This window comes from Hymenobacter terrigena (assembly GCF_054776515.1).
Map to the genome: position 1 here is coordinate 115344 of NZ_BAAHBU010000003.1, position 460356 is coordinate 575699.

Annotated in this window: 385 protein-coding genes, 6 tRNA genes and 1 pseudogene (2 of these 392 running past the window's edge); 204 read left to right on the plus strand and 188 right to left on the minus strand. The window is 59.7% G+C overall.

Annotation, left to right across the window (positions count from 1 at the left end):
• Positions 1 to 372, plus strand: the 3' portion of a protein-coding gene (locus ACYU7Q_RS13590) for a GlxA family transcriptional regulator (RefSeq protein WP_460609980.1). 618 nt of this gene lie to the left of the window's left edge; 372 of the gene's 990 nt are visible here — the last part of the coding sequence; its start codon lies beyond the left edge, outside the window; its stop codon occupies positions 370 to 372.
• Between the two features lie 101 nt (positions 373 to 473).
• Here the strand turns inward: ACYU7Q_RS13590 and ACYU7Q_RS13595 are convergent, their stop codons facing one another.
• From ACYU7Q_RS13595 to ACYU7Q_RS13615, 5 genes are all read right to left on the minus strand, one after another.
• Positions 474 to 923: a hypothetical protein gene (locus ACYU7Q_RS13595; RefSeq protein WP_460609981.1), complete on the minus strand. Its 450-nt coding sequence runs from the start codon at positions 921 to 923 to the stop codon at positions 474 to 476.
• Positions 924 to 1461: 538 nt separating this feature from the next.
• Positions 1462 to 1866, minus strand: coding sequence for a response regulator (locus ACYU7Q_RS13600; protein ID WP_460609982.1), 405 nt, complete (start codon positions 1864 to 1866; stop codon positions 1462 to 1464).
• A 33-nt stretch (positions 1867 to 1899) separates the two neighbouring features.
• Positions 1900 to 4488: a PAS domain-containing protein gene (locus tag ACYU7Q_RS13605; RefSeq protein ID WP_460609983.1), complete on the minus strand. Its 2589-nt coding sequence runs from the start codon at positions 4486 to 4488 to the stop codon at positions 1900 to 1902.
• 57 nt (positions 4489 to 4545) lie between these two features.
• Complete coding sequence (locus ACYU7Q_RS13610; protein ID WP_460609984.1) at positions 4546 to 4908, minus strand: glyoxalase superfamily protein; 363 nt, start codon at positions 4906 to 4908, stop codon at positions 4546 to 4548.
• A 92-nt stretch (positions 4909 to 5000) separates the two neighbouring features.
• Positions 5001 to 5648 carry a zinc ribbon domain-containing protein gene (locus tag ACYU7Q_RS13615; protein WP_460609985.1) on the minus strand — a complete coding sequence of 216 codons (648 nt, stop codon included), beginning with the start codon at positions 5646 to 5648 and terminating at the stop codon, positions 5001 to 5003.
• Positions 5649 to 5925: 277 nt separating this feature from the next.
• Between ACYU7Q_RS13615 and ACYU7Q_RS13620 the strand changes: the two genes are divergently transcribed.
• Complete coding sequence (locus ACYU7Q_RS13620) at positions 5926 to 6060, plus strand: hypothetical protein (RefSeq protein WP_460609986.1); 135 nt, start codon at positions 5926 to 5928, stop codon at positions 6058 to 6060.
• Between the two features lie 88 nt (positions 6061 to 6148).
• Here the strand turns inward: ACYU7Q_RS13620 and ACYU7Q_RS13625 are convergent, their stop codons facing one another.
• The 4 genes from ACYU7Q_RS13625 to ACYU7Q_RS13640 form a co-directional block, all read right to left on the minus strand.
• The gene (locus tag ACYU7Q_RS13625; RefSeq protein ID WP_460609987.1) at positions 6149 to 6748 is read right to left on the minus strand and encodes a hypothetical protein; all 600 of its coding nucleotides are present in this window, start codon (positions 6746 to 6748) and stop codon (positions 6149 to 6151) included.
• A gap of 213 nt (positions 6749 to 6961) precedes the next feature.
• A complete protein-coding gene (locus tag ACYU7Q_RS13630) occupies positions 6962 to 7648 on the minus strand; it encodes a spondin domain-containing protein (protein WP_460609988.1) in 687 nt (228 codons plus the stop codon).
• Positions 7649 to 7675: 27 nt separating this feature from the next.
• On the minus strand, positions 7676 to 8281 hold the full coding sequence (locus tag ACYU7Q_RS13635) for a peroxiredoxin-like family protein (RefSeq protein WP_460609989.1): 606 nt from the start codon (positions 8279 to 8281) through the stop codon (positions 7676 to 7678).
• 260 nt (positions 8282 to 8541) lie between these two features.
• Positions 8542 to 9873, minus strand: a complete 1332-nt coding sequence (locus ACYU7Q_RS13640) for a glycoside hydrolase family 28 protein (protein WP_460609990.1) — start codon at positions 9871 to 9873, stop codon at positions 8542 to 8544.
• A 491-nt stretch (positions 9874 to 10364) separates the two neighbouring features.
• Between ACYU7Q_RS13640 and ACYU7Q_RS13645 the strand changes: the two genes are divergently transcribed.
• A complete protein-coding gene (locus tag ACYU7Q_RS13645) occupies positions 10365 to 11072 on the plus strand; it encodes a hypothetical protein (RefSeq protein ID WP_460609991.1) in 708 nt (235 codons plus the stop codon).
• Positions 11073 to 11173: 101 nt separating this feature from the next.
• Positions 11174 to 13648 carry a TIR domain-containing protein gene (locus tag ACYU7Q_RS13650; RefSeq protein ID WP_460609992.1) on the plus strand — a complete coding sequence of 825 codons (2475 nt, stop codon included), beginning with the start codon at positions 11174 to 11176 and terminating at the stop codon, positions 13646 to 13648.
• A 163-nt stretch (positions 13649 to 13811) separates the two neighbouring features.
• Here the strand turns inward: ACYU7Q_RS13650 and ACYU7Q_RS13655 are convergent, their stop codons facing one another.
• The 4 genes from ACYU7Q_RS13655 to ACYU7Q_RS13670 form a co-directional block, all read right to left on the minus strand.
• Complete coding sequence (locus ACYU7Q_RS13655) at positions 13812 to 14465, minus strand: Rossmann-fold NAD(P)-binding domain-containing protein (protein WP_460609993.1); 654 nt, start codon at positions 14463 to 14465, stop codon at positions 13812 to 13814.
• Positions 14466 to 14590: 125 nt separating this feature from the next.
• Positions 14591 to 14854 carry a transposase gene (locus ACYU7Q_RS13660; RefSeq protein ID WP_460609994.1) on the minus strand — a complete coding sequence of 88 codons (264 nt, stop codon included), beginning with the start codon at positions 14852 to 14854 and terminating at the stop codon, positions 14591 to 14593.
• On the minus strand, positions 14823 to 15050 hold the full coding sequence (locus ACYU7Q_RS13665) for a hypothetical protein (protein ID WP_460609995.1): 228 nt from the start codon (positions 15048 to 15050) through the stop codon (positions 14823 to 14825). Before ACYU7Q_RS13665 ends, ACYU7Q_RS13660 begins: the two co-directional genes overlap by 32 nt.
• Positions 15051 to 15161: 111 nt before the next feature.
• A complete protein-coding gene (locus ACYU7Q_RS13670) occupies positions 15162 to 15998 on the minus strand; it encodes a CvfB family protein (RefSeq protein WP_460609996.1) in 837 nt (278 codons plus the stop codon).
• A 329-nt stretch (positions 15999 to 16327) separates the two neighbouring features.
• Here ACYU7Q_RS13670 and ACYU7Q_RS13675 point away from each other — a divergent pair, with 329 nt between their 5' ends.
• Positions 16328 to 17785, plus strand: a complete 1458-nt coding sequence (locus ACYU7Q_RS13675; RefSeq protein ID WP_460609997.1) for an OmpA family protein — start codon at positions 16328 to 16330, stop codon at positions 17783 to 17785.
• 185 nt (positions 17786 to 17970) lie between these two features.
• On the opposite strand, the gene ACYU7Q_RS13680 is transcribed toward ACYU7Q_RS13675, so the two are convergent.
• The 5 genes from ACYU7Q_RS13680 to ACYU7Q_RS13700 all read right to left on the minus strand — a co-directional run bounded on the left by ACYU7Q_RS13680 (position 17971) and on the right by ACYU7Q_RS13700 (position 20611).
• Positions 17971 to 18660: an MIP/aquaporin family protein gene (locus ACYU7Q_RS13680; protein ID WP_460609998.1), complete on the minus strand. Its 690-nt coding sequence runs from the start codon at positions 18658 to 18660 to the stop codon at positions 17971 to 17973.
• Positions 18660 to 19169, minus strand: coding sequence for a GNAT family N-acetyltransferase (locus ACYU7Q_RS13685; protein ID WP_460609999.1), 510 nt, complete (start codon positions 19167 to 19169; stop codon positions 18660 to 18662). Before ACYU7Q_RS13685 ends, ACYU7Q_RS13680 begins: the two co-directional genes overlap by 1 nt.
• 81 nt (positions 19170 to 19250) lie before the next feature.
• Complete coding sequence (locus ACYU7Q_RS13690) at positions 19251 to 19688, minus strand: arsenate reductase ArsC (protein ID WP_460610000.1); 438 nt, start codon at positions 19686 to 19688, stop codon at positions 19251 to 19253.
• Positions 19689 to 19730: 42 nt separating this feature from the next.
• Positions 19731 to 20192, minus strand: coding sequence for a DUF6428 family protein (locus tag ACYU7Q_RS13695; protein WP_460610001.1), 462 nt, complete (start codon positions 20190 to 20192; stop codon positions 19731 to 19733).
• A gap of 68 nt (positions 20193 to 20260) precedes the next feature.
• Positions 20261 to 20611 carry an ArsR/SmtB family transcription factor gene (locus ACYU7Q_RS13700; RefSeq protein WP_460610002.1) on the minus strand — a complete coding sequence of 117 codons (351 nt, stop codon included), beginning with the start codon at positions 20609 to 20611 and terminating at the stop codon, positions 20261 to 20263.
• 365 nt (positions 20612 to 20976) lie between these two features.
• On the opposite strand from ACYU7Q_RS13700, the gene ACYU7Q_RS13705 reads away from it, so the two are divergent.
• Positions 20977 to 21429: an energy transducer TonB gene (locus tag ACYU7Q_RS13705; protein ID WP_460610003.1), complete on the plus strand. Its 453-nt coding sequence runs from the start codon at positions 20977 to 20979 to the stop codon at positions 21427 to 21429.
• A 110-nt stretch (positions 21430 to 21539) separates the two neighbouring features.
• On the opposite strand, the gene ACYU7Q_RS13710 is transcribed toward ACYU7Q_RS13705, so the two are convergent.
• Entirely contained in the window at positions 21540 to 23438 is a 1899-nt protein-coding gene (locus ACYU7Q_RS13710) for a BamA/TamA family outer membrane protein (protein WP_460610004.1), read from the minus strand.
• Between the two features lie 253 nt (positions 23439 to 23691).
• Here ACYU7Q_RS13710 and ACYU7Q_RS13715 point away from each other — a divergent pair, with 253 nt between their 5' ends.
• The 4 genes from ACYU7Q_RS13715 to rfbD all read left to right on the plus strand — a co-directional run bounded on the left by ACYU7Q_RS13715 (position 23692) and on the right by rfbD (position 27127).
• Positions 23692 to 24960, plus strand: coding sequence for a putative DNA modification/repair radical SAM protein (locus ACYU7Q_RS13715; RefSeq protein ID WP_460610005.1), 1269 nt, complete (start codon positions 23692 to 23694; stop codon positions 24958 to 24960).
• Between the two features lie 7 nt (positions 24961 to 24967).
• Positions 24968 to 25243 carry a hypothetical protein gene (locus tag ACYU7Q_RS13720; RefSeq protein ID WP_460610006.1) on the plus strand — a complete coding sequence of 92 codons (276 nt, stop codon included), beginning with the start codon at positions 24968 to 24970 and terminating at the stop codon, positions 25241 to 25243.
• Positions 25244 to 25330: 87 nt separating this feature from the next.
• On the plus strand, positions 25331 to 26242 hold the full coding sequence (locus ACYU7Q_RS13725) for a TIGR03915 family putative DNA repair protein (protein WP_460610007.1): 912 nt from the start codon (positions 25331 to 25333) through the stop codon (positions 26240 to 26242).
• Between the two features lie 21 nt (positions 26243 to 26263).
• Positions 26264 to 27127, plus strand: a complete 864-nt coding sequence (gene rfbD, locus ACYU7Q_RS13730) for an SDR family oxidoreductase (protein ID WP_460610008.1) — start codon at positions 26264 to 26266, stop codon at positions 27125 to 27127.
• A gap of 4 nt (positions 27128 to 27131) precedes the next feature.
• On the opposite strand, the gene ACYU7Q_RS13735 is transcribed toward rfbD, so the two are convergent.
• Complete coding sequence (locus ACYU7Q_RS13735) at positions 27132 to 28340, minus strand: MFS transporter (RefSeq protein WP_460610009.1); 1209 nt, start codon at positions 28338 to 28340, stop codon at positions 27132 to 27134.
• Between the two features lie 120 nt (positions 28341 to 28460).
• Here ACYU7Q_RS13735 and ACYU7Q_RS13740 point away from each other — a divergent pair, with 120 nt between their 5' ends.
• Together ACYU7Q_RS13740 and ACYU7Q_RS13745 are read left to right on the plus strand one after the other, a co-directional pair.
• The gene (locus ACYU7Q_RS13740) at positions 28461 to 28985 is read left to right on the plus strand and encodes a GreA/GreB family elongation factor (RefSeq protein ID WP_460610010.1); all 525 of its coding nucleotides are present in this window, start codon (positions 28461 to 28463) and stop codon (positions 28983 to 28985) included.
• A gap of 46 nt (positions 28986 to 29031) precedes the next feature.
• Positions 29032 to 29958, plus strand: coding sequence for a bestrophin family protein (locus tag ACYU7Q_RS13745; RefSeq protein ID WP_460610011.1), 927 nt, complete (start codon positions 29032 to 29034; stop codon positions 29956 to 29958).
• Between the two features lie 27 nt (positions 29959 to 29985).
• On the opposite strand, the gene ACYU7Q_RS13750 is transcribed toward ACYU7Q_RS13745, so the two are convergent.
• A complete protein-coding gene (locus tag ACYU7Q_RS13750) occupies positions 29986 to 30915 on the minus strand; it encodes a helix-turn-helix transcriptional regulator (RefSeq protein WP_460610012.1) in 930 nt (309 codons plus the stop codon).
• Positions 30916 to 31079: 164 nt separating this feature from the next.
• Here ACYU7Q_RS13750 and ACYU7Q_RS13755 point away from each other — a divergent pair, with 164 nt between their 5' ends.
• Positions 31080 to 32609: an aldehyde dehydrogenase family protein gene (locus ACYU7Q_RS13755; RefSeq protein WP_460610013.1), complete on the plus strand. Its 1530-nt coding sequence runs from the start codon at positions 31080 to 31082 to the stop codon at positions 32607 to 32609.
• Between the two features lie 63 nt (positions 32610 to 32672).
• On the opposite strand, the gene ACYU7Q_RS13760 is transcribed toward ACYU7Q_RS13755, so the two are convergent.
• Positions 32673 to 33044 (minus strand): four helix bundle protein, encoded by a 372-nt coding sequence (locus ACYU7Q_RS13760; RefSeq protein WP_460610014.1) that lies wholly within the window; start codon positions 33042 to 33044, stop codon positions 32673 to 32675.
• 77 nt (positions 33045 to 33121) lie between these two features.
• Between ACYU7Q_RS13760 and ACYU7Q_RS13765 the strand changes: the two genes are divergently transcribed.
• The gene (locus tag ACYU7Q_RS13765; protein ID WP_460610015.1) at positions 33122 to 33520 is read left to right on the plus strand and encodes a DUF779 domain-containing protein; all 399 of its coding nucleotides are present in this window, start codon (positions 33122 to 33124) and stop codon (positions 33518 to 33520) included.
• On the opposite strand, the gene ACYU7Q_RS13770 is transcribed toward ACYU7Q_RS13765, so the two are convergent.
• The 7 genes from ACYU7Q_RS13770 to ACYU7Q_RS13800 form a co-directional block, all read right to left on the minus strand.
• Positions 33517 to 34497: a WD40 repeat domain-containing protein gene (locus tag ACYU7Q_RS13770; RefSeq protein ID WP_460610016.1), complete on the minus strand. Its 981-nt coding sequence runs from the start codon at positions 34495 to 34497 to the stop codon at positions 33517 to 33519. The genes ACYU7Q_RS13765 and ACYU7Q_RS13770 overlap by 4 nt on opposite strands.
• A 241-nt stretch (positions 34498 to 34738) precedes the next feature.
• On the minus strand, positions 34739 to 36781 hold the full coding sequence (locus ACYU7Q_RS13775) for a S9 family peptidase (protein ID WP_460610017.1): 2043 nt from the start codon (positions 36779 to 36781) through the stop codon (positions 34739 to 34741).
• Positions 36782 to 36897: 116 nt separating this feature from the next.
• A complete protein-coding gene (locus ACYU7Q_RS13780; RefSeq protein ID WP_460610018.1) occupies positions 36898 to 37368 on the minus strand; it encodes a MaoC family dehydratase in 471 nt (156 codons plus the stop codon).
• Positions 37369 to 37442: 74 nt separating this feature from the next.
• Positions 37443 to 38204, minus strand: coding sequence for a DUF4197 domain-containing protein (locus ACYU7Q_RS13785; protein WP_460610019.1), 762 nt, complete (start codon positions 38202 to 38204; stop codon positions 37443 to 37445).
• A 158-nt stretch (positions 38205 to 38362) separates the two neighbouring features.
• Positions 38363 to 39100 carry an SDR family NAD(P)-dependent oxidoreductase gene (locus ACYU7Q_RS13790; protein ID WP_460610020.1) on the minus strand — a complete coding sequence of 246 codons (738 nt, stop codon included), beginning with the start codon at positions 39098 to 39100 and terminating at the stop codon, positions 38363 to 38365.
• Between the two features lie 89 nt (positions 39101 to 39189).
• Positions 39190 to 40509, minus strand: a complete 1320-nt coding sequence (locus ACYU7Q_RS13795) for a glycoside hydrolase family 1 protein (protein WP_460610021.1) — start codon at positions 40507 to 40509, stop codon at positions 39190 to 39192.
• 110 nt (positions 40510 to 40619) lie between these two features.
• The gene (locus ACYU7Q_RS13800) at positions 40620 to 41225 is read right to left on the minus strand and encodes a 2,3-bisphosphoglycerate-dependent phosphoglycerate mutase (protein ID WP_460610022.1); all 606 of its coding nucleotides are present in this window, start codon (positions 41223 to 41225) and stop codon (positions 40620 to 40622) included.
• 102 nt (positions 41226 to 41327) lie between these two features.
• Here ACYU7Q_RS13800 and ACYU7Q_RS13805 point away from each other — a divergent pair, with 102 nt between their 5' ends.
• The 4 genes from ACYU7Q_RS13805 to ACYU7Q_RS13820 all read left to right on the plus strand — a co-directional run bounded on the left by ACYU7Q_RS13805 (position 41328) and on the right by ACYU7Q_RS13820 (position 45289).
• A complete protein-coding gene (locus ACYU7Q_RS13805) occupies positions 41328 to 41966 on the plus strand; it encodes a bifunctional 4-hydroxy-2-oxoglutarate aldolase/2-dehydro-3-deoxy-phosphogluconate aldolase (protein ID WP_460610023.1) in 639 nt (212 codons plus the stop codon).
• Positions 41967 to 42115: 149 nt separating this feature from the next.
• On the plus strand, positions 42116 to 43264 hold the full coding sequence (gene dgoD, locus ACYU7Q_RS13810) for a D-galactonate dehydratase (RefSeq protein ID WP_460610024.1): 1149 nt from the start codon (positions 42116 to 42118) through the stop codon (positions 43262 to 43264).
• Positions 43265 to 43414: 150 nt separating this feature from the next.
• Positions 43415 to 44407, plus strand: a complete 993-nt coding sequence (locus ACYU7Q_RS13815) for a 2-dehydro-3-deoxygalactonokinase (protein ID WP_460610025.1) — start codon at positions 43415 to 43417, stop codon at positions 44405 to 44407.
• 9 nt (positions 44408 to 44416) lie between these two features.
• Positions 44417 to 45289 (plus strand): SMP-30/gluconolactonase/LRE family protein, encoded by an 873-nt coding sequence (locus ACYU7Q_RS13820; RefSeq protein ID WP_460610026.1) that lies wholly within the window; start codon positions 44417 to 44419, stop codon positions 45287 to 45289.
• A 55-nt stretch (positions 45290 to 45344) separates the two neighbouring features.
• Here the strand turns inward: ACYU7Q_RS13820 and pbpC are convergent, their stop codons facing one another.
• The gene (gene pbpC, locus ACYU7Q_RS13825) at positions 45345 to 47678 is read right to left on the minus strand and encodes a penicillin-binding protein 1C (RefSeq protein WP_460610027.1); all 2334 of its coding nucleotides are present in this window, start codon (positions 47676 to 47678) and stop codon (positions 45345 to 45347) included.
• 307 nt (positions 47679 to 47985) lie between these two features.
• On the opposite strand from pbpC, the gene ACYU7Q_RS13830 reads away from it, so the two are divergent.
• Positions 47986 to 50715 carry a S8 family serine peptidase gene (locus tag ACYU7Q_RS13830; protein ID WP_460610028.1) on the plus strand — a complete coding sequence of 910 codons (2730 nt, stop codon included), beginning with the start codon at positions 47986 to 47988 and terminating at the stop codon, positions 50713 to 50715.
• A gap of 94 nt (positions 50716 to 50809) precedes the next feature.
• On the opposite strand, the gene ACYU7Q_RS13835 is transcribed toward ACYU7Q_RS13830, so the two are convergent.
• Both ACYU7Q_RS13835 and ACYU7Q_RS13840 read right to left on the minus strand, forming a co-directional pair.
• Complete coding sequence (locus ACYU7Q_RS13835; protein ID WP_460610029.1) at positions 50810 to 56332, minus strand: alpha-2-macroglobulin family protein; 5523 nt, start codon at positions 56330 to 56332, stop codon at positions 50810 to 50812.
• 115 nt (positions 56333 to 56447) lie between these two features.
• The gene (locus tag ACYU7Q_RS13840) at positions 56448 to 57143 is read right to left on the minus strand and encodes an HAD family hydrolase (RefSeq protein ID WP_460610030.1); all 696 of its coding nucleotides are present in this window, start codon (positions 57141 to 57143) and stop codon (positions 56448 to 56450) included.
• A gap of 43 nt (positions 57144 to 57186) precedes the next feature.
• On the opposite strand from ACYU7Q_RS13840, the gene ACYU7Q_RS13845 reads away from it, so the two are divergent.
• The gene (locus ACYU7Q_RS13845; protein WP_460610031.1) at positions 57187 to 57831 is read left to right on the plus strand and encodes a CatA-like O-acetyltransferase; all 645 of its coding nucleotides are present in this window, start codon (positions 57187 to 57189) and stop codon (positions 57829 to 57831) included.
• 57 nt (positions 57832 to 57888) lie between these two features.
• Here the strand turns inward: ACYU7Q_RS13845 and ACYU7Q_RS13850 are convergent, their stop codons facing one another.
• Together ACYU7Q_RS13850 and ACYU7Q_RS13855 are read right to left on the minus strand one after the other, a co-directional pair.
• Positions 57889 to 59289: a M64 family metallopeptidase gene (locus tag ACYU7Q_RS13850; protein WP_460610032.1), complete on the minus strand. Its 1401-nt coding sequence runs from the start codon at positions 59287 to 59289 to the stop codon at positions 57889 to 57891.
• Positions 59290 to 59298: 9 nt separating this feature from the next.
• On the minus strand, positions 59299 to 59802 hold the full coding sequence (locus tag ACYU7Q_RS13855; RefSeq protein ID WP_460610033.1) for a hypothetical protein: 504 nt from the start codon (positions 59800 to 59802) through the stop codon (positions 59299 to 59301).
• A gap of 101 nt (positions 59803 to 59903) precedes the next feature.
• On the opposite strand from ACYU7Q_RS13855, the gene ACYU7Q_RS13860 reads away from it, so the two are divergent.
• The 3 genes from ACYU7Q_RS13860 (at position 59904) to ACYU7Q_RS13870 (ending at position 64068) form a co-directional block, all read left to right on the plus strand.
• Positions 59904 to 60809, plus strand: coding sequence for a LysR family transcriptional regulator (locus tag ACYU7Q_RS13860; protein WP_460610034.1), 906 nt, complete (start codon positions 59904 to 59906; stop codon positions 60807 to 60809).
• 63 nt (positions 60810 to 60872) lie between these two features.
• Entirely contained in the window at positions 60873 to 62075 is a 1203-nt protein-coding gene (locus ACYU7Q_RS13865; protein WP_460610035.1) for a PALP domain-containing protein, read from the plus strand.
• A gap of 160 nt (positions 62076 to 62235) precedes the next feature.
• Positions 62236 to 64068, plus strand: a complete 1833-nt coding sequence (locus tag ACYU7Q_RS13870; RefSeq protein ID WP_460610036.1) for a polysaccharide deacetylase family protein — start codon at positions 62236 to 62238, stop codon at positions 64066 to 64068.
• 18 nt (positions 64069 to 64086) lie between these two features.
• Here ACYU7Q_RS13870 and ACYU7Q_RS13875 read toward each other — a convergent pair whose 3' ends face one another.
• From ACYU7Q_RS13875 to ACYU7Q_RS13895, 5 genes are all read right to left on the minus strand, one after another.
• Complete coding sequence (locus tag ACYU7Q_RS13875; protein ID WP_460610037.1) at positions 64087 to 64353, minus strand: DUF167 domain-containing protein; 267 nt, start codon at positions 64351 to 64353, stop codon at positions 64087 to 64089.
• A 27-nt stretch (positions 64354 to 64380) separates the two neighbouring features.
• A complete protein-coding gene (locus ACYU7Q_RS13880; RefSeq protein ID WP_460610038.1) occupies positions 64381 to 65130 on the minus strand; it encodes an endonuclease III domain-containing protein in 750 nt (249 codons plus the stop codon).
• A gap of 83 nt (positions 65131 to 65213) precedes the next feature.
• Positions 65214 to 66191, minus strand: coding sequence for a hypothetical protein (locus ACYU7Q_RS13885; protein WP_460610039.1), 978 nt, complete (start codon positions 66189 to 66191; stop codon positions 65214 to 65216).
• Between the two features lie 180 nt (positions 66192 to 66371).
• On the minus strand, positions 66372 to 66782 hold the full coding sequence (locus ACYU7Q_RS13890) for a response regulator (RefSeq protein WP_460610040.1): 411 nt from the start codon (positions 66780 to 66782) through the stop codon (positions 66372 to 66374).
• A 120-nt stretch (positions 66783 to 66902) separates the two neighbouring features.
• Positions 66903 to 68396, minus strand: coding sequence for a sensor histidine kinase (locus ACYU7Q_RS13895; RefSeq protein WP_460610041.1), 1494 nt, complete (start codon positions 68394 to 68396; stop codon positions 66903 to 66905).
• An 81-nt stretch (positions 68397 to 68477) separates the two neighbouring features.
• Here ACYU7Q_RS13895 and ACYU7Q_RS13900 point away from each other — a divergent pair, with 81 nt between their 5' ends.
• The gene (locus ACYU7Q_RS13900; RefSeq protein ID WP_460610042.1) at positions 68478 to 69305 is read left to right on the plus strand and encodes a TrmH family RNA methyltransferase; all 828 of its coding nucleotides are present in this window, start codon (positions 68478 to 68480) and stop codon (positions 69303 to 69305) included.
• A gap of 12 nt (positions 69306 to 69317) precedes the next feature.
• Here the strand turns inward: ACYU7Q_RS13900 and galB are convergent, their stop codons facing one another.
• The 3 genes from galB to typA all read right to left on the minus strand — a co-directional run bounded on the left by galB (position 69318) and on the right by typA (position 74263).
• The gene (gene galB, locus ACYU7Q_RS13905; RefSeq protein ID WP_460610043.1) at positions 69318 to 71780 is read right to left on the minus strand and encodes a beta-galactosidase GalB; all 2463 of its coding nucleotides are present in this window, start codon (positions 71778 to 71780) and stop codon (positions 69318 to 69320) included.
• A gap of 74 nt (positions 71781 to 71854) precedes the next feature.
• Positions 71855 to 72370 carry a DUF6630 family protein gene (locus ACYU7Q_RS13910; protein ID WP_460610044.1) on the minus strand — a complete coding sequence of 172 codons (516 nt, stop codon included), beginning with the start codon at positions 72368 to 72370 and terminating at the stop codon, positions 71855 to 71857.
• A gap of 81 nt (positions 72371 to 72451) precedes the next feature.
• Entirely contained in the window at positions 72452 to 74263 is a 1812-nt protein-coding gene (gene typA / locus ACYU7Q_RS13915) for a GTP-binding protein TypA/BipA (protein WP_460610045.1), read from the minus strand.
• A 229-nt stretch (positions 74264 to 74492) separates the two neighbouring features.
• Between typA and msrB the strand changes: the two genes are divergently transcribed.
• From msrB to ACYU7Q_RS13930, 3 genes are all read left to right on the plus strand, one after another.
• Positions 74493 to 75041: a peptide-methionine (R)-S-oxide reductase gene (gene msrB / locus ACYU7Q_RS13920; RefSeq protein WP_460610046.1), complete on the plus strand. Its 549-nt coding sequence runs from the start codon at positions 74493 to 74495 to the stop codon at positions 75039 to 75041.
• 159 nt (positions 75042 to 75200) lie between these two features.
• On the plus strand, positions 75201 to 75992 hold the full coding sequence (locus ACYU7Q_RS13925; protein ID WP_460610047.1) for a DUF3050 domain-containing protein: 792 nt from the start codon (positions 75201 to 75203) through the stop codon (positions 75990 to 75992).
• Between the two features lie 74 nt (positions 75993 to 76066).
• Positions 76067 to 76438 carry a hypothetical protein gene (locus ACYU7Q_RS13930; protein WP_460610048.1) on the plus strand — a complete coding sequence of 124 codons (372 nt, stop codon included), beginning with the start codon at positions 76067 to 76069 and terminating at the stop codon, positions 76436 to 76438.
• Positions 76439 to 76520: 82 nt separating this feature from the next.
• Here ACYU7Q_RS13930 and ACYU7Q_RS13935 read toward each other — a convergent pair whose 3' ends face one another.
• Positions 76521 to 77273, minus strand: a complete 753-nt coding sequence (locus tag ACYU7Q_RS13935; protein ID WP_460610049.1) for a hypothetical protein — start codon at positions 77271 to 77273, stop codon at positions 76521 to 76523.
• Positions 77274 to 77508: 235 nt separating this feature from the next.
• Here ACYU7Q_RS13935 and metG point away from each other — a divergent pair, with 235 nt between their 5' ends.
• Complete coding sequence (gene metG / locus ACYU7Q_RS13940; protein ID WP_460610050.1) at positions 77509 to 79551, plus strand: methionine--tRNA ligase; 2043 nt, start codon at positions 77509 to 77511, stop codon at positions 79549 to 79551.
• 90 nt (positions 79552 to 79641) lie between these two features.
• Here the strand turns inward: metG and pth are convergent, their stop codons facing one another.
• From pth to ACYU7Q_RS13965, 5 genes are all read right to left on the minus strand, one after another.
• Positions 79642 to 80208: an aminoacyl-tRNA hydrolase gene (gene pth, locus ACYU7Q_RS13945; RefSeq protein ID WP_460610051.1), complete on the minus strand. Its 567-nt coding sequence runs from the start codon at positions 80206 to 80208 to the stop codon at positions 79642 to 79644.
• A 137-nt stretch (positions 80209 to 80345) separates the two neighbouring features.
• Complete coding sequence (locus tag ACYU7Q_RS13950; RefSeq protein ID WP_460610052.1) at positions 80346 to 80918, minus strand: 50S ribosomal protein L25/general stress protein Ctc; 573 nt, start codon at positions 80916 to 80918, stop codon at positions 80346 to 80348.
• Positions 80919 to 81039: 121 nt separating this feature from the next.
• Positions 81040 to 82104, minus strand: coding sequence for a DUF6340 family protein (locus tag ACYU7Q_RS13955; RefSeq protein ID WP_460610053.1), 1065 nt, complete (start codon positions 82102 to 82104; stop codon positions 81040 to 81042).
• 258 nt (positions 82105 to 82362) lie between these two features.
• Positions 82363 to 83289 (minus strand): ribose-phosphate pyrophosphokinase, encoded by a 927-nt coding sequence (locus tag ACYU7Q_RS13960; protein WP_460610054.1) that lies wholly within the window; start codon positions 83287 to 83289, stop codon positions 82363 to 82365.
• Positions 83290 to 83434: 145 nt separating this feature from the next.
• Positions 83435 to 83507, minus strand: a tRNA-Gln gene (locus tag ACYU7Q_RS13965).
• A gap of 275 nt (positions 83508 to 83782) precedes the next feature.
• On the opposite strand from ACYU7Q_RS13965, the gene atpD reads away from it, so the two are divergent.
• From atpD to ACYU7Q_RS13990, 5 genes are all read left to right on the plus strand, one after another.
• The gene (gene atpD, locus ACYU7Q_RS13970; protein ID WP_460610055.1) at positions 83783 to 85288 is read left to right on the plus strand and encodes a F0F1 ATP synthase subunit beta; all 1506 of its coding nucleotides are present in this window, start codon (positions 83783 to 83785) and stop codon (positions 85286 to 85288) included.
• Between the two features lie 113 nt (positions 85289 to 85401).
• The gene (atpC, locus tag ACYU7Q_RS13975; RefSeq protein ID WP_345055138.1) at positions 85402 to 85650 is read left to right on the plus strand and encodes an ATP synthase F1 subunit epsilon; all 249 of its coding nucleotides are present in this window, start codon (positions 85402 to 85404) and stop codon (positions 85648 to 85650) included.
• A gap of 134 nt (positions 85651 to 85784) precedes the next feature.
• On the plus strand, positions 85785 to 86840 hold the full coding sequence (locus ACYU7Q_RS13980; protein WP_460610056.1) for an AI-2E family transporter: 1056 nt from the start codon (positions 85785 to 85787) through the stop codon (positions 86838 to 86840).
• A gap of 54 nt (positions 86841 to 86894) precedes the next feature.
• Positions 86895 to 88025 carry a trans-sulfuration enzyme family protein gene (locus tag ACYU7Q_RS13985; RefSeq protein WP_460610057.1) on the plus strand — a complete coding sequence of 377 codons (1131 nt, stop codon included), beginning with the start codon at positions 86895 to 86897 and terminating at the stop codon, positions 88023 to 88025.
• Positions 88026 to 88182: 157 nt separating this feature from the next.
• Positions 88183 to 90360, plus strand: a complete 2178-nt coding sequence (locus ACYU7Q_RS13990; protein ID WP_460610058.1) for a bifunctional alpha,alpha-trehalose-phosphate synthase (UDP-forming)/trehalose-phosphatase — start codon at positions 88183 to 88185, stop codon at positions 90358 to 90360.
• A gap of 219 nt (positions 90361 to 90579) precedes the next feature.
• Here the strand turns inward: ACYU7Q_RS13990 and ACYU7Q_RS13995 are convergent, their stop codons facing one another.
• Together ACYU7Q_RS13995 and ACYU7Q_RS14000 are read right to left on the minus strand one after the other, a co-directional pair.
• On the minus strand, positions 90580 to 92367 hold the full coding sequence (locus ACYU7Q_RS13995) for a glycoside hydrolase family 15 protein (RefSeq protein ID WP_460610059.1): 1788 nt from the start codon (positions 92365 to 92367) through the stop codon (positions 90580 to 90582).
• 101 nt (positions 92368 to 92468) lie between these two features.
• Positions 92469 to 93074, minus strand: a complete 606-nt coding sequence (locus tag ACYU7Q_RS14000) for a hypothetical protein (RefSeq protein WP_460610060.1) — start codon at positions 93072 to 93074, stop codon at positions 92469 to 92471.
• A gap of 166 nt (positions 93075 to 93240) precedes the next feature.
• On the opposite strand from ACYU7Q_RS14000, the gene ACYU7Q_RS14005 reads away from it, so the two are divergent.
• The 4 genes from ACYU7Q_RS14005 (at position 93241) to ACYU7Q_RS14020 (ending at position 95895) form a co-directional block, all read left to right on the plus strand.
• Complete coding sequence (locus tag ACYU7Q_RS14005; RefSeq protein WP_460610061.1) at positions 93241 to 93933, plus strand: hypothetical protein; 693 nt, start codon at positions 93241 to 93243, stop codon at positions 93931 to 93933.
• Positions 93934 to 94313: 380 nt separating this feature from the next.
• Positions 94314 to 94880 (plus strand): hypothetical protein, encoded by a 567-nt coding sequence (locus ACYU7Q_RS14010; RefSeq protein WP_460610062.1) that lies wholly within the window; start codon positions 94314 to 94316, stop codon positions 94878 to 94880.
• A 239-nt stretch (positions 94881 to 95119) separates the two neighbouring features.
• Positions 95120 to 95560: a nuclear transport factor 2 family protein gene (locus tag ACYU7Q_RS14015; protein WP_460610063.1), complete on the plus strand. Its 441-nt coding sequence runs from the start codon at positions 95120 to 95122 to the stop codon at positions 95558 to 95560.
• 71 nt (positions 95561 to 95631) lie between these two features.
• Positions 95632 to 95895, plus strand: a complete 264-nt coding sequence (locus ACYU7Q_RS14020) for a hypothetical protein (RefSeq protein WP_460610064.1) — start codon at positions 95632 to 95634, stop codon at positions 95893 to 95895.
• Between the two features lie 91 nt (positions 95896 to 95986).
• Here the strand turns inward: ACYU7Q_RS14020 and ACYU7Q_RS14025 are convergent, their stop codons facing one another.
• The 4 genes from ACYU7Q_RS14025 to ACYU7Q_RS14040 form a co-directional block, all read right to left on the minus strand.
• Positions 95987 to 96556, minus strand: coding sequence for a hypothetical protein (locus ACYU7Q_RS14025; protein ID WP_460610065.1), 570 nt, complete (start codon positions 96554 to 96556; stop codon positions 95987 to 95989).
• A gap of 113 nt (positions 96557 to 96669) precedes the next feature.
• A complete protein-coding gene (locus tag ACYU7Q_RS14030; protein ID WP_460610066.1) occupies positions 96670 to 97830 on the minus strand; it encodes a DegT/DnrJ/EryC1/StrS family aminotransferase in 1161 nt (386 codons plus the stop codon).
• Between the two features lie 142 nt (positions 97831 to 97972).
• Complete coding sequence (locus ACYU7Q_RS14035) at positions 97973 to 98650, minus strand: acetyltransferase (RefSeq protein WP_460610067.1); 678 nt, start codon at positions 98648 to 98650, stop codon at positions 97973 to 97975.
• A gap of 16 nt (positions 98651 to 98666) precedes the next feature.
• Complete coding sequence (locus tag ACYU7Q_RS14040; protein WP_460610068.1) at positions 98667 to 99308, minus strand: sugar transferase; 642 nt, start codon at positions 99306 to 99308, stop codon at positions 98667 to 98669.
• A gap of 57 nt (positions 99309 to 99365) precedes the next feature.
• Here ACYU7Q_RS14040 and ispE point away from each other — a divergent pair, with 57 nt between their 5' ends.
• Positions 99366 to 100187 carry a 4-(cytidine 5'-diphospho)-2-C-methyl-D-erythritol kinase gene (gene ispE / locus ACYU7Q_RS14045; RefSeq protein WP_460610069.1) on the plus strand — a complete coding sequence of 274 codons (822 nt, stop codon included), beginning with the start codon at positions 99366 to 99368 and terminating at the stop codon, positions 100185 to 100187.
• Here ispE and ACYU7Q_RS14050 read toward each other — a convergent pair.
• The 3 genes from ACYU7Q_RS14050 to tgt form a co-directional block, all read right to left on the minus strand.
• Positions 100184 to 101131 carry a DMT family transporter gene (locus ACYU7Q_RS14050; RefSeq protein ID WP_460610070.1) on the minus strand — a complete coding sequence of 316 codons (948 nt, stop codon included), beginning with the start codon at positions 101129 to 101131 and terminating at the stop codon, positions 100184 to 100186. The genes ispE and ACYU7Q_RS14050 overlap by 4 nt on opposite strands.
• 124 nt (positions 101132 to 101255) lie before the next feature.
• The gene (locus tag ACYU7Q_RS14055) at positions 101256 to 102335 is read right to left on the minus strand and encodes an LptF/LptG family permease (RefSeq protein WP_460610071.1); all 1080 of its coding nucleotides are present in this window, start codon (positions 102333 to 102335) and stop codon (positions 101256 to 101258) included.
• Between the two features lie 95 nt (positions 102336 to 102430).
• Positions 102431 to 103561 carry a tRNA guanosine(34) transglycosylase Tgt gene (gene tgt, locus ACYU7Q_RS14060; protein WP_460610072.1) on the minus strand — a complete coding sequence of 377 codons (1131 nt, stop codon included), beginning with the start codon at positions 103559 to 103561 and terminating at the stop codon, positions 102431 to 102433.
• Positions 103562 to 103753: 192 nt separating this feature from the next.
• Here tgt and ACYU7Q_RS14065 point away from each other — a divergent pair, with 192 nt between their 5' ends.
• From ACYU7Q_RS14065 to rsmG, 3 genes are all read left to right on the plus strand, one after another.
• Positions 103754 to 104902, plus strand: a complete 1149-nt coding sequence (locus ACYU7Q_RS14065; RefSeq protein WP_460610073.1) for a glycosyltransferase — start codon at positions 103754 to 103756, stop codon at positions 104900 to 104902.
• Positions 104893 to 105516, plus strand: coding sequence for an RNA polymerase sigma factor (locus tag ACYU7Q_RS14070; protein ID WP_070728736.1), 624 nt, complete (start codon positions 104893 to 104895; stop codon positions 105514 to 105516). The genes ACYU7Q_RS14065 and ACYU7Q_RS14070 overlap by 10 nt, the downstream gene beginning before the upstream one ends.
• A gap of 216 nt (positions 105517 to 105732) precedes the next feature.
• Positions 105733 to 106350 (plus strand): 16S rRNA (guanine(527)-N(7))-methyltransferase RsmG, encoded by a 618-nt coding sequence (gene rsmG, locus ACYU7Q_RS14075; protein WP_460610074.1) that lies wholly within the window; start codon positions 105733 to 105735, stop codon positions 106348 to 106350.
• A gap of 53 nt (positions 106351 to 106403) precedes the next feature.
• Here rsmG and ACYU7Q_RS14080 read toward each other — a convergent pair whose 3' ends face one another.
• On the minus strand, positions 106404 to 107384 hold the full coding sequence (locus ACYU7Q_RS14080; RefSeq protein WP_460610075.1) for a YheT family hydrolase: 981 nt from the start codon (positions 107382 to 107384) through the stop codon (positions 106404 to 106406).
• A 273-nt stretch (positions 107385 to 107657) separates the two neighbouring features.
• Here ACYU7Q_RS14080 and rpsT point away from each other — a divergent pair, with 273 nt between their 5' ends.
• Both rpsT and ACYU7Q_RS14090 read left to right on the plus strand, forming a co-directional pair.
• Positions 107658 to 107909: a 30S ribosomal protein S20 gene (rpsT, locus tag ACYU7Q_RS14085; protein ID WP_168674786.1), complete on the plus strand. Its 252-nt coding sequence runs from the start codon at positions 107658 to 107660 to the stop codon at positions 107907 to 107909.
• Between the two features lie 201 nt (positions 107910 to 108110).
• Positions 108111 to 109646 carry a T9SS type A sorting domain-containing protein gene (locus ACYU7Q_RS14090; RefSeq protein WP_460610076.1) on the plus strand — a complete coding sequence of 512 codons (1536 nt, stop codon included), beginning with the start codon at positions 108111 to 108113 and terminating at the stop codon, positions 109644 to 109646.
• An 81-nt stretch (positions 109647 to 109727) separates the two neighbouring features.
• Here ACYU7Q_RS14090 and pyk read toward each other — a convergent pair whose 3' ends face one another.
• Positions 109728 to 111167 (minus strand): pyruvate kinase, encoded by a 1440-nt coding sequence (pyk, locus tag ACYU7Q_RS14095; RefSeq protein ID WP_460610077.1) that lies wholly within the window; start codon positions 111165 to 111167, stop codon positions 109728 to 109730.
• Between the two features lie 269 nt (positions 111168 to 111436).
• The gene (locus ACYU7Q_RS14100) at positions 111437 to 111865 is read right to left on the minus strand and encodes an IPExxxVDY family protein (RefSeq protein ID WP_198066974.1); all 429 of its coding nucleotides are present in this window, start codon (positions 111863 to 111865) and stop codon (positions 111437 to 111439) included.
• 162 nt (positions 111866 to 112027) lie between these two features.
• Here ACYU7Q_RS14100 and ACYU7Q_RS14105 point away from each other — a divergent pair, with 162 nt between their 5' ends.
• From ACYU7Q_RS14105 to lgt, 7 genes are all read left to right on the plus strand, one after another.
• Positions 112028 to 112264 carry an acyl carrier protein gene (locus tag ACYU7Q_RS14105; protein ID WP_019948606.1) on the plus strand — a complete coding sequence of 79 codons (237 nt, stop codon included), beginning with the start codon at positions 112028 to 112030 and terminating at the stop codon, positions 112262 to 112264.
• Positions 112265 to 112432: 168 nt separating this feature from the next.
• Positions 112433 to 113683, plus strand: coding sequence for a beta-ketoacyl-[acyl-carrier-protein] synthase II (gene fabF / locus ACYU7Q_RS14110; RefSeq protein WP_460610078.1), 1251 nt, complete (start codon positions 112433 to 112435; stop codon positions 113681 to 113683).
• A gap of 177 nt (positions 113684 to 113860) precedes the next feature.
• Positions 113861 to 114586, plus strand: coding sequence for a ribonuclease III family protein (rnc, locus tag ACYU7Q_RS14115; protein ID WP_460610079.1), 726 nt, complete (start codon positions 113861 to 113863; stop codon positions 114584 to 114586).
• 171 nt (positions 114587 to 114757) lie between these two features.
• The gene (gene nadE / locus ACYU7Q_RS14120; protein ID WP_460610080.1) at positions 114758 to 116674 is read left to right on the plus strand and encodes a glutamine-dependent NAD(+) synthetase; all 1917 of its coding nucleotides are present in this window, start codon (positions 114758 to 114760) and stop codon (positions 116672 to 116674) included.
• A gap of 203 nt (positions 116675 to 116877) precedes the next feature.
• A complete protein-coding gene (locus tag ACYU7Q_RS14125; RefSeq protein WP_460610081.1) occupies positions 116878 to 117519 on the plus strand; it encodes an RNA polymerase sigma factor in 642 nt (213 codons plus the stop codon).
• Entirely contained in the window at positions 117512 to 117790 is a 279-nt protein-coding gene (locus tag ACYU7Q_RS14130) for a hypothetical protein (protein ID WP_460610082.1), read from the plus strand. Before ACYU7Q_RS14125 ends, ACYU7Q_RS14130 begins: the two co-directional genes overlap by 8 nt.
• A 77-nt stretch (positions 117791 to 117867) precedes the next feature.
• Positions 117868 to 118878: a prolipoprotein diacylglyceryl transferase gene (gene lgt, locus ACYU7Q_RS14135; RefSeq protein WP_460610083.1), complete on the plus strand. Its 1011-nt coding sequence runs from the start codon at positions 117868 to 117870 to the stop codon at positions 118876 to 118878.
• A 90-nt stretch (positions 118879 to 118968) separates the two neighbouring features.
• Here lgt and ACYU7Q_RS14140 read toward each other — a convergent pair whose 3' ends face one another.
• Genes ACYU7Q_RS14140 through ACYU7Q_RS14150 form a run of 3 tightly spaced genes read right to left on the minus strand, consistent with a single transcriptional unit; the run spans position 118969 to position 120899 of the window.
• On the minus strand, positions 118969 to 119874 hold the full coding sequence (locus ACYU7Q_RS14140; RefSeq protein ID WP_460610084.1) for a hypothetical protein: 906 nt from the start codon (positions 119872 to 119874) through the stop codon (positions 118969 to 118971).
• 45 nt (positions 119875 to 119919) lie between these two features.
• Positions 119920 to 120144, minus strand: coding sequence for a membrane protein insertion efficiency factor YidD (yidD, locus tag ACYU7Q_RS14145; RefSeq protein WP_198066967.1), 225 nt, complete (start codon positions 120142 to 120144; stop codon positions 119920 to 119922).
• Positions 120145 to 120164: 20 nt separating this feature from the next.
• Positions 120165 to 120899, minus strand: a complete 735-nt coding sequence (locus tag ACYU7Q_RS14150; protein ID WP_460610085.1) for a M48 family metallopeptidase — start codon at positions 120897 to 120899, stop codon at positions 120165 to 120167.
• Between the two features lie 166 nt (positions 120900 to 121065).
• Here ACYU7Q_RS14150 and ACYU7Q_RS14155 point away from each other — a divergent pair, with 166 nt between their 5' ends.
• Complete coding sequence (locus tag ACYU7Q_RS14155; RefSeq protein ID WP_460610086.1) at positions 121066 to 121953, plus strand: hypothetical protein; 888 nt, start codon at positions 121066 to 121068, stop codon at positions 121951 to 121953.
• Positions 121954 to 122033: 80 nt separating this feature from the next.
• Complete coding sequence (locus ACYU7Q_RS14160; protein WP_460610087.1) at positions 122034 to 124121, plus strand: hypothetical protein; 2088 nt, start codon at positions 122034 to 122036, stop codon at positions 124119 to 124121.
• 210 nt (positions 124122 to 124331) lie between these two features.
• On the opposite strand, the gene ACYU7Q_RS14165 is transcribed toward ACYU7Q_RS14160, so the two are convergent.
• The 7 genes from ACYU7Q_RS14165 to ACYU7Q_RS14195 form a co-directional block, all read right to left on the minus strand.
• Positions 124332 to 126278: a DUF3857 domain-containing protein gene (locus tag ACYU7Q_RS14165; protein ID WP_460610088.1), complete on the minus strand. Its 1947-nt coding sequence runs from the start codon at positions 126276 to 126278 to the stop codon at positions 124332 to 124334.
• Positions 126279 to 126319: 41 nt separating this feature from the next.
• Positions 126320 to 128371, minus strand: coding sequence for a DUF3857 domain-containing protein (locus tag ACYU7Q_RS14170; RefSeq protein ID WP_460610089.1), 2052 nt, complete (start codon positions 128369 to 128371; stop codon positions 126320 to 126322).
• A gap of 55 nt (positions 128372 to 128426) precedes the next feature.
• Positions 128427 to 130487 carry a DUF3857 domain-containing protein gene (locus ACYU7Q_RS14175; RefSeq protein WP_460610090.1) on the minus strand — a complete coding sequence of 687 codons (2061 nt, stop codon included), beginning with the start codon at positions 130485 to 130487 and terminating at the stop codon, positions 128427 to 128429.
• A gap of 106 nt (positions 130488 to 130593) precedes the next feature.
• The gene (locus tag ACYU7Q_RS14180) at positions 130594 to 131784 is read right to left on the minus strand and encodes an MFS transporter (protein WP_460610091.1); all 1191 of its coding nucleotides are present in this window, start codon (positions 131782 to 131784) and stop codon (positions 130594 to 130596) included.
• 132 nt (positions 131785 to 131916) lie between these two features.
• Positions 131917 to 133254, minus strand: coding sequence for a hypothetical protein (locus tag ACYU7Q_RS14185; protein WP_460610092.1), 1338 nt, complete (start codon positions 133252 to 133254; stop codon positions 131917 to 131919).
• Positions 133255 to 133760: 506 nt separating this feature from the next.
• Positions 133761 to 135590 (minus strand): T9SS type A sorting domain-containing protein, encoded by a 1830-nt coding sequence (locus tag ACYU7Q_RS14190; RefSeq protein WP_460610093.1) that lies wholly within the window; start codon positions 135588 to 135590, stop codon positions 133761 to 133763.
• 1460 nt (positions 135591 to 137050) lie between these two features.
• Positions 137051 to 137539, minus strand: a complete 489-nt coding sequence (locus ACYU7Q_RS14195) for an HPP family protein (protein WP_460610563.1) — start codon at positions 137537 to 137539, stop codon at positions 137051 to 137053.
• Between the two features lie 450 nt (positions 137540 to 137989).
• Between ACYU7Q_RS14195 and ACYU7Q_RS14200 the strand changes: the two genes are divergently transcribed.
• Positions 137990 to 138268: a DUF1294 domain-containing protein gene (locus ACYU7Q_RS14200; RefSeq protein ID WP_460610094.1), complete on the plus strand. Its 279-nt coding sequence runs from the start codon at positions 137990 to 137992 to the stop codon at positions 138266 to 138268.
• A 128-nt stretch (positions 138269 to 138396) separates the two neighbouring features.
• Complete coding sequence (locus ACYU7Q_RS14205) at positions 138397 to 139155, plus strand: DUF72 domain-containing protein (protein WP_460610095.1); 759 nt, start codon at positions 138397 to 138399, stop codon at positions 139153 to 139155.
• 145 nt (positions 139156 to 139300) lie between these two features.
• Here ACYU7Q_RS14205 and ACYU7Q_RS14210 read toward each other — a convergent pair whose 3' ends face one another.
• Complete coding sequence (locus tag ACYU7Q_RS14210; RefSeq protein WP_460610096.1) at positions 139301 to 139810, minus strand: hypothetical protein; 510 nt, start codon at positions 139808 to 139810, stop codon at positions 139301 to 139303.
• 125 nt (positions 139811 to 139935) lie between these two features.
• Between ACYU7Q_RS14210 and ACYU7Q_RS14215 the strand changes: the two genes are divergently transcribed.
• From ACYU7Q_RS14215 to ACYU7Q_RS14225, 3 genes are all read left to right on the plus strand, one after another.
• Positions 139936 to 141819: an ABC transporter ATP-binding protein gene (locus tag ACYU7Q_RS14215; protein ID WP_460610097.1), complete on the plus strand. Its 1884-nt coding sequence runs from the start codon at positions 139936 to 139938 to the stop codon at positions 141817 to 141819.
• Positions 141820 to 141927: 108 nt separating this feature from the next.
• Positions 141928 to 142524 carry a histidine phosphatase family protein gene (locus tag ACYU7Q_RS14220; RefSeq protein ID WP_460610098.1) on the plus strand — a complete coding sequence of 199 codons (597 nt, stop codon included), beginning with the start codon at positions 141928 to 141930 and terminating at the stop codon, positions 142522 to 142524.
• Positions 142525 to 142758: 234 nt separating this feature from the next.
• Positions 142759 to 143373, plus strand: coding sequence for a DUF4136 domain-containing protein (locus ACYU7Q_RS14225; protein WP_460610099.1), 615 nt, complete (start codon positions 142759 to 142761; stop codon positions 143371 to 143373).
• A 61-nt stretch (positions 143374 to 143434) separates the two neighbouring features.
• On the opposite strand, the gene ACYU7Q_RS14230 is transcribed toward ACYU7Q_RS14225, so the two are convergent.
• Together ACYU7Q_RS14230 and ACYU7Q_RS14235 are read right to left on the minus strand one after the other, a co-directional pair.
• The gene (locus tag ACYU7Q_RS14230; protein ID WP_460610100.1) at positions 143435 to 144451 is read right to left on the minus strand and encodes an XdhC family protein; all 1017 of its coding nucleotides are present in this window, start codon (positions 144449 to 144451) and stop codon (positions 143435 to 143437) included.
• Between the two features lie 84 nt (positions 144452 to 144535).
• Positions 144536 to 145954, minus strand: coding sequence for a urate hydroxylase PuuD (locus ACYU7Q_RS14235; RefSeq protein ID WP_460610101.1), 1419 nt, complete (start codon positions 145952 to 145954; stop codon positions 144536 to 144538).
• A 174-nt stretch (positions 145955 to 146128) separates the two neighbouring features.
• On the opposite strand from ACYU7Q_RS14235, the gene allB reads away from it, so the two are divergent.
• From allB to ACYU7Q_RS14265, 6 genes are all read left to right on the plus strand, one after another.
• Positions 146129 to 147466: an amidohydrolase family protein gene (gene allB / locus ACYU7Q_RS14240; protein WP_460610102.1), complete on the plus strand. Its 1338-nt coding sequence runs from the start codon at positions 146129 to 146131 to the stop codon at positions 147464 to 147466.
• Positions 147467 to 147470: 4 nt separating this feature from the next.
• Positions 147471 to 148724 carry a M20 family metallo-hydrolase gene (locus ACYU7Q_RS14245; protein WP_460610103.1) on the plus strand — a complete coding sequence of 418 codons (1254 nt, stop codon included), beginning with the start codon at positions 147471 to 147473 and terminating at the stop codon, positions 148722 to 148724.
• Between the two features lie 2 nt (positions 148725 to 148726).
• Positions 148727 to 149473 carry a (S)-ureidoglycine aminohydrolase gene (gene allE, locus ACYU7Q_RS14250; RefSeq protein ID WP_460610104.1) on the plus strand — a complete coding sequence of 249 codons (747 nt, stop codon included), beginning with the start codon at positions 148727 to 148729 and terminating at the stop codon, positions 149471 to 149473.
• 108 nt (positions 149474 to 149581) lie between these two features.
• Positions 149582 to 150091, plus strand: coding sequence for a 2-oxo-4-hydroxy-4-carboxy-5-ureidoimidazoline decarboxylase (gene uraD / locus ACYU7Q_RS14255; RefSeq protein ID WP_460610105.1), 510 nt, complete (start codon positions 149582 to 149584; stop codon positions 150089 to 150091).
• Entirely contained in the window at positions 150088 to 150426 is a 339-nt protein-coding gene (gene uraH, locus ACYU7Q_RS14260) for a hydroxyisourate hydrolase (protein ID WP_460610106.1), read from the plus strand. The genes uraD and uraH overlap by 4 nt, the downstream gene beginning before the upstream one ends.
• A gap of 110 nt (positions 150427 to 150536) precedes the next feature.
• Positions 150537 to 151976, plus strand: coding sequence for a DUF6986 family protein (locus tag ACYU7Q_RS14265; RefSeq protein WP_460610107.1), 1440 nt, complete (start codon positions 150537 to 150539; stop codon positions 151974 to 151976).
• Positions 151977 to 152127: 151 nt separating this feature from the next.
• On the opposite strand, the gene ACYU7Q_RS14270 is transcribed toward ACYU7Q_RS14265, so the two are convergent.
• The 7 genes from ACYU7Q_RS14270 to ACYU7Q_RS14300 all read right to left on the minus strand — a co-directional run bounded on the left by ACYU7Q_RS14270 (position 152128) and on the right by ACYU7Q_RS14300 (position 160276).
• A complete protein-coding gene (locus tag ACYU7Q_RS14270) occupies positions 152128 to 152625 on the minus strand; it encodes a hypothetical protein (RefSeq protein ID WP_460610108.1) in 498 nt (165 codons plus the stop codon).
• A gap of 176 nt (positions 152626 to 152801) precedes the next feature.
• A complete protein-coding gene (locus ACYU7Q_RS14275; RefSeq protein ID WP_460610109.1) occupies positions 152802 to 154130 on the minus strand; it encodes a nucleotidyltransferase family protein in 1329 nt (442 codons plus the stop codon).
• Positions 154131 to 154286: 156 nt separating this feature from the next.
• Positions 154287 to 156578, minus strand: a complete 2292-nt coding sequence (locus ACYU7Q_RS14280) for a xanthine dehydrogenase molybdopterin binding subunit (protein ID WP_460610110.1) — start codon at positions 156576 to 156578, stop codon at positions 154287 to 154289.
• A 136-nt stretch (positions 156579 to 156714) separates the two neighbouring features.
• Entirely contained in the window at positions 156715 to 158259 is a 1545-nt protein-coding gene (locus ACYU7Q_RS14285; RefSeq protein WP_460610111.1) for an FAD binding domain-containing protein, read from the minus strand.
• Positions 158260 to 158285: 26 nt separating this feature from the next.
• On the minus strand, positions 158286 to 158648 hold the full coding sequence (locus tag ACYU7Q_RS14290; RefSeq protein ID WP_460610112.1) for a four helix bundle protein: 363 nt from the start codon (positions 158646 to 158648) through the stop codon (positions 158286 to 158288).
• A 32-nt stretch (positions 158649 to 158680) separates the two neighbouring features.
• Positions 158681 to 159157: a nucleoside deaminase gene (locus ACYU7Q_RS14295; RefSeq protein WP_460610113.1), complete on the minus strand. Its 477-nt coding sequence runs from the start codon at positions 159155 to 159157 to the stop codon at positions 158681 to 158683.
• 183 nt (positions 159158 to 159340) lie between these two features.
• The gene (locus ACYU7Q_RS14300) at positions 159341 to 160276 is read right to left on the minus strand and encodes a hypothetical protein (protein ID WP_460610114.1); all 936 of its coding nucleotides are present in this window, start codon (positions 160274 to 160276) and stop codon (positions 159341 to 159343) included.
• A gap of 189 nt (positions 160277 to 160465) precedes the next feature.
• On the opposite strand from ACYU7Q_RS14300, the gene ACYU7Q_RS14305 reads away from it, so the two are divergent.
• The 7 genes from ACYU7Q_RS14305 (at position 160466) to ACYU7Q_RS14335 (ending at position 171136) form a co-directional block, all read left to right on the plus strand.
• The gene (locus tag ACYU7Q_RS14305) at positions 160466 to 160960 is read left to right on the plus strand and encodes a thioredoxin domain-containing protein (protein ID WP_460610115.1); all 495 of its coding nucleotides are present in this window, start codon (positions 160466 to 160468) and stop codon (positions 160958 to 160960) included.
• A gap of 31 nt (positions 160961 to 160991) precedes the next feature.
• Positions 160992 to 162569 (plus strand): T9SS type A sorting domain-containing protein, encoded by a 1578-nt coding sequence (locus ACYU7Q_RS14310; RefSeq protein WP_460610116.1) that lies wholly within the window; start codon positions 160992 to 160994, stop codon positions 162567 to 162569.
• A gap of 195 nt (positions 162570 to 162764) precedes the next feature.
• Positions 162765 to 163874: a glycosyltransferase family protein gene (locus ACYU7Q_RS14315; RefSeq protein WP_460610117.1), complete on the plus strand. Its 1110-nt coding sequence runs from the start codon at positions 162765 to 162767 to the stop codon at positions 163872 to 163874.
• 145 nt (positions 163875 to 164019) lie between these two features.
• The gene (locus ACYU7Q_RS14320) at positions 164020 to 166056 is read left to right on the plus strand and encodes a peptidylprolyl isomerase (RefSeq protein WP_460610118.1); all 2037 of its coding nucleotides are present in this window, start codon (positions 164020 to 164022) and stop codon (positions 166054 to 166056) included.
• A 112-nt stretch (positions 166057 to 166168) separates the two neighbouring features.
• Positions 166169 to 166894: a hypothetical protein gene (locus ACYU7Q_RS14325; protein ID WP_460610119.1), complete on the plus strand. Its 726-nt coding sequence runs from the start codon at positions 166169 to 166171 to the stop codon at positions 166892 to 166894.
• Between the two features lie 44 nt (positions 166895 to 166938).
• Positions 166939 to 167754 carry a mechanosensitive ion channel family protein gene (locus ACYU7Q_RS14330; protein WP_460610120.1) on the plus strand — a complete coding sequence of 272 codons (816 nt, stop codon included), beginning with the start codon at positions 166939 to 166941 and terminating at the stop codon, positions 167752 to 167754.
• 193 nt (positions 167755 to 167947) lie between these two features.
• Positions 167948 to 171136 (plus strand): PAS domain S-box protein, encoded by a 3189-nt coding sequence (locus ACYU7Q_RS14335; protein WP_460610121.1) that lies wholly within the window; start codon positions 167948 to 167950, stop codon positions 171134 to 171136.
• A 19-nt stretch (positions 171137 to 171155) separates the two neighbouring features.
• On the opposite strand, the gene ACYU7Q_RS14340 is transcribed toward ACYU7Q_RS14335, so the two are convergent.
• Both ACYU7Q_RS14340 and ACYU7Q_RS14345 read right to left on the minus strand, forming a co-directional pair.
• On the minus strand, positions 171156 to 172136 hold the full coding sequence (locus ACYU7Q_RS14340; RefSeq protein WP_460610122.1) for an aldo-keto reductase family protein: 981 nt from the start codon (positions 172134 to 172136) through the stop codon (positions 171156 to 171158).
• An 18-nt stretch (positions 172137 to 172154) separates the two neighbouring features.
• Positions 172155 to 172499 carry a cupin domain-containing protein gene (locus ACYU7Q_RS14345; protein ID WP_460610123.1) on the minus strand — a complete coding sequence of 115 codons (345 nt, stop codon included), beginning with the start codon at positions 172497 to 172499 and terminating at the stop codon, positions 172155 to 172157.
• Between the two features lie 181 nt (positions 172500 to 172680).
• On the opposite strand from ACYU7Q_RS14345, the gene ACYU7Q_RS14350 reads away from it, so the two are divergent.
• Together ACYU7Q_RS14350 and cysK are read left to right on the plus strand one after the other, a co-directional pair.
• On the plus strand, positions 172681 to 173514 hold the full coding sequence (locus tag ACYU7Q_RS14350) for a serine O-acetyltransferase (protein WP_460610124.1): 834 nt from the start codon (positions 172681 to 172683) through the stop codon (positions 173512 to 173514).
• Between the two features lie 89 nt (positions 173515 to 173603).
• Positions 173604 to 174527, plus strand: a complete 924-nt coding sequence (cysK, locus tag ACYU7Q_RS14355) for a PLP-dependent cysteine synthase family protein (protein ID WP_460610125.1) — start codon at positions 173604 to 173606, stop codon at positions 174525 to 174527.
• Positions 174528 to 174651: 124 nt separating this feature from the next.
• Here cysK and ACYU7Q_RS14360 read toward each other — a convergent pair.
• The 3 genes from ACYU7Q_RS14360 to ACYU7Q_RS14370 form a co-directional block, all read right to left on the minus strand.
• Positions 174652 to 174725, minus strand: a tRNA-Ala gene (locus tag ACYU7Q_RS14360).
• A gap of 186 nt (positions 174726 to 174911) precedes the next feature.
• A complete protein-coding gene (locus ACYU7Q_RS14365; protein WP_460610126.1) occupies positions 174912 to 178430 on the minus strand; it encodes a TonB-dependent receptor in 3519 nt (1172 codons plus the stop codon).
• A gap of 148 nt (positions 178431 to 178578) precedes the next feature.
• Positions 178579 to 179196: a C40 family peptidase gene (locus tag ACYU7Q_RS14370; protein ID WP_460610127.1), complete on the minus strand. Its 618-nt coding sequence runs from the start codon at positions 179194 to 179196 to the stop codon at positions 178579 to 178581.
• Positions 179197 to 179249: 53 nt separating this feature from the next.
• Between ACYU7Q_RS14370 and ACYU7Q_RS14375 the strand changes: the two genes are divergently transcribed.
• Entirely contained in the window at positions 179250 to 180671 is a 1422-nt protein-coding gene (locus tag ACYU7Q_RS14375) for an FAD-binding oxidoreductase (protein WP_460610128.1), read from the plus strand.
• Positions 180672 to 180717: 46 nt separating this feature from the next.
• Here the strand turns inward: ACYU7Q_RS14375 and ACYU7Q_RS14380 are convergent, their stop codons facing one another.
• Positions 180718 to 182373: an amidase gene (locus ACYU7Q_RS14380; protein ID WP_460610129.1), complete on the minus strand. Its 1656-nt coding sequence runs from the start codon at positions 182371 to 182373 to the stop codon at positions 180718 to 180720.
• A 207-nt stretch (positions 182374 to 182580) separates the two neighbouring features.
• Positions 182581 to 183012 (minus strand): acyl-CoA-binding protein, encoded by a 432-nt coding sequence (locus tag ACYU7Q_RS14385; protein ID WP_460610130.1) that lies wholly within the window; start codon positions 183010 to 183012, stop codon positions 182581 to 182583.
• A gap of 206 nt (positions 183013 to 183218) precedes the next feature.
• Between ACYU7Q_RS14385 and asnB the strand changes: the two genes are divergently transcribed.
• From asnB to ACYU7Q_RS14520, 27 genes and pseudogenes are all read left to right on the plus strand, one after another.
• Positions 183219 to 185123: an asparagine synthetase B family protein gene (gene asnB / locus ACYU7Q_RS14390; protein ID WP_460610131.1), complete on the plus strand. Its 1905-nt coding sequence runs from the start codon at positions 183219 to 183221 to the stop codon at positions 185121 to 185123.
• A 76-nt stretch (positions 185124 to 185199) separates the two neighbouring features.
• Entirely contained in the window at positions 185200 to 186705 is a 1506-nt protein-coding gene (locus ACYU7Q_RS14395) for a hypothetical protein (RefSeq protein WP_460610132.1), read from the plus strand.
• Positions 186706 to 186848: 143 nt separating this feature from the next.
• Complete coding sequence (locus ACYU7Q_RS14400) at positions 186849 to 188186, plus strand: UDP-glucose dehydrogenase family protein (RefSeq protein ID WP_460610133.1); 1338 nt, start codon at positions 186849 to 186851, stop codon at positions 188184 to 188186.
• A gap of 128 nt (positions 188187 to 188314) precedes the next feature.
• Positions 188315 to 189274: a UDP-glucuronic acid decarboxylase family protein gene (locus ACYU7Q_RS14405; protein WP_460610134.1), complete on the plus strand. Its 960-nt coding sequence runs from the start codon at positions 188315 to 188317 to the stop codon at positions 189272 to 189274.
• Between the two features lie 485 nt (positions 189275 to 189759).
• Positions 189760 to 191511 carry a hypothetical protein gene (locus ACYU7Q_RS14410; RefSeq protein WP_460610135.1) on the plus strand — a complete coding sequence of 584 codons (1752 nt, stop codon included), beginning with the start codon at positions 189760 to 189762 and terminating at the stop codon, positions 191509 to 191511.
• Positions 191512 to 191778: 267 nt separating this feature from the next.
• A complete protein-coding gene (locus ACYU7Q_RS14415; protein ID WP_460610136.1) occupies positions 191779 to 192195 on the plus strand; it encodes a sugar 3,4-ketoisomerase in 417 nt (138 codons plus the stop codon).
• The gene (locus ACYU7Q_RS14420) at positions 192180 to 193127 is read left to right on the plus strand and encodes a GNAT family protein (protein ID WP_460610137.1); all 948 of its coding nucleotides are present in this window, start codon (positions 192180 to 192182) and stop codon (positions 193125 to 193127) included. The genes ACYU7Q_RS14415 and ACYU7Q_RS14420 overlap by 16 nt, the downstream gene beginning before the upstream one ends.
• 176 nt (positions 193128 to 193303) lie before the next feature.
• On the plus strand, positions 193304 to 194410 hold the full coding sequence (locus ACYU7Q_RS14425) for a DegT/DnrJ/EryC1/StrS family aminotransferase (protein WP_460610138.1): 1107 nt from the start codon (positions 193304 to 193306) through the stop codon (positions 194408 to 194410).
• Between the two features lie 68 nt (positions 194411 to 194478).
• A complete protein-coding gene (locus tag ACYU7Q_RS14430) occupies positions 194479 to 195408 on the plus strand; it encodes a glycosyltransferase family 2 protein (protein WP_460610139.1) in 930 nt (309 codons plus the stop codon).
• Positions 195409 to 195518: 110 nt separating this feature from the next.
• Positions 195519 to 196460 carry a glycosyltransferase family protein gene (locus ACYU7Q_RS14435; RefSeq protein WP_460610140.1) on the plus strand — a complete coding sequence of 314 codons (942 nt, stop codon included), beginning with the start codon at positions 195519 to 195521 and terminating at the stop codon, positions 196458 to 196460.
• 77 nt (positions 196461 to 196537) lie between these two features.
• Positions 196538 to 196627: pseudogene (locus ACYU7Q_RS14440) on the plus strand (transposase-like zinc-binding domain-containing protein); the annotation flags it as partial.
• A gap of 489 nt (positions 196628 to 197116) precedes the next feature.
• Positions 197117 to 198193, plus strand: a complete 1077-nt coding sequence (locus tag ACYU7Q_RS14445; RefSeq protein ID WP_460610141.1) for a DegT/DnrJ/EryC1/StrS family aminotransferase — start codon at positions 197117 to 197119, stop codon at positions 198191 to 198193.
• Positions 198190 to 198900, plus strand: a complete 711-nt coding sequence (locus ACYU7Q_RS14450; protein WP_460610142.1) for a WbqC family protein — start codon at positions 198190 to 198192, stop codon at positions 198898 to 198900. The genes ACYU7Q_RS14445 and ACYU7Q_RS14450 overlap by 4 nt, the downstream gene beginning before the upstream one ends.
• Positions 198901 to 199027: 127 nt before the next feature.
• Entirely contained in the window at positions 199028 to 200029 is a 1002-nt protein-coding gene (locus ACYU7Q_RS14455) for an aspartate aminotransferase family protein (protein WP_460610143.1), read from the plus strand.
• Positions 200030 to 200052: 23 nt separating this feature from the next.
• Entirely contained in the window at positions 200053 to 200580 is a 528-nt protein-coding gene (locus ACYU7Q_RS14460; protein WP_460610144.1) for a GNAT family N-acetyltransferase, read from the plus strand.
• Positions 200573 to 201598 carry a glycosyltransferase family 2 protein gene (locus ACYU7Q_RS14465; RefSeq protein ID WP_460610145.1) on the plus strand — a complete coding sequence of 342 codons (1026 nt, stop codon included), beginning with the start codon at positions 200573 to 200575 and terminating at the stop codon, positions 201596 to 201598. The genes ACYU7Q_RS14460 and ACYU7Q_RS14465 overlap by 8 nt, the downstream gene beginning before the upstream one ends.
• Positions 201599 to 202516: 918 nt before the next feature.
• Positions 202517 to 204286, plus strand: coding sequence for an ATP-binding cassette domain-containing protein (locus ACYU7Q_RS14470; RefSeq protein ID WP_460610146.1), 1770 nt, complete (start codon positions 202517 to 202519; stop codon positions 204284 to 204286).
• Positions 204287 to 204447: 161 nt separating this feature from the next.
• Positions 204448 to 205530 (plus strand): acyltransferase family protein, encoded by a 1083-nt coding sequence (locus ACYU7Q_RS14475; RefSeq protein ID WP_460610147.1) that lies wholly within the window; start codon positions 204448 to 204450, stop codon positions 205528 to 205530.
• Between the two features lie 138 nt (positions 205531 to 205668).
• Positions 205669 to 206481 carry a glycosyltransferase family 25 protein gene (locus ACYU7Q_RS14480; RefSeq protein WP_460610148.1) on the plus strand — a complete coding sequence of 271 codons (813 nt, stop codon included), beginning with the start codon at positions 205669 to 205671 and terminating at the stop codon, positions 206479 to 206481.
• 108 nt (positions 206482 to 206589) lie between these two features.
• Positions 206590 to 207792, plus strand: a complete 1203-nt coding sequence (locus ACYU7Q_RS14485) for a glycosyltransferase family 4 protein (RefSeq protein ID WP_460610149.1) — start codon at positions 206590 to 206592, stop codon at positions 207790 to 207792.
• Positions 207793 to 207827: 35 nt separating this feature from the next.
• Positions 207828 to 209096 (plus strand): glycosyltransferase, encoded by a 1269-nt coding sequence (locus ACYU7Q_RS14490; RefSeq protein WP_460610150.1) that lies wholly within the window; start codon positions 207828 to 207830, stop codon positions 209094 to 209096.
• On the plus strand, positions 209089 to 210264 hold the full coding sequence (locus ACYU7Q_RS14495; RefSeq protein ID WP_460610151.1) for a glycosyltransferase family 4 protein: 1176 nt from the start codon (positions 209089 to 209091) through the stop codon (positions 210262 to 210264). Before ACYU7Q_RS14490 ends, ACYU7Q_RS14495 begins: the two co-directional genes overlap by 8 nt.
• A gap of 19 nt (positions 210265 to 210283) precedes the next feature.
• Positions 210284 to 211783 carry a glycosyltransferase family 39 protein gene (locus tag ACYU7Q_RS14500; protein ID WP_460610152.1) on the plus strand — a complete coding sequence of 500 codons (1500 nt, stop codon included), beginning with the start codon at positions 210284 to 210286 and terminating at the stop codon, positions 211781 to 211783.
• Between the two features lie 29 nt (positions 211784 to 211812).
• Complete coding sequence (locus tag ACYU7Q_RS14505; protein WP_460610153.1) at positions 211813 to 212241, plus strand: glycosyltransferase; 429 nt, start codon at positions 211813 to 211815, stop codon at positions 212239 to 212241.
• A 9-nt stretch (positions 212242 to 212250) separates the two neighbouring features.
• The gene (locus ACYU7Q_RS14510; protein ID WP_460610154.1) at positions 212251 to 213144 is read left to right on the plus strand and encodes a methionyl-tRNA formyltransferase; all 894 of its coding nucleotides are present in this window, start codon (positions 212251 to 212253) and stop codon (positions 213142 to 213144) included.
• A gap of 41 nt (positions 213145 to 213185) precedes the next feature.
• Positions 213186 to 213503, plus strand: a complete 318-nt coding sequence (locus ACYU7Q_RS14515) for a PLP-dependent aminotransferase family protein (RefSeq protein WP_460610155.1) — start codon at positions 213186 to 213188, stop codon at positions 213501 to 213503.
• A gap of 8 nt (positions 213504 to 213511) precedes the next feature.
• On the plus strand, positions 213512 to 214582 hold the full coding sequence (locus ACYU7Q_RS14520; protein ID WP_460610156.1) for a glycosyltransferase family 4 protein: 1071 nt from the start codon (positions 213512 to 213514) through the stop codon (positions 214580 to 214582).
• A 2-nt stretch (positions 214583 to 214584) separates the two neighbouring features.
• Here ACYU7Q_RS14520 and ACYU7Q_RS14525 read toward each other — a convergent pair whose 3' ends face one another.
• Together ACYU7Q_RS14525 and ACYU7Q_RS14530 are read right to left on the minus strand one after the other, a co-directional pair.
• Positions 214585 to 215946, minus strand: a complete 1362-nt coding sequence (locus ACYU7Q_RS14525; protein WP_460610157.1) for a hypothetical protein — start codon at positions 215944 to 215946, stop codon at positions 214585 to 214587.
• Between the two features lie 10 nt (positions 215947 to 215956).
• Positions 215957 to 217171: a tol-pal system protein YbgF gene (locus tag ACYU7Q_RS14530; protein WP_460610158.1), complete on the minus strand. Its 1215-nt coding sequence runs from the start codon at positions 217169 to 217171 to the stop codon at positions 215957 to 215959.
• A gap of 159 nt (positions 217172 to 217330) precedes the next feature.
• Here ACYU7Q_RS14530 and ACYU7Q_RS14535 point away from each other — a divergent pair, with 159 nt between their 5' ends.
• From ACYU7Q_RS14535 to obgE, 5 genes are all read left to right on the plus strand, one after another.
• Entirely contained in the window at positions 217331 to 218245 is a 915-nt protein-coding gene (locus ACYU7Q_RS14535; RefSeq protein WP_460610159.1) for a M20/M25/M40 family metallo-hydrolase, read from the plus strand.
• Positions 218246 to 218501: 256 nt separating this feature from the next.
• Entirely contained in the window at positions 218502 to 220766 is a 2265-nt protein-coding gene (locus ACYU7Q_RS14540) for a proton/sodium-translocating pyrophosphatase (RefSeq protein WP_460610160.1), read from the plus strand.
• Between the two features lie 227 nt (positions 220767 to 220993).
• Positions 220994 to 221533: a phosphoribosyltransferase gene (locus ACYU7Q_RS14545; protein ID WP_460610161.1), complete on the plus strand. Its 540-nt coding sequence runs from the start codon at positions 220994 to 220996 to the stop codon at positions 221531 to 221533.
• Between the two features lie 76 nt (positions 221534 to 221609).
• On the plus strand, positions 221610 to 222233 hold the full coding sequence (locus tag ACYU7Q_RS14550; RefSeq protein WP_460610162.1) for an adenylate kinase family protein: 624 nt from the start codon (positions 221610 to 221612) through the stop codon (positions 222231 to 222233).
• Between the two features lie 135 nt (positions 222234 to 222368).
• Positions 222369 to 223433 carry an Obg family GTPase gene (gene obgE / locus ACYU7Q_RS14555; protein ID WP_460610163.1) on the plus strand — a complete coding sequence of 355 codons (1065 nt, stop codon included), beginning with the start codon at positions 222369 to 222371 and terminating at the stop codon, positions 223431 to 223433.
• Positions 223434 to 223483: 50 nt separating this feature from the next.
• On the opposite strand, the gene ACYU7Q_RS14560 is transcribed toward obgE, so the two are convergent.
• Entirely contained in the window at positions 223484 to 224128 is a 645-nt protein-coding gene (locus ACYU7Q_RS14560; RefSeq protein ID WP_460610164.1) for a GIY-YIG nuclease family protein, read from the minus strand.
• 146 nt (positions 224129 to 224274) lie between these two features.
• On the opposite strand from ACYU7Q_RS14560, the gene ACYU7Q_RS14565 reads away from it, so the two are divergent.
• The 8 genes from ACYU7Q_RS14565 to ACYU7Q_RS14600 all read left to right on the plus strand — a co-directional run bounded on the left by ACYU7Q_RS14565 (position 224275) and on the right by ACYU7Q_RS14600 (position 231584).
• Positions 224275 to 224847, plus strand: coding sequence for a nucleotide exchange factor GrpE (locus tag ACYU7Q_RS14565; protein WP_460610165.1), 573 nt, complete (start codon positions 224275 to 224277; stop codon positions 224845 to 224847).
• Positions 224848 to 224991: 144 nt separating this feature from the next.
• The gene (gene dnaJ / locus ACYU7Q_RS14570) at positions 224992 to 226131 is read left to right on the plus strand and encodes a molecular chaperone DnaJ (RefSeq protein ID WP_460610166.1); all 1140 of its coding nucleotides are present in this window, start codon (positions 224992 to 224994) and stop codon (positions 226129 to 226131) included.
• Positions 226132 to 226313: 182 nt separating this feature from the next.
• Positions 226314 to 226823 carry an RNA polymerase sigma factor gene (locus ACYU7Q_RS14575; protein ID WP_460610167.1) on the plus strand — a complete coding sequence of 170 codons (510 nt, stop codon included), beginning with the start codon at positions 226314 to 226316 and terminating at the stop codon, positions 226821 to 226823.
• On the plus strand, positions 226823 to 227473 hold the full coding sequence (locus tag ACYU7Q_RS14580; RefSeq protein WP_460610168.1) for a hypothetical protein: 651 nt from the start codon (positions 226823 to 226825) through the stop codon (positions 227471 to 227473). Before ACYU7Q_RS14575 ends, ACYU7Q_RS14580 begins: the two co-directional genes overlap by 1 nt.
• Positions 227474 to 227623: 150 nt before the next feature.
• A complete protein-coding gene (locus ACYU7Q_RS14585) occupies positions 227624 to 228577 on the plus strand; it encodes an ABC transporter ATP-binding protein (RefSeq protein WP_460610169.1) in 954 nt (317 codons plus the stop codon).
• A 9-nt stretch (positions 228578 to 228586) separates the two neighbouring features.
• Entirely contained in the window at positions 228587 to 229981 is a 1395-nt protein-coding gene (locus tag ACYU7Q_RS14590; protein WP_460610170.1) for an ABC transporter permease, read from the plus strand.
• Between the two features lie 145 nt (positions 229982 to 230126).
• The gene (locus tag ACYU7Q_RS14595) at positions 230127 to 231011 is read left to right on the plus strand and encodes a ChaN family lipoprotein (protein ID WP_460610171.1); all 885 of its coding nucleotides are present in this window, start codon (positions 230127 to 230129) and stop codon (positions 231009 to 231011) included.
• 66 nt (positions 231012 to 231077) lie between these two features.
• Positions 231078 to 231584, plus strand: a complete 507-nt coding sequence (locus ACYU7Q_RS14600) for a cupin domain-containing protein (protein ID WP_460610172.1) — start codon at positions 231078 to 231080, stop codon at positions 231582 to 231584.
• A gap of 75 nt (positions 231585 to 231659) precedes the next feature.
• Here ACYU7Q_RS14600 and ACYU7Q_RS14605 read toward each other — a convergent pair whose 3' ends face one another.
• From ACYU7Q_RS14605 to ACYU7Q_RS14615, 3 genes are all read right to left on the minus strand, one after another.
• Positions 231660 to 231848 (minus strand): hypothetical protein, encoded by a 189-nt coding sequence (locus tag ACYU7Q_RS14605; RefSeq protein WP_460610173.1) that lies wholly within the window; start codon positions 231846 to 231848, stop codon positions 231660 to 231662.
• 57 nt (positions 231849 to 231905) lie between these two features.
• Entirely contained in the window at positions 231906 to 234101 is a 2196-nt protein-coding gene (locus ACYU7Q_RS14610) for a penicillin acylase family protein (RefSeq protein WP_460610174.1), read from the minus strand.
• Between the two features lie 94 nt (positions 234102 to 234195).
• Positions 234196 to 234543, minus strand: a complete 348-nt coding sequence (locus ACYU7Q_RS14615) for a HesB/IscA family protein (protein ID WP_168675019.1) — start codon at positions 234541 to 234543, stop codon at positions 234196 to 234198.
• 223 nt (positions 234544 to 234766) lie between these two features.
• Between ACYU7Q_RS14615 and ACYU7Q_RS14620 the strand changes: the two genes are divergently transcribed.
• Positions 234767 to 235303, plus strand: a complete 537-nt coding sequence (locus ACYU7Q_RS14620) for a DUF7935 family protein (protein WP_460610175.1) — start codon at positions 234767 to 234769, stop codon at positions 235301 to 235303.
• Between the two features lie 218 nt (positions 235304 to 235521).
• Here ACYU7Q_RS14620 and bshA read toward each other — a convergent pair whose 3' ends face one another.
• Positions 235522 to 236658 (minus strand): N-acetyl-alpha-D-glucosaminyl L-malate synthase BshA, encoded by a 1137-nt coding sequence (gene bshA / locus ACYU7Q_RS14625; protein ID WP_460610176.1) that lies wholly within the window; start codon positions 236656 to 236658, stop codon positions 235522 to 235524.
• Positions 236659 to 236973: 315 nt separating this feature from the next.
• On the opposite strand from bshA, the gene ACYU7Q_RS14630 reads away from it, so the two are divergent.
• On the plus strand, positions 236974 to 237393 hold the full coding sequence (locus ACYU7Q_RS14630; protein ID WP_460610177.1) for a VOC family protein: 420 nt from the start codon (positions 236974 to 236976) through the stop codon (positions 237391 to 237393).
• 94 nt (positions 237394 to 237487) lie between these two features.
• Here the strand turns inward: ACYU7Q_RS14630 and ACYU7Q_RS14635 are convergent, their stop codons facing one another.
• The gene (locus ACYU7Q_RS14635) at positions 237488 to 240514 is read right to left on the minus strand and encodes a glycoside hydrolase family 3 N-terminal domain-containing protein (protein WP_460610178.1); all 3027 of its coding nucleotides are present in this window, start codon (positions 240512 to 240514) and stop codon (positions 237488 to 237490) included.
• Positions 240515 to 240803: 289 nt separating this feature from the next.
• Between ACYU7Q_RS14635 and mutL the strand changes: the two genes are divergently transcribed.
• The 5 genes from mutL (at position 240804) to ACYU7Q_RS14660 (ending at position 245273) form a co-directional block, all read left to right on the plus strand.
• On the plus strand, positions 240804 to 242876 hold the full coding sequence (mutL, locus tag ACYU7Q_RS14640) for a DNA mismatch repair endonuclease MutL (protein WP_460610179.1): 2073 nt from the start codon (positions 240804 to 240806) through the stop codon (positions 242874 to 242876).
• A gap of 40 nt (positions 242877 to 242916) precedes the next feature.
• Positions 242917 to 243711, plus strand: coding sequence for a rhomboid family intramembrane serine protease (locus tag ACYU7Q_RS14645; RefSeq protein ID WP_460610180.1), 795 nt, complete (start codon positions 242917 to 242919; stop codon positions 243709 to 243711).
• 82 nt (positions 243712 to 243793) lie between these two features.
• On the plus strand, positions 243794 to 244729 hold the full coding sequence (locus tag ACYU7Q_RS14650; RefSeq protein WP_460610181.1) for a rhomboid family intramembrane serine protease: 936 nt from the start codon (positions 243794 to 243796) through the stop codon (positions 244727 to 244729).
• A 149-nt stretch (positions 244730 to 244878) separates the two neighbouring features.
• A complete protein-coding gene (locus ACYU7Q_RS14655; RefSeq protein ID WP_460610182.1) occupies positions 244879 to 245061 on the plus strand; it encodes a hypothetical protein in 183 nt (60 codons plus the stop codon).
• An 11-nt stretch (positions 245062 to 245072) separates the two neighbouring features.
• On the plus strand, positions 245073 to 245273 hold the full coding sequence (locus ACYU7Q_RS14660; protein WP_460610183.1) for a hypothetical protein: 201 nt from the start codon (positions 245073 to 245075) through the stop codon (positions 245271 to 245273).
• Between the two features lie 25 nt (positions 245274 to 245298).
• On the opposite strand, the gene ACYU7Q_RS14665 is transcribed toward ACYU7Q_RS14660, so the two are convergent.
• The 3 genes from ACYU7Q_RS14665 to tilS all read right to left on the minus strand — a co-directional run bounded on the left by ACYU7Q_RS14665 (position 245299) and on the right by tilS (position 248446).
• On the minus strand, positions 245299 to 245931 hold the full coding sequence (locus ACYU7Q_RS14665; RefSeq protein ID WP_460610184.1) for a macro domain-containing protein: 633 nt from the start codon (positions 245929 to 245931) through the stop codon (positions 245299 to 245301).
• A 113-nt stretch (positions 245932 to 246044) separates the two neighbouring features.
• On the minus strand, positions 246045 to 246989 hold the full coding sequence (mdh, locus tag ACYU7Q_RS14670) for a malate dehydrogenase (protein WP_460610185.1): 945 nt from the start codon (positions 246987 to 246989) through the stop codon (positions 246045 to 246047).
• A 125-nt stretch (positions 246990 to 247114) separates the two neighbouring features.
• Positions 247115 to 248446: a tRNA lysidine(34) synthetase gene (tilS, locus tag ACYU7Q_RS14675; protein ID WP_460610186.1), complete on the minus strand. Its 1332-nt coding sequence runs from the start codon at positions 248444 to 248446 to the stop codon at positions 247115 to 247117.
• 88 nt (positions 248447 to 248534) lie between these two features.
• On the opposite strand from tilS, the gene ACYU7Q_RS14680 reads away from it, so the two are divergent.
• The 9 genes from ACYU7Q_RS14680 to ACYU7Q_RS14720 all read left to right on the plus strand — a co-directional run bounded on the left by ACYU7Q_RS14680 (position 248535) and on the right by ACYU7Q_RS14720 (position 257192).
• A complete protein-coding gene (locus ACYU7Q_RS14680) occupies positions 248535 to 250319 on the plus strand; it encodes an LptA/OstA family protein (protein ID WP_460610187.1) in 1785 nt (594 codons plus the stop codon).
• Positions 250320 to 250424: 105 nt separating this feature from the next.
• Complete coding sequence (locus ACYU7Q_RS14685) at positions 250425 to 251255, plus strand: outer membrane protein assembly factor BamD (RefSeq protein WP_460610188.1); 831 nt, start codon at positions 250425 to 250427, stop codon at positions 251253 to 251255.
• A 19-nt stretch (positions 251256 to 251274) separates the two neighbouring features.
• The gene (locus ACYU7Q_RS14690) at positions 251275 to 251622 is read left to right on the plus strand and encodes a DNA-directed RNA polymerase subunit omega (protein ID WP_342295619.1); all 348 of its coding nucleotides are present in this window, start codon (positions 251275 to 251277) and stop codon (positions 251620 to 251622) included.
• 86 nt (positions 251623 to 251708) lie between these two features.
• On the plus strand, positions 251709 to 252278 hold the full coding sequence (locus ACYU7Q_RS14695) for a phosphopantothenoylcysteine synthetase/decarboxylase family protein (RefSeq protein ID WP_460610189.1): 570 nt from the start codon (positions 251709 to 251711) through the stop codon (positions 252276 to 252278).
• 41 nt (positions 252279 to 252319) lie between these two features.
• A complete protein-coding gene (locus ACYU7Q_RS14700) occupies positions 252320 to 253021 on the plus strand; it encodes a phosphopantothenoylcysteine synthetase/decarboxylase family protein (RefSeq protein ID WP_460610190.1) in 702 nt (233 codons plus the stop codon).
• A complete protein-coding gene (gene porD, locus ACYU7Q_RS14705) occupies positions 253018 to 253941 on the plus strand; it encodes a DUF4835 family protein (protein WP_460610191.1) in 924 nt (307 codons plus the stop codon). The genes ACYU7Q_RS14700 and porD overlap by 4 nt, the downstream gene beginning before the upstream one ends.
• A 112-nt stretch (positions 253942 to 254053) precedes the next feature.
• Positions 254054 to 255724: a DNA repair protein RecN gene (gene recN / locus ACYU7Q_RS14710; protein ID WP_460610192.1), complete on the plus strand. Its 1671-nt coding sequence runs from the start codon at positions 254054 to 254056 to the stop codon at positions 255722 to 255724.
• A gap of 78 nt (positions 255725 to 255802) precedes the next feature.
• Positions 255803 to 256282, plus strand: coding sequence for a hypothetical protein (locus ACYU7Q_RS14715; protein ID WP_460610193.1), 480 nt, complete (start codon positions 255803 to 255805; stop codon positions 256280 to 256282).
• 76 nt (positions 256283 to 256358) lie between these two features.
• Positions 256359 to 257192, plus strand: coding sequence for an enoyl-ACP reductase FabI (locus ACYU7Q_RS14720; RefSeq protein WP_460610194.1), 834 nt, complete (start codon positions 256359 to 256361; stop codon positions 257190 to 257192).
• Positions 257193 to 257261: 69 nt separating this feature from the next.
• Here ACYU7Q_RS14720 and ACYU7Q_RS14725 read toward each other — a convergent pair whose 3' ends face one another.
• Positions 257262 to 258176 carry a carboxypeptidase-like regulatory domain-containing protein gene (locus ACYU7Q_RS14725; protein WP_460610195.1) on the minus strand — a complete coding sequence of 305 codons (915 nt, stop codon included), beginning with the start codon at positions 258174 to 258176 and terminating at the stop codon, positions 257262 to 257264.
• Positions 258177 to 258363: 187 nt separating this feature from the next.
• Here ACYU7Q_RS14725 and ACYU7Q_RS14730 point away from each other — a divergent pair, with 187 nt between their 5' ends.
• Both ACYU7Q_RS14730 and ACYU7Q_RS14735 read left to right on the plus strand, forming a co-directional pair.
• Entirely contained in the window at positions 258364 to 259311 is a 948-nt protein-coding gene (locus tag ACYU7Q_RS14730) for a pectinesterase (RefSeq protein WP_460610196.1), read from the plus strand.
• Positions 259312 to 259427: 116 nt separating this feature from the next.
• On the plus strand, positions 259428 to 260372 hold the full coding sequence (locus ACYU7Q_RS14735; protein WP_460610197.1) for a pectinesterase: 945 nt from the start codon (positions 259428 to 259430) through the stop codon (positions 260370 to 260372).
• A 193-nt stretch (positions 260373 to 260565) separates the two neighbouring features.
• On the opposite strand, the gene ACYU7Q_RS14740 is transcribed toward ACYU7Q_RS14735, so the two are convergent.
• Positions 260566 to 261504, minus strand: a complete 939-nt coding sequence (locus ACYU7Q_RS14740; RefSeq protein ID WP_460610198.1) for a D-2-hydroxyacid dehydrogenase — start codon at positions 261502 to 261504, stop codon at positions 260566 to 260568.
• Positions 261505 to 261681: 177 nt separating this feature from the next.
• Between ACYU7Q_RS14740 and ACYU7Q_RS14745 the strand changes: the two genes are divergently transcribed.
• The gene (locus ACYU7Q_RS14745) at positions 261682 to 262722 is read left to right on the plus strand and encodes a hypothetical protein (RefSeq protein ID WP_460610199.1); all 1041 of its coding nucleotides are present in this window, start codon (positions 261682 to 261684) and stop codon (positions 262720 to 262722) included.
• A 76-nt stretch (positions 262723 to 262798) separates the two neighbouring features.
• On the opposite strand, the gene ACYU7Q_RS14750 is transcribed toward ACYU7Q_RS14745, so the two are convergent.
• The 8 genes from ACYU7Q_RS14750 to ACYU7Q_RS14785 all read right to left on the minus strand — a co-directional run bounded on the left by ACYU7Q_RS14750 (position 262799) and on the right by ACYU7Q_RS14785 (position 269905).
• Positions 262799 to 263608: an SDR family NAD(P)-dependent oxidoreductase gene (locus tag ACYU7Q_RS14750; protein ID WP_460610200.1), complete on the minus strand. Its 810-nt coding sequence runs from the start codon at positions 263606 to 263608 to the stop codon at positions 262799 to 262801.
• A gap of 75 nt (positions 263609 to 263683) precedes the next feature.
• Complete coding sequence (locus tag ACYU7Q_RS14755) at positions 263684 to 264754, minus strand: ABC transporter ATP-binding protein (protein WP_460610201.1); 1071 nt, start codon at positions 264752 to 264754, stop codon at positions 263684 to 263686.
• Between the two features lie 95 nt (positions 264755 to 264849).
• Positions 264850 to 265581 (minus strand): hypothetical protein, encoded by a 732-nt coding sequence (locus ACYU7Q_RS14760; RefSeq protein ID WP_460610202.1) that lies wholly within the window; start codon positions 265579 to 265581, stop codon positions 264850 to 264852.
• A 41-nt stretch (positions 265582 to 265622) separates the two neighbouring features.
• The gene (locus ACYU7Q_RS14765) at positions 265623 to 265976 is read right to left on the minus strand and encodes an MmcQ/YjbR family DNA-binding protein (protein WP_460610203.1); all 354 of its coding nucleotides are present in this window, start codon (positions 265974 to 265976) and stop codon (positions 265623 to 265625) included.
• Complete coding sequence (locus tag ACYU7Q_RS14770; protein ID WP_460610204.1) at positions 265973 to 266236, minus strand: barstar family protein; 264 nt, start codon at positions 266234 to 266236, stop codon at positions 265973 to 265975. The genes ACYU7Q_RS14765 and ACYU7Q_RS14770 overlap by 4 nt, the downstream gene beginning before the upstream one ends.
• Before the next feature lie 12 nt (positions 266237 to 266248).
• Positions 266249 to 267073 (minus strand): hypothetical protein, encoded by an 825-nt coding sequence (locus ACYU7Q_RS14775; RefSeq protein ID WP_460610205.1) that lies wholly within the window; start codon positions 267071 to 267073, stop codon positions 266249 to 266251.
• 58 nt (positions 267074 to 267131) lie between these two features.
• Positions 267132 to 268946: an ABC transporter ATP-binding protein gene (locus ACYU7Q_RS14780; protein WP_460610206.1), complete on the minus strand. Its 1815-nt coding sequence runs from the start codon at positions 268944 to 268946 to the stop codon at positions 267132 to 267134.
• A gap of 74 nt (positions 268947 to 269020) precedes the next feature.
• Positions 269021 to 269905, minus strand: a complete 885-nt coding sequence (locus ACYU7Q_RS14785; protein WP_460610207.1) for a TIR domain-containing protein — start codon at positions 269903 to 269905, stop codon at positions 269021 to 269023.
• 421 nt (positions 269906 to 270326) lie between these two features.
• Here ACYU7Q_RS14785 and ACYU7Q_RS14790 point away from each other — a divergent pair, with 421 nt between their 5' ends.
• A complete protein-coding gene (locus tag ACYU7Q_RS14790) occupies positions 270327 to 270596 on the plus strand; it encodes a hypothetical protein (RefSeq protein ID WP_460610208.1) in 270 nt (89 codons plus the stop codon).
• 171 nt (positions 270597 to 270767) lie between these two features.
• On the opposite strand, the gene ACYU7Q_RS14795 is transcribed toward ACYU7Q_RS14790, so the two are convergent.
• From ACYU7Q_RS14795 to ACYU7Q_RS14825, 7 genes are all read right to left on the minus strand, one after another.
• Entirely contained in the window at positions 270768 to 271259 is a 492-nt protein-coding gene (locus ACYU7Q_RS14795; protein ID WP_460610209.1) for a hypothetical protein, read from the minus strand.
• Between the two features lie 113 nt (positions 271260 to 271372).
• On the minus strand, positions 271373 to 271738 hold the full coding sequence (locus ACYU7Q_RS14800; RefSeq protein ID WP_460610210.1) for a hypothetical protein: 366 nt from the start codon (positions 271736 to 271738) through the stop codon (positions 271373 to 271375).
• 310 nt (positions 271739 to 272048) lie between these two features.
• Positions 272049 to 272351: a hypothetical protein gene (locus tag ACYU7Q_RS14805; RefSeq protein ID WP_460610211.1), complete on the minus strand. Its 303-nt coding sequence runs from the start codon at positions 272349 to 272351 to the stop codon at positions 272049 to 272051.
• A gap of 52 nt (positions 272352 to 272403) precedes the next feature.
• A complete protein-coding gene (locus ACYU7Q_RS14810; RefSeq protein WP_460610212.1) occupies positions 272404 to 273261 on the minus strand; it encodes a dienelactone hydrolase family protein in 858 nt (285 codons plus the stop codon).
• A gap of 30 nt (positions 273262 to 273291) precedes the next feature.
• Complete coding sequence (locus ACYU7Q_RS14815) at positions 273292 to 273663, minus strand: cupin domain-containing protein (RefSeq protein WP_460610213.1); 372 nt, start codon at positions 273661 to 273663, stop codon at positions 273292 to 273294.
• 84 nt (positions 273664 to 273747) lie between these two features.
• Positions 273748 to 274686, minus strand: coding sequence for a GNAT family N-acetyltransferase (locus ACYU7Q_RS14820; protein WP_460610214.1), 939 nt, complete (start codon positions 274684 to 274686; stop codon positions 273748 to 273750).
• 12 nt (positions 274687 to 274698) lie between these two features.
• Positions 274699 to 274950 carry a Kazal-type serine protease inhibitor family protein gene (locus ACYU7Q_RS14825; protein WP_460610215.1) on the minus strand — a complete coding sequence of 84 codons (252 nt, stop codon included), beginning with the start codon at positions 274948 to 274950 and terminating at the stop codon, positions 274699 to 274701.
• Between the two features lie 248 nt (positions 274951 to 275198).
• Between ACYU7Q_RS14825 and ACYU7Q_RS14830 the strand changes: the two genes are divergently transcribed.
• Positions 275199 to 275636, plus strand: coding sequence for a CsbD family protein (locus tag ACYU7Q_RS14830; RefSeq protein ID WP_198066835.1), 438 nt, complete (start codon positions 275199 to 275201; stop codon positions 275634 to 275636).
• A gap of 125 nt (positions 275637 to 275761) precedes the next feature.
• The gene (locus ACYU7Q_RS14835) at positions 275762 to 276124 is read left to right on the plus strand and encodes a YtxH domain-containing protein (protein WP_460610216.1); all 363 of its coding nucleotides are present in this window, start codon (positions 275762 to 275764) and stop codon (positions 276122 to 276124) included.
• Between the two features lie 280 nt (positions 276125 to 276404).
• Here ACYU7Q_RS14835 and lysS read toward each other — a convergent pair whose 3' ends face one another.
• The 6 genes from lysS to ACYU7Q_RS14865 all read right to left on the minus strand — a co-directional run bounded on the left by lysS (position 276405) and on the right by ACYU7Q_RS14865 (position 284785).
• Positions 276405 to 277955 carry a lysine--tRNA ligase gene (lysS, locus tag ACYU7Q_RS14840; protein ID WP_460610217.1) on the minus strand — a complete coding sequence of 517 codons (1551 nt, stop codon included), beginning with the start codon at positions 277953 to 277955 and terminating at the stop codon, positions 276405 to 276407.
• Between the two features lie 222 nt (positions 277956 to 278177).
• Positions 278178 to 279266, minus strand: coding sequence for a hypothetical protein (locus ACYU7Q_RS14845; RefSeq protein WP_460610218.1), 1089 nt, complete (start codon positions 279264 to 279266; stop codon positions 278178 to 278180).
• A gap of 262 nt (positions 279267 to 279528) precedes the next feature.
• The gene (locus tag ACYU7Q_RS14850) at positions 279529 to 281694 is read right to left on the minus strand and encodes a carboxy terminal-processing peptidase (protein WP_460610219.1); all 2166 of its coding nucleotides are present in this window, start codon (positions 281692 to 281694) and stop codon (positions 279529 to 279531) included.
• Positions 281695 to 281936: 242 nt separating this feature from the next.
• Complete coding sequence (locus ACYU7Q_RS14855) at positions 281937 to 282788, minus strand: hypothetical protein (protein ID WP_460610220.1); 852 nt, start codon at positions 282786 to 282788, stop codon at positions 281937 to 281939.
• A 203-nt stretch (positions 282789 to 282991) separates the two neighbouring features.
• On the minus strand, positions 282992 to 283360 hold the full coding sequence (locus tag ACYU7Q_RS14860) for a hypothetical protein (protein ID WP_460610221.1): 369 nt from the start codon (positions 283358 to 283360) through the stop codon (positions 282992 to 282994).
• Positions 283361 to 283585: 225 nt separating this feature from the next.
• Positions 283586 to 284785, minus strand: a complete 1200-nt coding sequence (locus ACYU7Q_RS14865) for a proline dehydrogenase family protein (RefSeq protein WP_460610222.1) — start codon at positions 284783 to 284785, stop codon at positions 283586 to 283588.
• Positions 284786 to 284933: 148 nt separating this feature from the next.
• Between ACYU7Q_RS14865 and ACYU7Q_RS14870 the strand changes: the two genes are divergently transcribed.
• On the plus strand, positions 284934 to 286061 hold the full coding sequence (locus tag ACYU7Q_RS14870; RefSeq protein WP_460610223.1) for a chorismate mutase: 1128 nt from the start codon (positions 284934 to 284936) through the stop codon (positions 286059 to 286061).
• Positions 286062 to 286071: 10 nt separating this feature from the next.
• On the opposite strand, the gene ACYU7Q_RS14875 is transcribed toward ACYU7Q_RS14870, so the two are convergent.
• On the minus strand, positions 286072 to 286497 hold the full coding sequence (locus ACYU7Q_RS14875; protein ID WP_460610224.1) for a hypothetical protein: 426 nt from the start codon (positions 286495 to 286497) through the stop codon (positions 286072 to 286074).
• Positions 286498 to 286544: 47 nt separating this feature from the next.
• A complete protein-coding gene (locus ACYU7Q_RS14880; RefSeq protein ID WP_460610225.1) occupies positions 286545 to 286868 on the minus strand; it encodes a hypothetical protein in 324 nt (107 codons plus the stop codon).
• Positions 286869 to 287122: 254 nt separating this feature from the next.
• Between ACYU7Q_RS14880 and aroB the strand changes: the two genes are divergently transcribed.
• Positions 287123 to 288169, plus strand: coding sequence for a 3-dehydroquinate synthase (gene aroB / locus ACYU7Q_RS14885; protein ID WP_460610226.1), 1047 nt, complete (start codon positions 287123 to 287125; stop codon positions 288167 to 288169).
• Between the two features lie 106 nt (positions 288170 to 288275).
• On the plus strand, positions 288276 to 289517 hold the full coding sequence (locus ACYU7Q_RS14890; protein WP_460610227.1) for a 3-phosphoshikimate 1-carboxyvinyltransferase: 1242 nt from the start codon (positions 288276 to 288278) through the stop codon (positions 289515 to 289517).
• On the opposite strand, the gene ACYU7Q_RS14895 is transcribed toward ACYU7Q_RS14890, so the two are convergent.
• The 9 genes from ACYU7Q_RS14895 to ACYU7Q_RS14935 form a co-directional block, all read right to left on the minus strand.
• Positions 289501 to 290310, minus strand: a complete 810-nt coding sequence (locus ACYU7Q_RS14895) for an ABC transporter substrate-binding protein (protein ID WP_460610228.1) — start codon at positions 290308 to 290310, stop codon at positions 289501 to 289503. The genes ACYU7Q_RS14890 and ACYU7Q_RS14895 overlap by 17 nt on opposite strands.
• A gap of 108 nt (positions 290311 to 290418) precedes the next feature.
• Entirely contained in the window at positions 290419 to 291489 is a 1071-nt protein-coding gene (locus tag ACYU7Q_RS14900) for a M42 family metallopeptidase (RefSeq protein ID WP_460610229.1), read from the minus strand.
• Positions 291490 to 291611: 122 nt separating this feature from the next.
• Complete coding sequence (locus tag ACYU7Q_RS14905; protein WP_460610230.1) at positions 291612 to 293180, minus strand: acyl-CoA carboxylase subunit beta; 1569 nt, start codon at positions 293178 to 293180, stop codon at positions 291612 to 291614.
• A 105-nt stretch (positions 293181 to 293285) separates the two neighbouring features.
• A complete protein-coding gene (locus tag ACYU7Q_RS14910; protein ID WP_460610231.1) occupies positions 293286 to 295430 on the minus strand; it encodes a S9 family peptidase in 2145 nt (714 codons plus the stop codon).
• Positions 295431 to 295573: 143 nt separating this feature from the next.
• Positions 295574 to 298183, minus strand: coding sequence for an ATP-dependent Clp protease ATP-binding subunit (locus ACYU7Q_RS14915; RefSeq protein ID WP_460610232.1), 2610 nt, complete (start codon positions 298181 to 298183; stop codon positions 295574 to 295576).
• A gap of 160 nt (positions 298184 to 298343) precedes the next feature.
• Positions 298344 to 299015: a WbqC family protein gene (locus tag ACYU7Q_RS14920; protein WP_460610233.1), complete on the minus strand. Its 672-nt coding sequence runs from the start codon at positions 299013 to 299015 to the stop codon at positions 298344 to 298346.
• Between the two features lie 59 nt (positions 299016 to 299074).
• Positions 299075 to 300259 carry an efflux RND transporter periplasmic adaptor subunit gene (locus ACYU7Q_RS14925; RefSeq protein WP_460610234.1) on the minus strand — a complete coding sequence of 395 codons (1185 nt, stop codon included), beginning with the start codon at positions 300257 to 300259 and terminating at the stop codon, positions 299075 to 299077.
• 58 nt (positions 300260 to 300317) lie between these two features.
• Entirely contained in the window at positions 300318 to 304769 is a 4452-nt protein-coding gene (locus tag ACYU7Q_RS14930; RefSeq protein WP_460610235.1) for a CusA/CzcA family heavy metal efflux RND transporter, read from the minus strand.
• Positions 304770 to 304918: 149 nt separating this feature from the next.
• Entirely contained in the window at positions 304919 to 305335 is a 417-nt protein-coding gene (locus ACYU7Q_RS14935) for a hypothetical protein (RefSeq protein ID WP_460610236.1), read from the minus strand.
• Positions 305336 to 305487: 152 nt separating this feature from the next.
• Between ACYU7Q_RS14935 and ACYU7Q_RS14940 the strand changes: the two genes are divergently transcribed.
• Together ACYU7Q_RS14940 and ACYU7Q_RS14945 are read left to right on the plus strand one after the other, a co-directional pair.
• Entirely contained in the window at positions 305488 to 306357 is an 870-nt protein-coding gene (locus tag ACYU7Q_RS14940) for a hypothetical protein (protein ID WP_460610238.1), read from the plus strand.
• A 2-nt stretch (positions 306358 to 306359) separates the two neighbouring features.
• Complete coding sequence (locus ACYU7Q_RS14945; RefSeq protein ID WP_460610239.1) at positions 306360 to 307274, plus strand: lysophospholipid acyltransferase family protein; 915 nt, start codon at positions 306360 to 306362, stop codon at positions 307272 to 307274.
• Positions 307275 to 307475: 201 nt separating this feature from the next.
• On the opposite strand, the gene ACYU7Q_RS14950 is transcribed toward ACYU7Q_RS14945, so the two are convergent.
• On the minus strand, positions 307476 to 308108 hold the full coding sequence (locus ACYU7Q_RS14950) for an L-threonylcarbamoyladenylate synthase (RefSeq protein WP_460610240.1): 633 nt from the start codon (positions 308106 to 308108) through the stop codon (positions 307476 to 307478).
• A 205-nt stretch (positions 308109 to 308313) separates the two neighbouring features.
• Between ACYU7Q_RS14950 and mltG the strand changes: the two genes are divergently transcribed.
• From mltG to ACYU7Q_RS15035, 17 genes are all read left to right on the plus strand, one after another.
• Positions 308314 to 309402 carry an endolytic transglycosylase MltG gene (gene mltG / locus ACYU7Q_RS14955; RefSeq protein ID WP_460610241.1) on the plus strand — a complete coding sequence of 363 codons (1089 nt, stop codon included), beginning with the start codon at positions 308314 to 308316 and terminating at the stop codon, positions 309400 to 309402.
• Positions 309403 to 309451: 49 nt separating this feature from the next.
• Positions 309452 to 309805 (plus strand): four helix bundle protein, encoded by a 354-nt coding sequence (locus ACYU7Q_RS14960; protein ID WP_460610242.1) that lies wholly within the window; start codon positions 309452 to 309454, stop codon positions 309803 to 309805.
• Positions 309806 to 309848: 43 nt separating this feature from the next.
• Positions 309849 to 310340 (plus strand): acyl-CoA thioesterase, encoded by a 492-nt coding sequence (locus ACYU7Q_RS14965; RefSeq protein WP_460610243.1) that lies wholly within the window; start codon positions 309849 to 309851, stop codon positions 310338 to 310340.
• Positions 310341 to 310424: 84 nt separating this feature from the next.
• Positions 310425 to 311402, plus strand: coding sequence for a YihY/virulence factor BrkB family protein (locus ACYU7Q_RS14970; RefSeq protein ID WP_460610244.1), 978 nt, complete (start codon positions 310425 to 310427; stop codon positions 311400 to 311402).
• Positions 311403 to 311507: 105 nt separating this feature from the next.
• A tRNA-Ser gene (locus ACYU7Q_RS14975) sits at positions 311508 to 311594 on the plus strand.
• A 77-nt stretch (positions 311595 to 311671) separates the two neighbouring features.
• Positions 311672 to 311756 (plus strand) — tRNA-Ser (locus ACYU7Q_RS14980).
• Between the two features lie 401 nt (positions 311757 to 312157).
• On the plus strand, positions 312158 to 312667 hold the full coding sequence (locus ACYU7Q_RS14985) for an RNA polymerase sigma factor (protein ID WP_460610245.1): 510 nt from the start codon (positions 312158 to 312160) through the stop codon (positions 312665 to 312667).
• Positions 312668 to 312836: 169 nt separating this feature from the next.
• Positions 312837 to 313901, plus strand: coding sequence for a FecR family protein (locus tag ACYU7Q_RS14990; protein WP_460610246.1), 1065 nt, complete (start codon positions 312837 to 312839; stop codon positions 313899 to 313901).
• A gap of 58 nt (positions 313902 to 313959) precedes the next feature.
• A complete protein-coding gene (locus ACYU7Q_RS14995; RefSeq protein WP_460610247.1) occupies positions 313960 to 317427 on the plus strand; it encodes a SusC/RagA family TonB-linked outer membrane protein in 3468 nt (1155 codons plus the stop codon).
• A 21-nt stretch (positions 317428 to 317448) separates the two neighbouring features.
• Complete coding sequence (locus ACYU7Q_RS15000) at positions 317449 to 318951, plus strand: RagB/SusD family nutrient uptake outer membrane protein (RefSeq protein WP_460610248.1); 1503 nt, start codon at positions 317449 to 317451, stop codon at positions 318949 to 318951.
• Between the two features lie 56 nt (positions 318952 to 319007).
• The gene (locus tag ACYU7Q_RS15005; protein ID WP_460610249.1) at positions 319008 to 320117 is read left to right on the plus strand and encodes a LamG domain-containing protein; all 1110 of its coding nucleotides are present in this window, start codon (positions 319008 to 319010) and stop codon (positions 320115 to 320117) included.
• Between the two features lie 91 nt (positions 320118 to 320208).
• Positions 320209 to 321420 (plus strand): glycoside hydrolase family 130 protein, encoded by a 1212-nt coding sequence (locus ACYU7Q_RS15010; protein ID WP_460610251.1) that lies wholly within the window; start codon positions 320209 to 320211, stop codon positions 321418 to 321420.
• Positions 321421 to 321514: 94 nt separating this feature from the next.
• The gene (gene fucP, locus ACYU7Q_RS15015; protein ID WP_460610253.1) at positions 321515 to 322798 is read left to right on the plus strand and encodes a sugar MFS transporter; all 1284 of its coding nucleotides are present in this window, start codon (positions 321515 to 321517) and stop codon (positions 322796 to 322798) included.
• A 38-nt stretch (positions 322799 to 322836) separates the two neighbouring features.
• Positions 322837 to 323766, plus strand: a complete 930-nt coding sequence (locus ACYU7Q_RS15020; protein WP_460610255.1) for an ROK family protein — start codon at positions 322837 to 322839, stop codon at positions 323764 to 323766.
• A gap of 45 nt (positions 323767 to 323811) precedes the next feature.
• Complete coding sequence (locus tag ACYU7Q_RS15025) at positions 323812 to 324312, plus strand: cupin domain-containing protein (RefSeq protein WP_460610257.1); 501 nt, start codon at positions 323812 to 323814, stop codon at positions 324310 to 324312.
• A 59-nt stretch (positions 324313 to 324371) separates the two neighbouring features.
• Positions 324372 to 324854 (plus strand): hypothetical protein, encoded by a 483-nt coding sequence (locus ACYU7Q_RS15030; RefSeq protein WP_460610258.1) that lies wholly within the window; start codon positions 324372 to 324374, stop codon positions 324852 to 324854.
• A gap of 199 nt (positions 324855 to 325053) precedes the next feature.
• Positions 325054 to 325371 (plus strand): hypothetical protein, encoded by a 318-nt coding sequence (locus ACYU7Q_RS15035; protein ID WP_460610259.1) that lies wholly within the window; start codon positions 325054 to 325056, stop codon positions 325369 to 325371.
• 139 nt (positions 325372 to 325510) lie between these two features.
• On the opposite strand, the gene ACYU7Q_RS15040 is transcribed toward ACYU7Q_RS15035, so the two are convergent.
• Positions 325511 to 326743 (minus strand): NADP-dependent isocitrate dehydrogenase, encoded by a 1233-nt coding sequence (locus ACYU7Q_RS15040; RefSeq protein ID WP_460610260.1) that lies wholly within the window; start codon positions 326741 to 326743, stop codon positions 325511 to 325513.
• 669 nt (positions 326744 to 327412) lie between these two features.
• Between ACYU7Q_RS15040 and ACYU7Q_RS15045 the strand changes: the two genes are divergently transcribed.
• The 13 genes from ACYU7Q_RS15045 to ACYU7Q_RS15105 all read left to right on the plus strand — a co-directional run bounded on the left by ACYU7Q_RS15045 (position 327413) and on the right by ACYU7Q_RS15105 (position 350115).
• Positions 327413 to 330568 (plus strand): SusC/RagA family TonB-linked outer membrane protein, encoded by a 3156-nt coding sequence (locus ACYU7Q_RS15045; protein ID WP_460610261.1) that lies wholly within the window; start codon positions 327413 to 327415, stop codon positions 330566 to 330568.
• Between the two features lie 57 nt (positions 330569 to 330625).
• Entirely contained in the window at positions 330626 to 332167 is a 1542-nt protein-coding gene (locus tag ACYU7Q_RS15050) for a RagB/SusD family nutrient uptake outer membrane protein (RefSeq protein WP_460610262.1), read from the plus strand.
• A gap of 75 nt (positions 332168 to 332242) precedes the next feature.
• On the plus strand, positions 332243 to 333319 hold the full coding sequence (locus ACYU7Q_RS15055; RefSeq protein ID WP_460610263.1) for a glycoside hydrolase family 43 protein: 1077 nt from the start codon (positions 332243 to 332245) through the stop codon (positions 333317 to 333319).
• A 39-nt stretch (positions 333320 to 333358) separates the two neighbouring features.
• Positions 333359 to 335056, plus strand: a complete 1698-nt coding sequence (locus ACYU7Q_RS15060) for a family 43 glycosylhydrolase (RefSeq protein WP_460610264.1) — start codon at positions 333359 to 333361, stop codon at positions 335054 to 335056.
• 67 nt (positions 335057 to 335123) lie between these two features.
• Positions 335124 to 336320, plus strand: a complete 1197-nt coding sequence (locus ACYU7Q_RS15065; protein WP_460610265.1) for an aldose epimerase family protein — start codon at positions 335124 to 335126, stop codon at positions 336318 to 336320.
• Between the two features lie 80 nt (positions 336321 to 336400).
• Positions 336401 to 338125, plus strand: a complete 1725-nt coding sequence (locus ACYU7Q_RS15070) for a ribulokinase (protein ID WP_460610266.1) — start codon at positions 336401 to 336403, stop codon at positions 338123 to 338125.
• Positions 338122 to 338823, plus strand: a complete 702-nt coding sequence (locus tag ACYU7Q_RS15075) for an L-ribulose-5-phosphate 4-epimerase (RefSeq protein ID WP_460610267.1) — start codon at positions 338122 to 338124, stop codon at positions 338821 to 338823. The genes ACYU7Q_RS15070 and ACYU7Q_RS15075 overlap by 4 nt, the downstream gene beginning before the upstream one ends.
• Positions 338824 to 338921: 98 nt before the next feature.
• Positions 338922 to 340409, plus strand: coding sequence for an L-arabinose isomerase (gene araA / locus ACYU7Q_RS15080; RefSeq protein WP_460610268.1), 1488 nt, complete (start codon positions 338922 to 338924; stop codon positions 340407 to 340409).
• 124 nt (positions 340410 to 340533) lie between these two features.
• Positions 340534 to 342234 carry an SLC5/6 family protein gene (locus tag ACYU7Q_RS15085; RefSeq protein ID WP_460610269.1) on the plus strand — a complete coding sequence of 567 codons (1701 nt, stop codon included), beginning with the start codon at positions 340534 to 340536 and terminating at the stop codon, positions 342232 to 342234.
• Between the two features lie 57 nt (positions 342235 to 342291).
• Positions 342292 to 344361 (plus strand): alpha-L-arabinofuranosidase C-terminal domain-containing protein, encoded by a 2070-nt coding sequence (locus ACYU7Q_RS15090; protein ID WP_460610270.1) that lies wholly within the window; start codon positions 342292 to 342294, stop codon positions 344359 to 344361.
• Between the two features lie 164 nt (positions 344362 to 344525).
• Positions 344526 to 346172, plus strand: a complete 1647-nt coding sequence (locus ACYU7Q_RS15095) for a family 43 glycosylhydrolase (RefSeq protein ID WP_460610271.1) — start codon at positions 344526 to 344528, stop codon at positions 346170 to 346172.
• Between the two features lie 44 nt (positions 346173 to 346216).
• A complete protein-coding gene (locus tag ACYU7Q_RS15100; protein WP_460610272.1) occupies positions 346217 to 348052 on the plus strand; it encodes an NPCBM/NEW2 domain-containing protein in 1836 nt (611 codons plus the stop codon).
• An 11-nt stretch (positions 348053 to 348063) separates the two neighbouring features.
• Entirely contained in the window at positions 348064 to 350115 is a 2052-nt protein-coding gene (locus tag ACYU7Q_RS15105; RefSeq protein WP_460610273.1) for a glycoside hydrolase family 127 protein, read from the plus strand.
• Between the two features lie 46 nt (positions 350116 to 350161).
• Here the strand turns inward: ACYU7Q_RS15105 and ACYU7Q_RS15110 are convergent, their stop codons facing one another.
• The 4 genes from ACYU7Q_RS15110 to ACYU7Q_RS15125 all read right to left on the minus strand — a co-directional run bounded on the left by ACYU7Q_RS15110 (position 350162) and on the right by ACYU7Q_RS15125 (position 353992).
• A complete protein-coding gene (locus ACYU7Q_RS15110; protein WP_460610274.1) occupies positions 350162 to 351418 on the minus strand; it encodes an MFS transporter in 1257 nt (418 codons plus the stop codon).
• Between the two features lie 21 nt (positions 351419 to 351439).
• Complete coding sequence (locus tag ACYU7Q_RS15115) at positions 351440 to 351880, minus strand: MarR family winged helix-turn-helix transcriptional regulator (protein ID WP_460610275.1); 441 nt, start codon at positions 351878 to 351880, stop codon at positions 351440 to 351442.
• Between the two features lie 151 nt (positions 351881 to 352031).
• A complete protein-coding gene (locus ACYU7Q_RS15120; RefSeq protein ID WP_460610276.1) occupies positions 352032 to 352994 on the minus strand; it encodes a glycoside hydrolase family 43 protein in 963 nt (320 codons plus the stop codon).
• Between the two features lie 47 nt (positions 352995 to 353041).
• Entirely contained in the window at positions 353042 to 353992 is a 951-nt protein-coding gene (locus ACYU7Q_RS15125) for a family 43 glycosylhydrolase (protein ID WP_460610277.1), read from the minus strand.
• Positions 353993 to 354285: 293 nt separating this feature from the next.
• On the opposite strand from ACYU7Q_RS15125, the gene ACYU7Q_RS15130 reads away from it, so the two are divergent.
• From ACYU7Q_RS15130 to ACYU7Q_RS15145, 4 genes are all read left to right on the plus strand, one after another.
• On the plus strand, positions 354286 to 355158 hold the full coding sequence (locus ACYU7Q_RS15130) for an RICIN domain-containing protein (RefSeq protein ID WP_460610278.1): 873 nt from the start codon (positions 354286 to 354288) through the stop codon (positions 355156 to 355158).
• Between the two features lie 175 nt (positions 355159 to 355333).
• Positions 355334 to 356422 carry a glycoside hydrolase 5 family protein gene (locus ACYU7Q_RS15135; protein ID WP_460610279.1) on the plus strand — a complete coding sequence of 363 codons (1089 nt, stop codon included), beginning with the start codon at positions 355334 to 355336 and terminating at the stop codon, positions 356420 to 356422.
• A 78-nt stretch (positions 356423 to 356500) separates the two neighbouring features.
• Complete coding sequence (locus ACYU7Q_RS15140; RefSeq protein WP_460610280.1) at positions 356501 to 357763, plus strand: zinc dependent phospholipase C family protein; 1263 nt, start codon at positions 356501 to 356503, stop codon at positions 357761 to 357763.
• Between the two features lie 143 nt (positions 357764 to 357906).
• Positions 357907 to 363147 (plus strand): beta strand repeat-containing protein, encoded by a 5241-nt coding sequence (locus ACYU7Q_RS15145; RefSeq protein ID WP_460610281.1) that lies wholly within the window; start codon positions 357907 to 357909, stop codon positions 363145 to 363147.
• Positions 363148 to 363236: 89 nt separating this feature from the next.
• Here the strand turns inward: ACYU7Q_RS15145 and eutC are convergent, their stop codons facing one another.
• From eutC to ACYU7Q_RS15160, 3 genes are read right to left on the minus strand one after another with little or no spacing between them, the layout of a single operon-like run.
• Complete coding sequence (gene eutC, locus ACYU7Q_RS15150) at positions 363237 to 363983, minus strand: ethanolamine ammonia-lyase subunit EutC (protein WP_460610282.1); 747 nt, start codon at positions 363981 to 363983, stop codon at positions 363237 to 363239.
• A 23-nt stretch (positions 363984 to 364006) separates the two neighbouring features.
• Positions 364007 to 364486, minus strand: a complete 480-nt coding sequence (locus ACYU7Q_RS15155) for a cupin domain-containing protein (protein WP_460610283.1) — start codon at positions 364484 to 364486, stop codon at positions 364007 to 364009.
• A 37-nt stretch (positions 364487 to 364523) separates the two neighbouring features.
• Positions 364524 to 365912 carry an ethanolamine ammonia-lyase subunit EutB gene (locus ACYU7Q_RS15160; RefSeq protein WP_460610284.1) on the minus strand — a complete coding sequence of 463 codons (1389 nt, stop codon included), beginning with the start codon at positions 365910 to 365912 and terminating at the stop codon, positions 364524 to 364526.
• 154 nt (positions 365913 to 366066) lie between these two features.
• Here ACYU7Q_RS15160 and ACYU7Q_RS15165 point away from each other — a divergent pair, with 154 nt between their 5' ends.
• Positions 366067 to 366960, plus strand: a complete 894-nt coding sequence (locus ACYU7Q_RS15165; RefSeq protein WP_460610285.1) for a T9SS type A sorting domain-containing protein — start codon at positions 366067 to 366069, stop codon at positions 366958 to 366960.
• 162 nt (positions 366961 to 367122) lie between these two features.
• Here ACYU7Q_RS15165 and ACYU7Q_RS15170 read toward each other — a convergent pair whose 3' ends face one another.
• The 3 genes from ACYU7Q_RS15170 to ACYU7Q_RS15180 form a co-directional block, all read right to left on the minus strand.
• Positions 367123 to 368514 carry a TolC family protein gene (locus ACYU7Q_RS15170; RefSeq protein ID WP_460610286.1) on the minus strand — a complete coding sequence of 464 codons (1392 nt, stop codon included), beginning with the start codon at positions 368512 to 368514 and terminating at the stop codon, positions 367123 to 367125.
• A gap of 49 nt (positions 368515 to 368563) precedes the next feature.
• Positions 368564 to 371671: an efflux RND transporter permease subunit gene (locus ACYU7Q_RS15175; protein ID WP_460610287.1), complete on the minus strand. Its 3108-nt coding sequence runs from the start codon at positions 371669 to 371671 to the stop codon at positions 368564 to 368566.
• Positions 371672 to 371733: 62 nt separating this feature from the next.
• On the minus strand, positions 371734 to 372945 hold the full coding sequence (locus tag ACYU7Q_RS15180) for an efflux RND transporter periplasmic adaptor subunit (protein ID WP_460610288.1): 1212 nt from the start codon (positions 372943 to 372945) through the stop codon (positions 371734 to 371736).
• 199 nt (positions 372946 to 373144) lie between these two features.
• Here ACYU7Q_RS15180 and ACYU7Q_RS15185 point away from each other — a divergent pair, with 199 nt between their 5' ends.
• Entirely contained in the window at positions 373145 to 373501 is a 357-nt protein-coding gene (locus tag ACYU7Q_RS15185; RefSeq protein ID WP_460610289.1) for an MGMT family protein, read from the plus strand.
• Here the strand turns inward: ACYU7Q_RS15185 and ACYU7Q_RS15190 are convergent, their stop codons facing one another.
• Positions 373502 to 374953 (minus strand): hypothetical protein, encoded by a 1452-nt coding sequence (locus tag ACYU7Q_RS15190; RefSeq protein ID WP_460610290.1) that lies wholly within the window; start codon positions 374951 to 374953, stop codon positions 373502 to 373504.
• Positions 374954 to 375182: 229 nt separating this feature from the next.
• On the opposite strand from ACYU7Q_RS15190, the gene ACYU7Q_RS15195 reads away from it, so the two are divergent.
• Positions 375183 to 377858 (plus strand): TonB-dependent receptor, encoded by a 2676-nt coding sequence (locus tag ACYU7Q_RS15195; RefSeq protein ID WP_460610291.1) that lies wholly within the window; start codon positions 375183 to 375185, stop codon positions 377856 to 377858.
• 89 nt (positions 377859 to 377947) lie between these two features.
• Here ACYU7Q_RS15195 and ACYU7Q_RS15200 read toward each other — a convergent pair whose 3' ends face one another.
• The 6 genes from ACYU7Q_RS15200 to xseA all read right to left on the minus strand — a co-directional run bounded on the left by ACYU7Q_RS15200 (position 377948) and on the right by xseA (position 382267).
• On the minus strand, positions 377948 to 378358 hold the full coding sequence (locus tag ACYU7Q_RS15200) for a response regulator (RefSeq protein WP_460610292.1): 411 nt from the start codon (positions 378356 to 378358) through the stop codon (positions 377948 to 377950).
• Entirely contained in the window at positions 378355 to 379176 is an 822-nt protein-coding gene (locus ACYU7Q_RS15205; protein WP_460610293.1) for a sensor histidine kinase, read from the minus strand. Before ACYU7Q_RS15205 ends, ACYU7Q_RS15200 begins: the two co-directional genes overlap by 4 nt.
• A gap of 174 nt (positions 379177 to 379350) precedes the next feature.
• Positions 379351 to 380055, minus strand: a complete 705-nt coding sequence (locus ACYU7Q_RS15210) for a hypothetical protein (protein WP_460610294.1) — start codon at positions 380053 to 380055, stop codon at positions 379351 to 379353.
• A 60-nt stretch (positions 380056 to 380115) separates the two neighbouring features.
• Positions 380116 to 380436, minus strand: a complete 321-nt coding sequence (locus tag ACYU7Q_RS15215; RefSeq protein WP_460610295.1) for a hypothetical protein — start codon at positions 380434 to 380436, stop codon at positions 380116 to 380118.
• A 101-nt stretch (positions 380437 to 380537) separates the two neighbouring features.
• Positions 380538 to 380834: an exodeoxyribonuclease VII small subunit gene (xseB, locus tag ACYU7Q_RS15220; protein WP_460610296.1), complete on the minus strand. Its 297-nt coding sequence runs from the start codon at positions 380832 to 380834 to the stop codon at positions 380538 to 380540.
• 86 nt (positions 380835 to 380920) lie between these two features.
• Positions 380921 to 382267: an exodeoxyribonuclease VII large subunit gene (gene xseA / locus ACYU7Q_RS15225; protein ID WP_460610297.1), complete on the minus strand. Its 1347-nt coding sequence runs from the start codon at positions 382265 to 382267 to the stop codon at positions 380921 to 380923.
• A gap of 152 nt (positions 382268 to 382419) precedes the next feature.
• On the opposite strand from xseA, the gene ACYU7Q_RS15230 reads away from it, so the two are divergent.
• The 4 genes from ACYU7Q_RS15230 (at position 382420) to ACYU7Q_RS15245 (ending at position 389881) form a co-directional block, all read left to right on the plus strand.
• Complete coding sequence (locus ACYU7Q_RS15230) at positions 382420 to 384468, plus strand: M13 family metallopeptidase (protein WP_460610298.1); 2049 nt, start codon at positions 382420 to 382422, stop codon at positions 384466 to 384468.
• A 239-nt stretch (positions 384469 to 384707) separates the two neighbouring features.
• Complete coding sequence (locus ACYU7Q_RS15235) at positions 384708 to 386780, plus strand: M13 family metallopeptidase (protein ID WP_460610299.1); 2073 nt, start codon at positions 384708 to 384710, stop codon at positions 386778 to 386780.
• Between the two features lie 153 nt (positions 386781 to 386933).
• Complete coding sequence (locus ACYU7Q_RS15240) at positions 386934 to 389036, plus strand: M13 family metallopeptidase (RefSeq protein ID WP_460610300.1); 2103 nt, start codon at positions 386934 to 386936, stop codon at positions 389034 to 389036.
• Positions 389037 to 389347: 311 nt separating this feature from the next.
• The gene (locus ACYU7Q_RS15245; RefSeq protein ID WP_460610301.1) at positions 389348 to 389881 is read left to right on the plus strand and encodes a hypothetical protein; all 534 of its coding nucleotides are present in this window, start codon (positions 389348 to 389350) and stop codon (positions 389879 to 389881) included.
• A gap of 18 nt (positions 389882 to 389899) precedes the next feature.
• On the opposite strand, the gene ACYU7Q_RS15250 is transcribed toward ACYU7Q_RS15245, so the two are convergent.
• Positions 389900 to 390232, minus strand: a complete 333-nt coding sequence (locus ACYU7Q_RS15250) for a hypothetical protein (protein ID WP_460610302.1) — start codon at positions 390230 to 390232, stop codon at positions 389900 to 389902.
• Positions 390233 to 390267: 35 nt separating this feature from the next.
• On the minus strand, positions 390268 to 390612 hold the full coding sequence (locus ACYU7Q_RS15255) for an energy transducer TonB (protein ID WP_460610303.1): 345 nt from the start codon (positions 390610 to 390612) through the stop codon (positions 390268 to 390270).
• 387 nt (positions 390613 to 390999) lie between these two features.
• Here ACYU7Q_RS15255 and ACYU7Q_RS15260 point away from each other — a divergent pair, with 387 nt between their 5' ends.
• A complete protein-coding gene (locus ACYU7Q_RS15260) occupies positions 391000 to 391239 on the plus strand; it encodes a helix-turn-helix domain-containing protein (RefSeq protein ID WP_460610304.1) in 240 nt (79 codons plus the stop codon).
• Between the two features lie 55 nt (positions 391240 to 391294).
• On the opposite strand, the gene ACYU7Q_RS15265 is transcribed toward ACYU7Q_RS15260, so the two are convergent.
• Complete coding sequence (locus ACYU7Q_RS15265) at positions 391295 to 392566, minus strand: type I restriction enzyme HsdR N-terminal domain-containing protein (RefSeq protein ID WP_460610305.1); 1272 nt, start codon at positions 392564 to 392566, stop codon at positions 391295 to 391297.
• A gap of 166 nt (positions 392567 to 392732) precedes the next feature.
• Between ACYU7Q_RS15265 and ACYU7Q_RS15270 the strand changes: the two genes are divergently transcribed.
• A complete protein-coding gene (locus ACYU7Q_RS15270) occupies positions 392733 to 393398 on the plus strand; it encodes a hypothetical protein (protein ID WP_460610306.1) in 666 nt (221 codons plus the stop codon).
• Between the two features lie 426 nt (positions 393399 to 393824).
• Here the strand turns inward: ACYU7Q_RS15270 and ACYU7Q_RS15275 are convergent, their stop codons facing one another.
• The 10 genes from ACYU7Q_RS15275 to ACYU7Q_RS15320 all read right to left on the minus strand — a co-directional run bounded on the left by ACYU7Q_RS15275 (position 393825) and on the right by ACYU7Q_RS15320 (position 410096).
• Positions 393825 to 396827 carry an HD domain-containing protein gene (locus ACYU7Q_RS15275; RefSeq protein WP_460610307.1) on the minus strand — a complete coding sequence of 1001 codons (3003 nt, stop codon included), beginning with the start codon at positions 396825 to 396827 and terminating at the stop codon, positions 393825 to 393827.
• 1548 nt (positions 396828 to 398375) lie between these two features.
• Complete coding sequence (locus tag ACYU7Q_RS15280) at positions 398376 to 399428, minus strand: phosphorylase family protein (RefSeq protein ID WP_460610308.1); 1053 nt, start codon at positions 399426 to 399428, stop codon at positions 398376 to 398378.
• On the minus strand, positions 399421 to 401931 hold the full coding sequence (locus ACYU7Q_RS15285) for a GAP1-N1 domain-containing protein (RefSeq protein WP_460610309.1): 2511 nt from the start codon (positions 401929 to 401931) through the stop codon (positions 399421 to 399423). The genes ACYU7Q_RS15280 and ACYU7Q_RS15285 overlap by 8 nt, the downstream gene beginning before the upstream one ends.
• A gap of 18 nt (positions 401932 to 401949) precedes the next feature.
• Positions 401950 to 402777, minus strand: a complete 828-nt coding sequence (locus ACYU7Q_RS15290) for a TRAFAC clade GTPase domain-containing protein (protein ID WP_460610310.1) — start codon at positions 402775 to 402777, stop codon at positions 401950 to 401952.
• A complete protein-coding gene (locus ACYU7Q_RS15295) occupies positions 402774 to 403571 on the minus strand; it encodes a TRAFAC clade GTPase domain-containing protein (RefSeq protein ID WP_460610311.1) in 798 nt (265 codons plus the stop codon). Before ACYU7Q_RS15295 ends, ACYU7Q_RS15290 begins: the two co-directional genes overlap by 4 nt.
• Before the next feature lie 238 nt (positions 403572 to 403809).
• On the minus strand, positions 403810 to 405120 hold the full coding sequence (locus ACYU7Q_RS15300) for a GTPase-associated system all-helical protein GASH (RefSeq protein ID WP_460610312.1): 1311 nt from the start codon (positions 405118 to 405120) through the stop codon (positions 403810 to 403812).
• Positions 405121 to 405312: 192 nt separating this feature from the next.
• Positions 405313 to 407457, minus strand: coding sequence for a DUF3987 domain-containing protein (locus ACYU7Q_RS15305; RefSeq protein ID WP_460610313.1), 2145 nt, complete (start codon positions 407455 to 407457; stop codon positions 405313 to 405315).
• A gap of 113 nt (positions 407458 to 407570) precedes the next feature.
• Positions 407571 to 407975, minus strand: a complete 405-nt coding sequence (locus tag ACYU7Q_RS15310) for a helix-turn-helix domain-containing protein (RefSeq protein WP_460610314.1) — start codon at positions 407973 to 407975, stop codon at positions 407571 to 407573.
• Between the two features lie 13 nt (positions 407976 to 407988).
• Positions 407989 to 408885 carry a hypothetical protein gene (locus ACYU7Q_RS15315; protein WP_460610315.1) on the minus strand — a complete coding sequence of 299 codons (897 nt, stop codon included), beginning with the start codon at positions 408883 to 408885 and terminating at the stop codon, positions 407989 to 407991.
• Between the two features lie 104 nt (positions 408886 to 408989).
• A complete protein-coding gene (locus ACYU7Q_RS15320; protein ID WP_460610316.1) occupies positions 408990 to 410096 on the minus strand; it encodes a tyrosine-type recombinase/integrase in 1107 nt (368 codons plus the stop codon).
• Between the two features lie 517 nt (positions 410097 to 410613).
• Here ACYU7Q_RS15320 and ACYU7Q_RS15325 point away from each other — a divergent pair.
• The gene (locus tag ACYU7Q_RS15325) at positions 410614 to 411015 is read left to right on the plus strand and encodes a BLUF domain-containing protein (RefSeq protein ID WP_460610317.1); all 402 of its coding nucleotides are present in this window, start codon (positions 410614 to 410616) and stop codon (positions 411013 to 411015) included.
• A 62-nt stretch (positions 411016 to 411077) separates the two neighbouring features.
• Here ACYU7Q_RS15325 and ACYU7Q_RS15330 read toward each other — a convergent pair whose 3' ends face one another.
• Together ACYU7Q_RS15330 and ACYU7Q_RS15335 are read right to left on the minus strand one after the other, a co-directional pair.
• Complete coding sequence (locus ACYU7Q_RS15330; protein ID WP_460610318.1) at positions 411078 to 411821, minus strand: peptidylprolyl isomerase; 744 nt, start codon at positions 411819 to 411821, stop codon at positions 411078 to 411080.
• Between the two features lie 124 nt (positions 411822 to 411945).
• Complete coding sequence (locus ACYU7Q_RS15335; protein ID WP_460610319.1) at positions 411946 to 413142, minus strand: zinc dependent phospholipase C family protein; 1197 nt, start codon at positions 413140 to 413142, stop codon at positions 411946 to 411948.
• A gap of 139 nt (positions 413143 to 413281) precedes the next feature.
• On the opposite strand from ACYU7Q_RS15335, the gene ACYU7Q_RS15340 reads away from it, so the two are divergent.
• A complete protein-coding gene (locus tag ACYU7Q_RS15340) occupies positions 413282 to 413863 on the plus strand; it encodes a hypothetical protein (protein WP_460610320.1) in 582 nt (193 codons plus the stop codon).
• Positions 413864 to 413865: 2 nt separating this feature from the next.
• On the opposite strand, the gene ACYU7Q_RS15345 is transcribed toward ACYU7Q_RS15340, so the two are convergent.
• On the minus strand, positions 413866 to 414423 hold the full coding sequence (locus tag ACYU7Q_RS15345) for a CinA family protein (RefSeq protein WP_460610321.1): 558 nt from the start codon (positions 414421 to 414423) through the stop codon (positions 413866 to 413868).
• A 123-nt stretch (positions 414424 to 414546) separates the two neighbouring features.
• On the minus strand, positions 414547 to 415845 hold the full coding sequence (locus tag ACYU7Q_RS15350) for a metal-dependent hydrolase family protein (RefSeq protein ID WP_460610322.1): 1299 nt from the start codon (positions 415843 to 415845) through the stop codon (positions 414547 to 414549).
• 73 nt (positions 415846 to 415918) lie between these two features.
• On the opposite strand from ACYU7Q_RS15350, the gene ACYU7Q_RS15355 reads away from it, so the two are divergent.
• The 5 genes from ACYU7Q_RS15355 (at position 415919) to ACYU7Q_RS15375 (ending at position 423194) form a co-directional block, all read left to right on the plus strand.
• A complete protein-coding gene (locus ACYU7Q_RS15355) occupies positions 415919 to 416173 on the plus strand; it encodes an acyl-CoA-binding protein (protein ID WP_460610323.1) in 255 nt (84 codons plus the stop codon).
• 86 nt (positions 416174 to 416259) lie between these two features.
• On the plus strand, positions 416260 to 417300 hold the full coding sequence (locus ACYU7Q_RS15360; RefSeq protein WP_460610324.1) for a hypothetical protein: 1041 nt from the start codon (positions 416260 to 416262) through the stop codon (positions 417298 to 417300).
• 38 nt (positions 417301 to 417338) lie between these two features.
• Positions 417339 to 417833, plus strand: a complete 495-nt coding sequence (locus ACYU7Q_RS15365) for a GNAT family N-acetyltransferase (RefSeq protein ID WP_460610325.1) — start codon at positions 417339 to 417341, stop codon at positions 417831 to 417833.
• A gap of 81 nt (positions 417834 to 417914) precedes the next feature.
• Entirely contained in the window at positions 417915 to 420560 is a 2646-nt protein-coding gene (locus ACYU7Q_RS15370; RefSeq protein WP_460610326.1) for a hypothetical protein, read from the plus strand.
• A gap of 54 nt (positions 420561 to 420614) precedes the next feature.
• Positions 420615 to 423194: a hypothetical protein gene (locus ACYU7Q_RS15375; protein ID WP_460610327.1), complete on the plus strand. Its 2580-nt coding sequence runs from the start codon at positions 420615 to 420617 to the stop codon at positions 423192 to 423194.
• A gap of 72 nt (positions 423195 to 423266) precedes the next feature.
• Here the strand turns inward: ACYU7Q_RS15375 and ACYU7Q_RS15380 are convergent, their stop codons facing one another.
• Entirely contained in the window at positions 423267 to 423497 is a 231-nt protein-coding gene (locus ACYU7Q_RS15380) for a CDGSH iron-sulfur domain-containing protein (protein WP_342295471.1), read from the minus strand.
• Between the two features lie 109 nt (positions 423498 to 423606).
• Positions 423607 to 424134, minus strand: coding sequence for a GNAT family N-acetyltransferase (locus ACYU7Q_RS15385; RefSeq protein ID WP_460610328.1), 528 nt, complete (start codon positions 424132 to 424134; stop codon positions 423607 to 423609).
• Between the two features lie 117 nt (positions 424135 to 424251).
• On the opposite strand from ACYU7Q_RS15385, the gene ACYU7Q_RS15390 reads away from it, so the two are divergent.
• On the plus strand, positions 424252 to 424710 hold the full coding sequence (locus tag ACYU7Q_RS15390; RefSeq protein ID WP_460610329.1) for a hypothetical protein: 459 nt from the start codon (positions 424252 to 424254) through the stop codon (positions 424708 to 424710).
• 98 nt (positions 424711 to 424808) lie between these two features.
• Here ACYU7Q_RS15390 and ACYU7Q_RS15395 read toward each other — a convergent pair whose 3' ends face one another.
• Positions 424809 to 425234: an STAS/SEC14 domain-containing protein gene (locus ACYU7Q_RS15395; protein WP_460610330.1), complete on the minus strand. Its 426-nt coding sequence runs from the start codon at positions 425232 to 425234 to the stop codon at positions 424809 to 424811.
• Positions 425235 to 425359: 125 nt separating this feature from the next.
• Between ACYU7Q_RS15395 and ACYU7Q_RS15400 the strand changes: the two genes are divergently transcribed.
• The gene (locus ACYU7Q_RS15400; RefSeq protein WP_460610331.1) at positions 425360 to 425983 is read left to right on the plus strand and encodes a deoxynucleoside kinase; all 624 of its coding nucleotides are present in this window, start codon (positions 425360 to 425362) and stop codon (positions 425981 to 425983) included.
• An 86-nt stretch (positions 425984 to 426069) separates the two neighbouring features.
• Here the strand turns inward: ACYU7Q_RS15400 and ACYU7Q_RS15405 are convergent, their stop codons facing one another.
• From ACYU7Q_RS15405 to ACYU7Q_RS15415, 3 genes are all read right to left on the minus strand, one after another.
• Positions 426070 to 426762, minus strand: a complete 693-nt coding sequence (locus ACYU7Q_RS15405; protein ID WP_460610332.1) for a DUF2461 domain-containing protein — start codon at positions 426760 to 426762, stop codon at positions 426070 to 426072.
• A gap of 70 nt (positions 426763 to 426832) precedes the next feature.
• Complete coding sequence (locus ACYU7Q_RS15410) at positions 426833 to 427657, minus strand: MOSC domain-containing protein (RefSeq protein ID WP_460610333.1); 825 nt, start codon at positions 427655 to 427657, stop codon at positions 426833 to 426835.
• Positions 427658 to 427732: 75 nt separating this feature from the next.
• Positions 427733 to 428293 carry a hypothetical protein gene (locus tag ACYU7Q_RS15415; protein WP_460610334.1) on the minus strand — a complete coding sequence of 187 codons (561 nt, stop codon included), beginning with the start codon at positions 428291 to 428293 and terminating at the stop codon, positions 427733 to 427735.
• A 283-nt stretch (positions 428294 to 428576) separates the two neighbouring features.
• Between ACYU7Q_RS15415 and ACYU7Q_RS15420 the strand changes: the two genes are divergently transcribed.
• Positions 428577 to 428649: transfer RNA gene (locus ACYU7Q_RS15420), tRNA-Lys, on the plus strand.
• A gap of 228 nt (positions 428650 to 428877) precedes the next feature.
• Here the strand turns inward: ACYU7Q_RS15420 and ACYU7Q_RS15425 are convergent.
• The 10 genes from ACYU7Q_RS15425 to ACYU7Q_RS15470 form a co-directional block, all read right to left on the minus strand.
• A complete protein-coding gene (locus ACYU7Q_RS15425) occupies positions 428878 to 429822 on the minus strand; it encodes a Rossmann-fold NAD(P)-binding domain-containing protein (protein WP_460610335.1) in 945 nt (314 codons plus the stop codon).
• Between the two features lie 74 nt (positions 429823 to 429896).
• Complete coding sequence (locus ACYU7Q_RS15430; protein ID WP_460610336.1) at positions 429897 to 431030, minus strand: tetratricopeptide repeat protein; 1134 nt, start codon at positions 431028 to 431030, stop codon at positions 429897 to 429899.
• 724 nt (positions 431031 to 431754) lie between these two features.
• Positions 431755 to 434988 carry a carbamoyl-phosphate synthase large subunit family protein gene (gene carB / locus ACYU7Q_RS15435; RefSeq protein WP_460610337.1) on the minus strand — a complete coding sequence of 1078 codons (3234 nt, stop codon included), beginning with the start codon at positions 434986 to 434988 and terminating at the stop codon, positions 431755 to 431757.
• Positions 434989 to 435104: 116 nt separating this feature from the next.
• Positions 435105 to 435743 carry a hypothetical protein gene (locus ACYU7Q_RS15440; RefSeq protein WP_460610338.1) on the minus strand — a complete coding sequence of 213 codons (639 nt, stop codon included), beginning with the start codon at positions 435741 to 435743 and terminating at the stop codon, positions 435105 to 435107.
• 6 nt (positions 435744 to 435749) lie between these two features.
• A complete protein-coding gene (carA, locus tag ACYU7Q_RS15445) occupies positions 435750 to 436832 on the minus strand; it encodes a carbamoyl-phosphate synthase small subunit (protein WP_460610339.1) in 1083 nt (360 codons plus the stop codon).
• A gap of 539 nt (positions 436833 to 437371) precedes the next feature.
• On the minus strand, positions 437372 to 438511 hold the full coding sequence (locus ACYU7Q_RS15450; protein ID WP_460610340.1) for an aspartate aminotransferase family protein: 1140 nt from the start codon (positions 438509 to 438511) through the stop codon (positions 437372 to 437374).
• A 12-nt stretch (positions 438512 to 438523) separates the two neighbouring features.
• Positions 438524 to 438931, minus strand: a complete 408-nt coding sequence (locus tag ACYU7Q_RS15455; RefSeq protein WP_460610341.1) for a hypothetical protein — start codon at positions 438929 to 438931, stop codon at positions 438524 to 438526.
• A gap of 21 nt (positions 438932 to 438952) precedes the next feature.
• Positions 438953 to 439933, minus strand: coding sequence for an N-acetyl-gamma-glutamyl-phosphate reductase (gene argC, locus ACYU7Q_RS15460; protein WP_460610342.1), 981 nt, complete (start codon positions 439931 to 439933; stop codon positions 438953 to 438955).
• Positions 439923 to 441113 carry an argininosuccinate synthase gene (gene argG / locus ACYU7Q_RS15465; RefSeq protein WP_460610343.1) on the minus strand — a complete coding sequence of 397 codons (1191 nt, stop codon included), beginning with the start codon at positions 441111 to 441113 and terminating at the stop codon, positions 439923 to 439925. The genes argC and argG overlap by 11 nt, the downstream gene beginning before the upstream one ends.
• On the minus strand, positions 441113 to 441739 hold the full coding sequence (locus tag ACYU7Q_RS15470; protein WP_460610344.1) for a GNAT family N-acetyltransferase: 627 nt from the start codon (positions 441737 to 441739) through the stop codon (positions 441113 to 441115). The genes argG and ACYU7Q_RS15470 overlap by 1 nt, the downstream gene beginning before the upstream one ends.
• A 422-nt stretch (positions 441740 to 442161) precedes the next feature.
• Between ACYU7Q_RS15470 and argB the strand changes: the two genes are divergently transcribed.
• The 4 genes from argB to ACYU7Q_RS15490 all read left to right on the plus strand — a co-directional run bounded on the left by argB (position 442162) and on the right by ACYU7Q_RS15490 (position 447729).
• Entirely contained in the window at positions 442162 to 442944 is a 783-nt protein-coding gene (argB, locus tag ACYU7Q_RS15475; RefSeq protein WP_460610564.1) for an acetylglutamate kinase, read from the plus strand.
• Complete coding sequence (locus ACYU7Q_RS15480; RefSeq protein ID WP_460610345.1) at positions 442932 to 443999, plus strand: M20 family metallo-hydrolase; 1068 nt, start codon at positions 442932 to 442934, stop codon at positions 443997 to 443999. Before argB ends, ACYU7Q_RS15480 begins: the two co-directional genes overlap by 13 nt.
• A gap of 16 nt (positions 444000 to 444015) precedes the next feature.
• The gene (argH, locus tag ACYU7Q_RS15485) at positions 444016 to 445317 is read left to right on the plus strand and encodes an argininosuccinate lyase (RefSeq protein ID WP_460610346.1); all 1302 of its coding nucleotides are present in this window, start codon (positions 444016 to 444018) and stop codon (positions 445315 to 445317) included.
• 240 nt (positions 445318 to 445557) lie between these two features.
• Complete coding sequence (locus ACYU7Q_RS15490) at positions 445558 to 447729, plus strand: TonB-dependent receptor (protein WP_460610347.1); 2172 nt, start codon at positions 445558 to 445560, stop codon at positions 447727 to 447729.
• 63 nt (positions 447730 to 447792) lie between these two features.
• Here ACYU7Q_RS15490 and ACYU7Q_RS15495 read toward each other — a convergent pair whose 3' ends face one another.
• Together ACYU7Q_RS15495 and ACYU7Q_RS15500 are read right to left on the minus strand one after the other, a co-directional pair.
• Complete coding sequence (locus tag ACYU7Q_RS15495; protein ID WP_460610348.1) at positions 447793 to 449094, minus strand: T9SS type A sorting domain-containing protein; 1302 nt, start codon at positions 449092 to 449094, stop codon at positions 447793 to 447795.
• Between the two features lie 267 nt (positions 449095 to 449361).
• Positions 449362 to 449784: an EamA family transporter gene (locus tag ACYU7Q_RS15500; protein WP_342295416.1), complete on the minus strand. Its 423-nt coding sequence runs from the start codon at positions 449782 to 449784 to the stop codon at positions 449362 to 449364.
• Positions 449785 to 449945: 161 nt separating this feature from the next.
• Here ACYU7Q_RS15500 and ACYU7Q_RS15505 point away from each other — a divergent pair, with 161 nt between their 5' ends.
• From ACYU7Q_RS15505 to ACYU7Q_RS15515, 3 genes are all read left to right on the plus strand, one after another.
• Positions 449946 to 450671: a PD-(D/E)XK nuclease family protein gene (locus tag ACYU7Q_RS15505; RefSeq protein WP_460610349.1), complete on the plus strand. Its 726-nt coding sequence runs from the start codon at positions 449946 to 449948 to the stop codon at positions 450669 to 450671.
• A 127-nt stretch (positions 450672 to 450798) separates the two neighbouring features.
• A complete protein-coding gene (locus tag ACYU7Q_RS15510) occupies positions 450799 to 451392 on the plus strand; it encodes a TetR/AcrR family transcriptional regulator (protein ID WP_460610350.1) in 594 nt (197 codons plus the stop codon).
• 93 nt (positions 451393 to 451485) lie between these two features.
• Complete coding sequence (locus ACYU7Q_RS15515) at positions 451486 to 452409, plus strand: alpha/beta fold hydrolase (protein ID WP_460610351.1); 924 nt, start codon at positions 451486 to 451488, stop codon at positions 452407 to 452409.
• Between the two features lie 7 nt (positions 452410 to 452416).
• Here ACYU7Q_RS15515 and ACYU7Q_RS15520 read toward each other — a convergent pair whose 3' ends face one another.
• Positions 452417 to 453430, minus strand: coding sequence for a J domain-containing protein (locus tag ACYU7Q_RS15520; protein WP_460610352.1), 1014 nt, complete (start codon positions 453428 to 453430; stop codon positions 452417 to 452419).
• A 25-nt stretch (positions 453431 to 453455) separates the two neighbouring features.
• The gene (locus ACYU7Q_RS15525) at positions 453456 to 454358 is read right to left on the minus strand and encodes a histone deacetylase family protein (RefSeq protein WP_460610353.1); all 903 of its coding nucleotides are present in this window, start codon (positions 454356 to 454358) and stop codon (positions 453456 to 453458) included.
• A 947-nt stretch (positions 454359 to 455305) separates the two neighbouring features.
• Here ACYU7Q_RS15525 and ACYU7Q_RS15530 point away from each other — a divergent pair.
• The 4 genes from ACYU7Q_RS15530 to ACYU7Q_RS15545 form a co-directional block, all read left to right on the plus strand.
• Positions 455306 to 456586, plus strand: coding sequence for a PcfJ domain-containing protein (locus ACYU7Q_RS15530; RefSeq protein ID WP_460610354.1), 1281 nt, complete (start codon positions 455306 to 455308; stop codon positions 456584 to 456586).
• Between the two features lie 76 nt (positions 456587 to 456662).
• A complete protein-coding gene (locus ACYU7Q_RS15535; protein WP_460610355.1) occupies positions 456663 to 458186 on the plus strand; it encodes a TROVE domain-containing protein in 1524 nt (507 codons plus the stop codon).
• Positions 458187 to 458248: 62 nt separating this feature from the next.
• A tRNA-Gly gene (locus ACYU7Q_RS15540) sits at positions 458249 to 458319 on the plus strand.
• 1041 nt (positions 458320 to 459360) lie between these two features.
• On the plus strand, positions 459361 to 460356 hold the 5' portion of the coding sequence (locus ACYU7Q_RS15545; protein ID WP_460610356.1) for an RtcB family protein. Its footprint extends 405 nt past the window's final position; only the first 996 of its 1401 coding nucleotides appear in the window; its start codon is at positions 459361 to 459363; its stop codon lies beyond the right edge, outside the window.

Sequence of the window (460356 nt, forward strand, 5' to 3'; positions counted from 1 at the left end):
GTCATCTTCCGGGGCCAGAAGGACCACGACGACGAGCCCATCAAAAAAGCCCAGGACTTCATCGAACAGCATTTTGCCGAGAAGCTTTCGGTGGATGCGCTGGCCGCCCAAAGCTGCCTGAGCCGCCGCAATTTCGAGCGCCGTTTCAAAAAAGCCACCAGCAATACCGTGGCCGAATACGTGCAGCGCGTAAAAATCGAAGCCGCCAAAATGAGCCTCGAATCCTCGCGCGAGAACGTGAACGAGGTGATGTATTCGGTGGGCTACTCCGACACCAAGGCGTTTCGGACGCTGTTTAAGCGCCTTACGGGCGTGTCGCCGTTGGCTTATCGGGAGCGGTACAGCCGCAAAAGCCTGCCGCTGGCGGCGTAGGCCGTGGTGGGGATACCACACGACTCGGCCCCTGATAGCTAGCGCTGTCAGGGGCCGAAACATTGCAGGACACCCCGTTTCGGGGCCCTGTGCCGGGGAAACTAGCGGACCACCGAGGCCACGGCTTCCGGCGATTTGGCGGGCGTTAGCTCGCGCACCGAAATGGTGGTTTTGGCCTTGGCCTGCACATCTACGCCGTAGCGATACCGCTCGCGGCCCACGCGCAGCAGCACGGCATACTGGCCGGCGGGCATCCCATTGAAGTTAAGCTTGCTGCCGTAGGAAGTGAGGTGATTTACTTCGTTCACGAGGCAGACGCTGTGGTCCAGCGAAACGACCTGCATCTGCAAGCGTTGCTGCGCGGGGTTTTCTACGGTGAGCCACAGGGCCTGGTCATCGGCCTGTTTGGTTTTCACGGACGGAGCACTCTGGGCCAGAGCCGTGCCGGCGCTGCCTACGATGGCCAACCCGCCCAGCAGCAGGGCCCGCAGGTACGGAGCAGTACGGGTTTGAGTGGTGGCAACGGGGCGGGAGGTGAGGGAGGTTTTCATGGGTTTTTACAGAAAAAAGGTGAGATGGAAAAAAGCGTGACGTTCTCTGCGGCCATAGTACTGGGTGAGGAACAGTACAAATGTATGGTAGGTACTTTGTAACGCAAGGTACTGTTTCAATTATTGTACCTGTTGCGTTGCATTTATCCGTTTACTTATTGATAATCAGCGATAAAAATTTTATCAGAAAATCATCTTCTGATTCAAACCCTGCCCTCAAGTGGGCTGGGCCAGTGGGTAGCTGTCGCTGGAAGGCCGCTCGACTGCTTTGGGCGAGAGCGGAAGCTGCCTCAAAGGGAGAGCAGCTTTGGGACATACCGAACGCGGAGGGTTGCAATAAGGGAGCATGACGGCCGGCAGGAAATTCGGAGCTTTCAGATGTGGATACCGCTGCTGCCGGCGAACGTTACAGCCTGGGAAATTTTTTTTTGTACCCACAGCGGGACACACGCAAAAGGGCCGGCAAGTTGCCGGCCCTTTTGCGTGGTCAGTGGCGTTATTGGGGGCGCTAGCCTGCGGTGCAGCCAGGTGCGGGCCGCTACTGGAAATGCTGCTGGAGCACGGCATCCAGCTTCTCGGCGGTGAGCGGCTTGGTGATGCGGCCGGCGGCGGGTAGCTCATCGAGGCGGGTAAGGTCGCGCGAGTCCATGGAAGTGGTGAGGACCACCACGATGGTGGCGCGCCGCTGGGCCAGGGGTAGCTGCTGATAGGCCTGCAAAAATTCGATGCCGTTCATAACGGGCATCTGGATATCGAGCAGGACGAGGGCGGGGTAGCTAGGCAGGGGCGTGGTGCTGGCTTGCTGAAACAGCGCCAGGGCTTCCTGCCCGTTTTGAGCCACCAGAATGTGTTCCGTCACGGCCAGACGCTTGAGCATCCGTTCGTTAAGGAAATTATTGGTCGGGTCGTCATCGACCAACAGCACACTGCTCAACTTCGGCATAAGTATCCCCTACGCAGGGCGGGCTGGTTAGGTTCAGGCGCGGTCGGGCAGCACCACCGTAAACGTGGAACCGGTACCCGGCGCGCTCTGCACCTCAATGCTGCCGCCCGCGTTTTCGGTGATGCGCTTGACCATGTACAGCCCCACGCCGGTGCCCTCGACGTGGGTGTGCAGGCGGCGGAACATCACAAACAGCTTGGACTGCTCGGTTTCGCTGAGGCCCAAGCCGTTGTCGTGCACTTCCAGCCGCACCTGGCCGGGTGGGCAGGTGGCACGCAGCAGCACCTGCGGGGCGCGCCCGGGCACTTGGTACTTGATGGCATTGCTGAGCAGGTTGTAGAGGATGCTGCGCAGGTTTTTAGGGGAGAAGCGCACGGTGGGGCAGTTGGCCAGGTCCAGCGTGAGGCGGCCGCCGGCGGCGGTCAGGGCAGGAGCCAAGTCGAGGCGCACGGCTTCGACAAGGGCAGCCAGGTCCACGGCTTCGGCGGGCTCGGCGTGGGCTTGCTGGAGCTTGCTCACGTCGGTGAGGTGGTCCAGGGTACGCTGGAAGCGAAGTACGGCACCGTGCATGAACTCCAGCAGCTGGGTCACGTCGGGGGTGTTGCGCACGGCGGCGGGCAGCTGCTCGCCGAGGGCCAGCAGCAGGCCTTCGATGTTGGCAATGGGGGCTTTGAGGTCGTGCGAGGCGGTGTAAACGAACGTATCGAGGTCCACGTTGGTGTGGCTGAGGCGGTCGTTGGTGTCGCGCAGCTCCTCGTTGGCCACCAGCATTTCTTCGTTGATGGCGGCCAACTCCTCATTCAGCTCCTGCACCTGCTGGCGGGCTTGCACCTGCTCGGTTACGTCGGTGACGAGGGCGTAGAAACCCTGCACTTCGCCTTGGTGCACGTCGGGGATGTAGTCGGTGTGAATGTTCCGCACGAAGTCTTCGCGGTAGGGCATTCGGGCTTCAAACTCCAGGCGCTCGCCGCCCAGGGCCCGGGCCATGTAGCCTTGCACGGCGGCATAAGCGGCTTCGCCCACCACCTGCCGCACCGGCCGCCCGACCATGCTGGCTGGGTCGAGGCCAAACCAGCTCTCGTAGGCCTTGTTCAGGAACTGGTAGCGCTCGTCGCGGTCGATGTAGGAGATGAGCACGGGCAGGGCATCGGTGAGCAGGCGCAGGCGCTGGGCCGTGGCTTCGGTGGCCTGGCGGGCCTGCACCTGCGGCGTGACCTCGAAGGCGAACACCAGCACACCGTCAACCTGGCCCTGCTCATCGAAGCGGGCTTGCTGGATGTAGTTGAAGTACCGGTCTTCCAGCACGCCGTCTTCGGGGCGGGCAATGGGGATAAGCAGGCCAAGCGCCTCGTGCGTGATGCCCGTTTCGAACACCCGGCGAAAGCTCTGGTACACGGCGTGGTCGGCTATTTCGGGCAGGGCTTCTGCAATGGGGCGGCCCTGCAGTGGTCGGGCCGGAAACAGTGCTTGATAGGCTGGGTTCACCAGCTCAAACACCAGCTCGGGACCGGCCAGAATGCAGATGGCCGCCGGCGCCCGCATGAACAGGCGTTCGAGGCGGGCTTGCTGGCGCTCGGCCTCGGCCCGGGCCTGCCGGCTTTCCTGGGTGCGGGTGGCCACGCGGCTTTCCAGCTCCTGGTTGAGGGCGTGGAGCTTCTGCTCCGAGTGAGCCAGGGCGGTATTGGCGGTCAGGAACTCGTCGTTGCTGGTGCGCAGCTCCTCGTTGATGGCGGCCAGCTCCTCGTTCAGGCTTTGCACTTCCAGGCGGGCCAGCACCTGCGGCGTCACGTCGTAGGCAAACACAAAAATGCCGTTGATGACCCCGTGAGGGTCGTGCCGGGCCTGGTAAATGAAGTTGTAGTAGCGCTTTTCCAGCTCGCGGCGGCCTGCGTTGTCGTGGTCGAGCTGCACCAGCATTTCCGAGGCCCGGAAGGTTTCGCCGGTCTGGTACACGTGGTCGAGCAGGCCAAAAATGGGCTGGCCCACCAGCTCGGGCATGGCCTCGGCAATGGGCTTGCCCACGATGGGCCGGTCGCCGACCAGCGCCTGATAGGGCGGGTTCACGAACTGAAAGACGTGCTGCGGCCCGTCGAACACGCAAATCATGGCCGGGGCGTCGTGCAGCAGCAGCTCCAAGTGCTGGCGTTGCAGCTCGGCTTCGGTGCGGGCCTCCAGCTCGCGGGCCTGGCTGGCGCGCAGCTCCTGCACCATATCGGTGCGGGCCTGGTCGTTGGTGTCGGTGAAATTCACCACCAGCACCTCGCCCTGGCGCTGGGCCACCAGCAGGTAGTAGCCGTCGAGGCCGTCGTGCTGGTAGTTGTTCTGGCGGCGCTCCACCCGGCCGCTCAAAAACGCGTCGCGGTAGAAGGCAAACACGCCGGCCGCCTCCGCCGTGGGGTACAACGTGAGGAAGGGTTCGGCGGGCTGCTGGGGCAGCTGCAGCATCTGCTGAGCAGCCGGGTTGAGGTATACCACCGCCATGTCGACAATAGTCGCCCCCGGCGCGTCGTAGATTGGCCGCATCAACATAATGCCGGTCTGCGACGTGTTGAGCACCACCTGCAACAGGTCCTGCGAATAGGGAAGGTCGGCCGGGAGGGCCGGGGCGGCAGAGTCGGGCATGGAAAGGCAGCTAGCGCAATAGGCCCCGAAGTTACTAGCGCTGCGCCCGCCGGACCCCTACCGGCGCTCTACAAACGTGAGGCGGTTGTGGAACGGGTCGATAACCGTCATTTCCAGCGCCGTGGGGTCGTAGAAGGGGATGTCCAGGCTCGGCTTGTTGTGCAGGTAGTTTCGGGCCAGCAGTTGGGTGTGGTAGGCCGTGAGGTGCGCAAAGTCATCAATAAACACCCGCGCGCCCGGGGCGCAGTCGCCGTGGTGTTCGGAAAGGTGCAGCGTCACATCTTCCCGCGTGATTTGCAGGTAGCCCGGGCTGCCCTCCGGCCGGTGTTCCCAGTCGATGCGGAAGCCCAGCCAATCAAGGTAAAACTCGATGGCTTTGGCGTAATCGAAAATGCGAAGAATGGGCTTGACGGTGGCCATGGGATGGGGGAATGGGGAACAGGGGAGTGGGAAAACCCGTCATGCTGAGCGCAGTCGAAGCATGACGGGCTTTTTTATCGATAGTCAGTCCATTACCCCGCCTTTGTGCCGCAGTTGGGGCAGAATTTCTGCTCAGGCTTCAGGGCCTCGCCGCAGCCGGTGCAGTGGCGGGGCTGGGTTTGGGCAGCGGTGGCGGTGCCGCAGCTGGGGCAAAACTTCTGGCCGGGCGCAAGCTTGGCCTGGCAGTTGGGGCACTGCAACAGGGCATCGCGGTTCAGGAAATCGAGGTTTTTGGTGTAGTCCTGGGCGCGGGTCTGGGTGCGGATTTGCTCGCGGGTGGCCTGGGCCTGCTGGGCGCGCAATTCTTCCTGCTCATCGGGGGCGCAGTCTTCGCAGAGGCCGGCGCTGTGGTTCCAGCAGGCATCGGGGCACACCCAGTGCCCGCAGCGGGTGCACTGCTTAAACTGCTGCTTGCCCTCGGCCACGGCGGCTTCCAGGGCGGTGTCGTGCGCCTTGCCGCCCACGGCCTGCTGAATCTGGTAAGCCGCATTCTCGACCCCGCCCAACCCGCCAAACAGGCTGCTGGCCGCATTGAGCAGGCTCCCGGCAATGCCCAGTGTGTTGGGCTGAAACCGCGACAGGTAGCCGTTGCGGCACTTGTCGCAATGAAACTTGAACTGGAAGCCCTTGTCGGTGGACAGGTCGTCGTAGTTGGCAACGAATTGTATCAGGGAGCTCATGGCGTGGCGGGGAGAGGTGATGGGTAAAAGTAGCGTCAAATACCAAGATGACGATGCTGCAAGGCTGCTGTACCGTGCCGGTACCGGGCGGCGGGGACCGTGGGGCCAGTTCCTTTTGAGGCAAACCGGCCAGCCCGGCCTTTCTCATGACTACAAACGAGCTTCCGGTTCCAGCCCAGGGCATCCGCCTACCCGGCCTCGACCACCTGCGCGCCCTTGCCATTGGCCAAGTGCTGTTGTTTCACTACCGCATTTTTTCGCACCCGAGTGGGGCGCCATGGCCGGGCAGTTTGGCTGGACCGGCGTCGATTTATTTTTCGTTCTGAGCAGCTACCTCATTGCAGCGCAGCTGTTTCAGGAGCTGGCGCGGCGGCACGCTCTGGTTTCGCCGGTTCTGGTAGGGGCGGAGTAGTTGCCGGCCGGTTATTATTCCATAAAAAAAGCCCCGTCAGTTACTGACGGGGCTTTTTTAGAAATGCTTTGTGCCAAGCGGCGCGGCCTTAGAACGTGAAGCGCAGGCTCACGGCCGCGTCGTTGTAGAAGCCGGTGTAGCCGTGGAACACCTCGAAGAAGGGCTTGTAATCGACGCCTACCACGAAAGGCAGGTCGGGCAGCTTGTATTCGAGGCCCAGAATCAGGTCGGCCCCGATGGCGAGGTAGGTGTTTTCGTCGTAGTAATAGCTACCCGGGCGGTTCTTGATGAAGTACACGTCGCCGTTGCGGCCGTTGTAGTAAAACCGGTCATCGGCGAAGTAGTAGCGGCCCTGGTAGGCCCCGGCGTGGAAACCCGCCCCGTAGTAAAACTGGAGGCCCTTGGCATCGGCCACGCCGATGTGCTTCTCGCCGAGGATGGTGAGGCGGCCGCCGTGCGCTTTGTATTCCGTCGTGAGCAGGCCTTCGATGGCCACGCCTTTGCCGCTGCCCAGAAAGTGCTTCAGCGTGAGGCCCGAGGACCAGCCGCCGCCGCGCAGGCCCAGGCCCGTGCTATAGCCCGAACCGCTGCTGCTGCCGCCACCACTGCTTTTTTTCTTCGATTGGGCATTGGCTGCCAAGCCGGGCAGCAGGAGCAATAGGATGGCCGTAAGACGTAAATAATTCATGGGGAAACACTGTATGCGAATGATGGAACTTGGACAAAAGTAAGCGCTGGGGCGGGAAGTGCGCCGTGGCTCGGGCGTACTTCCGCCGCTGCTGACCCTCGCAACAAGGTATTGCCGGGCCTTGCCCGGGATGAATGGGCTGCCGGGCGCAGTGGTCGGTGGTAGGCAGCCAGGGGCGTATTGGTGGGAAAATATCCTTTGAAAAAGACCGGGCTATCTGATGCGCTCCAGGAGCCAGGTGCCCAGCGGCGGGCCGTCGGGTGCGGGGCCGCTGGCGGGCGGCAGCAGCAGCGGGGCCACCACGCCGGCCGGCAGCGTGGCCTGGTCGGGGGCGGTGAAGGTGGGGCCGCTGTCGGTGCCGGCGTCGTAGGCGCGGGCGGGCACCCGGCGCTGGGCTACCCATTGGCCGTTGGCGTCGAGCAAGCTTTCGTCTTCCAGGGCCACAAACCAGTCCGGGCTCGGCGCAATCATCGTGACGAGGCTCAGGCGGGGGTGGGCCGCATCCAGCCGAATGGTGTCGGCCACCGTGCCCGGCGAGCTGATGACGCGCCCCTCCAGCGTGCGGAAGGCTGCGCCGCTGCTTTGTAAAGCCATTATTTCGGTTCGCAGCACGGTGTTGTTGCCGCGCTCGGCCATGTTTTTGATGCCGGTGCTGGCCGGCTGACCGGGCCGGAACAGGAGGCCATCGGCCCGGTGCGAAGCCCCGATGACGGCCGAGAAATGCGCCCCCGCCGGGAAATTGGCGTGCGTGCCCGCGCTCCAGGTGGCTTCGAAGGTGACGCGGTAGAGCGCCGGGCCAATGGCCGGCGTGGGCGGCTCTTCTGAATCAGCATTTTTAGAGCAGGCTGCCAGCCCGAGCAAAACGGCCCACAGGCCCAGGCGATGAAGCGAACGAAGCATGGCGCAAGCTGATAAGGGTGATGGGAATTATAGCGCCTGCGCCACCTGCCGCACACTGGCGCGGTGGCGGTAGTCGGCATCGAAGTAGGCAAACTTGATTTTGCCGTCGCGGCCGATGACGTAGGTGGCGGGCACGGGCAGGATATTCTGGTCGAGCCCGTTGGCCTGCTTCAGGTCGATACCGTAGCTCAGGTATTTTTTCGCCGTGGCATCGTCCACCGCGAAAGCCGTTTTGTAGGCCTTCATGATGGTCAAATCCCGGTCATGTACGATGGGGAACGAAGCCTTGGTTTTGGCCACCGTCTGGGTGATGTTGGCCGGGGTTTCGGGGGTAACTACCACCACTTGCGCACCTTTGGCGGTGAGCACCTGCAACGAATCCTGGAGCTGGCTCAGCTCCTTATTGCAGTACGGGCACCACTGGCCGCGATAGAAATAGAGCACCACCGGCCCCTTTTTCAGGAGCTGGCGCAGCTCCACGGGCCGCCTGGCGGCATCCTGGCCTTTGAAAGCGGGAGCGGCGGTGCCTACTGCCAGGGCCGAGGCCGTGAGCGGTGGGACCGGGGCGGTTTGGGCCAGTACCGGGGCGGCCAGCAGCACCAGCGCACCGGCGAGTTTCGAAAAGGTGTTCATGGGTTCGGAAGAGTAGCGAATAGTTGCGGGGCCAGACGCGCACTCGTTGCGACCCTTACACCGGCCCCGCCTTTTTAAAGCAGCCTCTGGCAACAAAAAGCCCCACCAGTAGCTAGTGGGGCTTTTTGTGGTTTCGTACTCGGTGGAGGTAGGGGCGGGGCTTGTCCCCGCCCGGACGTTCGCGCCAAAACAACAATTCTGTTCAACGACGGGCGGGGACAAGCCCCGCCCCTACATCATTCGGCGACACCGAATTTGTGCTAGTCCGGCTTCAGGGGCGTCGCGGCGGGGGCGGCCTGCACGGTGGGAGCAGCCTTCAGCGGGGCGCCGTTGAGGGTGACGTTTTCGAATTTTACGTCGGCATATTTGTTGGGGAAGGCGGCGTTGTCGGCGGTGGCGGTTACGTCTTTGAAGGTGATGTTGGATACCTTATCGGTGGGGTTGCCATCGAGCACGGCGAACTGCTTGCACTTCACGTTGACGTTGGAAATGCGGATGTTGCGGATGGTGCCGAAGGGTTTTTCGGTGCTGCCGGCCATGTTGAAAAACTGCGTCCAGGGCGAGAGGGTGACGATGGTGCCGCACTTGCCGGTGATGTTTTCGATGGTGATGTTTTCGTAGACCTGGTAGGTGTCGGGGCGCATTTTGAAGAGCAGGATGGGGCGCTCGTTGTCCACGCGGCAGTTGCGCATGGTGATGCGGTTGGCGTGGATGCACTCGCTGCCGCAGGTGAGGGCGGCGTGGACTTCGCCGAAGGTGCAGTTTTCGACCAGCACGTCTTCGATGGGGCCGTTTTCGGGCAGCTTCTGGGCGGTGGGGCCTTTGCCGCCTTTCATGCAGATGCCGTCGTCGTTCACCGACACGTAGCAGTTGCGGATGGTGACTTTGCTGCACACGTCGATGTCGACGCCGTCGGTGCTGGGGGCCTTCACGGGGCGGAAGGGCGAGCGGATGTCACAGCCGTCCATCAGCACGTTGGTGCACTGGTAGAGGTGGGTGGTCCAGAAGCCGGAGTTGTGCAGCTTCACGTTTTTGATGGTCACTTTGTCGCAGCCCCAGATGAAGAGTAGCCGGGGGCGGTGCACTTCGAGGTTGGTGGAGGGCAGGTGGGCTTTCGACATCGAGTCGCGGTGCGCCCAGAAGGTTTTCCAGAAGCGCAGGCCGTTGCCGTCGATGGTGCCGGGGCCGGTGATGGTGAAGCCATTTACCTTGGTGGCGTTGACGAGGGCGGCGTAGTAATCGAGCTTCTGGCCCTCCATGCGGGAGGGGATGAGGGGGTAGTCGGCAATGTTATCGGAGCCTTTGAGCTTGGCCCCAGCTTGCAGGCGCAGGTGGGTGTTGGGCTTGAAAAACAGCGCCCCGCTCAGGAAAACTCCCTTGGGAACCACCACGGTGCCCCCGCCGGCGGCGCTGGCCTTGTCGATGACTTTCTGAATGGCCTGGGTGTTGAGCCTGGTGCTGTCGAGGCCGGCCCCGAACTGGGTGATGACGTAGTCTTTGGGCGCGGCGGGCTTTTTCGGCGGCGCGGGGGCGTGGAACGGCAGCGAGAAAGCGGCCAGCCAGGTGGTCAGCAGCGCGAGAAGGAGTTTCATAGGGCGGGAAAATTGGTTGAGGCTGCAAAGAAGCGCGGGGGCGCGGGGGGACTGTTCTGTAGTCACCTGACCGGGGGCGGACCGCTGGCGCGAAGGTTTGTGATGCGGCGCGAAGGTTTCATGTCCGGCGCGAAGGTTTGTTGTCCGGAAGAAAGGTTTGTGGTCCGGCCCGAAGGTTTGTTGTCCGGAAGGAAGGTTTGTGGTCCCGAAGCGTTTGGCGGGCGTCTGGAGGGAAGGTTTGTGGTCCGGAAACGGTTGGCGGGCGTCCCGAAGCGTTTGGCGGGCGTCCGGAAACGGTTGGCGAGCGTCCGGAAGCAGTTGGCGGGCGTCCGGATGCGAAGGTTTGTGGTCCGGAAGCGGTTGGCGAGCGTCCGGAAGCCTCTGGCGGAAATCCGGCCGGGCGGGGCGGACAGCCGATGGATATAAAAGCCGGACACTGGATAAATTTTCGCTACGTTTGGCTTATTCTTCTACCCCTAACGCTCAGCGATATGGACAACAACAAACTCGACGCCCAACTCCGGCGCGACACCGCCACCGCCAACGGCCTGCAAGCCGACCGGCACCACTACGAAGCCCTGGAAGACGACATCGCGCACCTCCGCGACGAGCACGCCGCCAACCTGGCCAAAGCCCGCCTCCTGGAAGATGCCGTGATGGGCGAAACCAGCGGCACCGTGACCCAGCAAAAGGCCACCGCCAAAACCCTGCTCAAGGCCCTGGCGCCCCGCCTGGCGGCCGCCCTGCAAGGCTACGCCGCCAGCAAAGCCAACACCGACGAGGACCTGGCCGGCCGCGTGCGCTACTCCCGCTCCGACCTGGCGGCGGCCGGCGATGCCAGCTTTGCCACCATGGTTGGGGCGCTGCTAAAAGAGGCCCAGCCCTTGGCCGCCCAGTTGGAAAAGCGCGAGTTCACGGCCGCCGACCTGGATAATACCGTCAAGCAGCTGGCCCGCTTCGAGCAGAAGCAGGCCGGCCAGCGCCTGGCCGTGGTGGAGGGCAGCACCGACCGCAAAACCCTCATCACCCTGCTGCGCCGCAACGCCAACCTCATCAAGGAGATGCGGGTGCAGCTCAAGGCCTACGAAAGCTCGCCCACCAAGCACGACGTATGGCTGCGCTTCCAGGGCTACACCAAGCTCATCGTCCTCGGCGGGGGCGGCCCGAAAGGCGACGTAGCCCCCAAGCCCGCCGCCTAAGCCGCGACGAGAAACAGAAAGCCCCGCCAGTAGCTGGCGGGGCTTTTTTTGTGTGTTAGTTAATGTATGTTTGTACAACATGCAACGTCGATACCTTAATCATGACCCCAGTTAAAATCTTCTGCTCGTATAGCCATGCTGATGATACTCTAAGGAAGAAGCTCGATGAGCACCTAGGGTTTTTACGACGCGAGGGTGTCATGACATGGCATGATAGGAGACTTTTGCCCGGGCAGAAATTCGACGAGATAATTGATAAAGAAATTGTCGAGTCAGATATTATTCTATTGTTGATTAGCGCTAGTTTTATAAACTCTGATTATTGTTATAATATAGAATTAAAGAAGGCCATAGAGCGCCATGAAAACAACGAGGCAACCGTTGTTCCGATTTTGCTTTCTGAGTGCGTTTGGAACAGAGCCCCATTTGCCAAAATAGTAATGGCAAACGAGGATGCAACGCCAATCGATAATGTAAAGTATTGGACTCTGAATGAGGCGCTTTCTAAAACTGCTGCAAATATTGGCAGACTCGTTGATAGCATCAAAGAACGTAAAAGCCAATTGCAATTGGTTGTACAAGACGAGGGCCTATTAAAGGTTGTTTCTGAAGAGCCTGTAGAAGAGCTTGTGTCAGATAAGGTAGATGATGTGAGGAAGGCGTTTGAGGTATTTAAGCAGGAGTTTGATAAGTTAGATTACAAAAGTTCTTCCGAGGATTTTAGTGATGTAGAAGAACTGAAAAGGAAGTTGCTTAATGAAATATTTATACCCTTTGACGATAAGCTAAAAAATATTCCGTCCTTAAGAAGCAAAATGCCTCAAATTCTTTTTGAGAGAATATATGCCCTTGATTTTTTGGACATGTCAACTATTTTGGATATTCAAAAAGTAAGAGATAATAAAGTTTTGTATAATTGGTATGAGCGTAAAATCGTAATCAATTCCATAACCCTGTCTCTTATTTCAAGTAAAAAATTTGATTCTAAGAAAGCTAACTTGTTAATAGACTTTTTGACAGACTTTGAACAGGATGTATGGCAAAGTGCCTTGACTGGCTTAGTGCTTGCATTAATTCATCATCCTAACAAGTGGGAAAGATTCAGCGACTTGAAGAAGCGGTTAGAAACGTTGAAGGATTTGGAGGAAGTTCAAAAAGGACTCAATACTATTGATTACATACTTAGAATGAAGCTATTTGAGTCAAGTACTTTCAATCCAAAGTTGTTTGGGTTGTCTTTCTTTGATACTCCAATGAATTGTTTTTTGCCATTTTATCCAAACAATCCAGTTTTGGATAGCGCTATAAACAATACAGAAGAAGATATAGACCCAGATGAGTTTACCAAATACGTAACCAGCCTTCCATTTTTGGACTGCTATAAATACTCTCTTTGTATAGCTTTGGAAGAAGGTGCAGTGTCTCGCGGTATTCCAATAAAAGAGCGGAGTAAAGTTTTAAATAATTTGAAAATTTCTTCACTATTGCATCCGTATCAGAATATTCTATGCGAGTACTTTAATTATTTTAATTTCTACCCTAAGAGTAATATAGCCGATATATTCAGCACTCAGGTCAGTATAGCAAAAACCAAGCTTAAAAGCGTTATACTCAATAAAGTTAATGAATTAGAAATTACAGGTAACGTATGTGCTGACGAGAAAAATTTTCGAGGTGCTATAAATTACTATAATGATGTAATTAAAATTGAGCCACAGCACTTTAGGGCAAACTGGAAAGCGGCAAATTCCTATCTATCACTCAATAAGCCTGAGCCTCATAATAGCTTAAAATACTTGCGTGTTCTTGAGAGTAAAAATGAAAACGACCCTAGAGTCCTTGCCCTAATTGCTAAATGCGAGGAATTACTAGGGCGTGATTTAGAGGCTCTGCAATATTTGTACAAAGCTAATTCTGTAAATGGTTCTGATAAGGTCGTTGTAAATCAGTTAGGAGAGTTGCTGGCTAAGTTAAAGAGACATGAAGATGCTGTTGATGTCTTTGAGAAAGGTTCTATAATTCATCCTAGTGATTGTGGTCTAACAATCAATTTAGGTCAGGCATATTTAGCTGTTAGGAACCTGAAAGCAGCTTTTACTTGCGCTAAGAAGGCGCTAGATATTTGCGATGAAGAACTAAGGATGGCGGCCTACGGATTAATGAGAGACTATTATTTTGATGCTTATCAGTTTGATGACGCTTTAAAGTATGCTGAGCTTATAGCAGAATTGGATAGTAATAAGGCTACAAGTTTGATGTCGATAGGAAGAATATACTTGCTGGGAGGCATCGATTATGCAAAAGCAAAACAATACCTAGAAAGGTCTATTTCTAAGAAAAAACTTGGCGTGACATATGGCAACTTGGGCCATATGGAACTATTAAATGGACATAAGGAAAAGGCAATGTCTTACTATAAGGCATGTATTGAGGCAATAAAGGATATTGAAGATTTTAGGTACAAAATGAATGTGGATGTGCCATTTATGGTAAGACTGGGTATATCAGAATCTGAAATGAATCAGATAGAGCATGAAATAATATTGGAGTTTGAGAGACTCAAAAAAGCTCATTAAAGGACTCTTTTTAAGCCTCTGCTAATGACGTCCCAGTTGTATTTGTTGTAGGCTGACATATTAAAAAAGCCTCGCCAGACATTGGCGAGGCTTTTTGCTGCTTCAAGCTACGGCGCGGCTGCTCCTGCGCCGGGCGTTTCGCCACGGGATGGGTAGGGGTGGCCTAGCGCGGCGTAAACTCTTCCGACGAATGCACCCGCAGCCCACCGCCATCTTCTTCGGCGGCGCGCAGCATGGCGGCGGCCACGGCCGCGCCGGGCACCGGGCGGTATTTCAGCAGCGGCCCCCGCAGCAGGGGGCGCAGCAGTTTCAGCACCACGGCCCCCAGGCGCTCGCCCAGGCGGGGGTGCGGCCGCTCGCCCAGCAGCAGCGAGGGCCGGAAAATATGGATGGCCCGAAACGGGGCCTGCTGCACGGCGGCTTCCATTTCGCCCTTCACCCGGCTGTAGTAGATGCGGCTGTCGGCATCGGCCCCCATGCTGGACACCACCATGAACTGCGAGGCAAAATTGCCGGCCGCCAGCGCCGCCAGCTGCACCACGTACAGGAAATCGACCTTGAAAAACGCCTCCTTCGAGCCCGCCTGCGCCATGGTGGTGCCCAGGCAGCAAAACACGTCGTCGGCGATGAGCTTGAGGCGCACTTCTTCCAGCTTGTCCAGCTCCGTGACCACCTGCACCAGCTTGGGGTGGATGGTGGGCACGGGTTTGCGCCCCACCACAATCACCTTGGCGTAGCGCTCCGAAGCGAGGAGCAGCGGCAGCAGCTGCGAACCAATGAGGCCCGTGGCCCCGGCGAGTAAAGCGGTTTTTTGCATAGGGTGGGGGGATGTAGGGTGCGGGGCTTGCCCCCGCCCGTCGTTGCACGAAATCGTCTACGCCGTCCTAACGATTCCGTTCAACGACGGGCGGGGGCAAGCCCTACCGGGTACGACCCCGCACCCTACCAGCGGCTGGGGTTATCGAGAATGTATTTGCGGTAGCCTTCCAGTTCGCTTAGGTCGCGAATGATGTGCTCGTAATAATCCCGCTGCCAGCACGAAGCCGGAACTGGTTGCCCGGCCGCTAGTAGTTGCTTGCGCCATTGCGCATAGCAGCGGGATTTAAAGCTGCCAACCACTGTGCTCACATGCACTGCATGGTTGCGGGTCAGGACCAGAATGCAGTGCAGATGATTAGGCATCACCACCCACGTATCCAGCCGCACGGTGGGGAAATGGGTTGGTATGGCGGCTAATTAATACCAATTGACCCAAAGCAGAAGGTTGAAGCGGCTCTTCTGGCGTTAATGCACCGAACAAATGCGCTTTGTCGCGGGCGCAGATGGTGAGGGCGTAGTAGCCCGCCATGCTGTAGTCATAGCCATTATAGCGGATGCTGCGGCGCTGCGGAGGTAGTTCCATGTAGGGTGCGGGGCTTGCCCCCGCCCGCCGTTGAACGGTGTCAGGTGCTCCGAAATATACAGGGCTGTTCAACGATTCAATGCAACGACGGGCGGGGACAAGCCCCGCACCCTACTTCAACTGCGTTGCCTCCGGCTCCAGCAGCACCAGGCCCTGGCGGAACAGTGCGCCTAGTGCCTTCTTGAATACCTTTTTGCTCATGCCCACGCGGCGGTACACGTCTTCGGCCAGGCTCTTGTCGCCCAGGGGCAGGCGGCCGCCGGGCGCGGCTTTGATGGCTTTGAGCAGCGTATCCGTCGCCGATTCTACTTCGCCGTAGCCTTCCTTTTGCAGGCGCACGTCGAGCTTGCCATCGGCGCGCACCTGGCGCAGGAAGCCGGGCAGCTGCTCGCCCAGGCGTAGGGGGCGGAATACTTCGTTGTGAAACAGCAGCCCCTGGTGCGTCCCGTTCACGATGACGGGGTAGCCCAGCTCGGTTTCGTCGGCCACCATGAGGCTGACCTCGTCGCCGGGCTCGCCCCGGAAAGGCTCCTGGCTCAGGAACTGCTTCCACTTGGTGGAGGCCACCAGGCGGTCGCTTTCCTCGTCGAGGTACACGTACACGAACACCCGCTCGCCGGGGCGCAGGTCGCGCCGCTGGTTGCGGAAGGGCAGGAGCAGGTCTTTTTCGAGGCCCCATTCCAGGAACGCGCCGGCCGGGCCGTGGTCTTTCACGGTGAGGGCGGCGTAGGAATTCACCAGGGCCAGGGGCCGCAGGTTGGTGGCAATGAGGCGGTCCTCGGAGTCGCGGTACACGAACACGCGCACGATGTCGCCCACGCGGGTGCCGGCCTCCACGTACTTTTCGGGCAGCAGCAGGTCGCCGTCGTCGGAAGTGAGGTAGAGGCCGATGCTGGTTTCGCGGGCTACTTCGAGGTCGTTGTAATCGCCGAGGAGGAGGCTGGCCATGAGATGCGGTGTTTAGAGGTGAGGGTGCAAAGGTCGGGCGAAAATGCTGACCTCAGAACGAGGTAGGGGCGGGGCTTGCCCCCGCCCGTCGTTGAATGGAGTCAGTAGGCTGGTGCGAACGTCCGGGCGGGGGCAAGCCCCGCCCCTACATCGTCTGATGGTATGCTGACCCGGAAAGCGCTCCAAGCGTGGCGTCAACTGCGTGAAAGGCATTACCTCATCCATAACCTTCTATCATCTGCTAAGTATAGCCCATTGGCTATGTGTGTGACCCGGCGCTTCGCCGTGCCTTGCCATCGGGTCGATACTTCACTCCAAACCCCATTCGCATGAGACGTTTTTTAACTCCGTTGCTAGTCGTGGGAATCCTGCTGATGGCGGCCCCGCGCGGCTATACCCAAACCGCCGACCGCAAAACGGCCATCAGCCTCTTCGGCAGCGCCTCCCAGTACAAGGGCAGCCTGGGCGAAGATTTCTGGAAGTGGGACCGCAACCGCTACGGCGGCGGCATCGGCCTCAACCGCTACCTGACCCCGGGCCTCGACCTGGGCCTGCAGGGGAGCTTCGTGAAGCTCGAAGGCACCCAAAGCGCGGCCACCAATTTCAGCACCAAGGTGACCAGCGTGAACCTGGCCCTGAAACTGAAGCTCAACAACGGCTGGGCCATCAAGGAGGATGCCGTGGTGCAGCCCTACCTGCTGGCCTCGCCGGGCCTGGCCTTCACCGACCGCACCGGCGTGGTGCGCGGCTCTTCCGTCAATGACAAGGCCACCTACTTCGACCTGTTCGGGGCGGCCGGCATCAACTTCCAGGTCAGCGAGGGCCTGGGGATTTTCATCCAGACCGGCCAGCACATTCCCCTGAATGCGAATTTCGACGGTGAGCCCATCCGCGACGCCGACAAGTTCGATGACCGGTACCTCCAGCACACCGCCGGCGTCACCATTTCCCTCGGCAAGCCCAAGGACACCGACGGCGACGGCGTGCCCGACCGCAAAGACAAGTGCCCCAACACGCCCACCGGCGTGGCCGTGGACCTCACCGGCTGCCCCCTTGACGGCGACGCCGACGGCGTGCCCGACTACCAGGACAAGTGCCCCACCGAGAAGGGCCTCGCCACCCTCGAAGGCTGCCCCGACCGTGACGGCGACGGCGTGCGCGACGGCGACGATGCCTGCCCCGACCAGCCCGGCACGGCCGCCCTGCGCGGCTGCCCCGACACCGACGGCGACGGCATTCCCGACAACGTGGACAAGTGCCCCGGCACCGCCGCCGGCACCCAGGTAGATGCCAGCGGCTGCCCCGTAGTGCTCGACCAAGACAAGGACGGCGTCCTCGACCCCGCCGACAAGTGCCCCGACACCCCCGCCGGCACCCGCGTCGACTCGGTGGGCTGCCCGCTGGCCATTGACCCCGGCACCCAGAAACTGCAGGTGCCCATCCGGTTCCGGACCAACAGCACGATTATCGAGCGCGCCTCGTACCCCACCGCCAACCGCATCGCGGCGGCCATGAAAGCCCACCCCGATTATCAGCTCCGCATCATCGGCCACGCCGACAGCCGCGGCACCGATGAGTACAACCAGGCCCTGTCCCTGCGCCGTGCCGAAGCCGTGAAACGCTACTTCACCAACAAGGGCGTCGAATCCGAGCGCGTGATAACCGAAGGCCGGGGCGAAAGCGAGCCCGTGGCCCCGAACACCACGAAGGCCGGGCAGGCCCGCAACCGCCGGGTTGAATTCAAGTTTGAGTACACCCCCGCGCCTGCGTCCACGCCCCAGCCATAGTTGGCAGGTTTGGGAGAATGGAAAAAGCGCCTCACCGCATTGGTGGGGCGCTTTTTTTGTGAATAGATTTCAGGATTGAATGTAGGGGCGGGGCTTGCCCCCGCCCGTTGTTGGACGATTATACCGTGCAATGACGGGCGGGGGCAAGCCCTACCGGGTACGACCCCGACCCTACGAAATGCCGATTATTGAACGGGCGGAAGTGTAGCGGCTTCCGGCGTCGGTCCAGTGGCCAGCAGCTTATCCACCGCCACGGCCAGCAGCGCCCCAGCCACCGGCCCCATCACATACACCCACCAATCCGTCCAGATGCCGCTGAAAAGGGCCGGGGCCAGCGAGCGGGCCGGGTTCATGCTCGCGCCCGTGAGCGGCCCGGCCACCAGCGCCTCCAGCGCCACCGTCACGCTGATGGCCAGCCCCGCCAGCGTCCCCACTTCCTTCGAGCCCGAGGTGACCCGAAAAATCACCAGCATAAGCCAGAAGGTGAGGAAGGTTTCGATGCCCAGCGCCTGCCAAGTGCCGTGGGCCGGCAACGTGGCCCCAAGGTCGGAGCCCGGCCCGGCCACGCCCAGCACCAGCCAGCTGCCCAGCGCCGCGCCCGCCAGCTGCGCCAGCACATACGGCAGCACCCGCCGCCCCGGAAACCGCCCCATCGCCCAGAAGGCCACCGTCACGGCCGGGTTGATGTGCGCGCCGCTGGTTTCGCCCAGGCTCTGGATGATGATGAACACCACCAGCCCGAAGGCCGCCGCCACCCCGCCATGCCCCAGCGCGTGGGTCTGGGCATCAACCACCGCCGCGCCGGTCCCAAAAATCAATAAAATGGCCGTGCCCAGCACTTCGGCCAGCAGGCAGGTTCGCAGCGTTGGCTGCATCAGGCCTCGGCAGTATTCGTAGTGCCCACCACCGCGCTGCGGCGTTCCAGCAGCAGGGTGTCGTGCCACACCCCACGCAGCTGGCCGATGCGCTCGCGCCTTCCCACCAGCCGGAAGCCCACGGCTTCGTGCAGCCGCACGCTGGCCGTGTTTTCGGGGAAAATGCCGGCCTGCAAAGTCCACAGGCCATTTTGTTCCGATTCAGCAACCAGCGCCCGCATCAGTTCCAGTCCCACGCCGCGCCCCCGGGCGGCGGCGCTCACATACACGCTCACCTCGGCCACGCCCGCGTACACGCAGCGACCCGAAACCGGTGAAAGGGCCACCCAGCCCAGCACTTGACCCGTTTCATCGGTGGCTACCAGGCGGCAGGCATCAAGGTGGCCGCTGTCCCAGGCCTCCCAGGTGGGCGGCTCGGTGGCGAAGGTGGCGGTGCCGGTGGCCATGCCCTCGGCGTAGATGGCGCGCACGGCCGGCCAGTGGTCGGCCGTGAGGGGAAGCAGGGTCATGAAGAGGAGCGTTTTAACGGAGTAGGGTGCGGGGTCGTACCCGGTAGGGCTGGCCCCCGCCCGTCGTTGGACGATTCAAACTTAAGCAGCGACAGGCAGGGGCAGGCTCCGCACAAAATTCTGCGCGTAGGCCTTCACCTGGTCGCGCACGCTGCGGAACTGCGCCATGATTTCTTCCTCGCTACCGGTGGCCTTGGCGGGGTCAGGGAAGTTATGGTGCAGCTTCTTAGCCGTGGAGGGGAACACCGGGCACACCTCGTTGGCATGGTCGCACACGGTGATGACGTAATCGAAGGGCACGGCGGCGTACTCGTCCACGTGGTTGCTGGTGTGGGTCGAAATGTCCACGCCGTCCTCGGCCATCACGCGCACGGCGCGCGGGTTGAGGCCATGCACTTCGACGCCGGCGCTGTACACGTTGGCACGCTCGCCCAGTGCCTGCGCCAGGTAGCCGTGCAGCAGCTGGCTGCGACAGGAGTTGCCGGTGCACAGCACCAGGATGTTCTTTTTGTCAGGCATAAGGCTTGGGAAGAGCAGCTGAAAGGCGGTGAATGAATGTGGCTAGCAGCACCCGCCGCCCGGGGCGCAGCCGGCCACCTGCAATTGGGGCAGGGCAAATTGCTGGTTGGCCGGAGCACCGCAGGCATCCTGCGCCAAACAAGCCGTATGCTTGGCTGTGAGCAGAAAGTCGGTGCCATCAAACGCCAGCCCGAACTTGCCAATGGTGGCTTGCTGGTACTCTACTTCGATGTCCAAATCCTCGCGACCCAGGATTTTCTCCGACAGGTGCAGGATGTGCAGGAATTTCTGTGGGGCCAGCCGGTGGTCGTAGTCGCCGGCCTCCCAAAGCTGGAAGTTGGCCACCGTCTCGCGCCGCTCTACGCCGCCGCAGTCGATAAAATGCTTGCTCACCAACCCCACTTCCGTCACGTGGAAATGGACCGGCAGCTGCGTGCCATCCGGCAGCCGGAAGCTCACGGCATCCAGCCCGTTCAGGGCTTCTTTCATCTCGGAAATTTTCATGGTTTTGCTCGATTAAAGATGGGTTTGGGGTTCGAGGTTCGGGAGCAGGGGAGGAGGCCTCCGGTCGCTCAGCAGCAGCCGGGCGCGGCAGCGGCTTCGGTAGCGGCAGTCGGCATTTCCGCCAGCAAATCGCCGAGCAGCTGCCGGGCCACGGCCCAGCCGGCTGGGTCGAGGCAGTAGCACACACGGGGGCCATCTACCTCGCCCTGCACCAGGCCAGCTGCTTTCAGCTCCTTGAGGTGCTGCGACACGGTGCTCTGCGATAGGGGCAATTCCAGCACCAGCTCGCCGCACACGCAGGCCCGGCGCTGGGCCAGCAGCCGCACTATGGCCACCCGCGCCGGGTGCCCCAAGGCTTTGGCAATAGTCGCCAGTCCCTGCTCCGCTTCCGTGAATTCGGCCCGCTTGTGAATAGCCATAAGGAAGTATTTTGTTTATCGTCGATTTACGATTGCAAACGTAGCTGGTTAAATTTGAACTATGGCTACTATCCCGATATTTCATTGAATAATTAAATTAACTAATTGCTAACAATAACAGGGTTATTATTTCAAAAATGCAAATAGGTGATAGATTTGTGGTGTAGTAATTGCCTTTTATCCTCTGATAATGAGCTTTGCTGAATGTGAGTTTGAATAGAAGTGCCTTTTTTGAGTCATTTATTGTGCCCGCCGGCACATTTATTTTATTTAGAAAAGCCAATTTTAGTAAAAATTTCGTAGTTTAGTCTGTTGCTAGACTTTACGGCCTGGCGTTTATCATCTACACCTTATTCCCTCGCAACGTGATAAATCCTCTACGTTTCCTATTAGGTGTTGGTCTGTTGGGCTTGCTGGCTACCGGCCAGACCCTTGCCCAGACCGGCCCTAACCCCGCCGCCCACACCAGCCCCGTGGCCCCGGCCGCCATCAAGCCCGATTCGGTGTTCATCAACCCGGAGGTGCGCCCGCAGTTTACGGGCGGAGACAAAGCCTTTGCGGCCTATCTCAGCAAGAACATCCGCTACCCACAGCAGGCGTTGCAGCGGCGGATATCGGGGCGCGTATTTGTCAGCTTCATTCTCAGCGCCCAGGGCAAGGTGCAGGATGCCCACGTAATAAGCGGCCCCGGCAACGGCCTCAACGAAGAGGCCCTGCGCCTGGTGTGGCTGATGCCGCCCTGGGAGCCCGCCCGCTCCAACGGCCAGCCCGTGCGCGTGGCCTGCACCGTGCCCATTTCCTTCAATTCGGGTAATTGAGCAACTCAGGGCGGTTGTCATGCTGAGCGGAGCGAAGGACCTTATCCGATTATGCAGCCGTGATAAGGTTCTCGGCTCCGTTCAGGATGGCAACCATTCATCCATCCACTCTATTGAAACGGTGCCGTGCCGGGCGCCCCGAGGCCGAAATCGTTGAACGTTACCGTTTCGCGGGTCGACTCGAACATCTTGATGCCGTTGGGCGTGGCCAGCCCGCGCGGGTAATAGCCAATGAGCAGCTGGAACGTGCGCAGGGCCGTGAATTCGTTGCGGAAGCGCAGGCCGAGCCCGAAGGCCGTGTAGGGCGAATTGCCAAAGGGCGTGCCGCCCCGGGGCTGGTCGCTCACCCAGGCCGCATCGGCAAAGGCAATGCCCGCCAGCCGGAAACCCAAAAGTGAAAGCGGGGTAAAGAGCGTCGTTTCGTAGTTCACCACGAAGCGGCTGGTGGCGATGATGGGCTGCCCCGGCGAAAACCCGCGCAGGCCCCGGTCGTTGGTGATGCCCTGGAGGATGTCGCCGGGGTTGCGGTTCAGTCCAATGGTGCCCCGGCTGCTGAGGAAGTGCCGGTACTGCCAGTTGCCCGCGTGGTAGAGTTTGGTGAAGGCCGTGAGCTCGGTGCCCAGCAGGCCCTGCTGCCACACGCGGGGCTGGTTGATGGTCTGAAACGAACCAAAATCTACGCCCCCGTAGAGGTAGCCGCTGTTGGCGCTGAAGCTGGCCGCCGCAATGCGGATGTCGAAGTAGCGCCGCGGCAGCACGCTGTTCATATCGTAGCCCGCCGTGAAGCTGAGCAGCGTACCCGTGGGCACGTCCTCGGTGCGGCCAAAGCCGAACAGGTACCGGGCCTTATAGTAGCGCCGCACCGAATAGCCTACCGTGCCCAGCAGCAGCGCGCCGTTGTGGTAGGCCGGCGGCGGAATGTCGGTGGGCTGCGGCGTAGCCGTGTAATTGGTGTTGATGACGCGGGCCGCCACAATGATGCGGCCCGGGTTCTCGTAGCCCAGGTCGTAGGAGCGCAGGCGCAGGGCCCGGCCCACCCAGGCATCCTGCACCAGGTAGTGCAGGGGGTAAAACACGTACGGCTGCCCCTCGGGCGGAGCCTGCAAGGGAATGTCCTGGTTGTAGGCATTCAGGTTGATTGCCCCGGCGTAGCGCGTGCTGGGCGAGTAAAAATCGCGGGTGAGCGACACCCCGCCCGAGCGGTAGTTGTTTTCGTTGCGGTAGCGCGCCTGCGCGTACAAAAAGTGCCGAAACGGGGCCGTGTAGCTGCCTTCGTAAGCCCAGCTCTGGGGCAATTCGCGGCCGTAGCGGTAGGAATTGGTCAGCTGGTGGCCCTGGCCCAGAAAGTTGTCGTCGCCGGCCGTGATGACGCCCGACGTGGGCGTGCCCACTTCCACCCCCGCCGTGATGCTGAACACGTCCTTGGTCAGCACCTCAATATCGACGCTGTCGCGGGTGGTGGTGCGCTCGTTCACCAGCACGCGGGCGTCCAGGATTTCGGGCGTCTGGCGCAGCAGACGTTCTGATTCGGCCAGGGCCTGGGGTTCCAGCGGCTGGCCGGGCCGAAACAGCAGCACCTGCCGGATGCGCGAACGGCTGGTTTTAATGTGCAGCGCATTGCCCGCCTTCTCAATGGCGGTGCGCGGCACCCGGGTCGAATCTGAAAGGTTGTACCCGAAGGCATCGAGCGTGCGAATGTTGATGCGCCGCACGATTTTGAAGTTGTGCCGGTCAAACTGTCGGTCCAGCAGCACGGCATCGAGCCCGGCCTGCTCTTCCTGTCGCCGCGTGAAGTTGAACAGGGCCGATGCCGCCCGGCCGGCTATGGTTTTGCGGCGCGAGTAGGCCTGCAGCCGGTTCAGCAGCCGCTGCTCGTCGAAGCGCTGGCGTAGGGAGTCGGGGCGCTGGGGCAGTATCTCTAGCTTGGCGTTGAGCGAGTCGGGCGGCACGGCCGAGCGCGGGTCAAACGTCTGCGCGCATATTGGCCGGGCCAGCAGGCCCAGGAGCAAAAATACAAGCAGAAAAAAACCGCGAAAGCTCATTTGGGGACGCAACGCCGCAAATTACGAAAAGGAGCCGCCGCATCAGCCCACTAGCTAACCACCGGCCACATTAGGCTATTCTTTTTACTAAGCCGTTGCGAAAAGGAGGCTAGGTGTTTTTCCCATTAAAAGAAACTATTTCCAAAAAAATTAGCTTAAACGATAGTGCCCAATTGGGCGCTGGTTATTAATTTTAAGGCCGAAAGCAACGTCCCGCCGCATGAACGAGCGCATTCAGGAGAAACTAAGCATATTAGCCGATGCGGCTAAGTACGATGCCTCGTGCAGCAGTAGCGGCGGCAAGCGCAAAAACGAAGGCAAAGGCCTTGGCAACGCCGAAGGCATGGGTATTTGCCACAGTTACACCGAAGACGGTCGCTGTGTGAGCCTGCTGAAAATCCTGCTCACCAACCACTGCATTTTCGACTGCGCCTACTGCGTTTCGCGCCGCAGCAACGACGTGAAGCGCGCCGCCTTCACGGTGGATGAAGTGGTGGACCTCACCATCAATTTCTACCGCCGCAACTACATCGAGGGCCTGTTCCTGAGCTCCGGCATCTTCTCCAGCCCCGATTATACGATGGAGCGCTTGGTCCGCATTGTGAAAAAGCTGCGCACCGAGCACAAATTCAACGGCTACATCCACGTCAAAACCATTCCCGGCGCTTCGGAGGAGCTGATTCAGGAAGCCGGACTGTATGCCGACCGCCTGAGCGTGAACATTGAGCTGCCCTCCGAGCTGGCCCTGACCACGCTGGCCCCGGAGAAAAACTACCAGGAAATCCTGACCCCGATGAGTCAGATTCGGGACGGCATCATTCAGAATAAGGAAGAAAAGGCGCTGTTCAAGAAAGTGCCCGCCTTCGCCACCGCCGGCCAGACCACTCAGCTCATCGTGGGGGCCAGCGCCGAAACGGATTTGCAAATCATCAAGCTCACCGACAGCCTTTACCAGGGCTACGGGCTGAAGCGCGTGTATTACTCCGGCTACATTCCTGTGACCGACGATGCCCGCCTGCCGCAAGTCACGCAGCCGCCCGTTATCCGGGAGCACCGCCTGTACCAGACCGATTGGCTGATGCGCTTCTACGGCTTCCAAGCCGATGAAATCCTCGACCCCGCGCACCCGCACCTCGACCTCGAAATCGACCCCAAACTGGCCTGGGCCCTGCGCAACCGCCACGTTTTCCCCATCGATGTGAACGTGGCCGACTACGAGATGATACTGCGCATTCCCGGCGTGGGCGCGCGCTCGGCCAAGCGCATTGTGGCCGCCCGCCGCTTTACTACGCTCAACATGGAAACCCTGCGCCAGCTGGGCGTAGTGCTCAAGCGCGCCAAATATTTCCTCACCTGCCGGGGCGAGCACCAGCCCGTTATCGGCGAGCTGACCGAGCAGCAGGTGCGCCGCCAGATTCTGTTCGGGGCCGGCTCGGTGCGCTCGGCCCTCGTCACCCAACAGCTCGATTTGTTCGCCCAAGCCTCCTGATTCTGCCATGCAAGCTGATTTCAATTCTGAACCTTCCACCTCGCTGCTGAACCCCGGCCAATTGGGCGGCGTGCAGCACGACATCCTGTTTTCTGTCATGAAAGTCATTCACCGTCAAGCCCAGCCCCAGCCTGCCGCGCAGCCGCAGTCCGATAAAGTGAACCGCCTCTCGTGCTGCTGCCGCATCAGCGAGCTCATGCCGCTCGTGCGCCAGCTGCACGACGAAGCCCGCGCCCGCCACGAAGCCCGCCGCCAGCGCGAGCAGCGCCAGCAGGCAGCGTAAACCCGTAGCGTGGACGCTGCGAGTCCGCGCATTGCCTACCGGGTTCGCTTAGGCGCGGACTCGCAGCGTCCACGCTACAATTCCCTATTGAAGCCCATTCGCCGCCCATCTGCCGCGCTTGCACCTGCCGCCCCGCACCGGGCGGGCGCGCCTGCGCTCACCGCCTCGCCGCTGGATTACACCTACGACGGCACGTTTGAGGGCCTGCTCACAGTGCTTTTTACGGTGTACGACTGGCGGGCAGCGCCCAACAGTATTCAGCCCGAAGCCACGGCTCAAAGCGGCCTTTTCGCCCGGCCGGCCCACCGCGAAACGGACGAAGCGCTGGCCGCTCGTGTATGGGAAGGCCTGCTGAAAACGATGGACAACGAGGCCCGCGCCCGCCTCTACCACGTTTTCCTTAGTGAAGATGCCGACCGCGAACTGCTGATTTTCCGTTACGTGGATTTGGCCCTGCGCTCGCCCGTCGACATTTCCGAGAACTACGCCAACGCCGACGTGCGCCGCGTGCAGCGCCTGGCCCAGATGATGTTTCGCGAAAAGCACCGCATGGAGGCCTTCGTGCGCTTCGAAAAGACGGCTGATGAGCTGTTCCACGCCACCATCGAGCCGGACATGGACGTGCTGCCGCTCATCGCCGCGCACTTCACCAAGCGCTACGCCGACCAGCGCTGGCTGATTTATGACCGCCGCCGCCACTACGGGCTGTACTACGACCTCACGCGCACCGACATCGTGCAGTTTGAAAACCCGGCGGGCCGCAATGCCACCGATATTGCGGCCACCGTGCTCGATGAGCGGGAGCCGCTGTTCAAGCACCTCTGGCAGGCGTATTTCGACCACGTCAACATCCCCGAGCGCAAAAACCTGAAGCTGCACCGCCGCCACATGCCGCTGCGCTACTGGAAATACCTGAGCGAAAAGCAGCCCCGCGAGCAGCGTTTTGTTCCCATCAACAACAAGCGCCCGCCCGGCGAAGCTAACTTGCGGCTCGAATAAGAGCTTTAAGCAGCACCATTTATGAATAAGACGTTGGTTTTCGGCGCCCACGGGCAATTGGGGCAATGCCTGGCGTATGTGGCACAGGAGCGGAACACGCCGGGCCTGGTATTCCTGTCCGAAGCCGAAGGCAACATTCTTAACCCGGCCGCACTGGCCACGCTTTTTGCCGAGCACCGCCCGGCCCACGTCATCAATTGCGCCGCCTACACGGCCGTGGATAAGGCTGAGGACGAGGTGGAGCTGGCCCGCAAAATCAACCGCGACGGAGTAGAAAATCTGGCCCGCCTCTGCGCGGAGCACGGCACTACGCTCATCCAGATTTCGACGGATTTTGTGTTTGCCGGCGCGGGCAATGAACCGTTGCTGGAGACCGATGAAACCGCGCCGCTGGGCGTCTACGGCCTCACCAAGCTGGAAGGCGAGCAGGTGATTCCGGGCCTCACCGAGAAATACTTTACGTTGCGCACCAGCTGGCTATACTCGGAGTTTGCCGGCAACTTCGTGAAAACCATGCGCAAGCTGGGCCGCGAGCGCGACGAGCTGCGCGTCATCTGGGACCAGGTGGGCTCGCCCACCTACGCCATCGATTTGGCCGGCGTCATTCTCGGGATTATTGAGAACGGCAGCACTGCCTACGGCCTCTACCATTACAGCAACGAGGGCCTGACTTCGTGGTACGACTTCGCCACGGCCATTTTCGAGCTTAGCAAAATAGCGGTGAAAACCACGCCCATTCGCTCCAGCGAATACCCCACCAAAGCCACTCGCCCGCCGTTTTCGGTGATGGATAAAACCAAAATCAAAACCCAGTTGGGCGTGGCCATTCCACATTGGCGCGAGAGCCTGAAAACTTGCCTGCAACGGCTGGAAACGGCCGAATAGTGCCTTACGGTCGTCCGTAGAAACGGCTTACCAGGTACGCTGCGCCCGCAAACGCTGCCCCCAGCACGCACACGCCGGGCCAGCCGCCGTGCACCCACGTCAGCCCGCCGGCCACCGAGCCAACGGAACCACCCGTGAAATAACCGGTCATGTACACGGTGTTGAGCCGGCTGCGGGCCTCGGGCACCAGCGAGAAAATCTTGGTCTGGTTGGAGATGTGGGCCGATTGCACGCCCACATCCAGCAAAATCACACCCAGCACCAATCCGGCCAGGTGGTAGCCGGTGAGGCCCATCAGCACGTAGGAAGCCAGGGCCAACAGGATGCCCACGCCAATGGCGAAATCCGGTCCGCGCGTGTCGGCTGCCTTGCCGGCCAGCGGCGCGGCCAATGCGCCCACGGCTCCAATCAGCCCGAAAAATCCGGCCACGTCGCTGCCATAATGGTAAGCCGGGCCTTCCAGGAAAAAGGCCAGCGTGGTCCAGAACACGCTGAAGGCCGCAAATAGCAGCCCGCCCACTAGCGCCGAGCGGCGCAGGGCCGGCAACTCGGCCACCAACGTGCCCAGGGATTTCATCAGTGCGCCGTAGGAGCCCGCGAAGTTGGGCCGGTCCTGCGGCAGGCGCCAGGCCAGCAGGCCCAGTAGCGCCAGCATCAGCCCGGCCGCGATTTCGAACATGGCCCGCCAGCCCAGGTGCGCGCCCACGTAGCCGCTCACGGTGCGCGAGGCCAGAATCCCAATCAGCAAACCGCTCATGATGCGGCCCACAATGCGGCCGCGGTCGGCCTCCGGGGCCAGGTGCGCGGCCATGGGCAGCAGTAGTTGCGGCACCGACGAGCAGATGCCCAGCAGAACACTGGCCCCGGCCAGCAGCGCGAAGCTGGGCGCAAACGCCGCCAGTCCCAGGCAGGCCGCCGCGCCCAGCAGCATGAGCAGCATCAGGCGCTTGCGCTCCAGCATGTCGCCCAGCGGCACCACGAATAGCATGCCCAGCGTGTAGCCCACCTGCGTGGCCGTGGCTACCAGGCTGGCGCTGCTGTCGCTCAGGTGAAAGGTGCGGCCGATGGCGGCCAGCAGCGGCTGGTTATAGTAGATATTGGCCACTACCAGCCCGCAGGTGAGGGCCATGAGCCAGACGAGGGCACCGTCGAGCCGGCGGGTGAGGGGGGCAGCGACCGCCGAATCAGCAGTCTCAGTAAGCAATTCTGACATTGAATAGCGCGAATGAATCGGGATAGGGTAGCGGCGAAATAGCGTAGGGTAACCGCTTTGCGGCCCCGATGGTTGCGCCGGGCCCGCGCAACCTGCCCGCCGCGCCTGCGTTTTCTATTCATGAGCCGAGGATTTACCAAGGAAGACGACGCGCAGACGCCGCCCATTATTCCGCCCCGGGCGGCCCTGCCGCCGGGCACGCCCAACTACGTCACGCCCGCCGGCCTGGAGCAGCTCCGCGCCGAGCTGGCCACCCTCGAAGCCGAACGTGCCCAGGCCGAAGCCAACCACGACAACGACACCGACCGCACCCACCGGCTCTCCCTCTACAACGGCCGCATCGCCCTGCTACTGGAGCGCCTTGGCAGCGCCAAAGTGGTGGACCCCGCCGGCCAGCCGCCCAAAGAAGTGCGTTTCGGCGCCACCGTCAAACTGCGCACCGTCAGCGGCGGCAAGGTGGGTTTTGAGCGAAAATTCACGATTGTTGGCGTCGATGAGGCCGATGTGGCCCTGGGCAAAGTGGCGTTCGTCGCACCCATTGCCCGGGCCGTGCAGGGCGCGAAGCTGAAGCAGCAGGTGACGCTCAAACTCGGCTCGCAGGAGGAAGTGGTAGAAATAGCTGCTATTCAATATTCTGAAGCGTAATTTCGGCCGCGTTGTTTCGGCACCCGGCCGCATCGCCTGTGTTCCCATGATTGTTTATAAATCTACCGACTGGTGGGAGGCCCTGCGCCACCTGCGCTCCTCCGGCATCATCCGCCTGCTGCTGAAACGGGTGCTGTTTGTGGGCATTTATGCCACCATCGTCACGGCCCTCGTCATCCGTTTCGAGCGCATGAACGTGGCCGTTGACAAGGAGTTTTTCTCGTTCCTGGGCATCATGCTCAGTTTACTGCTGGCCTTCCGGACCAACACGGCCTACGACCGGTTCTACGAAGGCCGCCGCCTCTGGGGCCAGCTTACCAATAACTGCCGCAACCTGGCCGGCCTGCTCCACGCCCGCCTGCCGGCCGATGACTACGCCACGCGCACCTACCTCGCCCGGCTACTTTCCAACTTCCCCATTGCCTTGGATGGGCATTTGCGCAGCGGCGTCCGCTTCGAGAAGCTCGAACCCGTCGAACCCGGTTTCATCGACCACCTGCAAGCCGTGCGGCACGTGCCGTCCCGCCTGGCGGCCATGCTGCAGGAATTCTACGAGCAATTGCTGCGCGAAGAGCTCATAATGCCTACGCACCTCATCACCATCCAGCGCCACCACGAGGCGCTGCTCGACGTAGCCGGCGGCTGCGAGCGCATCAAAAACACACCCATTCCCTTCTCCTACAGCTATTTCATCAAGGGGTTTGTTACGGTGTTCATCCTCATCATGCCCTTTAACCTGCTCGATACCTACGAGTGGCTCACGGTGCCCATCACCATGTTCGGGGCCTACGCGCTGTTGGGCGTGGAAATGATTGGCGACGAAATCGAAGACCCCTTCGGCAAAGACAGCAACGACCTCCCGCTCACCCAAATGGCCAACCGCATGCGGGCCAACATACACGAAATCCTGGGTGTAGACCTGCACGAAGACATTCGCGGCCTGGCCGATGCGCCGTATAGTGTAGTCTTTTAGCCGTAGCGCGGACTCGCAGAGTCCACGCTACGCCGCCAGCTGCTTCTTATACGCCCCCGGCGTCACACCCTCGTACTTCTTAAACAGCGCCTGGAAATACGATAAATTATTAAACCCCGCCCGCAAGCACACCTCTGCCACACTGGCCAGCGGGTGACGCAGCAGCCGCTTGGCCTCGCCCAGCCGCTCGCGGATGATGTACTCGACCGGCGTAATGCCAAACTCGCGCTTGAACACGCGGAAGAACGTGGCCTTGCTCATGCAGGCCAGCGCGCTCAGCTTGTCGATGGTGAGATTCTCGCCCAGATGGTTCTTGATGTAGCCCACCACGGCGGCGAAGCGGTGCGTGGTAAGGTGCCGGGCGTAGTCGTGGAAAATGAGCTGGCGGGCCTGCGTCTGCATCAGGCGCACCAGCAATTCCTGCAAAGTGAAGCCGGCCAGCACGTCTTTGTTGACATCCGAAGTGCGCGACACGGCCACCAGGCGGCCCAGCGTATCGGTCAGCTCGGGCGTGTTGGTGAGGTGGGCGTACTCGGGGCCCTCGATGGCCCAGGGCTGGTGCGGCTCGGATTTGGGGTACCGCTCGTTCAATAAATCCACGGTGTGGCGAATGGTATCGGGCGCGATGGCCACGGCCAGGCACTGCGTGGGCTGGCACAGGCAGGCCTCGGGGAAGTCGATTTCCATCAGTTCGTCCTTGTCCACCACTACACTTTCGCCGGGCAGATAGTCGAACGCCTCGCGGCCGGGCAGGTGCATTACTTTCTTGCCGCGCAGCATGGTGGTCAGGGCCAGGCCGTCGAGACGCAGGGGCACGCGGTGGGCGGCGCGGTGCGTCTCGAACACGTTGAGTTCGAAGCCCTGGAGATGATACACGGTCCGGTTTTCGACCAGGGAATGCAGGCGCTCCAGTGCGAGCGGCGCAACGGCAGTAGGCAGGTGGACGCGGGTGGGCATGGGCGGAAAGTATGTGGTGAGGAAGTACACACTCCCAACACGGAGGTGTGGCAGCAAGTTGCGACAATTTCGGCACTCTTTGCGATAATACCACAACCTGGGCGCAGGTTAAGAACAGACCTTTACACCCTATCTCGTTCACCTCATTCCCATCCAACAAAGCCATGGCTGAAACCCTCGAAGAAACCACCACCGTGGTGGCCCGCCCCCAGTTCAAATCGCACTACGACAACTTCATCGGCGGCAAATGGGTCGCGCCCGTGAAGGGCCAATATTTTGAAAATCCTTCGCCGATTGACGGCAAGGCCTTTACCAAAGTGGCCCGCAGCACCAAGGAAGACATCGACTTGGCCCTCGATGCCGCCCACGAAGCGTTCAAAACCTGGGGCAAAACCTCCGCCACCGAGCGCAGCAACATCCTCAACAAAATTGCCAACCGCATTGAAGAAAACCTTGCCCACCTCGCCGCCGTGGAATGCGTCGAGAACGGCAAGCCCATCCGCGAAACCACCTACGCCGACATGCCGCTGGTGGTGGACCACTTCCGCTACTTCGCCAGCGTGATTCGGGCCGAGGAAGGCGGCGCTACCGAGCTGAACAGCACCACGCTGTCGCTCAACATTCAGGAGCCGCTGGGCGTTGTCGGCCAGATTATTCCCTGGAACTTCCCGCTGCTGATGGCCACCTGGAAGCTGGCCCCGGCCATTGCCGCCGGCTGCACCGTGGTGATGAAGCCCGCCGAGCAAACCCCCGCCAGCATCATGGTGCTGATGGAGCTGATTCAGGACCTGGTGCCCGCTGGCGTGATTAACGTGGTGAACGGTTTCGGCCTCGAAGCCGGCAAGCCGCTGGCCTCGTCGCCGCGCATCCAGAAAGCCTCGTTCACGGGCGAGACGACTACCGGCCGCCTCATCATGCAGTACGCCGCCGAAAACCTGATTCCGGTGACGATGGAGCTGGGCGGCAAGTCGCCAAACATCTTCTTCAAGAGCGTGATGGACGCCGACGACGACTTCCTCGACAAGGCCATCGAAGGTGCCGTGATGTTTGCCCTGAACCAGGGCGAAATCTGCACCTGCCCCTCCCGGATGCTCATTCAGGAAGATATCTACGACGAGTTCATTGCCCGCGTCATTGAGCGCGTGAAGGCTATCAAGCTCGGCAACCCGCTCGATATGAACACGATGATGGGCGCGCAGGCCTCGAACGACCAATTTGAGAAAATCCTGAGCTACCTCGAAATCGGCAAGGCCGAAGGCGCCGAAGTGCTGGTGGGCGGCGAAGCTCATTCGCAGGAGCACCCCGAGCTGGCCGATGGCTACTACATCCAGCCCACCATGTTCCGCGGCCACAACAAGATGCGGATTTTCCAGGAGGAGATTTTTGGGCCGGTGGTGTCCGTCACCACCTTCAAGACCGTGGAAGAAGCCATTGAAATTGCCAACGACACGCTCTACGGCCTCGGGGCCGGCGTGTGGACCCGCGACGCGCACGAGCTCTACGAAGTGCCCCGCGCCATCCAGGCCGGCCGCGTGTGGGTGAACTGCTACCACGACTACCCCGCCGGCGCGCCCTTCGGCGGCTACAAAGCCTCCGGTTTTGGCCGCGAAAACCACAAGATGATGCTCTCGCATTATCGCCAAAACAAGAACATGCTCATCAGCTACAGCCAGCAGAAACTCGGTTTCTTTTAGCAATGGGTGAATGAGTGAATGGCTGAATGGGTGAATGATTTTGTCATTTGCTCATTTAGCCATTCATTCTTTGCCCTTGTGTGTACTGCGGGCTTTTTCCAGCACGGAAACAATTTCTAAGTATTCCTGCTCCAATCCAGTTAATCTTGCTTCAGAAACGATACCAGCCTCTCGCAGCAACTCAAGCCATAGCTGACTTTCATCGGCTTCTTCTACGCAAAGGCTAAGTTTTGCGTATTGTTCTCTTGCCGAACGTGCCCGGCATACGGCCCGGTAATTTGCCGCTACTGAAGTAGCAGACCGTAGCAGCTTTTTACCCAGGACCTGCGCCTCGCCGGTGGATGGAAGACTTTGATAAAGTTTAATAACCCGTAGCGCCGCTGCTTTAGTGCGCTGCCGAAATGCGTTAACAAAATCCACTTTTGAAGAATCCATGAGCCGAAAACTGAATGAGTAATGAACATACAATTCATTCACCCATTCAGCCATTCGCTCATTCACCCATTGACAAAATGCCCACGCCCCGCGTCCTCGTCACTGCCGCTGCCGAAGCCACCATCGACCTGCTCCGCGACGAGCACGGCCCGCTCATGTTCCATCAGAGCGGCGGGTGCTGCGACGGCTCCTCGCCCATGTGCTTCGCCAAAGGCGAGTTTCGGGTGGGCGGCAACGATGTGTGGTTGGGCCGCATCCACGGCTGCGACTTCTTTATGAGCGCCAGCCAGTTCGAGTACTGGAAACACACCCAGCTCACGGTGGACGTAGTGAAGGGCCGTGGCGCCAGCTTCTCGCTGGAAATCCCACTTGGCGTGCGGTTTCTGATTCGCTCGCGGCTATTTACCGAGGACGAGGAAAAGGACATGGAGCCGGTGTACGCCGGCGACGAGTACCCCCATATGCAGCCTATCTAGGGATGCAGCTGCCACAGGTCTACTGTTTGGTCGGAGCTGGCACTGGCCAGCCAATGGCCATCGGGGCTATAGTCCACATCGTAGGCATCGTCGTGGTGCTGGGCAAAGGTGCGCACCAAGCGGCCCGACGCCACGTCCCAAAGGCGCACGGTCACGCTTTTTCCGGTGGCATTGATGCCGAAAAAGTGCTGAAAAATTTCGCCCAAGGCGGTTTGGTCGCGGTAGGCTCCAGCCAGCTGTTGGTTGTCGGGGCTGAATTCGAGCGAATAAACGCACTCGCCGTCGCCGCGAAAGGTGCGCAGTTGCTGCCCCGTACGCACGTCCCAAAGCCGAATGGTTTTGTCGTCGCTGGCGCTGGCTAGTTGCCGGCCGTCGGCGCTGAAGTCAACGTTCAGCACGGCTTCGGTATGGCCCGTGAGGGTGCGCACCAAGTGGCCCGTTGCCACGTCCCACAGCCGGATGTCGTTGTCGAAGCTGCCGCTGGCCAGCAGCCGGCCATCGGGGCTGAATTTGACACCCCAGACGTTGAGCCGATGGCCGGGGAAGCTGCGAATCAATGCGCCGGAATCGAGGTTCCACAGCTTCACGAGCTTGTCTTCGCCGGCGCTGGCCAGGGTGTGTCCGTCCGGACTGAATGTAACGGCCCAGACGGTGCCGTTGTGGCCGGGCAGCGTTTTCAGAAGCCGCCCGTCAGCCACACGCCACAGCCGAATAAGGTTGTCGTACCCGCCACTGGCTAAAAACTGTCCGTCGGGGCTGAATTCGACGGTAGTTACGCCAACCGGATGTTTCAACACGTGCAGCACCTGGCCCTGCTTATTCCAGAGCTGCACAGTACTGTCGATGCTGGCACTAGCCAGCAGAGTACCGTCGGGGCTGAATTTTACTTCCCATACGTGCGCTTTATGTCCTCTGAATTCGAGTTGCAGTCGTGCCGGCTCCGAAGAAGCCTGCGATACCCGGTGGCCCCATCGCACATATGCAAAGGCACCCGCGACCAGCAAGAGCAGTATGGCGAGTGTAGCGAAAACGCGCGCAGAGGTCTTGCGCTTTTTAGGGGCGGTGGGTATTGAGTCCAAAGTTTTTGCAGAAATAAAAGGATGGGATATGCAGCGCTAATACTGGCCGACTGGTAGTTGAGAAGGCTTAGTGGCGCAAGAAGCCAACAAAAAGCCCGGCTCCAAAGGACCGGGCTTTTTGTTGGCTTCGGTTGGGATACTACTTCACGTTAGTCTTTGTCACCAGCTGCACCGTTTTCGGGTCCACGGTGATTTCCTCCAGCCGTTTGGCCACGGCGGGCGGCATGCTTTCCTGATAGCGGCCGTGCAGCTGGCTGGCCAGGAATTTCTCGGAAGCCGCAAACATGGCCATGTTGTTCACGGGCCGGGCAAAGCCGTGGCCTTCGTCGGGAGCCAGCAGGTACTGCACGGGGTAGTTGCGGTCGCGCAGGGCCACCACAATCTGGTCGGCTTCGGCCTTGTTCACGCGCGGGTCGTTGGCGCCTTGCACCACCATGAGCGGCGTTTTGATTTTGTTGGCCGAGCCCAGCGGCGACATCCGGTCGAGGGCCGCCCGGCCTTCCGGAGTGCCGGGGTCGGCCATGCGGGCGTACATCTGCTTGCGGCCGGCTTCCCAGTAGGGCGGGATGGCGTTGAGCAGCGTGGTCAGGTTCGAGGGGGCCACGATGGCCACGGCAGCGTTATACAAATCGGGGGTGAAGGCCACGCCGGCCAGCGTGGCGTAGCCGCCATACGAGCCGCCCATGATGCCCACGCGCTTGGGGTCGGCAATGCCCTGGGCCACCAGGTACTTCACGCCCCAGGTCAGGTCGTCCTGCATTTTGCGGCCCCACTCGCCGTTGCCAGCGTTCAGAAACTGCTTGCCGTAGCCGGTGCTGGCCCGGAAGTTAGGCGAAAGCACGGCGTAGCCGCGGTTGGCCAAGAACTGGTGCATGGCGTTGAACCCGTAAGCGTCGCGCGCCCACGGCCCGCCGTGCGGCAGAATGACGACGGGCAGGTTTTTGGCCGCCACGCCCTTGGGCAAAGTCAGGTACGCCGGAATCTCCAGGCCGTCCGACGACTTGTAGCGCACCACTTTCATGTCGGCCAGGTCGGCGGCTTTCAGCTTGGGGCGGGTTTCGTACTGCTTGGTGAGCTGCTTGGTCTGGCGGTCGAATAAGTACGCCACGCTGGGCTGGGTGGCCGAGCTGGCCGAGAGCAGCCACAGCCGCTCGTCGGTGGTGTGCGACACGGGGTACACATCCAGGCCCGGCAGCTGCTTGCTCACCACGGCAAAATCCTGCTCAAACGCCTTGTCCTTCCACACGCGGCGCATCCGGTCGTCCTCGAAGCTCACGAAAACCGGCTCGTGGGTCTTCTCCGACAGCGCGAGGCTGCCCACGTCCACGCGCTTCAGCGGGTCGGCCTGGTAGGGCTGTTCCTGGCCGGTGGCGGGGTCGAGAAGTACGATTTCGGCCAGGTTGCGCGGGCCTTTGTTGGTGGCCAGGTACACGTGCTGGTTGTCTTTGGCAAAGCCCTCCACGGCGCTTTGCTCGTCAATCGTGGTTTTGTAGAAGGGCGTCATTTTCTCGCCCTCCACGCGCAGCCACTCCGTGCTGCCGTCGGGGTTCGAGCGAGCGGCCAGGCGCAGTTGGTCGTTCCAGTCGAACACCCAGTCGCCGATGCGGTCGGTGTTCTGGCGCACCAGGGTTTTTTCGCCGGTGGTCAGGTTCAGCTTGTACAGGTCGTGCCAGGCTTTGTCGCGGTCGTTCAGGCCAATGTAGAGCGTGTTGGGGTCGGTGAGGGGGGCGTTGATAATCTGCACCCGCACGCCCTTCAGGCCGGTGAGGTCGCGGGCGGCCGGCACGGCCTGGCCGGCGGGCAACGCTTCGGCCGGGTTCACGGCGTAAATGTTGAAGTTCTCATCGCCGGCCTTGTCCTGGCTGTAGAGCAGGTACTTGCCGTCACGGCTCCAGAAGTAGCTGCGCACCGGGCGGGCCTGGTCGTTGGTCATGGGCCGGGCCTTGTCGAAGGGCTCGTCCAGGCCCTTCACCCAGATGTTGCGCGTGCCGTTGTAGGGCCGGATAAAGGACAGAAACTTGCCATCAGGCGAGAGCTGCGCGCCAGAAATCTCGGGGTCGCCGAAGAACAGCTCGCGGTCGATAAGCGGCGGCTGTGCGCTCGGTTTGGCCGCTTGCGCAAAGCTGGTTTGAGGAGCGGCCAGGCTCAGCACGAGGCCCAGGCCGAGGAAAAAGTGTTTCATAATAAAAAGCAGAAAAAGGTGGATGTTGGCGCCAAAGTACACAAAAAAGCCCCGACCACGAAAGCGGTCGGGGCAAGTGGCCGCATCCACCTGGAAGCCGCCAAAAGTGAGGCAATCTACTGGTCCTGAAAATGATACAAAAACGTCACTACGCCCGTATAGGCAGGCTTTTTCACGTTTTCAATCTCCAGCGTGACTTCGATGCGGGTCTTGGCGATGCCGCGCAGGTTGGTCACCGAAAGCATCTTGGCGCGCAGGCGCACGGCGCTGTTCACGGTCACGGCCTGATTGAAGCGCAAGCTTTCGATTTCGTAGTTCACCTGCATTTTCAGGTTCTCGATGGTCACGATTTGCTGCCACAGGTAGGGCAGCAACGCCACCGTTAGGTAGCCGTGGGCAATGGTGGCCTTGAAGGGTGACTCCGTTTCGGCGCGCGCAGCATCGGTATGAATCCACTGAAAATCGAGCGTGGCGGCGGCAAACTGGTCAATTTGGGCCTGCGTGATGGTGTGGTACCCAGACACGCCCAGCTCCTGGCCGGTGTGCGCTTCGAGTTCGGCAAGGCTGCCAATGGTGAGGGTGGACATAAAAAGGGAATGGCGTACGGTTGCGGATTTAGGGCCGCAAACATACGCCACTCCAACGCTGGCCGGGCAATCTGCTAGCTGCGGCTGCCAAATACACGGCGTAACAGCTCGGTGGTGCGGGCCACCGGGTTTTCGCGGATGTTGGCCTCCTCCTGGGCAATGAGCGTGAACAGGCCGTCCACGGCTTTGCCGGTGGCGTACTGGTTCAGGTCGGGCTGCACTTTCTGCACCAGCGGCAGCTGGTTGTAAGTGGTGGCCAGCTGGGTGTAATAGCGCGTGGCGCCCACCTGGTCGAGGCTTTTCTGCATGATGGGCGCGAAGGCCGCGACGAGCTGCGTGGAAGTAGTACGCTTCAGGAACTGCGTGGCGGCGTCTTTCTGGCCGGTCAGGATGTTCCACACGTCCGAAAACGTAAGGCTTTTGATGGCCGAGATGAAGATGGGCTTGGCGCTGCGGGCGGCATCCTCCGCGCCCCGGTTCAGGCTCAGCTCGAACTTATCGACTTGGCTGCCCAGGCCGATGCTGCGCAGCGTGGTGGCCACGCGCTGGGCATCGGGCGGGAAGGGGATGCGGATGAGGCGGTTGAGGTAGAAGCCGTCAGTCTGCGAAGCCTGGTCGGCTCCTTTGCCTATTCCTTGCAGTAGCGCCTCCTTGAGGCCGTTGGCCGCGTCGGCGTTGCTAAGGCCCCCAATGCTGGCGTTGGATGTGCTGCCCGAAGTGCGGGAGCCGGCCTGCTTGACGAGAATGTCCTTCAGGTCAGACAAGCGAAACTGAGCCGAGGCACTGAAGGAGGTCAGCGATAACAGCAGGAGGGCAACGAAAGAGTAGGTTTTCATGGCGCGGGAAAGTCCGGCGGAATGAGCCGGCACCTATCGTTATGCAAGGGGCGTGCCGGGAGTTAGCTAAGAGTGAAGAGGTAGGGGTTAAGAGTTGATTTCGCAGCTACGGCTGCTCCAACTAACTCTTAACCCCTACCTCTTCACTCTTATCTAGATTACAGCCTATCGAGCCGGCCGCCGTCCACGCGCACTTCGGCCCCCTGCACAAAGGCGGCATCATCCGAAGCGAGGTAGGCGATGATGGCGGCCACGTCTTCGGGCTTGCCCACGTCGGCTTTGTCGATGATTTCGACGCCGGATTTTACGTTCGGGTTATCCCACAGCATGGGCGTGTCAATGGCCCCCGGCAGGATGACGTTGGTGCGAATGCCTTTCGGCTTGCCTTCGAGCGACGCGGAGCGAGTGAGGGACAGCATGGCCGCCTTTGCCGCCGCGTAGGGCGCCACCAACGGGCTGGTTTCGATGGCGTGAATGCTGGCCACATTCACGATGCTGCCGCCCGGTTTCATGTGCAGAAAAGCCTGCTTGGTGAAGTAGAATGCGCCCAGCAAATCCACGTTCAGAATGCGTAGCCAGTCGTCGCCGGTCAGCTCTTCCAGGGCTTTGAACTGCATGAGGCCGGCGTTGTTCACCACCGCGTCGAGGCGGCCAAACTGGGCCAGCGTGGCGGCCACGGTGGCTTCCACCTGGGTTTCGGCGGACACGTTGCAGAGGCTGGCCAGCACGTCGGGCGCGCCGGCGGCTTTCACCTCGGGTACGGCGGCATCGAGGTTCGCCTGGTTGTAATCGGCCAGCACCACGCGGGCACCTTCGGAGGCAAAACGCTTGGCAGCGGCCAGGCCGATGCCGCTGGCACCGCCGGTAATGAGCACGACTTTATCTTGAAATCTCATGAAACGAGTAATGTAGCGTGGCCTCTGCGAGTCCGCGCGGGTAAGGTTGAATTCAGGCGCGGACTCACAGCGTCCACGCCACGGACTGGTCAGGCCGCGTCCACCGTTGTGGAATTGGCCTGGGCGGTGGATTTATTCTCGTTGGCCGCTTTCACGTCGGCTTTTTGCTCTTTGGCCCAGGCTTCGTTGCTTTCCTGGGGCATCACGATGGGTACTTGCAGGCACACGCTTTGGGCGGGCAGCACCTGGTCCCAGTCGGCGATGAGCTGCTTGTAGGCCTCGCCCACGGGGCGGATGTTGCGGTCGAGGTCGTATAGGCCCACGGGGTTCAGGCGGCCGTTGTTTTCGCGCAGGGCGGTGTCCCAGTCCACCTGGTCGGTGAGGGAGTACCAGGTGAAGCCCACCATGGGCACGCCGTCGTTGCGCACGCGCAGCACGTTGGCCCACTCTTTCCAGAGCCAGTTCACGGCCTCGTCGCCGTTGATGCCCTGCCAGATGTTGGTTTCGGTGTGCATCACGGGCAAGCGGTAGCGGTCGTGGTACTGCGTGGTGATGACGTGGTAGCCGAAAATCTCGCCCGAAGCGCGGGTGCTGCCGTCGGCCGACACGCGGTGCTCGTTGGTGTAGTAGTAGTCATTGCCCATGATGCAGTGCCGCTTCATCTTGGTTTTCAAGAAGAAGTGATACTCGTCGCGGGTCATGCCGTTGTCCATCAGGAATTCGTACATGCTCGAGTTCACGCGGCGGCCGTAGTTCAAGTCCAGCGACAGAAACCGCTCGGAATTCATGGTTTCGGCGGGGCCGATGGCGGCCGGGTTTTCGGCATGGAAATATTCCGATGACTCGCTCTGGATGAACACCGCGTCGGGCCGCACTTCCAGAATGGCCGCCATGGCCAGCACGTTGGCCTTCACGATGTACTTGAGGGCCGTCACGAAGGGCCGGTCGCCGGTCAGCTGCTCGTTCCACCAGCCGTAGCGGGCCGAAAACTGTGCACAGATGTACATCTCGTTCACCGGCGTGTAGAGCTGCACCCACGGGAACCGCTGCGCAAACGCCTTGGCATACTGCGCAAACAGCTCCGGAAAATCGGGATTCTGGAAGTTGCCAATCCAGTCGGGCACGCCGAAGTGGCACAGGTCGACAATGGGCGCGATGTTGCGCCGCAGCAGGTCCTGAAACGTCACGTCGGCAAAGCTCCAGTCGTATTTGCCCGGCCCCAGAAACGTGGTGTGGATGGGCGGCCCGTAGCGCAGAAACTTGATGCCCAGCTCATCAACAAGGTCAAAATCCTTCTGCCAGAGCTTGTAGTGGTTGCATTTTTCCAGCTCATCCACCCGGTGCTTGCCGTTTTGGATGGTGGGGTTGCTATTTTCGATGCCAGTGGCGAAAAGGAACTGAGGACCCATGAGCGAGGGAAAGGTGATACTGAGCAGCCGAAAGAAGGCCTCGGCTTCTAGTCCTGCTTACTCCTTTCGCCGGGTTCACGTTACGTTCATGCGGCACTGGGGCCGGCGGGCTACAGCGTGCGCAACTCCAGAATCTTCAGCTGCGCATCGAAATGATAAACGCAGACGCCGCCCGTCACGATTTCCAGCCTCTCCACCTGTTCCGGCGTGAGGTGCTCCAGGTACATGCGCAGTGCCCGCAGCGTGTTGCCATGCGCCACAATGAGAATGTCCTGCCCGGAGCGCAGCTTAGGGGCAATTTCAGCCTCGAAGAATTTCACCACCCGCGCCTGCGTCTGTTGCAGGCTTTCGCCGCCGGGCGGGGGCACGGCGTAGCTGCGCCGCCAGATATCAATCTGCGCCTGGCCGTATTTCAGGGCCGTTTCGGCTTTGTTGAGGCCTTGCAGGTCGCCGTACATCCGCTCCCGCAGCGCCCCTACGTGGTGCACCGGAATGGTGGCCCAGGCTGGCCGCGCCACGATGATATCAAGCGTGCGCTCGGCCCGAATGAGGTCGGAGCTGTAGGCCGCGTCGAAATGGTAGCCACGCAGCTTTTCGGCCACGGTGTGGGCCTCGGCCTCGCCAGTGGGGCTGAGGGGTACGTCGAGCCAGCCGGTGAAAATATTGGCCAGATTGGAGGTTGATTCGCCGTGCCGAACGAGCACCAGGTTGGCCATAAGGTTGATTTAAAACGCGCGGAGGCCACCAGGCCTAACCTGCCCGGGCGGTTCTACGTTGCCAGCAAGCTGCAATGATGCGGCCGCCCGCCTGAAGCTCCCATGAACCCGCTCGCCCACATTCTCGAACACAAAGTTGTTGCCATCGTGCGCGGGGCCGACCCCAAAAGCCTGCTCCGCATTGCCCAGGCCCTGCACGCCGGCGGCGTCCGCATGATGGAAGTAACGCTGAACTCGCCCGGCGCGCTGGCTTCCATCGAGGAGATTTCCGGGGCGATGGAAGGCAAAATGCTCGTCGGCGCCGGCACCGTGCTCGACCCCGAAACCGCCCGCGCCGCCCTGCTGGCCGGGGCCAGGTACATTATTTCGCCCACGCTCAACAAGAAAACCATCCGCATGACCAAGCGCTACGGAGCCGTCAGCATCCCCGGCGCCTACACCGCTACGGAGATTCTGAAGGCCTATGAGTTCGGCGGCGACATCATCAAGGTATTCCCGGCCGGGGCCGGCGGGGCCAGCTATTTCAAGGACATCGCCGGGCCGCTGCCGTTCATTCCGCTCATGCCCACGGGCGGCGTTTCATTGGAAAATATCAAGGGTTTTGCTGATGCTGGGGCGAAGGCTTTCGGCCTCGGCAGTGCGCTGGTGGATACTAAGCAAGCCGTGACGGATGAATATCTGGCGCAGCTTACGGATAAGGCGCGGCGGTTTGTAGCGGCCGTGGCCGTGGGAACGATGTAGCTGCCCGTCATGCAGAGCGCAGCGAAGCATCTTTACCGCTGCTACCAATGCTGTCGATTGGATTGCGTTGTGCAGTAAAGATGCTTCGCTGTGCTCTGCATGACCGTTCTTTTTTCGTTCTGAATCATCCCTTCGCCCCATCAGCCCCCATGAAAATTACCCGCTTCGAACTCTTTCAGGTGCCGCCGCGCTGGCTGTTTCTCAAAATCGAAACCGACACCGGCTTCATCGGCTGGGGCGAACCGGTGATTGAGGGCAAGGCCGCCACCGTGGCCGCCGCCGTGATTGAGCTCATGGAAAACCTCATCGGCCAAAACCCGCTCAATATCGAAGACCATTGGCAGGTGATGTACCGGGGCGGCTTCTACCGGGGCGGGCCGATTTTGATGTCGGCCATCGCGGGCATCGACCAGGCGCTGTGGGACATCAAGGGCAAGTACCACGACGCGCCGATTCATCAGCTGCTGGGCGGGCCGGTGCGCGACCGGATGCGCGTTTATTCCTGGATTGGCGGCGACCGACCCGAGCATGTGGGCGCGGCGGCGGCCGACATGGTGGCCCGTGGCTTCAACGCCATCAAGATGAACGCCACCGACGAAGTGGCCTACGTCGACTCCTACGTGAAGATTGACGCCGTGCTGGCCCGCGTGGCCGCCGTGCGGGCGGCCGGCGGGCCGGGCCTGGGCATCGGCATCGATTTCCACGGGCGCGTGCACAAAACCATGGCCAAGGTGCTGGCCCACGAGCTGGAACCCTACCGGCCCATGTTCATCGAGGAGCCCGTGCTGCCGCAGAACAACGAGGCCCTGCGCGAGATTGCGCGGCATACCAGCATCCCCATTGCCACCGGCGAGCGCATGTTTTCGCGCTGGGATTTCAAGCAGCTGCTCATCGATGGCTACGTCGACATCATTCAGCCCGACCTCTCGCACGCCGGCGGCATCACGGAATGCAAGAAAATCATCAGCATGGCCGAGGCATTTGATGTAGCGGCCGCGCCGCACTGCCCGCTGGGTCCCATTGCGCTGGCTGCCTGCCTGCAAGTGGACGCAAGTTGCCACAACGCCTTTATTCAGGAACAGAGCCTGGGCATTCACTACAACCGGGAGAATGATTTGCTCGATTACCTGGTCGATAAATCGGTGTTTGACTATGAGGCCGGGCATTGCCGGATTCCCGGCGGGCCGGGGCTGGGCATTGAAATAAACGAGGAATACGTGCGCCGCCGGGCGGCTATTGGCCACAACTGGCACAATCCCATCTGGCGGAACGTGGATGGGAGTGTGGCGGAGTGGTAGAGGTGCTATGTGTCATACAATAGCCCGTCATGCAGAGCGTAGCATCTTGCCCGCCACCACTAATCCTGTCGTAATGATTTACTGACTGCGGTAAAGATGCTTCGCTGCGCTCTGCATGACGGTTTTTTTGATTCTCATCATTTCTCACCCATGACCCCACCCACCATCTTCCTCAGCTGCGACTGGGGAACCACCGCCTTCCGCCTGCGGCTGGTGGAGCGCGAAACCCTGACCATCATCGCCGAGAAAAGCTCGAAAGAGGGCAACGCGGCCACGGCCGAAGCCTGGCAGCAGGCCGGGCAGCCGCCCGAGCAGCGCGTGGCGTTTTATCTGGCCGTGGTGCGGCAGCACCTGCAGCGGCTGGAAGCGGCGGCCGAAACCACGCTGGCGGGCGTGCCGGTGGTGATTTCGGGCATGGCCTCGTCCACCATCGGCATGGCGGAGCTGCCGTATAAGCCGCTGCCCTTCGCGGTGGATGGCTCGGATTTGCTCACCAAAACCATTGCCCCAACGGCTGATTTCCCGCATCCGGTGCTGCTGATTTCGGGCGTGCAAAGCGAGGACGACGTAATGCGCGGCGAGGAAGTGCAGCTGGTGGGCTGTGGGTTTGAAAACACGCCCGAGGAGCAGCTTTTCCTGCATCCGGGCACCCACGCCAAGCACGTCACGGTACAGAACGGCCAGGCCACGGCCATGAAAACATATATGACGGGAGAGTTCTTTTCGCTGCTTTCGACCAAAAGTATTCTGGCCACTTCGGTGGAGGAAGGCGGGAAGCTGGCCGAGGGCCGGCATCAGCAGTGGTTTGCCCAGGGCGTGCTGGAAGGCCAGCAGGCCAACCTGTTGCACAACGCCTTTCTGGTGCGCACCAACGACTTGTTTCATAAGAACAGCCGGCTGGAAAACTACTTCTACCTCAGCGGCTTGCTCATTGGCAGCGAGTGCCACGAGCTGCTGGCGCATTTGCCGGCCCGCATTGTACTGGCCGGTGAGGCAGTGCTGGTAGACCTCTACGGAGCGGCCCTGCGCGTGCTGGGCATTGCCCACAAGTGCCCGGTGACCACCAAAACCGCCCAGGAAGTGACCCTGAACGGCCAGCGGGCCGTGCTGCAGCAGCACCTCGCCACCTTGCCCACCGTGTAACCCACCCCCATGCAAGCCGAATCCATTCTTCATGCGCAGGCAGCATTGGGCGAGGGCGCCCTCTGGAACCCGGAAACGGCGGAGCTGTTCTGGGTCGACATTGAGGGGCGCGCCTTGCACGTATTCGACCCCGCCACGGGGCACGACCGGCACTACCCGGTGGGCAAGCGCATCGGTACGGTGGTGCCCCGGCACGGCGGCCGCGCCCTGGTGGCGCTGCAAACCGGCATCCACGAAATTGACCTGAACACCGGCCAACTCACCCGCCTTGCCGACCCTGTAACGGACGAAAACCTTCGCTTCAACGACGGCAAGTGCGACCCGGCGGGCCGCTTCTGGGTGGGCACCTTCGACCTGATGCAGCGCGCCCACGCCGGTTCGCTCTACCGCTTCGACCCCGACGGCAGCACCCACGTCATGCTGCGCCACCTCACCAATTCCAATGGCTTGGCGTGGTCGTTGGACCAGCGCACGATGTACTACATCGACACGCCCACCCTCGCCGTGCAGGCCTTCGACTACGACAACGCCACGGGCCACATCGCCAATCCGCGCGTCGTCGTCCGCATTCCCGAGGGCAGCGGTGGGCCCGATGGCATGACCATCGACGCCGAAGGCCAGCTCTGGGTGGCGCTGTGGGGCGCAGGGCGCGTGCATCGGTACGACCCCGCTACCGGCGCATTGCGGCAAGTCATCACCGTGCCCGCGCCGTTCACCTCGTCGTGCGCGTTCGGCGGGCCGGGGCTCGAAACGCTGTTCATCACCACGGCCCGGCGCGGCCTCACGCCGCAGCAAGCAGTCGAATTCCCGCTCAGCGGCAACATTTTTGCCGTGCGACCGGGCGTGGCGGGCGTACCAGCCAGCTTTTTCGGCGAAGCGTAGCGCGGACTTTTAGTACGCGAATTCAGGCTAGCCACTCGCGGACTAAAAGTCCGCGCTACAACTCCTGTACCTGGAGCCGGATGTCCACGTTGCGGCCGTGGTCGTCGGCGCAGGAGATTTTGACGGTGCCGCTGGGCGGGCGGAAAAATACCCGCTCGGTGGCCAAGGCGGCGCGCAGAAACCGGTCGTTCACGTACCAAAACACTTGGCGCACTTCACTGCCCGCCGCGCAGCTGAGCAGCATTTGCTGCTGGTCGTGGCGGTCGAGGATGTACTCGGCATGGTCGAGGGGGGAGGTAATGGTCAGGGCCGCGCCCGCGTCGCCGTCGGTGGCGCGCACGAGGCGGCAGGCGGGGTTGTGCGGGGGCAGGCGGGTGGCGGGCAGCCCCTGCGCTTCGCGGAACGCCAGCACTTCGGGCAGCGGGTTGGGGAAGAGCTGGCGCTTAAACCCGGCGGCCGGCACGCAGGCGCGGCAGTAGCAAATCGTGCCATCGGCCGAAACGAGGGCTTCTTTCTGGTGCTCGCAGTGGCGGGCCGAGGAGGTGCCGGGCAGGTAGTAGTCGATGAGCTGGTTGGGGCAATGCTCGCCGGGCACGAGGCCGGTTTCGGCGCATACGAGGCGGAAGTCGAGGGTGGCGGGCGGCACGGCCCAGCGGTTGGGCGAGTTGTAGGCGAGGGTGTTGAACAGGTCGAAGAGCAGGGGCGAGGCCACGTCGGCCCCGGTCAGGGCAGGGCTGCCCTGCCCGCTGAAATTGCCCACCCACACGCCGATGGTGTAGTCCTGGTTGTAGCCAATGCTCCAGGCGTCGCGGCGGCCGTAGCTGGTGCCGGTTTTCCAGGCAATTTTGGGCAGGTGGCGGCTGTTTTGGTAGCCCATCGGCAGGTCGGGCCGGGTGCGCTGGGCGAGGATGTCGGTGATGAGGAAAGCGGCGGCGGGGGAGAAAAGGGGTTTTGAGGGCTTAGTTTTGAGGGTTGAGTTTTGGGTCTCAAATGGCGCGGTGGTGTGGAGCGGCTGATACTTTCCGCCATCGGCCAGCGCAGCGTACAGGCCCGTCAGCTCCTCCAGTGTGGCCCCACAGCCGCCCAGAATGGTGCTCAAGCCCAGCCGTGGGGCCGCTTTCGCCACGCTCTGGAAGCCGGCTGCCCGCAGCTTATCGGTAAAGACGGGCACGCCCACATCAGCCAGCACGCGCACGGCGGGGATGTTGAGCGAGTAAGTGAGAGCACGCTCCACGGTTACTTCACCGGCGCAGCTTTTGTCGAAATTCTCGGGCCGGAAGCCGCTGAAATTGGTGGGCACGTCGGGCAGCTTCAGCTTCGGCGTCACGATACCCCGGTCCACGGCCAGCGCGTAGAGAAACGGCTTCAGCGTGCTGCCCGGCGACCGGATGGCCCGCACGCCATCGACCTGCCCGCTGCTAGCGGCATCCTGAAAATCGGCCGAGCCGACGTAGGCTTCCACGGCGCGGGTGCGGTTGTTCACCACCAGCACAGCCGCCTGGGTGATGCCCAACTCGCGCAGGCGGCGCACGTAGTTTTTGGTCAGGTCCTCGGCCTTGGCCTGGGGCGCGCGGCGCAGCGTGGAATGAATGATGGGTTGGCCGGGGAACTGCGTCACCAGACGCCGCGCCAGGTGCGGAGCCAGTGTGGGGGCAGCATGGCGTTGCGCAGCCAGCGGCTCATTAATGGCATCTTCAATATCCTGATTCGGAAATAGATGCTGCTGCTGGAACTGCCGCAGCCAGCGGTTGCGCTCGGTTAGAATCCAGTCGTTATTCTTGCCCAATACCAGCACGCGGGGCTGGTTGGGAATGATGGCCAGTGTCACGGTCTGGGCCAGGGAGAGATAGTCTGGCGGCTGCTGAAAGTAGAGCAGCGCGGCCGATTTCACGCCTTCGATGTTACTGCCGTAGGGTACCAGGTTCAGGTAAAGCTGGAGGATTTCGGCCTTGCTGTAATGCGCTTCCAGCTGCGTGGCGCGCAGCATTTCCAGCAGCTTATTCCCAAACGTGCGCTGCTTGGGCTCCAGCAAGCGGGCCACCTGCATGGTGATGGTGCTGGCCCCGGTGGTGCGGCCCTTGCGGAAAATGTTTCGCCCGGCGGCCTGCATGATGGCCAGCGGATTAACGCCGAAATGGTAGCGGAAATACCGGTCTTCCTTCTGGATGATGGCCTGCTGCAAGGCCGGCGTTATCTCGGCCAGCTCGGTTTTCATCCGCCACTTCTGGGTGGGGTTCAGGAAGGCGTGGAGCACTGTGCCGTCGGCGGCCAGCACGATGGGGGAGTAGCGCGGCGCGGGCGGCAGCGGAAACAGCCGGTCGAGGCCCGCCAGCGCCAGCATCCCGCCCAGCAGGGCGCCCCATAGCCGCTTTCCAGTCCGCCGAGTCATAGCCAAAGGTAATCCGCTCGGCGCACAGCAAAAAGGTAATCCTTTGAGAATAAGTTAAAAAGCTGATATAATGGATTTGCTAAAAAACCGACTTAATACGCATGTAAAATATAATTGTTTCAGTGATTTTGAATGATATTTTTAATAAAAATCATGATTTGTGTAAATATTTTCAATGCTGAGTAAAATCCGGGCGAATATGGAGTCCCGTAAATATGCTGTCTCCGGTTTCCGGCGCGGGGCCCACGCCGCCGGAATCGGGCAGCTGATTTTTCACCAAACTTCCTTCTTATTCAACTACGCTTACATGAAAAACAAATTCCTTGCTACCGTTCTGGTGGTGGCCTTCGGCGCGGGCAATGCGTTCGGTCAAGCCATCGTTGACCCCGCCCTGCGCACTGCGCTGCTCACCAACCCCACCGCCCAGGTGGTGGTCACCTTCAACGGCAGCGGCGCGCCCCAGGCCACGCAGCTGCTCGCGCTGCAGCAACTGGGCATCAGCCGCGGCGTTACGCTGCAGGCCCTGCCCATTGCCGGGGTGGTGGCCACGGCCGCCCAGGTAGATGCGCTGGCCCGCAACCCGCAGGTGCGCTCCCTGTACATCAACAAAAAGCTTGACTACTACAACTACGAGGACACCAACCTGACCGGGGTGAAGCGCCTGCGCACCGACCCGCAAACCACGGCCCGCAACGGGGGCACGCCCGTATCGGGCCACGGCATTGGCGTACTCATCAACGACAGCGGCGTCGATGGCACCCACCAGGATATTATGTACGGGTCGCACCTGGTGCAGAACACGCTGGGCTCGACCAACCTGAACTCGCTGAGCGCCATGCTGCCCATCACGTACGTGGAAGGCGTGCCGAACACCGACAACAACTCCGGCCACGGCACGCACTGTGCCGGCATTGTGGGCGGCAGCGGCGCGCGCTCGGGCGGCAAGTACGAGGGCGTAGCGCCGGGGGCTTCGCTGCTGGGCTACGGCTCGGGCGGCGCCCTGCTGGTGCTCGATGCCCTGGGCGGCTTCGACTATGCCCTGACGCACCAGTTCCAGTACAACATCCGGGTTATCAGCAACTCCTACGGGTCGTCGGGGACGTTTGACCCCAACGACCCGCTGAACGTGGCCAGCAAGCGCGCCTACGACCGCGGCATGGTGGTGGTGTTTGCGGCTGGCAACTCCGGCCCGGGGGCCGACACCCACAACCCTTACGCCGTGGCGCCCTGGACCATTTCGGTGGCCGCCGGCGACCGGTACGGCCTGTTGGCTGATTTCTCCTCGCGCGGAGTGAAAGACCAGCAGGGCACGTTTGTAGTGGATGGCCAGACCTGGACCTATAAGAACGAGCCCGTGATTACGGCCCCGGGCGTTGATGTGGTGTCGACCCGCGCCCTGGGCCCGGTGGCCACGCTGGGCGCGCAAACCGACGCCGCCGTGCTTACCCCCGCCGAGCTGCCCTTCTACACGGTGATGAGCGGCACTTCCATGGCCACGCCCCACGTGGCCGGCGTGGTGGCCCTCATTCTGGAAGCCAAGCCGTCGCTCTCGCCCGCTCAGGTGAAGGAGCTCCTGCAAAAAACTGCCACCAACATGCCGGGCCACGAGGCCTGGGAAGTGGGCGCGGGCTACGTGAATGCCTATGCCGCCGTGGACCGGGCCTTCCGCGGCACCAACTTCGGGGCCACTGTGAATTCGACGCGCACCTTCAACAGCAGCGTAAACTCTGCCGCCACGGTGCAGCCCTTCACCGTGAACTACAACCCGGCCACCACGGCCACCAACCAGTTCACCTTTGCGGTGGGCACGGGCGTGAACAGCCTGGAGGCAAAGATTTCGTCGCCCGGCGTGCAGGGCCAGACCGGCAACCTCACCAACCTGATTCTGCTGGACCCCAACGGTGTGCAGTACCGCTCGGGCATCCCGGTTGAGTTTGCCCTAACCCCCGACCGCAGCGTGGCCGTGGCGTCGCCCATCCCTGGCACCTGGACCCTGAAAGTGGACGGCCTGAACGGCGTGGCGCTGCCCGAAACCATCACCGGCAAAATCACGCAGCAAACCCCCGCCGGCACCTCCAACCTAAACGACATCGCTGGCAACCCCGCCGAAGCCGCCATCAAGATGGCGGTTACCAACCGCCTCGTCGACGGCCTGCCCACCGGCTACAAGCCTAACCAGGCTTTGACGCGCCTGCAGCTGGCCGATTACCTGCTCATGGGCCAGGGCATCCGCCAGTATCAGCCCACGGATGGCTCGCGCACTTTTACCGACGTGTCGTTGCCTACCGACATCCTGCTGACCGAATCAGTAGCGGCCCGCGGCGCTGGCCTGCGCGACCGTGCTTTCCAGTACAACGGGGTGATGCTGCCCACCGCTGCCGGTACTTTCTCGCCCAACGGGCTTGTGAGCCGCGCTTCGCTGGCGTACTCGCTGGTGCAGGGCCTGGGTTTCCAGCAGGAGGCCCTGAACCGCAACGGCAAGGCCGTAACGGTCAATTACAACGGTGCCCAGGTGCCGCTGGATGATGCCGCCAGTATCCCTGCCGGCTTGGAGGGCTACGTGAGCCTGGCCCTTGACCTCAACCTCATCAATGCCTACTACTCCGTAACGCAGGGGCCCTACGACCTCCAGCCCACCGTGCATGCCACCTTTAAGCCCACGCAGAGCGTAACCCGTGGCGAGTTTGCCGTTATCGTAACGCGCACTTTCCCGCAGTATAACGCCGTGACGCAGCCAACCACCGCCGCTCGTACTTCGGCCCCGGCCGGCACTGCTTCGCTCTCGCCCGAAACGGCGGCTTACCCCAACCCGTTCACCGGTGCCACCACCATTAGCTACTACCTCAGTCAGGAAGGCCCCGTGAGTGTGGAGGTATTCAACACGCTCGGTGGCAAGGTAAAAACCCTGGTGGTTGACACCCAGGACGCTGGATACCACCAGGTGAAGTTCGACGGCAGCCAGCTGGCCCGCGGCACCTACCTGTTCAAAGTGAAAACCGGCGAATCGGTTTCGACCAAGCGCCTGGTGCTGCAATAGGCGCAAGCGCATTGGTAGCTAAAAAAGGCGGCCTGCTCATATGAGCAGGCCGCCTTTTTGTATTCTGATGGGGGCGAGGTGCCCGCCCGCACAATCACCGCACCCGCACCACACCGGCTCCATTGTAGCTGTGGTAGTCCGCGTTGTACATCGCATCCGCATTCACCGGCCCCAGCTTGAAGGTGCCCTTCGAAACAGCGCGGCAGAGGTAGTAAAAGTGCTTCGGCTTGCCAGTGGCGGTGGTGAACAGATTGATTCGGTCGTCGCGCACGTCCAGATAATCGGGCGTTGACGCATCCTTGGCCCAGGCCAGTTCGCGCAATGCGCCGATGCGGGGGTTCTCGATTTCCAGTCCCGCCGGAAGCAAATCTGTGATGGCTACGTTTTTGATTTCGCCGGCTGCATCGCCGGCTTCGATGGTGATTTTGACCACCACCAAATCGTTCTGGCGGAAGGTGGGAGAGCCCAGCGCTGCGCCGTCGCGGTTCAGGAACTGGCGGCGCACTTTCAGGTAGGAATCTTCCTCCCTCACCTGGCCGCTGACCGAGATGCCCTCGGTTTCCCAGAAGTAGTAGAGGCTGCCCGTGCCGGTGGTGCGGATGCTCACGTTACGGTTGGCCACGTTGCGCAGGGTCAGGTCTTTGCCGTCGAAATTCCCGGCTGGCTTGCCGTCGATGGTGAGGCTGGCGGTGGCGGTGCTACGGGCGTTCTGGCGGGCTATTTTGCCGAGGGCGAGCAGGGCGAAGGCGCTTTCCTGGGTGCTGAGCCAGTAGGCCTGCTTCATCTGGCGGCTGAGCTGGCGGGCGATGCCGGGGATTTGCGGGTTATTGGGGTCGGTGCTGACGAGGGCGTTGAGCACGAGGCCTTCGTCGCGGATGGGAGAGTAGAACGAGCCGTCGAGGGCGCGGCGGGCCGCTTGCTCGCTGCCGAATTTGGTGGGCAGCAGCTCGCGGAAGGCGCGCTGGTTGCCGAGCAGGCTCTGGGTGCAGGCGAGCAGGAACCGGGAGTCTTCGGTGAGCAGGGGGCGGTTGGCGCGGTAGTAGTTCATGGCCACGGGGTCTTGGCGGCCGGCCAGGGCGAGGACGTAGAGCGAGTAGGCGATTTCCTTGCTGGCTATCGTGCGCTGGCGGGCGATGTTGCTGACGTCGAAGTACTGGTAAGGCTCGGTTTCGCGCTTTTTGAGGCGGAAGGCCAGGTATTTCAGTACCTTGTCGAGGACGGATTTATTCACCGCGAAGCCGGCCTGCTGGGCTTCCTGCAGGAAATGGGCGGCGTAGGCGGTGGCCCACCAGTTGTCGTAATCGCCGCCCGGCCAGTAGCTCACGCTGCCATTGTAGAGCTGCATCGCCTCAATCTTGCGGATGGCTTCCTGCACGTGGTAGTTCGGGTTGTAGCGCTGGGCCTTGGCAGCGGCCCCGGTTTTCTGCTGCAAAGTGGCCGCCAAATCGGCGTAGTATAGTTGCGGGAAGGCGGCCGATACGGTTTGCTCCAGGCAGCCGTAGGGGTATTGCAGCAGGTAGCGCAAATCCTTGCTGAACTCCGTGAGCGGCGAGCGGCTCACGACCAGCCTACTGCTGAGCGAGGTGGGCAGGAAATCGGTTTTCAGGTTGAGCGGGAGCGTGGCCCCGCCGGCAATCACGCCGCTGCCGGTGCGCTTTTCGAGCGAAGCGGCGGGGCGGATGGGGAGTTCGATGGTTTCGGTAGAAAGCAACTTCATTTCTGGTACTTTCTCTGCCGTAATTTTTACGGATGAATTGCCTATCGTTTGGCCCACTTTTAACCGGAAAGTGTATCTATTTTCCCCATTAGCTGGCACGTGCATCAAGTGCGGTGTAACTATTTCCCCTTGCGGATAAAGTTGAGTTAAATCACCGCTGATGACAGTGTTGATTTTGATAGGTATAGATGCCCCTGTCGTATTCGTCAGCGTCACCGGCACGTCAATCGTGTCTCCGGGGCTAGCGAATCTTGGCAGCGCTGTGGAAATCACCACCGGGTCGGCCACCTTCATCGTGAATTCGGCCGAGCCGAAGGCATCGTCTTTGTAGGCCACGGCCATGATGCGCAGCGCCCCGCTGAACTGCGGCACGCGCACCCGGTAGCGCACTTTGCCGTCGCCGTCGGCGGTGAGGACGCCGCTCCATTTCGAGACCAGTTTCACGCGGCGGTTGGGCACGGGGTTGGTGCGGTTGCGCATGTCGGCCGCGTCGCCGCCGCTGCTGCTGGTGCCGAGCTCGGGCAGCAGGAAGGGGTACACGTCGAAGGCCGACACTTCGAGGGCGCGCTTCTGGTAGAAGTAGGCGTGCGGGTCGGGCGTCTGGTAGTTTTTGAGCTGGAGAATGCCCTCGTCTACCACGGCCAGGGTGAGCTGGGCGCGGGGCACGGTCGTGATTTCCACGGTTTGCCAGGTCTGGGAGCGGCTGGCGGCGGGCGCAGCAATGGCTACGGCGAGGCGCGAATCGGCCTTCTCGACGGTGAGCGGCAGGAAGCCGCGGGCCACGGTGAGGGGCAGGCGGTCCTGGGCGGTGTGGGCGCGCACGGCGGTGGCCGTCACGTACACGTTGGGCACGTGCTCGGCTTTGATGGGGATTTTGACCTCGGCTGCCTTGCCGTCGGTGCTCACGTAGAAATGGTCGAGCACGTTGGCCCGCTCCACCGTCACCAGAATGCGGCCGGCGAAGGGCGATTTCAGCAGCAGGTTGGCCGTTTCGCCGGGCTCGTATTTGGGCTTATCGGCCTCAATGGTCACCTCGCCCTCGTTGTTCACCTCGAAGGAATTGGCCTGCGTATCGCCGTAGCCGTAGGCGTAAAACTGCTGCGTGACGTAGCTTGTGGCGCCCGGCCGGCTGATGCGCACCTCGTATTCGCCCGAGTAAATCGGCGTGAAGCTGAAGCTGGTTTCGGCCCCCACGGTGCGGCTTTGGCTCAAAATGGTCTGGTCGCGCTGCTGCGAATTGTACACGTAGCGGCCGCCCTGGCGCTCCAGCACGGTTTCCCAGAGCTTGCGCACCACCTTGATTTCGGCCGGGGCCGAGGTGGGCTTGCCGGCGGGCGTGAGGGCCAGCAGCTTCACGGTGAGGGCCTGTTTGGTGCTGATGAGGTCGGGTAGGTTGCCGATGCCGAACATGGTGGCCTGCGTCTGCACGTCGAAGGTGGCGAGGCGGTTCACGGGCCGGCCGGTTTCGTCGAACACCGTGGCGAAGGCCACGCCTTCCAGCGTGCCGAGGTCGCGGTAATCGGGCACGGAATAGGTGGCGGTGCCCAGGCCGGCGGCGTCGGTGGTGCCTTCGCGCACGGTTTTCTCGAAGCGCGAGGTGAGGGCGCTTTCGCTGGCTTCCTCGCCGTCGTCGTTGGTGCTGCGGCGCCGCTCGCCGCTGTTGATGGTGAAATTGTAATCGGGGTATTTCGGGGCCGAAAACGCCTTCTGCTTCAGCGAGAATTCAACCTCAAACTTGCGGTCGGCGGCCGGCGGGCCAAACAGGTTCACGGCCGTAATGCTGGCCGTCACGTCCTGGCCCGGCTTGAGGACTTTGGGGGCGGCCGTCACGGTCACCTTCATGCGGTCGGGGATGAATTCTTCGACGCTGATTTGGCGCGAGGTCAGCAGCACGTCGTTGCCGGTCAGCACCTCCATCGTGTAGAGGCCCGTCATGATGGTGGGCGGCAGAATGAAGCGGCTTTCGAAGCTGCCCGCCGCGCTCAGTTTCTGCTGCAAGCTGCTGTATTCCTTGCCGCTGGGCAGCAGCAGGCGGATTTTCAGGGGCAGGCCGGCGGCTGGCGTTTTCCAGTCCTCGGTGCGGATGACGGTGTTGGTCCGCACCGTGTCGCCGGGGCGGTACAGATTGCGGTCGCCGTACAAAAACGCCTGGTAATGCGCCGCGTTCGAGGTCAGCCCGCCCACCTCAAAGCGCGAGGTTTCGACCCGGCTTTTGGTCAAATCCAGAAAGGAAAAGTCGGCGTCCTTGGTGGCCGTAATCATGCCCAGCGTGAAGCGTTTCATGCTCGCCGCCGAGTCGAACTGTGCTACGCCGGATTTGTCCGTGGTGGTCGTACCAATCACCTGGTTGTTCGAGCTCACGAGGTTCACCGTCACACCGCTCAACGGCTCAGCCGTGCGGATGGAATTGGCGAAAACCGTGGTGCCGCCGGTAGCGCCCTGCTTCACGATGAGGCCTAGGTCCGTCACGGCCACCAGCTTGCTCACTTGCAACCACTGCCGCTCCGTATCCTGCACCCGAATGACGTACAGGCCCTTCATCGGCCCCTGAAATTCGAGGTCTTTCAGGTTGAGATTGAGCAGGCGCAAACCGCCCTCCTTGGGCAGTCCATCCACCGAAATGGTGCGCTCCGACAGCACGTTGCCGATGTTCTCGGTGTCGTAGTACTGAAAGCTGCGGTCGATGTAGTCGCCGTTTTCGTCGGTGTTCGATTCGCGGGGCTCGTCCTCGTCGTATTCGGGGTAGCCGTACTGCTTTTCGCCGCGCAGCAGTTGCTGAATGTTGTTGGCGTACACCTTGGCAATGGTCACCTTCACCTTGGCCACTTCGTTGATGCGCAGGCCCAGGTTCCGGTTACCCAGCGCATCGAGGTACATGGCCTTATCGCTGCTCGTAAAGCTCAGACTCGGCCGCTCGTCCCCAAAGGAAACCGCCTGCGTAAACGCCTCGCCCAGCGTGCCGCCTAGCAGCCCGCGCGTGCCCGCCGCCAGCGAAACCTGGTAAGTTTTGCCCACCTCAAACCCGCCGCGCAGCGCAAAGCCGCTTTCCAGCGCCTCCACCGAAAACGCCACTGCGGGCGTCACTTTCAAATTCGGCTGCACGTCGGCGGCGCTCACGGGCTGGTTGAGCAGCAGCGTAACCACTGGCTGGCCGTTGAGCAGCGAGCCGGTGAGCTCGCGCACTTCCAGCATGCTTTGGTCGGGGATTTCAGCCTGGGCGGTGAGGACTTTGTCGGTCGGCTTGGTGCCAGCCGCCGGGCGCAGGCCGGGCGCGATGTCAATCTGCACGGGCATGCCCGGCTGCACGTCCTGCATGAAAGTCACGGCCACCAGGGCATCCGGCTCGGCCGAGTTCACTTCCACCGCCACGGGCTTGCCGCCCTGCGACACCTTCAGGCGTGCCTTCACATCAGTAGGCCGCACGGGGTAGTTAAAAACCAGGTTAGCGCGCAGTTCCGCCGTGCCCGCCGCCCGCTTCGAGCTGCCATAAAACACCTGCGGCGCGGCCATATTCAAATACGGCGTGTGGAACTTGGGCCGATTCAGGGCCAGCTTCTGCTTGTCGCTGGGCAGCGTCTCGGGCCGCAGACTGGCCGAAAAAACGGTGCTGGGTCGGAAGGGCTCCAGCGGCGAAAACGTCAGTTCCCGGTCGCCGGTCCACTTAAACTTGCCGCGGATATTGGGCGAGAACGTGACGTAGCGCGTGGTATCCCAGCGGTTCTGCCGGGCCTCGTCCACCACCTTTTCATCGAAGGTGAACACCAGGTTGGAGTACGGGTCGATTTCGTCGCCGTCGGTCTGGGCCGTTTCGGCGGCTTGTTCCCGGGCGGTTTTTTTCGAGCACGACGAAGCCGCCAGCAGCACAAGCAGCAGGGGCAAAAAGCGGTAACGGGCCAGCATGGGGAGGGGTGTGGAATTGTGGCCGGAAGGTAGCAGAAAAGCGCCAGCGTTGGGCGGAGTAACGATGTATTAATCGTGATATTTTATGAGCTGGCGCGGCCGGGGTGAGGCCTCGTTACCTCACCAGTTCCAGCACCTCCCGCATCCGCTCCACCGCCCGAAACTCCACTTCCGCCAGCAGCTCGGCGGGCACGTACTCGTGAATCCAGTTGGCGTGGTAGGGGACGTGAATGGCCGGGAATCCCAGCTTTGCCACCGGCAGTATATCCGATTTCAGCGAGTTGCCAATCATCACGAAGTTCTCGGGCGTGGCGCCAAGGCGGGCGAAAAGGCGGCGGTAAGTAGGCTCATCCTTCTCGCTCACTATTTCAACGTAGTCGAAAAAGTCGCCCAGGCCGGAGCGGGCTATTTTGCTTTCCTGGTCGAACAGGTCACCTTTGGTTAGGAGAATGAGCTTGTGGCCACGCTCCTTCAGTTCGGTCAGTACGTCCACCACGTCAGGCAGCGGCTCGATGGCGAAGCGCAGCAAGTCCTTGCCCAAATCCAGAATCCGCTGGATTTCGCTGCCCACCACCGCGCCGCCGGAAAGCTGAATCGTGGTTTCAATCATCGAGAGCATAAACGACTTGGCCCCGTAGCCGAACAGCTGCATATTAGCCCGCTGCACGTCGTACAGCCGCGCATTTATGGTGTCCGTATCGGCGTACGGCGCCAGAATCTGCAGCAGCTGCGCTTCGACGTAGTCGAAATGCGGCTGATTGGGCCAGAGGGTGTCGTCGGCGTCGAAGGCGATGAAGGTTTGCGTGGGCATAATGTAGGGATTGACGCCGCAAAGCTACCGACCTTTGCCCGCCATGAAGCACTTGATTGACCTCGAAACTTGGCCCCGCCGCGAGCATTTTGCCTTCTTCTCGGCTTTTGAAGAGCCCTTCTTCGGCCTCACTGCCAACGTGGATTGCACCACCGCCCAGGCCGAAGCCAAGCGACTGGGCGTGTCGTTTTTTCTTTACTACCTCTACCACGCCCTCGAAGCCGCCAACGAAGTAGAAGCCTTCCGCTACCGCATCGAAAACGGCCAGGTTTACCTCTACGACCGCATTCACGCCTCCGCCACCCTCGGCCGGGCCGACCACACGTTTGCCTTCTCCTTCATCGAGCAGAGCGACACCCTAGCCGGGTTCATTGCCGCCGCCGAAGTCGAAATTGCGGCCGTGCAGGCCAGTACCGGCCTGCGCCTGAGCGACGCCACCGCCCGGCCCGACGTGGTGCATTGCTCGGCCCTGCCGTGGGTGCGCTTCACGGCGCTCTCGCACGCCCGCAGCTTCTCGCACCCGGACAGCTGCCCCAAAATCTCCTTCGGACAGGTTTTCGGCGAAGGCGATACCCAACAGATGCCCGTATCGGTCAACCTGCACCACGGCCTCGGCGATGGTTACCATGCCGGGCTGTTTCTGGCTGCGTTTCAGCGGCGGCTGAGTAGCCAGGATAGGAATCGTTAAACGCAAAAGGCCCGGGGCATCATTGCCCCGGGCCTTTCTATTGGTCGCAAAGTTGAGTTATTCCTTCACCAGCTGGCGGTTCAGCACAATGCCATCCACGTCAATGAGCAGGGTGTAAACCCCGGCGGCGCGCAGGTTCAGTTCCTCGGGCCGCAGCGCGTACTGGTAGCGGCCGGGGGCCTGGCGGCCGTAGCGAATGGTTTTCACCACGCGCCCGGCCGCGTCGAGCACCGTGAAGGCCACGGGCGCGGGGCGGGGCAGGGTGTAGCTCAGGTTCAGGACATCGCCCACGGGGTTGGGGTAGGTTTCAACCATGTACTCGGCGCTGGCCGAGGCCATGCTCACGCCGGTGTTAGTGCGGTTGATGGTCCAGTCCACGGTGTAGGTGTGCTGGGTGAGGTGGGTGGCGCGGCGCGTGAGGGCCGTGGTGTCGACCACCGTGGCGCGCACCACGTGGGTGCCCACTGGCAGCTGGGCCAGCGTGGCGGTGGCTGTGGCGGTGTTGCGGGCAAACACGGTGCCGTCGCGGGTCCAGGTCACGCGCAGGGTGTTGGGCGTGGGCGGCAGCAGCGTGAGGGCGAACGACAGGTTTTGTGTGGGCGCGTTGATGGCCAGCGTGGCCGGCGAATACGATTGCAGCGGCGACACCAGCGTGTGGAATTTCTCCACGAACGCCTCGCGGCATACGGCGCAGAATGGCACGCCCAGAAATTGCATCTTGCAGTTCTGGTGGGGCTTTTGCCAGCTGGGGTCGGTGGAGTAGGGGTAGATGCCGATGCCGCTGGTGCCCACCCACGGGGCCCAGCGCACGGTGGCGGGGTTGGTGGTTTGGGTCATGTTGAAGGCTTCGCGGGCGTATTGGGAGCCGGCCCAGTATTCATCGGCCAGCGCGGCCATCGAGTGGCCGATTTCGTGCACCATGATTTCGGTGGCGCTGGTATTGGCTGAAGCCGTGGCCAGCGCCCCGCCCGAGCCGCCGTACTCGGTAGAGTTCACCAGCACAAATACCTGGTCGTAGCGCGGGAAATTATTGGCCAGCACGGTGCCCACAGCCGCGCTGCCCTGCGGTACCAGCAGGCGGTGAATCCCGCCGAAATCGAACGTGCTGTTAAAGTAAGTTGTAGCGGCGAAGGCGGCCGTCGTGCCGCAGTCGGAGGCCGTGCGCGGGTGCATCGAGCCGCTTTGGGCCGACGGCACTTCAATGGCAAACACGTTGAAATAAGGCCGATATTCCAGAAACGGCGACTGCCCAAACAGGCTGTTGATTACCGCCGTGGCCCGGGTGCGAAACAGCGCCATTTCGCTGGCCTGGTAGCCGTCGGGCACAAATACCAGGTTGATGCGCTTGGCCAGCGGCCCGGTTTTTACCAGCGTATCCACCGGAAAAGTCTGGGCCCGGCCGGGCATAGCCAGTGCGACGCAAAGCAGCAGTAGCCAGAAAGTAGCGAGTTTTTTCATGGGCTTAGGTTAGGATTTCGGGGGAACGGGGAATTCGGAAAGCTTGGTCGTGGTGCCTGCCACCACCTCCTCCACGCGGATGGCGGCCGTGGTGGGACGCAGGGCCAGCCGCACAAAAAACTCGGCCGTGGGCAACACTACCTCGCTGCGCTGGAAGGTGCGGTGGTCGTTGGCTACGTGCTCCACGCTGCGGCGCAGCGGGTGCGCCACGCGTAGCTGGGCCAGCACCTGCCCCCGGCCATCGAGCTGAAGCACGCGCACGAAATCGGGCGTGTCGGCGTCCGCTTCCGGGATTTTGAGGTCGCCGGGCACGGCCTTGGCTTGCAGCACCTCCAGCCGTGTGCCGGTGGGCGTGGCCGTGAGCCGGCAGCTGAGAAACAGCAGCCGGGCCGCCTCCGGGGCAGCAGTGGTGGCCGCGGCCAGGGGCTGGTAGGCGGCGGCCGGGCGGCGGGCACAACCGGCCAGCGTACTCAGCAGCGAAAGCAATAGTAAGGGCTTGCAGGGGAAGTTCACGGGTTGAATATAGGGTTTTGTTTATGATTGTTTGGGTGTAGTGTAGTCACGTATTGGCCATTGCTAAGACAACCTAAAAGCCGCGCGTGCATCTTTGTCCCATGCTTTCGCACCCGCACGAAGTCTTTCTCGAAGTGGCCCAGCGCCTGAGCTTCACCAAGGCCAGCCAGGCGCTGTTCACCAGCCAGTCGGCGGTGAGCAAGCAGGTGAAGGCCTTGGAGGAACACTACAAAACCGGCCTGTTCGAGCGCCTGGGCAGCAGCATCCAGCTCACCCCGGCCGGCCTCAAGCTTTACCAAAAGCTATTGCAAGCCAAGCAGCTGCAGCAGGAATTGCACCAGGAAATGAGCGAGCTGAGCCCGGATTTCGCGCCCAGCCAGCACCTGTTCATTGGGGCCAGCACCACCATTTCGCTCTACGTGCTGCCGCCGGTGGTATCGGCCTACCTGCGCCTGCACCCCAACCGCCAGCTCAGCCTCAAAAACCGCAATTCCGACAACATCCTGCGCGCTCTGCTCGACCACGAAATTGAGCTTGGCATCATCGAAGGCATTCACAAAGTGAGCAACGTGACCTACACGCCGCTGCTCACCGATGACGTAGTGGCCGTGTGCGCCGCCAATAACCCGCTCGAAAAACGCACCCTCGAAGTGCACGACCTGCTCGCCACGCCGCTGGCCCTGCGCGAGGACGGCTCCGGCACGCTGGCCGTGCTCGAAGAAGCGCTGGCGCTGCATCGCATCAAGCTGGCCGCGCTGCCGGTGCGCGTGCGCCTGGGCGGCACCGAGGCTCTCAAAAACTTCGTGCGCGTCGATACCTGCCTGGCTTTCCTGCCCCGGCAGGCGGTGGTGAAGGAGCTGGCTTCGGGGGAGTTTTCGGAGGTTAAAATCAATAATTTTCCCCTAAAGCGCGAGTTCAATTTCATCCAGCGCAAGGGCACCGAGAACAACGCGCCCTACAAGGATTTCCTGCAATTCACGCGGCGCTACTATTCCGGCAGGGCATAGGCTATTCCAAATCCCTATCCCATTGCGGCATACCACGGGCCAAGCCATTCCGTACTTTGCCCCATGAAACTGGTTGCCTCCGAATCCCTTTCCCGTCTCGCCGCGCTGCATTGCTCCGCCTGCGGGACCGAATATTCTGCCTTCGACCTGCAACGGGTTTCGGCCTGTTGCAACGTACCGTTAGTAGCCGACTACGACCTGCGCGAGCCCCTAAGCCGCGCCGTTATCGACCAGGCCGACGCCTCGATGTGGCGCTACGGTGCGCTGCTGCCGCTGCTGCACGAAGAAAACAAAGTGACCCTCGGCGAGGGCCTCACGCCGCTGCTGCGCCTGCCGCGCCTGGCTGCCCGCCACGAGCTGGCCCACCTGCTGCTGAAAGATGAAGGCCAGAACCCCACCGGCTCCTTCAAAGCGCGGGGCCTGAGCATGGCCGTATCCAAGGCCAAAGAGCTGGGGGTGGACGGCTGCATCATCCCCACGGCCGGCAATGCGGGCGTGGCAATGGCGGCCTACTGCGCCCGCGCCGGCCTGCGGGCCGTGGTGGTGATGCCCCGCCACACGCCGCAGGCGTTCCAGGAAGAATGCCTCTGGTACGGGGCTGAAGTGGAACTGGTCGACGGCCTCATCAGCGACTGCGGCGCCCGCGTGCGCCAGCGCAACGCCGACGGCGCCCTCCTCGACATCTCGACCCTGAAAGAGCCCTACCGCCTCGAAGGCAAGAAAACCATGGGCTACGAAATTGCCGAACAGCTGAATTGGACGCTGCCCGACGTGCTGCTCTACCCAGCCGGCGGCGGAACCGGCCTCATCGGCATCTGGAAGGCGTTTCAGGAAATGAAACAGCTCGGCTGGCTCGCGCCCGAGGTGAAATTGCCCCGCATGGTGGCCGTGCAGGCCGAAAACTGCTGCCCGCTCCTCGAAACCTACGAGGGGCGCCAGCCCAACTGCCAGGCCTATCAGGGCCGTGCCACGCTGGCCAACGGCCTGGCCGTGCCCCACCCGCTGGGCGAAGCCATGATGCTGCGCGTCCTCCACGAATCGAACGGCACGGTGGCGGGCGTGAGCGAAGAAGGCATGCTGGCCGGCATGCGCGACCTGGGCCAGCAGGAGGGCCTGTTTGTGGCTCCCGAAGGCGGCGCGGTCTGGACGGCCGCCCGTCAGCTCCTGGCCACCGGCTGGCTGAATCCCGACGAGAAAATCCTCCTCCTGAACACCGGCAACGGCCAAAAGTACATGGACAACGTGGCCGGCCGCGCACGGAGCTGAAAGGAACAAAGGCCGTCATGCAGAGCGCCGCGAAGCATCTTGCCCGCCACCAGTAATTGATTTTACTATTGTGGTAAAGATGCTTCGCGGCGCTCTGCATGACGGTCCGACACAATTTGGATAGCAACGCCAGCCCCGCGTCCGGCAATACCTTTGCCCCATGCGCATTCTCCACGTTCTTTCGGCTGAGTTTTTTGCGGGCTCCGTGGCCTATGCCGTGCAGCTGGCCGAGACCCACCGCGCCCAGGGCCACCAGGTATGGATGGTGGCCGATGCCGCCCAGCTGCCCACCGGGGCCACGCTGGTGTGGGCCAGCATCAGCAACCGCAGCTACCGGCAGCGGCTGCGCAATGCGCGCATCATCCGGCAGGTGGTTAAAAAAGAGCAGATTGACGTGGTGCACTGCCACTCGCGGGCGGCCAGCTGGGTGAGCTATTTTGCCCTGCGCGGCCTCCGGGTGCCGCTGGTGAGCACCGTGCACGGCCGCCAGCACCTGCACGCCTCCACCTCGCTGCTCGATGTGTATGGCGACAAAGTCATTGCCATTTGCGCGAATTTGCGCGAGCATCTCATCGCGGAAGTGAAGATGCAGGCGGCCAAAATCGTGGCCATCCCTAATGGGGTAGCCTTTGGGAAAGAGGAATTAGTAAGCGAGGATTCCGCCTTGAGAATAGCCTTCATCGGGCGCTTCAACGGGGGCAAAGGGGAGCGGGCGGCGGCCCTGCTGGTGCAAGTGTTTCCGGCGCTATTGCGCGAGTTTCCGGCGTTGCGGGTGGCGCTCATCGGCGGGGAGCTGCAACATCTGCCAACTGCCGGAAAAACGGCCCTTGCGCAGCTGCAAACGGAGTTTGGTGAGCGGATTGAGGTAGTGGGTTTCACCAACGACGTGCCCGGCTGGCTGGCCCGCACCACGCTGGTAATTGGGGCAGGGCGGGTGGCCATTGAGGCGCTGGGCGCGGGCCGGCCGGTGCTGGCGCTGGGCGAAGCCAGCTACGCGGGCCTCGTCACGGAAGCGTCTTTTGCCTCGGCGGCGGCTTCCAATTTCGGCGATATCTCGGCCCGGCAAAGCCCTTCGGAAGTCGATTTTGCTGCGCTGCGGGCCGATGCGCAGGCATTTCTGCGGCAGCCGCAGGCAGTGCCGCTCGCGTTGCGCCAGCTGGTGCGGGCGCATTACAGCCTGGCCACCGTGGCGGCGCGGGTACTGGAAGTATACCAGACGGCGCGGATGCAGAAGGCGGTGCCCGGCTTTATTCCGGTGCTCATGTACCACAAAATCCCCGACGCGCCGCTGGCCACCAAGCACCAGATTTACGTCACGAAGGAGAATTTTGAAAAGCACCTGACCTATTTCAAGCAGCAGAAATTAACCCCCATCACCTTTGCCGATTACCTGAGATACGCCAGCGGCGAGTTACCGCTGCGGGAATTCCCGCGCCGCGCTATCATCCTCACTTTTGACGATGGCTACACCGACAACTACACCAACCTGCTGCCCATGATGCAGCAGTACGGCTACCGGGGCGTACTCTACCTGCTGGGTAATTCCGATATCCGCTACAACCAATGGGATGCTGATTTCGACCCCGACGAGCCGCGCTCCGAAATAATGGACCTGGCCCAGAAGCGCGCTTTCGTGGCCGCCGGCTGGGAAATTGGCGCGCACACCATGTCGCACCCCCGCCTCACCACCCTGCCGCTGCCCGAAGCCGCCGCCGAAATCCAGCGCAGCAAAACGGCGCTGGAAGCCGCCCTGCAAACCGAGGTTGTGAGCTTCGCCTACCCCTACGGCGACCTGAACGAGGCCGTGAAAACGGCGGTACGCGAAGCCGGTTTCGCCCTCGGTGTGGCCACCGATACGGGCGGAATGACCATTGAGGAAGACCGGATGCAGGTGTTTCGGGTGAATATGTTTCCGAACGAATCAACCAGCAGCCTGTTCAAGAAAACCTCGCCCTGGTATCGCAAATACTACCGCTGGAAACGCGGGAAATAGGGACGACACTGCGGATGTCTATCCAATCAGCGCGGCCAGCACCCGTTGGCCATCTTCCTCGCTCACGCCCTCAATTTCGAGCTTTTTGAATGGGGCCGTGTGGCCGCTCAGCAGCAGTACGCGGCTTTTGGGCACGGCAAACACCGTGGCCAGAAATGCCAGCAGCACGGCATTGGCCTGGCCTTCTTGGGACGGCGCTTTTAGGCGCACGGTCAGCGTGCCATCGGCAGCGCGGAGCAGATGGTTTTCGCGGGCGTTGGGCTTGGCCCGCAGGTGCAGAATCATTGGGTTGTATCGACTGACGTTCTCATATTAACCGGCCGCCTTCCCGCCCAGTCGCGCCTGCCCGAACGGGCACTGGTCCAGCACCACGCAGCGCCCGCAGGCCGGCGATGAAAAGTAACAGCACTTCTGCCCGTGAAACATGAGCGCCTCGTGGTGGTCGTACACCTGCTGGGCGTCCCAGCCGGGCGGGAGCAGAGCTTCGAGCAGCTTGTGGGCCGGGCCTTCGCCCACCTTCGGCCCGATGAGGCCCAGGCGCTGGGCCACGCGGTGGTGATGGCTGTCTACGGGCATGGCCGGGATGCGCAGGGTGCTGAAGAGAAGGGTGGCCGCGCTGGTTTTCGGCCCCACGCCGCTGATGCTTTCTAGCCAGGCGCGGGCTTCGGGAATGGGCATGTCGGCCAGAAAATCCAGCGCGCACGGGGCATCTGTGCCGCAGCGCTGGCTGATTTCGCGCAGCACCGCCTGAATGCGCGGGGCCTTCTGCTCGGGCCAGGTGCAGGCCCGAATGGCGTGCTGCACGGCCTCGGTGGGCGCGTCGCGCACGGCCTCCCAGGTGGGAAAGGTGGCGCGCAGCTCCTGGTAGGCGCGGTGCGATTCGGCGTTTTTGGTGCGGTGCGAGAGCAGGGCGCTCACCAGCTCGCTCAGTGGGTCTTTCGTGCTAAAGAAGCGGAACGGCGCCCCGTACTCGGCACAAAGCCGCTCGTGCACTAGCAAAGCCTTGGCTTGGCGGGCGGCGAAATCAGCAGTTTGGGCTTCGAGAGTGGCGGCAGTATTCATGCCTGGCCTACGGGGTAGGACGGAGCAGCGTTACGCTTCGCTGCGCGCCCGTCAGATGAGGATGACAACCGTCTTCCGTTTTTTTAGCGCGTCGAGTTATACAAGGCGATGGCCTGGCGCTGGTTGTTGGCCTGCTTGCTTTGCAGCACGATGGGCACAATGAGCACCGGAATGGCGGCATAAACCAACGGCGAAATCCCGGGCCGGCCATCGCTAGGCTGCAACGACTGGAACAGCCCGGCCACGAGCAGCCCGCCGCCCACCACGTAGCTGCCCAGCGTGAGGCGCTGGTACCGGCGCGAATCCAGGAGTAATTCCTGCGCGCCGGCATTGTCGCGGGTGGCCAGCATCAGGTTGTTGGTGGTCAGGTTTTGAATGGGGCCGTTATCCTTGGAGAAATATTCGGTTTTCACGGTGCGGTAGCCGCCGTAGGGGTAGCCGCCAAACCCGCCGTAACCCATGCCATACCCGCCGTAGCCATAGCCCGGGTAGCCGAAGCCGCCCGGCCCCGAGCTGTACTGCGAAGTGGTGATGGAATAAAGGCTGATGCGCCCGGTTTTTTCGCGGCGCAACGTGGTTTCCCGCGAGGAATTGGGCAGCGTGGTGCGCACGTAGTGGCCGGTTTCATCCTCATAAAACCCGACTTCGGCCATCTCAAACTTCTGCCGCCCATCCAGCAGCAGGTAGGAGCGGCCGAAGAGCGGATTCTTCGTTTCTACGTCGTTGGCCGAGTAAACCATCCCGTTTTTCAGGCCCACCTGGAAGCGGGCGGGGCGCGCGTTGTTGCCCGGTAGCTGGCCCGCCGGCGTGGGGGCATACACGGGCGCGGGCGCAGCCATCGGGCTGGGCTGCGGCGTTGTTACGGCCGCACGGTGGGAAGAGTCGGCCGGGGCCACGGGCACGGTTTCCAACTGGCGCGGGGCGGGCGCGGGGCGGGGCCGGGCGGGCGCGGGCATAGCCGGCGGCGCGCCCAGCTGGCGGGGGGCATCGTCCTGGGCCTGCGCCGGGCGTCCCCCAAGCAAAACCAGAACCAGGGCCGGATACAGAGCGGGAATTTTCATACGGAAGGACAGCTATTAAGACCAACAGGCCGAACAAGGTACCCATGTCCCGCCAATAATACCGAAACCCGCGCAAATCCCGCGAACGAGCAGGCGGACCGCGAAAATCGAACGTCGGTAAACGGCGGTAAATTCCGCACTTATATTGTGAAGCGCAAGTGAACCGGCTGCCCGCTGGCGCTATTTCAGCAGCTTCTCCAGCAGGCTCAGGCTGTCCGACAGGTCGGTGCCGGTTTCAAAATCCAGCGGCTTGAGAATGTAGCCGCTCACGCCCAGAGTTTCGGCATGGGCGCGGTCCTCCTCCATGCTGGACGTGGTGGTGATAAACACCGGAATATGCTGGAATTCGGGGTTGGCGCGCAGCTCGGTCAGGAATTCGACCCCGTTCATGCGGGGCATGTTCAGGTCGAGCAGGATGACTTCGGGCAGTGGGCGCAGGGCTTCCGCGCCGTTGCGGCCCAGCAGCAGGTCCAGCGCCTCCTCGCCGTTGAAAGCCGTATGCAGCTGGTGCGGCACGTTGAATTTGGCAAAGGACTTCTCCGCCGTCATGGTATCAAAAATATCGTCTTCGACTAGTAAAACAGAACGCATAAAGGTGGTTAGCTAAAATAAGTAAGCAATAGAAAGACCGGCTGCGTAGCGTGCCCGATAAAAAAGCCGGTATTTATAAAGGGTGCCCAAACCGGTCAAACCCGGCCGTAAGGACCGGGTTTATTTCGGCCACGTAAAGATAAAACCGGCCCCTTGCCCCACGGCCGATTCGACGCGAATAGTGCCCTGCTGCTCGTTAATTATTTTCTGCACGATGCTCAGGCCGATGCCCGTGCTTTCGGCCGTGTGCCGGTCGCGCAGGGTCTGGAAGAGCAGGAAAATCTTCTGGTGATACTCCGGGGCGATGCCCGGGCCGTCGTCCTGCACCCGGAACTCGTAGCAGCGGCCAATGTCCTGGCACGTCACCTCGAGGTGGCCGGCCCCGCGCTGGTGGTATTTCACGGCGTTTGAGAGCAGGTTGGTGAACACCTGTTGCAGGCTCAGCCGGTCGGTTTCGAAGGTGGGCATATCCGGGCCGATGCGCAGCGTGAAATCGGGCGGCACCACGAGGTCAGCCACTTCGGTCAAGAGCTGCTGCACGCTCACCGTCTCGCGCGATTGTGCGGCCGTGCGGCCCACGCGGGCGTAGGCCAGCAGGCCATTTATCAGGTCTTCGAGGCGCGCCAGGCGGCCCTTCATCTGGTCGAGGTAGGTGCGAAGCTGGGGCGAGAGCTCGGCGGCCAGCTCGTCCTCAATCCACTTCACAATGGTGGTCACGCCGCGCAACGGCGCTTTCAAATCGTGAGAGGCAACGTAGGCAAACTGGTCGAGCTCGCGGTTGCGCTTTTCGAGGGCGCTGAAGCTGCCTTCCAGCGTCTGGGTCATGCGGTTGAGCGACGCAGCCAGGCCGCCGAGGTCGTCTGCAGCCGCATCGGCTATTTTGACGGTGTAGTCGCCTTGCACCACCTGCTCGGCCAGCTCCCGAATCTGGGCAATGCGGCGGCTCACCTGCGCATTCACATCCGCCAGCTCGCTTTGCAGGCGGCGGTTGTCTTCCAGTTCCTTCACAATCTTTATCACCAGCCACACCACAATCAGCACCGCCAGCACCGCCGAAATGAGCACCACAATGGGCGTGGCTTTTTCAAAAACGTCCTGCAACGCGCTGCGCTGGGCCAGCAGGGCCAGTTCACTGCGTTTAATGCGGGCGTACAGCATGCGCACCTGGCGCAGGGTCTGGCGGTCGGTGTCGAGCAGCGTTTGCATGGCCGACTGGCTCATGGACTTTTTTATCTCCGTGAGGGGCCGCAGAATGCGGAACTCCTGCTCCACCAAGTCGCGCAGCGAATCGAGCCGAGCACGTTGAACGGGGTTATCCACCGTCAGGGCCTGCACGCGCTCCAGGGCGGCGGGCAGCTGGCCGGTGGCCATGCTGTAGGGCCGCAGATACACCGTGTCGCCGGTGAGCAGGTAGCCCCGCGTGCCCGCCTGGGCATCCTTAAGCACCGCCGTAATGGTTTCGGCCTCCTGCAGCACCTGGTAGGTGTGCTCCACGTTCCGGGTTTGCACGCTCAGGCCCCGGATGCTCCAGAACGAGGCGGCTGCCGTGAGCAGCAGCACGCCCACGGCCAGGGCAAAGCCCACAATGATTTTGGTGTTGGTTTTTAAGGTCATCAGTTGCGAAGGTACTCGGCCGCCCTACGCGGCCGGCCGGGCGATGGTTGGGGCCGGCAGCCGCGCCGGTATCTTTGCCCCATGCCTTTTGCCCCCGCCGACCGCCTCAGCAGCCCCCAAAACCCGCGCATCAAGCAGCTCCTGAAGCTGCAGCAGAAATCGGCCGAGCGCCGCGCCCTGGGCCTGACCCTGGTCGAAGGCCTGCGCGAGCTCACCATTGCGGTGGAAGCGGGTGTGCCCGTCGCTACCATCTATAGCTGCCCCGAACTAGCCGGTGAAACCGGCGAAACGGAGCTGCGAAGCCTGTTTTTTGGCAAAAAAGACGCGCCGGAGTGGTTCGAGGTCACGCGTCCCGTCTTCGAAAAAGTAGCCTACCGCGAAGGTTCCGACGGCCTGCTGGCCGTCCTCCGCACCCCGGCCCGCACCCTGGCCGACCTGCGCCTGCCCGCCAATCCGCTCCTGCTCGTGCTCGAAGCCGTGGAGAAGCCCGGCAACCTCGGCGCCATCCTGCGCACCGCCGACGCCGCCCCGGTCGACGCCGTGCTCGTCGGCGACCCGCGCACCGACCTCTACAACCCCAACACCATCCGGTCCAGCATCGGCTGCGTGTTCTCGGTCCCCGTAATCGCCGCGCCAATGGCCGAAATCACCACCTTCCTGCGCGAAAAAGGCATTCGCAGCTACGCTGCTGCCCTCACGCCCAAAGCGCATTCCTACCTCGACTGCGATTTCCGCCAGCCCACGGCCTTGGTCCTCGGCACCGAAGCCGACGGCCTGACCCCTGCCGCCCTTGCCGCCTGCGACGACACCATCATCATCCCCATGATGGGCCGCATCGACTCACTCAACGTGAGCGTGGCCGGGGCCGTGCTGGCGTTTGAGGCCGTGCGCCAGCGCACGGCCTTGTAAGTCAACTACCGGCTATTTCCCCGCTGAGCCGGCTTTGGTTTGCAGAGTTACGGTACCACCTTGCAGCCCCGTGCCGCAGGCTTTCACCTGCACCGCCCCGGCTTTGTCGCTGGCTTGCACAATGGCTACCAACTGCCCCTGAAACACCCGCATCTGCGGCTTCTGGAACGGTTCCAGGCTGGTCGCGTCGCCGTTGCCGATGGCCCGGAAGCTGCCCGCGCCACTCACCGCGAAGCTGAGCGACTGCGCCGCGTCGGGGCAAAGGTTGCCCTGCGCATCCTCTACGCGGGCGGTGATGAAGGCGAGGTCCTTGCCATCGGCCGCGAGGGCCGTGCGGTCGGCTACGAGCTTGATGTGGTGCGGGGCGCCGGCCGTGCGCACTTCTTCCGTGGCTACCGCTTTGCCTTGGGCATCGTAGGCCACTACTTTGATGCTGCCGGGCGCGTATTTCACGTCTTTCCACATCAGGCGGTAGCGCGATTGGGGCTGGTCGGAGGGGCCTTTGGTCTGACGGCCCTGGCTTTGGCCGTTCACAAACAGCTCGGCCGATGGGTAGCTGGTGTAGGCAAAAACCGGCGTGGTCTGGCCTTCACGACCGGGCCAGGTCCAGTGCGGCAAAATGTGCAGCGTCGGCTTGGCCGTATTCCAGCGGGCGCGGTATAGGTAGTACCGGTCCTTGGGCATGCCGGCCAAATCCAGAATGCCGAAGTAGGAGCTGTGCGAAGGCCACTTCTCATCGTAGGGCGTAGGCTCGCCGAGGTAGTCGAACCCCGTCCACACAAACTCGCCCATCACATTCGGAATGTCATCCTGCGCAGCAAATTCCTCGTCCGGCGTCTGCGACCACACGCAAGCCTCCAGGTCGTACGACGATGACTGGTTATCTGGGTACTGCTTCTGCTTGGCCTTCTCCACCGGAAACTTGTACACCTCCCGCGAGCTTACCGTCGAAGCCGTTTCCGAGCCCAGCAGGAAGCCTTGCGGCAGCTTGCCCAGCGCCTCGGGGTAGCGGTGGGGCTTGTAGTTGAAGCCGGGAATGTCGAGGACCGTTGCGATGCCGTACTTGAAATCGTCGTCGAAGCGGTCGAGGCCCATGGTCACGGGGCGGGTGGGGTCTTCGCGGTGCACGATGTCCTGCAAACGCTTGGCGATGATGGGGCCGTTAGCGTTGCTCTGGTCGGGCACCTCGTTGCCGATGCTCCACATAATCACCGACGCATTATTGCGGTAGTGGTGCACCATGTTAACCAAATCCTTCTCGGCCCACTCATCAAAATACTGGCTGTAGCCATTCTTAACCTTCGGCGCTTTCCACTCGTCAAACGACTCCACCATCAGCATCAGGCCCATCTCATCGCACAGCGCCACCAGCTCCGGCGCCGGCATGTTGTGCGAAGTCCGAATAGCATCGCAGCCCAAATCCTTCAGCAGCGTCAATTGCCGACGCAATGCGGCCGTGCTGATGGCCGCGCCCAGGGGGCCCAAATCGTGGTGGTTGCATACGCCCTTGAACTTACGCGGCTGCCCGTTCAGCGAAAAGCCCACGCCCTTTTCAAATTTGAAGGAGCGAATTCCAAACGAGGTCTTGTATTCGTCTTTCAGCACCTTGCCCGCATACAGCTTCGAGGAAGCCGTGTAGAGTACCGGCGTTTCCGGCGACCACAGCCGCGGTTGCGGCACCGTCAGGTTCTGCTCGAACGTCAGGCCATCGGTCAGGTTCGTGCTGGTAGTCGCCACCACCTTGCCCGCCGCGTCGCGGATTTCCGTGTCGAGCCGTAGCGGCTGCGGCTTGCCGCCGGGCGTTTCCACCGTGGTTTTCAGGTTCACTCTGGCCTGCTCTGCCGTGATTTCGGGCGTGGTCAGGTAGGTGCCCCACACCGGAATGTGTACGTCGTCGGTCACTACCAGATGCACGTTGCGGTAGAGGCCCGCGCCGGGGTACCAGCGCGAGGCTTCGGATTGATTGTTGAGCCGCACGGCCAGCACGTTGCCATCGCCGGGCTTCAGAAACGAGGTTATATCCAGCGAAAACGAGTTGTAGCCATACGGCCAGAACCCGACTTCCTTGCCATTCACAAATACGTGCGCGTTGCTCATTGCGCCATCAAACAGCAGCACCGCCCGCTGCCCCGGCCCGAAGCCTGGCACTGCCAGCTTCCGCCGGTACCAGCCAGTGCCGATGAACGGCAGCCCGCCCGTACGCCCCGATTTCTGGGTGGCCTTCTGCTCCTGATTCTGCTCAATCTTGACGACCTGCAGGTCATTCTGTCCACTAAACGGTCCCGAAATGGCCCAATCATGCGGCACGCTCACCGTCTGCCATTTGGCATCAGCAAAATCAGTTTTGGCCGCGTTCGGCACGTCGCCCTTTGAGAATTTCCAGTTAGAATCGAGCAGGTATTCGTGCCGGTTCTGGGCAGTGGCAGCAGTGGCGGCCAGCAGCAGCGTGGCACTCAGCAGGTTTTTCAGCAGCATAAGCAAGCAGGGGGAATGGGCCTGCAAGGTACGCGCCACCGCCTTTACACAATCGATTATCCAGCGTTGTAAGGCTAATACACCGTCACCCCAAACCCTAATTCCTTCGCCAGCTGGCGGGCTTCCTCAGCCTGTGCATCGGCCACTACGCTCAAGGCGTAAGAGTCGCTATCCAGCGTAAAAAGCACCACCGCCAGCCCAACTGGCTCAGCCAAATCCTGCACAATGTCAAGCGCTTCGGGGCCAGTTACCGTAGCCCGCCCGCTGGCGGGCTCACTAAGCCGTACCGGTTGCTTTTGCTGCGTCAGCGTTTCATTGATGCCATAAACCAGGTCGGCGGCCGGGTCTTTCCAGTCGCTTTCCCAGAGCAATTCTTCGGTTAGTAACGCATCAATCAGCGCCAAATCACGCAATTCCTGCGCCGGCAGCGCCGCCACGATGCCGCGTTCCTCCAACTCCTCAGCAAATTGCTCCTGATAAGCAGCCGGGTCGCGCAACACCAGTGCCAGCCGCTCGCTCACACGCCGGGTTGCCTCCGCATTATTCAAAGTGAAGAGCTGCACAAAGCGGCTCAGATTTTCTTGAGTCATAAGTTAAAAAGGTAACATTCGGGAAATGAAAAAGGCGCGACCAAAGCCGCGCCCTCTTCAAAATCATTCAATTCAGAATAATTAGTCGGCCTGCTTGGCGTAGCGCAGACGCTCGTTTTCGTCGAGCAGAATCTTGCGCATGCGTACCGATTTCGGCGTCACTTCCAGGTACTCATCCTTCTGGATGTATTCCATGGCTTCCTCCAGCGAGAACTGGCGCTTGGGCACAATTTTGGCGTTTTCGTCCGAGCCCGAAGCGCGCATGTTGGTCAGCTTCTTGCCTTTCTGGATGTTGATGGTCAGGTCGTTGGGGCGGGTGTGCTCGCCGATGACCTGGCCGGCGTACACTTCCTCGCCCGGGTCCACGAAGAACGAGCCACGGTCCTGCATCTTGTCGATGGTGTAAGCCGTGCCGGGGCCGGTTTCCAGCGAAATCAGCGAGCCGGCAATACGGCCGGGGATGTTGCCCTTGTGCTCTTCGAAATCGATGAAGCGGTGGTTCATGATGGCCTCGCCGCCGGTAGCGGTCAGCACGTTGTTGCGCAGGCCAATCAGACCGCGCGAAGGAATGCGGAACTCGAGGTGCTGCAGGTCGCCCTTGGGCTCCATGATGGTCATCTCGCCTTTGCGCATGCTCACCAGCTCAATCACCTTACCGGCGGTTTCCTCGGGCACATCCACCACGAGCAATTCCATGGGCTCCAGGCGCTTGCCGTTGTCGTCTTCCTTGAAAATAACCTGGGGCTGACCCACTTGCAGCTCGTAGCCTTCGCGACGCATGGTCTCGATGAGTACCGACAAGTGCAGAATGCCGCGGCCAAACACCAGGAAGGAGTCTTCCTTGTCGGTGGGCTGCACACGCAGGGCCAGGTTTTTCTCGGTTTCTTTAAACAGACGGTCACGCAAGTGGCGCGAGGTCACAAACTTGCCTTCCTTGCCGAAGAACGGCGAGTTGTTGATGGTGAACAGCATGTTCATCGTCGGCTCGTCGATGCTGATGCGCTCCAGGGCCTCCGGGTTTTCGAAATCGGCTAGCGTATCGCCAATGTCGAAGCCTTCGATGCCCGAAACGGCGCAGATTTCGCCGCTGCTCACTTCCGAAACCTTGTTGCGGCCGAGGCCTTCAAATACGTGCAGCTCGCGGATTTTTACCTTCTTGATGCTGCCGTCGGCCTTCATCAGGCTCATGTTAGCGCCTTCTTTCAGGGTGCCGCGGTGCACGCGGCCAATGGCGATGCGGCCCACGAACGACGAGTAGTCGAGCGAGGTAATCTGCATCTGCGGGGTGCCTTCCAGGCTCGGCGCCGGTGGAATCGACTCCAGTACGGCATCCAGCAGGGGCGTGATGTTGTCGGTCTTCACTTTCCAGTCAGTGCTCATCCAGCCCTGCTTCGAGGAGCCGTACAAGGTCACGAAGTCCAGCTGGTCCTCAGTGGCGCCGAGGTTGAACATGAGGTCGAACACCTGCTCGTGCACCTCGTCGGGGCGGCAGTTTTCCTTGTCTACTTTGTTCACCACCACAATGGGTTTCAAACCCAGGTCGATGGCTTTGCCCAGCACGAAGCGCGTCTGCGGCATGGCGCCCTCGAAGGCGTCCACGAGCAGCAGCACGCCGTCGGCCAGTTTCAACACGCGCTCTACTTCACCGCCGAAGTCGGCGTGACCAGGGGTGTCGATGATGTTGATTTTAACGTCTTTGTAGCGTACCGATACGTTCTTCGAAACGATGGTGATGCCGCGTTCGCGCTCCAGGTCGTTATTATCGAGGATGAGGTCGTCGAACTGCTGGTGCGCGTCGAAAATCTTGGATGCGTGGATAATCTTATCCACCAGGGTGGTCTTGCCGTGGTCAACGTGAGCGATGATGGCAATGTTCCGAATATTCTGGGCCATATGGGTTGGTTTTGCGGGTGCAAAGGTACGGATAAAATAGCGCAAAGCCTTGTGGCACTCAACTATTAACACGAACCCGGCCGCCGCACCCCGCTGCGCAGCCAAGCTCGTCGCCCTAAATCGATTAGCTAGGGTGTAAGGTTCCCCGAATTCTTTCGTCTATCCTGCCGACCAACTGGTAGGCCATTGCCGTATGTTGGCCACCTGTCATTCAACCCCCCTATCCGCCATGCGTTTTTCCCTGCTGCTATTACTTGTTTCGGTGCTTTCGCTCAATTCGGCTTGCTCGCAGAAGCGCGACGTGGCCGCCAATACAGCCCCGCCCGCCCGCACCATCGCCGGCAAAACCTACTTCCAGCCCCAGCCCGTGACCGGCAAGCCCGACGAATTCCCGGTGCGCCACACCGACGCCGAATGGAAGAAAATCCTCACGCCCGACCAGTATTACATCCTGCGCGAGCAGGGCACCGAGCGGCCCTTTACCGGCAAATACCACGACAACCACGCCGCTGGCAATTATTACTGTGCTGCCGACCACAACCTGCTCTTCACCTCCGATACCAAGTTTGAGTCGGGCACCGGCTGGCCGAGCTTCTTCGCCCCCGCCACTGCCACCAGTGTGAAAGTGGCTTCGGATAATAGCTTCGGTATGAGCCGCGACGAGATTGTGTGCGCCAAATGCGGCGGCCACCTCGGCCACGTCTTCAACGACGGCCCCAAGCCTACCGGCCAGCGCTATTGCATGGACGGCAACGCACTGGTATTTGAGAAGAAATAGAAGAAACGCTGGTGCTTTTCTAGGAAAATTAACAAATCGAAACCCTTTGGCAATCCAAGTCAAAGGGTTTTTCGTTTGTATAAACCATTTTCCGCGGCTTGCCGTTAGAGAAAATAGTGAATTTGCTTTATTTAAATAGTTATAATAAAAAAATGCCATATGGAAGCTGTTCTTGACCCCATTGAGTTTTTGCAGAACGAAGTGGCCCAAACCCGCCAGCTGCTGCTCAACAACGGGCTATACTATCGCCTCCAGACCATGGCCGACCTGCGCCAGTTCATGGAGCACCACGTCTTTGCCGTGTGGGATTTTATGTCGCTGCTGAAGGCCCTGCAACGTGATTTGACCTGTGTAGATGTGCCGTGGGTGCCCACCGCCAACCCCGCCACGCGCCGCCTCATCAACGAGATTGTGCTGGAAGAGGAAACCGACCTCGACCCGCAGGGGCAGCCCATCAGCCATTTCGAGCTCTACGTGCGGGCCATGGAAGAATGCGGGGCCAACACGTTGCCCATCCGCCGCATGGTGGCGGCGGTAGGAGCCGGCCGCACCGTTTCTCAGGCGCTTGCCGATGCGCAGGCACCGGATTCAGTGCGCCAGTTTGTCGAAACCACGTTCCGCATCATTCAATCCGGCAAGGCGCACGCCGTAGCCGCCAGTTTCACTTTCGGCCGCGAAGACTTGATTCCGGCCATGTTTCGCCAGTTGGTGGGCGAGTTGCGCGACCGGTTTCCCGGCCAGCTCGATACGTTCGTGTATTACCTCGACCGCCACATCGAGCTCGACGAAGAAGTGCACGCCCCGCTGGCCCAGCAAATGGTGCGCGAGCTGTGCGCCGACGACCCCCAATACTGGCAGGAAGCCCAGCAGGTCACCATCGAGTGCCTGGAGGCCCGTATGGCGCTTTGGGACGGCATCAAGCCCACGCAGGTCAGCCCCACGCTGGCGTAATCAGTAAACTACTGAGCCTTGCTCACCGTTTGAAGGAGGCAGCCGCCTGGCTGCCTCCTTTTTACTTATCGGCCATGCTGACTTCTCCTTTATTCACTGCCCGTCCCTGGTTGGCGCTTGGGGCCGCTGCCCTGCTTTCAGCCTGTTCGGCTTCGGAGCAAACCTCGGAAAACGCCGCGCCCACCTCGGTGCCCACCGAAGTCCGCACCGATGCCGACCGCCGCGCCATCTACAACAGCAATGGCGCGGGCACCAGCAACGGCTACGCCGTGCCCGATGCCACGCCCAACCGCGTGCGCCTCGGCGAGCAGGCCGCCGACATCAACCGCCAGAAGCGCATCGAAAACGTGAACACCAACGACCCCAACAACACCACGCCCGAAACCCGCCTCCAGCGCCTCAACACCAATGCCCCCGCACCCGTGGACACCGCCCGCCGGCCCTGATACTCTCACCCATATCAATTGAAAAGCCCGCCCCGATTACTCGGAGCGGGCTTTTAAACACCATCATAAGCAGTGAAACAGGCTATTCGCTTACTTCGCCGGTGCTGGGGCTATCGGCTGAATTCATGACGTCGGTTGCTTCGGGCTCCGGCGCGGGTGCTGCCTGAGCACGCGGCTTGGGGCCACGCTTGGCACCCGTGCTGGCAGCGGCCGTAGCGGCCGCCGGCTTGGGACCGCGCTTGGCACCCGTAGTTTTTGCCGCCGTGGCGGCGGGCTTGCGGCCACGGCCGCTGGCCGCCGGAGCTGTGGCGGCGGTGGCAGCCGTTTCGGCAGTGGCTTCATCGCCGGCGCGGGGAGCGCGGGGCTTGCGGGGCGTGCCGTCCTTATTCAGGGTCGGGCCTTTTTTGCGGCCCCGGGCAGATTTGCCGGTGGTAGCGGAAGTAGTAGCCGCAGTTGCGCCCTGGCCATTATCGGCAGCGGCGGGGCCGGATACCGAGTCATAGTGGCGCACTATCGTGTGCAGGGCCTGCTCAAACATGCGCTCCGTGTCGCCGTCGAGGCGGCGCGTGGCCTCTTTCACCACTTCCTTCAGCTTGGCCTTCGTTTCTTTGCGAATGCGTGTCACCACTTCATTCATGCGGGCATTCAGCTCCTTTTGCAATTGCTTGGCGGCCGACTTCAGTGACTTCTTCTGGCTGGCTTTTTTGCTGGCACGGTCGTCGTTCAGGTCAGCGGAAGCGCGGCTTGCGCTTTTGGCCGATTTGCGGGCTGATTTTTCTTCCGGCGTGCGTTTCGCACGTTTTTCCGTTTTAACCGGAGAAGCAGGTTTTTTCATCTGAAAAAATGGTTGGTGAAGGGTGAAAGAGGCGGAAGGAAGTCGATTAGATGGCGCTATATTTTAATTAAGCGCGCTCAAATATAAAATCATTTAAGCGTCAAACGGTTTGCCCGGTTTTTTTGTTGATTTAATTCTGTACTTTTTTTAATCGTTTCTTTGTGACGGGAAATAATTGCCCTGATTTTTGGCAAAAAATACTTCTCGCGTCCCTGCTTTTTCTTTTCTGATTTTTATGTCACTTCTTCCTAAGCGCTACACTGTTACCGCTGCCTTGCCTTATGCCAACGGGCCGGTGCACATCGGGCATTTGGCCGGAGTTTATTTGCCCGCCGACATTTATGTGCGCTACCTGCGTTCCGCTGGTCGGGACGTAAAATTTATTTGCGGTTCTGATGAGCACGGCGTTCCCATCACCATTCGCGCCCAAAAAGAGGGCGTAACGCCCCAGCAAGTGGTCGATAAATACCACGCTCTGATTCGCGATTCGTTTAAAGAATTCAACGTATCGTTTGATGTGTATTCGCGCACTTCTTCGCCCACGCACGCCGAGGTTTCCAGCAGTTTTTTCACCAAGCTGAATAACGAGGGCAAATTCATTGAACAAACCACGCAGCAGTATTTCGACGAAAAAGCCCAGCAATTTCTGGCCGACCGCTACATCGTGGGCACCTGCCCTAATTGCGGCAACGAAAATGCCTACGGCGACCAGTGCGAGCGTTGCGGCACCTCGCTCAGCCCAACGGAATTAATTAACCCGCGCTCTATGCTCAGTGGCGCGCAGCCCATTTTGCGGGATACCAAGCACTGGTTTCTGCCCCTTGACCAATACGAGCCCTGGCTGCGCGAGTGGATAATTGAAGGCCACAAAAACGACTGGAAAACCAACGTCTACGGCCAGTGCAAATCCTGGATTGACCAGGGCCTGCACCCCCGCGCTGTGACGCGCGACCTCGACTGGGGCGTGCCCGTGCCAGTACCCGGCGCCGAAGGCAAAGTGCTTTACGTGTGGTTTGACGCGCCAATTGGCTACATCTCGGCTACCAAAGAAGCATTTCCGGAAGAGTGGGAATTATACTGGAAAGATGCCGGCTCAAAACTGGTGCATTTTATCGGCAAGGATAACATCGTTTTCCACTGCATTATTTTCCCGACGATGCTGAAGGCGCACGGCGAATTTATTCTGCCGGATAACGTGCCCGCCAACGAATTCCTAAACCTCGAAGGCGATAAAATCAGCACCTCGCGCAACTGGGCCGTGTGGCTGCACGAATATTTGGCCGATTTCCCCGGCCAGGCCGATGTGTTACGTTACGTGCTGTGCGCCAATGCGCCCGAAACCAAGGATAACGACTTCACCTGGAAGGATTTCCAGGCGCGCAACAACAACGAATTGGTTGCCACGCTCGGTAATTTTGTGAACCGCGCCGCTGTACTCACGCACAAATTCTTTGAAGGCAAAGTGCCGGAATTGGGCGAATTAACGGCTCTCGACCAGGATGCTTTTGCGCAATTGGCCGAGTTCCCGGCGAAAGTCGGCGAGCTGATTGAAAATTACCGTTTCCGCGACGCGTTGGCCGAAGTAATTAACCTGGCCCGTCTTGGCAATAAATACCTGGCCGAAACCCAGCCCTGGCACCTCATCAAAACCGATGCCGCCCGCACCGGCACCGTGCTGAATGTGGCGCTGCAAATTGCGGCCGCCCTAGCCCCGCTGCTGGAGCCTTTCCTGCCCGAATCAGCGCACAAATTGGCCACCATGCTCAATATGGAGTTGGGCAACTGGGCCAGCGCCGGCCGTTTCGATGCCCTCGCCGTCGGCCACCAACTGCGCGAAGCGGCGCTGCTCTTCGGTAAAATTGAAGATGCCGTGGTTGAAACGCAGGTGCAAAAGTTGCTCGACACCAAAAAGGAAAACCAGCTCGCCAACACGCCCGTGACGCCGGCCAAAGATGATATTTCATTTGATGATTTCGGCCAAATGGATTTGCGCATCGGCACCATCACGGCTGCCGAGAAAGTAGCCAAAACCAAAAAGCTGCTCAAACTCACCGTCGACCTGGGCCTGGAGGAACGCACCATCGTGAGCGGCATTGCCGAATATTTCATCCCCGAAGCCCTGATTGGCCAGCAGGTGCAGGTATTGCTCAACCTTGCACCCCGCGAAATCAAAGGCATCAAAAGCCAGGGCATGCTGCTGATGGCCGAAAACGCCGACGGTAGCCTCGCCCTCATGCAGCCCAGCAAGCCCGTGCGCAACGGCAGCGGCGTGGCGTAATTATCGGCAAGCTTGCATGCTTCCGCTTGCATAAAAAAGGCTCGTTCGCACAATGCGAACGAGCCTTTTTTATGGGGTTTAGAGTACGAGTTATTTCACGTTCACAATGTTCATCGCCCGTTCCAACCCCATCGCGCCGAAGGCTAAAACTGCCTCACCGGCTTTCTCAATGCGGGTGGGCAATTCAATTAATTCATCGGCCGAAAACGGGTTCAATACATAATCAACCTGCCGGCCTTTAGGGAAATTCGCATCCACGCCGAAGCGCAGGCGGGCATACACATCGGTGCCGAGCGTGGCCTGAATATCTTTCAGGCCGTTGTGTCCACCGGCCGAGCCCTGGCCTTTCAGGCGCAGTTTGCCGAAGGGGAGGGCCAGGTCATCGGTAACTACCACCATGTTTTCGGTCGTGATTTTCAGCGTGGCCAGCCAGTGCGCGGCAGCTTTGCCGCTCAGGTTCATGTAAGTGGTGGGTTTCACCAGCACGTAGGTGTGGCCTTTGTGCTTAAACTCGGTGGTGAAAGCGTGGCGGCCGATTTCGAAGCGTGGGGCGTCGAACTTCGCGGCCAAATAGTCGGCCACCATGAAGCCGATGTTGTGGCGCGTGTCGGCGTATTCGGGGCCAATGTTGCCCAGGCAGAGAACCAAAAATTTCATATCAATTCAATCAACAAGAAACCACCGGCCCGGGCACGGCGCATATTGAGGTAATTAAAAAGCCGCCCCAAAATTGGAGCGGCTTTTTGTATTTGTCCGAATATTCCCGAAACGTGGGAGTATCGCGGGCAAAAGAATTACTTGTTGCCAGCCAGTTCGCCTTTCAGGGCACGTGGGATGGTGATGGTGGCAATGGGGGCCTCCGCGCTGGTCAGGATGGTGTAGCCCTTCGGCTCCACGGCACCTACCTTGATGGATTTGCCCAGCTCCATGCCGCTGATGTTCACTTCCACGTAGTCGGGCAGGTTTTCGGCGGTAGCGCGCACTTTCACTTTGCGCAGCTTGCTCACCAGTTTGCCACCGGCCAGCACGCCTGGCGAAACGCCTACGTACTTCACGGGGATTTCCATTTTCACCTCTTTGCCGTCTTCCAGCTCGAGGAAGTCAACGTGGAGGAGCATTTCGTTTACGGGGTGGAACTGAGCGTCCTGCACGATGGCGCGGTACAGGGTGCCTTCCACGTTCAGGTCCACAATGTGAGCCTCCGGCGTATACAACAACTCGCGGAACAGGATAGCGGGCACCGAGAAGTGCACAGTGTCCTTGCCGCCATACAATACGCACGGTACTTGAGCGTCGAGGCGCAATGCCTTGGCGTCCGTTTTACCGAGATTCGCTCTTTTAAACCCTACAATCTCGAGGCTTTTCATAAAAGTGGTTTTTGGGGATGAAAAATGGCCCGTTCGCTCCCAACGTCGGGGGCAAACGGGCCGCAAAGGTAGGGGTAAATCGGTCGAAAAGCCAACCTGTTACGAAGAAAGCTGGGTAAGGCTAGTCCACGGTCGGCACGCTCTTCAGCTGTTCCTGCACCACGGCCTGGGCCTGCACTCTATTATTCAGCACGCGCAGGTACTGGCGGGCCTGGGCGTTGTTGCAGGTGAAAGCCGCTTTTTTGGCCCAGTCGATGGCTTCCGGCAGGTCGCCGCGTACCTCGCTGGCCACGGCCAGGTTGTAGAAGGCCCGGCCGGCAATTTTGGGGTTGAGGTGGCGTGCCGACTGCTGCCAAAGCATGGCAGCCCCGGCCCAGTCGCCGGCTTCGGCGCGCTGGGCGGCCTCTTTCATTCGGACGTCCTTTTTAGCCCGCGTGAAATAATCGCGGTTCAGGTCGACGTAGGACGGCGCGATGCGGCGGGCGTAGCCATCGCCGGCCCGCTGGGCTACCCGGCGGATGCACTCCTCGGGCGGCGGCAGCTGGCGCAGGGCGGCAGGGTAGGTATCCGCGTTGCCGGTGAAGGCCAGCTGGTCTTCCTGCCGGGCTTGGTCGAGCACAAAGCCCTGCGCCGCGCCGTAGGTGCGGAAGCCGGTCACAATTTTCATCACCATTTCCACGTGCACGGTGGGCACTTGATGCTCCCTGCCGTCCTTGTCTTTATAGGTGCGCACACCATTGGTATGCGTCAGGGCCATATCGGAGTCGAAGGCTTCGAGCACCACGAGGCCATCCACCTGCGTCCGGCGGCACAGGTCCTGCACGTAGCGCGGGGCTAGCGGCGGTAGGAAAAATTCGCGACTCCGCCCCAGTAGCTGCAGTTGCGCCTGCGTCACCTTGAAGCGGTAACTGTTGTTGGCCAGCGCCTGGCCCACCACATTCACGCATTCGTCGGCCCCGGCGCGGTCCACGCCAATGCCTTCGCCAGTGAAGGCTCCTTCCATCACGTCGAAGAATTTATCGCGGCGCGATTCCGGGATAATACGGTTGGCGGTGGCCACACTTTGCAGGTTGGCCGGCATGGGCACCGCCGCCGGCGCCAGTGCCCGAATGTGGACCGATGACGCGCAGGCACTGAGCAGCAGCGCGGCTAAAAGGGTGGAAGTGGAAGTGTAAAGCTTGTTCATCACGTTTGCAGAAAAAAGTTCCAGTTAGGAAGTGCTTTCTACAAAATTGTGCCAAAGTCGCCTGTCATTGCGAGCGGAGCGCGGCAATCCTTCCTCTCATGAGCAACCAGCCCATAAGATGTGACAATGCCTTTTTTACAAACGGAAAGCCCTGACGCTGCTATACGCCGGGGCTTTCTGGTAAAAGAGAATGTCTGAGTTTGACAGGACGGATTGCCGCGTTCCGCTGCGCTCCACTCGCAATGACAGACGAAGACTTTACACGAACAGCGAGCTAATGCTCTCGTGCGTCACCACGTTGCGAATAGCGGCCGCAAACAGCGGGGCCAGCGGAATCACCCGGATTTTCTCGTTTTCCTGGGTCAACGGAATGGTGTCAGTCGTAATCAGTTCGGTGAGGGCCGAAGCACGGATGCGGTCGTGAGCCGGCCCGCTGAGCAGCGGGTGCGTCACCACGGCGCGCACCGAGCGGGCGCCGCGCTCCATCACCAGCTCGGCAGCTTTGCAGATGGTGCCGGCGGTGTCCACCATGTCATCGACGAACACCACGTCCATGCCTTTCACGTCGCCAATCACCTGCATCGAGGCAATCTCATTGGCCCGTATCCGCATCTTGTCGCAGACCACGATTTCGGCCCCGAATTTCTTGGCAAAGGCGCGGGTACGCACCACACCGCCCACGTCGGGCGAAGCAAAAATCAGGTTTTCCAGGTTCAGCGACTTGATATAGGGAGCCGTGACGGTGGCGCCGTCGAGATGGTCGACGGGGATATCGAAGAAGCCCTGAATCTGGCCGGCGTGCAGGTCGCAGGTCATCAGGCGGTCGGTGCCCACGCTTTGGATGATGTTGGCCACCACTTTGGCGCCGATGCTCACGCGGGGCTTGTCCTTGCGGTCCTGGCGGGCATAGCCCATGTAGGGCATCACGATGACGACCTTGTGGGCCGAGGCGCGTTTGGCGGCATCCACCATCAGCATGAGTTCCATGAGGTGCTCGGCAGGAGGGAAGGTGCTTTGCACGAGGAACACCTCGCAGCCGCGCACGCTTTCGTTGAAGCTCGGCCCCATTTCGTTGTCGGCGAAGCGCTGGAGGCTGAGGTCGCCGAGGGTGGTGCCGTAGGCGGCAGCAATTTTTTCGCCGAGCTCACGCGAAGCGCTGCCGGCGAATATTTTGACCTGTTTCATAGGGGAAGGTGCTAAGAATGAGTTGATGCGCGGAGGCCTGCTGCGGGGAAGGCCGTGAAAACGGGGAAGGATAGAAAAGCGAAAGGCGCTGACCACTCCGGAAATTGGAGAAGCCAGCGCCTTTGCATTTACTCGAGCTTTGTCGTTGTCCGACCAGGGCTCGAACCTGGACTTTCTTGAATCAAAATCAAGCGTGTTGCCAGTTACACCATCGGACAATTTCCCAGTGGGCTACGTGCCGTTTGGGAGTGCAAATGTACTACTGGAAAAATTCGGCGCAAGGATTTTTTGAAAAAAAATTGAAGAAAAAATCTGCGGCATTGGCCCGGAAAGCGGCTTTCCATTCATTGGTGCCTGATTTTCATGGGGTAGGGTGTTTTAGATTTGTTTCTGATTGCGCCGGCTGCCGCAAACGTTATGGTTGGAAAAGCCGCGCTTCTACCGTAATTTTGCGGCCTGAAAAGAGCATTAACTTCATCATAAATACAACCAAATGGCCAATACCGGCAAAATCACCCAGGTCATCGGACCCGTCGTGGACGTTAGCTTCGCGGGTGAAAACACGAAGCTGCCCAACATCCTCGACGCCCTCGAAGTAACCAAAGAGAACGGCCAAGTGGTAGTGCTGGAATGCCAGCAGCACCTGGGCGAAGACCGGGTTCGGACCATTGCCATGGACTCGACCGAGGGTTTGGCTCGTGGCGCGGAAGTACGCGACATGGGTACGCCCATCTCGATGCCCACCGGCGACGGCGTGAAAGGCCGCCTGTTCAACGTTATTGGTCAGGCCATTGACGGCATTGCCCAGCCCAAGAGCGGCCAGCGGTTGTCCATTCACCGCAACGCCCCGGCCTTTGAGGAACTGGCTACTTCGTCGGAAGTATTCTTCACCGGTATCAAGGTTATCGACTTGCTGGCTCCTTATGTGAAGGGTGGCAAAATTGGTCTGTTCGGTGGTGCCGGCGTAGGCAAAACCGTACTGATTCAGGAGCTTATCAACAACGTGGCCAAGGCCTACGAAGGCCTGTCGGTGTTTGCCGGCGTGGGCGAACGTACCCGTGAGGGCAACGACTTGCTGCGCGAATTCATCGAATCCAACATCATTCTGTACGGCGATGCTTTCAAGCATTCGATGGAAGAAGGTGGCTGGGACCTGAGCAAGGTGGACATGGCAGCGATGGAAAAATCGCAGGCTACCCTCGTGTTCGGCCAGATGAACGAGCCCCCCGGAGCTCGTGCCCGCGTGGCCCTGTCGGGTCTGACCATTGCCGAGAGCTTCCGCGATGGCGACGGCACCGGTGCCGGCCGCGACATCCTGTTCTTCATCGACAACATTTTCCGCTTCACCCAGGCGGGTTCGGAAGTATCGGCTCTGTTGGGTCGTATGCCTTCGGCCGTAGGTTACCAGCCCACGCTGGCCACCGAAATGGGTGCCATGCAGGAGCGTATCACCTCGACCAAGCGCGGTTCAATCACCTCGGTACAGGCTGTTTACGTGCCGGCCGATGACTTGACTGACCCGGCTCCGGCCAACACCTTTGCTCACTTGGACGCCACGACGGTATTGAGCCGCAAAATCGCCGAGCTGGGCATCTACCCGGCCGTTGACCCGCTGGACTCGACCTCGCGCATCCTGTCGGCCGACGTGCTCGGTGCTGACCACTACAACACCGCTCAGCGCGTGAAGGAGCTGCTCCAGCGCTACAAAGAACTCCAGGACATCATCGCCATCCTGGGTATGGACGAACTATCGGAAGAGGACAAGCAGGTAGTAAACCGCGCCCGTCGCGTGCAGCGCTTCCTGTCGCAGCCCTTCTTCGTAGCCGAGCAGTTCACCGGCCTCAAAGGCGTGCTGGTTGACATCAAGGACACCATCAAAGGCTTCAACGAAATCATCGACGGCAAGTACGACCACCTGCCCGAGGCTGCCTTCAACCTGGTTGGCAACATCGAGGATGCCGTAGCTAAGGGCGAGCGCCTGATTGCCGAAGCCAAGTAATTTTTTAAATGTGGAGAATGTGGGAATGTGGGTGATGTGAAAATTGATTATCAATCAAGTCACTAGCCACATTTCCACATTTTCACATCATCGCATTCCCCACATTTAAAGAAATGCATTTAGAAATCATCACTCCCGACCGCAAGGTATTCGAAGGCGAAGTGACGTCGGCCCAGTTTCCGGGGGCTGATGGCTCGTTTGAAGTGCTGAACAACCACGCCCCGCTCATTGCCGCCCTCAAAGCCGGCGACGTGACGCTGTCTGGCGGTGCTGGTGGCCGCGAGGTTATCCGCATCGAAGGCGGCGTGGTGGAAGTGCTGCGCAACAACGTGATTGTGCTGGCCGAAGGCGCGGTGGCGTAGGCCCCCGCAACCCTTAGTGGCTGGCTGAAAGCCGCTCCTGCCTGGCAGGAGCGGCTTTTTTGTGATATTAGCCGGCCAAGCCGGTGGAATGCCGTATAGCCATATGGCGCGCAAAACCATTTGCCTTTGTTTTTATGAAATCTTCGGACCCGTTTGTTGCCGTTGAAAATATTTATACCCCACGGCAGCGGTACGTGCTGCTGGTGGCCTCGCTGATAGGCATTGCGGCCCTGATGGTGTTTGGGCTGGCGCAGTACCTCACGGCTTTTCTGGCGGCGGGCATCCTGTTCGTAGTCTTTCGGCCGTGGTGGATAGCGCTGGTACACGAGCGGCGCTGGAACCGGCAGCTAGTGGCGGGGGGCATTCTAGTGGTGACGGTGGTCGTGCTCGTGATTCCGTTCTACGCCCTGACGTCGCTGCTGCTCGACCGCCTCATTGCCTTCGCGCAGAACCCGGACCGGCTGTTGGAGGTGATTCATAAGCTGGAAAGAGCCACCGGCTTCAAAATGACCGAGCAGGTGAACGTGCGCCAGCTGCTGCTGCAGGGCGGGGCCAAGGTGACGGGCTGGCTGCCCTCGCTGGCCAGCAGCGCGCTTAATTTCCTGGTAATTGTGGGCCTGATGCTGTTCACGATGTACTACATGTTTATGCAGGAAACGTTTTTTCTGCTGGGGCTGCACCGCTACCTGCCGTTCCGCAACGAGACGCTGCAGGAACTGGGCGAGTCGCTGAAGAACAACGTGAATGCCAACGTGCTGGGGCAGGTGCTGGTGTCGGTGGTACAGGGCGTGCTCACGGGCGTTACGCTATTGATTTTTGGGGTGCCCGATGCGGTTTTCTGGGGCGTGGTGGCCTTTTTTGCGGCGTTTCTGCCGGTGCTGGGCACACCGCTGGTATGGGCCCCGGCGGCGCTCTACCAGTTTTCGCAGGGGAATAAGGGGCAGGCCCTTGGGATTTTGCTGGTGGGTTTTATCCTGATTATAAACATCGACAACGTGCTGCGCATCGTGCTGGCCAAGCGCATGGGTAATATTCACCCGCTGATAACGCTGGTGGGCATCGTGCTGGGCGTGGAGATATTCGGCATCATCGGGCTGGTGGTGGGGCCGTTGCTGGTGTCGTATTTCATGGTGTTGATGGAGGTGTTCCGGCGCGAGAACCGCCAGCACATGCAGACCCCGGTGAAGTAGCGGCGAAGCCGGATGCGTGCCGACCTTTGCGCCTCACGCTCCGCTTTCGCGCTCATGGACCATCCGAACATTCAGCCCAAAATCACGCCCATCTACCAAACGTCGGTTTTCAAATTTGAGGACCTCGACGCGGTGCAGCAATACTTCGACGAGCCGGGCAGCCGCTACCTATACTCGCGCAACGGCAACCCCAATTCGGATGAGCTGGCCACTGCCGTAGCCCGTTGGGAAGGCGGCGCGGGCGCAGTGGCCACGGGCTCGGGCATGGCGGCCATTTTCGCGGCACTGCTCACCTATTGCCAGGCCGGCGACCACGTGCTGTGCGCGGCCGACATCTACGGCGGCTCGGCGGCGCTGCTGAACCTGGAGCTGGCGCGGCTGGGCATCACGGTGACGTATGTGCCGTTCGAAGGCCTGTATGACCTTGCGGCCTACGTGCAGCCCGCTACCAAACTGCTGCTGTGCGAAACGATGAGCAACCCGCTGCTGCGCGTGGTGGACCTGCGCGCCGCCGCCGATGAATGCCATCGCCACGGCCTGAAACTGGTGGTGGATAACACGTTTTCGACTCCCGTGCTGACCCGGCCATTGGCCTTCGGGGCCGACCTCGTGCTGCACAGCGTAACCAAATACCTGGCCGGCCACTCCGACGTGACGGCCGGGGCCGTGGTGGCCCGCACGGCGGAGGATGTGGCCCGGCTGCGTCAAATCGGCATCGTGTTCGGCCTGACACTGAGCCCGATGGAGAGCTGGCTGGCCGTGCGCGGCATGAAAACCATGCGCCTGCGCGTGGCTGCCCACAGCGAAAACGCCTGGCAGGTAGCCGACTTCCTAAACGACCATCCGGCCGTGCAGGCCGTGTATTATCCTGGCCTGCCCACGCACCCCCAGCACGCGCTGGCCACGGTGCAGGGGGGAGGGCGGTTTGGTGGGATGCTCTCGTTCCGGCTGCCGGACGATGCGGCGGCGGTGAACCGCTTCATGCAGCGGAGTGAGCGGTTTCCGTTTGCGCCCTCGCTGGCGGGTGTGGATTCGTCGTGCTCGCACCCGCTCTACACTTCGCACCGGGCGCTGACGGACGCGCAGCGGGCGGAGTTAGGCATCACCGTGGGCCTGGTGCGACTGAGCGTGGGCATTGAGCCAGTGGAAGAGTTGTTGGGCGATTTGGCATACGCGCTGGAGTAGGCAGGAAAGCGGTTGCGGACACGGCCGATAAGGCGGAAATCCAGACGCGGTTTTGACGCAAAGCCGGCGTGCGTACGGCTGAGCTAAGTGGGAAAATATGGGCTGAATCTGGTTAACTACCGTAAACCATGAGGTTGTTCACCCTTACCCATTGCCTATGCCCCGCACGATAATAGTCTCTAACCGCCTTCCTACCAAAGTCATTCGTTCCGAAGAAAGCCTCACGTTTCAACCCAGCGAAGGCGGGTTGGCCACGGGATTGGGCTCCATTTATCGGGCGGATGGCAACGTGTGGGTAGGCTGGCCGGGACTGTTCGTGACCGACGAAGAGGAAGAAAAATACGTCACCGAACAGCTCCAGGCCGATAGCATGTCGCCGGTGTTTCTGACCGAGACTGAAATCCGGGATTTCTACGAGGGGTTCAGCAACTCCACGCTCTGGCCCACTTTTCACTATTTCACGCAGTTTGCCACTTACGAGCAGTCCCATTGGGAGGCTTACGTGGCCGTAAATGAGAAATTCTGCGCGGCCGTACTGGCCCAGGCCGGCCCCGAGGATACCATCTGGGTGCACGACTACCAGCTGCTGCTGCTGCCCGAGTTGCTGCGCAAAGCCCGGCCCGAGGCCACCATTGGCTTCTTCCTGCACATTCCGTTCCCATCGTACGAGCTGATTCGGGTGCTGCCGTGGCGGGCCGAGCTGTTGCGCGGCATGCTGGGGGCCGACCTTATCGGCTTTCATACCTTTGGCTACATGCGGCATTTCCTCAGCTCGGTATCGCAGGTGCTGGGGCTGTCGGCCGTGAATGGCCAGATTGAGGTGGAGCACCGCGCCGTGCGCGTTGATGCCTTCCCGATGGGCATCGACTACCAGCGCTACGCCGATGCGGCGGCCTCGGAAGCGGCCATTCAGCACGAGGCCACGTACCGCGAAGCCCTACACAATGTGCGCGTCATCCTGTCCATCGACCGGCTCGACTACACCAAGGGCATTGCCCAGCGCCTGCGGGCGTTTGAGCTGCTGCTCCAGAACCACCCCGAGTGGCGCGAGCAGGTGAGCCTTGTGATGCTGGTGGTGCCCTCGCGCGACCAAGTGGCGCAATACGCGGACCTGAAGGTGGAAATCGACGAGCTGGTGGGGCGCATCAACGCTTCCTACCGCACCGTTGCCTGGACGCCGATTCACTACTTCTACCGCTCACTGCCGCTGGAGGAGCTGGCCTCGCTCTACCGCCTGGCGGAAGTGGCCCTGGTGACGCCCATGCGCGATGGCATGAACCTCGTGGCCAAGGAATTCGTGGCCTGCAAAGCCGACCACAAGGGCGTGCTCATCCTTAGCGAGCGGGCCGGCGCGGCGCGGGAGCTGTCCGACGCTCTCATCATCAATCCTACCGATGTCAACCAACTGGCCGAGGCCATGCACGAAGCTTTGGGCATGCCCGAAGAGGACCAGATTCAGCGCATGACGGCCATGCAGTCCCTCGTAAAGCGCTACAACGTGTTTTCCTGGACCAAGCTCTTCCTCAACCAGCTCGCCTATACCAAAATGAAGCAGCAAACCCTGGCCACCGAAACCCTCACGCCCGCGCCCACCGGCCAGCTGCTCGAAGCCTACCGCGCCAGCAGGCAGCGGCTTTTGCTGCTCGATTATGATGGCACGCTGGTGAATTTTCACGCCAACCCGCAGCGCGCCCAGCCCGACCAGGAGCTGCGCCTGCTGCTCAAGGCGCTAAGCGACAACCAGCAAAACCGCGTGGTCATCATCAGTGGGCGCGACCGGGACACGCTGGAAAAATGGCTGGGCGACCTGCACGTTGACTTCATCGCCGAACACGGCGTGTGGCTGCGGGCTGCGGGCGACGAGTGGAGCCTTTTCCAGCCCATGCGCAACGACTGGAAGCGCGAACTGCTGCCGGTGCTGGAACTGTACGTGGCCCGCACAGCCGGCTCCTTCATTGAAGAGAAGGACTACTCGCTGGTGTGGCACTACCGCCGCGTGGATGAGGAGCTGGGGACCGTGCGCGCCCGCGAGCTGCTCAACCACCTCACCTTTATGACTTCGAACACTGATTTGCAGGTGATGGAAGGCAACAAAGTGCTGGAAATCAAAAACGCCGGCATCAACAAAGGCACGGCCGCCACCCGTTGGCTGAGCTACTACAGCCCCGATTTCATTCTGGCCCTGGGCGATGACCGGACCGATGAGGACACCTTCCGGGCACTGCCCGCGGAGGCGTTTACGGTGCGGGTGGGGTCGGCCCCGCATTCGTCGGCGCGGTTCCATGTGGAATCGCCTACGGAAGTGCGGCAGCTACTGCGCAAGCTGATTGAGTAGGAGCGGCCCTGTCATTGCGAGGCGCAGCCGAAGCAATCCGTCCTGTCAAAACCAGATACTTCCTTTTACCAGAAAGCCCCGACACTGCAAAGTATCGGGGCTTTCGGTTTTTGAAAAGGGCTTTATCACATCTCAAAGTTGGTCACATTTAGAGGACGGATTGCCGCGTTACGCTGCGCTCCACTCGCAATGACAGACGGGACCCGGCATGACAGACGACTACCCCACAAAGCTTGGTTTGTCCTGCCGTTGCGCAATACGATAGGCCGCATTCACCAGCCCGACGTGGCTGTACGCCTGCGGGAAATTGCCCCACTGCGAGCCGGTTTTCGCGTCTACATCCTCTGACAAGAGCCCCAAATGGTTGGCGTATTTGATGAGCTTCTCGAACTCGGCGGCGGCTTCTTCGAGGCGGCCGACACAGGCCAGGGCCTCCACGTACCAGAAGGAGCAGATGAGGAACGTCGTTTCGGGCGTGCCGAAATCGTCGGGGTGGCGGTAGCGGTAGAAGAGGCCTTCGGGGGTTTTTAACTCCTTTTCCAGCTCGATGAGGTGCTTCTTGGCTTTGTCGGAGTTGCCGTCGAGGTAGCCCATGAGGATGAGCTGGAGCGTGCTGGCGTCGAGGTTATCGGAGCCGATGGCGTTGGTGTACACGCCGCGCTCGGCGTCGTAGCACTGCTCAATGCGGTCGGTGGCGGCTTTGATGAGGCGGGTGGCGCGGGCCTCCATGTCCTTGTTGCCGAGGAAGCGGGCCACCTGCTGCGCGGCGTGGCCGCCGGCCCAGTGAAACAGGAAGGTGTAGCAGTGACGCTGCGCAATGTGGCGGAACTCCCAGAGGCCGGCGTCGGGCTGGTCGAGGGTAGTTTCCATGAGGCGCAGGGCTTCGGTGGCCAGCTTCTCGGGCGGGAGCTGGTCGGGGTAGGCAAAGCGGCAGTCGACGTAGAGCGGCAGCAGGGCCACCAGCACCTGCCCGTACACGTCGTTCTGGATGTGGGTGTAGGCGTCGTTGCCGATGCGCACGGGCTGGTTGCCGAGGTAGCCGGCCAGCGGCAGCTCGGTTTCCACCAAATCGGCCTTGCCGCTGATGCCGTAGAGCGGCTGGTACTTGTCTTCCACCCTGGTGCTGATGTTGGCAATGAAGTGGAAGTAGCGCTCCATCTCCTCGAAGTGGCCGATGTTGTTGAAGGCCGTGAGGATGTAGTAAGTGTCGCGCATCCAGCAGTAGCGGTAGTCCCAGTTGCGGGTGCTGCCGGGGGCCTCGGGCAGGCTGGTGGTGCTGGCCGCGATGATGGCTCCGGTGTCTTCGTACTGATGAATCTTGAGCGCCAGCGCCGACCGAATGACGGCATCCTGGTGGAAGGTGCCGATGCTGGTGCTCTTCACCCACTTGTGCCAGTAGTCGGTGGTGTTGCGCAGAAACTGCTCCACCGTGCTTTCCAAAGGGGCTTCGAGGGGCGCGCCGTAGGTGAGGACGAGGTATTTGGTTTCGTTCAGCACGAAGTCTTCCTCATCCAGAATGTAGGTGAGGGAGATGTTGGTGGTGAGGCGGATTTCTTCTTCCAGCCCCAGAAAAGCAATGTGGTTGGAGCTGCGGCGGCGCGTGAGCTCCAGCTCGCCGTACTGGCCCATGGGGCGGCAGGCGACGCGCACGCGGGGCGTGCCGGCCAGCGGCTCCAGCTTGCGGATGAGCATGAGCGGCTTGTAGTACCGGTCGTACTGCGCGAAGCGGGGCGCAAAATCGGTGACGCGGTAGGTGCCGTCGGCGGCCGTGATTTCGGTGCGCAGCACGTTGGTGTTGGACGCGTAGGTCTGGCTGGAGGTGAAGCCGCCCGCCGCCGTGGGCCGGATGCTGAACTCGCCGCCCTTCTTATCATCGAGCAGGCTGCCGAACACGAAGCTGCTATCAAAACGCGGCCAGCAGAGCCAGCGCACGGCCGTATCGGTGTCGATGAGGCCGAGAAAGGCACAGTTGCCAATCAGGCCGAGGTCATAGGTGTGTGTGGTCATAGAAGGGGGAAGGGGAGGGCACAGTTTCGGAGTAGGGGCGGGGGCAAGCCCTACCGGGTACGCCCCCGCCCCTACATTGCCTAGCCAAAGGCCAGCGCCGGCTACAGCTTGTCCGATACCTGAGTGGAAATCTGCTTGGCCGTGCGCAGGGCCTGAAACTCGCCCTGCTGCGAGCGGATGGTCAGCTTGTCATCGAGCGAGAAGCTGCTGCGCAGCTGCTGGTACCGGTCGTTGAGGCTGCTCATGATGGCGGCGGCGTTGGCCCAATCGGTGGGTTTCCAGTTGGCGCGGTCGTTGCGCACGCGCTGCATGAAAAGGTCGTAGGCCGAGAGCAGACCGGTGGTGGTGAGGGTGCTCACGGTGGTTTTCTTGCGCAGGAAGGCCGTGACCTGGGCATCGGTGGCGGAGGTCACGGGGGCATCCAGGATGGTGCTGCTGGAGGTAGAGGCCGGAGCCGGGCTGGGGGCTGTGCCCACCGGCACGTTGATGGTGCGCGTGGTGCGGCGGATGACCTTGCCGGTTTCGGGGTCGAGGTCTTCGGTTACTTCGGTTTGCTGCTGGGTGCCGGCCGGGGCGGTCGTCTGCTTGGTAGTCGTCGTGGTTGTGGTGGGTTTGGTGGTCGTAGTCGTGGTGGTGGGCTTGGTCTGGGCCAGGGCGGCGAGGGGCGAGGCCAGCAGCAGCAGCGCGAGGAGACGGGAAGTTTTCATGGGAAATTAAGAAATGAGGTTTGCCTTTAACGGCAAAGTCCGGGCCACGGTACGCATCCGCGCCGGTTTCGGGGAAAAGCGCTACTATTACGGGGCGGCTGAGGCCCAGCCGTAGCCGGCGTATCGACGGCTTTTTTCCTTTCCCATTTCCCCCATTTTTACCCATATGGAAGGCGCGTACTTTACTTATTTCACCAACCCCTTCGAGAGCCTGCGCATGGACCGGCCCGCCTACAAGGCCCAGGCCGAATACAGCCTGCACGCTGCCACCACGGCCGACCTTGGGGCCGCGTTCACCCCGCTGCTGGAAGAGCTGCAAACCGCCATCGCCGGCTTCGACGAAAACCTGGCCGACCGCAACCAATCCACGGCCGGCGGCACCGATGCCTACCACGCGGCCCGCACCGAATGGCTGGCCTTCGTCGACGACACCATGAAGGACTACATCACGCCCAAGCTGCGCAAGCTGCCCGTGTACGCCGACTTCAAGAAGTTCGGCAAGAGCAAGCTCAACGCCCTTAAGCAGCCCGAGCTGCTCACCGCATCGAAAGCCCTGGTGGCCCTCTACCGCGCCCAGCAGGCCGCCCTCTACCCCGCGCTCGGGGCCGACGCCAAAAAGCGCTACGAGGCCGTGGTGGCCGCCACGACTGCCCGCGATAACCAGGACGCCGACATCGGCGCGGCCATCCTCGACCTCGCCGACGACCGCGCCGCCATCGCCCGCGCCCAGCGCCGCCTCAAGGCCCAGCTGGAACTGAAGTTTGAGGATGAGAAGAAGGTGTATAGCTTCTTTGATTTCTCGGCGGCGAAACTGCCCAAGAATAAAAAAACTGCCGTGCCGGTGTTGCCCAAACCCTAACCGCCTGGGAAGCACTCGCTCTCCGCTTCCGTGGTTGCGAAAGTCCTCGGCGAGTACTCGCTGGGGACTTTTCATATTCAGCAAATGCCCGACGAGTACTCGCTAGTGGGTTTTGGTACTGCCGAAATGCCGCGCGAGTACTCGCGGTCGGGTTTTCGCATTGATGAAGTACTTAGCGAGTACTCGCCGGCGGCTTCAGCAACTCATGAAGCGGGCCGCAAGTACTCGTTTGCTAAACGAGCAACCGCTAGCCACTTAGCGTAACTTGGTCTTCTAGTAGCGCGCGTTTGCAGAGATGAAAATAAAAACCACCGTTTCGCTGAACACATAGCGGTGCCTATGCCATACTTTACTTTTGCCCGCTGCTACCCTTATCCGCTTTGAACGGGCTTGAAAAACGGGTGAAAGCAGGTGGCCTTATACTTAGCTCTCCATTCCTAATTATGCCAGGATTTGTACTTAAGGTGGGAGACGTTTTTGCGGTCGCGGTTGGCACGCACCAAAAAAAATACTTTCAATACATTGGTGACGACAACACCATGTTAGGCAGCCACGTGCTCAGAGCGTTTGCCAAAACGTTTGAGGCGACTGAGGAAGTCGATTTAACGTCACTAGTGCTCGGGACGATTGACTTCCATACCCATGGCATGGTGAGAACCGGCGTAAAAATGGGCTTATGGACAAAAGTGGGCAATGGCGCAGTTGCAGCGGGGGCCTCGCCCGTTTTTCGGCATACGGACGATTACGGGCGGATGCCGGGAAAAGAGCCCGTGGCCCTATCGAAAAATTGGATGGTTTGGTCCCCGAATGAACCCATGCAACGGGTAGGAGAACTCCAGGGGAAACTGGTAGCGGCAGACATCGGCATGGTGATGCCACCCCATGAGATTGTGGCGCGAATGACAACGGGGGCTTACCTGATGACTCCTTTTTATCCGTCATTCTAGCTCTGGTTTCTACAAACCACTAGCAGCAGGCCGCTACGAGGTTCGTGCAAGCTATTGCAGCACATAGCGAGTTTACGAAACTCGTCTACGAATCAAAGTTTACGAAAGCCTCGAAGGGATGAGTTTGGTGAACTCTAAAATTCAATCAGCACGCGTCGCAGCCGCGCCAACCGGCAAGTGCCTGCTGTTATCTTGTCGTTCTATTGGCACTTTTCGCTATTTCTATGGGCACGCATCGCATGAAATGGCCGCTACTGCTTCTTAGCAGTCTAACCGTGGGCAGCTGTAGCCGGCCCGTAGCCGCAGACGAAACCGCTGCCATCAAGCACCTGCTGGAACGGGAATCGGCCACCTGGCGGGCCGGCGACGTGGCGGCCCACGCCGCCTGCTGGCACGTCACGCCCTACAGCCGCATCCTGGTTTCCACGGCCGACGGCAAGTTTCTGGACGTGCCGCCTGCCCAGATGCTGGCCCCCTCGCCATCGATGGGCCAGGGTGGCACCTCCGTCAATACCAATTATCACATCAATATCACCGGCTCCACGGCCTGGGTGAGCCACGACGAAGAATCGACGGCCCGGAACGGCCAAAAAAGCTACTCGACGGAAATCCGGCTGCTGGAAAAAGTCGATGGCCAGTGGAAGCTGGTGGGGCAGTCCATCCACCTGCATAAGCGGTAAGCGGGTGCGCCAGCTAATTCGCCCGTGCTTTCGCCGGCTTTGCGGGGACGCGGGCGGCCTAGCTTTGGGCCATGCGGACGATACTATTGATGGGTGACTGGGGAGAGGGGCTGGCCTGGTTGTTCTTCGTTGCTTTTCTCCTCACGCTCGTGCCGTTCATCGTGCTCATTGGGCGTCTGTGGTCGCAACGCATCGACCAGCAGTTGGACCGGGAATGGAACGAGCAGAAGGCGCGCGCGGCCTCGCGGGCGCGCACCGGGCAGTGGCTGCTGTTGCTGGCCTGGCTGTTTATCGCCGTCGTGTTGTGGAAGGCCCTGCTCGCCTGGATTGGATAAAGCCGGCGCTGGAATCGTTGGCAGACGGGCGCAGCCGGCGCTCGGGTTTGTGCGTTCTCATCCGTGCAGCGGCGGGCGTATCCCGGCGAAACTACGGAGTTGCCACCCCGCACTGGTTATAAATGCGAACGATGCGGCGCAGGTCGCTCGGGTGATACCGCCCGGCTTGCAGGTCGATGGCAAGACCCGGGCACGCGCGGAAAAATGCAGGGGCCTCCTTCGCAAAATTCCACCAATAGGTGTTCACCAACTGCTGGCGGGCTGGGCGCAGGAGCCATTCGCGTCGGAGGCTGGCCGTGCCGCGGCCTGTGGTGGTTTCGTAGCGTTCGTAGAGCTGCACCGGGCCGGCTTCGAGTTGTTTGAGAAACAGCTCCCTGGTGCCGGCAACCCCCGTGGGCAGCGAAAACGACACGTAACGGACCGTATCCGTGCCCTGCACGTAGCCGTAGGCGCGGGCTTGGGCTGGCCCCAGAGAGAGGCGTACGCTGCCAGACAAGGGCACAAACCGAATCAGCCGCTGCTGTTCCAGGGGCGAGCCGCTCACGTGCAGCGCCCCGCGCAGGCTGTCGCCGCCCACCATAACCACGTAGCCGCTCAGCAAGTGTTGAGCAGCGGCGGGCCCGGCCACGGTGAGCAGAAAAACCACGAAAAAGACGCGCATGGCAGCAAGAGCTGACCGGCATTGTGAGGAGCAGGCAGGGCAGCTTGGGCTTTATACGCAACGTGCTGGTATCCGAATTAAAAATTCGGGGTACTCGTGCCAGGTGGCGCGGCTTACCCCAGCACCTCGCGCACAGCTTCTTTCACGCGGCGCAGCTCGGCATCGCCCATGGCCGAGCCACTGGGCAGGCACAGGCCCCGGGCAAACAGGTCTTCGCACACCGCGCCGCCGTACATGGGCGCGGCGGCAAACAGGGGCTGCAGGTGCAGCGGCTTCCACAGCGGCCGACTCTCAATGTTGTGGGTTTCGAGGTGCAGGCGCAGGGCTTCGGGGGTGACGGGGTTGGGGCGGCCGTCGGCCAGGGTGGGGGCGAGCAGGACGGTGGTCAGCCAGCGGTTGGAGCGGCTGCCGGCCGGCTCCGGGGCCAGGGCCACCGTGAGGCCGGGCACGTTGGCGAGGTGCTCGCGGTACCAGGCAAAGATTTCGCGGCGGCGCTTCACCCGTTCAGCCAGTAGCTCCATCTGGCCCCGCCCGATGCCGGCCAAGATGTTGCTCAGGCGGTAGTTGTAGCCGGTTTCGGAGTGCTGGTAGTAGGGGGCGTCGTCCTTGGCCTGGGTGGCCAGGAAGCGGGCGCGCTCAGCCAGGGCGCGGTCGTACGTCACGAGCGCGCCGCCGCCGCTGGTGGTCAGAATCTTGTTGCCATTGAAGGAAAACACGCCCACCTGCCCGAAGCCGCCCAGCGGCTGCTGCTGCCACTCCGAACCCAGCGCCTCGGCCGCATCTTCCAGAACCAGAATGTCGAATTCCCTGGCCAGGGCCAGGATTTCGGGCAATTTGGCCGGCATCCCATAGAGGTGCACCAGGATGAGGGCTTTGGGCTTTTTGCCCTTGGCAATGCGGTCCACAATAGCCTCCCGCAGGCGCTCGGGGCACATATTCCAGGTTTCGGCCTCGCTATCCACAAACACCGGCGTGGCCCCAAGGTACACAATCGGGTTAGCCGTGGCCACAAACGTGAAGGAGGGGCACAGTACCTCATCACCCGGCCCCACGCCCAGCAAAATCAGCCCCAGATGAATGGCCGCCGTGCCCGACGTGAGCGCCACCACATACGGCACCCCCACCGCCGCGCAGATGTCGGCCTCGAAGCCCGTAATATTCGGCCCGGCCGGGGCCACCCAGTTGTCCTCAATGGCCTTGTGCACATAGTTCAGCTCGTGCCGGCCGAGGTGGGGAGGGGAGAGGTAGAGACGGTCGTAATCCTGGCTGCGCATTGATTGGGTTATTGTAGTAGAACGTCATGCAGAGCGCAGCGAAGCATCTTGCCTGCCACCAGTAAATCCTTTCGATTGGATTAGTGACTGCGGGCAAGATGCTTCGCTGCGCTCTGCATGACATTCGAGAAAATCTTCATTATCAAATGGCCCGTGCCGGCACGCCTACAGCCGTAACATTGGCGGGCAAATTGCGCACGGCCACTGCCCCGGCCCCGAGGATGGTATTCTCCCCGATGTGCACCCCCTGAATAACGGTGGCATTGGTGCCAAGGTACACGCCCCGGCCCAGCCGCGCCGCACCGCTCACGTTGGCGTGCGGCATCAGGGAGCAGAAATCGGCCAAGTCCGCATCGTGGCCCACGGTGCAGCCCAGGTTGAGCAGCACGAAGCGGCCCAGCGAAATATCACACGTTAGAAGGCAGCCCTGCTGGATGATGCAGCCCGCACCCAGCACCACGCGCTGCTGCGGCCCCAGTGCCACCGCCGGATGCACAATGCTCGGAAAGCTAAGCTGCTCTGACGTAAGGCGCGCCACCACGGCCGCCCGGCTGGCCGAGCTGCCCACGGCCACAGCCACGGCCAGCGGCTCGGCGGTGGCGTTGAGGTCGGCGCTGGTGCCGAGGTAGGGGAGGCCGCCCACGGTGGGCGTGGCAGGCGCGTGGTCGTCGTAGAAGCCGCGTAGCAGCCACGTCGGTTGGGCTTCGTTGAGCTGTTGAAGCAGCAGTAGCACCTCGCGTCCCAGGCCGCCCGCCCCGAAAATGACGAGCGGCGGCAGCGCCTCGGTTACGTCGTAATCAGAAAAGAAGAGTTGCGTCATAATTAAGTATTAAGTATTACGAAGAAGGCGGCAGTGGGGGACTGCCCCGAAACGCCGCCGTGGTGGCCTCGCCGGGGGCCGTGATGCCGCGCGCGCCCAGCACCCGCCCGGCGGTGCGCCACAATATCAGCAAGTCGAGCCGCAGCGAAAGATGGTCGACGTACCATACGTCAAACGCAAATTTCTCCTCCCAGCCGATGGCGTTGCGGCCATTCACCTGCGCCCAGCCGGTGAGGCCGGGGCGCACCTCGTGGCGGCGGGCCTGGGTGGGCGAGTACAGTGGCAGGTACGCGGGCAGCAGCGGGCGCGGCCCCACCAGGCTCAAGTCGCCGCGCACGATGTTCCAAAGCTGGGGCAGCTCGTCGAGCGAGGTGGCGCGCAGCCAGCGGCCCAGCGGGGGCAGGCGCTGCGCATCGGGCAGCAGCTGGCCGGCGGCATCGCGGGCGTCGGTCATGGTTTGCAGCTTATACAGCGTGAACAGCCGCCCGTGCCGCCCCGGCCGCGCCTGCCGAAACAGCCAGCGGCCCCGGTTCTGGCCGGCTGCCAGCGCCGCCGCGCCCACCAGCAGCGGCAGCGTGAGCAGCAGCAGCGGCCCGGCCAGCGCGAGGTCGAGCAGGCGCTTGCCGTGGCGGGCATAAAAGGAAATGGGAGCGGACACGACGCAAAAGTACCTTTGCGGCTGCCGCTTCGCTGCGGCCCTTGCTGCGCTCGCCCCATGCTCACCTTCCCCAACGCCAAGCTCAACCTCGGCCTCTACGTCACCCAGCGCCGCCCCGATGGCTTCCACACCCTCGAATCGGTGTTTGTGCCCCTGCCCTGGACCGATGCGTTGGAAATGCTACCCGCGCCCGCCGGGGGCGCTACCAGCCTCACGCTCACCGGCCGTCCCATCCCCGGCGACCCCGCCACCAACCTCTGCCTGAAAGCCTACGAGCTGCTGCAAGCCGATTTTCCCAAACTGCCGCCCGTGCAGCTGTACCTGCACAAAATAGTGCCCATCGGGGCCGGCCTGGGCGGCGGTTCCGCCGATGCTGCCTTCGCCCTCAGAGCCGCCAACGACCTGTTCAGCCTCAATCTTGCTACTGAGACGCTGGAAAGCTACGCCCGGCGCCTGGGCTCCGACTGCGCCTTCTTCATCCGGAACAAGCCTGTGCTGGCCGTGGAAAAAGGCGACGTATTCGAGGAAATTGACCTGAATCTGAAAGGCGTGCCCTGTGTGGTTGTGTATCCCAACCTGCACATCAGCACGGCCGAGGCCTACGCCCGCATCACCCCGCAGCCGCCAAAATTCCCGTTGCGTGAAGCGCTGGCCCAGCCCATGAGCGCCTGGCGCGACACCGTAAGCAACGATTTTGAGACAGCCCTCACGCCCAGCCACCCGGTCCTGGCCGAAATCAAGCAGCAGCTCTATGCCGCTGGCGCTACTTATGCAAGCTTGTCGGGTTCCGGCTCGGCAGTATACGGCCTGTGGGATGGCGGGGAGCCGGCAGCTATGGCGTGGCCGGCTGCATACACGGTATGGCAGGGCGCGCTCTAAACCGGCATCGCCGGTTCCAAGTCCGGCTCCTTATCCTTCATCAATCGCGCCACCAGCGGGTGAATAAGCACGCTGAGCACGATGAGCAGGGTGCCAATGTAGAAGCCCGTGCTCATGCGCTCGCCGTTGAATTGCGGCGCGTGCAGCAGCCCTTTGGTGTGCAGCCAGTAGATGGCAGCCGCCATTGAAATGCCATACACCGGCTCCAGATTAATGGTCAGGTTCACGGCAAAGGGCGAAATCCGTTTCATCAATTCCACCGACGTGGAGAAGGCGTACACCGTGCACACGCCCGCCAGCAGCAGCAGCCAGAGCCAGTCGTAGCCGTGCCACGCCAGCTGTAAACCCTGGCCCTGCGTGAAATAATGGCTGTAAATCGGGAAGAACAGCACGATGCTCAAACACGCGCCCAGCATCTCATAAAACGTGAGCCGCAGCGGTGGATGCGTCTTAATCAGCTTCGAGTTCAGCACGCTGAACAGCGCCGACAGCCCAGCCGAGAGCACCGCCACGCCCAGCCCCAGCAGCTGGTCCAGCTCGGCCTGGCTCACCAGGTAAAGGCCCACCATGGTAATCAGGCCCAGGCCCACTTCGTAGCCGCGCACCCGCCGCCACAGCAGCAGCGGTTCCAGCAGCGAGGTCCACAGCGCCAGCGTGGCCAGGCCGGCCAGGCACACGCTCACCGACGACAGCCGCGCCGCCAGAAAGAAGGTTATCCAGTGCGCTGCCACCAGTGCGCCCACCGCCAGCAGCCGCGCCGCCTGCCCCGCCGACACCCGCCACGGCATCTGCCGCGCCACCAGCAGCACCGCCAGCCCTGTAGCCGCCAGCAGCGTGCGCCAGAACACCAGCTCCACCGGCGGCACCGTCAGCAGCTTGCCCAGTATGGCCGTGAAGCCCCACAGGAGCACAATAAAATGAAGCTTGAGATAGTCGCGGAGCATAATAGTAGCGCGAACTTTTAGTTCGCGTATCGCCGCAGCGCGGCGAGAATCGCATGAGAAAATCTGCGGTGTCGTGCAACGCCAGTTTGCTGCGTTGCAGCAATACGCGAACTAAAAGTTCGCGCTACTTCGGCACAAACCGGTACAGCGCCAGCCCAATCACCGAAAATACCGTGCTGGGCACCCACGCCGCCACAATGGGCGAGAGGCTGCCCACCTGCGCCAGGTTACGGCTCAGCATCACGAAAATGATGAACACGAAGGCCAGCACAAAGCCCAGCGCAATTTGCCCGCCCACGCCGGCCCGCGATTTCCGGGCGCTGAGAATCACGCCAATCAGCGTGAGAATAACGATGGCGAAGGGGTATGAATACCGCTCATATTTTTCGCTCAGATAGAGCTGGGTGTCGTCGGCTCCGCGCTCAATTTTGGTGCGGATGTAAGCATTCAGCTCCGGCAGCGTCATGGTTTCAGCCAGCTTGTAGGTGCTGGCAAAGTCCTTGGGAAACAGGTTCAGCGTGGTGTCGCGGGCGGGCACGGATTTCAGCGTTTCGTCCTGCGGGCCTTTGAAGGTGCGTATCAATTGCGGCGACAAATGCCACACGTGCTTGGTCGAATCCCAGTTGATGGCATCGGCCGTGAGGCGGCGGCGCAGCACGGTGCTGTCCACGGTTTCGAGGGCAAAATGGAAGCCGATGTTGCTCAGGTTATCGTAGCTCTCCATGTACACGTAGCTGCGCGGCCCGATTTTAATGTGCACGTTGCGCCCCTGAAACCGGTAGGGCAATTTGATGTACGCCCGCTCAAACGCCACCCGCGACTTATTCCCAATGGGCAGCACCCAGCCAATCAGCCCGAATATGAGCAGCCCCACCACGCTGCCCCCGATGGCATAAGGCAGCATCAGCCGCCGAAAACTCACGCCGCTGGCCAGAATAGCCACAATTTCCGTCCGCGCTGCCAGCTGTGCCGTTACAAATACAACGGCGATAAAAATGGTAATCGGCGAAAGCAGGTTGGCGAAATACGGAAACAGATAAATGTAATAGCCGAAAATAATTTTCGACATCGACAAATTATGCTGAATAAAGTCGTCGTTTTTCTCCGTGAAATCAATCACGCAAATCACCGTCACCAGAATTACTACCGAGAAGAAAAACGCGGCGAGGAATTTCTTAATGATGTATTTGTCGAGGATATTCACTTTTATTAGTGATTAATGATTAGTGTTTAATGGTTAATTCAAAATAAGCCAGGAGTGCAGAACAGCACTAATCACTAGGCATTAATCATTAACCACTATAATCTGGTCATCAGTTGCTTCACCATGCGCTCCTTCCAGGGGCCAAACGTGCCGGCGATGATTTCCTTGCGGGCCTCTTTCACCAGCCACAGGTAAAACGTGAGGTTGTGGGCCGAGGCAATTTGCGGCCCCAGCATCTCCTGGCACTGGAAGAGATGGCGCACATAGGCGCGGGTGTAGAACGTGCTGGCCGCTCCCTCTAGTTCGGGGTCGATGGGCGTGAAATCGGTGGCCCATTTCAAATTGGTCACGTTCATAATGCCCTGCGTGGTGAACAGCATGCCGTTGCGGGCGTTGCGGGTCGGCATCACGCAATCGAACATGTCCACGCCGAGGGCAATGTTTTCGAGGATGTTAGCCGGCGTGCCCACGCCCATCAGGTAGCGGGGTTTGTCCTTGGGTAAAATGTCGCAGACTATTTCGGTCATTTCGTACATGAGCTCGGCCGGCTCGCCCACGCTCAGCCCGCCGATGGCGTTGCCGGCGCGGCCCTGCTCGGCGATAAACTCAGCCGACCGCACCCGCAAATCCTTAAACGTACTGCCCTGCACAATCGGAAACAGGTTCTGTTCGTAGCCATACAGGCCTTCGGTGCTGTCGAAACGCTGGATGCAGCGCTTCAGCCAACGGTGCGTCATGTCGAGCGAGCGGGCGGCGTAGTCGTACTCGCAGGGCCAGGGCGTGCACTCGTCAAACGCCATAATAATGTCGGCCCCAATCACCCGCTGAATGTCCATCACGCCCTCCGGCGAGAACAAATGCTGGCTGCCATCGATGTGCGAGCGGAATTTCACGCCCTCTTCCTTAATCTTTCGGGTGTTGCTGAGCGAGTACACCTGGTAGCCGCCCGAGTCGGTCAGAATCGGCCGGTCCCAGCCGTTGAACTTGTGCAGGCCGCCGGCCGCTTTCAGCACATCCAGGCCCGGCCGCAGGTAAAGGTGGTAGGTATTGCCGAGGATAATCTGGGCCTGCACATCATCTTTCAGCGTGGCTTGGCTCACGGCCTTCACGGTGCCGGCCGTGCCCACGGGCATAAAAATGGGCGTTTCGATGGGGCCGTGGGCCGTTTCGAGGCGGCCGGCGCGGGCCTTGGTGGCGGGGTCTTGGGCGAGGAGGTCGAAGGTCATGCGATGATAATTGGCCATTAGTCGTCTGTCATCCTGAGCGGAGCGAAGGACCTTATCGCGTCAGTACGATTAGCGCTGACGCGATAAGGTCCTTCGCTCCGCTCAGGATGACAGACGCGTATGACTAAAGCACAAAGGTAACCCGCCCGTTTCGCGCCCCGTACTTTTGCGGGCTCATTCGTATCCGCTGCTTTGTTGCTTCCACCCGTACCCACGTCCCCTTTCTTCTGGCTTTTGTTGGCGTGCGTGCTGGTGCAGCTCTTCTACGCCGCGTATTTCTTCTGGCCTTTCGCCCGCCGCGCGCCCGAAGCGCCCGCCGATGCGCCCGGTCCGGACTCGGAATCCGTTTCCATCGTCGTCTGCGCCCGCAACGAGCTCGACAACCTGCGCCGCCTGCTGCCGCTGCTGCTCCAGCAGGACTACCCCGCCGCCTTCGAAATCGTGCTCATCGACGACCGCAGCGAGGACGACACCTATTTATACGCCCAGCAGCTCACCCAGTATTATCCCACCACCGTGCGCCTCGTCACCATCGACCGCACCCCCGACGGCTTCGCACCCAAGAAATACGCCCTCACCCTCGGCATCAAAGCCACCCGCTACGCCCGCCTTTTGTTTATCGATGCCGACTGCATTCCGGCCACCAACCAGTGGCTGCGCCTCATGCAGCGCGGCTTTTCTCAACAAGACGGAGCCGACCTTGTCCTCGGCTTCTCGGCCTACACCGAAGCCCCCGGTTTCCTCAACCAGCTCATCCGCTACGAAACGCTGCTCACGGCCGCGCAGTACCTCAGCTTTGCCTGGCGCGGCTGGCCTTACATGGGCGTGGGCCGCAACCTGGCCTACACCCGCGCCTGTTTCACGGCCACCAAAGGCTTTGCCTCCCACATCCGCCAGCTTTCCGGCGATGATGATTTGCTGGTGCAGGACGCCGTGCGGCAGGGCCAGCGCGTGGCCGTAGTGGCCGACCCCTCGGCCCACACCCTGAGCGAGCCCGCCGAAACCTGGGCTGCCTGGTGGCGCCAGAAGCGTCGGCACTTATCTGCCGGCCGCGCCTACCGCCTGGCCGACCGTTTGCGGGTGGGCACGTTTGTGCTAGCCAATATGTTGTTCTATCTGGCCACCGTCGTGCTAGTTTTTTCGCCAAACAATTGGGTACCTTTGGCAGTCGTATGGGTTCTCCGGACATTGTTCGTGAGCGCCGTGTATGCGCGTCTGAGCCAACGGCTCGCCCAGCCCGTAATCGTTGTGCTCCTGCCGGTGCTCGACGCGGTTTATTTTTTCCAATACCTGGCCCTGGGAATCTCGCTATTCCTTAACCGCACCTTTCGATGGAAGTAAACAACCAAGATATTCAAAAGCAGTTTTCAGCCAAAGCCAAGCACGACTTTAAGCTGATTCGCGCCGCCGTGGACCACGGCGACGAGAAGGCCTACGCCGAGCTGATGCACATCTACAAAAAGCCCGTCTACCACGTGGTGCTCAAAATGGTGCGCAATCAGGACGACGCCGAAGACCTCACCATCGAGGCTTTTGCCAAGGCTTTCCGCAACCTGCACAAGTTCAATCCGGAGTATGCTTTTAGCACCTGGCTGTTCCGCATTGCCACCAACAACTGCATTGATTTTATCCGCAAGAATAAAATCAAAACCATGTCGATTGACTCGGCCATCAAGGTTGACAACGGCGACGAAATCACCATCGATTTCCGCGACAATGACCTGAACCCGGCCGAGCACGCCGTGCGCAACCAGAAAATTGAAATCATGCGCCACGTCGTGTCGCGCCTGCCCGATAAGTACCAGCGCCTCGTGTCTCTGCGCTATTTCGACGAGCTCAGCTACGAAGAAATCGCCACCGAGCTCAAAGCCCCGCTCGGCACCGTGAAGGCCCAACTGCACCGCGCCCGCGAGCTGCTCTATGACATGGTGAAACACACCAAGCAGATTATTTAAAGGAAAAGCCCCGGCGCAAGTCGGGGCTTTTTTATGGCGTTTGGGTTGGCCGAAAGTGGAAAAGGCCGTCATGCAGAGCGTAGCGAAGCATCTTTACCTTGGTAGTAAATTAATGCCATTACACCAAAGCGGTAAAGATGCTTCGCTGCGCTCTGCATGACGCTTTGGTGTCCGCCTTAGCGACGTAAACGGCCCAAACCGTGCACCTTTGCACCTATGAACCTCTTGCAGCACTACTTCCCCGCGCTCACCCCGCAACAACTCCAGCTTTTCCAGCAGCTCGAAACCGAGTTCCGCGCCACCAACGAAGCCATCAACCTCGTGTCGCGCCCCGACATGGAGAACTTCATGGAGCGCCACGTGCTGCACTCGCTGGGCATTGCCAAAGTGGTGCAATTCCCGAAGGGCAGTGCCGTGCTCGACGTGGGTACCGGCGGCGGCCTGCCCGGCCTGCCGCTGGCCATCATGTTCCCCGAAGTGCATTTCCACCTCGTGGACAGCATCGGCAAGAAAATTCGGGCCGTGCAGTTCATGGCCGCTGCGCTGGGCCTCAACAACGTAACCGCCGAGCAAACCCGGGCCGAGCAGGTGCGCCAGAAATTCGACTACGTGGTGAGCCGCGCCGTGGCCCGCCTCGCCACCTTCCACCCTTGGATTGCCCACCGCTTCAAGCCCCAGGGCGCGCCCGGCTCCGGTCTCTATTACCTCAAAGGCGGCGACCTGACCGAAGAAATCGCTGAATCCGGCCTCAAAACCAAAGTCACGGATTTGAGCGATTACTTCAGCGAGGAATTCTACGAGACGAAAAAGGTGGTTTTCGTACCCGCGAAGTAGTCGTCTGTCATTGCCACGTTCCGCCGCGCTCCACTGACAATGACAGGCGGCACCTACGCCGGCACTTCCGCCATCAGAAACGCCACCGCCCGCCGCTCAGAATAATATTCTCCGCTGCTCTCGGTAAAGCCAACGTGCCCGCCCTCCGGTGGGGTTTCCAGAAACACGAAGGGCGAATCAGCCGCCACCTCCCGCGGGTAGCAGGAAGCCGGCAGAAACGGGTCGTTCTGGGCATTTACCAACAGCGTAGGCACTTGAATGCCGCTGAGGTAGCGGCCTGAGCTGGCGTACTGGTAATAGGCTTCGGCCGAGTCGAACCCGTGCATGGGCGCGGTGTACTTATCGTCAAACTGCGGGAAATTACTAAGTTCCTCCAGGCCTTCCAAATCAACCTGGCCCGGCATCAACGCGGCTTTATCACGGATTTTCTGGCGCAGCGATTTCAAAAAGCGGCGCATATAAACCTGGTTCTGCAGCCGGCCGATGTGCACCGAGCTGGCCTTCAAATCCGTTGGCACTGAGAATACCGCTGCCCGCTGTACTTCGGCCGGCACGCGGGCCGCATCCTCGCCCAGGTATTTCAGCGTCACGTTGCCGCCCGCGCTGAAACCCAGCAGGTAGGCGCGCTGGTAGCGGCCGGTGGCCAGGGCGTGGCGCAGCACCAGGTCCAAGTCCTCTGTGTCGCCGAGGTGGTAGGAGCGGAGCAGGCGGTTCATCTCGCCGCCGCAGCTGCGGTAGTTCCACGCCAAGGCATCGAGGCCAGCGCGGTTGAGGGCACGCACCATGCCGCGCACGTAAGGCCGCGAGGCGTCGCCTTCGAGGCCGTGCGACACGATGGCGAGGCCATCGGTGGGCAGGTGTTCGGGCAGGCGGCTCCAATCCAGGTTCAGGAAGTCGCCGTCGGGCAGTTCCAGGCGCTCGCGCTGGTAGGCTACGTCGGGCACGGTGCGCCATAGGCTGGGCACGATGGTCTGTAAATGGCCGTTGAACAGATAAAACGGCGCTTGATAGTGAGATTCAGCAACGAGCGGCATGGCACGGAGGGGCTAAGAAGTGGCAGGGCGCGCTGGATGGGAGTGGACTGGTAAAGTTCGCACCTAATCGGCATGCATACTAATTTAGATGCTCGAAAGTGAATTTGGAATGAGTATTGAGCGGGTCAGACATGACAAAAATCCTTCCTGCTGGATAGAATAAGCTTTGCCTCAAGATTTTTGGCGGCAGGATTTGAATTTGTCGGACGGATTCGTACCTTTGCCCTCCCAAACACAGAACTCAAGCACAACGCTTTTATATATTTCCTGCTCATGGCAAACCATAAGTCGGCCCTCAAACGCATCCGCAGCAACGAAGCCAAGCGCGTGTTGAACCGTTACCAGCACAAATCCACCCGCACGGCTATCAAAAAGCTCCGTACGACGACCGACAAAACGGCCGCCCAAGAGCTGCTGAAAAAGGTGACCTCGATGCTGGACCGTCTGGCCAAGAAGAACATCATCCACAAGAACAAAGCTGCTAACAACAAAAGCAAGCTGACAAAGCTCGTCAACGCGCTCTAGTGCGAGACGAGCCTAGCGAGGCCAGACTGCGCCGCCCCAAGGTCTGGTCTCGCGCTCCTTACAAAAAGCCCTGCTCAATGTTGAGCAGGGCTTTTTGCGTGTAAAAAAGGTTTTCTGGTAGGGCAATATTGATTTATCTGGGAGTATTTGGGCTGAGTGCTTACCTTACGGGCAGTATTCCACATCAACTACCCCCGCACCATGAAACACGCCTACCCCTGGGCGCGGCCTTTACTGGCCGCGCTGTTCTCGTTTATTGCCTTGGGTGCCAGTGCGCAGCAGGCGTGGCGGCCGTTTCGGCCGGGACTGATTTACACGTATGAAGTGCCGGGCAGCACTAGCACCGGCCCCTACACTACAGTCGGTACTTACACTTTGCGGCTCGATTCGGCTTATGTGACAGCTACGGGTGATTCGGCTTGGGCATTCAACCGAGTGCTGCGCGAGACGACGGGCCAGGTACCCGCGGAAGGACTTTACGGCCGATTCCGCAAGAGCCGCAACAACTTGTTTGGTCAGCGCCTGCGCTGGCAGCCGGGCTCCACAGAATACACCCTGGAAACCGTAACGGAAGGAACTGCGCAATCGGCTACGTCGCTGCTATTGCGCCCGCAGGCCGCCGTGGCCAGCACTTGGGTCGCCAACGCGGCATCAAATATTACTGCTACGCTGACCAGCCGGGGCTTGCAAACGGTCAATGGCCAGTCTGATATGGTGGCCACCATAACCCTGAGCACGGGGCCGGTGATACGGCTAAGCCAGAATTATGGGCTAATAGAAGGGCCACAATGGTTGACACTTAACGGCAGCCCGCGGCAATGGGTGGCTACGCAACTGCCCGCTACGGTGGCGCAATCGCCCTACAGCCCTTTGCGCTTGTTTGATTTGCAGCCGGGCGACGAAATAGGCTACCAGGCTTTTCCCATTGTCATCACGCCCTTCGAATGCTCGCAAGTACGCTTTCTGCGCCGGTTCTTAACGCGCAGCCAAGTGGGAGACTCGCTCATTTACACCTTCCGGGAACAGAGCCGAACGGAAAACCTTAGCGTTGGAGCTCCTGGCTGTTCTGCAACTCCAGGCGTTTACTACAGTGGCATTGCAACCAACCGCTGGGCCTTGTCGCTGAGTACTGGCAAATCAAACCAATTTGCGGATATGCCCATGCTGACAGGGGAATACCGCATGAACGGCGGCAGCGTCTTTCTGAGCCGTGGCATTGTTCAGATACAGCCCGGGGGAAGCGGGTGCACCGGAAACCAACAGATAGTGTACGACCAGCTTTTTACGTATGGAGCTAATGACAATACCTTTGGGCGGCTTCCTGATATTGACCCCTTGGTATGTTTTTCACCAGACCTCGGTTTGGGGGCTATAAGAAGCAGAAGTACTGCAATCACTTACTATCGCCGTACCCGGAACGGCACTACCACCACCTGCGGCAGCCCCTCCAGCTTCGTCAACCTGCTGCCCACCCGTGCTGCCCAGGCAGCCGCTATCGCTACGCTGCACCCCAACCCCGCCGCCGAAGCGGCTACGCTCACGCTGGCCACGCCCGCCCACTCCGGGGCCTCCGTGCGCCTGACCGATGCGCTGGGCCGCGCTGTGTGGAGCGCGCCCGTGCCCGCCGGCCAGACGGCCGTAGCCGTGCCGCTGGCCGGGCAGCCCGCGGGCCTCTACCTGCTGCACCTCACCGGCCCCGACGGCGCTACCGCCACCTGGAAGCTGACCCACGAATAACCCGACAGTTACCACAAAAAAGAGCCCGCTACTTTCGCAGCGGGCTCTTTTCGTATCCGGCCAATGTGCCAGAGGCATTATTTAGGCGATGCTCACCTTCACCATGTTGGCTTTGCCTCGGTCCTGAATGGGCATCGAGCCGGTGGTGATGTACACGTCGCCGGCCTCTAGGTGGCCGGTGGTGGTGAGGACGTAGCGGATGTCGGCCACGGTGCTGTCGGTGCTCACGAGGCGGTCGTAGTAGAAGCCGCGCACGCCCCATACCAGGCTCAGAGCCGTGAGCAGGGGGCGGTTGTCGGTGAAGATGAAGATGTTGGCTTTGGGGCGGTACTTGGCCAGCTGGAAGGCGGTGTAGCCGTGGTGCGTCATGCCGGTAATGGCTTTAGCGCCCGTGTTTTTGGCCAGGTGGCACGAGGCCGACAGGATGCTGTCGGCCATGAAGTTGGTTCCTTTGGGGTCTACGGGCCACCACTTATGGAACAGCTGCGGGCTGCGGCTTTCCACGCTCAGGATGGTGCCCACCATCGAGCGAATCACCTCGGCGGGGTAGGCACCCACGGCGGTTTCGGCGGAGAGCATCACGGCGTCGGCACCGTCGAGCACGGCGTTGGCCACGTCGCTGGTTTCGGCGCGGGTGGGGCGCGGGGCCGTAATCATCGACTCCATCATCTGGGTGGCCACGATGACGGGCTTGCCGGCCGCGTTGCACTTGGCAATAATCATCTTCTGGGCCATTGGCACCTCTTCCATCTTCACTTCCACGCCGAGGTCGCCGCGGGCCACCATCACGGCATCGGTGATGGCGATGATTTCGTCGATGTTGCGCAGGCCGTCGGGCGTTTCAATCTTGGCCACCACGCGGGTGGTTTTGCCGGCCTCGGCAATCAGCTTTTTGATGAAGCGGATGTCGTCGGCCTTGCGGGCGAAGCTCAGCGCCACCCAGTCCACGTCGTGCTCCAAACCAAATTTCAAGTCTTCAATGTCCTTCTCGGTCATCGACGGGGCCGATACTTCCGAGTCGGGCAGGTTGATGCCCTTGCGGGGCTTCACCAGGCCGCCGTAGACAACTTCCACGTCCACTTCTTTGTCGCGGTCGGTGGCCAGCACTTTCAGCTCAATCTTGCCGTCGTCGATGAGAATCATGTCGCCGGCTTTCACGTCGCGGGCCAAGCCCAGGTAAATGGTGCTCAGGCGCGTGGCCGTGCTGATTTCCTTCTCGCCGCACACGAGCTTAATTTTGTCGCCGGCTTTGATTTCAACACCGCCGCCTTCTACTTCCCCCAAGCGGATTTTCGGCCCCTGCAAATCCTGCAGCAAACCCACCGACGTCCGCATATCCTTGTTCAACCGCCGCACCGTGTTGATTACCGACAGGTGCTCCTCGTAAGCGCCGTGCGAGAAGTTGAGCCGGAATACGTCCACGCCTTCGCGCATGAGAATGCCGAGGCGCTCATACGTGTTGGAAGCGGGGCCCACGGTGGCCACAATTTTAGTTTTGTTAAATGAGCTGGGAGTTTCCATGCGGTATGATGAAATGTCGGAACAAAAAAACTCCCCTCCTAAAGCAGAAGGGGACGCTGGCGCGGCACGCAAGCTTTTAGCCTTTGGCGGGGCTGGCTACGGCACCCGCCGCCGCAAAAGTCGTTTAATTAAACCGAAAAGCCTACCGTTTGCCGCCGTACTTAACAGGAGTTTTTTGGGGCAAACGTTTGTTTCTGGCCTTGTTGAGCACGTAGGCGCTCTGGTTTATTTCGATAAAGCAAACCGCGGTGCTGCCTCGGCCCCGGCCATCACAGAATTAGATTCTCCTTGTACTTGAGCGAATTCGGGTCGAACTGGCAGGCGTACTGCACAGCGTCGAGGGCGGTGAGGCGCTGGAGAATTTCGTCGTCGGCCAGGTGACCGCTGCCGTTGGTTACGGCCAGCAGGTAGTCGTATTCCTTGATATCAGGGGCCAGGTAGGGCTTTTTGAGGCTGGACGGGGCAATGGAGCGGTTGCGCAACAGCCGCAGCGTGAGGCTCTCGGTGGCGTGCAGGTAGTGCGTGAACACCAGCCGGCCCTGGCTGAAGAGGTTTAACAGCAATTCGGGTTGTTTGACGAGGCGCAGGCGCAGGGCACGGTTCAGCGTCCAGGCCAGCGTATAGTCGCGGGTGCTGCTCACCAGCCCGAACAGGGCAAAGTCGCACTCATAGTCAACATCCAGGGTGAAGGTTTTCATAGCGGCCACAAAAGGGGCACCCGCGGGCGGGAAGCGGCAAAGCTACGGCCCGCAACGGGCCGTCGCCATAATGTTGTACCCGCATTTCGAAAGCGCGGCCGTGGGTTAGATGAAAATTCTCTCGTTACTTTGCGCCGTAGTTTTCCCTAAACCCCCACGGAAATGTCTGAAATCGCAGAAAAAGTAAAGGCCATTATTATTGATAAACTGGGCGTTGAAGCCTCCGAGGTTACCCCCGAAGCAAGCTTCACCAACGACCTGGGTGCTGACTCGTTGGATACCGTCGAGCTGATTATGGAGTTCGAAAAGGAGTTCAACGTGAGCATCCCCGACGACCAGGCCGAGAACATCGGTACCGTGGGCCAAGCCATCAGCTACCTCGAAGAGCACGCTAAGTAGTTTCTCCTCATTCTGAGCACGACGAGCAATTTGCGTAAATAATCTTTACCCGACTTCCGCGTTTTGCCTGGAATGAATCCCTAAGTTCTGCGCATACCGGCCGGCTAGCCGCCGGCCGGTTTTGCTGTTTCATCCCGCTTCACCTTTCGCGCCCCTGGCGCCTGACTTATGTCGTCCATCCGACGGGTTGTCGTTACCGGCCTTGGAGCCATCACACCGCTGGGCAATACTGCCCCGGCTTATTGGGAAGGCCTGCGCACGGGCGCCAGCGGCGCGGCCACCATCACGCGCTTCGACCCCACCAAGTTCAAAACCCGCTTTGCCTGCGAAGTGAAAGGCTACGAAGCCGACAATTTCTTCGACCGCAAGGAGCACCGCAAAATGGACCTGTTCACGCAGTTCGCCGTGGTGGCTTCCGATGAAGCCATTGCCGACTCGGGCCTGCTGGAAAGCGGCGTCGACAAAGACCGCGTGGGCGTGATTTGGGGCTCCGGCATCGGCGGCCTGAAATCGTTGCAGGAAGAATGCTTCCAGTTTGAGCGCGGCGACGGCACGCCCCGGTACTCGCCCTTCTTCATCCCGCGCATGATTGCCGACTCCTCGTCGGGCAACATCAGCATCAAAAACGGCTTCCGCGGGCCGAATTTCGTGACGACGTCGGCCTGTGCCTCGTCGAACGACGCCATCATTGCCGCCTTCAACAACATCCGCCTCGGTCTGGCCGATGCCGTGATTACGGGCGGTTCCGAAGCGGCCATCACCGAATCGGGCGTGGGCGGCTTTAACGCCCTCAAGGCCATGAGCGAGCGCAACGACGACCCGGCCTCGGCCTCGCGGCCTTATGACAAGGACCGCGACGGCTTTGTGCTGGGCGAAGGTGCCGGCGCGTTGGTGCTCGAAGAATACGAGCACGCCAAGGCGCGTGGTGCCAAAATGTACGCCGAGCTTATTGGCGGCGGCATGTCGTCGGACGCCTACCACATTACCGCGCCCGACCCCAGCGGCAGCGGCGTGGTGCTGGTGATGAAAAATGCCCTGCGCGACGCCGGCATTGCCACCACCGACGTGGACTACATCAACACCCACGGCACCAGTACGCCCCTGGGCGACGGCGCCGAAATCAAGGCCATCGAGCAGGTTTTTGGCGAACACGCCGAGAAGCTGAATATTTCCTCGACCAAAAGCATGACCGGCCACCTGTTGGGCGGCGCCGGCGGCATCGAGGCTGTGGCCTGCCTGCTGGCCATGCACAACAGCATGGTGCCCCCCACCATCAACCTGCATACGCCTGACCCGGAAATCAACCAGGCGCTGAACTTCACGCCGAACGTGGCGCAGCCCCGCGAAGTGCGCGTGGCCATGAGCAACACGTTTGGTTTTGGCGGTCACAACACCTCGGTGATTTTCCGCAAGCTGTAGGTCGACGTTGTCAGCTAACAGTTTTTCGAACGTCATGCTGAGCGTAGCCGAAGCAGCTCTACCTTGCAACTAATCATTCTGTTTGATTTAGTATTGCGGTAGAGATGCTTCGGCTACGCTCAGCATGACGTTCTTTTTTGGGCTTTCTTTTCTGCCGAATCCTTAAAATCCTTTCCATTGCTTGGTTTCGTTTCCCGTTTTTTCGCGTCTGATAAATCGTTTCGGCAGGCGGTAGCCACCGTGACGGGCCAGACGCCCAAAAATGCCCAATTGTATCGGCTGGCGTTCACGCACTCATCGGCGGTGCGGCAGCAGCCGGCCATCGGCCGGCACCAAACCAATGAGCGGCTGGAGTTCCTCGGCGATGCCGTACTGGGCACGGTGGTGGCCGAATACCTGTTCAAAAAATACCCCTACGAGCAGGAAGGCTTCCTAACGGAGGTGCGTTCGCGCATCGTGAACCGCGAAAGTCTGAATGGCATCGCCCTCAAGCTGGGCCTCGATAAGCTGGTGCAGTTGGATGCTGCGCAGGGCCGCGCCGCCCGCTCGCGCTCCGTGAACGGCAACGCACTGGAGGCACTGGTAGGGGCGGTATACCTGGATTTGGGCTATAAAGCAGCCCGGAAGTTCATCCTTACGCGCCTCGTGAAGGGCTTTGTGGATGTGCACACGCTCACCACCACCACGGCCAACTTCAAAAGCAAGCTGGTGGAGTGGGCGCAGCGCCAGGGCAAAGCGCTGCGCTACGACATCACGGGCGAGGCCCGGCCGGGCGGCATGATGGAATTCACCGCCAACGTGCTGCTGGATGAGGAAGTGGTGGCCACCGGCATGGGCCTGAGCAAGAAGCAGGCGGAACAGCTGGCCGCCGAGCGGGCCCTGACGGAGTTGGGAGTAGCTTGATAAAAGGGTTGAAACTTGAGGGTTGAATGCTGAGTGAGATAACGGCAGGGAATAGCTAGGTGTAGTAAAAGTGCTGCTTCAAAAAACCATGTGGCTTAGCTGCCGTTGCTACTAATCGAAGCGTTTGACTGACTTCATTCAACCCTCAACATTCAAAACTCAACCCTGCTAATGCGCATCGCCGGAGCTGCCCTCAACCAGATTCCCATTGACTGGGAAAATAACCTTCGCAACATTCAAACGGCCATTGAGCAGGCCAAAAGTGCGGGCGTGGAGCTGCTGTGTCTGCCCGAGCTGTGCCTGACTGGCTACGCCTGTGAGGACCTGTTTCTGAGCAACTGGATGCCCGAGGCGGCGCTGGCCCACCTGCAAAAGGTGCGCGAATGGACGCAGGGCATTTGCGTGGTGGTGGGGCTGCCGGTGCGCCTGCCGGGCCGCACGTATAACACGGCAGCGGTGCTGCGCGATGGCCAGATTCTGGGCTTCGCGGCCAAGCAATTTCTGGCCAATGACGGCGTGCATTACGAAACCCGATTTTTCGTGCCGTGGGTAGCGGGCGAAACCAGCACCGTGAGCTGGGAAGGGGAGACGTGGCCGCTGGGCGACCTCATTTTTGAGCACCAGGGCGTGCGCTTCGGCTTCGAGATTTGCGAGGATGCCTGGCGGGCCGATAATGTGCGGCCGGCCTGCCGGCTGATGGGCAAGGTGGATTTGATTGTGAACCCTTCGGCCAGCCATTTCGCGATGAGCAAAACCGATGTGCGCTACCAATTGGTAATGAAGGCTTCGCGCACGTTCGACTGCACCTATCTCTACGCCAATCTGCTGGGCAACGAGGCCGGCCGCATCATTTTCGATGGCGAAATTCTGGTGGCCCGCAACGGGCATTTGCTGAGGCGCAACCAGCTGCTGAGCTTCAAGGAAGTGGATTTGGAGTGGGTGGACGTGGATTTCACGACCAAGCCGGAGCCGGCGGCGGAAATCGTGCCGTTGCCCGCACCCGATGAATACAAGGAGTTGAACCAGGCCATGAGCCTGGGCCTGTTTGATTACCTGCGCAAGGCCCGGAGCAAGGGCTTCGTGCTGAGTTTGAGCGGCGGGGCCGACTCCTGTTTTTGCGCCGTGGGCGTGGCCGAAATGGTACGTCTGGGCGTGGCGGAACTGGGCCTGGACGAGTTTAAGCGGCGCAGCGGCTGCTTCCCGGCGGCGGGTGAAACCGTGGTGCAGCAAGCCGGAGCGGGCGGCAGCGCCGCGCAGGTTGTGGAAACGCCGGAGGCGGCAAGTGACTTGAGTACCAACCAGCAGCTGGTGCGGCAATTATTGACTTGCGCCTACCAAGGCACCGTTAATTCTTCGGATGACACCTTCAACTCGGCCAAAGAGTTGGCTGATAGCATGGGGGCGCGGTTTTATAATTGGGGCATCGACGAAGAGGTGACCGGGTACGTGGGCAAAATCCAGGGCGCGCTGGGCCGGAAGCTGACCTGGCAAACCGACGATTTGGCCCTGCAAAACATTCAGGCGCGGGTGCGGGCCCCCGGCATCTGGCTGCTGGCCAACGTGCAGAATTGCCTGCTCATCACCACTTCCAACCGCTCGGAGGCCAGCGTGGGCTACTGCACCATGGACGGCGACACGGCCGGCAGCATCTCGCCCATCGCGGGCGTGGACAAGGACTTTGTGAAAAAGTGGCTGCGCTGGGCCGAAACCGAATTAGGATACGCGGCCCTGCGCCACGTCAACGCCCTGCAACCCACCGCCGAGCTGCGCCCGCTCGAAGACAAGCAGACCGATGAGCGCGACCTCATGCCCTACACCCTGCTCAACCGCATCGAGCGACTGGCCTTCTACGACCGTCTCAGCCCGAAGCAGGTGCTGGCCGCGCTGGATGCAGAAAACACCGGTTTCGACCACGAGCAACTGAAAGCCTTCGTACGCCGCTTCTACAGCCTCTGGAGCCGCAACCAGTGGAAGCGTGAGCGGTATGCGCCCTCGTTTCATCTCGATGATTACAACGTGGACCCACGCTCCTGGCTGCGGTTTCCGATTCTCAGCGGCGGATTCAGCGAAGAGCTGGCGGCGCTGTAGCTTGTATTTCAGCTTGCGCCGGGCCGGAAACGTCGGGATTGAAAAGCTATGCACTGATAATCAGGGCGTGGCTTAAAAGGTATAAGGGGCGGCGCAAGTTTTCAGCGTTGCATGGTCCTAACCCTGTGCAACTTCAATGGGCGCATTAGCGGGCCGATTTGGGCGTTGCAAAGTCGTGTTTCCAACTCTCAATTCCGGCACCTGTGGCTTACACCATTCCGCTGTTTCTCACGCCTGAAACGTCCACCTGCGCCGCCTCGATTAGCCCGGCTGTCGAGGCGGAGGCCGACCTGATAGCGCAGCTGCAGGGCGGGAGCGAGGCCGCGTTTCGCGCCTTGGTCGAGCGGTACCAGACGCGCGTGTACCGTACGGCGTTTTCGCTGCTGCGCAACCCCGAAGAAGCGGAAGACGTGGCCCAGGAGGTATTTGTGGAAGTGTACCAAACCATCGGCCGGTTTCGGGGCGATGCGGCGCTGAGCACCTGGCTCTACCGCCTGGCTACGTCCCGGGCGCTGAAAAACCGCCGCCGGGCCCAGGCCAAAAAGCGCCTGGCTTTCTTTACCAGCCTGCTGGGCTTCGGCAATGAGGTGTTGCACGAGCCGCCCGACCACGCCCACCCGCTCACGCTGCTAGAGGGCCAGCAGCAGTTTCAGCTACTGCTGGCCCACATTGCCCGCCTGCCCGACCAGCAGCAAGTGGCCTTCACGCTGCGCCACGAGCAGGAGCTGAGCTACGAGCAAATAGCGGCCGTGCTCGGCACCACCGTGGCCGCTGTCGAATCCCTGTTGTTTCGCGCCCGGCAAACCCTCCGCAAACACGTTCAGCCGTCTTTTCGCCATGTCTAATTTCGATGCCCGCCCCGATACCGACCAGCAATGGGAGGACCTGATAGGCCAGCTGCGCCACCAGCCACTGGCGCAGCCCCGTCCGTTTTTCTACAGCCGCGTACAGACCCGGCTGACTTCCCACAGCCACCAGGCCGGACTACCAAACTGGATACGCCGGCCCGCCTACGCCCTGCTGCTCGGCGCACTGGTGCTGGTCCTGGGCGGCGACGGCCCGGCGTTGGCGTCGGGAGGCGCGCCGGTGACGGCCAGCGCGCCCGCCCCGCGCTGACGGCACCTGCATTTTTCGCTGCCCGGTGCCAAGCCGGGGGCTGAGTACCTTTGGCCTTCTATTTCATTTTCGCTCGCATGCTTCCTTCTCTCGACGCCATTCTTTGGAACGTCAACCCCATCATTGCTCACCTCGGGCCGGTCACGCTGCGCTGGTACGGGCTGTTTTTCATGCTGCCCTTCGTGGTCGGCACGTTTATCCTCACGCACATCTACCGTTCGGAGCGGGTGTCGCCGCAGTGGGTCGATGTGATTACGATTTACATGCTCATCGGCACCATTGTGGGGGCGCGGCTGGGACACATGCTGTTCTATGATTTCGATGCCCTGAAAGCCGACCCGATGGTGGTATTCAAAATCTGGCAGGGTGGGCTGGCCAGCCACGGCGCAACCATTGGCATCTTGCTGGCCTGCTGGTTGTTTGCGCGCAACAACAAGTTCGATTATCTGTGGGTGCTCGACCGCATTGTGATTGTGGTGGCGCTGGGCGGGGCCTGCATCCGCACCGGCAACTTGATGAACTCCGAAATCGTGGGCAAGCCCACCAGCGCGCCGTGGGCCTTCACCTTCCCGCGCGATGCCGACCACCTGCTGCCCGTGACGCGCCCGCTGCCGGCCGGGGCCGTGCAGGTGGCCGCTGAGCCCGTGCGCTTTCAGGACGGCACCACCAGCTACCGCCTGCTGGCCGAAGGCACGCCCGTAGCACCCGAAGCACCCATGGCCGTGCCGCGCCACCCCACCCAGATTTACGAGGCATTGTTCTGCATTTTCCTGCTCATTCTGCTCTATTCGATGTGGAACCGCACCAAGGAGCGCACGCCGCGCGGGCAGCTGTTCGGCCTGTTTGTGGTGCTGTTGTTCATCCAGCGGTTTCTGGGCGAGTACCTGAAGGAGAACCAGGTAGCGTTTGAAAACGGCCACCTGTTCAACCAGGGCCAGCTGCTGAGCATCCCATTGATTTTCATTGGTATCTGGGTGCTGTGGCGGGCCGGCAAAGACCCCGAAAACCCCTACGGCTACGCCCCGCGCGACCTGGGCAAGGAAGGCGACCCACAGCCCACGCCCGGCCTGGACCAGCCCCGCGCGTAGTTTCCGCCGCATAAAAAAGGCGGTTTCGCAAGGCTTGGCATGACGTCCAACCTTGCGAAACCGCTTTTGCTTATCCGATAATGCAGCTGGTTAGGGCAGCTTATACTCGTACAAATCCCCCTTCTCGGTGCTGATGAGCAGCGTGTTGTCGTTCTTGAAAACTGCGCCTTCCGTCTGCCCGGCCCCGGCCAGCGACACCTGCCGGGGCGTGGCTTTCAGAATTTCAGCCCAGGAATTGCCGTCGAGAATAAACAGCTCGCCCCGGCCCAGCAGCACCAGGCGGTGGCCGTCGGCACGCAGCGCGGCATCGGTTACCTGGCCGGGAATGGCCAGGCCGGTGATTTTCTTGGCCGTGTAGGTGCCGGGCTGGTCGGGCACGGTGTACACGTTGCTGGTGCGGTCCTGGCCCCGGTCTTTGGTGAAAAGCCATACCTGGCCATCGTGCCAGAGACTGGCCTCGCAGTCAAAATTGCGCTGCTTTTTCTTGGGCGGAAACTCGCGCTGGTCGGGGTAGCTGAAGGCGATGGTGCCGACGGACTTGGGGCTGTCGGGCCGGAATTTGAAGATTTTCAGGTCGCGGCGCTGGCTTTCGTTGTTGCCGCAGTCGCCGATGTAGTAGTTGCCGCTGCCGTCGCGGCTCAGGCTTTCCCAGTCGGTGTTGGTGGCTGGCACGTCGATGGTGCGAATAAGCTGGCCTGTGCCGCTGATTTCGTAGAGTGTGGGCGAGTTGCCGTCGTCGCCGAAGCTGAAATAGTTGCCGCTTTCCGGAGCGGGGGCCAGGCCCGAGCTTTCGGGCACCACACCTTTGAGGGAGCCAACTTTGCTGAGGCCGACGATTTCGGCGGCGGCGTCCTTGTTCTTGCGGCGGTCGCCACCCTTGGGCATATCACTCCCCGCGCTCGGGGGCGAATCGGTGGTTTTATCGGACTGAGCCTGGGAGCAGGCTGCGGTGAGCATCAGGACCAACGCGGCCGGCACGAGGGGAATAAAGCGCATTTAACGTATAACAACAGGTGAGCCTGCCTATACGCAAGCTGCCGTTCAGGGTACGGGGTCGTAGCCGTGGCCGCCCCAGGGGTGGCAGCTGGCAATGCGCCGCAGCGCCAGCCACCCGCCGCGCCACGGCCCGTACTTGTTGATGGCCTGCACCGCATACACCGAGCACGTGGGCGCGTAGCGGCAGCTCGGCGCGGTGAGCGGCGAAATAAAGCGCTGGTAGAACCAGACGAGGCCAAGAAAGAGGGCGCGAAAGAAGCGGGATAACATAGCCAAGAGAAAAACAGGAGCTACTTCGGCAGCGCGTTCAGCTCGGCTTTCCACCGTTTCCAGTCGGGCAGCAGGCGCGTTTGCAGGTCGTAGAAAGCCTTGGAATGGTCGCCTACCAGCAGGTGACAGCACTCGTGCAGCAGCACGTAGTCGAGGCACTCGGGGCGGGCGCGCACCAGTTCCGGCGAGAGGCGAATACGGGCCGAGCGCGGCGTGCAGCTTCCCCAGCGCGTCCGCATCTGGCGCACAGAGAGGGTAGGACGGGTCAGTTTGAACTCCGCGAAGCGCGGCCACACCCGCACCAGCGACTCAGCGAAAAGCGGCCCGGCCTGACGAGCGTACCAAGCGTGGAGCAACGCTTCGGCCTGCGCCGAAGTGAGAGGCGCGGGCGTGGCCATGATTAATTCGTCGCCTTCTACCGTTACCGCGGCCCGGCGGGCTTCGGTAAAGCGCAGTTGATAAGGCTGGCCCTGGTAGTAATGGGTGCTGCCCGCCTCAAAATGCCGGGTGGGAGCGGGGGCGGGCCGATTGGCAAACGCTTCCTGGTGCTTCAGAATCCAGTCGGCTTTTTTCAGCACTTGCTGGGCCACCCACTCGGGCGAGGTGCCGGCCGGGGCGCTGATGTGCACGCTGCCATCGGGCCGCACGGCGAAGCCGATGGTGCGCCGCGACCGGAACACGAGGGTGTAGCTGAGGGATTGATTTCGGTAAGCAATGGTTTCGCGGCGGGGCGCGGCAGAGAAGGAGCGGGGCATAGAATAGCAAGTTCGGCAGTAGTGCCGGAATGCTTAACCACGCGGGCCAGCAAAATAATTTCGGACCGGATTGAGCCAATCGCAGCCGAGGTGCTACCTTACCGTTATGAAACACGGTTTACCTAAATATATTTCTACTTTCTGCTTTTTTATCGTCGTCTCCGTCTTGATACCAGGAGCGGCGGCGTGGGCGCAGGGCAGCGGTCCCGGCGTGCGCGGCGCCCGCGCCGCCGCGCTCAGCAACGCCTCGGTGGCCCTTGCCGGCGAGGTGTGGAGCATGGGCAACAACGTGGCCGGCATCAGCGAAATCCAGCGGCCCAGCGTGGGTTTCTATGCTGAAAACCGCTATTTCAGCTCGGCCCTGAATGTGGGCGCGCTCACGGTAGCACTGCCCCTGGGCCGCACCACTGCCCCCGATGCGGGCGGCGTAATGACCGGCGCGGAAGGCGCCGCACCGTCGCTGAGCCCCGCGGCTACGCCTACCTGGGCGCGCAACGGCGTGGTGGCCTTTGAGGCGCAGCGCTTCGGCGGTGTGCTCTATAACGAAACCCGCGTGGGCGCAGGCTACGCCTACCGCTTCGGCCAAATCAGCCTGGGGGCGCGGGCCGATGTGCTGCAAGTGAGCATCGAGGGCCTGGGCAGCCGGCGCGTGGTGCTCGGCACGCTGGGCGGGCAGATTGAAATCGTGCCCCGGCGGCTCAGCTTCGGCGCTTCGCTCTACAACCTCAGCCAGACGAAGCTGGCCAGCTACCAGGACGAGCGGGTACCCACCATCCTCAAGGCCGGCCTGGCCTACCGTCCCGGCAGCCAGGTGCTGCTGCTGGTCGAAACCGAAAAGGACGTGGAGCGCGCCGCCAATTTCAAGGTCGGACTGGAATACCGGCCGGTGCCGGTGCTGGCCGCCCGCCTGGGCCTAGCCTCGCTCACCGAGCAGGCCAGCGCGGGCATTGGCGTGCTGGCGGGTGCGTTTCAGATTGATTACGCGGCCGCGTTTCAGCAGGCACTGGGTTTCAGCCAGCACGTAAGCGTGAGTAAATCGTGGGGCGGGAAGTAATGCGGAAAAATCTACGCTTACGCCTTGGTTTCAACCTGCGAAATGGGTTGGCCGGGCTCACGGTTTGCGGAGCCTTGCTCATGGGGCAGGCCGCCAAAGGCCAAGACTACGTGCGCCGCACCCCGGATTTGGACCGCCTGACGCAGGAGCTATTTGCCGAAATCCAATCGGATGAAGTGCCTTACGAGGACCTCTACGAGACGCTGCTCCAGTATTACCAAACGCCTATCAACCTCAACACCGCGACCCGCGAAGAGCTGCGTTCGCTGCTGCTGCTCAATGAAAATCAGATAACCACGCTGCTCAACCATCGCCAGGCCAACGGCGACCTGTTGAGCGTGTATGAGCTGCAAAGCATTGAGGGCTACGACCTGCGCACGATAAACCGCATTCTGCCCTTTGTGAGTGTGCAGGCGGGCGGGGCCAATTCCAGCCGCGGCACTCTCTGGCAGCGCATTGCCCGCGAGGATAATAACGCCCTGTACCTGCGCTACGAGCGGGTGCTGCAGCAGCGGCAGGGCTACACGCCGCCCACGCTCTACCAGGGCCAGCCCACTACGCGCTACCTCGGCTCGGCCGATAAGATGCTGATTCGCTACCGGGTGAGTCACACCAAGGATTTCAGCGTGGGCTTTTCGATGGAAAAGGACGCCGGCGAGCCCCTGGTGTGGAATCCTAAGAACGGGCAGTTTGGGGCCGATTACGTGTCGGCGCACCTGCTCATTCAGGAGCGGGGCAAGCTGAAAGCGCTGGCGCTGGGCGACTACCAGCTGCAATTTGGGCAGGGCCTGCTGCTGTCGTCGGGCTTGGGCGTGGGCAAGGGCGCGGAAACGATTACCACCCTGCGGCGCTCGTCGGTGGGCGTACGGGCGTATTCGTCGCTGCTCGAAAACTCGTTTTTTCGGGGCGGGGCGGCCAAGTACCAAGTGGCGCCCACGGTGCAGGTCACGGGTTTTGTGTCGCACAAGAACGTGGACGCCAACCTCCAGCAAAGCCAGGATTCGCTGGCGCAGTACGACGAATTCACTTCGGGCTTGCTCTACACCGGCTTCCACCGCACAGCCTCGGAAATTGCCAACCGGCACCGGCTGGCCGAAACTATCGGGGGCGGCAATGCCACTTACACCAGCCGCGATGGCAACCTGGCCATCGGCGCCACCGGCGTGTTCACGCACTACGGCACGCCCATTCTCAAGCGCCCCGAACCGTATAACCACTTCGAGTTTAGCGGCCGCGAAAACCTGGCCCTGAGCCTGAATTACAGCTACGTGTACCGCAACTTCCTGCTGTTTGGCGAAACGGCGCGCAGCACCGGTGGTGGCCTGGGCACCGTGAACGGCCTGCTGGCCAGCCTCGGCTCCAGCGTGGACGCGGCCCTGCTGGTGCGGCACTATGATTCCGACTTTCATACCCTCTACGGCAACGCGTTCAGCGAAAACACCCGCAACATCAACGAAACGGGCGTTTACATCGGACTGAAAGTGCGCCCCGTGGCTCGCTGGGAAATCTCGGCTTACTACGACCAGTTCCGCTTCCCGTGGCTGCGCTACCGCGCCAGCGCCCCCACCGACGGCCACGACGCCCTTGTGCGCATTGCCTACACGCCCACCAAAACCAGCCTGCTCTACGTGCAGCTGCGCCAGCGCCTCAAGCCCCGCGACCTGGCCAGCGCCGACCTCCTCAACCTCGACCCCAACCGCGCCCTGCCGCTGCCCGGCGAGCAGCTGCGCCAGAGCATTTTGGTGTACTACAACACGGCCATTTCGCCGCAACTGGAATTGCGCACCCGCATGCAGGCCCTGCGCCTGCGCGACGACGACGGCCTGGCCTGGCGTAGCGGCTACGTGCTGGCCCAGGACGTGGGCTACCAGTTCAACCGCACCCTCAAGCTCACGGCCCGCTACTCCATTTTCGACGCCGACGACTACGACTCCCGCCAGTACGTGTTCGAGCAGGATGTGCAGCTGGCCGTATCGGTGCCGGCCCTCTACGGCCAGGGCACGCGCATCTACGGCCTGGCCGAAATTCGCATCAACCGCGCCATGACGCTGTGGCTGCGCTACGCTGAAACCCGCTACCGCCACCAGGATGTGGTGGGCACGGGCCTCGAATCCATTCAGGGCTCGCTGCGCGGCGAAGTAAAAGCACAGTTGCGGGTGAAATTTTAGGCTTCGGCTGTCATTGCGAGTAGAGCGCAGCGCAACGCGGCAACCCGTCCTCTCTCAGCGACCAGCCTAATAATGTGACAATGACTTTTTATCATAAAAAAGCTCCGGTACAATAGAGTACCGGAGCTTTCTGGTAAAAGAGTGGGTCTGATTTTGACAGGACGGATTGCCGCGTTGCGCTGCGCTCCACTCGCAATGACAGGCGAGGTCTTAGCTTTCCGTTTTCAGCAACACCACCTGCATCTTATCCGCCACGCTGATTTTGCGGCGGAAATCGAGGTAGTCGGCGTAAGCGGTTTTGGGCAGGTGGCCACGCTTCAGCTCCAGCCGGCGGATGTACTGCACAGTGCCATCGGGCAGGGTGGCGTACTGGCTGACGTAGGTGCCGTAGGCGGTGCTAAGCTGCACGGGAGCGGGCAGGTTTTCGGGATGGAAGCCGGCGGGCAAGTGCAGCCGAACGGTGTCGGCGTGCAGGCTGGCGTGGTCGAGCCACAGGTCGGCCTGGCGCTCGCCTACTTGCGCGGGCAGGGCGGGCATCCGGCTCAGCAGGTTGGGGTTGATGAACACGCGCTTGCCGCTGGGCGGGGCGAAGCCCGGCAATGCCAGCGCCAGGTTTTCGACCACGCCCGGCAGCGGGCCGGCCGGTGCTGCGGCCAGGTTAAATTTGGTGAGGGTGAAAGTAGGCAGCTTGAGGTGGTCGGTGACGTATTTTTTCTGTTCTACCGGCCCCAGCTCGTGCAGCAATTGGGCGTAAAGGTCCTGCTCCTGGCCGGTGCGCAGCGTGCGGGCCGTGGCCGTGGCGTTGCCCGTGGCGTCGAGAAACAGGTCGAGGCGACGCACCTGGCGGTTTTCGGCGGTGCTGTAGCGGGGCGTAGCTACCAGCTTGCCGCCCTCGGGCGTGAGCAGCAGCGCGTGCCGATTGCCGGTGAAGCTGCCCATGTAGCCGAAGGCATTGGTCTGGCTGGTGCATTCCAGCCACAGCGTATCGGTCAGGCCGCCCTTAGCCGGCGGCACGCACAGAATGGCGTGGTTAAACTGCGAGCTGGGGAAGTCGGCGTGCAGGTCGCCGTGGTTGGAGCCGGCGCCTACCAGGGCCACGTAGGCGGGCACGTTGGCGGCGGCCAGCAAAGCTTTGGTGTAGTTGCTCAGGGCTTTGCAATCGCCGTAGCCGCTGCTGGCCACGGCGCTGGCCGGGAAGGTCTGCCAGCCGCCCAGGCCCAGCTGCACCGAGATGTAGCGGGTGCTGCCCTGCAGCATTTCGTACACGCGCTGGGCGCGGGTGCGGGCATCGGGGGCATTGCGCACCAGCTCCTGCACCTTGGCCAGGGTGGCAGGCGGCAGCACGTCGCGGCCGGCGTTCAGCTCGTAGCTCCACTGGCCCAGGCCCTGCCAGGTGGCGCAGGTGCCCTTATGGCCTTGCACCTCAAAGGCGCCGGGGGCCAGCGCCACGGCTGGCGTCAGGGAGGCAAGGGGCGGGGCGGCCTCTTCTTCGTCCATAGCCGGCAGGTTGGCCAGCGTCCACTCATAGGTTTCCTGGCTGCCGACGGTGGTGTGTACCACGGCAGCGCCGGCGGGCAGTCGGCGCTCCTGGTAGCGCAGGGGCAGCGCACTGGGCGTCACCACGTGCAGCGTGGCGGCCTGTACGGCCACGCCCTCGGCTTCCTGCGGCTGCCAGCTGGGGTAGAACAAGGTGTTGTCGGACACGATTTCGTAGTCGAACTCCACCGTGTAGGGCGTCTGCGGCTGGCGCAGGTCGGCGTAGCGCACCCGCACGTCGGTCATGAAGCTGCCGCCCGCGTCGCCTACGCCCTGGTCGTGGATTTCGGCGGCGCGCAGCTGGTGCAGCAGGCGGCCGTCGGCATCGTACACGGCCCCGCGCAGGTAGCTCAGCGAATTCAGGGCGTCGTAGCTCACCATGTGGCGGCCGAGGTCGTCGCCGCCATCGCTGAGCACCGTCACCACGCGGTGCACGGTGTGCACCAGCCGGCTGGCCGATTTCACGGTCACCACTTCGTCGTCGGCCCGAACTACGGCGTTGGCGCCTTCGCGCAGGGCTGCCGGAATATCGGCCACTGCGTATTTGGGCGCGGGCGCGGCCGGGCGCATCAGGAAGCTGCCAAGTGGCAGCACGGCCAGGAAAGAAAGCAGGGCTTTCATCAGATAAAAATCAGGGTAGCTAAAATGACCTCAATAGCCGGTTAAGCTTTCTTCTTGATAATCAGTCGCTCGTTCTGCTTTTCCAGCATCAGGCGGTAGAACTCGCGGAGCTGCGCATATTCTTCGGCCGCGTACACGGGCTTGCGCAGGCTCATGCGGCTCATGAGCTGCACCACGCCGGGCGCCGTGGGCGTGACGGTGTACATGAAGCGCCCACCGCCCTCGGGCATGTCTATAATGGCGGGCTTGGGCAGTTCGGCCAGTTCGTAGCCGGCGGGCAGGGTCAGGGTCACCATCGTGGTTTCATCCTGCGGCGCGCCAAAGTCCACGGGAAACAGTCGGTCGTCGTGTCGGAAAGGGTTTTGCTCGGCGCCGAATTCGCGCAACGGGCTCAGGTAGAGTTGGTCGGCGGTGGCGTTATCGTCGGCAGGCTGCGTAAATTCGTAATCGAGCGACAGCGGCTTGTCCACGTTTTCGCGTTCGGTCACAACAAATTTTGGCACTGTCCAGCTGCTGTGGGGGCGGGTTACCTTGGCCAGGTATTTCTTCTCGCCCAGGGTGCTTAGTTCCTGGCGGGCATCGGCTCCGGCGTAGCCGCCGTGCTCCTCGTGCACTTTGCCGGTGAGGCCACCTTTAGCATCCATCGTAAGGGCCACCTGCTGGTAATGCACGTAGCGCTGGGCCGGGGTGAGCTCGACCCAGCGGCCGTCTTCGGCCTTTTTCATCACGAGCCGTCCGGCCTGGTTGAGGCAGCGGTCGGGCAGCACGCCGCAGGGCAGCAGCGGCTCGGTGGCATCCACCAGCAGGTCCTTGCCATTGGCCAGCGGCACCAGCGCAAGCACGTAGTTGAAGCGCGACAGCATGGGCTGGTTTTGGTCTACGCGGCCGTGACTGCGGGTGCTCAGCAGTAGCGGATGGGCCGGAATTTCCGCCGCCCGCAGGGCCGCGATGAGCAGCAGGTTCACGTCGGCCGAGGTGCCTCGGTGCGCATCAAATGCCTTGCGCAGCGATGCCGTGGTGGTGTAATGATTGGTGCCGTCGTAGCGCACGGCGGCCATCACCACCTCGCGCACGGCGGCGGCGCGGGCCGAGAGGTCGGGGTATTTCGCCACGAGTGGCACAACCTGGTCCTTCAAAAAGCCTCCTCGGTCAAGCTGCCCGCCAAAGTTGTCGCTGCTCAGCAGTTCCTCGTCGATTTTGGCCCAGGTGCCGGATACATTCTGATAGGGCCCCCCCGGGAACTGCTCGCCGGCCAGCTGGAAGGTGATGCGGTCCAGGTAATCTTCCGACGTGGTCATGTACGGCTCGTCGCGGAAAGCGGGCAGGTCCTTCATCGCCCAGTTATAGTTGGTAACGTTCGCCGAAACGGCATCGCTGGAGGCCGACTGACGCGAAGCGGAGAAGCCGCCGCCCGTGGCGCCACCGGCCGTGTGCACCGTAAATTGCATTACACCCTCACTCTTCGACTGCACGGCCAGCGCGTGGTAGCCCTGTTGCAGCATCTTGTAGTGGAAATACTCTGGAATGCTGGCCCGGAATTCGCTCCAGCGCACCGGAATTCCGCGCTGAAACGTCCAGTCCTGAAAGTTGAACAGGAAGTCAGAAATCACCGTGTAGTTGTACTCAATCACCGAACCCTCGCGCACATCGGGCATCGTAAACTTGCGCACCCGCACGTTGGAATTTACGTTCTCGGTGAAAGTGTTAGTGCCGTCCAGCTTGGTTTTCACCACCTGGCCATTCACCAGGTTGTAGGTGGTGCCCCGTAGGCTCGATATTTTCTCCTGATTTTCGCCGCGGTGGTACAACGGGATTTCCACCGTAGCCGCGTCGTAGCCGGCTTTTTTCAGAATTTTAATGCGCGTAGTACGCTCCGATATCAGCTGGAAATCGTTGTTGTTGTACTGGAAGTTGGTGGTGCCGTAGTCGCAGAGCACCACTGCCGCCGCGGCCGAGTCGCCCACGAACGGGGCGGGCGTGAAGTCCTTGGGGTCGGGCTTGCCAAATTTGATGGGTTCGGTCTGGGCCTGGGCCGTGAGGCTGGCCAGTACCAGGGCGGCCAACGCCGCCGGATAGCGTAAGGAGTGCTTCATAGAAAGCGGGTCAGGAAAGGTTAAGGGGAATTGATTGCAGAAAAAGCGCCGCCGTTTAGCTGCCGGCTTTCTTTTGAATGATGAGCTTCTCGCCCTGCTTTTCCAGCAGCAGGCGGTAGAGCTCGCGCAGGTTGGGGTATTGCGCGGCACTGTACACGGTGTTGCGCAGCGTAAGGCGGCTGGTGAGCGTCACTGCCCCCGGCGTGGCCGCCACGCTGCACATATAGCGGCCGCCGCCATCAGGCAGCTCCACCACGGCGGGCTTGGGCACGGCGGCTAACTCGTAGCCAGCGGGCAGCGTCAGGTTGATGACCAGGGTTTCGTCCTGCGGAATGCCAAAGTCGACGGCAAAGTCCCGTTGTTCGCGCCGAAACGGGTTTTGGCCAATGCCGAACTCGCTCAGCGGGCTCAGGTAAATTGAGCCGGTAGTCGCCGCGCCCTCAGCGGGCTGCGCGAATTCGTATTCCAGTACCAGGGGCTTGGCTACGTTGTCGGCCTGGGTCAGAGTGGGCTTGCTCAGCGTCCAGTTGTCGTGGCGCTGCGCGGTGGCGGCAAGGTATTTTTTCTCGCCCTGGCCGGCCAGCTGGGCGCGGGCCTCAGCCCCGGCGTAGCCGCCGTGCTCGTCGTGCACCTTGCCCGTGAGGCCGCCCTGTGCATCCAGCACCAAGGCCACCTGCTGGTAGCGTACACGGCGCTGGGTGGGAGTGAGGTCCACCCAGCGGCTTTCTGCCGGGTTTTTGGTGATGAGGCGGGCCACCCGGTTGAGGCAGCGCTGGGGCAGCACGCCGCACGGGAGCAGGGGCTCGGTGGCATCCACCAGCAGGTCTTTGCCATCGGCCAGCGGTACCAGCGCGGCCACATAATTAAAGCGCTCCAGCAGCGGGTATTCCTTGCTCACGGCACCGTGGTTACGCGTGCTCAACAGCAGCGGTTGGGCCTCAATGCCGGCCTCGCGCAGGGCCGAAATGAGGAGCAGGTTCACGTCGGCCGCGGTGCCGCGGTGGGCATCAAAGGCCTTGCGCAGCGGCTCGGAGGCATAGTAGCGGTCGGTGCCATCGTAGCGCACGGCGGCCATCACCAGTTGGCGTACGGCGGCGGCGCGGTCCGTAATAGCCGGGTATTTGGTGGCCAGGCCTTCCAGTTGGCTTTGCATGAAGCCAATGTGGCCCAAACGGCCGCCAAAATCCTCATCAGCCAGCAGGCGGGCGTTGATTTTCTCCCAGGTGCCGGTCAGGTCGTGGTAGGGCGCGTCGGGCCACTGCTCGCCGGTCAGCTCAAAGTCGAGCCGGGCCACGTAGTCCCCGGCCGTGGTCATAAATGGCTCTTCGCTGAAGGCTGGCACGTCTTTCAGCGCCCAAGTGTGCTCCTCGGTGGGCGCGTTGATGTTGAGAGTGCCTGTGGTTTGGCCGGAGCTCAGGCCCCCGCCCGAAGGGATTTTATTGTCGAGCACCAGGTTGGTCGAGCCCACTGTGGCCTTGTTCACGGCGAAAGCCTGTGCGCCCTGGTAAAGGATTTTGTAGCGGTAAAACGACGGAATGCTCACCCGATACTCACTCCAGCGCACGGGAATGTCACGCTGAAACGTCCAGTCCTGAAAGTTGAACAGAAAATCCGAGGTCAGGGTATAGGCGAATTCTACCACCGAGCCCACCCGCACATTGGGCAGCGTGAACTTCTGCACGCTGATGGTGGGCGTGCGTTTTTCCAGAAACGCCCCGCTGGTTTCGAGCCGGGTTTTCTCCACGGCGTTGTTCTCCAGGTTGTAGGTGAAGCCCCGCAGGTTCGAAACCTTTTCCTGGTCGTTGTCGCGATGGTAGAGCGGGATTTCGACGGTGGCGTACTCGTAGCCGGGCTTTTTAAGAATTTTGATGCGCGTTACCCGCTCAAAAACCACCTGGAAATTGCCGCCCTGGCCCTTCAGGCGCGAGCGGCCAAAGTCGCACAGCACCACGGCCGAGGCCGCGCTATCGGCCACAAACGGCGCGGCTGTGAGCTCCCGACTATCAATCACCCCAAACTTAATGGGCTCGTTCTGCGCCCGGGCCGAATAGCTGGCAATCAGCAAAAAAGCCGACAATGGGCCCCGCCAGCGGCCGGCGAGTAAAGATGCTTGCATGCAGAAAAAAGAATGGAGTAGACAATCTTTGAACCCCTAAAACTAAGGAAATTCATTTAAAAATCATCTATAGTCCATCCTATTTTTTAGCTAAGGCCCGGCGCGGCTACACCACCTCTTCGGCCAAAGGCTCGGGCGTGCCATCAGCGGCGGGCGAGTGGCCGGCGGGCCCGTCTTTGGGCACCTGCAGCAGGTACACCAGCGCCGCCAGCACGCACAGCAGGCTCAGGCCGTGCACGTAGGGCAGGCGCGTGGCGTGGTTGCTGAAAATCCAGCCCGCCGCCAGCGCGCCCAGTCCGATGCCGGCTTCGAGCGCGATGTACATGGTGGCCACGGCGCGGCCCCGGCGGGCGGGCTCGCTCAGGTCGATGGTCCAGGCGTAGAGGGTGGGCGAATTCAGGCCCGTGCCCAGCCCAAACACCACTGCGCCCAGCAGAAACACCGGCACCGAGGGCGTCCAGACCAACAGGGCCAGCCCCAGCGCTAGCCCGGCCGTCGACCAGCGCAGCACCGGCACCCGCCCGTATCGGTCCGACGACTTGCCCGCCACCAGCCGCACCGCCAGCGAGGCAATGGTGTAGCACAAGTAAAACCAGCCCTTGTGCGAGCCCGTGAGGCCCAGCAGCCGGCTCTGGTCGGGAATCACGGTGAGCACCGCCCCGAACGGAAACAGGCACAGCAGCGTGGTGAGGGCCGCCGGCAGCACCCGGGGCTCCAGCACCTCGCCCCAGTTCAGCCTCAGCAATTTGAAGCTAAACTTCTCCCGCTGGGCCACGGGCAGCGTTTCGGTAAGGGTGCCCTGCACCACCAGCGAGAGCAGGGCCGCCGCGCTAGAGCAGTAAAACATGGTGTTGAGGGAGAACGTGGCCGCCACCCACGAGCCGAACGCCGGTCCCGCCGCCATGCCCAGGCTGCCCGTCACGCCCAGCAAGCCCATGGCCTCGCCGCGCCGCTCCACGGGCACGATATCGGCAATGAAGGCGGCCGTGCCCGTGGGTTTGAAGCCCGTGCTGAACCCGTGCAGCAGCCGCAGCCCCAGAAACCCCGTGACCGTGAGCGCCCACGGATAGAAAAACCCGCACACGAAGCACACCAGCGAGCCAAATACCATCACCGGAATGCGGCCTACGGTATCGGCCAGCTTGCCCGAAAACGGCCGGCTGAGCCCCGCCGTGAGGGTAAACAGCGCAATGATGAAGCCCTTGTACTCGCCCCCGCCCAGCCGGGTGAGGTGGTCGGGCAGCTCGGGCAGCAGCAGGTTGAAGCTGAGAAAAAACAGGAACGACGACAGGCACATCAGCCAGAATCCACTTCCGTAAGCCTGGGGTACTTTGGGTGGGGTTAAAGTGGGTATGGAGGCGCTCAAGGTGCTTTCTGCTATTTAATGTTATCCAGGGTGCGCCACGTTTATCACGGATTTGCCACCCTTTTATGCCACCCTTTTTCGGGCCGTGCGGCGGTACCAGGCCAGCAGCTCGGCCTCGTTGATGCCCAGGTAGTGGTTGAAGCTCGACTCGGTCTGATGGCCGGTTGTCATCATCACCTGGGCGCGGGGCACGCCCTGGGCGACCTTGAGCGTGGCGAACGTTTTGCGGCCCAGGTGGTAGCTCAGGGCCACCCGCTCGAGGCCGGCCAGCGCCTGCACGTGCGGCAGGTAAAGGTACGGATGATTGAGGCGGGGCAGGCAGAATTTGGGGTCAGCGCCGGCGTAGGCGCGCAGCAGGTCCGCCGGCTGGAACACGTCGTCGTCGACCAGGGGGATGATGCAGGTGACGCCGGTTTTGCTGGCCTTCACCCGGGCCACGTCGCCGTGCAGCTGGGCCGGGCGCTGGGCGTCGGCATCGCCGATGCGCAGGGCCGTGTAGGTGCAGAGCAGGAACTTGTCGCGGCACACGCGCAGGCGCCGGTGGTGCTCCTCGGTGCTTATCATGCGCCGGATGCCGGCGCTGGGCTGCTCGGGGAAGTGCGCCCGCACGTAGGCCCAGACGGCCGGGTGGTCGAAGTCGATGCCGGCGATGGCGCGCACCTCGTCCTCGGTGAGCGAGTCGACGAAGACCTGGTACTCGACGGGCTTGAGCTCGTCGCGGAAGCGGCGGTACATGGGGTGGCCCTCGTACACGGCCCAGGTCAGGAAGGCGCGCACCAGGGCCAGGTAGTGGTTGTAGGTGCCCGGGCCGCGCCCGAGCGGACCGAGCAGGTGGTTGCGGAACGCCTCGCTGAAGCGCAGGTCGAAGCTGGCGTAGGTGAGCGCCGTGGGCCAGGCCTGGGCGAAGCTGGCCAGGTCGGCGGCGGCGCGCCGGTGGTTCTGCACCACCTTTTTGGCAATGGGCTGGCCGGTGCGGCGCGAGATGCGGGCCGCCACCACGGTTTCGACCCAGTGCGCCATTTCCTCGGCCACCGTGCGCGGCACTGGGACCGGCGGCCCGGGAACGGGTAGGGGGGCATCGGGGCCGGCCGCCAGCACGAGGTAGCGGCGCTCGATTTCGGCTTTCATGGCGGCCTTGTCCAGCGTCCGGCCGGCCATCGTGGCCGCGTGCTCGGCGGCGGTGGCAGCGTCGGCGTAGCGGTCGAGGACGGTGTTGACGTCGTCGAGGTAGGTGTTGGGCTTGGCCTTGGTGCGGCCCCGCTTGGCGTCCCAGTCCTTGGGCTTCACCTTCTGGCCACTGCTCAGGCGCAGGCGCTGACCCGCCCAGCAGAAGGTGAGCTGGATGCGGGCGAGGCCTTTTTTGCCGGCCCGCTCAGCGAGGAGTTGACGGGTTACTTCCATAGGCTGAAAAGTACGACGCGACGTGGTAGAACACGTAAACGCACTGCATGAAGAAGTAAAAGGTAATGCTCTGAATACTTATGTTTAACGTCTGACAAAGCCAACATTTGAGTACTGGTCCCTATCTGGCTACTTTTTGCGGATTGATATTCGGTCTGCGGATGGTCGTGCGGAGCGACGAAAGGCAGCGGTATCAACTTTGAGTGTCGGGGCAAACGCCTTGTGCGTTGGACTGGCTGCGCCTTTGATACACGGCGGCTTTTGGCTAAGCTTGGTTACGGGCGTTGTTCTTGCTTGAACGGGCACGAAAAGGGAAGAGCATCAAAAAGTATGGGGCAGTCCTCTCTAGACGGAAACATAGAAGCTATTTTTGAATTGCCCCACACTTTTTGATGCTCTCCCCTTTTCTGAAAACCGATATAGAGGGCTGGATTTATAAAAAGAGGCCGCTGACGAAAGTCAGCGGCCTCTGGGATGCCGGGTTTTCTGCTAAACGGACAGCTTGTTTATTGCTTGCCCAGGCTAATCGTTTCGGTACGCTTATTAGTAACCATGCGCACCATATACGAGCCCGTTGGCAATGCCTGCTTCGGATGCCAGGAAATGGTTTGCTCTCCAGCGGCAGGCAGCGTTAACGTCTCCAGTACCCGTCCGCTCAAATCCGTAACTTGTAGCCGTTGTACCGATTCCTGCGACTGCAGGTGGAGACTAAAATCTACGGTTTGCGTAAACGGGTTCGGAAATGCCTGAACCGCTTTTACTGGGGTTTGCGTCGATGAGGTGGGGTTCCCCTGGTTGCTAACGCGGTTCAAGGGTGTGCCCGCGGGCGTATTCGTCAGCTTATACCCCAAATCCGACGCTGTCTGATTCACGAACAAATGGGCCGATGATTTGGAGTCTCCGCAGTAGCGCGCTGCCACGCTGGGATGAAGTTGGTCCCCCTCGGTCAAGGTGTTCACCCGGCTGTAATCGCCGGTTCCGGCAGATAACCCAGCTAGCCAGGTGCGGCTCCAGATATCTTTCCCCTGGCCGTTTTCGTAGTCCCTGCCCGTCCAGCTTACGATGTACTGGTTGTAGAAGGATTTGTTATTATCCCCCCCATAATAGGCTACAACGGGCTCATCTGCTTCCCGGTCGGTCATCTCTGCGTTAATAACCGCGACCTCATGGTATTCGTTATTGGCATACCCGTAGTTGAAGATGTAATGGGCGGGGCCTGAAAAGCATCCGCCACCGGAGGTTTGTGCCCGCACTACTTCCATCTCATTCGGGGCATTGATATTCGGGGTTGCAGCGATACGGGGGGGATTAACCACATCATTGATGGCGTAAACGCGGGTCAATCCCGTGCTGCCTTGCAGCTGACAAATGTCAAAAGACACTTGTTTTATCACCAGGTTTATGCCCGCCGTCACCGGGGGAGGCCCCTGGGTAGCACTGCTGTTGATGTAAGCCAGCCAAATCTTGCCCTGCGGAGTCACTGCAATGTCCGGCAGCAACGTTTGATTGGCTAGTACCGGCGGATTTTGGTAAGGGGCCGTGCCGCTGAAGTCACGGGATACCGCGAAGCCACGCGTGTTGCAGCTCAATCCCCCATCGATTTGGCCCAGGAGAAAATAGCCTTCGGCGAAAGTCAGGTTACGCGAAATGTACGTGTAGCCGGGAGGCGGGTAGGATGCCGACACGACCGTAATCTGAGCTGTCTCAACGGAAGATTCCTGCCAAGCAATGCCAACGACCCCATCCGCATTTGCATCAATGTTAGGAGCGGAGTGTTCTCGTAAAACGGGGTCTGGTTGAAAACCAAGGACATTGGGCAGTTGGTTGCCACTGCCTAAGGGCAGCGAACTGCCTTGCATGACAAAGGCGGACCCATTCCATAAGTAAACATTGCGATAAACTCTATTGGCCCCACTAGCGTCGGAAAGGTATACCACGTCGGCGTACAGATTTCCATTGTAATAAGCCATGGCTACATCAGGGTCGCTGAGTTCACCTCCGGCAGTACAAACTATGTCCATCGCATCCTTGAGAACTGGGACAGTACTACCGGCTGTAAACTTGCTCCACGAGAGGGTGACCGTTGTCCTACCAAGATTATAATCCCACACCATCGCCTGCAAGTTCTGGTCGGAACTTTTCAGGCGGATGACGTCGGTGCCGGTATGGTTTGCCCCGGCTTGGGTACCGGCCCCGGCATTGTTAGCGTATACCGGTGGCCCATCGGAGCTGGAAGCAGAAGGAGGAAGAAAACTCTGGGCAGCTGCCGTGCCTGTCGTCAGGATTGCCAACGTCAGGGCAAAGCAGCTTAAAGTAGCTGGGGTAAAAAGCTTCATGTTTGTTTCGGAAAGTAGAGAACGAAAACGGATTGGGGTTTCAATCATTATTTTCGCACAGGACGTGGAAACCCACCCAACGCCTCTTGTGGCATAGTAATCCAGTTAAAGCAGGGAAATAAAAGTGGCGCGAAGACGGCAAAGGCATGAGCATGGGATGACCCGGCAGGCACCCCACGTTCGCCGGTCGGTTTTCGCAAACGACCGGTAGAAGAGCAGAAGTCAAGAAACTATGCCACGACCAGGCGCTTGGTCAACGGTCCCTCGCTGCTGAGCAGGCGTAAGACGCAGAGGCCTGCCGGCGAATTGCTGAGGGCCAGCTCCGCCCATATTTTGGGTGCTCGGCCAGGGGCGGGTGATACGAAGCCCTGCTGCACGGCCCGACCCAGTGCATCGGTCAACGTAAGCCGCCCAGTTGGCCGCAACAAGGGGTGGGTACAAGGAGCGTGGCAGAGTGGTGGACGGAATTGGGAGATAGTCGGCCGATGTGGCCGTAGTACCGCCCACATCGGTGTAGCTTGCGGCCGAGGCTGGGCCAGCAAACGAGAGCGTGGCAGTGCCCGTCGCAATGGTGGGAACAGGTAGGCCCGTAGGGGCGGTGCGGTGCGCCCCCCCATGCAAGGGAAGCAGTAGCAAAAAAGGGAAATGGCAAAGAATGCAGATGTATTACATTCTAATAACCAATGCTTTTGGTCTTTCCGTTGGGTAGATTTGTGCATAGCGTAGTGGGGGCATAGGAAAGGTGGAAAACCCAATAGGCTGCCAATACTCGAAATAAATTTGAGTAAAAGCCAACGCAGTCCTTGAGGTTACTCAAGGGCTTGGTGCGGAAACGCGAAGAGGAAACTGGGGGCCGTAAAGCAGCAAACAGAGTGTGGGAAACGCACAAACTGCGGAGTATCTACCAACGGCAGATAGTCAGGAGTTTGGTAGATAAAACTCAGTGACGACGTCGAAACGAACGATAGGCGGAAAGGTCAGTTGGCAATGGTGGAGGACATTGCTTGATGACGGGCTAAATGTAGAGAAAAAGAATGCGATATGCCAAACAAACCAACTAAAAATTTATGTTAAATAATAAGTTCTTGATTGATCAATCAAGGATTGACTTTCAAATAGTATATTTATAATATATAAATATTTATTATATAAACCGTAATGAATTCGTCCTCAATATTAAAAGCAACACGAGAATAAGGTCCCCGCTAGCTTTATATATTGAGGGCCTTTTTTGTGGTCGTGTAAGACGTCGTTTTTTAGACGCCTGCCACCCTTTCTGCCATTGATTTTATAAAAAGTGCGAAATCAGCACTTAAACCCAATTTTGACTATTTTGAGCCAGAAGCCGGCGGAGTAGGGGCGGGAAGCGGGAGCAGCAGTTGCGGGCATGGGTGCCGCAAAGGTCGGCAGGAATGGGGCGGCAGTTACGGCCGCGCGGCGGCAGGCTGGGCACTCGCCCCTTATCCGTGGTATCGGCGGCGCCAGAACCGGTACCAGTGCTTGTTGGCCGGGTAGTGCCGCGTGGCGGTCACGTTGTTGAATACCAGCGCCACCAGCAATAGCAGTACCACGCCCGTGAGCACAGGCATCAGCACGTAGCCGTAGCCCAGTGCCTTGAGCTTGGGCGAACCGATGACGGCAATTAGCGCCGTGGCCCCGCCGGGTGGGTGCAGTGTTTTGGTGATTTGCATGGCCACGATGGCCAGCGACACGGCCAGCGCCCCTGCCAGCCAGGCCTCCTGCGGCAGCCAGCGCTGCATCGTCACGCCGATGCAGGCGCTCAGCACGTGCCCGCCCAGTAGGTTGCGGGGCTGCGCCAATGGGCTGTTGATGACCCCGTAAATGAGCACCGCCGAAGCCCCGAACGACCCAATAATTAACGGCGCATCGGCGGGCAGCCGCTCCCGGTTGAGCAGCCCGATAAGCCCCAGGCCCACAAAAGCACCCAGAAACGTTCAGAGGTGCTCTTTGTAATCAAATAGCGTTTCCTGATAAACAATGACTTTTATCCGACGGGCGTGTCGGCGCAACCGGGTTCGCATGGGGCAAATCAGTAAGGGCTCCGCTGAGCCGGAGCGCAAAGGTCGGGCGCAACCTGCGCCTGGCCGCACCACTGGCTAACCCAAAGGCGCTTCTTACGCCGTAAAAACGCCTATGATTTCCGGCGGGCCGTGACAGGCAGAAGCCCCAGCCACTGGTGGGGCTGCTACTGCTGGAAGATACTCCACCTTTCCCTTGAACGCAGCGCCATAACTTGCGGCCCCGCTGGAGCCCTCTGCATCTGCCAAACCGCTGGTGTCGCGTCTTTCTCGCCCTTTTCGAACCTGCCCAACCGGTGCAGACCCGTGCCGCGACCACTCCGGCCGAAACCCCGAACGGCCATCGACAAGGCCTGCCCCATGACAATACTCCTGAGTTTCCTGTTGTTTCTCAATCTGCTGTGCTTCCTGCTCTTCGCCTTGGATAAAGGCAAAGCCCAACGGGGCCAGCGGCGCATTGCCGAAAAAACGCTGCACCTCGCCACACTGCCGGGCGCGGCCCCCGGCGCGTGGGCAGCAATTTTACTGCTGCACCATAAAAACCGCAAAGCCGCTTTCTGGAGCGTTACCCTGATGCTGACGCTGCTGCAAGGGGCGGTGCTCTATTTCGCGTGGCCCCATTTGCCGGCCCCGTTTTAACCGGACTAAAAGCCTGCCGCGGCCCAGGCAGCAGGTGATACGTTGGAACCCCGTGAAGATGCGCCTGGGGTAAAACGCCGAGCCGGCGTGGCCCGTTATACCCCGAAACTCCCGTCTAACTCCTTCCCATGCCCGCCCACCTTGGCACCCTGCGCACTGGCACCAGCGGCATCGTCGTGCCCGGCCCCAAGGCCACCTTTCCGGAGGCCTACCAGGCCACGAGCCGCCTCACCTATTACGCCACCCTGTTTAACTCGGTGGAGATTAACAGCACCTTCTACCGCATCCCCCAGCCCAAAACCTTTGCGGCCTGGGCCGCGGAAACCGGCCCAGCGTTTGAATTTACCATCAAGCTGTGGCGCGACATCACGCACACCAAGGTGCTTGCCGAGGACCTCTCCGGCATTGCCCGCTTTCTGGATGCCGCCCGGGAGCTGGGCCCCAAAAAGGGCTGCCTGCTCATTCAGTTCCCGCCCAGCAACACCATTCGGCAGCTAAAGGCAGTTAGTGCCCTCTTGACTGCACTTGCCGCGGCCGACCCCGCTCAGGAGTGGCGCAAAGCGGTGGAGTTTCGCCACCCCAGCTGGTATACCGATGATACGTTTGACATGCTGGACCACCACGGTGCCAGCCTGGTGCTGCACGACAAAGGCCCCGCCCGAAATGCCCAACTCAACGAGGGGGCCGACTTTGTGTATATGCGCTTCCACGGCCCCAAGGGAAACTACCGGGAGTCCTACGAGCGCGACTTTCTGCACGACAAGGCTGAGCAGATACACGACTACCTCCAGGAGGGAAAAGACGTGTATGCCTACTTCAACAATACCATGGGCGCCGCGTTTGAAAATGCCCAAGACCTGTACCGGCTGGTAGCGGAGCAGGCATGAGATGTACGACTCGCAGCACGGCCCAGCCGAGGTTTCCTGTGGGCTGTGACATGAAGAAGCCTCAGCCGCTGGTGGGGCTGGGGCTTCTGGGGGCGGTCGGAGCAGAGTTGGTGATGGGTTAGTGAATAAATCAACTCAACAATCACTAGGGCTGCGCATTGGTGAAAATACCGGCCGTAATAGAGCTGCTAGGGTCGCCAGCAGCGGGAACCCCTGCGGAAGACAGTGCCGAAAAGGTGCCGGTAAACCCGCCGCTAGCGGTGTCGTTCAGCGTGCAATTGACGTTGGATGAATACCAGCGGCTTTGGGGATAGGTCCCATTCATTAGGGCAATCCTGGATAGTCGATAGGAAGAGGTCGGGTCGCCGGTTTGCTTGACAAAGTTGAATAAGAGGGTTTCTGCGGCGGCCTGCGGTGCAGGAGTGGTAATAAGTTGTAATTCTAATACATCGAAGCTACCAAGTGGGGACGGAGTGCCAGGATGCATATACACTTTCGCGGTGCAATTTTTGGCGCTCCCATCCAATACATAACTCCCGGTATTGGGGGCAGGCGCCGCAGCCGGGGTTTCCTTTTTGGAGCAACCACTCACCCCAATAAGTGACATCATTACCAGGCAATACATCAAGCTGTTGCGGTAAATTGAGTGAGCCATGAGTGAAATATTGAGTCGGGTCAAATTAAAATAATGCCCCCAATATACTGCCCCACCTCCACGCCAGCTCCCTGCCAAAACGGCCGCCCCGCCTCCCCGGCCCCAACTTTGCCATCTGCCGGGCAATGTTTGAATTCCTGAAATCCATCTCCGCCAAGAACCCCAACGGCCGGCGCGGCCCCGAGCAGCCCGCCGTGAGCGTGCGCGAGCGGGTATCGGCCCTGCGCCACCTGCCCGCCTTCCTGAAACTCATCTGGGCCACCAGCCCCCGGCTGGCCCTGGCCAACATCGCCCTGCGCCTCGTGCGCGCCGGCCTGCCGCTGGCCCAGCTCTACGTGGCCCGCCTGCTGCTCGACGCCATCGTGCACCTCACCCGGCTGCCCGCCCCCGAGCGCCAGCTCACGCCCGTGCTCACCCTCGTGGCCCTGGAGTTCGGCCTCGTGCTGCTCACCGATGCGCTGGGCCGCGCCGTGGCCCTGCTCGATTCGCTGCTCGGCGACCTGTTCGCCAACCAGTCGTCCATCCGCCTCATGGAGCACGCCGCCCGCCTCGACCTCGACCAGTTCGAAGACAGCACCTTTTACGACAAGCTGGAGCGCGCCCGCCGCCAAACCCTCTCCCGCACCGTGCTCATGAGCCAGGTGCTCAGCCAGGGCCAGGACATCGTGACGCTGGTGCTGCTCGCCGGCGGCCTCGTGGCCTTCCAGCCTTGGCTGCTGGGGCTGCTGCTGCTGGCCGTGGTGCCCGCCTTCCTCGGCGAGTCGCACTTCAACGAGCGCAGCTACTCCCTCTCGCACTCCTGGACGCCCGAACGCCGCGAACTCGACTACCTCCGCCAAACCGGTGCCTCCGACGAAACGGCCAAGGAAGTGAAGATTTTCGGCCTTTCCGATTTCCTCATCAACCGGTTCCGCGAGCTGTCCGACGACTTCTATCGCCAAAACAAAAGCCTCGTGCTGCGCCGCGCCGGCTGGGGCACGCTCTTCGCCGCCATCGGCGCCGCCGGCTACTACGGCGCCTACGTCTACATCATTGCCCGCACCGTGGCCGGCAGCATCTCGCTGGGCCAGCTCACCTTCCTGGCCGGCTCCTTCGCCCGCCTGCGCGGCCTGCTCGAAGGCATCCTCAGCCGCTTCAGCTCCGTGGCCGACGGGGCCTTGTATCTGCAGGATTTCTTCGACTTCTTTGCGCTGCGGCCGCGCATTGTGCGCCAGTCCGTTGCGGGCGAAACCGCTCGCCCTTTCCCCCGGCCCATTCAGCAGGGGTTTGAGTTTGAAAACGTCGGGTTCCAGTACAAAAATGGTATAAAATGGGCCATCCGGAACCTGAGCTTTACCCTCGAAGCCGGCGAAAAGCTGGCCCTGGTGGGCGAAAACGGCGCCGGCAAAACCACCCTCGTCAAGCTCCTGGCCCGCCTCTATGACCCCACCGAGGGCCGCATCCTACTCGACGGCTACGACCTGCGCGAGTACGACCCCGCCGAGTTGCGCCAGGAAATCGGCGTCATCTTCCAGGATTTTGTGCGCTTCCAGCTCCCCGCTGGCCAAAACCTCGCCGTGGGCCGCATCGACGAGCGCCACAACCAGCCCCGCATCGAAACCGCCGCCCAGCAAAGCCTCGCCGACACCGTCATCGCCAAGCTCCCCGGCGGCTACGACCAAATGATTGGCCGCCGCTTCAACGGCGGCGTGGACCTGAGCGGCGGCGAGTGGCAGAAAATTGCCCTCGGCCGCGCCTACATGCGCGACGCCCAGCTCCTCATCCTCGACGAGCCCACCGCCGCCCTCGACGCCCGCGCCGAGTTCGAAGTCTTCGAGCGCTTCAAGGAGCTCACCCAGGGCAAAACCGCCGTCCTCATCAGCCACCGCTTCAGCACCGTCCGCATGGCCGACCGCATCCTGGTCATCGAAAACGGCCAGTTCGTGGAGATTGGCAGCCACGAGGAGCTGCTGGCGCGAGGTGGCCGCTACGCGGAGCTATTTGCCTTGCAGGCAGCCGGGTACCGGTAGAGGTTGTGCCGGATAATTGTGTTCTGAATACAATTACCCAGCACAACCTGCCTGCTACCTTGCGGCCAGCCGGCCCGGCCGGCCCGGTTTCCACTCCCCATCCCCACCATGCCCGAACTCACCGATTCCGATAAAGCCCGGCTGTACCTGATTTCCAAACTCCCGCCATTTACGCCAAAAGCGCCCGCCGCCCCGCCCGCGCTTGTGCTGCGCATTGTCATCATCCGGCACGGCGAAAAGCCAGCCGAGGGCGACAACCTGTCTTGCGCCGGCCTGAACCGGGCGCTGGCCCTGCCCGCCGTGCTCAATCAGCTGATGCCCACGCCACCCAACCTCACCTTCGTGCCCGTCATCGGCACCAACGACAAGGACACCACCCGTGTGCGGATGCTGCAAACCGTGATGCCTTACGCCGTGCGGCACAACCTGACCATCAACAGCGACTTTATGGTGAAAAATACCAAAGCCTTTGCCCGGCAGCTGCGCAAGCTGCGGGGCACGGTGCTGGTGGTGTGGGAGCACGACTGCATTGTGAAAATTGCGCAGGACCTGGGCCTCAAAAACGTTTCGGACTGGCCCGATACCGATTTCGACAGCATCTGGACCGTCAGCTTCAGCGGGGGCGGCGCCCGGGGCAAGGCCAAACGCCCGGTGCTGACCAAAAGCCGGCAGCACATCCACCCCTCGGTAATTTGCCCGGGCTAGCGCGCCTGTCGCACCAGTTCGTGGGAATTGATGGGTGTGAAGCGCGGCCGGCCCGGGCGGGCAGTACCCTGAATGAGGCGCTGTGCCGGCCGCCGACCACTGCTAATCGGGGCTGGCGCGGCGTGAGACGGATATGAGCCGGGTAATCATAATTTTTTCATGCATCATCAGCCTGTAAGTGCCTAAGGTTTCGTAAATTGGTAATTCCATCTTCCAACGAGAATTCCTTTAGACATGAAGCCTGTTACTACATTATTGGCACTTGTCGTGCTGGCCCTCACAGGCTGCATGGCCACCCGCGAAGCGCGGGTAGATTCGGATTATAGCTATCGGGGCAATTTCCGTCACTACCGTACCTATGACTTCGTGACCGGCACCGGCCTCACCTCCGATAGCAGCGCTTTGGGCCAGTCCGTGCGCGAGGCCATCCAGCAGCGGTTTTTGGCCCAGGGCTACCGCCGGGCCAAGCGCCGGCCCGATATGCTGGTGAACTTTCGGGTGTATCAGGGCGACATGAAATTCCACGGTTTTCAGCAGGAAGACCTCAGCCAGTGGATTAAGCGCAACATCGAGGAAACCGACGACACGCCCAAAGAAGAACGCCAGGGCTACGAGCCCATTCGCCTGCTACTGGCCGAAGGCACGCTTCTGGTCACGCTCATCGACGTGAAAACCAACCGTGCCGTCTGGAACGGCTACGCCTCGGGCGTGACCGTGCCCGAAGGCCCCATGGGCGAAGTCGTGCTCCGCCGCTCGGTACGCTCCATCCTCGACCGCTACCGCATTTTCACCGAAGAGTTTGCCAACGGCACCGTTTCGCCCAACGAGGCCAGCGACACAGAGCGGTAAGCTCATTGTAGCGCGGAATTTTAGTCCGTGAGTGGGCAAAATGCGGCAGATGACTCGCGGACTAAAAGTCCTCGCTACGCCGCACCTGAATCAGCTCGGCCGCGATGCTAATGGCAATTTCCTCCGGTGTCTGGCTGCTGATGGGTAGCCCGATGGGGCCGTGCAGCCGCGCAATCTCGGCTTCCAAAAAACCTTCTTCCCGTAGGCCCCGCCGCAGCTCGGCCACTTTCACGGTGCTGCCCATCACGCCCAGGTAGCGGTAGGGGTGGCGCAGCAAATGGCGCAGCACAACGGCATCGGTGCGGTAGCCTACGGTCATCACCACCACGTACTGGTGCGTGCCGGCGGGGATTTCGGCGGCCACATTTTCGTAGTCGATGACGCGGCGGCGGTGGGCCGCGTGGTTGCTTTCAAGCGTGGGCAGGTCGGGCCGGTCATCCAGCACGGTCAGTTCAAAATCGAGCGCCGCTGCCACATTGGAAAGCGCTAAGCTCACGTGCCCACCGCCCACAATAATTAGCTGGTCGCGGAAGCCCAGCCGCTCGCGGTAGCGCCACGCCACGCCCGGCCGAAAGTCGTAGAAGGCGGGCAATTCAGGTTCCGGCGCGGCGGCTTCATTAGCCGCTGTCGGAGTTGCTACGGGTGCCATAAACAGGAGTCCGTTGGCCGTGCTCAATTCCAAAAAGCCGCCGCTGAGCGTTTGTAAGGCATTTTCGATGGCGGCCACGGTGGCCAAATCACCGGCCGTCAGCGGCCATAGCAGCACATCCTGCTCGCCCGAGCACATCATGCCGGAGCGGTCGGCCGGAGCCTCCCGCCGATGAATCTGGGGCCGCAGCAGGGGCGTAGTGTCGCCGGCTTGCAGGCGTTGGCGGGCCAGCTCCACAAACTTGTGCTCCATAATGCCCCCGCCGATGGAGCCGGCCACGGCATCAGCCGTCACGGCCATCTTGAAGCCCTGGCGGCCGGGGCTGCTGCCTTCGCTGCGCAGTACGGCCAGCAGGGCCACGGGCGTGCCGGCCCGCAGGCTGGCAGCGGCGAGGGTCCATACGGGCAGGTCGCGGGGCGAGGCGGGCATCTTTTTAATGGTTAATGGTTAGTGATTAATGGTTTGCAATGAGTGGGTGTCGGCCACAGTTCATTAATCACTCATCACTAACCATTATTTATTAGCGCCCTGATTAATCCAGCAGGCAATCAGGTCGCGCTCTTCCTGGGTAATCTGGGTTTTGTTGTTCTGGGGCATCGTTTTGGTGACGACCACGCGCTGCATGATTTTGTCTTTCAGGCGAATAATGTCTTCCGGAGTGTCATACACCACGCCGTTGGGCGGCGATTTAAATACGTCGTCCGTCGGGTGCGCGGAGTGGCACTGAATGCAACGCTTCTGCACAATCATGTTCACCTGGCTCATGGTGACCTGCTCGGTGCAGGCGCTGCCGCCGGCCGCCGCGCTGCCCGGCTGAGCGGGCGGGGCCGTCACGAACACCACGCCCAACAGCAGGACCACGGCGGCGGGCAGCACCCACACGGCGGTATCGGTCTGGTGCTTTTCGCGCAGGTTCAGCCAGTGCTTCACGCCGGCCGTGCCCAGCGTGATGGCCGCCAGAATGGCCCACGGATACGAGTGCCCAAACGTGCTGGGAAAGTGGTTGCTGACCATCACGAATAGCACCGGCAGCGTGAAGTAGTTGTTGTGCAGCGAGCGCGCCAGGGCGTTTTTGCCCAGCGTCGGGTCGAGCGGCGTGCCTTCGGTAGCGGCCTTCACCATGGCCTTCTGAGCCGGGATGATGGTGAAGAAAACGTTGCCCACCATCAGCGTGCCCAGCATGGCCCCGAAGTGGATGTAGGCCGCCCGCGAGCTGAACACCTGCGCATAGAAAAACGCAAACGCCGTGGCAATGATAAACCCAATGACCATGAACCACTTGCTGCGCACCAGCGCCGTGCGGCACAGCCCGTCATAAATCAGCCAAGCCGCCACAAACGAGCCCACGCCGATGCCCACGCCCGCCAGCGGTGAAATATCCAGCACCCGCGGGTCAATCAGCATGGAGCTGGCGTTGAAATAATACACCACAAACAGCAGGCTGAACCCCGACAGCCAGGTGAAATAGGCCTCGTACTTAAACCAGTGCAGGCTTTTGGGAATGACTTTCGGCGCCGACTTATACTTCTCCAGGTAATAGAAACCGCCGCCGTGCACGGCCCACAGGTTGCCGGCCAGCTCCTCGCGCACGTTGTCGGTGCGGTTGAGGGCGTTTTCGAGGAATACAAAGTAGAACGAAGCGCCAATCCAGGCGATGCCGAAGGTGATGTGCATGAGGCGCACCACGATGTTGAGCCACTCCAGAATGTGGCCCGCCCAGGGCGTGTCGCGCGCCAGCACGTAGCCAATACCCACGGCCGCGATGACAGCCAGCAGAATCAACGCGTAGGAATAGCCTTCGAGGGTAAAGCCGTTATCGCCCACCACACCGCCGCCGGGCCGGGTTTTGGCCACGCGCTGTAGCCCGAAAATGACGCCCAGCAGCAGCAGAAATGCCAGTATCAGGGAGAGCAGGGTAATGTATTGAAGCATAGGGTAAGCGGGTAATGGGGGATTTTGGGGTAGCGCAGAGAGGGTAGGAGGGTGAGGAAAAAATCAGCACCTCCTGCTTCGGCTGCGCTCAGCAGAACGGACGACTACGTTCTTCTTCCCGCTAATTAATTAAACCGGGAAAAAGCCCCCAATTTAGCGCCAAATTCCCTACTCATGTCAACACTTGCTTTGCGCAGTCAGCGCGTCGTCACGCCCGAGGGCGAGCGCGCCGCCACTCTACTCCTCGAAAACGGCCGCATCAGCGCCGTGCTGGCCCATGACGCCGACGTGGCCGGCGCCACGTTGGTCGACGTCGGCTCCCACGCCGTGCTGCCCGGCGTAATTGACCCGCACGTGCACATCAACGAGCCCGGCCGCACCGACTGGGAGGGTTTCGACACGGCCACCCGCGCCGCGTTGGCCGGCGGCCTCACCGCGCTGGTCGATATGCCGCTGAACTCGGCGCCCGTTACCACGTCGGTGGCTAATCTGGAATTGAAAAAAGCCGCTACCAGGGGCCAGCTGCACACCAACGTGGGTTTCTGGGGCGGCGTGGTGCCGGGCAATGCCGATGAGATTGAGCCGTTGATTGCGGCCGGCGTGCTGGGCTTCAAAGCCTTTCTGACGCACTCGGGTATCGATGATTTTCCGAACGCGACGGAGGATGATTTGCGGCGCGTGATGCCCATGCTGGCGCGGCACAAGTTGCCGCTGCTGGTGCACTGCGAGTTGTCGGAAGACAACGACGACTGGAAAAAAAACGACCACCGCTCGTACCCTAATTACCTGGCGTCGCGCCCCAAGAAATGGGAAGACGATGCCGTGGCGATGATGATTCGGCTGTGTGAGGAGTTCAACTGCCCGGTGCACATCGTGCACTTGTCGTCGGCCGATTCCATTGCGCCCATCGCCGCTGCGAAGGCCAAAGGACTGCCGTTGACGGTGGAAACCGGCCAGCACTACCTCTATTTCAACGCCGAGGACATTGCCGACGGCCAGACGCAGTTCAAGTGCGCCCCGCCCATCCGCGAAAAAGCCAACAACGACCAATTGTGGGCAGCGCTGCAAAGCGGCATCATCGACTTCGTGGCCACCGACCACTCGCCCGCGCCGCCCGATTTGAAGCAGCTCGAAAACGGAGATTTTACCACGGCCTGGGGCGGCATTGCTTCACTGCAATTTGCCCTGCCGGTGCTCTGGACGGCGGCCCGCCGGCGCGGAGCTAGCTTGTCGGACATCGTGAAATGGCTGAGCACCAACCCGGCGAAACTGGCCGGCCAAAGTGCGAAAAAAGGCCGGATTGCGCCCGGCTTCGATGCCGATTTAATCGTTTTTGACCCCGAAAAGACCTTTATAGTGAGCGAAGAGCTGATTCTGCACAAACACAAAGTGTCGCCTTACATTTGCCAGGAATTGGCGGGCGTGGTGGAATTAACTTTTCTGAAAGGCGAACAGGTTTTTCAGCGCCCGAATTTCACCCACCTCAACCACGGCGAATTTTTAACCCGGTAACGGAATGCAGCAGGAATACACGGCCCGCGCTGAGCGAATTATGCAGCGCATTAACGAGCTGGCGGCCATCAGCGAGGACGCGGATGGCGTGACGCGCACCTTCGGCACGCCCGCCTTCCTCGAAGGCCGTGCCCTAGTGCAAAGCTGGCTGGAGGCCGCCGGTCTGCTCACCCGCATCGACGGCATCGGCAACCTGCGCGCCCGGCTGGAAAGCCAAAACCCCGACGCCAAGACCTTCGTGCTGGCCTCGCACATCGATACGGTGGTGAATGCTGGCAAATTCGATGGCCCGCTGGGCGTGCTCATGGGGCTCGATTTGCTGGAAAACCTGCTGGCGCAGAAAGCCGAGCTGCCCTTCCACATTGAGCTGATTGCCTTCAGCGACGAGGAAGGCGTGCGCTTCCATACCACCTACCTGGGCAGCAAAGTAGTCACCGGCGCCTTCGACCAAGCCCTGCTGGCCCGGCGCGACGAAGCGGGCATCTCCCTCGACCAGGCGCTGGTGGCCATGGACGCCGATGCCTCGCAGCTCACGCTGGATGCCATTCCGGCCGCCGAGTGGCTGGGCTATTTTGAAATGCACATCGAGCAGGGCCCGGTGCTATGGGAGCGGAACGTGCCGGTGGCGCTGGTGACGGCCATTGCCGGCCAGCAGCGCGTCGAATTAACGTTTAAAGGCATGGCCGGCCACGCCGGCACCGTGCCCATGAACATGCGCCAGGATGCCCTCTGCGCCGCCGCTGAGTTCGTGCTCATTGCCGAGCAGTTTGCCCAGGCGCACGGCCAGGGCTTGGTAGCCACGGTAGGGAAGCTGGCCATCAGCCACTCGGCCAGCAACGTGATTCCCGGTGAAGTAACGTGCAGCCTCGACCTGCGCAGCCCCGACGAGCAGCAGTTGGCCCAGGCCTACGATTCCCTCCACAGCCACGCCGAGTCGATGGCCATGCAGCGCCACGTGGCGCTGGAGTGGAAACTGATTCAGCAAACCGCGCCCGTGGTCTGCGATGCCAATTTGAATACGCTGCTGGCTCAAGCCATTGCCGATGCCGGCCACGAAACCATTTCGCTGGTGAGCGGCGCGGGCCACGATGCCGTGCCCGTTTCGTTTGTGGCGCCGGCCACCATGCTATTCATTCGCTGCTACAAAGGCATCAGCCACAACCCGTTGGAGAACGTGGAATTATCTGATTTGGCCGCTGCCATCGCCGTGGCCGACCAGTTTATGGCCCTTCTCCGCACCCAAAATCCCACCCGCTAATTATGGAAATGTCCGCCCTGACGCGCTCAATAGTGAAGCGCAACCACGCCATCATCGCCCCCGACGGCTACATCAACAGCAACGTGCCCGGCTGGACCGGCTGCACCACCAACGTCATCATCAACGAGCAGATGGGCGCGCGCCTCTGCCAGACGCTCATCACCCTCACCGAGGCCGGCCGCGTGCAGGGCGAAACCGAGGCGTCGCAGATTTTCTTCTACGTGGTACAGGGCGGCTGCACGGCCACCGTGGGCGGCGAAACCAGCGCGCTGAAAGTGGGCGAGTACGTATATGTGCCGGTGGGCCAAAGCTATGATTTTAGCCAGCCCGAAGCCGGCACGCAGCTTTTGACCTTTCATAAGGTGTATGAGCCGCTGGCGGGCCACGCCACGCCGGGCGTATTCTGGGGCGAGCGCGACTACAGCAAAGCGCCCATCTACATGAACGACGAGGCCCTTCGCATCCAGGAATTGCTGCCGAATGAGTTGGGCTTCGACATGGCCGTGAACATCTTCACCTACGGCCTCGGCGGCAACCTGCCGATGGTGGAAACCCACATCATGGAGCACGGCCTGATGTACCTCGAAGGCCAGGCCATCTACATGCTCGACCAGTGCTGGTACCCGGTGAAAAAAGGCGATTCCATCTGGATGGCGCCTTATTGCCAGCAGTGGGCCACGGCCATGGGCCAGGAGCCATCGGTGTACATCTACTACAAGAACGTCAACCGGTTTCCGACGGTGAAGTAATTAATTAAAGCTGTCATCCTGGGCGCAGCGAAGGACCTTATCACGTTCGTATAATTAATTCATGCGTGAAAAGGTCCTTCGCTGCGCTCAGGATGACAATGTAGAATTATGACCCTCGAAGAACTCAATCACCTCCCCAAACACGCCCTTGCCGAAGCTCTGCAAAAGTGCTGCGGCTCGACCAAATGGGTGGAAAATATGCTCGCCGTCTTCCCCGTATCTGACGCCGAAACGCTGATGGACGAGGCCAACACCGCATGGAATAAACTGAGCGAAGCCGACTGGCGCGAAGCCTTCACGCACCACCCCAAAATTGGGGGTGATGTGGAAGCATTACGTGCCAAATTCGCCAGCACCAGCACCTGGGCCGAGGGCGAGCAAGCCTCGGTAAAACAGGCTTCGCAGGAGACTTTAGAAGCATTGGCGACGGGCAATGAGGACTACGAGCGCAAGTTCGGCTACATATTTATCGTGTGTGCCACCGGCAAAACGGCCGACGAAATGCTGGCCCTGCTGCAAGCCCGCCTGACCAATGACTCCGCCGACGAAATCCTCATCGCCGCCGGCGAGCAGAACAAAATCACCCGCCTCCGCCTCGAAAAACTCCTCGCCGCATGAGCCAGATTACCACTCACATTCTTGATACCACCAAGGGCAAGCCAGCGGCTGACGTTAGCATTGCACTGCTGCAGCAAGTCGGCGATAATTGGCAGGAAATAGCACGCGGCAAAACCAACGCCGACGGCCGCATTCCCGATTTATTGCCAAAGGAAAAACAAGTGGAATTGGGCGTATATAAAATGAAATTCTACACCCAGGAATATTTCGCGCAGGACGGCACGGCTAATTTTTATCCCTTTGTGGAAATCGTATTCAACGTGGCCGAAAATGCGCATTATCACGTGCCGCTGCTGCTGAACCCGTTCGGCTATTCCACATACCGCGGGTCGTGAGCACGATGTAGCGCGAAGCTCCAGCTTCGTGTTTCGGCCGCGCCATTACAACGATTATCGTTCAACGATACGCGAAGCTGGAGCTTCGCGCTACATCCTTAATTCCCACCATGAAACTCAGCTTACAAGATTCCGACAAAGCCGCCCTGCTCGACCAACTGGGCACGGCCAACCTGGCCTTCCAGCAAACCTACCCCGGCGACCGGCCCGACCGCCAGCCCGTGCACACCGTGTACGGCGGTGCCAACCTCTTCAAGGCCGATACCTGCGTGAAAATGGGCGAAATCGCCCTCAACAACCTGCTCACCTACGCGCCCAATTTCGTGGAGCTGGCCCGCGCGCTTCAGTTCAAAAACCACGAGCACCTGCCCACGCTGGAAGCTGACGTGGCCGCCCTCACCGCCAAGCTCGACGCCATGAGCCCGGAGGACCGCAAGCAGGAGCCCGCCTGGCTGGCTTACTCGGTGTACAACAAGATTGTGGCAAAGCTGAAGCGCGAGGCCGTAGAAGACTTCCGCGTCGATTTTGAAGACGGTTTCGGCAACCGGCCGGATGCCGAGGAGGACGAAACCGCCGTGCGCGCCGCCAAGGAAGTGGCCAAGGGCATGCAGCAGGGCACGCTCTCGCCGTTTATCGGCATCCGCATCAAGCCCTTCACCGAAGACCTCAAGCAGCGCGGCGTGCGCACGCTCGACATTTTCCTGACCACGCTGCTGGCCGAAACCGGCGGCAAGCTGCCCGACAACTTCGTGGTGATGCTGCCCAAAGTGACCATCCCGGAGCAGATGACGACGATGGTGCGCCTGTTTGAGCTGCTGGAAAAGGCCAACGGCCTGACCCCGGGCACCCTGAAGATGGAGACGATGGTGGAAGCCACCCAGATTATCATGGACGAGGAGGGCCGCAACCCGCTCATGCGCATCATCCGGGCCAGCGAGGGGCGCTGCATTGCGGCCCACTTCGGCACCTACGACTACACGGCCAGCTGCGGCATCACGGCTAAGTACCAGACCATGGCGCACCCTGTGTGCGACTTCGCCCATCACATGACCAAGGTGGCGCTGGGCGGCACCGGCATCTTCCTCTCGGATGGCGCGACCAACGTGATGCCCATCGGCCCGCACCGTGGCGACAACCTGACGTTTGCCCAGCTGCGCGAAAACCGCGAGTCGGTGCACAACGCTTGGCGCCAGGCCTACCACCACAGCACGCACTCGCTCATCAACGGCTTCTACCAGGGCTGGGACCTGAACCCCGCGCAGCTGCCGATGCGCTACGCCGCCACCTACAACTTCTTCCTCAGCAGCTACGATGACGCCGTTTTTCGCCTGAAAACCTTCGTGGAGCGCGCCGCCATTTCCACCCTCACCGGCGACATCTTCGACGACGCCGCCACCGGGCAGGGCCTGCTCAACTTCTTCCTGAAAGCCCTGAACTGTGGCGCCATCTCGGAAGAGGAAATCCTCGCCACCGGCCTCACCCTGGAAGAAGTGCAGACCCGCTCGTTCTACCGCATTCTGCAAGGCCGCCGCGCCAAAGCGACGGTTTAGCGCGGTCCCGCGAAACCTCACCCCCAGCCCCTCTCCCCAGCAGAGGGGAGCCTGACGATTTCTAACAGAAAGAGCCCATTGCTGTATGCAATGGGCTCTTTCTATTGGTGCCCGCATCGCCGGCAAGCGAAGCGGCAACTAGTTGCCCCCGTTACAGCCAGGCCGCGCTGAGGGCGTACGATACGGCCATGACGCCCGAAAACACGGCGCTGACCATGAAGCGCCGGCCGGTGGTTACGCGGTTCTGAATGTAGTAGTTGGCCGCCAGCGAAACCGGCGCGTTCAGCAGGAAGGAGCGGCCCGCCACAGGCAGCAGCCCCAGCGACAGCGTTTCGGCGGCCCCGCCGAACACGCCCAGAAACACGTAGTGCCGGGCAATCCAGAGCGGGTTGAAGTAGAGCAGGGTGAGGGCCGCGCGGCTGGTTTTGCGCAGCTGGCCGCTGCTGGGGCGCACCGGCACCCGCGAATCGAGCCAGCGGAAGTAGGCCGGCACCTCCGTGGAATAAAGCAGGCCGCCCACCAGGGCCATGCCCAGCAGCCGCAGCCAGCTAAACTGATGCAGCAAAAGCGCGGCGGCGGTGTCGCCAGCCGCATAAATCAGAAAACCTTGCACGTGGGTGCCAAGGGGAATAGAGCGGGTAAGTTGCAAGGAACGGATAGGGTCGTAAAAATCGGGGTGCAAAAGTACGAAAACCCTTTCCGGCATCATAGGTGCGGCGAAAGAAAACGGCGGGCGGCGTTGGGTCGCCTGTGCCGGCTGCGTCGTCGTCCCGGTCCGCGCTGGCCCAACTCCTGCCTCAAAGCACTGCGCTGCGTCAGAAACGTTTAGACAGGGAATCCATTACTGGATAGCAATACTTTAGTCTGATTTTGGTACTTGTTAGCTGTCCTTTTGACAATTTGATTAATTATGAAACCTGCAATGCCATTTTTAGGGCTACTGGAATTATAGGAATTGTCAATTTTTCTTCCTCTCTCTTGAATTAAGAGAATTTGTTTATTGATGTCATTCGTCCATTCTCTTCTTTTGCTGCGATTTATTCGCTTTTTGCCTTTTTCCTTCTCCACCTCTTCAACCTGTTTGATTTCAGCAACTAGGTTGCTTAATTGTGCGAACGAGAGACTGTGATATAATTCTACTGTTTGGTAGAATTTGTAATACTCTCTTTTTTGCATTGATTCAATGATAATGCTTTCTAGAATATCATAACATTCTGTTAAAAAAGAGTGAAACGTTAGGATGTAATTTGAGTAAGCAATACTCATCTGGTTATAGCTTGGCGAAGGAAGATGAGTTAAAACTATGTTAGAACTCTGATTGCTTTTGTAGGCATTGAAGTAAGTTGTTTCTGCCTCGTAAAAACTTTTAAAGGAGCTAATTTTAGGTATATTATCTTTTTGGGTTTCAATTAGAAAGAATTTGTGGTTGTTCTGGCTTTCTATGTCAAACCATTGCTTTCTAACCTGAAGATAATTTCGTGAAAAAACATCACTCAATTTTTTAAAATAATTATACTCCTTAAGTATTGATGATATTTCGTATTTCTCTTTTGTAGAAAGAGTGTTGACGATTGATAGCAGATAGTGAAATCTGAGAAGCTTTTTATCTTCGCCATATTCCTTGAGCTTAGAATCAAACAATAAATCTGAAATTTCTACTAGCGTCGCCCAATTGTGGTCTGTCTTATTTCGTATTTGTATCTCAATAACTTGACTGTTTGATTTAAGCTTGATAAAAATGTGAAGTGACTTGTATCCATTCTTTTGAGGTTTATGGATATAGTCGTATTCTTTTACTATTTCTATTACTCCATTTTTGCTGATTAATTCTTTTAATTTGTAAACGTCGCCATTATTTCTCAAGATGCACCGACATCCTCCGATGTCCCACATGCGACTAAACCGCATTTCAGGATATCGAGAAAGTTTCCCCGTGATTGATTCAATGCGCTTAATACGATAGGTTACTATCGATGAAGGATGTATGGTTCTTGTTGAAGTACATAATATATTGAATATTTGAGAGAGAACTTCCTTGTATGAAATGCGATAGTCTTGAAGTTTCTCAAGAGTTGCCTCATTAGGATTACCATCTTCTTCGCGGATTTTATTCCCGAGCCTATCAACATCACCCTTTGATAGTGTTTTACTCATTGTTGATTATAGTATTGTTTAAGTATATCTCAGTACGTGTTGAATTTGACGCACTTTTATGAAATTCGTCGAATTGTAGCCCATGCTATTCGTGGGCTACTACTTTAAAACTGCCAATCGTCCCAGCAAAGCTCGAATCCTATAATCCAAATTACCTTAACCCCGCGCCACCGCAGCAGCTTCGCTCGCCCCTACAAACTCCGGATACAAGCTCACCAGCACCTTCTCTGGCGTCATCGGGGCCGAGAAGGGCAGGGCCGTGTGGCCCTGAAATGCCCGCACCGCGTCGCGTAGGGCGAAGTAAGTACCGATGCCATACATAAGCGGCGGCTCGCCCACGGCCTTGGAGCGCAGGATGGCCTTGGGGTGGCCCGGCGTATCGAGGAAGTGCACGTCGAGCACCTTGGGCGCGGCGTAGATGTCGGGTATTTTGTAGCTGTTGAGCGAGTTGCTGAGCAGGCGGCCTTCAGCGTTGTAGGCCACTTCCTCCATCGTCATCCAGCCGATGCCCTGCACCGCGCCGCCCTCAATCTGGCCCCGGTCGATGACTTCGTTGAAGCTCTGGCCGAAGTCGTGGGCAATTTGCAGCGCATCCACGGTGTAGGTGCCCCGCAGGCAGTCCACCGTCACGGTGGTCAGGGCCGTGCCATACACGTGGTAGGCGAAGGGGTGGCCTTGGTTCACGGTCGCATCGAAATGCAGGTCGGGGGTGGCGTAATGGGCGTTTTCGGTGAGGGCCACGCGCTTCCAGAAGGCCGAGGATACGAGCTTCTCCCAGTCGGTTTCGGCAGGTACTCCCGCCGCTAAAACCTGCTCGTTGTGAATTTCGAGGCCCTCGTAGTTGAGCGTGTATTCGGTGCTGGCGTGTCGCAATAGCCGCTCACGTAGCGCGCGGCAGGCCATTTCGGTGGCCTTGCCGTTGAGGTCGGCGGTGGCGCTGGCGGCGCTGGGGGAGGTGTTGGCGACGCGGGTGGTGTTGGTGGTTTCGATTTTGATGCGGTTAATCGAAATGCCCAGCGTGCGGGCCGCCACTTGCGCGATTTTAGTGTTCACGCCCTGGCCCATCTCCACCGCGCCCGTGCTGATGCCCACCGAGCCGTCGGAATAGATGTGCACCAGTGCCCGCGTCTGGTTCATGGGCGTTTTGGTGAACGAGATGCCGAAGCAAATCGGCATCACCGCGAAGCCCTTTTTCTTCAGTTTATTGGTCTGGTTGAACTGCTCAACTTCGGTCCTGATTCCGACCAGGTCGAATTCCGCGGCGGCGGTGTCCCAGGCCTGCTCGGCGTGACACATTTCGGCGGCCTGCCGGTACGAGAACAGGTCGCCCTCACGCAGCAGATTGCGGCGCTGAATTTCGAAAGTTGGCACTCCTAATTCTTCAGCGGCTTTGGCAATAGCTGACTCAATTACGAACATGCCCTGCGGCCCGCCGAAGCCCCGGAAAGCCGTATTCGGCGGCAGGTTGGTTCGGCACGAAAAGGCCGTGGCCGTCACGTTGGGCACGAAATAGGCGTTGGTGGCATGGAAGAGCGTGCGCTCCATCACGGCCGGCGAGAGGTCGGCCGCCGCGCCCGCGTTCTGGAAGAAGGTGACTTCGTAAGCCACGATTTTCAGGTCGGCGTCGAAGCCGATTTTGAAATCGGAGGAGTAGGGATGGCGCTTGCCGGTCATGCGCATGTCGGCCATGCGGTCGAGCACCAGCTTCACCGGTTTTTTGGTGATGAAGGCGCCCAGCGCGGCCAGCGCCCCCCAGGGTGTGGCCTGGTCTTCCTTGCCCCCGAAACCGCCGCCGAGGCGCGTCACATCTACTTCGACCTGGTGCATACCCAGGCCCAGCACGTGGGCGGTATGGCGCTGCACAGCCGTCGGCCCCTGCGTCGAGGAAATCATCCGCACGCCGCCCATTTCCGTGGGGAAAGCGTAGGCGCCCTGCGTCTCGATGTACAAATGCTCTTGCCCACCATTTTCAGCCACGCCCTCAAACACGTGCGCGCAAGCAGCCCAGGCCGCCGCCGAATCGCCGATGCGGAAGGTGCGCGGCGGCACGATGAACTCGCCCTGCGCGGCCGCCACCCGTGGGTCGGTGATGATGGGCAACGGGTCGATTTCGACCTTGATGAGCTTGAGGGCGGCGTGGGCCTGCGCCTCGGTGCGGGCCAGTACCAGCGCCACCGGCTGCCCCCGGAAATGCACGTGCCCCTCGGCCAGCAGCGGCTCGTCGGCCACGATGCCGCCAATCTGGTTTTCGCCGGGAATGTCTTCGGCCGTGAGCACGCGCACCACTCCGGGCGCGGCCAGGGCGGCGCTGAAATCGAGGCGGCGGAGCACGCCGTGGGCCAGCGGGCTTTCAAACACGGCCGCGTAGAGCGTGCCCTGCTGGGTGGGCACATCGTCGAGGTACTGCGATTCGCCGCGCACGTGGCGCTGAGGGTCGAGGTGGTTCATGGGTACTTCTTATTTCGAAAGCCCGTCATGCCGAGCGCAGCCGAGGCATTTCGCTCGCTTCGGTGCAATGACATTGATTACCGCTGCACGCGAGATGCCTCGGCTGCGCTCGGCATGACGTTCTATTTTCTTCGTTCTAAATCAATTCATCCACCGCCAGCTCCGGCGCAAACTCCAGGAAATGCGCCCACAGCAGCTGCCGTAGCAACAGCCGCTTGTAGTCGGCGGTGCCGCGCACGTCGGAAATCGGGCTGATTTCGGCCTGCATTACCTCGTTGGCAGCCGTTACGGTTTCCGCCGTCAACTCGCGGCCCTGCAGAAACTCACTGATGCGGGCCAGGTACAATGGCACCGGCCCCACGCCGCCCGCCGACACGCGGGCCGCCTGGATAACGCCGTTTTCAACCCGCAGCCAGGCAGCGGAGTTCACGCTGGCAATGTCGAGGTGGGTGCGCTTGGATACTTTCTCGAAGTGGAAAAAGTCGCCGGCCAGCGGGGCGGGGAAGCTGATTTCAATGACCTGCTCATCGGCTGCTTTCGCCAGCTTTTTGTAGCCGAGGTAGAGGTCGGGCAGGGCCAGCTCGCGGGTGGCTCCGGCGGCATCGAGCAGCGTGATGGACGCGCCCAGGGCCAGGAACATGATGGTCAAATCCCCAATCGGCGAACCGTTGATGAAGTTGCCGGCCACCGTGCCCATGTTGCGGATGGGCGTGCTCGACACCAGTTTCAGGTACTGCGGCAGGTTGGGCAGCAGGCCGCGCATCAGGTCTGATTCGAGTAGCTGGCTGGCCGTGGTGGCTGCGCCCAGTACCACCCGACCCGTCGTGGCGTGCCGAATACCGCGCCGGCCGGGCTGGTCGAAAATCAGGCGCACGCCCGGCTGCTCCCGCAATTCCTCAAGGCGTTGCACCAGCAAATCGGTGCCGCCGCCCACAAGGGCGTAGGTGAATGGCGCAGGCGCGGAGTGGCCGCTGTCGTTCTGGCTTTGGGCGTGGCCATTGGGCGAGGTCGAAACGGCACTGCCTCCATTTGCATGGCTTGAAGCAGAAGTTGCTATTGCTGCGGTAGAAGCTTCAGTTGCTTTCGCATCATCGGGGCGCAGCTGTGCCAGCTTAAACGGGATTTCGGCAAAATAGCCGGGCACGAACTGCTTTTCGCTGAGCCAGGCCAGCGCATTTTCCGTCGGGCGACCTTCCAGCTCGGCGGTGAGTTTTGCGGCGGCGCGCTCTAATGATTTGTAGCCGGTGCAGCGGCAGATGTTGCCATCAATAGCGGCGATGGTGCTTTTCTCGGTAGCGGGCGTGCTGCTCAGGCTGTGGCCCGTCAGCGACATCACGAAGCCTACTGTGCAGAAACCGCACTGCGAGCCGCCCTCGTCCACAATAGCCTTTTGCACGGGCGTGAGCTGGCTGCCGGCCGCATTGATGCCTTCCACCGTCACGATGTGCTTGCCGTGGGCGTTGCCCAGCGGCGTGAGGCAGCTGGTCATGCTCTGGTAGTTCACCGTCTGGCCGTCAGCGTTCAGCTCGCCCACCAGCACGGTGCAGGCGCCGCAGTCGCCCTCGCGGCAGCCGATTTTGGTGCCCTTCAACTGCTCGTGGTAGCGCACAAAATCGAGCAGGGCGCTGGCCGGGGCCTCGCCGGTGCGAACGGGCTGGTCGTTGAGGTAAAATTCTATCACAATTATTAATGATTAACGATTAGTGATTAATCTTTTTGCTTGTTGACTTTGGCTGTTTTTATGGAAGCGGTCAGGAGCTTTAGGAGTTCCAGACCATCGTTGTAAATGCTGGTTGATTGCGGGCTAGTAAGGTAGGCCGTTTCGGTAAGCAGTTTAATCCAATACAGGGTTTCATTGGCTTCTTTCTGAGCAATTGCTAACTTATGAATAAAGTCGGATTTGCTTTCCGCATATTCAGCTTCGCGTACCATACTGCCGATTGCGGTGCCACAGCGCAAAAGCTGTTTGGCCAGAATGAATTCTCGCCTCTCAGTCTGCAAAAACTGACACATCCGCACAACACGAACAGCAAATGCGAATGATTTTGATTTCAGGATATTCTCCGCCATTATCCATTAATCATTAACCGCTAATCATTAAATCAGTATTCCGTCTTGCCTTCCAGTTCCGTCCAGGCCTTAAATCCGGCCAGGGCCTCATCGCGCAGCAGCTGCGTCATGGGCAATTTACGTTTTTCCATGGGCCGGTCCAGTTCTTCGTAGATGAACTGGTCATCAAACCCAATGGCGGCCGCGTCGGCCTTGGTATTGCCGTAGAATACGCGGGCCGGGCGGGCCCAGTAAATGGCCCCGAGGCACATGGGGCAGGGCTCGCAGCTGGTGTAGAGGTCGCAGCCGTCGAGCTGGAAGGTGCCTAATTCCTTGCAGGCTTTGCGGATGGCGTCGACCTCGGCGTGGCAGGTGGGGTCGTGGGTGGTGGTGACCTGGTTGAAGCCACGGGCAATAATTTTACCGTCTTTCACCACCACCGCGCCGAAAGGGCCACCGAAACCGGCCTTCATTTGGTCGATGGACAGGCGAATGGCTTCGCGCATGAATTCGGGGTTGGGAGCTTCCATGGGTGGGGCGGAAAATGTGAGCGGCAGCAGCTGCGTAAAGTTTTGAAAAACGGGCAACAAAGAAAGCGAGGGAATGCCACATTCGCCGTCGTTCTGCTTTAGGGCCGGGCTCCAAAGCAAAGCCCGAGTGGCGTACCCGCTCGGGGCACACCACTCGGGCCATTTAAAATTGATAGAATGAGGCTACTTCATCAAATTCGGAATGCGCAGCTGCAAGCCAATGGAGGGCACAAACGTGACGCCGCTCAGCGAGGTGCTGGCCCCGTTCAGCAGGGCGTAGTCGCCGTAATTCTGGTAGAAGACGGACACGGCCGGGATGACGTATAAGTACCGGTAGCCCAGCTTGAGATTGACAAAGCCGCCGAAGGAGGAGAAGTTGCGGCTTTGCAGCGGCAGCTCGGGCACCTGCACCGAGCCGTTGTAGATTTTGGTGGGCGCGAAGCCGTAGCTCACCCAGCTGTGGGCATACACCAGGCCGTAGCTGATGGCCCCGATTTCCTCCTCCGGCCCAAACGACTGGCTGAAGGTGAGCGGCACCAGCAAATCGTTGCGCGTGGCCCGGAAATTCAGCAGCGAGTTGATATCGGAGAGGAAGGGCAGGCTGGGCAATTTGGCCCGCTGGGTGGCGAATTGCAGGCCGATGCTGGCATAGGTGGTGCCGCTTACCGCGCCCCGGTCAGGGTTTTCGGGCGAGCCGGTGGGACCGAGCAGCTGGTACTGCGTATCAAATACATAGGAGCCGAAAGCGTACTTGAAGCCGGCATCGAGGCGCGGCACAATGCCGTAGCGGATGTTAAGGTCGGCAGTGGGCTGCACCGGGTCGAGGATGTAGGCCAGGGCGGCGGCTTGCAGCTGCGTGGTGGCTTCGGTGTAGTCCACTTTTTGCTGGCTGGCGGCCTGGCTGGCGGCTTCCTTCACGGCGCTGCCGGCTTTGGCCAGGGGCGCGGTGGCCAGGTTGAAGCCCTGGTTGTAGCCCACCCGAAACTCGCCCTGGGGGGTGACTTTGCCGGTGGCGATGATGGCGCGTGGGGCCGAGCAGGCGGTAGCCAGCAGGAGGGAAGCAGCGGCCAGAGCCGCGCCCAACGGCCGCAGGCTGGAGCGTAAAGAAGCGGTGTTCATAGGTAAGCAAAGGATAAGTGGTAGGGCGTAAACGAAAACCGGGCCGAAAAGTCGGAACCAGCCCGTCAGGCGGATGTCTGGTAGCCGGTTGTCATTCCGACGCCGGCGGAATTGGAGAGCAAGTCCTTCGATTCCGCCGGCGTCGGAATGAGGGATTTCTTTGCTAATTGCTTCTCTTATAAATTGCTTATGCCGCTTTTGCTACTCCTGCTGCTGCATTTTGGGGGAATAATTCCAGGACCCGCGCCACGCGCTACGGTCTACGTTTTTCTGGCCGAAACCTGCCCCATCAGCCAGGCGGCCACGCTGCCATTGCGGGAGCTGCACGGCCGCTACGAGGCGCAGGGCGTGCGGTTCGTGGGCGTGTTTCCGGCCAAGGAAACCAGTCCGGCCGGGCTGGCGGCTTTCGCCAAAACCTATCAACTGGGCTTTCCCCTGCAAGCCGATGCGGGCCACCAGCTCACCAAAAAGCTGCACGCCCGCGTCACGCCCGAAGCCGTGGTGGTGGCCGCCGATGGCCGCACCGTCCTCTACCAGGGCCGCCTCGATGACGCCTACGCCGGCCTGGGCCAGCACCGAACCGTGACGCGCCACCACGAGCTGGCCGATGCGCTGGCCGCTGTGGCCACCGGCCAGCCCGTAGCCGTGCCGCGCACCGAGCCGGTGGGCTGTTTTATTGAATAGTTTCAAAATCAATCTGCTACATCTGCTACATATGAAGCACTACTTCTCTCTGTTGCTCCTGGCCCTGAGTTGCTTGGGTGCGGCTCCGGCAGCGCAAGCCCAATCCACCCCACAGTATACCTTCAGCCAGGACATTGCGCCGCTGGTGTATCAGCACTGCACGCCCTGCCACCGCACCGGCGAAGTGGCCCCGTTTCCGCTCACCACCTACGCCGAAGTAGTGAGCCACGCCCAGACCATTAAGTACGTGACCGGCACGCGCTACATGCCGCCGTGGAAGCCCGACCCCAACTACCGCCACTACCTCGACGAGAACACGCTGACCAACGCGGAAATCGCCAAAATCCGGGCTTGGGTCGATGCCGGTACGCCGCAAGGCAACCCCGCCCTCACGCCGGCCCTGCCCACGTACCCCAGCGGCTCGCAGCTGGGCACACCCGATATGGTGATTCCGATGGCCCAGGCCTTTACGCACCAGGGCAATGGCCAGGATATGTACCGCATTTTCGTGCTGCCCGTGAACCTGCTGGCCGACCGCGACATCGCGGCCATTGAGTTTCGGCCTGGCAATAAGGGCATTGTGCACCATGTCATCATCGGCATGGATACTACCCAGCAGGCCCAGGCCCTGGATGCGGCCGCGCCCGGCTACGGCTACACGCAGTTCGGCGGCTTCGGCTTCAACCCCGTGGAAACCAACTTTGCGGCTTGGGTGCCGGGCATGCAGTCGCGCTTTTACCCCACGGGCATGGGCAAGAAGCTCTACCGCCACGCCTCGCTGCTGGTGCAGGTGCACTACGGCCCCAATTTCGTGACGCAAAAGGACTCGTCGGTGGTGAACGTGTTTTTTGCCCGTCAGCCCGTCACGCGCTACATCCAGACGGTGCCGGCCATCTCGCCGGTCACGCTCAGCAACGGGCCGTTCATCATTCCGGCCAACCAGGTGAGCACCTTCCACGCCCAGCTCAACGTGCCGGCCGATGCGACTATTCTTAGTGTTGCGCCCCACGCCCACCTGCTCAGCAAAAGCTGGAAAGTGTGGGTGGTGCAGCCCAACGGCGACACCATTAAGCTGGTCAAAATCAACGACTGGGATTTCCGCTGGCAGGGCGTTTTCCGCTTCACTGCGCTGCTGAAAATTCCGGTTGGCTCGCGCCTCATGGCCGATGCCGTGTACGACAACACCGCCCAGAACCCGCGCAACCCCAACAGCCCGCCCCTCACCACGCAGTGGGGCGAGAGCACGACGGCCGAAATGCTGCTCACCTACTTCGACCTGCTGCCCTACCGCGCCGGCGACGAAAATATCGTACTCAGCACCGCGCCCGGCGTGGCCACCACCCCCGGCACCGTGCAAATGGCCGTGTACCCCAACCCCGCCAGCGGCACAGGCAGCATCAGTTTTCAGCAGGAGCGGGCCGGCCCCGTCTCGGTGTCACTGCTCGATGCTACTGGCCGGCTGGTGCGTGCCGTGGTGCGTCAGAAAGCCTATCCGGCCGGGCCACAGCAGCTGCCCCTGCCGCTGGCAGGCGTGGCTCCGGGTATTTATATCGTGCGGCTGGAATCGAATGAAGGGACGCGCAGCGAGAAGCTGGTGGTGACTGAGTAAGAAACCGTCATTGCGAGCGTAGCGCGGCAATCTGTCCTGTCAAAACCAGACACTGTCTTTTACCAGAAAGCCCCGTCACTTCGCAGTGTTGGGGCTTTTTGGTAAGGTTTGTCACAATCTGGAGGCTTGTCGCATTCGGAGGACGGATTGCCGCGCTGCGCTCGCAATGACAGGCGAAAGCGTTTCCTTTACAGCATGAAAATTCTATACGGAGTGCCCGGCGAGGGCCTGGGCCATGCCACCCGCAGCAAAGTTGTCATCGGCCACCTGCTGGCGCAGGGGCACGAAGTGCGCGTGGTGAGCAGCAGCCGGGCTTACACCATGCTGGCGGCGGCCTTCCCCGACCGGGTGCACGAAATCCGGGGCTTTCACCTGGCCTATAATGGCTTGGCGGTGAGCAAGCTGCGGACGGCCGTACTCACGCTGCGCACCGCGCCCGAGGATTTGCGTGTCAATTTCGCCCGCTACCGCGAGCTGCTGGGCGGTTTCGAGCCGGAAGTGGTGGTTTCGGATTTTGAATCCTTCAGCTTTTTGTTTGCGAAGCTACGCCGGCTGCCCATTGTCAGTATTGATAATATGCAGATTATCAGCCGGGCCAAGATGAATGTGACCGTGCCAAAAGCAGAGCGGGAAAACTACCGGGTGGCCAAAAGCATTGTGCGGGCCAAGCTGCCGCACAGCCGCCACTATTTCGTCACCACGTTCTTCAACCTGCCGCTGGCCAAGCAGCGCACCACGCTGGTGCCGCCCATCATCCGGCCCGAGATTCTGGCCGCCGCGCCCACCAAAGGCCAGCACGTATTGGTCTATCAATCAGCCACCACGCAGCAGAACCTGGTGCCGCTGCTGCAACAGCTGCCCGACCAGGAATTCCGCGTCTACGGCTTCAACAAGCAGGAAAGCCACGGCAACGTGCAGCTCTGCGCCTTTTCCGAAGCCGGCTTTATTGCCGACCTGGCCAGCGCCCGTGCCGTGGTCACGAACGGCGGCTTCTCGCTGATTTCGGAGGCCGTGTTCCTGCACAAGCCCATCTGCGCCATTCCCATTCCGGCCCAGTTCGAGCAATGGCTGAATGCCGCCGAAGTGCAGCAAATGGGCTACGGCCGCCATTTCGACGCCATCACCGCCGATAACCTGCGGGCGTTTCTTTACGGTCTGGGCAGCTTTGAAACGGCCCTGGCCGGCTACCAACAGCGGGGCAATGCCGTGCTTTTTGCCGGCCTCGATGCGCTGCTGAAGGACATTGCGACGGAATATTTGCCCAGCGAAGCCGCGCCGCAGGAAGATTCCTGGGGCGGCGAGTAGGGGCGAAGCTTTCATTCCGATGCAGGAGGAATCTGAGGACTTGGGCCATTAAGTGGCACAGGCTTTAGCTTGCGCCCCGTACTCCAGCCCCAAACCACTCCGGCCACGTAAGCGCAACCAGAACCCAGCGCTACCCTTTCCGCCTATGACTTTTCGCTCCTCTCGTTTTTGGCCGATGCTGTTGCTGGCGGCTGCCTGCACCCGCACGCCCCGCCCCAGCGCTGGCCTCGCCAACAAGTACCACGACGCCACCATCCGCCAAATCGGCACGGCGCAGGACGAGCGCAATACCGCTGCCATTCTGCCTTTTTTAACGAATTCAAACCCCACCTACCGGCGCGAAGCTGCCCTGGCGCTCGCCTCGGTGCAGGCCCCGGCGGCCGTGCCCGGCCTCATTCCGCTGCTGCGCGATGCCGACCCCGGCGTGCGCCGCGCCGCCGCCTACGCCCTGGGCCAGACCGGCGACAGCACCGCCGTGGACAGCCTGCGCGTGCGCGTCCTCAAGGAAAGCGACGGCTTGGTGCGCCGCTATGTGCACGAGGCGCTGGGCCGCACCGTCACCCGCCACAGCCTGCCCGAACTCTGGCGCGTCGAAACGCTGAACGATACTTCCCGCACCGCCGCTCTGGCCTGGGGCCTGAGCCGCGCCGCCCTGCACGGCCTGGCCTCGCCCGAGAGCATCCGGCGCACGGTGGCCGTGCTGAACTCGCCCAAACTGCCTGTGCGCGGCCGGCTGGCGGCCGTGGTGGCCCTGTCGCGCACCCGCGGGCTCGATGCAGATTTGTCCCGCTTGGCCGAAAGCACGCTGCTACGCGTGGCTCAGAAGGACCGGAACTATGCCGTGCGGGCGGCGGCGGCCACTACGTTAGGTAAGGTCGCCCAGGTTGTGCCATCACCGGGAGCAACACCGGCATTCAGTCCGATAGCGCCGAATGCCCGCCCCGCCGCCGTCCTGGCTCGCCTTGCCACCAAAGACCCCGACTACCGTGTGCGGCTCAGTGCCATCCGGGCTTTGCCGTTTGATGCGGAAAATTACCCGGCCAGCCGCAAAGCCGTTTTTTTTGCGCTTGCGCACGACCGCGCCCCGGTGGCTCTCACGGCGGCCGAGTGGCTGCTGGCCCATGCCAAAGGCGAGTCGGGCGCCGCGCTGGCGGCCTTGGCCGATGGCAACAAGCAGGCCTCGGTGCGGGTGAGAGCCGCTTTGCTGCGGGCCGCTGTGCGCCACGCCAGCCCGGCGGCCCGCCCCAGCCTTGTCGAAACCATTGAGAAGCGCTACCCAACCGCGCCCACGGTATACGAGAAGGGCTTTTTGCTGGAAGCGCTGAGCGAAGACCCGGCTGCATTCGATTTCGTGCGAACCGAGGCGTTTGCGGCGGGGCAGTCGCCGTTGGTGGCGGGTTATGCGCTGGGCGCGTTGCTCACCATGCGCCGCAGTACCGATTTTCCGGCTGGCCGCCAGGCCGATTTTGCCGCCGCTATGCGCCAAGCTTTAGCTGGTGGCGACGTGGCCCAGCTCGGTACCGCCGCTGAGGCCCTGGCCGATGCCAAACTTTACCCCGAAGCGCAGCCGGCCGACCTCGCTGCCCTGCGCGCCGCCCAGGCCAAACTGCAGCTACCCACCGAAATTGAAGCTTGGCAGGGCCTACAGCAAGCCCTCGACAAGCTGACCAAAGCCCCGAAACCCACACCCTCGCCGCTGGCCACGGCCGCGCAGCACCCAATAGATTGGACCGTGGTGCAGGGCGTGCCGCTGGGCCAGCAGGTGCGACTGCGCACCAGCAAGGGCATTATTCTGCTGGAATTGAAGCCCGAAGAAGCGCCCGGCGCGGTGGCCAGCTTCGTCACGCTCATCGGCCAGCATTTCTACAACAACCTGTATTTCCACCGCGTGGTGCCCAATTTCGTAGCCCAGGGCGGCGACCCGCGCGGCGACGGCAACGGCAGCGCGCCTTACAACCTGCGCTCCGAATTCGGCGACCTGCGCTACGAGGAAGGCAGCGTGGGCCTGGCTTCGGCCGGCAAGGACACCGAGAGCTGCCAGTTCTTCATCACCCACACGCCCACGCCGCACCTGGACGGTCGCTACCCCATTTTCGCCCAGGTGGTGGGCGGTATGGACGTGGTGCACAAGCTCGACATCGGTGACCAGATTCTGGGCGTGGAATTAGTGGCAATGCCGTGAAAAATACTGCTAATTCCGGGCCGGGCTTTACATTTACTACCCGCTCCGGCACCACCACAAAGCCATTTAAACGGGCTTATTTCATTTGTGGGTAGTCGCCGGCCTCGTTCTCATGATTGAAGTCGACCTCATTACCAAACACGGAAAAAAGGCCATGGGCATTGCTGCCGAACACCCGGCGCCAACTGGTTGGCGCCACCGCTTGCCAGAAATTCTGCTTGAAATCGGCATCATTGTGTTTGCCATCACGCTGTCCATTCAATTGCATTCCTGGCACGAGCATTCGGTGGAGCGCGCCGAGGAGCGCAAGTTCCTCACCGGCCTGCGTGCCGACCTGGCCAGCGACCTGATAGAGCTGCACAACGACTCGCTGAGCTATGCGCAGGTGCTGCAAGGCTACCGCTATTTCCGCTCCCTGACTCCGCAAACGGTGAACGTGGACAGCGTGCACAAGTACCAGTGGACGCTGGGCAGCGAGACGAACCTGCTGCCTAACTCGTCGCGGTTCGAAGGGCTGAAATCGGCCGGCAAGCTGGGCATCATCGAAGATGACGAGCTGCTGAATGCCATTCTGGATAATTACCAGGAGCGGGTTCCGGGGCTGGTAATGGAAACACGTTCTTTTTCGGCGTATAAAGCGAGCACCATCGCGCCATACCTCGACGACCACCTGCAGCGCTCGGGCGATAATTTCGTGGCCTTGATGCAATCCGACCGCATGTATAATTACCTGAATAAGGAACCTATTATTCAGGGTATCATGCAGCGCTACCATGGGGTGCTGCAGCACACCCGCAAGCTGATTCGCGAAATTGATGCCCACCAGGCCCGCGATTAGACGACGGCAGTTCCCCCTTCGGTTTCTTCTTTCCATTACTCATTATGAACCAAGTCAGTAACTACGCCCAGCAGCTGCAAGCCCTTGTTGTCCTCTACCTGCCCCGCGTGCTCATGGCCGGGGTGGCGCTGGTGGTGGGCTGGTGGCTCATTGGCTGGGCCAGCCGCATTATTGCCACCGCTGCCAGGCGGCTTGATGTGTCGCTGGCCTCGTTCCTGACCAGCTTGGTAAATATCGTGCTCAAAGTGCTGCTGCTGATATCGGTGGCCGGCATGGTGGGCTTCGAAACCACGTCGTTTGTGGCCATTCTGGGAGCGGCGGGGTTGGCAGTAGGCCTGGCCTTGCAGGGCACGCTGGCCAATTTTGCGGGCGGCGTGCTCATCCTCATTTTCAAGCCCTACGTGGTGGGCGATACCATTGAGTCGCAGGGAAAGTCGGGCGAGGTGAAAGAGATTCAGATTTTCAACACCATTCTCGTCACGCCGCAGGGCGACACCATCATCCTGCCCAACGGCGCTACGTCCAACAATGTCATCATCAACAAAACGGCCCAGAACAAGGCTTTGGTCGAGATTGTGGCCGACCTCGACAACGCTACCGACCTAACCGCCCTGCGCGCCTGGGCCATTCCCCTGCTCCAAGCCGACGAAGATGTGCTGCAAACGCCCGCGCCGCAGGTGGCCGTCACGGCCCTCAAGCCCGGCGGCATGACGGTGGCCTTCCGGGCCTATACTCCAGCCGGTCGCAATGGTCCGGCCCAGGCCCGCCTCATCGAGCAGCTGCAGCGGGCCTTGGCCCAGCAGGGGGTAGGCAGCCCGGTGCCGGTGCAGCACAGCTACGTGCGCACCCTGCCCGAGTAAGGCGGCGGGCTGAGAAAAGCTGGTTGCGAAGTCCGCACCATTCTTATTCTCGTATGCCTGACCAATTGTAGCGTGGTGGTAATGAGGGCTGATTGGCTTTCCTTCGGCCCGCGCCCTGTCTAGGCCAGGTCACGGTTTGTATCTTACACAGCGTGCATTCATCTACTGAAGAGCTTTTAGCTGACGCATTTCTATGACCCGTGCCGAGCTCGAAGTGGCGTTAGCCCAGCAAAAAACTGCGAATGCGGCCTTGCGTGCCCAGCTGGCGGTAGCTGCCACGCCCGCCGCAGCCTATGTGCCGCCTAGCTTGCTGGCCTATCTGCTCGAAGAACAACATACGGCTGTAGTGCTGACCAACGGCGACGGCTACGTGCAGTGGGTAAACAAAGGTTTTGCGAAGCTGTGTGGCCTGGAAATGAGTGCGATAGCGGGTCAAAAGCTGGAAGGGTTTCTGTGCGCCGGCCTCCGTGATGCGACCACGGTGGCGTATATTCAGGATAGTCTGCGGCGGCACGAGCCGTTTCAGTACGAAGTAGCCAACCCGCGGCCGGGCTCCGGGGGCTGGCTGCGCGTGAACGTACGGCCGGTGGTGGAGGCAGCCGACGGCGTGGTGCATTTTGTGGGCCTGCTCGAAGACATTACGGAATGGAAACGGGCGCAGCTGCGGCTGGTGAGCAGCGAGCGGCGCTTCCGCGACCTGGCCGAAAACGTGCCCGGCGTGCTCTACGAGTGGCGGAAGCAAAACGACGGGGCGTTCTTCTTTGACTACGTGAGTCCCAAGGTGCAGGAACTGTTCGGGATAGCGCCGCACGAGCTCAGCCGCATGACGGATTTTATTCACCCGGACGAGCTGGAGGGGTTTCTGCAGTCGCTTGACTATGCCACCCACAACCACGCCCCGTGGGCTTACGAAGGCCGCATTGCGGTGCCGGGGCAGCCCATTCGCTGGCTGCGGGGCAGCGCCAACGTCACCAGCTTCGGCCCCGATTGGGTATCGTACAGCGGGATTCTGCTCGATGTAACGCCCCTCAAGCTGGCCGAAAGTGCCATGCGCGAAAGCGACCTCCGCTTAGGGTTGGCCATGGAGGGCTTCGGCGATGGGGCCTGGGAACTGAACCTGCGCACGCATCAGGTCGCCTTCTCATCGGAGTACAAGGCCATGCTGGGGTATGACGAGGACAGCTTCCCGGATGAGTACGAAACCTGGCTCGCGCATGTGCACCCCGATGACCTGACGCAGGTGGTAGAAACCGTGCGCAAGTATGTGCAAGCCGGCGGCAAGATGGCCACTGCGGAATACCGGATGCGCTGCCGCGACGGCAACTACAAATGGGTGCTGAGCCGGGCCGCCATCACGGCCTGGGGAGCCACCGGCCAGCCGCTGATGCTGAGTGGCCTGCACAGCGACATCTCGGCCCAGAAGGACGCCGAAGAGGCGCTCGGTACTTCCAATCAGCAACTGGCTACCGTGATTGCGCACTTTCAGGACGGGCTGGTGCTGGAAGACGGAAATCGCCGAATTGTGTTCACCAACGAGGCTTTTTGCCAACTGCTGGGAGTGCCCGAGACCCCTGCCCAACTGCACGGCCGCAACGGGGCCTGGTTCACCGAAGCCTCCCGCAAATACGTCCGCAAGCCGCACCAGTACGTGGCGCGTATCGCAGCGCTGCTGCGCCGCCGCCAGCCCGCCACCGGCGACGTCGTTCCGCTGCGCGATGGCCGCACCCTTCAGCGCGCTTTTACCCCCATTTTCGACGGCTCCCGCTACATTGGTCACCTCTGGAAGTACGAAGACATCACGGCCCGCATCAGGGCCGAAGAGGATTTAAAGCGGCGCGAAGAAAAATACCGGGGCATCATCGAAAACATGTCGCTCGGGCTGGTGGAGGCCGATTTGAACGACCACCTGCTCTACGCCAACCAAAGTTTTTGCGACATGACCGGCTACTGCACCGACGAGCTGGCCGGCCAGCGCCTCTCGCCGCTGCTGCTCAACGGCCCCGACCTGGAGCTGGTGGAAGGCAAGCTGCGCACCCGCGAACACGGCATTTCCGATTCGTATGAGATTGTGGTAACCACCAAAACCGGCGAGCGCAAGTGGCTGCTGGTGAGCGGCGCCCCTCTCTACGACGACCGCCAGCAGCACATCGGCTCCATTGGCATTTACCTTGATGTGACGCTCCAGAAGCACCTCGAAACCAGTCTGCGCGACGCCAAAGCGCAGGCCGAAAGCAGCACCCGCGCCAAGCAAGATTTCCTGGCCAACATGAGCCACGAAATTCGCACGCCCATGAACGCCATCATGGGCATGAGCCAGCTGCTGGCCAAAACCCCGCTGGCGGCCCCGCAGGCCAGCTACCTGCACGCCATCACGGCTTCGGCCGAAAACCTGCTGGTCATCATCAACGACATCCTTGACCTCTCGAAGATTGAGGCCGGCCAGCTGGCCATCGAGCACATCGGGTTCAGCCCCGCGCGCGTCTGTGAGCAAGTCAAGAAAACCCTGCAATACAAAGCCGAGGAAAAAGGCCTCACCTTCACCGTCGCCCTCGACCCGGCCATGCCCGAAGTCGTGCTCGGCGACCCCTTCCGCATCACCCAGGTGCTGCTAAACCTGGCCGGCAATTCCGTGAAATTCACCGAGCGGGGCACGGTGAGCGTTAGCTGCCAGCTGCTCGACCACCCGAATCCAGACGAAGTATTGGCCGAATTCACGGTGCAGGATACCGGCATCGGCATCGAGGCTGAATACCTGAACCGCATCTTTGATGACTTTAGCCAGGAGGATTCGACCGTGACGCGGCGGTTTGGCGGCACCGGCCTGGGCCTGGGCATCAGCAAAAAGCTGGTGCACCTGCTGGGCGGCGAGTTGCGCATTGAAAGCCAAAAAAACCACGGTACCGTCAGCCGATTTAGCCTGCGCCTGCCCGTGGGCAACGCCCAACACCTCTCGCCGAAAGACCCAGGCGACCTCGAAGGCATGCAGCAGGAACTGCAAGGCAAGCACATTCTGCTGGTCGAAGACAACCTGTTCAACCGCATGCTGGCCACCACTTTCCTCACCAATGCCGGCATGAGCGTGACGGAAGCCCCCAATGGCCAGGCCGCCGTGGAGCTGGCCCGCACGCAGGCCTTCGACCTGATTTTGATGGACGTGCAGATGCCCATCAAAAACGGCTACGAAGCCACGCTCATCCTGCGGCAGGAGCTGGGGCTCACCGTGCCCATCATTGCCCTCACCGCCAACGCCATTACCGGCGAGCGGGACAAATGCCTGGCCGCCGGCATGGATGACTACCTGACCAAGCCCTTTCAGGAATTCTCTCTCCTGAAAATGGTGCACGATTGGGCCGTGGTGGCCCAGCGCAGCCCCATCGAATAGGCCTTTGAGTCCGGTTGTATTAGCGATTCACCAGTTTCAGTGCGCCTTCGCCATAGCGGGCTCCCACCACGGGGTGGGCTGCCAGCAGGGCGCGGAGTTGGTCCAGGTCATCAGTTGTAAGCTGAATGTCTGCCGCGGCGGCGTTTTCTTCGAGGTATTTCGGCCTTTTGGTGCCCGGAATGGGTATGATGTGGGCATCCTGCGCCAGCAGCCACGCCAGCGCCAGCTGCGCCGTGCTGATGCCCCGCGCCTCGGCCAGATGCCTCAGTCCGGCCACCAGCGGCACGTTGGCATCGCCGACTTCGGCCCCGAAACGGGGCATGCTGCGTCGCAAATCCTTCTCGGCCAGCTGCGGGCCAACGGCCGTGAGCAGCCCGCGCCCGAGCGGCGAAAAAGGCACCAGGCTGATGCCTAGCTCCCGGCACGCGGGCAGAATTTCTGCCTCCACGTCGCGGGTGAACATGGAATATTCCGACTGCAGCGCCGCGATGGGGTGCGTGCCCGCCGCCCGCCGCAACGATGCCGCCGAGGCTTCCGACAGGCCCAAAAACCGCACTTTCCCAGCTTGCACCAGCGCCGCCATCGCGCCCACCATTTCCTCCACCGGCACGGCCGGGTCGATGCGGTGGGCGTAATACAGGTCGATGGTATCGATACCCAAGCGTTGCAGACTGGCGTCGCAGGCGGCCGCAATGCGCTCGGGGCGCACATCCAAGGCCGAGCCGCCCGTTCCATCGGCCACAAAGCCAAACTTGGTGGCCAGGAAAATCCGGTCGCGGTTGGGCACCAGTACCTGCCGCAGCAGCGTCTCGTTGGCCCCAAACCCGTAGATATCGGCCGTATCCCAAAACGTTACGCCCAACTCCAGCGCCCGGTGCAGCGTGGCCACGGCCTCGCGCTCGTTGCTGGGGCCATAGGCGTAGTCCGAAGCCATCGACATGCAGCCCAGGCCCAGGGCCGAAACTTGCTGGCCGGTGCGGCCCAGTTCGCGGGTTTTCATAGCTGTTGTACCGGTTGCTTATTTCTCTTCGCGGCCGTGCACCTGCGCCGGCGGCGACGTAGCCTCTACGGCCGAAAAACTTTCCAGAATTTTATAAGTGTGCTCCGTATTCCGCGGCACTACCCACGAATTGCCGGGCTCCAGAATAACCATCTGGCCGGCCAGGTGCAGTTCGGCGCGGCCACTGAGCACGTAGCCCACCGTTTCGTAGGGCCGGGTGGCCGGGGCTTTGGGCTCGCCGGGCTGCTCGTTTTCCCACATGCGCATGGCAATGTGCGTGCCCGAAGCCAGGTATTTCTCGCCGTCGGGGCCGGTAGGGGAGTACTGCGAATCAACTTTGGTGATGGAGGTATCGGCTGCCATGGCAATGCTGAAAAAGATGGGAAAGAGGAAAAGGAAGAGTATCTTATGGCCCGGCGGCCGCAGTGGCCGGCGGGGTACTGGCTAAACGGCGAAGGCCGCGCCGCCGTTGCCCGGCCGCCCAAAACCTTCCCTTCCTCTGCCGGTTGATTCCGCTGGTTCTCTGCTTATGTTTTCAGCCCCCGTGCTTCCCCATTCTTTTGCCGAAGAGCTGGCTCACGCTCACTCCGTGGCCCCCGACGCCCTCCCTGGCGCGGCCTTCTGCGCCCTCGCCGACGGCTTGCTCGCCCTGCTCTTTCCGCAGCGTGCCGAGCGGCCTTTGCCCAATGCCGACGCCGTGGAGGCCGAGCTACAGTACTTCCGGGCCGAGTTGGCCGCGCTGCTCGCGGGCGTGCCGGCCCTGCCTGCCTCACCCGCCGCCCTGGCCGATGAGTTTACGGCCCAGCTGCCGGCCCTGCGAGCCGCGTTGCTGCGCGATGCCAGCGCCATTCTGGCCAGCGACCCCGCCGCCCAGGGCCTGGCCGAAATCATCAGTTCCTATCCCGGCTTCTACGCCACGGCCCTTTATCGGCTGGCCCATGCCCTCTACCAGCGGGGCTTGCCACGCCTGCCGCGTCTGCTGAGCGAGTACGCCCACCAGCGCACCGGCGTGGATATTCACCCCGGGGCACACATCGGCCCGGCCTTCTGCATCGACCATGGCACGGGCCTCGTCATCGGCGAAACGGCCATTATCGGGTCCAATGTGCAGATATACCAGGGCGTCACGCTGGGCGCGCTCAGCGTCACCAAGGGCTTGCAGGGTACCAAGCGCCACCCCACCATTGAGGACCATGTGGTTATCTACGCCGGCGCTACCATTCTCGGGGGCAGCACGGTGGTGGGGGCGCACAGTATCATCGGCGGCAACGTGTGGCTGACCGAAAGCGTACCCTCGCATTCGCGGGTGTACCACCGGGCGCACATCCAGATTTCGCGCAACGTCGACCCGGCGGCCGAGCTGGTTTTCTCCATCTGATTTTTCTGGTTAACGTTAATGTAGCGTGGGCGGCATGCTGCTCACTTGGCCTTTTCTCGTCCAAATTCAATTTTTTACTTAACCCCCGCATGAAAGCCAATTCTATTCTCGATACCATTGGCAACACGCCACTGGTGCGCCTCAACCGCATTTTTGCCGCCATTCGCCCCGATGTAGAAGTGTGGGTGAAGCTGGAGCGCGCCAACCCCGGCGGGTCCATCAAAGACCGCATTGCCCTGAGCATGATTGAGCAGGCCGAGAAGGACGGCACCATCACCAAAGACAGCCTGATTGTAGAGCCCACTTCCGGCAATACCGGCGTGGGCCTGGCCCTGGTAGCCGCCGTGAAAGGTTACAAGCTCACCCTTGTCATGCCCGAAAGCATGAGCATCGAGCGCCGCCGCCTCATGGCCGCTTACGGGGCTACCCTGGAGCTCACGCCCCGCGAAAAAGGCATGAAGGGTGCCATTGAAAAAGCCCGCGAAATAGTGGCCAATACGCCTGGCGCCTGGATGCCCATGCAATTCTCCAACCCCGCCAATCCCAAAATCCACGCCGAAACCACGGCCCAGGAAATCCTGCGCGATGCCCCCGAAGGCTTCGACTTTCACATCACCGGCGTGGGCACCGGCGGCCACATCACCGCCGTCACGGAAACCCTGAAGCCACATTTCCCCAACCTGAAAACCTTCGCCGTCGAGCCTGAGGCCTCGCCCGTTATCAGTGGCGGCGCGCCGGGGCCGCATCCCATCCAAGGTATCGGTGCCGGCTTCATCCCCGATAACCTGCACGTCGACATCCTTGACGGTACCATTCAAGTCTCGCAGGCGGAGGCCTATGAGATGACGCGTCGCGCCGCCCGGGAGGAGGGAATCTTTGTCGGCGTATCATCGGGGGCCTCACTGGCTGCCATCGCCAAAAAGCTGCCCGACATGCCCCAAGGAAGCCGCGTGCTCACCTTCTGCTACGATACCGGCGAGCGATACTTATCCGTCGAAGGTCTGTTTGTCTAAAGCCACCAATGAAAACGCCCCGGATATTATTTCCAGGGCCGTTTTTCGTTAACCCGAGAAGTGAATAAATAAAAAAGCCCGTTCAGGAATCTGAATGGGCTTTTTTATTTATTCACTTCTTCAGTGGAGAATATCGGAGTCGAACCGATGACCTCTTGCATGCCATGCAAGCGCTCTAGCCAGCTGAGCTAATCCCCCTGATTTGTTGTTTACCGCCGTGCCATTTGCGCTTTGGTTCGACAAAAGTACGGGCGAATATCGGTTTGGCAAGCCCTGGCAGCATCTTTTTTCCTGGAATGACGCAAGCCTCAAATAATCAGCCACAAAAAAAGAGGGCAGGAATTTCTTCCTGCCCTCTTCCAAGGCTACGCTAAGCGGAAAAGCTTAGTTGAAGATGTAGCGGATGCCAACCTGGCCCTGCCAGCGCGAACCGAGGCCGCCCGTGTCATTGCGGAAGGTATCGGTCAGCTTGGTGCCGGGGGTTACGGTGTTATCAGCATTCTTCACCGGGTTCACCAGGTAGCTGTACTCGAACACCGGCTGGCCGGCGGCGTTGTAGCCGTCAAACTTGAGCGGGTTGGTGCGAACAGGCGTCTGAACTACACCCCAGTTGCTGTTCAACAGGTTGCCGATGTTGAAGATATCCAGACTCAACTGCAGGGTATTGCGGTTGCTGCCGATGTTGGTGAAGATATCCTGGAGCAGACGGAAGTCCAGACGGTTCAGCCACGGACGGGCGGCACCGTTACGCTCGGCGTACTCGCCGCGGTGCTTGCTCAGGTAGCTGTCCTGGTTGATGAAGTTGTTCAGGTCGGTCCACTGGTCAGCCGACGAGTACACGCCACCGCCCTGGGCCGCCGTAAGGGTGATGGGCTGCAGGTTGATTTCGCTCTGGGTGCGGGGGATGTACATCAGGTCGTTTGCGGTTTGGTTGTCGCCGTTCATGTCGCCCGAATACACGTAAGAGAAGCGGGCTGTGCCGGAGCTAACAGCCGGGGCACCTTCGTAGAACATCGAGAGCGTAGTGCCTAAGTGGCCTACATATTCCTTGCGGTACGAAGCCGAAACGATAACGCGGTGCTGTTGCAGGTAGCTCGAGTAGCTCAGCACATCAGCATTCGGGTCGCCCGAAATCGAACGGTCGCGCCAGATGGACTGAGCAATCGAACCACCGTCGTTCACCGAGCGCGAATCGGTGTAGGTGTAGGCGGCGCTGGCGTAGAAACCACTGGCGAAAGACTTCTGCAACTGCGCCGTCACGGCGTAAGAGTAGCCTTTGTTGGTGTTTTTCATCAGGATGGCGTCACTGATGTTGGGGTTGGTAGCCGAAGCACCGCCGCGCCCAGCATAAATCTGGTAGTTGCGGCTGGTAGCAGCTAAGCCGTTGGTGATAACAGCGGGGCTGTTAACAGTCCAGAAGATGGGGCGATTATCTGCACCAACGGCACGATTATAGGGGTTGGCCTCCGTGCCGGGCAGGTTCACGTTCTGGTGATATACCGAGTTGATGTCTTTCGTATAGAAAGCTTCCAGCGTACCGATTACGCCACCGGGCAGTTCCTGGTCAACGGCCAGGTTCGTGCGCCATACCTGCGGGAATTTGAAATCCTTATCCGTTACGGCCAGGTTATAGGCCGTGTTAGCCGTGGCGTTCTGCGGACGGTAAGCATCCACGTTGGGGCTGAACGGATAGATGGAGGCGTTCACGTTGGTAACGGTCTGGCCATTGACGGTAGACGTGGTCGGTACCGCCCCCGATGTGCTGAACGAACCGAACTGCACGCCGTTGTTGCTGGCTTGGTTAGACAGCCATACGAAGGGCACACGGCCGGTGAAGATGCCCGTACCTCCACGCAGCTGCGTCTTGCGGTCGTCGTTCACGTCCCAGTTGAAGCCGGCACGCGGCGAGAGCAATACCGATTTCTTCGGCACCGAGCCCGTGTTGAGTTGCACGCCATCGCGGAAGGTAAGGTTAGCGGCGTTGGTGTTCTGCTGCAAATCCGAAGTCAGGAAGGGCAGGTCAGCCCGCAGGCCGTAGGTTACTTTCAGGTTGCTGCGGGGCGACCATTCGTCCTGCAGGTACAGGCCCAACTGGGCCGCCGTGATGTCGGCAAAGGGGAAGCTACCACCCGGCAGGGCCGAGTACTGGAGGTTGTAGCGCTGCGGGCCGGGGCGGGTGGTGCCAGCGGCAAAGGGCGAGTATGTAGCGGTGGTGCGGTCGTAGTTAAAACCAGCCGAGGCATAGAAGTCCTCCAGCGAGTTGAAGGAATAGTTGCCATAGTAGTTCGGGGCAAAACCGTTGCGGAACTTGTAGTACTCGTTGTAGGTACCCACCGTCACGTTGTGCTTGCCAAGGTAAGCGGTGAAGTTGTCGCCGAACTGATAAACGTCCGAGTTCAGAATGTTGAAAGCCGAGAAAGGCTCGTAGCCGAACGTGGTCAGCGAGTTCGATGCGTTGATGCCATTCAGGGCCGTGCCCGTGCTACGGCCAACGCTAGTACCGATGTCAACGAGTGGGAATATGCCCCCGCTGCTCTCGCGGAAGTCGCGGAATGCCGAGTAACCGGCTGTCAGGTTGTTCGAATACTTACCCCCGCCGAGGGTGCTGTTCAGTTCGGCGATGATGGAATTCAGGTTGTTGTTAATCGTGTAGTACGACGACAAGTAGGGCAAACCAAACTGCGACTGCGAGCGCTGCGCGTTGATAGCGCCCGAAGTGCTCGGCGGGATGTCGCTATACGACTTCAAGTAGTTGTACTTGATGTTGAACCGGTTGTTGTTGTTTATGTTCCAGTCGAGCTTGATGGTAGCCTTGTCGCTGTTCGAGCGCAGGTTGTAGCTTTCATAAGGGCCGGGATTGTAGCCGTACTGCTGCTGCAGGAAGTTGCTCAAGGCGTCAAGGTCACGGGCCGAAGCGTTCGACACGGTGCTGCCCGTTGCGGGAGCCGTGGTTTCGCGGTTGGCCGTGAAGTTGCCCGTGGGCGGGTCGTTGCGGCGCTCCGACTCGGCATTGATGAAGAAGAACAACTTGTCCTTAATAATCGGACCACCCACGCGGAAGCCGATGTTGTTCAGGTTAAACTTGGGGTAGTCGCTGGTAACATCGCCTACTTTGCTGCCCACCAGGTTCTGGTTGCGGAAGAAGTCATAGATGGAAGCCGATACTTTGTTCGAGCCCGAACGGGTCACGACGTTGATGCCGGCACCCGTAAACGAACCCTGACGAACGTCGAAAGGCGCGATGCTTACCTGAATCTGGTCGATGGCATCCAGCGAAATGGGCTGAGCACCGGCCTGACCACCTACCGTCGACGACAAGCCGAAGGCGTTGTTGAAGATGGCGCCATCAACGGTGATGTTGTTGTAGCCGCTGTTGCGGCCGCCGAAGCTCTGGCCGTTGGCCTGGGGCGTGAGGCGGGTGAAGTCGTTCAACGAACGGTTCAGGGTGGGCAGGCGCTCAATGGTTTCGCGCTGCACCGTGGTGCTGGCGCCGGTGTGGTCGGCGCTCATGATGGGGTCGCGGCGGCCGCTCACCGTTACTTCCGCCAACTCCGTCGAAGCATCACTTAGTACCTGGTCGAAGCGTAAGCTCTGACCCAGAGTTAGATTGATACCTTCCCGGGTAACGTCCTTATAACCTACAAACGTCACACGAACCGTGTAAGGGCCGCCCACGCGCATGTTCTGGATGTTGAAGCGGCCATCGGAGTTGGTGGGCGCTACGTACTGCGTGTTGGTGGGCGTATGAATGGCAATTACGGTGGCACCGGGCAAGCCCGCGCCGTTCTTGTCGGAGATAACTCCGCTCATTGCTGCTGTGGTCGCGCCTTGGCTCCAGCCTACGCGGGCCGTCAGGAGCATCAGCGCCAGCAGTAGCAGGTGGCGTAAACTTAAATTATTCATGTTGAAAAAGGTTGGTGGAAACAGTGAGCTTTGTAAAAGCGGGACAAAGGTACGACGGTGCCGAAAGGGCCAATATTACGTAAATTTTACCATTGATTAATATCGTCGGAATTAGTTATTTGTCAGGCAAAGATAATGGGTGCTTGCATCACAGCCGGGGCCGCACGGCCCGAATGAACCGACTGAGGTAATAATCAGATTCAAAGCTGTTTTCGACTACGCCGAGTGAAGTTGACGCGTGAATAAAATCCACGCCTTCCTCGTCGGCCACTGTCACCAAACCCACGTGCGTGATGGTGCGGCTGCCGGGCGAAGCTCCAAAAAATACTAAATCGCCGGGCTGTAAGTCGGTGGATTTCACGGGGTCGCCCCACACGGCCTGTTCGTTGGACGAGCGCGGAATAGTGACACCGGCCTCGCCAAAAGCTAATTGCAGCAGGCCCGAGCAGTCGAGGCCCAGGCGCGTAGTGCCACCGTAGAGGTAGGGGGTTCCCTGGTAGGAGCGAGCGGCCTCAATCACCGAGGCCAGGGTGCCGGTGGCACTGCCCATGCGAGCGGGGCGCTTGGTCACCACTTTGGTTTTGGCGCCACTGGGGGTGGCCACCACGACCTTGGATTTGCGGGTCGGGCTCGCCCGGCCGCCCTTTTTCAGGCGCACCATTTCGCGGGCCGAGCGGTACTGGCCGTCGCGATAATTAAGCTTGCGGTGGCAGCTGGCCAACAGGACCAAAGTCAGCAGCAGCAGCGGTAGTATCTTCGTTGTCACCCTACCCATCGGCCGCAAAGATAGTTTGCGCGGCCTTTCCAGCTTTACCGTTCATGAACTTTAACGCCCTGACCCCCGAACTAATTGTTGCGTTTGAGGCCATCGTCGGCCCGGCGCACGTCCTTACTGCCCAGCGCGCCGAGGCCACGGCTACGGCCGATGCCTACGCCGACTATGGCCGCGACCACACCGAAGACTTTCATTTTGCGCCCGATGTGGTGCTGCGCCCGGCCAGTGCCGAGGAAATCAGCCAGATTATGCGCCTGTGCCACGCGCACCGCATTCCCGTCACGCCGCGCGGGGCCGGCACCGGCCTGAGCGGCGGCGCGTTGCCCATTTACCACGGCGTGGTGCTGAGCACCGAGCGGCTCAATAAAATTATTCAGATTGACGAGCGCAACCTGCAAGCCACCGTCGAGCCCGGCGTGGTGAACGAGGCGTTTCAGAACGCGGTGAAGGAAGTTGGGCTGTTCTACCCGCCCGACCCGGCCAGCAAGGGCAGCTGCTTTTTGGGCGGTAACCTGGCCCACAGCAGCGGCGGCCCCAAAGCCGTGAAATACGGCACCACAAAGGACTACGTGCTGAATTTGCAGGTGGTGCTGCCAACCGGCGAAATCATCTGGACGGCCGCCAACACCCTCAAAAACTCCACCGGTTACAACCTTACCCAGCTCATGGTGGGCTCAGAGGGCACGCTGGGCATCATCACCAAAGTGGTGTTTCGGCTTTTGCCCTTCCCGCAGCACAATATTCTGATGCTGGTGCCCTTTCGGCAGGAAGCCCAGGCGGCCGATGCGGTTTCGGCCGTGTTCCGGGCGGGCATCATCCCCTCGGGCATGGAGTTTATGGAGCGCGAGGCCATTGCCTGGTCGTCGGATTATCTGAAAATCCCGCTCACGCTGCCCGAAGACATCAAAGCCCACCTACTCATCGAACTCGATGGCCAGGATTTGGACCAGCTATATAAGGAGGCCGAACAGGTGTACGGCGTGCTGGAGCACTACGACGTGGGCGAAATTCTCCTCGCCGACACGGCCGGACAGAAGGACGACCTCTGGCGTATTCGCCGCAACATCGGCAATTCGGTGCGCTACAACTCCGTGTATAAGGAAGAAGATACCGTGGTGCCCCGCGCTGAGCTGCCCACGCTGCTCAAAGGCGTGAAGGAAATCGGCGCCCGCTACGGCTTCAAGAGCGTATGCTACGGCCACGCCGGCGACGGCAACCTGCACGTTAACATCATCCGCGGCGAACTCTCCGACGAGATGTGGAACGTGGGCCTGCGCCAGCCCATCTCCGAAATCTTTGAGCTGTGCGTGAAGCTGGGTGGCACCATTTCCGGCGAGCACGGCATCGGGCTGGTGCAGAAAGGCTACATCGGCATCGCCCTGGCCGAAGCCAACCTGAACCTGATGCGCGGCATCAAAGGCGTATTCGACCCGAATGGCATTCTGAACCCGGGAAAAATTTTCTAGGGCTCATCCAAACGTTTGAAAGCTTTTCTTCGACGCTAATTCAGCCTCAAGCCACCACCGTCGGCAAAAACTTCGGGGCCGCGCGCTTATGCGTGGCCTGCTCATACGCATAGCCCAGGGCCAATAGCACCCTTTCGTGGTAGGCCGGCCCCACAAACGACAGGCCCACCGGCAATCCCAGCACCTGCCCCATGGGCACGGTGAGGTGCGGATAGCCCGCCATAGCCGCCGGCGACGAAAAATCGACGCCCGTCGAGTAGTCACCGTTCACCCAATCAATGCACCAGGCCGGGCCGCTCGTGACTCCGACGATGGCCGCGAGCTGGTGGGTTTTCAGCAGGCCATCAATGGCCTGGCGGGCGCCGGCCACGGTTTTTTGCACGGCAGCCTTGTATTTGGGATTGTTGAGGCCATCCGTGGCTTCGGCCCGGATGAGGGTTTCCTGTTTAAAAAACGGCATGGCCTCGGCTTCGTGGGCCTTGTTATAAGCAATGACATCGGCCAGATTCTTTACAGTCGCGCCGGCCTGGGCCAAGTACTTGTTCACGCCTTCCTTGAACTCGTAGAGTAGCACGTCAAATTCGGCTTCTCCGAGCGGATTGACCTGCTTATTCAACTCTATTTCTACGATGGTCGCGCCCTTTGCCTTCAGCGCAGCCACGGCTTGCTTCAGGAGCGCGGCCACGGCAGGCGGGCCGTTGAGGTGGGCCTTCTCTACCCCCAGCCGCTGACCCTCAAGGGCGTCTGACTTGAGAAACGTCGTGTAATCGGTCAGCGCGCCTTTGGGAATGGGCAGTTTGGCGGGGTCGGTGGGGTCGGGGCCGGCCAGCGCGCTCAGCAAAATAGCCGCGTCGCGCACGGTGCGGGCCATGGGGCCGGCCGTGTCCTGGGTGCTCGAAATGGGGATGATGCCGCTGCGGCTTAGCAGGCCCACCGTCGGCTTGAGGCCCACCAGCCCGTTGCACGACGACGGCGACACCACCGAGCCGTCCGTTTCGGTGCCGATGGCCACGGCACACAAATTGGCCGCCACCGCCGCCCCCGAGCCCGAGCTGCTGCCGCTGGTGCTGCGGTCGAGCACGTAGGGGTTGCGGCTCTGGCGGCCCCGGCTGCTCCAGCCGCTCACCGAGTGCGAGGACCGGAAATTGGCCCATTCGCTCAAGTTGGTTTTGCCCAGCAATACCGCCCCGGCGGCCCGCAGCTTCTGCACAATAAAGGCATCCTGCTTCGCCCTGTGCCCGCTGAGCGCCGAGGCCCCGGCGGTGGTCATCATCTGGTCGCCGCTGTCGATGTTGTCCTTTATCAGCACCGGAATGCCGTGCAGCGGACCGCGCAGCTTGCCGGCTTTGCGCTCCTGGTCCAGGCCGTCGGCAATGGTCAGCGCGTCGGGGTTGGTTTCGATGACGGCGCGCAGCATTGGCCCGGCTTCGTTCAGGGCCTTGATGCGGGCTAGGTATTTTTCGCTCAGGCTGCGAGCGGTTTCGGTGCCTTTGGCCATGCGGTCCTGCAAATCGGCCACGGTCAATTCCTGTAGCTCAAAGCTGTCGGCAACACCTGAACCAGTCGTTTCTCCAGCCGCTGGGGCTCGCATAGGCGCATCGGCTGCGGGCTTGCCGGGAGTGCTTTGGCAAGCCACGGCGGGCAGGATGGCGGCCGTGAGGGCCACGCGGGTGCTTTGATTCAGAAAAAGACGACGGTTCATAAAAAGCAAAAACGGAGTAGGGAGAGAAGCGGGCACCTGCCGCCGGCCGGCAATGATACTGCCCGCCCGGAGCCCGACAACTACCGCCGTACCCACAAGTTTTTGGCGTCCGGTTGTCGGGTAAAAACAAACGCCAGCCCCGCGAAGGACTGGCGTTTGTTTTACTAACATATCAAGCGCAGCAGTGCTGGAATGAAGGTGCTTAATTTACAGTTGCTGGCCTTTCAGCTTGTCCTCGCCACCATAAGGTGCGCCGGCCGTGATGTCGCCGCGCAGCCCGCCGTGGTCGGTGGTTTTGGGAGCCCCGGTTTGGCTGTCGGTGGGTACTTCGCTGGCTTCGGTGGCCGATTTGGCACCGCCGGTAATTTCGGCAGCTTTGGCCACGTAGCGCCGCTTAGCTTCTTCTTCCGGCACGCCCTTGAATTGGTTCCACGAGTCCCACTGGGCCTGCGAGAGGCCAGCGGGGCCGTTGGCCTGGTCGGCGGCAGTAGCGTCTACTTCGTCGCTTTTCATGTTGACGTCGCCTTCGGTAGCTTGTTTATACAGGCCGTAAAGCTCCGTCATGTGCTTGGCGGCCACGTCGCCGGGTAGGTTATTTACTTGCTGGGCCGCGGCTTGAAATTGCTCGTTGATGTCCATGGTGGGGTAGGGAAGGGGTGAAAGAATGGTTGTCAGGAGAGAATAGGCGCGCTTAATCGTTTGGCGTAAAGTTTTTTGTTAACAACAAAAGCCGGGGCGAGCCCACCCAAAAAATCTGCGAAATCCGTTAAATCCGACAAATCAATGGTTCAGACAATACCCCGGAGCTGACCTTTAGGTTGCGGGGTCGTACTTTTGCCTACTATATGTGCGGAATAACTGGAGTATTTGCCTTTACAGAAACAGGTCGTCAGTCGCTGGCCAACCTGCAAGCGTCCACCGACGCCATCATTCGCCGCGGCCCCGACTCGGAGGGCCACTTCGTCTACGACCAATGCGGTCTGGGCTTTCGCCGGCTGGCCATCCTCGACCTTTCGGCCGATGGCAACCAGCCGATGACCGACGAATCGGGGCGCTACACCATCGTCTTCAACGGCGAGATATTCAACTACCGCGAGCTGCGCGAAAAGCTGATTAAGCGCGGCTGCAAATTCCATTCCCAGACCGATACGGAGGTTATTCTCCAACTCTACATCACCGAAGGCCGCAGCTTCATCAAGAAGCTGAACGGCTTCTTCGGCTTCGCCATCTACGATAAGGAGGAGAACTCCCTGCTCATCGCCCGCGACCGGTTCGGCGTGAAGCCCCTGCTCATTTACCGCGACGAAGACAAGCTGTTTTTCGCCTCGGAAATGAAGTCGATGATGGCGCTGGGCGTGCCCCGCAAGCTCGACTACGTGGCCCTGAGCCAGTATTTGCAGCTCAACTACATCCCGGGCCCGGCCAGCATTTTCAAGGGCGTGAAGAAGCTGCTGCCCGGCCACTACCTCTACATCAAGGATGGGAAAGTGGTGGGCAAGGCCTGGTATAAAATTCCTTACGACCCCAAGAAGGTTGCCAAAAATAAGCTCAGCTACGAGCAGCAGCAGAAAAAGCTGGTTGACCTGATGGACGGAGCCGTGCAGCGCCGCCTCGTGGCCGACGTGCCCCTCGGCGCCTTCCTCAGCGGCGGCATCGACTCCAGCGTGATTACCGCACTGGCCGCCCGCCACACGCTGCACCTCAACACGTTCAGCATCGGCTTCAAAGACGAGCCTTTCTTCGACGAAACTAAGTACGCCAACCTCGTGGCCGCCCGCCACAAGACCAACCACACGGTTTTCTCGCTCACCAACGACGACCTCTACGAGCACATCCACAGCATGTTGGATTACCTCGATGAGCCGTTTGCCGACTCCTCGGCCCTGGCCGTGTACATCCTCAGCCAGCGCACCCGCCAGCACGTCACCGTAGCCCTGAGCGGCGACGGAGCCGACGAAATGTTCGGCGGCTACAACAAGCACATGGGCGAGTTCAAGGTGCGCCAGGGCGGCGTGAAGGCCGAAGCCGTCACGGCCCTCGGCTTCGTGTGGGACGCCCTGCCCAAGTCGCGCAACAGTTTCTTCGGCAACCGTGTACGGCAGCTCCAGCGCTTCTCGCGCGGCATGACGGCCGGCGTTAAAGACCGATACTGGGACTGGGCCAGCTTCGCCTCGGCCACCGATGCCAACACCCTGCTCAGCGCCGAAAGCCGCCGCAAAGTGGGCAAGAAGGCCGCCGCCAAGCGCCGCAAAGACATTCTGGAACACCTGCACGCCGACGGCGACCTCAACGAGGTGCTGCTCACCGACATGAGCCTGGTGCTGCCCTACGACATGCTCACGAAAGTGGACATGATGAGCATGGCCAACTCGTTGGAAGTGCGCACGCCTTTCCTCGACTACAAAGTGGTGAATTTCGCCTTCTCCATCCCCGTCACCAGCAAGGTGGATGCCACGATGAAGAAGAAAATCGTGCAGGATGCCTTCCGCTCCGAACTACCCGTCGAGCTCTACGACCGCCCCAAGCACGGCTTCGAAGTGCCCCTGTTGAAGTGGATGCGCGGCGAGTTGCGCTCCCTGATTGAAGATGACCTGCTGCGCGACGACTTCATCGAAGCCCAGGGCATCTTCGATGTGCAGGCCATCCGCGCCCTCAAAGCGCAGCTGTTCTCGCGCAGCCCCGGCGATGTGCACGCCCGCATCTGGGGCCTCATCGTCTTCCAGACGTGGTGGAAGCAGTACATGGCCTAAGCTCTTGACTCCGAATATACTCTGGCGCTTGCGCCATTGGTGGCACCAAGTGGGCCGGCCGCAACGGCTGGCCCTTTTGGTTGGCGCGCTGGTCACGCTGGCACGCCTTAGCCTGATTGGCAAAGGCACCATGGCCTTCGTGGATGAGTCCCGCTACGTCAACGCCATGCTGGGCCTGCGCTCCCTCAGCGAAGGCCACGGGCAGGAGTTTCTGCGCTACATCAACTCCATGGGGGCCCGTCCGGGCGACGGCATCTGGCGGGCCATTCCAGGGCTGGGCCAAGCCATTCTGCTGGTGGTTTTCGACCTGAACCCCAACGCCCCGCCTTCGTTGCAAGTCCCACAGGCGTTCAACGTGCTTATCGTGAGCCTGAATGCTTTGCTGCTGTACCACATTTACCGGCGTTTTTTTAACGTGGGCATGGCCCTGCTGGGCCTCGCGCTGTACTCCAGTCTGGTAAATACCAACCTCTACCTGCGCCACCTGCTGCCCTACGACCATTCGCTGTTCTTCTTTTTCCTGGCGCTCACGTTGCTGCTCCGTCCCCGTGCGGCCGTCAGCCTCAGGCTTCAGGTGCTGATAGGAGTAATAAGCGGCTTCAGCTATGCCGTTTATCCGGGCTATTTCATGGGCCCCATGCTGCTGCTGGTCTTGGCGCTGCTAGCCGGTTTCGAGGCCGGCCGTACCGGTTGGCGGCGTTCTTTAGAACTCTTCACGGCCCAATTCGCCGGCCTGCTGGCAGTGCTATTTGTTCTTGAGGGATTGGCACGGCTGGGCAATACGTCATATTGGGCAAGCAGCCGCTACATTGCCACCACCGTCACGCAGGGCAGCTTTTCCGAGGGTTTCAGTTTCATCGGCAGCTACTTCTGGCAGGTCGAAGGCTGGCTCGGCGTCGGTCTGCTGGGGCTGTTCGGAATAGGGTTAGGGCTCAGTTTGCGGGTAGCATTATCTGCCAATCTTTCTGCCGCCGAGCGAGGGCTAACGCGTGTGCTTACAGCCGGTTTTCTGGCGTGGCTGGGCTATGCCATATTTGTTCAGGTAGGGCACAAGCTGGTTTTTTACGGGCGCACGCTGCACTTCTTCGTGCCCTTTGTTGTCATGGGCGCATTGGTAGCATTGCGTGCGGTTGGTCGCACCGGGTCGGGCCATGTCTGGCGCTACCTGGGCGGTGGGGGCGTTGCCTTGGCGCATTTTGGAATATTCCTAGCGGGCTACCTGCCCGTCGATTATCCCTGCGATGTCGCATACCGTGCAGGAATTTATGATTATCAACAGATTGCTGCCAGTCAATTGGGCGTGTGCGATGAGCATCTTATGCCTTACCGGCTATTTGGCCCGCGCCTGCGCCGCCAGCTCACGCAAAGGCATTCGGTCGCCACTTTTCAGTTGCTGAACTTTGCCTACCTCTATCCCATCACCTGCTACCGGCCGGCCTACCTGCGTCCCGGCCAAGTAGTGGCCGATGTTCCCTACTTCATGAGATATCCCGCCTACCGGTTCGAAGGACATAGTGCTCGAGAGCGGGCTATTCTGCAAAATCATGAAGTCGATTTTAAGATTATTGCTAATGGTAATTAGCTTATAATCAACATGCATGCGTTAGATTTCTGCTGCTTATACATTGGCGCGATGATAAGGGCTGGCCGCGAGGTTCGGTGGAGTGGACCGTAAAGGCCTAAATTTGCTCCATTAATTACTAGTCCCCGCGCATTCCGCATCTTATGAAAATAGCAGTTGTAGGCACCGGCTACGTCGGTTTGGTAACGGGTACGTGCTTCGCCGAAGTCGGCATCGACGTGACGTGTATTGATATCGACCAGAAGAAAATCGATAATCTGCACCAAGGCATTTTGCCGATTTATGAGCCCGGACTGGAGGAAATGGTGACCCGCAACGTGGAAAAAGGGCGGCTGCACTTCTCCACCAATCTGGCCGAAGCCATTAAAGACTGCGATGTGGCCTTCATCGCCGTGGGCACCCCGCCCGGCGAAGACGGCTCGGCTGACCTGAAATACGTGCTGGCCGTGGCCCGCGGCATTGGCGAAAACATGAATACCTACGGCGTCATCGTCACCAAAAGCACCGTGCCCGTGGGTACGGCCGCCAAGGTGCGCGCCGAAATCGAGCAGGCCCTGGCCAAGCGCGGAGCTAGCGTCGAGTTTGATGTGGCTTCCAACCCCGAGTTCTTGAAAGAAGGCGCCGCTATCGACGACTTCCTCAAGCCCGACCGCATTGTGGTGGGCATCGCCTCCGACCGCGCCGAAGAAGTAATGCGCCGCCTCTATAAGCCCTTCCTGCTCAACGGCCACCCGATTATCTTCATGGATATCCCGTCGGCCGAGATGACGAAATACGCGGCCAACTCCATGCTGGCCACTAAAATCAGCTTCATGAACGACGTGGCCAACCTGTGCGAAATCATGGGAGCCGACGTGAACATGGTGCGCCGCGGCATCGGGTCCGATGCCCGCATCGGCACCAAGTTCATTTACCCCGGCATCGGCTACGGCGGTTCCTGCTTCCCTAAGGACGTGAAGGCGCTCATCAAAACCGCCCAGGAAAACGGCTACGACATGCAGGTGCTCCGCGCCGTGGAAAGCGTGAACGATGAACAGAAATCGGTCCTCTTCAACAAGGTCAGCAAGCACTTCGGCGGCGACCTGCGCGGCCTAAAAATCGCCGTGTGGGGCCTGTCCTTCAAGCCCAAGACCGACGATATGCGCGAGGCTCCCTCGCTGGTCATCATCGAGAAGTTGCTGGCGGCCGGCTGCACCATTACTGCCTACGACCCCGTGGCCATGCCCGAAGCCAAGCACTCGCTCGGCGACAGTATCACCTACGCCAAGGACGAATTTGCGGCCCTGATTGACGCCGACGCCCTGCTCATCGTTACGGAATGGCCCGATTTCCGCTCCCCCAATTTTGAAGTGGTGGGCCGCCTGATGAAGCAGAAAGTAATTTTCGACGGCCGTAACATCTATGATGTGAAAGAATTGAAGGAGCTGGGCTTCGTTTACCACTGCATCGGCATCAAAACCGACCACAAGGAGCCGGCTTAACACCTAATTTGTCATCCTGAGCGCAGCGAAGGACCTTATCGCGGCTGCATTTTTCAGGATTACTATTTACTCGAGCGGCGCGGACGTGATAAGGTCCTTCGCTGCGCTCAGGATGACAAAAGCATTTTATGACCAATACTTTCGAAGAAAAAAAAAGGGTGCTCATCACTGGCGGGGCTGGCTTTCTGGGTTCGCACCTCTGCGACCGGTTCCTGAAAGAGGGCTACCATGTAGTGGCGATGGACAACCTGATTACGGGTTCCATTCAGAATATTGAGCACCTGTTTGGCCGACCCGATTTTGAGTTTCATCAGGCTGATGTGAGCAAGTTCGTATTCGTGCCCGGCAAGCTGGATTACATCCTGCACTTCGCCTCGCCGGCCTCGCCCATTGACTACCTCAAAATTCCGATTCAGACCCTGAAAGTGGGTTCGCTCGGCACGCACAACCTGCTGGGCCTGGCCCGCGTGAAAGGTGCCCGTATGCTGATTGCCAGCACTTCGGAGGTGTACGGCGACCCCGAAATTCACCCGCAGGTAGAAGAGTATTTTGGCAACGTGAACCCCGTGGGGCCGCGCGGCTGCTACGACGAAGCCAAGCGCTTCCAAGAGGCCATTACCATGGCTTACCACAACCACCACGGCCTGGAAACGCGCATTATCCGCATTTTCAATACCTACGGACCGCGCATGCGCCTCGATGACGGCCGTGTGCTGCCGGCTTTCCTCTCGCAGGCCCTGCGCGGCGAGAACCTAACCGTGTTCGGCGATGGCTCGCAGACGCGCTCGTTCTGCTACGTCGACGACTTGGTGGAAGGAATTTACCGCCTTCTGCTCAGCGACTACCACCTGCCCGTGAACATTGGCAACCCGTCGGAAATCACCATCAAGGAGTTCGGCGAAGAAATTGCCCGCCTCACTGGCGTCGAGTTCAAGCCGACTTACCAGGCCCTGCCCGAAAACGACCCGATGAAGCGCCGCCCGGACATCACCAAGGCCAAGGAAATCCTGGGCTGGGAGCCCAAGGTGGACCGTGCCGAGGGCCTGCGCCGTACGCTGGAGTATTTCAAAGAACACGTTAAGGCATAACCTCTGGCACTACCGCTTAGCCTTGCTGGTGATTTGAATCATAGAAATTTAGTGGGCAGAGAGCAAGGCTTGAAAAAGTTTTATGCCTCTGTCTGACTAACTTTTCAAGGATTGGATTACATCGAGGCTGAAAACTTTTTAGAACGCGTACTTCAGCTGTACTCGAGCTATAATTTCGTCCATCCTCCAGCCATGCTTGAGCTACCAAGGGGCAAAAGTGGACAATAGCAAGGGCGCTGGTGGGATAAGCGGAAACGGCGACGAGAGAAGTGCTATTTGGTGTGGGAATGCGGTGCGGGGGGCGACCGTAACGTTAGGCAGCAGTCCAGCCATTCAACGGTTTCTGGTCAGTACGTTAAGTGCCGCCATTTACACGGGAAGAACATTAGTTATACGGCTATGTTTGCCCTCGCACCAGCATTACTCTAATTGCTGTCCTATCCAAAACACACGAAAGTTAACTCGTCGCTGAAGTAGACATTAAAATGAAAGGTAGCGTTACAATTGACCAACAGGTGGACCTGCAAACCGGGACGGCCGGGCGTTGGCTACGCGTGTTTGGCTTGTCGGCGCTGCTGCTAAGCTTGCAGGGCTTGGCAAACGGATTCTTCTACGAAAACGCTGACGACCTGCTCATGGATATGCTGCTGCGCGGCATTACCGCGGCCGGGCATGTGGCCGACCTGCACCTGTACTTGCACGGCTGGAGCCAAGCGCTGGCTACCCTCTACGGCTGGGCTCCTGATGTGCCTTGGTACGGGCTTATGCTCTACGGCACACTCTACTTCGCACTAACCGTTTGCTTCTGGGCATTGGAGGAATTGAATCGGGGCCGGCTTAGCGGTTGGCAACTGGCAGGCGGGCAGGTTGTGTTTTACGGGCTGACCTTTTTTTTGCACGCAGTACAAATAAATTTTACCCGGCCGGCGCTGCTGCTGGGAGCCGCGGCGGGTCTGCTTCTGCTCGTGCCGCGGGCGAATGGGCGGCTACCGCGGTGGCCGGTGTGGGGGCTGGCCGGGCTGGCGCTGGCGGCGGGCTGGGGCCTGCGGCCTGCCGGCGGCCTGCTGGGGCTGGGGCTGACTTTGCCCCTGGCTTTGTGGCTGGGTTGGGGCCGCGCCCTGCGCGTGGCCGGTTTTATGGGGGGGCTGCTGCTGCTGTTTACTTTTTTGGCCGGCCTTAACGACACGGCGGAAACCGAAGTATACCGCCGCAACGACCTAGAACGGGCCCGGCTGTTCGACCATGTATCTGGTCGGCTTGAAATTCACACGCCTACCGACAGCTTGGCTTATCAGACACTGATACCTTACTGGGGAATCAACGACTCTGTGCTGCTGAACCCGGCTTTTTTCCAGCGGGCCATGCGTCCCACCGTCAACCAGCATTTCCTGACGAATGTGTACAGCAAGGCCCTGTTTACCGCTGTCGGCAGCCTATTGTTGCGCATGTCGGGCTGCCTGCTAGTGGTGTTTGGCAGCTGGTTGCTGGTGGCTAGTGGGGTGCGGCGGGGGCGGTTGCGGCTGCGCAGCTGGCCCGTGGCTGCGTTCTGCCTGTATCAGGTGGGGTTCTGGCTGCTTTTTCTGGGGCTGGCGTCGCACCTGCCGCTGCGAGTGTTGCAGCCCGTCGTCACTATCTACACTATCGTCAACCTGGGGCTGGTGTTTGGCTGCCTGCTGCCCGAAGGGGGGGGGCTAGCCCTGCTACCGCGCTGGCCGCAACGGGCTCTGCTGGCAGCCGGGCTGGCTGTGGGGTGCATTTGGCTGGTGGTAAACACCCGCCTGCTACGAACCCTGCGCCAAGAAAACGCAGAGCACCGAACCTACTTGGGCCGGCTGGCGCAAGAGGCCGGCTCAGGCCTGCTCATCGAGCAGGGCTTATATAATGCCTATAACCACCTCTCGCCACTGCGCCCTTACCACCTCGACCACTACCGCAACGTGATGGTACTAGCCGGTTGGATAGCCTTTGACCCCTCGCAGCCGCGCCTGCGCCAAGCTCTGGCCGGTACCCGCGACCTGCCCACGGCTCTGCTGCGCCTGGGCTACCGCCCCGAAACCCGCTGGGTGCTGGAGCCAGCCTTTGCCAAAATGCTGGCGCACTACCTTAATGCCCGACTGGCACTGCCGACGGACCGGCAGGTCCACTTTGAACCCGTACCTGACAGCCAACTTCCCACTCCTAACTCCACCCCCTCGCGCCTGTTCCGGCTATATCAGGGTGCTGCCCCCACCAACTGAGTGAGCTGACTTTCACGCAGCTTGACACCTATACAGGTTAGTAATCAATTGTTTGTTGGATAAATGTCGGCCCTTTGACGAGTAATCAATTCCTTCTTATTCAGAGCCTAGTGCTGCTGGTACTGGTACTGGTACTGGTACTGGTAATACGACAGCCGTATGGCTGACCATCGCTGGAAACAGCAGAACCCAGATGAGGCACCAGGGTTTCATTGTGGGGGGCACGGATGTAACTTGCGTCCTTAATCAATCAACTACTACCTTACGATGCCCGAATTCGCTGGTCCTCACCTGATTAATTTTCCCAAGCTGGGCGACCCTAGTATCGGATACATCTCCGTTACGGAACAGAGCAGGCTGGTGCCGTTCGATGTGCAGCGCATCTTCTGGACGTACTATACGCCGGAGAGCATCGTACGGGGCCGCCACGCCCACCATCTTACGGAGCAGGTGCTCATCGCTGCCGCCGGCCGCATCATTGTCACCACCGAGCTGGCTGATGGCACCATCGAGACCTTCCGGCTCGAAGAGCCCAACACCGGCCTCTATGTGCCGCCCCACGCCTGGCACACAATGCAGTACTCACACTCCGCAGTGCAACTGGTGCTGGCATCAGCACCTTACCAGGAGGGTGATTATATCCGTGATTATAAGGAGTTTAAGCGGATATGGCAAATCAGATAGTGCCTGACGCTTCCTGGATAGACGCCCGCGCTGCCCTGCTGGCCCGGCACTCGCCCACGCACTTTCTGCGGCACCTGCCCGTGGCCCCGCAGCAGACACGCTACGGCACGGGCGCGGCGACCCGCTTCGGCAGCAACGCAGGGGAGCAAGTGCTGACCGCCGCCGACGGCGGCAGCCAATGGCTGTTGCAACACCTGCCCTGGGATACCGAGTTTTTCGGCACTGACACCTACCGGCTGTTTACTGGTCTGTTTGGAAACGAGGCCCGGCCCGCCGCGCTGGCTACCGCCGCTGCAGAGCTTCGGCAAACGCTGGCGGCCCGTGGGCCCTACTATGCCTTTAGCGTGGTGCCGGCCGAAGATACGGCGCTGCTGCAAGCCCTGACCGGCGGTGGCTGGCGGCTCATCGAAACCCGCCTCAATTTCTACTGCCCCGTAGCGGAGGCCCACCTGCCCGCGCCCGCACCAGTGCGACTGGCCCGGTCCGACGAGGCGGTCCATATTGGCCGCATCGCGGCGACGGCCCGCAATGTATACGACCGTTTTCATGCCGACCCTTGGTTTGGCGACGACCGCGCCGATGCCCTGCTGGCCCGCTACGCTGAAGCCGCTACCGAGGGCAGCTACGCTGATGCCGTGCTGGTGCCCGACGTGCCGGGCCTGCCCATAGACTCATTTTTGGCCATTGGTGACACCCCCGCTGAGGCTGGGGTGGCCGGCAGCGGTGCGTCGCGGGTGCTACTTACGGCCGTGGGACCAGCCAACCGCGGCTGGCACATAAAGCTAGTAGCCGAGACTGTACGCCGGGCAGCGGCCCTATCTTTTCCGCAGGTTTTGATGACCACGCAGGCCACTAATGGAGCCGTGTTTCGCACCTGTGAGAAGTTAGGGTTTCGGCTTGGTAGCACGAGCCATGTGTTAGCGTGCTCGTAATTCGCTAACCGATTCTTAACCAGATATTTTGTTGTTGACTCCAAAATTATTAGAAAACGCCAGCGCTATACCAGCGCTATAATCATAATGCTTAAAACAGCTATAACCGATTAATAATTAACTGGTTGTAGGCAATTAGAGTATTGTAAATAAGTACTTCCAAAAAATCTTTCCCCATGAGCACTTCAACTATTCCATTTCTCTCTTTTCAACCGCAGCACATACCCGTGCGCGAAGAAATGATGGCCGCCGTAGGCCGCGTTTACGACTCCTATTGGTATGTTCTGGGCGAGGAGGTAAAACAATTTGAGCAGGAATACGCTGCCTTCAACCAAGTAACGCATACGGTGGGGGTGGCCAACGGCCTCGATGCCCTGGTGCTGGCATTGCGGGTGCTGGAAATCGGCCCCGGCGATGAGGTTATTGTGCCTTCCAATACGTACATCGCTACTTGGCTGGCCGTGACGCAGGTAGGGGCCACCCCCGTGCCCGTTGAGCCTGACATTGCCACCAGCAACCTCGACCCCACGCTCATCGAGGCGGCCATTACGCCGCGCACCCGGGCTATTATGCCGGTACACCTCTACGGGCAAGCCTGCCGCATGACGGAAATTATGAACCTGGCCACGAAGCATAACCTGTACGTGGTGGAGGACAATGCCCAGTCGCAGGGCGCGGCCTTTGCAGGCGGGCTCACCGGCAGTTTCGGCCATGTGAACGGCACCAGCTTCTACCCCGGCAAAAACCTAGGTGCCCTCGGCGACGCCGGGGCTGTGACCACTAACGATGCCAGCTTGGCCCACAAAGTGCAGGTACTGCGCAACTACGGCTCGCAGCAGAAATACTACAACGAAGTGGTGGGCTACAACTCCCGCCTCGACGAGTTGCAAGCGGCCCTGCTCCGTGTGAAGCTGCCGCATCTGCCCGAGTGGACGCGCCAGCGCCAGCAAGTAGCAGCTTGGTACGACCAGCATCTGGCTAGCATTGCCGGCCTGCGCCTGCCGGCGGTAGCCGAGGGCGCTACCCACGTCTACCACCTCTACGTGGTGTATACCACTCAGCGTGGCGCCTTGCAGCAGCACCTCACGGCTCAGGGTATTGGTACTATGATTCATTACCCGGTACCGCCCCATTTGCAGCAGGCCTACCAGTCGCTGGGGTTTGCGTCCGGCAGTTTCCCCATCGCCGAGGAGTTGGCCAATACCTGCCTGAGCCTACCCATGTGGCCGGGCATGACCGAAGCGCACGTTGCCGCCGTGGCCGATGCCATTCGCTCATTCTAACCCACTACCGCAACCGTTAACGTTCCCGCTGAGCGTGCCCGCGCTGCGTTTATCAATCTGCCCACCTCATGCCTAAACTCTCTGTCATCGTCCCCTGCTACTTCAATGAGGACAATATTCCGGTGACGGTTCGCGAGCTGGTGGCAAACGAGACCAATTTCCCGCCCGAGGTAACCTTCGAGTACGTGTTCGTGAACGATGGTTCCGGCGACGATACTCTGGGTGCCCTGCAGCGGGCGCAGGCCCTGTACCCCGGCCGCATTCGCATCGTGGATTTGGCGGGCAACGTGGGCTCCTACAACGCCATTGTGGCCGGTATGGCCTACGCTACCGGCGACTGCCTGTCCATCATCACCGCCGATATGCAGGACCCGCCCGAGCTGATGGTGCAGATGTACGCTCACTGGCAGCAGGGCTACAAGCTGGTCATCGGCAATCGGCAGGACCGGGAAGAAACCGGCCTTGCCGTCACCATGGCCAAGCTTTTTCATTGGCTGATGAAGAACATGGCCTTGAGCAACATTCCCGACGGAGGGTTTGACTTCGTGTTCTTTGACCGCCAGATAGCCACCGAGGTGCTGAAGCTGCACGAACGCAATTCCAACGTGTTCTACCTCATGGTGTGGCTGGGCTTCGCCTACGTCAACATCCCGTATACCCGCCGCAAGCGGGAAATCGGGAAGTCGCGCTGGACGCTGAATAAGAAAATCAAGCTGCTGGTGGATTCCCTACTAGCGTTTTCTTTCGTGCCTATCCGTGCTATTTCAGTGTTGGGGCTAGGGCTGGGCGCCATTGCGCTGCTGTATGGACTCTACGTTATTGCGCTTAAGGTGACCAGCCCCAACGAGCCGGCCGGCTGGACTACCCTTATGGTTGTCATGCTCTTCGTATCAGCTTTTCAAATGATTGCATTAGGCGTAATCGGCGAGTACGTTTGGCGCGGCCTAGATGCGGCCCGCAAGCGGCCACTGTATGTCGTGCGAGAAGTATTTGAGTAAAGAATCAATTTCTTTCATGGGTAGTTTGGAGTCGAAATGTCGGTTTTATCCATTCCAAAATCGGGTTTAACCTCTCAAGAAACTGGCTGTAATCTATTTTGTGTAATCGCATGTATACCCCTTCACTCGTTAGTATTGGAATAGCTTCTTATAATAACGCGCACTATATTGAGCAGATGCTGGAAAGTGTCCGTAATCAGACCCACCCTGCCATCGAATTGATAATAGTAGATGATTGCTCGACCGATAATTCGGTCGAGGTGATTACCAACTGGCTGGCTCGCACCTCATATCCGGCTACCTTTATTCAGCAAGCAACCAATCAGGGCATTGTTAGAGCATTTAATGAGTGCCGGGCAAATGCACATGGTGAATACGTGTCATGGGTTGGGTCAGATGATGAGCTCGCTCCGGATATGATAGCCAAGACGGTTATCGAATTTGAACGCCAAGGGCCTGCTTGCGGTGCCGTATATGCAGATTGCCGGATTATCGATTCAAATGGCCACGAAATTGCGCCTAGCTTTCTGCAATTCTTTAACCCTGCCTTCGCTGACAACCCACCACAGGGCAACATCATTGTTCCTCTCCTCAAAGGATTTTACCTGCCTACTCTTACTGCTACTATCCGTCACAGTGCTATGGACAGGGTCGGAGAATATGACCTGTCTCTTTACTCGGAGGACCTGGATATGTGGTTGCGACTGTCGCGCTATTTCAAATTCGCCTACTTACCTGATAATCTAGGAGCCTACCGAGTGCACAATGCGTCAGCGATGAATACCAACCGGCTAGCGCTAAATGACACTTATTTCCGCATTTATCGCAAAGGCTATTTTGAAGGGCCTGAGGAATGGGCTGCTGCCCGTCGCCGTCTAGTAGACAATGCCGAGCACTACTACGCAAGTAAAGGCCCAGCAGCTTGGGAAAAACTATGGTATGCTTTTCGGGAATCCGGGAGCAGTAAGACGGGGCTGTTCTGGGCATTAGCGCGGCTTGGTATCAGTTATGATGTCGTGCGCAGGGTGCAGAAATTTAAGGGCCGTAACTAATGAGCGGTGGTCTAAGCTAGGATGAGTTCTGTATTAGCCTTATGGTAAACTTCCCACATACCTAGACCAAATGTGGTAGTGAGCAGATTCGGCGCAACGGGCACAGCGGCGGGCACGCCCGCTACCAATGCAAAGCCTGTGGTTTGCGTGGGCCAACAGCAGCGTAAGAGTTGGCTTCGGCTAGCCGTAAACGGGCTAATCGGCGCATCGCAGCAGCTGTTAGGCCGCAGTGTGGTCACGGCCCATCCTTTCTGGTAGGCGTTGCTAAGCGCTACCATCACTGCTATTCCTTCACCGATTTGTTTTCGGCCTACGCCCAAGCCTTGGCGCCCGGGCCACACCGACCCTCTCCAGAGGGCGAAGGCCAAACTGATATCATTGAAACCTTGAATTGTTCCTTGCGCCAGCGCTACCTACGGCATATTGGTACGCAAATTCTGCTCATTCAGCAAATAGCTGCCTCAGCACGCCGTGCGTATCAAAATTTGCATCGACCAGCATAACCAGAGCATCATTTCTAGTTAGACCCACTCCCGGTCCCTTATCACTTGCTGGAATGGTGCAGGTGCCAGATTTGCGTTGCCATGCCAATTACATATATGTCGTACTTTTGTCCATTGCTGTAATCTATGCCTTTGTGCTAACGAGAACAATATATGATTAATGTTACAAAGGCATACCTGCCACCCATTCAAGAATATTCACAGTACCTGGAGGAAATTTGGGAGCGGGGGTGGCTAACTAATAACGGACCTTTGGTGCAGCGCCTGGAAGAGAGCTTACAATCTTATTTGGATGGTACTCCCGTACAGTTTTTGTCGAATGGCACAATTGCTCTGCAAATTGCCATTAAGGCGCTAGGATTAACAGGAGAGATTATTACTACACCTTTCTCGTATGTAGCTACAACGACCGCCATCCTATGGGAAAATTGTGAGCCGGTGTTTGTTGATATTGAGAAGCACACCTTTTGCATTGATGCAGCGAAGATTGAGGCTGCTATCACGCCGCGCACATCCGCAATTCTGGCCACTCATGTATATGGCTACCCGTGCGACGTGCTGGCTATTAAAGAAATTGCTGCGCGTCATAATCTCAAGGTCATCTACGATGGGGCACATGCATTTGGGGCGCGAGTATATGGTCGGCCGTTGCTGAGCTACGGCGATTTGGCTACGTGTAGCTTTCATGCCACCAAGCTTTTTCATACCACAGAAGGCGGAGCCATTGTGATGAACGATGAAGAGTTGGCTCGTAAGGTCTGGTTATATAAATCATTTGGCCACATCGGCGACGATTATTATACCCTTGGGGTAAACGGCAAAAACTCAGAGTTTCACGCTGCAATGGGCTTATGCAACTTGCCTCGAGTACCCGAATTTATTCACCAACGTAAGCAGATATCCGACACATATATGGCTGAGCTTGTGGGCCTCGACCTGCAATATCCGGCACCAACCGAACCTAGCTTAGAGTACAATCAAGCTTATTTCCCCATCGTATTTGCCACTGAAGCCAAAATGCTGCAAGTGAAGGAACATTTAGCGGCTCACGATATTAATACTCGCCGGTACTTTTTTCCGTCGCTCAACCAACTCCCTTATCATACCGGCGCAGCTTGCCCGGTATCGGAAGACATTAGCCGCCGTGTGCTGTGCCTGCCTTTCTACCAAGAATTGGCCCTCGAAGATGCCCGGCGAATTGCGCAACTCATTCAAAGCATTTGCAAATGAAGTTGGTCATCATGCAGCCCTATCTGTTCCCGTACCTGGGCTATTTCCAGCTGCTTGCGGCGGCCGACCGGTTTGTGGTCTATGATGATGTGCAGTTTATTAAAGGGGGATGGATAAACCGCAACCGGCTGCTAGTCAATGGTCAGCCATGGCTTTTTACCGTGCCACTCGACCAGCCCAGTCCCAATCGGCTAATCAAGGATATTGAGGTAAGGCCTGCTGACCAATGGCAGCCCAAATTATTGCAAACCATCGCGCAGAATTACCGACGCGCACCACAATTTGAAGTTGTGTATGGCTTAATTCAGCAAATTTTTTATGCCGAAGCTCGTACAATTGCAGATTTGGTTTGTGTCAGTCTCCGGGTACTTGTCGATTATTTGCAATTACCTGTCGAGTTGATACCCACTTCCTCGGTGTACGGAAACGCGTCACTAAGGGCTCAAGCTCGGGTTCTTGACATATGTAGGCTTGAGGGAGCAACCACGTACATAAATGCAATGGGTGGCCAAACGCTCTACGACGGTGAAACCTTTCAGCAAGCCGGAGTTACGCTGCAATTCATTCAACCGGAACTTGCGCCATATTCGCAGCAAAATGGGCGGCAAGGCTTTGTAGCGGGACTATCCATTATTGATGTGCTTATGAATAATTCGCAAGAGCAGGCTCAAAAACTTGTTCAACTTTATTCTTTGCTCAAAGCATAGCTATTACATCCAATCGCACCCCCTCTCATGGTATCAGTCCCATATTGTATCATTTCGATGATATAGTATGGGAATTGCTTTTGACTATGCGCATAAGTGTATTATGCACTAAGAATGGTATAAGACAATGAAGCAGTACATCGGAGGTTTTTTAGAACTTGAACTATTTAGTCATCCAGCCTCTGGCTACCATACTGGTGCCCTCGCCCTCAACAATGCCCGTGCCTGCGTTAGTCATCTCATTCGCCGCACACAAATGCAGAGCGTTTGGTTGCCATACTATACGTGCGATGCTCTGTTGGAGCCCTTCCGGGTTGCAGGAATTTCTTATCGGTTTTATAACCTGAATGAGCAATTTGAGCCGCTGAATTTACCGGCGCTTGATTTCGGCGAATACTTTGTTTACATCAATTATTTTGGCTTGAAAACAGCCTTTGTTACGCAATTACTTGCTCATTACGGCGAATATCTGCTGGTTGATGATACTCAAAATTATTTTGGGCATGGCTACAGTAATGGGTGGTCGTTCAACTCAGCCCGCAAATGGTTCGGTGTGCCTGATGGTGGATACCTATACGGTCCGGGCGATAAGTTGGGCACTGCAACAGGGTATCCGACTAACACAATGTACCACGTACAGCACCTAGTGGACCGCTTGCGTGGCCAGCAGCAAGCAGCCTATGAAGCCTTTGTTCAGTACGAAGAAGAACTGACGAGTATTCCGTATCAGATTTCATCCTTATCCAGCTCCCTATTATCTCAGGTAGATTACCAAGCCGTGGCAGCTCAGCGACGCGAGAATTATCTTCAATACCACGCCGTGCTAGGAGATTTAAATGGGTTGTCACTACCTTTAGGGCTGAGCGAACTGTCGGCGGATGCAGTTCCTTTCTGTTATCCGTTCGTTCCACTCATCGGTAACGTAGCCGACCGCCATGCCTTGTTTGCGCAGAATATTTTTGTGCCAAAGCTCTGGCCCGATGTCTTAACCCGTCAAATAGGCGGATATGAGTGGGAACGGCAAACAACCCAAGCTTTGCTACCGCTGCCAATTGACCACCGTTACGGTGCATCAGAAATTGATTATGTAATTCGGGCCATCTGCGAACTTATTGCCAAAACTAAATAATTGCGATAAAGCAAAAATCTGTCATGGTTAATATTTTTCTGCGAGAATTGGAAGTTGGTGACCTGCCTAGGGTAAATGCGTGGCGCAACGACCCGGATGTCATCCGTCTACTGGGGGCGAACTTTATGTTTATAGGCCTTGGTATTGACCAAAAGTGGTTTGAGAATTACGTCGCCAATCGCGCCGCTGCTATTAGGCTGGCAATTATTGCAGCCGATGCGAATCTGTGCATTGGGCTCGTTAATTTGATAAACATTCATGCGATAAACCGTTCTGCAGAGTTTTCCATCATGCTTGGTGATAAAGCTTATTGGTCGCAAGGTATAGGATATCATGCCACACTGCAGATTCTTCGTCACGCTTTCGATGACCTAAACTTACATCGCATTCATCTTACTGTGTTAGAAGATAATACCCGAGCTCGTCGCTTATACCAAAAAATAGGTTTTAAAGAAGAAGGAGTGCAGCAGGAGGCTGTATATAAGGCCGGTAGATTTATGAATGTGGTTGAATTGGCACTATTAAAACGCGATTTTAAAATCGATGAATAATTTTAATACGGCTCCGAAGCCTAAAGTAAGCGTCTTCATGATGACGTATAATCATGCGCCTTACATTAAGCAAGCACTAGAAAGTGTATTGGACCAACGAACTGATTTTGCAGTGCAAATAGTTATCGGTGAAGATAAATCCACCGATGGAACACGAGAAATCGTGGCTGATTTTGCCCGTCGATATCCTAATCAAATCCATGCGCTTCTTCACGAAAAGAATGTAGGAGCTAGTCAGAATCAACTGCTTGTATTGAGGGCTTGCAGCGGCGAATACATCGCTATACTAGAAGGTGATGATTACTGGACTGACCCAAATAAGCTGCAAAAGCAGGTTGACTTTCTCGACACTAATTCCGATTACGCGATAAGCTCTCATAATGTAACGGTTGTTTCAAACGAAAAACCGTATGCTACTAATGGGAAACCTCTCTATTCAGAAGCCCCATTTGATACCTTGACTTTAAAAGAGTTAGCTAAAGGGAATACATTGCCTACAGCTTCCTGTGTTTACCGTAATTATTTTACCGCTGGTCCTGCACCAGTAGGTTTTCCGGATTGGTTAGGTAAGGTAAAAGTAGGAGACTTCTGCTTACATTTGCTTGCTGCTCGATTTGGTAAAATCAAGTACTTTCAGGAATCAATGGCCGCTTATCGCCTGCACTCAGGTGGGATATGGACGGGGCAGAGTATTCTGATGCGAAACAGTATATTCTTTGACTCTGTTAACTATCTAAAACAGGAATTTACAGATGAGGTGCGCATATTGCTTAATGAAATGCAATTGCGCTGCTTATCTGAAATAGCACACTTAAGTGTTGGAGTGCCAGGGTTTACAGTGCAAGATTTCTTAATGGAAAGACAAGGAGAAATATTGTCCTTGCAAAAGGAAATGTATCTTCCATTTATGGAGTCATACTTTAAGCAAGTGCAAGAGGTGCATTCTGCTGAATACAGATATGGAAAAAAAATATTAGCACCTCTAAGATGGATAACAGACAAGATGCGCAGGACATAGTATTTGCAAGTGAAATTAGTGAGGGCGGCAATTGCCTGCCGAAGTTATTCTAGCAACGTGCCTGTTGCTATTTATCACAGAACCGGGGCGGCTGTTTACGCACAGTTAGCGTCGGCCTTTGAGCATGAACAAAAGCCATGTTGACGGATGAGCAGTAAGCGTGGCTTTCGCCGCTGCCCGGCCAACAACAATCGCCGGGCACGACGGTGTGCGACACGTACCTATTGTCGAGGCCGTGCTGCAACGCTGGTGCAAAACACGACGAGTTGCAACTCAGGTGAGCTCTAGGGCCGTGCGGCCTCACCAAGTGGCGGCGGGCGCGAAAAAAGACAGTTCCTGCGGCTAGCCACTAGAGGTACGGTACATGGTAAGGCGGTTTCACGACCAAACTCCACATGAGTGGCGACGCGCAGGGATGATTTGCGCCCTGGCTCTCACCGGTGGCCAAGTTGGTGACTGCCCGCAAGCGCTGGGCTTGCTGTGGAGCCACCTGCAGGTCGGACCTACGACCCAACTACGTGCGTGTCCATATCACGCAAGCAGCACTGTAGCCGTGATTTCGGGCAAGAAAAACCGGCGAATGCCCCTCAAACACGGTGCGGAAATTGACATTGAAACCAGATTGAGCAAGCCATCAATGGCTCCCAACGCTTTCAAGCCATGGCCGCCGGCTTTGATAAACGGGTAGCTAACTGTAACATTACTAGGTATTAGCAGTTGTCTTGCGTCATCAAACGCCGCTTTACTTGATTGAAAGTGAGTTGAGTGTATAGTGAGCAAAAGCCCATTACAGTGGGCGACTAGACCTGACCAATGGTACTTGGGCCTTACCTTTGAGAGTCTTTTCATAAAAGGATGCCTTTCCTTTTATGAAAAGACTGCATTTTACCCCGTAGTAAGGATAAAACCATATTAGCTATGAAGAAAGGAATTATAAGATATTCTGTGGAGAGTATTGCTTATTATCTTACTCATTCGGAGAAGAGAAAGGCAGTTGTAATGTTTCTGTTGGTGTTATTAACATCTTTTCTGGATGTAGTAGGTCTGGCTTCTCTCGTCCCTGTGATGATGGTTGCTGCTGAACCGGGAGGAGTTGAGAAAAGCAAATTATTTGCTCCAATTTATTACGCCCTGCATTTCGATTCGGAACGTAGTTTTCTGGTGGTCCTGATTATAGCAGTATTCTTGTTTTTTCTATTCAAGAACTTGTTCTCAACTTGGGTGAACTACATGCAAACGCACTTCACGACCAAGTTAGGTTTGAGTATTGTAAAATCACAACTAAGTAAGTACCTGCATTTTCCCTTTTGGGATTTCAACCATTTGGGCTCGGCTAATCTAATCAACAGTGCGGTCGAGATGCCGCGTTATTATGTGACAATGATAGTGCGCCCTTTATTTATCCTTTTTTCTGAGGTTGCCATTATTGTAGTTATTGTCATCAGTATTCTGCTTTATAAGCCGTTGCTACTGGCTTTATTGGCCTTTGTGCTAGTACCTGCTACGCTGCTTACATACCGCGCTTTGCGCACCCGGTCACAGGCGATTGGCAATCGCATCAATGAATTGAGGCCCAAGTCGTACAGTGTGATAGGAGACCTGTTCACGGGGTTTGTTGAGTTGAAGCTGGCCAACAAACAGTACCGTTTTCGCGACCGACTGATGGATGCACAGCAGGAACTCCAGGCGCTTGATTCGGAAAGCTACCTCTATTCGCTCATACCGCTAAAGGTGATTGAAATGGTGGCCATCTTGGGCGTACTAACCATCTTTTTATACGCGATTTTCTTCCCAAGTCCTTCCAATAGCCTCATCGCTCTGGTGGGCCTGTTTGCCGCTGCGGCTTACCGCCTCATGCCTTCCGTGAACCGGATGCTTACCGCCATGATGCAGATTAAGCAGGCCCAGTCCAGCATTGAGGACTTGCAAAAGTATCGTGAACCACGGTATAACGAAATGCCGGACCCACAGCAGCTGCCGCTGGAGTTTAAGCACAGCATCACGTTTGATAACGTGTCGTTCAACTTTCCCGGTGTGGCTAAACCTACGCTCAATGGCATTAACCTACACATCGAGAAGGGAGAGAAAATTGGTTTTATCGGAAGTTCAGGCTCGGGCAAGACCACGCTGATGAATGTTTTGCTTCGCTTCTATACCGAGCAGCAAGGGCATATCCGGGTCGATGGGAAACCGCTCACCTCTCAGCATCTGTTGGCTTGGCACCACGTTGTGGGGTACGTAAAGCAGGATACATTTCTGATGGAGGCGTCCATCCAAGACAACATTACGCTTGGTGATGACAGCGTAGATGCTGAGCGGCTGGACTATGCTATTGAACAAGCTTCGTTGCGAAACTTCGTGAGCGGATTGCCAGAGGGGGTGCATACACACATAGGCGAACGCGGCTCCAAGCTGTCGGGTGGGCAACGTCAGCGCATTGGTATTGCGCGTGCTTTGTACAAGCGCACGCAGGTGCTGGTGCTGGATGAGGCCACCAGTGCACTCGATAACGAAACGGAGCGCGAAGTGAACGAGGCCATCAATAAACTGTCGGAAACAGATATAACAATTCTCATCATCGCGCACCGCATTACCACCTTGCGGGAATGCAACCGGATTTATGAGCTCAGCGATGGTAATGTTATTGCAGAGCATCAATATGATTCCTTAGTACAACATATTGTATAGCAAAAACAGCTGGTTGTTTTAGTTGCTTACACAATCCTGATTTTGCTCGCTCAGAAGTATATCAAATTTGTAGGGTGTATTCAATACCAACGTAGCTTTTGGGCGCTTTCAGTATAGCCGAAATTTTAGTTTTTGTTACACCCTCATCTTATCAGTGAACGATGGATGCATTGTCTACAGTAGACGAATCAGCAGTACATAGTATAGTTGACGCACCTAGCGACACTATGCGGTCTTCTGCAACAAAAAGTGATGGCAAAAAAAGCTATTTAGTTGGCTTGGAGTTTTTGAGAGCAATAGCAGCCCTTAGCGTATGCTTATTCCATTATAGTGGAGGCATGCTGCCCAAGCTGATAGTGCCGGGCGTAAAGTATACTTTTTCAGGTGGCTATCTGGGGGTTGATATTTTCTTTGTGATTTCTGGTTTCATTATTCCGTATAGTCTTGTTGGTAAAAATTACCGCGTAAAAGGTTTTTTTGCATACATAAAAAAGCGGATTCTAAGAATCAATCCACCTGCTTATGCTTCTATGGCATTGGTTCTAGCACAGGGATTCATCATTGACAGGATGTTGAATCATACATCTACGTACACGGGGGAGTTAAGCTGGTGGCAGATATTTCATAACGTATTATTTACTATTCCATTTACTAATTATAAATGGATAAATGGAATATTTTGGACTTTAGCTATTGAATTTCAATTTTACTTATTTATTGGCGTTTTGTTTAACTTCTTATTTAATAGAGGTGTATTATGGTTCGTGGGGATATACATCGCTGTTAGTTTAGCGCAGTTCGCGCCTTTTATGGCATCTGTCGGCTTTTTTCACTACAGCACATTATTTGCGCTAGGTGGAGTGGCCTTGTTGTGGCACCAGAAACGGATACCAAGTTGGATGTATATCGGCGGCCTCGTTTTGTTTGGCAGTCTTACCTTTTGGCAGCTTGGAATATACGCCACCTTGGTTGGGGTTGCTACTGCTGTTGCAATTAATTCAATCAACGTCAGAATCCCTGGCTTCTCATTTCTTGGTAAGATTTCATATTCCTTATACCTAATACATACTGTTGTAGGTACAACTGCTGAGTTCATATTAATAAAGTTGGTTGCACCAACTACTGACGCTCGTAAAATAATGTTAGCAATGGTTTGTCTCATAATTGCCATATGCGCTGCTTCAGTATTCTATTGGCTTATCGAAAAGCCTTTTATGCGACTAGCTGCTCAGAAAAGGAGTTAGGCATATTAAAACTGAACATTGCTTCAATCCGTAGCTGGGCCATCAGAACATTCCGCTTGTGTTCGCACACGCATGGTTTGTAATTACTATAGGTCTGCGTAAACCTTTGCAAATCGTCACCGAATTCAACCTCATCAAATGAAAGTTTTTGTTGTTAGCCTCACAAGAGCGGATAAAAGAAGGGAATATATAAATGCGCACCTGAGCTCGCTGGGACTGGACTATGAAATCATTGATGCAGTTGATTATCTCGAGTTGACTCCTGCCGATTATGAGACGCTAACCGACCAGGAAGCCGTTAGGAGAAACCCGTATTTGAGCAAAGGGAGCATTGCTTGTTCTTTATCTCACATCAAGATATACAAGCGAATGGTGCAGGATTCCATCGATGTCAGCCTTGTACTCGAAGATGATGCCCAACTACCTAAAAACATCAAACAATTGCTTTCTGCGGTTGAAGCAAACATTCAGCAAAATGAAGTAATTTCATTATCCTACTTCAATCACTTCGACTCTAAACCGGTGACCCATTTAAGTCAGGAAGGACGTACGCCCTTGCGCGGAATTGGAGAATTGGTATATCCTATTGATTTGCATGATATTGCTTCGACGATGGCATACGTCATCACCAAGAACGTCGCTGAGAAGATGATTGATATTCTCATGCCAATATCAGTTCAAACAGACTACTGGGGGGTTTATTACGAAAAGGGTGCTTTCGATTCGTTCCGCTGCCTGTATCCTGTGCCGGTTCGGGCTGCTTTGCTGCGGTCTTCCATCGATTACGAGGCTGGCAAGACGCTGACAAGCCGATTGGCAGCGGTGGTAAGAAAGTATAAAATACCGGTATTGCTAGGGTATTTGAATCGGCGGGCTAATAAGATGCAGGAGCAAAAATATTATTTTGATTTTGTTGAAACGAAGCCTTTCAATCACCAAGCATCGTTCTAGACGTGTTTCAGATTATGCTGTTCAGTCCCACAACAACTGGTACCATCGTTTTCTTATAGTTACTAGCTATAGCAGCGTTTGTATTAATAGCCCACAAACGGAAACCTTGTGAAAATATTGCTTGCCATTGAGGATTTGCGCACCGGGGGAGCCCAGGTATTTGGTATGCGGCTGGCACAAGCGCTGCACCAGCGCGGGCATCAGGTGTGGCTGTATAGCCATTACCCCAGCTATACCAACCACCCGCTGGTGAAGCAGGTGGCACCGGATGTGCCCGTGCTGGGCTTCGAACCCGGTGTGCCGGGCTTGGAGTGGCTGAGCCGAAAGGTGCAGGGCGTGCTTCGCCGGTTTGGGAAGCCATTCCCGTTGCGGGAGCAACTGGTGGAGCGCCACTTACGGCAAACCATGGAGCAGTTAGGTGTGCAGTTGATTAACTCTCACATGATTAAATCGGATTACGTGGCTGCTGCCGCTGGCACTGCCGCGCGGCCCAAAGTACCGCTTGTAATTACGATGCACGGCTGCTACGAGGACTTTCTGCACAAAACCACCGAGCCGGAAGTCACGATGAAATCACGCGAGGCATTGCGGCAGGCGGCCGCCGTGGTGTACCTGACGCAGAAGAACCTGGAGATTTTTTCGGTGCCGGGCGTGCGGTCGTTCGATGACATTCCACACGCGCAGATTTATAATGGGTTCGACGGCCATTTTTCCGCGCCGGATAAATTGCCCACACGGGCGCAGTTGGGCATTGGTGAACAAGACATCGTGTTTGGCATGGTGGCCCGTGGCATTGCCGAGAAGGGCTGGGCCTATGCTCTGCGCTCGTTCGAGGAAATCAGCGCGGCACATCTCAACGCGCACCTGGTGTTGGTGGGCAGCAGCGACTACCTCACCGGCCTGAAGGCGGCCAATACCAATCCGCACATCCACTTCGTAGGTTTTGCTTCCAATCCCATCGACTGGGTCAGGCTGTTTGACGTGGGGCTGCTGCCGAGCTACTTTGCCTCCGAGAGCCTGCCCAATTCCATTGCCGAATACCTGTTCTGCGGGGCTCCGGTAATAGCCACCCGTATCGGCGAGATTCCGCAGATGCTGGAAGTGCCCGGGCAGGGCCTGGCCGGCGTGCTGCTGGAGCAAAACGGCCGTGGCCTCGCTAACCCCGAGGCCTTGACGGCTACAATGCGCGCCTACCTCACTGACCCGGTGCTGCTGGCTGCCCACAAAGCCCGTGCGGCGCTCTGCTTCGATAAATTCCGAATGGAGCGCTGCGTAGCGGCTTACGAAGCCATTTTTACGGAGGCGCTATAAGCGGGCTCGCGTATTGTTCTGATATTGAATGAAATATGACTAATTCTGATTCCCGGCCCCGGCTGCTGATTGTTATTCCAAACCGAGGCATGGGCGGGGCCCAGCGCGCGTTCCATGACCATAGCGTGGAACTGGGTAAATACTACCAGGTAACGGAAGTTATTTTCAACGAAGACGAGGCCGATATGTATCCCAGCGGCAACCCCGTGCGGAGCCTCGGGGTACCGGGCGGCGGTTCACCGCTGACCAAAATCCAGAATTTCTGGCTGCGCGTGACGCGGCTGCGTGAGCTGAAAAAGGAGTTGAACTGCGATGTATCGGTGAGCCACCTGGAAGGAGCCGACTACATCAACCTGCTGAGCAAAGGACAGGAAAAGGCCATTGTGCTCATTCAGGGTTCGAAAGTGCACGACCGCAACATCAGCGGGGCCGTGGGTGCGCTGCGCAAAAAGGTGCTCATGCCTTGGCTCTATCAGCGGGCCGATAAGATGGTGACCGTGAGCCGCGACATCATCCCGGAGATGACCGAGACGTTCGGGGTGCCGCGCCACAAGCTGTCGGCCATCAACAACTCGTTTGAGGTGGAGCACGTGCGTCAGTTGAGCCTAGAGCCGCTGGATGCGGCCATGCAGGCAGTGTACGCGTCCGCACCGGTGCTGGTAACTTCGGGCCGATTGGCCATTCAGAAAAACCAGGCCCCGTTGCTCGACGTTTTTGCGGCCCTGCTCAAGCGGAAGCCCACCAAGCTGGTGTTTATCGGCGATGGGGAGTTGCGCCAGGACCTGCTAGACCACGCCCGCAAGCTGGGCTTGCGCGTGTACCAGGCCATGGACCAGCCCGACCCGCTGACGGCGGATTACGACGTGTATTTCGTGGGCTTGCAGCAGAATCCGTTCAAATACATCCGGCCGGCCACGGCTTTTGTATTTCCCTCGGCCTGGGAGGGCTTTCCACTGGCGCTGGGCGAGGCCATGACATGCGGCGTGCCTGTGGTATCGACCGACTGCCCCACTGGCCCGCGCGAAATGCTGGCCCCCACCGTAGAAGCACCCGAAACGCCGCTGCGCCACGCCGAATGGGCCGAATTTGGCATCCTAATGCCCATGCTGACCGAGCCCGCCAGCCTCACCGCTGACATTAACTGCTGGACCGATACGCTGGAGCAGTTGCTGAACGACGCGCCGGCCCGGCAACGTTTGGGCGAAGCTGCCCGCCTGCGGTCGAACGACTTCACGCACAAGCGCATTTTCGGGCAGTGGAAGGAGCTGATTGACGGGCTGCTGAACCGCAAAGCCCGTGCGTAGCGACATGAGCGGGCTACCCACTGCCGCTAGTCGCCCCCTGATTTTGCTGGTGGACAACTCCCGGGCCGTGACTGGGGCGCTTAACGCCCTCCGCCACGCCACCAGTCCACTGCGCGACCGGTTCGACTTTGCCTACGTGCTGCCCACCGGCAGCACCGGCCGGGCCGTGCTGGAAGCCGATGGTTACCGTGTGCACGAGCTGCCCTTCGTGGAAATCAGCCGCCGGCCGGCTGACCTGCTGCGCTACCTGCCCATGCTGCTGCTCAACGGCTGGCGGCTGCGCCAGTTGGCGCGGCGCGAGCAGGCCAAGGCCCTGCATATGAACGATTTTTACAACCTGACCGGCTACGTGGCCCGTTGGCTGAGCCTGGGCCGGCTGCCGGTGCTCACGCACGTGCGCTTTCTGCCGCAGGTGCTGCCACAGGTATTTGCCCGGCCGTGGCGCTGGCTGGCCGAGCATGTCGCCCAGCAGGTGCTGTGCGTGTCGGAAGCGGTGCGCGTATACTTCGCGCCTGGCAATACCAGGGTTCGCACCGTGTACGACCCCCTGCCTGCCCGTGGCGAGGAAATGCCGGCATACACCGTGATGCCCGCCACCAACCGGCCTGTGCGGCTGCTATACCTCAGCAACTACATCCGGGGGAAGGGGCAGAATTTCGCGCTGGAAGCCTTTCAGCTTGCCCACGCCCGCAACCCTAATTTGCATCTGCACTTTGTGGGTGGGGACATGGGCATGGTAAAAAACCAGGAATTCCGGCAAGAGCTGGAAGCGGCTGCCAAGGCTGCCGGCTTGGCTGAGGCCGCGCATTTCGACGGTTTCGCGGCCAATACGGAAGCCGCTATGAAGGCCCACGACATCGTGCTGAACTTCTCCGAGGCCGAGTCCTTTTCCCTCACCTGCCTCGATGCGCTGTACTATGGCGTGCCACTGATTGCCACCGATTGCGGCGGCCCGGCCGAGCTGTTCGAAAACGGAAAATCGGGACTGCTGGTGCCCAACCGTGACGTGCCCGCCATGGCCGATGCCATGGTGGCACTGGCCAGCAATGAAGCCCTGCGACAGCAGTTTTCGGTAGCCAGCCGCGCTTTTGTGCGGCAGAAATTTGCCCCAGCTCACACCTATGAATTGCTGGCCGGCAGCTACCAACGGGCCCTGGCACGCCGGTAACTGCCCAACTATGAGGCCAATGGCTCCTGCTCGCTTAACATTCGGCTGGTTATGGGCAATAGTGCTGCTGGGGCTGGGGCTGCGGATAGCATTCTTGCTCAAGGGCACGGGTATCCTGTACCACAGCCCCAGCCTGTTTGCGGAGAATGGCGATTCCCTGTCTTACACGCTTTCGTTTGAAAACCTGTGGTATAAGGGGCGCTATACGTTTGATTTTCTGGAGCCAGACGCATCCTTTGGCCGTCTGCCGGGGTATCCGTTCTTCTACGGCGCGCACTGGATTTTATTCGGAAGCAAGTGGGCCGCCACAGCTACAGTCTGGAGCCAAGTGCTATTAGATACCGGGGCTATCGGACTGGTATTCGCCATCCTGAAACGGCTGGAGCCAAACCGGCCTTACACTGCTTATCTGGGAGCATTTTTATATGCTGCCTACCCATTTATCATCCTTTGGGTACCGGTAATCGGCACTGAAGTTCTCAGCGTCGACCTCACGTTGCTGTGGCTGTTGGTATTGTTGCGCTGGCGCCCAACGGTGCGCTACGCACTCGGAACGGGCATGCTAATAGCACTGGCACTGCTGGTTAGGGAATACATGGGGATACTGCTGCCGGTTACATTGTTGTGGCTTTGCTGGCACAGTAGGGGAGTTGCTTGGCGCCCGATGATGCGCTATATCGTGTTGGTCGTGGTCGGCTTTGGACTACTCTACGGCGGCTGGCCCGTGCGCAACTACCTGCTGGCCCATCGCCTGATACTGCTCAAGCCGAAGGCCGCTGGTTACGCCAACCAGACCCCCGACGTGGACGAATTTTACCAATGGGTGCACTGCTGGACGCCCAACGAAAACCCCTGGCTCGATTCGGTATTGATAGGGAAGGGACGCATTCATTTTCCGGCTTCGGCCTTCGGTACTTTGGCGGATGCGGAACAGGCCCAGCAGCTGGTGGTGCGGGCGCGGCAGTGCGGGTCGGGGTTCTGGGTGTTGCGCAGCCGAGTTTGCAACGGCGCTTGTTATTACCACAATGCAGCGGCTATTTTGGCCGATACCGCCTATCAGCACCACCACTTCCAGGAATGCAACGCGGAGGTTGGGGGCGGGTTTCGGGAGTTGCGGCAGCGGTTCGCGGCGGAGCATCCATTCCGATTTTGGCTGGACGTTCCGTTGCAGAATGTTCGGAAAGCCCTATTCAAATCGGCATTGTCCAAAGCCCCGGTTCTGGAAAATCGAGCAGCGCCGCCGCAAGCAAGCTTTGTGCGGCTGCTGTTTGGCTACCGCACGCTGCTGCTGCTGCTGGGGTGGGGGGGGCTGCTCGCTGGGGTAAGGCGGCAGCCGGCCCTGGGGCTGGTAGCAGCGGTGGCGGGGTTTATGTACGTGTACATTTGCTTCGTGTACCGGGGGCTGGAAATTCGCTACCTGTTGCAGGCCGATGTGTTGCTGCTGGTGCCGGCGACTCTCTGGTTGGGACGCTGGTGGCCCGCTGCACTTGCGCAATCAGTCCGCCCGGTTGCTGCCTAATGTTGGCTCCGTTTTAATCTTTGCTGTCTATGCCTGCTGATGTTCCTCTACTGCTTTCCGTGGTGAGCCCGGTGTACCGGGCCGAAGTGCTGGTGGAGGAACTGGTGCAGCAGTTGGTGCAGGTGCTGGAGCCACTAACGGCGAATTTTGAAATCATCTTGGTCGACGACCGCAACCCTGACCAATCCTGGGCCAGTATTCAGGCCGAAGTGGCCCGCGACCCGCGCGTGCGGGGCCTGCGCCTGAGCCGTAATTTTGGTCAGCACCAGGCCATGACGCTGGCGCGTTACTGGGTGGGGCAGATTTACCAGCCAGGCTACGCCAGCCACGTTATTTCCATTTGGTTTTTTTCGGGATTGCTGCTGTCGGTATTCGGCATGGTGGGCCTGTACGTGGGCGCAACCTTTGAGCGGGTGAAAAACTGCCCACTCTACATCGCCGATGAAGAAACCCGTTAACTCAGGCCAATGGCGACCACAAACCCCACCCCGGCCCTTACCCTGTATCTGATGACCGAAAAGGGCTACCGGGTGCTTCAGCACATCGTCGCTCATCTCGATACTTCGGCAGTGGCCCTGGTGGTGGGTGCGCCAGACCCCGGCCTGGCGCAGGACTTCTTTGCCGAAATCCAAAGCCTGTGCGCTCAGGCCGGCATTCCATTTCAGCGCCGGAATGCGCATCCTGTGGTGCTCACTACCTACGCCATGGCCGTGTCGTGGCGCTGGCTTATTACAGATGCTAGCACGGTCATCGTGCTGCACGACAGTTTATTGCCGCGTTACCGGGGTTTCGCGCCGTTGGTAAACTGCCTGATTAATGGCGAACCAATCATCGGCGTCACGGCCTTATACGGCACAAGCGAATTCGACCAAGGCCCGATACTTGGCCAGGCAGCGCGGCTGGTACAATACCCCTTGCGCATTGCCGATGCCATTCAACTGGTCGTGGAATGCTACCTGGAGTTGATAACTCAACTCTGGCCCGGCCTGCAGGCAAGCCAGCTCCCGGCCGGTACGCCCCAACACGAAGCCGATGCCACCTACAGTCTTTGGCGCGATGAACAGGACTACCGCATCAATTGGCAAGCCGATAGCGCTACCATTCGCCGTTTTGTGGATGCGCTGGGGTGGCCTTATCAAGGCGCCAGTACCCTGCTAAATGGCCAGTTGCACCGTGTATTGGCTGCTGAGCCTGAGCCCGATGTAAGGATTGAGAACCGCACTCCCGGCAAGGTGCTGTTTATGCGCGCCGGACAGCCCGTGGTGGTTTGCGGCACCGGCCTGCTCCGTCTCACTGCCCTGCGCACCAGCGACGGTGGCGAAGCCCTGCCGTTCGTGCGCTTCCGGTCGCGCTTCGAGTGAGGCCCGGTCTGGCCGTACCTTTGCCGGCCCCATTGCCGCGTATGCTACCCCTTATTCCCTTCAACAAACCGCTGCCCGATTTCGCTACCAACAACGGCCACTTGTTCTACCTTGTGTGCCGCAACCTGATGGAGCGCACGGCGCTCCTGGCACATCTCAAGCAGCGCGGCACCTGGGCCGTGTTCCACTACCTGCCGCTGCATAAAAGCTCGTACTACGCGGCCCGGTACGACGGCCGCACCCTGCCCTGGGCCCCTTCCACCGCCCACCTAGTCCGCTTGCCCCTGTTCTACGAGCTTTTCGAAGCTGACCAGCGCCGCATTACCGACGAGGTGCTGGGCTTTTATCAGACGTATTAATTTCCTGTATGCGCATTCTATTCCTTGTGCCTTATCCGCCCGGCCGGGCGCCATCCCAGCGTTTTCGCTTCGAGCAATATCTGGATGCCGTCACGGCGGCCGGGCACACCTATCAACTGGTCCCGTTCATCTCGGTAGGCACTTGGAATATTCTGTATCAGCCGGGCCGGGCCGGCGCGAAAGCGTTGGGCATTCTGGGCGGTTTTGCCCGGCGGCTGGCCCTGATGTTTCGTGTGCCAAAATACGATTTCGTGTTCGTGCACCGCGAGGCCGCGCCCGTGGGGCCACCCGTATTTGAGTGGATTATTAGCAAAGTGCTGGGCAAGAAGATTATCTATGATTTTGACGATGCCATCTGGCTGGCCAATACTTCTGAAGCCAACAAAATAGCCGCCGGCGTGAAGTGGCACCATAAGGTGGCCGATATCTGCCGCTGGGCATATAAAAATAGTTGCGGCAATGCCTACCTGGCCGATTACGCCCGCCAGTTCAATCCCAGTGCCGTCGTCAACCCTACCACCATTGATACCGTCCACCTGCACAACCAAGTACGCGACCAAGCCGCGCCCGGCCGCCTCGTCATCGGCTGGACCGGCACGCACTCCACCCTCAAATATCTCGACCAAGTGGTGCCGGTGCTGGCCAAGCTGGAAGCCGAAGGGTTGGAATTTGAATTTCGGGTCATTTCCAATCAGCCACCCGCGTTTCCATTGAACTCACTGGTGTACCTACCCTGGCGGAAAGACACAGAAATAGCCGACCTGCTGGGCTTCCACGTCGGCTTGATGCCGTTAGAGAATGACCCATGGGCCAAAGGTAAATGCGCATTCAAGGCCTTGCAATACATGGCTTTAGGCGTGCCCGCACTGGTGTCGCCGGTGGGTATGAACACCGAAGTGGTGCAGCACGGCTACAATGGTTTCGTGTGTGCCACTCCTGCTGAATGGGAGGCCAGCCTGCGCCAGCTTCTGGCCGATGCCAGCCTGCGCCAGCACCTGGGCGCTGCCGCGCGCGCTACCATCGAACAGCGCTATTCGGTAGTGTCCAATACTCCAAACTTCCTGAACCTGTTTAGCTAAGCCTATGCGCGCGCTAGACGGTGCCGGCCCGCTAAGCGCCGCTGCCCAGCCCGGGCAGCGGCCTGCGGCACCGTAATGCTTTGCAGAATGTAAAGGCCGCTCAAGTAAAAAGGCATAAGCGGAATTTTATAGCGCACCAGCGTGCCGAAGTTGCCGCTCGATATTCCCACGGAAATCGCAAAAATCAGACTGAATATAAAGCACATGGTAAGCACGGGCACACTGCTTATCGCGCCAATGGTCTTGAAAAATCCCACGCGCCAGAAGATGCGCAGCGTGAGCAGGATGAAGTAAGAGGACTCCAGAGCCGACAGCAGCATGGTCGGGTTGCGGGCTTCCCACAGAAAAGGCCGGAACAGCGAAACCACAATGGCCTGGGGGGCCAGCTTAGCCATGCCACCCAAAGTGCCATCCTGAACGCCAATGTTATAGCCAGAACCTTGCTCCGATTTGCTGACCTGTTGCAGGTAATCGGCGGTGATTTTGCTTTGTTCGCCGATTTTGTCCAGGTTAAAACGGGCATCAGCGGCGGCCAGCTGCGACATGGCGAAGAGAGCCACTACCCCGCCCACGCCTAGGAACAAAGGCTTCGCTACCCAGCGCACCGCCACGCTCTTGATGTTGCGCGTGTTCTCGTTGAACACCCATAACAGCGCCGGCGGCATGAAAGCGAGCAGGATATACGTCTTCATCGATAGAATAACCGCGCTCATCATCACGCCCAACACCAGGCAGCGAATGATATTCTTCCGCTCGATAGCCCCGCGGTAGAAGCAGTAGAAAAGCCAGCCCAATGCGCCCAGGCATAGCGAATCCTTCAATAGCCCTGACCCCCAGAAGAATACGGAGGGGAGAAAAAAAACGGCAATAGCTAGTTCCTTATACGCCTGCGGCCGTATTTTGGCAAACGTCATGTACATTACCCACATGCCGCTGAATGTGACTACCGCAAACAGTACGGCGATAACCGTATAGGTGTCAAAGCTAAACAGGGCAAAAACGGCCGCTACCCGAATAACGAAGTACTCGTTACTGCCGTGGCCGAACCAGTTAATCTGGTTCACATATTTGGCAATGGCTGGCGTAACATCGCCCGAAGTCGTGACCAGTTCAAAGCCCGCCGCAAAAGAATCACCGAAAGCGTGGTACACCACGGTGGCCATACGGTAGTAGTTGTTAGTGTCGCCGCCGTACAGGGTATGGTAGAGGATGCCCAGTGCAATGGCCCCCACGATTTTAACCGTCAGAGCCGGAATAAAATACTTTTTGGTGTACACGTTCGTCACCGAGCCGCGCACGCCGTAGGCAATACCATAGATAAGGGCCAGATAAAACGGGGTAATATATAAATCCTTTAACTCCATAGTGCGCCGGCTAGGCTTTGCCGTTCTTTTTCAGCCATGCCTTGGCCTCTTTGTATTGTTCCGATTTGTGGTCGGCTTTGTCGGCTACTACTGCATAGTAGCGCTTGGCCGCCGCCAAGTCCTTGTCCTTCACCGCGAGACGGGCCAGGTTAGCATTGGCAAACAAATAAAATCCGCCGGAAGTGTCGCCTGTGCTTTCGGCAAAGACAATGCACCGTTGGTAGTAGTCCTTGGCCTTGGCGATGTCGCGGTAGCGGTTCTGCATCAGGTAGCCGAGGAAGTAGCTGGCGTAACGCCCGCTGATGCCTTCGTAGCCCGGCATGCCTTTGTTAATCTTATCCAGAATTTCGCGGCTCACCCGCTCACAGTCTGTAAATTCGCCCTGGTCATAGGCCAGGAGGGCATAAAACCGCTGAAAATAGCCGTTATCGGGAAACTTGTTGGCCAGGAATTTGGCCACGGGCATGGCTTCTTCGGCGTTGTTCTCCTCGTTCTTGAGGATGCCCATGAGAAATACCCGGGCTTCGGTAGCCGTGTAAAAGCCGTTCACGGCCACGCTCCGCAGTTGCTCGAGGCCCAGTTTCTTGTCGCCTTTCGGAAAGAACAAAAGCACTGGCTTGAGCAGCGGGTAATTGTCCGGAATCCAAACGGCGTAGTAGTTGAACAGAGCTTGGCCGAACTGGAATTCCGGGCTCAGTCCATTTGCTTCCTGGCTCTTCTTTAGGTAGTTGAGGGAGCGTCGGGCCCCCACGGTGGCTTTGCGCCAATCGTGCCGCTCGGCGTGCAGGCGGGCATCGAAGCCGTAGGCCGCCGAGAGAAAAAAACTGGCTTCGTAGTTATGATTGTCCGCGTCGTAGAGCGCCTGCGCTTTCGTGATGGCCGTGTCCATGTATGCGAAGAACGGCTTGTCGTACTGCGTGGTCTGGAAGTTGGTGGGGCGTATTTTCCACCAGGTGCTCAGCCCCAGCATAAAATACGCCATGGGGTGGTTCGGGTAGCGGCGGCGCAGTGAGCGGAATTGCTTTTCGGCCTTGTCGAACTTGAAATTGTAAATATTATAGACGGCCCCATCCAGCTCCATCTGAATGTCCTTGTCCATCAGCAGCCAGCCTTTGGTGTCGATGGCCGAGGGCAATACGCCCACCGAATCGAGCGCCACCGTCTTCATCGGGGGCGGGGTGCGGATTGTATCGGGCGTTTGGGCTCTGCCCAGGAATGGCAGCATGAGCAACCCCAAGCAGACACAAAACAGCGAACGCAGCATAGAATGAGAGTAGAGAGCAGCCCCAAACCGTTGTTCTCCCAGTACGGATGGGGAAGTGGAGGAAACGGGCCTGCTAAAGTACGGAGTTTGCCCTAGCTTTGGCCGTACTTCCCTTTGCTTATGCACCTGCTCCACTCGCTTTGCCGCTTGCCGGCCCCCGCCGGCAACGAAGCCGCGCTCACCCAATTTGTACTCGATTATGTTCGACAGCAGCAGTATGCCTGGCTGCACCAGCCCCAAATCATCGCCGATGAGCGGTTTCAGGACTGCGTTCTCTTGGTCTTTGGACAGCCGCGCACCGCCGTCTTTGCACACCTCGACAGCATCGGCTTCACGGTGCGCTACGGCCGGCAACTGGTCCGAATTGGCGGCCCGCAGGCCGAAGCGGGGTACCGCCTGGTAGGAAAGGATTCGCAAGGAGAAGTAGACTGTACGTTAACCGTTGACGAAGAAACGGGCGAACTGGGTTACGCGTTCCACCGCGATATTGACCGCGGCACCGAGCTCACTTTCTACTGCGACTTCCGCGAAACGGCCACCACCGTGCAAAGCTGTTACCTCGACAACCGCCTTGGCGTGTGGAACGCCCTGCGCCTGTGCGAAACCTTGGAACACGGCATCATCGCCTTCTCGTGCTGGGAAGAGCACGGCGGCGGCTCGGTAGCCTACCTGGCCAAGTACATTTACGAGACCTACGGCGTGCGCCAGGCCCTTATTTCGGACATCACTTGGGTGACCGAGGGTGTGCACGCCGGCCAGGGCTGCGCCATCTCGCTGCGTGATTCGCTCATTCCGCGCCGGGCTTATGTCAACCAGATTCGGGCCATTGCGGTCGATTCCGGCATTCCCCACCAATTGGAGGTGGAAGGCAGCGGCGGCTCCGATGCCAAGGAGTTGCAGCACGCCGCCGCGCCCTGGGACTGGTGCTTTATCGGCGCGCCCGAAGACCATGTGCACTCCCCCGACGAGTTGGTCGACAAGCGCGACATCGACAGCATGCTCGCTCTGTATCGGGTTCTGATGCAGAAATTATAGCCGGGTGCCGGGTCCGACGCGGCAGCCCGGTGACAAATGCAAGAAATAAGGACGACAAGGCCTGATTTGCCCATGCAGGTCAGGCCTTGTTTTAAGTCGTTCTGATAGGGAAAAGGACGGGCTTTTTCATGATTGGAGAAGCCTACAAGATGCTTTTACTAAAGGCGTTAATGGAAAAGGTTGTATTCGATGGTATTTCCGCTATTTTGCGAACCTAAAACCGCTCGAATCACATTTTCCCACCCATTCACTTTTTATGACTCCGTACCTCTACGCCGTGCCTGCCCTGGGTATTTTTGCCTTGCTCTATACCTGGCTGCGTGCCGGTTGGGTGACGAAGCAGGACGCCGGTGATGCGCGCATGACCACCATTGCCGGCTACATTGCCGACGGGGCCATTGCTTTCCTCAAAGCCGAATACAAGGTGCTGGCCTTGTTCGGACTCATTGCCGGGGCGTTTCTCTTCTACCTGGGCACTACGAGCGGCAACTCCAGCCCCATCATCGTCATTGCGTTTTTGATTGGGGCCGTGTTTTCGGCACTGGCGGGCTTCATTGGGATGAAAATTGCCACCAAAGCCAACGTGCGTACCGCGCAGGCAGCCAAAACCAGTCTCAGCACCGCGCTCAATGTGTCGTTCTCGGGTGGCTCGGTGATGGGCATGGGCGTGGCCGGACTGGCCGTGCTGGGCCTGGGGTCGTTGTTTATTGTCTTCTATAAACTGTTCGTGCCCAGCGGCCTCGCCAATGGCACGGAGATGGAAAAAGCGCTTGAAGTCCTCACCGGCTTCTCGCTCGGGGCCGAAAGCATTGCCCTGTTTGCCCGCGTGGGCGGCGGCATCTACACCAAAGCCGCCGACGTAGGAGCCGACCTCGTGGGCAAAGTCGAAGCCGGCATTCCCGAAGACGACCCCCGCAACCCCGCCACCATCGCCGACAACGTGGGCGACAACGTGGGCGACGTAGCCGGCATGGGCGCCGACTTGTTCGGCTCCTACGTGGCGACCATCTTGGCTACCATGGTATTGGGACGTGAAGTGACTGTGACCAACGACCAGTTCGGCGGTCTTTCGCCCATCTTCCTGCCAATGGCCATTGCGGGCATGGGCATCATCGCCTCGCTCATCGGCATCCTATGTGTGCGGGTGAAGGAGGGCGGCAACGTGCAGGGCGCCCTGAATACCGGCAATTACATCTCGGTAGCAGTTTCGGCGGTGGCTTCCTACGGCCTTATTATGTATATCTTGCCTTCCGGTACTTTCACCATCCGCGGCATTAGCTTCGATGCCATGCACGTCTTCTACGCCGTGCTGGTAGGCCTGGTGGTAGGCACGTTGATGAGCATTATCACCGAGTATTACACGGCCATGGGCAAGCGCCCGGTCAATAGTATTATCCAGCAAAGCAGCACGGGCCACGCTACCACCGTCATCGGCGGGCTGGCCGTGGGCATGGAGTCGACGGTGTTGCCCATTCTGGTGCTGGCCGCCGGCATTGTGCTCAGCTACGAAGCCGCTGGTCTTTACGGCGTGGCCATTGCCGCTGCCGGCATGATGGCCACCACCGCCATGCAGCTGGCCATCGACGCCTTCGGCCCCATTGCCGACAACGCTGGTGGCATTGCTGAAATGTGCGAACTGCCCAAGGAAGTACGCCAGCGCACCGACATTCTGGATGCCGTGGGCAACACTACTGCCGCCACCGGCAAAGGCTTTGCCATTGCCTCGGCCGCGCTTACCTCGCTCGCGTTGTTCGCCGCCTTCATGGGCACGGCCAACATCACGTCTATCGACATCAGCAAAGCGCCGGTGCTGGCCGGTGTTTTCATTGGAGCCATGATTCCGTTCATCTTCTCCTCGCTGGCCATTGCCGCCGTGGGCCGGGCTGCTATGGCCATGGTACAGGAGGTGCGCCGCCAGTTCCGCGAAATCCCAGGCATTATGGAAGGCACCGGTCGCCCTGAGTACGAGAAGTGCGTAGCTATTTCAACCCAGGCCGCTATTCGAGAGATGATTTTGCCGGGGACTATTGCCCTGCTCACGCCCATCATCGTGGGTTTTGGCTGCCGGGGCTTGTTCTCAAATGCGTCGTCGCCCGAGGTGCTGGGCGGCCTGCTGGCCGGCGTTACGGTGAGTGGCGTGCTGATGGCCATGTTCCAGAGCAATGCCGGCGGGGCCTGGGACAACGCTAAGAAGTCCTTTGAAAAAGGTGTGATGGTGAACGGTGTGATGCAATACAAAGGCTCTGACGCGCACAAAGCTTCGGTAACGGGTGACACCGTGGGCGACCCCTTCAAGGATACTTCCGGCCCCAGCATGAACATCCTCATCAAGCTGATGAGCATTGTGTCGCTGGTCATCGCGCCCCACATTGCTGAAAAAGGGGGCGAACGCGGCATGGCCCCCGTGCAACTCGAAAAAGAGCGCATCGAAGCCACTGTGCAGCCGCATGTTCGCTACGCCGAAGCTTTTGCGCCAGCGGCATTTTGCTTGATTTACACCGTGTTGCGCGAAGTACAGTAGGCTACGGTCGGCTTTCGCAGTAGTAGCACAAACTTCCGGCGCCCCGAGCCCCTGACTGAAAAAGCCGCGACATTCGTCGCGGCTTTTTTATACTTTCTATACGGTTCCGAGTGGATGCGCAAAGCTGATTACCAAGCGTTGCACAAGAGGGGGACTGGGGAGAAAGTGCATGCCGCGGCCGATTCCGTGAGTAGCTTTGTACCCTCATTACACCCTCCCCGCGCCGCATGGGCCATCCCCACATCACCATCCACAACAAAGAATTCCGGCCGTATCTATCGGCTGCTCAGCTGGATGAAGTCGTGACTGGCCTGGCCAACCGCCTCAGCGCCGACTACGCCGGGCAGAAGCCTTTGTTTGTGGTCGTGCTCACCGGCGGGTTCATGTTTGCGGCCGATTTGCTGAAGCGCTTCGTGGGCGAATGCGAAATCGTCTTCATCCGGGTGGCCTCCTATGAGGGCACCGGCAGCACCGGCGTGGTGCAGGAAATCCTGGGCCTGCGCGAAGAAGTGCAGGACCGCCACCTCATCATCGTGGAAGACATCGTGGACACCGGCACCACCATGCACCACCTCATGCCCACGCTGCTGGAAAAAGGCCCGGCTTCGGTCGAGATTGCGGCGCTGTTTTTCAAGCCCGCCAGCCTCAAGCACGAGCTCGCGGTGCGCTACGTAGCCAAGGAAATCCCCAACGACTTTGTGGTCGGCTACGGCCTTGACTACGACGGCCTGGGCCGCAATCTGCCCGATGTGTACGTTGCCGTGTAGCAACGTTTCTGGTCACGATTGAGTAACTTGCCCAAACCCACCTAAAATCACCTCCCTCGCGCAACGCGTCTTCTACATGTTGAATATCGTGCTGTTCGGCCCCCCCGGCGCCGGCAAAGGAACCCAGAGCCAGAAACTCATCACCCACTACAACCTCGTGCACCTGAGCACCGGCGACCTGCTGCGTGCCCAGATTGCCCAAGGCACCGAGCTGGGCCTCACCGCCAAAAAGCTGATGGACGAAGGCCTGCTCGTGCCCGATGCTGTGGTTATCGGGATGATTGGCAGCGCGCTGAAGGATAACCCTCAGGCCGGCGGCTTCATCTTCGATGGTTTCCCCCGCACCGTGGCCCAGGCCGAAAGCCTCGACCAGCTTATGGCCGCTCATAATACGCACATTAGCTGCATGATTGCGCTGGAAGTGCAGGAAGAAGAGCTGGTGAAGCGCCTGTTGGAGCGCGGCAAAACCAGCAACCGCCCCGACGACCAGGACGAAACCAAAATCCGCCGCCGCGTAACGGTGTACAACACCGAAACCGCCCAGGTGGCCGGCTACTACGCCGCCCAGAAGAAATTCCACGCCCTCAACGGCATTGGCCCAATTGACGATATTTTCGGCCAAATCTGCAGGCTGATTGACCAGCATCAAGCTGCCAAGCCCGAATCCCCGGCTGAAGCGACCAAAGAAGTAAAAGCATAAATTCATCCAAAGTAGGGGCGGGGCTTGCCCCCGCCCGTCGGCAGAACGAAGCATTGCCTGGGTCATCCGGCAGCATTCGTTCAACGGCGGGCGGGGGCAAGCCCCGCCCCTACATTATACCCAATTCCAATTCCCGTGGCCTCCAATAACTTCATCGACTACGTCAAACTCATCTGTCGCTCGGGCAAAGGCGGTGCCGGCTCGCACCACTTTTTCCGGGCCAAGGGCCTGCCCAATGGCGGCCCCGATGGCGGCGACGGCGGCCGCGGCGGCCACATCATCCTCGAAGGCAACTCCCAGCTCTGGACGCTGCTGCACCTGCAGTACCAGAAGCACGTGTTTGCCAAAGACGGCGAGGGTGGGGGCGAAAACCTGCGCAGCGGCGCACAGGGCGAAGACATTGTGCTGCAAGTGCCCCTCGGCACCGTGGCCCGCGATGCTGCTACCGGCGAGCAGATGCTGGAAATCACGGAGCACGGCCAGCGGCTCATCCTCGTGCCCGGCGGACGCGGCGGCTGGGGCAACGACCATTTCAAGAACTCCATCAACCAGGCCCCGCAGTACGCGCAGCCCGGCGAGCCGGCCATCGAGGCCGTCATCATCCTGGAGCTCAAGCTCCTGGCCGACGTGGGCCTCGTGGGCTTCCCCAACGCGGGCAAGAGCACGCTGCTGTCGGTGGTGTCGGCCGCCAAGCCCAAGATTGCCGACTACGCCTTCACCACCCTCGTGCCCAACCTGGGCGTGGTGGCCTACCGCGACTACAAATCCTTCGTGATGGCCGACATTCCCGGCATCATCGAGGGCGCGGCCGAGGGCAAAGGCCTGGGCACCCGCTTCCTGCGTCACATCGAGCGCAACTCCATGCTGCTCTTCATGATAAGCTGCGACTCGCCCGACATCAACGCCGAATACAACGTGCTAATTGGCGAGCTGGAGCAGTTCAACCCCGAGCTGCTGGACAAGAAGCGCCTGCTGGCCATCACCAAGTCCGATATGATTGACGAGGAGTTGGAGGCCGAAATCCGAGCCACGCTGCCGGAAGGGGTACCCGCCATCTTCATTTCCAGTCTCACGAATAAGAACATTCAGCCGTTGAAAGACATGATTTGGAAGGCGCTGGAAGAAACTCGCCGCGACGCTGCTCCAACCAAACGCCAGGGACTTGGCGAGCAGGAGGGCGACGAAGAGTGGCCTTCCTAGCGCACTGGATTCGATAGATGCTCTAGGAAGGCTGGGAGTGAGCAGCCTTCCTATTCGTCTAAAGGTTGGCTGTATGTATTGTCGTAAATTTCACTGAGATTCTGCCCTTGGAATTGCCAATGAGGGCAAGGGGCAAGAGCATAGGTAATATTAAGTGCCTTTCGAGTAGCTGCCGTTAAAGACATCTCTTCGTCATTAAGACGAACTTTTTTGGCATTCACAACAACAACCGTTGTGTCATTCGAAACACAAGTAAGCAGAGAGCCTATCGGGATTTGCATCTCATTGAAATTTAGACTTGGGCGCTTCTTTTGAAGGTTTACACCAGCTGCGACTTCCGATTGTTCGAGTGTAGTTGGCTGACTTTCAATTTCTGCTGTTGCGTCTTGAACGTGCAGAAGCTTAAGAATCACAATTGCTTGACTTGCTTCAATTGTGAAGAATTCCCGCTTGGGATTGACGCGATAAGGTGCGAATGCTTGATGTAGGGCTTTCTCAACTTCTTCTGAATTGGGGACTTTACAAACAAATTCTAAGTTGAAAGGCACAGGGACACCAGTTGTGTAAAGTTGGTCAATTCTAGTTTTTGCATCATCATGACTTGTGCGTCCAATTTTTACCATTCCTGGCATAGCTGGATTTGTAAGTACATAAACTACGCTTAATTGGGTAGGCTGTTGAGTAAAGGGATTCATTGCAATGGTAGGTTTTGTAGAATTGTAAAACTAATGACTCTTGTGCCACTATGGCAGCCCGCGCCCCTTTGGCAAGTGAATTGTGCCCGTAGCCTGACTAACCGGCTAACCCCGTGAAAAACCCCTTTCGACGAATATTTCCGCAAATGGCTAACGAGAATAACCAGCCCCAGGACGACAACCTGACCGCCGACCCCAACCACGTAGCTGGCGAAATGGCCGACGGCGAAAGCACCGACCCGGACATGACCGCCACCGGCGCACCCCAGCCCGAAGCCTCCCGCACCGATGCCGAGCTGGCCGACCTCAAAGACAAGTACCTGCGCCTGGCCGCCGAGTTTGAGAACTACAAGCGCCGCACCACCAAGGAGCGGATTGAGCTGTTCAAAACCGCCAACCAGGAGCTGATGACGGCCCTGCTGCCCGTACTCGACGATTTCGAGCGCGCCCGCAACGCCACTGCCGATACCACCGATGCCAATGCTGTGCGCGAGAGCATTGAAATAATTCAGAGCAAGCTGAACAAAACGCTGCAGCAAAAGGGTTTGACCGCCATGGAAGCCAAGGGTGGCGACTTCGACGCCGAGCTGCACGAGGCCATCACCCAGATTCCCGCGCCGAGCGACGACCTGAAAGGCAAAATCGTGGACGTGGTGGAGAAGGGCTACTATTTGGGCGACAAAGTGATTCGCCACGCCAAAGTGGTGCTCGGGCAGTAATTTTAGGGTTTGGATTTAGAACAATAAATAAAGACGGTCATGCTGAGCGAAGTCGAAGCATCTCTACTGGGAGGGTAACGGATTACTTTCTCGGTCAAGATGCTTCGACTTCGCTCAGCATGACGGTTAGATACAACCACGCAGATGGCTACAAAGCGCGATTATTACGAGGTATTAGGAATTGCTAAAAATGCGGAGGGCGACGTTATCAAGTCGGCCTACCGCAAGATGGCCATCAAGTACCACCCCGATAAAAACCCTGACGACCCGACCGCCGAGGACAAATTCAAGGAGGCGGCCGAGGCGTACGAAGTCCTGAGCAACGCAGACAAACGGGCACGCTACGACCGGTACGGCCACCAGGGCGTGGGCGGCAACGGCGGCGGTTCGCCCAACATGGAGGACATCTTCTCGCAGTTCGGCGATATTTTCGGCGGCGGGGGCTTCGAAGGGTTCTTTGGGGGCGGCCGTCAGGGCGGCGGTCGGCGTCAGAAGAAGGGCTCGAACCTGCGCATCAAGCTGAAGCTTGATTTGGAGGAAATTGCCAACGGCGTCGAGAAGAAAATCAAGGTGAAGCGCTACGTGGCCTGCACGCCGTGCAACGGCACTGGCGCCAAAAACGGCACCGACCTCAAAACCTGCCCCACCTGCCAGGGCCAGGGCCAAACCAAGCGCGTGGTGAACACCATGCTCGGCCAGATGGTAAGCAGCAGCACCTGCCCCACCTGCAACGGCGAAGGCAAAACCATTGTGACGACCTGCGACGTGTGCAAGGGCGAAGGCCGGCAGCTGCACGAGGAAGTAATTCCCATCAACATCCCCGCCGGCGTGGCCAACGACATGCAGCTAAGCATGAATGGCAAAGGCAACTTCCCCGAGCGTGGCGGCGTGCCCGGCGACCTGCTCATCCAGATTGAGGAGGAGCCGCATGAGTTCCTGAAGCGCGACGGCAACAACATCATGTTCGAGCAGTACATCTCGTTTGTGGATGCCGCCCTGGGCGCGAGCCTGGAAGTACCGACCATCGAGGGCAAGGTGAAAATCAAGGTGGACCCCGGCACCCAGCCCGGCAAAATCCTGCGCCTGCGCGGCAAGGGCATCAAGGACCTGAACGGCTACGGCCGCGGCGACCAGCTCATTCATCTGAACGTGTGGACGCCCAAAAACGTGAGCAACCAGGAGCGTGAGCTGCTGGAGAAGCTCCGCGACTCGGACAACTTCACGCCGCACCCGGGCAAGAACGAGAAGGGCTTCTTCGAGAAAGTGAAGGAGTATTTCGCGTAGTTCCTGATTGAATAATTGTTGAAAAGCCCCGTCTGGCCCTTGGTCAGGCGGGGCTTTTTTGTCTGTCATGCTGAACGCAGTGAAGCATGACAGATGATTGTAGTTATTGCGGAAAATTTTCCTGGTTGCTGTAATACCCGGCCGCTGCCGGCGATTCACTCCCCGAAATTCTTACCCGCCGCATGGCCTCCGCCACCCCGTCTGCTGATTTTGTTGCTGTGCTGCACGAGTACCAGCCGTTGCTGCGGCGCGTGTCCCGGCTGTACTGCCAGGATGCCGACGACCGGCAGGACTTATTCCAGGAAATGGTGCTGCAATTGTGGCGGGCGTGGCCGCGCTATGTGCCCCAGCCGGGGGCCAAGCTCAGCACCTGGCTCTATCGCATCGCGCTGAACGTGGCCATCTCGAACCTGCGTCAGCGCACCCGCCGCCCCGCCCCGGTGGGGCTCGATGCCGAGGCGCTGGCCGTGGCCCAGGTCCCGGAAACGGGCTTCGACGCCGACGACCGTGCCCAGCTTTACCGGGCCATTGGCCGCTTGTCGGAGGTGGATAAGGCCTTTATCCTGCTTTACCTCGAAGACCGGCCTTATGAGGAAATGGCCGACATTCTCGGCATCACCCAAAACAATGTGCGCGTGAAAATGCACCGCGTGCAGGAAAAACTTCGCTCTATTTTAGTCCCCGCCGCCTGATGGAACTCGATGACCTTCGTGCAAGCTGGAAGCAGCCTGCGCCAACTGATGAGCCGGCCGTGCTCAACGAGGCGGCCCTGACGCAGCTGCTGGCCCGGGCCTCGGAAAGCCCGGTAGCCAAGATGCGCCGCAACGCATGGTTGGAAATCGGGTTTGTGGTGCTGTGTCTGGCCGGGTGCATTGCGGTGGCAGCGTCGACGCAGGATGGCTACTACTTGCTGGCGGCGGCGTGGCTGGGGCTCATTTGCTTGCTCAGCGGCTTTTACTATCGGCGCAAGCTGGCCGTGTTGCGGAGTCTGGGGGAAGTAGCGGGCCGGGCCGTGCGCGAGCACATGGGCCAGCAGCTCCACAGCTTGCGCAGCCTGGTGCAGCTGTATTACCGGGCCACGATGTGGTCGGTGCCGGCCTCGCTCACGGTGAGCCTGCTGTTTGTGGGCGGGCGCATGGTGCAGCGATTTGCCGAGCCCCGGCTGGTGACCGGGCTGGGCTTGCTGGGCGTGGTGTACGGCATGCTGGGCGTTTTTATTTACTACGGCATGCGCCAGGCTACCCAGTGGTACCTCCAGCGCCTCTACGGCCAGCACCTCGACCGCCTCGAAGCCAGCCTGCGCGAACTGGGCGACGAGCCCGAACCAACCCCTGTCCGCTGACCTTGCACGCCCCGTTCATCCCGGTTATTTACCGCTTGGGGACGGTTTGCGGCCGCTTGGCTCCCGACTTCTGGCAAGTGACTGAGGCGATTAATACATTTGCCCAGCTCCATTCTTCTACATTTAACCCGCCAACCAACTCCTTTTTCTGTGAAACCTATACTGGAAGCCATCGACGTGCGCAAGGCCTACGCCAACCACGTCGCCCTCTCGGGCGTGAGCCTTGCCATTCCCGAGGGCAGCATCTTCGGCCTGCTTGGGCCCAACGGCGCGGGCAAAACCTCGCTCATCCGCATCATCACCCAGATTACGGGGGCCGACGAGGGCGAAATCCGCTTCCGGGGCGAGCGGCTCAACCCGAGCCACATTGCCCAAATCGGCTACCTGCCCGAGGAGCGCGGCCTCTACAAAAAGATGAAAGTGGGCGAGCAGCTGCTTTACCTGGCCCAGCTGCGCGGCCTGAGCCGCAGCGACGCCACGGCGCGCATCAAGCAGTGGCTGAACCGCTTCGAGATAAAGGAGTGGGCCGGCAAGAACGTGGAGGACCTCAGCAAAGGCATGCAGCAGAAGGTGCAGTTCATTGCCACGGTGCTGCACGACCCCAAGCTGATTATTCTGGACGAGCCGTTCTCGGGCTTCGACCCGATTAACGCCAACCTGATTAAGGACGAGATTCTGGAGCTGCGCAACCAGGGCGCCACCATCATCTTTTCGACGCACCGCATGGAATCGGTGGAGGAGATGTGCGACAACATTGCCCTCATCAACCGCTCGCGCAAAGTGCTGGACGGGCCGATTGGTGTGATTCGCGACCAGTTCAAAACCAACACTTACGAGGTGGAAGGAACAGGCCATCCGATATTGTCGAGCCCCGATTTTAAGGTAGTAGAACAGAAAAAGCGGGAAAACGACCATTTCTACTTAAGGGTGCAGCTGCAGGAAGGTGTGCGGCCCAACGACCTGCTGCGCTACCTCATCGGCTCGGCGGGCATTGAGGTGGAAGCCTTCCGCGAGAAAATCCCGAGCATCAACGAGATTTTCATCCGACGCGTGGGCGAAACCATGCCCGAAACCCTCCTCGAAACCGCTAACGCGCTGCTTTAATCCATCGTCATGGCCTCCAAATTTATACTCATTGCCCAACGCGAGTACCTGAGCCGCGTTCGCAAAAAAGCCTTTATCGTGCTCACCCTGGCCGTGCCGCTGCTGCTGGCGGGGTTCGGCTTCATCATCGCCAAAATGGCGAGTTCCGACAACGACACCACCGACGTAATCGAAGTGCGCGACGACTCTGGCCTCGGCGTGGCCAGCCGCCTCGTGAGCACCCCGCAGCTGCGCTTCGAAACCACCACCGGCACGCTGGCCGATGCCAAAAAAGGCTTCCAGAAAGCCAAGCACGACGGCCTGGTGTACCTGCCCGCCGGCCTCGATGTGGAAAAGCCCGTGGGCGTGCAGTTTTTCGGCAAAGGCAACATCAGCCTGAAAAAGCAGTCGGCGGTGGAATCGGCGCTCAACAAAGCTTTTTCGGACCTGAAGATGCAGAAGTCCGGCCTCACCCAGGACCAGCTCGACCGCCTGCGCTCGAAGGTGGATTTGCAAGCCGTGAGCCTTGATGAGACGGGCAAGGAAGCCAACAGCAACGCGCTGGCCACGTCGGGCATGTCCTACGCGCTAGCGCTGGCCATTTACATGTTCATCTTCATCTATGGCGTGCAGATTATGCGCGGGGTGGGGGAGGAGAAGTCGAGCCGCATCATGGAAGTGATGCTGTCGTCGGTGAAGCCGTTTGATTTGATGATGGGCAAGATTGTGGGCATCGCGGCAGTGGGCCTCACGCAGTTTCTGCTGTGGGGCGTGCTCTCGTTCGGCGTGAGCTCGGTGGTGATGCCCCTGCTGACGGGCAAGGACAAGCCCAAAACGGAAGTGGCGGCCGGTACTTCGGCTCCCGGAGCTACTGCCACTGTTGTTGCCGACGACGAGCCGCGCTCGGCCACCCAGCGCTTCGACCAAGGCACCCAACAAGGGACGGCCCAAGCCAACCCGGCCGGCCGTTTCAGCTTCTTCAACACCCTGGCGGAGCTGCCGCTGGGCACCATTCTGTTCGGCTTCATCATCTATTTCCTGGGTGGCTACCTGCTGTACGGGGCGTTGTTTGGGGCCGTGGGCGCGGCCGTGGACGACCAGACCGATACCCAGCAGTTCATGTTTCCCATTACGATGCCACTCATTCTGAGCTACATCGTGGGCGTGTCGGTCATCCTGCGCAACCCCGACGGGCCGGTGGCTTTCTGGATGTCGATGTTCCCGCTGACTTCGCCCATTGCCATGGTTATTCGCCTGCCGTTTGGCGTGCCGATGTGGCAGCTGGCGCTGTCCATTTTCCTGCTCATTCTGGGCTTCCTGGGCACGGTGTGGGTGGCGGCCCGCATCTACCGCGTAGGCATTCTGATGTACGGCAAGAAAGTGACGTACAAGGAGTTGGGCAAATGGATGTTTTATAAGGGATAGTAAAACAGGAATCAGAAAAGAACGTCATGCTGAGCGCGGCCGAAGCATTTCTACCGAGGGAGTAAATAATTACTTCTGCGGTAGAGATGCTTCGGCCTCGCTCAGCATGACGTTCTTTGTTGGTAAGATACCCACTCCTTATTTCATGCGTTTCCTCCGCCTCGCCAGTCTCTTTTTCCTGTTCATCAGTCTTGCCAGCTTTGTGGGCGACCGGCCTGCTTACCGCCTCTTCAGCGCCGCCGGCCCGCCCGCCGACTACGACCATATGCTCCAGGAACTGGCCCAGGCCGACGTTGTCCTCTTTGGCGAGCAGCACAACGACGCCCTAGCACACTGGCTGGAGCTACAAGTAGCCAAGGACCTGCTGAAGCTGAAGAAACCCGGCCAGCTGGTGCTGGGCATGGAGATGTTTGAGCGCGACGTGCAGCCGCTGGTGGCGCAGTACGCCGCCGGCACGCTGGCCGATACCGCCTTCGAGCGCCAGGCCCGCCCGTGGCCCAACTACGTCACCGACTACCGCCCGCTGCTGCTTTTCGCCCGCGAAAACCACCTGCCCGTCATCGGCACCAACGCCCCGCGGCCCTTCGCCAAAACCGTGGCCCAGCGCAGCCTCACTGCGCTGGACAAGCTGCCCGCCAACGACCGCGCCCTGCTGGCCCCGCTACCGCTGAAAGTAGATTACGACCTGCCCGGCTATAAAAACATGGCCGCCATGTTCGGCGGTGCTGGCCAGGCCCACGGCGGCGGAGCCCAAAACATCATCCAGGCCCAGGCCCTGAAGGATGCCACCATGGCCCATTTCATTGAAACCAGCCTAGCGGCCGGCCAAACCATGCTGCACCTCAACGGCAGCTACCACTCCGACCACCACGACGGCATCGTGGCCTGGCTACACCAATACGCGCCCAAGCTGCGCGTAAAAACCCTCAGCGTGATAACACAGGAGCAGCTGCAGACGCTGGAAAAGGAGCAGGTGAACGTGGCCGATTTCGTGGTGGTGGTGCCGGCCGATGCAGCGAAAACGTATTGATGAAGCGGCCGGGTAGCTATAAATAATGAAGTAGCTATATTCGCTTCACCCCAAACGAAAATACTCATGCCCAACACCGACCCCCAAAAGCGCGCCTTGTTCCAGCAAGTGGCCGAGACGCTGAAGCAACAAGGTTTTACCATCGCCAAAGAGGACCCGACTCGCCCGTGGGGCGGGTTTTTCGTGATTGACGAAGCCCAGGCCCAGGAATTTGCCAACACCTACTTCGACGGCCTGTTGGTGGACAGCCTGCGGATTTCGGGCCGGCTGAGCCCTAAAATTCTGGTGGTAGCTCCGCACCAGCGGCTGAGCTGGCAGTACCACCACCGCCGGGCCGAAATCTGGCAGGTGGTGCAGGGCCCCGTGGGCGTAGCCACCAGCGACACCGATGAGCAGGGCGAAGTGAAAAGCCTGCAGGTGGGCGAGCGCATCATCCTGCGGCAGGGCGAGCGCCACCGCCTCGTGGGCCTGAAAGATTGGGGCATCCTGGCCGAAATCTGGCAGCACACCGACGCGAACAACCCATCTGATGAGGATGACATTGTGCGGGTACAGGACGATTTCGGCCGCTAGAAACCGTTGTATAACAATAAAAAAGCCCGGCGACACCGGGCTTTTTTATTGCTTGAAAAAGACGCGAAAGCGTGCTTACGCTTCATCCTCGCTGGGTTTCACCTTCTTCATGGCCTCGGCCAGCGACTGCTGGAGCTTAGCACCGGAGTCGGCCGGGGCTTTTTCGGTGATGTTGTACTGCTTTTGCAGCCGTTCCCATTCCTCAATGGCAATGAAAACACCCGTGATTTTGCCTTTGTCGTCGGAGAGATATTTAACGTCCATGCGTGGTGGGATTAGCTAGCGGGTTTGAGTGGCATTGAAGGTAAGCCCGACGCGGGCTTACTCGCCGGGGTGGTATGTTTTTTCGGCGTGGGCCTTCACATCTTCGGGATAAAAGCGCACTTCCTTGAAGCGGCCATTGCAATATAAATCGGCTTGGTCAGTGAAGTGCGGCGTACCAGGCCGGCTGGTCTGTCCGCCCGTTACCACGGAGCGGGCCACGATGCGCGGGCCAAATTCCACCACCGCTACGAAGCTGTTGCCCACGTTGCCGTAGCGCTTTTTGGTGCCGGGGTAGGCCCGCGCCCCAAAGGCCGCCAAAGAGCCCCAGGCCGACGACGTGAAAGCTACCGGCCGGCTGGGCTGCTGGTCGTCGTACTTCTCTTCGGTATGGCCGGTGAGGCGCTGGTAGCGGTTCACGTCGCCCCAGGGCATCTTCCAGGTGCCGAAGTCGCGGGTTAGGTCGTCGAGCGTTTCGGCGAGGGTGGCCACTTTTTCCGTAGGTGAAGTATTGGCCAGCGCAAACCGAGTGAAGCTGATGTAATCGAGCTGCGGCTGGGCGGCGGGCACGCGGGCGCGGGCCTTGGCCAGCAGCCGTTCGGCCCAGTAAATGGCCACGGTCTGGGCCACGGAAGTCTGGGCGTAGTTGTGATTCCAGGCACGCAGCGTTTCAATGGCTTCGGCCATGGCGGGGGCAGCCGCTTTTTCAGCCGAGGTGGGCTGATAAGCGGCCAGCAGCGGCGGCAGCATGTCGTCGAAAGCGGTGAGGTGCGGGTCGTCGGCCGCCGCAATCAGGGTGTCGAGCGTGAATACGGCTTTACGGCCGAGCACGCGCACGGCGTTTAGGCCGCGGTAGTTTTCGGCATCGGGGGCCAGGTATCTGGGGTATTTGGCTGGGACTGGGCTGCTCGGACCACTCACCGTGAAGGGAGTGGAATTACAATTCTGGATGAAGCCGCTGGCGGGGTTGTGCACCTGCACCAAGTCGCTTACCGGGTGAAAGCCCTGCCATTCGGTGGCCGGAGTGCTACCGTCCACAGGCTGGCTCCAGTCGAATTTTGGGTCGCGCTTCGGCATAAAATTGCCGTGCCAGTAGGCGATGCTGCCCTTGGCATCGGCAAAAACGGTGTTATTGGTGGCGTTGCCGTTCAGCTTCATCACCTGCTGGAAGCTGGCATAGTCGCTGGCCTTGGTGCGCAGATACGACTGTTGCAAAGCAGCCAGCGGCGTATTCATCATGCGCACCGCTACCCATTGCTGGTCGGTTTTCTGACCCACGATGGGGCCGTGGTGTGTGCGGTAGATGGTGAAGGTTTTGTGCAGGATTTTATCGCCCGATTTGTAGGGCAGTGACACTTTCTGCGCCGTCACGGCCCGCAGCTTGCCGCCGTATTTGTAGAAGAAATTGCCACCCTTTTCCTCCACAGTTTCAAGGTATTCGTCCATCGAATCGGCCTGGCTGGAAGTGTGCATCCAGCCGCAGTGCTCATTAAAGCCCTGATAGATGAAAAACTGGCCCCACGTCACGGCGCCGTAGGCATTCAGGCCCTGCTGGCTCACCATCTGCACTTCGGAGCGGAAGTAGAAGGAGGTGTGCGGGTTGATGAGCAGCAGGGCGTGGCCGGTGGCGCTTTTGCTGGGCGCAATGGCAAATCCGTTGGAGCCCACCGGTTCGCGGTCGGCCCGGCCAAAGTCGGTATCAATCCACGAGCTCGACTTCTTCTGGCTGTAAAATGCCTTCAGTCGCTCAATGCTCACCACGCTGATGTTGCCGCCAATGCTGCCCTCGCTGAACATCAACGGCATCCAGGGCTGGAAGCGGCGCAGCAGCCGGGGCTGCACGGTGGGGTGGGTAGCCAGGTAGTAATTGGTGCCGGCCGCGAAGGCCTCGAGCAGCAGCTTCATGTCGGCGGGGCACTTTTTATAAATGCTAATGGCCTGCGTGCTGTCCAGGAACAGGCGGGCGCGCAGGTCGTGGTACAACTGGGCCTCGCCCTCCACTTCAGCCAGCCGCCCAATGGCATCGAGGTAGTTGGTTTCGACGCGCTCAAAATCGTCCTCGCACTGGCTGTAGAGCAGGCCGAAAACGGCATCGGCATCCGTCTTGCCATAAATGTGCGGCACGCCGTAGGTATCGCGCGTGATGCTCACCTGCCGGGCCTGCTGCTGCCAGCGCGCCAGCTCGGCGGGGCTGAACTTCTGGGCCTGAACCGCCAGACCGGTAAGAATCAACAGCAGCGAAAGAAGCGGACGCATTGGGCAGGGAACAAGTGGAACAGCCGGCGCGAAAGTAAACGAAAAAGCCCCGGCCGGTGGGCCAGGGCTTTTTCTACTAAAAAGTCGGAAGAAATTACGCCGAGAACGAGGAGCCGCAGCCGCAGGTGCTCTTGGCCTGGGGGTTGTTGAAGACGAAGCCGCGGGCGTTGAGGCCGTCTTGGAAGTCAACTTCCATGCCCAGCACATACATGGCGTGCTTTTTATCCATGATGAGCTTCAGGCCGTCGAGGTCGTAGGTTTCGTCGGCGTCTTTGGCTTTGTCGAAGCCGAGCAGGTAGCTCATGCCCGAGCAGCCGCCGCCCTGCACACCGATGCGCAGGCCGTAATCGGCTGGGACGTTCTTCTCCTGGATGATGTTTTTCACCTCCACTACGGCGCGGTCGGTGAGGGTAATGGGGGCGAGGGTGGCAACAGCAGCCATAATGATTAGGCGATTTAGGAACAGGTGGACAACAAAGATACAGCAGCCACCGGAGTAGCCGCCGCAGCAAGTCGGATAGGAAACAGCAGTTGGGGCCCGGCGGTTCACGGCGTAAGTTTGCGGCCCCACGCGGCATGCAAATGGGCTTGTCCCAAGCCGTGTGCACAGTATTTACCAACAGCTTCGTTTATTGATTTGTCGGCCCCCAAGCCGGCCTACCAGCATGGATTCGACCACTTATTTCTACGAACTGCTCAAGATTATTCTGCCCGCCATCATCGTGGCCAGCGCCATTTACCTGCTGTTTAAGCAGTTTTTGGAGAAGGAGCAGCAGCGCCGTCTGATTGAGCTGCGCCTCGAAAGCAACAAAACCACGCTGCCCCTGCGCCTGCAAGCCTACGAGCGGGTGGTGCTGTTTCTGGAGCGCATTTCTCCCAACAACATCCTCGTGCGCCTGAGCAGCGCCGGCTCCACGGCCCCCGAGTTCCACCGCCTGCTCCAGCAGGAAATCCGGGCCGAGTACGAGCACAACCTTTCCCAGCAGGTCTACATCTCGGCCGATGCCTGGACGCTGGTGAAAGAAGCCAAGGAAAACGTGCTCACGATGGTCAACCGCGCCTTCCACGGCATGCATAACCCAGCCCAGGCGCGCGGTACCGAACTAGCCAAGCGCATCCTCGAAGGCCTGATGATGGATGGTGCCGAACCCACGGCCCAAGCGCTGGCCGTAGTGAAAAACGAGGCGGCAGGGTTGTTTTAACGCCTGTCATCTGCGAGTGCGCAACGCGACAATCCGTCCTGTAAATACCAGAAAATTTCTTTTACCACAAAGCCCCACTACTGCGAAGTATTGGGGCTTTATGTTGTTTAAACAACTTTGTCACATCTCAGGGATGGCCGCTGAGAGAGGACGGATTGCCGCGCTACATTCCGCTACATTCCGCTACGCTTCATTTCGCTCGCAATGACAGGCAAAGCCTACGCCGTCACGCTCACCGCCTCAATCGCATTGCGGTAGCATTCCTCGTATAGCGGCACAATATTCTCCACAGCAAATTCCTCGGCGCGGGCCAGGGCAGCGGCCTTGAAGCGCGGCAGGTTCTCATCATCGAGCACGTAGAGGGCATTTTTTACCATATCGGGAACGTCGCCGATGTCGCTAATCATGCCCGTTACGCCGTGCACATTCAGCTCGGGAATGCCGCCGGCGTTGGTGCTCACCACGGGCACTTCGCAGGCCATGGCTTCGAGAGCCGCGAGGCCGAAGCTCTCGTTTTCCGACGGCATCAGAAACAGGTCGCCCACGCTCAGCACTTCCTCCACGGCTTCGAGCTTGCCCAGGAAGCGCAGGTCGCGGTGCACGTCGAGGTCGCGGGCCAGCTTTTCCATGCGGTTACGGTCGGGGCCGTCGCCCACGAGCAGCAGCTTGGCCGGGATTTTCTCCCGCACGCCCACAAAAATCCGCAGCACGTCTTCCACCCGCTTCACCGTGCGGAAGTTGCTGGTGTGAATCAATAGCTTCTCGCCCTCGGGCGCGATGGCGGCCCGGAAATGGCTTTTTTCCTGTTTCTTGAAACGGTGCAGGTCGATGAAGTTCGGGATGACCGTAATGTCCTTCTCAATAGCGAAATACTCGTAGGTTTCACGCCGCAAGTCGGCCGAAACCGACGTCACCCCATCGCTCTGGTTGATGCTGAACGTCACCACCGGCTCGAAACTGGAATCTTTGCCCACGAGGGTAATATCGGTGCCGTGCAGCGTGGTCACCACGGGAATCTGGATGCCGCGCGAACGCAGAATCTGCTTGGCCATGTAGGCCGCCGAGGCATGCGGAATGGCATAGTGCACGTGCAACACATCAAGCTTTTCGTTCTGTACAATGTCGACCATCTTGCTGGTCAGCGCCAACTCATAGGGCGGAAACTGGAACAGCGGGTACGCCGGCACATACACCTCGTGATAGAAGAGGTTCTCGTTGAAGAAATCGAGACGCACCGGCTGGCTGTAGGTGATGAAATGCACGCGGTGGCCACGCTGGGCCAGAGCTTTGCCCAATTCCGTAGCCACCACGCCGGAGCCGCCAAAGGTGGGATAACAAACGATACCGATGTTCATAGAGAAGCTAACGCGAAAAAGAGCTGCGCGTTCTGCCTAACCGGGAATCGGGTAGGATGTTGGGGAACCGTAGCGTAAACTTTAAAATTTGGCTGTTAATAGCTGCCGTGGCAACCGGCAATTTTACCACGTACTATAAATAAATTGCGGATATAATGAAAAATAAATGTTAAAAATATTAGTAAAATAAAATTGCTAATTTGATGAGCTGTCAGATATCTTTGTGGCGTCCCGGGTCTCGCAGATAAAGGAGAAGTAGCTAATCTCCATGGGCAAGGCAGGGCATCTCGCTTTCACCTCAATTCCCTTATTATCATGCCCCAACTCGTCCCTTACCTCAATTTTTCGGGCAATTGCCGCGAAGCCATGACTTTTTACCAGCAGTGCCTGAGCGGCGACCTGAACATCATGCCCTTCGCCGGTACCCCGGCGGCCGAGCACGTGCCCGCAGCGGCCCAGAATGGTGTCATGCACGCCACTTTGCACAGCGGCGATTTGGTCCTGATGGCTTCCGATTCCCCGTTTCAGCCGGTGCAGGATGGCAATGGCAACAACCTGTCGCTCAATTGCCACAGCGAAGAAGAAATCGACCGGCTGTTTGCTAACTTAGGTGAAGGCGGACAGGTAACCATGCCGCTGGCCGACCAGTTCTGGGGGGCCAAATTTGGCATGCTCACCGACCGGTTCGGCAAAAGCTGGATGTTCAACTACGACCGCGTCCAGCCGCAGCAATAAGCTGAAGCAGGCGCATTCTTGCGGCCAACCATAAGGCTAAACGCAAAACAGCCCCCTGACTGCAAAGCCAGGGGGCTGTTTTGCTTCACTAAAACTATTTCTGCGAAGCCTCTGCCGACGCCAGTCTCTTGGCATTCTCAGCGGCCATTGATTTATAAATAACCTCATGAATTCGCGTGCGGATGTTGTACTGGCGCAGCTTGTTATTGCCGGCATCGGGGTACACGCGGTTGGACAGGAAGATGTAGAGGATGTTATTATCCGGGTCCATCCACACGCAGGTGCCCGTGAAGCCGGTGTGGCCGAAAGTGCTGGCCGGCGAAAGGTTGCTGGTGGGACCTTCGGGCTTGCTGGGGTCGCCGTGGTCCCAGCCCAGGCCGCGCCGGCTGCCCGCCGTCTGGGGCCGGGCAAACTCCGTCACCACCGGCGACTGGAAGTAGCGGGTGCCCCCGTAGTTGCCATTTTGTAGGTTCATCTGCATCAGCACGGCCAGGTCGTTGGCCGTAGCGAAGAGGCCGGCGTGGCCGCCCACGCCGCCCACGAGGGCGGCCGTCTGGTCGTGCACCGTGCCTTGCAACTGCTCACGGCGGTAGTAGGTGTCGTTTTCGGTGGGCGCAATGCAGCTTTTAGGGAAGCGCTGCAACGGATTATAGGTCATGCTGCCCAAGCCCAGCGGCCGGTAGAAGTTGTCCTCCAAAAAGTTCTCAATCGGCTGTTTAAGAATCTTTTCGCACACCCGCTTCATCACGATAAAGCTCAGGTCCGAATATTCCGTGGGGTAGCGGCCCTTGATTTTCGGCAATAGGCTGGAGCGCATGGTCCAAGCCCAGACGGAGTCGTCGGCGGCTTTGGTGCTGTATTCGCCGGGCGCTACTTCGTTGGGGAAGTCGTCGGAGCGGGCGCTGGCGTAGAACGCAGACTTGAACTGCCCATCGCGCAGGGTGCGCTCCCACGTTGGGATGCCCGGTTTGAGGCCGGCCTGGTGCAACAGCACATCGCGCACGGTCATTTCGCGCTTGTTGGTGTGAGCCAGCTCGGGCAGGTAGGTAGACACTTTCTCCTCGATGTTCAGCTTGCCCTGGTCCTTGAGGTACATCACCGCTTGCAACGTGCCGGCCACTTTGGTCACGGAGGCCAGGTCATACAACGTGCTGCTGGTCACGGGCTGCGACTGGTCGTAGGTGCAGTAGCCGTAGCTCTGGTCAAATACCACGGTGCCGTTTTTTGCCACCAAAACCTGGCAGCCGGGGGCGGCGGCGTAGGTCTGGCTTTCGAGGGCAATGTTGTCAATCTGGGCTAAAACGCGTGAACTAAGCCCCTGGCTTTCGGGTACGGCGTAGCGCAGACGGTGCAGGTCGGCGGTGGCAATGCCGAGGTTGGTTTTGAGCGTAGGCGAGACGGTAACGGGCAATTTGCCCCGCGCCGGCAGCGCGCCAAACAGCACCTGCGGCACTACCAGTTGCGCCGCGTAATGGTCCTCATAGCCGCACACCAGCGTGCGGGCACCCTCCAGGAACTTCAGCGAATAGGCGTTACCCATCGCCACCACCACCGTTTTGATGCGTTTATTGGCCTCCAGCTGCTTGATGAATTTCAGTGCCCCATCGCCAATACCATAGTTGTGGCTGGGGGTATTATTCATGGCGTGCAGGCTCACCACCACCACGTTATATCCTTGCAAACGGCTGCTGATGCGGGCAAAAGTAGAGTCTGGTGCGTACCGGTCGGGCACAGCGTACACCGGACCGGGCTGATACTTATTGAAAATGGTAGCGTACGGTCCCTCCGCCTGCGTGCCGATGGTGATGGCCGCAATCCGTAGCGTATCAAGACGCTGGAAGGGGAGGAGTTGGTCGTCGTTTTTGGCGATGGTAACCGCGTGCTCGAAAATACTCTGCGATAATACTTTCGAGGCCGGTAGGTTTAGGCTGTCGCGCAAAGTGCGCAGGTTCACGGGCTGGTAGTGGTTCAAACCGGCCCAGTACTTAGCCCGCAGAATTTTCTTAACGCGGAAGTCCAAATCATCCTGCGTGAGCTTGCCGGCCGCCACCGCCTCGCGGATGCGCTGCAGGGCCGAAGGAACATCTTCCGAAAACAGCAGCACGTCGTTGCCAGCAGCCAGGGCCAAGGCGTCCAGTTCACCGTCTTTGTAGAGCTTGCTCACGCTCTTCATGTTGAGCGCATCGGTGAAAACCAAGCCTTTAAAGCCCATCTTGTCCTTCAGCAAGTCCGTTACCAGCGCATGTGAGAGGGTGGTGGTTTTAGCATCCGTGGTATCAAACAGCGGCATGTAAAGGTGAGCCACAATTACGCCCATCACGCCGGCCTCAAACGACTGCTGGAACGGCACCAAATCCACTTTCGTGAGGCGGGCCATGTCGGTGTTGATGACCGGGAGCGAGACGTGCGAATCGGTATCGGTATCGCCGTGGCCGGGGAAGTGCTTGGCCACCGCCATTACCTGGTTGTCCTGCAAGCCCTTGATATACTGGATGCCCAGCGTGGCTACCCGGCTCTGGTCTTCGCCAAACGAGCGGTTGCCAATAACGGGGTTGCCGGGGTTGGAGTTTACGTCCAGCACCGGCGCGAAATCGATGTGCACGCCCAGCGCCCGCATTTTGCGGGCAATGTCGCGGCCCATCTGGTACACGTACTTGGGGTCGTCCATGGCGCCCAGCGTCATCTGCTTGGCGAAGTGAGCCGAGGAATCGAGGCGCATGTCGAGGCCCCATTCGGCGTCCATGGCGATGAGCAGGGGCACCTTGGCGGCGGCTTGCAGGCGGTTGGCCATCAGGGCTTGGCGCTTAGGGCCGCCCTGCATAAACATCACGCCGCCAATGCCCTGGTTGCGCACCAGCCGCTCGATGCGCTCGACGTGGCTGCGGTCTTTGTTAGAATACGCGGCCACCATGAACAGCTGGCCCAGGCGCTGGTCGGGCGTGAGCGAGTTGAACACGCTGTCGACCCAAGCCGTCTCGACCGGGCCAGATGGCAGCGGGTCGGCGGGCAGTTTTTTTACTTCGGCAAACGACAGCAACAGTCCCGCCGCCAACAGCAGGGCTGCCATGGTAAGCTGGAAAGGGATGCGCATCAGCCCCGTAGGGTTGGTGGGTTGGTTCAAGGGGCAAACGGGCCGCGGGGGCCGTACTTTTGTCGTGAGTAACAACGGAACCCGCCGGCCGGGTTTGGAGGTTCCAAACCTGGGCGGCTCCGGCGCGAAACGCAACGGTGCGAACCGTAAAATTTCGTCTTGGAACTCCGCTATTTAGCCGCAAAGGTACGCAACAAACCCTGTCGCGGGTTTATAACGCGGCCGGTTTGTGGTTATTGTAAGGCGCGTTTCCGCTTGTTTACGTGCTGATTAGCTCTCTTTGTTTCTTCGGCGCAAGCCTTTGTCGGCGCCACTGCTTATGCCTGATATCATTCACCTCCTTCCCGAATACCTCGCCAACCAGATTGCGGCCGGCGAGGTGGTGCAGCGCCCCGCCTCGGTGGTGAAGGAACTGCTGGAAAACGCCGTCGATGCCGGTGCTACGCAAGTACAACTCATTGTGAAAGAGGCCGGCAAACAGCTGGTGCAGGTGGTCGACAACGGGGCCGGCATGTCGCCCACCGACGCCCGCATGAGTCTGGAGCGCCACGCCACCAGCAAAATCCGCTCGACCGAAGACTTATTTAAAATTCGTACCCTCGGTTTCCGGGGGGAGGCGCTGGCCAGCATCGCGGCCGTGGCGCAGGTCGAAATCCGCACCAAGCAACCCGACCAGGACACCGGCACGTTGATTTTGGTCGAGGGCTCACAAATCACCAGCCAGCAGCCCACCGCCTGCCCGGACGGCACCAGCATTTCGGTCAAAAATCTGTTTTTCAACGTGCCGGCCCGGCGCAACTTCCTCAAGAGCAACGCCGTGGAAATGCGGCACATTCTGGACGAGTTTCAGCACGTGGCGTTAGCCAATCCGCAGATTGCGTTTTCGCTCTATCAGAATGAGTTGGAAGTATTTGGCCTGCCGGCGGGCAAGCTGAGCCAGCGCATTGTGGCGCTGCTGGGCAACGGCTACAAGGAGCAGCTGGCGGCCTGCGAGGAGGTGACGCACTCCATATCGGTGCGCGGCTTTGTGGGCAAGCCGGAGTCGAGCAAGAAAAGCCGGGGCGACCAGTTTTTCTTCGTGAATAACCGCTTTATCCGGTCTGCCTACCTCAACCACGCCGTGCTGGCGGCTTACGAAGGCCTGCTGGCCCGTGACACGCACCCTTTCTACGTGCTGTTTCTGGAGCTCGACCCCAAGGCCATTGACATCAATGTGCACCCGACCAAGACGGAAATCAAGTTCGAGGACGAGAAAACCGTGTACGCCGTGGTGCGCGCCGCCGTGAAGCAAAGCCTGGGCCTGCACAACATTGCGCCCTCGCTGGACTTTGATGGCGACGTGAACTTTGCGCCCATCCGCCCGCTACGGGCCGGCAAGGGTATCGGTGGCGTCCCCACCGAGGCCGACGACCACCTGCCTGCCGCCACCCCGCTGGCCCGCGCCGCCAGCTCCGACGGCTACCGCCCCGACGAGATGGCCGCCTCCACCCGCACCTCCAGCAACGCTGGCTTTTCCAATTTCAACACCGAAACCCGCCGTGATGGCTTCGAGCGCCAAGTGCCGCCGCGCCCCACCGAGCAGGCCCGCCGCGAGCTCGAAGCTTTCTACCGCGAGTTGGGCCAGCCCGTGCGCGAAAATGCCAGCATCGACGCCGTCACCGTTCGCAGCTTTGAAACGCCCACACCGGCTGTGCCGGCAGAAACTTTTGCTGCAGGTTTTCCGGCGCGAGACGTTGCGACAAGCAGTCCGGCTGAGCTTTCGCTGGGACTAGGTTTGTCCGAAGTGCCTGCCAACCGGACCACGCCGGCCCGCGAGGGCGGTGCCGGCAGCCGCGCCGTGCAGGTGCAGCAGCGCTTCGTGCTGGTGCCGGTGAAATCGGGCGTGCTGCTGATTGACCAGGAGGCTGCCCGCGAGCGCATTCTCTACGAGCAGTACCGGCAGGAGCTGGGCCGGGCCGTGGGCACGTCGCAAACGTTGCTGTTTCCGCGCACGGTCACCTTTTCGCCGGCCGATTTTGCCGTGCTGCGCGAGCTTACTGAGCCGCTGCACGCGCTGGGTTTCATCTTCAACGAATTCGGGCCGAGCACCATTGCCGTGGAAGCCATTCCGGCCGGGATGCCGGCGCAGGACGAGAAAGAGCTGCTCGAAAGCCTCATCGAGCAGTTTCGCACCACGGCCGGTCCCCTCAAGCTCGACCAGAGCGAGAGCCTGGCCCGCGCCCTGGCCCGCCGCGTAGCCGCCGGCACGGTCGCCGCCCGCCTGCCCGAGTCCGAGCTCAACGCGCTGGCCGACCGCCTCTTCGCCTGCCAAACCCCCGGCTACACCCCCGACGGCCGCAAAACCCTCGTACTCCTCGATGGCCAGCAGCTGGCCGACTTCTTCCGTAAATAAGGCTCGCCCGCGAAGCTCTCGCGGTACCTACTTTCGCTGCATGTTCAATCTCACTCCTACAGTTCGCAATTTATTGATTGCGAATATTCTGTTGTTCGTTCTGCAGGATAACGTGTCAGAAGCAATTACTCGAATAGGAAGCCTGTTTCCGTTCAGTTCTTCCTATTTCCAGCCTTGGCAACTCGTAACATATATGTTTTTGCATGGCAGTTGGGGACACCTCATATCGAATATGTTCGGTCTGATTTCTTTTGGCCCATTATTGGAGCAGCGTTGGGGTGGGCAGCGCTTTCTAGCATTCTGGCTAATCTGTGGCTTTGGAGCAGGCTTGCTTTATGAGGGTGTGCGTGCATATGAACTGCGTCCAATAGCGGAGTTACAAATGAGTATTAGTCAGCATCCTACTGGTGGAGAATTCGCCGAACTTGTGTGCACAGCTAGAGGAAGCGGCCTATTTGCATCTGACGACTTTGCAATGGCCGGGGCATTAGAGCGCAACCCTAATGACACGACCTTGCAGAGTCAAGTAGTAGCACGAAGCCAAGAGTTGTATCAAATGGTATTGGCATCACCAATGCTGGGCGCTTCGGGGGCCTTGTTCGGCATCCTGTTCGCCTTCGCCTACCTGTTTCCGAACACGGAATTAATGCTACTGCTCTTGCCATTTCCCATCAAAGCAAAGTATTTTGTGTTCCTCTACGCCTTGTACGAACTGTACAACGGCGTGCACCGCACGCCCGGCGACAACGTGGCCCACTTTGCCCACCTCGGCGGCTTGCTGATTGGCTTTATCGTTCTCAAGTTTTGGGAGCAAGGCCGGGAACGGTTTTATTAAGGATTGGTTGTTAAAATAACCGGGCCGCGCGGGCGGCAAATCCGTTTAATTCGTAGCATCAGTTTACTTCCCGATACGTGCCATGAGCATCGTTCAAGATATCCGCACCGCCTTCAGCCAACGCGACAATGCCCTCATGCAGCTCATTATGCTCAATGTGCTGGTATTTGCGGGCCTGATTGTGGTGCAGGCCGTGATGACCATCACCAGCAGCAGCGGGTACTTCCCACTATTGCTGCGCCAGTTTGAGCTGTCGTCGGCGTTGCCGGAGTTCATCCGCCACCCCTGGACCATCCTTACCTACGCCTTTACCCACACCACGTACCAGAAAAGCTTCTTCGACGGCCTGCTGCACATCCTGTTCAACATGCTGAATCTGTACTGGTTCGGGCAGCTCATTCGCGAATACCTCGGCAACCGCCGGCTCGTGAGCATCTACATTCTGGGCGCGCTGGCGGGCGCGGCCTTCTTCCTACTCAGCTTCAACCTGATTCCGGCCTTCCAGCCCGGTTTGGGCAGCCCCATGAACGGGGCGTCGGCGGCGGTTTCGGCCATTATCGTGGCAGCCGCCACACTACTGCCCGACTACACGTTCATGGTTATCCTCATCGGTCCGGTAAAAATCAAGTGGATTGCGGCCGTCGTGATTTTACTCTCGCTGGCCGGCCTCAGTGGCGGCAACCCGGGCGGCATGATGGCCCACCTGGGCGGGGCCTTGCTGGGCTTCGTGTTTATCAAGCAGCTGCAGAACGGGCGCGATTTGGGCCGGCCGGTACAGGCCGTTGGCAATTGGTTCAGCCGCCTTAGCAGCCCGCGGCCGGCCATGCGCGTGAGCAGCACCTCGCGCCGCCCCGAGCCGGTAGCGGCCTCTTCCATGAGCGGTAGCAAGAAGCCTACTGCCCCCGGCCAGCCCTTGCAGGACGAAATCGACTCCATTCTGGACAAGATTTCGCGTTCCGGCTACGAGAGCCTGAGCAAGGAAGAAAAGCAGAAGCTGTTCCGCGCCAGCCAGCAGTAACCGGCGGAGCTTACGCGCTACGCAGCCAGGCTTTCGCTAATTCTACGTCCTGAAACAGCCGTATTTCGAATTGGTGCCCCACCCGCGTCACCATTTCGGCGGCTGACAGTGCCCCCGACAGCCTGACGCGCCGTGCCGCCTTTGTGCCCATGAGCTTTAAGGAGCGGCGGGTGCTACTACGTGTGAGCTTGCAGGGCCAGCCGCAGGAGTTGATGTTCGACTCGGGCAGCAGCGCCTTTGCCCTACTGGCTTCGCCCAGCAATTGGCAGAAAATGGCCCAGCCGGCCGCTACCGCTCAGCTAACCCCGGTGAATTCCTGGGGCAAAACCTGACCGCGCATACCGTGGCTACCACAGCCGCCATGCAGTTTGGTGCGGTCACCGTGCCGCTACGCACGGTCACATACATCGAGGGCACCACGTTCATGCAGCGCACGCTAACGCGTTTTTCGGGTATGGGCGGCATGCTGGGCAACGCGCCTTTCAGCCAACAGGCTATCATCTTGGATGCGAAAGCCGGGCGGTTTGGGTTGGTGTCGCGTTAGGGCTGATATGTTTTTACCGCGTTAATCAATAGATGTCATACTTGATATCGGAGCGGTTGTGAGTGTAGAAGTAGGCATAATTTGCGCACATTTCTTCCCAGCCCGCTTCGGTCGCAAACTTTTCCCGCATCACATCTTCCCAAGCCAGTCGCATCTGCCGGGCGCACACCAACGGCCTGACCTGCCCCACGCCCGTACCCAGTCCCGGCACTGCAACCCGCTGTATTTTCTCCGATACCGATTCGCCCGAGGCCAGTTTGCCATAGCGAAGCAACTGCAGAATGGCTTTCATCGCCAAGTACACGTTTGGCCCGCGCGTAATGGTCATGGGCGTACGCATGGTCGGAGCTGCAATCAGGTAGGGAAAACCAGTGTTGCCGGTCGGAATTATTTCGGCCTGCCCTATCAGCAATTCCCCGTAATACTTCTCACGAATAATAAGCTGCAGGTCCTTTTCCAGATGCCAGCCCAGGTTTTTGGAGATGGCAAAATCCAGTCCGCCATTCATGTAGCCGAAGCTGTTGGCCGGGCTGATGAGGGCATCAGCGGGGTAGTCGAAAATGGAACCGAGGACAACAGTGACCTGCGGCACGTCGGCAAAAACTTTCTCCCAGGCGTCGGTTACCTCTGGATTTGTGTCAATTAGGTTTAAATGCATGAATAATTATTAGTCCGCAAGATACTGGGTTCCATTGATATGACCGCAAAAAAAAGAGTCGCTCCGCGTAACGCGAAGCGACTCGTAAGCCACAGCAGAAAGCCCAGCAATTACTATGCCGGCTGCGCGCTGCTCATCTTGTCGAGCGCATCCATCACCTCTTTCACGTGGCCGCGCGAGGTTTCCAGCAACGCCTTCTCTTCGTCGTTGAGTTGGAGTTCAATCACGCGCTCCACGCCGTTTTTGCCGAGGATAACCGGGGCACCGAGGTACACGCCGTTGATGCCGTACTCGCCCTGCAGCTCCAGGCACACGGGGAACACGCGGCGCTGGTCGCGCACGATGGCTTCTACCATTTGGGCCGCGGCCGCGCCGGGCGCGTACCAGGCCGAGGTGCCCATCAGCTTCACCAGCTCGCCGCCGCCCACGGCGGTGCGCTGCACGATGGCATCAAGCTTCTCTTTGGAAATCAGTTCCGTAACCGGGATGCCGCCCACGGTGGTGTAGCGGGGCAGGGGCACCATGGTATCGCCGTGGCCACCCATGAGTACGGCCTGAATGTCTTTCGGGCTCACGTTCAGGGCCTCGGCCAGGAAGGCGCGGTAGCGGGCCGTGTCGAGGATGCCGGCCATGCCAAATACCTTTTCGCGGGGCAGCTTGGCGGTGAGGTGGGCCTGGTAGGTCATCACGTCAAGCGGGTTGCTCACTACGATGATGATGGCGTTGGGCGAGTGGGCCACTACCTGCTCGGTCACCGATTTCACGATGCCGGCGTTGGTGGCAATCAGGTCGTCGCGGCTCATGCCGGGCTTGCGGGGCAGGCCCGAGGTAATCACCACCACGTCCGAACCAGCGGTGCGGGCGTAGTCGTTGGTCACGCCCACGGTGCGGGAGTCGTAGCCGATAATCGGAGCTTTCTGCCAGATATCGAGGGCCTTGCCTTCGGCGATGCCTTCCTTAATGTCAACCAGAATAATTTCGTTGGCAATTTCACGGGTGGCGAGCACATCGGCGCAGGTTGCGCCCACGTTGCCGGCTCCGACTACGGTAACTTTCATAGAAAAAGAATTGGGGGGTTGGAGTTTCGCGGGTAAAAGTACGGACGGGCGACGCAAGCTTGGGTGAAAAAAGCAAGTTTTTGCCGTCGGTGAGGTTCAGCAGTTAAATCGATTGCCCAAAAAACTTACATCCGTTGCACGGTCAGCACCCGCTCAGAGGTTTCTTCTACCTTGAACCGGTCATCGACGCGCCAGCCCACCACCCAGCAGATTTTGCCATCGGCCGAGGTGAGCACCCGCACGTCATCTTTCAGGTTGAGCGGCACTTTTTGGTCGATAAGAAAATCGCTGAGCAGCTTTTTGCCCTTCATGCCTAGCGGCATAAACCAGTCGCCTTCCTGCCATTTGCGCAATGTGAGGGGGAATTTAATTTTATCGGCATCGAGTGCAGCCGTGCTTTTCGAGCGCGGAATGATGAAGTGCCGGGCATCGTCGTGCAGCTCGGCTTTCAGGCGCATGCCGTCGGCCAGCAAGTCGGTCTGGCCCGCCGCCAGCTGGAACGTGCCAAACTGCGTGAGCCGGCGCGGCGTGATAACCAGGTTTTCCCGGTCCTTCACCAGCCGGTGCGTGGGCGAATCGAACCGCCGGCCCGACTCGCCATGAAACGCCGTCACAATGTCCTTCACCACCAGCCACGAAAAGCCAAACGGCCGCAGAATCTCGTGCAGCACCAGGGCCGTGGCCGCCGTTTTTTGCAGCGTGCTGATATTCAGATAAGTCACTTCCGCCTCGTCGCGGCGGGCCTGAGCGGAGGTTTCCTCCACATAGCGGCGCACGATTTCCTCGGCTCCGCCCACGCGCTCGGCGGTGCCGTGCATGGTTTGGTCGAGGTTGGGGTTGATTTCGCGCAGCACGGGCAGCACTTCGTGGCGCAGCAGGTTGCGCTGGTACACGGGGCTGTCGTTGCTGTCGTCTTCGCGCCAGCGCAGGCCGCGCTCCACTAAGTATTCGTGCAGGTCATCGCGCCCCAGGCCCAGCAGCGGGCGGATGACGTGCCCATTCTTCACCTGAATGCCGTGCAAGCCGGCCAGGCCGGTGCCGTGCGTGAGGTTCAGCAGCATGGTTTCGGCTTCGTCGCGCTGGTGATGAGCTGTGGCGATATAGGCCAGGCCCTGCACCTGCCGCACTTGCTCAAACCAGCGGTAACGCAGGAAACGGGCCGCCATCTGGGTCGAAATGCCTTCCTGCTCGGCGTAGGCCTTGGTCTGGAAAAACTCGGCGAAGTAGGGGAGGCCGTACTGCTTGGCCAGCTTGCGCACGAACTGTTCGTCGGCGTCGGCATCTTCGCCGCGCAAGCCGAAGTGGCAGTGCGCCACGGCCACCTGCGCGCCCAGCTTGTGCAGCACATCCAGCAATACCACCGAATCGAGCCCGCCGCTGACCGCGACCAGAATGGGGTCGTTTTCGATGGAAAATAGATTGTTTTCTTCGATGAAGCGGCGAACGGATTCCAGCATGATGCAACGGGCAGCCCAATGGGCCAGTATGTACTACGGTGCAAAGATGGCCGTTAGCGCGGCCTCCGTCCGTACCTTTGCGCCCTCAATGGCCGTCTTTCGCGTTTTTTTACTTCTGTGCCTGCTGGTGCCGCTGCTGGGGCAGGCCCAGCGCCCCACGCCGCCCGCCGCTCGCCCGCCGCAAACTGCCCCAGCCGGCCCGCGCTCTGGCACCAATCCGCCCGCGGCCAAAGGTTCGCCCATCAAACTGCTCACGGCCGGTGCGCTGGTGGGCGGTGACTTCGAAGGAGTGAAAATCCGCAAGCTGATTACCAACGTCAGCTTTCAGCAGGACGACGTGTTTCTGTACTGCGACTCGGCCTACCAATACCTGGAGCGCAACCAGGTGGAGGCCTTCAGCAATGTGCGCGTGGTGCAGAGCGACACCATGACCATCACCGGCGACCACGGCTTTTACGACGGCGCCCAGCGCACGGCCCGCATGACCGGCAACGTGGTGATGCGCGACCCGCGCATGACCCTGACCACGCCCAGCCTCGACTACGACCTAAACCGCAAAACGGCCTCCTACACCGAAACCGGCCACCTCACCGACCCGCAAAACACCCTCGACAGCCAGCAGGGCTTCTACGATACCAATACCAAAGTCTTCGTTTTCAAGCAGAACGTGCATCTCGTGACGCCCGATTCGGAGCTGAACAACGACACGCTGCGCTACAACACCGTCAGCAAAATTGCCTATTTCAACGGCCCCACGCGCATCAAGGGCAAGCAGGGGAATCTGTATGCCGAGGTCGGAAATTACAACACCAAAACCCGCGTTTCAAACTTCCAGAAAAACGCTAAAATCGATACGCCCAATTACTTGCTGGGCGGTGACCGACTGGTGTATGACGAGGTGAAGCTCTACGGCGTGGCCAATGGCCACGTCTCGCTTACGTCTAAGAAGGACAACCTGGTGCTGCGCGGCGACGCCGGCAAATACTGGCGCGCCCTGGGCCGTACCAAGCTCTACGGCGGCCGGCCCGTGGTGCGCAACATCGGCAGCCAGAAAGACACACTCTACATGGCCGCCGATACGCTCATTAGCATCGAGGCCCGGCCCGGCCAAACCACCACGCGCACCATCCTCTACGCCTACCCGAAGGTGCAGATTTTTCGGGGCAACATGCAGGGCATCTGCGACTCGCTGACCTACGACCGCCAGGATAGCATCATATATATGAACCGCGACCCGGTGCTGTGGCAGGCCAAAAACCAGCTCACCGCCGATTCTATCCAGATTCGCTCGAAGCGCGGCAAGGTGGACGAGATGCGGCTCTATTCCAACGCGTTTGCCGTGAATCAGGACACGCTCCTGAACTTTAACCAGACCAAGGGCCGCAACATGATGGCCTACTTCCGCGACAATAAAATGCGCCGCGTGGATGTGCTCGGCAACGCCGAAAGCATCTTCTACGCCCTCGACGGCGACACTGCCACCACCGGCATGAACCGGGTGCTCTCGGCCAACATGCGCCTGCTGTTCCTTGATAACAAGCTGAATAAAATCTCGGTCCTTTCCAATCCCGAGGCCCGGTTCATTCCGCCCCACGAACTCAAGCCCGACGACGAGCGCCTGAAAGGCTACCAGTGGCGCGCCAAGGAACGGCCCACCCGCCGCCAGGTGTTGGGCAAGCAGTTCGATGACCGCCCCAAAAAGAAAGTCATCAAGAAAAAAGCGGTGAAGAAAAAAGCCGCTCCCGCTACCAAAACCTCTAAACCTAAGGCAAAAACGCCCACCGCTCCGGCCCAACCCGCGAAGCCGGTCACTAAACCCGCCGTTTCCGCGCCGGCCAAACCGGCGGCCGCGGCCACCCCCGTGCGGCGCTAGCTGCAACCTTTGGCCTTCCGCCAGGCCTCTTGCTGGCAGCCGGGCCAGGCCGGGCCGTCGCCCGGTTTGCCTTCGCCGGCTCAAATCGTTACCTTTGCACCCCTTATGCCGATTTCCCGCCTCACGGTTCTGTTTCTGCTCGTTAGCACGCTCATTCTGGGCTCCTGCGCCAGTGGCTACCAACGCCTGCTGAAAAGCACCGACGTCAATAAAAAGTACGAAGCCGCCGTCAAGTACTATGACAAGGGCGACTTCTTCCGGGCCGGCACATTGCTCGAAGACCTTATTCCATTGCTGAAAGGCCGCCCCGAGGCCGAGAAAGCCCAGTTTTACTTCGCCAACACCAACTATAAGCAGCGCAACTACGTGCTGAGCGCGTTCTATTTCAAGTCGTTCACCGACACGTACCCCAATTCGGAGTACGCCGAAGAAGCTTCTTACCTGCACGCCAAGTCGCTGTTTCTCGACTCGCCGAGCTACGAACTGGACCAGACCAATACCATATCGGCCCTCGAATCCATCCAGGATTTCCTGAACCGCTACCCCGATAGCAAGTTCAAAGCCGAGACCGAGAACATGTCGCAGGAGCTTCAGCGCAAGCTGGAAAACAAGGCGTTTGAAAGCGCCCGCCTCTACTATCAGCTGCGCTACAACCAGGCAGCCGTGGTGGCCCTCACCAATTTTCAACTGAACTACCCGGCCTCGGCCTATGCTGAGCAGGCCTCGTTCCTGCGCCTGAGCGCCCAATACGCCTGGGCCAAGGAAAGCATCGAATCGAAGCAGCGGGAACGTTATCTGGACGCGGTAAACTTTTACCAACAGTTTCTGGATACCTACCCGAAGAGCAAGAGCCTGAAAGCCGCGCAGGATATGTACGATTTCAGCCAGGCCGAGATTGTTCGCCTGAAGGCCGTGCCTACGGCCGCCGCCAACTAATTAGTCACTAAATCAGCCCATGAAACCCAATCCCAACACCCCGTCGAGCTCCATCATCACGCGCAACGTGGCCGACATCACCGGCGACAACGGCAACGTGTACGAGGCCATTGCCGTGATTTCGAAGCGCGCCAACCAACTGTCGGTGAAGCTGAAAGAAGAGCTGAACGACCGCCTCGCCGAGTTCGCCTCCACGGTTGATAACCTGGAAGAAGTGTTCGAAAACCGCGAGCAAATCGAAGTTTCCAAGCAGTACGAGCGCATGCCCAAGCCCACCAGCCTGGCCATCGAGGAGTTCCTGCAAGGCAAAATCTACTACTCCACGCCCGCGCCCGAAGAAGTGCCGGTGCCCCGCGAGCTGTTCTAAAGAATGGTCATTCCGAGCGCAGCGAGGAATCTGAGGATAGAAGCTGCCTAAGTTTGCTAAAATTCAGATTCCTCACTGCGTTCGGAATGACAACTAATTCTTCCCTGGCCGGTCGGCGCATCCTGCTGGGTGTCAGCGGCAGCATTGCCGCCTATAAAGCCGCCCCGCTCACGCGCCTGCTCATCAAGGCCGGAGCCGAAGTGCAGGTCATTCTCACCGAAGCCGCCACGGCCTTCGTGACACCTCTCACGCTGGGAACCCTCTCCAAAAAGCCCGTTCTGACGGGCTTTTTGCGTGATGCGGCGGCCGGCGAATGGCACAACCACGTCGAGCTGGGTCTCTGGGCTGATGCGCTGCTGATTGCGCCCGCCAGCGCCAACACCATCGGGCAGCTAGCCAATGGCTTGTGTCCCAATTTGCTGTGCGCCGTGTATCTGTCGGCACGCTGCCCGGTATTTCTGGCCCCGGCCATGGACCTGGATATGTTTGCCCACCCGGCCGTGACGCAGAACCTGGCGCGGCTGCGCTCCTTTGGCAACCACGTTTTTGATTCGCCCAGTGGCGAGCTGGCCAGCGGCCTCAACGGCCAGGGCCGCATGCTGGAGCCGGAGGATATCGTGGCGAAACTTATCGAAGGGTTGAGCTTTGAGGGTTGAATGTTGAGTTAAAAAAGGATGATTTTTAACCAGTATTTTCAATGACCGCGCCCGTTCAACTCAACATTCAACCCTCAAAACTCAATCCTCTAGTGCACGTTCTCCTCACGGCCGGCCCTACCTACGAACCGCTCGACCCCGTCCGTTTCCTTGGCAACCGCTCGACGGGCAAAATGGGCTACGCGCTGGCCGAAGCCTTTGCCGCGCACGGTGCCGACGTGACGCTGGTGAGCGGCCCCAGTCAGCTGCCAGACCCAGCCAGCCCGCGTATTCGCACGGTGCGGGTAGAAACGGCGGCTGAGATGTTTGCGGCGGCGGCCGAAGTGGCGGACAAGGCGGACGTTTGGGTATTCGCAGCGGCGGTGGCCGACTACCGGCCGGCTCAGGTGGCCGTCGATAAAATCAAGAAATCGGGCGAAACGCTGACGCTGGAGCTGGTGAAAAACGTGGACATTGCCGCCACGCTCGGCCAGCGCAAGCGGGCTGAACAATTTGCTGTCGGTTTTGCGTTGGAGACAACGAACGAATTGGCCCACGCCCAGGACAAGCTGCACCGAAAAAACTTCGACCTCATCGTGTTGAACTCCCTGCGCGATGCGGGCGCGGGCTTCGGCCACGACACCAACAAGGTGACCGTGCTGGACGCGGCCGGCCAAATCGTTAATTTTGAGTTGCAGTCCAAAGCCGACGTGGCCCGCGGACTGGTTAGCCTGATTCTGGCCCGTCTGGGCCCTTCCTCATGATGCGAAAATTCCTTGCTGCGCTGCCCGTATTTGCCCTGCTGCTGCTCGCCGGCCCCGCTGCCCGCGCCCAGGAGCTGCTGGCCGAAGTGCGCGTGTCGACCGAAAACGTGACGATTTCGGACCCCACCATCGTTACGTCGATGCAGAACGACATCCGCACTTTCCTCAACAACCGGGCGTGGACCACCCAAACCTACCGGCCCGAGGAGCGGATTCGGCTGAAAATATTCATCGGCATCACCGCCATCCCGCAGAACGGCACCTACAACACCACCATGCGCCTGATTTCGACGCGCCCGGTGTACGGCACTGGCTACGAAACCAACGTGGTGAGCATTGTGGACCGCAATTTTAATTTCAACTATTCGCCACAAAACCCACTGGATTTTTCGCCCAACAGCTTCGTTTCCAACCTGTCGTCGCTGCTGGGGTATTATGCCTACCTCGTCATTGGCATTGACCGCGACACGTACGCCCGGCTGGGCGGCACGCCGTATTATGAGCTGGCCCGCAACGTGGTCAACTACTCGGCCAACCAGACGCAAACCAACGAAACCGATGAGGGCTGGCGCGGCAGCGGCTCGCGCGAGCGTCACTTCATCCTCGATAACCTGACCGACCCGCAGCTCGAAGCCTTCCGCACCGGGTTGTACGGCTACTACCGTCAGGGCATGGACGTCTTTATTGAAAAGCCCGAAGAAGCCCGTACCTCGGTAATGGCCGCATTGACGGGCGTGCAAAAAGCCGCCCTCACGCGCCCCGGAACCTTATTTGCCCGGGCCTTTTTTGATGCGAAGTCGGATGAAATTGCCAACATTTTCCGCACCAGTCAGGACCAGCAGCAGAAACAACAACTCGTGACCATGCTCACGGAAGTAGACCCGACGAATTCGGCAAAATATCAAACGGTACTTAAATAAATTAAAGCAGTCACGCTGAGCGCAGCCCAAGCATTTCTACCGCAATAGTAAATGAATTACTTCCCCGGTAGAGACGCATCGGCTCCGCTCAGCATGACGTTCTAAATACTTTATGTTAGTCGATTTACGGATTAATAATTACGCGCTGATTGAGCAGCTGGAGCTGCGTCCGTCGCCATTGTTGAATATAATTACGGGCGAAACCGGGGCTGGCAAATCCATTATGCTGGGCGCAATTGGCTTGCTGCTGGGCAACCGGGCCGATTCGCGCATGCTGTTCGATACCGAGCGCAAATGCGTGATTGAGGGGCAATTCGATATTGCTAATTACCAGCTACAGGATATTTTCGAGGCCGAAGATTTAGACTACGACACGCACTGCATTTTGCGGCGCGAAATCAGCCCAAACGGCAAGTCGCGCGCCTTTGTGAACGACACGCCCGTGACGCTGGAAGCCCTGCGGAAAATCGGCGCTAATCTGATGGACATTCACTCGCAGCACGACACGCTGCTGCTGGGCGATGGGGTTTTTCAGTTGAACCTGCTGGATTTGTACGCTGGGCTGGTGCCGCAGCGCACTATGTATAGCCACGCTTTCCGCCAGTACCGCAAGCTCGAAACCGATTTGCAGGCGCTGGAAAGCCAAGCGGCGCAGGCCAGTAAGGAGCTGGATTATAACAGCTTCCTACTGAATGAGCTGGAAGAAGCCCGCCTCGATATCGAAGACCAGGACGCGCTGGAGCAGGAAATAAAGCAGTTGGAGCACGCCGAGGAAATCAAGTACAAGCTGAGCCAAGCCCTGCACGGCCTGCGCGACAGCGAAACCTGCGCCACCGGCAACCTCAAGGAAGCCGTGGGCCTGCTGGGCCAGGTGTCGAGCTACGCCGACAACTTCAAGGAGCTGCGCGAGCGCCTGAATAGCTGCCTGATTGAGCTGCACGACATTGCCGACGAAGTGGAAACTGCCGAGCGCCACACCGAGGGCGACCCCGCCCGCGCCGAGGAGCTGCAGGACCGGCTGAACTTGCTATATACGCTGCAACGCAAGCACCAGGCCCGCGACCTACCGGCGCTAATAGCAGTGCGCGACGGCTTGCGCCAGAAAGTGAGTTCGGTGCTAAACCTGGACAAGGAAATTGCTCGCCTGCGCAAGGATTCGGACGCCGCGCTGGGCGCCGTGACCAAGCAGGGCAGCAAGCTGTCGGAGAGCCGGCGCAAGTCATTTCCGCACTTCGAGAAGCAGCTTGGGCTGCTGCTGGCCGATTTGGGCATGCCCAATGCCCGCATTGTGGTGCAGCACAGCACCGGTGCGCCGGCCACCAGCGGCATCGACGTGGTGAGCATCCTCTTCACGGCTAACAAGGGCGCGCAGCCTCAGACGCTGAGTAAAGCCGCTTCGGGTGGCGAGTTTTCGCGCCTGATGCTGTGCATCAAGTATATGCTGGCCGATAAGACGGCTTTGCCCACGATTGTATTCGACGAAATTGACACCGGTATTTCGGGCGAAATCGCGGTGAAAGTGGGCCGCATGATGCAGCAGATGGCCCAGAAACACCAGCTCGTGGCTATTTCGCATCTGCCGCAAATGGCGGCGGCCGGCGACGTGCACTACTTCGTGTATAAGGAAGACCGCGCCGACCGTACCGTGAGCCGCATCCGCGAGCTGAACCAGGACGACCGCATTAAGGAAATTGCGCACATGATTGCGGGCGCCAAGCCCAGCGAAAACGCCTTTCAGAGCGCCCGCGAGCTGCTGGCGCTGCGGGGCGAGGTGGTAGGTTAGGGTATGGGGGCAGGAGGGTAGGAGGGAATAGCCATCCAATACTGGGCTTAGTGGCTAATCCTGTGCTAACATTACGTAATGCAGGGTATTACCTCGAATACAATCATCACGCTGCCATTGCCGCCAAAGCGTTGGTGGGCAATGGTGCTGGCCGCTGCGCTGAGTGTGGTGTGGTGGTGGCAGGGCTTCGAGGTACTGGCGGGAATGGCGCTGCTACTCGTGCCGTTTGTGCTGGCCGTGGGGAATAAATTTGAGCTGGATGTGGCAGCACGGCGTTACCGTGCGGGTTTGCATTGGGCGCACATAATGAATCCCGTTTGGCAGGGATTGCCTGTTGTGCAGCGGGTGGTGGTGAAGCCTCACTGTTACCGCGAGGTACAGCGAACCAAGTACAACGGGATGGTTGACGAAGGCACCCGGCAGGTTTTTACGGTGCTGCTGTCGGTGCCCAATGCACGGTTTGGTATCGTAGTGGCCAGTATGAAAGACGAAATACACGCAGCGGAGGTAGCGGCCATACTAGCCGATACCTTGCAGGTGCCCTGGCAACAGGCATAAGCACGAATGAGTAACTTGCCATCGCAAACAGAATAGACACGAGTAACGACTCATTTACTCATTCACTCATTTACTAATGGCTAACAACCTCCTCGCCGGCAAAGTCGGCATCATTTCCGGCGCCCTCAACGACCAATCCATTGCCTGGAAAGTGGCCCAGCGGGCGCACGCCGAAGGGGCACGCTTCGTGCTCACCAACGCGCCGCTGGCCATGCGTATGGGCGAAATCAACAAGCTGAGCGAGGAGTGCAACGCGCCCATCATCCCGGCCGATGCGACTTCGACGGAGGAGTTGGAGGCGCTGTTCTCGGGCGCGCAGGAGAAGCTGGGCGGCAAGATTGACTTCGTGCTGCACAGCATTGGTATGAGTGCCAACATCCGCAAAAAGAAGCACTACGGCGAGCTGGACTACAAATTCTTCCAGCAGACGATTGACGTATCGGCTCTGAGCCTGCACAAGATGCTGGCCGTGGCCGAGAAACAGGACGCCTTCAACGAGTGGGGCTCGGTGGTGGCGCTGAGCTACATCGCCGCCCAGCGCGCCTTCCTCGACTACACCGACATGACGCAAGCCAAGGCCATGCTCGAAAGCATTGCCCGCAGCTACGGGCAGCGCCTGGGCAAGCTCAAGAAAGTGCGCGTGAATACGGTGTCGCAGTCGCCCACCAAAACCACGGCCGGCACCGGCATCAGCGGCTTCGACGCCTTCTACAACTTCGCCGACATGATGTCGCCGTTGGGCAACGCCCCGGCCGAAGCCTGCGCCGACTACTGCATCTCGCTGTTCTCGGACCTCACGCGCTACGTGACCATGCAGAACCTGATGCACGACGGCGGCTTCAGCACCACCGGCATCTCGGCCGAGATTGTGGAGGTAATGACCAAAGCAGCCGGCGTTTCGCAGGAATAGAAACGGCTAATTGTTAAAAAGCAAAAGCCCGGCCGCTTGGTCGGGCTTTTTGCGTGTTGGGGCGGGTGGTTAAAAGGTGTGGCTGACGGAAAGAGAAACTTCTGAATAACTGTCACCAACCCCGTTGAATGATACGCCCGCCAGTAGATAGCCGGGTAAGTGGTGTTGCAGCCGTGCCTGCCATTGCCAGTAGCCTGGCCAGTACGTGGCTTGCGCACTGCCAATGAAGTTCAGCGGCAATTGAGAGCTAGCCAAGCCCAGTAGGTAGCCGCCGCCCACTATCGGGGCCGAGTTTTCGGCCGCAAGCGAGTTTCGGCGGGCATAGCCGCCACCCAACAATACGGTGGGTAGTCGCATCTTCCCAATGCGATAAATACCCACGCTTATGGTAGCGGTGTAGCTGCTGAAACGAATATCAGCCGGAGTAGCCTGTAGAAATTGATAGTTGAGGTTTTCGGAAATAGTGAGGCGATTGCGCTGCCACAGCGCGGGTAACCCCAGGCCGACAGCAACGACGTGGTTGCGGCTGAAATTGGTTTGATAGCCGACCGTAGTTGTGATGGGCAGGCCTATCAGGCGTCGCCCATACAATGTCAACGTGCCACCTAATGGGGCGTAGCGTATTCCACTGCTCAGGCCGACTTCGGCCCGCGGCGGCATTAATAAGTCGCACGAAATGGTTTTAGTATCAATTGCCAGCCGAGTAATGCTGGTGCTGCCAGCTGCTACGTTTCGTCGCTGCGTGACATAGCCAATATAAGAGAATGTGAGCGCAACGCTATCAGAATAATTTACAATAGCCAGCTTGAAATTGCCCTCGACATCAGAAGAAACACCATTGAGGGTGCCGGTTTGAAGGATGGTTACGCCCGGCAAGCCGTCGCCAGACTTGGCATCCAGTACGCGGCCGGAGACGGTCGTTTGGGCGTGGACGGAAGCCCGTAGCAGGCAAAAGCAGAAAAGCAAGGGGAGTAGAAACTTCATATCAGGCGATTTGAATCAGGAGGGTTCCTGCCTGATGCGGCCGGGGCCAGAATTGCACAGGGCGCTTTGCAAGCAGCACTTCAAGGTCCTGCCGGTGGTGGCAACGATGCCGGCAACGATTGCGCAGAAAATCCGTGCTTTCGGCCCGGCCAGCCGCTAGGTTTGTGGCAGACTAACCGCGTATCTCATGAAGAATCTATTGCTGCTGATGCTCCTGAGTTTCGGCGGGCTGGGCCGGACCTGGGGCTACGATTTTGTGGTGGCGCAGGACGGCAGCGGCCGGTTCCGCACCGTGCAGGCGGCCTTCGATGCGGTGCCGGATTTTCGGAAGAAGGTGACCACCATCTTCATCAAGAAAGGCACTTACAAGGAAAAGCTGGTGCTGGCCGGCTCGAAGCAGCTGGTGAAGCTCATTGGCGAAGACCGGGATTTGACCATCCTGACCTACGACGACTACAACCAAAAGAAGAACATTTTTGGCGAAGACAAGGGCACGTCGGGCTCGGCGAGCTGCTACATCTACGGGTCGGATTTTTCGGCAGAGAACCTGACGTTTCAGAACTCGTCGGGGCCGGTGGGGCAGGCGGTGGCCGTGTGGGTCGATGGCGATAAGGCGGCGTTTGTGAACTGCCGGTTTCTGGGGTTTCAGGACACGCTGTACACGTATGGGCGCGGCAGCCGACAGTTTTACAAGAATTGCTACATCGAAGGCACGGTGGATTTCATCTTCGGTTCGAGCACGGCGTGGTTCGAGGATTGCGAGATTTTCTGCAAGCGCGGCGGGTTTGTGACGGCGGCCAGCACGCCCGACACGGCGCGGTTTGGCTACGTGTTCAGCCACTGCCGCATTGGGGGCGATGCGCCGGCGGGCAGCTTCGGGCTGGGCCGGCCCTGGCGTCCCTACGCCAAAACCGTGTACCTGAGCTGCGAGCTGGGGGCCATGATTCGGCCCGAAGGCTGGGACCCGTGGGACAAAGAATCGAACAAGAAAACGGCATATTACGCCGAATACCAGAGCCGCGGGCCGGGGGCTGCACCGGCAAAGCGTGCGCCGTGGTCGCATCAATTAACGGAAACGGAAGCCCGGATTTATACCCGCGAAAACGTGCTGCACGGCTGGCAGCCGCAGTTGTAGCGTGGTCTTACCCGGAGGGACTCTGTAAGTCCGCGCCTGCCCGAACTTCAAACGACACCTGTCACGCCCGGATTCACAGAGTCCCTCCTGGTACGACCACGCTACATCCTACCCCAATGAAACTCCTGCTTCTTACACTGCTGGCCGCCACTCCAGCTTTCGCCCAAACCGGCCCTATCACCGTGGCTCAGGATGGCACTGGCACCTACCGCACCGTGCAGGCCGCCGTGGATGCTGTGCCCAACCAGTCGCAAACCACGGTGACCATTCGCATCAAGCCCGGTACCTACCGCGAAAAACTGGTGGTGAACACGCTCAAAACCCACCTCAAACTGGTGGGCGAGAACGCCGAAACCACCATCCTCACCTTCAACGACCACACCGGCGACGCGGGAGGGCACGACACCTATTCCTCCCACTCAGTGCTGGTGCAGGCCAACGATTTCGCGGCCGAAAATCTCACGTTTGAGAACAACGCTGGCTACACCGCCGGGCAGGCCGTGGCCCTGCACGTAGAGGGCGACCGCGCCACCTTCCGCCACTGCCGCGTGGTGGGTAATCAGGACATCCTGTTTCTGGCCGCCGGCCACACCCGCCAGTATTTCCAGGACTGCTACCTCGAAGGCACGACGGATTTCATCTTCGGAGCCAGCACGGCCGTGTTCGACCATTGCCTCATCAAAAGCAAGAAAAGCTCCTTCGTCACGGCCGCATCCACGCCCGAACAGCAGCCGTTCGGCTTCGTGTTTCTGAACTGTAAGCTGACTGCCGACACGGCGCTGGCCAAGAAGGTGTACCTTGGCCGGCCCTGGCGGCCCAATGCCAAAGTGGTGTACCTGAACACCGAAATGGGCAGCCACATAGTGCCCGCCGGCTGGGACAACTGGAAGAACCCGGCCAATGAAAAGACGGCCTACTTCGCCGAATACCGCTCCACCGGTCCGGGCGCTAACCCGGCGGGACGGGTGGCGTGGTCGCACCAGCTCACGGCGAAAGAGGCGAAGGGTTATACGCTGAAGGCAATTTTCGCGGCGGAGGTGCCGTGGGTGCCGGCGCGGTAGCGGCCCGCCTGTCATTGCGAGCGAAGCGCGGCAATCCGTCCGCTCGATGCGACAAGCCTTGAGATGTGACCAGGCCTTTTCAAAAACAGAAAGCCCCGATGCTGCTATGCGCTGGGGCTTTCTGGTAAAAGAAAGTGTTTGGTTTTGACAGGACGGATTGCCGCGTTGCGCTGCGCTCCACTCGCAATGACAGCTAGTACCCCCGGCTCAAATCCACCAGATTATCCAGTGGCTGGCCGTGGCGCAGGTTTTCGAGGTTGCGCAGCAGCACGTCAACTTTGCTTTCATCTTCGTGGTGTTGGCCGCCGCCGGTGTGCTGGGTGAGCAGCACGTTGGGCAGGGACCAGAGCGGGTTGTCGGCGGGCAGGGGCTCGATGGCCGTCACATCGAGCACGGCCCCGCCGAGGTAGCCGGCTTGCAGGAGGCGGATGAGGGCGGGCTCGTCGGTGGTGTTGCCGCGGCCCACGCTGGCGTAGATGCTGCCCGGGCGCATGGCCTGTACCAAATCGGCCGAGAAAAAGCCCTCGGCGCTGCCGGGCAGGGTGTTTATCACGATGTCGGTTTCGGGCAGTGCGGCTTTCAAATCCTCTTTAGAGCGCAGCTGGGCCTCGGGGTGGGTGCGGCCCAGCAGTTGCACGGGGCACTCGAAGCCGCTGAGCTGCTGGCGCACGGCCAGGGCAATGGCCCCTGCGCCCAGCACCACCACGCGTTTGCCGCGCAGCAAGCCGGCGCGGTTGCGCACGTAGGCCCCGCCCACCCAGTTGCGTTCGGCTTGCAGCACGGCCAGCTCGCCCAGGTGGCGGTAGAGGGCCAGCAGGCCGCCTACCATGGTTTCGGCGCAGGGCCAAGCGAAGAAGTCGCCCATGTTGGCCACGGGCACGTCCAGGTGCAGGTGGCGGTAGCGCTCAAAGCCGGCCGAATCTATCTGCCAGAAGCGCAGCAGGGGCGAAGGGCCGGCCGCCAGCCAGGTCGGCGGCGGGTTGCCGAGTAGCACGTCGGCTTCCTGAAAAGCCGAAAACTGTTCGTCAGGGGCCAAATTGTGGCTGAAAGTAACTTCGACGTCGGCCGGAAGCATTTGCCGAAGGTAGGCGCGGGCCGAGGCGCTGAGGGGCGAATAAACGAAAAGATGCATGAGGGAGCGGCCGGCACGGCCGCAAGCAGTTGGCAAGCGTGAGGTCCTGAAACGGGATGATGAGCAAAATTGCTGCCCAAGCGGCGCACTTTTCGTGAAGAAGTGGCTCAAATGGCCGTATTTGCACTTTTTCCGCGTCTTTTCCGCGCATTCGCCCTTGCTGCTTACCTCTATTCTGTGATTCAAACGTTTCGTAAAGTGCTGATGGTGGCCGTGGTGGGCTTGCTGCCCGGAGTGGCAGTCCCCGCCGGGGCCCAGAGGCGGCCCGCCCACTCAGCGGCTTTGCCTGTCAATACTATCTTGTTCGTCGGCAATAGCTTTTTTCACGGCAAATACCAGCCCGTACTGGCCTATAACGCCGCCCATGTGACGGACGAAAACTACGGCCTGCCCGCCACCGACCCGCGCTGCGAAACCACCACGGGCGAGCCCGTGGTGTGGGGCGGCATCCCCGGCATCTTCCAGCAATTCACCGAAGAAGCCGGCCTGAACTACGAAGTGCATTTCGAGGAAATCAACGCCCGGCCGCTGCAATACCACTACGAACACGCCCTCAGCGTCATTCAGCAGGCGCGCTGGAACACCGTGGTATTGCAGGAGCACAGCCAGTGGGCACTGCCCCCGCGCCACGGCGGTCACCCCGAGCTGTTCCGCGACTACGCCACCCGCCTCGAACGGGCCGTGCACACCGCCAGCCCCGCCGCCAGCGTGTTCCTCTTCCAGACGTGGCCCCGCGCCGACCTCTGTTACCCGCCCGGCAAGCCCTTCACCGGACTGCCCATCGACTCGATGGCCCTGGAGCTGCACGATTCCTATTACGGCCTGCTGGCCCAAAACCCGGGCTTCAAAGGCATTGCGCCGGCCGGCGATGCCTGGCTGCGCGCCGTGCAAACCGGCCTGGCCCAGCGCAACCCCTACGCTCCCGAGCCCGGCAAAGTCGACCTCTGGGCCGAAGACCACTACCACCCCAGCAACTGGGGCGCCTACCTCACGGCCTGCGTGCTGTTTGGCGAAATCACCGACCACGACCCGCGTATGCTGGGCGCGGCCGAAAAAGCGGCCGCTGCCCTCGGCATCAGCCCGGCCGAGGCCGTGGGCTTGCAGCGCATAGCCGCCGAGCAGATTCGCGCTGCCCGCTCCGAGGCATTTGCCGACCAGCCCGCAGCGGGCAAAGCCAAACCTGGCCCGGCAAAAACCAAAGTCCGCTTCCGCAGCTAAGCAACCCACCCCTGGGTAACACAAGAAAGCCCGGCCAATGCGGCCGGGCTTTCTTGTGTTGATGGTTCTGCCGCCGTTAGCGGGCGCGCTCGTCGCCATCGACGGGGGCACTTTGCTTGTGCACCTGCGCGGCTACCAGCGGGTCGGGCATCACCTTGCTCGCGCCCACCTGCACGTTGTTCATCACGCCGGAAATGACGCGGCTTTCGCCAGCCATCAGGGCTTTGTAGCCGTCTTTGGCCACGTCGGCGGGCTCCATGCCCTGGCCGTCGGCCACGTTCTTGGCCTGCGTCATGTGGGCTTTGTTGAAGAAGTCGGTTTTGGTGATGCCGGGCAGCAGGTTGGTGATAGTGATGTTGCTGTCCTTGTTCTCCTCCTGAATCGATTCTACAAAGGAATTCACGAAGGCCTTCGTGCCGTGGTACACGGCTTGCAGCGGGCCGGGCAGCTCGCCCGCAATGCTGCCCACCAGGAGAATCTTGCCCTCGTTCCGGGCCTTGAATTCCTGCAGATACAACTTCGTGAACACCACGTAAGCCCCGATATTGAGCTGAATAATGTCCAGCTCGCGGTTGATGTCCGTCGTGTCGAAGGTGCCGTACTGGCCCTGGCCGGCGTCGTTCACCAGCACGTCAACTTTGGTGCCTTTGCTTTTGATTTCGTTGTAGACCTCAAACGGCGCGTCGCGTTTGAACAGGTCTTTGGCAATTGTAGTGACCTGCACGCCGAATTGCTGGCGGATTTCTGAAGCGGCTTTGTCGAGCAAATCGGGCTCCAGGGCCACGAGAATGAGGTTGTACTTGTCTTGGGCGAAGCAGTTGGCGAGTTCGCGGCCGATGCCGCTGCTGGCCCCGGTGATGAGTGCGGTTTTGGTTTGGTCTGCCATAATAAAAGATTAGTTAGGTGCGTATTCCATTCCCAACGCATCCCAGCAAACCAAGTTATTGTTGTGCTTAGGCGCTTACTGGCCCGAAACCGCAATGGGCCAGCCGCCTCCGGCCACTACCGAGAGGCTTACATTTTCGCCGGGCTGCCAGGGGCTTGCATCGACCCGTGCCCGCAGGCTTTGCGCCGCCAGCGCCACTTCCACTTCCCAGTAGCTGCCCAGAAACCGCACGGCCTGCACCGTGCCCGTGGTGGCGCCGCCGTCCTCGGCCGGTCCCAGCCGCAGCTGCTCGGGCCGCACCAGCAGCGCGGTGTTTTTGGGGAAGCGCCGGCCCGGCAGCAGGGCGCGGCGGGCGGCCCCGTGCACCAGGTTGTAGTCGCCAAACAGCGCGGCGGTGGCCTCGTCTACTGGCCGGTGGTAGAGTGCTTCGGGCGTGCCTTGCTGCACCAGCTGCCCCCGGTGCAACACCAGTATTTCATCGGCCCAGCCCAGCACGTCGGCCGCATCGTGTGACACCAGCAGGCAGGTAATGCCCAGGCGCGTGCCCAATTCCTCGATGATGCCCTGCAACAGGCGCTTGTGCGTGCGGTCGAGGTTGGAGAACGGCTCATCGAGCAGCAGTAGCTGCGGCGCGCCCAGCAACAGCCGGGCCAGGGCCACGCGCTGCTGCTCGCCGCCGGAGAGCTGGTCGGTGCGGCGCAGCATCAAATGGTCAATTCGGCACAGTTCATACACCGCCTGCGCTTCGGCTTCGGGGCGCTTGTTGGCGTAGCGCAGCACCTGCTCCACGCGCAGAAACTGCGGCAAGTCGGACTTTTGGGAGAGGTAGGCTACGCCGGGGTGGCCGGGCACCAGCACCTCCTGCGGGCCGCGCACGCGGCTGCCGAGGGCGTGCACCGCGCCGGTGCTGGGCTGGATGAGGCCGGCCACGAGCTGCAGCAAGGTGCTTTTGCCAGCGCCGCTTTCGCCGGCCAGCGCCAGCTTTTGCCCTTGCTTTTGGGTGAAGCTGATAGGCCGGAGGGCAGTAAAGCCGTTTTCGGTAAGACTGAGGTTGGTGACGGTGAGGATGTCCATGCGCCGGCAAAGAACGGGGCTGAGGCCGTAGCGGGCTGGCTGAAACAGCGTGTTTGTGCGAAACAGCGTCATTTGGTTTGTGCAGCCCCTGTAAATCGATTTGCGGCCTCTGCTAATGGATTTGCGGGGCGTGACAACGGCTTCGCAGGGCCATTGTGAGCACGGCGTTATTGCTTGGTGAGGGCGATGCGCCGTTCCTGCACGACTACGGTATCGCCGGCGACGAGCTGGTTGAGGATGGCGGGATTGAACAGGTTCCGCTCGTTGGCCGCCGTGTAGGTGCACCAGCCGAGCGAGGGCACGCTGCGCATAATCAGCCAGCTGAACGCGGGAAGGAATAGCTGCCCGTTCTGGATGCCGACCACCTGCACCGGGTGAAACGTGCAGGACTGGGAGTAGCCGGTGATGGGAGGCAGGGCCTGGCAGCGCTTTACGGGCGCAATGGCTCTTATCTGGTCGACCAGCTGCACGCACCGGTCGAAGGAGCTGGGAGCGGTGACAGTTGACACGGAGTCGGTGCTGGTCAGGACGAAATACTGCGGATTGCGGAGCGTAATCCTGGAGGTAAGGCGGGTGGTAGTGCCCTGGTAAGTTGTCGCTACCGTGGCCTGGTCGTTGGCGTCGATGGTGAGTGTTTGCGAGTCAGGGGTGGTAATGGTCACATCGGTCCGCGAGAAGAGGCCCTGCCCACTGCTGGACTGCCGCCGCAGAAAGTTGTCAATCGTCTGCACATTGGTGATTTCCCCGGTCCTGGTGTACATCCGGATGGGATTGGTGGCCGCCAGCACGTGGGCAGCTTGGTATTCGCCGGCCAATACCAGCGGCGCGTCTTCCTTGGTTTTGCTGCAGCCGCCAAGCAACAGCGCGCTGAAGGCCAGGGGGTAGAAATAGTGCTTCATACGCAAACGAGGGTAGGAGGAAGGGGCAAAAGTAATGGCCGCTACATTGTCCCGGCCAGTTGTTTGCGCACTTTCAGCGGCAGCTTGGCCAGCACCTTTTGGTAGGAGTAGGTGATGTGCTGCTCCCACTGCGCCCGCGACAGCAGGTGAATGTTATCCACGTTCACCCAGCCGTAGCGGGCCATGTACTTGTTGCGGCTGAATCCCGGGCTGTTTTCGAGCTCTTCTACTTCTTCCATGGGCACCGCGAAGGAAGCGGTGGGCGGCAATTCGTCGGGCGAGGTGACCAGGTACATTTTGCCGCCCACATTGAAGCACAAATGCACGTCCCATTTAATGTCTTCGGTGGTGCCGGGCAGGCGCTGACAGATGGCTTGGAGGTCTTCGATGGTCATATTAAGAGAATTTTCTTGTCCGGTATTTCTTGGTTGTAATGCTCGATAATATCGCGCAGTATCTGCATATCCGTTGGGCAGGCTTGTTCGAAGTGTTGCCAGTTTTGTAGCAAGAGTTGCTGCGGCATTTCTACAATGGCAGCAATAGTATCCCAGAAAGCGTCCCAGTTCTCACCGTACCAGTCTGGAAAGCCCATTTCGCGCTTCATCAGCAGGTGAAAAGCGGCTTTGGTGTCGACATGGGCGAGGTCGATGGTCATAGTTTATTCTTTCTAAAGCCAACAAACTGGATTTTCGGTCTCTGAGGATGCCTTTAGCACATTGATTAATGGCTCAATGATATATGCATACTCAGTCGATATAGAAGCTTGTTGGATTGATACAACGAATGAATAATCTTGAGTTGCTAAAGAATCTATAGGATACAATTTGACGTGTTGAATGGATTTGTTTCCAGTAGTTAAATCCTCAAATTCAAATTGATTGTCGTCAATTCGGTGTTGTTTGAAATGAATCGATTTGAAATCAGTCTTATTTGTTTCCCAAAAATGCCTTTTCAATTTAATTATAGAGAAGCCGTCTGCACTAATGACGTAATTACAAACAGCAGCTGAAAAAACAAATGTATTATCGTGATTAACAGAGGTTGATGCTATGATATCGCCAGACTCTGCTTCTTGTAGTACTACCAACTTCTGCTCTAGCTTTTCCTGCTTAAGCGTCAATACTTCATAGTAAGCAACTGGCGTAAACTCAACAGGCAACGTGCCACCATTGCCTATCGGCAGATGCTCAGTCAGTACTGGAAATCTGGCATTGCCACCAAACTCGGCGACCAATCCTCTAAAAGCAGCCATGCCTGACATGTTAGCCAAACGCTCGTACGCATACATCATGTCCTCATGCGGGCATGCGGTCATTCGCCATTCATCAAACTCCAACCACCATTTCAATTGCTCTTCTTTGTCTTTTAAATGGGCAGTGTTAATGCCGACGCTGCCATCTTCTGGGTCTATGTAAACGTAGGGTTTATGCGGTGGCTCCGTCGCTAAACCTTCTTTATAACAATTACATGCTACGCAAGCACCGTAACCCATAAAACGGGAATTAAAAGAATGATGCACTAAGAAAGTGCATTAATAGGAATCGAATCAATTACGACGCAGTATCCAACACCTCGTCCCCGTCATCGGCCATCGTCTTGGCTAGTTTCTCGATGTTTAAGCTGCGGGCCGAGGCGTCGAAAATCTCGCGGTAGGTGCCGTGCTGGGCGTAGAGGGCGTCGTGGGTGCCGTGTTCGACCATGCGGCCTTTTTTCATGACGTAGATGCAGTCCGAATCCACGATTTGGGCGAGGCTGTGGGAGATGATGACCACCGTGCGTCCCTGCTTGATGGCGTCGAGCGAGTTTTTGATTTGCTCGGTGGCAATGGCGTCGAGGCTGGCGGTGGGCTCGTCGAGGAAGATGATGGGCGGGTTTTTGAGGAAGAGCCGGGCGATGGCGATGCGCTGCTGCTGGCCGCCGCTGAGCTGCTGGGCATCGGACTCGTACTGGCGCGGCAGGTCCAGAATCTGGTCGTGCAGGTAGGCCTGGCGGGCGGCGGCCTCAATCTGGGCCGGGGTGGCGGCGAAGTCACCATAGTGGATGTTTTCTTCGATGGTGCCCTTGAAAATGTGGTTTTTCTGGAGCACCAGGCCAATTTCCTGGCGCAGGGCGAAGGTGTCGTAGTCGGCCAGCGGGCGGCCGTCGAGCAGGATGTCGCCGCTGTCGGGGCGGTAGAACTGGCAGAGCAGGTTGATGATGGTGCTTTTGCCCGCCCCGCTGAGGCCCACCAGCGCGGTGGTTTTGCCGGCCGGAATGGTGAGGCTCACATCGTGCAGGGCGGCCGTGCCGCTGGGGTAGGTGAAGCCCACGTGGCGCAGCTCGAACTGCCCGCGCAGGTGTTCGCCGGGCGCCAGCGCGCCGGGGCGCTCGCGCTGGTCGTCGGCGTCGAGGATGGCGAAGAAGCCTTCGGAGTAGGTGAGGGCCTCGTTCATCTCGTCGTAGATGCGGTGTAGCTGCCGGATGGGCGCCGACACGTTGTTGAACAGCAGGATGTGGAACATGATGGCCCCTATGGATATCTGGCGGCCCAGCACCAGGTAAGCCGTGAGCACGATGATGGCCACCACGCCAATCTGCTCCACGAAGGTTTTGAGGCCGTCGAAGCGGAAGTTGGTTTTGCGGGTGAGGAGCTGGGCGTCTTCGAGGCTGCTTTGCACGGCGGCTTGCTTGCGGCCCTCGTAGGGCTCGCGCACGAAGCTTTTGATGACCACAATGCTGTCGATGATGCTGATGAGGCCGTGGTTTTTCTCCTCGCGCAGGCGCTGGAGTCCGCGCCGCACGCCCTGTAGTTTCTCGGCCTGCGCGTAGCTGAGCCAGAAATACACCGGCAGCACGGCCAGCGCCACCAGCCCCACCCACTTGTTGTTGAGGAAAATGACCACCAGCGCCACGATGGCGTTGGCGAAGAGCGGCAGGATGTCGATGAAGAAATTTTGCACCAGCTTCATGAGGCTCTCCACGCCGCGGTCGATGCGGGTTTGGAGCTTGCCGGTCTGGTTGCCGTCGTCGGAGAAGAAGCCGAGCTGGTAGCTCAGGATTTTGCTCACGGCGGTTTGGGCCAGCACGCCGGAGAGCTGGATGCGGATTTTCTCGCCGTAGTATTTCTGCCCGAACTGGATGAAGGTGTTCACGATTTCCTTGCCCAGCAGCAGCCCGCTCACCCAGGCCAGCAGCGTCCAGCCCTCAGCCAGGCCCTGGCCTTTGTCTAGCATCCCTTGCACGGTGTCCACGGTATAGCGCAGCACGAAGGGGTTGACCTGCGCGGCTAGCGAGCCCACCAGCGTGAGCAGCAGTGTGGCAATGACCAGGCGGCGGTAGGGCCGCACAAACGGCAGCAGGCGTTGTATAATCTGCCAAAGGCTCATCTACGGTCGCGGTTGGTTGAGCCGGTTAGACGAGGCAGGCGGGGGTGGGGTTGTTTTGGAGATTTGAAAAGGATTTAGAATGAACTTACTGCGGCTTGAATATCTACATAAATACCAACAGCTTGAATTTCTTTAAGTAGCTTGATTTTCCAAGCGCCACCTGCATCATGTTTTTCATATAGAATTCCTTGTAAGTCGCTTGGAATTTCAACTTCCTCTTTTACAAGCATTCGTAACCTTTCTTTGCCTATTCTGCCAAGGAAATAACCGATTTCAAGAATTACGTTTTGTCTGGCTCTGCTGCGTCCGCTTTCCGTGATATCATCTGGAGTCAGTAATGCTATTGCATAACCAGCTACTTCGGATTCACCAACCAGTTTATCAATTATTGTTCTTCCTCTGTCTGCCTGCTCATGCAGTACAATTGCATTCACGCCGGCTCTCTTTAGTAGCAATAAAACTTCAGTTTTTAACTCATTATCGTGCCCGTGAATGATAAAAGCTGTAGTGCCTGGTGTGGCTTTCGGTTTTTCTGCTGTTACTTCTGGGTTGGCATTTACAATGTCTTCCAACGCTTGAGTAAAATATCCTAAGAATGTTCGATTGAATTCACGAGCATTATCGCCCATGTTATTTTTGCGGAATAGTCTATATCCAAGCTGGTCTACTTCACGGCTGCCTCCTTCTGCAATGCGCTTATACATGTAATAAGCAAGTGATTTTGACTCTTCAAAATTTGTTGGCAAAGACCATTGTCCACGATTGAAAGACGCCTCATCACCTTGAGGCCAATCCACCCACTTTGCGCTTTCTGCCTCGTACTTATCGAAAAGGGGATTGTCTTTGATTTCAGTATTTAGGTAACCAAATATCTGGCTTACAATTCCACTAACAGTATTATATGATGCACTCGACAATTCTCTCAACAAGAAAGACAGTTTTTCTGGATTCAATGCCATTAAATTTTGGTTCTATATGATTGAAAGAAATTTTGACATTGCTAATGTAATACTTACTGGCGCGAGTTTATCGTAGCGTAACCCTTGCTAGTAGTGTCAGCAAATGTAGGGTTCCCACGAAATGTAAAGTGCTGAATATTCAAAAAATAATTAAATGAGTACAAATTATTATTATATAAAAAATATCAACTATCACATAATCTGTTGATTGTTGCTGAAAATGGAGAAAAATAACACAGTATATTAACCGCTCATTTTCAGCTGTTCAAGTGCAGAATCAGTCGATTGAAAGAAAGGGCTGGTCGATAAAATGGGCAACGCGGGTAATAATTCCCCCGTTTTCGCAGTTAGTAATGCAGTAGCAAGCCGCTACCGCTGGCGCCACACGCCCAGTGCACGTACCACCATTACCACCTTTTTTATGCTGCGTACCGCCCTGTTATTTTTCTGCATGTTGGGGTTCTTTGCCTCCGAATCTTACGCTGCGCCGGCCACCTCGGCTACGTCGCGGCCCATCCACCGGCGCAAGCCCACGGCTGGTAATTACGTGCCGGTGTACCGCTACTACCGCGGCCACAGCAACCAGAAGAGCGGCTTCTTCGGCCTGTTCAAGCACCGTTCCAAGGCGGCCAAGCGGCATGCCTCGGCTCCGCGCGTAGTGCGCGGCGGCCGGCCGCACCGCACCATGTAGTGGTCGACTTTCCCGAAAATCAATAAATAAAAAGGCTACTCCTGTTGCGGGAGTAGCCTTTTTATTTTCAGGCTTTAAGCTACAGTCGCACTGAGGGGCACAATGCTCCAAAACACAACGATGCCCCGGCCAGTTGGCCGGGGCATCGTTGTGTCAGTTAGCGAAGCCGACTTACTTGTCGGCTTTTACTTTGATTTTGTCGCCATCGGTCGATTTGGCTTTCATTTTCTTCACGTCCGAACCTTCCATGCCCATGCCGGGGCCACCGCCGCGATTCATGCGGTCGGCCTGCATGGTGGTGTACTTGGTGTATTGGTCGGCGGTCAGGACTTCCTTGAACTGGGCGTCGTATTTAGCGCGGTTGGCTTGCATTTGCTCGCGCATCTGGTCGCGGTTGCCGGCATCGCGGGCCTGGCCGCGCATGGCTTGCATTTCCTGACCACGCGCCAGCAAAATCTGCTGCACTTTGGCGGTCTGGTCGGCGTTCAGGCCCAGCTCCTGGGTCATGCGGTCGGCCTGGCGCTTGGCCATTTCATCGGGGTTGCCCTGCATACGGCCGCGGCCCTGCATGGCACCGGCATCGGCGGGAGTGGTGATTTGGGCGGCGGCGGTGCCTACGCTAAGGGCAAAAACAGCCAGCAGGGGAAACAGAAACTTCTTCATGGTAATGATTTAGAGAGGGTTGTTGGGAAAAGGAAAAGAGCAAAAATTGGCGCGAAAAGCCCCGTTCACAGAGCTTGAACGGGACTTTTCGGACCATAGTTAGCGGCTAAGGTTTAGCGGCGGCCGTCGTTGCGGTGCTCGGCTTCCCAATGGGCGCGCTCCTGGGGCGTCACGCGGTGGTTGCGGTCGTAGCCGTAGTTGAAATTTTTATCGTTGCGGTCATCGCGACGGTCGTCACGACGGTCGTTGTTGGGCCGGTGGGCAGCTTCCCAGCGGGCACGTTCCTGCTGGGTTACGCGGTGCTTCTTGTCGAAGCCGTAGTTAAAATCTTTGCTGTTGCGGTCGTCCCGGTCATGGTCGTGGTCACGGTCCTGCCGGTAGTTATCGTACGGGCCATTGGCCGAAGGAGTAGCGGCGAAAGAAGGAGTGGCGGCCAGAAGCGAGGCGGCGGCAAGGATGGAAAACAGGGAAGCTTTCATGGTTGCTGAAGAAAATGCGAGTGAGAAAGGGGGAAGTAGCGGTGGGTCCGGTTGCTGCAGGCAGCGGGCTCCTGGATGTGAGAAGCGACTCATTCTGCATAGGGTATTTGCAAACCATCGGCCACATCCCGCCGGGAAATAAAAAGGTGGACGGACAGGCCGGAAATCCCGACCAGACCGCCTACTTCCCGGACTTAACGCCTTATTTAAAAAGCCCAAAATGGCCATTCCAAATCCAGGATGAGTCTGATGCAAGCAGTTTGAACAACTCTATTCAGCTTCCTCCCGGTGTCGGAATGACAGCCTGCGCCTACTCCACCAGCCCCAGCGTGCGGGTCAGCTTATTCTTCGGAATGGTGAAACGCAGGCTCTGGTCGCTTTTTTTCGACCGCTCGCGGCGGCGCTCCACCAGTGCCTGCACCTTGTTTTCGTCCTCGTTGCGCGAAAACAACACGCTCGCCGCGTCCGCAATCAGCGACACGGCGCGCGGCACCGGCACGCTTACCTGCTCATAGTCAGGGTCGGGCGGCGGTGGGTGTTGGGTTTGGGCCAGCGCCGCACCGGCCCACAGCAGCAGAAACGGGAGCAGAATGGGTAGTTTTCTGAGCGGCATGGCAGCGGATGGACACTGCAAAGATGCCGCAAAATGCCGCGCCGTTGCCCGGCTACCCTAGTTTTTCTTTGAATAATCGTAAGGTGCGGTCCCAGGCCAGCTTGGCAGCTTCGGCGTTGTAGCGGGCGGGGGAGGTATCGTTGTTGAAGGCGTGGTTCACGCCCTCGTACACGTAGAGCTCGTACTTGGTGCCGGCCGCTTTCAGCGCCGCTTCGTAGGCCGGAATGCCGGCGTTGATGCGCTGGTCTAAGCCGCCGTAGTGCAGCATCACGGCCGCTTTTATTTGGGGCACGTCTTCGGCTTTGGGCTGCAGGCCGTAGTAGGCCACGGCGACGTTCAGCCTGGGGTCGTGCACGGCCAGCTGGTTGGCCAGGCCGCCGCCCCAGCAGAAGCCCACCGCGCCGGTGCGACCGTTGCAATCAGGCCGGGCGCGCAGGTATTCCAGCGCTTTGAGATAGTTGTTGAGGTTTTTCACCGGGTCGAGCTGGCCGATGAGCTCACGGCCCTTGTCCTCGTCGGCCGGCGTGCCGCCCGCTACCGACAACGCATCCACGCCCAGAGCCAGGTAGCCGGCCTGGGCCACGCGCCGCGTCACGTCCTTGATGTGCGGCGTCAGGCCCCGGTTTTCGTGGATGACGACCACCGCGCCGCGCTTCTGGCGGCCTTTGGGGTGCACCAGGTAGCCACGCACGGGGCTGCCATCGCCAATCCAGGTCACTTCTTCGGCTTCCAAGTCACCGGCCTCCGGCGCAATGGTGGCCGCCGCCGCGTAGCCCGGCTCCAGCACCGAAAGGGCCGTGAGGGCCAGTGCCGTGCTGCCCGCCAGCTTTATCAGCCGGTCCATAAATTCCTTGCGGGTGAGCGGGGCGTGGGTGTACTCGTCGAAAAGATTGATGATGCGCTGGTCCATGAGGCTGAATATATGGGTTTCGAAGCCGCTTTATTCTTCTTCGCGGTGCACGGTATCGGGGCTGAATGCCGGCACGCAAATCGACCAGTATTCGCACTCCGCATCAAACGGATTGGAGTAGCGCACCCGCGCGCCGCCCTTAATCAACAGGGCCTGCCCGGCCTGCAACTCCACCACGTCGCCATCGATTTCAAACCGCTTCCGGCCGCGCACTACGATGGTGATTTCATCGAACGCAGGCGTTTGGTGGGGCTCGCTCCAGTGCGGCGGGGCCACCATGTGGGCCAGGCTGTAGGCCGAGGTACCGGTGCTGGCCCCACCCACGTGCTCTTCAATGAGCTTGCCATCGGTGGTGGGCACTACAAAAGGAGCGGGGTTGAGGATATAGCGTTTTTCGGACATTTTGGGGTGTTGAAGAGGTTGGTAAACAAGAAAAAGGCGGTGCTCAGCACGACCGTTCAGTATCATATCAAATTGAGCTTACTCCTACGGCTTCAGCTTCTCCAGCAACTCAAAAAGCCGCGAATTGTATTTCCAGACAAAGAAGTACGGCGTCTGCACCGCGCCGAAGCGCACGCGAATCCGCTCCACGCCCGGCAGCATACTGCCTTCAAAATCGAAGCAGTCCAGTTTCAGTACCTCGCTGGCGTAGCGCATGCACTCCCAGGCCAGCAGCACGCCCGCGCCGCTGGCTCGCAGGGCCGGGTCGTCGCCGGCCAGCAGGAAGTAGGCCGTGGTGGCATCCCAAATCAAATACGCCACCGAATGCACCCGGCCCTGCTCATCCACGGCAAAAAAAAGCTGCCGGGCCTCAGCCGCCGCCAGGGCCGCATCGAGCCGCCGGAACTGCGCGGCCGAATACGGCGCCGGCAAGCCTTGGCGGGTGAAGCTGAGCAGATTGACGCGGTAGAATTCATCCAGCGGCAAGTCGTGCACCACGCGCACTTTCTGGCGGGCCAATCGAATGTCGCGCCGAATGCCGGTACCCAGGCCTGCTTCTACTCGCGGCAAATCGCGCAGCTGGTGCAGGCGGTAGGTGTAAAAAGTCGTCTGTTTATACTGTTCCCAGTAAAATGGCAGCCAGTTGGTAACCGTCGGGTAAAAGTTCTGCTTGAAAGCTGCAAAATCCGGCAGTTGCGCTATCAGCAACTTCAGCAACTCGTGCTCCTTCGGCAGCCGGCCCCGAAACTCGGGTAGTACATACGGGCCAAGCCATTTCACGAAGGGCGGCATCGTGACGTACCGAAACGGGCCTTTCTGCTTGAAAAAATAAGGCAATGCCGCTACCACGCGGCCTTTTTCCTCGGCCAGCACTACCTCCCAGGTGCCACCCTCGGCGCAGGCATCCAGGTACCACGGCTGGCTGAACACCGGCACATCGGGCGCGGTGCGGCAGAAATCGTGGTAGCGGGCTTTGGCGGACATCAACGGGCGTAGTTACTTGGCCGGGGCCGTGGGGCAGGGGCCGGGCGTGGTGGTTCGCACGCCCGCGTTGGTGGCCGCGCACAGGTTGGCGTAGGTCTTGCCGTCGCAGCCGCACACGGGCTTGTATTCCATGGTGCAAATGCCCTGCGGATTGATTTTACTTGAATCGATGCAGTCGGCGGTGGTGGCCGTGGGCACGGCGTGGCGCTGGCAGGAAGCCGCGCTCAGCAGCAGGCCCACACCCCAAATCCAATACTTTTTCATGGTGCCAGAAAGTAGGAGAGGGGCGAAGCTACAGCGCCTCCCGGGATTTAGGCCGTCCCGTAAACCCAGATATCGAGGAATCCGGATGTCCGCAGGAAAATTTGCCGCCAAGCTCAACCCCTAGCGGAGCCTTTCGTATAGTCAGCCAGAACCAAATGCCGCCGCAAACTGAACCACTGGTTTCAAATGCGGCCCCGCACTGCTCTACTCGAACTTTCAACCCCATTCACCCTTCATTACCTTACACCATGTCGTACCACGAAGAAGATAACAACGCTGGTAAAATCCTTTTAGCTGCTCTCGCCGGTGCCGGTGCTGGCATTATTGCAGGCATGCTGCTGGCTCCCGATAAAGGTTCGGCCACCCGCGAAAACTGGAAAGGCGTGGCCTCCAAATACAGTGGCCAGCTCGGCGAGCAAGCCACCAAGCTGGGTTCCGACCTCGAAGCTAAATTCAAAGAATATGCCGGCAAGCTGGAAGACATGGGCGTGACCCTGCCCGGCAGCAGCCTGAAAATCAAAGGCAACTGGGACGACATCAAAGGCAAGCTGAAGCAGCAGTACGCCCAGCTCACCGATGAGGACCTGACCTATGCCGAAGGCAAAGGCGACGAGCTGGTTGGCAAACTGCAGGACAAGCTCGGCAAAGGCAAAGCCGAAATCACGAAAATGCTGAATGACATGTAATCTGGCTTTCAGCTAGATTATTTAAAGCCCCGCGCCGCAAGGTGCGGGGCTTTTTTGTGGCCCCAACCAGCCGGGCCGCTTTCCCGTTAGCGAATAATCAAATTCTTCCATTTTCCTGCAAACCCATGAAAGACGATAAAGGCAAAGTCATTTTCTCGCTCATCGCCGGCGCTACTGCCGGCATTGTGGCCGGCTTGCTGCTGGCCCCCGAAACCGGCGACGATACCCGCTCCAACCTGCGGAAGTCGGCCGCTAAATGGGCCGGCGACCTGAGCAAGCTGGCCACCGATACCCTGGCCAAAGTGCAGGGCCAGGCCGCCCCGGGCCACACCAACCCCGACGCTGCCGTGAGCGAAGACAAGGAAGCCGCCGACCGCCTCCTGCAAGGCCTCGGCACCGGCACACCCTCCACGGCCCACACCCACAATGAGGATAACCCCGATTACGACGGTTTTGGCGACGATACCCGCCATCAACCCAACATGTAGTAGCTGCCGCCGAAAATTTTCTCTCCGTTGCTGTAACCCAGTGCGCTACATTGCGTAAAACTCCTTACAATCGCCTTGAAAGAAGGCCGAAAATATTGTCAGTAAAATTGCCGGCCGTAAGAGCTTCTATCGGAATTGGTTAAACAATCCGGTAGTAAAATCAGACGTTCCATCGCAAATTTCTGTCAAGAAAAGCGGTTTGAAGGGTAGGGAGGTTGTAAAAGAAAAGCCCCGCACGACATTTCGTGCGGGGCTTTTCCGATTTTAGGCCGTTTCGGGCTTACTTCTCCTCGTGCTTTTCTTTCTGCACGTTTTCCGGCTTCATCTGCGGGAAAAACAGCACGTCCTGAATCGAGGGCGAGTTGGTCATAATCATGCTCAGGCGGTCGATGCCGATACCCAGGCCAGCCGTGGGCGGCATGCCGTATTCTATGGCGCGCAGGAAGTCCTCGTCGAGCACCATGGCCTCGGAGTCGCCGCGCTTGCCCAGTTCCAGCTGGTCCTCGAAGCGCTGACGCTGGTCGATGGGGTCGTTGAGCTCCGAGAAAGCGTTGCAGATTTCCTTGCCGTTGCACACGGCCTCAAAACGCTCCACCAGGCCGGGCCGGTCGCGGTGCTTCTTAGCCAGCGGCGACATTTCCACCGGGTAATCCGTGATGAACGTGGGCTGAATGAGCTTGGGCTCCACGTGCTCCCCAAAAATCTCATCGATGAGTTTAGACTTGCCCATGCTGGGGTCCACGTGCACGTTCAGCTCCTGGGCGGTGGCGCGCAGGGCCTCTTCGTCCATCTCACTGATGGCTTTGCCGGTATACTTCTCAATGGCCTCAAACATGGTGTAGCGCTGCCACGGCCGCTGGAAGTTGATGACGTTTTTGCCCACCTGCACTTCGGTTTTGCCGTGCAGGGCCAGCGCCACGCGCTCCACCATTTCCTCCACCAGGTCCATCATCCAGGCGTAGTCCTTGTAGGCCACGTAGAGCTCCATCTGGGTGAACTCGGGGTTGTGGAAGCGCGACATGCCTTCGTTGCGGAAGTCCTTGCTGAACTCGTACACGCCATCAAACCCGCCCACAATTAGACGCTTGAGGTACAGCTCGTTGGCAATGCGCAGGTACAGCGTCATGTCCAGCGTGTTGTGGTGCGTGGTGAAGGGCCGTGCTGCGGCCCCGCCGTACAGCGGCTGCAGAATCGGGGTTTCTACCTCCAGGTAGCCCTTGTCGTTCAAGAAATTGCGCATCGACTGCACCAGCTGCGTGCGTTTGATGAAGGTGTCGCGCACCTGCGGGTTCACGGCCAGGTCCACGTAGCGCTGGCGGTAGCGCTGCTCGGGGTCGGTGAAGGCGTCGTAAGTGGTTACCTCGCCGGTGGCTTCGTCTTTGTGCGTTTTCACTACGGGCAGCGGGCGCAGGGCTTTCGAAAGCAGTTTTAGCTCCGTGACGTGCACCGAAGTTTCGCCCACCTGCGTCTTGAATACGTGGCCTTTCACGCTGATAAAGTCGCCCAAATCGAGCAGCTTCTTGAACACCACGTTGTACAGCGTCTTGTCCTCGCCGGGGCAGATTTCGTCCCGGTTGATGTAGAGCTGAATGCGGCCCGTGGTATCCATCAGCTCGGCGAACGAGGCTTTGCCCATCACCCGCGACGACATCAGCCGCCCGGCCAGCGTCACGTCCTGGAAGTTATTCAGTTCGGGGTGGTAGTTGTCGTGAATTTCCTTGGCGTAAAACGTCACGTCCACCAGAGCCGACGGGTACGCTTCAATGCCCAGCTTTTCCAGTTCTTCGAGTTTCTGACGGCGCAGGATTTCTTGTTCGCTGAGGTGTTGCATAAATAATCTGAACCACGGATTGGCTGCGCCGACCTTCAGATTGCTCGGATTCCACGGATTTTGTGGACGATTTAATCTGCGAATCAGTCAGCTTGCCAACGCAAGTGCGGCGCGGTAAGTAAAAAGTGAACTACAAAAGTACGGTATGAAAAAAGCCGCTCCGAAACCGGAGCGGCTTTCTATTCACAAAATCCCAATAATCGGAAAAATCCGTGGTCGCGATTAGGCAGCCATGCGGTACTGCGGAGCCTCGGCGTTGAGGGCCGGAGCACTCGGTGGCGTGGGGGCCAGCACTGGCTCGACGCGGGTGCGCAACCGCTCCTGCACAAAGCCAGCCTGCAAATGCAGCGGCAGCTCGGCCACCAGCTGGCGGTAGCGTTCCAGGCCCAGAGCCTTGGCCACGTAGGTTTCGTGCACGCCGTTGAGGTAGCTCACAATGTTGAGCAGCGAGGCGTGGAAGAGGCGGAAGTCAATATCGGCCTCCACGTAGCGCTCAATCTCGCGGCTGGTTTGCGAAATGCGCAGGCGGCCCAGCAAGTCGAAAATAGTAGTATAGCCCAAGCGCCAGGTAATCTGCTGCCAGTGCGAAGCCGTCCACTTATCCAACGGGCGACCGGTTTTCTGGCTGCGAATGGCGGTGTTGGGGTTGGCCTGCACTTGCGCGCGGGTCCACTGCGCCTTCATCTTGCGCGTAGTGCGCAGGAACTGGCCCACTTGAGCCTGGGCGTCAATCTCTTTGCTGGCAATGTGCAGCCCGGCCTTATAGCCCGCCAGCGGCAAGCGGTGAATGCTGAAGTCGCCATAAGCGCCGGCCGCGTAGAACGACACCGGGCGCGGGTAGGCATTCTTCACCACCAGGCGGCCTACTTCGCGGCGCATCAGCTGGCCGTTGTTCGAGCGAACGCCGGTGGTATACAAAAATGCCTGCAAGCCCGACCAAATGGCGTGGTACGCCTGCGGGAACGTCCAGTGCAGGGCATTGCGCAGGAAGTTCTCGTCGCCGAGCTCGGCCGTGGCGCGCAGCGCGTACTCGGTGCTCCAGCTGGTGTGCAGCATCTTGGTAAGCGCCGCCACGTCGGCGTCGTTCAGCTCGGCCGAGTGACTGCGGAAAAACGGCAGGGTTTGCAAGCCCCCGAGGGCGTCGTCGTTTTCCTGAATATGATAGTTGATAGCGAAGAAGTAGTTGAGGAAAACCTGCGCTGGGATGGATTTGCGCCAGGTTTCATCAGCTAGCTTCTGCTGTTGCTCATCGGCGATAGCAGCTACCGACGGGTTGAGCGGGATGATGCGGGTTTCCTCTTGAGTAGTCATGCCAGGTAAACAGCAATCGGCAGGTTTTTAGTTGCCTTATTGCTAATTTTTTTGACAAATTTTACTAAAGAAATAAGTATTGATAATCAGTTGGTTATAGTTGAATAGTTAGGTTTGACGGACGCGGGTTTTATAGGTGATTTACTAATAGGGTTGACCAGCTGCTACAAGGTCCAAAAAAAGCCCCCGCTTCGACTGAAGCGGGGGCTTTTCAATTGCAATCCTACTGTTAGAAGCGGAAGAGCAGTTTCATTAGCAGAAACTATTTTATCTCGTCCTGAATCACCGCTACGGCTTCGCCGATGGTAATGTCCTTCTTCAGGCTCTTGGTAAAGCGGGCGGCCCGGTTCACCTTCACCGTATCACCGCCCACGGCACGTACATCGGCGGTCAGCGGTGAGAAAGCCAGAGCGGTGTTGGTTTTTTGGGCGGCCTCGTAACGGTCCGAAATGGCTTTCGACTCCTGCTGCTCGGCGCGGTAGGCGCTTAGCTTAAGCGAAACCGTGGTTTCGTCCTTGCGCTTGCGCATGCTCTTCACCATCTCATCCATCACCTTAAAGCTAGGGTTGGTGGCTATGCGGGCTTTGCTGCTGGCGCGGAGCTTGTCGAGCGACGGCGCAGCGTCCCAGGTGCGGTAGCGGGCGGGCTGAATTTCGTCCCATTTCAAGGGGTAGTCCGATTCCTTCTCACCTTCATCGAGGTACGAATACAAGTCCGGTACCACGATGTCGGAGGCCACACCTTTGAACTGGGTTGAGCCGCCGTTCACGCGGTAGAATTTCTGGGTCGTGAGTTTGAGCGAGCCAATGGGCTTCACGTTGTTCAACTCCGAAGGCAAAGCCTCATCAAGGTCGAAGATGCGCTGCACCGTGCCCTTGCCGTACGTGCTGGTCGAGCCCATAATCACGCCGCGGTGGTAGTCCTGAATAGCAGCAGCCAGAATCTCGGAAGCCGAGGCGCTGTACTTGTTCACCAGCAATACCAGCGGACCGCTGTACTGCACGCGGGGGTCGTTGTCGGTCAGGACTTGGGTGTGGCCCTGGCCATCACGCACCTGCACCATGGGGCCGCTGGGCATAAACAGGCCAGCCATCGAAACCGCGTCGCTCAATGAGCCGCCACCGTTGAAGCGCAGGTCCATTACGATGCCTTTCACGCCTTCAGCGTTCAGCTTGGCCAGTTCCTTCTTCACGTCATCCGATGAGCTACGGCCGCCGTTGTCGTTGAAGTCGGCATAGAAGCCGGGCAGGCGCAGGTAGCCAATTTTCTGGCCTTTGTCCGTAATAATCGACGACTGCGCATACTTGTCTTCCACCACCACGATGTCGCGGATAATCGGAATAATCTTGGTGCTGCCGTCGGGCTTTTTCACCGTCAGGCGTACTTCCGAGCCTTTTTTGCCCCGAATCAAGGTCACGGCTTTGGTCGTGTGCCAGCCCTCAATGCTTACCGGTTCGGCCGCGCCCTGCGCCACGCGCAGAATAGCGTCGCCCTTTTTCAAATCGCCCTGACGAGCAGATGCCGAACCCGGCATGATTTCCTCGATATAAATCAGGCCGTCCTTCTCGCGTAGTGTAGCGCCAATGCCTTCAAAGCGGCCGGTCATTTCGTAGTCGAAATCTTCCTTGGCTTTGGGAGCAAAGTACTCGGTGTGCGGGTCGTAGGTATTGGCGATGGTATTAGCGAAGGTCGCCAGCCGCTCATTGGCATCAACGTCGTTGAGTTCGTCGAACTGGTCGTCGTAATACTTCAGCACGCGCTTGCGGGCTTCGGCTTCCATCTGGGCGGGCGTGCGCACGGGCTCGGCGGCAGTAGGAGCCGAGGCGTCGGCAGCAGCGGGCGCGGCGGTGGCGCCGCTGGGCTGGGCTTGCTTGGCCTTGTCCTGGGCCTCCATCATTTCCGAAACGCGGCTCAAGGTTTCGTACTTCAGCAGCTTGCGCCACAACTCGCGCTGGGCTGCCTTGTCGGCGGGGAAGGGGGCTTTCTCGAAATCGGTCTGGAAGGTTTCGTCCACCGTGAAGTCAAACGGCTTGGCCAGAATCTCGCGGTATAAGCTCTGCATTTCCTTGGTGCGCTCGGCCATCAGCTTGGTGCTGAGGTCGAGGAACTCGTGCGTGCCGTTTTTCACCTCGTCGTCAATCTGCGTCTGGTAGCGGCGCAACTGGTCCACATCGCTGGCCAGCAAGAACTGCTTGCGGTAGTCGAGGTGCTTGAGGTACAGGTCGAACACGCGTTTGGAAAAGGCGTCGTCCACTTTTTCGGGCTGGTAATGGGCCGCCGATAAGCCCTGCAACATGGTGCCAATCAGCACCTGGTCCTTACTCGGTGCCGCCGAGTCGGCCCGGCGGAACAACCGGTACGAAGCCAGAACAAACACAGCTGCCACCAAAAAAGCGTACAGCCCGACCTTCAAGCGGGGAAATGACATCTGCAAAAAGAAAAAACGGTATGAAAATCAAATATACGGAGACTGCCAGGCAACGCGAGCCCTCAATCCCTGCCGCAAAAACGCCTATGCGGGGGAAATAAGTGCCCGGGTCTGTAAATGGCTGCCGATGAGCAACTATTAGTCTACAAACTGTCTAAACTAACCGAAGGTTGCAATAAAAAAGCCTTTCCCAGACGGGAAAGGCTTTTTTGATGACTAACAGGCCGGAACCTGTGACGAGACTAGTAATTGTAAATCTTGTCGCCGTTGTTGCGGCGGAACTCCTCTTCGAAGTACTTGGCATCCTCGGCGTTGCGGGGCTTCACGCCCATCACGATACCGCCGTTCTTGATGCCGCTTTCGTACTCAGCAGCGTGCTCCTCGGGGATGCCCGAGCCTACCAGGGCGCCTACCAGGCCACCCGTGAGGCCACCGGCGCCAGCGCCAGCCAAGGCAGCGGCCAGCGGGCCGGCAATAATCAGGCCCAGGCCGGGCAGGGCTACCGAAGTACCGATGGCGGCAATGGCACCGATGATAGCACCAGCCGTGCCACCAATGGCCGAGCCTACGCCGGCACCTTCCATGGCCTTATCGCCGAGGTCGGAATGCGCGGTGTCGTCACCAAAGTGAGTTTTGCGGGTTTCGTCCGACATGAGCAGATTCACATCGTCTTTGCCGTAGCCGCGCGAATGCAGGGCACTGTAGGCTTTCTCGGCGCTGCTCCGGTCGCGGAACATGCCGCTCATCGTGCTGCCATCGCGGTAAGGCTCGCCAGTCACGGCGTGGGCGGCGCTGTCGGCCGTGTTCTGCACGCCATCGATGGCGCGGCCTACTACGGCCCCGGCAGTGCCGGCTACAGCAGCACCTTTAGCAGTGGCGCTGAAATCATCGCCGTCAACGTTGTTGGAGACACTGGCTCCCGAAGAAGAAGAAACGCCCGTGCCCGAAGTAGAACCGGTGCCCGCATTGTAAGAAGTGCCTTCGTTGCTGAGGCCAGTGCTGTTGCCCATGCCGGTACCCGTGTTTTGGGTGCCGTAGTTAGAGCCTGCGCCGGTGCCAGTGTTTTGCGGGTTGTTCGAATCGTTGGTATTCATGGGAAGGGAAAATGAGAGTGAAAATCCAGTCATAGCGGCTGGAATATGTCCCTTCAACGGGGCCACGTTCGCAGGGGTTACGATAGGCCCGAATTCTATTCCTTCTGCTTTCTATACTACTAGCACTAAATAAAAAACAGCGCATTCACCTGGCAAGTTGCTCACGGTGAACGCGCTGTCGCATAAATTCTTTTTAAAGAAACTTAGGAAAATTTCTGAAAATTTTCCTCGTCTCGCCAAAAGGCCCGGCATTCGCGGATAAGGTTTTTTAGGAAATCCTCGTCCTGTTTGAGGCTGCGCCATTCGCCCATTCCCATCTTCTCGCAGAGCTTGTAAAAGTTGTCGCCCTGGCCTTTCGAGCCCTGTACTTTCACCAGTGCGCTCAGGGGCGGGCGGCCGGCTTCGTACTCAGTGGTGGAGATTTCGGCCAGCATTTCATTGAGCCGGGATTTTTCGTGTGAAATCTCCAAATTAAGCCCCAATTCGGCTTCCTGCACCAGCGTGAGGTAGCTCACGGTACCGGTTTGCAGCCGGGAATAGCGAATCAAATACGTGCGGATGCGACCAATCATGGCAGGGTTACAAGTGAACAAAAAACCGTTTTGGGGGCTGAAAATTAGTGATTTTTAACTACCGAACGCAACCTCTTGGCTGCGGCGTCACCAGTAATTTTCGGCCCTGCGGCTTCGTCCCTAACCACAATCGTTCCTAAATTTTATTTCGAGCCGGCAGAATGCCGGACCAGCGCCATTTCAATGCCGTTTTGGGTGTAAAATAATGGCTTGGCTCGTACATAATTATTGCCCCTGACGGCGGCGAATTTCTTTTTGGATGAGCAAAAATTCACGGCTGCTTTGGCCGGCAATGGCCGTATTTTCGTCGGCGCGGCGCAGCAGGTAGGGCATCACGGCGGCCACGGGGCCGTAGGGCAGGTACTTGGCGGTGTTGTAGCCGGCGTTGGCGAGGTTGTAGGTGAGGTTATCGCTCATGCCATATAGCTGGGCAAACCACACACGCGGGTCGTTGGGAGCAATGTTTGCCTGCTGCATGAGCTGGGTGAGCAGTAGCGAGCTGGCCTCGTTGTGCGTGCCGGCGCAGATGCTGATGCGGTCGATGTGGTCGATGCAGTAGCGCAGGGCCTCGTCGTAGAGGTCGTCGGTGGCCTGCTTGGTGGGGTTGATGGGGTTCTGGTAGCCGCGCTGTTTGGCCACGCGGGCTTCTTTTTCCATATAGGCCCCGCGCACCAGCTTGGCGCCCATGTAGTAGCCGGCCTCGGCGGCGTGGTCGTGGGCGGCCTGCAGCGCTTCGAGGCGGTCGCGCCGGTAGAGCTGGTACGTATTCCACACAATGGCCTTCTCGCGGTTGTACTTGGCCATCATGTCGTAAGTCAGCAGGTCGATGGTGTGCTGAAACCAGCTTTCCTCGGCATCGACAAACAGGCGTACACCGTGCTGATGGGCGCGGGCGCATAGGGCTTCCACGCGGGCCACGGCGCGGGCGTGGGCGGTTTCCTCGGCAGGGGTGAGGAGCTGGCCGGCCTGGATTTTTTCGAGAATAGCCACATTGGCCACACCCGTTACTTTGAACACCGAAAAAGGGATGTGGCTGGAGCGGTGGGCCTCGTCGATGGTGGCCAGAATTTCGTCGCGGGTGCGGTCGTAGCTCTGGTCGCTGCCTTCGCCTTCCACCGAGTAGTCGAGGATGGTGCCGATGTTGTATTTGCCCAGCTCAGCGGTCACGGGGCGGCATTCTTCAATGGTTTCGCCACCGCAGAACTGCTCAAAAATGCTGTGCTTGATGAGGAACTTGGTGCCGGGCAGGTGCCACTTCAAAGCTGCTTTCATGAGGCCGCTGCCGGTTTTTACAAGCCTGCCGTTGTTCATGGCCGCAAACAGGGCGTACACCTTGCGCAGCTGGGCATCAGACTTGGACGCGAAGGCCACGCGGGTGTCTTCGAAGGAAACGGGCGGGGCTTGGGTGGGGGGGGCAATGGACATAAGCTGCAACTTATAAGCGTGGGAATTGGGCAGGGTGGGAACGGGGCGCGAAGGTAGAAACTAAACAACGTTTCGGGGAAACGAGTTACGTTTGCCGGGCTTTTCGGCGGCTGATTGGCTGCTGGTTATTATTTGTCCCTTTCGCAGAATGTTACCTGATACCGATACGTATTTCACCCGCTTGCTGGCCCAGAAAGGCCAACCGTTATTGATTGCCGGGCCGTGCTCGGCCGAAACCGAAGAGCAGGTGATGGCCACCGCCCACGGCCTGAAAGCGTTGGGGAAGATTGATTTGTTCCGGGCCGGCATCTGGAAGCCGCGCACCCGGCCGGGCTCATTTGAGGGGATGGGGGCGGTGGCGCTGCCCTGGCTGCAGCGCGTGAAGGCCGAAACCGGCATCCCGACGGCCATTGAAGTAGCCACGCCGCGCCACGTAGAAGAAGCCCTTCAGCACGGCATCGACGTTTTATGGATTGGGGCGCGCACCACCGTCAACCCCTTCGCAGTGCAGGAACTGGCCGATGCCCTGGCCGGCACCGGCGTGCCCGTGATGGTGAAAAACCCCGTGAACCCCGACGTGGCCCTCTGGGCCGGCGCGCTGGAGCGCATGGAACGGGCCGGAATCAGGGACTTAGCGGCTATTCATCGGGGATTCAGCACGTTTGCGCCCAGTCGCTACCGCAACGCGCCCACCTGGATTTTGCCCATTGAGCTGAAAACACGGTTTCCGCACATCCCGCTCATCTGCGACCCCAGCCACATTGGCGGGCGGCGCGATTTGCTGCTGCCCATCGCCCAAAAGGCCCTCGATTTGGACTACGATGGCCTCATCATCGAAACTCACCCCGACCCCGACAATGCCCTAAGCGACGCCGAGCAACAGGTGACGCCCCAGCGCCTGGGCGAAATTCTGAATGAATTAAAATACCGCTACCGCTCCAGCAACAACGCTGATTACCTGAATAAAGCCGAGGAGCTGCGCCAGAAAATGGACGTGGCCGACCGCGAAATTGTGGAAGCCCTGGCCCGCCGCATGGCCCTGGTGGAGGAGTTGGCCGAATACAAGAAGGAAAACAACGTGAAAATCCTGCAATTCGACCGCTGGCAGGAAATCTTCCGCACCCGCACCGATTGGGCCGGCAAGCTGAACGTGAACGACAAATTCGTGGCGGAGCTGTACAAGCTCATTCACCTTGAAAGCATCCGCAAGCAGACGGAGGTGCTCAACGGCCGCCCGCAAGTGGACGGTGTTGCGCACCTCGGGCCGGGGCTATAGGGGGCTCAGGCTACGGCTGGGCGCGCACGTAGGTGTCGCGCGGAGCATCGCAGGGACTGCCGTAGTCCAGCACCAGCGTATCGGCTTGCAGCTTGAATTGGGCATCGCGCGGCCCGATATTGGCCACCGCATCGGTGAAGCGCAGGCCCGCGCTTGCGTTAGGAAGGCCGCACAGTGTTACGGCGGCGGGCTGATAGGTGCCATTCGTAAAAAGGCCCGGGGCCGGCACTGGTTGAGGGCCGAAACGATTGAAAGAAAACGTGGTAGCGGTAAATGTCAGCGTTTCATTGGGCAAGGGCGTGGCGACGCAATAGCACTGGCGGCCCACCAGGCGCCAGGTGCCGATAAGCCCGGCATCGGCCTGAGGGTCGGAGTCTTTTTTGCAGCTGCTGAAGCTGGGGCTTATCACCAGCAAAAAGAAGGCGAGACGTTTCATAATAGAGCGACGTGGAACGCAGGTGACCTGTTGAAAAAATCGAATGACTAGCGGCGGACGAAATGGAAGCTGAATCCGTCGTACATATTCTGGCTTAGGACGAGGTCCGTACCGCTGAGCTGATATATGGCGGTGCCGCTAAAATCTGCGGTTGGCGTGAGGGTGATGAGCACGCCATTGCCGCCCGTGATGACGGGCGCGGTGCTCAGCGCATAGTGCACGGTGCTGGTTACGGTGCTGGTTACGGTGCTGGTTACGGTGCCATTCAGCAGTAATTGCGCCTGGCCAGCGGGCCTGAAAACAATCTCCTGTTTGTGGGCGGGGTCGGCCGGCCACCGGCAATTCCTCCGCTGCTGGCCACCAGTTCCCACCGGCCAACGAGCAGGGATTGCGAAGCCTCCTCGGCCGAAGCCGTCGGATTTTCCTTGGGCGAAAGCTCCTCTTTGTGGCAGGCGCCCAAGCCAACCAATAGCAGCGGAACGAGAACAGAAGTAACGAAGCGCATGGTGAAACGGAACAAGGTGGAAAAGAAAGTACCCCGCTGATATTGGCTTGACCGGCCGGTAGCCGCCAGAGTTGCACGGGCCGTAGCCGCCCCGCAATTTTTTGTACCGACTTTTGCCCCATGGATAATTCCGTCATCATTGGCCCGCAGGCCCTGCCCGCCCTGGCCGAACTGCTGCACCGCCCCGCCGTGAGCCGCGTGTTTGTGCTGGCCGACAGCAACACGGCCCGCCTCTGCCTGCCGCTGCTCGAACACCACCTGCCGGCCGACTATAAGCTCATCGAAATACCCGCCGGCGAAGAATATAAAACGCTGGCTAGCTGCGACACCGTGTGGTGCGAACTCACCGAGCAGCGCGCCGACCGCCACGCCGTGCTCGTGAACCTGGGCGGCGGCGTGATTACGGATTTGGGCGGTTTTGCGGCCGCGCTCTACAAGCGCGGAATCCGATTTGCGCAGGTGCCCACCACATTATTGGCGCAGGTAGACGCCAGCGTGGGCGGCAAAACAGGCGTCGATTTTCAGGGTTATAAAAACCAGTTGGGCGTGTTTCAGGAGCCGGCCGGGGTATTTATTGAGCCGAAGTTTCTCGAAACGCTCGACCCGCGCCAACTTAAATCGGGCTACGCCGAAGTTGTCAAGCACTGGCTCATTGCCGACGCCGAAGCCTTTAATACCAACCGCCGCCTGGGCTGGCTGACGGACGACTGGACCAGCATCATTCGCGAATCAGTCGCCCTCAAGCAGCGCATCGTGGCCGAGGACCCGCTCGAAGCCGGCCCGCGCAAGCTGCTCAACTTCGGCCACACCGTGGGCCACGCCCTCGAAAGCTACCTGCTCACCCAGCCCGGCCGCGAAGCCCTGCACGGCGAAGCCGTGGCCGCCGGCATCGTCTGCGAAAGCTGGCTCTCGGTGCAGCACGGCCTGATGAGCGCGCAGGAACTGGACAAAATCGAAACCTTCGTGTTTTCGGTGTTCACTAAGCTGGATTTTGTGACACTGGAAACCAACGCCATCGCCGAATTTGCGCTCCAGGATAAGAAAAATGCGGGTGCTACCATTAAGTGTACGCTGCTCAGCGGCATCGGCCACGGCGTGTATGACCAGCCTGTAACGGTAGCCGAAATCGCGGAATCGCTCCGCTACTATCACCGATTGCAAGCCTAGCCTGTAGCGCCCGCTTTCGCTTGCGCCCCGACACAATTTATTTCTAATGCGCTTGCAGTGAAAGCGCCTTCATTACGGCGCAAGCGAAAGCGGGCGCTACAAGCATATGCACCTATCCTGGCCCGGCGGCCCGCTGCGCGGCACCGCTCAACTTCCGGCTTCCAAAAGCGAAGCCAACCGCGCCCTTATCCTCCAAGCCCTGGCCGGCGGCGGCACGCTCAGCAACCTTTCCGATGCCAACGATACGCAGCTGATGATGCGCCTGCTGGCCGCCGCGCCCGGCACCGCTGAACTGAGCGCCGAAGATGCCGGCACCGTTATGCGCTTCCTCACAGCCTACCTGGCCGTCACGAACTGGCGCGGCCGCCTCACCGGCACTGCCCGGATGCAGGAGCGGCCCATTAAGGTGCTGGTCGATGCTTTGCGACAGGCCGGGGCCAGCATCAACTACCTGAACAACGACGGCTACCCGCCGCTGGAAATAGCCGGCTTCACGGCCAATGAAACGACAAAGCCCACCGAGTTAGCCGTGCGCGGCGACATCAGCAGCCAGTACATCTCGGCCCTGCTGATGGTGGGACCGCGCCTGCCCGGCGGCCTGCGCCTCACGCTCACCGGCCACATCGGCTCGCGCCCCTACATCAACATGACGGTGGCGCTGATGCAGCGCTTTGGCGCCAACTATTCGGCCGAGGGCGACGTGCTGTCGGTGCGCCCCGGTGCTTATCAGCCTACCGATTACACGATTGAGTCGGACTGGTCGGCGGCCAGCTATTGGTATGCGTTTGTGGCGCTGGCTCCGGCCGGTTCCGAAATCACGCTGCCCGGCCTACGCCAGGAGTCGTTGCAGGGCGACCAGGCCATTGCCGGCATGATGACGCAATTCGGGGTAGAAACCACTTTCCTGCCCGATGGCGTGCACCTGCGCCAGGTTCTCCTCGCGCCCCAGGCCGCAATCCAGACCCTCGATTTCACCGATTGCCCCGACCTGGCCCAGACCGTGGCCGTAGTGGCGGCGGCCCTGGCCCGCCCGGTGGACATGACCGGCCTCGAAAGCCTACGCATCAAGGAAACCGACCGCATTGCGGCGCTGCAAACCGAGCTGGCCAAGTTCGGCGGCGACCTGCGCGATTTGGGCGAAGGCCGTTTCCGGGCCGAGTCAACGGGTTTCTCTGTCAATAATCAATCGGTGGCCACCTACCACGACCACCGCATGGCGATGGCCTTCGCGCCGCTGGCCCTGCGTGGCCCGCTCACCATCGAGTCGCCCACGGTGGTGCGAAAGTCCTACCCGCAATTCTGGAAGGAATTGGCAAAAAGCGGTTTTGCCGTTAGCGAAGCTGACTGAAATACGCCGCCGATTTCAGCAGGCGACTGCCGTACCAGCTGAATAATTCGCCGTCAACGATTTCGACTTTTGCCGTTGGGCAGATTTGCTGAAATTCGGCGAAATGCTTTTCCGCAAAAGGGTAGGGCTCCGACGAGAGGAGGATGCGCTGCGGGGCCACCGTGGCCAACTGTGCAGCACTGATTTCCGGGTAACGACTTAGTCCGGCGAAGGCATTGGCGAAGCCTGCCCGGCGCAGCATGTCGTCAATGAAAGTGCCCGTAGCGGCCACCATGTAAGGTTTGCGCCAAATAAAGTAAGCTGCCGAAACGGGTGTTTCTTCATTAGTAGCAGCTGCTAGAGTAGCGAAAGAGGCTTCAATCTCAGTAGCCAGCTCAGAGGCGCTTTCCTTCGCGCCGGCGATGAAACCGACGCGCCGAATCATCTCCAGCGCTTCCGGTAAATTGCTGATGTCGCTCAGCCAGACCGGGTATTTGGCGGCTAATTGCTCAATTCCATCCTGATAATTTTCTTCCTTATTCCCGATAATTAAATCGGGTTTGAGCGTCGCTATTTTATCGAAATCAAAATTCTTCGTGCCGCCGATTACCGTGGCTTTTGTGCGTGCCTCCGCCGGGTGAAGGCAGAATTTGGTTACGCCCACCACTTTTTCACCTAGTCCCAAATCAAAGAGTAATTCCGTTTGCGACGGCACCAGTGACACAATGCGCTGCGGCGGAAACGGCACCGCCACCCGCCGGCCCATCTGGTCGGTTACATTGAGTGGGAGGGAAGGAATAAGAGGTAATTCCATGAGAAAACGCCGGCCTGCCAAAGGCGAAGGACCTTATGACGGTGAGGCAAGCTGCTCAGCCGTGATAAGGTCCTTCGTTGCACTCAGGATGACAAATAGAGAAGAGGCTTACTTAAAATAGCGGAAATCGTGGCCGTCCTCAATGCGCAGCAGCGTCTCGTAAATCAGGCGGGTCACGCTTTCCACATCATCGCGGTGCACGGTTTCTACCGTGGTATGCATGTACTTGAGGGGCAGCGAAATCAGCGCCGAAGCCACGCCCGAGCCAGAGTAGGCGAAAGCATCGGTATCGGTGCCGGTGGCGCGGGTGGCGGCAGCGCGCTGGAAGGGAATATCCGCCAGCTTGGCCGTGTCGATGATGAGGTCGCGCAGGTTGTTTTGCACCGCCGGGCCGTAGGTAATGACCGGGCCTTTGCCGCAGGAAATGTCGCCGGCCGTCTTTTTCTCGTACATCGGCGACTGGCTGTCGTGCGTCACGTCGGTGATGATGGCCACGTCGGGGTTGATGCGGTGGGCCACCATTTCGGCCCCACGCAGGCCAATTTCTTCCTGCACGGCATTCACGATGTAGAGGCCGAAGGGCAGCGTCTTGTTGTTCTCCTTCAGCATGCGGGCCACCTCGGCAATCATGAAGCCGCCCACGCGGTTATCGAGCGCGCGGCCCACGTAAAACTTGTCGTTCAGCACCGTAAACTCGTCCTCAAACGTCACCACCGAGCCCACGTGGATGCCCATTTCGGCCACCTCATCGGCACTACTCGCGCCGCAGTCCAGAAACACGGTTTCGATGGTCGGCGCCTTGTCCTGCTCCACCTTGCGCACATGAATAGCGGGCCAGCCAAAAATGCCCTTCACGATGCCCTTTTCGCCAAAAATATTGACGCGCTTGCTGGGAGCTACCAGTGGGTCGGAACCGCCGTTGCGGCGCAGGTAGAGGTAGCCTTCCTTCGTGATGTAGTTCACGAAGTAGGAAATCTCGTCGGCGTGGGCTTCGATAACGACTTTGTACTTCGCTTCGGGGTTAATCACGCCCACCACCGTGCCATAGGTATCCACGAAATACTCGTCGATGTAGGGCTTGATGTATTCCAGCCACAGCTGCTGGCCTTCTTTCTCGAAGCCGGTAGGAGAGGGATTATTGAGATAGTTCTGAAGAAAGGTCAGGGATTCGGGACGCATGATGGAACTGTCATTCCGAACGCAGTGAGGAGTCTGGATAGATAGACTACCTGCGATACCGGAGGTAATAAAATAATTAGAATGGCTCAGATTCCTCGCGATGCTCGGAATGACAAGCGGGTTTACAGCGGGATATTTCCATGCTTCTTACGTGGCATGGTATCCACTTTGTTTTCCAGCATCTTGAAGGCGCGAATCAGCTTCTGGCGCGTCTGTGAGGGCAGAATCACCTCATCCACGAAGCCGCGGTGGGCGGCGCGGTAGGGCGTGGCGAATTTCTCCTGGTACTCGTCCACCTTTTCTTGGAGTTTGGCTTCTGGGTCAGCAGCCTGGGCGATTTCGCGCTTGAAGATGATTTCGGCCGCGCCCTTGGCACCCATCACCGCGATTTCGGCCGTGGGCCAGGCATAGTTCATATCGGCCCCGATGTGCTTGGAATTCATCACATCGTAAGCGCCGCCGTAAGCTTTGCGAGTGATGACGGTGATGCGCGGCACGGTGGCTTCGCAGAAAGCGTAGAGCAGCTTGGCACCGTTGGTGATGATGCCGCGCCACTCCTGGTCGGTGCCGGGCAGGAAGCCGGGCACGTCTTCCAGCACCAGCAGCGGAATGTTGAAAGCATCGCAGAAGCGTACGAAACGGGCTGCCTTGGTGCTGGCGTTGATGTCGAGGACGCCGGCCAGCACGGCGGGCTGGTTGCCCACGATGCCGATGCTGCGGCCCGCCAGCCGCGCAAAGCCGACCACAATGTTCTCGGCGAAGTTTTGGTGCACTTCGAGGAAAGAGTCCGTATCGATAATGCCCTCAATTACTTCGCGGATGTCATAGGGCTGGTTGGCATTTTCGGGGACAATGCGGTCGAGGGCAGGGCGGCTTTCGTCGCCGCTGGCCTCGTAGGGCTGATTTGGGGCAGTTTCCTCGCAGTTCTGGGGCATGTAGCTCAGCAGCTGCTTGATGTGGTTAATGGCCACCACTTCATTGGCGCACGAGAAATGCGTGACGCCGCTTTTGGCCGAGTGGGTGCTGGCTCCGCCCAGCTCCTCGCTGGTTACTTCCTCGTGGGTCACAGTTTTTACCACGTTGGGGCCGGTCACGAACATATAGCTCGTGTGCTCCACCATCAAAATGAAGTCGGTGATGGCTGGCGAGTACACCGCACCGCCCGCGCACGGGCCCATAATGGCCGATAGCTGCGGCACCACGCCCGAGGCCAGGGTATTCTTATAGAAGATGTCGGCGTAGCCGCCGAGGCTGACCACGCCTTCCTGAATCCGGGCTCCGCCCGAGTCGTTCAGGCCAATTACGGGGGCGCCGTTTTTCATGGCCAGGTCCATGATTTTTACGATTTTCTCGGCGTGCGTTTCGCTCAGCGAGCCACCGAAAACCGTGAAATCCTGCGAAAAAACGTACACCAGGCGGCCGTTTACGGTGCCGTAGCCCGTTATCACGCCATCGCCGAGGTAGTGTTCCTTATCCAGGCCAAAGTCCTTGGAGCGGTGCATCACAAACTTGCCGATTTCCTCGAACGAGCCTTCGTCCATCAGCAAATCAACCCGTTCGCGGGCGGTGAGCTTGCCTTTTTTATGTTGAGCGTCGATGCGGGCCTGGCCGCCCCCAAGGAGGGCTTCTTCGTTTTTGCGGGCCAGCAGTTCGGTTTTGGAAAGGTGGGCGTGGGCGTGCGGGTCGGGCATGAGTAGGGGTTAGCGCGCGGGTGGGATGGGTGCGCGGGAATAGGAGGCCAAAGGTAGAGGTTACGGGTAGATTACGGCGCAACAGGAATGCGCCGTAGCGCTTTCTTACAGGTTTTTGCCTAGCAACATCAGCATAAATGCATACTGCCGCGCCGTGTCGTCAATCGACTTGAAACGGCCGGAAGCTCCGCCGTGGCCGGCGGCCATGTCGGTGTGCAGCAGCAGCAGGTTCTTGTCGGTTTTCATGGCACGCAGCTTGGCTACCCACTTGGCCGGTTCGAAATACTGTACCTGCGAGTCGTGCAGGCCCGTGGTAACGAGGATATTCGGGTAGGCCTGGCGCTTCACGTTGTCGTAGGGCGAATAGGAAAGCATGTACCTGAAATACTCCTCCTCGGCAGGGTTGCCCCACTGGTCGTACTCGCTGGTAGTGAGCGGGATGCTGGGGTCCGACATCGTCGTGACCACGTCCACGAATGGCACGGCCGCGATAACACCTTTGTAGAGGTCCGGCCGCATGTTCAGCACCGCGCCCATGAGGAGGCCGCCGGCGCTGCCGCCCATCGCAAAAAGCGTGGCGGGCGAGGTAAACTGCTGCTTGACTTTGGCGCTGCCGACGGTGGCATCATGGGGCTTGGTCAGGTATTCGGAGCAGTCGATAAAATCGTTGAAACTATTGATTTTGTGCAGCATCCGACCGTCCTCGAACCACTGCCGCCCCATTTCCTGGCCGCCGCGGATGTTGCACAGCGCGTATACGAAGCCCCGGTTCAGCAAGCTCAGCCGGGCGGCGCTGAAAGTAGGGTCCTGCGAGAAGCCGTAGGAGCCGTAGGCGTATTGTAGCAGCGGCGCGCTTCCGTCCAGCTTCGTGCCCTTCTTGTACACGATGGACATGGGTATGAACTTGTTATCGCGCGATTTTACGAACACGCGCTCCGTCACGTAATCGAATTTGTTGTAGTTGCCCAGCACCGGCTGCTCCTTCAGCAGCGTGCTGGTGCGCGTGCCCATGTCGTACTCAAAAATGGACGGCGGCGTGGTGAGCGAGGTGTAGTTGTAGCGCAGTACAGGCGTGTCCATCTCGCGGTTCACGCCGATGGTAGCGGTGTAGGCCGGCTCTTCAAATTGCAGGTAATGCTCCTGCTTATCCTTCATGCTCACCACGCGCAGTTGGCGCAGGCCACCCTTGCGCTCATTCAGCACGATGTAATCCTTGAACAGCTCGAAATTGTCGAGGAAGATTTCGGGGTGGCGGGTCAGGGCATCGGTCCAGTTGGTTTTGCCGGTGGTGGCCACGGGCGTGGTCATCAGGCGGTAGTTTGGGGCCTGCCAGTTGGTGCGGATATAGAATTTATCGCCTAGATGCTCCACCTGGTAAAGGTGGTCTTTCTCGCGGCGCGCAAATACTTTGGGCTGCTCGGTGGGCGCATTGGCTTCCACGTAGCGGTACTCCGACGACAACGAGCTGACCAACTCAATGCCAATGTATTTGCGGGATTTCGAACGGTTTACGTGCACGTTGAACGTGTTGTCGCGTTCCTCATACACCAGCGCGTCGGTCTTGGGGTCGGTGCCCAACACGTGCCGGTACACCTGGTAGGGTAGGAGCGTGGTCACGTTCTTTTTGGTGTAGAAAACCGTCTTGTTATCGGCGGCCCACACTACTTCACCGCCGGTATTGGCAATCCGCTCGGGGTAATTCTTGCCGGTAGCGAGGTTTTTGAAGCGCAACGTGTAGAGGCGGCGGCTCACGGTATCCACCGAGAAGGCCAGCAGTTGGTTGTTGTCGCTCACGGCCCAGTCGCCAATCTGGAAATAGGCTTGGCCGGTGCCCATCTCATCGCCGTTCAGCAGGATTTCCTCCGGGTTGATGACGCTGCCTTTCTTGCGGCAGTACACCGGGTATTCCGACGCAAACTCGTAGCGCGAATAGTAGTAGTAGCCGTTGTCGCGGTACGGCTCCGAGGCGTCTTCCTGCTTGATGCGGTTTTTGATTTCCTGGGCCAGCTTCTTCTGGTTTTCCTTGGCCCCGGCCATTTGCTGGTCGTAGTAGCCGTTCTCTGCCTCTAGGTATTTGATGACGGCCGGGTCGGTAGGCTGGTTCAGCCAGTAGTAGTTATCGGTGCGGGTAATGCCGAAATCAGTAAACACCTTGGGCTTAATAGGAGCCACCGGAGCCGGCTGTGCCATTGCGCCGCTGGTAATGGCCGCGCCAGCCCCGGCGAGGGCTGCTTTTTGCAGAAAATTCATGAAGAAGGGTGTAAGGCTGCCAAAATTTCAACAATAGCGCTTGAAATCAAGATGCAAGGTAATAGGTGGATAGCAAAAAAGGCCGGCTCCTTTTCAGGGGCCGGCCTTTTTCAATAATCACAAGCTAAAGCAAGCGTCAGGACTTACTTCTTCGCGTCCGTATCGGGGGCCTCCGGCGTTTCGGCCGGGCGCTCGTCGCTGGCGAGGGTCTGGGCTTCGCCGCTCTTGCTCACGGCGAAGGTCAGTTCCTCTGCGCCTTCGGTGTAGTCGGCGGTGATAACGTCGCCGTGTACTACCTGAGCCTTGAGGATTTCCTCGGCAATCGGGTCTTCGATGTACTTCTGGATGGCACGGTTCAGCGGGCGGGCACCAAACTTGGGGTCGTAGCCTTTATCGGCCACGAAGTCCTTGGCGGCTTCCGTCAGCTCGACACGGTAGCCCAAGGCCTGCACCCGCGAGAGGAGCTTGCTGAGGCTGATGTCGATGATTTTGTGGATGTCCTTTTTCTCCAGCGAGTTGAAGACGATGACGTCATCCAAACGGTTGAGGAATTCGGGCGAGAAAGTCTTCTTCAGAGCGTTGGTGATGGTGCCCTTCGTCAGCTCGTCCATATTCTCCTGGCGGGCCTTCGTGCCGAAGCCGATGCCGGCGCCGAAGTCCTGCAGGTCACGCGCCCCGATGTTCGAGGTCATGATGATGATGGTGTTGCGGAAGTCCACCTTGCGGCCGAGGCCGTCGGTCAGAATGCCGTCATCCAGCACTTGCAGGAGCAGGTTGTATACGTCCGGGTGCGCCTTCTCAATCTCGTCGAGCAGGATTACCGAGTACGGCTTGCGGCGGATTTTCTCCGTCAACTGGCCGCCTTCTTCGTAGCCCACGTAGCCGGGAGGCGCGCCTACTAGGCGCGATACGCTGAATTTCTCCATGTACTCGCTCATGTCAACACGAACGAGGGCATCTTCTTTGTCGAAGAGGTACGTGGCGAGCACCTTAGCCAGCTCCGTCTTACCCACACCCGTCGGGCCGAGGAATACGAACGAACCAATGGGCTTCTTAGGGTCCTTCAAGCCAACGCGGGTGCGCTGAATGGCTTTCACCAACTGCTTGATGGCCTTTTCCTGGCCGATTACTTTGCCTTGCAATTCCTCATTCATGTTGAGGAGTTTCTGGCTTTCGTTCTGGGCCACGCGCGAAACGGGGATACCGGTCATCATGGCGATAACCTCGGCCACGTTTTCCTCTTTCACCGTGTAGCGCTTCTTCTTGGTCTCCTCTTCCCAACTCTTCTTCGCGTTCTCGAGTTGGTCGAGCAGCTTTTTCTCGGTGTCGCGGAGCTTGGCGGCTTCCTCGTATTTCTGCGATTTCACCACGCGGTTTTTCTCGCCCTTGATGTTCTCAATCTGCTCTTCAAGCGAGAGAATGTCCTCGGGCACCACGATGTTGTTGATGTGCACGCGGGCACCGGCCTCGTCGAGAATGTCAATGGCCTTGTCCGGCAGGAAACGGTCAGACATGTAGCGGTCCGACAGCATCACGCACTGCTCAATGGCCTTATCAGTATAGAGCACGTGGTGGTGGTCCTGATACTTGTCCTTGATGTTGTGCAGGATTTCGATGGTTTCCTCGGGCGTGGTGGGGTCCACCATCACCATCTGGAAACGACGGGCCAAAGCGCCATCTTTCTCGATGTACTGACGGTACTCGTCCAGCGTGGTAGCGCCGATGCATTGAATCTCGCCGCGGGCCAAAGCTGGCTTGAACATGTTCGAAGCGTCGAGCGAGCCCGAAGCGCCGCCAGCACCCACGATGGTGTGTAGCTCATCAATGAACAGAATCACGTCGGGCGACTTCTCCAGCTCGTTCATCACGGCCTTCATGCGCTCTTCGAACTGGCCACGGTATTTCGTGCCAGCCACCAGCGAAGCCAAGTCCAGCGTCACTACGCGCTTATTGAAGAGCACACGGCTTACTTTCTTCTGGATGATGCGCAGGGCGAGGCCTTCGGCGATGGCCGTTTTACCCACGCCGGGCTCACCGATGAGGATGGGGTTATTCTTTTTGCGGCGGCTCAGGATTTGAGCTACGCGCTCAATTTCCTTTTCGCGGCCCACGATGGGGTCGAGCTTGTCGTCCTCCGCCAGTTTGGTGAGGTCGCGGCCGAAGTTGTCGAGCACCGGAGTGCGCGACTTTTCGCCGGGCTTTTTGGCGCCGGCACCGGTGCCGGCACCGCGGCCGCCGGGGCCCGATGAGCCAAAGAGTTTGTCGTTATCGTCGTCGTCCGTATCGGGCGTGCGGTTTTGCGGGGCCGCGCCGGCGTTACCGTGGTAATCCAGCGAGTCGCGCACAGTTTCGTAGTTCACGTTGAATTTGCTGAGAATTTGGGAAGATATGTTGTCTTCGTCCCGCAGGATGGACAACAGCAGGTGTTCGGTTCCGATGATTTCGGATTTGAAGATTTTGGCCTCCAAGTAGGTTATTTTCAACACTTTCTCGGTCTGCTTAGTGAGCGGAATCGAGCCGGTGATGCTGGTGCCCTGGGTAGCGGTGTTGCGGGTGGCTTGCTCCAATGAGAACTTCAGCTCATCAATGCTTACCCCCAGCTTGCGCAGGAGACCAAGGGCGGTGCCTTCGGCCTCCCGAATCATGCCGAGCAGCAGATGCTCGGTACCAATGTAGTCGTGGCCGAGACGAATGGCCTCTTCCCGACTGAGGGAAATAACCTCTTTGACGCGGTTTGAGAATTTAGCTTCCATGCCAATAAACGTAGTGAAAAATCAAATAAGCCCCGCGTCGGGCAAGTAACACGAATAACGGGTTGGGCCGATGTTGCTTGAAAACAAGCGAGTTCGGACGAAGGTTCGGACCAAGGTGCGGCCCGGCATTATTACCCTAACGTTGGCCGAAATCTGCGGGTTACTGCAAATAGCGACCAGCGGCCGGGCCCTGCGAAAAGAGCAGGTCCAGTACACTCAGGCCGGGCTCAAAACCTGGGCCAAACACCTGCGGATAGGGCCGGACCAGGCCGGAGGCTGCCGGAGTGTCAGGTTCAGGCGTTTTGGTAGCGGCTTTGGGTGTCAGCCAGTCGCGCCGGTCGGCGATAAGCTGGGTGGTAGCAAGAGCGGAATTTCCGGCAGAAGGTTGCGCGGGGTAGCGGGCGTGGTACTCGGTGGTGAGGTGCAGGGGCAGGGTGATGCGGAAGCACCTCAACAATAAACGTAAAAATTGCTGATTTAAGTCGAAAAGCAACGCGGGTTTACATACGTAAATATCATGCAGATAGTCGGCATAAAACTCAAAATAAGGGCTGTTGCCGTAGGCCGTTTGCAGCGTGCGCCAGTGGCGATGAATCCAGTTCTGACGGTAATCGATTTCGATTTCGGAAACGCTGACTTTGTCGGCCCGGTTGCCATCGATAACCGGCACCGTGAGCGGCTGCACGCCCTGCGCGGTGCGGATGAGGCAGCGGTTGCGGAAGGTTTGCTTGCGGTAGTGCTCGTGGGCTTCGAGCAGAATGCTGTCGGCCCGGAGCAGTTCGGCAAAGAGGGCGGCCGGCGGGTGGTAGTGCAGTTCGGTGAGGAGAATCATATGACGGATGGGCGGCGGGCTGGGGCGCAAATAACACTGCGCGGGTAAAAGAACGTTTTCTATTCGTTGCCGCCCTGGCCTTTGCTGCGCTCGGCATCCAGAAAATAGGCTCCTTTGGTCACAAGGTGCGTGGTATCGCTCAGCTTGTCCAGCGGGCGCACGGCCACCTGGCCCTGGTCGGTAGCGCCGGGGCGCAGGCTGAAGCGCCGGAAGGTGCTGCCCTGGCCGTCGGCCTTTACCTGATAATAGGCGTAGCTAACTTCGCCGCCGGGCACCAGCGCGTCCTCGGGCAGGGTGCGCTGGGGCGTGCGGCCGGCGAGAATGCGGGCACTGACGTATTGGCCGGGTAGCAGGGCGGCGGTGGCAGCGGCATCGGGGCCGGTTTCGTGCAGGTGGGCGTGCACGCTCACGGTGCGGCCGTCGTCATCAAAGGCTTTGCCGACGAGGAAGACGGTGGCGGGCAGCGGCTGGGCACTGGCGCCCTGGGCCGGCACGCGGAAAAGAATGTCCTGGCCCACTTTCACTTTGGCAATGTCGCGCTCGAACACCTTGAGCTCAAGGTGCAGGTCGGAGCGGTCGACCAGTTCAATGAGCACATCCTGCGGATTAACGAACTGGCCGGAGTTTACCAGCACGGCCTTCACAAAGCCGCTGATGGGCGCAATGAGCGGCACACTGGGTTGAATATTCGTGGCCGTGATGCGCTCGGGTTTCAGGCCGATGAGCCGAAGCTGGGCGGCGAGGCTGCCGGCCGCGGCCTGCTCGGTGTGCAGTTCGGAAGTGGCTTGCTGGAGCTTGCGGCGGGCGCCGACGTCTTCATCGGTGAGAACTTGCTGGCGGGCGGTTTCCTGCTGCAGAAATACAATGCGGGCCTTGCTCTGGAGGTAGTCCTGCTGCAGCTTGAGGTAGTCGGGGCTGCGCAGGGTAGCCAGCACGCTGCCCTGCAAAACGTGCTGGCCGGGCAGTACCGGCAGTTGCTGCACGTAGCCGCCCATGACGGCGGTGATGGACACTTTGTGGCTGGGCGGCACGTCAATCTGCCCCGTGGCCTGCACTTCGGTGCCAAGGTCGCGCCGGGTGAACGTGCCCAACTCGATGCCGGCGGCCTGCAGTTGGGCGTTGTTGAGAAATACTTCGTTGGGGGCGCGGGGTGATGGGGCAGTCGGCTTGTCGGCGGAGTCTTCGGCTTTGCTGCCGCAGGCGATGAGGAAGGGGAGGAGGGCGACGTAAGGGGAGAATTTCATGGGACGGGTTTTTAACAGGATATTCTGTCAGTCAGGCTTATCTGCAGGCGGTACAACTTTATGGCGCATCCGTCCCGGCCAAAGCCTGAATATTGGCCACCAATTCGTTGTATTGCCGGAGCTGCTCGAAATAGGCTTCCTGAATCTGCCAGGCGGGCTGGGTATTCACCACATATTCCACGTACTCGATATCGCCGGCGCGGCGGCTTTTTTCGGCTGTATCGAGGATAAGGCGGGCCTGCGGCAGCGCGTAGTTTTCGTAGTAGAGGAGCGAAGCCTGGGCGCGGGCCAGCTGCTGGCGCAGGGTGCTGAACTGGGTACCAAACTGCGTGTTGGCGTAAGCGAGCTGCACCTGGGCCGCTTCCTCGCCGATTTTGGCGGCGGCAATGCGGGCACGCTGCGCACCACCTAACAAAGGCACCGCAATGCCGGCCTGGGCCACATGGAAGCCACGTTCCTGGTTGATGGTCTGGTTGAAATAGCCGGCGCGCAGGTCGGGCAGGCGGCGGAGCTTTTCCAGCTTGGTTTGCTGCTGGCTAAGGGTGAGCTGCTGCTGGTAGAGCGCCAGCGTGGGGTTGGTGGCGGGCGTGAGGGCGGCCGTGTCGGCGGGCAGAAGGACGGCGCGGGGGCTGGCGGTGGTGTCGATGCTGGCAAGGTTGGGCTGGCCCAGCAACAGCGCCAGCTGGCGGCGTTGCACCAGCAACTCGGAGCGCAGAGTGGCGAGGCGGTTTTGCAGCTCGCGGGCCCGGGCTTCGGCCGAAACCTGCTCCAGGCGGTTGGTTTCGCCCACCTGGTAGCGGATACGGGCGGCCCGGGCGGCGCGCTGGTACAGGCTGTCCTGCCGCCGCAGCAGGGCCACGAGGCGGTAGGTCACCAACAGATTGTAGTAGCCGGAGCGGATGTTGCGGGCCAGCTCGCGCCGCTGGGCGCGGGCGCGGATGGTACCGACCTCGGCCGTGGTTTGCAGCACTTGGCGCTGCGCCCCATACACCGTCGGGAAGGCCGACTGCTGCAAAATGTTGAAGCTGTGGTCGGCCAGCGGACCCGAAATCTGGCCGTACTGATAATCAAAGACCAGGCGCGGCAGGTCGTAGCCGGTGTGGACGAGGGCTTGCTGCTGCTGGGCCTGCAAAGTAGCCGCTTGCACCAGCGGGCTTTGGGCCAGGCCAGTACTCAGGGCCTGCGCGATGCTGAGCGGCGCATCGGTCGGGGCCTTCTGGGCACGGGCGGGGGCGGGCAGCAGGGCCGCCAAAGACAGCAGCAACAGCCCGGCAACCGCAGAAGCGCCCGCTGCCCCAGCGGCTTGGGAAGCTGGCTGGGCGCTTTTGGGCGTTTCGCCGGTTTCTTCCCGGGCTTTGGCTTCCGCCGCTTCTTCGGCAGCTACTTCGGGGCTGGGCTCGTCATCGTCCACGAAGAAGGTGTAGAGCACCGGCAGCACCACTAGCGTGAGCAGCGTGGCCGTAATCAGCCCACCGATAACCACGGTGGCCAGCGGTTTCTGCACCTCCGCCCCAGCTGAATTTGACAAGGCCATCGGCAAAAAGCCCAGCGAGGCCACCGAAGCCGTGAGCAGCACCGGCCGGAACCGCTCCTCGGTAGCGCGCAGCACCCGCTCGCGGATTTTTCGGATGCCGGCCGTGGCCAGTTCGTTCAGGCTCGCAACCAGCACAATGCCGTTCAAAACCGCCACGCCGAACAGCGCAATGAAGCCCACGCCGGCCGAAATACTGAACGGCATCCCGCGCAGCCCCAACGCCAGCACGCCACCAATGGCCGCCAGCGGAATGCCCGTGAAAATCAGCAGCGCCTCTTTTACCGAGCGGAAGGCCAGGAACAGGAGCATGAAAATGAGCACCAACGACACTGGCACGGCGATGGCCAGCCGGGCCTTGGCGTGGTTCAGGTTTTCGAACTGGCCGCCGTAGGTGATGCTGTAGCCGGGCGGCAGGCGGAGGCCGGTTTTCAGCTTGCCCTGAATTTCCTGCACGAGGCTCTGCACGTCGCGGCCGCGCACGTTCACGCCAATGTTGACGCGGCGGCGGGCGTCGTCGCGGGAAATCTGGGCGGGGGCGGGTTTCAAGGCTACGGTGGCTACTTCGCTGAGCGGAACCTGGCCGCCGTCGGGCAGCGAAACGAGAAGCTGGTTGAGGTCGTCGGGGCCGCGGCGGTGCAGCGAGTCAAGGCGCAGCACGAGGTCGAAGCGGCGCTCGCCTTCGTACACCTGGCCGGTGGTCTGGCCGGCAAAAGCAGTTTGCAGCAGCGTGTTGAGGTCCATTACGCGCAGGCCGTACTGAGCCAGCTTGGCGCGGTCGTACATCACCCGCAACTGCGGCAGGCCGATGATTTGCTCCACTTTAATGTCGCCCACGCCGGCCAGCGGGCGGATGAGAGCGGCGGCCTCGTCGGCTTTGGCTTTGAGCACGTCAAGGTCGTCGCCGTAAATTTTCACCGATACATCCGATTTCACGCCAGAAATCAGCTCATTGAACCGCATCTGGATGGGCTGTTGAAACTCCAGGCTCACGCCGGGCACGCCGGCCAGGGCCGCCTGCATCTGGTTGGCCAAGTCCTCGCGGGTGTGGGCGCTGGTCCACTCGGCGTGGTCCTTCAGGATAATCATCTGGTCAGAGTCTTCGAGCGACATGGGGTCGGTGGGAATTTCGGAGGTGCCGATTTTGCCCACCACTTGCAGCACTTCCGGGAATTTGCTCTTGAGAATGCGCTGAATCCGGCTCGTGAGCAGGATGCTTTCATTCAAAGAAGAGCCCGGGGCCAGCGTCACGTTCATGGCAAAGTCGCCCTCGTCGAGCTGCGGAATAAATTCGCCCCCCAGCCGCGAAAAAACGAAGCCGCCCAGCGCCAGCAGCCCCACGGCCACGCCCACCACCAGCCAGCGCGCGCCCAAAGCTGCCCGAATAACAGGGTCGTAGAGCTTGTGCAGAAAGCCCACAATGCGGTCGGCCAGATTAGGCTTCTCGCTGGTATTTTTCTTCAAGGCCCAGGCCGTGACGGCTGGCACGTAGGTGAGGCACATCACCATGGCCCCCAGAATGGCAAAGCTCACCGTGAGGGCCATGGGCCGGAACATCTTGCCCTCAACGCCGGTGAGCGAGAGGATGGGCAGGTACACAATCAAAATAATGAGCTGGCCGAACAGGGCCGATTTCATGAGCCGGTTGGTGACGCCCTCGGTGATGTCGTCCATGGTTTCGTGGGCGGCTTTGAGGCGCTCGTGCAGCAGGTGGGCGATGACGGCTTCCACGATAATCACGGCGCCGTCCACGATGAGGCCGAAGTCCAACGCGCCCAGACTCATCAGGTTAGCCGATACGCCGAAGGTCCGCATCATGCCCAGCGCGAAAAGCATGCACAGCGGAATCATGCCTGCCACCACCAGCCCGGCCCGCAGGTTGCCGAGCAGCAGCAGCAGCACCACCACCACGATAACGCCTCCCTCAATCAGGTTTTTCACCACCGTATGAATGGCTTTGTCCACCAGCTTGGTGCGGTCCAGGAACGGGTCGATTTCCAGCCCTTTGGGCAGCGTTTGCTGGATTTCGGCCACCCGGGCCTTCACGTTCTTGATGGTGGCTTCGGAGCTGGCGCCTTTCAGCATCAGCACCACGCCGCCCACGGTTTCGCCGAGGCCGTCGCGGTCCATGGCGCCGTAGCGCACGGCGTGGCCGAAGCGCACGGCCGCCACGTCGCGCACCAGCAGCGGCGCACCGCCCTGGCCGGGCCGGGCTACGGGCTTCACCACGATGTTGCCGATGTCCTGCAACGACGTGGCCCGGCCCTCGCCCCGAATGAAAAACGCCCGCGGGCCGCGCTCCAGGTAGCTGCCGCCGGCGTTGCCGTTGTTGGCCTGCAGCGCTTCGTAGAGTTCAGCCATGCTCACGCCCGCGCCGGCCAGGCGGGTGGGGTCCACGCTCACCTCGTACTCGCGCACGTAGCCGCCGAAGCTGCTCACATCCACCACGCCTTCTACGCCGGCCAGCCGCCGCTTCACCAGCCAGTCCTGGATTTCGCGCAGCTCGGCCAGGCCGTACTGCTTCTCGTAGCCCTTCCTGACTTTAATAGTGTACTGGTAAATCTCGCCCAGGCCGGTGGTGATGGGCGCCATGCCCGGGGCACCCAGGCCCTGCCCGAGGTCGGCTTCGGCCACTTTGAGCTTCTCGGCCACCAATTGCCGGGTGTGGTAGGTGTCCACGTCTTCCTCAAAAACCACGGTAATCACCGAAAGCCCGAAGCGGGAAATCGACCGGATTTCCGTAACGCCCGGTATGGTGCGCAGCTGCAATTCGAGCGGCACCGTGATGAGCTGCTCGACTTCCTGGGCCGCCAGCGCCGGGCTTTGGGTGATGACCTGAACCTGGTTGTTGGTAACGTCGGGAATGGCGTCAAGGGGCAGGCTGGCGGCCGAAAAAATGCCCCAGGCAATCAGCCCGGCCAGCATCAGGCCCACCAGCAGCTTGTTGCGGATGCTGAAATTAATAATTGCCGAAATCATGCGATACGGTGCAGTATGGCCCGGCCCAGGCTGGGCCAACGGCCAGCCCGGGAGGCGCTAACAATCCAATAAGTGAGGGGAGGGGGCCGGAGATTTAGGGCCGGTGCTACCAATAGCGCGGGCACACTGCGTCCGGGGGCGCAACGGAATTAAGCTCGGGGCGGCTGGCCCAGCGAAGTGCTGAAAATGAAGGCATAGCGCGGCGCGGAAGCAGCGCGGTAGGCCTGCACCACAGCCGTTTCAGACCGGGCCACAAATAGCAGGCGCGTGACAGGACTCACCACAAAACTGAACGTGACGCAGCCGTGGTGGCAACGCAAGGGCAGGTTGTGGTGGTCTTGCTGGTGGCGCGGCGAGAGGGTGCAACCGGTGTAATGCTTGGTGCCGGCCCCGTAATGCTCGGCAATGAATTGACCGAAATTCAGCCCGCCGCCCGCCACCGAATGGTGGTATTCGTAATGCTCGACCAGCTGCGGCAGCTTGGCCAGCTCGCCCAGGTCATTCTCGGGCACGAAGCTGCCCAGCAGCATCAGTATTCCCAGAATGAAGGCAATGGTGGAGCGCATAGCCAGACGAGAACTGGGCGGGCCGGGAATTGTTTGGGGTTGTTATTGGCACAAAAATAGAATACTGAGTTAATAGCCCGTCCTGCCGGGCGCAGCCAAGGCAGGACGGGCTATTCTCAACACCTCGCTCTTACCCGCCGTACTTTTGCTCCATGCGCTACCTTCTCATCCTACTCGTCACTTTCGCCACGCTGGCGGCCCAGGCCGGGCCGCCGCAGCTGCTGCTCGACGTGGCACGTTTCCGCAACCTGAACAAAGTGGAGAAGGGCGCCGAAGTGGAAATCTACGTGACCGTGCCCACGCAGTCGCTCACCTACCGGCAGCGCGCTCCCAAGGCATTCCAGTCGTCGGCCCTCGTCACGCTCGACATCCTGAAAGCCGACGGCACTTCGGCCTACCACGAAGTCATCACGCTCAAGCCGCCGGTGCTCACCGACACCACCATTGCCATCAAAAACCCGCAGAGCTTCCTCAAGCGCATCCTGCTGCCCGATGGCAAGTACACCCTGCGCGGCACCGTGAAGGACCAATACCGGAGCACTGGCGGCGAAACGGTAGTAGAAAAACCGCTGGTGCTGGAAGGCCAGCCCGGCCCTTTTCTGAGTGATGTGGTGCTGCTTTCCCGCCCCGCGGCCAAGAGTGGGGGCGACGATAATTTCGCCCGAGGCGGCTACCGCCTCACTCGCGCCCCCGGCGGCAGCTACGGCCGCGGAGCGGACAATGTGTTCTTCTACACCGAATTGCACAACGCCCCCGTGGGCCAGGTCCTGCGTGTGCACTACCACCTCACCACGCCCGACGGCTCGGCGGCCGATGCCGACGCCACCCTCACACCCCAGAGCGGCCGCCCCACCAGCATAGCCGGGCAGCTCCCGATGGGGCCGTTGCCCGATGGCCCGTTCACGCTGTTTGTGGAAGTGTATGGCGGCCCCGGCAATAAGAAGCTGCTGGCAGGCCACCGCGCCATCGGCGAGCACACCGCCGCCGAATACGCGCCCGCCGGCGCCGCCGTGCCCCGCTAAGCATGGCCACGAAAGGAACCCTCGCCACCGTCGGCCGGCCCTACGCCTGGTACTTCGAGCCGCTGTGGTGGCTGCTGCTGGCCCTGGCGCACCTGCCGCTGGCAGTGCTGTATGTATTCGCCGAAGCCATTTATTTCCTGCTGGCCTACGTGGTGCGCTACCGTTGGCGCGTGGTCACGGAAAACCTGCGCAACTCCTTCCCGGAGAAAACGCCAGCTGAAATCGAGCGCACCGGTAAGGCTTTCTACCGGCACTTTGCCCAGGTAGTGGTGGAAATTCTGAAGCTGGCCGCCATTTCGCCCGAAGAAATGCGGCAGCGCATGCGCTTCACCAACCCGGAACTGATGACGCGCCACTTTGCCGAAAACCGGCTGGTGCTCTCGCTGGGCTCACACATGGGCAACTGGGAATGGATTTTGAACGGCGCGGCGCTGGAGTTTCCCGGCCGGGCCGCCGGCGTGTACAAGCCGCTCAACAACCTGTTTTTCGAAACCCTGATGCGCCGCCTGCGCACCCGCTTCGGTGCCGATGCCGTGCCCATGCTGGCCACGCTTCGCTACTTGGTGGCCCACCGCGGCGATGGCCGCACCCTCAGCCTGCTCACCGACCAGGCCGCCGGCCCCGAAGACCGGCCCTACTGGACCCAGTTTCTCAACCAGGACACCAGCTTCTACACCAGCGCCGACCGCCTGGCCGTGCAGCTCGATTGCGCGGTGCTCTACGTGGGCATCCGCCGCGTGCGGCGCGGGTACTACGAAGTCACCTTCACCGAACTGCCCGATGGCCGGGCCGCGAAAGGTGCGTCCGCCGGCACGTTCCCCATTACCGAAGCCTTCGCCCGGCAGCTGGAAGCGGACATGCGCGCCTCGCCGGAGCAATATCTGTGGACGCATCGCCGCTGGAAGCACAAGCGGTAGCCCCGTTTGTCATTGCGAGTGGAGCGCAGCGCAACGCGGCAACCGAAGGTCAGCGAAGCTAAAGCCTTTTCAATAATAAAAAGCCCCAATACCGTAGAGTATTGGGGCTTTCTGGTAAAAGAAGGTGTCTGGTTGGTGCAGGATGGATTAGCTACGCTGTCCTTCGGGTGCTTCGTCGTGCTTCCTCGCAATGACAGGTGATTACAAATACTGCTCAATGTCGCCGGCACCCTGACGCACCAACTCAAAGTCGTCATTCGTGCAGTCGATGATGGTGCTGGGCACGTTGCCACCGAAACCGCCGTCAATCACGAGGTCCACCAGCAGGCGGTACTTTTCGTAAATCAGGTCCGGGTCGGTCACGTATTCTTCGAGGGTGTTTTCGTCCTCGCGCACCGAGGTGCTCACGATGGGATTACCCAATTCCTTCACCAGCTGGCGGATAATCTGGTTATCCGGCACGCGGATACCCACGGTTTTGCGCTTGGTGCCGCCGAAGCGCGGCGCGTTGGAGCTGGCTTCAAAAAGAAAGGTAAACGGGCCAGGGAGAGCTTTTTTGATGACTTTGTAGGTTTCCGTGGTGATGCCGTGGGCGTAGTCGGAAATGTGCGACAGGTCGTAGCAGATGAAGCTTAGGTTCGCCTTTTCAGGCAGCAGTTTTTTGATGCGGCAGACTTTTTCCACGGCTTTGGCATTGGTCACATCGCAGCCGATGCCATAGACGGTATCGGTGGGGTAAATAATGACTCCCCCCTTACGCAATACGTCAACGGCTTGCTGAATGCGGCTCTGCGGCGGATTTTCGGGGTGGATGCGGAGAAGGGTGGCGGGCATAGATACAGCTGAAGGTTAGTAAATTAGATGCAAAGTGGGACGGCGCTACGGCCACGGCCTACTGCGGCGGACAACCCGCCAGGCCAAAGGCGCGGGCAAGGTACTACGGCTAGCCGAAACGAAACAACTCAAACCCCGCCCGCGCCGTGCGGTTGCCAGCCTTCGTACTTTTGGCGCCGCTCCCCCGATTCCCTTCTCAACTCCCATGGCCAAACCTGCCCAAAAGTCCATCCTCGAACGCCGCGACGACGCTCTGAAACGCCGCAAACGCTGGGCTACTGTGAGCATCATTTTCACGCTCGCGCTGGTCTGCTTCTCCTATTATTTCTACCAGGTGTTCTTCACCGCCAACATCGAAACCAAGGGCAAGCCCACCTACGTGGTAATCCCACGTGGCGCCACCTGGAAAACGGCCCTCGCGGCCATCGACAAAACCGGCACCGTGGTCGACAAGCTCTCGCTGCACTTCGTGGCCCGGCTGATGAAGTACGACAAGCCCGGCGCCGTGAAGCCCGGCAACTACGAGCTCAAAGACGGCTTCACCAACCGCCAGCTCATCAACGTGCTCAAGAGCGGGGCCCAGTCGCCGGTGAAGCTCACCTTCAACACGGTGCGCCTGCGCAACGAGCTGGTGACCAAGCTGGCCAGCCAGGTGGATGTGCCCGCCGCCCGGCTCGATTCGCTGCTGCGCGACCCTGCTTATACCAAAAGCCTGGGCTTCGACACCACCACGGTGCTCACCATGTTCATCCCGAACACCTACGACGTGTATTGGAACACCTCGGCCAAACGCCTATTTCAGCGCCTGAAAACGTCCTACGAGCAGTTCTGGACGCCCGCCCGTGACGCCGAACGCGAAAAGCTGCACCTCACCCGCGCCCAGGTCAGCACCCTGGCCAGCATCGTGGAAGCCGAGCAGCAGCAGCACGCCGACGAGCGCCCCCGCATTGCGGGCGTGTACCTCAACCGCCTCAAGCGCGGCATGAAGCTCCAGGCCGACCCCACCGTGGTCTACGCCAACCACGACTTCACCATCAAGCGCGTGCTCAACGTGCACTTGCAAAAGGATTCGCCCTACAATACCTATAAATACGCCGGCCTGCCGCCCGGCCCCATCAACCTGCCCAGCATCGCCAGCATCGACGCTGTATTGAAGCCCGAGAGCAACAACTACCTCTACTTCTGCGCCAAAGAAGATTTCAGCGGCTACCACGCTTTTGCCACAAATGAGGCGGAGCATATTGCCAATGCCCGCCGCTACCAGGCCGCGCTGAACCGGGCGGGAATCCGCTAAAGTGTTGAATTTTGAGGGTTGAATGTTGAGTTTAATATTCGCTACGTAATTGAAAGCTGATAATCCGATTGCTGAACGGAGCTTCACATTTGCCTTGCAAATTGTTGAAGTGTACAAACTACTGAGTAGCGAGCGGGAATATGTTTTGTCGAAGCAGTTGTTGAGAAGCGGCACCAGCATTGGCGCTAATGTAGCCGAAGCGACGGCGGCAATATCAAGGCGGGACTTTGCCGCTAAAATGTCTATTGCGTCGAAAGAAGCGCGCGAAACAAAATACTGGTTGATGCTCCTTGAACAGGGAGGATTGACTCAAATTGATTTAAGCGGCCCGTTGAACGAGGTAAACCAACTGATTAATATTCTCACAGCAATTGTCAAAACAGCGCAGGCCAATATGGAATAATGTTGAATAACTCAACATTCAACCCTCAAAACTCAACCCTACCTTGTACACCTCCGACATCCAAATCCGCGTGCGCTACGCCGAAACCGACCAGATGGGCTACGTCTATCACGGCAACTACGCGGCGTATTTCGAAGTGGCCCGCACCGAGGCGTTCCGCAAGCTCGGCATCAGCTACAAGGAGCTGGAAGCCGACGGCGTGGGCATGCCGGTAGGGGAGCTGCGCACCCGCTTCCGCCGCCCCGCCCGCTACGACGACCTGCTGACCGTGCGCCTGCTGCTGCGCCAGCCGCCCGAAGGCACGCGGGTACTGTTCGAATACGAGATTTACAACGAAGCCCGGGAGCTGCTCACCGAGGGCCACACGCTGATGGTATTTGTGAAAACCACCACCGGCCGGCCCGTACCTATCCCCGAAAGCATCCAGCAGCAACTGGCCCCGTATTTTAGCGAAGACGACCTGGAAAGCCCAGTACTGCCCAAGCCCGGCGCTATTCTGCCCGATGCGCCCGCACCGGCCGCGTTCAGAAAGTAAAAGTGTTGAGTTTTGAATGTTGCGGGTTGAGTTTTTATTCGGCCGATTCATTCTAAAGCGCAACCCTCCACATTCAACCCTCCCGTGAAAGCCCCCGCCGCTATTCGCCGTGCCCGCTTCCCCGATGTGCGCCAGCAACGGCCGTACCGGCGGGCCATTGTGGGCCTGAAGCGACTGCGCCTGCCCGGCGGTCACGCCTCGCTCTACGACGTGCTCGACCGCATTCTGCACGAGCTACGGCTCGACTCGCTGGAGAAGCGCGCCGCCTACATGGCCTTCAACCTCACGGTGGCCCTGTTCCCGACCATTATTTTCCTGTTCACGCTCATTCCGTACATCCCCGTGCCGAACCTGAACGTGGACATCCTCCAGTTCCTGGCCGATTTCATGCCCCGCGAGCTGTATGCGGCCACCGCCTCCACCATCGAGGACATTGTGAACATTCCGCACGGCGGCTTGCTCTCCTTCGGTTTCGGCACGGCGCTGGTGCTCAGCTCTAACGGCATCATGGCCCTGCTCGATGCCTTTGAGAAAAAGTATCCGTGGTTCAAGCACCGCAGCTACCTGCGCAAGCGTATGATTGCCACGGCGCTAACATTCGTGCTGGCCCTGATATTGCTGCTGTCCATTGCGGGCATCTTTTTCGGCACTTACCTTATTGATGGGCTGGTATTCTATGAAATCGTGCCCGAGCGGTTTACCGATTTGGTGCTCACACTCATCCGCTACGGCTCGCTGATTGGCCTGTTTCTGAGCACCACCTGCGTCATTTACTACTTCGTGCCGCCCGTGCACGACAAGTGGCCACTGGTGTCGGCCGGGGCTATTGTGGCCACGCTGCTCATTTTTTTGGTGTCGTTTCTCTTCACGCTCTACGTCCGCATTTTCGATTCGTACAACCATTTCTATGGCTCCATCGGGGCGCTGGTAGGCTTCATGGTGTGGCTCGAATTTGTGTGTATGACCCTGATTATCGGGTTCGAAGTGAACGTGAGCATGGACGCCGTGACCGGCCGCCGCCGGCAGATGCTGCAGGAGCAGCTGGCCACCAAAGCGCAGTAGGGGAGGACCGAAAAATCGGCCGCCCGAAAAAAAAATCAACTCAGAGGCTGCACCGTAGCAGATTCCTTTTTACTTTTGCACTCCCCAATCACTCGGGGGCCTTATAGAGAGGTGGCAGAGTGGTCGAATGCGACGGTTTCGAAAACCGTTATACCGGCAACGGTATCGGGGGTTCGAATCCCCCCTTCTCTACAAAAAGGCTTTTTCTGCGCTGGGAAAAGCCTTTTTTGTTGTTTTACCAAAATCCAGCGCACCAGAGTAATTGACCCAGAGAAGTGGCAGAGTGGTCGATTGCGGCGGTCTTGAAAACCGCTGACTGTAACAGGTCCGGGGGTTCGAATCCCTCCTTCTCTACAAAAACCCTGTTTCCGATATGGAAATGGGGTTTTTGCTTTTTGGGAGGATTTGTTTTCGAATAACCTGCTGCCACCTTGACAGCCCTAAGCTGTTCAGGCAGCTGATAGTGTCCTATACTTGTTCCGCAAAATGACCGCGCCTAGCCGCGCCGCGAACTTTGCCAGAAGCGTAGAATTTGGCTTGGGAGGCCAACAAGGCCGGTAAAGCGCCGGGCAATTTGTTCTGCTCACGATGGAACGGTAGCAGTGTAAACTAAATACCTCCAACTTAGTACATGTTTCAGAAACGCTTGCATTTTTGAATAAGTAACAGCCAATTCCTTGCCGACCACGACAGAAGAGAATAGCGCGGAGCTTTGGAATGCCTTTCGGGGGGGAGAAGCCCGCGCCCTGGCTATCTTGTTCGAGACCTATTACGACGCGCTGTATCACTACGGGCTGAAGCTGACCGGCGACGAAGACTTGGTGAAGGACTGCATTCAGAACCTGTTTCAGAAGCTGTGGCGGCGGCGCGAGGGGCTGCGGGCCGTGCAGGTGGTAAAGGCGTACCTGTTTAAAGCTCTGCGCCGGCACCTTGGCGATGAAACCAAGATGCTGCGGCAGCACCGCCATCTGCTCCCTACTTATACTGATTCGTTCGAGGTGACGTACTCGCACGAGGAGTTCCTGATTGCCCAGCAGGGCGACGCCGAGCAGAGCGCCCGGCTGCTGGCGGCTCTCAACCAACTCTCGAAGCGGCAGCGGGAGGCGTTGTATCTGAAGTTTTTTGATGGGTTTACCTACGAGCGCATCGCGGAGGTGATGTCGCTCAACGTTCAATCAGTTCGCAACCTGATTTTCAATGCTCTGCAGACCTTGCGCAAGGTGTTGGTAATGGCGCTGGTGTTGATTTTCAAGCTGGCTGGTTAGCTTAATTGGCTCTGGAGTAGCCACGATTTCGGCGGTTTGAAAAAAAAGTTTTACCGACATGAGTATAAACGGCCACTTCGGCCGTGATGGAGATGAATGGGGCTGCCCGCGACTACCCGCTTGGCAGCAAAACGCGACAGTATGTGCCGTCCCATTCAGCCCTCTGCTTATGAAATACGCCGCTTACTCGACCGAGGATTTTTTAGCTGATGAGTCGTTCCAATCGTTTGTGGTTGGGGATGACGCTGAGGCTGTGCAGTTTTGGCGCAACTGGATTGTCCAGAACCCCGCCAAGCAGGCCGAATTTGATGAAGCCGTAGCGGTGCTGCAACTGCTGGCCACCCGTCAGCCGCAGCCCGTGCCCGAGGCTCTGAAACAGGAAGAAGCTGCCAAGCTGTGGCACGCCATGCACCCGCCGGTGGTGCCCCGCGCCCAGCCGGCCCTGCGCGTGGGCCGGCGCGCCCGCCGTTGGGCCAGCGCAGCCGTAGCGGCCCTGGCACTGGGCTTCGCGGGTGTGGGCCTGTGGCAGCACGCCACGCCCACCGCCCCGGTTTGGACCAGCTACACCACCCACGCCGGTGAGCACCGCGTGGTGACCCTGCCGGATGGCTCCCGCGTGACGATGAACGCCAACTCGGTGCTGAAGCTGGCCACCACTTGGCAGCCCGGCCACGCCCGCGAAGTGTGGCTGGCGGGCGAAGCTTTTTTTGCCGTGCGCCACACCGCGCCGGCGCAGCTGAAAGCCGTAGCTGCCGCTTCGGCCAACGTAAAGTTCACTGTACACGCCGGGCCACTGGATGTGGCCGTGCTGGGCACGCAGTTCGACGTGCTGAACCGGCCGGGCCGAACCAAGGTGGTACTGAAATCGGGACAGGTGCAGCTACGACACCAGCACGCCGGCCGCACCGAAGAAATGCTGATGAAGCCCGGCGAACTGGTGGAATACCGCCCCACCGCCCCGCAGGCCCCCCTGGCCAAGCGGGTGGTGAACCCCACGCTATATGCGGCCTGGACCACTGGACACCTCGATTTCAACGACACGCCGGTGGCCGAAATCATCACGCTGCTGGAGGATACTTATGACCTCGAAATCACGGTCAGCAATTCGGCCCTGCGCCAGCAGAAACTCACTGGCTCGGTACCCAACCGGGATGTGGATACACTTTTGAATGCTTTTGGTAAGTCGTTGGATGTGAACGTGCGCCGCGAGGGCAACCACGTCTGGCTCGATTGATTCCGCGGCTTTGCGGCTTTTGCTTTAGTCCTACTTTCCGCCCTTAGAATTCCCACCTATGGCCCTTTTTACGCAGTCTTTGAAGCTGCTGCCGCTACTGCTGGCCGGTAGCCTCAGCACAGCTCACGCACAGGCACAGCGCCCGCTCATGGCAATGCTCAAAGCCCCGCAGCAGCCCGAACCGGCCACTGGCCGGCCCAACGTCCGGGGCACATCGCTGGAAAGCCTGCTGCAGGAAATGAAGACGGTACATCATGCCTACTTTCTGTACCGCAGCGAGTTAGTGCGGGATAAGGTCGTCAACCTTGATGCGATGACGTTTCGCAGCTGGGAAGAGAAGCTGACCTATGCCGTGACCATGAGCGGCCTACGGGTAGAGAAAACGGACCGCAACGTGTACGTCATCTCGATGCCCAAGTCTTCTGCCCCCAATCCGCAAACGATTGGGGGCAACAGCGGCCCCAGTGCGTCTAACTGGGAAACGGCCGGCGCCACAAGCCCCCAAGCCGTAATAGTACGTGGCCAAGTAACCGGCCCCGACAAAGCGCCCATCCCCGGCGTGACGGTGCTGGTGAAAAACACCACCAACGGCACGACTACTGACGCAGACGGTAATTTCTCTCTAAGCCTACCGGATGCCGACGCTACGCTGGTGATTTCGGCCATTGGCTTTGTGACGCAGGAAGTCGCCCTGCAAGGCCGCACCACGGTGAATGTGGCCCTGCAAACCGACGTGAAAGCCCTGGAAGAAGTGGTGGTGATGGGCTACACCAGCCAGAAAAAGGCCGACGTGACGGTGGCAGTGTCGCAGATTGACCAGCGCGACATCAACAGCATTCCGGTGACGGGCGTGGCCCAGATAATGCAGGGCAAGGCGGCCGGTGTGGCCATCACACAGGCCACTGGCGCGCCGGGCGAAAACATTGCGGTGCGAATTCGCGGCGTGGGTACTATTAATGATAACGACCCGCTCTACATCATCGACGGGGTGCCGACCAAAGACGGCATCAACCAGATTTCGCCCAATGATATTGAAACCATCAATATTCTGAAGGATGCAGCGGCGGCGGCCACTTATGGCGCGCGTGCTTCCAACGGCGTGGTGATTGTGACGACCAAGCGCGGCAAAACCGGCAAGCCCCGGCTGAGCGTGAGCGCCTACACGGGCGTGCAAACGGCGTCGAACCTCATTAAAATGGCTAACACCAGCCAGTACGTGAACGCCTACAATGTGGCGGCGAAAAACGACGGCCGCGAGCAGATTCCAGCCGCGCTGGCAGCCACATTGCCCGACGTGAACTGGCTGAAGGAAGTGTTAAAGCCGGCCCAGCAATACAACGTGCAGGCCGATGTGAGCGGCGGCGGCGAAAATTCGCAGTACATCGTGTCGGGCAGCTACTTGAAGCAGGATGGCTTGATTCAGAACTCGTCGTACGACCGGTACAACCTGCGCACGGCGGTGAACAGCACGCTGTCGAAATACGTGAAGGTGGGCACCAACGCCAACCTGTCGTATTCGAAAACGCGGCAGGTGGGCACGTCCGGCGACGGCTTTGGCGATGGCAACCCAGGGGCCAGCATCGTGCGCTACGCATTGTTTCGGACGCCGGCCACGCCGGTGTACAATGACCAGGGCCAGTTTGTAGACCTGCCCAAGAATAACGGTGTACTGACCGCGAATTACTTCGGCGACGGCATCAACCCGGTGGCGCTGGCCGATGCGGCCGACCGCAATTTTTACCGCTACGCGCTGCTGGGCAATGCTTTTGTCGAAGTCACGCCCATCGAGCGGCTGCATATCCGCTCCGACTACGGAGTGACGTTCCGGATTACGGATTATAAGCAGTTTTTCAAGACGTTCGGCATTGACCGGGCGTTCAACTCGCCCCCGCAACTGGGCCAGTCCAACACCAACGAATTCAACTACAACTGGACCAACACTGCTACTTACGACCTGCTGCTGGGCAAGCACACGTTCAATATTCTGCTCGGCACGGAGGCCATTAAAAACAACGTGCGGTCGTTGTCGGCCTCGCGGCGCGGCTATGTCGACCAAACGGCCACTTTTCAGTACCTGGACAGCGGCACCGGCATTCAGCAAAATGGCGGCAACGAGGCGCACAGCTCGTTGCTGTCGGCCTTCGGGCGGCTGGGTTACGACTACGACGGGCGGTATCTGGCCAGCTTCAACTTCCGCACCGATGGCTCGTCACAGTTCCTGCCCGGCAACCGCACGCAGACTTTTTTCTCCGGCTCCCTGGGCTGGAACTTGATGCAGGAACGATTTATGAGCAGCATCTCGGCGCTGTCGCAGCTGAAGCTGCGGGCCAGCGTGGGCCAGCTCGGCAACTCGGCCATCGGCAACTACCCGTATGCCTCGCTGGTGGGCAACACGGGCTATTACCCCTTTGGTGGCGTGTCCACGCTTGGGCTGAGCATCGTGTCGAAGGGCAACCCGCAGATTCGCTGGGAAACCAGCACCCAGACCGACGTCGGCCTCGATGTGGGCCTTCTGAAAGGCGCGCTGCAACTGACTGTAGACTACTTCGTGAAGAACACCTCGCGGGTGCTGCTCAACCTGCCGCTGCCCAGCAGCGCCGGCAACGCCGGCAACCCGCCCAGCAACGCCGGTAATATCCGCAACCAGGGCTTGGAAGTGGAACTGAGCTACCGCAACAGCATCGGCAAGGACTGGAGCTTTGGGGTGACCGGCAACATGGCCACGCTGCACAACGAGGTGATTTCGCTGGGCCAGGCCCAGCCCATCGTGGGCGGGCGCATCGACAACAACTACTACGCCACGCTCACGGCCGTGGGCCAGCCGGTGGGCGCATTCTACCTGCTGCAAACCGACGGTATTTTCCAGAACGCCCAGGAGGTATTCACCCATGCCTACCAGGGGCCGGGCGTGCAGCCGGGCGACGTGAAGTTCAAGGATATCAGCGGGCCCGACGGTGTGCCCGATGGCGTCATCGACGGGTATGACCGCACCTTCGTAGGCAGTCCCATTCCCACGCTCACCTACGGTCTGACCGGCAATGTGCGCTGGAAAAGCATCGATTTGAGCGTGTTCTTCCAGGGCATTCACGGCAACAAGATTTACAACCAGGTCAACACCGACATCGAAGGCTTTTACCGTGCCTTCAACCTGACCGAGCGCGCTGCCACCAACTATTGGACAGGGGAGGGCAGCACCAACGAGTTTCCGCGCCTGTCGTGGACCGGGGCCACCAACAACAAGCAGCCCTCTACCCGCTATTTGGAGGATGGCTCCTACCTGCGCCTGAAAAACGTGCAGCTCGGCTACACCTTCGGCGACAAGCTGCTTTCGCCGCTGCGCATTTCATCGGTTCGCCTCTACGCCAGCGTGCAGAACCTGCTCACTTTCACCAAGTACACCGGCCTCGACCCCGAGCAGGGCACCAACAGCAACTCACTTGGCGACGGCGTGCGGGCCACCGGCATCGACTTCGGGACTTATCCCTCGGCGCGCACCTTCACAGTGGGCATTAACGCGGGATTCTAACTACTTGGCAAGCATACTATCATGAAATTTCCACCCATTGCCGCCGCCCTGCTCGCTACGCTGGCTTTTGCCACGGCGGGCTGCGAGAAATTCCTGGACCAGCCCGTGCTGGGGCAGTACGAAGCCGGCCAGTTTTTTACCTCAAACACCAACGCCGTGCTGGCCGTGAACGCGGCCTACGTGCCCCTCTCGTTCCGCGACGCGGCCTCGAACCCGCTGTGGGTGCTGGGCGACGTGGCTTCGGATGATGCCGTGAAAGGCAGCAACCCCGGCGACCAGGCCGACTTCGAGAACATCGACAACTTCAACATCACGCCCACCAATGCGGCCGTGGAGGCCATGTGGAAACGCTACTACGACGGCATTTTCAAGTGCAACGTGGTGACTGACGGCCTGCCCGCCACCAACACCGCCGTGACCGCCGACGTGCGCCAGCAGGTGCTGGGCCAGGCGCAGTTTCTGAGAGCCTACTACTACTTCCAACTGACGACGATGTACGGGCGCATTCCACTGCGCCTGAAGGTGGAAACGCCCGAGGAACTGCAAAGTCCGGCCCGCGACCAGGCCGACATCTACGCCCAGATTGAGAAGGACTGCACCGATGCGGCCGCCACCCTGCCCAACGCCTGGACTGGGGCCGACCTCGGGCGCGCCACCAAGGGCGCGGCGCTGGCGCTGCTAGCCAAAACGTACCTGTACGAGAAGAAATACGCGCTGGCCGCCAGCACCGCCCAGCAGGTAACCGCATTGGGTTACACGCTGCTGCCGGTATTTGCCGACAACTTTCGGGCCGCCACTAAGAATAATGCCGAGAGCATTTTCTCGGTGCAGCACACTGCTGGCCTCAGCCCCGGCCAGGGCAACAACCTGAACCAGTGGTTTGCCCCGCGCCTGCAAAACGGCTACGGCTTCTTCTTCCCAACCAAAAGCCTGGTCAACAACTTCGAGAAAACCGCCGCTGGCGTGGTCGACCCGCGTCTGGACTACTCGGTGGGCCGGTTCGGGCAGCCATTTTTCGGAATTCCGTTCGACACCACCTGGACCACCACCGGCTACCTCTCGAAAAAGCATTTGCAGCCGCTGAGTGAGGTGCCCGCCAATACCAAGGGCGACGGCAACCTGAATTTCCAGGCCATCCGCTACGCCGAGGTGCTACTCATCGAGGCCGAGGCCGATAACGAGGCCGGTAATTCCGGCGCCGCCCTCGGCCCGCTGAACAAGGTGCGCAAGCGGGCCCGCGAAAGCTACCTCAACGACCAGAACCTGACCGGCTACGGCACGGTGCCGGCCGGCTTGCTGCCCGACATCACCACCACCGACCAGAACCTGCTGCGCGAATACATCCGCCGCGAGCGCCGGGCCGAACTGGCCCTTGAATTCCAGCGCTTTTTCGACGTCATCCGCTACGGCGAGGCGTATGCCCGGGCCGCGCTTAGCGACCGGCCCAACTTCAACTACGCCCGCCACAAGTTTTTCCCGGTGCCGCAGAGCGAGCGCGACACCAATAAAAAACTGGGCCTGTAGCCGCTATATCACCTTTTTTCTTCATTCCCAACCCTCACCATTTTCAAAACCCCACCATGAAAAATTCTAAAGTTTTACTCCTTTTCCTTGGCTTGCTGCTTTTTGGCGCCATGTCGGTCATGTCGTCGTGCTCGAAAAGCAGCGACTCGACGGCTACGCCTACCGTCAATGCCGATAAGACCAAGCTCACGGCGCTGATTGACTCCACCAACGCTGTGTACACGGCCGCCGTGGAAGGCACCAAGCCCGGTACCTACGCCACTGGCTCGAAGGCCACGTTCAAAACGTCCATCGACCTTGCCACCACTACCAAAGCCGATGCTGCCGCCTCGCAGGCCACCGTGAACACGGCTGAAGCCAGCCTGCGCCGCGCCGCCAAAGTGTTCCAGAACAGCCTCATTCAGGAAGTGTCGGCCGCCAATCTGGTGGCTCAGTGGAAGTTTGCTGGCAATGCCAACGACGCCACTGCCAATGGCAACAACGGTACGCCGAAAGCGGGTACTATCAACGGGCCAACTTCGACCGCCACCACCAAGGTGCCGGTAGTGGGCACGGCGGTGCCGGTGCTGGTAGCCGACCGGTTTGGTCGCGCCAATCAGGCATATGAATTCAATAACGGTGCGTACATCGAAGTGCCCTACAAGCTGGCGCTCAACCCGCAGGCCATTACCATCAGCGCCTGGGTGAAGCCGGTTGACTCGAACCCTGACAACTACATCGTGTCGTTGAACCGTTGGACGGGCTACAAATTCCAGTTGCAGGGCGACCGTAAGCCCTTCCTGACCGTGACGACTACCAACACTGCCAACCCCATTTCGGACCGCGATGCAGCTTCGGGCATTGTACCGGCCAACGCGTGGTCGCACGTAGTAGCCTCGTATGTAGACGGCACCATGAAGTTCTACATCAACGGCGCCATGGTAAAAACCTGGACCGACGTATCGGGCACGCTGAAAGCTACGCCTCAGGCCGTGCCGCTGTGCATCGGCCAGCAGCTGCCCAACAGCATCTACAACAGCGCCCCCACCGGTGGCCAGGCAGTCGACTACTTCCAGTTCTATGGCGAGTCGTACTTCAAGGGCCAGATGGATGATATCCGCATTTATAACCGCGCCCTGACCGACGCCGAGGTGCAGTCCATCTTCACCATCGAAAACACGCTGTAATCGGCGCGTTGGCTGCTTTTTCGTCTCCCACCGTTCCATTCGTCGGAATGGTGGGAGATTTTTTTATCCGCTCCCTAGTACCCGCAATCGTATGACTCGTTTCGAATTCTCCACCCGCCCCCGCCTGGCCGGCAGCGCCGCCATGCTGGCCCTGGCCTTGCTGCTGGGCTGCAACGGCACCGACCGCAGCACTCCCGCCGCCACCGATACGCCCGCAGCCGCCGGCCCCGACAGCTGGCAGCTGCTCGACTTCGTGAAGGCTGACACCGACAACCCCATTATGGGCCCCAGCCCGGTGGGTCAGTTCACCGACCCCATCCTGAAACAGCCCATTAAGTGGGAAGAAAAGGACGTGTTCAACCCCGCCGTGGTGGTGAAGGACGGTAAAATTTTCATGCTCTACCGGGCCGAAAACCTGGTGACGCCCAGCGTGGGCAAGACCTCGCGCATCGGCTTGGCCAGCAGCACCGACGGCATCCATTTCACCCGCATGGCCACGCCCGTGCTACACCCCGACAACGACGCCCAGAAGAAGTGGGAGTGGCCCGGCGGCACCGAAGACCCCCGCGTAGTGCAGGACGACCAGGGCACCTACTACATGACCTACACCGCCTACGACGGCGACAAGGCCCGCCTGCACATCGCCACCAGCACCGACCTGCTGAACTGGACCAAATACGGCAATGTATTCGCCCAGTTCAGCGGCGGCCGCTACGTGGACAAGTGGACCAAATCGGGCTCCATTGTGTCGCGCTACGAGGACGATGGCCGCATCGTGGCCACCAAAATCAACGGCAAATACTGGATGTACTGGGGCGATGCGCAAATCTGGCTGGCCTCGTCCGACGACCTGATTCACTGGACGCCGGTGGAGATGGCGGCCGGCGAAAAGCCGCCCGTGCCCCTACGCGCCCAGGCCCTCACCATGCCCGATTTGAAAATTGTGCTGCCCACCCGCGAAGGCAAGTTCGACAGCGACCTTGTGGAGTCAGGCCCGCCGGCCATGATTACCGACCAGGGCATCCGACTGATTTACAACAGCCGCAACGTGCCCGCCATCGGCGACAAGAACCTGCCTGAAGGCACCTACTCCGCGGCCCAGGCACTGTTCGATAAAAATGACCCCAGCAAGCTGCTCAAGCGCATGGATAATTACTTCATGCGCCCCGAAAAGCCCTACGAAACCACCGGCCAAGTAAATCAAGTCGTGTTCCTCGAAGGCTTGGCCCGCTTCAAGTCGAAGTGGTTCCTGTACTACGGCACGGCCGATTCCAAGATTGCCGTGGCTACACGGCCGCAGTAGTTTCGGTAAATCACTCAAGAACGTCATGCTGAGCGCAGCCGAAGCATGACGTTCTTTTATTCTGGATTCTTCCTCTCCAACCCAATTCCCACCCATGCAAACCACCACGGCCATCAGCGCCCCCGAAAAAGTCCCGTTCACCGAGAAGAAATACATTCCGACGCTGGTGTTCGTCTCGTCGCTGTTCATGCTCTGGGCCATTGCCATCACGATGGGCGATGTGCTAAATAAGCATTTTCAGAACGTGCTCAGTGTAAGTAAGGCGCAGTCGGGGCTGGTGCAGTTTTCCATTTTCGGGGCGTATGCCGTGATGGGCATTCCGGCCGGCCTGTTCATGAAGCGCTTTGGGTACAAGCGCGGTGTGCAGCTGGGGCTGGGGCTGTATGCGCTGGGTGCCTTCCTGTTTGTGCCAGCGGCCAATGCCAGCTCGTTTACCTTTTTCCGAGGGGCGCTGTTTATCCTGGCCTGCGGGCTGGCCACGCTGGAGGCCGTGGCACACCCCTTCATGGCCGCCCTCGGCCCGGAAAAAACCAGCGACCAGCGCCTGAACTTCGCCCAATCCTTCAACGGCCTGGGTGCGGTGGTGGGGCCGTTGCTGGGCAGCTACTTCATTCTGAGCGGGGCCAACTCACACGTCAACGGCGACCTCACTTCGGTGAAAAGCCTGTACCTGGCCATTGGCAGCGTCATTCTGGCCATTGCCGTGGCTTTTTCCTTTGTGAAAGTGCCGGCCCTGCAGGACGCGCACGCTGCCCTTGCACCCGCCGAAACCGAAGCCGGCTTCTACTCCGGCACGGCCGAGGAGGTGCCGCAGGCTAAGGGCCTATTCAGCCACGGCCACTTCCGCTGGGCCTGGCTGGCGCAGTTCCTCAACGTGGCGGCGCAGGGCGGCACCTGGGCCTTCTTCATCAACTACGGCGTCGAAAAAATGCATTTCACTGATAAGGTAGCTGCCGGCTATTTCTCGCTGTTTATGGTGATGATGATGAGCGGGCGTTTCGTGGGCACCTTCCTCATGCGCTATATCGCCCCCAATCGGCTGCTGGCCACCTTCGCGCTGGCCAATGTGCTGATGTGCGTTATCGTGGCCCAAAGCTGGGGCTGGCCATCCTTCATCGCGCTGCTGCTGATTAATTTCTTCTTCAGCATCATGTTTCCTACCATTTTCTCGCTGGGCATCAAAGAGCTGGGCCCGCACACCCAGCAGGCCTCCTCCATTCTGGTGATGGCCGTGGCAGGTGGTGCATTTTTTCCCTACCTCATGGGCAAAATCGCCAACCACGACATCGCGGCGGCCTATTACCTGCCCATCATCTGCTACGCCTTCATCGCCCTGTTCGGAGCGCGGCTCTACAAGGTTTCTCATAAAACCGTCTGATTTTTACTACCCGCCGCAAAGGCGCATTTATCATCTGCATGAACGGTTTTCAACGCGAAGAGCAACTCTGGGGCCTGGACCTGGGAGGTACTAAAATTGAGGGCGTCGTCCTTAAATCGGCGCAGGAGCCGGAGGTCCTTTTCCGCGACCGCCTGCCCACCGGCGCCGATAAGGGCTACGACCACGTCCTGAGCCAGATTAAGCAACTGGTGGGCCACATGGAACAGTCCGTGGGCAGCAAGGCCACCAGCCTGGGGCTGGCCACGCCCGGCACCCTGGTTCCTCGTACCGGCCTGATGAAAAACAGTAATGCCCTCTGCCTAAACGGCAAGCCGATGAAGGCCGACCTGAAAAAACTGCTCGGCATCCGCATCGAAATGGCGAACGACGCCAACTGCTTCGCCCTGGCCGAAACCCGTCTGGGCGTGGTGAAGCAGCAGTTTCCTAATGCCAAAGTGGTGTTTGGCATCATCCTGGGCACCGGAGTGGGCGGCGGGCTGGTGGTGAACGGCCACGCGCTGGAAGGTTTCCACGGTCTGGCCGGCGAGTGGGGCCACAATTTCCTCAACGAAGCTGAGGGCCCGCTCTGCTACTGCGGCAAAACCGGCTGCAACGAAAGCATCCTGGCTGGCCCGGCCCTGCAGCGCTACTACGCCAGCCTCACCGGCTTATCCCGCTCCCTGAAGGAAATCACCGAGCGCGCCGCCGCTGACCTCGACCCCGCCGCCGAAGCCACCATGCAGCGCCTAATCAGTTATTTCGGCCGGGCGCTCGGCGTGGTAGTCAATATCGTCGACCCCGACGTCATCGTCATCGGCGGGGGGGTGGGCAACATCGACCGCCTTTACACCGAAGGCGTGAGCCAGGTAGCTCCCTATGTGTTCGACCACGTGTTTGAAACGCCAGTCGTGAAGCCCCAACTGGGCGACAGCGCCGGGGTATTTGGCGCGGCTTACCTCGTGGCCTAAGCCCAGCGGCCATCATTTTTCTCGTCTTTAATTCTGAGTTAACAAATGGACAGTCCGACCAAGCAAGCACTATTTCAACAAACGGCCGCCCGCCTCCAGGAGCAAGGCTTCACCATTGCCGCTCGGGATGAAGCCCGGCCCTGGGGCGGTTTCTTCGTCATTGATGAAGCCCAGGCCCAGGCTTTTGCCGATACATACTTCGAAGGATTATCGGCTGATTCGCTCCGCATTGCTGGTAAGCTCAGCCCCAAAATCCTGATAGTGGCCCCCAAGCAGCGGCTGAGCTGGCAATACCACCACCGCCGGGCCGAAATCTGGCAGGTTGTACAGGGCCCCGTGGGCGTGGCTACCAGCGACACCGACGAGCAGGGCGCCGTGAAAACCTATCAGGCCGGTGAGCGCATTGTGCTGCGGCAGGGCGAGCGGCACCGCTTGGTGGGCCTGCAAAGCTGGGGCATTCTGGCCGAAATCTGGCAGCACACCGACGCCGAAAGTCCTTCGGATGAAAGCGACATTGTGCGGGTGCAGGACGATTTCGGGCGTTAGGCGCACTGGCCCGGCAGCCGGAGTACCTTTGCCGCTTCTTTATCCCAGCAACTTTCCCGATGAACGGTACCGAACCGGCCACTCCCAGCGCTTTCGATAAAGCCCGCACCGGGCTCTGGACCAGCCTCCAGAAGCACTTGACCACGGTTTACGCCGCCGAAAGCGCCTTTGTCAAGGCCGTGGATTTCACGGATAGTTTTCCCTTCCCGGCCTCGGCGGCCAGCGAGCAGCAGCTGTACGATTACGAGCAGCAGCGCCGCGCCCTGCGCGATTTGTTCACCGATGAAACCACGCAGCTTGATACCCTCGTGAAGGCCATTCGCCAGAAGGGATACGCCGAGGACGAGAAGAAGCAACTGTACCTGCTGCTGCTGGGCTACATGGACATTGCCGCCACGATTTTCGCGCGGCTGCACACCCAGGTGCCCGTGCGCCAGCCCAAGGACGAGGCTTTGGATGAAACCACCGACCGGTTTGCCCGAGTCCAGAAATTTGCCCGGCTCAACATCAAAGGAATTGCGGGCTTATTGGGCGGTTTATAAGGTGGGGCGCAGCTACGTTAGTCGGTAGACTCGGCAGCTTGGTCGACGGTTAGAAGGGGCGGGGTTGGAGTAAGTTGTTGGAGAATAGTTGATTGGTGAAAACACGGCTTTTGGTCGTTTCTGGCCTTGGCACAGCGCTTGCGTTTGGAGAGACAGACGCGTCACCCAATCCATTCACTCTTCAACTTCTCTTTTCGTCATGAAAACTTCCCTGCTTTCGCTCCTCGCCACCGGCCTGCTCTTCGTTTCCACCGCTGCCTCGGCCGCTCCCGCTTTCGACCACGATAAAGACCTGCGCCGCCTGTCGCCCATCGAACGGGCCCGCTACGAAGCGGCCCAACGCCAACAGGAACAACGCCGCATTGCCCTGGAACGGGCCCGCTACGAAGCCAACCAACGCCGCTTAGAGCAGGACCGCGCCCGCCTCGCCGCCCAGCGCGAAGCCGCCGAGCGCGCCCGCTGGGAAGCCCAGCACCGCAATGACCGCGGCCACAGCTACGGCTACAACCGCCACTAATTAAGCCCGCTTAGCCTTTGACACATCCCCGGATTTCGCAAGATGTTCGGGGTTGTTCGCGTTATTAAGCAGCCCCAGCGCCCACAAAAAAATCCCCGCCGGTTGGGCGGGGATTTTTCTTGCAAAGCAGTCAGAAAACTTACTTGGCCAGTTTGGCTTTTAGGTTCTCGTCCAGCGCCGCCAGGAATTCCTCGGTGTAGAGGTAGTCGCGGCCGTGCTCCACCCTGTTGCCGTGGATGCAGACGGCGAGGTCTTTGGTCATCTTGCCGCTTTCCACGGTTTCGATGCACACGGCCTCCAGCGCGTGGCAGAAGTCGATGAGCTCCTGGTTGCCGTCGAGCTTGCCGCGGAACTCCAGGCCACGCGTCCAGGCGAAGATGCTGGCGATGGGGTTGGTGCTGGTGGGCTTGCCGGCCTGGTGGTCGCGATAGTGGCGCGTCACGGTGCCGTGGGCGGCTTCGGCCTCCATTACGGTGCCGTCGGGCGTCACCAGCGTGCTGGTCATCAGGCCGAGCGAGCCGAAGCCCTGGGCCACGGTGTCGCTCTGCACGTCGCCGTCGTAGTTTTTGCAGGCCCACACGAAGTTGCCGTTCCACTTCAGCGCCGAGGCCACCATGTCGTCAATCAGCCGGTGCTCGTAGGTGATGCCGGCGGCCTTGAACTTGGCCAGGTAGTCCTGCTCGTAAATTTCCTGGAAGATGTCCTTGAAGCGGCCATCGTACTTCTTCAGGATGGTGTTTTTGGTGCTCAGGTACAGCGGCCAGCCTTTCATCAGGGCCTGGTTGAAGCAGGCGTGCGCGAAGCCGCGAATCGACTCGTCGGTATTGTACATGGCCAGGGCCACGCCGTCATTCTTGAAGTTGAACACTTCAAACGACTGCGTTTCGCCGCCATCTTCGGGCTGGAAGGTAATGGTGAGCTTGCCCTTGCCTTTGGTCACGAAATCGGTGGCGCGGTACTGGTCGCCGAAGGCGTGGCGGCCGATGCAAATCGGGGCCGTCCAGTTGGGCACCAGGCGGGGCACGTTGCTCATCACAATGGGCTCGCGGAACACGGTGCCGTCCAGGATGTTGCGGATGGTACCGTTCGGCGACTTCCACATCTGCTTCAGGCCGAACTCCTTCACGCGCTCCTCGTCGGGGGTGATGGTAGCGCACTTGATGCCCACGCCGTACTGCTTGATGGCGTTGGCCGAGTCGATGGTTACCTGGTCGTTGGTCTCGTCGCGGTACTCGATGCCAAGGTCGTAGTACTTAATATCGAGGTCGAGGTAGGGCGTGATGAGCTTGTCCTTGATGAATTTCCAGATGATGCGCGTCATCTCGTCGCCGTCGAGCTCTACTACGGGGTTGGCTACTTTGATTTTGGTCATTTCCGCTACGGAATAAGGTTTAAGATAATAGGTGGTTGATATGCATGTGGTTAAATCCGGCCGGGAGTTTAACGATTGTGCCGTTCTCCCGGAGCCAGGCAACCAACAAAGGGTAAAAATAGGCCAGCACGGGCAGAAGCCGGGTTGCCAGTCGCAGGCAAATTTTTCCGGCTACGGCTCGACAGCTCGTTGAGTAAAGCAGTCGTTGCCGTAACCTGCTGGCCAACTGCTGCTAGACGTGTAATATCTGCCTTGGCTGCTGTACCAAAATTTCTCGCGGTTTAGGCTGATGCAAAGCGCCGTCCCGCGACGGCATTCGACGGACGACCCTGCAAACAACTACCTAAACGCTGTGGAAAAGCAAACCCGAATACGCTGATGCGTGCTCGATTGGGCCGCGGCTACGGGCTGCCACGCAAGCCTGATAGAAGATGCGACAAATGAGGATAAAAAAAATATTGGATAATTAACCAATATTTACTAACCTTGCTTAACGATTGAGTAAAATAGGATTGGCTGGTGAGGAGGCTTAAACTCAATTAACTACTTGATAAAAAAAGCTATTGATTTCAGTAGCGCATGTGCTTCTGTCTAAATTGCAAGCTCGTTTGTGCGTGTTTTTCACAAACGATTGTGTAAAATCTCAAACTCCCACCCACTTTTTTTCTCATGAAAAAGCCTGTACCCAAAATGCGCCGGATGACTCTGCCGGTCCTGATGTGCTGCCTGCCTTTGCAACCGCTACTGGCGGTGGCCCCGGCAAGCTCTTCGATTGAAGTGATGCAACCCGCAGCTCCCATCTCGGGCCGCGTACTTGACGAAAAAGGCGCGGGCCTGCCCGGCGTGACCGTGCTGGTGAAAGGCACCAGCACCGGTACCCAGACCGACGCCGACGGCCGCTTCAGCCTGGATGCTCCCGCCGATGCCACGCTGGTCTTCTCTTTCGTGGGCTACAAAACGCAGGAGGCGGCCGTGGGCGGGCGCAGCAGCATCGACGTGCGCCTGGCCACCGATACCCAAGGCCTGAGCGAAGTGGTGGTGGTGGGCTACCTGGCCCAGGACCGCCAGAACGTGACCAGCGCCGTGAGCACCCTAGACGTGAAAGAAGCCACCAAAGCCCCGGTGGCCACTGCTACCCAAGCGCTGCAGGGCCGCGTGGCCGGCGTGCAGGTGCAAAGCTCGGGCGGCCCCGGCGATACTCCGGTGATTACCATTCGGGGCATTGGCACGCTGGGCAATGCCGCCAGCGGGCCGCTGTACGTGATTGACGGGCTGTGGACGGACAATATCCGCGACCTGAACCCGAACGACATCGAAACCCTGAACGTGCTGAAGGATGCGTCGTCGACGGCCATCTACGGGTCGCGCGGGGCCAATGGCGTGGTTCAAATCACAACCAAAAAAGGCAAAGCCGGCGCGCCGAGCATTGGCGTGAATGCGTACGCCGGCGTCGACAACGTGTATAAGCGCTACAAGCTGACCAACGCCAGCGAATGGGCCGACCGGGCCGTGCAGGCCTACGCCAATGCCGGCATCGACCCGCTGAATGCGGGCCAGAACAGCCTAGCTGGTGCCGTGAAAGGCCCGGGCGGAGCCTTCAACCCCAACGTGGACACGGACTGGCAAAAGGAGTTTTTCCGGACCGGCCGCGTGGAAGATTACAACGTGAACTTCTCGGGGGGTACGGCTTCGGGCCGCGATGCTTCCAACTTTCTGGTATCGGCCGACTACTTTCATCAGCAGGGCGTGGTGAAGGGCCCCGACTTTGAGCGCTACAGCCTGCGCCTCAACTCGGGCCTGACGCGGGGGCGCTTCCGGTTTCAGGAAAATGCCCAGCTCACGCACCTCAATACCACGCTGCTGAACGGCTTCCCGTTCATCGACGTGCTGCTGATGCTGCCCAGCATCCCGGTGTACGACCCGAAAAACCTCGGCGGTTTTGGGGTGGGTTCAACCACACTCAACACGTTTGCTACCAACCCCATCGGGGCGCAGTCGCTGCTGAACCGCACGCAGAACGACAACCGGCTGGCCGGCAACGTGGGAGTGGATTTCTCGATTTTCGATTTCCTGACTTACCGCCTGAACGCGGCCATCGACGGGCACATGTACGGCAACGCCGACGCCCAGCAGCTGGGCATTATCCGCCAAAACACTCAGATTAATACCTCGTCGCTGAGCGAGTTTCAGGGCTACGACGTGTTTTTGCTGGCCGAAAACACCCTGAATTTCACCAAAACCTTTGGCGACAACCACGTGAATGCGCTGGTGGGCTACTCGGAGCAGCGCTACCGGCAGCACAACACCACCGTGCAGCGGCAGGGCTTCACCAGCGTGCCACAGTACTACTTTGAGCTGGATGCCGGCGCTACTTCGGGCATCAGCGGGGGCTCGACGGTGGAGAATTCGAAACGGTCATTTTTCTCACAGGTGACCTACGACTATAAAAACCGCTACCTGATATCGGGCAGCTTCCGTCGCGATGGGTCGTCGAAGTTTGCGCCGGCCGACCGGTGGGGCAATTTCGGGGCCGGCTCGCTGGGCTGGCGCGTGAGCGAGGAGGATTTCTTCAAGGATGCCCTGCCTATAGTGAGCAACCTGAAACTGCGGGCCAGCTACGGGGTGAACGGCAACGACGGCCTGGGCGGGGCCTACGGCGGCAACTATCTCACGGCGCCCATCATCAACCAGAACGTGAACTACGTGGACGGCAACGGCAACATCGTGAACGGCTCGGCCCAAATCACGCTGAGCAGCCCCGGCCTGCAATGGGAGGAGCGGTACACGAAAAACGCCGGCCTGGACCTGGGCCTGCTGAGCAACCGGCTCACGCTGTCGGCCGACTACTACGTATCGGAAACGCGCAAGGCGCTGGCGCCGGTGGTGGTGCCGGTGTACCTGGGCAACTTCGGCGGGGCCGTGTACCAGAACGCGGGCAACCTGGAGAACCGCGGCTTTGAGCTGGCGGTGGGCTACCACGAAAACCGCAATGCCTTCACCTACGGGGCCGATTTTACCCTGACCACGATTCACAACGAAATCACCAAGGTGCCGACCGAGGGCCAGGCCTTCGTGGACGGTATTGGCCTGACGCGCTCGGTGGTAGGGCAGCCGGTGGGCGAGTTCTACCTGATTCCGTTCGACGGCATCTTCCAGTCGGCCGACGAGGTGAAAAATTATAAGAATGCCGCTGGCAAAGTCATTCAGCCCTACGCCTCCGCCGGCGACGTGCGCTACAAGGATACCAACGGCGACGGCGTGATTGATACCAAGGACCGGATATTTGCGGGCAGCCCCATTCCCAAGCTGCAGATGGGCCTGAACCTGACCGCCGCCTATAAGGGGATTGACGTGTCGGTGTTCCTGCAGGCCGTGACCGGCAACAAGGTATTCAACCGGGGCCGCGCCGCCCTGGAGTATTACAACGGCCCGAACAATTACGAGGCCGACGTGCTGCCCTGGACGCCCCAAAACCCCTCCACCACCACGCCGCGCCTGCTGCAGGGCGGCAGCCCTGACCCCGCACTGGCCCAGGCCGCTAGCTCCAACGCCATGTTCAACACCACGCGCTGGCTCGAAGACGGCTCGTACCTGCGCCTGAAAAACGTGCAGATTGGCTACACCTTCCCGAAAACCCTGACCAGCCACGTGCCCAGCCTGGGCAGCGTGCGGGTGTACGTGACCGGCCGCAACGTGGTGACCTTCACCAAATACAAGGGCTTCGACCCCGAGTTTACCGGCACAGAGTTTTACGGCCGGGGCATCGACGACGGGGCTTACCCCAACGTGCGCACGTTCACGGGCGGCCTGCAAGTCAACTTCTAAAATTCCGGCCGGGCCGCCCGCACGGCGGCCCCCGCAAATCGTCTTTTTCTTACGCTCATGAACTTCCCCAAAACTCCCACATTGCTGCTGGCGGGCAGCTTGCTGCTGCTGGCCACGGGTTGCCAGAAAGACCTACTGGACAAAACCAACCCCAACGCGCCGTCCACGGCGCAGTTCTGGAAAACCTCCGACGACGCCATCAAGGGCGTTTATGCCTGCTACTCGGGGGTGCAGCAGTACGCTTGCTACGGCCATTCCTGGCAGTTTATCACGGCCCGTTCCGACGAGTCGTATAGCCAAAGCCCCTTCGTGGACCTGGCCATTTTCACCCGTTTCATTCAGAACGACAACAACTTCTTCATCTCTTCCTTCGCCTGGAACGACTACTACCGCACCATCTACCGCACCAACCAGGTACTGACGCACGTGCCCGACATCCCGATGGATGCCGCGCTGAAGGCCCGCCTGATGGCCGAAGCCCGGTTTGTGCGGGCGCTGATGTATTTCGACTTGGATTCCTTCTTCGGCAACGTGCCCCTCATCACCACCGAATCGGTGGTGTCGACCCGCGCCCCGCAGGCCACGCCGGCCCAGGTAGAAGCACAGGTGATTGCCGACCTGATTGCCGCCATCCCGGACCTGCCCCTGACCTATACCGGGGCCGATAAGGGCCGGGCCACCAAGGGCGCAGCCCAGGCCTTATTGGCCAAAATGTATATGCAGCAGCACAAGTACGCTGAAGCCTCAACGCTGTTTGCGGCCATCATTGGCTCGAATACCTACTCGCTGGTACCCAATTACCTCGACAACTTCACCGAAACCAACGAGAACAACAGCGAGTCGTTGTTTGAGGTGCAGTACGTGGGGCTGCCCCTGGACGTAGGCCAGGGCCAGGACAATGCTTCGGCTTCTGAGGCCTACGACCGGCCCAACTTCTTCGGGCCACCCATCTACTCGTTTTCCGACGTGCAGCCCCGCCGCTGGCTGCTCGATGCCTACACCGACTCGACGGTGACCCCGGTACCCGGTAGCAGCGTGAAGCACCGCATCGACCCGCGCCGCGATATCTCCATCATCAGCAGCGTCAACCCTGACCAGTTCTACGGCAAAACCTTCGCCCAACTGGGCTACAACCCCAGCCAGCAGTACTGGCGCAAGTACCTGAACGACCGGACCCGTACCACGCCCGAAAACTTCACGTCGGGCATCAACTTTCGCGTCATCCGCTACGCCGACGTGCTGCTGCTGCAAGCCGAAGCGCTAAATGAGCTGGGCCGCACGGCCGATGCCGTGGCCCTTGTGAACCAAGTGCGCCAGCGCCCCAGCGTGAACCTGGCCCCGCTCGACCCGGCTGCCTTCACCCAAGCCAGCCTGCGCCTGCGCATGCGCGCCGAGCGCGGCAAGGAACTGGCCGGCGAAGGCCAGCGCTGGTTCGACATCCTGCGTTGGGGCCTGCTGGACAATCAAGCCGGCCTCGATGATTTGAAAACCCGCGACGCCGACTTCTCCAACTTCGTGCTCGGCAAATCGAAGCTGCTGCCCATTCCGCAGTCAGATATTGACATCGACCCCAACATCAAGCAAAACCCGGGGTACTAGCGGTTGGTAAGCAAGCCGTTGGCTGGGGCTGCAACCCGGGCCGACGGTTTTGCCAGCTGGCGAGCCTTCTGCGCTATGAATAACCTGACTCGTGTGCGTGGCCAGCTGCTGGCCCTGGCGGGGCTGGCCCTGAGCGGGCCGGCCTGCCAGCGGGCGGCCGTGCCGGGCGTGGCGGGCGCAGCCGTGCCAGCGGCGCGCGTCGCCACTTTTCAGAACCCGCTGCTGCCCGTGGGCCCCGACCCATTCGTGAGTCAGAAAGGCGGCTTTTACTACTACACGCACACCACGGGCACGAACCTGACCCTCTGGAAAACGGCCACCATGTCGGGCCTGCCCACGGCCCCGAGCTGGGTGGTCTGGACGCCGCCCGCGCAGGGTAAGGCCGCCGGCAACCTGTGGGCACCGGAGCTGTATTCCTTCGATGGCAAGTGGTACCTCTACTACACGGCCGGCCCGGCGGGGCACAACCTGGGCCACCAGCGCATCTGGGTGCTGGAAAACCCCGCCGCCGACCCCACCACCGGCACCTGGACCGACAAAGGCCAGCTCGCCAGCCCGGCCGGCGATTTCTGGGCCATCGACGGCACGGTGCTGGCGCAGCAAGGGCGGCGCTACCTCGTCTGGTCGGGGCACAACGGCACCGATGACGTGCAGCGCCTCTACATTTCCCAGCTCCGCAACCCCTGGACCCTGACCGGCCCGCGCGTGGAGCTGTCGCACCCGGAATACCCCTGGGAAACCGTGGGCCCGCCCTACGTAAACGAAGGCCCCGAAATCCTGCAGCACGGCGGCCGCACGTTTCTGGTGTATTCGGCCAGCTTCTGCGGCTCCGATGCCTACGCGCTGGGCATGCTCACGGCCCGCCGCACCGCCGACCCGCTGCTGCCGGCTTCGTGGACGAAATCGGCGCAGCCGGTATTCGCTCAACGGCCCGCCAGCCGCGCCTACGGCACCGGGCACAATTCCTTCTTCCGGTCGAAAGACGGGACGGAGGACTGGATTATCTACCACGCCAATGCCAACCCCGCCGAAGGCTGCGAAAACCACCGCAGCCCGCGCATGCAAAAATTTACCTGGAACGCCGACGGTACCCCGCACTTCGGCGTGCCAGTGGCCATCGATTCGGCCCTGGCCAAACCAGCCGGCGAATAGGCGTGCTGCTCTTCTCAAACCTCTTTGCCAAACCCACCCATGATGCCCACGCTACACTTGATGAATGATAAAATAAGCGCAGGTGCGCCGCGCCGCCGCTGGCTGCTGCTGTGGCTGCTGCTGGCGCTGGGCTGGGCCCCGCCCCGCGCCCATGCCCTCCAGGGCGCGCTGGGCGTGCACGACCCGTCCACCATCGTTAAAAGCGGCAATACCTATTGGGTATTCGCCACCGGCCAGGGCATCTACAGCATGTATTCGACCGACCTGGTGAAGTGGACGCCGGGGCCGCGGGCATTATTTGTTAACAACGCTTACCCTAGCTGGATTAACACGAAAGTGCCGGGCTTCACCGGCAATTTCTGGGCCCCGGAGTGCGTGTATCAGAACGGCAAATATTACCTCTACTATTCCTGCTCTACGTTTGGCTCGAAGGTGTCGACCATCGGCCTGGCCACCAATGCTACGCTGGACCCCACCAGCCCCAACTACCGCTGGGTAGACGAAGGGGAGGTGATATCGACCACCAGCACCAGCCCGGTAAATGCCATCGACCCGGCCATTTTCCGGGATGCCAGCAACAATCTCTGGCTCACGTATGGCTCCTTTTTCGGAGGCATCCGCATTACGCAGCTCGATGCTGCTACGGGCAAGCCGCTGGGCACTACGCAGGCCGCCGTGGCCAACGGTGGTGTAGAAGCCTCCTACGTGAAGCAGCACGGCAGCTGGTACTACCTGTTCATCAACCGGGGCACCTGCTGCCAGGGCACCAGCAGCACCTACTACATTCAGGTGGGGCGCTCGGCTTCGCCCACCGGCCCCTTTCTCGATAAAACCGGGGCCGACCTGAACAACAACGGCGGCACGCTGCTGCTCAACGCCTCCGGGCGCTACATTGGGCCGGGCCACACCGGCATCTTCGAGGAAAACGGCAGCACTTATTTCTCACACCATTACTACGACGGCTACGATGCCGGTGCGCCCAAGCTGGGCCTGGCCCAGCTGACCTGGGACGCCGCGGGCTGGCCTGTAGTCAGCCGCGATTGGGTACGCCCGGGCCGATACGAAATTGCCACGCCTGGTAACGGCTTGGTGTGGGCCGCCGGCTGCGCCAGCGGCCCGGCCATCACGCAGGCTGCCCGCACCGGGCAGCCCTGCCAGCAGTGGGATTTCACGGCCCTGGGCAATGGCGACTACAAAATAACCAGCGCCCAGGGCGGGCAGGCCGCCAGCGTAGCCAACTGCTCCGATGCCAACGGGGCCCTGCTCCAGCTCAGCCCCTACGCCGCCAACGACTGCCAGCAGTACCACCTCGACCGCGCCAGCGACAACACTCTCACCTTCGCCTCCCTCAATGGCAACCGCGTGGTGGAGGTACCGTTTGCTTCGGCCAATGCCGGCGTGCAGCTGGGCCTGTTCGACTACAACGGCTGCACCTGCCAGCACTGGAATCTGGTTAGCACCGCACTAGGCACTGCCGCTAGCCAGCTGCTGCCGGGCCTGAGCATCTATCCGGTGCCAGCGGGGCCGAGCGGCTTCGCCGTGGCCCTGGAGGCCAATAATGGTCTGGATGCGCCTTCGGTAGCAGTGTTTAATTTACATGGTCAGCTGGTGTACCGACAGGACTACAGTGCACAGCAAACCAGTCTGCTGGTAACCACGCCGCTGGCTGCGGGCCTGTACCTTGTGCGAGTGCAGCGCGGCGCGGCCGTGGCTACCCAAAAAATTGCCGTTCAGTAGGGAGCAGGAGAGTTGCCGCCGCTGCTTTTTTAACCTTCACGTCCCCATTCATTTCCCACCTCACTCCATGATTTCATTTCGTCGTTCCGGGCTGCTGGCCGTAACATTGCCCGGCCTGCTGTTGCTGGCCGCCTGCGGGTCTCACCAATCGGCAGAGCAATCCACCACGACGGCTCCGGCCGCCGATTCCACCCAAACGAAAGCTGCCACCATGCCCACGTCCGCCTCTTTCGGCAAAGCCCTCGACGGCACCGAAGTTCAACTTTACACCCTCACCAATAAGCAGGGCGCCAAAGCCACCATCACCAATTACGGCGGCACCCTCGTGGGCCTAGTGATGCCTGACCGGGATGGCAAAATGGGCGATGTCGTGCTCGGCTTAGATAACGTGAGCGACTACCAGAGCCCGGCCTTCCGCAAGGCCAATCCCTACATCGGTGCGCTCATCGGCCGCTACGGCAACCGCATTGCCAAGGGCAAATTCACCATCGACGGCAAAGCCTATCAAGTGGGCGTGAACAATGGCCCCAACTCGCTGCACGGCGGCAAAGTGGGCTACGACCAGAAAATCTGGGAGGCCACGCCCGGCACCTCGCCCGATGGCCAGACCCTGACCCTGAAATACCTGAGCAAGGACGGCGAAGAAGGCTACCCCGGCAACCTGCAGGTTACGGTGGTCTACACCCTGACCGACAACAACGCCCTGCGCATCGACTACACCGCCACCACCGACAAGGCCACGCCCGTCAACCTCACCAACCACGCCTATTTCAACCTGAGCCACGGCGTGAGCAAGGACATTCTCAAGCACGAAGTGACCTTGCCCGCCGACCGCTACACGGTGGTGGATGCTGGCCTGATTCCGACCGGCGAGCTGCGCCCCGTTAAAGGCACGCCCTTCGATTTCACCACGCCCCACGCCATCGGCGAGCGCATTGCGCAGGTGCCCGGCGGCTACGACCACAACTGGGTACTGAACACCGAAACCGGCCAGCACCCCGCCGCCACCGTGTACGACCCCGCCTCGGGCCGCACTCTGGAGGTGACCACCGACCAGCCCGGCATCCAGTTCTACACCGGCAACTTCCTCGATGGCAGCCTCAAAGGCAAAGGCGGCACCGTGTACGGCCTACACGCCGGCTTCTGCCTCGAAACCCAGCACTTCCCCGATTCGCCCAACGAACCCAAATTCCCCAGCACCATCCTCCGGCCGGGCGAAACCTACCACACCACCAGCACCTACACGTTCGGCGTGCGGAAGTAGAAGAGGAGCGCGGACTTTAAGTCCATGCCTGATTAACCATACTATTCTGTCGCGGACCAAAAGTCCGCGCTACTATACTCATGCAACCCAACCCGACTCCCGCCTACGTTATCGGCATCGACTACGGCACCGACTCCGTCCGCGCCCTGCTGGTGGATGCCCGCACCGGCACCGAAGTAGCCCAGGCCGTACATCCCTACGCCCGCTGGAAAACCCTGCAGTTCTGCAACCCCACGCGCAACCAGTTCCGCCAGCACCCGCTCGACCACATCGAGGGCCTGGAGGCCGTGGTGCGCCGCGTGGCCCAGCACGTGCCCGCCGCCCAGGTTGTGGGCCTGGCCGTGGACACCACCGGCTCGACGCCCGGCCCCGTGAACGCGCAGGGCGTGGCTCTGGCCCTCACGCCCGGTTTCGAGAATAACCCGAACGCCATGTTCGTGCTCTGGAAAGACCACACGGCCCTGGCCGAAGCCGCCGAAATCAACCACAAAGCCCGCACCTGGGGGGGCGAGGACTACACCAAATACGAGGGCGGCATCTACTCTTCGGAGTGGTTCTGGGCCAAAATTATGCACGTTCTGCGCGAGGATGAGGCCGTTGCCGCGGCCGCTTACTCTTGGATGGAGCACTGCGACTGGCTGACTCTTCTGCTCACCGGTGGCGACCTGGCCACCTTCAAGCGCAGCCGCTGCGCCGCCGGCCACAAGGCCATGTGGCACGCAAGCTGGGGCGGCCTGCCCTCCGAGCAGTTTCTCCAGCACCTCGAACCAAAACTGGCCGGTTTACACAATCGATTATTCACCAAAACATACACCTCTGATGAGGTTGCCGGCCATCTTTCTGAGGAATGGGCCCAACGCCTGGGTTTGACTACCAATACCGTGGTGGCGGTGGGTTCTTTTGATGCCCACGCGGGGGCCATTGCGGGCGAAATTGAAGCCTATTCGATGGTGAAGGTGATGGGAACTTCGACCTGTGATATCGTGGTAGCGCCCACGGCCGAAGTTGGGGACCACCTCGTGGCCGGCATCTGCGGGCAGGTGGATGGCTCCGTTATTCCGGGCATGCTGGGCCTGGAGGCTGGGCAGTCGGCCTTCGGCGATTTGCTGGCCTGGTTCCGCAACATTGTGGAATGGCCGCTGCAGAATGTGCTGCAGCACTCCAAAGTCCTCACGCCGGAGCTGCAAGCGGCTTTGCGCGAGGAAATGAGCGACGCGTTACTGGTGCAGCTCAGCGAAGCCGCCGCTGCCGTAGACCCCGCCGAAAGCGCTGTCCTGGCCCTGGATTGGGTGAATGGCCGCCGCACGCCCGACGCCAACCAGGCCCTGAAAGGCGCCATCATGAATCTGACGATGGGCACCAACGCCCCCCAGATTTTCCGGGCGCTGGTGGAGGCCATTTGCTACGGCTCGAAGCAGATTGTGGAGCGGTTTGAGGCCGAAGGCATTCCCGTGAAGCAGGTTATCGGCATTGGCGGCGTGGCCAAGAAGTCGCAGTTCGTGATGCAGACGCTGGCCGACGTGCTCGACCGGCCCATCAAAATAGCGGTTTCGGAACAGGCCCCGGCTTTGGGTGCGGCCATGTACGCGGCCGTAGCCGCCGGTATTCAGCCCGACGTGACCACGGCGCAGAAAGCCATGGGTTCCGGCTTCGCCGAAACTTACCTGCCCAACCCTGCCCGCGTGGCCGATTACGCGGCCCGCTACGCGCAATACCAGGCTTTCGGCCGCTTCGTGGAAAGTGCGACAAGCGGCCCGGCCGAACCCGTTGTAGAACCCGAAACCGCTGCCATCACCACCGCATGAGCCAATACCAAACCCTGAAACAAGCCTGCTACGAGGCCAACATGCAGCTGCCCAAGCTCGGGTTGGTGCTCTTCACCTTCGGCAATGCCAGCGTGGTCGACCGCGAAAAGCGCGTGTTCGCCATCAAGCCCAGCGGGGTGCCCTACGAGCTGCTGAAGCCCGAGGACATCGTTATTCTCGACTTCGCCAACAACGTGCTGGAGGGGGAGAAGCGGCCTTCGTCGGACACCAAAACCCACGCCGTGCTCTACAGCCACTGGGAGCACATCGGCGGCATCGTGCACACGCACAGCACCTACGCCACCGCCTGGGCCCAGGCCCAACTGGATATTCCCATCCTCGGCACCACGCACGCCGACCACCTCACCGTCGACGTGCCTTGCGCCCCACCCATGGAAGACGCCATGATTGCCGGCGACTACGAGCACCAGACCGGCTGGCAAATCCTGAACGAATTCCAGCGCCGTGGCCTCTCGCCCACCGAAGTGGAAATGGTGCTGCTGGCCAATCACGCGCCCTTCACCTGGGGCAAGACTGTGGAGAAAGCCGTGTACAACAGCGCGGTGCTCGAAGAAGTAGCCCGCATGGCTTATCTCAGCTGCACCCTGCGGCCCGAAGTGCCGCGCCTCAAAGATGCCCTCATCCGCAAGCACTACGAGCGCAAGCACGGCGTGAATTCTTACTACGGGCAGTCCTGATGTAGCATGGACTCTGTGAGTCCGCGCATTGCACCACCCGCCCATCCAACCACCCATGCGCGGACTCGCAGAGTCCACGCTACAGACCACCCAAAACAATGATTGACATTTCGCACTACGAAGCCTGGTTCATCACCGGCACCCAGCACCTCTACGGCCCCGAAACCCTCGAAGAAGTGGCCCGCCACTCCCAAGAAATCGCCCGGGAGCTGGGCACCAAACTGCCCATCAAAATCGTCTACAAGCCCATTCTGAAAACGCCGCAGGAGATTTACAAGCTCATGCAGGAGGCCAACACGACTGCAAACTGCGTGGGCCTGATTGCCTGGATGCACACGTTTTCTCCTGCGAAAATGTGGATTAACGGCCTGAAAATTTTGCAAAAGCCGCTGGCGCACCTGCACACGCAGTTCAACCGCGACATTCCGTGGGCCGATATCGACATGGACTTCATGAACACCAACCAATCCGCGCACGGCGACCGGGAGTTTGGCTTCATCGGCGCGCGCATGGGTATCAAGCGCAAGGTGGTGGTGGGCCACTGGCAGAGCGCAGCCGTGCACGAGCGTCTGAGCATCTGGAGCCGCGTGGCTACGGCTTGGGCCGACTGGCAGGGCGCGAAATTCGTCCGCTTCGGCGACAACATGCGCTACGTGGCCGTGACCGAGGGCGACAAAGTGGAAGCCGAAATCAAGTTCGGCTACGAGGTGAATACCTACGGCATCGGCGACCTGGTGGCCGTGGTGAACGAGGTGAGCGACAGCCAGATTGACGAACTGCTGGCCACTTATGAGAAAGAATACGAGCTGGCCGACGACCTGCAAGCCGGTGGTGCGAAGCGTGATTCTTTGCGCGAAGCCGCCCGCATCGAGGCTGGCATGCGCAAATTCCTGCAGGACAAAGGCGCCAAGGGCTTCACCGACACCTTTGAGGACCTGCACGGCATGGCCCAGCTGCCCGGCATCGCCACCCAGCGCCTGATGGCCGAGGGCTACGGCTTCGGCGGCGAGGGCGACTGGAAGACCTCGGCCCTGGTGCGCGCCATGAAGGTGATGGGCGCCGGCCTGCCCGGCGGCAATTCCTTTATGGAGGACTATACGTACCATTTTGAGCCCGGCAACGAGCAGGTGCTCGGCTCGCACATGCTCGAAATCTGCCCCTCCATCGCCGCCGGCAAGGTGAAAGTGGAAGTGCACCCGCTGGGCATCGGCGGCAAGGCCGACCCCGCCCGTTTGGTGTTCAACTGCCCCGCCGGCCCGGCCCTGAATGCCACCATCGTGGACCTGGGCAACCGCTTCCGCCTCATCGTGAACGAAGTAGAAGCCGTGCTCCCGGCCGCCGACCTGCCCAAGCTGCCCGTGGCCCGCGTGCTCTGGAAAATCAAGCCCGACATGGCCACCGGCGCGGCCGCCTGGATTCTGGCCGGCGGCGCCCACCACACCGGCTACAGCCAGAACCTGACCGCCGAATACCTGGAAGATTTCGCCGAAATGGCCGGCATTGAGTTCGTGATTATCGATGCTGATACCAAGCTGCGGACCTTCAAAAACGAACTGCGCTACAACGAAGTAGCCTTTCGCGGGTAGGGGTGGGGCTTGCCCCGCCCGGTTGTCTGTGCCGACTTAACGAAACCGTTCAACGACGGGCAGGGACAAGCCCTGCCCCAACGGTTCAAAAACTCCTTCAAAATCCCACCCCATACCCTCGCGAATGCGCAATTCCCTTACCACGCTCGATATCCTGGTTTTCCTGGTATACCTCGTCGGCGTGTCGGCTTATGGCTACTACATCTACCGGAGCAAGAAAAAGGCCGAGCAGAGCACTAAAGACTACTTTCTGGCCGAAGGCTCGCTGACGTGGTGGGCCATCGGCGCCAGCATGATTGCCTCCAACATCTCGGCCGAGCAGTTCATCGGCATGTCGGGCTCCGGCTTCAAAGTGGGCGTGGCGGTGGCGGCGTATGAATGGGTGGCGGCCATCGTGCTCATCATCGTGGCCGTATTTTTCATGCCGGTGTTTCTGAAGGAGAAGATTTTCACGATGCCGCAGTTTCTGGAGCAGCGTTACAACTCCACGCTGAGCCTGATTATGAGCATCTTCTGGCTCTTTCTCTACGTGCTGGTGAATCTGACGTCCATTCTTTACCTCGGGGCACTGGCGCTCAGCAATCTGGTGGGCGGCGAGAGCTTCCACACCATCATTATTCTGCTGGCCATCTTCTCACTGCTGATTTCGATTGGCGGAATGAAGGTGGTGGGCTACACCGACGTGGTGCAGGTAGTGGTGCTGGTGGTGGGCGGCCTGGTCACCACCTACATTGCCCTGAGTCTGGTGAGTACCAAGTTTGGCCTCGGCGGCGGCGCGCTATCGGGCTTTAACGCGCTGATGGCCAAAGCGCCCGACCACTTCCATATGATTTTTCCGAAGCCAACGGCCGCCACGCCGCAACCGGAAATCGACAAATACCTGTCCCTGCCCGGCATCGCCATGTACCTCGCCGGGCAGTGGATTGTGAACCTGAACTACTGGGGCTGCAACCAATACATCACCCAGCGCGCCCTCGGGGCCGATTTGCACACCGCCCGCACCGGCATCCTGTTTGCCGGCATTCTGAAACTGATGATGCCGGTCATCGTGATGCTGCCCGGCATCGCCGCCTACGTGCTCTACAAAAACGGCAGCTTGCAGACCGAAATGTCCAGCACCGGCGCGTTCAACTCCGACAACGCCTATTCCGCCATCCTCACCTTCCTGCCCAACGGTCTCAAAGGCCTGAGCATGGCCGCCCTCACCGCTGCCATCGTGGCCTCACTGGCGGGCAAAGTCAACTCGATTTCGACCATTTTTACGCTTGACATCTACAAGCGCTATCTCGCCCCCGAAGCCACCGAAAAGAAGCAGGTGTGGGTGGGCCGCCTCACCATTCTGGCCGCCGTCATCGTCAGCATTGGCCTGACGTGGAAAGACTTGCTGGGCATCGGCGGCGAGGGCGGCTTCCAGTTTATTCAGAAGTACACGGGCTTTATTTCACCCGGCATTCTGGCCATCTTCCTGCTGGGCCTGTTCTGGAAGCGCACCACGGCCACGGCGGCCATCGTGGGTGTGTTGGCGGGTTTCGCGATGTCGGTGTTTTTCAATAACTACGCGCCTACCGTGCTGGGCACCAACACGCTGCTCTACACTGCCTTCCCCACCGGCCACGGCACTTACGAAATCCCCTTCCTGATTTGCATGGGCTTGTCGTTTGCTTTTACCATGGCCATTATGGGGGCTATCAGCCTGGCCGGGCCGGCGGTGAGTGCCCGGGCCATTGAATTGCAGCCGGGCCTGTTCCGCGTGAGCCGGCAGACGCTGACACTCATCGTGATAACGCTGCTGCTCATCACCGCGCTCTACACCAAATTCTGGTAATCAATTACAACGGAACCAGCATGATGCTTTTTCCTAATGCTTTCAACTCCCAATGCCATGCGAATTCCCACCGCTAGTATTCCCGCATTTTTGGCCCTGCTGGGCCTGCTGCCCGGCCCCGCCCTGGCCCAAACGGCCCCGGCTACCCTCACCGTGCAGGTAAACAAGCCCATTGCGGCCGTGCCGAAGAATATGTTCGGCCTGTTTTTCGAAGACATCAACTTTGCTGCCGACGGCGGGCTATACCCCGAACTGGTGAAGAATAAGTCGTTTGAAACCGACGACAATCTCATCGGCTGGAAAGCCCTTCGCGGCGCGGCCGGCCTGGCCGATTACCGCGTGTCGGGCGACCGCCCCATCAGCAACGCCAATAACCATTTCCTGCGCCTCACCGCCAAAACGGCGGGCCCCGATGCCGGTTTCGTGAACGAAGGCTTTCGTGGCATGGGCGTGAAGCAGGGCGCGGAATACACCTTTTCCGTGTACCTGCGGCGCGGCCCCGGCAGCATTTCGGCCCTGAACGTGACGCTGGAAGAGCCCGGTCGTCGCGGCGGTGGTCCCGAAACGGCCGGCTCGGGCCAGACGCTGGCCCAGGCCCAAATCACGGGCCTCACCGGCGAGTGGAAGAAGTACAGCGTGGTGCTCAAGCCTTCGGCGACGGTGGCCAAAGCCCGCCTCAAGCTGACCTTGGAAGGCACCGGCACGGCCGACATCGACGTGGTTTCGCTCTTCCCGAAGGATACGTACCTGAAGCGGGAAAATGGCCTGCGGCCCGACCTCGTGCAGCTGCTCAAAGACATGAAGCCCGGCTTCCTGCGCTTCCCCGGCGGCTGCATTGTGGAGGGCCGCACCCTGGCCCAGCGCTACCAGTGGAAGGAAACCATCGGCGACCTGGCCTCGCGCCGGCCGCTGATAAACCGCTGGAATACGGAGTTTATCAACAAATTCACGCCCGATTATTACCAGTCGTTCGGGCTGGGCTTCTTCGAGTATTTCCAGCTGGCGGAGGACATTGGGGCCGAGCCGCTGCCGATTCTGAACGTGGGCATGGCCTGCCAATTCAACTCGGCTGAGCTGGCGCCCCTCGGCAGCACGGCCAAAGGGCCCAACGCGGCCGGGCAGGGCGACGAGCCCACACTCGATACCTTCATTCAGGACGCGCTGGACTTGGTGGAATTCGCCAACGGCCCCGCCACCTCCACCTGGGGTGCCAAGCGCGTGGCCATGGGTCACCCCGCACCATTTAACCTGAAGATGATTGGCATCGGCAACGAGCAGTGGGGCCCGCAGTACCTGGAGCGCTACGAGCCATTCGCCAAGGCTTTGAAGGCCAAGTACCCGGCCATGCAGATTGTGAGCAGCGCTGGTCCCGCGCCGGAAGGCGAACTATTCGACAAAGCCACGGCCACGCTGCGGGCGCAGAAGGCCGAGTTCATCGATGAGCATTACTACGCCAAGCCAGAGTGGTTCCGCCAGCACGTGGACCGCTACGACAAGTACCCACGCACGGGCTCCAAAATATTCGCCGGCGAGTACGCTGCCCAGAGCGTGGCCATCGCCAGCCCCGACAACAAGAATAACTGGGATTGCGCCCTTTCCGAAGCCGCCTTCATGACCGGCCTGGAGCGCAACGCCGACGTGGTGGCCATGGCGTCCTACGCGCCGCTCTTCGCCCACGTCGATGCCTGGCAGTGGACGCCGAACCTGATTTGGTTCGATAACCTGAACTCCTACGGCACGGTCAATTACTACGTGCAGCAGCTTTTCAGCCAGAACAAAGGCACCACCATGCTGCCCGTGCAGCTGCCCGCCGGTGCCAAAAACGGCACCGATAACCTCTTTGCCAGTGCTGTGGCCGACGATGCGGCCGGCGACCTCGTGGTGAAATTGGTGAACTACTCTACCGCGCCCCGCGCCGTGAAGGTGAACCTGGCCGGAGCCAAAAAGCTCGGCAAAACCGGCCGCGCCCTGGTGATGGCCTCTGACGATTTGAACACCCAGAACAGCCTGCAGGAGCCGAAGAAACTCACGCCCCAGGAATCAAAATTCGCGGTTTCCGGACCCCTGGTGAGCTACACGTTGGCCCCGAACTCGCTCACGGTGCTGCGCATCCCGGGCAAGCGCTAAGAAGCAGGGGAGGGGCCAACTGGTCCTTCCCCTTTACTAGGGGCTATTGCACAATCGTTTGTGTTGCCTGGTTTCCTTCTCCTTTTCAATCAGCTCAGTGGCTCATGGGTAATTATTCTACTTCTGCTTTATCGGCAAAGCCTGTTTTGGGGCGGCGGCGGCTCTTGTCGCCTAGGCGCTGGGCTGGCTGGCTGCTGGGGTTAGGGCTGCTGGTTGGCTCGCTCACGCCGGCCCAAGCCCTGCAGGGTGCCTGGGGCGCCCACGACCCGTCCACCATTATCAAGCGCAACGGCCTGTATCACGTCTGGGCCACGGGCAACCAGATTTACCACATTACCAGCACCGATTTGGTGAACTGGACGGTGGCTCCCACAGTGTTTGCGGCCGGCAGCTTTCCGGGCTGGATAAACACGTATGTGAGCGGCTTCCAGGGCAATTTCTGGGCACCGGAGTGCGTATTCATGAATGGGCGCTATTACATGTACTACTCCTGCTCGCTGGGGCAGCGGCCCTGCGCCATTGGCGTGGCCACCAGCACCGACCTCAGCACCTGGACCGACCAGGGCATGGTGGTGTTTTCTGATAACAACTCGGCCTACGGCTGCATCGACCCTGCCGTGTTTGCCGATGCCAGTGGCAACTACTGGATGACATTCGGTTCGCACCTCACTGGCATCTGGATGGCCCGCATTGACCCCGCCACCGGCAAGCGCGTGCCCAACACCGCGCTCAAAAATGTGGCCGGCGCCAGCCCCTACTGCGAAAACGAAGCTTCGTACATGATGCAGCACGGCGGCTACTATTACCTGTTCTACAACAAGGGCATTTGCTGCGCTGGCACCGCCAGCACCTACTACGTGCAGATGGGCCGCTCCCAAAACCCCGACGGCCCCTTCCTCGACCAAAACGGTGTGGACCTGCTGCTCGGCGGCGGCACCAACTTCCTCACGGGGCGCGACAACTACCTCGGCCCCGGCCAGGTGGGCCTATTCACCGAAAACAACGTCAACTACCTCACCTACCACTATTACGATGGCAGCAAAACCAACGGCCCGCCCACGCTCGGCATCGGCAAGCTGACTTGGGGCGCCACCGGCTGGCCCTCCGTCACGCAGGACTGGGTGGCGCCCGGTACCTATACCATCACCAGTTCCAACAGCGGCAAACTTTGGGCCGCCGCCAGCTGCAACGCCACCACCGGCCAGGCCCTGGTGCAAAGTACTGCCACCGGCCAAACCTGCCAGCAATGGACCTTCGCGGCCTTGGGCAGCGGCGTGTACGGCATCACCAACGTGCAAAGCGGGCTAAAAGCCGACGTGGTGGGCTGCGCCGAAACGGCCGGCACGCCCATTGCGCTGGCGGCCGCTTCGCCCCTGAATTGCCAAAAATTCCGCCTGGAGCCTTCGGCAGATGGCAGCTTCGTGCTGTCGTCCTACTACGGCAACCGGGTGGTGGAAGTGCCCAACGCCTCCACCGCCGCTGGCCAGCAACTGGGCCTCTGGGACTACAACGGCTGCACCTGCCAGCATTGGAACTTGGCCGCCGTGGGCACCGCCACCGCCGTCCGCCCTGGACTCGATGCCCAGATTCGGCTCTACCCCAACCCTGCGCCGGGCGGTGCATTCTCGGTGCAGTTGCCCTTCGGTGCGCCGGCGGTGCTAACCGTGGCCGATATCAGCGGCCGGGTGGTTTTGCGGCGCGAAATCAGCAGTGGCCTGAGTGAAATCCGCGCTGGGCTGGGCGCTGGGGCATACATGGTGCGCATTGCCACAGCCGAGGGCGTGGTGACGCGCAAGTTGCTGACACTATAATTTCTGCTATAGCTGGTGCTGTACATGGTTACTCAGTTTCGAGTATGAATAAGATTCACCGCGTCGTAGCGGCCGGGTTACTGGCTCTGGCTGGCAGTCCGGCCTTTGCCCAAAAAGCTGCCCCCAAACCTGACTTTCATCAGTGGGCCGCCACGCCGCCTATGGGCTGGAACAGCTGGGACTGCTACGGCCCCACCGTGACCGAAGCCGAGGTGCGCGCCAACGCCGACTACATGGCTCAATACCTCAAAAACAGCGGCTGGGAGTACGTGGTGGTGGATATCCGCTGGTACGTGGGCAACGACACGGCCCACGGCTACAACGAGAAAAACCCCGATTTCAACATCGACGAGTACGGCCGTTTCGTCCCGGCCGTGAATCGATTCCCCTCAGCCGCGGGCGGCAAAGGCTTCAGGCCGCTGGCCGATTATCTGCACACCAAAGGGCTGAAATTCGGCATTCACATCATGCGCGGGGTGCCGGTGGTGGCGGTGCAGCGCCGGTTGCCCATCCTCGGCACCACGCTCACGGCGGCAGATATCTACTCGAACGAAGGCCAGGCCCGCTGGCTGCACGACATGTACACGGTAAAAACCGGACCGGGCACGCAGGAATATTATGATTCGCTGTTCAAGCTCTACGCTTCGTGGGGACTGGATTTCGTGAAGGTCGACGACCTCTCGGAGCCTTACCACAAGCCCGAAGTGGAGATGATTCGGCGGGCCATCGATAAGTCAGGCCGCCGAATCGTGTTCAGCACCTCGCCCGGTGAAACCCCGATTGCGGAGGCTACGCACGTGGCCGCCAATGCCAATATGTGGCGCACCGTGGGCGACTTCTGGGACAGCTGGGAGCAGCTCAAGGAGCATTTTGAAGTCTGCAACCGTTGGGCGCCGCATATCCAATCCGGTGCATTTCCCGATGCGGATATGCTGCCGCTGGGCCGCCTGGGCATCCGGGCCGAGCGCGGTGACGACCGCATGACCCGCTTCACCAAAGACGAGCAGCGCACGCTGATGACGTTGTGGAGCATCTTCCGCTCGCCGCTCATGTTCGGCGGCGACTTGCCCAGCAACGACGCCGCCACGCTGGCTTTACTGACCAACAAAAACGTGCTGGCCGTGAACCGGAGCAGCACCCACAACCGCCAGCTCTTCCGCCACGGCGACCTGGTGACCTGGACCGCCGACGACCCCGCCACCGGCGACAAATTCCTGGCCCTTTTCAACGCGCAGGACCAAGAGCTGGCTCCCGCCCGCGAAGCCGCCTGGGCCAGTAGCCCCATCAATCGCCACACTCCAAGCCAGACCGCCGAAGTCGACGTCACCGGTGCTGCCAAGCTCTACCTGAACGTGCGCGACGGCGGCGACGGCACTGCCTGGGACCACGCCGATTGGCTGAACCCCATGCTGCTGACCAGCGACGGCAAATCCGTTCCGCTCACCACGCTGCCGTGGCGTAGCGCCACCGCCGGCTGGGGCAAGCCTACGGTAAACAAAAGCGTATCGGGCGCGCCGCTGCTGGTGGCCGGGAAAACCTACGAAACCGGAATCGGCACCCACGCCAATTCCATTATTGAATACGACTTGCCGCCGGGCTCCGTGCGCTTCAGCACCACGGCGGCGCTGGATAACGCGGCGGCCGTGCAGAACACCGGCGGCACGCTTGATTTTCTGGTGTTCACCAAGCCGCCCTACCGGCCCGCGCCCGCCGATTCGGTGCGCGTGGCGGTGACGCGGCAGGAACTAGGAGTGGCTGCCGAAGCGACGGTGACTGACCTGTGGACCGGCCGGCCAATCGGTAAATTCACAAGCGAGTTTGCGCCCTATATCCGGCGGCACGGCGCGGCGCTGTACCGCATTTCCGCCCGCAAAAAATAACGACATTCATTATGAGCACTTCGAAGCTATTCCTATTGGGTTTGGGGTTGAGCGCGGCCCGCCCCGCCCTGGCCCAGCACACCGCCGATTATCCTATCCGGGCCGTCCCCTTCACTCAGGTGACGCTGACCGACCGCTTCTGGCTGCCGCGCCTCAAAACCAATACCGACGTGACCATTCCCGCGTCCTTCGCCCGCTGCGAAGCCACCAACCGGGTGAAAAACTTCGAGATGGCAGCGGCGAAATCGGGCAAGTTTGCCACGGTCTTTCCCTTCGACGACACCGACATTTACAAGACCATCGAAGGCGCCTCGTACTCCATGAGCGTGTACCCCGATGCCAAGCTGGACGCCTACGTCGACGAATTAATCAAGAAAGTAGGCGCGGCCCAGGAGCCCGACGGCTACCTCTACACCGCCCGCACCATCGACCCCGCCCACCCGCACCCTTGGTCCGGCCCCGAGCGTTGGGTGAACGAGCGCGAAATGAGCCACGAGCTCTACAACTCCGGCCACCTCTACGAGTCGGCCGTGGCCCACTACGAAGCCACTGGCAAGAAAACTCTGCTCAACATCGCCCTCAAAAATGCCGACTTGGTGTGCTCAATTTTCGGCCCCGGCAAGCGCACCGTGGCGCCTGGCCACGAAATCGTAGAAATGGGCCTAGTGAAGCTCTACCGCGTCACGGGTAAGCCCGAATACTTGAGCACGGCGAAGTTTTTCATTGATGCGCGGGGCAAATACACCGGCTACGACCCTAAGAGCCACGACCCCTTCAAAAACGGCCAATACTGGCAGGACGATAAGCCCGTATATGCCCAAACCGAAGCCGAAGGCCACGCCGTGCGCGCCGAATATCTCTACTCCGCCATGGCCGACGTGGCCGCCCTCACCGGCGACAAAAAGATGCTGGCCGCCGTGGATACCATCTGGAATAACCTGGTGACGAAGAAGATGTATGTAACGGGCGGCACCGGCGCGGTGCCCGGCGGCGAGCGGTTCGGGGCCAACTACGAGTTGCCCAACGCCACGGCCTACAACGAAACCTGCGCCTCGGTGGCCGACGTGTACTGGAACCAGCGCATGTTCCAGCTCCACGGCGATTCCAAGTATGTCGACATCATGGAAAAGGTGCTCTACAACGGCCTGATTTCCGGCGTGGGCCTCGATGGCAAGTCTTTCTTCTACTCAAATGCCATGCAGATTAAGAACAGCGCCAGCTTCCCGCAAACCGAACCGGCGCGGGCGGGCTGGTTCGAATGTTCGTGCTGCCCCACCAACCTGGCCCGCCTCATGCCCGCGCTGCCCGGCTACGTCTACGCCCAAAACGGCCGGGATTTGTATGTGAACCTCTTCGTGAGCGGCACCAGCAATCTGAGTATCGGCAAGCAAAAAGTCGGCATCACCCAGCAGAACAATTACCCCTGGGATGGCGGCCTGAAATTCACCGTGAACCCCGCCACCACCGCCGATTTTACCCTGCTGGTGCGCATCCCTGGCTGGGCCCGCAACGAGGCCATGCCCTCGGACTTATACACCTTCGCCACGCCTTCCAGCCAGGCGGCCACGCTCAAAATTAACGGCAAGCCCGTGGCCTACACCCTGCGCAACGGCTACGCGGTGCTGGCCCGCAAGTGGCGCAAAGGCGACGTTATCGACCTGACCCTTCCCATGGAAGTGCGCCGCGTGCTGGCCAATGCCCAGGTGAAAGACGACCTCGGCAAAGTGGCTTTGCAGCGCGGCCCGGTTGTGTACTGCGCCGAATGGAAGGATAACAACGGCAAAACCAGCAACCTCATCGTGCCCGCCGGCGCGGCCTTCAGCACCGCCTTCCAGCCCGGCCTGCTCAACGGCGTGATGACGCTGACAGCCACCGTGCCGGCCGTGGAAGTAGACGCCAGCGCCACGGCCATCCGCACCGTGCCGCAGACGCTCACGGCCATCCCGTACTACGCCTGGGCCAACCGCGGCAAGGGCGAAATGACCGTCTGGTTTCCCGAGCGCATCACCGATGTAGACCTGCTTAGCCAGCCCTCCGCCACGGAGGTGACGCTGGGAAAGTAAGCGTGCAGGGACTCCCGGCTACTCCGCAGCAGCCATTGCCATGAGGCTAAACGGCTGTTGCTTCGGCCACAACGGGGGCGGCCCGAGTGGCTTCGGCGGCCTTCACCTGACGCAGATTGCGGACGTACAGCAGCGCAATCAGCAGGGCCAGCAGGCCTTCGGCCAGCACCGTGGGCTGCACCCCGATGCGCTGCGACACCGCGCCCACCAGCAGGCTGCCCAGCGGCACCGACGCCGTGTAAACCAGTACATAAATGCTGATGACCCGGCCGCGCATGGCCGGCAGCATCAGCGTCTGGAGCAGTGTGATGCTGATGGTGGTTTGCGACATCATACCAAATGCGCCCACCACCAGAAACGGCAGCGCCAGCCAAAACCACGGCGTGTAGGAAAACAATACCAACCCCACGCCAAATACGAACATATTCACCATCAATACCTTGTTCAGGTCGTGGCTGGGTTTCAGAGCAGCCAGGTAGAGCGCCGCTATTAGCCCGCCCAGGCCAATGGCTCCATCGAGCAGACCAAACGTGGTGGCGGTGCCCCGAAAGATATCCTTGGCGTACACCGGCATCATGTTGGTGAATGGCAACACCAGCAGGCCGGTGAGGCCCAGCATGATGATGAGAAAGCGAATGGTGGGCGTATCCTTCACGTACTGAAAGCCTTCCACCAGTTCGCCCATGATGTTTTTCGTGCGCACCCGGGCCACATACGCCGGCAGCCGCAACGCCAGCAGCGAGCCGATGACGGCCACGAAGCTGAGTGCATTCAGCCCAAAGCAGGCTACCGCCCCCAACCGTTCGATGGCGAAGCCGGCCACGGCCGGCCCCAGTAGCTTGGTCAGGTTCAGCATGGTCGAGTTCATGGCCACGGCGTTGGGTAGGTCCTGTTTATCGTCCACCAAATCGTACACCAGCGCTTGCCGGGCCGGCACGTCAAAGGCGTTGATAATGCCCAGCACTGCACTCAGGGCAATGATTTCCCACACCGCATCCTGTTTGAAATAAACCGCCAGCGTGAGCAGCAGGGCCTGCGCCATGGAAAGCACCTGCGTGAGCAGCAGCACCCGGTAGCGGTTGTAGCGGTCCGATACCACGCCGCCCAACAGCGAGAACACGGCCGACGGAAACAGCGTGGTAAACACGCTCACGCCCAGCATAAACTTGGACTGCGTTTGAGCATAAATCACCCAGCTCACGGCCGTTTTCTGCATCCAGGTGCCCAGCAGCGACAAGGATTGCCCGGCGAAAAAATAGCGGTAGTTGCGGCTGCGGAAGGCGCGAATGATTTCCGTATTCATGCAGGGATGGTGTGGGACTAACTATTCAAAATCAACCAGTTTGACGAGGGTGGGCAGTGCCTGGCGCAGGCTGGCCAATTCCTCGGCCGAACAGGTTTTTTGCAGGGCCAGGTGCAGCCACTCATCCGTTTCCTGGTGCACGGCGGGAATTAGCGCCTTGCCAGCCGCCGAAAGCCCAATTAGCACCTTGCGCTTGTCGGTAGCCGAGGGCTGGCGTGTGATGTAGCCCAGTTCCGCCAGGTGGCTCAGTATCTGCGACATGGATTGGGTGGTGACTTTCTCCCGCGCGGCCAGCTCGCTGGGCAGCAGCTGCCCGTGCTGGGCCAGCAGCTTCACCACCGACCGCTCGGTAAGCGATAAAGAAGAATGCGTTTGGGAGTGGCTGCGCAGCTTTTTGACCAGCCGCGAAACAACGGTGCGCAGCTCGGCGGCCAAGTGCATGGTATCAGATTGGTCTGGCATATCAGCAGGTAAACTTGTTAGTTTACTTAATAAATATACCATGACTTGCCCGTTGTAGTGCTCGCCAACGCAGAACGCCCTGTTGCGCACAACCCAAGCATTAGGCTTAGGACGTGGGCAACAGGGCATTAAATGCTTGCTTTTATCCGGGTTATCTTGCCGCCTTCACACCTTCCGTGGTCATCACCACGCGCTTCATCGTGCCGTCCTTGTTGTAATACAGGTTATCGATGCACACCGAGCGGCGGAAGCTGCCGCCGTCGGCATTCGCGCCGCCGTTGTGGTAGATGAAGTACGACTGGCCCTTGAAGTCGATAATGGCCTGGTGGTTGGTATTGGAATTGCCGGCCAACTCGTTCAGAATGCCCTTGTATTCCCACGGCCCTTCCAGGCTGCGGCTCATGGCGTACACAATTTTTTCGGGGAATTCTGACGCGTAGCTCAAGTAGTACCAGCCGTTGTGCTCGTGCACCCACGGCGCCTCGGTGTAGCGCGGCAGCCCTTTCACGGCTTGGATGGGGCCGTCCAGCTCCGTCATGTTGGGTTTGAGTTTGGCGTAATAGCAGGTCGTATTGCCCCAGAATAAGTAGCCCTGGCCCTTGCTATCCACGAAAACCGTGGGGTCGATATCGGCCCAGCTAATCTTGTCGTCGGGCGTCGAATCGGGCGTAATCAGGGCCGAGCCCCGCGCGTCCTTAAACGGGCCGGTGGGGCTATCCGACACTGCCACGCCAATGGCCTTGCCGTGAATGCTGCCGTGCTCCACGGCCGCGTACCAGTAGAACTTACCGTTGCGCGCAATCACCTGCGAGGCCCAGGCATCGTCCTTAGCCCAGGCAAAGTCCGACACTTTGAGCGGTACCGGGTGCTCGGTCCAGTTCACCATATCGGTGGAGGAAAAGCAGAGCCATTCGTGCATCACGTAGCGCTCCTGGCGGGCGGGCGCCTCGTCGTGGCCCGTGTAGAGGTACACGGTGCCCTTCTGCACCATAGCGCTGGGGTCGGCTGTGTACTTGTTGCGGATAATGGGGTTGCCGGCCGGGGTGGGAGCGGGGGGCGTTTGGGCGGCGGCCGTGGCGGCGAGCAGGAGCAGTGCGGGGGTAAGTAGCTTCATATTGTAAAGAAATACAAGGAGTTGTCGGTAAAAAACGGCCGTCCGACTCAGGGCGTGACCACGGGCCAGCCGTCGGCGTCCCAACTCAGGGGCTCGATGCGCAGCTTCGAGCGGCCCTTGTCGGCGGCGTCGTAGCCGTGAAAAATCAGGTAATCAGTCCCGTCAAAGGTGTAGACCGAGTTGTGGCCCACGCCGTACCATTGGCTGTTGCCGGCCAGCACCAGCGTGCCCCCGCCTTGCTCCAGGCTGGTGCCCGTGCGGTCGAGGTAGGGTCCGGTGAGGGTTTTGGCGCGGCCCACCATCATTTTGTAGGTGCTTTGCGGCCCCCGGCAGCAGTAGTCGAAGGAGGTAAACAGGTAATAATAATCGCCTTTCCGGAAGATGAACGGGCCTTCGATGGCCCCATCGCCGGGCAGCGAGTCGTTGAGCTTGGGGTCGCGGGGGCGGCGGGCCAAGGTGCGCCACTGCTCGGGCTGGGCGGGGGCGGTGAGGTCAGGACGGAGCTGCACCAGCTTGATGCCGCCCCAGAACGAGCCAAACGTGAGCCAGGGCCGGCCGGCCTCGTCGCGAATCAGGTTGGGGTCGATGGCGTTCCACAAGTCCCGGCCCGGTACCGACTGGATGACGCGGCCGTGGTCTTCCCACTTAAAATCGGGCGCATCCGGGTCGAGCGTTTTGTTGGTGGCCAGACCAATGCATGACGTGTTTTTGCCAAAGGCCGACACTGAGTAGAACAGGTAATAGCGGCCGTCGTGAAACGAAATATCGGGCGCCCAAATGTGGTTGTCGCGGAAGCCCGGCACGGCCTGCGTAGCCCAAACCGGCGCGCTGGCAAACACGGGCTTTTCGCGCGTCCAGTGCTGCCGGTCCTTCGACGACCAGACCGCGATGCCCGGCCCGGTGCCAAACAGGTAGTACGTGCCGTTTTGCCGGCTGAGCACCGGGTCGTGCACGGGAATAAGCGGCGGAGTGGGCTGCGCCCATACGGGTCGGCCCATCAGTAGCAGTGTCAGGCAGAAAAGGATTCTCATTGCATAAATGTATTGCATAAACGATTGTGCAATTTGACCTGCATGACTGCGCTGATTCGCCACATTATGATTTGTAAGCAGGACAATGAATTGATTTGCTTTGCAAATAAAGGAAAAATAATTACACAATCGTTTGTGTATTACATTTATGTTCTGCTACATTTGCTCGCATAGCATTCGGCGCTGGTCGCTTGGCGATAATGCCCTCCCCGGTTTGGCCGCTGCCGACTAATCTTACCCATCACCCTCAAAAAATTCCCATGACCAAATCTGTACTTTTTAGCTCGCTCATTGCTTTGTGCCTGCTGGGCGCGTGCCAATCGGCCTCGGCGCAGGGCGCCATTACCAACGGTGGGACCTACAAAATGACCCATTACGGCGTGCCAGCCGATGCTTCGGCGGCGGCGTATGGAGTGCCCGCCGGCACTCCGCTGTGTCTCGACGTGAACCTGGGACTGACCACAGCCGGGGCCAGCATTGGCCAGTGGGGCGACAATGGCATCGATGGCCAGCGCTATATCTTCGAGCTGCAAACCGACGGCTCCTACAAGCTGCGGCATCGGGGCACGGTGATGTATGTGCAAACCGTGGGGCAGAGCAAGGCCGCCAATGCCCGCATCGAGCAGAACGTGCTGCTGACGAGCAACGACGACGCCCAACGCTGGTTCATCACCGACCCTAATAACAACGGTCGTTACAAATTTACCCTGAAAAACTCGGCCAACGCGGCTGGCATATCGCAGGTGCTGGAGGTCGGTTTTGGCAGCGCCGCCCCGGGCGCGCCGGTCAATCTGTTCGATGACAATGCTTTTGAGCAGGCCCAGCGCTGGCAGCTGCTGCGCACGGCTCTGGCTACCAAAAACGCCGTGGATTCGGGCCTGTGGCTGCAGGCTTACCCCAACCCATTGGCCGCCGGCCAAGCCCTGAACCTGCGCGTGGAAGCCCAGCGCTCCGGGCCCGCCGCCGTGGAAGTGCTCGATGTGATGGGCCGTGTGGTGTATCGCCAGACTACCAGCCTAGAGCCGGGCGGCAACCCCATGGCGCTGGCCAATGCCCCGCTTATGCCGGGGCTGTACCTGGTGCGGCTGCACCAGGGCGGCTTCGTGCAGCAGACGCAGTTTGTGCAGCAATAACCAATTATCCGCACGACTTGCCAAACGAGCGAGTGCCCGGTGGCATTCGCTCGTTTTATTTCCATGGTGTGAAATCCCTAAAGACGACGAAGCAAGGGGAGGAGTATCGCACCAATGGCCTTGTTTTTCTTTCATTTGTCGAAACATACTTTCTTCATTCAGCCCCATCCCACCCATGAAAAAAATATTTGTCTTGTGCTTATTGTTGGTCAGCAGCAGTGGCTTTGCGCAGCCTGTTGCTGTGCGCTCCAAGGCCCGGGCCGGGGCGGTGGCCGGGCAGGTGTGGCCGGTGGCGCGTGCCCAGGCCTGGTACCGGGCCCACGCCTGGATTAGCGGGACCAATTTTATCCCGAGCACGGCCATCAACCAGCTGGAAATGTGGCAGGCCGCCACCTTCGACCCCACCACCATCGACCGGGAATTGGGGTGGGCCGAGGGTATTGGCTTCAATACCATGCGGGTCTTTTTGCACAGCCTGGCCTGGAAGGAAGACCCCGCCGGCTTCAAGAAAAGAGTGGGCGACTACCTGGCCCTGGCCGACAAGCACCATATTCAGACCATCTTCGTGTTTTTTGATGACTGCTGGAACAAGGTGCCCCACGCCGGTCCCCAGCCCGCGCCCCGCACCGGGGTGCACAACTCGGGCTGGGTGCAGGACCCCGGCGAGCCCATCTCGCGCGACTCAACCGCCTTCAGCCAGCTGAAGCCTTACGTGCACGACGTGCTGACGACCTTCCGGGCCGACCCGCGCATTTTGCTTTGGGACCTGTATAATGAGCCCGGCAACTCCGATAAACGCACGGCGTCGCTGCCGCTGGTGCGCAACGTGTTTGCCTGGGCCCGGGAGGTAAATCCCGCCCAGCCCCTCACGTCGGGCATCTGGACCTGGGACTTTACGGCCCTCAATGCGCTGCAGGTGGGCAACTCTGACATCGTGACCTACCACGACTACGAGGACGAAGCCTGGCACCTCCGCGTCATTCAAATGCTGCACACCACGGGCCGGCCGCTGGTGTGCACCGAGTACATGGCCCGGCCCCGCAACAGCCGCTTCTCCACCATTATGCCGCTGCTAAAGCGTGAGAATGTGGGTGCCATTAGTTGGGGCTTGGTGGAAGGCAAAACCAACACCAAGTACGCCTGGGACACGCCCCTGGCCGATGGCAGCGAGCCGGCGGAGTGGTTTCACGAAGTGTTCCGACGCGATGGCACGCCGTACCGGCGCGACGAAGCGGAACTGATTAAAAAGCTGAACGGCAAATAGCCGCCGCTGGGGACGGCAACGCGCCCGGCCCGTTTGCCGTTGCAAGCACCCAACGTTGTGCTTACTGCTCACTTCCCCATGCTTCGCTTTTATTCACTTGTGCTGGTCTTGCTGCTGGCGCTGACCAGCCGCCCGGCGGCCGGCTACGCCGTACTCACGCATCAGGCCAATATCGACTCGACCTGGGAGCGCTGCCTGGTGCCGGCCATTCTAAAACGCTACCCAACATCCACGCCCGAGCAACTGATTGATGCCAAGGCGTATGCCTACGGCGGGGCCATCATTCAGGACATGGGTTACTATCCCTTCGGTTCGGTGCTGTTTACGAATCTGACGCACTACGTGCGCTCCGGTGACTTTATCCGCAACCTTATCGAAGAATCGCGCGACCTCAACGACTACGCCTTTGCCCTGGGCGCGCTGGCCCACTACTCGGCCGACCTCAACGGCCACGCCGAAGGCACCAACCGCGCCGTGCCCCTGGTGTACCCCGACCTAAAAGCGAAATACGGCGACGTGGTGACCTACGAGCAAGGCCGCAAGCAGCACGGACAGTTGGAGTTTTCGTTTGATGTAGTGCAGCTGGCCAGCGGCAAATACCACAGCCAGGACTATCACCAGAAAATCGGTTTCAAGGTGAGCAAAGCGCCACTGGAGCGGGCCTTCCTGAAAACCTACGGCCTGGAACTGGGCCAGGTAATCATAAACGTGGACCTGAGCATTGCCAGCTACCGTTTCGCCGTTAGCCAGCTCATTCCCACGGCGGCGCGTGCCGCCTGGCACTACAAGCGCAAGGACATCATGAAGCTAAGTCCCGGGGCCCGGCGGCGCGACTACATGGCGCGCAACAACCCTAGTGCCTTTCGCAAAGAGTATGGTAAGGAGTATAAACGGCCGGGATTTGGGGCACGCATTATTTCGTACTTCATCCGGGTACTGCCCAAGATTGGGCCACTGAAGCCTTTTGCCTTTAAGCTGCCCACGCCGGAAGCCGAACAGATTTTTCGGGCCAGCTTTCGTAAGGTGATGGCCAGCTATTGCGCCAACATCAGCCGCCAGCCCGCCGATACCGCCGCCGCGCCATTAGCTCTGTCCAACGCTGACTTCGACACTGGCAAGCCCACCCACGTCGGCGAATACGGCCTGGCCGACGAGACCTACGGCGAATGGCTGCGCAAGCTCGCCGGCAAGAAATTCGAAAACCTCACCCCCGTGGCCCGCCAAAACATCCTCGCCTTCTACGGCACCCAGCCCAAAGCCACGGTCTCGGCCGAAGAAAAAGAAGGCAGCAAGCAGCAGGAAACCCAAGCCGCGCTCGAGCAACTCCGCACGTTGCACTAGAATTCTTTCAGATAGCAATATGCAAAAAAGCCAGCCCTTGTAAGGCTGGCTTTTTTGCATACCTTTCTTTTTAAAGGCTGTTTTATCGGCTTTTAATGCTTCTGCTTACCTAACCCATCCATTCACTCACTAGTCCTTTTGCTATGTTGAAACGCTACTCGGGGGAAATGCTACTGCTACGCTGGGCGTGGCTATTGGCGCTATTGGTATTGCTGCCGCTGGCCGGGCGGGCGCAGGTTGTCATCAGCCAGGTATATGGCGGCGGAGGCAGTGCCTCTGCTACTTATACGACGGACTACATCGAGCTGCACAACAATTCCAGCGCGCCGGTTTCGCTCAGCGGGTATTCGGTGCAGTACGCTTCGGCAACCGGCACTGCCTGGGCTGTAACGCCCCTGACGGCGGTGAGCATTCCGGCTGGCGGCTACTACCTGGTGTACGAGTCAACCGGGGCGGGAATGGCCTCGCTGCCTGTGACCGCGAATGCGACCGGCAACATTGCCATGAGTGCTGCGGCGGGCAAAGTAGCGTTGGTAGGCAGTACCGTCGCTTTGTCGGGCGCTTGTCCTACGGGAGCTCTCGATTTGATTGGCTATGGCTCCACCGCGAACTGTTTTGAAGGGGCCGTTGCGCCCACGCCAAGCAACACCACCGCCGAAATTCGGGGGGCTGGCGGCTGCACCGACACCAACGCCAACAACACCGACTTCGCCACCGGCGCCCCGAACCCGCGCAACTTGAGCAGCCCGGCGTCTCTTTGCCCGACTCCGGTGCCCACCATCGGCACCATCTCGCCCAGCTCGGTGACGGCCGGCGCGGCCGCTCAGACCCTGACGGTGAACGGCACCAATTTCATCAGCACATCGGTGGTGAATTTCAACGGCACGGCCCGTACCACCACGTTCGTATCGGCCACGCAACTCACCATTCAGCTCACGGCGACCGACCAGGCCACAGCCGGCTCCTACAACGTGACCGTGACCAACCCCTCACCGGGCGGTGGCACCACCGCCCCGGCCACCTTCACCGTGAATGCAGCCACGGCTAACAACCCGGTGCCCACCATCACCAGCCTCTCACCCAGTTCGGCCACAGCGGGCGACCCGGGTACGACCCTGACGGTGAACGGCACCAACTTCATCAATGCTTCGACGGTGAGCTTCAACGGGACTGCCCGCACGACCACCTTTGTATCGGCCACCCAGCTCACCATTCAGCTCACGACGGCCGACCTAGCTACGGCCGGCGCTTACGATGTGACCGTGACCAACCCCGCGCCTGGCGGCGGCACCACCGCCCCGGCCACTTTCACCGTGAATGCACCCGCCAACAATCCGGTGCCGACCATTACCAGCTTGGCGCCCAGCTCGGTGACGGCCGGCGCGGCCGCTCAGACCCTGACGGTGAACGGCACCAATTTCATCAGCACATCGGTGGTGAATTTCAACGGCACGGCCCGTACCACCACGTTCGTATCGGCCACGCAACTCACCATTCAGCTCACGGCGACCGACCAGGCCACAGCCGGCTCCTACAACGTGACCGTGACCAACCTCTCACCGGGCGGTGGCACCACCGCCCCGGCCATCTTCACCGTGAACCCGCCCGCGCCCACGCTCACTGGCATTAACCCAACCAGCATTCCGGCCGGGCAAACCACCACGGTCACATTCACGGGTACCAATTTTGTGAGCGGCGCCACCGTGAATTTCGACGGTGGGAGCGTGGCTACCACCTTCGTGAGCAGCACCAGCCTGACGGCGGATATCGCAGCCCCGTTCTCGAGTGCCAATGCCACATTCCCCGTGTCGGTGACTGTGCCGGGCGGCACCAGCGGCACCCGTACCCTCACCGTGACCGGCACGGCCCTGCCCGTGGTGCCCACCAGCATCACGGCGGTGAATACGCCTTACGCCGAAAACTTCAACACCCTGGCCAGCAGCGGCGTCAGCAACGTGCTGCCCGGTGGCTGGGCTTTCGTGGAGACTGATACCAACGCCGACGCCCAGTATACGGCCAACACCGGCAGCTCCACCACCGGCGATACCTACAGCTACGGGACTAGCGGCAGTACCGAGCGCGCCTTCGGTACGCTGGCTACCGGCACCCTGCAGTCGACGCTGGGCGCGGCTTACACCAACAATACCGGCGCCACCATCACGTCGCTGCGCATCGCTTACACCGGCGAGCTGTGGCGACTCGGCGTGTCTGGCCGTACCGATAACCTGGCCTTTGGCTACAGCACGGGCGGCGGCACATTCACTACTGCCACTTACACAGCTTTCCCAGCGCTGGATTTTACCACACCCAACACCACCGGCACCGCTGGTCTGCGCGACGGCAACCAGACCACCAACCAAGCGGCCCTGGCCGCTACCATCTCGGGCTTGAGCATTGCGCCGGGAGCCACGTTTTATATTCATTGGGTCGATTCGGATATCAGCGGCAGCGACGACGGCTTGGCCGTAGACGACTTCTCGCTGATTGCCAACCCGGCGGTGCCCTGCAACGCGCCCACGGCCCTGGCCACCAGCGGCATCAGCAGCACGGGCGCTACGGTGAGCTTTACGGGCAGCGGCTCGGCCATGGGCTACACCGTGACCACCGTGCCGGTTTCCACTACTCAAACGCTGGCTGGTACGGCTACTTCCGTGAGCTTCACAGGACTGACGCCGGGCACGGCCTACACGGTGAGCATCGTGAGCAACTGCGCGGGCGGTGCTACGTCCAGCGCGGCCACGGTGGGCTTTACCACGTCGGCCGCCGCGCCGGCCCTGGTCGTGACACAGGGCGGCACGCCGGTGGCCAACAACGGCAGCCCGAGCTACGACTTCGGCAACCAGACCACCGGCACTACCCAGACGGCTACCTTCACGCTGACCAACTCCGGCCCCGACCCGCTCACCATCAGCGGTATTGGCGCTACCAATTCGTCAGTATTCAACTTCCAGCCCTTTACCACGCCGGTTACGCTGGCAGCCAATGGCGGTAATACTACCCTGACCGTGACGTACACGGTGGGCACGGGGCCGCAGTCGGGCACCATCGGCATTACCAGCGATGCCACGAATGGCAATGCCAGCTTCCAGCTCACCCTCACGGGTACCGGCGTGCCGCCCGTGGCTAATCCGCAGATTGCCGTTAGCCAGGGCGGCACGGGCATCGCCAATGGCGGTAGCTACAGCGGCTTTGCCAGCACCACGGTGGGCAGCACGTCGGCCCCGGTCACGTTCAGCATCGCCAACGCCAGCACCACCGATAACCTGACCCTCGGCACCTTCGTGCTGACCGGCCCCTTCGCCCTGAGCGGGGCCCAGCCCACGGGCGTGGCTGCAAATGGCACGGCTACTTTCAATCTCACCTTCGCGCCCACGGCCACGGGGCCCAACACTGGCACGCTCACTATTCCGAACAACAGCCAGACCAACAATCCCTACGTCATCACCCTGGGCGGCCCGGGCACGTCCCCAACCCCGACCGACCTGACGGTGAGCACAACGCAGCCCATCGCGGGCAGCTACCGCAACGTGACCGTGACCGGCACGGGCCGGGCGCTGGTGGTGGGCCCGCTGGTCGTCAGCGGCGCGCTGGTGATTCAGGCGGGTGGCGTGCTGTCGCAGAACTGCCAGACCATCAGCGGACCGGGCAGCTTTGAGGTGCAGGCCGGCGCATTGCTGGGCATCTGCGACCCTGCTGGCATTGCCACCACGGGCGCGGTGGGCGCGGTGCAGGTCACGGGCCTGCGCACGTTCAGCCCCGCGGCGGGCTACGCTTATAATAACCCGACCACGGCCCAGGTAACCGGTCCGGGCCTGCCCGCTCAAATCTTCGGGCTGGGCGTGGACAACCCCGCTGGGGTCACGCTGAGCCAGGGCGTGGCCGTGGCCCAGCAAGTAACCTTGCAGCGCGGTAACCTGAACACCGGCGGCCTGCCGTTTACGCTGCTATCGTCGGCAGCGGGCACGGCGGTGGTAGATAATACCGGTGGTGTGGTGAATGGCACGGCCACCGTGCAGCGCTACATCGACAACACGAACCCCATGGGCTACCGCCATTATTCGGCCCCCGTGAGCAACACCACGCTGAGCGACCTGGCCACGGCGGGCTTCACGCCCACCTTCAATCCGGCTTACAACACCAGCGCCACGCCGGGTGCCGTCCGGCCGTTCCCCACGGTATTTGGCTACGACCAGGACCGGATTGCCACGGTGACGTCGAATGCCAGCGCTTTCGATAAAGGCTGGTTTTCGCCCGCTGCTTCTGATGCCATGACGGTAAACCGCGGCTACACCGTGAACGCGCCCAATACAGCCCTCGTTGATTTTGTGGGCACGCTCAACAACGGCGTGCAAAGCTCCGGCATACTCAGCCGCGGCCCCGATGCGGATGCCGGCTGGCAGTTCCTCGGCAATCCGTACCCGGCTCCGCTGGACTGGAGCACCGTGACCGTTGCCCAGCGCCCCGGCATGGACGCCGCCATGTACGTGTTCCAGAGCAGCGGCCAGTACGGCGGCAGCTACCGCACCTACACCAATGGCATGGGTACTTCGCCGCTGATTGACGCGGCCTCTGGCTACTTCACCCGCGTAACCACGGCCGGCACAGCCGGCGCCGTAAACCTCACCAACGCCAACCGCGTGCTCACCTTCGGGGCGCAGCCGGCCTTCGGGCGCGGCCTTGCCGATACCCGTCCCCAACTGCAATTGCAGCTGCGCGGCACCACCGGCCTCGACGATGCCTACGTGTATTTCCAGGCCGGCGCCACGGCGGGCCTCGATGCCGAATTTGACGCTGTGAAGCTGGCCAACCCCACCGGCCTGAACCTGGCTTCGGTGGTGGGTGCGCGCACTATGGCCATCAACGGCCTGCCGCTGCTGGGCAATGCAGCCGTGGTGGTGCCGCTCACGGTGGGCGTGCCCCAGGCCGGCAGCTACAGCTTCCTCGCGGCCGAGGTGGCCAACTTTACCGGGACCGTGACTTTGCTTGATGCCAGCAACAACACCCGCATGGTACTGACGCCGGGCACTACCTACGCCTTCACTATGGCCAGCACTTCGGCCATCGGGCGCTTCGCCGTGGAGTTCCGCCCTGCTGGCGTGCTGGCTACCACCTCGGCCCAGGTGCTGGCGGCCCAACTGCAGCTATTCCCGAACCCGGCTTCGGCGTCGTTCCGGGTGCAGCTGCCGGTACTGGGCAGCAAGGCCGTGGTGGCGGCCACCCTCACCAACACCCTCGGTCAAACCGTGCTGAGCCGCTCACTGAGCGCCCCCGCCGGCCAGGCCATCGACGCCGAGTTTGACGTGCGCGCCCTGGCGGCCGGTGTCTACACCCTGCGCCTGACCGTGGACGGCACCCTGCTGGTGCGAAAAGTGATGGTGGAATAGCAGCTATTTTGCTGATAATGAAAAAAGGCCGACTCTGAATAGGGTCGGCCTTTTTTGTTGAAGGCAACGCCTTGGTATCACCGGTTAAATTATTCAAGCAGCAAATCCGACTCATCCTTTAGCCCCACGCCCGAAAGCTGCCGTCGGCGCGCCTCCGACAACAGATGCAGCAGCCGCGCCGCCGCGGCCGGATACGCCAGCCCCGCCGGCCGGATGTTGGACACGCAGTTGCGGGCCTCGTCCGTGAGGCCCGGCCGGGGCGCGTAGGTGAAATAGGCCCCTAGGCTATCGGGCGAGCTCAGTCCCGGCCGTTCGCCGATGAGCACCAGCACGAGGCGTGCCCGCAGCAACTGGCCAATTTCGTCGCCGAGGGCCACGCGCGCCTGCTCGGCCAGCACCAACGGCCCTAGGCGAAATCCCAGTTGCTGTAGCTCGGGCACCAGCAGGTGCAGCAAGGGCAGGGCGTGGGTGTTGCTGGCCGTGGCCGAAAGCCCATCGGCCAGCACAATGGCTAAGTCGCAGTCCCCGTTTGCCAGTTCGGCCAGCTGCTCCCTGGATTCTTTGTCCAATACGCGGCCCCGGTCGGGGCGCTGCAAGTATTCTTCGCGGCTGGCAGCCAGGCTGTGCACCGGGTATATGGGCAGCTTCAGCTCCGGCAGCTCGGTTAGCAGGGCCTCCGTATCCAGGGCCGAATACACGGCGTCGCGGGCGTGGGCGTGGGCCAGCCGGAAAGCCAGGGCTTCCTGCAGCGGCACGCTGGTGCCCGTGCGGCCGAGCGCAATGCGAGCGGCGGTGAAAGCGCGCAGCCCGGTCCAGGGGTCGGAGGATGGACTCATCGGCACAGCGGTGAGTGATTGTGCTAAGTGAATTGTTCGATAATCGTGGTCTGGTCCGGAAACTCGGCGGTTAGCCGGGTGCGGTCGGCAAGCTCAAAATCAGCAAAATCGAAGCCGGGGGCCACCGTGCAGCTCACCAGCGAAAAGCCGGTGCCCGACTTCACCCGGGCCCCAAACCAGGTATGGGCTGGCACGATGGCCTGCGGCAATTCGCCCCGCCCCACATCATGGCCCAGCGTGAGGATGGTGAGCTGTCCGTTTTCCAGCAGCAACACCTCAAGGGGCTGGCCCTGATGGAAAAACCACAATTCATCCGACTGAATCCGGTGGAAATGCGACCGGTCATTGTTTTCCAGCAGGTAATAGATGGCCGTGCTCACGTTGCGCTGCGCGCCGCTCGCGGCCGTGGTGTAGTGGCTGGCCCGGTAGGTTTCGCGGTAGTAGCCGCCTTCGGGGTGGGGCTGCAGGTGCAGCTGCTGAATAAGGTCCTGGGCTCTTGTCATAGCATCGAAAGTAAACAGCCATTAAGTAAAGCGCTAGCTACGCCGGGTTTTGCAGGGCGCCCAGGCCCAGCAACGGGTGTTGCGCTGCGGGTAGCAATTGCCCGCTTTCGCCAAAAATGCCTTGCTGCCGCAGCCAGGCCTCAAACTCGGGCGCGGGGCGCAGGCCCAGCACCTGGCGCAGGTACAGCGCATCGTGGAAGGAGGAAGACTGGTAGTTGAGCATGATGTCATCGGCCCCGGGAATGCCCATGATGAAGTTGCAGCCCGCCACGCCCAGCAGCGTGAGCAGGTTGTCCATGTCGTCCTGGTCGGCTTCGGCGTGGTTGGTATAGCACACGTCCACGCCCATGGGCAGGCCCAGCAGCTTGCCGCAGAAATGGTCTTCCAGCGCCGCCCGGATGATTTGCTTGCCATCGTAGAGATACTCCGGGCCAATGAAGCCGACCACAGTATTCACCAGCAGCGGCCGAAACTGCCGGGCCACAGCGTAGGCCCGGGCTTCGCAGGTTTGTTGGTCGAGGCCGTGGTGGGCGTTGGCCGAAAGGGCGCTGCCCTGGCCGGTTTCAAAGTACATCACGTTCAGGCCCAGCGTGCCCCGGTTCAGAGCCAGCGTGGCCTCGTGGGCTTCGCGCAGCAAGCTCAGGTCAACGCCAAAGCTGGCGTTGGCCGACTCGGTGCCAGCGATGGACTGGAACGTCAAATCCACCGGCGCTTTTTGCTCGATGAGCTGGAGCGCGGTGGTGACGTGGCACAGCACGCAGGTTTGCGTGGGAATGGCGTATTGCTCGCGCACCGCATCGAGCATGTGCAGCAGCTGGCTCACTGCCTTGGGACTGTCGGTGGCCGGGTTGATGCCGATAACCGCGTCGCCGCTGCCGTAGAGCAGGCCATCGACGAGGCTGGCGGCGATGCCGCGGGCGTCGTCCGTGGGGTGGTTGGGCTGAAGGCGGGTGGCCAGGTGCCCGCGCAATCCCAGCGTGTTGCGGAATTTGGTGACGACTTCGCAGCGCCGGGCCACGCCAATCAGCTCCTGGTTGCGCAGGAGCTTGCTCACGGCGGCCACCATTTCGGGCGTGAGGCCGGGGGCCAGGGCACGTAGCGTTGCAGTATCGGCTGCTTCCGCCAGCAGCCAGTCGCGCAGCTGGCCCACCGTGAAATGGGCGATGGGCGCGAAGGCTGCCGCGTCGTGCGTGTCGATAATCAGGCGAGTGACTTCGTCCTGCTCATACGGCACCAGCGCTTCATTGAGAAAATTGCGCAGCGGCACATCGGCCAGGGCAAACTGCGCCGCCACCCGTTCTTCGTAAGTAGCAGCGGCCACGCCGGCCAGCACGTCGCCGGAGCGCCGGGGAGTAGCCCGCGCCAGCAGCGTTTTCAGGTCATCGAAAACGTAGGCGCGCTGGCCGATGGTGTGGCGGTAGGGCATTGGCTTACGACGGATAAGGGCTCAATATAGGAGAGGGAATGTCGGATGTTGCCGCATCGGCAGAATATTCGTCCCGACGCTTAAACTTGGTTAGCACTGCCGCGTCTATGCAATAGAATCAGGCAAACGTTCCATTCCTTTTATCTTCTGAGCTATGAAAATTGTTTCTGCTAAATCATTGATAATAATGTTGCTGGTTGTGTTGTCGGCCGGCACTATTAGCTTGGCTCACCGAGCCCGCCGCCAACTAGAAGACCGGCCCATCGGCCGCGAAATCCGCGCCTATTTTCAGGCCAATATCCTGCCCGTGCTACTGCAGCAGCGCCAGAAGCTGGAGCCTCAGCTCAGCACTGAAGACCGCACCCAACTGGCTCTTTACCGGACCCAGCTCAAAGCCCTGAAGGAGCAGGGCCAGGCCCTGCGCCGTAGCGTGGTGCCCGAGGGCACGGCCGCTTCCGCCACGCGCCCCACCCTCACCGAAGCCCAGCAAAAGCAAGCCCACGACCTGCGCTTCCAGGCCCGCGGTATCATGCTGAACGTGGCCCAGATGGCCCAGAAATACGATGCGCCCATCGCCCAGCTCGCCCAGGAAGTAGCCCCGCAGAAAGAGAAATGGGCCACCGACATTAAGGCCATTGTGGCCAAAAATGCCACGCCCGAGCAACAGCAGAAACTGGCCGCTTTCCAGGGCTGGCAGCACGGGCACGGCGGTCTTCGTCGCTTCTTCAAGCCCGCCATGTTCCTGCTGCTGGACCCCAATGCCCCCGCGGCTAACCAAGCTGAGCCCGGCGTAGGCACCCCCAGCTTCTACCCCAACCCTGCCGCAGCCACCAGCCAGCTCGACTACGAGGTGAAAAAAGCCGGCCCCGTAACCATCGACCTACTCGATAAAGATGGCAACAAGCTGCGCACGCTGGTATCAGCAGCCAGCCAGGAAAAAGGCCCCCAGACCCAGCAACTCGATTTGCACGACGTGCCGGCCGGCACGTATTTCTACAAAATCACCACCAAAGGCGGCACCCAAACCAAGCGCTTTGTGAAGGAATAGGACGCCTGTCATTGCGAGGCGCAGCCGAAGCAATCCGTCTTGTGCAAAGTGATAAGCCTTGAGATGTGAAAAGCCCCAATACCGTGAAGTATTGGGGCTTTCTGGTAAAAAGGGTGTCTGGTTGTGATAGGACGGATTGCCGCGTTCCGCTCGCAGTGACAGTTACTGCGCCTGCACCAGCCCGCCGCTCAGCCGCCGCAGCGCAATTTCGGCCTGCTTGGCCGAGTAGCGGATATCCAGCAGGCGGGTTTCGGCGGCCAACTCGTTGCGCTGGGCCTCGCGCAGGGCCAGGGGCGTGAGCAGGCCCAGGCGGTAGCGCTCCAGGGCAATATCCACGTTCTGGCGGGCCAGCTGGATGTTGGTTTCTTCGAGGTCGAGCAGCTGGAGAAAGTTCTGGTACTGCGCGAAAGCGGTGGCCGCGTCGGCATCAAGTTGCAAATCAGTCTGGGCCAGGCTGAGCTTGCTTTGCTCTTCCGCCACGCGGGCGTTTTGCTCCTGCCGGCGAATATTGAAGCCGTTGAAAATCGGCACCGACGCGGTGATGCCGTAGTTCAGACCCACCGTGTTGTTGATGCTCGTGCTGAGCACCGGGCCGGTGGGCAGCGTGATGAACTGCGCGTTGTTGATGTTGCGGTTGATGCCGTAGCCCGTCACCAGCCCGATTTGCGGGAAACGCGAGGCGGTTACCAGCTTGCGGTCGTAGGCGGCCACGTCCACGCCCAGGCGGGCCTGGGCCAGGCGCGGGTTGTTGGCCTTGATGCCGGCCGTAATCACGTCTTCGCGCAGGTCGCGGGTCACGGTGAGGCTGTCGCTGGGCTCGAAATCCTGGCGCGGCGTGCGGCCCAGCAGGTTGTTGAGGGTGATTTTGGCCGCTGCCAGCGCCTGCTGCTGCTGCAGAAACAGGCTGCGGTCGGCGTTATAGTCCACGCGCGCGGTCAGGACTTCCACTTTGGCGCGCACGCCCACGTCCACCTGCGCCTGGGTGAGGTCGATGCGGGCCTGACCAATTTTCAGGGCTTCTTCCAGCGAAGTGATTTTGCCGGCCTGGCGCACCACGTCGTAGTAGGCATTGGTCACGTTTTCCACGGTTTCTTCCACCGTGGCGCGGGTGATTTGCTGCTGCTGCTGGCGCAGGGTTTTCAGCCGGTCGTAGGCAATGAACATCCCAAAGCCGTCGAAAATCGTCCAGCCCAGCGTCACGTTCGAGTTGAGCAAATTCGAGGTGCCGCCGTTGATAACGCGGGGCGCGTTATCGCCCACCGTCGAGGTGATGTTGTTGTTGTTGAAGGTCCGGGTCAGGTTGGCGTTGATGTTGGGCAACTGGCCGGCATTGCCCCGGGTCACGTTGTTCTCCGCAATCTGCACATCCTGCCGCGAGAGCAGGATGCCGTAGTTGTGTTGCAACGCCTCGGCAATGGCCTCCTGAAGCGACAGCGCCGGGGCCGTAGCCACCGAGGCCGGCCGTGCCAGCTGGTTAGGACGCGCCTTGGGCACCTGCTGGGCCAAAGCGGCGAAGGGGAGGAGGGAAAGGAAAAGAAACGAAGATAATTTCATGAAAGGATAACAAAGCTGGCGTGCATCTGCGACGCGCCAGCACCGTTTATTAAGCCACTACCGCTTCCGGTTCCGCCGCCGATACTTTCGGCTTATGTTTCTTAGCTGTAGCGAAATACGAGTACATCACCGGCACCACAAACAGCGTGAGGCCCGTGGCAAACAGCAGCCCACCCACCACGCCAATGCCCATGGCCCGGCGGCCCAGCGCGCCCGCGCCCTGCGCCATGGCAATGGGCAAAATGCCAAGCACGGCGCACAGGCTGGTCATCAGAATGGGCCGGAAACGGGCGGCCGAGCCTTCAATCAGACCAGTCATGTAATCAGCGCCTTTCTCCACGCTCTGGTTGGCAAATTCCACGATGAGAATACCGTTTTTCGTCACCAGACCTACCAGCATGATGATGCCGATTTGCGAGAACAAATTCATGGTCTGATTGAAGTACCAGAGGCTGAATAGCGCGCCCGACAAGGCCAGCGGCACCGTTACCATGATGATACCGGGGTCGCGGAAGCTCTCAAACTGCGCGGCCAGAATCAGGTAAATCAGCACCAGCGCCAGCCCGAAGGCGAACAGCACCGATGACGAGCTTTCGGCAAAGTCGCGCGACTGGCCCGAGAGCGAGGTGGAGAAGCTGTCGTCCAGGTTTTTATCGGCGATGGCCTGCATGGCGGCAATGCCCTCGCCCAGGGTTTTGCCCTTGGCCAGCGAGGCCGAGAACGTGGCCGCGTTGTAGCGGTTGAAGCGGTAGAGCTGGGGCGGCGTGCTCTTTTCTTCGAGGCGAATGACGTTGTCGAGCTGCACGAGCTTGCCGCTGCGGTTTTTCACGTTCAGGGTGCGCACGTCGAGCGGCTGGTTGCGGTCTTCGCGGGCCACCTGGCCGATAATCTGGTACTGCTTTCCGTTACGGATGAAGTAGCCGTAGCGCTGCCCGCTGAGGCCGGCCTGCAGGGTCTGGCTGATGTCCTGCACGCTCACGCCCAGGCTCTGGGCCTTTTCGCGGTCAATCACCACGCGCAGCTCGGGCTTGTTGAACTTCAGGTTCACGTCCACGAAGCTGAAGGTTTTGTCGGCTAGCGCGGCTTCCAGAAACTTGGGCACGGCGGCCGTCAGTTTCTCGAAATCCTGGGTTTGCACCACGAACTGCACCGGCAGGCCGCCGCCCTTGCCGCCCCCGCCGCCGGAGCTAATGCTCTGATCCTGAGAAACCGAAACGCGGGCCCCGGTGTATTTTTTCACTGTCGCGGTGAGGATATCGGCCAACTGCTGCTGCGAGTGCGGCCGGTCCGTGGGGTCTTTCAGCAGCACGCGGGCGATGGCTGAGTTGGCCGCGCCGCCGCTGCTGCCACCGCCGGGCGAAGTCACGGTCAGGATGTTGTCGGCGTCCTCCCGCGAGCTGTCCTGTAGCACTTTGGTCAGCTCGCCCATGTAGCCGTCCATGTATTCGAAGGATGCACCTTCCGGAGCCGTGGCGTTGATGCTGAGACGGTTGCGGTCTTCCACCGGAGCCAGCTCGGTGGGCAGGGTTTTCATGAAAAACCAGATGCCCACGCCTGTCAGGGCAACCAGGCCCCAGGCGAGCCAGCGCCGGTCGAGAAAAGTGATGAGGGCGTTGCGGTAGCCGTTGGTGAGGCTCTGGAAGAAGGGTTCAGTCTTGCGGTACAGCCAGTTGTGGCCGCCTTCGCGCTTCAGCAGCTTCGAGCACATCATCGGGGTGAGCGTAAGCGACACGAAGGCCGAAATCAAGACCGAACCGGCCAGTACGATGCCAAATTCGCGGAACAGCTTGCCCGTGATGCCCGACAAAAACACCACTGGCAGGAACACCGCCGCCAGCACGATGGTGGTGGAAATAACGGCCATCAGAATTTCCTCCGAGCCGTTCTTGGCCGCTTCGAGCGGGCTTTCTCCTTCCTCAATCCGACTGTAAATATTTTCCAGCACCACAATGGCGTCATCGACTACAAGGCTGATGGCCAGTACAATGGCCAGCAGCGTCAGCACGTTGATGGTGAAGCCCATTACGTCCATCACGAAGAAAATGCCAATCAGCGACACTGGAATGGCCACCACCGGAATGATGGTGGAGCGCCAGTCGCGCAGGAACAGGAAAATCACGACCACCACCAGCACAAAGGCCTCAATAATCGTGTCCTCCACCTCCGCAATTGAAGCCCGGATAAACACGGAGTTATCAAAACCAGTGCTCACCTTCAAGTCCTTGGGCAGGTCGTTCTGGTATTGCTTCATCCGCTTGTTGAACTCGTCGGTGATGGCAATCTGGTTCACGCCGGGTTGCGGAATGGCCATCACGGCCACCATCGGAATGCCGTTGCGGCGCAGGATGGTCTGGTCGTTTTCGGGGTACAGCTCAGCGTAGCCCACGTCCGTCAGGCGCACCAGCGAGGTGGGGTCGTTGCGGATAATCAGGTTGTTGAAGTCTTCTACCGAGGCCAGGCGGCCCATGGTGCGGAGCGAAAGCTGGGTGCTCTGGCCCTGCACGGCGCCGCTGGGCAGCTCCACGTTTTCGCGGGCCAGGGCCTGCTGCACGTCCACGGGCGAAATGCCAAGGGCGGCCATTTTCACGGGGTCGAGCCAGAGGCGCATGGAGTACTTGCGCTCGCCCCAGACGCGGATTTCGCTCACGCCGGGAATGGTCTGGAGGCGCTCTTTGAGCACGTTGTTGGCGTAGTCCGTTAGCTCCAGCAGGGTGCGCGAGGAGCTGCTCAGGTAGCTGAGGATGATGGGCGAGGAGTCGGCGTTGGCCTTGCTCACGGTGGGCGGGTCCACGTCGCGCGGGAGGCGGCCCTGCGCGCTCGATACTTTGTCGCGCACGTCGTTGGCGGCGGCCTCCAGGTCCACATCGAGGTCGAACTCGACGGTGATGGTGCTGGCCCCGTCGCGGCTGGTGCTCGACAGGTTCCGGATGCCCGCGATGCCGTTAATGCCTTCTTCCAGGGGCTCAGTTATCTGGCTTTGAATAACATCGGCCGAGGCGCCGGTGTAGCTGGTCTGCACCGTGATGATGGGCGGGTCGACGCTCGGGTACTCGCGGATGGCGAGCGAACGGAAGCCGATGGCGCCGAAAATCACGATGAGCAGGCTCATCACGATGGCAAGCACCGGCCGGTTGATGCTGACGGAAGAAAGACTCATAATGTGTATGGTTGAGCGGAGGTAGCGGCGCAAGAATGCGTCTCTACGCGTCTGCCGCAGAACTACTTCTGAATAGAAACCCGGTCCCCGGCTTTCACCGACAAAATGCCGGTGCGAATAATCGTATCGCCCACGGCCAGGCCCTTGGTAATCTGAATAACCTTGTCCGAACGCACCCCGATGTTCACGGGCTGTACGGCGGCCTTGCCGTTCTTCACCGTGAACACGGTGTAGCCGCTGGCCACCGGCACCACGGCTTCGGTGGGAATTTGCAGGGCCTCAGCGGTTTCGCCCAACTCCAGGTTCACTTTCACAAAGCCGCCGGGGCGCAGCTCCATGTTTTTGTTGGCGTAGATGGCCCGCACCGGCAGCGTGCGCGATACCGGGTCAATTTGCGGGTTGATGGCGTAGACTTTGGCTTCAATTTTTTGGGTCGTGGCCTCGTCGGTCACCAGCACCGGGTCGCCGACGCGCACCGATTGCGCGAAGCGGCTCGGCACGTTGAAGTCAACCTTCACCGGCTGCACCCGCGAGAGCGTGGTGATGGCCGTGCCCGGCGACACATACGCGCCCACCGAGGTATTGCGCAGCCCCAGAATCCCGTCGAACGGGGCCCGCACGTAGGCTTTCGACAGCGTCACGCGCAGGGCCGCCAGGTCGGCCTGGGCCGTGAGCAGGGCATTTTGGGACTGCTCATATTCCTGCCGGCTGATGTACTCCTTGGCCAGCAGGGTGCGCTGGCGCTTTTCTTGGTCTTGGTAAAGCTTGATGTTGTATTCCTGCTTTTGCAGCTGGGCCTGCACATCGGCCGCGTTGATGGTGAACAGCAGCTGGCCCTTGCGTACCGGCTTGCCTTCCTGAATGTTAAGGCTGGTAATCTTGCCCGAAATCTCGCTCTGGATGGTCACCGACTCATCGGCGATGATGGAGCCGGTGGCGGCCACCTGGTCGGAGAGGCGCGTGGCGGCTACCACGTACACCTGCACCGGGACTTTGGCCCCGGGGCCGCTGCCGGGGCCGCCGCCTTTGCCACCTTTGGCTCCGGCCGCGCCGCCTTTGCCGCCCTTTTCGCCCGCCGTGGGGCTGGGGAAATACTTCATTTTGGCCCAGGCCATGCCGCCGATGATGAGGGCGGCTATTAGCCAGCCCAGCCAGCCGCGCTTGCCCGAAGAGGTCGGGCGGGGCGCGGGTTCAGGGGCCGGAGGCGGCGTGGGTGTCGTGGTGGTAGTGTCCCAGGTTTTGGGCGGGGCAGCGGTGTTGGTTTCCAATGACATAGTAAGCAAGAACGTGCGGCGAGCGTCGGATGTTCGGGAAGGGCCGACGACTTCTCGGCAGCCGATTGCGCGGGGGCACAACGCCCCGGCTCCGGCCGTCCCGAAAGGACATAGTGCAAATTTCGGCCAAAAGGTTGCTTGCCCGGCCCGGAAATAGACGTAGGCCAGCATCACCCTGACCGAAACTATCTTCGTCCCGATGAAGCCAACCGCCCCCGCCGCGCCCGAGCCGCGCAATTTTTTCCAGGATGTGCACGAAGTGGTGCGCCTCATACCGACCGGCCGCGTGAGCACCTACGGCACCATCGCGCACTACCTCGGGGCGCGCCACGGCGCTCGCACCGTGGGCTACGCCATGATGGCCGCTCACACCGCCGACCAGTACGTGCCCGCCCACCGCGTGCTCAACCGCTTGGGCCATCTCACCGGCCGCCTGCACTACGCCACGCCTACCGCCATGCAGGAAGCCCTGGAAGCCGAAGGCGTGCGCGTGGTGGAAGACCGGGTGGTGGATTTCGATAAGCTGTTCTGGGACCCGGCCGTGGAGCTGGCGTAGCTAACGCCGCTGCTTTTCCAGTTCGTCAACTTCGGCCTCGCCCTGTTTGGCGGGCATCCACTGCCAAGGAGTGCGTGCTGCACCGGACACCAGCGTCACGTAGTTGGCCGTGACGCTGCTGGGTATGGCCAGTAGGGCCGGCCCGCTGGACAGGTCTACGCTGAGCCGCAATACCCGCCCGGTATGCGGCCAGCTAAGCTCCAGGAATTCGCCAGGGCGCAACTGCCCCACTTCATGGTCATTAAGCAAGATGCGCCGGGGCGTGGCTGGTCCGCCTGGAGGCCGGTACACATAAAGGAAAGCCGTGTCGGGCCGTTGTGGCTGACCCGGGAATGGATATTGCGAAACGCTGCCACTGCTGCAGTTCAAAGCATATGCCACCGGCATGCCGGTATTGCCTACCTGGCCGGCATACGCGCCGGCTACGGCGCCGCCCATGGCCGTGTGTTGCGCCCGCCGGCCTTCGGCGGCGGCATCAACAGGGGCCGCGCCCACAAAGGTGAAGTAGCCGTTTTGGCGCGTCAGCATCCGGAAATTATTGAGCTGGGAGATGTAGGCCTGCCGGCCATCTGAGAATCCCCAAACGTCGCGAGGCGGTACTCGGTCGCCGCTGGCATCATACACCTTGGCTCGCAGCAGGAAGGTGCCTTTCCATTCTGCTACGCTGTTGGGGGTGGTATTAGGGTCGAATAAACTGGAAACCGAGCTGGCCGCCAGCGTATCGACCCGCACCGCCGAACTGGTGTCGGGCTGATTTGCCATAAACTGCTGGAAGGAATGGTAGACGCCTTTGCGGGGCAGCGCGGCCCGCAGAATAGTAGGCGTGGCTTTGCCCGTCGGCTTGTCGGCTTTTAGCTGGCCCAGGGCGCGGGCCTGGCGCTTGGCGGCCAGCGCCCAGTCGGCGGCAGCCAACTCCAGCAAACCCGCTTGCATTACTTGCGCCAGGTTTCGGGAGTGGTCCGTGTTGATGGTAATGCCGTGGCTGCTGGTTTTGCCCGTCACGCTTTGCACGAAATGGTAGCCATCGGGCAAATGGATATAAACGTCCGCCGCCAGCGCGGCGCTGGAACTGGAGCTGCGCATCAGGCCCTTCACTTCCTCGTTCGCCAGCAACTGCCGTATGCACAGCACCAAGGGGTGGTCGGTGGGGCGTTTGGGTAATTCGCGCTGGAGCCAGGTGGTCAGCTCTTGTTCGAGCCCGGTGTGAAAAAGTGCGGGTACCTGCTTGTCATAAAGCCCGGTATATATCAGGCCCAGCGCCGGGACGCCGGCTCGCCCATCCACCACCTGCTCTACGCTAATGCTCCGCTCAGGCAGGGCCAGCGTTTGCTTGCTGATGTCGAGATAATAAACCTGAGCCAGCGCCGGCCGACTGCAAAGGGCAACTAGCAGCAGGCACAACCCTTGGCGCGACCGGACGGTCTGGCCAAAGAATGGAAATGGAAAGGACATGCGGGAAGAATAATACTGCGGAAGGTTGGGGCAGTAGCATACAAACCTAGGGCATGGGGCGACTAATCTGAATCGATGGGCTTGCCAGCGTGCTTGGCCCTTGTTAGGTTCGGCTAAGGAGGAGGCTTTTTTTTCTTCATCAAACCTTTACAGGCAGCACACTACTGCCGGCCCCGGCTAATCAGTATATTTGTTGTCCCGGAATGTGCCGGGGAGTATTTAAATAGGTATGAAGCACTTCGTTACTGCTTTTTTAGTCATTCTGTTTACCCTGCCCGCGTTGGCCCAAACCACGTTCTCCATTCGCGGGCGCGTGCTTGATAAGGTGAGCGGCGAAACCCTGCCCGGCGCTACCGTACAGGTAACCGGCAACGGCAAAACCACCGGTGCTGGGGCCGACGCCGACGGCAGCTACAAGGTGAGTAGCCTGCCTGCCGGTACGTACACGGTGCAGGCCAGCTTCATTGGCTACAAAATGGCCACCCAAACGGTCAAAATTACGACGCAAAGCGTGGTGGCCTCGTTCAGTCTGAATGCCGACAACGCCAGCCTCGACGAAGTGCAGGTGGTGGCCAGCCAAGCTCAGGAGCGCTCCACGCCCGTGGCTTTCTCGGCCGTGAACGAGGTGAAGCTACGCGAGACCCTCTCCAACCGCGACTTGCCGATGATTCTCAACGAAACGCCCGGCGTGTACGCCACCCAGGGCGGCGGCGGCACCGGCGACTCCCGCATCAACGTGCGCGGCTTCGACCAGCGCAATGTGGCCGTGATGATTAACGGCGTACCGGTGAACGATATGGAGAACGGCCAGGTATTCTGGTCGAACTGGGACTTGGGCGACGTGACCAAGTCCTTGCAAGTGCAGCGCGGCCTGTCGGCTTCCAAGATTGCCGTGCCCTCGGTGGGCGGCACTATCAACGTGCTGACCAAGGGCTTCGACGACAAAAAATCGGTGCTGGCCCGCGTCGAAACCGGCTCCAACAACTACCAGAAGTATTCGCTCATGCTGAGCTCGGGCCAATTGAAAGGCGATTGGGCTTTCACCGTGTACGGCTCGCGCCGTACCTCCGATGGCTGGGTTGATAAGGCGTTTGATGATGCCTGGACCTACTTTGGCTCCATCAGCAAGCGTGCCGGCAAACATAGCCTGTCGCTCACCGGCCTGGGCTCGCCCCAGAGCCACGGGCAACGGGCCTTCGCGGTCGCCGTGGGGCAGACTTCGTATGAGAAAGCCCGCGAAATCGGGGTGCCCGAAAGCCGCCTGCCTCGTCCCGGCGACCGCGGCTTTGCCTATAATCCCTACTGGGGCACCCTGGACCGCTACACGCTGAACGGCACCACCAAGGTGAGCAACGGCCAGGAGGTGCTCAATGAGCGCACCAACTTCTACCATAAGCCGCAAGTTAACCTCAACGATTTGTGGCAGGTAAACGACCGGCTGTTCATCTCGACGGTGGTCTATGCTTCCTACGGCCGGGGCGGGGGCTCCACGGGCCTCACCAGTGGCAACTCGTCCACTATTTCGCAAAACAGCCAGACTGGCCAGACCGATTTCCAGAAAATCTACGACGACAACATTGGCCTGCCTACTGCCGGCAACCCCAACCCAAACCCTACCCGCAAAGCCACGCAGTTCCTAGTAAATGCCGTGAATAGCCACCGCTGGTATGGTTTTGTGGTGGGGGGTGATTACCTGCTCAACGATAAGTTCACGCTGTCGGCCGGCGTAGATGGCCGCGACTACACTGGCATGCATTACCGTGAAATTCGTGACTTGTTAGGGGCTAACTTCGCTTCGCCTATCAACGACGCCAACGCCGTGGCCGGCACCAAGCTGGGGGTGGGCGACAAAATCAGCTACAATTACGACGGCCGCACCCGTTGGCTGGGCGGCTACACGCAGCTGGAATACAAAACCCCGCTGCTCTCGGCCGTTATCAGCGGCACGGTTTCGCAGGTGGCTTACAAACGCATCGATTATTTCCAAAAAGTACTTGCCGATGGCAGCCCCGTTAGCACCGACTGGACACGCTTCACCGGTTTCAGCGTGAAGGGTGGGGCAAATTACAACCTCACCGAGCACGACAACTTGTTTGTGAACGTGGGCTACAACAGCAAGGTGCCATTCTTTAACTTGTTGTATACTACCCAGGGTCGCAAGTACGATAACGTGAAGCCCGAAGGCATTACGAGTGCCGAAATTGGTTACGGCATTAACTACCCCAGCCTGAAAGTGACGCTGAATGCCTACTACACGCTGTGGGCCAATAAGACCACTACTTCCGTTTCTACGACTACCGGCGAAGCTATCTACAGCAACGTGCGCAACGTGAATGCCCGCCATGCGGGCATCGAAATGAGCGTGGCCCAGGAAATCAGCCGCCGGCTTCAGCTGAACGCGGCCATCTCACTGGGCGACTGGCGCTGGACGGGTAAAGGCCTGCTCAACCAAACCAAAGAAGATGGCACGCCTGCCAATGCCATCGTCGACCAGCCGGTGTACCTTGATGGCGTGCACGTAGGCGATGCCGCCCAGAACCAGTTCCAGATTGGCCTGCGCTACGAGCCGGTCCGCGGGGCCTACATCCGGCCATCCTTTCTGCTGTTTACCAAGTACTACGCCGATTTCAATCCTGAATCGATTCTCAACGCTGCTTCCAGCACCGACTCTTACCGCTTGCCTACCTCCCGCAACTTCGACCTGCACATGGGCTACGATTTCAAGCCCGTGCTCAAGGACCGGGTGCGCCTCGGCCTGAAAGGCTCCATTCTGAACGTGCTGAATGAGTTTTACTTCACCGACGTGTCAAATCGTTCCAACTCCAACGCCGCCGGCCTCGACATGCTGCAGGCATTCTTTAACCGCGGCCGCACCTTTACCGTGGGCCTCTCGGCCACGCTGTAATCCACCGCGAAGCATTTCAGCGACACGAAAAAGCGCGCTTCCTGCCTGGCAGGAAGCGCGCTTTTTCGTGCACGATAGATAAGTTAGGCTTACCTACCAGCCGCCGCTGCGGCCAGTACAGCACTGCGCATTTCCTCGGGCGAGGTGTTTTTGACCAGGTAGCTGTGCGCGCCCTCGGCCAGCACGGTGCTCACCAGTGAGGGGTCGTCGTGCATGGAGATGATGACCACGCGCACTGCGGGGAACTGGGTGCGCAGCAGGCGGGTGGTTTGCAGACCGTCGAGAATGGGCATTTGCATGTCCATGAGAATCACGTTGGGATTGCTGCCCTGGTCGAGGAGTTCAAGTAACTCCTGGCCATTGCCGGCCTCGCAGACCACTTCAATGCCCGCGTAGCCGCTAAGCAACGCCCGCAAGCCTTTGCGAAAGAGAATGTGGTCGTCGACAATGGCCAGGCGTACGGGAACGGTCCCGGCGGCGGAAGCGGAGATGGCGGTCATGAGTTAAGGGAAAAGGAGGGATTTGGCGTGCCCGCCGGCAATAGCGTGACGGGCAGTACGGCCTCGACGCGGGTACCCACGCCGGGCTCAGAATGATAATGCAACTGGCCGCCCAGCACCGCCACGCGGCTGCGCAGGTTGATGAGGCCCATGCCCACGGGCTGGCCGTGCGGGCCGGGGGGGGGCAGTTCTTCCAGGGCGGCGAGGTCGAAGCCCTGGCCATCGTCTGAATACGTGAGGGTGAGCAGACCCGGCACCGTGGCCACGTGCAGCACAATGTGCAGCGCCTCGGCGTGTACCAAGCCGTTGGTAAGGAGCTCCTGGGCAATGCGGTACACCATTAGCTCGTGCGGGGGGATGAGTCGGCCCAGTGGGCCTTGCTGCTCCAGGCGCACGTCAGGGCCATTGTCGGTGGGCACGGCCTGCACCAGCGCCCGCAGCGCCTGGGCCAGGCCCAGCTGCTGCAGCGTGGCCGGCTGCAGGTTGCGCGAAATGCGGCGTACCTCGGCCACGGCTTGGTCAATGAGTGCGCTGGCCTCGGGCGAGGGCTGGCTACCGGGCGCGTACAGGTGCAGCTTGGCCAGGGCCAGAATGGTGCCCACGCCATCGTGCAGCTCGGCGGCAATGCGTTGTCGTTCATCTTCCTGGGCTACCAGCGCGGCGGCCAGCGCCTGCTGCTGCGCGGCCTCCTGCACCTGGGCCAGCTCCTGTTGCTGCCGCAACTGCCCCCGTTGGTACCGTACCACAAACCACACCAGCCCAAGCACCAGCAGGAGCAATGTAGGAGTGAGGAGTAACAACGGTAAAAAATTTGTCACGTGAAGGCACCCGGCAGAGAGGATGCGCAAAGGAAAAGCGAAAGATATTCCTGGTCAGATATCCAAGACTGCGAGGAGTGTAGCGTAGGTCAGACAGTTCAGGTTACGGCAGTGGTCAGAAACAAAGAATTAGCAAGGGTGGCACGTCGTTTTTACGCTTTGTGCTGCGTGAATTCAGGGAACTGCCAGCCGGGTCTCAGCTATGGCCGCTGCTGTCGGGGCCGGAATATCGGGTGCGGCCCGCAGAAAGGCCAGCGTTAGAAAGTAGTTGAAGACCAAAGCGGCAACCGAACAGCATAAGGATGAAATTGCATTGAGCAGTGGCAAGTAGAAATTGAACACAATGTCAATGCTAAAAGCCGAAACAGTAGTGGCGGAATAGATGAGTTGCCCCAGGCCCAATAACCACATCGGGTCGTTTCGGAGTTTGCGGCTATCCACTTGGTGCAGCCGTTGCTCGATATAGGCCAGCGCAAAGGCGGCCAGCAGGGCACATTGCATTACCCGGCTCACGGTTACGGCTTGCGCGGCACCCATAGCAAAGCTTGCCAGTACCGTACTAATGGCGATTACCGTGCCCACGGCCAGGGCCTGGCGCATCCATCGTTCCGTCAACACCAGCCGGTATACTGCGGCAAAGAGCAGCATTTTAGATACGTTGAACCCGGTTATAAAATACAGGTTATTGTGCAGGTAAAATGCCGATAGCCTAGTGGTTACAACAAAAAAAACCGATATGTAGACGTACCAGCTCAACCGTTTCACCGGGGGCGAAAATTGAGCCTTCCGCCACCACACCACGCCCATCGGCACCAGAATGCTGAGCTGCATAACCGTCAGGAGCCAGTCCGATAAATCGTAAGCTTGCGCAATTGTCATAAAATTACCGGGGGCCGCTGGGAAAGGGAAAACAGTGCTAAGAAAGCAGAAAAGGGAGAACTATTCCCTGCCATTGAGAATGTTGGGCTGGCTGCAACGGTCCGGACAAGCCTGAGCTTCGTCGGCCACGATGTGGTTTTCGTCCAGCTGGTCGTTTTCGTTTTCATCGGCCCCCACCGCTATCAGTTGCGGCACGCCTCCATCGGAGCCGTAATAAAAGCGGATGCCCCGGCAGCCTTCCTGGTTGAGGATGTCCATCAGGACGTCGCGGCCAAAGAAGTGCGCGATAATTTTGTTGGGATTTTCCTTGCGAAAGCTGCCCGTCCACTCACCGGCTTTGTTGTGGTCTATGGCCTTGCCCTCGCTTCCAAAAAATGGCATAAAGTGATGGTGAAGAAAATTGAAAAAAAAGAAGTTTGCATTGGATGGTTGCGCCAAATATAGCAGTGTGCCCGAAGAATGGCACCAGTGCCTTGAAAAATTTACCAGCCTCGGCCGGGGCCGCCGGGTAGGTGGTCGTGGGCATCCTCGTCGTCCTCGGCTTCGTCCTCGTCTTCATCTTCCTCCAGGTCGTCGGGCTCTTCGGCCTCTTCCTCTTCGTCCAGCGTGTCAAATATGCGGTCGAGTGAGGCTTCGGCGTGGCGCAGCTTGTGGCGACACAGGCGGATAAGCTCCGCCGAGCGCTCCACGCGGGTGGTGAGGTCGTCCACGTCCACAGCGTCGGTTTCCAGGGCGCGGAGAATGGTTTCGAGCTCTTCAATGGCTTCGCGGTAAGTCATTATAATGGGGTAACTAAGGGGTTATTGTCTGGGGAACGGTGGTCTATTGAACTGATGCGGGGAACACCTGCTGGTAGGCCAGCCGACTATGCACGGTTGATAGGCAGGCGACCATTGACAATGGCCAGGCGCAGCTCGGCGCGGTGCAGCTGGCGCTCCACGGCCAACTGCAGCTGGTAGCGCTGGCGCAGCAGGGCCTCGCGCCGCCGCTGGTGGTGCCGGCCAAAGCGCCGGAGCAGCACCCGGCCGCGCTGGCGCAGGCCGCGCTGCTCGCGGGCCAGGGCGCGGTGGGCGGCGCGGGGCAGCCGGTGCCGGAAGCGCCTCAGGCCCGCAGCCAGCTGCCGCAGCTGCTCGCGTGGGGCCTGGATGGCCTGGTGGGCGCGGGCGCGCAAGGCATCACGGGCGGCATCGAGCTGGCGGTGCGCGGCGTAGCGGCTACGGCCGCTGAGCTGGTCGAGGCGGGCGTGGCCTTGGGCAAGCTGGCGGCGGGCCAGGGCCACCACCTGCTCGCCCAGGCCCAGCACGGCCGCTTCGAGGCGGGCCAGGCGTTCAACCAGAAAGGCGGCTACGGCGGTGGGTGTTTTTAGGGCGCGGTGGGCGGTGAGGTCCACCAGTGCTTCGTCGCGCTCGTGCCCGATGCCAGTAAGCACCGGCAGCGGAAACGCGCCCACGGCCGCTGCTAAGCCGTATTCATCAAAGGCCAGCAAATCGGTTCGGCTGCCCCCGCCCCGAATAATCACCACGGCATCAAACTGCCCGCGCCGCACCCGCACGCCGTCCAGCGCCGCCCGGATGCTGGCGGGCGAGTCGTCGCCCTGCATAACGGCCGGGAACAGCGTGAGCGCAAAGTCGTAGGGCGCTTCCTGCAACTGCTGCACAAAATCCTGAAAGCCCGCCGCCGTGGGCGAGGAAATAACGGCCAACCGCTGCGGGGCCAGCGGCAGCGCAAGCAGCTTTTGGCGTTCCAGCAGGCCTTTGTCTTCCAGCAGACGCAGGGTTTTCAGCTTTAATAAGGCCAGCTCGCCCACAGTGTAGCTCGGGTCGATGGCCATCACGTCGAGGCTCAAGCCGTATTGCTCATGGAAACGCACCTGCACGCGCAGCAGCAGCTTGAGGCCAATGCGCAACGGTTGGCCGGTGGCGCGCTCAAACGCGGGCGCCAGTTGCTGGTAGCGCTGGCTCCAAAGCGTGGCGCGGGCCTGGGCCTTGAGGGGCGTGCCGCGCCCATCGGTGGTTTGCTCAGTGAGGGTGAGGTAGCAGTGCGCGCCGACAAAGCGGGGCAGGGTGAGGTCGGCCACTTCGGCCACTACCCAGTAGGCGTCGGCTAACTGCTGCTGGAGCGCCAGGCGCACGTAGCTCAACAGCTCGGCCAGGCCCAGCGGGGTGGGAGCTGGCGTGGGCGCTAGTTCGGGGCGGCGGTTATAGAGCGGCATGGGCGCAAGTTACGGGCGGCAGATGCAGTCAGAAAGTTGCCCGTGGTCAGTTGGGAGCAAGGGCTGAACCAATGCAAGAAAATTGTGAACTTAATAATGAAATTATTGTACCTTTCCCCGCTCTAAATCCTTTGGCTCTTCTTTTTCCTCGCATGAATACACCTGTACTTGCCCGGCGGCTGGCATTAGCCGCTTTAGGTCTCATTGGCTGCGCCTGGGCAACCCCCACGCTGGCCCAAACCCCTGGCATCGGCTTTGACCTGAACAACCTGGACCGCACAGCAAGCCCCTGTGACAATTTCTTCCAATATGCCTCGGGCGGCTGGCTGAAAAACAACCCCATCCCGGCTACCTATGGCTCGTGGGGCAGCTTTCATGTGCTATCCGAGCATAACTACGTCATCATGCGGTCCATTCTGGAAGAATCGGCCCGCAACGCCTCTGGGGCGGCCAAAGGTACCAACGTGCAGAAAGTGGGCGACTTTTTCGGCTCGGCCATGGATTCGGCAGCCATCAACGCGGCGGGTCTGAAGTATCTCAAGCCGCACCTGGCGCGCATCGAGGCCGTGGCGAATTTGGCCGGAATGCAGCGCCTGCTGGCCGACCCTAACCTGGTATTGGGAGGCGCGTGGTTCGAAAACTCGGTGACGCAGGACGAAAAGAACAGCGCGAAATACGTGGTGTATTTCTACCAGAGCGGCCTAACCTTGCCCAACCGGGACTACTACCTCAACCAAGATGCCCAAACCAAGCGCATCCGGGCGGCCTACCAAACCTATCTGGTCAACGTGTTCAAACTGCTCGGCGAGCCCCAGGCCACGGCCACGGCGCACGCGGCGGCGGTGCAACGCATCGAAAAGCGCCTGGCCAACGCCAGCAAGCGCCCCGAAGACCTGCGCGACCCCATCGCCAACTACCACAAACTAACCGTGGCGCAGGCCACCGCGCAGTTTCCCAACCTCAACCTGCCGCTCCTGCTCAAAACCAAAGGCCTGGGTTCGGCGGCGGACGTGGTGGTGTACCAGCCGGATTTTCTGAAGGAAGTGAGCACCATGCTGAAAGCCGAGCCCCTGGCCGACCAGAAGGCCTACCTGCGCTGGCATCTGGTGAGCAGCCTGATGGATGCGCTGCCCGCTGCCTTTGGCCAGGAGCTGTTCGCCTTCCAACAAGTGATGCGGGGCACTAAAATCCGGCAGCCCCGCTGGAAACGCATGTTGCAGAGCACCGATGGCGCCTTGGGCGAAGCATTTGGCCAGTTGTACGTCGATAAAGCCTTTTCGCCCGAAACCAAAGCCCGCGCCAAGCAGATGATTGAAAACCTGCGCACGGCCTATGCCGAGCGCATTCAGGCTACCGATTGGATGAGCGCCGCTACCAAAGTGGAGGCGCTGAAAAAGCTTAATGCTTTCGCGGTGAAGATTGGCTACCCCGATAAATGGAAGGATTATTCGGCCCTGAATATCTCGCGCGAATCGTATTTGAACAACCTGCTGGCGGCCCGGGTGTGGGAATACAAGTACAACCTGAGCAAATTTGGCAAGCCCGTCAACCGAGGGGAATGGCTGATGACGCCGCCCACGGTGAATGCATTCTACAGTGCGAACATGAATGACATTACGTTCTCGGCCGGCATTCTGCAGCCCCCATTCTACGACCCCAAGGCCGACGACGCCATCAATTACGGCGGCATTGGTGCGGTCATCGGCCACGAAATGACCCACGGCTTCGACGACCAGGGCCGACAGTACGATGCCCAGGGCAACCTGCGCGACTGGTGGACCAAGGAAGACGGCGAACGGTTCAACGCCCGCGCCGCCGTGGTGGGCAAGCAGTACGATGCCTTTTCGCCGCTCGACTCGGTGCACGTGAATGGCAAGCTGACCATGGGCGAAAACCTGGCCGATTTTGGCGGTCTGGTCATTGCGTATGCCGCCTTCGAGAAAACCCCGCAGGCCAAGGCCGGCAAGAGCATCGACGGCTTCACGCCCGAGCAGCGCTTTTTCCTCGGCTGGGCCCAGGTGTGGCACAGCAACCTTCGGCCCGAAGCCCTGCGCCAGCTGGTGCAGACCGACCCGCACGCGCCCGACCAGTTTCGCACCATCGGCCCGCTGATGAACATGCCCGAGTTTTACCAGGCCTTTGGCTGCCAGGACGGCACCAAAATGATGCGGGCCCAGGCTGACCGGGCCAAAATCTGGTAAGGCGCCGGGATTAGGCTGAACTGTGGTCGGGCATTGAGGTTGCGCGGCCCGGCGGTTTCTGAGTGACCTACTCAAAAAGGTCCGTTGCCGGAAGGCGACGGACCTTTTTGCTTGCGCTCCCGGCCAGTGCTTACTCTTCCAGTCTCAACCTTTAATTTGCGGCCTGGGTGCAACTGCCCCTTTTGCCCCGCGTCTGTACCTTCACGGCTTCAACTCCCAACCCAACCATTTCCCACTTCATGTTTTCAACTTCTATTGTGCGGCGGCTGAGTCTGGCCGCCCTCGGCCTGGGCAGCGTTGCTGCGGTAGTAGCCGCCGGCCCGCCCACCAAAACCGGCCCCACGCCTCCCCAGAAGGGTGTCGGCATCAACATCGCCAACATCGACCCGTCGGTGAAGCCCTGCGAGGATTTCTTCCACTACGCCTCGGGCAACTGGCTCAAAAACAACCCGATTCCGGCTGCTGAGTCGCGTTGGGGCTCGTTTAACGAGCTAGCCAACAACAACAACGCTACGCTGCGCGCCATTCTGGAACAGGCAGCCAAGAACGCCCCGAAAGCCGCCAAAGGCTCGAACGCTCAGAAAGTGGGCGACTTCTACGCCTCGGCCATGGACTCGGCCGCCATTGAAGCCGCCGGCCTGAAGTACCTCAAGCCGCACCTCGACCGCATCATGGCCATCAACAGCCTGGCCGACGAGCAGAAATTCCTGGCCGACCCCAAAGCCCATGCCGGCAACGTGTGGCTGAGCTCGGGCGTGGGACAGGACGAAAAAATCAGCACCCAGTACGCGGTGTACCTCGCCCAGGGCGGCCTCTCGTTGCCCGACCGCGACTATTACCTGAAGGACGACGCCCGCTCGAAATCTATTCGCGCCGCCTATCAGAACTACCAGGTCAACATGTTCAAGATGCTGGGCGACGACCAGGCCACGGCCGAGAAAAATGCCGCCGCCGTTACCCGCATCGAAACCCGCCTGGCCAAGGCCAGCAAGAGCCGCGTGGACCTGCGCGACCCCTACGCCAACTACAACAAAATGACGGTGGCCGAAGCCAACACCGCCTTCCCCAACCTGGCTCTGCCCATGATGCTGAAGGAAGAAGGTCTAGGCTCAGCTAAGGAAGTGATTGTGGGCCAGCCCGATTTCCTCAAGGAAGTAAGCGCCGCCCTGCAGCAGGAGCCCCTGGCCGACCAGAAGCAGTACCTGCGCTGGCACCTGGTGAGCAGCGCAACGTCGGCTCTGCCCAAGGCCTTCGGCGACGAAGCCTTCAACTTCAGCAAAGTGCTGAGTGGGGCCAAAAAGCAGCAGCCCCGCTGGAAGCGCATGCTGGGCTCGACGGACCGCGCCCTGGGCGAGGCTTTCGGCCAGCTGTACGTGGACAAGGCGTTTTCGCCCGCTGCCAAGGCCCGCGCCAAGCAGATGATTGAGAACCTGCGCGTGGCCTACGCCGAGCGCATTAAGGCCACGGATTGGATGAGCGCCGCCACCAAAAAGGAGGCGCTGACCAAACTCAATGCCTTCACCGTCAAAATCGGCTACCCCGATAAGTGGAAGGACTACTCGAAGCTGAACATCAGCCGCGAAAGCTACCTCAACAACCTGTTTGCCGCTCAGGAATGGGCCAACCAGGAGGAAATCAGCAAGTTCGGCAAGCCGATTGACCGCACCGAGTGGGGCATGACCCCGCCCACCGTGAATGCCTACTACAACCCGCCGATGAACGAGATTGTGTTCCCGGCCGGCATTCTACAGCCGCCCTTCTTCGATGCCAAAGCTGACGACGCGGTGAACTACGGCGGCATTGGGGCCGTGATTGGCCACGAGATGACCCATGGCTTCGACGACCAGGGCCGGCAGTACGATGCCAAAGGCAACCTGAAAGATTGGTGGACCAAGGAAGACGCTGAGAAATTTAACGCCAAAGCGGACGTAGTAGGCAAGCAGTTCGACGCCTTCTCGCCGCTCGACTCGGTGCACGTGAACGGCAAGCTGACCATGGGCGAAAACCTCGCCGACCTCGGCGGCCTCACCATTGCCTACCAAGCCTTCGAGAAAACCCCGCAGGCCAAAGCGCAGCAGAAAATCGACGGCTTCACGCCCGAGCAGCGCTTCTTCCTCGCTTACGGCCAGATTTGGCGCACCAACACCCGCGACGAGTACATCCGCCAGCAGGTGCAGACCGACCCGCACTCGCCGGCCATGTACCGCACCAACGGCCCGCTGATGAACATGCCCGAGTTCTACAAAGCCTTTGGCTGCCAGGACGGCAACAAGATGATGCGCCCCGCCGCCGAACGCTCCAAAATCTGGTAGGCCGGCCGCAATAGCCTAACGCGAAAAGGAAGGATGGAAGAGCGACGCAGGATTGTCACTCTTTCATTCTTCCTTTTTGTTTGTTGAATTTTTGGCGGGTGGCAAGCCGTTGTAACTTGCAGTTCAATAATAATTTTCTCTTTTCCTTATTATATGTCTAAACCATTCTTTGCTGGCCGCCTGGCACTTTCGGCAGCGGTATTGGCCCTGGCTGCCGGTGGGGCGCAGGCCCAAACCAAAATCAAAACCAAGTCGAGCAGCGACGGCAAGCAGAAAACCTCCGTACCGGCCAATGCGGGCCAAACAGGCACGGGAATTTCGCTGGCTAACATGGACAAATCGGTGTCGCCCTGCGACAACTTCTTCCAGTTCGCTTCGGGTACCTGGCTGAAAAACAACCCCATCCCGGCCGCCGAAACCCGCTGGGGGGCCTTCAACGAGCTGGCCGACCGCAACCAGGCCATCGAGCGCCGCATTCTGGAGAAAGCCGCCAACGACCGCATGGCCAAGCCCGGCACCAACCTCCAGAAAGTGGGCGACTTCTACGCCGCCGCCATGGATTCGATGGCCATCGAAAAAGCCGGCCTGAAGTATTTGCAGCCGCGCCTCAATCAGATTGCCGCCATCAACGACCTGGCTACCATGCAGCACTACCTGGCCGACCCGCGCTCGTTCGGAACCGGCTGGTACGGCTTCGGCGTGAGCCAGGATAGCAAGAACAGCACGCAGTATGCCGTGCGCATGGGCCAGGGCGGCCTCACGCTGCCCGACCGCGACTACTACCTGAAAGACGATGCCCGCTCGAAAGCCATTCGCACGGCCTACCAGACTTATCAGGTGAACGTGTTCAAGATGCTGGGCGACGACCAGGCCACGGCCGAGAAAAACGCCGCCGCCGTCACCCGCATCGAAACCCGCCTGGCCCAGGCTTCCCGCAGCCGCGTGGCCCTGCGCGAGCGCGAGAAAAACTACAACAAGATGACGGTGGAGCAAGCCACCGCCGACTACCCGAACCTGAACATCCCGCTGCTGCTCAAGGACAGCGGCCTGAACGGGGTGAAGGAAATCATTGTGGGCCAGCCCGAATTCCTGAAAGAGGTGAGCACCATGTTCAAGGAAGAGCCCCTGGCTGACCAGAAGCAGTATCTGCGCTGGCACCTGGTGTCCGGCGTGACGTCGGCTCTACCCAAAGCCTACGGCGATGAAGCGTTCAAATTCAGTCAGGTACTCACGGGTGCCAAGCAGCAGCAGCCCCGTTGGAAGCGTGCCCTGCGCGCCACCGACGGCGCATTGGGCGAGGCTTTCGGCCAACTGTATGTTGATGAAGCATTCAGCCCCGCTGCCAAGGCCCGCGCCAAGGTGATGGTCGAGAACCTGCGTCAGGCCTACGCCGAGCGCATTCAGGCCACCGAGTGGATGAGTGCCCAAACCAAAGCCGAGGCGTTGAAGAAGCTCAACGCCTTTGCGGTGAAAATTGGCTACCCCGACAAGTGGAAGGACTATTCGGCCCTGAAAATCTCGCGGGAAAGCGCACTGAACAACCTGTTTGCCACGGCTGAATGGGCGTCGAAAGACAACCTGAGCAAGTTCGGCAAGCCGATTGACCGCGGCGAATGGGGCATGACCCCGCCCACGGTGAATGCTTACTATAACTCGAGCATGAACGAAATCGTGTTCCCGGCCGGCATTCTGCAGCCGCCGTTCTACGACCCCAAAGCGGATGATGCGGTAAACTACGGCGGCATCGGCGCCGTGATTGGCCACGAAATGACCCACGGCTTCGACGACCAGGGCCGCAAATCGGACGCCAGCGGCAACCTGCGCGACTGGTGGACCAAGGAAGACGGCGAGAAATTCATGGCCAAAGCGGCCGTGGTGGGCAAGCAGTTCGATGCTTTTTCCCCCCTTGACTCGGTGCACGTGAACGGCAACCTGACGATGGGCGAGAACCTGGCCGACCTCGGCGGCCTCACCATCGCGCACCAGGCCTTCCAGAAAACGGCGCAGGCCAAGGCCGGCAAGAGCATCGACGGCTTCACGCCGGAGCAGCGCTTCTTCCTGGGCTACGCCCAAATCTGGCGCTCGAACCAGCGCCCCGAGGCCCTGCGTCAGCAAATTCAGACCGACCCGCACTCGCCCGGCCAGTACCGCACCAACGGCCCGCTGCAGAACATGCCGGAATTCCACCAGGCCTTTGGCTGCAAGGAAGGTGACAAGATGGTGCGCTCGGCGGCCGACCGCGCCAAAATCTGGTAAGTTGTTTGCATAGCAGTGGTTGAATCACGCCCGGAAAACTGTTTCCGTGCCCGATACGAGAAGGTCCGTTCCCCCTGGGGGCGGGCCTTTTTACTTAAAAGGGCCAAAAACAGGTCGATTACGAGGCTTTTTGAATGCCGGGGTACGGACAGGGTACAATTTGTGACGCGGCTGGTAAAACCAGGCTCCCGGAAGCGTGGCAACCGGCACCGTAAAAATAGCATCGTAGGAGTGGAGTACCTTGTAAGGCAATGCTGGTGCTGACTTAAGGGCTGTTACCTTTCAGCTCAACATAAAAGCAACCAACATCAATGGAATCGGACTACACCCAGCTAAAGCAAGTTGCACGCGAGTATTTGCAAGCAAGACACGACTTTCTTACAAAGTCCGCTGCCTACCCCGAGTTAGCTGGTAACGACAACCTAATGGGGCGCATAGGGGAAATGGTGGCCGTTCAATTCTTACGCAGCCAAGGGCGATCTGTCGACAAACACGAACAGTCCAACCACCCGGTTACCGACCTACAGGTGGTGGGAGCGGACGGGGTGCCTGCAAACGTATCCGTCAAGCTTATATCGGCCGAAAATAAACGCGGTGCTACCACCGCCTTAAAAGCGGGCTGGGATGAGTTCGTTTTGGTGGAATTGCAGGCCAACTACACAGTAAAGCGCTTGGGCTGGCTGACCATGAAAGACCTGTGCAGTCAACAGCAAGAAGCGTTGGTGGCCAGTAGCCCCATCACCAAGCGTCGCATGTTGGATGCGGACGGCTTATTGGGGCGCTTTGGTCGGGTGTACGACAGCGCAAACGCGAGCGACGCCCCCATGTTGAAGGCGTTGCTGTAATTACGTTTCGCGGTTGTATTACTCCTTTACGCGGACATAAGTGCCGTCATACCCCATTAGCCCGTTTTCGTCCGCTCGTAAGGTGTCGTCACTGATGATTCTGAAGCGGACTTGGCCCTCGGCGGGGCCAGCGAACACGTACCCGTCCTCCACCTTATAGTCCGTCGCCATTTCCCCGGCTATCGTGGACATCATAAACTTAGTTGAGGTGAACTCCAACTTATCGGTGGCCCGCATAAAATTGGATTTACCGTCGCCAAGGTAACGGTAGGTGCCCTTAACGTTCGGCGTTGTCGTCGTTTGGCAACTGGTCACCAGTAGGACGCTCACCAGTAGGTATAATTTGCTCATGGAGTGTGATGATTGCTGTGTGTACTTTTTAGAGGTTAGGGTGCAGGGTCAGGACTCGCTGGCAACTGGAAGGTGATAGGTATTCTGAACGAAACGGCTACCGCTTGTCCATCCTGCCGACCGGGAACGAAGCGTGGTAAGTGGTACATGGCTCGCGCCGTTTCCTCATCCAAGCCGGAGCCCAAACCCTTTACCACTTTTACGTCCATCACTTCGCCTTGCGCGTCCACTGTGAAGCTCACGACAACGCGGCCTTCCACGCGCTTGTGCAGAGCTAAGGGCGTGTACTGAATCAACTCTTGAATGGCCGCAATGATGGCGTGGTTGCCCCCTCCGCTGACCAGTTGAGGCATTTGCTCCACGTAGGAGTACACTTTCATTTTGGTGACGCTGTCAGCAGCAAGGGGCGTATCTTCCAAGTTGACCTCACGCGGCTCAACTGTGGGGGCGGCAACTGGGGCGCGTCGATTAGCGGAAGGGCTCTTTACTAGGGTAGCCGGGCGGTAGGGCTTCGACGGTTGGGCTAGTAGGGGCGTCGTTGCCCAACTGGTTAGGGCAGCAGCAATAAGTAAGGTTTTCACACGAAATGGGGCTAGTAATCGGTCGCCTCAAGGTGCGCCCGAGCCAGCAGCTTTCCGGAAAAATGTTATCCCGAATGTTTAGCTGAATCGTTGCAGGAAGCTGGCCAGCAAAACTAGCCATTGTAAACGAAATTATGGCGTATATGCCATAATTGGTGCCAATTCCATTTCGGTCCTTCGTGGACTGTGAAAAACCCCCTTTTCGTGCAGGCTTTTGGTGAACACCTGCGGACCCTCCGGGTGCGCAAGGGCATGACCCAGCACGAACTGGCCGACGAAGCGGATGTGTCCTGGTCCACCATCATTCGGATTGAAAAGGGACGGTTGGCAGCAACCATTGACGTACTGGCATCCGTGGCCCGTGCGCTGCAAATACCGCTGTGGGAACTGCTGAAGCTGTCTGAGCCGAAGCAATTGCATGGTTAGCGTACCGTTAAGCGTACCGGTGCAATTGAACGCCCAAGTAACGATGACCTCTTAATTACTTGATGCGTCGAGGAGTTTTTAACGATTGGTTCTTCATCCGCCGGAAATCATCGCGCAACAATGCGTAGCGAATTAAGGCGGTGAGCAACTTCTTCACCTCGGGCTGCTGCCAAGTGATTGGTTCGTCATTAGCCAGTTGTCCTAAAATAATTCGGCCGTGCCGGTCCACCATACCCGGAGCATGTGCTGCGATATATTCCACAACTTCTTGCCGTTTGACCGCTCCCTTTTTTCCATTGGTCAGCGTACCGTTATGCCAAATGGTGTAAAGGCCGTCTTTGACTTCCACAAACCTGTCCAGGGCCAGTTCCAATGACAAGTGGCTTTTATCGTAGTTGTCCACGGCAACATTAAGCATGGTTTCGGAAGTGGATATCCCTACCTCTGGTTGAGTCAGGGATTTGCCCTTGGCCAAGATGTTAATGCTAAGGATGTGGTCTTCTTCTTGGTGGTTAACCAAAAAATAGCGGTAACGCCCCGTCCAGGTGCCTCCGGAAGCGTTGCCAAAGCTGGTGAAGCGAATCCCTTTGTCTTCAATGTATTTGAAACCCTTGCGGGTATACCGGGCAAGGCGCTGCTGGTCATCGTCCAACAAACCCACTAAGTTGACCAAAAATGAATGAAGGGAGGTAGGGGTTTCTTGCCCAATATATCCGTAATCGATTAAATTCTGCACTAGCTTTTTGCGCAGGGGTTTATGGCATAGGCGTGGATAAACGGGTAGGGGAGGAAGCAGGCGCAGTTTGTGCTGTTCCCGGTCCAGCATGTGCTTGTATGACGGAACAGCAGGCAAGGCTTGATAACTTCCGCTACGTTTTTCGTGAATAGCAACATTAGCGCCGTTGGTAAGAATGACAAGCCCCGCCTGCGCCACGGCGTCGTAGCTAATCACCTGAGTGAAGGTGCGGTCAATCAAGGGCTGATTCGGCTCCTTGCATTCCACAATAGCCACGGGTACCTTGTTCCCAGTGGTATTGTAGCCATATACGATGATATCGGCTCGGCCGCGACTGCCCGACGCAAAACGGCTCATGGGCACCTCCGCTTCGAGGCAGTCGGCCGGAACGCCGACTGCCAAAAGTAGGAATCGAATAAAAGCTTGTCTTACTTCCTCTTCCGAAGTGCTTAGGATTAGCTTTTTACGAGCTGAGCATTCGTAACAGGGCTTCCCTCCGCGACGGTACTGAGGTGCATGAAAATGGTCTTTCAGCACGAAAGCGTGCCCAGTATTACGTACAGGTTTCAATGAGCGAAGCAACGCAAGCATATTGTGCTGATAAAGAGGAGTCGAAAATAAAGGTATTGTCGTTTCACGTCATGTTAAGCGTACCGTCTTCGGTGCGGGCAGGTTAGCAACACATAATAGACTCGGCTTCACGGGTTGATAATAGCAGCTAACCACTAGCTTTAGGGCCAAACTACTCCTTCCCAGCATGAATGAAACATTACATACATTGTACACCAGCTGGCAGGCTGACTTCGAAAACGTCATTCGCCAATTCCGCGGGATAGACCTGGCCGGGCCCCTGCTCATGTCGCCTAACGCCCTGTATAACCAGCAAAAGAACCCATTACTTATCGTTGGACAGGAAACAAAGGGTTGGGCTTATTTGCACGGTGCCGATATGCGAGCGCAAATGAAGGCCTATGAAACCTTCAATGTAGCGGAGGGCTACTATCCTTCCCCTTTTTGGAACGTAACCCGTAAAGTTGAACAGGCGTTGGGAAATGCGGCTTATTCCTGTGCTTGGACTAACGTAAGTAAGTTCGATGTAGCGGGCGGCCGTGCTCAGGGCGAACAGGAGCGCGTTATTTCCTCTTTGGATGATTTGTTGTCCTCTGAAATCAACATCATCAAGCCAAAGGTCTGCCTTTTCTATACCGGCCCCGACTTTGACGAGCGAATCGAACAAGTGTTTCCGGGCCTCCGCTACCAAGCCGTCGACGGGTGGCCCGAGCGGGAGTTGGCTACGCTGGTGCACCCGGCATTGCCGCCGCTAACGTTTCGGACGTACCATCCGAATTACCTGCGTCGCAGCAGCCGGGAGGGGGGCTTTATTGAGTTTATGCAAGTGGTGGGTAACGAGCTAAATGCTTGATAAAAAGCTTGGTGCTCAGTTTGATAAAGCGACTGCGCAGGTGGCCACGGCACTAAGTGGGCAGGTAGGTAAACAGGCAGTGCCCTGGAAAGGGCAGCAGCAGCGACGGACGCCAGCTTACCCAACGTGTTGTGAGGAGTTGTGGCAAGTGATAAGTTAGCTAATATGCCTTGTAAACGGCAGGCACACCTTACTGAAAACTAAAAGGCGCTGCTACCCGCATTTATATTATCTGTTTGACGACAATTAGGTATTTGACTGAGTAGCGTGGATGCCAACGAATCGGCTCCCTACTTTAATAAGCTGCTTAGCAACAGTGACTAATGCTGTTCTGCAGGTGAGTAAAGGGGACAGTGGGTTGTAAACTAAGGTGTACCGTACTATTTCACTTACGCAATTTATGACTTGACTAAGTTGGAGTTGGCATTAAAGATACTTTTCAGGTACTGACTGAGGGTATCTACTTTTAAACAACTTTACTGCATCAGGGAATGCGCTTAAGCGATCCTCCATAGAGTATGGTATCCAGTTGTTGCCAAAAAGTTTAAGCCAAACATCATCAAGTGCCCATTTCATAGTCTTTGATTTCACATAAGAGCCTTCAGGGTAAATTCTTTCCTCTAATAAGTGATTGCTTAAATTCAGATTTATATCTGAATCTCTAATTTCGAAAGATATGTCATAGCTTAGAAATGGATCATTTTTAACTTCGAATTTGGTGAAGTTTAGTTTTGATTTGACTTTTTCTACAGCAAGCGCCCTATAGGTAGTTCCAGATTCGCTTTCCTTCGCATAGATAGTGCTTTCCCCTTGGTTAGGACCTTTGTTATCAAAGAGTAAACTTCTAGACTTCCACTCACCCGATAGAACTCTTGTCTTGTTCCTTTCAACGTCAAATGTAAAAATATCAGAACGGATACCTTCGGAGTACCTGTTAGCAAAGACTAATACATTCTTGCCTTTTATACCAACATCTGCGCGACCATTTATACCGGTCAAGACGACTGAAACCGACTTGTTATTCAGTAACGCATTGCACATCAATCCATATCCTGAATTAGAAGCAACGATTAAAGAACCACGGCCTTGATAGTTTAGCCATTTCTTGAAGCTGATCTCTTCGATAGATTTATCTGTTATTGAAGTAAGACCATTAAAGAAGAACCAAGCTAGCATTTCAGTTAAGATGTCCTTTCTTATTTCTTCCCCGAATGAGTAATCTTCGGCTCGGATGCCAGTCCTTGCTAAATTTAGTGGGAATAATCCGTCAGGGTCTAAAATCGAGATTAATGGATAGAGAACCAAGTTAGGGTTAACCTCTTGTAAGAGATTGTATTCAATATAATCATTGTCCTCAGGATAATCATTTTCCTCCGAAACCGCGCCGGTACCTTCACTATATTGGCGAAGCTTCATGGTTTTTTCTGCTGTCAATTTTGTGACAGGCATATCGTTTACAAATATTCCATTACAAGACAATGCTGGCGCATCATTATCTGTCCAGAATATCCTATATCCAAAGTCCATCGATTTAAGCTCTCGCCATTTTTTGTTATCAAAAAGATCAATCTTGTAAATTGACTCATGAACTATTTTTTCATTAGTGGAAGAATAGTGAAAACGTGATACGCTAGGGCTATCCATGCAGTACCAATCCCATTGCGAAGGCCTTAGATGCTTATATCTGTTATCTAATAACTTATTATGCTCTTCACTTTCAACATGAATTTTTATAGAGGTTCCAATAGCGAACTTGTCGCTACGCGTTATCTCAATAATTTCCGAATCAAGGGATGTAATAAAGTGATAGCCAAAATCATTGTTTATATGACGCGTTTCTACTTCAATCCGATGCCCAATCAGAAATGCTGCTAGTGCGCCGACACCAAACCTTCCTGACCGCAGTACCTTGGATTTCGCTGCATTGTTTTCAGATATATCATCGGTCTCAAATGAGGTTTTCCAAGCGCTGCTTTGACGGTAAGAAGCACCAGCCCGCAAAAAATACTCCCGAATTACATACTCGCTCATCCCAATCCCCCGGTCAGAGATAGTCATAATAGACCTTCCACAATCGTCTAAAGCGGAGAGCTCAATTACAACGTCTGCTTCTTGACTACGCCTCGCAATATTTGCGTATTGTGGGTTATTCTGGACGTAATGTTCATACTCTCGTACGGCGTCGACGGAATTTTGCATCAACTCACGTACACCATAGCTTGGGTCATCACCGTAAAGCGGACCAATAAGCAGCTTTAGTAATTCTGCTCTTGCTACATCAAAGCGAATACGTGCAGGTATGTAGTTAATGCCTTCCGATTTTGCGAACTCTGCGACGTCGTCGAGGTTAGATCGCACACGTCTGTAGCGCAAGCCCAGATGCCTTAAGTCTTCTTGTGAGCCATAAACTTCACCTAAGACGGCCCAGGAAGAATCTAACTCATTTTGTATCCAACTAAGCCATTCTTTAAGTCTAAGAAATACTGCTACTTTTTGTGGCATAGCTTCGACCCATAAAGCTTCTTTGTCATCTGAATTGAAAGATATATTTGTTACGGCCTGATGGCTGAGGAATTCGTTGCGCGACAGGGGGCTAACAACCTCTCTGCATTTTAAAACCATTCCAGATGCACGAGAAGCATGGATCTGCATTATATCAGCAACCCGGAGTAAAGCCATTAAATATACGGCATGTATATTTTGGTAATTGCGCCCCGTACGGTCATACTTATGAAGATAACTTACACAATCGCGTATGTTCAAATTATGGCTTCGCGCAATAAGCCCAGCAATATCTCTGTGCTCCTTTGGTAATTTATTGTTTATCTGAAAAGCTGTTCCTTTATATCCAGGTATACCAAATAATGCTACTTCATGTGCAAATCGAGCATGATTTCGTCGTATAAATTCTCCGACTAATCGGTAATCTGACTCTTTTAGATCATCCCAGTGCTCAAAAGGGTCTGTGACATGATGTTTCGGCCCACCCGTTTTAATGTTTTTGCCAAAAACATTTATGAGTTGCTGGTCATCCCAACGCCGAGCTAAAAATATAAATTCATCCCAAGTTTGTCGCCATGTTTTTGAATCAAATGGCTTAATCATGCGAATGTCGCCGCCCCTAATTAATTGTTCAAAACCTGCTTTTGACAGGTGCATGGCACAATCATGAAAAAGAACGGCTAGAACTAACGTTGCTGAGTCAGCCGGAGTGAAAAAAATCCGCGCATTCTCTGGCATCAACAAATCAACGGATTCGAGAACTTCTTCTAAATGTTTGCTACTGTGATCCGTATAGTCGGGAAAGAAAGGGGTTTTGCTTTCGCGAAACCATTCTGCAAAATCCCCCAGAGCTTCGAGAACGGCAAAGCTATGACTTGACTTGTGAAGTTGACTTTCGATAAATTGGGGCAGACTAATCTTTGACATCGAGATTGGGGAGAAATTATGTGCCTGATGGTAAGGCATAAATAAAAGAGCATGTCAAACACTATCCTTTATTTGTAATTTGTTGCGTTGTAAAACAAGTGCGCAGTAGTCCGATTATGAGAGTGCTATTTGTGTGAAAATACTACTGACATATGAAGATTGCTTTACTACCCAACGCCTTTTCATTCTGGCAATTTAGTGCAGAATTATCGATAGGTTGGCATAGTTCGTTACATAATTGTATGTAGTGGGGCTTTTGATTCAGTAGAAGTCATACACTACCTAATGTGCAACTGTAAGCCGAACTTATTGTGGAACCCCCTGGGCATTTTATTTCAACAAATAATGTCGAGTTATATATAATTAAAAATATAAAATATAGTATTTTTAATTAAAATGGGTTGATATTTAACGAATATCATTCATATGTAATGGTTAACGTACCTGCTTGTGGAGCCAGGGCCTCTGATTGCCATGCCGCACTTGATTAATGTGGGTCCGAACGATGTCAGAGCGTTCTCTTGAAGCCTTGACAGTATGTTGCTCCAGGCCCTCTTCAAAAGCGACAGGCAGGCGAAGAATACTCCGCCCCAGGCCTTCGGACGCTGTGAGACGTAACTACTGAAGCCGAAAAAGGGCACCGTTCCGTGCCCTGTCCTCGTCACCCGCTTTGCTTCTGTGTTCGGCTTTTTGCCGGTCTTGTTCTGATTGCTGGTTAGCTCGATTTCTGCGGCCTCGATTCCCGCGTTCCGACGTTCCGCTTCCCGTCTTGGCTCTGATTCCCGCTCTTTTGCCTCTGTTCTGACCAAGAATGCCTCTTTTGCTCTGAATCCGAGGCTTTTGTTCGTTCGAAGCTTTTGTTAGGCTCTAAAAGCTGCCAGAGTAGCCTCTGAGGCTATCTGGGAGTCGAGGAGGGGAGGAGTCCTCCTCTTACCTCTTTTACCCCCCTCCCCCCTCCCCCTGTCTCCTAATACCTCCGTACAAAATCGTATAACCTTACCGAAGCAACAAGGCAACATCGGAGCAAAGCTGCGGACTGGAATGCCTACAAATTTGGCTCAGCTTGGGCACAGCATGGCCCGGCTAACCGCAGGCCAGGGGCAAGGGCAGTGGACGCCACTGCGTCGCTATCGAACCCCAATTTCGCTTAATAAATGTAGGGTGGCCCTGGGCAACGTACCAAGCGGATAGCATGCACCTCATCAACAGGCATCGTCGCCGATTCCACCCATTGTAGAACAAGGGCTGCGAAGTGTACCGTCCCGAAAACGGTACGCTGTACAGCGTGTGCCAGCGGAAGTAGGCACGAACTTTTACCTTGCTAGAGAAACTCACACGCTGATGCCCAAAGCTTGTATGATTGCACTGCCTTTCGGTGAAAGGTCCTCAGCACCGGAAAAGGAGACATCCCGAAAAGGGAGCCTGCGCCAGTACCCAGCACTATTTGCAAGGCCGCGCTAATTGCTAAGTTCCTGCTATGCTTCTTCTCCAATAACCGCTGAATACCCGCCTAGCTGGTTGAAGCCTGCTCTCAGTATCTTTTTCTGCTTAACATTCACTAAGTGCTAGCAACGCCGGATTATCGGGATAGTCTTGCATCATTTCCTCCAGCAAGGTGGCGAAGGTGCCCCCGCGCCCGCCCGTACGCAGCCAGCGGGCAGCCTCCTGCCACTGTGCTCGGCCATTCTGACTTACGGCAATGTCGGCGACTCGCCCTCCGGCCCGCTCCCAGATACTGCCCGTTTGTATGCCACTTGGATAAAGCTCGCTGGCGACGGTGACAAGTTGTTTAGCTTCGGCTGGGGTCGGCAGCCGGTTGAACACCTCGCGCGAATACAACTGTCGGATGAGACCGATTGTAAATGCTGCAGCGTTGGCGCTGGCGTAAGGCTGCGAGCCGAGCGCCTCTGACTGGCCCTTGTTATTAACGAGGTCTGAAATGCCGCGCACCAGCAACGCGTGAACCTGCTGGTGCTGGCGACTGGCTTCTAAAAAGCCGAAGCCTTCCATTTCCACAGCTAGCGCGTGGTTGCAGTGCAGGTGTAAAAAATGGTGTAGTTCGGATTCCACATCACTGTCTACCTTTTCACCCGACGCGATAGTACCGGTCAGTACTTTGATTGGATTCGAAAAATGTGCTGTGGGCAACTGCGCAGCTAGAGCATTCCAGGCTGGGGAGTATGCGAAACTTGTAGCAGCCCGCTCCAAGGCGTAGGAGGAATTGCCGGCCCCCGGCCGGGCCTTAAAACCCTCGTCGGTGGCCTTACCCCGCTCGTAGCCGTACACGTCCTTCCCGATGACTAGGTCCCCGATGCCGACATCCTTCAGGCCGCCGGCCACGCCCACGAAGAAGGCATAGTGCGGCTTATAGTGGCTAAGCGCCCGGTCGGTTTCCAGTGAGGCACTCACGTTGGTTTGGTCGGTGCGGGCCAGCACCAACTTCACGTCGCCGGTTTCGGTGGCCAGGGTGCCCACGTAGTAGTCGGTGTGGGTGTCTGGATGACGCTCGATGGTTTCGCTGGCTGCCACTAGGTAAGGACGGAATAGTTGGCGCTCAGCCCCTTCTAGGGCAGACAAGATGACTACGGTACGGTTAGGCATGAGAGGAGTTCTGTTGCAGGTGTCGGAAAGTGCTGTTGTAGGGGTGGCGTTTGGTCAGTTCGTTCAGCAAGCGGGCCACGGTGGCATGCGTCTGGTGGGTCCGAAGCATGGTTAGTACATCCGCCCACTGCTCGCCGCCGTTGCGGTTGCTATGAATGGTATGGTTTTCGCCGCCGCTGTCTTCCCAGATGGCATCTTGGAACGGGCCAATGGGGTAAACCATCCGGAGTTCGGTGAGCAACATCTGCCACCAACTGTCGCTTAGCTGCTGGCGCGAGGCATACTTGGCAAAATTTAATGTGAAGTAAGCACGGAACTGGCTGAATGTGCTTAGTTGTCCGAAGCAGACGGCCAGTGCGGCTTTCCAAGGAGCGTGACTTTTGCTAAGTGTCAACAATTCCTCCGCTGCATCCGGCCACTGCCGTTGTTGCACCAGCATTCCAAGCGCGGCGGCTTCGGCTGGGGTAGGTAGCAGTGGAGAAGCCCGTAGATAGCGCAGCAAAACGGTCTCTGGGGCCTTGAACCTTGTTAAAAATGCGACGGCCCGGCCTGGTGCGATAATCGGTTTCGTTATTGCCTGCTGTAAGAAGGTAGGCTCGGAAAACCAAGCGAGCAACTCCGGCTCTAAGTCGGTAGCAGGGTCTTCAGGTTGCTCATGCGCAACCAAGGCCACTGCGGTGGCCCGTAAAAAACCAGCAGCGGCTGAGACCGGTAGTAATGGCCACAATTGCGTCCGGTCTGCAATGGCTCGCAAGTCAGCATACGTGCTGGTGCTGAGTAGCTGTAGCAAGGTTTCGTGCACGGGGCCGCCCCCCAGCAGGTACCGGAGCAGTGCCACCACCGAGGCAGCGGGCCTGTCGAGGCCAGTCCAAGGGGTGCCGGTGCGTCGGGCCACGGCGAGCCACAAGTCCTGCCAGCCTGGAACTCCGACTTCCAGCTTGCCCATCAACGCGGGCTGCTTAACGACCAACTCCGCCGCTAAGCCCAATACTCGGTCGTCGCCTAGCACTACAGCGGCCGCCACGAAATCTTTGGGCTTGGCCTGAGTAACAGCCAAGCGCAACGCCGTTAATTCGGAAGGGTCGTTGTCTAGCAGCAGGTGGCGGCGTAGCGCGTCCAGCAGCGTAGTTAATTGTAACAGACTGGCAAGGTGCAAGCGCAGCCACTGGCGCTCTTGAGCCAAGGCCAACGTGTTATTCCAGGCAGCATCAGGCCAAGTTGCTGGCAGCGCTGCCAACAACTTGGCCTCGGTGGTGGCGGTGGTCGGAATTAGCTGCACGTAGTCGGCTACAGTGGCGGCGGGTTGTTCCAGCAGACCCAGCGCCAAGCTGCTAGCCGGCGCTTCCCCGGCTGCGAATAATTCTAGCACGGCTTCCCGTAGACTGCGCCGCCACCAGCGGCGAGCAGGCTGCTCGGGCCAAGCTATCAGTGTGTCCAGCACCGCTGTGGAGTCGGCGGCTAAAACCAGCAGCCTTTGGCCCACAGCATTCCCAATGGTCTGCAGGGTTTCGTCAGGTAGCTGCTCCTGCTGCACTGAACCCAGACGTTTTATTTCTTCTGATTCGCTGAGGGCAATGAGCGATAGGAGGCGCTCAAGTGTGCGAGCGGCAAGCACAGGGCGGCTAGGCTGGTACCAGTGCAGAACGATAGCCAGAGCCAACACCTGCTGCAAAGTGGCTGCTGCTAGGTTGGCGGCGGTACCGGCCACGCGTTGCAGAGTATCCAACTGGTGCGGCAGTGGCGGTGTGCCCAGCGCCTGCACGAGGGAAGCGAGGTGGGGAGCACGAGCCACGTCGCCGGCCAGGTACGCCTCGGCCTCGCTCAAGGCCGTGTGCGCATCTGACGACTCGACTACAAAAAAGTCCGGCCGCCAGCGAGGCAGCAGCGTTTCGGGCACAGCTACTAATTGCCGGGGGTTGCCCGGCTCTCGCAGTTGATTGGGCATGAAGCCCAAGTTGAAGCTTAGCTGGTGGCGCTCGTCGGCCGGCAGCACCTGCCATAGCAGCGCCGCAGCATCTTCAAAGTCAGCCTGACCCGCCCAAACAATGGTGCCCTCACGCGTAGGCCGCACTAAATCCTTCAGCAGGTAGCCTAGGCGGGGCGTGAGCGGCAGGGGCGAGGGAGTCAATTCTGGCAATTCCAGCGGGGCCAGGGGCTGCTCTTTAGTGAGCTGCGTTGGAAACTGAATAAGTAGTTGCCGAAGGTCGCGCAACGCAGGCAGGTACTGCTGCTCGATGAGCAGCGCATGCGAGAAAACTCGCCCGCCCCTCACGTCGGGCGAGGTGTCCGGATAGGTTTTAAAGAGCAGGTAGTATGTTTCCCAGGGCCGACCCCGCAGGGCGGGCTGCCATCTCAGGTGGCTCGGTGCGTTCTCCCCTAGGTCGGTGGAGTTACCCATACGCCGTACCAGCCGGGTATCCGGGTGCGTCGTGCGCAGCAACTCGTAGCCTTGGCCGTGCTGCTGGTCCTGGCCGAAGAGGGCTTGGTGGATGAGAATGTGCAAGGTGACGGGGTTGCAAGATTAGTCAAACAGCCGCGACAGGTCATGCACGGGCGCTCCCCCGGCTGGTAGCACCACATAGGCGTGCTCGGCCGGGTTGGAATCCAGATACTTGTCCTGATTTGCCTCCGTGTCGAGTCGGAAGCCCTGAGCCGACAAGCCCCATACTTGCAGGGCCGTCGGGGCCCAGTTACTGCGGGCGTAGTGAAGCAGCATCGGGTAGCGGCGGGCTAGTACCATTTCCGGTTGGTCGGTTGTATGCAGCTCGTCCCACAGTGTCAGCACCAGCTTTAGGCGGGGTTGCTCGATAAGCTGCTGCTGCCCAATTGCACGTGCGGCTAGCAGCATTTGCAGCAACTCCACTAATTCCACGGCTTCATTGGTGGCTACCGGCTCAGCAGGGGCTGCCGGTGTAGCGGCCGGTTCTACCTCAGCGGCGGCTTTGGTGAGCACGTCGTGGGGTTCCTCGTGGTCGTGCAGCCGAATGAAGACAAGCCAAGAATTGCTTTTTCGGCACATTTCCACCCACTGCGGCCCTAGGTGGCGGTCGCGAATAATGGCTTTCACCTGTTCGCCACCGTAATCCGGAAATTCCAGTTCAAGCGGCTCGCCGTCCAGCGTCAAACTCAACTGGAGCACTTTATTCTGCTCTGCTGGGGTGCTTTTGATGGACTTGCCTTCGGCCAGCAGCCGGCGCGCCTCGTCGATGGCCAGCAGATTTTCGGGCGTTTGCCGCAGGTGCATCCGTCCGCGCTTGCGCAGCAGTACGCTGTAGAGCTGGGCTAGGAACGTGGTTTTGGAAGTGCCAGGCTTGCCGATAAGCAGCACACTGTTTTCTGCCTGTTTCATCGGCCGCGGTAGCGTAAAAAGTGGTCTTGCCTAACGGGATTAACCGCTAAGCCGGGCAGCGTGGGCCGGTAGGTTTCCACGGCCGAAAGGGCGGCATCCAGTAGGCGCAGGTTGGCCAACTGCTGAGGGTCGGGCTGGGCTTCTAGTTCCTTGCTGATGGCGAAGTGCGGCACTTCGCCGAACAACTGCGCCAATTGCTCTTCTAGGTTTTGCTTTACGCCGGGCCGTATTTGCTCCAGCAAGTCGGCTTTGGACCATGCTACTAGCACCGGCCGGCCGTTCAAGTTGGTGACTAGTCGGCTGGCCAAATCTATCAGGCTGGTGGACGCTCCCCCACGGCGCTTCACTAGAGCCTCGCAGTCGATGAAAAATAGGAATGCATCGGCATAGCGGTGTATCCAGCGCACGTTGGCAGCGTTGGAATCCGCTTCATTAGCGGCCCACTGGGTGAACACCTCGCCCGATGCATCCGGGAAGAGGATGTCGCGCAACTGCCCGTCAGCCCGGCGTAACGCCCAGTGCAGGAGGCTGTAGTAGGTGGGGTCGCTGGGGGTGGGTGACTGGTCGATGGCCTGCCCCCGGTGAAAGCGCAACGCGACCGCCAACGCCTCCCAACCCAGCAGTGTTAGCGAACCGGCGAACGTGTACTGCGCCAGCCCATGCCCCCGCAGCAACAGGCTGTGCAGCATCCCCAGGAAAGAGGATTTCCCAGCGTCCACTTCCCCAACCGTGGCAATCAGGAGCGGGTTAGCCCGCCGGCTCACCAACTCGATTTCCTCGCGTCGCAGGGCCATGCCCGACCACTCCACGTCTCGGCCATCAGCGGGCTGGCTTCGCTTGGCCTGGATTGCGCTCGGGCCGGCTGCTTTCGAGGCAGCCGCTCGCGCTTTCTTACCCACCGTCGGGTTGGAGTCAGCCGCACCGGGCACCCAGTTCTCGCAAGCGGCTGGGCTTGACTTATTCTGAAAGCACGCGCCCGTATCGGCTGCCGCGCACTGCTCATTGGTACACCGTCCGCGCTGCATAAAGTGTTTATTTGGCCGCTGCTAGCTTGAGAGCCTGTAATTCGCGGAACAGCCAGACGGTCAATTCCTGCCGTGAAATAGTGTCAGTCAGCCGCAGTCCTGTGGTGCTTTCAAAGTCCGCCACGGCCAGCTTGCCATTGACCACGCCGCGCACGAAAGCCAGCAGCGTCAAGCGGCCTGCCTCGGGGAGTGAAGCCAAGGGAAGCAGGGGCTGAAGCGTTGCGGAGGCTGCCTCCTGAGACAATAGCCATTCCTCGAAGTGGCGCGGCTCTTCCGTCCCCGAGGTAGCAGCCCCCAGCGTTTCACGCAGGAAATATTCTACGCTGATAGGGTATATCGGAGGCAACAGCGCCTGCGTGTCGCTGGCCAGCGCCAACTCTACCACACCGGCAGGTAGCTGCCGGTAGCTGGTATCTTGGCTGGTAGAGTATAGCGTTTCTTTCAACCACAGCAATTGTCCTCGCAGGTTGTTTGAAGCCGCTTGCTGGCTCATGGCCGCGCTGATTTCGCGCAAGTAGTTAGTTACTTGATTAGAAAATTCCTCCAGCTGCTTGGAGCCGGCCGTTTGAGCAAGGGCTTTGTTAGTGGATTCTACAAGCGTATCCGCAATAACTTTTACGGCACCCCCGGCAATTGTGCTAAAAGATGTAACCCACTCTTCATCCGGGTTGATATTTACTGTCCCATCATAGCTGAAGTTCCTCTGGAAAAAGGTCGTTTTGTTGCCTCCTTCAATACCTTTACCCATTGCTGCCGCCAATTTATTGACAGCATATTCTGGATTTATCGATACAACAGTCGGTCGGTCTGCTGCAGCAATCTTGGGTACTGGCAGAGTGACTTGTTTGGTAGGTGTAATGCCCCAAATGCGCCAGCTGGCTTGCTCAAATTGGTTTCCCACCTCGCCAAGCAAACGGCTTAGTAGTTCCGCCTCGCGCTCCACAGGCGTGGTGTAGGGGAAATAGTTACTTGCCGTCAGCCAGACGATGCCTGCGTAAGTGCTATCCCCATCCTTAGTTAGGGCTTGCAGGGCGGTCAGCAGCACTGCTCTCACGTAAGGAATCGGCCGGTCGCGACACTTGCTCGGAAAGGCTTTCCATTTGCTAGTTATCACCTCCTGCACCTCAGCCACCAGTGGGTCGGTTGCGCTGATTGACGGGTCAAAGGCTACCTGAACAGCAGTGGGCAGCCGCATCTTTTTAGTGCGCAGCCGCTTTTCCAACTCTTGGGCTGCCTTGGATAATAGGTCGAACTCTTCGTTCTGGTCTATTGTGATAAGGTGCTCAGTCAAGAAGTCCTGAAGAATGGATTGAGCCATAAACGTCGGCAGTGAGATGAAGCGTAAAGATAATATGAATCAGCCCAGCTTAATCAGTGGACTACCCTACACAAGCCACTGGTTGTGCGCTTGAAGGTGCTGGAAAGGGAAAGCCGTCGCGTGCGCGTTTTTCCACTGCGGCTTTACTGTACCGCGTACCGTTTGACGTACGGTACGCGGTACATATATATGCTAAGGGGTAGACTGTTTTGAACTTAACCAGTTTTGCACCGTCGTTTTAGGAACACTTAGGCGGCTGGCAATTAGCCGGATGCTCAATCCTTGTGCTTTTAATCGGTGTGCTTCTACCTCTTGCTCAGCCCGCAGATATTTGCGGGAAGGCACCTGCTGTCGGTCAGCATGCTGCAACATATGTTGATAAATGCGTAGGGCATGCTGCCGGAAGATGTCGGCAATGCTCAACGCAGATGCGAAGTCCTCATCGCTGCAGACGAGGTTGGATGAGAATTCCCCGTTCTCAAAGCTGCGGAGCAGCGTCAGCAGCATGCAGAGGCGGAAGCAGGCTCGACCATGACGCTTAACTGCACTGCCGGAGCCCTCGCCAAAGTCAGCAATGCCCATGCGTAGCCACTCCACCCACTTGGCATTAAAGCGGCTTTCCTGTTCGGAGGTGAGCTTCATCCGAATGCTAGTTGCGGCGGCTTGCATAATCAGGGTGGATACCTGCGCCGATAATGTATTCATGATGTCGTCCAGCGCCTCGCCCCCATCGGCAAACGGGTCGTCCCATTCGTGAGGCGCATGGAAACTGTAAAACCAAAAGCGGCTGAACAAGCCGTTTTCCGCCGACGGTATCAACCGGTTGACCTGCTCCGGCGTTCCGCTCAACACCACAGATAGGGATGGGCGGCTCAGTTCGTAAGTGCCAGCGGTTTTGCGGTCGTACAGGTGTGGCTCGTGTTCCGACGCTTTGCGCAACAAGGCTGAGTAATCGCCAAAATCTTGCTTCAATGTGCCGCTTAGCGTATCCGCTTCGGTTTCAAACAGGATGCCGTGTTCCTCATTTTCGGCCAAGGTTTTAATCAGGTTGGCGGCCCCGTTGTCGGCGGCGATGAATAACCGCCGGCGCGGCGGTTGTTCGGGCTTAGCGGGCAGCGGGTCGCCCCGTTTGGCAGCCCGTTTGGCTCGTTCGTATGTCTCCAATTCCTCTTCATATTCCTGCCAAGCTCGGTTGCTGGCTTCACGCAAGGTTAAATGGTGCGGCCACGCCAGCAAACGGGCCCAATCCAGCGCACCCTTACCGCTCGCAGCCGGGGCCACTATAAAAGCGTACACGTTGGCCCCGATGACCTTGCCCCGATACAGCCCCGTCAATGTGGGGAAGCACCCCGACAGCACTGTCAGCATTCCCACCAGCATTACATCACGCTCTCGGTCCGTGCGAAATGGGGTACAGCCTTTTTGCAACAGCATGGGAAGTTGAGGGAAAAGGCCATCGGGTAGGCATGGCGTGGGGCCATCTTCATGCGGTTCATCGTTGGAAGGAGTATCGTCGGGGCGAAGGCCAACCTCTTGGCAAATGTGCACGAACGTACCCACCGTGATAGCGCCACTGCCTTTTTGCATCGATAAGCTGAATTGGCGGTCGCATTCTGCCTCGTTGTACTTCGGGCTCATCCGGCTGACGCGGTGAAAGTATTGCCGCCCTTCTTCACCTAGGCTCGCTAACGCTAAGCCGATGCGGTACCAGCAGTCGTAATCGTCGGGGAAGTCAGTCGATGCTTCCACGGCACGTATCCACGTTTCCAAGCGTGTTGCCTCGTTATTAGTCGGAGGCAAGGAGGAAAATGGATTTCCGCAGGCTTCAAACAAGTCGCTTAGGTCCTGCGGGAATGGGATGTGCAACAGATAGTCCGGGTTCAAATAGGCGTCGGGGTCGTGGCAGAGCAAGCACCCCCGGCTAATGTCGCTGGCGCCTAGGTCCAGCTGTTTGAACCAGCGTGGACAGGTAGCCCGCAAATGCGCAACGATGGCGTCAAAGCTGCATTTATGGTCAAAACGAATGTCGACTGCGACAACCGCCTTTAACCCGTCACCGCTGGGACTAATAAAAAGCAGCATTACACTGGGCCCAAGGACGGGGTCACGCAACAGGTGACGACGTAACCCACGCAGGTTACGCACATGGTCGAAGTCGAGTACAAGCAAGCCCGAACGAGTGAGCAGGTTAGCGGCGGCACGCTTACTGAACTCACCTGCTACCGTAACATTATCTAGGGCCAGTTTGATTTGCTTCCGCTGGGGGGTATCCGCAACAAGCGCTCGAATGTCAGCGGTTGCTTTGGCGTATTGGTCGGATACGAGCCGCTTGTGCATTTGCCGCAATGTCAAAGACTTGTCTGGTATTACCTTGCGGACCCCGCAGGTAAATAGGCTGAACTTTGCTGGCGCTGCTGGCGCAGTCGATTCGGAGGAAGTGGCGGCACATTTCATGACCGTGCGTCCTTTCCTTTAGCTGCGCCACCCGTATTTGTGCCGTTCAGTTCCTTGCGCTTTTCCTCCAACTCTTGGTTGAGTTGGTCCATCGACGCACGGCGGGAAGCCTCTACAAATGCATCAAGGTCGGATTTTCGATAGAGAACAATCTTTCCCGGTTTGTAGCAAGGTAACCGGCGCTGTGCCGTGTACTGGCGAATTGACGAAGGCGGCGTGTTGCCTAAATAAATGCTCGCCTGCGTCGTGTTGTAGTAGTGGTCTGCTGGGTTTTGGGGAGGAGGTGTCTTGTCCTGCATTATTTTGCTGCCCCCAGGGATTGTTGATGAGTTGGTTTTGCTGGGAGCGATGCAAAGGTTCAGGGCTGGTATTGCGGCTCTTTTCGAAAATAAAATCCGCAAAAATTGGCAATTGCTAGGTGATAAAAGGCATTGTTTCTAAGTGGTTTAGCACAATCTTAGCGTGATAAATAGATTGATAACCATCCCCTCTTAAGGCATTACTGATAGTCTTTTCGGACACTTTTGCTTTGAATGATGACTTCAGCGCTTTGTAAATCGAAGAGGCTGGGCCGACTAAAAGTTGTTTCTTATGCAGCGCAAGGACAAGCCCACCCCATTCGCCCGCTTTTGCATAAGGGTTTGCTATCGTGCCTTCCGAATCGTGTTCCTCGACAAGCCTTAAATTCGAAAGCAATTCTAACAGTGAAGCCAGGGTGAGGGGGAGTCTTATTAAATCATCTAGTTTGCCTTGGAATTTGGGGCCTGCTTTGACTACACGTTCAAAAGCAAAGACATCTTTCAACCGTTCCTTCCTTCCTTTAGCGTCGGGCTCACCAAGCATGGGAGGCCACATTAGAATTGTGGTACGCTTGGCTTCCAACCAATGACGCGCCTGCCTCACTGTTTGTGGAATGGGCGAGGGGCCTTCCTCCTCAAGGTTGGAGATAATTTCCTTCAAATAATCCCAATCCGGTTTTTCAAGCTGGTGAGCATATTTGTTTTCCATGAAGTCCTTCACGTCAACGGGGTGCAACGGCTCCTCATCGTTTGAAGAACTGATTAACTTTTGATGAAGTGCTGCTGGAAAGCTAGGGTGATGAAGCAGGTCGATAATTCCTATCAATGGTTTGTCAGGAGTATGCGGGTCGTAATCCTCGTAGGATTCATGGAAGTGGCGCTTAGCCCACAATCTTCGCCAATTCGTATATCGTGCACGGTTAGCATCGTATGAAGCTTCGTTATACTCATAATTGGGCTCGTTATAAGCAGTGTCGTCATAATCGGGAAGCCCTACTATGTTTGCTGGCATATCGCTGACGGATTTAAGGATTTACGATTGAAGTTAGGTCTAATAAAAGAAAAGCACTGCCCATGAGGGCAGTGCTTTTGCTTATAGGCTGTGGATGCAAAAGCTTACCCCCAATACGCCGCCATTTTGTCAATAGCTTCTTCTTTCTGACGTGATATGACTCTGGCATATCGGAGAGTCATCCCCAGGCTTTTATGGCCCATCAGCTTGCTTGTAGTGTTGATGTCCACCCCGGCACTCTGCAACCCGGTGCCAAAGGTGTGGCGCGAGGAGTGATACGTAAAATGAAAGCCTGCTTGCTTGCGCCACAGTCGGATGTAGCGCTTGATTGCTGTACGCCGCTTCATGACAAATACTAAATCATCGGCTCTAGGACTGCGTTCACATTCGCTTTTGATGCTGTTTACAATGGCCAATGCTTGAGGGCTCAATGGCACCCGCACAATTTCGTCCGTTTTAAGTTGCTCCTTAACCAACACGAACTGGGCCAACCCTTCGGCGTTTTTGCCATTGGGCTTCAATTCTACCCAAGTCAGTGACTCAACGTCCGAAAGGCGTAGGCCGGTGTAGCAGGAAAATAAGAAAGGCCTGACCAGCCAATTTGGAATCCCATCACGCTGCACCTGCAACTGCTGCACTTGCTCTTTAGTGAGGTACCTGGGGTCCGATTCTTTGACGCGCACCTTGGTTACATTCTTGCCGGGGTTAAACGGCATCACTTTGTGTTTTACGGCATGGTTCAGGCACACGCTGATGATGCCCACATACTTGCGCACCGTTATGTTTTGCATTTGCTCTTGACCTTGTAAATAGTCTTGGAAGCCGCTAATCCATTCTTCCGTGACGTTGCCAAAGGTTAGTTGGCCCCGGGTGTAGGCGCGCAGGTGTTTCAGGACGTTTGCCCAGTTGTGATGGCGCGTCGCGGCCATCTTTTCGAAGTAGTCGAAAAAGGATGCGCGTTTGTCAAAAGCCTGGGGCAGGTCGTGGTCTTGATTAATGAGGCGCTTTTGTGCCTCCAGGCGCAGTAACTCGGCTTGTCGGTAAGACTCATCATAAGCGTTGCGCCGTAGGGGGTCGCGGCTTTTCTGGTCTTTGGGGTCAACGTAAATTTTAAGCGTCTGTTTGCGCCGTTGCCCGTTTACCGTGTAATCCAAAATCAGCGAGGCTTTGCCATCGCTCAATACTTTTTTACGAATGTGAACAAGTGCCATTTTTACTGGGGTTTGAAGGTGAGTGTCAAGGCTAAGTACATCTGCTTGTGATTGCCTCGCGCCTAATTATGCTAAGCAAATGCTTATATTACAAGAGGTTGTTATCTTGAATATTTGGCTCTTTAGCAGATGTGGTGCAGCAGTTCAATTGCTTTTGTCGAGCCGTCATTAATCAGTTGCCTTCACTTAACGGCCCTTCCCAACGCAAAGTCACGGGGTACGACTGGGGTACAAACCAGCCATTATCAACCGGTAACAACCAGCAGTTACCGAGCTGATATTTTTTCTTAGTGGACAATAAAAAACCGCAGCGGAATATCCTCCGATGCGGTTTTTGTGCTGAATAGTGTTGGTTATTGCTGGTTAATGTTACCAGTTATAAGTGTCCTTTTATGAGTAGTCCGCTTCCCCTGGGGGCGGGCCTTTTTAATTGGTTTAAGCCTGAAATTCTACGGTTGAGGTTGTAGGAGCTTGCCCGGAAATTTAGCTTTGGAGCCTACTTCACCGTTCAGGCTCCATGCACCACCTCGTTTACTCCAGCACTGCCAACATTAGCCTCACCGAAAGCGAATTGCAGCGGCAACTGGGCCACTGGCGCGCCACCAACGCCAGCCTCAACGTCACCGGCTTGCTGCTCTATAGCACCGAGGGCAATATTATTCAGGTGTTGGAGGGCGATGCCACCCAAGTGCATCAGATTTACGCCGTAATTGCCGCCGATATCCGGCACCGCAACGTGGTGAAGCTGGCCGATGGCCCCGTGCCCGGCCGAGCGTTTGCCGATTGGTCGATGCAGTTTCGCAGCGTGGAGCCGGCCGATTTCTCGCGCCTCGCGCCCCAGCCCGATGCCACGCCCGAGCACATCCGCAACCTCGTGCCGCTGCTCGAAGCATTCATGGCCGAGGAGCCGCTGGCGTAGGCACCCGGGAGCCCTGCTGCCGAGTTTGAAATTCAACCTGTGCAACGGGGACCCCCGCCGGGCTACTTCACCACTTCCACCTTCATGGTGATGTCCTTCACCGGCCACTTATCGGACTCCACGGGCTCGTTGGAAATCCTGTCGACCACGTCCTGGCCTTCGATGACTTCGCCAAACACCGTGTACTGCCCATCGAGCGAGGGCACGCCGCCCATAGTGGCGTAGGCCTTGATTTGCTCCGGGGTGAGCTTGCGGCCGGCCATGGCCTGCGATTGGTTGGGGGCCAGCTTTTCGCCCACCACAAAGTAAAAATCGGTGTTGGAAGACAGGCGGCCGGGATTCTGCTCGTCGTCGTAGCGGGCCATGCCCAGTGCGCCTTTGTGATGAAAATGTCCGGGCCGGATTTCGGGCGGCAGGCGGTAGCGCTTCAGCCGGATGGTGCGGGCGTTGTAGGTCTGGCCGCCCTGCACGGCAAAGTTTTTCACCACGCGGTTGAACATCGTTTCGTCGAACACGCCCTTGCGGGCCAGCAGCAGGAAATTGGCTTTGTGGATGGGCGTGTCGTCGTACAGCCGCACCCGAATGTTGCCCAGGCGCGTCTTCACCAATACCTCGGAGCCGGGGTATTGCTTGCCGTAGGCGAGCAGCGCGGCCGGCGCGGCGCTGTCGGTGAGGGTGGCCAGGTCGGGGCCGGGCACCACGGGCTTGGTGGCAGCCGGTGCGGTGGCCGGCGGGGCCTGGTTGCAGGCAGCCAGCAAGCCCAGGCCGAGCAGCAGCCGGACAGCAGAAGAAACGGATATAAGCATAGCAGTAGGCCGAAAAGTAGGCCAAGGTAAGACGGCAAGCCGGGCCCGCCGGTTGGGCGCAGGCCAAAAAAAGCCCGCGCTGTAGGGCGCGGGCTTTTTCAGCTTAGCTAGCACCCAAGTTGGGCTACCAGCCCGGGTTGCTGACTTTCTGCTTGGTTTTTTCGCTGCCTTCTTTGGTTTTGGTTTTCACTTTCACCTTTTCCACGGGCGCGGCGGGGGTGGCCGTTGCGGGTGTCGGGGCAGTGGGAGCGGGCGTAGCTTCGGCTTCGGCGGGCGGCTCGGCCATGTCTTTGGCCGATTTGATTTCGTCCACGGTTTCGACCTTTTTCGCCTTTTGCTGGGCCAGCAGGAGCTGGTCCTGGGCCAGGGTGTTCTTTTTCCAGGCCGTGAGCTCGGTACTGAGCTTCTCCTTTTCCTCTTTGGTGGGCTTGTTGGGCGTCATCATGCCGCCGAGGTCGGGCTTGCCCGCATCCTGCCAGGCCGAGAGCCAGAGCGACGACACCAGGTTGGGCGCGCCCTTCAGGCGGTAGTCGACCATGCCACCCACGGCCTTCTCGTACTCGGCCGCGAAGGCGTCGGAGTAGCGGCGCGAGGTCTTGCCGTACTTATGCGAGAAGGTGAAGCGCACGTCGGGCTTCATCACCTTCTCAATCTTGCTGGCCCGGTCAAAGGTTTCGCCCAGGAAGCCGTAGCTCTGCGCCAGCGTGGTCCAGATGGCGGCCAGCGGGTCTTTCACGTACTTGGCGGGCTCGCCGTCCAGCTTGTAGTCGTTGATGTATTTCTCGGGCAGCTGGCTTTCCCAGAGGCTGTGCAGGCCCTTCTGGTCGGTGAGCTGGCCGTCGTAGTTGATGGTGGTGTGCAGCGGCACGAAGGCATCGCCCACGTAGTGGCTCAGCTCGGCCGAATACTTCACGATGTTCATCGTGTCGCGCTGGCGGAAGGCCTCGGTCAGGTTGTCCTTCATCTCCATAATCACCCACGGCACGGTGCCGTACTTCTTGAGTGTATCGGCCGAGAACTTGGCCACGGCCGCATCGTACTGGCGCGGCATCTTTCCGAAGGGGTCGTTTTCGGAATAATGGTCCATGTCGATGTAGTGCTTGGGCGCCTCGGTGGGGTCGTCGTTGCGGCGCTCGTCGGGGGCGGTGCTCAGGCGCACTACCTCGGCCATGTGGCGGAAATAGAAGGCCTGCATGGTGGCCGGTAGCTCGTACACGGCCAGCTGGGTGATGGTGCGGTGGCCGAAGAACCCCCAGCCGCTCGCGGTGCCGTGGGCCAGAATGAGGGCCGCAAGCAGCAGCGGCAACAACGTTTTTTTCATGATTGCAGGAATGATTACGGGGCCAGGGATAGTTCCCCTGGCCAAAGTTCGGCACTGGCCGCCACATTCAGAAACCTCGGCCCTGGGGTGCGCCAGCGGGGTAGGAGCAGGCCGTACCTTCGTGGCTCAACTAGCCGATATGAAACGCACGCGTCGCTTATTAATTGGAGTACTGAGTTTGCTGGCGGGGCCAGTGGCCGCCCAGGTGTTCACCATTCCGCCCGGGGCCTACCGCACGGGCGCGGCCTACCACCGCAAGCAGCCCCAGCCCGCCGGCCTCGATGCCTTTTACCCCGACAAGCGTGGGCAGCTGGTGGTAGTGGTGCCGCGCGGCTCCAAAACTGCCAAGCTACGCGTGGCCCCCGACAGCGTGTGGGGCTATGTCTCGGGCAAGGGCCGCACATCGCGCTTGTTTCGGAACGAAGAATACCGGCTCGAATACGCCGACACGTTGTGCGTGTATACACAGAACTCCACCACCGTAAACGCCGCCCTGGGCGGTAACAACGGCGCAGGCACGCGCTATTTCTTCAGCCGGGGCCTCACCGGGCTCATTTTTCCCCTCACCACGCGCTACATCCGCGAAGCCTACGAAGCGAGTAACCCGGAGTTCATTGCCGCTGTCGGCAAGCTGGGCCTCGGCCAGAGCTTAGTGGATTTCGACCGCAAAACCGGCTTGTTCCGCGTCACCACGCTGTACCGCGAATCGGCGACGCACTAGCACTAGTGCTTGCTGGCCGGTATCGTTTTGGCGGCGGCTTTGCTGCTGGGTACAGCAGGCGCGGCCAAGGCGGCCACCTGCCGCCGGCCCAGCAAGTCGCCAATTTTTTCGTAGACGAAATTGGCGGCCAGGTCGCGCAGCTTATCGGCCGAGCCCTCCAGTCGCGTGCGGTATTCGTGGGCGTGGCCATCCACCAGAATGGTTACGAAAATGGTGCCCATGGGCTTGTCGGGTGTTTCCGAAGCACCGGGGCCGCACAGGCCGGTCACGGCCGCGCACACATCGGCGGGCAGGCGCTGGTACAGGCCCAGGGCCATTTCGTTGGTAGTTTGCTGGCTTTCGGCCGAGTAGGTGGTTAGGGTGGTTTTTTTCACCCCCAGCAGGCGCTGCTTGGCTTCAGGATGGTAGGTGACGACGGAGCCGAGCAGCACTTCGCTCACGCCAGTAGCCGAAGCCAGCTGCGCGGCTACCAGCCCGCAGGTGCAGCTTTCGGCCAGGGCCAGGGTGATTTTTTGCTGCAAAAACTGCTCGACCAACGCATTCAAATCAGGGGTTTTCATAGGGGAGGGGCACGGGATAAGTCTCCCGCATACGCCGCCGCCCGCTGGCCAGGTTGCGGTCGAGCTTACCTTACCCTCCCGTCGAAAGCTGCTTAAGCACCGCTGTACTAGGGCGTCAGGGCTCTATTCCTGGCGGTAGGCCACGCCGGCTTTCATCACGAACTTGGGCCGCATGAGGGCCGAAATGTCCTGCAACGGGTCGCCGTCCAGCGCCACAATGTCGGCCAGCTTGCCAGCTTCGATGGCTCCTAAGTCGGTGGTTTCGCCCAGCAACTCGGCGGCGTTGAGAGTGGCCGTGCGGATGGCGTCAAGTGGGCTCATGCCGGCCTCGGTCATGTAGCCGAACTCCCGGGCGTTCTGGCCGTGGCGGTATACGCCCGCATCGGTGCCAAACGCCACCCGCACGCCGCCCTTGATGGCGCGGGCGAAGGTGCCCTGCATCTTGGTGCCCACGTTCAGGGCCTTGGCGGCGATGACGGGCGGGAAGTAGCCCGGGTGGGTGCGCGTGGTATCGGCCACCGACTTGCCGGCGATGAGCGTGGGCACGTACCAGGTCCGGCTTTTGGCCATGAGCCGGATGGCCTCGTCGTCCATCAGCGAGCCGTGGTCGACGCTGGTGACGCCGGCCCGCACCGCCCGCTTAATGCCTTCGGCACCGTGGGCGTGGCAGGCCACACGCATGCCCAGGTCCTTCGCCGTTTCCACCACGGCGCGGATTTCTTCTTCGGTGTATTGCGCGCCGGTGCCGTCCTTGCTCAGGTCGAGCACGCCGCCGGTGCTGGCAATTTTGATGAGGTCGGCCCCGCGCTTAAACTGCTCGCGCACGGCCTGGCGGCACTGGTCGGGGCCGTTGGCGAGGTAGATGGGGTGGCCGGCTTTGGTGAGCTGGTCTTCGTTGAGGCCGTCGGTTTCGTCCATGTGGCCGCCGGTGGCCGAGATGGCCGTGCCCGCCGAAAAGATGCGCGGGCCGGGCACCAGCCCCTGGGCCACGGCATTGCGCAGGCTGGTGTTCACGCCCGAGCCGCCGCAGTCGCGCACGGTGGTGAAGCCGGCCCGCAGCGTGGTGAGGGCGTGGCCCTGGGCGCGGTAGGCTATATCGGCGGGGTTGAGGGTAAATTGCTCGCGGAAATTATTGCGGCTCGACTCGGATTCGAGGTGGACGTGGCAGTCGATGAGGCCGGGCAGTACGGTGCGGCTTTCGAGGTTGATGACCTTGTCCTGGGGGCCGCTGGCGGCGGTGTAGCCGCTTTGCACGGCCGTAATCCGGTCGCGTTCAACCACAATCGTTTGCTGGGCCAGGAGCTTGCCGCTGCGCACATCGAGCAGGTGGCCGCAGTGCAGGTAGGTTTTCTGGGCGAAGGCGGCCGGGGCGGCCAGCAAAAACACGGCTGTGGCCAGAGCAGGAATAGATTTGCGCGTCATACGTTTGTGTGAATAAGCCGCCAAGGTACAACGGCGTGTTCCGGTTAAACCCATAGAATTTCTCCCTTTTAGTATGACCACGCAAGAAGAATTCGACGCCGCCAGCCAGCGCGCGCAACAGCTGCCCAGCAAGCCCTCCAACATGATTCTGCTCCAGCTTTACGCCCTCTACAAGCAAGCCACCGAAGGCGACGTAACCGGCGACCGCCCCGGCGGCTTCGACTTCAAAGCCATTGCCAAGTTCGATGCCTGGAACAGCCTGAAAGGCACCAGCAAGGATGCCGCCCGCCAACAGTACGTAGAGCTGGTAAGCGAGCTGGCGGGGTAAGCCACTGAGTGACTGAGTAGCGGGGTGACCGGGTGAAAAAAACCTCAATCACGTCGTTACTCAGTCACTCAATCACTCAGTGTATTGTGGACATTTCCCGCAAAAAGCCGCCGTACCCCATTACGCAGGCCCTGCGTCAGTACCTGCGCGCCTACGACCGCGAAACCCAGCTGCCCGTGACCTACGCCGATTTGCGGCAGTTCACGGGCTCGTTTCCGCTGCTGGACCGGTCGGGGAAGGACACGCTCTGGCAAACCATATTCTTCGAGCCGCAGACTTTGCGCGAGCTGGGCCAGGGCCTTACGGAAGTATATGCGCTGCTGAAAACGGCCGGCGATTTGTCCTTCTCCGAGCACCTCGTGGCCGACCGCATCGACTACTGCGAGTTTGGCAACTCGCGCCCGTTTCGGGTGCGCATCGTGAACCAGCTCAACGACAACTACGACTACTTCTACGTGAAGCAGGCCGACGCCTCGCGCCTGTATGGCCTGGAGCTGGAGCACCTGCTTTCGCCCAACTCGATGAACTTCCTGGTGAGCGGCGACACGCTGATTGAGGAGCACATCGTGGGTATTCCGGGCGATGATTTTATCCGACAGCACCTGAGTTTGCCCCACCTCAACCAAGTGCGGCTGGCCAAGGAGTTTGTGAAGTTTAACGAGCGGTGCTTCGTGCGGCTGCTGGGCGATATGCGGGCGTATAACTATGTCATCGCCGTGACGCCCGACTTCGAGAACGAGCAGTACCGCGTGAAGGCCATCGACTTCGACCAACAGAGCTACGAGGGCCGCCGCAGCATGTACCTGCCCCAGTTTTTCAAGGACAACGCCGCCGTGGTGGCCATGTGCGCCCGCCACCTCAAGCCCGAGGCCATCCGGCAGTACCAGACCGAGGAGCGCGCCCTGATGGCCCGCCGCGCCCGCGCCGAGCGCCACCGCCTGCGCGACCTGCTGGAAGCCATGCGCCGCCACGAACTGGCCCCGCCCGAAAAAGTAGCCCAGCTCAAGGCCGAACTCAACCGCTACCACCACACCGAGGCCTTCGAACAGTGCGACTCGATGGGCGATGTGGTGCGCCAGAACCTGTGGCTGATGCTGGGAGCCAGCGTGCGGCCGGGCGCGGGGTAAGGGAGTTTATTTACAGTAAGTGAAATAAACAGCTACCGATGAATCTGCCTCCTTACCCCATTTTCCCCGTGCTAATTTCGGGCGCCGTTTTGCTGCGCCAGGTTATGCCAGCGGACAGCAGCAGCCTGCTCGAAATCTCTTTCTACGACGCCCGGCTGGCCCAAACTGCGCAGGAAGCGGCCGAAATGCAGGAAAAAATAAAGGCGGACTACCAGCGGGGTTCCTCCATTCATTGGGCCATTGTCAGCAACGCTACCAATGAAGTAGTGGGCACGCTGGGCTTTTATCGGGGCTTTACGGACGGTGTCGGGGAACTGGGCTGCGTGCTGAAGCCCGCCTTCCGGGGCCGGGGTCTGATGGCCGAAGCCATGAAGCTGGCCATTGAATTTGGCCGGCGCGAAATGAAGCTGGCGCACATCACCGCCATCACGACCCGGCAAAACGGCCCGGCCATCCGGCTGCTCGAAAAGCTAGGCTTCCACAGAACCAGCAGCCTCACTAGTGAGGATTTAAGCTACTGCCTGAAATACTAGTGTCAGCTATTCACGGACGGTGCAGTGCTGCCCCATGTGGTAGTGTATCTTTCCGTTCATATTAATCCCTTTCCATTACCGATGAAGAAAAATCTACTACACCCGCTGCTTTCGCTGCTCCTGTTACTGAACCTGTGCGGCCCGGCCCGCGCCGCCACCCCGCCGCCCGCCCCCGGCCGCTCCCTAGCCGAAGCCCTGAATCCCGATGGCACTTTGAAAGCGGGCCTGAATGGCTCGTTTGATGCCCACGCCTTTCGGATGGGCACCGCGCCGGATGGGCGGCCGGTGTTCCGGCCGGCGGGCGTGGCCGGGTCCGGCGATGAACGGTGGCAGGACGGGTTTGGACTGCCGAATGGGGCCTCTGACGTAGTGCGCGCCGTGGTGCAGTCAGGAACCGATATTTACATCGGGGGTGACTTTAAAGCCGTTGGCAATGTACCGGCCCGTGGCGTGGCCAAGTGGAACGGCACGGCTTGGAGCAGCCTGGGTACAGGCACGGCCAATGGGACAGGCGGCGCTTATACGCTGGCGGTAGCCCCCAACGGGGACGTGTACGTGGGCGGGACTTTCACCCAGGGCGGTGGGGTAGGGGCCCGGGGCGTGGCCCGTTGGAACGGCACGGCCTGGAGCACCCTGGACACCGGCATCAGCAACGGGGCATACGTCGGGGGCGTCTATGCGCTGGCGGTGGCCAGCAACGGGGATGTGTATGCGGGCGGAGCCTTTACGCAGGCTGGCGGGGCCGTGGCCAACAATGTGGCCAAGTGGAACGGCACGGCCTGGAGCAGCCTGGGCACGGGCACGGGCACGGCCAACGGCGTGAGCAGTGACGTTTATGCGCTGGCAGTGGCCGGCAACGGGGATGTGTATGCGGGCGGAGCCTTTACGCAGGCTGGCGGGGCTACCGCCAACCGCGTGGCCAAGTGGAACGGCACGGCCTGGAGCAGCCTGGGCACGGGCACGGGCACGGCCAACGGCGTGAGCAGTGACGTTTATGCGCTGGCAGTGGCCGGCAACGGGGATGTGTATGTGGGCGGACGCTTCACACAGGCCGGCGGGGCTACCGCCAACCGCGTGGCCAAGTGGAACGGCACGGCCTGGAGCAGCCTGGGCACGGGCCCGGCCAATGGGGTAGGCGATGATGTTAATGCGCTGGCGGTAGCCGGCAACGGCGATGTATACGTGGGCGGACGCTTCACACAGGCCGGCGGGGCTACCGCCAACCGTGTGGCCAAGTGGAACGGCACGGCCTGGAGCAGCCTGGGCACGGGCCCGGCCAATGGGGTAGGCGATGATGTTAATGCGTTGGCGGTAGCCACCAACGGCGATGTGCATACGGGTGGAGATTTTATACAGGCCGGCGGGGCTACCGCCAACCGGATAGCCCGCTGGAACGGCACGGCTTGGAACAGCCTGGACACGGGCACGGCCAATGGGGTAGGCGGTTTTGTTTTCGCCTTGGCGGTGGCCGGCAACGGGGACGTGTACGTGGGCGGAACCTTCCTGCAGGCCGGTGGGGTCGCCGCCAACCGCGTGGCCCGTTGGAACGGCGCGGCTTGGAGCAGCTTGGGTACGGGCACGGCCAACGGGGTAAATTCCGATGTTTTTACGCTGGCGATAGGCAGCAACGGCGACGTGTACGTGGGCGGAAGCTTCACGCAGGCCGGTGGGGCCACCGCCAACGGAATAGCCCACTGGAACGGCACGGCTTGGAACAGCCTGGGCACGGGCACGGCCAATGGGGTGGGCGGTGGCGTTTATGCGCTGGCGATAGGCAGCAACGGGGACGTGTACGTGGGCGGAGGCTTCACGCAGGCCGGCGGGGTCGCCGCCAACCGCGTGGCCCGTTGGAACGGCACAGCTTGGAGCAGCCTGGGCACGGGCACCGCCAATGGCATAAGTGGCGGCTTGGTTTTTGCGCTGGCGGTGGCCGGCAACGGGGACGTATACGTGGGTGGGACCTTCACGCAGGCCGGCGGGGCTACCGCCAACCGCGTGGCCCGGTGGAACGGCACGGCTTGGAGCAGCCTGGGCACGGGTGCGGCCAACGGCGTGAGCGGTGATGTTAATGCGCTGGTGGTGGCTGGCAACGGCAACGTATACATAGGCGGGGACTTCACGCGGGCCGGTGGGGTGGCGGCCAACTACGTAGCCCGGTGGAACGGCACGGCCTGGAGCACCTTGGGCACCGGCACCGCCAATGGGGTGAGTTACTCCGTCCTGGCGCTGACCGTGGCCAGCAATGGGGACTTGTACGTAGGTGGGTATTTCACGCAGGCCGGCGGAGCTGTAGCCAATGCTGTGGCCCGCTGGAACGGCACGGCCTGGAATGGTTTGGGCACGGGTACTGATTTTTATGTGATTGTATTAGCCGTTGGGCCTACCGACAAGCTCTACGCCGGTGGGACTTTCGCCACTACCGGCGACGGCGGCAAGGTCATGGCCCACTTCGGCATCTACGACTCCAATGCTGTGTTAGCCACCAAAGCATCCGCTGCCACACCCGCCGCGCAACTCTTCCCCAACCCGGCCCACGGCACGGCCACGCTGCGCCTGCCTGCCTGCATTCCCCGCCAGCCCCTGACCCTGACCGATGCGCTGGGCCGCACGGTACGCCGCTACCCCGCCCCGGCCGCTTCGGATGTTGAACTGGACCTGCGCGGCCTGCCTGCCGGTGTGTACTCGGTACGTTGCGGCCAGCTCTCCCAGCGCCTGGTGGTGGAGTAGGGGCAAGACATTCCTTTCGTACATCATTTGATTCCTTTCCAAATTTTATTCCTGATGAAGAAACATCTACTGCCCGCGCTGCTTTCACTGCTCCTGTTACTGAACCTGTGCGGCTCGGCCCGCGCCGCCACCCCGCCGCCCACCACCGGCCGCCCCCTGGCCGAGGCCCTCAACCCCGACGGCACCCTAAAAGCCGGTGCCAAGGGCTCGTTCAACGCGCATCGCTACAAGCTGCGCACGGCCCCGGATGGGCGACCGACGTTTCGGCCCCTGGGCACCACTGCGGCCGGCGACGAGCGCTGGCAGGATGGCTTCGGCCCCGCTAACGGAACGAACGGGAAAGTATTTGCTATGGCAGTTTCCGGAAACGACGTGTACATCGGCGGAGATTTCACTGCCGTGAATGGGGTGCCGGCCGGGGGAGTAGCCAAGTGGAACGGCACGGCCTGGAGCGCATTGGGCTCCAGGCCCGTCAATGGCGTGAACCGAGTCTATAAGGTAAGGGTGTTGGCCTTGGCCGTGGCCCCCAACGGCGACGTGTACGTGGGCGGCAACTTCACGCAGGCGGGTGGGCTTGCAGCCAGCCGCATTGCCAGGTGGAACGGCACCGCCTGGAGCGCCCTGGGCACGGGCCTGAATAGCACCGTGTCCTCATTGGCAGTTGCCGGGAATGGAGACGTTTATGCGGGCGGTAGTTTTACACAAGCGGGAGGAGTACCGGCCAATTGCGTAGCCAAATGGAACGGCACGACTTGGAGCGCCCTGGGCGCAGGCGCGGCCTACGGCATTCCCAATATCACAGCACTTGCCATAGCCCCTAACGGAGATGTATATACCGGCGCTAGTGGCTACAATGGCGGCGGCGCCGCACGGGTGGCTAAGTGGAACGGCACCACCTGGAGCCCGGTGGGCACAGGGATGGGTACAGGTAATGTGTTGGCCATGGCCGTGAGCCCCAACGGGGATGTGTACGTGGGCGGCCAATTTAGCCAGGCCGGGGGCGTGCCGGCGACCAACGTGGCCAAGTGGAACGGCACCGCTTGGAGCGCCCTGGGCACGGGCCTGAATAGCACCGTGTCCTCACTGGCAGTTGCCGGTGGCGGGGAGGTTTACGCTGTGGGCAACTTCACGCAGGCGGGAGGATTACCGGCCGATTGTGTAGCCAAATGGAACGGAACCACCTGGAGCCCACTAAGCAATGGTGTGCGCGGATTAACTACCGGCGTATATGCCTATGTTGAGTTGATGGCTTGTGCGGTAGCCGCTAATGGCGATGTATACGCGGGCGGTAATTTTCTTCAGGCGGGGAGCACGGGGGCAAACAATGTGGCCAAGTGGAATGGCACGGCTTGGAATAGCCTTGGTACAGCAGTCGGCAATGGCCTTAATGACGTTGTTAGCGCCGTAGCCGTTGCGGGCAATGGGGATGTGTACGTGGGCGGCAATTTTACGCAAGCGGGTAATGTGGTGGCCAACCACATAGCCCGCTGGAACGGCACCGCCTGGAGCAGCCTGGGGACGGGCGCGGCCAATGGCGTAACGCTGAACCCAGCTTTCTCCCCGTATTACAATGTTGTTAATGCAATCGCGGTTGCGGGCAATGGGGATGTGTACGTGGGCGGTACTTTCACGCAAGCGGGCGGCGCGACGGCTAGCTACGTTGCCAAATGGAACGGCATCGCCTGGAGCAGTTTGGGCACGGGCACGGCCAATGGCGTTGATAACAAGGTCAACGCCCTGGCCATCGCCAGCAACGGAGACCTGTACGTAGGCGGTGCTTTCACGCAGGCGGGTGGAGCAGCGGCCAATCGCATTGCCAAGTGGAACGGTACCGCCTGGAGCAGCGTAGGGTCTAGTTCAACCACCGGCGTACGAGGGATTGTTTGGGCGCTGGCTATCGCGGCCAACGGGGACCTATATGCGGCTGACGGTTCGTTGTACCGTTGGGACGGCGTGGCGTGGAGCTCTTTGCCCCCGGGCCCCAGTGTTGAGGTAATAGCAATAGCTGGCAGCGGCGATATATATACAGGCGGGGCTCGTACAACGTACCTAACATCGAAGTGGAACGGCACGGCCTGGAGCCTGATAGGTAACTTGGGAGGCAATCCTCCCGGCAATGGGGCGCAAGTGCTCGGAGTCTACACGCTGGCGCTGGGTCCTAACGGCATGGTATATGCGGGCGGCTTCTTCCCCGGTTTTGGTATCAGCCAGTGGGACGGAACAAGCTGGTCCGCAGTGCCTGGCAGTAACGCAGATGAGATAGTGCGCTGTTTGGCTATTGGTCAAAATGGAAAACTCTACGTTGGTGGCTCGTTCACCAATGTGGGTGATGGCAGCAAATCCATGTCCTACTTCGGCATCTACGACCCCAACGCACCCCCCCTAGCCACCAAAGCACCAGCCGCCACCCCCGCCGCGCAGCTCTATCCCAACCCGGCGCATGGCACGGCCACGCTGCGCCTGCCCGCCGGCGCGCCCCGCCAGCCCCTGCTGCTCACCGATGCGCTGGGCCGCACCGTGCGCCGCTATCCCGCCCCGGCCGCTGCCGAGGCCGAGCTGGACCTGCACGGGCTGCCTGCCGGCACCTACGTGGTGCGCTGCGGCCAGCTTTCTCAGCGCCTAGTGGTGGAGTAGGGGAGTAACTTGTTAAAGACGAAAAAGCCCGCTGACCAATTGGCCAGCGGGCTTTTTATTGAGCGAATCAGCTTACACGGCCGGCTTGGGCGCGGGCAAATCAAACGCCACGGCGGCGTGCTCGAAGTGGCCTTTGTGCGAGCCGTCGCAGAAAGGCTTCTGCTTGGACAGCCCGCAGCGGCAGATGCTGATGCGCTCGCGGCCGCCGAGGCCATAGGGCTGGCCTTGGGCATCCACGAGTTCGATGTCTTCGCCCTCTACGCGGAGGGAGCCGTTGGAAAGGACGGTGAGTTTGGTGGCCATTGGAAGAGGGTTAAGTTTTGAGGGTTGAATGTTGAGTTTAGAGAAGGGGTGAGTTTTGAGTTTGGAAGAATGAAAATAACTAAACATTCAACCCTCAAAACTCACCCCTTCAAAGCGCTTTTCGCATGATGTAATCGTTCATGAAATACGGCCCAATCGGTACGTCCACCTCGCGCTGGCGCACGAAGCCGCGCCGCTCGTAGAAGGCAATGGCGGGGTTGTAGCGGTTCACGTTCAGGTCCAGAAACTGGCCGCCGGTGGTGCGGGCCGCGTTTTCCACGGCCTCGATGAGGTGCACGCCCAAGCCCTGGCCCTGCCGCGTGGGCAACACGTAAATCTTGTGCAGCTTGTAGCCGGTGCCAGTGCCGTCCTCGGCCGGCAGTGGGCCGAAGGAGGCGAAGCCGGCCGGCTCGCCTTCCACCTGCGCAATGAGAAAGACGTGGTGCTGCTCCTGCATCTGGCGCTTCAGGGCAGCCGGCGAGTATATCACCCGGTACATGTATTCCAACTGCTCCTCCGAAATGATGAAGCGGTAGGTCGGCTCCCAGGTAGCCTCGGCCAGCTGAATGATGGTCGGAATGTCGTTGAGCGTGGCGGGCTCAATGCGCGGCGGCGCGGTAGGGGCGTCAGAAGTCATAAGCGGCAAAACACGAAATTGCGGCGAAAAAACCGAAACCGGCCCGCCTTCAGGCATACGGTTGGCCCGTTCCTTGCGTTCAAGCCCGCAAACACCCGTTTTTTCTTCGTCCTGACCATGAAATCTGCATTCGTTCTGCTCCTCGCCGGCCTGCCATTCGTCGGCCACGCCCAAGCCACCACCCAGGCCGAGCTGCTGCGGCGCGGCGAGCTCACCGGCTCCCGTCCCGCTACCTCCGCCCGTAGCCAGGCCCGGCAAACCGCCGCCCGCGCCGCCAACACCGCCTCCGACCCTGTGCAGCAGCACCTGTTGCAAACCGATGTGAACCTGGCCCAAACCAGCGCCGACCAGCTCCCGAACCTCTACGAGCGGTTCATCGCCACTACCCGCGACGAGCGCCGCGCCTGGACCTACGAGCAGTGGGATGCCGCCGGACAGGTCTTGGCCCGCCTCAACCAGCGCTACGAGCAGGTGCGTACCGACCTGCCCCTCGAAGAACGCCTGCGCATTCGCTCCTTCCAGGGCGAGTTTCACACCCTGCGCGGTGCGCGGCAGGTAAAGGAAAAGCTCGACTAAAAAAACGGTCATTCTGACGGAGAAGGATGCTGAGCAGGGCCGTTCAGGCAGTTTCGCTCAGCATCCTTCTCCGTCGGAATGACCGCCGTTTGCTTTCGCTATATCGTTTCCAGCCAATGCTGGGCGTCTTCCTCGTTGGTAAACAGCGAAATCTGAATTTGGCCCTGCACGGCCTCCACAAATTCCTTGCTCACAATCTGGGCATCCAGGTTGGGCGATAAAATGTAGGCAATGGCCCGCAGGCCGGCCGCTACGGCCTTGGGCAGCCATTCGTATTCGAGCCAGGGCAGGGCCTCGCTCCAGTTGCCGCCGGTGTCGCGCTTGTCGTTGAGCACCCGCTCAAAACGGTGTTCTTCCAGCAGGCGCGTGGCTTCCACCACCCCACGAATTACCTCGGCGGCGGTGAGCTGGCCGTGCCAGCGGATGTAAAGCAGCACGTGGTCCGGAAAAAAATAATATTCGGCCAGCGGTGCCCCGTAGCGGTCGGCTAGGGTGGTCAGGTGAACGGCTTCGGCGGTTAGCATGGCAGATAGAGAGTATTGTATATCAAACATACTACATAATCTCGGCCCTAATTCATTGAGTCAATGCGAGCCGCGCTGCTACCTTTGGGGTTCTGCTTATTACTCGTCTTTTTCGCTCGTAGCACATGCACATTGCCATCGTCGGCAACATTGGGGCCGGTAAAACCACGCTGGCCCATAAGTTGGCCCAGCATTTCCGCTGGGAAGTGTTTCTGGAAGACGTGGACGACAATCCCTACCTCAAGGATTTTTACCACGACATGCCCCGCTGGGCCTTTCACCTGCAGGTGTATTTCCTCAACGGCCGCTTCCGCCAGACGCAGCACATCAAGGAGCTGCAAAAAGCCGGGCGCGGCATCATTCAGGACCGCACCATTTACGAGGATGCCCACATCTTCGCGGCCAACCTGCACCAGTCCGGCCTGCTCGAAACCCGCGACTACAACAACTACTACGCCCTGTTCGAGTCGATGGTGGACCTTGTGGCCCCGCCCGACCTACTGCTCTACCTCCGCGCCGACCTGCCCAAGCTCATCGGCCAGATTGAGAAGCGTGGTCGCGACTATGAGAACACCATCAGCATCGAGTACCTCAAAAACCTCAACGAGCACTACGAGAAGTGGATTAGCACCTACGACGCCGGCCGCTCCCTCATCGTGGACGTGAACGAACTCGACTACGTGCGCCGCCCCGAGGACCTGGGCACCATCATCGAGAAGATTGACAACACGCTGTTCGGCCTGTTTTAATTACAGGGTTGAGTCCGCCTAAGCAAAACGCCCCGCATTCCATTAGGGAGAGCGGGGCGTTTTCGCATGCTGTCAGTCCAACATTCCTAGGCCGGCTCCGGAATAGCTGCGTTGAAAAAATCGACCAGCGGCCGGGCCGCCGCAATGCCGGCCACCACCTCCTCCACAAAGCCCGGGGCCAGCACCTCCGCGTCCGCATAAAAGCGGCCCACTCCAAACGTCTTGAGCCGCAGCCATGTCACGTCCGGGTCGGTAGCCGCGTAGCCGCGCGGTGGCCGCGTCAGCTGCGCCCCGGTGGTGTCGATACCGTCCGGGAAATAGCGCAACAGCTCCGGCGCCTGCCGCAGCCGGTGAAACTCATCGCCGTTGTAGTGGATTTCCTGCCGGATGGCCGCCAGCAGTTCAGGAGTAGGGTGGAAGGTGCCCGCCCCCAGCCAGCTGCGCCCATCTGGCTGAATGGCCAGGAAATAACCGGCCCGAGGCGCATGGCGGCCCCCGCGCTTCAGGCCGGCGCCCATGCGGCGCTTGTAGGGCTCGGGGTCGCGGTGCGCCCGGTCGTTTTTGTGCAGTCGAAACATCACGTCGCTCGTCGTGAGGTCGGCCAAATCAGGGTCGGTAGCCGCAACGCGGGCCAATACCTGGCGCACCAGCTCGGTGCAGGCGGCGCGGGCGCGCTGGTAGTCGGGCCGATGCTCGGCCATCCAGGCCGTGGTGTTGTTGGCCGCCAACCGGGCCAGGAAATTCAGCAGATACTCCAGTTCCATAAAAAAGCCGGGCATCAGGCCCGGCTTTCTCCCAACGCGCCGGTTGGGGCAGGAGTTGCAAAAAATACTATCGAAACCGCCCGTATTATTTCCGGCTGAGTACCGTCACGGCATCGCCCACACGCAGGTAGCCCCGGGCGGGACCGGTCACGTTCTGTCCGAACAGCGTGCTATTCTCCGCCTTTCGGTAAGTGGCCAGCGTGCGCAGCGGGTCGCCCACCGGGCTTTTGATGGCCGTAGCCTGGTCAATCGTCGTGAGCACGCACCGCCCACATCCCCGCACCGCCCGGAACGGCACCTCGCCAATTTGAAACTGTTCCCACGTATCGTCCTCATACGCCTCACCGCCCCCAAACACGAGGTTGGGCCGAAACCGATTCATCGGTACTGCCTCGGCCAGTCGGGTGTTCAGGTCGGCCAGCGCGGCCTCACCCGCCAGCAGGAAGGGGTAGCCGTCGGCGAAGCTCACCAGCTTGCCCTCGGGGTTAAGCTCCGGCTCCACATCGCGCCGCACCATGTCCGACATGTACACCAGCCGGCAGGGGCGGCCCAGCGCCTCCGCCAGCCACTCATCGGCCTCCGGCGTGCCACGCCAGGCCCACAAAATATCGTCCCACACGGTTACGAACAACGTCCGGTCGGGTGTGGCCTCAAACGGGATAAAAAGCGGCAGCAAATCGGGCCGCTGGCGGTGCGAAATCAGGAAGCCATTGTAGGCCGGGGCCACGGCCAGCAGGGCCAGTTCCGGCTGCTGCCGCTGCGTCATGAAGCGGTTGCGCTCGTCCACCAGCAGCCAGCGGCGGTCGTGGCGCAGGCCGCGGGCCGTCACCTCGGCTTCGGCCACAGCGTACCCGCCGAGGGATTTGACAGGGTACAGAAAAAGGCCGGTGAGGGAAAGGGAAGCTGACATAGCCACAAAAATAGGCGGGTAAGCGGGTTAGCGGAGCAAGAAAAAGAATCTGCCAACCCGCTACCCGCCACTCCGCTACTCTACCACCAGCAAGTCGGCGGCCCGTACGAATGCTACGCGCTGCTGCCACTGCACCCGGTACCAAATGTCCTGACGGCCCAGCACGGGCAGCCGGTCGCCCATAGCGGCCGTGCTCAGCCAAGCCGCACCGGCTCCCGGCCCATCCATCAGCGCCGCTCCTGAGCGGGCCACCAGTCCCGTCGGCGTTGGCCGCAGGAAATGCAGGTAGGCTCCCAGCAGCGCGACGTAAGCGGCATAGCCCACCCACGCGCCGCGCGGGCTGCGGCGCCACAGCAGGGCCATTGCCCCCACCACCGCGCCGGCCAACAATGCCTGCAAGCCCGGATAAAAATACCGTTGCGCCTGCACCCGTAGCTCTTGCTGCCAGGTAGCGGGGTAGCCCACCAGCCGGTGCTGGGTAGCCAGGGCCACCAGCTGCCGCCACGTGCGCACCCGGGGCTGCCGCGCCTGCGCCATGCTCAGGTAGAGCAGCGCCGCCGGATAGTGCCCAAGCTGCTGCTGCGCATAAGCCATTTTCAACAGCAACTCGGGCGAAACGCGCTTCTGCTGCCACACCTGCTGACGGAAGTCGGAAAAAGAAGCCTCGTATTGCCCCGCCGCGAAAAGCGAATCGGCTCGGTGCAGGTCTGCAGGCGCAGTAGAAAGGGCGCTTGCTAAATTTTTTTTTGCCAGTGAATTTGCACTCAAGGTACAGATAGGCAGGAAGATTAAGGGCAGGAAAAGGGTTCGCACAGCAAGTGGGATGACTTTTTTTTAAAGTCAGGGTTGTGTAGTTCCGGAGGCTATAGTACTTTTGTGCCACCAAAGAAGGAAACGCCCTTCCAAGGTGCAAGGTACCGATTCTGTAGCTCAGCTGGTAGAGCAGTACACTTTTAATGTACGGGTCCTGGGTTCGAATCCCAGCGGGATCACAGCAAAAAGCCCCATTCTGGAAACAGGATGGGGCTTTTTCATTGGTGTGGGTCAAGCTGCAACTGCTTTGAAATGAGCGTTTGCGCATGTGTGGGCTGGAGCACAAAAAGGCCCATAGCCATTAGCGTTGAGCTAATAACTATGGGCCTTTACTTGGACTAATAGCAGATTGCTGCACGGCGAGTAACCGTTTCCTAAGCAATAGCTTGCCGCTTATCAAAAGCCTACTACTTCAGCAGCTCGTGCAGCACGGTTTGCATGGAGATGGTGCGGTTGCTGGCTTCCTGAATGATGAGCGAGCCGGGCGCGTCGAGCACGGCGTCGGACACTTCCACGTTGCGGCGCACAGGTAGGCAGTGCAGGAATTTGGCGTCGTTGGTCAGGGCCATGTGCTCGGGAGTGAGCATCCAGGCTGGGTCATTGGCCAATACCTGGCCGTAGTCGCGGTAGCTGCTCCAGTTTTTGGCCTGCACGTAGTCGGCACCTTCGAGGGCTTTGCGCTGGTCGTATTCGATGCGGGCGCCTTTGGTGAATTTGGGGTCCAGCTCGTAGCCCTCGGGGTGGGTGATAACAAAGTCGACCCAGTCGATTTCCGAAAACCAGTCGCAGAAGGAGTTGGGTACGCACTGGGGCAGGGCACGCACGTGCGGGGCCCAGGTGAGCACCACTTTCACGCGCTCCTTTTGCTTTGTTTCGGCCACCGTAATGAGGTCAGCGAAGGACTGCAGGGGGTGCAAGGTGGCGCTTTCCAGGCTGATGACGGGCACGGTGGCGTACTGCAGAATCTTGTTGAACACGACCTCGCCGTAGTCTTCGGCCTTGTCCTTGAGGGTGGGGAAGGTGCGCACGCCCAGCACGTCGCAGTACTGGCTCATCACCGCAATGGCGTCCTTGATGTGCTCCTGGGTGCCGCCGTTCATCACCGCGCCGTCGGCCATTTCCAGGGTCCAGGAATCGGCGCCGGCGTTCAATACCCAGGCTTGCGCGCCCAGGTTATAAGCTGCCTTCACCGAGCTGAGCCGGGTGCGCAGGCTGGGGTTGAAGAAAATCAGCCCGACGGTTTTGTTGCGCCCGATGTGCTGGTAGCCGTAGGGGTTAGCCTTGATTTCCAAGGCTTGCTGCAAGAGGGCTTTGTAATCGCCTGCATCGGCGAAAGAGGTGAATTTTTTCATCAGAATAACACGGAACATGTCTGACGCAGCAATTAAGCTATTATTTTAGCAATGGCTGCAGGAGTTGAATAGGCTTATTTCTTCTTGCATCCGCATTCCCAGCGAAGGTTGTCGACCAGATTGACGGTTGCTTGCCCATTGCCCGAAGGCAGCACCTTGTAAATCGTTTGGCCCTGGTTGGCTTCAAAACGGCCACTCAGCCAGGTTATCAGCCCGGTGGCCGGGTTGTAGCTGTACCGGCCTTCGCCACCGTTGTCCAGCCAACGGTAGGTGCCATTAGGCCGCAGCAGAAAATAGCCACGGTAGTCGTTGCGAAAAGCAGGCGACGCATTTGGGCCGTTGTAGACCGTAACCGTGCAGGTATAATTGCCAAATAATAGCGTACCCCCGGCCTTCGTGGGAATAGGCGCAGCAGGAGGTGTTTCTTTAGGCTGACTCTTTTCCCAAGCCGCTTTTGCACTTGGCGCATCCTTCTGAAAACGAATGCTTAGTGAGGCATCGCCCGCAACGGCTTTGGCCAAATAAGTATTCGCTTCCGTGGATTTGTTCTGGGCGGCCAACGATACTGCCAGCAGATAATTCACGTACGGATTATTAGCTTCTCTTGTCAAGGCCAAGCGCAGTTCCGTTTCTGCCCCGCCAAACTTGTTTAGCTCGTAGTATTCAATGCCCGCGAGGGCGTCGTGCCCGGCGCTGTTCATCACGGTTTCTTGTCCCCCCACCGCGCGGGAATGCTTCAGCTGTTGAATGTATCCGTCTAGGCCGGTCGCCGCCGGTGCAACGGCAACCGGAGCCGGCTGGGCAGGAGCCGTCGTGACGGGATTCGGTGTGGGCGTGCTGCCAGGCACATCCTTTGCGTGCTGCTGCTGCAAGCCGGAGTTCAGCGCAAAGGCTTTTTGAAAGTATTCCTGAGCTTTCTGAGCTTTGCCCGGTTCGTTTTGCCGAATCAGGCAAATAGCCTCCTGGTAGAGCGCAAAGGCATTGGTTGGTGCCACCCGGATGGCGTCCTCAAAATAGTCGGCTGCTGCGGAATAGTTTTTGCTATCCAGATAATCCTGGCCGTACAGGAAATAGTTGCCCGATGACATAAAGGCCGTTTCACTGCCTCCTTCTGCCTTCGATTGCCGCAAGCGGGCGATGTACTGGTCCAAGTCCGACTGAGCAAAACTGCGTTGAGCGCACAAAAGCAGTAGCAGTAAAGTTAGCATAGAAGCAGCCTGACGCATGGATTTCTTTCTTTTAAGGGAGATGATACGGCAATATGTACAAAGTTTTAAGATTGACAGCCTTTCTGCTTATCTACCTCCCTCCTGTTTTCTGAAATGTTTATTTGCGTGAATTGAAAATTAATCCGTTGTTCTGCAAGAGGAATGAGTCCCTCGCAGTGATTAGGAGCTGATGTAATAATTTAGTGTTTCGTCGTGGTGACATGCAAACCCATTTTCAACCAAGAATTCTACGGGTATCATTTAGAAGTTTCGCACTTTTTGAGTGGCCGGAACCTGTGCGGCAATTGAATCATTGCATGTAATGCAAACTGCTTCACGAATGCCTTCATAAGGCACGTTGAAGGCTGTACGGCAATTGAAACAGATACTTTATGGCCTATGATTCTTGACTAACGTTGGCTTAATACGGATAACTCCAAGCCTTCGTACAGTGGAAACAAATGGTAACCGCAGTGTTCCGTAAACACTGCAACCTCTCGAAAATCAGGTGCTTCAATTACAAAAGCGTATCTGAATTCGACGTGCGAACCATCCTCAAACCGAATGCTAACAGTAGTTTCTGACGGAAACTCAGAAGCACTAAGCCTCTCAGGCCTAGTGCTTCCTTTAGCAATCAGATACTCTTGGAGCTTCAGTTTCCAGCGCTCTGGCAAATCGGTGTTTCGCATAACATTTCAACGATATGCGAAGCAGAAGCTTCACGCTACATCGCCTTATACTCGTTCCAGCTCTTAATCTTCAAATCCTTCATCTCCAGTGTGCAGAAGGCCTGAATAAACGCCTTCGCCAGGCGCGCATTCGTCAGCAGCGGCACCCCAAAATCAATGGCCGTGCGGCGGATTTTGTAGTCGTTATCCAACTCGCCTTTCGACAGGTTTTTCGGGATGTTGATGACCAGGTCGATTTTCTTTTCCTTCAAATACGTCAGCACGTTGGGCTCCACGAGGTCGTCGGGCCAGAAGAGGAGGCTGCTGGGCACGTTGTTTTCGGCGAAGAAGCGGTGCGTGCCCTGGGTGGCGTAAATCTGGTAGCCTTTTTTCACGAGCAACTCCACGGCCGAGAGCAGGGCCAGTTTCGACTTGATGGGGCCGCCGGAAATGAGCACCGATTTTTGCGGGATTTTGTAGCCCACGCTCAGCATCGACTTCAGCAGGGCCTCCTGGGCGGTGTCGCCCAGGCAACCCACTTCGCCGGTGCTCACCATATCCACGCGCATCACCGGGTCGGCACCGGGCAGGCGGGTGAAGGAGAACTGCGGGGCCTTCACGCCCACGAAGGGCAGGTCGTACACCCGCTCGCTCTCGTCGCGCGCCACGGGGCGACCCAGCAGGATTTGCGTGGCCTTCTGGATGAGGTTGTTGCCCGAGATTTTCGACACAAAGGGGTAGCTGCGTGAAGCACGCAGGTTGCACTCAATCACGCGGATGACACCGTTCTTTTCCAGGAACTGGATGTTGAACGGGCCGCTGATTTCGTAGCGCTTGGCAATCTTCTCAGCAATGATTTTGAGCTTGCGGATGGTACCCACGTACACCCGTTGGGGCGGGTAGTACATGGTGGCGTCGCCGGAGTGCACGCCGGCAAACTCCACGTGCTCCGAAATGGCGTAGCTCACGATGTTGCCGTGGTCGGCCACTGCGTCCAGCTCAATTTCCTTGGCTTCCTGAATAAATTCGGACACCACCACCGGGTATTCGGCGCTCACTTCTTTGGCCGCCTTCAGAAATTCTTCCAGCTCGAAGTTGTTGGAAACCACATTCATGGCCGCACCCGACAGCACGTAGCTCGGCCGGATGAGCACCGGAAAGCCTACTTCCTGCACAAATCCGTGCATGGCTTCGAGCGAGGTCAGCTCCTTCCAGCGCGGCTGGGCAATGCCCAACTCGTCCATGATGCTGCTGAATTTGTGGCGGTTCTCGGCCTCGTCGATGCGGGCGGCCGAGGTGCCCAAGATGGGTGCCTCGGCTTCTTCGAGGCGGGTGGCGAGGTTGTTGGGAATCTGGCCGCCGGTGCTCAGAATCACGCCGCCGGGCTGTTCAAAGTCCAGGATGTCCATCACCCGCTCAAAGCTCAACTCCTCGAAATACAGCCGGTCCGACACGTCGTAGTCGGTGCTCACGGTTTCGGGGTTGTAGTTGATGATGATGGTTTTGTAGCCCTCGGCCGCCGCCGTTTGCACGGCTTGCACGCCGCACCAGTCAAACTCCACCGACGAGCCGATGCGGTACACGCCCGAGCCCAGCACCACCACCGACTGCGCGGTTTCGCGCGTCAGGTCGTTTTCGGTGCCGTGGTAGGTGGTGTAGAGGTAGTTGGTTTTGGCCGGAAACTCGGCCGCCAGCGTGTCAATCTGCTTCACCACGGGCAGCACGCCCAGGGCCTTGCGGCGGGCGCGCACCCGCAGCTCGTCGGCCTTCACGTCGCCCTCGCCCAACAATTTCACCGCAATCTGCTGGTCGGAGAAACCGGCCTTCTTCGTATCGCGCAGCAGCTTGGTTTCCAGACCGTCCACGCCCGCGCCGCGGCCGGCGGCCAGTTGGTTGCTCAGCTCAAAAATGCCGTAGAGGCGCTGCAAAAACCAGTGGTCAATCTTGGTCAGCTCGTGCACCTGGGCCACCGAGTAGCCCGCCTCGAAAGCGTTATTGATGGCGAAGATGCGCTCCTCGTTCGGCTCACTCAGCAGCTGGTCGATGGCCACGTTCTCCAATTCTTCGTCGGGCTTGTTGGCCACGAAGCCGCGCTTGCCGGTGTCCAGCATCCGCAGGCCCTTCTGAATGGCTTCCTCGAAGGATTTGCCAATGGCCATTACCTCGCCTACACTCTTCATGGCGCTGCCAATCTGGCGGTTAACGCCCGAAAACTTGCCCAAGTCCCAGCGCGGCAGCTTCACCACCACGTAGTCGAGCGCTGGCTCGAAGAAGGCCGAAGTAGTTTGCGTCACGCTGTTTTTCAGCTCGGCCAGCGAGTAGCCCAGGCTCAGCTTGGCGGCCACGAAGGCCAGCGGGTAGCCCGTGGCCTTGGAGGCCAGCGCCGAGGAGCGCGACAGGCGCGCGTTCACCTCAATCACGCGGTAATCCTCGGAATGCGGGTCCAGCGCGTACTGAATGTTGCACTCGCCCACGATACCCAGGTGGCGAATTGTTTTAATGCCGATGCTGCGTAGCTTGTGGTATTCGCGGTTGCTCAGCGTCTGCGACGGGGCCACCACGATGCTCTCGCCGGTGTGAATGCCGATGGGGTCGAAGTTCTCCATGTTGCAGACCGTGATGCAGTTATCATAGGCATCGCGCACCACTTCGTACTCCACTTCCTTCCAGCCCTTCAGCGATTCTTCCACCAGAATCTGGTCGGAAGTGGTAAAGGATTTCTGGGCCAGCGCCCGCAGCTCGTCCATATTGTTGGCGAAGCCGCTGCCCAGGCCGCCCAGCGCAAACGCCGCCCGCACGATGATGGGAAAGCCGATTTTCTCGGCCGCCGCCAGCGCGTCGTCCATTGTGGTTACGGCCACGCTGCGGGCCGAGAGCACGCCAATCTGCTCCAGCTTCTCCTTGAAAATGTCCCGGTCCTCGGTGTCGATGATGCTCTGCACGGGCGTGCCCAGCACCTTCACGTTGTACTTCTCGAACACGCCGGCGCGGTACAGGGCCACGGCGCAGTTCAGCGCCGTTTGGCCGCCAAAGGCCACCAGAATACCATCGGGCTGTTCCTTTTTGATGACTTCCTCCACGAAGTAGGGCGTCACGGGTAGGAAGTACACGTCGTCGGCAATGTTGTCCGACGTCTGCACGGTGGCAATGTTGGGGTTGATGAGGATGGTGCGGATGCCTTCCTCCTTCAGCGCCTTGAGGGCCTGCGAGCCGGAATAATCGAACTCCCCGGCTTCGCCAATTTTCAGAGCGCCGGAACCAAGGATGAGAACTTTGTTGGGTTTGTTCATGTGCGTAACCTCACCCCCTGGCCCCCTCTCCTTCGGAAGAGGGGGAGCCAGACGAGTTATGAGTTTATGATTTTGAGCAGCGAGCTTGAAAAACGTAGAGAATTTTAAGCGGAAGATTATTCTTTTTTAATCACCCGCACTTTAACCGGATTGCGTTTCTGAAACTCGTAATAATGAGTAGCTTGAGCTCTTACAGCAGCTTCTGAAACGCTGGGCTTCCAAGATTTATCGAGTTTGTACCCATCTTCCGAAATATCGGGCTGATTAAATGTAATGGGTGCTTTTTCGTCATCTGGAATGAAATAGAAAGCTTGGTCTAATTGAATTAAAGAGTCCACATCGGTTAGACCAGATTGGCGCATTTCTTCTGCTGTTAGTTCTTCACCGCAGTTGTCGCAAGCCTTTTCATTTGCTTTGTAGGCCACATAGCCGCAAACCGGGCAAGTCGAATAATTGGTATTGTTATTCGATGCAACAGCAGAAGCAGTCGGTAGCAAAATCGTAGGTAATGCCGTTACAACTGCTACGATTACCAACACTAATACTCGAAAGGCAGCAGGCCGATTAATTGTGAAATAATAGCCTGCAAAACCGAGCAACCCACCCACACCGCCAGCCAATGCGCTGTAAAGCACTTTCATGCCTTTGTCGGCCGTATAAGCATTGCCAAACTGCATCATGCAAATCAAAGGCACTAGCAGAAAAACAGGCAGCCAGTATTTACTCTCGCTAACCGATGATTGAGTGGGTTCCACGGTGGCTTAGCCTTTCTTGTATTTTACAACAGCCTCCAAAAAGTCATCAAACAGAAACTCGGTATCCTGCGGGCCGCCGGCAGCTTCGGGGTGGAACTGGGTGGAGAAGAAGGGCTTGGTTTTGTGCTTGATACCTTCGCAGGTGCCGTCATTCAGGTTCTCGAATAGCATGTCCCACTCGGCGGGCAGCGTTTCGGTATCGACCGCGAAGCCGTGGTTTTGGCTGGTGATGTAGCAGTGCTGGGTGCCGGTGAGCTTCACGGGCTGGTTGTGGCTGCGGTGGCCGTATTTCAGCTTGAAGGTGTCACCGCCGCAGGCCAGGCCCATGAGCTGGCTGCCCAAGCAGATGCCGAAAATCGGCTTGTCCTGTTGCAGGGCTTTGTGGAGGTTTTGGATGGTGGGGGCGCACATTTTGGGGTCGCCGGGGCCGTTGCTCAGGAACAGGCCGTCGTAGTCAAGGGTTGTGAAATCGTAGTCCCAGGGCACCCGAATCAGCTCTACGTCACGCTCCAGGAAGCAGCGGATAATGTTGGTTTTGGTGCCGCAGTCCACGAGCACGATTTTGTGCTGGCCGTGGCCGTAGTGCTGCACGCCGGGGGGGCTCACCTGGGCCACCAGGTTGTCGAGGTTGGGGTCGTGCAGGGGCACGTCGGTTTCGGCCACGATTTTGCCCAGCATGGCGCCTTTTTCGCGCAGCTTCTTGGTGAGCATCCGGGTATCAACGCCGAAGATGCCGGGGATGTTGTACTCCTTGAGCCAGTCGCCAAGGCTTTTGGCGGCGTTCCAGTGGCTGTGCTCCTCGGAGTAATAATTCACCACCAGCCCGGCAATGTGAATCTTGTCGGACTCGAAAATCTTCGAAATCGACTCGTACAAATCCTCGCCGGGCACGCCGTAGTTGCCCACCATGGGGTAGGTGAGCACCAGAATCTGGCCCGCGAAGGACGGGTCGGTGAGGTTTTCGGGGTAGCCGGTCATGGCCGTGCTGAACACCACTTCGCCCGCCACCGAGGTGTAGGCGCCGAAGGATTGGCCCTGGATTTCGGTGCCGTCTTCGAGGATGAGTTTTACCGTTTTAGCGTTTTCCACTCTGTTATGCGAAAAAGGATTTACTCTGTTATTGAATTTTTGCGGTAATCAGGCCCGTCGCGTCTCTCCAGCTGTTGAGCCAGTAGGAGGTGGCGGGTATGCCCTCATCCCAATCAACGCTGATGGGACGCTTGCCAGTGGCGGGAAATGCGACGATACGGGAAGCCCCACTGCCGGGCGTGCGACGGGTGCGAGGTGTGGCCTCAGCCAGCTTTTGCAACCGCCCCGATACATTTTCGGCTGGAACAGGACCGTAAATCAGGGGTCTGTTCCAGCCGAAGCAGGTTGTAAGCCAAACGGGAGCGAAAGCATGTAAATCAATCGGCTCCGCGCACTGCCGATTCCAGATGTCAGGCATCGGGAAGTCAGGCGGGCTCAACTGCTGAGAGGAAAAAGGGGTGGCAGTTCTTTCGCGGAAAGAACCAGCCGGCGGCTGCGCAACTGTGGCCAATGGCAGCGTGCAGCTAATCAGAAGGGGAGCCTGGCTCGTAAACTTCATCGTGCTACTCATTGGGACTGCAAGTTACGCCTCAAGCCGGTTAATCCCTTACCTCGGCCGGAATAAGTGTGTACAGCGCCTGCAAAAACCGGTCGATTTCGGCCTTCGTGATATTGAGTGGCGGCAACAGGCGGAGCACCGTGGGGTCGGAGGCGTTGCCCACGAAAATGTGGTGTTCCGACAGCAGCCGGTCGCGCACGTCCTTGATGGGGAAGTCATACTTGATGCCCACCATCAGGCCGCGGCCGCGAATTTCTTCGGCGCCGGCGTGGGCCAGCAGCTCGGTGCGGAGGTAGTCGCCCATTTCGGCGGCGTGGGTTAGCAGGTTTTCATCTTCAATCACTTCGAGCACGGCCAGAGCAGCGGCGCAGGCCAGGTGGTTGCCGCCGAAGGTGGTGCCCAGCAGGCCGTAGGAGGATTTCAGCGTCGGCGCAATCAGGATGCCGCCGATGGGGAAGCCGTTGCCCATGCCCTTGGCCACCGAAATAATATCGGGCCGGATGCCGGCGTGCTGGTGCGCGAAAAACTTACCACTGCGGCCGTAGCCGCTCTGCACCTCGTCGGCAATCAGCAGCGCGCCGTATTGCTTACACAGCGCCGCCAAGCCTTGCAGAAATTCATCGGACGGCATGATGATGCCGCCCACGCCCTGAATCGGCTCGATGATGACGGCGCATACATCGCCGCCTTGCAGCGCGGTTTCCACCGCCGCCAAGTCGTATTCCAGGAAGCTGATGGCGTGGCCCGCGTTGAAGGGCGCCACGATTTTGGGGTTGTCCGTCGCGGCCACCGCGCCCGAGGTGCGGCCGTGAAACGCGCCTTTGAACGCCACCACGCGGGTTTTGCCGGTGTGGAATGACGCTAGCTTCAGCGCATTCTCGTTGGCCTCGGCGCCCGAGTTGCACAGAAACAGCGCGTAGTCCTCGTAGCCCGACACCTGGCCCAGCTTGTGTGCCAACTGCGCCTGAATCGGAATCTGCACCGAGTTGGAGTAGAAGCCGATGTTTTGCAGCTGCTCGGTGAGGCGCTGCACGTAGTGCGGGTGGCTGTGGCCGATGGAAATAACGGCGTGGCCGCCGTAGAAATCCAGGTATTCCTGGCCCTTATCGTCCCACAGCTTGGCGCCCAGCGCCTTCACGGGCGTGATGTTGACGAGGGGATAAACGTTGAAAAGCTCCATTGATTAGTTCTGTTAGAAGTAGGTGGTGCCCACTCCGCCGTGGACAAACAGATTTTTGCTTGGATGATGGCGATTCAAAACGGTGAAATGCCAGTTTTCAAAGGGGCCATCTGGCACAGTCAATTCTCGTCGGTTGCTAAGCTTTAGGAATAGCCGCCCTTGCCTGTCAGCTTTAGCTTCCTCTACCTTGATACCAGCGTTTAACCAGTCGTAGAAAAGCAATAGGGATTCCTTTTGTCGCGGCGATAGTTTGGTGGCGTGACCAGATGCCTCTACCAGAAATTCCCCGTGGATGTCGAGAAAAATACGTTCATCCGCATTTACAAAGACTAATCTAATCAGCCCGTTGTACTCAATCTGCTGAATAGAATATCCTGCTAGTGGTAATTCGTAGTAGCGGCCTATTTCTTTCAGCATCATGTCGCCTCTACAGTTTTACTTCTAAAAATACGAGGCCTTATTCATCAGCCCCGTCGTTTCCGGCAGACCAAACAGTATGTTCATATTCTGCACCGCTTGGCCCGACGCACCTTTCACCAGATTATCAATCACCGAGGTAATGAGCAGCTGCTTGCCCTGTTTCTGCACGTGCAGCAGGCATTTATTGGTGTTCACCACCTGCTTGAGGTGAATTTCCTTGTCCGATACCGTCGTAAACGGCGCTTCAGCATAAAATTGCTTATACAGCTCCCGCGCTTCGTCCTGCGTCAAATCTGATGGCGTATAGACGCTAGCGAAAATGCCCCGCGAGAAATTGCCACGGTAGGGGATAAAGTGAATCTCCGCTTCTGACTGTGGCTGTAACTGCGCCAAGCTTTCGCCAATTTCGCCGAGGTGCTGGTGCGTGAAGGGCTTATAGATGGATACGTTGTTGGTGCGCCACGAGAAGTGCACCGTCTCTGATAAGCTCTGGCCTGCCCCGGTCGAGCCGGTGATGGCCGAAACGTGGATGTCGTCGGTGAGCTTGCCGGCCTTCGCCAGCGGCAGTAGCGCCAATTGAATAGCCGTGGCAAAACAGCCCGGATTGGCAATGCTTTGCGCCTGCTGGATGGGGCGTTTATTCAGTTCCGGCAGGCCGTACACGAATTCGCGGCCTTCAAACTCAGCATCTGCATTCAGGCGGAAGTCATTGCTGAGGTCGATGATGTGCGTGGTTTCGGGCAGAGCGTTTTTCTGGAGCCACGCCTTGGAATTGCCGTGGCCCAGGCACAAGAATACCACGTCCTCGTCGCCGGCCAACTCGGAGGCAAACACCAAATCGGTTTCGCCCACCAGGTCGTCGTGCACCTGGTACACGGGGTTGCCCGCGTTCGAGGAGCTAACGATGCCGCCTAGCTCCACGAATTCGTGGTGCAGCAGAATGCGGATGAGCTCGCCGGCTGTGTAGCCGGCGCCGCCTACGATACCGGCCTTAATTTTCATCGTGCAGGCTGGCGCTAATCTTCAGCTGGTTGCCGAAAATCTTGATGAAACCGCGGGCGTCGCGCGAGTCCCAGGCGTTGTTTTCCTCGCCATAGGTAGCCACTTTCGACTGCATCATGTCGTACTTCGATTCCACGCCGAGCAGGTCGAACTGGTAGGGCTTGAGCTGCACGAATACCTTGCCCGACACGTGATTTTGCGACGACGTGAGAAAGGCTTCCATGTCGCGCATCACCGGGTCGAGGTACTGCGCCTCGTGCAGCAGCGTGCCGTACCAGTTGGCGATGTAGTCCTTGTGCAGCAGCTGCCAGCGGGTGCTGGTGTGCTTCTCCAGCAAGTGGTGGGCCTTGATGAGGATGAGCGGCGCGGGCGCCTCAAATCCCACCCGGCCCTTGATGCCCAGAATGGTGTCGCCCACGTGAATGTCGCGGCCCACGGCGAAGGCCGCGCCCAGCTCGTTAAGCTTCTGAATCAGAGCCACGGGCTCCAGCGTTTCGCCGTTCAAAGCCACCGGTTCGCCCTTCTCGAAGGTGATTTCCACGCGCTCCGAGTCGTGGCGCTGCAGCTGCGAGGGGTAGGCGCTTTCCGGCAGGGCCTCGTGCGAGGTTAGCGTTTCGACACCGCCCACGCTGGTGCCCCAGATGCCTTTGTTAATCGAGTATTTCGCCTTCTCCCAGCTCATTTCGAATCCCTGTTTCTGCAGGTATTCAATCTCGGCCTGGCGCGACAGTTTCAGGTCGCGGATGGGCGTGAGAATTTCCGTTTTGGGCGCAATCACTGCGAAAGCCACGTCGAAACGCACCTGGTCGTTGCCGGCGCCGGTGCTGCCGTGCACGATGTAGTCGGCCTCGTTGGTGCGGGCGTATTCGGCAATAGCCAACGACTGGAACATGCGCTCGGCACTCACGCTCAGCGGATAAGTGTCATTTTTCAGCACATTGCCGAACAGCAAATAGCGCAGGCAATCCTGGTAAAAGCGCGTAGTCACGTCAATTACCTCATGCTTTACCGAACCTAATTCGTAGGCGCGCTTCTCGATGGCGGCCAACTCCTCGGCCGTGAAGCCACCGGAATTGACGATGACGGTGTGGACTTCCAGGTCGAGCTCGCGCGACAAATACACGGCGCAAAACGAGGTGTCGAGGCCGCCGCTATAGGCGAGAATGGCTTTTTTCTTCATTACAGTGCAGAATCGGTTTCGGGGTCAGAAGCGGTGTCTTGGACGAGCGGCAGGGTGGGGGTAAGGGTAGCGAAGTCAGGCACTTGCACCTGCACCAATTGCTTTTCAGGTGTATCATACAGCATGCCGGTGCAGAGGCACATCTTGCGCTCATTCTCCATCAGAATGCTGTAATTTTTGCAGCTTTTGCAGCCTTTCCAGAAATCCTCGCTGGTGGTCAGCTCCGAAAAGGTGACGGGCTCGTAGCCGAGGTCAGTGTTGATTTTCATCACGGCCAGGCTGGTCGTAATACCGAAAATCTTGGCCTGCGGGTACTTGGTGCGCGAGAGTTCGAACACCGCCTGCTTGATGGCCCGGCCCACCCCGCCTTTGCGGATTTCAGCGTTTACAATCAGGCCCGAGTTGACGACAAACGTCTTGTCATCAAAGGTTTCGATGTAGCAAAAGCCGGCTAGCTCATCGTCCACAAAGGCGATGATGCCGTCGCCATTGGCCATCTTTTGGGCCACGTAGGCAGGCTCGCGCTTGGCGATACCCGTGCCCCGCGTTTTGGCCGACTCGACGTACCATTGGCATAATTGTTCAGCGTACTGTGCGTCCGCCTCCGTTGCAACCCGAATTGTCATTGTTGATTTAGAAGAACTTAGGGATAGATACGCGGCTTCTGCCCATCCGCTGTGTACGGATGTTTAGGGGAGAAAGCCCAAACCTGTCTGTAAGTTGAGCGGATACTGGCCCGGCTCAAAAGGGCTGGCCAAGGGGCCAACATGCGGCTGCTGAAGCCGCTAGGGTCGTCGCACCAGGGCGCAAGTCGTTTGGCACACGCCGGCCACCCCCGGCCGAACGGCGGCGGTGAGCATCGAAGACGTGGAAACGGGGAGGGGCATGGCGAAAACTAAGTCGATTCGGCGCTTTAACGAAGCTGCGAGCCAAGAGGTTCAATTCTGCCGCAAAGGTAAAAGCCCCTACTTTTGCCTGCAACATTTCCCGTGGTTTTTTTGAAATAGCGCTTGTCCAGCTTTGGAGTTTGCGCGTATGTGAAGCTGTGATGAAGCCCGAGTTGAAAATATTTAAAATAGGCGGCGGTATAATTGACAACGAGGCCGACTTGTTGGAATTCGTGCGCCTGTTTTCCAAAATAAGCGGACCGAAAATTCTCGTGCACGGCGGTGGAAAAGGCGCCAGTGAGATGATGAAAAATCTTGGCGTTGCGCCGCGCATGGTAAACGGGCGTCGAATTACGGATGCTGCGACGTTGGACATTGTAACCATGTTCTACGCGGGCAAGACCAACAAGCAGCTGGTGGCGGCTTTGCAAGGTCGTGGCGTCAACGCGCTGGGCCTCAGCGGGGCCGATGGTAACGTGATACTGGCGACGAGACGCCCGGTACGGGAAATTGACTACGGTTTTGTAGGAGATTTAAGCGAGGCCAGCGTTAATGCCGACTTGATTCAGCAGTTTTTGAGCCTCGGCCTGACGCCGGTTTTCTGTGCCATCAACCACGATGGCCACGGCCAACTGCTCAATACCAATGCCGATACAATTGCTGCTTCGCTGGCAAAGGCGCTGAGCAAAGAATACGCGGTGTCGCTGCATTTTTGCTTTGAGAAGCGCGGCGTATTAGAAAATATCAGCGATGATAAATCGGTGATTGAGAAAATTACGCTCGCTAATTATGGCGAATTAAGGGAGAGCGGAATTATTTCCGACGGAATGCTGCCAAAATTGGAAAATGCCTTTGAGGCGCTGCAATTCGGGGTGGATAAAGTTATTATTGAGCACGCCTTGTACATCAATGAGGAGTTGAAAACGACGCTATGTCTGAATTAATAGCGCAGCTGAGCAATGATGCCGTCGATTTATTAATCCGGCTAATTCAAACGCCCTCGTTTTCGCGGGAGGAAGCCGGAACGGCAACGTTGATTCAGGAGTTTCTGGCCGCACATGGTGTGGCAGCGCAACGCCGGCAGAATAATGTATGGGCCGTTTCGTCGCACTTCGATGCCGATAAGCCGACGATTCTGCTCAACTCGCACCACGACACGGTGAAGGCGGGTGCCGGGTGGAAGTATGACCCTTTTGGAGCGCTGTGGGAAGGCGATAAATTAACTGGCCTGGGTAGTAACGATGCCGGGGCGGCGGCCGTGAGTTTATTAGCAACATTTCTGTATTTTCAAAATAGGCCAAATGCATTTAATTTAATTTGCGCGATTACGGCAGAAGAGGAGATTTCGGGCGCAAATGGAATCCGAAGTGTGCTGCCAGAATTTGGTAAAATTGAGATGGGAATTGTGGGTGAACCTACGGGAATGAACCTGGCAATTGCTGAGAAAGGCCTGATTGTGCTGGATTGCACGGCGCACGGCAAAACGGGCCACGCTGCCCGCGAGGAAGGTGAAAATGCGCTTTACAAAGCATTGGACGATATTCAGTGGCTGCGGCAGTACCATTTTCCGCAGGTGTCGCCGTTGCTGGGGCCGGTGAAAACGACGGTGACACAAATAAGCGCCGGCACGCAGCACAACGTAGTACCCGACCGCTGCCAATTTGTGATTGACGTGCGGACAAACGAGCTGTATCAGAACCAGGAGATTGTTGATTTTCTGCGTGAGAAATTGCAGTCGGAAATTGTGCCGCGCTCTACCCATTTAAACTCTTCGCGTATTGGCGAAAACCATCCGCTAATTAGAAAAGGGGTGGCGATGGGCAAGACGATTTATGGCTCGCCCACGCTGTCGGACCAGTCGATGATGCCGTTTGAAACCTTAAAAATGGGGCCGGGCGAAAGTGCCCGCTCGCACACGCCGGACGAGTTTATTCTGGTGAGCGAAATACGCGCGGGTATTCGGGATTACATTGAGCTGCTGACTGATTTTAGGTTTTAAATTACCAGAGGACGCTATGAAAATTTGGGAAAAAGGATTTTCGGTAAACGATACCATCGAGAAATTCACCGTGGGGCAGGACCGGGTGCTGGATATGTACCTTGCGCCGTTCGATATGCGGGCCTCCAAAGCGCAGGCCAATATGCTGGCCAAGGTGGGGCTGATTTCGGCAGTAGAACGGCAGCAGCTGATTACGGGCCTGGACGAGTTGCTGGCGCAGGTGGCAGCGGGCACGTTTCAAATTGAGGATGACTTTGAGGATGTGCACTCCAAAATAGAGTCTTACCTGACGGAGAAATTTGGCGATGCGGGTAAGAAAATCCACACGGCCCGTTCGCGGAATGACCAGGTTCTGACGGCAATTCAGCTTTTTCTGAAGGATTATACTGAGCAGATTTCAGCCAAAATAGTGGCGCTGACGGAAGTGCTGCTGCAAAAGGCCGAGGCGCACAAAAACGACCTGCTGCCGGGCTACACGCACTTTCAGGCGGCCATGCCGAGCAGCTTCGGGCTGTGGTTTTCGGCCTATGCCGAGCATTTGCTGCTGGATTTGGCGCTGTTTGAGGCGGCACATAAGGTGGCCGACCAGAACCCGTTGGGCTCGGGCGCGGGCTTCGGGAGCAGCTTCCCGATTGACCGCGAAATGACGACGCGGGAAATGGGTTTTGGCAGTGTGGCGGTGAGTGCGGTGGGCGCGCAGATGCTGCGGGGCAAAACTGAGAAAACGCTGGCGTTTGCTATTGCGGGAGCGGCCGGTACGCTGGGCAAGCTGGCGTATGATTTGGTGCTGTACAACAGCCAGGATTTGGGTTTTGTGACGCTGCCGAAGGAATTTACGACGGGCTCCAGCATCATGCCGCACAAGAAAAACCCGGACGTGTTTGAGCTGGTGCGCGGCCACGCCAACCGCCTCCAGGCGCTGCCGAATGATATCATCCTGGCCACCAGCAACCTGCCCAGCGGCTATCACCGCGACTTCCAGCTGCTGAAGGAGCTGCTGTTTGGGCCGATGATGCAGTTCGCCGACTTGCTGGACATGCTGCTGTTTGCGCTGCCCGAAATCAAGATTAAGGAGGGCGTAATCGAGCAGGCGAAATACGACCCGATATTTTCGGTTGAGAATATCAACCAGCTCATCATTGCCGGTGTGCCGTTTCGCGATGCTTACCAGCAGGTAGGACGCGCCGTGGAAGACGGCAGCTACGTGCCGCACCGCGAGTTTCAGACCACGCACCTGGGCAGCATTCACAACCTGGGACTGGCCGAAATTGCGGCTAAAGTGCGGCAGTGGCGGGAAAGAAGCGAGCTGTTTAAATAAGTCAAGGCCCCTCGCTATTCATGCCATTTATTGAAGCAGCTGTGGTATGGAAGCCTGCACTTGTCGGTTTTGGATACAATACCACAGAGGATACAATACCACAGAATTTGCATAAAATTGGCCGCATAACCTCCTGTATTTTTGTGGATTATTCTGCAAAAAAAAAACGGCATGGTTTCTCGTTTTACAATTTGGCTTTTCAATAGCGGGTTTTGGTTGGTAATGCTGGTGGCAGCGGGGGTGCCAGTTGGCGGCCACGCCCAAGCCCTGCAGGTGCAGGTACGCGACTCGCTGGGGCACGAGCCCGTGGTTGGGGCCAGCGTAGTAGTACCCGGCAGCAACATCGGCGCGACCACCGATGCCACGGGCACCGCCGTGCTGGCCCCTGCGCCGGCGGCCGGCACGCGGCTGCGCATCACAGCGGTGGGCTACCGGCCGCGTCTGGTGCTGGCACCAGTGGCGGAGCAAAGACTCGCCCTGATGCTCGCACCGGGCGGCGTCGAAATTGAGGAAGAAGTGCTGGTGACGGCTACCCGCACCAATTCGCGCATCGAGGACTTGCCCACGCGGGTAGAGGTGCTGGGGGCCGAAGAAATGGAGGAGGAAAGCAGCATCAAGCCGGCCAGCATTGCCAGCCTGTTTGGCGACATTGCGGGCACTCAAATTCAGCCTACTTCGCCCACCACCGGCAATCTGGATTTGCGCTTACAGGGCCTGCCGGGGCAGTACACCCAGATTCTGCGCGATGGCGTGCCGCTCTACGGCGGCTTCGCGGGCTCGTTTGGGCTGCTCACGGTGCCGCCGCTCGATTTGCGGCAGGTCGAGTTAATTAAGGGTTCGAATTCGACGCTGTACGGCGGCGGGGCCATTGCCGGGCTGGTGAACCTGGTGAGCAAAACGCCCACGCTGGGCACGCCGCAGTACGCGGCCAGCCTCAACCAGACGACGCTGCGCGAAACGGATTTGAACGGTTTTGCGGCCCGGCGAGGGAAGCGTTGGGGGTATTCGGCCTTTGTGGGGCTGGTCAATCAGAAAGAAAAGGATGTGGACGGCGACGGTTTCGTGGACGTGCCCCGGGTGCGGAACCTCAACCTGCACCCGCGCCTGTTTTTCTACCCCAATGCCCACAGCCAGGTGGCGCTGGGCTACACCGGCACGCTGGAAAGCCGCCGGGCCGGCGACCTGGAGGTGCTAAAAAAAGGCTTCGACCCCGTGAGTGGGCACGTTTTCTACGTCGACAACACCAGCCTGCGTAATACCGCCGACCTGCTTTATACCAACGACGGGCTGGCCGGTGGCCGGCTTACACTGAAGGGTACCGTCACGGACTTTGTGCGCGACGTGAACACCAATTCCGACGCCTTCACCGCCTACCAAACCACCTATTACACCGAGGCCAGCTACCTGCACGCGGCCGGCCCGCGCCACACCCTGGTAGTGGGCCTTAATGCGAACGGCGAGCAGCTGGCATCCTTCAACCGCAGTGCTACGCCGTTGCGCAGCCCCTACACTTACCACACGCTGGGCGCGTTTGCCCAGGACGACTGGCGCCTGCTGCCGCGCCTGAGCCTGCAAGCCGGCCTGCGCCTCGACCACCACAACCAGTACGGCAATTTCCTGCTGCCGCGCCTCGCGCTGCTGTTTCGGGCCAGCGATGCTGTGACGGCGCGCCTCAACGGCGGGCTGGGCTACCGCGCCCCGGTGCCCTACATCAACAGCCTCGACGAGCGGGATTATCCCCTCGTGAAGGCCCTGCAAGGCGTGAGCGCCGAAACCTCCTCCGGCCTGAACGGCGATGTGAACTACCAGCATAGCTTTGATGGGTTCGATGAGCCGCTGGTGCTGAGCGTGAACCAGTCGTTCTTCTATACCCGCCTGGGCAACCCGTTGGTGTTGAATGGGCTGGGGTTTGCCGGGCCGTTTCAGGCCAACTACCTTACCTGGCAAAATGCGGCTGCTCCGCTCTCAACGCGGGGCCTCGAAACCTACGTGCGCCTGCGCGCCGACGAAACGGAGCTCTACCTCGGCTACGTCTTCACCGATGCCCGCCGGCAGTACGACGCGGCCAACCCGCACCTGCCGCTGGCTGCCCGCCACAAGTTTGCCGCCGTGGGTTTGGTTGAGTTCACGGACAGTTTTAGCGCGGGTCTCGAAGCCTCTTACATCGGCCAGCAATACCTTTCCGATGGCCGCCCCACGCCCGGCTACCCACTGTTCGCCACGCTGCTGCGCTACCACGCGGGCAATTTCACGCTGGCCCTGAACGGCGAAAACCTGCTCGACTACCGCCAGACGCGCCAGGAAAAAGTAGTGCTGGCCCCGCAGGACAACCCGGTTTTCCGCGAGCTGTGGGCACCCGTGGAAGGCCGCGTCTTCAACGTGTCACTGACGTGGCGCTGGGCCAAAGCCTAAAGGCCACCCGCGCTCAAAGGCCCGGGTGGCCACTTAACGAGCTAGTTGCTCATGCAATAAAAGCTATTGCGCGATGCGCTGGCTGAACGAACCGGCCGCCGATACCAGCCGCACGATGTAGATGCCCGATGGCAGGGCGTGCAGGTCGAGCCGCCAGCGGCCGGTTTGGCCGGTTTCGGGTATGCAGTCCATCGGCTGGCTGCGGCCCAAGGCATCAAACACGCGCACAGTGGCCGGGCCAGCGGCCAGCACTTGGGCGGGCAGGCTAGTACTCACCACCCACTGCCGGGCCTGGCTGGCCGGGTACACGGCCAGGCCCTCGGCGCTGGGGCTGCCCAGGTGCACCACCTGCACCGGCGAATAGGCCGTGGTGCCATCGGCATCGACCTGGCGCAGGCGGTAGTAGCTGGTACCGAAGAGCGGCTGTTCGTCGGTCAGGTCGTAGGTGGTGCGGGATTGGGTGTTGCCGGCGGCCGCCACCGTGCGCAGGGCATCGAAGGTTTTGCTGTCGGCCGAGCGTTCAATCACGAATTCCTTGCTGTTTTTCTCCGAAGCCGTGACCCAGTACAGGGCCACGCCCTGCCGGCTCGTGACCGTGGCCGTAAACAAAATCAGTTCGACCGGCAGCGGGCCGGTGCACACCGCCAAGCTCCGGCACTCCTGTTCCGAAGCGTTGGTGGCATCAGCAGGGCCGGGGCAGCCGGAAGTGGTGCCGCGCGCGCAGACGGTCACAAGGGAAGAAGCGCAGTTGTTGGCCAGCCTTTGCGTAGCCCCGTTGTTGCCGAACACGCAGCCGCCAATGCGCACGCTGCCCGTGCCGCAGAGGGTGTTGTTGGCCCCGCCCCGGGTCAGGTCGATGCTGCCGTTGATAATCACCCGGCTGTTATCGGTGATGTCGGAGTTCACCAAAACCAGGTTGCAGTCGGTGCTGAGCAGGGTGGGCGTCGCTGCCGTGCCCTGGGCCGTCACCATCACATTGGCTTTGTCCACGGTTAGCTGGGCCACGCGCAGGGTGCTGCCCGCGCCCACCATCAGGCGGGTTGCGGTGGGGCCGCCAGTGCCGTCGCCCAAGGTCAGGTCGGCTCCGCCAATCAGCGAGCCACCGCCCAACAAGGAAATAGAGCCGTTTTTCGCTACGGCGTAATTGCCGTTCAGCACGACATTGAAGCCATTAATGACAATAGCATCGTCGCTGTTGGAAGTGGGGGCCTTGCTGGTGCATCCTGAGCCGGATGCCAGCCAGGTATTAGGGTCGTAGAAGTTGCCGTTGTTCACGGCCGTGAACGTGCATTGGGCGTGGCTGCTGAAGCTTTTCCCAAGGAGTAGCATAATGGTCATAGCTAAGTAATTGATAAGGTTTTTCATGGCTTTAATGGTTAGTTGAGGATTGGATATTGACTTGTTATTAGTATACGTAAATAATTGTATATTGTAAGGTGATATTTAAAAGATGCAATCGCACCAGAATAATTTTAGCAAGTGCTGATTAGTTAGCGAGTGCTGATTAGGATGCTGCTGCTGCTTGAATGCAAAAAGCCCCCGGCATGATGAATGCAGGGGGCCGAAATGGTACTTTGGAGGTCAGGGAAGCGAGGGCGCTATAGGGTAATTTAACTAATCCGTGGCCGGATTTTACGCCCACACCAGCACCACGGTGCCGGCTAGAATCAGCCCCGCGCCCAGCGCCCCTTTCAGGCTGATGGTTTCGCCCAGAAAGGCTACTGCCAGCAGCAGCGACAGCGCCACGCTCAGCTTGTCCACCGGGGCCACCTTCGCCACCGGTCCCAGCTTCAGGGCGCGGAAGTAGCACAGCCACGATGCCCCCGTGGCCACCCCCGACAGCACCAGAAACAGCCACGTGCGCCCCGTGAGAGCCGGCAGTCCGGCCGTGGCCCCGCGCGCAATGGCAATGCCCCAGGCCAGCAGCAAAATCACTACCGTGCGGATGGCTGTGGCCAAATCCGAGTCGACACCCTTGATGCCAATTTTGGCAAAAATGGCGGTGAGGGCCGCGAATAGGGCCGAAAGCAAGGCGTAGGGAATCCAGGAAGCCATGAGATAAGGGGGGAGAAGGTGACGCGAACGGGGCGGAAAATAACCGCTGATTTCAGGGGTACGTAAGCCGACTTGCCAGCGCTGATGGCCGGGCAAAGTTGCCGGTCGGTGAAGCCATTTCGCGGGTTTTTCTGTTACCTTTTCGACCCATCCCGAATCCTGTGCCCGAATCTGCCTCATCCTTCCGCCGGCCCGACCTGCTGCGCCTCGACTACGACACCTACCGCGCCCTGCCGGCCATTGCCAATTCCGACCTCTCGCGCCTGCGCGATGCCCTCGACGGCCGCCCGCCCCGCCCCCAAACCAGCGCCAACGAAGGCGCCCTAAGCTTTGGCACGGCCTTCCACACCGCCCTGCTGGAGCCGGCCGACTACGTGGCCGGCCAGCCCGGCCTGAACGACACGCTGGTGTGGTGGTTGGTGGAGGGCGTGAAACTCAACACGCATCTGGCTGGCCTGCTGGAGCGCGGCACCCCGGAGGTGAGCGTACTCTTCACCGAGCCCGCCACCGACACGCTCTGCAAGCTGCGGGCCGACCTCGTGGTGGCCCACCCCGACGAGCCGTTCACCATCATCGACTTCAAAACCACCAACGCCCGCGATGCCGACCATTTCCTCTGGCAGTGCTCGGCCTACGACTACGACCGGCAGGCAGCCTTCTACACCGATGCCCTGCGCGCCGAGCGGTTCCTGTTGGTCGGGGTACAAAAAAATGAGCCTTTCGGCGTTTTCACCATCGAAGTGAGCGAGCAGATGCTGGCCGAGGGCCGTCAGAAATACCAGCGCCTGCTGCGCCTTCTGAAAGCCCCGGGCACCGCGCCCGCCTACCGCGCCGAAGCCGTGCAAGCCGCTGTGGACGCGCTAGGACAACATTCGGACGACGAATAAGGCGGCGCTAAGCCTGTTACAGCAAGAATCCCCGCCAACTCAGGCGGGGATTTTTTTGTTGAAAAACCGGCGGTTTTTGACTTACTTACTAATTAGTAAGTTTAAAATTGGTATATTTGTGCCACTTATGATAACCCCGACTCTGCCCACCACCCTGCCTCCCGATACCCGCACCCGCATCCTCGACCTGGCGGAAGCGTTGCTGCTGGAGCGTGGCTTTAATGCTTTCAGCTACCAGCATTTGGCCAAGGAGTTAGGGATGAAGCCGGCCGCCATTCACTACCATTATCCGAGCAAGGACGACCTGGGCACGGCCATTGTGGCCCGGCAGCTGCGCCGCCTGCGCAAGTGGCGCGACCTGCCTCGGGTGGCCGACCTGCCGCCCGTCGCTCAATTCGAAGCCCTGCTGGCAGTGTACGACACGCACCTCGGCCACGAGCGCCGCGTGTGCCTGTTCGGGGCGCTCGCGGCCGATTTCCGGACCCTGCCCGCGCCCATGCAGGCCGAGCTCCGCACCTTCAACCGCGAGCTGACCGAGTGGCTGGCCCAGGTGCTGGCCGTGGGCCGGGCCACGGGCACCCTGCGCTTTGTGGGCAGCCCGGCGGCCAAGGCGGCGCAGGTGCTCACCACGCTGACCGGGGCGCTGCAAGTGGCCCGCGTGCACGATGAAACGCCGTTTCAGGTGATAGTAGGCCAGCTGCGGCTGGAGCTGCTGGCGTAGTCGGGAGTCTCTTTCTGCGGTTTGCCCATTAGCGTTTTCCACCCACCCGCGGCCACTGCAAAAGCCGCTGTTTGCATCAAACCAACCGTCCTTATGATTAACACCTTTTCGCCCGCCTACCTTTTGTGTGCTGATGAAACGCCCGCCGCGCCTTCGGTAGTGGCCATGCGCTACCCCGAGCCGGCGGGCCTGCGATGGGTCCGCTGGCAGCTGGGGGCGCTGTGGGCGGTGGCTCCGGCCCTGGGCTTCCGGCTGGCCTGGCGGGTATTTACCACGCCGCGCCGCCTGCCCACTAAAGCCTGGGAAGCGTCCGCGCTGGCCGAAGCCCGCCGTCGCACCGTGGCCGCGGCAAGCGGCGCTATTGCCGTGTATGAATGGGGGCCGGTTGCTGCGCCCGCCGTGCTGCTTGTGCATGGCTGGGAGCACCGGGCCAGCTTCTGGCGCGCCTGGGTGGGGCCATTGCTGGCGGCCGGCTACCGCGTGGTGGCCTTGGATGGCCCGGCGCACGGGGCTTCGGCCGGCCGGCGCACCACGCTCCCCGACTTTGGTGGGGCCGTGCAGGCCGTGGTAAATACGCTGGGGGAAGTGCGCGCCATCGTGGCGCACTCGTTTGGGGCGGCGTCGGTGGCGGGGCTGCCGGTGCGGTTGCCGGCGGGGGCGGCATTACCGCGCCTGGTGCTCATCAGCGCGCCGGTAGGGCCGCGGCCAGTAGCCGAGCGGTTTGCCGATTTCCTGCATTTGCCCACTGATTTGGTGCAGCGCTTTGCCGAGCACATCGAGCGTAGCACCAAGCGGACGGCCGATTCGTTCGCCGTAGCCGCTGCAGGACCGGGCACCGGGGCCGAGCAAGTGCTGGTGCTGCACGACGAAGAAGACGAAATCATCCCTTTCGCCGAAGGGCAGCACATTGCCGCGGCCTGGCCCGGTGCCCGGCTGCACGCCACGCGCGGCCTGGGCCACAACCGCATTCTGCGCGATGCCGATGTGGTACGGCTGGCAGTAGATTTTATTGGCTGAGCACGGCTCAGATAGTTTCCAGTCCTTCGGCTGCCAGCTGCCGCAGCACTTCGCGCAGCCCATCGGTGTCGAGCAGCATCCGGCCGATGTGCGCCACGTACTCGGCCTCGGCCCGCAGGTCGCGCTTCAGCTGGCGCAGCTCCAGCTCCTGCTTTTTGCCCGAGGCCGTGACGAAGCCGTTGGGGCCATATTTCAGCTCGTTCATTTCCTGCTTTAGCTGGGTTTGCTGCTGGAGCAGGGCGCGGGTGTAGCGGGCCAGCACGTCATCGGCCGCCGCGTCGGCGGGACCGGATTCGGCCAGCAGCTGGAGCAGCGTGTAGAGGTCGTCGGCCTCGTAGGCTTCGGTGATGCGCTGCATCCGGGCGGTTTTGTCCGCTTGCTTTTCGGGGTCGCGCTCCAGGTCGGGATGATGGGTGCGGGCCAGCTGGCGGTAAATGGTTTTGGCGTTGGTTTCGAGCTGCTTCTGGTCGGCTTGCGCGGCGGCTTCGTGCTGGCGCTGGGCCTTGGTTTTGCGGCGGGCGCGGGCGGCCGCGGCGGCCTGCTCGTGCGGCGGCAGGGTAGGGTCGGGGATGAATTCTGAAGCCGAATCTTCGGCTTTTTTGTGCTTGGCGGTGCTTTTAGCCGTGGCGGAGCGATGTCCGGCCGGGGCATATTTACGAATAATAGCCGCCTCATCTTCTCCAAACCGGTCTTCCAGCGTATGGGCATTGCCCAGAATCACGCCCGTAATCTGGGCCTCTTCCAGGCGGCTGAAGTAGCTCAGCAGCAGGGCTTCTTCCAGTGGCGCATACAGGGCGTGGCGGGCTGCTACCACAGCCGTGGCCGCCGGGCCTACTTGCTGCCAGTAGCGTCGCCGGGCTTCGGCCTGCTCGGCGCGCAGGTCGCGCAGCCGCTCGCGCAGGTTTTCCACGTCGAGAATGGCCTGCCGGAAAGCCTGTTGGGCAGGGGTGCCGGTGGGTTGCTCATCGGTGCGAGCTGGGACGGTAATGCGGTCGGGATGCGCGGAATCAGCTTTTTTCATTAGATAGCAAAGGTACGGCCCGTCGTTACGGCCAAAGCTCAAACGCCACCCGGAACGTGTTGCAGTGCGCGTCCACGATATCGGCTAGCTTTTCGGAATAGCCGCCGCCCATGCTCACGGCCACGGGCAGGCTGCGGTCGCGGCATAGGCCCAGCACCAGCTCGTCGCGCTGCCGGCAGCCGGCGGGTGTGAGGGCCAGCTTGCCCAGCTTATCAGTCGCCAGCACATCCACGCCCGCCTGATAGAAAATGAAATCGGGCCGCACGCGCTCCACCAACGGCTCCAGCGTGGCCGTCAATTGCGCCAGATAATCGGCATCGCCGGTGCCCAGCGCCAGCGGAATATCCAGGTCTGACTGCTCCTTGCGCAGCGGGTAGTTGGCCCCGGCGTGCATCGAAAATGTGAAAACACGCGGCTCATCGCGGAAAATGGCTGCCGTGCCGTCTCCCTGATGTACGTCAAGGTCCACAATCAAAACCTGGTTCGCCAGCCCGTGCGCCAGCAAATACGCGGCGGCAATGGCCTGGTCGTTCAGCACGCAGAAGCCCTCGCCGCGGTCGGCAAAGGCGTGGTGGGTGCCGCCGGCCAAGTTCAGGCCGATGCCGTCGCGCAAGGCATTCAGGGCCGATTGCAGCGTGCCCGCACTGCTGCTCAGCGAGCGGCGCACCAGCTGTGGGCTTTGCGGCAGGCCCAGGTTGCGCACCTCGCGGGGCGTGAGCTGCAGGTCGCGCACGCGGTGCCAGTAAGCAGCGGTGTGCACGCGCAACACGTCTTCCTCAGCGCAGAGGCCGGGCTCGTAGAAATCGCCCGGCTCGGCAATGCCCTGCCACAGGAGCTGCTCCCGAATCAGCGCGTATTTGGCGATGGGGAAACGGTGACCGGCAGGGAGGTCGAGGGTGTAGTGGTCGGAAGTAGCGAGGCGGGGCATATACAAAAAGCACAGGCAGGGACTGGCTACAAATGCCAATACCAGCCGGGTGCTTACGCAATAACGCCCCCAATAGTGCCTGCATCAGCCGTGTTGATGAAGCCAAGAGCGCTGCATTGGCGAAATTAATTAGGCTTCAAAAAGCTGTTAATTTCTGTCGAATTAAACTTTGTAGAAATAATTAATAATTATTTTCAAAAATTATTTGCGCAATTAAAATTAATAGCTAACCTTTGTCGCACCAAAAAGCAAACAACCATGTACCGCCACCTGACATTCACCAGCAATTCGGATAAGATGCAGCCAGAACGGCTGTCTCCGCTCGGTACGTTTGCCTGATTTCAGCCACTGCTGAAACCCGCCACGCCCGAGCCCATCAGCTCGGGTTTTTTGTTGTTAATCGGTTTATCAGCCGCTTACCCATTCAATCCATGCTAATTATCCGCCCCAATTACCAGACAGAGCCGAAACAATTCCGGTCCGATTGCGGCCAGGATAAACGGTGTGGCTGTGCTTTTCTTCTTTGTTGGATGCGCCGATAACTTCGGCATAAACCACGCGAAATAGAAAAGCCCGGCCCGCAAAAGCCGGGCTTTTTCGTGTCAGTAATTCCCAAATAAAAACGTGTTTTTATTTGAACGGGAAAGGTGCGTCTAATTCAAATTGAATTATCGCTGAATCACTGTTTGGTTAATTATTGCACACTGATTTATTAATTAAATTTCTCCTTTTCACATTTCCTATTCCTTCTTTTCAACCATGCGCTACTTAGCTTCTCCTCCCGCATATCGGCCCCTTGCTGCGGGCCGGTCGCGCCAGTCGGCGGCCCATTGGTCGCGTAATGCGCGGCTGCAAAACCAACTGAAAACGGGCCGCCAGCTGCGTGCGCCCACTTCTCCTTATTTGAAAACCTAGCCAGGCACTGTCTGCGGGCAGGCCCCTGCTTTATGGCAAACCGTAACAAACCTATTTCAGCGGAAACCCGCCGCTGGCAACAAGCTGGTGTCGCGCTTTCGCGGCACATCGACTGGCGCAAATGGCCCCTGTCGCGGCAAATTGACTTTATTTTCTCGTTTGCGTCGCCCCACCAATTGTATGAGGCCGTGGGCGTTGATTCGGTGCTGTCGCAGCTGTACGCCATTTGCGTGGCGGTGCTGCCGGCCGAGATTCGCCCGGTTATTCGCACGGCGCTGCAAGCCTTGGCTACCAAGCGAATAGGTGTGCTGCATCGGCCCGAACTGGGCCTGGCCGTGGCTGCCCTCACCGAGCGTTACTCCGAGCGGGTGCGCGAAGTGGCCGACTGGAAGCCCAAAAGCAGCAACGTGTACCGGCAGCTTACCGGCTTGGTGCAGCACTTGTTCGACCGCTATGGCAACACGCCGGACTGGCTGATTGAGAGCTGGACGCGCCCGACGTTGGTGGAGGACGGTGTGAGCCTGCCCGATTTGACCATTCATCTGGGCAAAGGGCACTCTCTCCGCAGCTTCCCCGGCTTGCCCGTGGCCCTCAGCAAACGGCTGGAGCACGGCATGCGGCAGGCCCCCGCCGGCTGCACTTTTCGCGAAGCTTTGCGCTACGCCCAGCTGGCAGCGCGTGATGCGCTGGCGTGGTGGGGCGTGGTGATGGAATCGCGCCTGGGCCGAGCGCCGCTGGTGGATGACGACTTCTGGCTGAGCGTGGTGGACTTTTTCCTCGCCACGCCCATGGTCGACCCGTGCCACTTTGGGCCCGTCTGCGACTGGATTCACCAGAAGCGGAGCGTGGGCATCGGGATGGAACCAGCCCAGCCGGGCTTCACCCTTAAGGGGCGCAGCATGGCCTCTGTGCTGGCCCAAACGGAAGCCTGGCACCGGGGGCTGGCCCGGACGCGTCGCCAATCGGGCGGCGTGCTGCCCGATGCCAGTATCTGCTGGCCCGGCTTGCCGGTGCCCAACTATGAGACTGGCAGTGTGCGAATTGTACAACTGACTACCTACGGCCAGCTCATGGACGAAGGCCAGGCCCTGCACCACTGCGTGGCCACTTATCTGAGTTCCTGCCGCCGGGGCCGGTGCGGCATCTTTTCGCTCACCGTGGCTGGCCAGCGCAGCCTGACGCTGGAGGTGGAAGCCAACCGCGCCGTGGTGCAGGTGCGCGGCAAGCACAACCGCTGGATGACCGACGCCGAGGAAATCTGCATCAAACAATGGCTTGACCAGGCCCGCCTGGTGATGTCGAAATACGCTTAGATAAGCAGTTAGCTGACGCCAGATGGGCATGACGCAACGTGCTCTACAACCCCAAATCCTTTCAAAATTCCCCAATATGCGCTTCAACTTCTTCTCCCGAAACAGCGCGCCCACCGTCAACCACGAGGGGGCGCCCGCCTTCACCCTCACGCCGCAGCTGGAGCTGTACGTCGCCGTAGCCACGGCTGCGCTCAGCGACCAGTTCTACGAAAAAGCCGATACCTGCCTGCAGCGTCTGCGCGATTTGGTGGGCAAGAACGAGCCCCGGTTCGTGGCGCAATTGGCAGTGTATGCCCGTGAGAGCCTGAATTTGCGCTCGGTGCCGCTGGTGCTGTGCGTGGAACTGGCCCGCCTGCACCGCGGCGACAGCCTCGTGAGCCGCCTGGTGGCCCGCGTGGTGCAGCGCCCCGACGAAATCACGGAGTTGCTGGCGTTCTACGCCCAGGCCAATGCCCGGAGCGGGACCAAAATCCTCAACCGCCTTTCCAAGCAGCTGCAAAAAGGCCTGGCCCTCAGCTTTAACCGTTTCGACGGCTACCAGTTGGCCAAGTACGACCGTGATGGCGCGGTGCGCCTGCGCGATGCCCTCTTCCTCGTGCACCCCAATGCCAAGGATGAGGCCCAGCAAGCGCTGTTCAACCAGCTGGTGCGCGGCGAATTGCCCACGCCCTACACCTGGGAAACCGAGCTGTCGGCGGTAGGGCAGGGGACCTACGCCACTGATGCGGACCGACAAACGGCCGTCCGCCAGACGTGGGAAACGTTGATTGGCAGTGGCAAGCTGGGCTACATGGCCTTGCTCCGCAACCTGCGCAACATCCTCGAAGCCAAGGTTTCGGCGGCCACGATGGAGAAAGTGTGCGACACGCTGGCCGACCGGTTTGCGGTGGCGCGCAGCAAGCAGCTTCCGTTCCGCTTCCTGGCCGCTTACCGTGAGGTGAAAGCCTTGCCGAGCGGCTACGTGGCCGGCGTGCTGGCGGCTCTGGAAACGGCCATTGCGCACAGCGCCGTGAACCTGCGCGGTTTCGGGCACGATACTCGCGTGGTGCTGGCCTGCGACGTGTCGGGCTCGATGCAGCAACCCATTTCGGCCCGCAGCAAAGTGCTGCTCTACGACGTGGGCCTGGTACTGAGCATGTTGCTGCAGAGCCGCTGCCAGAACGTGATTACCGGCATGTTCGGCAACGTCTGGAAGCGCATCAGCCTGCCCCGCGGCCCGGTGCTGCGCAACGTGGACGAGCTCTACCAGCGCGAAGGCGAAGTGGGCTATTCCACCAACGGCCACCTGGTTGTGCAGGAGCTGTTGCTGCGCCGCGAGGTGGTGGACAAGGTGATGATTTTCACCGACTGTCAGCTCTGGAATAGCACCGGCGATGGGGGCGTATTCGGCCGAATCTGGGCGGATTACCGCCGCACCGTGGCCCCTAACGCCCGCCTCTACCTCTTCGACCTGGCCGGACACGGCACCGCCCCGCTGGAGGTGCGCCCGGAAACGGGCGTGGCCCTCATCGCCGGCTGGTCCGACAAAGTTTTCGACGTGCTCAGCGCGCTGGATAACGGCGGCTCGGCGCTGAGCGAAATCGAGAAAATTGACTTGTAAAACCTGATGCAAAAACGGCCGGGCAATAAAGCGGAACCCCCGGCCGCGCGGCGCAAGGTGGCGTAGGCGTGGCCTACTTCGGGGGTGCTGGGTGGCCGCTTCGGCGGCGAGGGTTCGAGTCCCTTCACTTACGTAGCCCGCCGCTCATTCCCCTTGCTTACTGCTTTCTCATAATAAAAACGACATGACTTACGTTTAAAAACTGCCGACATGAGGAAGACGGCTGCCCACCTGGGGCAGTCGCCGACCGGGATGCCGCCTTTCGCATGCGAGGGCGCATCCCACCTCGGCCAACTCCGTTATGGTTCGGGTGCCGTAGGCGGGCGATACTTCGCTGCTGAAAGGGGGCTTCTTCGGGAGTTCCGCTTAGGGTTCGACTCCCCTTCTGTGGCCTCGGCCACGGTTGACACGCCTGCTGCCTGTTGCCCCGAATTTTCGGAGAATGCCGGGTGAAATATGTTTCCGGATGGGTGCCGTAGCCGGGCCTTCCTTCGCTCCAAATGAGGTGCGGTCGCGGGTTCGACTCCCGAAGTGCTGCCGTGAGGCAGGGCGAATGCGCATTGGTAGGGCCGCGCCAGCTGGCCCGGTGCCTGTTGCCCCAGCCGGAAACAATTTTTTCAACCCCTGTCCGGGTGTCGTAGCCCGGCCATACTTCGCACTGTGATTGCCCAGGTCGCGGGTTCGAGCCCCGCCGAAAGTTGCCGTGAGGTGGTTTTCGTAGCTCAGTTGGTTAGAGCAGGACTAGGAGGCCGGGCGCCTGTTGCCCCGGACAGGATATTACAGGATATTGTAGCGTGGACTCTGCGAGTCCGCGCATTGAGTAGCCCCGGCGCGGACTCGCAGAGTCCACGCTACAGGCTGATTTTTATTGCCGGATGCCGTAGGCTTGCGTTCCTTCGACCCTATCACGTCGCCTTTTGGCCCAACGCAGGCTGCCTGTTGCTCCGGCATTTTTTCTGAATAAAACGGGTCGGTGCCGTAGCACCGCCTTACTTCGTTAGGGACGATGGGGTCGTCGGTTCGAGGCCGGCCTGCGAGTTTCGGCTCGCAGTAGCTCAGTTGGTTAGAGCACATTTGTAGGCGATGCGCCTTTTTGCCCGGCTCGTTTTATTTTTCTTTTCATCAACGATGGCGGCCTCAATAGGCGCCGCCACCACGTGCAAAAACCATTTTTATGGCCAACATATTACGCGGCAACGACCTTCGCGCCCTCGGGTTCCCTGAAGGTCGGGCCATCGGGCTCGCGCTGGCTCAATTGCAGCGCAAGCACCTCAAAAAACTCTCCCAAACCGACCAGCTGGCTTTGCTAGGTCAACTCATTGCCAATCCCACCGATTACCTCACGCACCTCGACTGGAGCCATACGGCTGCCGCTTTGCTGCCGCCGCCCAACCGCCATATCAGCCTGGTAGAGCGCAAGGACTACACCGTATTCGGAGCCGAGCACATCGAGCCGGGCGCGATTCACCAGATGGAAACGGCCATGAAATTACCCGTGACCGTGGCCGGTGCGCTCATGCCCGACGCCCACCACGGCTACGGCCTGCCCATCGGCGGCGTGCTGGCGACGGACAACGCGGTGATTCCCTACGCCGTGGGCGTGGATATTGGCTGCCGCATGGCGTTGTCGGTGTTCGACTTGCCGCCCAAATACCTGACCCAGCGCACCCAGGAGCTGCGCAGCCTGCTGCTCGAAAACACCCGTTTCGGCAGCGGCCGGGGCTTCGAGCGAGGCCAGCGGATGGACCATGCCGTGCTCGACCGGCCCGAGTTTCAGGAAATTCCCTTCCTGAAAAACAAGCTCGACAAAGCCGCCGAGCAGGTCGGCACTTCCGGCTCCGGCAACCACTTCGTGGAGTTCGGCATTGTGGAAATCACCGACGTTGAAAACGAACTGGGCGTGCCCGTGGGCCAGTACTTGGGCGTGCTTTCGCACTCCGGCTCGCGGGGCCTGGGCGCGGGCATCGCTGAGCGCTACACCAAGCTCGCCAAAGACGTGTGCCAGTTGCCCGGCGAAGCGCAGCACCTCGCCTGGCTTGGCCTCGACACCGAAGCCGGCCAGGAATACTGGGCCGCCATGACCTTGGCCGGCGACTACGCCTCGGCCTGCCACGAGCAGATTCACCGCCGCCTGGCCCGCGCCCTCGGCGAAAAACCCCTGGCGAAAGTG

Excerpts from the sequence above, each read along its gene's own strand:
- ACYU7Q_RS13595 (WP_460609981.1), bottom strand. The coding sequence starts at position 923 with ATGAAAACCTCCCTCACCTCCCGCCCCGTTGCCACCACTCAAACCCGT.
- ACYU7Q_RS13600 (WP_460609982.1), bottom strand. The coding sequence starts at position 1,866 with ATGCCGAAGTTGAGCAGTGTGCTGTTGGTCGATGACGACCCGACCAAT.
- ACYU7Q_RS13605 (WP_460609983.1), bottom strand. The coding sequence starts at position 4,488 with ATGCCCGACTCTGCCGCCCCGGCCCTCCCGGCCGACCTTCCCTATTCG.
- ACYU7Q_RS13610 (WP_460609984.1), bottom strand. The coding sequence starts at position 4,908 with ATGGCCACCGTCAAGCCCATTCTTCGCATTTTCGATTACGCCAAAGCC.
- ACYU7Q_RS13615 (WP_460609985.1), bottom strand. The coding sequence starts at position 5,648 with ATGAGCTCCCTGATACAATTCGTTGCCAACTACGACGACCTGTCCACC.
- ACYU7Q_RS13620 (WP_460609986.1), top strand. The coding sequence starts at position 5,926 with ATGGCCGGGCAGTTTGGCTGGACCGGCGTCGATTTATTTTTCGTTCTG.
- ACYU7Q_RS13625 (WP_460609987.1), bottom strand. The coding sequence starts at position 6,748 with ATGAATTATTTACGTCTTACGGCCATCCTATTGCTCCTGCTGCCCGGC.
- ACYU7Q_RS13630 (WP_460609988.1), bottom strand. The coding sequence starts at position 7,648 with ATGCTTCGTTCGCTTCATCGCCTGGGCCTGTGGGCCGTTTTGCTCGGG.
- ACYU7Q_RS13635 (WP_460609989.1), bottom strand. The coding sequence starts at position 8,281 with ATGAACACCTTTTCGAAACTCGCCGGTGCGCTGGTGCTGCTGGCCGCC.
- ACYU7Q_RS13640 (WP_460609990.1), bottom strand. The coding sequence starts at position 9,873 with ATGAAACTCCTTCTCGCGCTGCTGACCACCTGGCTGGCCGCTTTCTCG.
- ACYU7Q_RS13645 (WP_460609991.1), top strand. The coding sequence starts at position 10,365 with ATGGACAACAACAAACTCGACGCCCAACTCCGGCGCGACACCGCCACC.
- ACYU7Q_RS13650 (WP_460609992.1), top strand. The coding sequence starts at position 11,174 with ATGACCCCAGTTAAAATCTTCTGCTCGTATAGCCATGCTGATGATACT.
- ACYU7Q_RS13655 (WP_460609993.1), bottom strand. The coding sequence starts at position 14,465 with ATGCAAAAAACCGCTTTACTCGCCGGGGCCACGGGCCTCATTGGTTCG.
- ACYU7Q_RS13665 (WP_460609995.1), bottom strand. The coding sequence starts at position 15,050 with ATGGAACTACCTCCGCAGCGCCGCAGCATCCGCTATAATGGCTATGAC.
- ACYU7Q_RS13670 (WP_460609996.1), bottom strand. The coding sequence starts at position 15,998 with ATGGCCAGCCTCCTCCTCGGCGATTACAACGACCTCGAAGTAGCCCGC.
- ACYU7Q_RS13675 (WP_460609997.1), top strand. The coding sequence starts at position 16,328 with ATGAGACGTTTTTTAACTCCGTTGCTAGTCGTGGGAATCCTGCTGATG.
- ACYU7Q_RS13680 (WP_460609998.1), bottom strand. The coding sequence starts at position 18,660 with ATGCAGCCAACGCTGCGAACCTGCCTGCTGGCCGAAGTGCTGGGCACG.
- ACYU7Q_RS13685 (WP_460609999.1), bottom strand. The coding sequence starts at position 19,169 with ATGACCCTGCTTCCCCTCACGGCCGACCACTGGCCGGCCGTGCGCGCC.
- ACYU7Q_RS13690 (WP_460610000.1), bottom strand. The coding sequence starts at position 19,688 with ATGCCTGACAAAAAGAACATCCTGGTGCTGTGCACCGGCAACTCCTGT.
- ACYU7Q_RS13695 (WP_460610001.1), bottom strand. The coding sequence starts at position 20,192 with ATGAAAATTTCCGAGATGAAAGAAGCCCTGAACGGGCTGGATGCCGTG.
- ACYU7Q_RS13700 (WP_460610002.1), bottom strand. The coding sequence starts at position 20,611 with ATGGCTATTCACAAGCGGGCCGAATTCACGGAAGCGGAGCAGGGACTG.
- ACYU7Q_RS13715 (WP_460610005.1), top strand. The coding sequence starts at position 23,692 with ATGAACGAGCGCATTCAGGAGAAACTAAGCATATTAGCCGATGCGGCT.
- ACYU7Q_RS13720 (WP_460610006.1), top strand. The coding sequence starts at position 24,968 with ATGCAAGCTGATTTCAATTCTGAACCTTCCACCTCGCTGCTGAACCCC.
- rfbD (WP_460610008.1), top strand. The coding sequence starts at position 26,264 with ATGAATAAGACGTTGGTTTTCGGCGCCCACGGGCAATTGGGGCAATGC.
- ACYU7Q_RS13735 (WP_460610009.1), bottom strand. The coding sequence starts at position 28,340 with ATGTCAGAATTGCTTACTGAGACTGCTGATTCGGCGGTCGCTGCCCCC.
- ACYU7Q_RS13740 (WP_460610010.1), top strand. The coding sequence starts at position 28,461 with ATGAGCCGAGGATTTACCAAGGAAGACGACGCGCAGACGCCGCCCATT.
- ACYU7Q_RS13745 (WP_460610011.1), top strand. The coding sequence starts at position 29,032 with ATGATTGTTTATAAATCTACCGACTGGTGGGAGGCCCTGCGCCACCTG.
- ACYU7Q_RS13750 (WP_460610012.1), bottom strand. The coding sequence starts at position 30,915 with ATGCCCACCCGCGTCCACCTGCCTACTGCCGTTGCGCCGCTCGCACTG.
- ACYU7Q_RS13755 (WP_460610013.1), top strand. The coding sequence starts at position 31,080 with ATGGCTGAAACCCTCGAAGAAACCACCACCGTGGTGGCCCGCCCCCAG.
- ACYU7Q_RS13760 (WP_460610014.1), bottom strand. The coding sequence starts at position 33,044 with ATGGATTCTTCAAAAGTGGATTTTGTTAACGCATTTCGGCAGCGCACT.
- ACYU7Q_RS13765 (WP_460610015.1), top strand. The coding sequence starts at position 33,122 with ATGCCCACGCCCCGCGTCCTCGTCACTGCCGCTGCCGAAGCCACCATC.
- ACYU7Q_RS13775 (WP_460610017.1), bottom strand. The coding sequence starts at position 36,781 with ATGAAACACTTTTTCCTCGGCCTGGGCCTCGTGCTGAGCCTGGCCGCT.
- ACYU7Q_RS13780 (WP_460610018.1), bottom strand. The coding sequence starts at position 37,368 with ATGTCCACCCTCACCATTGGCAGCCTTGCCGAACTCGAAGCGCACACC.
- ACYU7Q_RS13785 (WP_460610019.1), bottom strand. The coding sequence starts at position 38,204 with ATGAAAACCTACTCTTTCGTTGCCCTCCTGCTGTTATCGCTGACCTCC.
- ACYU7Q_RS13790 (WP_460610020.1), bottom strand. The coding sequence starts at position 39,100 with ATGAGATTTCAAGATAAAGTCGTGCTCATTACCGGCGGTGCCAGCGGC.
- ACYU7Q_RS13795 (WP_460610021.1), bottom strand. The coding sequence starts at position 40,509 with ATGGGTCCTCAGTTCCTTTTCGCCACTGGCATCGAAAATAGCAACCCC.
- ACYU7Q_RS13800 (WP_460610022.1), bottom strand. The coding sequence starts at position 41,225 with ATGGCCAACCTGGTGCTCGTTCGGCACGGCGAATCAACCTCCAATCTG.
- ACYU7Q_RS13805 (WP_460610023.1), top strand. The coding sequence starts at position 41,328 with ATGAACCCGCTCGCCCACATTCTCGAACACAAAGTTGTTGCCATCGTG.
- dgoD (WP_460610024.1), top strand. The coding sequence starts at position 42,116 with ATGAAAATTACCCGCTTCGAACTCTTTCAGGTGCCGCCGCGCTGGCTG.
- ACYU7Q_RS13815 (WP_460610025.1), top strand. The coding sequence starts at position 43,415 with ATGACCCCACCCACCATCTTCCTCAGCTGCGACTGGGGAACCACCGCC.
- ACYU7Q_RS13820 (WP_460610026.1), top strand. The coding sequence starts at position 44,417 with ATGCAAGCCGAATCCATTCTTCATGCGCAGGCAGCATTGGGCGAGGGC.
- pbpC (WP_460610027.1), bottom strand. The coding sequence starts at position 47,678 with ATGACTCGGCGGACTGGAAAGCGGCTATGGGGCGCCCTGCTGGGCGGG.
- ACYU7Q_RS13830 (WP_460610028.1), top strand. The coding sequence starts at position 47,986 with ATGAAAAACAAATTCCTTGCTACCGTTCTGGTGGTGGCCTTCGGCGCG.
- ACYU7Q_RS13835 (WP_460610029.1), bottom strand. The coding sequence starts at position 56,332 with ATGCTGGCCCGTTACCGCTTTTTGCCCCTGCTGCTTGTGCTGCTGGCG.
- ACYU7Q_RS13840 (WP_460610030.1), bottom strand. The coding sequence starts at position 57,143 with ATGCCCACGCAAACCTTCATCGCCTTCGACGCCGACGACACCCTCTGG.
- ACYU7Q_RS13845 (WP_460610031.1), top strand. The coding sequence starts at position 57,187 with ATGAAGCACTTGATTGACCTCGAAACTTGGCCCCGCCGCGAGCATTTT.
- ACYU7Q_RS13850 (WP_460610032.1), bottom strand. The coding sequence starts at position 59,289 with ATGAAAAAACTCGCTACTTTCTGGCTACTGCTGCTTTGCGTCGCACTG.
- ACYU7Q_RS13860 (WP_460610034.1), top strand. The coding sequence starts at position 59,904 with ATGCTTTCGCACCCGCACGAAGTCTTTCTCGAAGTGGCCCAGCGCCTG.
- ACYU7Q_RS13865 (WP_460610035.1), top strand. The coding sequence starts at position 60,873 with ATGAAACTGGTTGCCTCCGAATCCCTTTCCCGTCTCGCCGCGCTGCAT.
- ACYU7Q_RS13870 (WP_460610036.1), top strand. The coding sequence starts at position 62,236 with ATGCGCATTCTCCACGTTCTTTCGGCTGAGTTTTTTGCGGGCTCCGTG.
- ACYU7Q_RS13875 (WP_460610037.1), bottom strand. The coding sequence starts at position 64,353 with ATGATTCTGCACCTGCGGGCCAAGCCCAACGCCCGCGAAAACCATCTG.
- ACYU7Q_RS13880 (WP_460610038.1), bottom strand. The coding sequence starts at position 65,130 with ATGAATACTGCCGCCACTCTCGAAGCCCAAACTGCTGATTTCGCCGCC.
- ACYU7Q_RS13885 (WP_460610039.1), bottom strand. The coding sequence starts at position 66,191 with ATGAAAATTCCCGCTCTGTATCCGGCCCTGGTTCTGGTTTTGCTTGGG.
- ACYU7Q_RS13890 (WP_460610040.1), bottom strand. The coding sequence starts at position 66,782 with ATGCGTTCTGTTTTACTAGTCGAAGACGATATTTTTGATACCATGACG.
- ACYU7Q_RS13895 (WP_460610041.1), bottom strand. The coding sequence starts at position 68,396 with ATGACCTTAAAAACCAACACCAAAATCATTGTGGGCTTTGCCCTGGCC.
- ACYU7Q_RS13900 (WP_460610042.1), top strand. The coding sequence starts at position 68,478 with ATGCCTTTTGCCCCCGCCGACCGCCTCAGCAGCCCCCAAAACCCGCGC.
- galB (WP_460610043.1), bottom strand. The coding sequence starts at position 71,780 with ATGCTGCTGAAAAACCTGCTGAGTGCCACGCTGCTGCTGGCCGCCACT.
- ACYU7Q_RS13910 (WP_460610044.1), bottom strand. The coding sequence starts at position 72,370 with ATGACTCAAGAAAATCTGAGCCGCTTTGTGCAGCTCTTCACTTTGAAT.
- typA (WP_460610045.1), bottom strand. The coding sequence starts at position 74,263 with ATGGCCCAGAATATTCGGAACATTGCCATCATCGCTCACGTTGACCAC.
- msrB (WP_460610046.1), top strand. The coding sequence starts at position 74,493 with ATGCGTTTTTCCCTGCTGCTATTACTTGTTTCGGTGCTTTCGCTCAAT.
- ACYU7Q_RS13925 (WP_460610047.1), top strand. The coding sequence starts at position 75,201 with ATGGAAGCTGTTCTTGACCCCATTGAGTTTTTGCAGAACGAAGTGGCC.
- ACYU7Q_RS13930 (WP_460610048.1), top strand. The coding sequence starts at position 76,067 with ATGCTGACTTCTCCTTTATTCACTGCCCGTCCCTGGTTGGCGCTTGGG.
- ACYU7Q_RS13935 (WP_460610049.1), bottom strand. The coding sequence starts at position 77,273 with ATGAAAAAACCTGCTTCTCCGGTTAAAACGGAAAAACGTGCGAAACGC.
- metG (WP_460610050.1), top strand. The coding sequence starts at position 77,509 with ATGTCACTTCTTCCTAAGCGCTACACTGTTACCGCTGCCTTGCCTTAT.
- pth (WP_460610051.1), bottom strand. The coding sequence starts at position 80,208 with ATGAAATTTTTGGTTCTCTGCCTGGGCAACATTGGCCCCGAATACGCC.
- ACYU7Q_RS13950 (WP_460610052.1), bottom strand. The coding sequence starts at position 80,918 with ATGAAAAGCCTCGAGATTGTAGGGTTTAAAAGAGCGAATCTCGGTAAA.
- ACYU7Q_RS13955 (WP_460610053.1), bottom strand. The coding sequence starts at position 82,104 with ATGAACAAGCTTTACACTTCCACTTCCACCCTTTTAGCCGCGCTGCTG.
- ACYU7Q_RS13960 (WP_460610054.1), bottom strand. The coding sequence starts at position 83,289 with ATGAAACAGGTCAAAATATTCGCCGGCAGCGCTTCGCGTGAGCTCGGC.
- atpD (WP_460610055.1), top strand. The coding sequence starts at position 83,783 with ATGGCCAATACCGGCAAAATCACCCAGGTCATCGGACCCGTCGTGGAC.
- atpC (WP_345055138.1), top strand. The coding sequence starts at position 85,402 with ATGCATTTAGAAATCATCACTCCCGACCGCAAGGTATTCGAAGGCGAA.
- ACYU7Q_RS13980 (WP_460610056.1), top strand. The coding sequence starts at position 85,785 with ATGAAATCTTCGGACCCGTTTGTTGCCGTTGAAAATATTTATACCCCA.
- ACYU7Q_RS13985 (WP_460610057.1), top strand. The coding sequence starts at position 86,895 with ATGGACCATCCGAACATTCAGCCCAAAATCACGCCCATCTACCAAACG.
- ACYU7Q_RS13990 (WP_460610058.1), top strand. The coding sequence starts at position 88,183 with ATGCCCCGCACGATAATAGTCTCTAACCGCCTTCCTACCAAAGTCATT.
- ACYU7Q_RS13995 (WP_460610059.1), bottom strand. The coding sequence starts at position 92,367 with ATGACCACACACACCTATGACCTCGGCCTGATTGGCAACTGTGCCTTT.
- ACYU7Q_RS14000 (WP_460610060.1), bottom strand. The coding sequence starts at position 93,074 with ATGAAAACTTCCCGTCTCCTCGCGCTGCTGCTGCTGGCCTCGCCCCTC.
- ACYU7Q_RS14005 (WP_460610061.1), top strand. The coding sequence starts at position 93,241 with ATGGAAGGCGCGTACTTTACTTATTTCACCAACCCCTTCGAGAGCCTG.
- ACYU7Q_RS14015 (WP_460610063.1), top strand. The coding sequence starts at position 95,120 with ATGAAATGGCCGCTACTGCTTCTTAGCAGTCTAACCGTGGGCAGCTGT.
- ACYU7Q_RS14020 (WP_460610064.1), top strand. The coding sequence starts at position 95,632 with ATGCGGACGATACTATTGATGGGTGACTGGGGAGAGGGGCTGGCCTGG.
- ACYU7Q_RS14025 (WP_460610065.1), bottom strand. The coding sequence starts at position 96,556 with ATGCGCGTCTTTTTCGTGGTTTTTCTGCTCACCGTGGCCGGGCCCGCC.
- ACYU7Q_RS14030 (WP_460610066.1), bottom strand. The coding sequence starts at position 97,830 with ATGCGCAGCCAGGATTACGACCGTCTCTACCTCTCCCCTCCCCACCTC.
- ACYU7Q_RS14035 (WP_460610067.1), bottom strand. The coding sequence starts at position 98,650 with ATGACGCAACTCTTCTTTTCTGATTACGACGTAACCGAGGCGCTGCCG.
- ispE (WP_460610069.1), top strand. The coding sequence starts at position 99,366 with ATGCTCACCTTCCCCAACGCCAAGCTCAACCTCGGCCTCTACGTCACC.
- ACYU7Q_RS14050 (WP_460610070.1), bottom strand. The coding sequence starts at position 101,131 with ATGCTCCGCGACTATCTCAAGCTTCATTTTATTGTGCTCCTGTGGGGC.
- tgt (WP_460610072.1), bottom strand. The coding sequence starts at position 103,561 with ATGACCTTCGACCTCCTCGCCCAAGACCCCGCCACCAAGGCCCGCGCC.
- ACYU7Q_RS14070 (WP_070728736.1), top strand. The coding sequence starts at position 104,893 with ATGGAAGTAAACAACCAAGATATTCAAAAGCAGTTTTCAGCCAAAGCC.
- rsmG (WP_460610074.1), top strand. The coding sequence starts at position 105,733 with ATGAACCTCTTGCAGCACTACTTCCCCGCGCTCACCCCGCAACAACTC.
- ACYU7Q_RS14080 (WP_460610075.1), bottom strand. The coding sequence starts at position 107,384 with ATGCCGCTCGTTGCTGAATCTCACTATCAAGCGCCGTTTTATCTGTTC.
- rpsT (WP_168674786.1), top strand. The coding sequence starts at position 107,658 with ATGGCAAACCATAAGTCGGCCCTCAAACGCATCCGCAGCAACGAAGCC.
- ACYU7Q_RS14090 (WP_460610076.1), top strand. The coding sequence starts at position 108,111 with ATGAAACACGCCTACCCCTGGGCGCGGCCTTTACTGGCCGCGCTGTTC.
- pyk (WP_460610077.1), bottom strand. The coding sequence starts at position 111,167 with ATGGAAACTCCCAGCTCATTTAACAAAACTAAAATTGTGGCCACCGTG.
- ACYU7Q_RS14100 (WP_198066974.1), bottom strand. The coding sequence starts at position 111,865 with ATGAAAACCTTCACCCTGGATGTTGACTATGAGTGCGACTTTGCCCTG.
- ACYU7Q_RS14105 (WP_019948606.1), top strand. The coding sequence starts at position 112,028 with ATGTCTGAAATCGCAGAAAAAGTAAAGGCCATTATTATTGATAAACTG.
- fabF (WP_460610078.1), top strand. The coding sequence starts at position 112,433 with ATGTCGTCCATCCGACGGGTTGTCGTTACCGGCCTTGGAGCCATCACA.
- nadE (WP_460610080.1), top strand. The coding sequence starts at position 114,758 with ATGCGCATCGCCGGAGCTGCCCTCAACCAGATTCCCATTGACTGGGAA.
- ACYU7Q_RS14130 (WP_460610082.1), top strand. The coding sequence starts at position 117,512 with ATGTCTAATTTCGATGCCCGCCCCGATACCGACCAGCAATGGGAGGAC.
- lgt (WP_460610083.1), top strand. The coding sequence starts at position 117,868 with ATGCTTCCTTCTCTCGACGCCATTCTTTGGAACGTCAACCCCATCATT.
- ACYU7Q_RS14140 (WP_460610084.1), bottom strand. The coding sequence starts at position 119,874 with ATGCGCTTTATTCCCCTCGTGCCGGCCGCGTTGGTCCTGATGCTCACC.
- yidD (WP_198066967.1), bottom strand. The coding sequence starts at position 120,144 with ATGTTATCCCGCTTCTTTCGCGCCCTCTTTCTTGGCCTCGTCTGGTTC.
- ACYU7Q_RS14150 (WP_460610085.1), bottom strand. The coding sequence starts at position 120,899 with ATGCCCCGCTCCTTCTCTGCCGCGCCCCGCCGCGAAACCATTGCTTAC.
- ACYU7Q_RS14160 (WP_460610087.1), top strand. The coding sequence starts at position 122,034 with ATGGGGCAGGCCGCCAAAGGCCAAGACTACGTGCGCCGCACCCCGGAT.
- ACYU7Q_RS14165 (WP_460610088.1), bottom strand. The coding sequence starts at position 126,278 with ATGAAAGCCCTGCTTTCTTTCCTGGCCGTGCTGCCACTTGGCAGCTTC.
- ACYU7Q_RS14170 (WP_460610089.1), bottom strand. The coding sequence starts at position 128,371 with ATGAAGCACTCCTTACGCTATCCGGCGGCGTTGGCCGCCCTGGTACTG.
- ACYU7Q_RS14175 (WP_460610090.1), bottom strand. The coding sequence starts at position 130,487 with ATGCAAGCATCTTTACTCGCCGGCCGCTGGCGGGGCCCATTGTCGGCT.
- ACYU7Q_RS14180 (WP_460610091.1), bottom strand. The coding sequence starts at position 131,784 with ATGTGCCTGTCGTCGTTCCTGTTTTTTCTCAGCTTCAACCTGCTGCTG.
- ACYU7Q_RS14185 (WP_460610092.1), bottom strand. The coding sequence starts at position 133,254 with ATGGAAGTAACCCGTCAACTCCTCGCTGAGCGGGCCGGCAAAAAAGGC.
- ACYU7Q_RS14190 (WP_460610093.1), bottom strand. The coding sequence starts at position 135,590 with ATGAAGCTTTTTACCCCAGCTACTTTAAGCTGCTTTGCCCTGACGTTG.
- ACYU7Q_RS14200 (WP_460610094.1), top strand. The coding sequence starts at position 137,990 with ATGACAATACTCCTGAGTTTCCTGTTGTTTCTCAATCTGCTGTGCTTC.
- ACYU7Q_RS14205 (WP_460610095.1), top strand. The coding sequence starts at position 138,397 with ATGCCCGCCCACCTTGGCACCCTGCGCACTGGCACCAGCGGCATCGTC.
- ACYU7Q_RS14210 (WP_460610096.1), bottom strand. The coding sequence starts at position 139,810 with ATGGCTCACTCAATTTACCGCAACAGCTTGATGTATTGCCTGGTAATG.
- ACYU7Q_RS14215 (WP_460610097.1), top strand. The coding sequence starts at position 139,936 with ATGTTTGAATTCCTGAAATCCATCTCCGCCAAGAACCCCAACGGCCGG.
- ACYU7Q_RS14220 (WP_460610098.1), top strand. The coding sequence starts at position 141,928 with ATGCCCGAACTCACCGATTCCGATAAAGCCCGGCTGTACCTGATTTCC.
- ACYU7Q_RS14225 (WP_460610099.1), top strand. The coding sequence starts at position 142,759 with ATGAAGCCTGTTACTACATTATTGGCACTTGTCGTGCTGGCCCTCACA.
- ACYU7Q_RS14230 (WP_460610100.1), bottom strand. The coding sequence starts at position 144,451 with ATGCCCGCCTCGCCCCGCGACCTGCCCGTATGGACCCTCGCCGCTGCC.
- ACYU7Q_RS14235 (WP_460610101.1), bottom strand. The coding sequence starts at position 145,954 with ATGCTTCAATACATTACCCTGCTCTCCCTGATACTGGCATTTCTGCTG.
- allB (WP_460610102.1), top strand. The coding sequence starts at position 146,129 with ATGTCAACACTTGCTTTGCGCAGTCAGCGCGTCGTCACGCCCGAGGGC.
- ACYU7Q_RS14245 (WP_460610103.1), top strand. The coding sequence starts at position 147,471 with ATGCAGCAGGAATACACGGCCCGCGCTGAGCGAATTATGCAGCGCATT.
- allE (WP_460610104.1), top strand. The coding sequence starts at position 148,727 with ATGGAAATGTCCGCCCTGACGCGCTCAATAGTGAAGCGCAACCACGCC.
- uraD (WP_460610105.1), top strand. The coding sequence starts at position 149,582 with ATGACCCTCGAAGAACTCAATCACCTCCCCAAACACGCCCTTGCCGAA.
- uraH (WP_460610106.1), top strand. The coding sequence starts at position 150,088 with ATGAGCCAGATTACCACTCACATTCTTGATACCACCAAGGGCAAGCCA.
- ACYU7Q_RS14265 (WP_460610107.1), top strand. The coding sequence starts at position 150,537 with ATGAAACTCAGCTTACAAGATTCCGACAAAGCCGCCCTGCTCGACCAA.
- ACYU7Q_RS14275 (WP_460610109.1), bottom strand. The coding sequence starts at position 154,130 with ATGAGTAAAACACTATCAAAGGGTGATGTTGATAGGCTCGGGAATAAA.
- ACYU7Q_RS14280 (WP_460610110.1), bottom strand. The coding sequence starts at position 156,578 with ATGAACCACCTCGACCCTCAGCGCCACGTGCGCGGCGAATCGCAGTAC.
- ACYU7Q_RS14290 (WP_460610112.1), bottom strand. The coding sequence starts at position 158,648 with ATGGCGGAGAATATCCTGAAATCAAAATCATTCGCATTTGCTGTTCGT.
- ACYU7Q_RS14295 (WP_460610113.1), bottom strand. The coding sequence starts at position 159,157 with ATGGAAGCTCCCAACCCCGAATTCATGCGCGAAGCCATTCGCCTGTCC.
- ACYU7Q_RS14300 (WP_460610114.1), bottom strand. The coding sequence starts at position 160,276 with ATGAACACCGCTTCTTTACGCTCCAGCCTGCGGCCGTTGGGCGCGGCT.
- ACYU7Q_RS14305 (WP_460610115.1), top strand. The coding sequence starts at position 160,466 with ATGCCGCTTTTGCTACTCCTGCTGCTGCATTTTGGGGGAATAATTCCA.
- ACYU7Q_RS14310 (WP_460610116.1), top strand. The coding sequence starts at position 160,992 with ATGAAGCACTACTTCTCTCTGTTGCTCCTGGCCCTGAGTTGCTTGGGT.
- ACYU7Q_RS14315 (WP_460610117.1), top strand. The coding sequence starts at position 162,765 with ATGAAAATTCTATACGGAGTGCCCGGCGAGGGCCTGGGCCATGCCACC.
- ACYU7Q_RS14320 (WP_460610118.1), top strand. The coding sequence starts at position 164,020 with ATGACTTTTCGCTCCTCTCGTTTTTGGCCGATGCTGTTGCTGGCGGCT.
- ACYU7Q_RS14325 (WP_460610119.1), top strand. The coding sequence starts at position 166,169 with ATGATTGAAGTCGACCTCATTACCAAACACGGAAAAAAGGCCATGGGC.
- ACYU7Q_RS14330 (WP_460610120.1), top strand. The coding sequence starts at position 166,939 with ATGAACCAAGTCAGTAACTACGCCCAGCAGCTGCAAGCCCTTGTTGTC.
- ACYU7Q_RS14335 (WP_460610121.1), top strand. The coding sequence starts at position 167,948 with ATGACCCGTGCCGAGCTCGAAGTGGCGTTAGCCCAGCAAAAAACTGCG.
- ACYU7Q_RS14340 (WP_460610122.1), bottom strand. The coding sequence starts at position 172,136 with ATGAAAACCCGCGAACTGGGCCGCACCGGCCAGCAAGTTTCGGCCCTG.
- ACYU7Q_RS14345 (WP_460610123.1), bottom strand. The coding sequence starts at position 172,499 with ATGGCAGCCGATACCTCCATCACCAAAGTTGATTCGCAGTACTCCCCT.
- cysK (WP_460610125.1), top strand. The coding sequence starts at position 173,604 with ATGAAAGCCAATTCTATTCTCGATACCATTGGCAACACGCCACTGGTG.
- ACYU7Q_RS14365 (WP_460610126.1), bottom strand. The coding sequence starts at position 178,430 with ATGAATAATTTAAGTTTACGCCACCTGCTACTGCTGGCGCTGATGCTC.
- ACYU7Q_RS14375 (WP_460610128.1), top strand. The coding sequence starts at position 179,250 with ATGAACTTTAACGCCCTGACCCCCGAACTAATTGTTGCGTTTGAGGCC.
- ACYU7Q_RS14380 (WP_460610129.1), bottom strand. The coding sequence starts at position 182,373 with ATGAACCGTCGTCTTTTTCTGAATCAAAGCACCCGCGTGGCCCTCACG.
- ACYU7Q_RS14385 (WP_460610130.1), bottom strand. The coding sequence starts at position 183,012 with ATGGACATCAACGAGCAATTTCAAGCCGCGGCCCAGCAAGTAAATAAC.
- asnB (WP_460610131.1), top strand. The coding sequence starts at position 183,219 with ATGTGCGGAATAACTGGAGTATTTGCCTTTACAGAAACAGGTCGTCAG.
- ACYU7Q_RS14400 (WP_460610133.1), top strand. The coding sequence starts at position 186,849 with ATGAAAATAGCAGTTGTAGGCACCGGCTACGTCGGTTTGGTAACGGGT.
- ACYU7Q_RS14405 (WP_460610134.1), top strand. The coding sequence starts at position 188,315 with ATGACCAATACTTTCGAAGAAAAAAAAAGGGTGCTCATCACTGGCGGG.
- ACYU7Q_RS14410 (WP_460610135.1), top strand. The coding sequence starts at position 189,760 with ATGAAAGGTAGCGTTACAATTGACCAACAGGTGGACCTGCAAACCGGG.
- ACYU7Q_RS14415 (WP_460610136.1), top strand. The coding sequence starts at position 191,779 with ATGCCCGAATTCGCTGGTCCTCACCTGATTAATTTTCCCAAGCTGGGC.
- ACYU7Q_RS14420 (WP_460610137.1), top strand. The coding sequence starts at position 192,180 with ATGGCAAATCAGATAGTGCCTGACGCTTCCTGGATAGACGCCCGCGCT.
- ACYU7Q_RS14425 (WP_460610138.1), top strand. The coding sequence starts at position 193,304 with ATGAGCACTTCAACTATTCCATTTCTCTCTTTTCAACCGCAGCACATA.
- ACYU7Q_RS14430 (WP_460610139.1), top strand. The coding sequence starts at position 194,479 with ATGCCTAAACTCTCTGTCATCGTCCCCTGCTACTTCAATGAGGACAAT.
- ACYU7Q_RS14435 (WP_460610140.1), top strand. The coding sequence starts at position 195,519 with ATGTATACCCCTTCACTCGTTAGTATTGGAATAGCTTCTTATAATAAC.
- ACYU7Q_RS14445 (WP_460610141.1), top strand. The coding sequence starts at position 197,117 with ATGATTAATGTTACAAAGGCATACCTGCCACCCATTCAAGAATATTCA.
- ACYU7Q_RS14450 (WP_460610142.1), top strand. The coding sequence starts at position 198,190 with ATGAAGTTGGTCATCATGCAGCCCTATCTGTTCCCGTACCTGGGCTAT.
- ACYU7Q_RS14455 (WP_460610143.1), top strand. The coding sequence starts at position 199,028 with ATGAAGCAGTACATCGGAGGTTTTTTAGAACTTGAACTATTTAGTCAT.
- ACYU7Q_RS14460 (WP_460610144.1), top strand. The coding sequence starts at position 200,053 with ATGGTTAATATTTTTCTGCGAGAATTGGAAGTTGGTGACCTGCCTAGG.
- ACYU7Q_RS14465 (WP_460610145.1), top strand. The coding sequence starts at position 200,573 with ATGAATAATTTTAATACGGCTCCGAAGCCTAAAGTAAGCGTCTTCATG.
- ACYU7Q_RS14470 (WP_460610146.1), top strand. The coding sequence starts at position 202,517 with ATGAAGAAAGGAATTATAAGATATTCTGTGGAGAGTATTGCTTATTAT.
- ACYU7Q_RS14475 (WP_460610147.1), top strand. The coding sequence starts at position 204,448 with ATGGATGCATTGTCTACAGTAGACGAATCAGCAGTACATAGTATAGTT.
- ACYU7Q_RS14480 (WP_460610148.1), top strand. The coding sequence starts at position 205,669 with ATGAAAGTTTTTGTTGTTAGCCTCACAAGAGCGGATAAAAGAAGGGAA.
- ACYU7Q_RS14490 (WP_460610150.1), top strand. The coding sequence starts at position 207,828 with ATGACTAATTCTGATTCCCGGCCCCGGCTGCTGATTGTTATTCCAAAC.
- ACYU7Q_RS14500 (WP_460610152.1), top strand. The coding sequence starts at position 210,284 with ATGGCTCCTGCTCGCTTAACATTCGGCTGGTTATGGGCAATAGTGCTG.
- ACYU7Q_RS14505 (WP_460610153.1), top strand. The coding sequence starts at position 211,813 with ATGCCTGCTGATGTTCCTCTACTGCTTTCCGTGGTGAGCCCGGTGTAC.
- ACYU7Q_RS14510 (WP_460610154.1), top strand. The coding sequence starts at position 212,251 with ATGGCGACCACAAACCCCACCCCGGCCCTTACCCTGTATCTGATGACC.
- ACYU7Q_RS14515 (WP_460610155.1), top strand. The coding sequence starts at position 213,186 with ATGCTACCCCTTATTCCCTTCAACAAACCGCTGCCCGATTTCGCTACC.
- ACYU7Q_RS14520 (WP_460610156.1), top strand. The coding sequence starts at position 213,512 with ATGCGCATTCTATTCCTTGTGCCTTATCCGCCCGGCCGGGCGCCATCC.
- ACYU7Q_RS14525 (WP_460610157.1), bottom strand. The coding sequence starts at position 215,946 with ATGGAGTTAAAGGATTTATATATTACCCCGTTTTATCTGGCCCTTATC.
- ACYU7Q_RS14530 (WP_460610158.1), bottom strand. The coding sequence starts at position 217,171 with ATGCTGCCATTCCTGGGCAGAGCCCAAACGCCCGATACAATCCGCACC.
- ACYU7Q_RS14535 (WP_460610159.1), top strand. The coding sequence starts at position 217,331 with ATGCACCTGCTCCACTCGCTTTGCCGCTTGCCGGCCCCCGCCGGCAAC.
- ACYU7Q_RS14540 (WP_460610160.1), top strand. The coding sequence starts at position 218,502 with ATGACTCCGTACCTCTACGCCGTGCCTGCCCTGGGTATTTTTGCCTTG.
- ACYU7Q_RS14545 (WP_460610161.1), top strand. The coding sequence starts at position 220,994 with ATGGGCCATCCCCACATCACCATCCACAACAAAGAATTCCGGCCGTAT.
- ACYU7Q_RS14550 (WP_460610162.1), top strand. The coding sequence starts at position 221,610 with ATGTTGAATATCGTGCTGTTCGGCCCCCCCGGCGCCGGCAAAGGAACC.
- ACYU7Q_RS14560 (WP_460610164.1), bottom strand. The coding sequence starts at position 224,128 with ATGAATCCCTTTACTCAACAGCCTACCCAATTAAGCGTAGTTTATGTA.
- ACYU7Q_RS14565 (WP_460610165.1), top strand. The coding sequence starts at position 224,275 with ATGGCTAACGAGAATAACCAGCCCCAGGACGACAACCTGACCGCCGAC.
- dnaJ (WP_460610166.1), top strand. The coding sequence starts at position 224,992 with ATGGCTACAAAGCGCGATTATTACGAGGTATTAGGAATTGCTAAAAAT.
- ACYU7Q_RS14575 (WP_460610167.1), top strand. The coding sequence starts at position 226,314 with ATGGCCTCCGCCACCCCGTCTGCTGATTTTGTTGCTGTGCTGCACGAG.
- ACYU7Q_RS14580 (WP_460610168.1), top strand. The coding sequence starts at position 226,823 with ATGGAACTCGATGACCTTCGTGCAAGCTGGAAGCAGCCTGCGCCAACT.
- ACYU7Q_RS14590 (WP_460610170.1), top strand. The coding sequence starts at position 228,587 with ATGGCCTCCAAATTTATACTCATTGCCCAACGCGAGTACCTGAGCCGC.
- ACYU7Q_RS14595 (WP_460610171.1), top strand. The coding sequence starts at position 230,127 with ATGCGTTTCCTCCGCCTCGCCAGTCTCTTTTTCCTGTTCATCAGTCTT.
- ACYU7Q_RS14600 (WP_460610172.1), top strand. The coding sequence starts at position 231,078 with ATGCCCAACACCGACCCCCAAAAGCGCGCCTTGTTCCAGCAAGTGGCC.
- ACYU7Q_RS14605 (WP_460610173.1), bottom strand. The coding sequence starts at position 231,848 with ATGGACGTTAAATATCTCTCCGACGACAAAGGCAAAATCACGGGTGTT.
- ACYU7Q_RS14610 (WP_460610174.1), bottom strand. The coding sequence starts at position 234,101 with ATGCGTCCGCTTCTTTCGCTGCTGTTGATTCTTACCGGTCTGGCGGTT.
- ACYU7Q_RS14615 (WP_168675019.1), bottom strand. The coding sequence starts at position 234,543 with ATGGCTGCTGTTGCCACCCTCGCCCCCATTACCCTCACCGACCGCGCC.
- ACYU7Q_RS14620 (WP_460610175.1), top strand. The coding sequence starts at position 234,767 with ATGGATTCGACCACTTATTTCTACGAACTGCTCAAGATTATTCTGCCC.
- bshA (WP_460610176.1), bottom strand. The coding sequence starts at position 236,658 with ATGAACATCGGTATCGTTTGTTATCCCACCTTTGGCGGCTCCGGCGTG.
- ACYU7Q_RS14630 (WP_460610177.1), top strand. The coding sequence starts at position 236,974 with ATGCCCCAACTCGTCCCTTACCTCAATTTTTCGGGCAATTGCCGCGAA.
- mutL (WP_460610179.1), top strand. The coding sequence starts at position 240,804 with ATGCCTGATATCATTCACCTCCTTCCCGAATACCTCGCCAACCAGATT.
- ACYU7Q_RS14645 (WP_460610180.1), top strand. The coding sequence starts at position 242,917 with ATGTTCAATCTCACTCCTACAGTTCGCAATTTATTGATTGCGAATATT.
- ACYU7Q_RS14650 (WP_460610181.1), top strand. The coding sequence starts at position 243,794 with ATGAGCATCGTTCAAGATATCCGCACCGCCTTCAGCCAACGCGACAAT.
- ACYU7Q_RS14655 (WP_460610182.1), top strand. The coding sequence starts at position 244,879 with ATGAGCTTTAAGGAGCGGCGGGTGCTACTACGTGTGAGCTTGCAGGGC.
- ACYU7Q_RS14665 (WP_460610184.1), bottom strand. The coding sequence starts at position 245,931 with ATGCATTTAAACCTAATTGACACAAATCCAGAGGTAACCGACGCCTGG.
- mdh (WP_460610185.1), bottom strand. The coding sequence starts at position 246,989 with ATGAAAGTTACCGTAGTCGGAGCCGGCAACGTGGGCGCAACCTGCGCC.
- tilS (WP_460610186.1), bottom strand. The coding sequence starts at position 248,446 with ATGCTGGAATCCGTTCGCCGCTTCATCGAAGAAAACAATCTATTTTCC.
- ACYU7Q_RS14680 (WP_460610187.1), top strand. The coding sequence starts at position 248,535 with ATGGCCGTCTTTCGCGTTTTTTTACTTCTGTGCCTGCTGGTGCCGCTG.
- ACYU7Q_RS14685 (WP_460610188.1), top strand. The coding sequence starts at position 250,425 with ATGCCGATTTCCCGCCTCACGGTTCTGTTTCTGCTCGTTAGCACGCTC.
- ACYU7Q_RS14690 (WP_342295619.1), top strand. The coding sequence starts at position 251,275 with ATGAAACCCAATCCCAACACCCCGTCGAGCTCCATCATCACGCGCAAC.
- ACYU7Q_RS14695 (WP_460610189.1), top strand. The coding sequence starts at position 251,709 with ATGACAACTAATTCTTCCCTGGCCGGTCGGCGCATCCTGCTGGGTGTC.
- ACYU7Q_RS14700 (WP_460610190.1), top strand. The coding sequence starts at position 252,320 with ATGACCGCGCCCGTTCAACTCAACATTCAACCCTCAAAACTCAATCCT.
- porD (WP_460610191.1), top strand. The coding sequence starts at position 253,018 with ATGATGCGAAAATTCCTTGCTGCGCTGCCCGTATTTGCCCTGCTGCTG.
- recN (WP_460610192.1), top strand. The coding sequence starts at position 254,054 with ATGTTAGTCGATTTACGGATTAATAATTACGCGCTGATTGAGCAGCTG.
- ACYU7Q_RS14715 (WP_460610193.1), top strand. The coding sequence starts at position 255,803 with ATGCAGGGTATTACCTCGAATACAATCATCACGCTGCCATTGCCGCCA.
- ACYU7Q_RS14720 (WP_460610194.1), top strand. The coding sequence starts at position 256,359 with ATGGCTAACAACCTCCTCGCCGGCAAAGTCGGCATCATTTCCGGCGCC.
- ACYU7Q_RS14725 (WP_460610195.1), bottom strand. The coding sequence starts at position 258,176 with ATGAAGTTTCTACTCCCCTTGCTTTTCTGCTTTTGCCTGCTACGGGCT.
- ACYU7Q_RS14730 (WP_460610196.1), top strand. The coding sequence starts at position 258,364 with ATGAAGAATCTATTGCTGCTGATGCTCCTGAGTTTCGGCGGGCTGGGC.
- ACYU7Q_RS14735 (WP_460610197.1), top strand. The coding sequence starts at position 259,428 with ATGAAACTCCTGCTTCTTACACTGCTGGCCGCCACTCCAGCTTTCGCC.
- ACYU7Q_RS14740 (WP_460610198.1), bottom strand. The coding sequence starts at position 261,504 with ATGCATCTTTTCGTTTATTCGCCCCTCAGCGCCTCGGCCCGCGCCTAC.
- ACYU7Q_RS14750 (WP_460610200.1), bottom strand. The coding sequence starts at position 263,608 with ATGGCAGACCAAACCAAAACCGCACTCATCACCGGGGCCAGCAGCGGC.
- ACYU7Q_RS14755 (WP_460610201.1), bottom strand. The coding sequence starts at position 264,754 with ATGACGCTGTTTCGCACAAACACGCTGTTTCAGCCAGCCCGCTACGGC.
- ACYU7Q_RS14760 (WP_460610202.1), bottom strand. The coding sequence starts at position 265,581 with ATGAAGCACTATTTCTACCCCCTGGCCTTCAGCGCGCTGTTGCTTGGC.
- ACYU7Q_RS14765 (WP_460610203.1), bottom strand. The coding sequence starts at position 265,976 with ATGACCATCGAAGACCTCCAAGCCATCTGTCAGCGCCTGCCCGGCACC.
- ACYU7Q_RS14770 (WP_460610204.1), bottom strand. The coding sequence starts at position 266,236 with ATGACCATCGACCTCGCCCATGTCGACACCAAAGCCGCTTTTCACCTG.
- ACYU7Q_RS14775 (WP_460610205.1), bottom strand. The coding sequence starts at position 267,073 with ATGGGTTACGGTGCTTGCGTAGCATGTAATTGTTATAAAGAAGGTTTA.
- ACYU7Q_RS14780 (WP_460610206.1), bottom strand. The coding sequence starts at position 268,946 with ATGAGCCTTTGGCAGATTATACAACGCCTGCTGCCGTTTGTGCGGCCC.
- ACYU7Q_RS14785 (WP_460610207.1), bottom strand. The coding sequence starts at position 269,905 with ATGGCATTGAATCCAGAAAAACTGTCTTTCTTGTTGAGAGAATTGTCG.
- ACYU7Q_RS14790 (WP_460610208.1), top strand. The coding sequence starts at position 270,327 with ATGCTGCGTACCGCCCTGTTATTTTTCTGCATGTTGGGGTTCTTTGCC.
- ACYU7Q_RS14795 (WP_460610209.1), bottom strand. The coding sequence starts at position 271,259 with ATGAAGAAGTTTCTGTTTCCCCTGCTGGCTGTTTTTGCCCTTAGCGTA.
- ACYU7Q_RS14800 (WP_460610210.1), bottom strand. The coding sequence starts at position 271,738 with ATGAAAGCTTCCCTGTTTTCCATCCTTGCCGCCGCCTCGCTTCTGGCC.
- ACYU7Q_RS14805 (WP_460610211.1), bottom strand. The coding sequence starts at position 272,351 with ATGCCGCTCAGAAAACTACCCATTCTGCTCCCGTTTCTGCTGCTGTGG.
- ACYU7Q_RS14810 (WP_460610212.1), bottom strand. The coding sequence starts at position 273,261 with ATGGACCAGCGCATCATCAATCTTTTCGACGAGTACACCCACGCCCCG.
- ACYU7Q_RS14815 (WP_460610213.1), bottom strand. The coding sequence starts at position 273,663 with ATGTCCGAAAAACGCTATATCCTCAACCCCGCTCCTTTTGTAGTGCCC.
- ACYU7Q_RS14820 (WP_460610214.1), bottom strand. The coding sequence starts at position 274,686 with ATGTCCGCCAAAGCCCGCTACCACGATTTCTGCCGCACCGCGCCCGAT.
- ACYU7Q_RS14825 (WP_460610215.1), bottom strand. The coding sequence starts at position 274,950 with ATGAAAAAGTATTGGATTTGGGGTGTGGGCCTGCTGCTGAGCGCGGCT.
- ACYU7Q_RS14830 (WP_198066835.1), top strand. The coding sequence starts at position 275,199 with ATGTCGTACCACGAAGAAGATAACAACGCTGGTAAAATCCTTTTAGCT.
- ACYU7Q_RS14835 (WP_460610216.1), top strand. The coding sequence starts at position 275,762 with ATGAAAGACGATAAAGGCAAAGTCATTTTCTCGCTCATCGCCGGCGCT.
- lysS (WP_460610217.1), bottom strand. The coding sequence starts at position 277,955 with ATGCAACACCTCAGCGAACAAGAAATCCTGCGCCGTCAGAAACTCGAA.
- ACYU7Q_RS14845 (WP_460610218.1), bottom strand. The coding sequence starts at position 279,266 with ATGACTACTCAAGAGGAAACCCGCATCATCCCGCTCAACCCGTCGGTA.
- ACYU7Q_RS14850 (WP_460610219.1), bottom strand. The coding sequence starts at position 281,694 with ATGTCATTTCCCCGCTTGAAGGTCGGGCTGTACGCTTTTTTGGTGGCA.
- ACYU7Q_RS14855 (WP_460610220.1), bottom strand. The coding sequence starts at position 282,788 with ATGAATACCAACGATTCGAACAACCCGCAAAACACTGGCACCGGCGCA.
- ACYU7Q_RS14860 (WP_460610221.1), bottom strand. The coding sequence starts at position 283,360 with ATGATTGGTCGCATCCGCACGTATTTGATTCGCTATTCCCGGCTGCAA.
- ACYU7Q_RS14865 (WP_460610222.1), bottom strand. The coding sequence starts at position 284,785 with ATGTCCATTGCCCCCCCCACCCAAGCCCCGCCCGTTTCCTTCGAAGAC.
- ACYU7Q_RS14870 (WP_460610223.1), top strand. The coding sequence starts at position 284,934 with ATGTTACCTGATACCGATACGTATTTCACCCGCTTGCTGGCCCAGAAA.
- ACYU7Q_RS14875 (WP_460610224.1), bottom strand. The coding sequence starts at position 286,497 with ATGAAACGTCTCGCCTTCTTTTTGCTGGTGATAAGCCCCAGCTTCAGC.
- aroB (WP_460610226.1), top strand. The coding sequence starts at position 287,123 with ATGGATAATTCCGTCATCATTGGCCCGCAGGCCCTGCCCGCCCTGGCC.
- ACYU7Q_RS14890 (WP_460610227.1), top strand. The coding sequence starts at position 288,276 with ATGCACCTATCCTGGCCCGGCGGCCCGCTGCGCGGCACCGCTCAACTT.
- ACYU7Q_RS14895 (WP_460610228.1), bottom strand. The coding sequence starts at position 290,310 with ATGGAATTACCTCTTATTCCTTCCCTCCCACTCAATGTAACCGACCAG.
- ACYU7Q_RS14900 (WP_460610229.1), bottom strand. The coding sequence starts at position 291,489 with ATGCGTCCCGAATCCCTGACCTTTCTTCAGAACTATCTCAATAATCCC.
- ACYU7Q_RS14905 (WP_460610230.1), bottom strand. The coding sequence starts at position 293,180 with ATGCCCGACCCGCACGCCCACGCCCACCTTTCCAAAACCGAACTGCTG.
- ACYU7Q_RS14910 (WP_460610231.1), bottom strand. The coding sequence starts at position 295,430 with ATGAATTTTCTGCAAAAAGCAGCCCTCGCCGGGGCTGGCGCGGCCATT.
- ACYU7Q_RS14915 (WP_460610232.1), bottom strand. The coding sequence starts at position 298,183 with ATGGAAGCTAAATTCTCAAACCGCGTCAAAGAGGTTATTTCCCTCAGT.
- ACYU7Q_RS14920 (WP_460610233.1), bottom strand. The coding sequence starts at position 299,015 with ATGATTCTCCTCACCGAACTGCACTACCACCCGCCGGCCGCCCTCTTT.
- ACYU7Q_RS14925 (WP_460610234.1), bottom strand. The coding sequence starts at position 300,259 with ATGAAATTCTCCCCTTACGTCGCCCTCCTCCCCTTCCTCATCGCCTGC.
- ACYU7Q_RS14930 (WP_460610235.1), bottom strand. The coding sequence starts at position 304,769 with ATGATTTCGGCAATTATTAATTTCAGCATCCGCAACAAGCTGCTGGTG.
- ACYU7Q_RS14935 (WP_460610236.1), bottom strand. The coding sequence starts at position 305,335 with ATGCGCTCCACCATTGCCTTCATTCTGGGAATACTGATGCTGCTGGGC.
- ACYU7Q_RS14940 (WP_460610238.1), top strand. The coding sequence starts at position 305,488 with ATGCGCTACCTTCTCATCCTACTCGTCACTTTCGCCACGCTGGCGGCC.
- ACYU7Q_RS14945 (WP_460610239.1), top strand. The coding sequence starts at position 306,360 with ATGGCCACGAAAGGAACCCTCGCCACCGTCGGCCGGCCCTACGCCTGG.
- ACYU7Q_RS14950 (WP_460610240.1), bottom strand. The coding sequence starts at position 308,108 with ATGCCCGCCACCCTTCTCCGCATCCACCCCGAAAATCCGCCGCAGAGC.
- mltG (WP_460610241.1), top strand. The coding sequence starts at position 308,314 with ATGGCCAAACCTGCCCAAAAGTCCATCCTCGAACGCCGCGACGACGCT.
- ACYU7Q_RS14990 (WP_460610246.1), top strand. The coding sequence starts at position 312,837 with ATGAAATACGCCGCTTACTCGACCGAGGATTTTTTAGCTGATGAGTCG.
- ACYU7Q_RS14995 (WP_460610247.1), top strand. The coding sequence starts at position 313,960 with ATGGCCCTTTTTACGCAGTCTTTGAAGCTGCTGCCGCTACTGCTGGCC.
- ACYU7Q_RS15000 (WP_460610248.1), top strand. The coding sequence starts at position 317,449 with ATGAAATTTCCACCCATTGCCGCCGCCCTGCTCGCTACGCTGGCTTTT.
- ACYU7Q_RS15005 (WP_460610249.1), top strand. The coding sequence starts at position 319,008 with ATGAAAAATTCTAAAGTTTTACTCCTTTTCCTTGGCTTGCTGCTTTTT.
- ACYU7Q_RS15010 (WP_460610251.1), top strand. The coding sequence starts at position 320,209 with ATGACTCGTTTCGAATTCTCCACCCGCCCCCGCCTGGCCGGCAGCGCC.
- fucP (WP_460610253.1), top strand. The coding sequence starts at position 321,515 with ATGCAAACCACCACGGCCATCAGCGCCCCCGAAAAAGTCCCGTTCACC.
- ACYU7Q_RS15020 (WP_460610255.1), top strand. The coding sequence starts at position 322,837 with ATGAACGGTTTTCAACGCGAAGAGCAACTCTGGGGCCTGGACCTGGGA.
- ACYU7Q_RS15025 (WP_460610257.1), top strand. The coding sequence starts at position 323,812 with ATGGACAGTCCGACCAAGCAAGCACTATTTCAACAAACGGCCGCCCGC.
- ACYU7Q_RS15030 (WP_460610258.1), top strand. The coding sequence starts at position 324,372 with ATGAACGGTACCGAACCGGCCACTCCCAGCGCTTTCGATAAAGCCCGC.
- ACYU7Q_RS15035 (WP_460610259.1), top strand. The coding sequence starts at position 325,054 with ATGAAAACTTCCCTGCTTTCGCTCCTCGCCACCGGCCTGCTCTTCGTT.
- ACYU7Q_RS15040 (WP_460610260.1), bottom strand. The coding sequence starts at position 326,743 with ATGACCAAAATCAAAGTAGCCAACCCCGTAGTAGAGCTCGACGGCGAC.
- ACYU7Q_RS15045 (WP_460610261.1), top strand. The coding sequence starts at position 327,413 with ATGAAAAAGCCTGTACCCAAAATGCGCCGGATGACTCTGCCGGTCCTG.
- ACYU7Q_RS15050 (WP_460610262.1), top strand. The coding sequence starts at position 330,626 with ATGAACTTCCCCAAAACTCCCACATTGCTGCTGGCGGGCAGCTTGCTG.
- ACYU7Q_RS15055 (WP_460610263.1), top strand. The coding sequence starts at position 332,243 with ATGAATAACCTGACTCGTGTGCGTGGCCAGCTGCTGGCCCTGGCGGGG.
- ACYU7Q_RS15060 (WP_460610264.1), top strand. The coding sequence starts at position 333,359 with ATGATGCCCACGCTACACTTGATGAATGATAAAATAAGCGCAGGTGCG.
- ACYU7Q_RS15065 (WP_460610265.1), top strand. The coding sequence starts at position 335,124 with ATGATTTCATTTCGTCGTTCCGGGCTGCTGGCCGTAACATTGCCCGGC.
- ACYU7Q_RS15070 (WP_460610266.1), top strand. The coding sequence starts at position 336,401 with ATGCAACCCAACCCGACTCCCGCCTACGTTATCGGCATCGACTACGGC.
- ACYU7Q_RS15075 (WP_460610267.1), top strand. The coding sequence starts at position 338,122 with ATGAGCCAATACCAAACCCTGAAACAAGCCTGCTACGAGGCCAACATG.
- araA (WP_460610268.1), top strand. The coding sequence starts at position 338,922 with ATGATTGACATTTCGCACTACGAAGCCTGGTTCATCACCGGCACCCAG.
- ACYU7Q_RS15085 (WP_460610269.1), top strand. The coding sequence starts at position 340,534 with ATGCGCAATTCCCTTACCACGCTCGATATCCTGGTTTTCCTGGTATAC.
- ACYU7Q_RS15090 (WP_460610270.1), top strand. The coding sequence starts at position 342,292 with ATGCGAATTCCCACCGCTAGTATTCCCGCATTTTTGGCCCTGCTGGGC.
- ACYU7Q_RS15100 (WP_460610272.1), top strand. The coding sequence starts at position 346,217 with ATGAATAAGATTCACCGCGTCGTAGCGGCCGGGTTACTGGCTCTGGCT.
- ACYU7Q_RS15105 (WP_460610273.1), top strand. The coding sequence starts at position 348,064 with ATGAGCACTTCGAAGCTATTCCTATTGGGTTTGGGGTTGAGCGCGGCC.
- ACYU7Q_RS15110 (WP_460610274.1), bottom strand. The coding sequence starts at position 351,418 with ATGAATACGGAAATCATTCGCGCCTTCCGCAGCCGCAACTACCGCTAT.
- ACYU7Q_RS15115 (WP_460610275.1), bottom strand. The coding sequence starts at position 351,880 with ATGCCAGACCAATCTGATACCATGCACTTGGCCGCCGAGCTGCGCACC.
- ACYU7Q_RS15120 (WP_460610276.1), bottom strand. The coding sequence starts at position 352,994 with ATGAAGCTACTTACCCCCGCACTGCTCCTGCTCGCCGCCACGGCCGCC.
- ACYU7Q_RS15125 (WP_460610277.1), bottom strand. The coding sequence starts at position 353,992 with ATGGGCCGACCCGTATGGGCGCAGCCCACTCCGCCGCTTATTCCCGTG.
- ACYU7Q_RS15130 (WP_460610278.1), top strand. The coding sequence starts at position 354,286 with ATGACCAAATCTGTACTTTTTAGCTCGCTCATTGCTTTGTGCCTGCTG.
- ACYU7Q_RS15135 (WP_460610279.1), top strand. The coding sequence starts at position 355,334 with ATGAAAAAAATATTTGTCTTGTGCTTATTGTTGGTCAGCAGCAGTGGC.
- ACYU7Q_RS15140 (WP_460610280.1), top strand. The coding sequence starts at position 356,501 with ATGCTTCGCTTTTATTCACTTGTGCTGGTCTTGCTGCTGGCGCTGACC.
- ACYU7Q_RS15145 (WP_460610281.1), top strand. The coding sequence starts at position 357,907 with ATGTTGAAACGCTACTCGGGGGAAATGCTACTGCTACGCTGGGCGTGG.
- eutC (WP_460610282.1), bottom strand. The coding sequence starts at position 363,983 with ATGAGTCCATCCTCCGACCCCTGGACCGGGCTGCGCGCTTTCACCGCC.
- ACYU7Q_RS15155 (WP_460610283.1), bottom strand. The coding sequence starts at position 364,486 with ATGACAAGAGCCCAGGACCTTATTCAGCAGCTGCACCTGCAGCCCCAC.
- ACYU7Q_RS15160 (WP_460610284.1), bottom strand. The coding sequence starts at position 365,912 with ATGCCCTACCGCCACACCATCGGCCAGCGCGCCTACGTTTTCGATGAC.
- ACYU7Q_RS15165 (WP_460610285.1), top strand. The coding sequence starts at position 366,067 with ATGAAAATTGTTTCTGCTAAATCATTGATAATAATGTTGCTGGTTGTG.
- ACYU7Q_RS15170 (WP_460610286.1), bottom strand. The coding sequence starts at position 368,514 with ATGAAATTATCTTCGTTTCTTTTCCTTTCCCTCCTCCCCTTCGCCGCT.
- ACYU7Q_RS15175 (WP_460610287.1), bottom strand. The coding sequence starts at position 371,671 with ATGAGTCTTTCTTCCGTCAGCATCAACCGGCCGGTGCTTGCCATCGTG.
- ACYU7Q_RS15180 (WP_460610288.1), bottom strand. The coding sequence starts at position 372,945 with ATGTCATTGGAAACCAACACCGCTGCCCCGCCCAAAACCTGGGACACT.
- ACYU7Q_RS15185 (WP_460610289.1), top strand. The coding sequence starts at position 373,145 with ATGAAGCCAACCGCCCCCGCCGCGCCCGAGCCGCGCAATTTTTTCCAG.
- ACYU7Q_RS15190 (WP_460610290.1), bottom strand. The coding sequence starts at position 374,953 with ATGTCCTTTCCATTTCCATTCTTTGGCCAGACCGTCCGGTCGCGCCAA.
- ACYU7Q_RS15195 (WP_460610291.1), top strand. The coding sequence starts at position 375,183 with ATGAAGCACTTCGTTACTGCTTTTTTAGTCATTCTGTTTACCCTGCCC.
- ACYU7Q_RS15200 (WP_460610292.1), bottom strand. The coding sequence starts at position 378,358 with ATGACCGCCATCTCCGCTTCCGCCGCCGGGACCGTTCCCGTACGCCTG.
- ACYU7Q_RS15210 (WP_460610294.1), bottom strand. The coding sequence starts at position 380,055 with ATGACAATTGCGCAAGCTTACGATTTATCGGACTGGCTCCTGACGGTT.
- ACYU7Q_RS15215 (WP_460610295.1), bottom strand. The coding sequence starts at position 380,436 with ATGCCATTTTTTGGAAGCGAGGGCAAGGCCATAGACCACAACAAAGCC.
- xseB (WP_460610296.1), bottom strand. The coding sequence starts at position 380,834 with ATGACTTACCGCGAAGCCATTGAAGAGCTCGAAACCATTCTCCGCGCC.
- xseA (WP_460610297.1), bottom strand. The coding sequence starts at position 382,267 with ATGCCGCTCTATAACCGCCGCCCCGAACTAGCGCCCACGCCAGCTCCC.
- ACYU7Q_RS15230 (WP_460610298.1), top strand. The coding sequence starts at position 382,420 with ATGAATACACCTGTACTTGCCCGGCGGCTGGCATTAGCCGCTTTAGGT.
- ACYU7Q_RS15235 (WP_460610299.1), top strand. The coding sequence starts at position 384,708 with ATGTTTTCAACTTCTATTGTGCGGCGGCTGAGTCTGGCCGCCCTCGGC.
- ACYU7Q_RS15240 (WP_460610300.1), top strand. The coding sequence starts at position 386,934 with ATGTCTAAACCATTCTTTGCTGGCCGCCTGGCACTTTCGGCAGCGGTA.
- ACYU7Q_RS15245 (WP_460610301.1), top strand. The coding sequence starts at position 389,348 with ATGGAATCGGACTACACCCAGCTAAAGCAAGTTGCACGCGAGTATTTG.
- ACYU7Q_RS15250 (WP_460610302.1), bottom strand. The coding sequence starts at position 390,232 with ATGAGCAAATTATACCTACTGGTGAGCGTCCTACTGGTGACCAGTTGC.
- ACYU7Q_RS15255 (WP_460610303.1), bottom strand. The coding sequence starts at position 390,612 with ATGAAAGTGTACTCCTACGTGGAGCAAATGCCTCAACTGGTCAGCGGA.
- ACYU7Q_RS15265 (WP_460610305.1), bottom strand. The coding sequence starts at position 392,566 with ATGCTTGCGTTGCTTCGCTCATTGAAACCTGTACGTAATACTGGGCAC.
- ACYU7Q_RS15270 (WP_460610306.1), top strand. The coding sequence starts at position 392,733 with ATGAATGAAACATTACATACATTGTACACCAGCTGGCAGGCTGACTTC.
- ACYU7Q_RS15275 (WP_460610307.1), bottom strand. The coding sequence starts at position 396,827 with ATGTCAAAGATTAGTCTGCCCCAATTTATCGAAAGTCAACTTCACAAG.
- ACYU7Q_RS15280 (WP_460610308.1), bottom strand. The coding sequence starts at position 399,428 with ATGCCTAACCGTACCGTAGTCATCTTGTCTGCCCTAGAAGGGGCTGAG.
- ACYU7Q_RS15290 (WP_460610310.1), bottom strand. The coding sequence starts at position 402,777 with ATGAAACAGGCAGAAAACAGTGTGCTGCTTATCGGCAAGCCTGGCACT.
- ACYU7Q_RS15295 (WP_460610311.1), bottom strand. The coding sequence starts at position 403,571 with ATGGCCCTGCGACGCGAGGAAATCGAGTTGGTGAGCCGGCGGGCTAAC.
- ACYU7Q_RS15300 (WP_460610312.1), bottom strand. The coding sequence starts at position 405,120 with ATGGCTCAATCCATTCTTCAGGACTTCTTGACTGAGCACCTTATCACA.
- ACYU7Q_RS15305 (WP_460610313.1), bottom strand. The coding sequence starts at position 407,457 with ATGCACAAGCGGCTCGTATCCGACCAATACGCCAAAGCAACCGCTGAC.
- ACYU7Q_RS15315 (WP_460610315.1), bottom strand. The coding sequence starts at position 408,885 with ATGCCAGCAAACATAGTAGGGCTTCCCGATTATGACGACACTGCTTAT.
- ACYU7Q_RS15320 (WP_460610316.1), bottom strand. The coding sequence starts at position 410,096 with ATGGCACTTGTTCACATTCGTAAAAAAGTATTGAGCGATGGCAAAGCC.
- ACYU7Q_RS15325 (WP_460610317.1), top strand. The coding sequence starts at position 410,614 with ATGCACCACCTCGTTTACTCCAGCACTGCCAACATTAGCCTCACCGAA.
- ACYU7Q_RS15330 (WP_460610318.1), bottom strand. The coding sequence starts at position 411,821 with ATGCTTATATCCGTTTCTTCTGCTGTCCGGCTGCTGCTCGGCCTGGGC.
- ACYU7Q_RS15335 (WP_460610319.1), bottom strand. The coding sequence starts at position 413,142 with ATGAAAAAAACGTTGTTGCCGCTGCTGCTTGCGGCCCTCATTCTGGCC.
- ACYU7Q_RS15340 (WP_460610320.1), top strand. The coding sequence starts at position 413,282 with ATGAAACGCACGCGTCGCTTATTAATTGGAGTACTGAGTTTGCTGGCG.
- ACYU7Q_RS15345 (WP_460610321.1), bottom strand. The coding sequence starts at position 414,423 with ATGAAAACCCCTGATTTGAATGCGTTGGTCGAGCAGTTTTTGCAGCAA.
- ACYU7Q_RS15350 (WP_460610322.1), bottom strand. The coding sequence starts at position 415,845 with ATGACGCGCAAATCTATTCCTGCTCTGGCCACAGCCGTGTTTTTGCTG.
- ACYU7Q_RS15355 (WP_460610323.1), top strand. The coding sequence starts at position 415,919 with ATGACCACGCAAGAAGAATTCGACGCCGCCAGCCAGCGCGCGCAACAG.
- ACYU7Q_RS15365 (WP_460610325.1), top strand. The coding sequence starts at position 417,339 with ATGAATCTGCCTCCTTACCCCATTTTCCCCGTGCTAATTTCGGGCGCC.
- ACYU7Q_RS15370 (WP_460610326.1), top strand. The coding sequence starts at position 417,915 with ATGAAGAAAAATCTACTACACCCGCTGCTTTCGCTGCTCCTGTTACTG.
- ACYU7Q_RS15375 (WP_460610327.1), top strand. The coding sequence starts at position 420,615 with ATGAAGAAACATCTACTGCCCGCGCTGCTTTCACTGCTCCTGTTACTG.
- ACYU7Q_RS15380 (WP_342295471.1), bottom strand. The coding sequence starts at position 423,497 with ATGGCCACCAAACTCACCGTCCTTTCCAACGGCTCCCTCCGCGTAGAG.
- ACYU7Q_RS15385 (WP_460610328.1), bottom strand. The coding sequence starts at position 424,134 with ATGACTTCTGACGCCCCTACCGCGCCGCCGCGCATTGAGCCCGCCACG.
- ACYU7Q_RS15390 (WP_460610329.1), top strand. The coding sequence starts at position 424,252 with ATGAAATCTGCATTCGTTCTGCTCCTCGCCGGCCTGCCATTCGTCGGC.
- ACYU7Q_RS15395 (WP_460610330.1), bottom strand. The coding sequence starts at position 425,234 with ATGCTAACCGCCGAAGCCGTTCACCTGACCACCCTAGCCGACCGCTAC.
- ACYU7Q_RS15400 (WP_460610331.1), top strand. The coding sequence starts at position 425,360 with ATGCACATTGCCATCGTCGGCAACATTGGGGCCGGTAAAACCACGCTG.
- ACYU7Q_RS15405 (WP_460610332.1), bottom strand. The coding sequence starts at position 426,762 with ATGCCCGGCTTTTTTATGGAACTGGAGTATCTGCTGAATTTCCTGGCC.
- ACYU7Q_RS15410 (WP_460610333.1), bottom strand. The coding sequence starts at position 427,657 with ATGTCAGCTTCCCTTTCCCTCACCGGCCTTTTTCTGTACCCTGTCAAA.
- ACYU7Q_RS15425 (WP_460610335.1), bottom strand. The coding sequence starts at position 429,822 with ATGAAAAAATTCACCTCTTTCGCCGATGCAGGCGATTACAAAGCCCTC.
- ACYU7Q_RS15430 (WP_460610336.1), bottom strand. The coding sequence starts at position 431,030 with ATGCTAACTTTACTGCTACTGCTTTTGTGCGCTCAACGCAGTTTTGCT.
- carB (WP_460610337.1), bottom strand. The coding sequence starts at position 434,988 with ATGAACAAACCCAACAAAGTTCTCATCCTTGGTTCCGGCGCTCTGAAA.
- ACYU7Q_RS15450 (WP_460610340.1), bottom strand. The coding sequence starts at position 438,511 with ATGGAGCTTTTCAACGTTTATCCCCTCGTCAACATCACGCCCGTGAAG.
- ACYU7Q_RS15455 (WP_460610341.1), bottom strand. The coding sequence starts at position 438,931 with ATGATGCTGAAAGAAATAGGCCGCTACTACGAATTACCACTAGCAGGA.
- argC (WP_460610342.1), bottom strand. The coding sequence starts at position 439,933 with ATGAAAATTAAGGCCGGTATCGTAGGCGGCGCCGGCTACACAGCCGGC.
- argG (WP_460610343.1), bottom strand. The coding sequence starts at position 441,113 with ATGAAGAAAAAAGCCATTCTCGCCTATAGCGGCGGCCTCGACACCTCG.
- ACYU7Q_RS15470 (WP_460610344.1), bottom strand. The coding sequence starts at position 441,739 with ATGACAATTCGGGTTGCAACGGAGGCGGACGCACAGTACGCTGAACAA.
- argB (WP_460610564.1), top strand. The coding sequence starts at position 442,162 with ATGAAGCCCGAGTTGAAAATATTTAAAATAGGCGGCGGTATAATTGAC.
- ACYU7Q_RS15480 (WP_460610345.1), top strand. The coding sequence starts at position 442,932 with ATGTCTGAATTAATAGCGCAGCTGAGCAATGATGCCGTCGATTTATTA.
- argH (WP_460610346.1), top strand. The coding sequence starts at position 444,016 with ATGAAAATTTGGGAAAAAGGATTTTCGGTAAACGATACCATCGAGAAA.
- ACYU7Q_RS15495 (WP_460610348.1), bottom strand. The coding sequence starts at position 449,094 with ATGAAAAACCTTATCAATTACTTAGCTATGACCATTATGCTACTCCTT.
- ACYU7Q_RS15500 (WP_342295416.1), bottom strand. The coding sequence starts at position 449,784 with ATGGCTTCCTGGATTCCCTACGCCTTGCTTTCGGCCCTATTCGCGGCC.
- ACYU7Q_RS15510 (WP_460610350.1), top strand. The coding sequence starts at position 450,799 with ATGATAACCCCGACTCTGCCCACCACCCTGCCTCCCGATACCCGCACC.
- ACYU7Q_RS15515 (WP_460610351.1), top strand. The coding sequence starts at position 451,486 with ATGATTAACACCTTTTCGCCCGCCTACCTTTTGTGTGCTGATGAAACG.
- ACYU7Q_RS15520 (WP_460610352.1), bottom strand. The coding sequence starts at position 453,430 with ATGAAAAAAGCTGATTCCGCGCATCCCGACCGCATTACCGTCCCAGCT.
- ACYU7Q_RS15525 (WP_460610353.1), bottom strand. The coding sequence starts at position 454,358 with ATGCCCCGCCTCGCTACTTCCGACCACTACACCCTCGACCTCCCTGCC.
- ACYU7Q_RS15530 (WP_460610354.1), top strand. The coding sequence starts at position 455,306 with ATGGCAAACCGTAACAAACCTATTTCAGCGGAAACCCGCCGCTGGCAA.
- ACYU7Q_RS15535 (WP_460610355.1), top strand. The coding sequence starts at position 456,663 with ATGCGCTTCAACTTCTTCTCCCGAAACAGCGCGCCCACCGTCAACCAC.